This window comes from Enterococcus sp. AZ048, assembly GCF_051715125.1.
In the GTDB taxonomy this organism is placed as follows: Bacteria; Bacillota; Bacilli; order Lactobacillales; family Enterococcaceae; genus Enterococcus_A; species Enterococcus_A gilvus.
This window is the reverse complement of sequence record NZ_JBIOTD010000001.1, coordinates 173,015-634,387: the sequence shown is the minus strand read 5'-3', so window position 1 is coordinate 634,387 and position 461,373 is coordinate 173,015. Positions and strand designations below refer to the sequence as shown.

Annotated in this window: 457 protein-coding genes, 3 tRNA genes, 3 pseudogenes, 2 riboswitches and 1 other annotated feature (1 of these 466 running past the window's edge); of the genes and pseudogenes, 104 read left to right on the top strand and 359 right to left on the bottom strand. The window is 42.6% G+C overall.

The window, feature by feature from the left end:
• The 6 genes from IGI66_RS03165 to IGI66_RS03140 form a co-directional block, all read right to left on the bottom strand.
• On the bottom strand, positions 1 to 5 hold the 5' portion of the coding sequence (locus IGI66_RS03165; RefSeq protein ID WP_438847553.1) for a DHH family phosphoesterase. It extends 949 nt beyond the left edge of the window; the window shows 5 of its 954 coding nt (coding positions 1–5); its start codon is at positions 3 to 5; its stop codon lies beyond the left edge, outside the window.
• A 14-nt stretch (positions 6 to 19) separates the two neighbouring features.
• Positions 20 to 1,351, bottom strand: a complete 1,332-nt coding sequence (locus tag IGI66_RS03160) for a DRTGG domain-containing protein (RefSeq protein WP_010781739.1) — start codon at positions 1,349 to 1,351, stop codon at positions 20 to 22.
• Between the two features lie 124 nt (positions 1,352 to 1,475).
• Positions 1,476 to 2,915 carry an MFS transporter gene (locus tag IGI66_RS03155; protein ID WP_010781740.1) on the bottom strand — a complete coding sequence of 480 codons (1,440 nt, stop codon included), beginning with the start codon at positions 2,913 to 2,915 and terminating at the stop codon, positions 1,476 to 1,478.
• 170 nt (positions 2,916 to 3,085) lie between these two features.
• Entirely contained in the window at positions 3,086 to 3,292 is a 207-nt protein-coding gene (locus IGI66_RS03150) for an MJ0042-type zinc finger domain-containing protein (protein ID WP_010781741.1), read from the bottom strand.
• A 122-nt stretch (positions 3,293 to 3,414) separates the two neighbouring features.
• Entirely contained in the window at positions 3,415 to 5,094 is a 1,680-nt protein-coding gene (locus IGI66_RS03145; protein ID WP_438847550.1) for a ribonuclease J, read from the bottom strand.
• A gap of 197 nt (positions 5,095 to 5,291) precedes the next feature.
• Entirely contained in the window at positions 5,292 to 6,341 is a 1,050-nt protein-coding gene (locus IGI66_RS03140) for an aspartate-semialdehyde dehydrogenase (RefSeq protein ID WP_010781743.1), read from the bottom strand.
• A gap of 293 nt (positions 6,342 to 6,634) precedes the next feature.
• Here IGI66_RS03140 and IGI66_RS03135 point away from each other — a divergent pair, with 293 nt between their 5' ends.
• The gene (locus tag IGI66_RS03135) at positions 6,635 to 7,453 is read left to right on the top strand and encodes a hypothetical protein (RefSeq protein WP_010781744.1); all 819 of its coding nucleotides are present in this window, start codon (positions 6,635 to 6,637) and stop codon (positions 7,451 to 7,453) included.
• Between the two features lie 103 nt (positions 7,454 to 7,556).
• On the opposite strand, the gene IGI66_RS03130 is transcribed toward IGI66_RS03135, so the two are convergent.
• From IGI66_RS03130 to IGI66_RS03105, 6 genes are all read right to left on the bottom strand, one after another.
• The gene (locus IGI66_RS03130) at positions 7,557 to 8,945 is read right to left on the bottom strand and encodes a L,D-transpeptidase family protein (RefSeq protein WP_438847548.1); all 1,389 of its coding nucleotides are present in this window, start codon (positions 8,943 to 8,945) and stop codon (positions 7,557 to 7,559) included.
• 202 nt (positions 8,946 to 9,147) lie between these two features.
• Complete coding sequence (gene pflB, locus IGI66_RS03125) at positions 9,148 to 11,445, bottom strand: formate C-acetyltransferase (RefSeq protein WP_010781746.1); 2,298 nt, start codon at positions 11,443 to 11,445, stop codon at positions 9,148 to 9,150.
• A gap of 432 nt (positions 11,446 to 11,877) precedes the next feature.
• Positions 11,878 to 12,576: a helix-turn-helix domain-containing protein gene (locus IGI66_RS03120; protein WP_010781747.1), complete on the bottom strand. Its 699-nt coding sequence runs from the start codon at positions 12,574 to 12,576 to the stop codon at positions 11,878 to 11,880.
• Between the two features lie 161 nt (positions 12,577 to 12,737).
• Entirely contained in the window at positions 12,738 to 13,283 is a 546-nt protein-coding gene (locus IGI66_RS03115) for a hypothetical protein (RefSeq protein ID WP_438847546.1), read from the bottom strand.
• 1,325 nt (positions 13,284 to 14,608) lie between these two features.
• Positions 14,609 to 15,313: a helix-turn-helix domain-containing protein gene (locus IGI66_RS03110; protein WP_010781749.1), complete on the bottom strand. Its 705-nt coding sequence runs from the start codon at positions 15,311 to 15,313 to the stop codon at positions 14,609 to 14,611.
• 433 nt (positions 15,314 to 15,746) lie between these two features.
• Positions 15,747 to 17,060, bottom strand: a complete 1,314-nt coding sequence (locus IGI66_RS03105; RefSeq protein WP_438847545.1) for an NCS2 family permease — start codon at positions 17,058 to 17,060, stop codon at positions 15,747 to 15,749.
• Between the two features lie 306 nt (positions 17,061 to 17,366).
• On the opposite strand from IGI66_RS03105, the gene IGI66_RS03100 reads away from it, so the two are divergent.
• Positions 17,367 to 18,278 carry a UbiA family prenyltransferase gene (locus tag IGI66_RS03100; protein ID WP_438847543.1) on the top strand — a complete coding sequence of 304 codons (912 nt, stop codon included), beginning with the start codon at positions 17,367 to 17,369 and terminating at the stop codon, positions 18,276 to 18,278.
• Between the two features lie 47 nt (positions 18,279 to 18,325).
• Here the strand turns inward: IGI66_RS03100 and IGI66_RS03095 are convergent, their stop codons facing one another.
• The 9 genes from IGI66_RS03095 to IGI66_RS03055 form a co-directional block, all read right to left on the bottom strand.
• Positions 18,326 to 19,102, bottom strand: coding sequence for a DeoR/GlpR family DNA-binding transcription regulator (locus IGI66_RS03095; protein WP_438847542.1), 777 nt, complete (start codon positions 19,100 to 19,102; stop codon positions 18,326 to 18,328).
• Between the two features lie 68 nt (positions 19,103 to 19,170).
• Positions 19,171 to 20,217 carry an alcohol dehydrogenase catalytic domain-containing protein gene (locus tag IGI66_RS03090; RefSeq protein ID WP_438847541.1) on the bottom strand — a complete coding sequence of 349 codons (1,047 nt, stop codon included), beginning with the start codon at positions 20,215 to 20,217 and terminating at the stop codon, positions 19,171 to 19,173.
• Positions 20,214 to 21,239, bottom strand: coding sequence for a Gfo/Idh/MocA family oxidoreductase (locus IGI66_RS03085; RefSeq protein WP_438847540.1), 1,026 nt, complete (start codon positions 21,237 to 21,239; stop codon positions 20,214 to 20,216). Before IGI66_RS03085 ends, IGI66_RS03090 begins: the two co-directional genes overlap by 4 nt.
• 8 nt (positions 21,240 to 21,247) lie before the next feature.
• A complete protein-coding gene (locus IGI66_RS03080) occupies positions 21,248 to 22,624 on the bottom strand; it encodes a PTS fructose transporter subunit IIC (RefSeq protein ID WP_010781755.1) in 1,377 nt (458 codons plus the stop codon).
• A gap of 15 nt (positions 22,625 to 22,639) precedes the next feature.
• Positions 22,640 to 23,086: a PTS sugar transporter subunit IIA gene (locus IGI66_RS03075; RefSeq protein WP_438847538.1), complete on the bottom strand. Its 447-nt coding sequence runs from the start codon at positions 23,084 to 23,086 to the stop codon at positions 22,640 to 22,642.
• A gap of 4 nt (positions 23,087 to 23,090) precedes the next feature.
• The gene (deoC, locus tag IGI66_RS03070) at positions 23,091 to 23,771 is read right to left on the bottom strand and encodes a deoxyribose-phosphate aldolase (RefSeq protein ID WP_438847536.1); all 681 of its coding nucleotides are present in this window, start codon (positions 23,769 to 23,771) and stop codon (positions 23,091 to 23,093) included.
• Between the two features lie 167 nt (positions 23,772 to 23,938).
• Positions 23,939 to 24,238 (bottom strand): rhodanese-like domain-containing protein, encoded by a 300-nt coding sequence (locus IGI66_RS03065; protein WP_438847534.1) that lies wholly within the window; start codon positions 24,236 to 24,238, stop codon positions 23,939 to 23,941.
• Positions 24,231 to 25,880, bottom strand: coding sequence for an FAD-dependent oxidoreductase (locus tag IGI66_RS03060; RefSeq protein ID WP_438847532.1), 1,650 nt, complete (start codon positions 25,878 to 25,880; stop codon positions 24,231 to 24,233). The genes IGI66_RS03065 and IGI66_RS03060 overlap by 8 nt, the downstream gene beginning before the upstream one ends.
• A gap of 1 nt (position 25,881) precedes the next feature.
• Positions 25,882 to 26,193, bottom strand: coding sequence for a rhodanese-like domain-containing protein (locus IGI66_RS03055; RefSeq protein ID WP_438847531.1), 312 nt, complete (start codon positions 26,191 to 26,193; stop codon positions 25,882 to 25,884).
• 178 nt (positions 26,194 to 26,371) lie between these two features.
• On the opposite strand from IGI66_RS03055, the gene IGI66_RS03050 reads away from it, so the two are divergent.
• The 3 genes from IGI66_RS03050 to IGI66_RS03040 all read left to right on the top strand — a co-directional run bounded on the left by IGI66_RS03050 (position 26,372) and on the right by IGI66_RS03040 (position 27,225).
• Positions 26,372 to 26,632, top strand: a complete 261-nt coding sequence (locus tag IGI66_RS03050) for a metal-sensitive transcriptional regulator (protein WP_086305450.1) — start codon at positions 26,372 to 26,374, stop codon at positions 26,630 to 26,632.
• A 9-nt stretch (positions 26,633 to 26,641) separates the two neighbouring features.
• On the top strand, positions 26,642 to 26,956 hold the full coding sequence (locus tag IGI66_RS03045) for a DsrE family protein (protein WP_010781762.1): 315 nt from the start codon (positions 26,642 to 26,644) through the stop codon (positions 26,954 to 26,956).
• 62 nt (positions 26,957 to 27,018) lie between these two features.
• The gene (locus IGI66_RS03040; protein WP_010781763.1) at positions 27,019 to 27,225 is read left to right on the top strand and encodes a hypothetical protein; all 207 of its coding nucleotides are present in this window, start codon (positions 27,019 to 27,021) and stop codon (positions 27,223 to 27,225) included.
• Between the two features lie 115 nt (positions 27,226 to 27,340).
• Here IGI66_RS03040 and IGI66_RS03035 read toward each other — a convergent pair whose 3' ends face one another.
• From IGI66_RS03035 to IGI66_RS03015, 5 genes are all read right to left on the bottom strand, one after another.
• Positions 27,341 to 27,655 (bottom strand): PTS lactose/cellobiose transporter subunit IIA, encoded by a 315-nt coding sequence (locus IGI66_RS03035; RefSeq protein ID WP_316407625.1) that lies wholly within the window; start codon positions 27,653 to 27,655, stop codon positions 27,341 to 27,343.
• A gap of 32 nt (positions 27,656 to 27,687) precedes the next feature.
• A complete protein-coding gene (locus IGI66_RS03030) occupies positions 27,688 to 28,008 on the bottom strand; it encodes a PTS sugar transporter subunit IIB (RefSeq protein WP_438847529.1) in 321 nt (106 codons plus the stop codon).
• Positions 28,009 to 28,019: 11 nt separating this feature from the next.
• Complete coding sequence (locus tag IGI66_RS03025; RefSeq protein ID WP_010781766.1) at positions 28,020 to 29,450, bottom strand: 6-phospho-beta-glucosidase; 1,431 nt, start codon at positions 29,448 to 29,450, stop codon at positions 28,020 to 28,022.
• A 27-nt stretch (positions 29,451 to 29,477) separates the two neighbouring features.
• Positions 29,478 to 30,833, bottom strand: a complete 1,356-nt coding sequence (locus IGI66_RS03020) for a PTS sugar transporter subunit IIC (RefSeq protein ID WP_010781767.1) — start codon at positions 30,831 to 30,833, stop codon at positions 29,478 to 29,480.
• A 200-nt stretch (positions 30,834 to 31,033) separates the two neighbouring features.
• Entirely contained in the window at positions 31,034 to 31,783 is a 750-nt protein-coding gene (locus tag IGI66_RS03015) for a MurR/RpiR family transcriptional regulator (protein ID WP_086305446.1), read from the bottom strand.
• 148 nt (positions 31,784 to 31,931) lie between these two features.
• Between IGI66_RS03015 and IGI66_RS03010 the strand changes: the two genes are divergently transcribed.
• Both IGI66_RS03010 and IGI66_RS03005 read left to right on the top strand, forming a co-directional pair.
• Positions 31,932 to 32,750, top strand: coding sequence for a Cof-type HAD-IIB family hydrolase (locus IGI66_RS03010; protein ID WP_438847527.1), 819 nt, complete (start codon positions 31,932 to 31,934; stop codon positions 32,748 to 32,750).
• Positions 32,740 to 33,360, top strand: coding sequence for a GyrI-like domain-containing protein (locus IGI66_RS03005; protein WP_438847525.1), 621 nt, complete (start codon positions 32,740 to 32,742; stop codon positions 33,358 to 33,360). Before IGI66_RS03010 ends, IGI66_RS03005 begins: the two co-directional genes overlap by 11 nt.
• A gap of 39 nt (positions 33,361 to 33,399) precedes the next feature.
• Here IGI66_RS03005 and IGI66_RS03000 read toward each other — a convergent pair whose 3' ends face one another.
• From IGI66_RS03000 to IGI66_RS02875, 26 genes are all read right to left on the bottom strand, one after another.
• Positions 33,400 to 34,476: a hypothetical protein gene (locus IGI66_RS03000; protein WP_438847523.1), complete on the bottom strand. Its 1,077-nt coding sequence runs from the start codon at positions 34,474 to 34,476 to the stop codon at positions 33,400 to 33,402.
• Positions 34,477 to 34,490: 14 nt separating this feature from the next.
• Positions 34,491 to 34,757, bottom strand: coding sequence for a hypothetical protein (locus tag IGI66_RS02995; RefSeq protein WP_010781772.1), 267 nt, complete (start codon positions 34,755 to 34,757; stop codon positions 34,491 to 34,493).
• On the bottom strand, positions 34,741 to 36,468 hold the full coding sequence (locus tag IGI66_RS02990; RefSeq protein ID WP_438847521.1) for a hypothetical protein: 1,728 nt from the start codon (positions 36,466 to 36,468) through the stop codon (positions 34,741 to 34,743). The genes IGI66_RS02995 and IGI66_RS02990 overlap by 17 nt, the downstream gene beginning before the upstream one ends.
• 178 nt (positions 36,469 to 36,646) lie before the next feature.
• Positions 36,647 to 37,843, bottom strand: a complete 1,197-nt coding sequence (locus tag IGI66_RS02985; protein ID WP_438847519.1) for an MFS transporter — start codon at positions 37,841 to 37,843, stop codon at positions 36,647 to 36,649.
• Positions 37,844 to 37,960: 117 nt separating this feature from the next.
• Complete coding sequence (locus IGI66_RS02980; protein ID WP_010781775.1) at positions 37,961 to 38,617, bottom strand: methionine ABC transporter permease; 657 nt, start codon at positions 38,615 to 38,617, stop codon at positions 37,961 to 37,963.
• The gene (locus tag IGI66_RS02975; protein WP_438847516.1) at positions 38,610 to 39,584 is read right to left on the bottom strand and encodes a methionine ABC transporter ATP-binding protein; all 975 of its coding nucleotides are present in this window, start codon (positions 39,582 to 39,584) and stop codon (positions 38,610 to 38,612) included. The genes IGI66_RS02980 and IGI66_RS02975 overlap by 8 nt, the downstream gene beginning before the upstream one ends.
• An 11-nt stretch (positions 39,585 to 39,595) precedes the next feature.
• Entirely contained in the window at positions 39,596 to 40,396 is an 801-nt protein-coding gene (locus IGI66_RS02970) for a DUF169 domain-containing protein (RefSeq protein WP_438847514.1), read from the bottom strand.
• Positions 40,389 to 41,201 carry a MetQ/NlpA family ABC transporter substrate-binding protein gene (locus tag IGI66_RS02965; RefSeq protein ID WP_438847512.1) on the bottom strand — a complete coding sequence of 271 codons (813 nt, stop codon included), beginning with the start codon at positions 41,199 to 41,201 and terminating at the stop codon, positions 40,389 to 40,391. Before IGI66_RS02965 ends, IGI66_RS02970 begins: the two co-directional genes overlap by 8 nt.
• Positions 41,202 to 41,544: 343 nt before the next feature.
• The gene (locus IGI66_RS02960) at positions 41,545 to 45,096 is read right to left on the bottom strand and encodes a 5'-nucleotidase C-terminal domain-containing protein (protein ID WP_438847510.1); all 3,552 of its coding nucleotides are present in this window, start codon (positions 45,094 to 45,096) and stop codon (positions 41,545 to 41,547) included.
• Positions 45,097 to 45,312: 216 nt separating this feature from the next.
• Entirely contained in the window at positions 45,313 to 45,813 is a 501-nt protein-coding gene (locus IGI66_RS02955) for a hypothetical protein (protein ID WP_438847508.1), read from the bottom strand.
• 20 nt (positions 45,814 to 45,833) lie between these two features.
• A complete protein-coding gene (locus tag IGI66_RS02950; protein ID WP_438849273.1) occupies positions 45,834 to 46,364 on the bottom strand; it encodes a DUF805 domain-containing protein in 531 nt (176 codons plus the stop codon).
• Between the two features lie 34 nt (positions 46,365 to 46,398).
• Positions 46,399 to 48,027, bottom strand: a complete 1,629-nt coding sequence (locus IGI66_RS02945; protein ID WP_438847506.1) for an immunoglobulin-like domain-containing protein — start codon at positions 48,025 to 48,027, stop codon at positions 46,399 to 46,401.
• A gap of 178 nt (positions 48,028 to 48,205) precedes the next feature.
• Entirely contained in the window at positions 48,206 to 48,922 is a 717-nt protein-coding gene (locus IGI66_RS02940) for a helix-turn-helix domain-containing protein (RefSeq protein WP_438847504.1), read from the bottom strand.
• A gap of 110 nt (positions 48,923 to 49,032) precedes the next feature.
• Positions 49,033 to 49,833 (bottom strand): helix-turn-helix domain-containing protein, encoded by an 801-nt coding sequence (locus IGI66_RS02935; protein WP_438847502.1) that lies wholly within the window; start codon positions 49,831 to 49,833, stop codon positions 49,033 to 49,035.
• Between the two features lie 97 nt (positions 49,834 to 49,930).
• Positions 49,931 to 51,022 (bottom strand): hypothetical protein, encoded by a 1,092-nt coding sequence (locus tag IGI66_RS02930; RefSeq protein ID WP_086306214.1) that lies wholly within the window; start codon positions 51,020 to 51,022, stop codon positions 49,931 to 49,933.
• A 16-nt stretch (positions 51,023 to 51,038) separates the two neighbouring features.
• Positions 51,039 to 51,779 carry a hypothetical protein gene (locus IGI66_RS02925; protein WP_254908399.1) on the bottom strand — a complete coding sequence of 247 codons (741 nt, stop codon included), beginning with the start codon at positions 51,777 to 51,779 and terminating at the stop codon, positions 51,039 to 51,041.
• A gap of 51 nt (positions 51,780 to 51,830) precedes the next feature.
• Complete coding sequence (locus tag IGI66_RS02920) at positions 51,831 to 53,516, bottom strand: hypothetical protein (RefSeq protein ID WP_438847499.1); 1,686 nt, start codon at positions 53,514 to 53,516, stop codon at positions 51,831 to 51,833.
• Positions 53,516 to 54,082 (bottom strand): hypothetical protein, encoded by a 567-nt coding sequence (locus tag IGI66_RS02915; RefSeq protein ID WP_438847497.1) that lies wholly within the window; start codon positions 54,080 to 54,082, stop codon positions 53,516 to 53,518. The genes IGI66_RS02920 and IGI66_RS02915 overlap by 1 nt, the downstream gene beginning before the upstream one ends.
• A gap of 220 nt (positions 54,083 to 54,302) precedes the next feature.
• Entirely contained in the window at positions 54,303 to 54,896 is a 594-nt protein-coding gene (gene lepB / locus IGI66_RS02910) for a signal peptidase I (protein ID WP_438847495.1), read from the bottom strand.
• 68 nt (positions 54,897 to 54,964) lie between these two features.
• Positions 54,965 to 57,172, bottom strand: a complete 2,208-nt coding sequence (locus IGI66_RS02905) for a glucosaminidase domain-containing protein (RefSeq protein WP_438847494.1) — start codon at positions 57,170 to 57,172, stop codon at positions 54,965 to 54,967.
• A gap of 34 nt (positions 57,173 to 57,206) precedes the next feature.
• Complete coding sequence (locus IGI66_RS02900; RefSeq protein ID WP_438847492.1) at positions 57,207 to 58,967, bottom strand: class C sortase; 1,761 nt, start codon at positions 58,965 to 58,967, stop codon at positions 57,207 to 57,209.
• 75 nt (positions 58,968 to 59,042) lie between these two features.
• Positions 59,043 to 59,819, bottom strand: coding sequence for a pilin N-terminal domain-containing protein (locus tag IGI66_RS02895; protein ID WP_438847490.1), 777 nt, complete (start codon positions 59,817 to 59,819; stop codon positions 59,043 to 59,045).
• On the bottom strand, positions 59,820 to 64,535 hold the full coding sequence (locus tag IGI66_RS02890; RefSeq protein WP_438847488.1) for a SpaA isopeptide-forming pilin-related protein: 4,716 nt from the start codon (positions 64,533 to 64,535) through the stop codon (positions 59,820 to 59,822).
• 110 nt (positions 64,536 to 64,645) lie between these two features.
• Complete coding sequence (locus IGI66_RS02885; RefSeq protein ID WP_438847486.1) at positions 64,646 to 65,251, bottom strand: hypothetical protein; 606 nt, start codon at positions 65,249 to 65,251, stop codon at positions 64,646 to 64,648.
• Positions 65,252 to 65,397: 146 nt separating this feature from the next.
• Entirely contained in the window at positions 65,398 to 67,374 is a 1,977-nt protein-coding gene (locus IGI66_RS02880; protein WP_438847484.1) for a SpaH/EbpB family LPXTG-anchored major pilin, read from the bottom strand.
• A 508-nt stretch (positions 67,375 to 67,882) separates the two neighbouring features.
• A complete protein-coding gene (locus tag IGI66_RS02875; RefSeq protein WP_438847482.1) occupies positions 67,883 to 68,992 on the bottom strand; it encodes a tyrosine-type recombinase/integrase in 1,110 nt (369 codons plus the stop codon).
• 654 nt (positions 68,993 to 69,646) lie between these two features.
• Between IGI66_RS02875 and IGI66_RS02870 the strand changes: the two genes are divergently transcribed.
• The 6 genes from IGI66_RS02870 (at position 69,647) to IGI66_RS02845 (ending at position 72,521) form a co-directional block, all read left to right on the top strand.
• Entirely contained in the window at positions 69,647 to 70,456 is an 810-nt protein-coding gene (locus tag IGI66_RS02870) for a hypothetical protein (RefSeq protein ID WP_438847480.1), read from the top strand.
• A gap of 329 nt (positions 70,457 to 70,785) precedes the next feature.
• Positions 70,786 to 70,989 (top strand): hypothetical protein, encoded by a 204-nt coding sequence (locus tag IGI66_RS02865; RefSeq protein ID WP_086306204.1) that lies wholly within the window; start codon positions 70,786 to 70,788, stop codon positions 70,987 to 70,989.
• A gap of 14 nt (positions 70,990 to 71,003) precedes the next feature.
• Positions 71,004 to 71,216 carry a DUF2922 family protein gene (locus IGI66_RS02860; RefSeq protein ID WP_438847478.1) on the top strand — a complete coding sequence of 71 codons (213 nt, stop codon included), beginning with the start codon at positions 71,004 to 71,006 and terminating at the stop codon, positions 71,214 to 71,216.
• Positions 71,217 to 71,284: 68 nt separating this feature from the next.
• Complete coding sequence (locus tag IGI66_RS02855) at positions 71,285 to 71,692, top strand: hypothetical protein (RefSeq protein ID WP_438847476.1); 408 nt, start codon at positions 71,285 to 71,287, stop codon at positions 71,690 to 71,692.
• Positions 71,693 to 71,748: 56 nt separating this feature from the next.
• On the top strand, positions 71,749 to 72,336 hold the full coding sequence (locus IGI66_RS02850) for a DUF2922 family protein (RefSeq protein ID WP_438847474.1): 588 nt from the start codon (positions 71,749 to 71,751) through the stop codon (positions 72,334 to 72,336).
• 92 nt (positions 72,337 to 72,428) lie between these two features.
• Entirely contained in the window at positions 72,429 to 72,521 is a 93-nt protein-coding gene (locus IGI66_RS02845) for a type I toxin-antitoxin system Fst family toxin (RefSeq protein ID WP_114525190.1), read from the top strand.
• 52 nt (positions 72,522 to 72,573) lie between these two features.
• On the opposite strand, the gene IGI66_RS02840 is transcribed toward IGI66_RS02845, so the two are convergent.
• The gene (locus tag IGI66_RS02840) at positions 72,574 to 73,209 is read right to left on the bottom strand and encodes a DJ-1/PfpI family protein (RefSeq protein WP_438847472.1); all 636 of its coding nucleotides are present in this window, start codon (positions 73,207 to 73,209) and stop codon (positions 72,574 to 72,576) included.
• A 113-nt stretch (positions 73,210 to 73,322) separates the two neighbouring features.
• Between IGI66_RS02840 and IGI66_RS02835 the strand changes: the two genes are divergently transcribed.
• Positions 73,323 to 74,255 carry a helix-turn-helix transcriptional regulator gene (locus IGI66_RS02835; RefSeq protein WP_438847470.1) on the top strand — a complete coding sequence of 311 codons (933 nt, stop codon included), beginning with the start codon at positions 73,323 to 73,325 and terminating at the stop codon, positions 74,253 to 74,255.
• 325 nt (positions 74,256 to 74,580) lie between these two features.
• Here IGI66_RS02835 and IGI66_RS02830 read toward each other — a convergent pair whose 3' ends face one another.
• Together IGI66_RS02830 and IGI66_RS02825 are read right to left on the bottom strand one after the other, a co-directional pair.
• On the bottom strand, positions 74,581 to 77,013 hold the full coding sequence (locus tag IGI66_RS02830) for a flavocytochrome c (RefSeq protein ID WP_438847468.1): 2,433 nt from the start codon (positions 77,011 to 77,013) through the stop codon (positions 74,581 to 74,583).
• Entirely contained in the window at positions 77,010 to 77,636 is a 627-nt protein-coding gene (locus IGI66_RS02825) for an NADPH-dependent FMN reductase (protein ID WP_438847466.1), read from the bottom strand. Before IGI66_RS02825 ends, IGI66_RS02830 begins: the two co-directional genes overlap by 4 nt.
• Before the next feature lie 241 nt (positions 77,637 to 77,877).
• Here IGI66_RS02825 and IGI66_RS02820 point away from each other — a divergent pair, with 241 nt between their 5' ends.
• Positions 77,878 to 78,816, top strand: a complete 939-nt coding sequence (locus tag IGI66_RS02820; protein ID WP_086306197.1) for a LysR family transcriptional regulator — start codon at positions 77,878 to 77,880, stop codon at positions 78,814 to 78,816.
• A gap of 373 nt (positions 78,817 to 79,189) precedes the next feature.
• On the opposite strand, the gene IGI66_RS02815 is transcribed toward IGI66_RS02820, so the two are convergent.
• The 5 genes from IGI66_RS02815 to IGI66_RS02795 form a co-directional block, all read right to left on the bottom strand.
• Positions 79,190 to 79,450 (bottom strand): hypothetical protein, encoded by a 261-nt coding sequence (locus IGI66_RS02815; RefSeq protein ID WP_438847464.1) that lies wholly within the window; start codon positions 79,448 to 79,450, stop codon positions 79,190 to 79,192.
• Between the two features lie 43 nt (positions 79,451 to 79,493).
• Positions 79,494 to 80,408 (bottom strand): Rpn family recombination-promoting nuclease/putative transposase, encoded by a 915-nt coding sequence (locus IGI66_RS02810; protein WP_438847462.1) that lies wholly within the window; start codon positions 80,406 to 80,408, stop codon positions 79,494 to 79,496.
• 319 nt (positions 80,409 to 80,727) lie between these two features.
• Positions 80,728 to 81,318 (bottom strand): DUF3885 domain-containing protein, encoded by a 591-nt coding sequence (locus IGI66_RS02805; protein WP_086306194.1) that lies wholly within the window; start codon positions 81,316 to 81,318, stop codon positions 80,728 to 80,730.
• 167 nt (positions 81,319 to 81,485) lie between these two features.
• Complete coding sequence (locus IGI66_RS02800) at positions 81,486 to 82,253, bottom strand: helix-turn-helix domain-containing protein (RefSeq protein WP_438847460.1); 768 nt, start codon at positions 82,251 to 82,253, stop codon at positions 81,486 to 81,488.
• Between the two features lie 429 nt (positions 82,254 to 82,682).
• Positions 82,683 to 84,515: a hypothetical protein gene (locus IGI66_RS02795; protein ID WP_438847458.1), complete on the bottom strand. Its 1,833-nt coding sequence runs from the start codon at positions 84,513 to 84,515 to the stop codon at positions 82,683 to 82,685.
• A gap of 513 nt (positions 84,516 to 85,028) precedes the next feature.
• Between IGI66_RS02795 and IGI66_RS02790 the strand changes: the two genes are divergently transcribed.
• A complete protein-coding gene (locus IGI66_RS02790) occupies positions 85,029 to 85,163 on the top strand; it encodes a hypothetical protein (protein WP_438847456.1) in 135 nt (44 codons plus the stop codon).
• Positions 85,164 to 85,296: 133 nt separating this feature from the next.
• On the opposite strand, the gene IGI66_RS02785 is transcribed toward IGI66_RS02790, so the two are convergent.
• From IGI66_RS02785 to IGI66_RS02775, 3 genes are all read right to left on the bottom strand, one after another.
• Positions 85,297 to 85,785: a hypothetical protein gene (locus IGI66_RS02785; RefSeq protein ID WP_010781789.1), complete on the bottom strand. Its 489-nt coding sequence runs from the start codon at positions 85,783 to 85,785 to the stop codon at positions 85,297 to 85,299.
• 136 nt (positions 85,786 to 85,921) lie between these two features.
• Complete coding sequence (locus IGI66_RS02780; RefSeq protein ID WP_438847454.1) at positions 85,922 to 86,410, bottom strand: rhodanese-like domain-containing protein; 489 nt, start codon at positions 86,408 to 86,410, stop codon at positions 85,922 to 85,924.
• A gap of 382 nt (positions 86,411 to 86,792) precedes the next feature.
• Positions 86,793 to 87,719: an FAD:protein FMN transferase gene (locus IGI66_RS02775; RefSeq protein ID WP_438847452.1), complete on the bottom strand. Its 927-nt coding sequence runs from the start codon at positions 87,717 to 87,719 to the stop codon at positions 86,793 to 86,795.
• A 269-nt stretch (positions 87,720 to 87,988) separates the two neighbouring features.
• On the opposite strand from IGI66_RS02775, the gene IGI66_RS02770 reads away from it, so the two are divergent.
• From IGI66_RS02770 to IGI66_RS02760, 3 genes are read left to right on the top strand one after another with little or no spacing between them, the layout of a single operon-like run.
• A complete protein-coding gene (locus tag IGI66_RS02770; RefSeq protein WP_438847450.1) occupies positions 87,989 to 88,975 on the top strand; it encodes an ornithine cyclodeaminase family protein in 987 nt (328 codons plus the stop codon).
• Between the two features lie 47 nt (positions 88,976 to 89,022).
• Positions 89,023 to 89,235 (top strand): tautomerase family protein, encoded by a 213-nt coding sequence (locus tag IGI66_RS02765; RefSeq protein WP_010781793.1) that lies wholly within the window; start codon positions 89,023 to 89,025, stop codon positions 89,233 to 89,235.
• Between the two features lie 12 nt (positions 89,236 to 89,247).
• On the top strand, positions 89,248 to 90,816 hold the full coding sequence (locus IGI66_RS02760) for an L-serine ammonia-lyase, iron-sulfur-dependent, subunit alpha (RefSeq protein ID WP_438847448.1): 1,569 nt from the start codon (positions 89,248 to 89,250) through the stop codon (positions 90,814 to 90,816).
• Between the two features lie 65 nt (positions 90,817 to 90,881).
• Here the strand turns inward: IGI66_RS02760 and IGI66_RS02755 are convergent, their stop codons facing one another.
• Positions 90,882 to 92,201 (bottom strand): DUF1958 domain-containing protein, encoded by a 1,320-nt coding sequence (locus IGI66_RS02755; RefSeq protein ID WP_438847446.1) that lies wholly within the window; start codon positions 92,199 to 92,201, stop codon positions 90,882 to 90,884.
• Positions 92,202 to 92,700: 499 nt separating this feature from the next.
• Between IGI66_RS02755 and IGI66_RS02750 the strand changes: the two genes are divergently transcribed.
• Positions 92,701 to 93,576, top strand: a complete 876-nt coding sequence (locus IGI66_RS02750; RefSeq protein ID WP_010781796.1) for a sulfite exporter TauE/SafE family protein — start codon at positions 92,701 to 92,703, stop codon at positions 93,574 to 93,576.
• A 41-nt stretch (positions 93,577 to 93,617) separates the two neighbouring features.
• On the opposite strand, the gene IGI66_RS02745 is transcribed toward IGI66_RS02750, so the two are convergent.
• The 6 genes from IGI66_RS02745 to IGI66_RS02720 all read right to left on the bottom strand — a co-directional run bounded on the left by IGI66_RS02745 (position 93,618) and on the right by IGI66_RS02720 (position 99,716).
• Positions 93,618 to 94,043: a phosphate-starvation-inducible PsiE family protein gene (locus tag IGI66_RS02745; RefSeq protein ID WP_010781797.1), complete on the bottom strand. Its 426-nt coding sequence runs from the start codon at positions 94,041 to 94,043 to the stop codon at positions 93,618 to 93,620.
• 106 nt (positions 94,044 to 94,149) lie between these two features.
• Complete coding sequence (scrK, locus tag IGI66_RS02740; protein ID WP_314577047.1) at positions 94,150 to 95,028, bottom strand: fructokinase ScrK; 879 nt, start codon at positions 95,026 to 95,028, stop codon at positions 94,150 to 94,152.
• A gap of 26 nt (positions 95,029 to 95,054) precedes the next feature.
• Positions 95,055 to 97,730 (bottom strand): mannosylglycerate hydrolase, encoded by a 2,676-nt coding sequence (gene mngB / locus IGI66_RS02735; protein WP_438847443.1) that lies wholly within the window; start codon positions 97,728 to 97,730, stop codon positions 95,055 to 95,057.
• Positions 97,731 to 97,815: 85 nt separating this feature from the next.
• Positions 97,816 to 98,916, bottom strand: coding sequence for a PTS fructose transporter subunit IIC (locus IGI66_RS02730; protein ID WP_438849272.1), 1,101 nt, complete (start codon positions 98,914 to 98,916; stop codon positions 97,816 to 97,818).
• Between the two features lie 18 nt (positions 98,917 to 98,934).
• The gene (locus IGI66_RS02725; protein ID WP_010781801.1) at positions 98,935 to 99,258 is read right to left on the bottom strand and encodes a PTS fructose transporter subunit IIB; all 324 of its coding nucleotides are present in this window, start codon (positions 99,256 to 99,258) and stop codon (positions 98,935 to 98,937) included.
• Positions 99,255 to 99,716, bottom strand: coding sequence for a PTS sugar transporter subunit IIA (locus tag IGI66_RS02720; RefSeq protein ID WP_438847441.1), 462 nt, complete (start codon positions 99,714 to 99,716; stop codon positions 99,255 to 99,257). The genes IGI66_RS02725 and IGI66_RS02720 overlap by 4 nt, the downstream gene beginning before the upstream one ends.
• A 256-nt stretch (positions 99,717 to 99,972) precedes the next feature.
• On the opposite strand from IGI66_RS02720, the gene IGI66_RS02715 reads away from it, so the two are divergent.
• Positions 99,973 to 101,907 (top strand): BglG family transcription antiterminator, encoded by a 1,935-nt coding sequence (locus tag IGI66_RS02715; RefSeq protein WP_438847439.1) that lies wholly within the window; start codon positions 99,973 to 99,975, stop codon positions 101,905 to 101,907.
• A gap of 28 nt (positions 101,908 to 101,935) precedes the next feature.
• Here the strand turns inward: IGI66_RS02715 and hxlA are convergent, their stop codons facing one another.
• From hxlA to IGI66_RS02700, 3 genes are all read right to left on the bottom strand, one after another.
• The gene (hxlA, locus tag IGI66_RS02710; RefSeq protein WP_438847437.1) at positions 101,936 to 102,562 is read right to left on the bottom strand and encodes a 3-hexulose-6-phosphate synthase; all 627 of its coding nucleotides are present in this window, start codon (positions 102,560 to 102,562) and stop codon (positions 101,936 to 101,938) included.
• Between the two features lie 67 nt (positions 102,563 to 102,629).
• Positions 102,630 to 103,193, bottom strand: coding sequence for a 6-phospho-3-hexuloisomerase (gene hxlB, locus IGI66_RS02705; protein ID WP_438847435.1), 564 nt, complete (start codon positions 103,191 to 103,193; stop codon positions 102,630 to 102,632).
• 1 nt (position 103,194) lies between these two features.
• Entirely contained in the window at positions 103,195 to 104,142 is a 948-nt protein-coding gene (locus tag IGI66_RS02700) for a class I mannose-6-phosphate isomerase (RefSeq protein WP_438847433.1), read from the bottom strand.
• A 145-nt stretch (positions 104,143 to 104,287) separates the two neighbouring features.
• On the opposite strand from IGI66_RS02700, the gene IGI66_RS02695 reads away from it, so the two are divergent.
• Positions 104,288 to 105,046: a DeoR/GlpR family DNA-binding transcription regulator gene (locus IGI66_RS02695; protein ID WP_010781808.1), complete on the top strand. Its 759-nt coding sequence runs from the start codon at positions 104,288 to 104,290 to the stop codon at positions 105,044 to 105,046.
• Between the two features lie 34 nt (positions 105,047 to 105,080).
• Here IGI66_RS02695 and IGI66_RS02690 read toward each other — a convergent pair whose 3' ends face one another.
• The 5 genes from IGI66_RS02690 to IGI66_RS02670 all read right to left on the bottom strand — a co-directional run bounded on the left by IGI66_RS02690 (position 105,081) and on the right by IGI66_RS02670 (position 108,907).
• Complete coding sequence (locus IGI66_RS02690; RefSeq protein ID WP_438847430.1) at positions 105,081 to 105,653, bottom strand: isochorismatase family protein; 573 nt, start codon at positions 105,651 to 105,653, stop codon at positions 105,081 to 105,083.
• 139 nt (positions 105,654 to 105,792) lie between these two features.
• Positions 105,793 to 106,128, bottom strand: a complete 336-nt coding sequence (locus tag IGI66_RS02685) for a type II toxin-antitoxin system PemK/MazF family toxin (protein ID WP_438847428.1) — start codon at positions 106,126 to 106,128, stop codon at positions 105,793 to 105,795.
• Positions 106,121 to 106,408, bottom strand: coding sequence for a type II toxin-antitoxin system RelB/DinJ family antitoxin (locus tag IGI66_RS02680; RefSeq protein WP_431378408.1), 288 nt, complete (start codon positions 106,406 to 106,408; stop codon positions 106,121 to 106,123). Before IGI66_RS02680 ends, IGI66_RS02685 begins: the two co-directional genes overlap by 8 nt.
• Positions 106,409 to 106,482: 74 nt before the next feature.
• Complete coding sequence (locus IGI66_RS02675) at positions 106,483 to 107,358, bottom strand: ROK family protein (RefSeq protein ID WP_438847426.1); 876 nt, start codon at positions 107,356 to 107,358, stop codon at positions 106,483 to 106,485.
• 130 nt (positions 107,359 to 107,488) lie between these two features.
• Entirely contained in the window at positions 107,489 to 108,907 is a 1,419-nt protein-coding gene (locus IGI66_RS02670) for a glycoside hydrolase family 1 protein (protein WP_438847424.1), read from the bottom strand.
• Positions 108,908 to 109,089: 182 nt separating this feature from the next.
• Here IGI66_RS02670 and IGI66_RS02665 point away from each other — a divergent pair, with 182 nt between their 5' ends.
• Positions 109,090 to 109,803, top strand: a complete 714-nt coding sequence (locus IGI66_RS02665; protein WP_086306160.1) for a GntR family transcriptional regulator — start codon at positions 109,090 to 109,092, stop codon at positions 109,801 to 109,803.
• 192 nt (positions 109,804 to 109,995) lie between these two features.
• Positions 109,996 to 111,342 (top strand): PTS sugar transporter subunit IIC, encoded by a 1,347-nt coding sequence (locus IGI66_RS02660; protein WP_044926008.1) that lies wholly within the window; start codon positions 109,996 to 109,998, stop codon positions 111,340 to 111,342.
• A gap of 45 nt (positions 111,343 to 111,387) precedes the next feature.
• On the opposite strand, the gene IGI66_RS02655 is transcribed toward IGI66_RS02660, so the two are convergent.
• From IGI66_RS02655 to srlA, 10 genes are all read right to left on the bottom strand, one after another.
• Positions 111,388 to 112,548 carry a hypothetical protein gene (locus tag IGI66_RS02655; RefSeq protein WP_438847421.1) on the bottom strand — a complete coding sequence of 387 codons (1,161 nt, stop codon included), beginning with the start codon at positions 112,546 to 112,548 and terminating at the stop codon, positions 111,388 to 111,390.
• A gap of 247 nt (positions 112,549 to 112,795) precedes the next feature.
• A complete protein-coding gene (locus IGI66_RS02650; protein ID WP_438847419.1) occupies positions 112,796 to 114,025 on the bottom strand; it encodes a glycosyltransferase in 1,230 nt (409 codons plus the stop codon).
• A gap of 9 nt (positions 114,026 to 114,034) precedes the next feature.
• On the bottom strand, positions 114,035 to 114,727 hold the full coding sequence (locus tag IGI66_RS02645) for an aspartate/glutamate racemase family protein (protein WP_086306156.1): 693 nt from the start codon (positions 114,725 to 114,727) through the stop codon (positions 114,035 to 114,037).
• A 115-nt stretch (positions 114,728 to 114,842) separates the two neighbouring features.
• Positions 114,843 to 115,955 carry a hypothetical protein gene (locus IGI66_RS02640; protein ID WP_438847417.1) on the bottom strand — a complete coding sequence of 371 codons (1,113 nt, stop codon included), beginning with the start codon at positions 115,953 to 115,955 and terminating at the stop codon, positions 114,843 to 114,845.
• Positions 115,956 to 116,146: 191 nt separating this feature from the next.
• Entirely contained in the window at positions 116,147 to 116,980 is an 834-nt protein-coding gene (locus IGI66_RS02635; protein WP_114523897.1) for a class II aldolase, read from the bottom strand.
• A 25-nt stretch (positions 116,981 to 117,005) separates the two neighbouring features.
• Entirely contained in the window at positions 117,006 to 117,680 is a 675-nt protein-coding gene (locus tag IGI66_RS02630) for a triose-phosphate isomerase (protein ID WP_114523896.1), read from the bottom strand.
• On the bottom strand, positions 117,670 to 119,145 hold the full coding sequence (locus IGI66_RS02625) for a xylulokinase (protein WP_114523895.1): 1,476 nt from the start codon (positions 119,143 to 119,145) through the stop codon (positions 117,670 to 117,672). Before IGI66_RS02625 ends, IGI66_RS02630 begins: the two co-directional genes overlap by 11 nt.
• 5 nt (positions 119,146 to 119,150) lie before the next feature.
• Positions 119,151 to 119,519 carry a transcriptional regulator GutM gene (locus tag IGI66_RS02620; RefSeq protein ID WP_438847415.1) on the bottom strand — a complete coding sequence of 123 codons (369 nt, stop codon included), beginning with the start codon at positions 119,517 to 119,519 and terminating at the stop codon, positions 119,151 to 119,153.
• Positions 119,520 to 119,537: 18 nt separating this feature from the next.
• Positions 119,538 to 120,548, bottom strand: a complete 1,011-nt coding sequence (gene srlE / locus IGI66_RS02615; protein WP_114523894.1) for a PTS glucitol/sorbitol transporter subunit IIB — start codon at positions 120,546 to 120,548, stop codon at positions 119,538 to 119,540.
• A 46-nt stretch (positions 120,549 to 120,594) separates the two neighbouring features.
• Positions 120,595 to 121,125, bottom strand: a complete 531-nt coding sequence (srlA, locus tag IGI66_RS02610; protein WP_114523893.1) for a PTS glucitol/sorbitol transporter subunit IIC — start codon at positions 121,123 to 121,125, stop codon at positions 120,595 to 120,597.
• Positions 121,126 to 121,301: 176 nt separating this feature from the next.
• Here srlA and IGI66_RS02605 point away from each other — a divergent pair, with 176 nt between their 5' ends.
• Together IGI66_RS02605 and IGI66_RS02600 are read left to right on the top strand one after the other, a co-directional pair.
• Positions 121,302 to 121,661 carry a PTS glucitol/sorbitol transporter subunit IIA gene (locus tag IGI66_RS02605; protein WP_010781835.1) on the top strand — a complete coding sequence of 120 codons (360 nt, stop codon included), beginning with the start codon at positions 121,302 to 121,304 and terminating at the stop codon, positions 121,659 to 121,661.
• 147 nt (positions 121,662 to 121,808) lie between these two features.
• Complete coding sequence (locus IGI66_RS02600) at positions 121,809 to 122,543, top strand: GntR family transcriptional regulator (protein ID WP_301516276.1); 735 nt, start codon at positions 121,809 to 121,811, stop codon at positions 122,541 to 122,543.
• Between the two features lie 25 nt (positions 122,544 to 122,568).
• Here IGI66_RS02600 and IGI66_RS02595 read toward each other — a convergent pair whose 3' ends face one another.
• The 20 genes from IGI66_RS02595 to IGI66_RS02500 form a co-directional block, all read right to left on the bottom strand.
• Entirely contained in the window at positions 122,569 to 123,219 is a 651-nt protein-coding gene (locus tag IGI66_RS02595; protein ID WP_438847413.1) for a DUF998 domain-containing protein, read from the bottom strand.
• Between the two features lie 81 nt (positions 123,220 to 123,300).
• Entirely contained in the window at positions 123,301 to 124,023 is a 723-nt protein-coding gene (locus IGI66_RS02590; protein ID WP_438847412.1) for an AAA family ATPase, read from the bottom strand.
• 135 nt (positions 124,024 to 124,158) lie between these two features.
• Positions 124,159 to 124,344: a hypothetical protein gene (locus IGI66_RS02585; protein ID WP_438847410.1), complete on the bottom strand. Its 186-nt coding sequence runs from the start codon at positions 124,342 to 124,344 to the stop codon at positions 124,159 to 124,161.
• 86 nt (positions 124,345 to 124,430) lie between these two features.
• The gene (gene msrA / locus IGI66_RS02580) at positions 124,431 to 125,267 is read right to left on the bottom strand and encodes a peptide-methionine (S)-S-oxide reductase MsrA (protein ID WP_438847408.1); all 837 of its coding nucleotides are present in this window, start codon (positions 125,265 to 125,267) and stop codon (positions 124,431 to 124,433) included.
• A gap of 138 nt (positions 125,268 to 125,405) precedes the next feature.
• Complete coding sequence (locus IGI66_RS02575; protein ID WP_438847406.1) at positions 125,406 to 125,726, bottom strand: hypothetical protein; 321 nt, start codon at positions 125,724 to 125,726, stop codon at positions 125,406 to 125,408.
• A 135-nt stretch (positions 125,727 to 125,861) separates the two neighbouring features.
• The gene (gene bglX, locus IGI66_RS02570) at positions 125,862 to 128,081 is read right to left on the bottom strand and encodes a beta-glucosidase BglX (protein ID WP_438847404.1); all 2,220 of its coding nucleotides are present in this window, start codon (positions 128,079 to 128,081) and stop codon (positions 125,862 to 125,864) included.
• A complete protein-coding gene (locus tag IGI66_RS02565; RefSeq protein ID WP_010781843.1) occupies positions 128,081 to 129,358 on the bottom strand; it encodes a PTS sugar transporter subunit IIC in 1,278 nt (425 codons plus the stop codon). Before IGI66_RS02565 ends, bglX begins: the two co-directional genes overlap by 1 nt.
• A gap of 96 nt (positions 129,359 to 129,454) precedes the next feature.
• On the bottom strand, positions 129,455 to 130,288 hold the full coding sequence (locus tag IGI66_RS02560) for an AraC family transcriptional regulator (protein WP_010781844.1): 834 nt from the start codon (positions 130,286 to 130,288) through the stop codon (positions 129,455 to 129,457).
• Between the two features lie 142 nt (positions 130,289 to 130,430).
• Positions 130,431 to 131,402, bottom strand: coding sequence for a diaminopimelate dehydrogenase (locus IGI66_RS02555; RefSeq protein WP_086306143.1), 972 nt, complete (start codon positions 131,400 to 131,402; stop codon positions 130,431 to 130,433).
• Between the two features lie 116 nt (positions 131,403 to 131,518).
• Positions 131,519 to 133,291, bottom strand: coding sequence for an oleate hydratase (locus tag IGI66_RS02550; RefSeq protein WP_438847401.1), 1,773 nt, complete (start codon positions 133,289 to 133,291; stop codon positions 131,519 to 131,521).
• A gap of 164 nt (positions 133,292 to 133,455) precedes the next feature.
• Positions 133,456 to 134,445 (bottom strand): hypothetical protein, encoded by a 990-nt coding sequence (locus IGI66_RS02545; RefSeq protein WP_438847399.1) that lies wholly within the window; start codon positions 134,443 to 134,445, stop codon positions 133,456 to 133,458.
• A 222-nt stretch (positions 134,446 to 134,667) separates the two neighbouring features.
• Entirely contained in the window at positions 134,668 to 135,420 is a 753-nt protein-coding gene (gene map, locus IGI66_RS02540) for a type I methionyl aminopeptidase (protein ID WP_114523882.1), read from the bottom strand.
• Positions 135,421 to 135,525: 105 nt separating this feature from the next.
• Complete coding sequence (locus IGI66_RS02535) at positions 135,526 to 136,185, bottom strand: endonuclease III domain-containing protein (protein WP_114525325.1); 660 nt, start codon at positions 136,183 to 136,185, stop codon at positions 135,526 to 135,528.
• A gap of 287 nt (positions 136,186 to 136,472) precedes the next feature.
• Positions 136,473 to 137,345, bottom strand: a complete 873-nt coding sequence (locus tag IGI66_RS02530) for a class II fructose-bisphosphate aldolase (protein ID WP_438847397.1) — start codon at positions 137,343 to 137,345, stop codon at positions 136,473 to 136,475.
• The gene (locus tag IGI66_RS02525) at positions 137,339 to 138,397 is read right to left on the bottom strand and encodes a zinc-dependent alcohol dehydrogenase (protein ID WP_301516895.1); all 1,059 of its coding nucleotides are present in this window, start codon (positions 138,395 to 138,397) and stop codon (positions 137,339 to 137,341) included. Before IGI66_RS02525 ends, IGI66_RS02530 begins: the two co-directional genes overlap by 7 nt.
• Positions 138,398 to 138,480: 83 nt before the next feature.
• Positions 138,481 to 139,338 carry a PTS system mannose/fructose/sorbose family transporter subunit IID gene (locus tag IGI66_RS02520; protein ID WP_010781859.1) on the bottom strand — a complete coding sequence of 286 codons (858 nt, stop codon included), beginning with the start codon at positions 139,336 to 139,338 and terminating at the stop codon, positions 138,481 to 138,483.
• Entirely contained in the window at positions 139,338 to 140,105 is a 768-nt protein-coding gene (locus IGI66_RS02515) for a PTS mannose/fructose/sorbose/N-acetylgalactosamine transporter subunit IIC (protein WP_010781860.1), read from the bottom strand. The genes IGI66_RS02520 and IGI66_RS02515 overlap by 1 nt, the downstream gene beginning before the upstream one ends.
• 26 nt (positions 140,106 to 140,131) lie before the next feature.
• Positions 140,132 to 140,605, bottom strand: coding sequence for a PTS sugar transporter subunit IIB (locus IGI66_RS02510; protein WP_438847394.1), 474 nt, complete (start codon positions 140,603 to 140,605; stop codon positions 140,132 to 140,134).
• 38 nt (positions 140,606 to 140,643) lie between these two features.
• Complete coding sequence (locus IGI66_RS02505) at positions 140,644 to 141,075, bottom strand: PTS sugar transporter subunit IIA (protein WP_438847393.1); 432 nt, start codon at positions 141,073 to 141,075, stop codon at positions 140,644 to 140,646.
• Positions 141,076 to 141,103: 28 nt separating this feature from the next.
• Positions 141,104 to 142,177, bottom strand: a complete 1,074-nt coding sequence (locus tag IGI66_RS02500; RefSeq protein ID WP_086306136.1) for an alcohol dehydrogenase catalytic domain-containing protein — start codon at positions 142,175 to 142,177, stop codon at positions 141,104 to 141,106.
• A gap of 372 nt (positions 142,178 to 142,549) precedes the next feature.
• Here IGI66_RS02500 and IGI66_RS02495 point away from each other — a divergent pair, with 372 nt between their 5' ends.
• On the top strand, positions 142,550 to 143,323 hold the full coding sequence (locus IGI66_RS02495) for a DeoR/GlpR family DNA-binding transcription regulator (RefSeq protein WP_010781864.1): 774 nt from the start codon (positions 142,550 to 142,552) through the stop codon (positions 143,321 to 143,323).
• Between the two features lie 56 nt (positions 143,324 to 143,379).
• On the opposite strand, the gene IGI66_RS02490 is transcribed toward IGI66_RS02495, so the two are convergent.
• Together IGI66_RS02490 and IGI66_RS02485 are read right to left on the bottom strand one after the other, a co-directional pair.
• On the bottom strand, positions 143,380 to 143,886 hold the full coding sequence (locus tag IGI66_RS02490; protein ID WP_010781865.1) for a DNA-3-methyladenine glycosylase I: 507 nt from the start codon (positions 143,884 to 143,886) through the stop codon (positions 143,380 to 143,382).
• A 168-nt stretch (positions 143,887 to 144,054) separates the two neighbouring features.
• Positions 144,055 to 148,953, bottom strand: coding sequence for a SpaA isopeptide-forming pilin-related protein (locus tag IGI66_RS02485; protein WP_438847390.1), 4,899 nt, complete (start codon positions 148,951 to 148,953; stop codon positions 144,055 to 144,057).
• 824 nt (positions 148,954 to 149,777) lie between these two features.
• On the opposite strand from IGI66_RS02485, the gene IGI66_RS02480 reads away from it, so the two are divergent.
• Positions 149,778 to 151,247 (top strand): helix-turn-helix domain-containing protein, encoded by a 1,470-nt coding sequence (locus IGI66_RS02480; RefSeq protein WP_438847388.1) that lies wholly within the window; start codon positions 149,778 to 149,780, stop codon positions 151,245 to 151,247.
• 46 nt (positions 151,248 to 151,293) lie between these two features.
• Here IGI66_RS02480 and IGI66_RS02475 read toward each other — a convergent pair whose 3' ends face one another.
• The gene (locus tag IGI66_RS02475) at positions 151,294 to 152,001 is read right to left on the bottom strand and encodes a DUF975 family protein (RefSeq protein WP_086306133.1); all 708 of its coding nucleotides are present in this window, start codon (positions 151,999 to 152,001) and stop codon (positions 151,294 to 151,296) included.
• Positions 152,002 to 152,060: 59 nt separating this feature from the next.
• The gene (locus IGI66_RS02470; RefSeq protein ID WP_438847386.1) at positions 152,061 to 152,945 is read right to left on the bottom strand and encodes a LysR family transcriptional regulator; all 885 of its coding nucleotides are present in this window, start codon (positions 152,943 to 152,945) and stop codon (positions 152,061 to 152,063) included.
• 111 nt (positions 152,946 to 153,056) lie between these two features.
• Here IGI66_RS02470 and IGI66_RS02465 point away from each other — a divergent pair, with 111 nt between their 5' ends.
• The 9 genes from IGI66_RS02465 (at position 153,057) to IGI66_RS02425 (ending at position 163,038) form a co-directional block, all read left to right on the top strand.
• The gene (locus tag IGI66_RS02465; protein ID WP_301517021.1) at positions 153,057 to 153,620 is read left to right on the top strand and encodes a chromate transporter; all 564 of its coding nucleotides are present in this window, start codon (positions 153,057 to 153,059) and stop codon (positions 153,618 to 153,620) included.
• 2 nt (positions 153,621 to 153,622) lie between these two features.
• The gene (locus IGI66_RS02460) at positions 153,623 to 154,171 is read left to right on the top strand and encodes a chromate transporter (RefSeq protein ID WP_114523873.1); all 549 of its coding nucleotides are present in this window, start codon (positions 153,623 to 153,625) and stop codon (positions 154,169 to 154,171) included.
• A gap of 761 nt (positions 154,172 to 154,932) precedes the next feature.
• The gene (locus IGI66_RS02455; RefSeq protein ID WP_114523872.1) at positions 154,933 to 156,219 is read left to right on the top strand and encodes an MFS transporter; all 1,287 of its coding nucleotides are present in this window, start codon (positions 154,933 to 154,935) and stop codon (positions 156,217 to 156,219) included.
• A complete protein-coding gene (buk, locus tag IGI66_RS02450) occupies positions 156,212 to 157,321 on the top strand; it encodes a butyrate kinase (protein WP_438847383.1) in 1,110 nt (369 codons plus the stop codon). The genes IGI66_RS02455 and buk overlap by 8 nt, the downstream gene beginning before the upstream one ends.
• Before the next feature lie 18 nt (positions 157,322 to 157,339).
• Entirely contained in the window at positions 157,340 to 158,713 is a 1,374-nt protein-coding gene (locus IGI66_RS02445) for an aldehyde dehydrogenase family protein (protein WP_438847381.1), read from the top strand.
• Positions 158,714 to 158,972: 259 nt separating this feature from the next.
• Positions 158,973 to 160,160, top strand: a complete 1,188-nt coding sequence (locus tag IGI66_RS02440; RefSeq protein WP_367377570.1) for an iron-containing alcohol dehydrogenase — start codon at positions 158,973 to 158,975, stop codon at positions 160,158 to 160,160.
• A gap of 17 nt (positions 160,161 to 160,177) precedes the next feature.
• Entirely contained in the window at positions 160,178 to 161,086 is a 909-nt protein-coding gene (locus tag IGI66_RS02435) for a phosphate acyltransferase (protein WP_438847379.1), read from the top strand.
• A gap of 271 nt (positions 161,087 to 161,357) precedes the next feature.
• Complete coding sequence (locus IGI66_RS02430) at positions 161,358 to 162,275, top strand: ABC transporter ATP-binding protein (protein ID WP_086306129.1); 918 nt, start codon at positions 161,358 to 161,360, stop codon at positions 162,273 to 162,275.
• A complete protein-coding gene (locus IGI66_RS02425; protein ID WP_288227991.1) occupies positions 162,268 to 163,038 on the top strand; it encodes an ABC transporter permease in 771 nt (256 codons plus the stop codon). The genes IGI66_RS02430 and IGI66_RS02425 overlap by 8 nt, the downstream gene beginning before the upstream one ends.
• A gap of 43 nt (positions 163,039 to 163,081) precedes the next feature.
• Here the strand turns inward: IGI66_RS02425 and IGI66_RS02420 are convergent, their stop codons facing one another.
• The 5 genes from IGI66_RS02420 to fdrA form a co-directional block, all read right to left on the bottom strand.
• Positions 163,082 to 163,933, bottom strand: a complete 852-nt coding sequence (locus IGI66_RS02420) for a DUF2877 domain-containing protein (RefSeq protein WP_438847376.1) — start codon at positions 163,931 to 163,933, stop codon at positions 163,082 to 163,084.
• Positions 163,934 to 164,003: 70 nt separating this feature from the next.
• Positions 164,004 to 165,227: an amidohydrolase family protein gene (locus tag IGI66_RS02415; RefSeq protein WP_431378436.1), complete on the bottom strand. Its 1,224-nt coding sequence runs from the start codon at positions 165,225 to 165,227 to the stop codon at positions 164,004 to 164,006.
• A gap of 60 nt (positions 165,228 to 165,287) precedes the next feature.
• Positions 165,288 to 166,613 (bottom strand): citrate transporter, encoded by a 1,326-nt coding sequence (locus IGI66_RS02410; protein ID WP_394371529.1) that lies wholly within the window; start codon positions 166,611 to 166,613, stop codon positions 165,288 to 165,290.
• Between the two features lie 50 nt (positions 166,614 to 166,663).
• Positions 166,664 to 167,602 (bottom strand): carbamate kinase, encoded by a 939-nt coding sequence (gene arcC / locus IGI66_RS02405; RefSeq protein ID WP_438847374.1) that lies wholly within the window; start codon positions 167,600 to 167,602, stop codon positions 166,664 to 166,666.
• Between the two features lie 14 nt (positions 167,603 to 167,616).
• Positions 167,617 to 170,610, bottom strand: coding sequence for an acyl-CoA synthetase FdrA (gene fdrA, locus IGI66_RS02400; protein ID WP_438847371.1), 2,994 nt, complete (start codon positions 170,608 to 170,610; stop codon positions 167,617 to 167,619).
• A 120-nt stretch (positions 170,611 to 170,730) separates the two neighbouring features.
• On the opposite strand from fdrA, the gene IGI66_RS02395 reads away from it, so the two are divergent.
• Complete coding sequence (locus IGI66_RS02395) at positions 170,731 to 172,323, top strand: PucR family transcriptional regulator (protein ID WP_314577162.1); 1,593 nt, start codon at positions 170,731 to 170,733, stop codon at positions 172,321 to 172,323.
• Entirely contained in the window at positions 172,295 to 173,095 is an 801-nt protein-coding gene (locus IGI66_RS02390) for an alpha/beta hydrolase (RefSeq protein WP_438847369.1), read from the top strand. Before IGI66_RS02395 ends, IGI66_RS02390 begins: the two co-directional genes overlap by 29 nt.
• A 104-nt stretch (positions 173,096 to 173,199) precedes the next feature.
• On the opposite strand, the gene dagF is transcribed toward IGI66_RS02390, so the two are convergent.
• From dagF to IGI66_RS02310, 16 genes are all read right to left on the bottom strand, one after another.
• A complete protein-coding gene (gene dagF / locus IGI66_RS02385; RefSeq protein ID WP_438847367.1) occupies positions 173,200 to 173,949 on the bottom strand; it encodes a 2-dehydro-3-deoxy-phosphogluconate aldolase in 750 nt (249 codons plus the stop codon).
• A gap of 62 nt (positions 173,950 to 174,011) precedes the next feature.
• On the bottom strand, positions 174,012 to 175,103 hold the full coding sequence (locus IGI66_RS02380; RefSeq protein ID WP_438847365.1) for a DgaE family pyridoxal phosphate-dependent ammonia lyase: 1,092 nt from the start codon (positions 175,101 to 175,103) through the stop codon (positions 174,012 to 174,014).
• Positions 175,104 to 175,120: 17 nt separating this feature from the next.
• The gene (locus IGI66_RS02375) at positions 175,121 to 175,972 is read right to left on the bottom strand and encodes a PTS system mannose/fructose/sorbose family transporter subunit IID (protein ID WP_162787333.1); all 852 of its coding nucleotides are present in this window, start codon (positions 175,970 to 175,972) and stop codon (positions 175,121 to 175,123) included.
• Entirely contained in the window at positions 175,972 to 176,724 is a 753-nt protein-coding gene (locus IGI66_RS02370; protein ID WP_431380446.1) for a PTS mannose/fructose/sorbose/N-acetylgalactosamine transporter subunit IIC, read from the bottom strand. The genes IGI66_RS02375 and IGI66_RS02370 overlap by 1 nt, the downstream gene beginning before the upstream one ends.
• Positions 176,725 to 177,039: 315 nt before the next feature.
• Positions 177,040 to 177,537, bottom strand: a complete 498-nt coding sequence (locus IGI66_RS02365; protein WP_438847362.1) for a PTS system mannose/fructose/N-acetylgalactosamine-transporter subunit IIB — start codon at positions 177,535 to 177,537, stop codon at positions 177,040 to 177,042.
• 12 nt (positions 177,538 to 177,549) lie between these two features.
• Positions 177,550 to 177,957, bottom strand: coding sequence for a PTS sugar transporter subunit IIA (locus IGI66_RS02360; protein WP_438847360.1), 408 nt, complete (start codon positions 177,955 to 177,957; stop codon positions 177,550 to 177,552).
• Positions 177,958 to 178,048: 91 nt separating this feature from the next.
• Positions 178,049 to 180,868 (bottom strand): sigma 54-interacting transcriptional regulator, encoded by a 2,820-nt coding sequence (locus IGI66_RS02355; RefSeq protein ID WP_438847358.1) that lies wholly within the window; start codon positions 180,866 to 180,868, stop codon positions 178,049 to 178,051.
• Positions 180,869 to 181,017: 149 nt separating this feature from the next.
• The gene (truA, locus tag IGI66_RS02350; RefSeq protein WP_438847356.1) at positions 181,018 to 181,755 is read right to left on the bottom strand and encodes a tRNA pseudouridine(38-40) synthase TruA; all 738 of its coding nucleotides are present in this window, start codon (positions 181,753 to 181,755) and stop codon (positions 181,018 to 181,020) included.
• Between the two features lie 126 nt (positions 181,756 to 181,881).
• Positions 181,882 to 183,153, bottom strand: a complete 1,272-nt coding sequence (eno, locus tag IGI66_RS02345) for a phosphopyruvate hydratase (RefSeq protein WP_314577178.1) — start codon at positions 183,151 to 183,153, stop codon at positions 181,882 to 181,884.
• A gap of 165 nt (positions 183,154 to 183,318) precedes the next feature.
• Positions 183,319 to 183,385: riboswitch (Fluoride riboswitch) on the bottom strand.
• 101 nt (positions 183,386 to 183,486) lie between these two features.
• A complete protein-coding gene (locus IGI66_RS02340) occupies positions 183,487 to 183,996 on the bottom strand; it encodes a DinB family protein (protein WP_314577181.1) in 510 nt (169 codons plus the stop codon).
• 64 nt (positions 183,997 to 184,060) lie between these two features.
• Positions 184,061 to 184,411, bottom strand: a complete 351-nt coding sequence (locus tag IGI66_RS02335) for a hypothetical protein (protein ID WP_438847353.1) — start codon at positions 184,409 to 184,411, stop codon at positions 184,061 to 184,063.
• Positions 184,412 to 184,415: 4 nt separating this feature from the next.
• Positions 184,416 to 186,029: an FAD-dependent oxidoreductase gene (locus tag IGI66_RS02330; RefSeq protein WP_438847351.1), complete on the bottom strand. Its 1,614-nt coding sequence runs from the start codon at positions 186,027 to 186,029 to the stop codon at positions 184,416 to 184,418.
• A gap of 121 nt (positions 186,030 to 186,150) precedes the next feature.
• Positions 186,151 to 186,597, bottom strand: coding sequence for a hypothetical protein (locus IGI66_RS02325; protein ID WP_438847349.1), 447 nt, complete (start codon positions 186,595 to 186,597; stop codon positions 186,151 to 186,153).
• Positions 186,598 to 186,735: 138 nt separating this feature from the next.
• Entirely contained in the window at positions 186,736 to 187,122 is a 387-nt protein-coding gene (locus IGI66_RS02320) for a C-GCAxxG-C-C family protein (protein WP_438847347.1), read from the bottom strand.
• Between the two features lie 25 nt (positions 187,123 to 187,147).
• The gene (locus IGI66_RS02315) at positions 187,148 to 187,585 is read right to left on the bottom strand and encodes a GNAT family N-acetyltransferase (protein WP_438847345.1); all 438 of its coding nucleotides are present in this window, start codon (positions 187,583 to 187,585) and stop codon (positions 187,148 to 187,150) included.
• Positions 187,586 to 187,600: 15 nt separating this feature from the next.
• The gene (locus IGI66_RS02310) at positions 187,601 to 189,757 is read right to left on the bottom strand and encodes an ATP-dependent helicase (protein WP_438847343.1); all 2,157 of its coding nucleotides are present in this window, start codon (positions 189,755 to 189,757) and stop codon (positions 187,601 to 187,603) included.
• A 203-nt stretch (positions 189,758 to 189,960) separates the two neighbouring features.
• Between IGI66_RS02310 and IGI66_RS02305 the strand changes: the two genes are divergently transcribed.
• Positions 189,961 to 191,382 (top strand): MFS transporter, encoded by a 1,422-nt coding sequence (locus IGI66_RS02305; RefSeq protein WP_314577199.1) that lies wholly within the window; start codon positions 189,961 to 189,963, stop codon positions 191,380 to 191,382.
• Between the two features lie 76 nt (positions 191,383 to 191,458).
• Here the strand turns inward: IGI66_RS02305 and IGI66_RS02300 are convergent, their stop codons facing one another.
• Positions 191,459 to 192,844 carry a CHAP domain-containing protein gene (locus IGI66_RS02300; RefSeq protein WP_435935011.1) on the bottom strand — a complete coding sequence of 462 codons (1,386 nt, stop codon included), beginning with the start codon at positions 192,842 to 192,844 and terminating at the stop codon, positions 191,459 to 191,461.
• Positions 192,845 to 193,303: 459 nt separating this feature from the next.
• Between IGI66_RS02300 and ypfJ the strand changes: the two genes are divergently transcribed.
• Entirely contained in the window at positions 193,304 to 194,197 is an 894-nt protein-coding gene (gene ypfJ, locus IGI66_RS02295; protein ID WP_438847341.1) for a KPN_02809 family neutral zinc metallopeptidase, read from the top strand.
• Between the two features lie 30 nt (positions 194,198 to 194,227).
• Here the strand turns inward: ypfJ and IGI66_RS02290 are convergent, their stop codons facing one another.
• From IGI66_RS02290 to IGI66_RS02255, 8 genes are all read right to left on the bottom strand, one after another.
• A complete protein-coding gene (locus IGI66_RS02290) occupies positions 194,228 to 195,253 on the bottom strand; it encodes a DUF916 and DUF3324 domain-containing protein (protein ID WP_438847339.1) in 1,026 nt (341 codons plus the stop codon).
• A gap of 27 nt (positions 195,254 to 195,280) precedes the next feature.
• Positions 195,281 to 195,883, bottom strand: coding sequence for a hypothetical protein (locus IGI66_RS02285; RefSeq protein ID WP_438847337.1), 603 nt, complete (start codon positions 195,881 to 195,883; stop codon positions 195,281 to 195,283).
• Between the two features lie 26 nt (positions 195,884 to 195,909).
• Positions 195,910 to 196,473, bottom strand: a complete 564-nt coding sequence (locus IGI66_RS02280; protein ID WP_438847335.1) for a hypothetical protein — start codon at positions 196,471 to 196,473, stop codon at positions 195,910 to 195,912.
• A complete protein-coding gene (locus IGI66_RS02275; RefSeq protein WP_438847333.1) occupies positions 196,448 to 196,813 on the bottom strand; it encodes an LPXTG cell wall anchor domain-containing protein in 366 nt (121 codons plus the stop codon). The genes IGI66_RS02280 and IGI66_RS02275 overlap by 26 nt, the downstream gene beginning before the upstream one ends.
• 14 nt (positions 196,814 to 196,827) lie before the next feature.
• A complete protein-coding gene (locus tag IGI66_RS02270) occupies positions 196,828 to 199,086 on the bottom strand; it encodes a lectin-like domain-containing protein (RefSeq protein ID WP_438847332.1) in 2,259 nt (752 codons plus the stop codon).
• A 416-nt stretch (positions 199,087 to 199,502) separates the two neighbouring features.
• Complete coding sequence (locus IGI66_RS02265; RefSeq protein ID WP_438847330.1) at positions 199,503 to 200,513, bottom strand: CdaR family transcriptional regulator; 1,011 nt, start codon at positions 200,511 to 200,513, stop codon at positions 199,503 to 199,505.
• A 78-nt stretch (positions 200,514 to 200,591) separates the two neighbouring features.
• Entirely contained in the window at positions 200,592 to 201,728 is a 1,137-nt protein-coding gene (locus IGI66_RS02260) for a glycerate kinase family protein (RefSeq protein ID WP_367377540.1), read from the bottom strand.
• A gap of 72 nt (positions 201,729 to 201,800) precedes the next feature.
• On the bottom strand, positions 201,801 to 203,093 hold the full coding sequence (locus tag IGI66_RS02255; protein ID WP_438847327.1) for a GntP family permease: 1,293 nt from the start codon (positions 203,091 to 203,093) through the stop codon (positions 201,801 to 201,803).
• Positions 203,094 to 203,276: 183 nt separating this feature from the next.
• Here IGI66_RS02255 and IGI66_RS02250 point away from each other — a divergent pair, with 183 nt between their 5' ends.
• Complete coding sequence (locus IGI66_RS02250; RefSeq protein ID WP_010781910.1) at positions 203,277 to 203,444, top strand: hypothetical protein; 168 nt, start codon at positions 203,277 to 203,279, stop codon at positions 203,442 to 203,444.
• A gap of 99 nt (positions 203,445 to 203,543) precedes the next feature.
• Here IGI66_RS02250 and IGI66_RS02245 read toward each other — a convergent pair whose 3' ends face one another.
• Positions 203,544 to 204,875 carry an FAD-containing oxidoreductase gene (locus IGI66_RS02245; protein ID WP_438847325.1) on the bottom strand — a complete coding sequence of 444 codons (1,332 nt, stop codon included), beginning with the start codon at positions 204,873 to 204,875 and terminating at the stop codon, positions 203,544 to 203,546.
• Positions 204,876 to 205,040: 165 nt separating this feature from the next.
• Between IGI66_RS02245 and IGI66_RS02240 the strand changes: the two genes are divergently transcribed.
• The 4 genes from IGI66_RS02240 (at position 205,041) to IGI66_RS02225 (ending at position 207,439) form a co-directional block, all read left to right on the top strand.
• Positions 205,041 to 205,493 carry a DUF2188 domain-containing protein gene (locus IGI66_RS02240; protein ID WP_438847323.1) on the top strand — a complete coding sequence of 151 codons (453 nt, stop codon included), beginning with the start codon at positions 205,041 to 205,043 and terminating at the stop codon, positions 205,491 to 205,493.
• A 159-nt stretch (positions 205,494 to 205,652) separates the two neighbouring features.
• The gene (locus tag IGI66_RS02235) at positions 205,653 to 206,003 is read left to right on the top strand and encodes a hypothetical protein (RefSeq protein ID WP_301516679.1); all 351 of its coding nucleotides are present in this window, start codon (positions 205,653 to 205,655) and stop codon (positions 206,001 to 206,003) included.
• A 417-nt stretch (positions 206,004 to 206,420) separates the two neighbouring features.
• On the top strand, positions 206,421 to 206,843 hold the full coding sequence (locus IGI66_RS02230; RefSeq protein WP_438847321.1) for a hypothetical protein: 423 nt from the start codon (positions 206,421 to 206,423) through the stop codon (positions 206,841 to 206,843).
• A gap of 20 nt (positions 206,844 to 206,863) precedes the next feature.
• Positions 206,864 to 207,439, top strand: coding sequence for a hypothetical protein (locus IGI66_RS02225; RefSeq protein ID WP_438847319.1), 576 nt, complete (start codon positions 206,864 to 206,866; stop codon positions 207,437 to 207,439).
• Between the two features lie 262 nt (positions 207,440 to 207,701).
• Here IGI66_RS02225 and IGI66_RS02220 read toward each other — a convergent pair whose 3' ends face one another.
• From IGI66_RS02220 to IGI66_RS02170, 11 genes are all read right to left on the bottom strand, one after another.
• On the bottom strand, positions 207,702 to 208,763 hold the full coding sequence (locus IGI66_RS02220) for a Gfo/Idh/MocA family protein (protein ID WP_438847318.1): 1,062 nt from the start codon (positions 208,761 to 208,763) through the stop codon (positions 207,702 to 207,704).
• Between the two features lie 54 nt (positions 208,764 to 208,817).
• Entirely contained in the window at positions 208,818 to 209,786 is a 969-nt protein-coding gene (locus IGI66_RS02215; protein WP_367377534.1) for a sugar phosphate isomerase/epimerase family protein, read from the bottom strand.
• A complete protein-coding gene (locus IGI66_RS02210; RefSeq protein ID WP_431380430.1) occupies positions 209,783 to 210,505 on the bottom strand; it encodes a ThuA domain-containing protein in 723 nt (240 codons plus the stop codon). Before IGI66_RS02210 ends, IGI66_RS02215 begins: the two co-directional genes overlap by 4 nt.
• Positions 210,502 to 211,605: a Gfo/Idh/MocA family protein gene (locus tag IGI66_RS02205; RefSeq protein WP_438847315.1), complete on the bottom strand. Its 1,104-nt coding sequence runs from the start codon at positions 211,603 to 211,605 to the stop codon at positions 210,502 to 210,504. The genes IGI66_RS02210 and IGI66_RS02205 overlap by 4 nt, the downstream gene beginning before the upstream one ends.
• A gap of 168 nt (positions 211,606 to 211,773) precedes the next feature.
• Positions 211,774 to 212,634, bottom strand: coding sequence for a helix-turn-helix transcriptional regulator (locus tag IGI66_RS02200; protein ID WP_316406344.1), 861 nt, complete (start codon positions 212,632 to 212,634; stop codon positions 211,774 to 211,776).
• 38 nt (positions 212,635 to 212,672) lie between these two features.
• The gene (locus IGI66_RS02195) at positions 212,673 to 213,782 is read right to left on the bottom strand and encodes an ABC transporter ATP-binding protein (protein ID WP_316406343.1); all 1,110 of its coding nucleotides are present in this window, start codon (positions 213,780 to 213,782) and stop codon (positions 212,673 to 212,675) included.
• A gap of 54 nt (positions 213,783 to 213,836) precedes the next feature.
• The gene (locus IGI66_RS02190) at positions 213,837 to 215,507 is read right to left on the bottom strand and encodes a glycoside hydrolase family 13 protein (RefSeq protein WP_438847312.1); all 1,671 of its coding nucleotides are present in this window, start codon (positions 215,505 to 215,507) and stop codon (positions 213,837 to 213,839) included.
• 15 nt (positions 215,508 to 215,522) lie between these two features.
• A complete protein-coding gene (gtfA, locus tag IGI66_RS02185; RefSeq protein ID WP_438847310.1) occupies positions 215,523 to 216,965 on the bottom strand; it encodes a sucrose phosphorylase in 1,443 nt (480 codons plus the stop codon).
• 5 nt (positions 216,966 to 216,970) lie between these two features.
• On the bottom strand, positions 216,971 to 217,804 hold the full coding sequence (locus IGI66_RS02180; RefSeq protein WP_316406340.1) for a sugar ABC transporter permease: 834 nt from the start codon (positions 217,802 to 217,804) through the stop codon (positions 216,971 to 216,973).
• Positions 217,804 to 219,156, bottom strand: coding sequence for a carbohydrate ABC transporter permease (locus IGI66_RS02175; RefSeq protein WP_438847308.1), 1,353 nt, complete (start codon positions 219,154 to 219,156; stop codon positions 217,804 to 217,806). Before IGI66_RS02175 ends, IGI66_RS02180 begins: the two co-directional genes overlap by 1 nt.
• Before the next feature lie 58 nt (positions 219,157 to 219,214).
• Positions 219,215 to 220,429, bottom strand: a complete 1,215-nt coding sequence (locus IGI66_RS02170) for an extracellular solute-binding protein (RefSeq protein ID WP_438847306.1) — start codon at positions 220,427 to 220,429, stop codon at positions 219,215 to 219,217.
• Between the two features lie 232 nt (positions 220,430 to 220,661).
• On the opposite strand from IGI66_RS02170, the gene IGI66_RS02165 reads away from it, so the two are divergent.
• Positions 220,662 to 221,645, top strand: a complete 984-nt coding sequence (locus IGI66_RS02165) for a LacI family DNA-binding transcriptional regulator (RefSeq protein WP_316406337.1) — start codon at positions 220,662 to 220,664, stop codon at positions 221,643 to 221,645.
• Positions 221,646 to 221,791: 146 nt separating this feature from the next.
• On the opposite strand, the gene IGI66_RS02160 is transcribed toward IGI66_RS02165, so the two are convergent.
• From IGI66_RS02160 to IGI66_RS02150, 3 genes are all read right to left on the bottom strand, one after another.
• The gene (locus IGI66_RS02160) at positions 221,792 to 222,319 is read right to left on the bottom strand and encodes a permease (RefSeq protein ID WP_316406336.1); all 528 of its coding nucleotides are present in this window, start codon (positions 222,317 to 222,319) and stop codon (positions 221,792 to 221,794) included.
• On the bottom strand, positions 222,316 to 222,795 hold the full coding sequence (locus IGI66_RS02155) for a hypothetical protein (RefSeq protein WP_438847303.1): 480 nt from the start codon (positions 222,793 to 222,795) through the stop codon (positions 222,316 to 222,318). The genes IGI66_RS02160 and IGI66_RS02155 overlap by 4 nt, the downstream gene beginning before the upstream one ends.
• Before the next feature lie 210 nt (positions 222,796 to 223,005).
• Complete coding sequence (locus IGI66_RS02150; RefSeq protein WP_438847301.1) at positions 223,006 to 225,039, bottom strand: Ig-like domain-containing protein; 2,034 nt, start codon at positions 225,037 to 225,039, stop codon at positions 223,006 to 223,008.
• 409 nt (positions 225,040 to 225,448) lie between these two features.
• Between IGI66_RS02150 and IGI66_RS02145 the strand changes: the two genes are divergently transcribed.
• The 3 genes from IGI66_RS02145 to IGI66_RS02135 all read left to right on the top strand — a co-directional run bounded on the left by IGI66_RS02145 (position 225,449) and on the right by IGI66_RS02135 (position 226,345).
• On the top strand, positions 225,449 to 225,595 hold the full coding sequence (locus tag IGI66_RS02145; RefSeq protein WP_176281393.1) for a hypothetical protein: 147 nt from the start codon (positions 225,449 to 225,451) through the stop codon (positions 225,593 to 225,595).
• Positions 225,596 to 225,634: 39 nt separating this feature from the next.
• Positions 225,635 to 225,793, top strand: coding sequence for a hypothetical protein (locus IGI66_RS02140; RefSeq protein WP_438847299.1), 159 nt, complete (start codon positions 225,635 to 225,637; stop codon positions 225,791 to 225,793).
• Between the two features lie 144 nt (positions 225,794 to 225,937).
• On the top strand, positions 225,938 to 226,345 hold the full coding sequence (locus IGI66_RS02135) for a hypothetical protein (protein ID WP_114523818.1): 408 nt from the start codon (positions 225,938 to 225,940) through the stop codon (positions 226,343 to 226,345).
• Positions 226,346 to 226,431: 86 nt separating this feature from the next.
• On the opposite strand, the gene IGI66_RS02130 is transcribed toward IGI66_RS02135, so the two are convergent.
• From IGI66_RS02130 to rlmH, 9 genes are all read right to left on the bottom strand, one after another.
• Entirely contained in the window at positions 226,432 to 227,769 is a 1,338-nt protein-coding gene (locus tag IGI66_RS02130; RefSeq protein WP_438847297.1) for a dihydrolipoyl dehydrogenase family protein, read from the bottom strand.
• 12 nt (positions 227,770 to 227,781) lie between these two features.
• On the bottom strand, positions 227,782 to 228,483 hold the full coding sequence (locus tag IGI66_RS02125) for a YoaK family protein (protein ID WP_301516521.1): 702 nt from the start codon (positions 228,481 to 228,483) through the stop codon (positions 227,782 to 227,784).
• Positions 228,484 to 228,551: 68 nt separating this feature from the next.
• Entirely contained in the window at positions 228,552 to 229,721 is a 1,170-nt protein-coding gene (locus IGI66_RS02120) for a cupin domain-containing protein (RefSeq protein ID WP_205242126.1), read from the bottom strand.
• 226 nt (positions 229,722 to 229,947) lie between these two features.
• On the bottom strand, positions 229,948 to 231,315 hold the full coding sequence (locus tag IGI66_RS02115; protein ID WP_438847295.1) for an MDR family MFS transporter: 1,368 nt from the start codon (positions 231,313 to 231,315) through the stop codon (positions 229,948 to 229,950).
• 306 nt (positions 231,316 to 231,621) lie between these two features.
• Entirely contained in the window at positions 231,622 to 233,835 is a 2,214-nt protein-coding gene (locus IGI66_RS02110) for a BspA family leucine-rich repeat surface protein (RefSeq protein WP_438847293.1), read from the bottom strand.
• A 1,172-nt stretch (positions 233,836 to 235,007) separates the two neighbouring features.
• Positions 235,008 to 236,111, bottom strand: coding sequence for a tyrosine-type recombinase/integrase (locus tag IGI66_RS02105; protein WP_010781923.1), 1,104 nt, complete (start codon positions 236,109 to 236,111; stop codon positions 235,008 to 235,010).
• A gap of 690 nt (positions 236,112 to 236,801) precedes the next feature.
• Positions 236,802 to 237,416, bottom strand: coding sequence for a DUF6287 domain-containing protein (locus IGI66_RS02100; protein ID WP_438847291.1), 615 nt, complete (start codon positions 237,414 to 237,416; stop codon positions 236,802 to 236,804).
• Between the two features lie 98 nt (positions 237,417 to 237,514).
• Entirely contained in the window at positions 237,515 to 238,171 is a 657-nt protein-coding gene (locus tag IGI66_RS02095) for a hypothetical protein (RefSeq protein ID WP_367377515.1), read from the bottom strand.
• 178 nt (positions 238,172 to 238,349) lie between these two features.
• A complete protein-coding gene (rlmH, locus tag IGI66_RS02090; RefSeq protein WP_114523813.1) occupies positions 238,350 to 238,829 on the bottom strand; it encodes a 23S rRNA (pseudouridine(1915)-N(3))-methyltransferase RlmH in 480 nt (159 codons plus the stop codon).
• Between the two features lie 416 nt (positions 238,830 to 239,245).
• Between rlmH and IGI66_RS02085 the strand changes: the two genes are divergently transcribed.
• Complete coding sequence (locus tag IGI66_RS02085; RefSeq protein WP_316406295.1) at positions 239,246 to 240,547, top strand: S1C family serine protease; 1,302 nt, start codon at positions 239,246 to 239,248, stop codon at positions 240,545 to 240,547.
• A 113-nt stretch (positions 240,548 to 240,660) separates the two neighbouring features.
• Here IGI66_RS02085 and IGI66_RS02080 read toward each other — a convergent pair whose 3' ends face one another.
• A complete protein-coding gene (locus IGI66_RS02080; protein WP_438847288.1) occupies positions 240,661 to 242,007 on the bottom strand; it encodes a dihydrolipoyl dehydrogenase family protein in 1,347 nt (448 codons plus the stop codon).
• 199 nt (positions 242,008 to 242,206) lie between these two features.
• Between IGI66_RS02080 and IGI66_RS02075 the strand changes: the two genes are divergently transcribed.
• Positions 242,207 to 242,659, top strand: a complete 453-nt coding sequence (locus IGI66_RS02075) for a MarR family winged helix-turn-helix transcriptional regulator (protein WP_114523810.1) — start codon at positions 242,207 to 242,209, stop codon at positions 242,657 to 242,659.
• Between the two features lie 77 nt (positions 242,660 to 242,736).
• Here IGI66_RS02075 and ytpR read toward each other — a convergent pair whose 3' ends face one another.
• From ytpR to IGI66_RS02060, 3 genes are all read right to left on the bottom strand, one after another.
• Positions 242,737 to 243,348, bottom strand: coding sequence for a YtpR family tRNA-binding protein (gene ytpR / locus IGI66_RS02070; protein ID WP_438847286.1), 612 nt, complete (start codon positions 243,346 to 243,348; stop codon positions 242,737 to 242,739).
• A 210-nt stretch (positions 243,349 to 243,558) separates the two neighbouring features.
• Positions 243,559 to 244,014, bottom strand: coding sequence for a universal stress protein (locus tag IGI66_RS02065; protein WP_010781949.1), 456 nt, complete (start codon positions 244,012 to 244,014; stop codon positions 243,559 to 243,561).
• A gap of 9 nt (positions 244,015 to 244,023) precedes the next feature.
• Positions 244,024 to 244,341 carry a thioredoxin family protein gene (locus tag IGI66_RS02060; protein ID WP_010781950.1) on the bottom strand — a complete coding sequence of 106 codons (318 nt, stop codon included), beginning with the start codon at positions 244,339 to 244,341 and terminating at the stop codon, positions 244,024 to 244,026.
• Positions 244,342 to 244,631: 290 nt separating this feature from the next.
• On the opposite strand from IGI66_RS02060, the gene IGI66_RS02055 reads away from it, so the two are divergent.
• The gene (locus tag IGI66_RS02055) at positions 244,632 to 244,967 is read left to right on the top strand and encodes a hypothetical protein (protein ID WP_010781951.1); all 336 of its coding nucleotides are present in this window, start codon (positions 244,632 to 244,634) and stop codon (positions 244,965 to 244,967) included.
• Positions 244,968 to 245,009: 42 nt separating this feature from the next.
• On the opposite strand, the gene IGI66_RS02050 is transcribed toward IGI66_RS02055, so the two are convergent.
• The 3 genes from IGI66_RS02050 to pepV form a co-directional block, all read right to left on the bottom strand.
• A complete protein-coding gene (locus tag IGI66_RS02050; RefSeq protein ID WP_086306035.1) occupies positions 245,010 to 245,903 on the bottom strand; it encodes an SDR family oxidoreductase in 894 nt (297 codons plus the stop codon).
• 196 nt (positions 245,904 to 246,099) lie between these two features.
• A complete protein-coding gene (locus IGI66_RS02045) occupies positions 246,100 to 247,032 on the bottom strand; it encodes a nucleoside hydrolase (protein ID WP_438847283.1) in 933 nt (310 codons plus the stop codon).
• 133 nt (positions 247,033 to 247,165) lie between these two features.
• Positions 247,166 to 248,578, bottom strand: a complete 1,413-nt coding sequence (gene pepV / locus IGI66_RS02040; protein ID WP_438847281.1) for a dipeptidase PepV — start codon at positions 248,576 to 248,578, stop codon at positions 247,166 to 247,168.
• Between the two features lie 299 nt (positions 248,579 to 248,877).
• Between pepV and IGI66_RS02035 the strand changes: the two genes are divergently transcribed.
• Positions 248,878 to 249,717: an NAD(P)H-hydrate dehydratase gene (locus IGI66_RS02035; RefSeq protein WP_438847279.1), complete on the top strand. Its 840-nt coding sequence runs from the start codon at positions 248,878 to 248,880 to the stop codon at positions 249,715 to 249,717.
• 4 nt (positions 249,718 to 249,721) lie between these two features.
• Positions 249,722 to 250,156 carry an acyl-CoA thioesterase gene (locus IGI66_RS02030; RefSeq protein ID WP_086306032.1) on the top strand — a complete coding sequence of 145 codons (435 nt, stop codon included), beginning with the start codon at positions 249,722 to 249,724 and terminating at the stop codon, positions 250,154 to 250,156.
• Between the two features lie 41 nt (positions 250,157 to 250,197).
• Here the strand turns inward: IGI66_RS02030 and IGI66_RS02025 are convergent, their stop codons facing one another.
• The 5 genes from IGI66_RS02025 to IGI66_RS02005 all read right to left on the bottom strand — a co-directional run bounded on the left by IGI66_RS02025 (position 250,198) and on the right by IGI66_RS02005 (position 255,644).
• Positions 250,198 to 251,547, bottom strand: coding sequence for an APC family permease (locus IGI66_RS02025; RefSeq protein WP_086306031.1), 1,350 nt, complete (start codon positions 251,545 to 251,547; stop codon positions 250,198 to 250,200).
• 246 nt (positions 251,548 to 251,793) lie between these two features.
• Complete coding sequence (locus IGI66_RS02020) at positions 251,794 to 252,795, bottom strand: NAD-dependent epimerase/dehydratase family protein (RefSeq protein WP_010781958.1); 1,002 nt, start codon at positions 252,793 to 252,795, stop codon at positions 251,794 to 251,796.
• A gap of 38 nt (positions 252,796 to 252,833) precedes the next feature.
• The gene (locus IGI66_RS02015) at positions 252,834 to 254,039 is read right to left on the bottom strand and encodes a glycine C-acetyltransferase (protein ID WP_010781959.1); all 1,206 of its coding nucleotides are present in this window, start codon (positions 254,037 to 254,039) and stop codon (positions 252,834 to 252,836) included.
• A 1,114-nt stretch (positions 254,040 to 255,153) separates the two neighbouring features.
• On the bottom strand, positions 255,154 to 255,462 hold the full coding sequence (locus IGI66_RS02010) for a DUF2089 family protein (RefSeq protein WP_114523801.1): 309 nt from the start codon (positions 255,460 to 255,462) through the stop codon (positions 255,154 to 255,156).
• 23 nt (positions 255,463 to 255,485) lie between these two features.
• The gene (locus tag IGI66_RS02005; RefSeq protein ID WP_438849271.1) at positions 255,486 to 255,644 is read right to left on the bottom strand and encodes an LPXTG cell wall anchor domain-containing protein; all 159 of its coding nucleotides are present in this window, start codon (positions 255,642 to 255,644) and stop codon (positions 255,486 to 255,488) included.
• On the opposite strand from IGI66_RS02005, the gene IGI66_RS02000 reads away from it, so the two are divergent.
• Entirely contained in the window at positions 255,622 to 257,376 is a 1,755-nt protein-coding gene (locus IGI66_RS02000) for a hypothetical protein (protein ID WP_438849299.1), read from the top strand. The genes IGI66_RS02005 and IGI66_RS02000 overlap by 23 nt on opposite strands.
• Positions 257,377 to 259,177: 1,801 nt before the next feature.
• On the opposite strand, the gene IGI66_RS01995 is transcribed toward IGI66_RS02000, so the two are convergent.
• From IGI66_RS01995 to IGI66_RS01975, 5 genes are all read right to left on the bottom strand, one after another.
• Positions 259,178 to 260,047 carry a hypothetical protein gene (locus IGI66_RS01995; RefSeq protein WP_438847276.1) on the bottom strand — a complete coding sequence of 290 codons (870 nt, stop codon included), beginning with the start codon at positions 260,045 to 260,047 and terminating at the stop codon, positions 259,178 to 259,180.
• Positions 260,044 to 261,249 (bottom strand): class C sortase, encoded by a 1,206-nt coding sequence (locus IGI66_RS01990; RefSeq protein WP_438847274.1) that lies wholly within the window; start codon positions 261,247 to 261,249, stop codon positions 260,044 to 260,046. Before IGI66_RS01990 ends, IGI66_RS01995 begins: the two co-directional genes overlap by 4 nt.
• Before the next feature lie 108 nt (positions 261,250 to 261,357).
• Entirely contained in the window at positions 261,358 to 263,205 is a 1,848-nt protein-coding gene (locus IGI66_RS01985; RefSeq protein WP_438847272.1) for a SpaH/EbpB family LPXTG-anchored major pilin, read from the bottom strand.
• Positions 263,206 to 263,242: 37 nt separating this feature from the next.
• Positions 263,243 to 264,817, bottom strand: a complete 1,575-nt coding sequence (locus IGI66_RS01980; RefSeq protein WP_438847270.1) for a SpaH/EbpB family LPXTG-anchored major pilin — start codon at positions 264,815 to 264,817, stop codon at positions 263,243 to 263,245.
• A 1-nt stretch (position 264,818) separates the two neighbouring features.
• A complete protein-coding gene (locus IGI66_RS01975) occupies positions 264,819 to 267,848 on the bottom strand; it encodes a hypothetical protein (RefSeq protein WP_438847268.1) in 3,030 nt (1,009 codons plus the stop codon).
• 408 nt (positions 267,849 to 268,256) lie between these two features.
• Here IGI66_RS01975 and IGI66_RS01970 point away from each other — a divergent pair, with 408 nt between their 5' ends.
• Both IGI66_RS01970 and IGI66_RS01965 read left to right on the top strand, forming a co-directional pair.
• Positions 268,257 to 269,741 (top strand): sensor histidine kinase, encoded by a 1,485-nt coding sequence (locus IGI66_RS01970; RefSeq protein WP_438847266.1) that lies wholly within the window; start codon positions 268,257 to 268,259, stop codon positions 269,739 to 269,741.
• Positions 269,742 to 269,744: 3 nt separating this feature from the next.
• Positions 269,745 to 270,506 (top strand): LytR/AlgR family response regulator transcription factor, encoded by a 762-nt coding sequence (locus IGI66_RS01965; RefSeq protein ID WP_431380400.1) that lies wholly within the window; start codon positions 269,745 to 269,747, stop codon positions 270,504 to 270,506.
• Positions 270,507 to 270,543: 37 nt separating this feature from the next.
• Here the strand turns inward: IGI66_RS01965 and IGI66_RS01960 are convergent, their stop codons facing one another.
• Together IGI66_RS01960 and IGI66_RS01955 are read right to left on the bottom strand one after the other, a co-directional pair.
• A complete protein-coding gene (locus IGI66_RS01960; RefSeq protein ID WP_438847264.1) occupies positions 270,544 to 271,470 on the bottom strand; it encodes an aldo/keto reductase in 927 nt (308 codons plus the stop codon).
• Between the two features lie 125 nt (positions 271,471 to 271,595).
• A complete protein-coding gene (locus tag IGI66_RS01955; protein WP_114523792.1) occupies positions 271,596 to 271,898 on the bottom strand; it encodes a hypothetical protein in 303 nt (100 codons plus the stop codon).
• Positions 271,899 to 272,057: 159 nt separating this feature from the next.
• Here IGI66_RS01955 and IGI66_RS01950 point away from each other — a divergent pair, with 159 nt between their 5' ends.
• The gene (locus IGI66_RS01950) at positions 272,058 to 273,506 is read left to right on the top strand and encodes a helix-turn-helix domain-containing protein (protein WP_314577322.1); all 1,449 of its coding nucleotides are present in this window, start codon (positions 272,058 to 272,060) and stop codon (positions 273,504 to 273,506) included.
• A 9-nt stretch (positions 273,507 to 273,515) separates the two neighbouring features.
• Here the strand turns inward: IGI66_RS01950 and IGI66_RS01945 are convergent, their stop codons facing one another.
• The 5 genes from IGI66_RS01945 to infC all read right to left on the bottom strand — a co-directional run bounded on the left by IGI66_RS01945 (position 273,516) and on the right by infC (position 277,794).
• Positions 273,516 to 276,071: an HAD-IC family P-type ATPase gene (locus IGI66_RS01945; RefSeq protein ID WP_438847261.1), complete on the bottom strand. Its 2,556-nt coding sequence runs from the start codon at positions 276,069 to 276,071 to the stop codon at positions 273,516 to 273,518.
• Between the two features lie 165 nt (positions 276,072 to 276,236).
• Positions 276,237 to 276,365 carry a hypothetical protein gene (locus IGI66_RS01940; protein ID WP_010781964.1) on the bottom strand — a complete coding sequence of 43 codons (129 nt, stop codon included), beginning with the start codon at positions 276,363 to 276,365 and terminating at the stop codon, positions 276,237 to 276,239.
• Between the two features lie 209 nt (positions 276,366 to 276,574).
• Positions 276,575 to 276,934, bottom strand: a complete 360-nt coding sequence (gene rplT, locus IGI66_RS01935) for a 50S ribosomal protein L20 (protein WP_010781965.1) — start codon at positions 276,932 to 276,934, stop codon at positions 276,575 to 276,577.
• A 61-nt stretch (positions 276,935 to 276,995) separates the two neighbouring features.
• Positions 276,996 to 277,196: a 50S ribosomal protein L35 gene (gene rpmI, locus IGI66_RS01930; RefSeq protein WP_010742869.1), complete on the bottom strand. Its 201-nt coding sequence runs from the start codon at positions 277,194 to 277,196 to the stop codon at positions 276,996 to 276,998.
• 73 nt (positions 277,197 to 277,269) lie between these two features.
• Positions 277,270 to 277,794 (bottom strand): translation initiation factor IF-3, encoded by a 525-nt coding sequence (gene infC / locus IGI66_RS01925; protein WP_010747120.1) that lies wholly within the window; start codon positions 277,792 to 277,794, stop codon positions 277,270 to 277,272.
• Positions 277,795 to 277,821: 27 nt separating this feature from the next.
• Positions 277,822 to 277,949: a sequence feature (ribosomal protein L20 leader region), on the bottom strand.
• A gap of 133 nt (positions 277,950 to 278,082) precedes the next feature.
• Between infC and IGI66_RS01920 the strand changes: the two genes are divergently transcribed.
• The 3 genes from IGI66_RS01920 (at position 278,083) to IGI66_RS01910 (ending at position 281,369) form a co-directional block, all read left to right on the top strand.
• A complete protein-coding gene (locus tag IGI66_RS01920; RefSeq protein ID WP_010781966.1) occupies positions 278,083 to 279,117 on the top strand; it encodes an FUSC family protein in 1,035 nt (344 codons plus the stop codon).
• A 204-nt stretch (positions 279,118 to 279,321) separates the two neighbouring features.
• Positions 279,322 to 280,422: a glycerol dehydrogenase gene (locus tag IGI66_RS01915; RefSeq protein WP_314577352.1), complete on the top strand. Its 1,101-nt coding sequence runs from the start codon at positions 279,322 to 279,324 to the stop codon at positions 280,420 to 280,422.
• Between the two features lie 137 nt (positions 280,423 to 280,559).
• Positions 280,560 to 281,369, top strand: coding sequence for a Cof-type HAD-IIB family hydrolase (locus IGI66_RS01910; protein WP_438847257.1), 810 nt, complete (start codon positions 280,560 to 280,562; stop codon positions 281,367 to 281,369).
• 64 nt (positions 281,370 to 281,433) lie between these two features.
• Here the strand turns inward: IGI66_RS01910 and IGI66_RS01905 are convergent, their stop codons facing one another.
• Both IGI66_RS01905 and IGI66_RS01900 read right to left on the bottom strand, forming a co-directional pair.
• Entirely contained in the window at positions 281,434 to 282,339 is a 906-nt protein-coding gene (locus tag IGI66_RS01905; RefSeq protein ID WP_438847255.1) for a magnesium transporter CorA family protein, read from the bottom strand.
• 194 nt (positions 282,340 to 282,533) lie between these two features.
• Positions 282,534 to 283,190, bottom strand: a complete 657-nt coding sequence (locus tag IGI66_RS01900; RefSeq protein ID WP_279625398.1) for a deoxynucleoside kinase — start codon at positions 283,188 to 283,190, stop codon at positions 282,534 to 282,536.
• A 378-nt stretch (positions 283,191 to 283,568) separates the two neighbouring features.
• Between IGI66_RS01900 and mvk the strand changes: the two genes are divergently transcribed.
• The 4 genes from mvk to fni are packed head-to-tail and all read left to right on the top strand — an operon-like array spanning position 283,569 to position 287,614.
• Positions 283,569 to 284,510, top strand: a complete 942-nt coding sequence (mvk, locus tag IGI66_RS01895; protein ID WP_086305780.1) for a mevalonate kinase — start codon at positions 283,569 to 283,571, stop codon at positions 284,508 to 284,510.
• Positions 284,503 to 285,492, top strand: a complete 990-nt coding sequence (mvaD, locus tag IGI66_RS01890; protein WP_438847253.1) for a diphosphomevalonate decarboxylase — start codon at positions 284,503 to 284,505, stop codon at positions 285,490 to 285,492. Before mvk ends, mvaD begins: the two co-directional genes overlap by 8 nt.
• Entirely contained in the window at positions 285,493 to 286,581 is a 1,089-nt protein-coding gene (locus IGI66_RS01885; protein ID WP_438847251.1) for a phosphomevalonate kinase, read from the top strand. It abuts the gene before it with no gap.
• On the top strand, positions 286,571 to 287,614 hold the full coding sequence (gene fni, locus IGI66_RS01880) for a type 2 isopentenyl-diphosphate Delta-isomerase (protein ID WP_316406281.1): 1,044 nt from the start codon (positions 286,571 to 286,573) through the stop codon (positions 287,612 to 287,614). Before IGI66_RS01885 ends, fni begins: the two co-directional genes overlap by 11 nt.
• A gap of 86 nt (positions 287,615 to 287,700) precedes the next feature.
• On the opposite strand, the gene IGI66_RS01875 is transcribed toward fni, so the two are convergent.
• From IGI66_RS01875 to tgt, 4 genes are all read right to left on the bottom strand, one after another.
• Positions 287,701 to 288,174, bottom strand: a complete 474-nt coding sequence (locus IGI66_RS01875; RefSeq protein WP_010781975.1) for a hypothetical protein — start codon at positions 288,172 to 288,174, stop codon at positions 287,701 to 287,703.
• 209 nt (positions 288,175 to 288,383) lie between these two features.
• Positions 288,384 to 290,984 (bottom strand): bifunctional acetaldehyde-CoA/alcohol dehydrogenase, encoded by a 2,601-nt coding sequence (gene adhE, locus IGI66_RS01870; protein ID WP_010781976.1) that lies wholly within the window; start codon positions 290,982 to 290,984, stop codon positions 288,384 to 288,386.
• Between the two features lie 321 nt (positions 290,985 to 291,305).
• The gene (yajC, locus tag IGI66_RS01865; RefSeq protein WP_044925979.1) at positions 291,306 to 291,674 is read right to left on the bottom strand and encodes a preprotein translocase subunit YajC; all 369 of its coding nucleotides are present in this window, start codon (positions 291,672 to 291,674) and stop codon (positions 291,306 to 291,308) included.
• A gap of 84 nt (positions 291,675 to 291,758) precedes the next feature.
• Positions 291,759 to 292,904: a tRNA guanosine(34) transglycosylase Tgt gene (tgt, locus tag IGI66_RS01860; protein WP_438847247.1), complete on the bottom strand. Its 1,146-nt coding sequence runs from the start codon at positions 292,902 to 292,904 to the stop codon at positions 291,759 to 291,761.
• 409 nt (positions 292,905 to 293,313) lie between these two features.
• On the opposite strand from tgt, the gene adhE (IGI66_RS01855) reads away from it, so the two are divergent.
• Positions 293,314 to 295,914: a bifunctional acetaldehyde-CoA/alcohol dehydrogenase gene (gene adhE / locus IGI66_RS01855; RefSeq protein ID WP_438847245.1), complete on the top strand. Its 2,601-nt coding sequence runs from the start codon at positions 293,314 to 293,316 to the stop codon at positions 295,912 to 295,914.
• Positions 295,915 to 295,969: 55 nt separating this feature from the next.
• Here adhE (IGI66_RS01855) and IGI66_RS01850 read toward each other — a convergent pair whose 3' ends face one another.
• Together IGI66_RS01850 and queA are read right to left on the bottom strand one after the other, a co-directional pair.
• Positions 295,970 to 298,612 carry a cation-translocating P-type ATPase gene (locus IGI66_RS01850; protein ID WP_438847243.1) on the bottom strand — a complete coding sequence of 881 codons (2,643 nt, stop codon included), beginning with the start codon at positions 298,610 to 298,612 and terminating at the stop codon, positions 295,970 to 295,972.
• Between the two features lie 596 nt (positions 298,613 to 299,208).
• Positions 299,209 to 300,240, bottom strand: a complete 1,032-nt coding sequence (gene queA, locus IGI66_RS01845; protein WP_301517368.1) for a tRNA preQ1(34) S-adenosylmethionine ribosyltransferase-isomerase QueA — start codon at positions 300,238 to 300,240, stop codon at positions 299,209 to 299,211.
• A 416-nt stretch (positions 300,241 to 300,656) separates the two neighbouring features.
• Here queA and IGI66_RS01840 point away from each other — a divergent pair, with 416 nt between their 5' ends.
• From IGI66_RS01840 to IGI66_RS01825, 4 genes are read left to right on the top strand one after another with little or no spacing between them, the layout of a single operon-like run.
• Positions 300,657 to 301,829, top strand: a complete 1,173-nt coding sequence (locus IGI66_RS01840) for a betaine/proline/choline family ABC transporter ATP-binding protein (protein WP_010781982.1) — start codon at positions 300,657 to 300,659, stop codon at positions 301,827 to 301,829.
• A gap of 2 nt (positions 301,830 to 301,831) precedes the next feature.
• Complete coding sequence (locus IGI66_RS01835) at positions 301,832 to 302,467, top strand: ABC transporter permease (RefSeq protein WP_010781983.1); 636 nt, start codon at positions 301,832 to 301,834, stop codon at positions 302,465 to 302,467.
• A gap of 3 nt (positions 302,468 to 302,470) precedes the next feature.
• Complete coding sequence (locus IGI66_RS01830) at positions 302,471 to 303,388, top strand: osmoprotectant ABC transporter substrate-binding protein (protein WP_086305788.1); 918 nt, start codon at positions 302,471 to 302,473, stop codon at positions 303,386 to 303,388.
• Positions 303,389 to 303,393: 5 nt separating this feature from the next.
• Entirely contained in the window at positions 303,394 to 304,056 is a 663-nt protein-coding gene (locus IGI66_RS01825) for an ABC transporter permease (RefSeq protein ID WP_010781985.1), read from the top strand.
• A 58-nt stretch (positions 304,057 to 304,114) separates the two neighbouring features.
• On the opposite strand, the gene IGI66_RS01820 is transcribed toward IGI66_RS01825, so the two are convergent.
• From IGI66_RS01820 to IGI66_RS01795, 6 genes are all read right to left on the bottom strand, one after another.
• Positions 304,115 to 305,050 carry a sugar-binding transcriptional regulator gene (locus IGI66_RS01820; RefSeq protein ID WP_288225796.1) on the bottom strand — a complete coding sequence of 312 codons (936 nt, stop codon included), beginning with the start codon at positions 305,048 to 305,050 and terminating at the stop codon, positions 304,115 to 304,117.
• A 40-nt stretch (positions 305,051 to 305,090) separates the two neighbouring features.
• Positions 305,091 to 305,897 carry a Cof-type HAD-IIB family hydrolase gene (locus IGI66_RS01815; protein ID WP_438847239.1) on the bottom strand — a complete coding sequence of 269 codons (807 nt, stop codon included), beginning with the start codon at positions 305,895 to 305,897 and terminating at the stop codon, positions 305,091 to 305,093.
• Between the two features lie 52 nt (positions 305,898 to 305,949).
• Positions 305,950 to 306,258, bottom strand: coding sequence for a PTS sugar transporter subunit IIB (locus tag IGI66_RS01810; RefSeq protein ID WP_240318373.1), 309 nt, complete (start codon positions 306,256 to 306,258; stop codon positions 305,950 to 305,952).
• Positions 306,259 to 306,345: 87 nt separating this feature from the next.
• Positions 306,346 to 306,810 carry a PTS sugar transporter subunit IIA gene (locus IGI66_RS01805; protein WP_044926354.1) on the bottom strand — a complete coding sequence of 155 codons (465 nt, stop codon included), beginning with the start codon at positions 306,808 to 306,810 and terminating at the stop codon, positions 306,346 to 306,348.
• Positions 306,811 to 306,822: 12 nt separating this feature from the next.
• Positions 306,823 to 307,863 (bottom strand): zinc-dependent alcohol dehydrogenase, encoded by a 1,041-nt coding sequence (locus tag IGI66_RS01800; RefSeq protein ID WP_431378722.1) that lies wholly within the window; start codon positions 307,861 to 307,863, stop codon positions 306,823 to 306,825.
• Positions 307,860 to 309,266 carry a PTS galactitol transporter subunit IIC gene (locus IGI66_RS01795; RefSeq protein WP_010781991.1) on the bottom strand — a complete coding sequence of 469 codons (1,407 nt, stop codon included), beginning with the start codon at positions 309,264 to 309,266 and terminating at the stop codon, positions 307,860 to 307,862. Before IGI66_RS01795 ends, IGI66_RS01800 begins: the two co-directional genes overlap by 4 nt.
• Positions 309,267 to 309,480: 214 nt before the next feature.
• Between IGI66_RS01795 and IGI66_RS01790 the strand changes: the two genes are divergently transcribed.
• From IGI66_RS01790 to IGI66_RS01780, 3 genes are read left to right on the top strand one after another with little or no spacing between them, the layout of a single operon-like run.
• On the top strand, positions 309,481 to 310,134 hold the full coding sequence (locus tag IGI66_RS01790; RefSeq protein ID WP_438847236.1) for an L-ribulose-5-phosphate 4-epimerase: 654 nt from the start codon (positions 309,481 to 309,483) through the stop codon (positions 310,132 to 310,134).
• Between the two features lie 29 nt (positions 310,135 to 310,163).
• Positions 310,164 to 311,069: a transketolase gene (locus tag IGI66_RS01785; RefSeq protein ID WP_438847234.1), complete on the top strand. Its 906-nt coding sequence runs from the start codon at positions 310,164 to 310,166 to the stop codon at positions 311,067 to 311,069.
• A 24-nt stretch (positions 311,070 to 311,093) separates the two neighbouring features.
• Positions 311,094 to 312,083, top strand: coding sequence for a transketolase family protein (locus tag IGI66_RS01780; protein WP_316406274.1), 990 nt, complete (start codon positions 311,094 to 311,096; stop codon positions 312,081 to 312,083).
• Between the two features lie 44 nt (positions 312,084 to 312,127).
• Here the strand turns inward: IGI66_RS01780 and IGI66_RS01775 are convergent, their stop codons facing one another.
• Together IGI66_RS01775 and IGI66_RS01770 are read right to left on the bottom strand one after the other, a co-directional pair.
• On the bottom strand, positions 312,128 to 313,168 hold the full coding sequence (locus IGI66_RS01775) for a 2-hydroxyacid dehydrogenase (RefSeq protein ID WP_438847232.1): 1,041 nt from the start codon (positions 313,166 to 313,168) through the stop codon (positions 312,128 to 312,130).
• A gap of 32 nt (positions 313,169 to 313,200) precedes the next feature.
• On the bottom strand, positions 313,201 to 313,839 hold the full coding sequence (locus IGI66_RS01770) for an L-fuculose-phosphate aldolase (RefSeq protein ID WP_438849270.1): 639 nt from the start codon (positions 313,837 to 313,839) through the stop codon (positions 313,201 to 313,203).
• Positions 313,840 to 314,110: 271 nt separating this feature from the next.
• Here IGI66_RS01770 and IGI66_RS01765 point away from each other — a divergent pair, with 271 nt between their 5' ends.
• Both IGI66_RS01765 and IGI66_RS01760 read left to right on the top strand, forming a co-directional pair.
• The gene (locus IGI66_RS01765; RefSeq protein ID WP_438847230.1) at positions 314,111 to 315,118 is read left to right on the top strand and encodes a DUF4947 domain-containing protein; all 1,008 of its coding nucleotides are present in this window, start codon (positions 314,111 to 314,113) and stop codon (positions 315,116 to 315,118) included.
• Positions 315,108 to 315,692: a hypothetical protein gene (locus IGI66_RS01760; RefSeq protein ID WP_438847228.1), complete on the top strand. Its 585-nt coding sequence runs from the start codon at positions 315,108 to 315,110 to the stop codon at positions 315,690 to 315,692. Before IGI66_RS01765 ends, IGI66_RS01760 begins: the two co-directional genes overlap by 11 nt.
• Positions 315,693 to 315,758: 66 nt before the next feature.
• Here the strand turns inward: IGI66_RS01760 and IGI66_RS01755 are convergent, their stop codons facing one another.
• The 10 genes from IGI66_RS01755 to IGI66_RS01710 all read right to left on the bottom strand — a co-directional run bounded on the left by IGI66_RS01755 (position 315,759) and on the right by IGI66_RS01710 (position 332,324).
• The gene (locus IGI66_RS01755) at positions 315,759 to 317,591 is read right to left on the bottom strand and encodes an ABC transporter ATP-binding protein (protein ID WP_114525303.1); all 1,833 of its coding nucleotides are present in this window, start codon (positions 317,589 to 317,591) and stop codon (positions 315,759 to 315,761) included.
• 14 nt (positions 317,592 to 317,605) lie between these two features.
• Complete coding sequence (locus tag IGI66_RS01750) at positions 317,606 to 319,987, bottom strand: ABC transporter ATP-binding protein (protein ID WP_010782000.1); 2,382 nt, start codon at positions 319,985 to 319,987, stop codon at positions 317,606 to 317,608.
• On the bottom strand, positions 319,987 to 320,433 hold the full coding sequence (locus tag IGI66_RS01745; protein WP_010782001.1) for a MarR family winged helix-turn-helix transcriptional regulator: 447 nt from the start codon (positions 320,431 to 320,433) through the stop codon (positions 319,987 to 319,989). The genes IGI66_RS01750 and IGI66_RS01745 overlap by 1 nt, the downstream gene beginning before the upstream one ends.
• Positions 320,434 to 320,662: 229 nt before the next feature.
• Positions 320,663 to 322,486, bottom strand: a complete 1,824-nt coding sequence (locus tag IGI66_RS01740) for an APC family permease (RefSeq protein ID WP_288225788.1) — start codon at positions 322,484 to 322,486, stop codon at positions 320,663 to 320,665.
• A gap of 261 nt (positions 322,487 to 322,747) precedes the next feature.
• Positions 322,748 to 325,474, bottom strand: a complete 2,727-nt coding sequence (locus tag IGI66_RS01735) for a YhgE/Pip family protein (protein ID WP_438849269.1) — start codon at positions 325,472 to 325,474, stop codon at positions 322,748 to 322,750.
• Positions 325,475 to 325,637: 163 nt separating this feature from the next.
• Positions 325,638 to 325,961 (bottom strand): hypothetical protein, encoded by a 324-nt coding sequence (locus IGI66_RS01730; RefSeq protein WP_314577400.1) that lies wholly within the window; start codon positions 325,959 to 325,961, stop codon positions 325,638 to 325,640.
• Between the two features lies 1 nt (position 325,962).
• Entirely contained in the window at positions 325,963 to 326,895 is a 933-nt protein-coding gene (locus IGI66_RS01725; protein WP_438847224.1) for an NADP-dependent oxidoreductase, read from the bottom strand.
• A 145-nt stretch (positions 326,896 to 327,040) separates the two neighbouring features.
• A complete protein-coding gene (locus IGI66_RS01720) occupies positions 327,041 to 328,921 on the bottom strand; it encodes an ABC transporter ATP-binding protein (protein WP_438847222.1) in 1,881 nt (626 codons plus the stop codon).
• Positions 328,911 to 330,650 (bottom strand): ABC transporter ATP-binding protein, encoded by a 1,740-nt coding sequence (locus tag IGI66_RS01715; RefSeq protein WP_438847220.1) that lies wholly within the window; start codon positions 330,648 to 330,650, stop codon positions 328,911 to 328,913. The genes IGI66_RS01720 and IGI66_RS01715 overlap by 11 nt, the downstream gene beginning before the upstream one ends.
• Positions 330,651 to 330,869: 219 nt before the next feature.
• Complete coding sequence (locus IGI66_RS01710) at positions 330,870 to 332,324, bottom strand: helix-turn-helix domain-containing protein (RefSeq protein ID WP_314577407.1); 1,455 nt, start codon at positions 332,322 to 332,324, stop codon at positions 330,870 to 330,872.
• Between the two features lie 234 nt (positions 332,325 to 332,558).
• Between IGI66_RS01710 and IGI66_RS01705 the strand changes: the two genes are divergently transcribed.
• Complete coding sequence (locus IGI66_RS01705) at positions 332,559 to 333,581, top strand: sortase domain-containing protein (RefSeq protein ID WP_438847218.1); 1,023 nt, start codon at positions 332,559 to 332,561, stop codon at positions 333,579 to 333,581.
• 19 nt (positions 333,582 to 333,600) lie between these two features.
• On the opposite strand, the gene IGI66_RS01700 is transcribed toward IGI66_RS01705, so the two are convergent.
• The 11 genes from IGI66_RS01700 to IGI66_RS01650 form a co-directional block, all read right to left on the bottom strand.
• Positions 333,601 to 333,825 carry a hypothetical protein gene (locus IGI66_RS01700; protein WP_086305799.1) on the bottom strand — a complete coding sequence of 75 codons (225 nt, stop codon included), beginning with the start codon at positions 333,823 to 333,825 and terminating at the stop codon, positions 333,601 to 333,603.
• Complete coding sequence (locus IGI66_RS01695; RefSeq protein ID WP_288225782.1) at positions 333,800 to 334,117, bottom strand: helix-turn-helix domain-containing protein; 318 nt, start codon at positions 334,115 to 334,117, stop codon at positions 333,800 to 333,802. The genes IGI66_RS01700 and IGI66_RS01695 overlap by 26 nt, the downstream gene beginning before the upstream one ends.
• 256 nt (positions 334,118 to 334,373) lie before the next feature.
• Complete coding sequence (locus IGI66_RS01690; protein WP_010782013.1) at positions 334,374 to 334,745, bottom strand: type II toxin-antitoxin system PemK/MazF family toxin; 372 nt, start codon at positions 334,743 to 334,745, stop codon at positions 334,374 to 334,376.
• Between the two features lie 39 nt (positions 334,746 to 334,784).
• Complete coding sequence (gene alr, locus IGI66_RS01685) at positions 334,785 to 335,915, bottom strand: alanine racemase (RefSeq protein ID WP_438847215.1); 1,131 nt, start codon at positions 335,913 to 335,915, stop codon at positions 334,785 to 334,787.
• A gap of 19 nt (positions 335,916 to 335,934) precedes the next feature.
• The gene (acpS, locus tag IGI66_RS01680) at positions 335,935 to 336,285 is read right to left on the bottom strand and encodes a holo-ACP synthase (RefSeq protein ID WP_086305802.1); all 351 of its coding nucleotides are present in this window, start codon (positions 336,283 to 336,285) and stop codon (positions 335,935 to 335,937) included.
• 149 nt (positions 336,286 to 336,434) lie between these two features.
• On the bottom strand, positions 336,435 to 337,994 hold the full coding sequence (cshA, locus tag IGI66_RS01675; RefSeq protein ID WP_176281376.1) for a degradosome RNA helicase CshA: 1,560 nt from the start codon (positions 337,992 to 337,994) through the stop codon (positions 336,435 to 336,437).
• Between the two features lie 331 nt (positions 337,995 to 338,325).
• Complete coding sequence (locus tag IGI66_RS01670) at positions 338,326 to 339,681, bottom strand: UDP-N-acetylmuramoyl-tripeptide--D-alanyl-D-alanine ligase (RefSeq protein WP_086305804.1); 1,356 nt, start codon at positions 339,679 to 339,681, stop codon at positions 338,326 to 338,328.
• A gap of 167 nt (positions 339,682 to 339,848) precedes the next feature.
• Complete coding sequence (locus IGI66_RS01665; RefSeq protein ID WP_010782018.1) at positions 339,849 to 340,913, bottom strand: D-alanine--D-alanine ligase; 1,065 nt, start codon at positions 340,911 to 340,913, stop codon at positions 339,849 to 339,851.
• Between the two features lie 100 nt (positions 340,914 to 341,013).
• Complete coding sequence (locus IGI66_RS01660; RefSeq protein ID WP_114525294.1) at positions 341,014 to 341,463, bottom strand: YaiI/YqxD family protein; 450 nt, start codon at positions 341,461 to 341,463, stop codon at positions 341,014 to 341,016.
• Positions 341,447 to 342,793, bottom strand: coding sequence for a hypothetical protein (locus IGI66_RS01655; RefSeq protein ID WP_438847212.1), 1,347 nt, complete (start codon positions 342,791 to 342,793; stop codon positions 341,447 to 341,449). The genes IGI66_RS01660 and IGI66_RS01655 overlap by 17 nt, the downstream gene beginning before the upstream one ends.
• 21 nt (positions 342,794 to 342,814) lie before the next feature.
• Complete coding sequence (locus IGI66_RS01650; RefSeq protein ID WP_010782021.1) at positions 342,815 to 343,714, bottom strand: metallophosphoesterase; 900 nt, start codon at positions 343,712 to 343,714, stop codon at positions 342,815 to 342,817.
• Positions 343,715 to 343,844: 130 nt separating this feature from the next.
• On the opposite strand from IGI66_RS01650, the gene IGI66_RS01645 reads away from it, so the two are divergent.
• Together IGI66_RS01645 and IGI66_RS01640 are read left to right on the top strand one after the other, a co-directional pair.
• Positions 343,845 to 344,243, top strand: coding sequence for a hypothetical protein (locus IGI66_RS01645; protein ID WP_010782022.1), 399 nt, complete (start codon positions 343,845 to 343,847; stop codon positions 344,241 to 344,243).
• Between the two features lie 62 nt (positions 344,244 to 344,305).
• Positions 344,306 to 344,845 (top strand): TIGR00730 family Rossman fold protein, encoded by a 540-nt coding sequence (locus IGI66_RS01640; protein WP_288225776.1) that lies wholly within the window; start codon positions 344,306 to 344,308, stop codon positions 344,843 to 344,845.
• Positions 344,846 to 344,877: 32 nt separating this feature from the next.
• On the opposite strand, the gene gshAB is transcribed toward IGI66_RS01640, so the two are convergent.
• Positions 344,878 to 347,139 carry a bifunctional glutamate--cysteine ligase GshA/glutathione synthetase GshB gene (gene gshAB, locus IGI66_RS01635; protein ID WP_438847209.1) on the bottom strand — a complete coding sequence of 754 codons (2,262 nt, stop codon included), beginning with the start codon at positions 347,137 to 347,139 and terminating at the stop codon, positions 344,878 to 344,880.
• 178 nt (positions 347,140 to 347,317) lie between these two features.
• Here gshAB and IGI66_RS01630 point away from each other — a divergent pair, with 178 nt between their 5' ends.
• Complete coding sequence (locus IGI66_RS01630) at positions 347,318 to 347,527, top strand: hypothetical protein (RefSeq protein ID WP_010782025.1); 210 nt, start codon at positions 347,318 to 347,320, stop codon at positions 347,525 to 347,527.
• 24 nt (positions 347,528 to 347,551) lie between these two features.
• Here IGI66_RS01630 and ftsY read toward each other — a convergent pair whose 3' ends face one another.
• From ftsY to rnc, 4 genes are all read right to left on the bottom strand, one after another.
• Positions 347,552 to 348,940, bottom strand: a complete 1,389-nt coding sequence (gene ftsY, locus IGI66_RS01625; RefSeq protein WP_438847207.1) for a signal recognition particle-docking protein FtsY — start codon at positions 348,938 to 348,940, stop codon at positions 347,552 to 347,554.
• 12 nt (positions 348,941 to 348,952) lie between these two features.
• Positions 348,953 to 349,774: a Cof-type HAD-IIB family hydrolase gene (locus tag IGI66_RS01620; RefSeq protein ID WP_438847205.1), complete on the bottom strand. Its 822-nt coding sequence runs from the start codon at positions 349,772 to 349,774 to the stop codon at positions 348,953 to 348,955.
• Complete coding sequence (smc, locus tag IGI66_RS01615; protein WP_438847203.1) at positions 349,771 to 353,364, bottom strand: chromosome segregation protein SMC; 3,594 nt, start codon at positions 353,362 to 353,364, stop codon at positions 349,771 to 349,773. Before smc ends, IGI66_RS01620 begins: the two co-directional genes overlap by 4 nt.
• 146 nt (positions 353,365 to 353,510) lie before the next feature.
• Positions 353,511 to 354,206, bottom strand: a complete 696-nt coding sequence (rnc, locus tag IGI66_RS01610) for a ribonuclease III (RefSeq protein ID WP_086305813.1) — start codon at positions 354,204 to 354,206, stop codon at positions 353,511 to 353,513.
• Positions 354,207 to 354,372: 166 nt separating this feature from the next.
• Between rnc and IGI66_RS01605 the strand changes: the two genes are divergently transcribed.
• Positions 354,373 to 354,876, top strand: a complete 504-nt coding sequence (locus IGI66_RS01605; RefSeq protein ID WP_431378913.1) for a cysteine hydrolase family protein — start codon at positions 354,373 to 354,375, stop codon at positions 354,874 to 354,876.
• A 33-nt stretch (positions 354,877 to 354,909) separates the two neighbouring features.
• Here IGI66_RS01605 and IGI66_RS01600 read toward each other — a convergent pair whose 3' ends face one another.
• From IGI66_RS01600 to IGI66_RS01575, 6 genes are all read right to left on the bottom strand, one after another.
• The gene (locus IGI66_RS01600; RefSeq protein ID WP_438847200.1) at positions 354,910 to 356,346 is read right to left on the bottom strand and encodes a GH25 family lysozyme; all 1,437 of its coding nucleotides are present in this window, start codon (positions 356,344 to 356,346) and stop codon (positions 354,910 to 354,912) included.
• 208 nt (positions 356,347 to 356,554) lie between these two features.
• Positions 356,555 to 356,800, bottom strand: coding sequence for an acyl carrier protein (gene acpP, locus IGI66_RS01595; protein ID WP_044926352.1), 246 nt, complete (start codon positions 356,798 to 356,800; stop codon positions 356,555 to 356,557).
• A 118-nt stretch (positions 356,801 to 356,918) separates the two neighbouring features.
• Positions 356,919 to 357,920, bottom strand: a complete 1,002-nt coding sequence (gene plsX, locus IGI66_RS01590; RefSeq protein ID WP_431378911.1) for a phosphate acyltransferase PlsX — start codon at positions 357,918 to 357,920, stop codon at positions 356,919 to 356,921.
• A 117-nt stretch (positions 357,921 to 358,037) separates the two neighbouring features.
• Complete coding sequence (gene recG / locus IGI66_RS01585) at positions 358,038 to 360,071, bottom strand: ATP-dependent DNA helicase RecG (protein WP_010782034.1); 2,034 nt, start codon at positions 360,069 to 360,071, stop codon at positions 358,038 to 358,040.
• Between the two features lie 392 nt (positions 360,072 to 360,463).
• Positions 360,464 to 362,146 carry a DAK2 domain-containing protein gene (locus IGI66_RS01580; RefSeq protein ID WP_010782035.1) on the bottom strand — a complete coding sequence of 561 codons (1,683 nt, stop codon included), beginning with the start codon at positions 362,144 to 362,146 and terminating at the stop codon, positions 360,464 to 360,466.
• Between the two features lie 29 nt (positions 362,147 to 362,175).
• Positions 362,176 to 362,538, bottom strand: a complete 363-nt coding sequence (locus tag IGI66_RS01575; protein ID WP_010782036.1) for an Asp23/Gls24 family envelope stress response protein — start codon at positions 362,536 to 362,538, stop codon at positions 362,176 to 362,178.
• Between the two features lie 322 nt (positions 362,539 to 362,860).
• Between IGI66_RS01575 and rpmB the strand changes: the two genes are divergently transcribed.
• The gene (rpmB, locus tag IGI66_RS01570; RefSeq protein ID WP_010747188.1) at positions 362,861 to 363,049 is read left to right on the top strand and encodes a 50S ribosomal protein L28; all 189 of its coding nucleotides are present in this window, start codon (positions 362,861 to 362,863) and stop codon (positions 363,047 to 363,049) included.
• Between the two features lie 259 nt (positions 363,050 to 363,308).
• Entirely contained in the window at positions 363,309 to 365,903 is a 2,595-nt protein-coding gene (locus tag IGI66_RS01565) for a YfhO family protein (protein WP_438847196.1), read from the top strand.
• A 36-nt stretch (positions 365,904 to 365,939) separates the two neighbouring features.
• On the opposite strand, the gene rihB is transcribed toward IGI66_RS01565, so the two are convergent.
• Positions 365,940 to 366,869, bottom strand: a complete 930-nt coding sequence (gene rihB, locus IGI66_RS01560) for a ribosylpyrimidine nucleosidase (protein ID WP_438847194.1) — start codon at positions 366,867 to 366,869, stop codon at positions 365,940 to 365,942.
• A gap of 102 nt (positions 366,870 to 366,971) precedes the next feature.
• Here rihB and yeiL point away from each other — a divergent pair, with 102 nt between their 5' ends.
• Complete coding sequence (yeiL, locus tag IGI66_RS01555) at positions 366,972 to 367,643, top strand: transcriptional regulator YeiL (RefSeq protein ID WP_438847192.1); 672 nt, start codon at positions 366,972 to 366,974, stop codon at positions 367,641 to 367,643.
• 56 nt (positions 367,644 to 367,699) lie between these two features.
• On the opposite strand, the gene truA (IGI66_RS01550) is transcribed toward yeiL, so the two are convergent.
• From truA (IGI66_RS01550) to rpsL, 38 genes are all read right to left on the bottom strand, one after another.
• Entirely contained in the window at positions 367,700 to 368,446 is a 747-nt protein-coding gene (gene truA / locus IGI66_RS01550; RefSeq protein WP_438847190.1) for a tRNA pseudouridine(38-40) synthase TruA, read from the bottom strand.
• A gap of 205 nt (positions 368,447 to 368,651) precedes the next feature.
• Entirely contained in the window at positions 368,652 to 369,449 is a 798-nt protein-coding gene (locus tag IGI66_RS01545; RefSeq protein ID WP_086305824.1) for an energy-coupling factor transporter transmembrane component T family protein, read from the bottom strand.
• On the bottom strand, positions 369,439 to 370,308 hold the full coding sequence (locus IGI66_RS01540; protein ID WP_438847188.1) for an energy-coupling factor ABC transporter ATP-binding protein: 870 nt from the start codon (positions 370,306 to 370,308) through the stop codon (positions 369,439 to 369,441). Before IGI66_RS01540 ends, IGI66_RS01545 begins: the two co-directional genes overlap by 11 nt.
• Positions 370,284 to 371,120, bottom strand: a complete 837-nt coding sequence (locus IGI66_RS01535) for an energy-coupling factor ABC transporter ATP-binding protein (RefSeq protein ID WP_438847186.1) — start codon at positions 371,118 to 371,120, stop codon at positions 370,284 to 370,286. The genes IGI66_RS01540 and IGI66_RS01535 overlap by 25 nt, the downstream gene beginning before the upstream one ends.
• A 253-nt stretch (positions 371,121 to 371,373) precedes the next feature.
• Positions 371,374 to 371,754: a 50S ribosomal protein L17 gene (gene rplQ / locus IGI66_RS01530; protein WP_438847184.1), complete on the bottom strand. Its 381-nt coding sequence runs from the start codon at positions 371,752 to 371,754 to the stop codon at positions 371,374 to 371,376.
• Between the two features lie 27 nt (positions 371,755 to 371,781).
• Positions 371,782 to 372,720 carry a DNA-directed RNA polymerase subunit alpha gene (locus IGI66_RS01525; protein WP_010747196.1) on the bottom strand — a complete coding sequence of 313 codons (939 nt, stop codon included), beginning with the start codon at positions 372,718 to 372,720 and terminating at the stop codon, positions 371,782 to 371,784.
• A 79-nt stretch (positions 372,721 to 372,799) separates the two neighbouring features.
• A complete protein-coding gene (gene rpsK, locus IGI66_RS01520) occupies positions 372,800 to 373,189 on the bottom strand; it encodes a 30S ribosomal protein S11 (protein WP_010742774.1) in 390 nt (129 codons plus the stop codon).
• A 24-nt stretch (positions 373,190 to 373,213) separates the two neighbouring features.
• Positions 373,214 to 373,579 (bottom strand): 30S ribosomal protein S13, encoded by a 366-nt coding sequence (gene rpsM, locus IGI66_RS01515; protein ID WP_010747198.1) that lies wholly within the window; start codon positions 373,577 to 373,579, stop codon positions 373,214 to 373,216.
• A gap of 18 nt (positions 373,580 to 373,597) precedes the next feature.
• Positions 373,598 to 373,714: a 50S ribosomal protein L36 gene (gene rpmJ, locus IGI66_RS01510; protein ID WP_010742772.1), complete on the bottom strand. Its 117-nt coding sequence runs from the start codon at positions 373,712 to 373,714 to the stop codon at positions 373,598 to 373,600.
• A 33-nt stretch (positions 373,715 to 373,747) separates the two neighbouring features.
• Entirely contained in the window at positions 373,748 to 373,966 is a 219-nt protein-coding gene (gene infA / locus IGI66_RS01505) for a translation initiation factor IF-1 (RefSeq protein ID WP_010742771.1), read from the bottom strand.
• A 175-nt stretch (positions 373,967 to 374,141) separates the two neighbouring features.
• Complete coding sequence (locus tag IGI66_RS01500) at positions 374,142 to 374,789, bottom strand: adenylate kinase (RefSeq protein ID WP_086305827.1); 648 nt, start codon at positions 374,787 to 374,789, stop codon at positions 374,142 to 374,144.
• A 62-nt stretch (positions 374,790 to 374,851) separates the two neighbouring features.
• Positions 374,852 to 376,153: a preprotein translocase subunit SecY gene (secY, locus tag IGI66_RS01495; RefSeq protein ID WP_010782046.1), complete on the bottom strand. Its 1,302-nt coding sequence runs from the start codon at positions 376,151 to 376,153 to the stop codon at positions 374,852 to 374,854.
• Positions 376,153 to 376,593 (bottom strand): 50S ribosomal protein L15, encoded by a 441-nt coding sequence (gene rplO, locus IGI66_RS01490; protein ID WP_010782047.1) that lies wholly within the window; start codon positions 376,591 to 376,593, stop codon positions 376,153 to 376,155. The genes secY and rplO overlap by 1 nt, the downstream gene beginning before the upstream one ends.
• 41 nt (positions 376,594 to 376,634) lie before the next feature.
• The gene (gene rpmD / locus IGI66_RS01485) at positions 376,635 to 376,814 is read right to left on the bottom strand and encodes a 50S ribosomal protein L30 (RefSeq protein ID WP_010782048.1); all 180 of its coding nucleotides are present in this window, start codon (positions 376,812 to 376,814) and stop codon (positions 376,635 to 376,637) included.
• Positions 376,815 to 376,828: 14 nt separating this feature from the next.
• Positions 376,829 to 377,329: a 30S ribosomal protein S5 gene (gene rpsE / locus IGI66_RS01480; protein ID WP_010782049.1), complete on the bottom strand. Its 501-nt coding sequence runs from the start codon at positions 377,327 to 377,329 to the stop codon at positions 376,829 to 376,831.
• Between the two features lie 20 nt (positions 377,330 to 377,349).
• The gene (rplR, locus tag IGI66_RS01475; RefSeq protein ID WP_010782050.1) at positions 377,350 to 377,706 is read right to left on the bottom strand and encodes a 50S ribosomal protein L18; all 357 of its coding nucleotides are present in this window, start codon (positions 377,704 to 377,706) and stop codon (positions 377,350 to 377,352) included.
• 52 nt (positions 377,707 to 377,758) lie between these two features.
• Positions 377,759 to 378,295 carry a 50S ribosomal protein L6 gene (rplF, locus tag IGI66_RS01470; RefSeq protein WP_010782051.1) on the bottom strand — a complete coding sequence of 179 codons (537 nt, stop codon included), beginning with the start codon at positions 378,293 to 378,295 and terminating at the stop codon, positions 377,759 to 377,761.
• Positions 378,296 to 378,326: 31 nt separating this feature from the next.
• The gene (rpsH, locus tag IGI66_RS01465) at positions 378,327 to 378,725 is read right to left on the bottom strand and encodes a 30S ribosomal protein S8 (protein ID WP_010747206.1); all 399 of its coding nucleotides are present in this window, start codon (positions 378,723 to 378,725) and stop codon (positions 378,327 to 378,329) included.
• 32 nt (positions 378,726 to 378,757) lie between these two features.
• Positions 378,758 to 378,943, bottom strand: a complete 186-nt coding sequence (locus IGI66_RS01460) for a type Z 30S ribosomal protein S14 (RefSeq protein ID WP_028020384.1) — start codon at positions 378,941 to 378,943, stop codon at positions 378,758 to 378,760.
• A gap of 17 nt (positions 378,944 to 378,960) precedes the next feature.
• Positions 378,961 to 379,500 carry a 50S ribosomal protein L5 gene (gene rplE, locus IGI66_RS01455; RefSeq protein WP_010782052.1) on the bottom strand — a complete coding sequence of 180 codons (540 nt, stop codon included), beginning with the start codon at positions 379,498 to 379,500 and terminating at the stop codon, positions 378,961 to 378,963.
• Positions 379,501 to 379,526: 26 nt separating this feature from the next.
• The gene (gene rplX, locus IGI66_RS01450) at positions 379,527 to 379,838 is read right to left on the bottom strand and encodes a 50S ribosomal protein L24 (RefSeq protein ID WP_010782053.1); all 312 of its coding nucleotides are present in this window, start codon (positions 379,836 to 379,838) and stop codon (positions 379,527 to 379,529) included.
• A gap of 35 nt (positions 379,839 to 379,873) precedes the next feature.
• Positions 379,874 to 380,242: a 50S ribosomal protein L14 gene (gene rplN / locus IGI66_RS01445; RefSeq protein WP_010782054.1), complete on the bottom strand. Its 369-nt coding sequence runs from the start codon at positions 380,240 to 380,242 to the stop codon at positions 379,874 to 379,876.
• A 55-nt stretch (positions 380,243 to 380,297) separates the two neighbouring features.
• Positions 380,298 to 380,564, bottom strand: coding sequence for a 30S ribosomal protein S17 (gene rpsQ, locus IGI66_RS01440; protein ID WP_010782055.1), 267 nt, complete (start codon positions 380,562 to 380,564; stop codon positions 380,298 to 380,300).
• Between the two features lie 20 nt (positions 380,565 to 380,584).
• Positions 380,585 to 380,776, bottom strand: a complete 192-nt coding sequence (gene rpmC / locus IGI66_RS01435; protein ID WP_010782056.1) for a 50S ribosomal protein L29 — start codon at positions 380,774 to 380,776, stop codon at positions 380,585 to 380,587.
• Positions 380,766 to 381,200 (bottom strand): 50S ribosomal protein L16, encoded by a 435-nt coding sequence (rplP, locus tag IGI66_RS01430; RefSeq protein WP_010742757.1) that lies wholly within the window; start codon positions 381,198 to 381,200, stop codon positions 380,766 to 380,768. Before rplP ends, rpmC begins: the two co-directional genes overlap by 11 nt.
• A gap of 2 nt (positions 381,201 to 381,202) precedes the next feature.
• Positions 381,203 to 381,859 (bottom strand): 30S ribosomal protein S3, encoded by a 657-nt coding sequence (gene rpsC / locus IGI66_RS01425; protein ID WP_010782057.1) that lies wholly within the window; start codon positions 381,857 to 381,859, stop codon positions 381,203 to 381,205.
• 13 nt (positions 381,860 to 381,872) lie between these two features.
• Complete coding sequence (gene rplV, locus IGI66_RS01420) at positions 381,873 to 382,220, bottom strand: 50S ribosomal protein L22 (protein WP_010742755.1); 348 nt, start codon at positions 382,218 to 382,220, stop codon at positions 381,873 to 381,875.
• Positions 382,221 to 382,241: 21 nt separating this feature from the next.
• Positions 382,242 to 382,520: a 30S ribosomal protein S19 gene (gene rpsS / locus IGI66_RS01415; RefSeq protein ID WP_010782058.1), complete on the bottom strand. Its 279-nt coding sequence runs from the start codon at positions 382,518 to 382,520 to the stop codon at positions 382,242 to 382,244.
• A gap of 42 nt (positions 382,521 to 382,562) precedes the next feature.
• Positions 382,563 to 383,393, bottom strand: a complete 831-nt coding sequence (rplB, locus tag IGI66_RS01410) for a 50S ribosomal protein L2 (RefSeq protein WP_010782059.1) — start codon at positions 383,391 to 383,393, stop codon at positions 382,563 to 382,565.
• A gap of 39 nt (positions 383,394 to 383,432) precedes the next feature.
• Positions 383,433 to 383,723, bottom strand: coding sequence for a 50S ribosomal protein L23 (locus IGI66_RS01405; RefSeq protein ID WP_010782060.1), 291 nt, complete (start codon positions 383,721 to 383,723; stop codon positions 383,433 to 383,435).
• A complete protein-coding gene (rplD, locus tag IGI66_RS01400) occupies positions 383,723 to 384,346 on the bottom strand; it encodes a 50S ribosomal protein L4 (protein WP_010782061.1) in 624 nt (207 codons plus the stop codon). Before rplD ends, IGI66_RS01405 begins: the two co-directional genes overlap by 1 nt.
• A gap of 28 nt (positions 384,347 to 384,374) precedes the next feature.
• Complete coding sequence (gene rplC, locus IGI66_RS01395) at positions 384,375 to 385,004, bottom strand: 50S ribosomal protein L3 (RefSeq protein WP_010782062.1); 630 nt, start codon at positions 385,002 to 385,004, stop codon at positions 384,375 to 384,377.
• A gap of 21 nt (positions 385,005 to 385,025) precedes the next feature.
• Positions 385,026 to 385,334 carry a 30S ribosomal protein S10 gene (gene rpsJ, locus IGI66_RS01390; RefSeq protein WP_010756438.1) on the bottom strand — a complete coding sequence of 103 codons (309 nt, stop codon included), beginning with the start codon at positions 385,332 to 385,334 and terminating at the stop codon, positions 385,026 to 385,028.
• Positions 385,335 to 385,634: 300 nt separating this feature from the next.
• A complete protein-coding gene (locus IGI66_RS01385; protein WP_438847172.1) occupies positions 385,635 to 386,396 on the bottom strand; it encodes a type 1 glutamine amidotransferase domain-containing protein in 762 nt (253 codons plus the stop codon).
• Positions 386,397 to 386,593: 197 nt separating this feature from the next.
• The gene (tuf, locus tag IGI66_RS01380; RefSeq protein ID WP_114525277.1) at positions 386,594 to 387,781 is read right to left on the bottom strand and encodes an elongation factor Tu; all 1,188 of its coding nucleotides are present in this window, start codon (positions 387,779 to 387,781) and stop codon (positions 386,594 to 386,596) included.
• A 163-nt stretch (positions 387,782 to 387,944) separates the two neighbouring features.
• Complete coding sequence (gene fusA / locus IGI66_RS01375) at positions 387,945 to 390,029, bottom strand: elongation factor G (protein ID WP_114525276.1); 2,085 nt, start codon at positions 390,027 to 390,029, stop codon at positions 387,945 to 387,947.
• Between the two features lie 80 nt (positions 390,030 to 390,109).
• Positions 390,110 to 390,580 (bottom strand): 30S ribosomal protein S7, encoded by a 471-nt coding sequence (gene rpsG, locus IGI66_RS01370; RefSeq protein ID WP_010782066.1) that lies wholly within the window; start codon positions 390,578 to 390,580, stop codon positions 390,110 to 390,112.
• 44 nt (positions 390,581 to 390,624) lie between these two features.
• Positions 390,625 to 391,038 (bottom strand): 30S ribosomal protein S12, encoded by a 414-nt coding sequence (rpsL, locus tag IGI66_RS01365; RefSeq protein ID WP_010742744.1) that lies wholly within the window; start codon positions 391,036 to 391,038, stop codon positions 390,625 to 390,627.
• A 410-nt stretch (positions 391,039 to 391,448) separates the two neighbouring features.
• Between rpsL and rpiA the strand changes: the two genes are divergently transcribed.
• From rpiA to IGI66_RS01335, 6 genes are all read left to right on the top strand, one after another.
• Positions 391,449 to 392,129 carry a ribose-5-phosphate isomerase RpiA gene (rpiA, locus tag IGI66_RS01360; RefSeq protein WP_288227777.1) on the top strand — a complete coding sequence of 227 codons (681 nt, stop codon included), beginning with the start codon at positions 391,449 to 391,451 and terminating at the stop codon, positions 392,127 to 392,129.
• A gap of 130 nt (positions 392,130 to 392,259) precedes the next feature.
• Complete coding sequence (gpmA, locus tag IGI66_RS01355) at positions 392,260 to 392,946, top strand: 2,3-diphosphoglycerate-dependent phosphoglycerate mutase (RefSeq protein ID WP_010782068.1); 687 nt, start codon at positions 392,260 to 392,262, stop codon at positions 392,944 to 392,946.
• Positions 392,947 to 393,049: 103 nt separating this feature from the next.
• A tRNA-Leu gene (locus IGI66_RS01350) sits at positions 393,050 to 393,133 on the top strand.
• A gap of 267 nt (positions 393,134 to 393,400) precedes the next feature.
• The gene (locus tag IGI66_RS01345; RefSeq protein ID WP_438847168.1) at positions 393,401 to 394,585 is read left to right on the top strand and encodes a LysM peptidoglycan-binding domain-containing protein; all 1,185 of its coding nucleotides are present in this window, start codon (positions 393,401 to 393,403) and stop codon (positions 394,583 to 394,585) included.
• Positions 394,586 to 394,717: 132 nt separating this feature from the next.
• Entirely contained in the window at positions 394,718 to 395,113 is a 396-nt protein-coding gene (locus IGI66_RS01340; RefSeq protein WP_438847166.1) for a hypothetical protein, read from the top strand.
• A gap of 180 nt (positions 395,114 to 395,293) precedes the next feature.
• A complete protein-coding gene (locus IGI66_RS01335; protein ID WP_438847164.1) occupies positions 395,294 to 395,548 on the top strand; it encodes a hypothetical protein in 255 nt (84 codons plus the stop codon).
• Positions 395,549 to 396,248: 700 nt separating this feature from the next.
• Here IGI66_RS01335 and IGI66_RS01330 read toward each other — a convergent pair.
• The 45 genes and pseudogenes from IGI66_RS01330 to IGI66_RS01110 form a co-directional block, all read right to left on the bottom strand.
• Entirely contained in the window at positions 396,249 to 396,500 is a 252-nt protein-coding gene (locus tag IGI66_RS01330) for a hypothetical protein (protein ID WP_438847162.1), read from the bottom strand.
• 237 nt (positions 396,501 to 396,737) lie between these two features.
• Positions 396,738 to 396,938, bottom strand: coding sequence for a cold-shock protein (locus IGI66_RS01325; protein ID WP_010781666.1), 201 nt, complete (start codon positions 396,936 to 396,938; stop codon positions 396,738 to 396,740).
• 213 nt (positions 396,939 to 397,151) lie between these two features.
• Positions 397,152 to 397,223: transfer RNA gene (locus IGI66_RS01320), tRNA-Met, on the bottom strand.
• Between the two features lie 317 nt (positions 397,224 to 397,540).
• Positions 397,541 to 398,584 carry a peptidoglycan recognition protein family protein gene (locus tag IGI66_RS01315; RefSeq protein WP_438847160.1) on the bottom strand — a complete coding sequence of 348 codons (1,044 nt, stop codon included), beginning with the start codon at positions 398,582 to 398,584 and terminating at the stop codon, positions 397,541 to 397,543.
• Position 398,585: 1 nt separating this feature from the next.
• Positions 398,586 to 398,894 carry a hypothetical protein gene (locus tag IGI66_RS01310; protein ID WP_438847158.1) on the bottom strand — a complete coding sequence of 103 codons (309 nt, stop codon included), beginning with the start codon at positions 398,892 to 398,894 and terminating at the stop codon, positions 398,586 to 398,588.
• Entirely contained in the window at positions 398,894 to 399,163 is a 270-nt protein-coding gene (locus IGI66_RS01305) for a phage holin family protein (RefSeq protein WP_438847156.1), read from the bottom strand. Before IGI66_RS01305 ends, IGI66_RS01310 begins: the two co-directional genes overlap by 1 nt.
• A gap of 2 nt (positions 399,164 to 399,165) precedes the next feature.
• The gene (locus tag IGI66_RS01300; RefSeq protein WP_010780123.1) at positions 399,166 to 399,519 is read right to left on the bottom strand and encodes a hypothetical protein; all 354 of its coding nucleotides are present in this window, start codon (positions 399,517 to 399,519) and stop codon (positions 399,166 to 399,168) included.
• Between the two features lie 50 nt (positions 399,520 to 399,569).
• Complete coding sequence (locus IGI66_RS01295) at positions 399,570 to 399,695, bottom strand: CD1375 family protein (RefSeq protein WP_301521357.1); 126 nt, start codon at positions 399,693 to 399,695, stop codon at positions 399,570 to 399,572.
• A 37-nt stretch (positions 399,696 to 399,732) separates the two neighbouring features.
• Positions 399,733 to 399,846, bottom strand: a complete 114-nt coding sequence (locus IGI66_RS01290) for a CD1375 family protein (RefSeq protein WP_270693211.1) — start codon at positions 399,844 to 399,846, stop codon at positions 399,733 to 399,735.
• Positions 399,847 to 400,185: a hypothetical protein gene (locus IGI66_RS01285; RefSeq protein WP_438847153.1), complete on the bottom strand. Its 339-nt coding sequence runs from the start codon at positions 400,183 to 400,185 to the stop codon at positions 399,847 to 399,849.
• Between the two features lie 13 nt (positions 400,186 to 400,198).
• A pseudogene (locus IGI66_RS01280) lies at positions 400,199 to 400,495 on the bottom strand (BppU family phage baseplate upper protein); the annotation flags it as partial.
• A gap of 698 nt (positions 400,496 to 401,193) precedes the next feature.
• Positions 401,194 to 401,697, bottom strand: a pseudogene (locus IGI66_RS01275) (hypothetical protein); the annotation flags it as partial.
• Positions 401,694 to 402,605 (bottom strand): phage baseplate upper protein, encoded by a 912-nt coding sequence (locus IGI66_RS01270; RefSeq protein WP_438847152.1) that lies wholly within the window; start codon positions 402,603 to 402,605, stop codon positions 401,694 to 401,696. The gene IGI66_RS01270 and the pseudogene IGI66_RS01275, both read right to left, overlap by 4 nt.
• On the bottom strand, positions 402,598 to 403,089 hold the full coding sequence (locus IGI66_RS01265; RefSeq protein WP_311828029.1) for a CHAP domain-containing protein: 492 nt from the start codon (positions 403,087 to 403,089) through the stop codon (positions 402,598 to 402,600). Before IGI66_RS01265 ends, IGI66_RS01270 begins: the two co-directional genes overlap by 8 nt.
• Positions 403,090 to 403,099: 10 nt before the next feature.
• Positions 403,100 to 406,024 (bottom strand): phage tail spike protein, encoded by a 2,925-nt coding sequence (locus tag IGI66_RS01260; RefSeq protein ID WP_438849268.1) that lies wholly within the window; start codon positions 406,022 to 406,024, stop codon positions 403,100 to 403,102.
• A complete protein-coding gene (locus tag IGI66_RS01255; protein ID WP_438847150.1) occupies positions 406,024 to 406,809 on the bottom strand; it encodes a distal tail protein Dit in 786 nt (261 codons plus the stop codon). Before IGI66_RS01255 ends, IGI66_RS01260 begins: the two co-directional genes overlap by 1 nt.
• A gap of 668 nt (positions 406,810 to 407,477) precedes the next feature.
• Positions 407,478 to 409,115, bottom strand: a pseudogene (locus tag IGI66_RS01250) (phage tail tape measure protein); the annotation flags it as partial.
• Complete coding sequence (locus tag IGI66_RS01245; RefSeq protein ID WP_438847149.1) at positions 409,112 to 409,405, bottom strand: hypothetical protein; 294 nt, start codon at positions 409,403 to 409,405, stop codon at positions 409,112 to 409,114. The gene IGI66_RS01245 and the pseudogene IGI66_RS01250, both read right to left, overlap by 4 nt.
• Before the next feature lie 86 nt (positions 409,406 to 409,491).
• Positions 409,492 to 409,845, bottom strand: a complete 354-nt coding sequence (locus IGI66_RS01240) for a tail assembly chaperone (RefSeq protein WP_028020750.1) — start codon at positions 409,843 to 409,845, stop codon at positions 409,492 to 409,494.
• A 35-nt stretch (positions 409,846 to 409,880) separates the two neighbouring features.
• Positions 409,881 to 410,378 (bottom strand): phage major tail protein, TP901-1 family, encoded by a 498-nt coding sequence (locus IGI66_RS01235; RefSeq protein WP_438847146.1) that lies wholly within the window; start codon positions 410,376 to 410,378, stop codon positions 409,881 to 409,883.
• Between the two features lie 11 nt (positions 410,379 to 410,389).
• Positions 410,390 to 410,779: a phage capsid protein gene (locus IGI66_RS01230; protein WP_438847144.1), complete on the bottom strand. Its 390-nt coding sequence runs from the start codon at positions 410,777 to 410,779 to the stop codon at positions 410,390 to 410,392.
• Complete coding sequence (locus tag IGI66_RS01225; protein WP_438847143.1) at positions 410,779 to 411,117, bottom strand: HK97-gp10 family putative phage morphogenesis protein; 339 nt, start codon at positions 411,115 to 411,117, stop codon at positions 410,779 to 410,781. The genes IGI66_RS01230 and IGI66_RS01225 overlap by 1 nt, the downstream gene beginning before the upstream one ends.
• Positions 411,114 to 411,440: a hypothetical protein gene (locus IGI66_RS01220; RefSeq protein WP_438847141.1), complete on the bottom strand. Its 327-nt coding sequence runs from the start codon at positions 411,438 to 411,440 to the stop codon at positions 411,114 to 411,116. The genes IGI66_RS01225 and IGI66_RS01220 overlap by 4 nt, the downstream gene beginning before the upstream one ends.
• The gene (locus IGI66_RS01215; protein ID WP_431380863.1) at positions 411,437 to 411,775 is read right to left on the bottom strand and encodes a phage head-tail connector protein; all 339 of its coding nucleotides are present in this window, start codon (positions 411,773 to 411,775) and stop codon (positions 411,437 to 411,439) included. Before IGI66_RS01215 ends, IGI66_RS01220 begins: the two co-directional genes overlap by 4 nt.
• 39 nt (positions 411,776 to 411,814) lie before the next feature.
• The gene (locus tag IGI66_RS01210) at positions 411,815 to 412,123 is read right to left on the bottom strand and encodes an Ig-like domain-containing protein (RefSeq protein WP_438847139.1); all 309 of its coding nucleotides are present in this window, start codon (positions 412,121 to 412,123) and stop codon (positions 411,815 to 411,817) included.
• Positions 412,099 to 413,199 (bottom strand): major capsid protein, encoded by a 1,101-nt coding sequence (locus IGI66_RS01205; RefSeq protein ID WP_086305853.1) that lies wholly within the window; start codon positions 413,197 to 413,199, stop codon positions 412,099 to 412,101. The genes IGI66_RS01210 and IGI66_RS01205 overlap by 25 nt, the downstream gene beginning before the upstream one ends.
• Before the next feature lie 14 nt (positions 413,200 to 413,213).
• On the bottom strand, positions 413,214 to 413,606 hold the full coding sequence (locus IGI66_RS01200) for a hypothetical protein (protein WP_438847137.1): 393 nt from the start codon (positions 413,604 to 413,606) through the stop codon (positions 413,214 to 413,216).
• Between the two features lie 12 nt (positions 413,607 to 413,618).
• Positions 413,619 to 414,257, bottom strand: coding sequence for a DUF4355 domain-containing protein (locus IGI66_RS01195; protein WP_438847135.1), 639 nt, complete (start codon positions 414,255 to 414,257; stop codon positions 413,619 to 413,621).
• Positions 414,258 to 414,569: 312 nt separating this feature from the next.
• On the bottom strand, positions 414,570 to 414,887 hold the full coding sequence (locus IGI66_RS01190) for a hypothetical protein (RefSeq protein WP_438847133.1): 318 nt from the start codon (positions 414,885 to 414,887) through the stop codon (positions 414,570 to 414,572).
• Positions 414,887 to 415,201 carry a hypothetical protein gene (locus IGI66_RS01185; RefSeq protein WP_438847131.1) on the bottom strand — a complete coding sequence of 105 codons (315 nt, stop codon included), beginning with the start codon at positions 415,199 to 415,201 and terminating at the stop codon, positions 414,887 to 414,889. The genes IGI66_RS01190 and IGI66_RS01185 overlap by 1 nt, the downstream gene beginning before the upstream one ends.
• 1 nt (position 415,202) lies before the next feature.
• Entirely contained in the window at positions 415,203 to 416,129 is a 927-nt protein-coding gene (locus IGI66_RS01180; RefSeq protein ID WP_438847129.1) for a minor capsid protein, read from the bottom strand.
• Complete coding sequence (locus IGI66_RS01175) at positions 416,126 to 416,395, bottom strand: hypothetical protein (RefSeq protein ID WP_438847128.1); 270 nt, start codon at positions 416,393 to 416,395, stop codon at positions 416,126 to 416,128. The genes IGI66_RS01180 and IGI66_RS01175 overlap by 4 nt, the downstream gene beginning before the upstream one ends.
• 116 nt (positions 416,396 to 416,511) lie before the next feature.
• The gene (locus tag IGI66_RS01170; protein ID WP_438847126.1) at positions 416,512 to 418,182 is read right to left on the bottom strand and encodes a phage portal protein; all 1,671 of its coding nucleotides are present in this window, start codon (positions 418,180 to 418,182) and stop codon (positions 416,512 to 416,514) included.
• Between the two features lie 10 nt (positions 418,183 to 418,192).
• On the bottom strand, positions 418,193 to 419,635 hold the full coding sequence (gene terL / locus IGI66_RS01165) for a phage terminase large subunit (protein WP_438847124.1): 1,443 nt from the start codon (positions 419,633 to 419,635) through the stop codon (positions 418,193 to 418,195).
• The gene (locus IGI66_RS01160) at positions 419,613 to 420,212 is read right to left on the bottom strand and encodes a helix-turn-helix domain-containing protein (RefSeq protein WP_438847122.1); all 600 of its coding nucleotides are present in this window, start codon (positions 420,210 to 420,212) and stop codon (positions 419,613 to 419,615) included. Before IGI66_RS01160 ends, terL begins: the two co-directional genes overlap by 23 nt.
• Before the next feature lie 15 nt (positions 420,213 to 420,227).
• Complete coding sequence (locus IGI66_RS01155) at positions 420,228 to 420,452, bottom strand: hypothetical protein (RefSeq protein WP_438847120.1); 225 nt, start codon at positions 420,450 to 420,452, stop codon at positions 420,228 to 420,230.
• Positions 420,449 to 420,688 carry a hypothetical protein gene (locus tag IGI66_RS01150; RefSeq protein WP_438847118.1) on the bottom strand — a complete coding sequence of 80 codons (240 nt, stop codon included), beginning with the start codon at positions 420,686 to 420,688 and terminating at the stop codon, positions 420,449 to 420,451. Before IGI66_RS01150 ends, IGI66_RS01155 begins: the two co-directional genes overlap by 4 nt.
• Before the next feature lie 241 nt (positions 420,689 to 420,929).
• Positions 420,930 to 421,760 carry a hypothetical protein gene (locus tag IGI66_RS01145; protein WP_438847116.1) on the bottom strand — a complete coding sequence of 277 codons (831 nt, stop codon included), beginning with the start codon at positions 421,758 to 421,760 and terminating at the stop codon, positions 420,930 to 420,932.
• Between the two features lie 158 nt (positions 421,761 to 421,918).
• A tRNA-Asn gene (locus IGI66_RS01140) sits at positions 421,919 to 421,994 on the bottom strand.
• Positions 421,995 to 422,415: 421 nt separating this feature from the next.
• A complete protein-coding gene (locus IGI66_RS01135) occupies positions 422,416 to 422,913 on the bottom strand; it encodes a hypothetical protein (RefSeq protein ID WP_311817656.1) in 498 nt (165 codons plus the stop codon).
• Positions 422,914 to 423,037: 124 nt separating this feature from the next.
• On the bottom strand, positions 423,038 to 423,232 hold the full coding sequence (locus IGI66_RS01130) for a hypothetical protein (protein ID WP_311822116.1): 195 nt from the start codon (positions 423,230 to 423,232) through the stop codon (positions 423,038 to 423,040).
• Between the two features lie 43 nt (positions 423,233 to 423,275).
• Complete coding sequence (locus tag IGI66_RS01125; RefSeq protein WP_438847114.1) at positions 423,276 to 423,467, bottom strand: hypothetical protein; 192 nt, start codon at positions 423,465 to 423,467, stop codon at positions 423,276 to 423,278.
• 166 nt (positions 423,468 to 423,633) lie between these two features.
• On the bottom strand, positions 423,634 to 424,011 hold the full coding sequence (locus IGI66_RS01120) for a YopX family protein (RefSeq protein ID WP_438847112.1): 378 nt from the start codon (positions 424,009 to 424,011) through the stop codon (positions 423,634 to 423,636).
• Positions 423,995 to 424,294 carry a hypothetical protein gene (locus IGI66_RS01115; protein WP_438849267.1) on the bottom strand — a complete coding sequence of 100 codons (300 nt, stop codon included), beginning with the start codon at positions 424,292 to 424,294 and terminating at the stop codon, positions 423,995 to 423,997. The genes IGI66_RS01120 and IGI66_RS01115 overlap by 17 nt, the downstream gene beginning before the upstream one ends.
• Positions 424,295 to 424,773: 479 nt before the next feature.
• Positions 424,774 to 425,220, bottom strand: a complete 447-nt coding sequence (locus tag IGI66_RS01110; protein WP_438847111.1) for a hypothetical protein — start codon at positions 425,218 to 425,220, stop codon at positions 424,774 to 424,776.
• Between the two features lie 119 nt (positions 425,221 to 425,339).
• Here IGI66_RS01110 and IGI66_RS01105 point away from each other — a divergent pair, with 119 nt between their 5' ends.
• Entirely contained in the window at positions 425,340 to 426,200 is an 861-nt protein-coding gene (locus tag IGI66_RS01105) for a DUF4393 domain-containing protein (protein ID WP_438847109.1), read from the top strand.
• A gap of 117 nt (positions 426,201 to 426,317) precedes the next feature.
• On the opposite strand, the gene IGI66_RS01100 is transcribed toward IGI66_RS01105, so the two are convergent.
• From IGI66_RS01100 to IGI66_RS00990, 23 genes are all read right to left on the bottom strand, one after another.
• Positions 426,318 to 426,509, bottom strand: coding sequence for a hypothetical protein (locus tag IGI66_RS01100; protein ID WP_438847107.1), 192 nt, complete (start codon positions 426,507 to 426,509; stop codon positions 426,318 to 426,320).
• Entirely contained in the window at positions 426,497 to 426,775 is a 279-nt protein-coding gene (locus IGI66_RS01095; RefSeq protein WP_438847105.1) for a hypothetical protein, read from the bottom strand. The genes IGI66_RS01100 and IGI66_RS01095 overlap by 13 nt, the downstream gene beginning before the upstream one ends.
• 25 nt (positions 426,776 to 426,800) lie before the next feature.
• Positions 426,801 to 427,163, bottom strand: a complete 363-nt coding sequence (locus tag IGI66_RS01090) for a hypothetical protein (RefSeq protein ID WP_438847103.1) — start codon at positions 427,161 to 427,163, stop codon at positions 426,801 to 426,803.
• Complete coding sequence (locus tag IGI66_RS01085; protein WP_438847101.1) at positions 427,160 to 427,375, bottom strand: hypothetical protein; 216 nt, start codon at positions 427,373 to 427,375, stop codon at positions 427,160 to 427,162. Before IGI66_RS01085 ends, IGI66_RS01090 begins: the two co-directional genes overlap by 4 nt.
• A gap of 35 nt (positions 427,376 to 427,410) precedes the next feature.
• On the bottom strand, positions 427,411 to 427,848 hold the full coding sequence (locus tag IGI66_RS01080) for a YopX family protein (RefSeq protein ID WP_431379302.1): 438 nt from the start codon (positions 427,846 to 427,848) through the stop codon (positions 427,411 to 427,413).
• A gap of 30 nt (positions 427,849 to 427,878) precedes the next feature.
• Positions 427,879 to 428,037: a hypothetical protein gene (locus IGI66_RS01075; RefSeq protein WP_438847099.1), complete on the bottom strand. Its 159-nt coding sequence runs from the start codon at positions 428,035 to 428,037 to the stop codon at positions 427,879 to 427,881.
• Positions 428,038 to 428,125: 88 nt separating this feature from the next.
• Entirely contained in the window at positions 428,126 to 428,329 is a 204-nt protein-coding gene (locus IGI66_RS01070) for a hypothetical protein (protein ID WP_301521168.1), read from the bottom strand.
• A complete protein-coding gene (locus tag IGI66_RS01065; RefSeq protein WP_438847097.1) occupies positions 428,317 to 428,889 on the bottom strand; it encodes a hypothetical protein in 573 nt (190 codons plus the stop codon). The genes IGI66_RS01070 and IGI66_RS01065 overlap by 13 nt, the downstream gene beginning before the upstream one ends.
• 7 nt (positions 428,890 to 428,896) lie before the next feature.
• Positions 428,897 to 429,454, bottom strand: a complete 558-nt coding sequence (locus IGI66_RS01060) for an NUMOD4 domain-containing protein (protein WP_438847095.1) — start codon at positions 429,452 to 429,454, stop codon at positions 428,897 to 428,899.
• Positions 429,455 to 429,466: 12 nt separating this feature from the next.
• Positions 429,467 to 429,919, bottom strand: coding sequence for a single-stranded DNA-binding protein (gene ssb, locus IGI66_RS01055; protein WP_438847093.1), 453 nt, complete (start codon positions 429,917 to 429,919; stop codon positions 429,467 to 429,469).
• Positions 429,912 to 430,457 carry a hypothetical protein gene (locus IGI66_RS01050; protein WP_438847092.1) on the bottom strand — a complete coding sequence of 182 codons (546 nt, stop codon included), beginning with the start codon at positions 430,455 to 430,457 and terminating at the stop codon, positions 429,912 to 429,914. Before IGI66_RS01050 ends, ssb begins: the two co-directional genes overlap by 8 nt.
• A complete protein-coding gene (locus IGI66_RS01045) occupies positions 430,450 to 430,644 on the bottom strand; it encodes a hypothetical protein (protein ID WP_438847091.1) in 195 nt (64 codons plus the stop codon). Before IGI66_RS01045 ends, IGI66_RS01050 begins: the two co-directional genes overlap by 8 nt.
• A 12-nt stretch (positions 430,645 to 430,656) precedes the next feature.
• Positions 430,657 to 431,091: a RusA family crossover junction endodeoxyribonuclease gene (locus tag IGI66_RS01040; RefSeq protein WP_438847089.1), complete on the bottom strand. Its 435-nt coding sequence runs from the start codon at positions 431,089 to 431,091 to the stop codon at positions 430,657 to 430,659.
• Positions 431,081 to 431,407, bottom strand: coding sequence for a hypothetical protein (locus IGI66_RS01035; protein WP_438847088.1), 327 nt, complete (start codon positions 431,405 to 431,407; stop codon positions 431,081 to 431,083). Before IGI66_RS01035 ends, IGI66_RS01040 begins: the two co-directional genes overlap by 11 nt.
• A complete protein-coding gene (locus tag IGI66_RS01030; RefSeq protein ID WP_438847086.1) occupies positions 431,407 to 432,636 on the bottom strand; it encodes a DnaB-like helicase C-terminal domain-containing protein in 1,230 nt (409 codons plus the stop codon). The genes IGI66_RS01035 and IGI66_RS01030 overlap by 1 nt, the downstream gene beginning before the upstream one ends.
• Complete coding sequence (locus IGI66_RS01025) at positions 432,636 to 433,358, bottom strand: conserved phage C-terminal domain-containing protein (RefSeq protein ID WP_438847084.1); 723 nt, start codon at positions 433,356 to 433,358, stop codon at positions 432,636 to 432,638. Before IGI66_RS01025 ends, IGI66_RS01030 begins: the two co-directional genes overlap by 1 nt.
• Before the next feature lie 4 nt (positions 433,359 to 433,362).
• A complete protein-coding gene (locus IGI66_RS01020) occupies positions 433,363 to 434,052 on the bottom strand; it encodes a putative HNHc nuclease (RefSeq protein ID WP_438847083.1) in 690 nt (229 codons plus the stop codon).
• A gap of 15 nt (positions 434,053 to 434,067) precedes the next feature.
• Positions 434,068 to 435,036 (bottom strand): DUF1351 domain-containing protein, encoded by a 969-nt coding sequence (locus IGI66_RS01015; RefSeq protein ID WP_438847081.1) that lies wholly within the window; start codon positions 435,034 to 435,036, stop codon positions 434,068 to 434,070.
• Between the two features lie 12 nt (positions 435,037 to 435,048).
• Positions 435,049 to 435,705, bottom strand: coding sequence for an ERF family protein (locus IGI66_RS01010; protein WP_438847079.1), 657 nt, complete (start codon positions 435,703 to 435,705; stop codon positions 435,049 to 435,051).
• Positions 435,692 to 435,970 (bottom strand): hypothetical protein, encoded by a 279-nt coding sequence (locus IGI66_RS01005; RefSeq protein ID WP_438847077.1) that lies wholly within the window; start codon positions 435,968 to 435,970, stop codon positions 435,692 to 435,694. Before IGI66_RS01005 ends, IGI66_RS01010 begins: the two co-directional genes overlap by 14 nt.
• A gap of 5 nt (positions 435,971 to 435,975) precedes the next feature.
• Complete coding sequence (locus tag IGI66_RS01000; RefSeq protein WP_438847075.1) at positions 435,976 to 436,221, bottom strand: hypothetical protein; 246 nt, start codon at positions 436,219 to 436,221, stop codon at positions 435,976 to 435,978.
• Between the two features lie 27 nt (positions 436,222 to 436,248).
• Entirely contained in the window at positions 436,249 to 436,413 is a 165-nt protein-coding gene (locus IGI66_RS00995) for a hypothetical protein (RefSeq protein WP_438847073.1), read from the bottom strand.
• A 12-nt stretch (positions 436,414 to 436,425) separates the two neighbouring features.
• Complete coding sequence (locus IGI66_RS00990; protein WP_438847071.1) at positions 436,426 to 436,887, bottom strand: hypothetical protein; 462 nt, start codon at positions 436,885 to 436,887, stop codon at positions 436,426 to 436,428.
• Positions 436,888 to 436,937: 50 nt separating this feature from the next.
• Here IGI66_RS00990 and IGI66_RS00985 point away from each other — a divergent pair, with 50 nt between their 5' ends.
• Complete coding sequence (locus IGI66_RS00985) at positions 436,938 to 437,387, top strand: hypothetical protein (protein WP_438847069.1); 450 nt, start codon at positions 436,938 to 436,940, stop codon at positions 437,385 to 437,387.
• A 175-nt stretch (positions 437,388 to 437,562) separates the two neighbouring features.
• Entirely contained in the window at positions 437,563 to 437,742 is a 180-nt protein-coding gene (locus IGI66_RS00980) for a YegP family protein (RefSeq protein WP_367378295.1), read from the top strand.
• Between the two features lie 107 nt (positions 437,743 to 437,849).
• On the opposite strand, the gene IGI66_RS00975 is transcribed toward IGI66_RS00980, so the two are convergent.
• Genes IGI66_RS00975 through IGI66_RS00965 form a run of 3 tightly spaced genes read right to left on the bottom strand, consistent with a single transcriptional unit; the run spans position 437,850 to position 439,075 of the window.
• Complete coding sequence (locus tag IGI66_RS00975; RefSeq protein WP_438847067.1) at positions 437,850 to 438,596, bottom strand: Rha family transcriptional regulator; 747 nt, start codon at positions 438,594 to 438,596, stop codon at positions 437,850 to 437,852.
• A 13-nt stretch (positions 438,597 to 438,609) separates the two neighbouring features.
• A complete protein-coding gene (locus IGI66_RS00970; protein WP_438847065.1) occupies positions 438,610 to 438,888 on the bottom strand; it encodes a hypothetical protein in 279 nt (92 codons plus the stop codon).
• 10 nt (positions 438,889 to 438,898) lie between these two features.
• The gene (locus tag IGI66_RS00965; protein WP_086305891.1) at positions 438,899 to 439,075 is read right to left on the bottom strand and encodes a helix-turn-helix domain-containing protein; all 177 of its coding nucleotides are present in this window, start codon (positions 439,073 to 439,075) and stop codon (positions 438,899 to 438,901) included.
• Between the two features lie 303 nt (positions 439,076 to 439,378).
• On the opposite strand from IGI66_RS00965, the gene IGI66_RS00960 reads away from it, so the two are divergent.
• The 4 genes from IGI66_RS00960 to IGI66_RS00945 are packed head-to-tail and all read left to right on the top strand — an operon-like array spanning position 439,379 to position 441,674.
• Positions 439,379 to 439,723 carry a helix-turn-helix domain-containing protein gene (locus IGI66_RS00960; RefSeq protein ID WP_086306448.1) on the top strand — a complete coding sequence of 115 codons (345 nt, stop codon included), beginning with the start codon at positions 439,379 to 439,381 and terminating at the stop codon, positions 439,721 to 439,723.
• A 13-nt stretch (positions 439,724 to 439,736) separates the two neighbouring features.
• On the top strand, positions 439,737 to 440,150 hold the full coding sequence (locus IGI66_RS00955; RefSeq protein ID WP_178983107.1) for an ImmA/IrrE family metallo-endopeptidase: 414 nt from the start codon (positions 439,737 to 439,739) through the stop codon (positions 440,148 to 440,150).
• 53 nt (positions 440,151 to 440,203) lie between these two features.
• Positions 440,204 to 440,425 carry a hypothetical protein gene (locus IGI66_RS00950; protein ID WP_178983109.1) on the top strand — a complete coding sequence of 74 codons (222 nt, stop codon included), beginning with the start codon at positions 440,204 to 440,206 and terminating at the stop codon, positions 440,423 to 440,425.
• A gap of 4 nt (positions 440,426 to 440,429) precedes the next feature.
• Entirely contained in the window at positions 440,430 to 441,674 is a 1,245-nt protein-coding gene (locus tag IGI66_RS00945; protein WP_178983111.1) for a tyrosine-type recombinase/integrase, read from the top strand.
• On the opposite strand, the gene udk is transcribed toward IGI66_RS00945, so the two are convergent.
• The 3 genes from udk to IGI66_RS00930 all read right to left on the bottom strand — a co-directional run bounded on the left by udk (position 441,667) and on the right by IGI66_RS00930 (position 443,784).
• A complete protein-coding gene (gene udk / locus IGI66_RS00940; protein WP_086306452.1) occupies positions 441,667 to 442,299 on the bottom strand; it encodes a uridine kinase in 633 nt (210 codons plus the stop codon). The genes IGI66_RS00945 and udk overlap by 8 nt on opposite strands.
• A gap of 70 nt (positions 442,300 to 442,369) precedes the next feature.
• Positions 442,370 to 443,056 (bottom strand): YjjG family noncanonical pyrimidine nucleotidase, encoded by a 687-nt coding sequence (locus tag IGI66_RS00935; RefSeq protein WP_438847061.1) that lies wholly within the window; start codon positions 443,054 to 443,056, stop codon positions 442,370 to 442,372.
• A gap of 11 nt (positions 443,057 to 443,067) precedes the next feature.
• Positions 443,068 to 443,784, bottom strand: coding sequence for a pseudouridine synthase (locus IGI66_RS00930; RefSeq protein WP_438847059.1), 717 nt, complete (start codon positions 443,782 to 443,784; stop codon positions 443,068 to 443,070).
• A 410-nt stretch (positions 443,785 to 444,194) separates the two neighbouring features.
• On the opposite strand from IGI66_RS00930, the gene IGI66_RS00925 reads away from it, so the two are divergent.
• The 3 genes from IGI66_RS00925 (at position 444,195) to IGI66_RS00915 (ending at position 446,859) form a co-directional block, all read left to right on the top strand.
• Positions 444,195 to 444,812, top strand: a complete 618-nt coding sequence (locus IGI66_RS00925; RefSeq protein WP_010782072.1) for a 50S ribosomal protein L25/general stress protein Ctc — start codon at positions 444,195 to 444,197, stop codon at positions 444,810 to 444,812.
• Positions 444,813 to 445,034: 222 nt separating this feature from the next.
• Positions 445,035 to 445,358 carry a DUF960 domain-containing protein gene (locus IGI66_RS00920; protein ID WP_010782073.1) on the top strand — a complete coding sequence of 108 codons (324 nt, stop codon included), beginning with the start codon at positions 445,035 to 445,037 and terminating at the stop codon, positions 445,356 to 445,358.
• A 121-nt stretch (positions 445,359 to 445,479) separates the two neighbouring features.
• The gene (locus tag IGI66_RS00915) at positions 445,480 to 446,859 is read left to right on the top strand and encodes an MATE family efflux transporter (RefSeq protein WP_288226851.1); all 1,380 of its coding nucleotides are present in this window, start codon (positions 445,480 to 445,482) and stop codon (positions 446,857 to 446,859) included.
• 3 nt (positions 446,860 to 446,862) lie between these two features.
• Here the strand turns inward: IGI66_RS00915 and IGI66_RS00910 are convergent, their stop codons facing one another.
• The 4 genes from IGI66_RS00910 to rpsO form a co-directional block, all read right to left on the bottom strand.
• Positions 446,863 to 447,396, bottom strand: a complete 534-nt coding sequence (locus IGI66_RS00910) for a hypothetical protein (protein ID WP_438847056.1) — start codon at positions 447,394 to 447,396, stop codon at positions 446,863 to 446,865.
• A gap of 134 nt (positions 447,397 to 447,530) precedes the next feature.
• A complete protein-coding gene (locus IGI66_RS00905) occupies positions 447,531 to 449,528 on the bottom strand; it encodes a KUP/HAK/KT family potassium transporter (RefSeq protein WP_438847054.1) in 1,998 nt (665 codons plus the stop codon).
• A 607-nt stretch (positions 449,529 to 450,135) separates the two neighbouring features.
• Positions 450,136 to 452,265 carry a polyribonucleotide nucleotidyltransferase gene (gene pnp / locus IGI66_RS00900; RefSeq protein ID WP_010782077.1) on the bottom strand — a complete coding sequence of 710 codons (2,130 nt, stop codon included), beginning with the start codon at positions 452,263 to 452,265 and terminating at the stop codon, positions 450,136 to 450,138.
• 415 nt (positions 452,266 to 452,680) lie between these two features.
• Positions 452,681 to 452,950, bottom strand: a complete 270-nt coding sequence (rpsO, locus tag IGI66_RS00895; protein WP_010747233.1) for a 30S ribosomal protein S15 — start codon at positions 452,948 to 452,950, stop codon at positions 452,681 to 452,683.
• Between the two features lie 266 nt (positions 452,951 to 453,216).
• On the opposite strand from rpsO, the gene def reads away from it, so the two are divergent.
• The gene (def, locus tag IGI66_RS00890; RefSeq protein ID WP_010782078.1) at positions 453,217 to 453,780 is read left to right on the top strand and encodes a peptide deformylase; all 564 of its coding nucleotides are present in this window, start codon (positions 453,217 to 453,219) and stop codon (positions 453,778 to 453,780) included.
• 16 nt (positions 453,781 to 453,796) lie between these two features.
• Here the strand turns inward: def and IGI66_RS00885 are convergent, their stop codons facing one another.
• From IGI66_RS00885 to IGI66_RS00875, 3 genes are read right to left on the bottom strand one after another with little or no spacing between them, the layout of a single operon-like run.
• Positions 453,797 to 454,324: a transcription repressor NadR gene (locus IGI66_RS00885; protein WP_086305894.1), complete on the bottom strand. Its 528-nt coding sequence runs from the start codon at positions 454,322 to 454,324 to the stop codon at positions 453,797 to 453,799.
• Position 454,325: 1 nt separating this feature from the next.
• Positions 454,326 to 455,159 carry a chorismate mutase gene (locus tag IGI66_RS00880; protein WP_086305895.1) on the bottom strand — a complete coding sequence of 278 codons (834 nt, stop codon included), beginning with the start codon at positions 455,157 to 455,159 and terminating at the stop codon, positions 454,326 to 454,328.
• 47 nt (positions 455,160 to 455,206) lie between these two features.
• Positions 455,207 to 455,905, bottom strand: a complete 699-nt coding sequence (locus IGI66_RS00875; protein ID WP_438847051.1) for an NAD-dependent protein deacylase — start codon at positions 455,903 to 455,905, stop codon at positions 455,207 to 455,209.
• A gap of 306 nt (positions 455,906 to 456,211) precedes the next feature.
• Positions 456,212 to 456,385: riboswitch (Lysine riboswitch) on the top strand.
• 124 nt (positions 456,386 to 456,509) lie between these two features.
• On the opposite strand from IGI66_RS00875, the gene IGI66_RS00870 reads away from it, so the two are divergent.
• Positions 456,510 to 458,108: an ABC transporter permease subunit gene (locus tag IGI66_RS00870; protein WP_010782082.1), complete on the top strand. Its 1,599-nt coding sequence runs from the start codon at positions 456,510 to 456,512 to the stop codon at positions 458,106 to 458,108.
• A 128-nt stretch (positions 458,109 to 458,236) separates the two neighbouring features.
• A complete protein-coding gene (locus IGI66_RS00865; RefSeq protein ID WP_010782083.1) occupies positions 458,237 to 458,980 on the top strand; it encodes an amino acid ABC transporter ATP-binding protein in 744 nt (247 codons plus the stop codon).
• A 56-nt stretch (positions 458,981 to 459,036) separates the two neighbouring features.
• Here the strand turns inward: IGI66_RS00865 and IGI66_RS00860 are convergent, their stop codons facing one another.
• Positions 459,037 to 459,645 carry a TMEM175 family protein gene (locus IGI66_RS00860; RefSeq protein ID WP_010782084.1) on the bottom strand — a complete coding sequence of 203 codons (609 nt, stop codon included), beginning with the start codon at positions 459,643 to 459,645 and terminating at the stop codon, positions 459,037 to 459,039.
• A gap of 170 nt (positions 459,646 to 459,815) precedes the next feature.
• Here IGI66_RS00860 and IGI66_RS00855 point away from each other — a divergent pair, with 170 nt between their 5' ends.
• Positions 459,816 to 461,318, top strand: coding sequence for a helix-turn-helix domain-containing protein (locus IGI66_RS00855; protein ID WP_010782085.1), 1,503 nt, complete (start codon positions 459,816 to 459,818; stop codon positions 461,316 to 461,318).
• Positions 461,319 to 461,373 lie beyond the last annotated feature (55 nt).

The window sequence follows — 461,373 nt, the reverse complement described above, 5'->3', positions numbered from 1 at the left end:
GTCATACCTATTCCTCTTTCTAAGAGCGCTCCATCACTTGGCAAAGCACGATTGCTTTGGCTACGATCACATTATCGATGTAGACTTCCAAATCGACCTTTGCCGAACGCCGTCCTAGTTCTAATGTTTTTGAATGAATCTCGATCTCACTTTCCAACTGGATCAACCGCAAATAATACAGGTTCATCTGTTCGATCAATGTATTGCGTCGTTGATCGATCAAGATGCTGCGCTGCGCCACATTGGCGACGATCTCGCTCAATACGCCAAAGGAGATCGTTCCCACGCTGTTGACCATTTGAGGAGTGACCTCAAATTTGAAGTACGGATTGTCGAGGGGATTGTCGTCACGGTCTGTATCTACCGTTAGGATATCGCCGACGATTTGGTCAGAGATCGTATTCGACATTTGTGGCTGACGCTGTACAAGCTGCATCGCCTTCATGACATCCTGACGACTGACCATGCCCACTAATGAAAGGTCGTCCTTCACTACCGGCATCATTTCCAGTCCATCCCAAATCATCTGATGGCTGACAGACGCGACACTCATACTTTGCTTCACGACATTGGGTTCGCGGGTCATTACACGCTCGATCGCTTGATTTTCCGCTTTTCCAAGAACATCCTTCGCGGTAACGACACCCAAGACCCGCATGCTTTTATTTACAACAGGGAAACGAGAATGACCCGTTTTTTCCGATAAACGGTGATAATTCGCGATCGTGTCGCCTGCCTGCAGATACACCGTCTTTTCTAACGGCATATAGATATCGCTGACTTGCATGATATCCTTTTTGATCAGTTGATCGCTCAACGCGCGATTGATCATCGTTGCGACAGTAAAGGAGTCGTACGTCGTGCTTAGCACGGGCAACGACAGCTCATCCGCCAATTGCGCAATCTCCGGTGTGGTATCAAAACCACCTGTGATCAGGACTGCGGCCCCATCCTGCAAGGCCAGCTTTTGTGCACCCTCACGGTTCCCGATGATCAATAACGAGCCGGGGGTGATGTAGCGGCGCATCGCTTCTTCCGTCATGGCACCGATGACAAATTTATTTAAGTCTTTGTCTAATCCATTCGAACCACCCAAAACGTCGCCCTCAATGATGCGGACCACTTCACCAAAGGTCAGGCGCTCAATGTTTTTCTTTAATTTGCGCTCGATTCGGATCGTTCCTACTCGTTGGATCGTGGAGACCAATCCGATATTTTCAGCGTCCTTGATCGCACGATAGGCGGTCCCTTCACTGACACGCAAATTTTTTGCGATACTGCGGACGGAGATCCGTTCTCCCACCGGCAAATTTTCAATATGTTCTAAAATCAAATCGTGTTTTGTCGCCATATTTTCCTCCCGCTATAAAGTTTATCTATTATAGTAGTACAGCTTAGCAAAACTAGTATAACAGAGTCCCTAAAAAAAAAGAAGTCAACCGTTACCATTCGGGTAACAATCAACTTCTTTTGTACTAATGGATCGTCTGATCCGTTGTCTTTTTTCGGAATCGAATCAACGAAAGCACCCACGCGATGACGCAGATCGCAAAGGAGGCCATAAAGGTCACCCGCATCCCAAAAATGAAAATGTCTGGCCGTCCTTCAATGTAGGTCGTCACTCTCTGACCATAAGCGGTACTCATTCCGCTGTAAAGGATCGTCGTAGACAGCGCGATACCAACGACCATCCCCAAATTCCGAGCGAAGGAATTCAAGCTGCCGGCAACGCCCAGGTTTTCCTTCTCCACACTGCTCATGACGATCGTGTTGTTCGGCGATTGGAACAAGGCATTCCCCATCCCCATGATCGCTGTAGCCAAAATGTAGTACCAGATCGGGCTTGTTTGATTCATAAAGACATACATCAGTTGTGTAACAGACAGCAAGGCCAGTCCCATCAACACCAGCTTCTGAGGACCGATCTGATCCGTCAAATACCCGCTGAGGGGTGAGCCGATGACCATCAAGAAAGGAAAGACCATCATTAACAGCCCCGCATAGCTAGCAGTCAGGCCCCGCGCATTTTGCAGGTAAAAAGGCATGACCACGTTCACGAAGAAATTGGCTGAGAAAATCAGCAGCGCCGTGACCAAGCTCATTGTGAACAACTTGTTTCTCAAAATATGAAAAACGAGCAGCGGATTTTCCTTTTGCTTCTCCACACGAATAAAAATCACGAAAAAGACGATGGCTGCGACGAATAATAGCAGCGGCACTGTATGGATATAGCCGACTTCTTGTCCAATAAAGACTGCCCCGAAGAAGCTCATGATGGTGATCGCGAACGTCACGAAACCGAGCCAATCGATTTTCTTTTTGGACATCGTGATATCCTTTGGCAAGTATTTTTCACCGATCAAGATCGTCAATAGCCCTACAGGCACATTGATCCAGAAAATATAGGACCAAGAAAAATGAGCCAATATCAACCCGCCGATACCCGGACCTGCGATTGATCCTAAGGAGACAAAGGCACCGATCGCCCCTAAAGCTCGTCCCCGTTCCCTCATAGGAAAGACCTCTGTCGTGATCCCTGTGTTCGTCGCCATCGTCATGCTGGCACCGATTCCTTGGATCACCCGACCAAACAAAAGCATGGTCAAGGAATGATTGAAGCCGCACAGCAGCGACCCTAAGGTAAATACGACCGTCCCGATCCGATAGACCTTGATCTTGCCGAAGCTGTCTCCGACTTTCCCAAAAAGCAGCAGGCACGCACAGACCACCATCAAATAAATCGAGACGACCCATTCCGCCTTATTCATTGGAACAGATAAATCTCGCGAGATCGTCGGCAGCGCGATATTCACGATACTAGAATCCAATGTCGACATGAATGTGAACATCGCCACGGAAACTAAGATCCACCAGCGATTCTTTTGGACGACCGCATCCTCTTGATACGTATGCATCAAAAAAACTTCCTTTCATTACAGCCTGCGAGTCAGTCAAAAAAACGCTGAACGCTCTGGCAAAATTAACTGTGGCTCTCACAGGAGCCGCTAGACAAAACCCTTCAAATAGGCCATAGCTATTTTAATAGATAAACAGCTCAAAAATCAAATCAAAAAAAAACGAAAGATCACTCTTCCGTCTTTGTCTCATATTTGCCCTCTTCACGATCCTCAAAGGTCATAAAATAGCCATTCGTAATTCGTTTTTCGTACACATGATGGCAATTAGGACACTCCACCGGCATCGCTTCCTTCGGGTGATCCTGAACGTTCAATACTTCGTCAACAAAGAAATGTGTGCCGCAATTTGGACACTTTAATGGTTTTTCCAACATATAACCAGCCCTCTCTACATTTACTACTCCTTTAATCATACTCCTTTTTTACAAAAAATAAGAGTAGGAAGTATCAAAAAAACTTCGCCAATCAGAATCGATTGGCGAAGCGTCTCATTTCTTTATTTGCGACGTCCGCGACGTTGGTTCGCTTCCATGATCACAGGTAAGATCACAGGACGACGTTTTGTTTGTTCAAACAGGTGACGGCTTAAATGATCTCGAATGTCTTGCTTCAGCTTGCTCCATTCAAAATCGTCCGAGTGGAGATGTTTTTCAACGATCTCACTGGTAATGTCGGCACTTTCCTTGATCAAATCGCGGCTGGCTTTGATGTACACAAATCCTCTTGAAGTGATTTGCGGGGCAGAAACGATTTTTTTCAATTTACGATCAATGGTCACAACGACGACAAAGATGCCATCGTCAGACAAGACTTTTCGGTCACGTAAAACGATATTTCCAATATCCCCCACACCGATCCCATCGATCATAATGTTATCAGCAGGGACGCTGCCGGCAGCACTCATGTGTTTATTTTTATATTCCAACACATCTCCGCGGCCAGTGATGAAGATATTCTTGAAAGGCATACCCAGTTCATTCGCCAAACGTGCATGAGCAGACAACTGGCGATATTCACCTTGGACTGGAATGAAGTATTGCGGCGACATAATGTCCATCATCAATTGCAGATCACGTGGATTCGCATGCCCTGATACGCGTAAGTTTTCAGAGATACTCTTCACGATCCCGCCAGCGCGATAGATCATGTCTTCTGTTTTCGCGACTGTCGTCTCCATCGCGATCGTTGGCGTCGTAGTGATATACACGAGGTCGCCATCTTCGATCTTCAAGTTGCGGTGCGAGCGGTTCGCCATTTTTTGCAAGGATTTGATAGGCTCACCCATCCGGCCTGTTTCTAAAATGATCAGCTCTTCCGGTGAGTAGTTTTTCATTTCTTTGATCGTGATCAAACTATCTTCCGGTACTTCAAGTTTTTTCAGACGCATCCCTGTTTTGATGATACGGTCTAAGTCTTGACCTGTAAGCACGACTTTACGCCCTGCTTTTTTAGCGGCATTCAAGATTTGTTGAACCCGTTGCAGGTTGCTGGCGACACAGGCGACAATGATCCGGCCGTCCCATTCGTTGATGGTATCGTAGACTTCACTGGCGATTTCTCGTTCAGAAGCCACTTGGATCGGATTCTCCGCATTTGACGACGAGCTCAATAATGCCAAGACGCCTTCTCCGCCGATCTCTGCTAAACGACGATAGTTCGTCGCATACATCGGGATCGCCGTCGGGTCGAATTTGAAATCTCCTGTATACACGACACTGCCTTCGCTGGTCTTCAAACTGATCCCAACGGAATCAGGGATCGTATGCGTGGTTCGGAAGAAGCTGATGACTGCTGTCCCAAAATCGATCTCCGTGTGCTCATCGATCACGTGGAAATCCTTGAAGTTTTTGCTTTCTTCATTTTGGCTGACAGTCAATTTCGCTAATTCGACCGTCAACTCTGTTCCGAAGACAGGTACGGCGACCTCAGATACCAAATAAGGCAAAGCCCCGATCGCATCTGCGTGCCCATGTGTCAGGAAAACCCCCGCTACACGATCCGAATTTTCTATTAAATAGGTAAAATCAGGAATCACAACATCGATCCCCAACAATTCATTTTCTGGATATTTTAGTCCGCAATCGAGGACAAAAATATCGTTGTCCACTTCAACTGCATACATGTTTTTACCGTTCTCACGCACGCCGCTGAAGGGAATTATTTTGACTGTACTCAAAAAATCCACCTCTCCAAATTTTTATAATAAATTTATTTATCGTTTCAGCTTCCTCAGACCCCGTAATCAGTTCGGTCTGTGCCTATACTCATTAGCTATTATACATGATTTTTTCTGAAAAACCATCGATTGAAAATGAGCTTAAGAAAAAGGCTTGAGACGCAGCACGTCACAAGCCCTCTTTCGTTGATCCTTCGTTAGTTTAATAAGTCCATCTCGTACATCGTCTCAGCGATCTGCAAGGAATTCCAGGCTGCGCCCTTCAATAGATTGTCCGAAACGACCCACATATGAACGCCCTTCTCTTCATCAGGGTCCTTACGGATACGCCCGACGAACGTCTCATTCTTGCCAACACTGTTCAATGCTTGGGGATAGATCTGCTGGCTTGGATCATCCTCCAAGACCACTCCGGCTGCCTTTTCCATCAGTGCTTGGATCTCGGCAACAGTTGCTGCTCGTTCCGTCTCGATATAGACAGATTCAGAATGCCCGCTCATGACCGGAATACGCACACAGGTCGCAGAAACTTTGATGGTGTCGTCTTCCATGATCTTTTTCGTTTCATTGATCATTTTCCACTCTTCATAGGTATACCCGCCATCTGCGAATACATCGATCTGCGGCAAGGCATTGAAGGCCAGCGGATAATGCTTTTTATCGCCGCCGCAGGGCAAAATATCTGCCTGCCATTCAGCGACCGGCTTTTCATCCAAATAGTCCCGCGTCTGCTGCTTCAACTCTTCCATCGCTTGGTTTCCCGCGCCAGACACCGCTTGGTAGGTCGACACAAGGACACGATTCAGTCCAAAGGCTTGACGGATCGGCTCTAACGCCACCATCATCTGGATCGTGGAACAGTTCGGATTCGCGATGATCCCCTTATGTTCACGCAATGCTTCAGGATTTACCTCAGGAACCACTAACGGTACTTCTGGGTCCATCCGAAAATGACTGGTATTGTCCACGACGATCGCTCCGCGTTTCACCGCTTCAGGCGCAAAGGTCGCAGAGATGCCCCCACCCGCTGAGAATAAGGCCAGATCGATCCCTTCGAATGAATCAGGAACCAATTCTTCAATGGTTTGAGTGTCGCCCTTAAATGAAAGTTGCTTTCCAGCAGAACGCTTAGAAGCCAAAAATTTTACCGTACCCAGCGGCAACGAACTATTTTCTAATAGTTTGATCATTTGTGTTCCTACAGCGCCAGTAGCGCCGACGATTGCAACATTCACTTTTCTCATCATAATCACTCTTTCATTTCATAGTATTTTAACAGTTTATCACATCTGTTTTGAAACGCAAGCGCTCTTTCTATTATTCGAATCGATCGAATGATTGAGACAATAGTCCTTCTAATCCGACAAATTATCGGTCTCTCGTCTTTTCAATTAACTGTTATAACAAGGATAAAATAAACTTTATCATCAATATGTTGTAAAATAAATTAAAAAAACAAAGATTTTTGAATAATTTTATTGTGATTTTCTAATAAAAGCTTTAGAATTAATGTGTAAGCGTTATTCGTAGGGGGTCAATCATGGAAGTTAACGGGTATATCATTGAGCAATCGCGCAAAAGCGCGGGCATACCACGTGAAGCCTTAGGGGCCATTTGCGCACCGGCTGACTTAGAATGGATTGAAATGAAGAACGAAGGCATTCTGGAAGTGGTTTTAGATCTTTGTAGAACATTGGAAATTCCGTACCATCATGTTTTTCCTGACACGATTCTTTGCACAGAATTCTCTTTATTGAACATTGTACGTTGCCTGCATTTGCGTCAAGAGTTCTCGACCGTCTTGTATTTGTTAGACCATTATGGGAAAAAGATTTCTTATAACAACGCACGAATCGTCGGCCATTTACTGTATTTTCGCGCCTATGCCACGCTGTTCGGCGAACAAGACACACGAAGCGCCGTACACTATTTTCAACGAGCCCATACCTTTTTACACGATGAAAGACGTTATGAACTGCTGGTACTAAAAGGACTAGCTACTTGTTATCAAGCAAACGAAGAAAAAAAGCGCGCACGCATTTTTTTTGAACGCGCGGAACAATTGGAGGAAAAAATGAATACTCAATTAGAACTAGGGCCATCTTATTATCAAGCCGCTTGCTTTTACGCGGATCGAGGAAACCAAGCAAAGGCCAATGCCCTTTGCGATGAAGGCATCCAAACATTAATAGAAGTGAATGTGACCGAGGGATTAGAAGAGTTGTTTTTTGAAAAAGCGGTTATTCAAGAAAATCCTAAAGACAAAGTGGAATGCTTAAAACAGGCGGACTATTACGCCAAACTGAATGAAAACCTCAATCTAAAAGAAATGATCCAAGAAAAATTAACCCACATCTAAAACACCCCTTCGGAAACAGCACATCGTCTCTGCTTCCGAAGGGGCGTTTCTTTTTTATCAATGAGTCAGGCGTCCGAAAAAGAATAGATGCCCATTTGCTGGCTTAGCCAACAGCAGTGCCATATTCTACTGGCTTGTCCCATTCTCCCGGAGCCTCATCATAGATATGCCCATAAATGAAGACGGGCATCCCTATAAAACTGTAGTCGTAGATTTGAGCAACATTTGCTTTGGGCGTATTCACACAGCCGTAGCTTCCAAGATCCGTCATAAAGGCGCCCGGCTGACCAAAGTATTGCAGCTTATGATCCGTATCGTGAAGTCCGATCTCAGTGATCGTCTGCCCGTAGCTCAATAACGGCAGCCAATAATCGACTGGAACATTGTACGTTCCGTCTCCTGTCGTCAGCACACCGCTCAAGTCGACATTTCGCCGCTTGTCCATGATCGTATGGAATCCGGGAACCGTCGCTGTTCCCTTGTCGTATCGGCCAGTGATCACATCCGTCTCAACGACCAACTTGCCTTTGTCAAAGCAGTACATCTTTTGATTATCGAGATCCACCTCAACGTAGTTTTTCGTGATCCGCAGCGGCTGTGTCTTCGTGTTTCCCCGCAGCACCAATGCGATCGTTTGCGCTTCTGGGTCCTTCAATTCATGGACGATTTTTTTGGCAGATTGTTTGATGTCGATGAACCAGCCATAGTTGCCCACGTTTTTATAGCGCAGACGCTGACCGTGGATATTGGTGAATTCTACGGGTTTATAAATGGTTGAATACTTCCGTTCCAATTCTGCCACCCACTCTGTGACGGCGCCCAGATCAATCGCCCCCTGTTCATCTACAGATGCTGAGAGCATTTCCTCTGTCAGCGGAATCGTCTGTTTGTTCAGCTTTAGCTTGATCCCGCGTTTTCTGATCCCTCCCAAACGCTGCGTTACCTTCTGCTTCTCCAAATCCCGTTTCGTGACAGCCGGTTGCTTATAAAAATCCGTCAGATCATAGGACGTCTGCAATTCTCCTTTGTCAAAAGAGGCACACAATTCCTTCATAAGACGTGGCGAGTCAACGACTGTTCCGGCTTTTTCCGGTTGGATCTTAAATTGTTTATTTGTATAGATGACTGTCGCATTTTTCGCCTCTTTCCCACCAAGAAACGACGCGCGATTCAGAGCCATGACTAAATTTTTTCTTGCCCCTTTTTTAAAGGGCAAACGAACGTCCCCTCGGCGCACATTTTTCTTCAAGTAGTCTTTTTGAATGTCGTAGGGTGCCTCTAGCTGCAATTGAACCGTTTGATGATCCCCCTTCAGCTTGATTTCCACAACTTCCGTTTCTTTGCGAATTTTTTCTGCTGCTGCTGGAATGGAAAGTCCCCCGACTTCTACATTCGCAACCTTCGACCCGAAATAGAAATGTGAGCCAAAATACAGATAGATCATTATAAAAAAAGCCATCGCCCCCGCAACGGCACCAACAATACGTACCACCCACTGGTCCTCATACTCCTTCAAACCCTATCACCAACCTGCTTTATCATTCCCTTCATTATAAATTACAACCGTCATTTTTTAGTCAAAAATCATAATTATTAATATTTTTTAACATTTTTGGTAAAAAAAGACCCTGAAGCTCAGAATCGAGCGACAGAATCTTTCGTCAAGTTCTATTTTGTTAAAAATAAAATTATTTTTACATTTTTGTATGGTCTGTACGTGAGATCACGTCTCGACGTTGTTCTGGCGTTAAGTCGCGGAATTTCACTGCGTAGCCAGATACACGAATCGTAAAGTTCGCATATTTTGGATTGTCGATATCTTTGTCCATTTCTTCAAGCAGCTCACGACCAAAGACGTTCACGTTCAAGTGGTAGCCGCCTCTATCGAAGTAGCCGTCTAATACTTGACGCAGATTGTCTACTTGCATGTTTTCGTCGTCTGTACGACCTAGTGCGCCTGGATTGATCGTTTGCGTATCTGAAATACCATCTTGCGCGCAAGAGTAGTTTAATTTCGCTGTTGAGTTCAATGAAGCCAACAAGCCATTTTTCTCACCTAAGAATTTTCCATCTTGATAGCTTGGGTTCGCACCTGGTGCCAATGGTTTCCCAGCACGACGGCCATCTGGTGTATTCCCCGTATTTTTTCCGTAAACCACGTTTGATGTGATCGTCAACAAGGACAAGGTCGGTGTTGATTCACGGTAGGTATGCTGACGTTTGATTTGCGTCATGAAGTACTCAAGAATCCAGTTTGCCATTTCATCCGCTTCATCGTTGTCATTTCCGTAAGTTGGGAATTCGTTTTGCGGAATATAATCGATTGCTAAGCCGTCTTCATCACGAACGACTTTCACGTTTCCGTGTTTAATCGCCATCAATGAATCTGCCGCATGCGAGATCCCTGCGATTCCCGTCGCAAATGTGCGTTTCAAGTCTGTATCCATCAATGCCAATTGCGGTGCTTCATAGGCATATTTATCATGCATGTAATGAATCACATTCAACGTATTGACATACAATTCAGCTAACCAGTCTAAGACATCTTTGTAGCTGTCCATGAATTGATCAAAATCAATACTGTCGCCTTCCAACGGACGGAAGCGCGGCCCAACTTGCATCTTCGTCATTTCATCCACACCACCGTTGATCGCGTAAAGTACCGCTTTCGCTAAGTTGGCACGAGCGCCGAAGAATTGCATGTCTTTACCGATCACCGTTGCAGACACACAGCAAGCGATCGCTGCATCGTCTGAGCCCCAGTATTGACGCAATAGATCGTCATTTTCCAATTGGATCGACGAGCTTTGTTTCGCTACTTTTGCTGCATACGTACGGAAGCCTTCTGGTAAATGAGACGAATACAAGACCGTCAAGTTTGGCTCTGGTGAAGGACCCATGTTTGTCAATGTGTGCAGAATACGGAAGTCATTCTTCGTTACTAATGACGAACCATCCATGTTCATCCCAGCTAATGACAGCGTCGCCCAAATTGGGTAGCCTGAGAACAATTGGTTGTATTCCGGTGTACGAGCGAATTTCACCATACGTAGTTTCATGATCAAGTGGTCGATCATTTCTTGTGCTTCAAACTCAGTGATCACGCCGCGGTCTAAATCACGTTGGATATAAATATCTAAGAATGCAGAGATACGTCCGATCGACATCGCTGCCCCATTTTGAGATTTGATAGCCGCAAGGTAACCAAAGTATAACCATTGGATCGCTTCTTGTGCATTGCTTGCTGGTTTTGAGATGTCATAGCCATAGCTTGCAGCCATTTCTTTCATATCCGCCAACGCACGGAATTGTTCAGAAACTTCTTCACGCAATTGGATCACGTCATTCGTCATGACTTTGCTGCCGACATTTTTCCAATCTTTTTTCTTTTCTTTCATCAAGTAGTCAATACCATACAATGCCACACGACGGTAATCGCCGATGATTCGTCCGCGTCCGTAAGCATCTGGAAGACCTGTGATGATCTTGTTTTTACGTGCTAAACGCATTTCGTCTGTATAAGCATCGAAGACCCCTTGGTTGTGGGTTTTGCGCCATTTGTTGAAGATGAATGACATTTCGTCGTCTACTTCATAGCCATTTGATTCCAATGCTTTGTTGGCCATGTTGATCCCGCCGAAAGGCATGAATGCTTGCTTCAATGGAACATCCGTTTGCAAACCAACGATTTTTTCTTCGTCTTTGATCAAATATCCTGGTTCATGAGAAGTGATCGTCGCAGGAACATCTGTATCCATGTCGTAAACACCATTTTTTTGGTGTTGTACTTCGAATAGTTCTTGTAATTTATCCCAAAGTTTATCTGTGCTTGGCGCTGCGCCTTCTAAAAAGCTGTCGTCACCTTTATATTCTGTGTAGTTGCGTTTGATGAAGTCCAACGTGTTGACCTCATGCTGCCACCGACCTTCGTTAAAACCTTCCCAAGGACTCGTTGTTTGTTTAACAGTTTTTTTGATTGTAGTAGTTTCCATATCCGCACTCCTTTGTTCATTAGTTTCAATTTAATTTAAAATGATTATAACAAAGGAATCTGTTTTAAGAAAGGGCTTTTTTTACTCCTTATCGATGCAAATCCTTTTAAAATAATGATAATTATTTTATTATCGACCAATCCCTGTAACAGTTTTCACTATAACAGATCATGTAATTGATAATGACAGATACTTATTGAAAGTCCGAAACACTATTCAGTTGACGCTTTAATCGAAGGATTGTAATTGAAAAACAGACGACTGATACAGAAGCGCTTGTGAATCTTTTTTCCCTTCGTTTTCTCATAATCGGTAAAAAAATCTTAAAAAACTTTTTTTATAAAGAAAAAAAATCAGGAATTTCTCTCGCTTTCGAGACACTATTCCTGACTTTTTTCTAATTTAACTGTGTTTTTTTATATGTGATTCCACTTACATGCTGTATTCTTTGATGTGCTCACTCATCAATCCGTTGGGGACATCATGAAGACGGTAGCCATTCCCCCAGTACGTAATGATCCGCACATTTTCGATGTGGGCATGGGCGATCTTCTTACGGATATTCCCTACAGCCGTAGACATTTGCACTAAGCGTGATTTGCTGACTTCATTGTTCCATACTTTGTTGCACAGCTCATCTCTGGAGATGATCTTCCCGCTGCCCTCGGCTAAAGCGCAGATGATCTTCTTCTCAATGTTGTTGAGGGAGCTGTAGAATAGAACCAGGTCTTGCTTTTTCATTTCAGATTGTCTGACCAAGCCTTTTGAGATCGACTCCTTGTGCCCTTCGCGGGTATCGCTTAGCAGCAAGAACTCTCTCAATTCGGTCATCGTACAATCAATCGACAGGCAATGGTTCTCATCGATATTCGGCACCGGCTCGTCCGTTCTTCGCAGATAATGAAGATCCTTTTCTAAGATAATAGGTAAAATCTCGTTAAATTCTTGGTTCGTCAATGTTTCACTAAAGATGACGATATCAAAAAGAGAGAGAATCTCTTCAAAATAATTCGGTTTGTTCACATCGAAGAATTCTTTTAAAACAAATACCTCGTAATCCAATCGCTGCAATTCGTTTTGAAAGTCCTGCTCGATAATAATGTTTCTCGTCAAAATGATCACTTTTTTCATGTTGCTTCACTCCCGTCTTTACTCGATTCCATTTTTTACACCCTTTAACTCCGTTTACTTATCTCCTGATCATCCCTTACAGCAGAATCTCTGCGTAGTAACGCCTGGATGATCTCTTATGGCAGGTTTCTTGTGCACTCTGGCTCCCCAGCCAAAGATTTCTACACATTCGATTCAATTTGCCTTGCGTGCTCTTCTGCTCTTTGAATCATCTTACGACTGACCGTGGCAGCCTTCAGTAAGGTGTCTGCCGCCTCCGCCTTTGTAAAAAGTTCAAGAACAGTGCTTTCATTATTTTTTGAAACCCCTTTGGTTAACCGTTCATTTTTCTCACGTTCATACATATAGTGTTCTAACAGACGCGCATATTTTTCTTCCAGATAATCGATCTCCGCCTGCTCCTCAGAAGCAAGACATTCGGTCGAAGGCCTTCGTTGAAGGACGAAGCGGCGCCTCTCTAAATTATCCTTATTGTAATAAACAACTTCCTTCTCCGTTGAAGATACCTGGAATTCTTCCAATCGCACCGTTAATTCCTTCAAACGATCGCGGTAGGCCGAAACCTTTTCCTCTAACGCGCCGCGAATCCCTTCCAATCTCTCCACCTGATCCAAGAGCTGCTCGTTCTGATTTTCTAAAAATTCAACCGTCTCGACTAATTGGCTTTTCGTCGCCATCCTTGAATTAGAACTATAAAAATTTCTCAAAATTGTCTCATCCTTTTTCGTTGTGATTAAGATCAAATGATTTTTCATTTCTATATGTATGAATTTCGACTTATTATGTATAACTTTTTTCGATTTCCAACCAACTACTTACGGGTATACGTTGTGACAGAAGCTTATCTTCTATTTACTATGCGTTGATTTTCGTGCTATTTTGCTGCTCCTCTCTCTTATATAGTGAAAAAATTTAGCTGTTGAAAAAATAGACGCCCTCCCTCTCAAACATGCTGTATCTGCAAATAGAGAATTATTTATTCACGATTTGAATTTGGAATTACCTGAGAATGCCTGATCTGCTAGAAAAACCCCGATGGAATAACCTTAGTTATATAACTCGCGTAATCAAGAGGACACATTCTAATTCAAAAAGAATAAAAATTATTTTTATTTCAAATAAATAATTTTTATGTTTTATTATGCATCTATTTTTAAAAAATTATAAAATATTTTTTATAATAAATCAACAGTATATTAACTTTCAATCAAACCTTTTTTTTAAAATGATTTTTGCTCATCGAAATTTTTAATCAAATGCCCATTTATTACAAAAAGATTTTGATTGTTTCTAAAAAATCTATCAAGAATCCAATAGGAATAGCTACATGAGAATCATTCTCTTAAAACAATCACGACTCTTTCTCTATTGGTGATCATTCATTTTATGTCCACTTGTCATCTCAAATAAACGTTTTACTCCCTTTGATCCTAAAAACTCCACCTCAAAATTTAATATATTTATTCAGGAAAAATAATAGGTATTGAAATACCTAAATATAATATAAACGGATTTTTATTCATATACGATGGATTTTTATGATTGCTCTTTTTCAGATTGACAGGCTTCGCCTCAGTTATTTTTCATTCATTTGGCCTTTTGAAGCTTTTTAAACTAATTCTAATCTGGAAAATGCATTCTAATATAATAAATGTATGATTGCTCTTTTTAAAAGCAAAAAGAGCTATTTCACAGCCTTTATCAACTATACCTTTCCAACGTTCCTTTATGATAATCATTCTTTTATTATTATTTACACCCCTTTTCGTTTCCCATACCTTTGATTTATTCTCTTTGAAAAAGGCTTTTGCTTTCCCCTCACTAAATGTTTTTATGTATTTTTACGTTTTCAGATGGATTAATATGAGATTTTGATTCAAAGCTTGGTTTGGAGCTATTCTCGACAAATCACAACAAAAAAAGCGTTCCTGCTTCATGATCTGAAGACAAGAACGCTTTTTAAATGACTACAGGATACCTGCTTTTATTATTAACCTACAGACTCTTCCTCTAGCCCAACCGTATCGATCCGTTAACGAATGAGTACTTGATTTTCTTCCACCACGTCATTTTCTAAGTAGTCAAAGAATTTTTTATTCAAACGATAGCCATGTCCCCATACCGTTTGGATCGCTTCATCCCCAAATTCGTTCGCTAATTTTTCATTTACTTTTGAGACGACCTTCGAAAGACTGGCTAGAACAGATTTCGTTGGGTCCTTCTCCCAGATCTCTCGACTGATCTCTTCACGAGGAACCGTTCGTTCTCCCGCTTGGATCAAATAGTAGACGATTTCCTTTTGCTTTAATTTCAGGCTTAACTCAGAAAGCTTCTGCTTCACTGTGACCTGCTGCGCGTGGACAGACTTTTTATTCGTCAAACGAGAGATTTCCGCGATCAATAAAATTTCCCGAAGCTGTTCAATATCTGCATCAAGTGGAATCCACGCGTGAAAAGGATTTGAACCCACTTCCTCTGATTTGTTCTCTTTGGCTCTGCGAAACAGCTTCAAATTTCCTTGTGGCAAGTGTTTGATTATTTCATAGGTTTCGATGTCATACAATGTTTCGCTGAAAATAATGCCTTCAAACGGTTCCAGAAAACTTTTATCAAACGATTTTTCCTTCAATAAGCTCACCATATTTTCAGAGCAATAAACCTCGTTCCCTAATTGCTTCAAGTGGCGTTCAAAATTTTCCTCGTAAAGTGGGACTTTCGTCAAAAGTAATAACTGCATAATGTGCTTCCTCCTTAAAAACTACCTTTACCTATCAAAATGTCTTTGCGATTTGTAAGGTGTCTTTGCGCTCAAATTAAATATCTTATTAATAAATCCCGGAAAATTAATTCTAAATATCATCCGAAGTCTTAATATAGAAAAATAATTATACAAATTGTATTATATTATACTGTTAATTTCAGGTCAATTTCAAATTTGAAAATAAATAATTATGTTGGCGTTTACCATGAAAGGGCAGTTAATTCGAAATGCGATTATCTTACGAGTAAATAACTTCATTTATTTAATCATTTTATAAGCAAAAAGCCCCCCCCTCAACGGTTTTCATCCTTGGCAAACACCTATCTGACTAGCGGGGCGCTGTGTTTTCAAACAAAAAAACTGTTTGCCTTCTGCATTACAGAAAACAAACAGTTTCGTGATGACTCTTTTATTTTACATTCAAGATCCACATAAAACCGATAAAGACGAAAAACAAGACATACATGATTGGTGAGACTTCTTTGCCTCGTTTAGCAGCGATCATCGTGATTGGGTAGAAAATAAATCCTAAGGCGATCCCATCAGAAATGCTGTAAGTCAATGGCATACCGATCAGAATCAAGAAAGAAGGAATCGCAATTTCTAATTGGTCCCATTTGATTTCACGTAAAGACTGTGCCATCAATACACCGACGACGATCAGCGCAGGTGCTGTCACTTGTGACGTCACGACAGATAATAATGGGGAGAAAAACAAGCCAAAGATAAAGAATACCCCCGTCGTGATAGCGGTCAGACCAGAGCGGCCGCCAACTGCGATCCCTGCGGAAGATTCCACATAGGCACCCACTGGAGACGTTCCTAGTAGAGAGCCCGCCAACATCGCGGTCGAATCAGAAGCCAATGCTTTTCCGACACGGGGCATTTTATTGTCCTTCATGAAGCCTGCTTGATTGGCTAAACCTACCAACGTTCCAGCAGTATCAAAAAAAGTCACCAGCAGGAAGGTCAAGACAACGACCCAAAGCTGCAGCGTATTGATATCCTTCACGTGATTCAAAGCGACTAAGAAAGTCGGCTTCAAACTTGGCGCCGCCGAAACAATGTGCGTCGGTACTTGGATCAGACCGGTTACTAACCCTAGCAATGTCGTCGCGACCATCCCGATAAAAATCCCGCCAGGAACGCGTCGTACCATTAAGATCGACGTAACGATCAAACCGAATACCGTCAACCATGTCGTTCCTACACTCATTGAGCCCAGACCAACCAACGTCGATTTATTCGCGACGATGATGCCGCCCTCGCTTAATCCCAAGAAGGCGATAAAGAGGCCGATCCCGCCAGAGATCGCATATTTCAAATCAGAAGGGATCGCGTCAATGATCATTTCCCGTAATTTGAAAATCGTGATCAAAATAAAAATCAGCGATGCCACAAAAACCCCTGCTAAAGCGGTCTCCCAGCGAATCCCCATACCGATACAGACAGAATAGGCAAAGAAAGCATTGATCCCTAGTGCAGGTGCCGTCGCTATCGGATACCGTGCAAGAACCCCCATCAAGATACAGCCCAATGCACTAGCTAGTGCTGTCGCAGTGAAGACAGCCCCCTCGTCCATACCGGAGGCGCCTAGTACACTAGGATTGACAAAAAGAATATACGCCATCGAAATAAAGGTAGTAAAGCCTGCCAATATCTCTCTTTTTACAGTTGTATTTAGTTTTTCAAGTTCAAAATAGGAATTTATTTTCCCTTTCATGATACTCCCCCTACATTCTAAAAAAATGTTCGTAAAATAATAGCATGTTTTTTCAAACAACGTGGATAATCATATAATAAACACGATAATAAGTAAACAATAATCTGTGAAAAGAGTAAAACACGAACATTAACGCAATATAATACCCTTATAATTGAAACCCTTTCCCTGCTCTTAAACAAACTATTGGACAAATGATTCAAACCTCGCTATTTTTGAAAAGGACTTCCTATTCTGCTTATCTTCTATTCAACATTTCAACAAGTTGTACGTTAAAATAAGCGCAAAAAAAGAAGGAGGATGACTTTGAAGCATCTTACGTTTAAACAATTTTGGGAATTGACGGAAATCTATACGGCACCGCTGAATCTTTTTATTATTTTATTAGGGTATGCCATCGCAAACTTTCAATTAAATAGTGTACCCAGTCCTGAATTCTTTCTATTTGTCTTGATCATCGTGATGTTCCATATCACAGTGAACGTTTTTAACCATTATATGGACTATCGCAATGCTTCTGACGAGAAATACAAGCAGCAGACCAACATCATTGGCCGGGATCACTTAGACCTGCGCTTCGTGCGGAATTTTTATTTGGGTAATTTGTTGATTTCTTTCCTATTAGGATTGGTCTTGGTGTGGCGGACGAATTGGGTGATCGGTGTGTTGGGGATCATCGGCTTTTATATTGGACTCTTCTATTCCTATGGCCGGCGTCCTTTGAATAGTCTGCCCATCGCGGAGGCGTTGACAGGAACTGCCAGCGGTTTTTTCATTACTGTAGTCAGCTATTATCTAACCGTTTATCAGACGCATGCGATCACACCCGCCATGATCGGCAACGTATTTTTGATCAGCTTGCCCCTCGTCTTGATGATGTTCAATAATTTACTGGCAAATAATACCTGTGACCTGGAAGAGGACATCGAAAACCACCGCAAAACATTAGTGTATTACTTAGGAAAACCAGCTGCGGTAAAATTCCTCTTAAGTGTCTATGTCTTCAGCTTCTTATGGTTGATCGTTCTGGTCGTTGCGGGTCTGGCTCCTTGGACCATCTTGTTTTTAGTCTTCCTGTTTCCTAAAAACTGGCAGAACCTGAAACGGTATCGTGCCTTGCAGGACAAACGGACGACCTTCCCGATCGTTTTAAAGGCCATGTCTGCACTCATGGTCCTTTATCCGGTCCTTTATTTCATCGGCTCACTTTTCGCCTAAAAAAAGCCTGTTTACTTTCCTGGATTGGGAAGTAAACAGGCTTTCTTTTATACGATCAGCAAGTTGATCTTCAACTCATCAATGTCCTGCTGCTGTTCTCTTGTCATGTACTTGTCCGTAATCAAGTAATCACATTCGTCTGGCGTCGCAAATTGTTTGAAGCTCCGCTGATTAATTTTACTAGACTCGCAAAGGACGATTTTTACTCGCCCGATATTGATCAGACTTTTTTTCATTTCTGCTGTCTCATAGTTAGGTGTTGAATGACCGTATTTTTTATCAAAAGAAGTCGTCCCTAAAATGACTTTATCGACAGAGAAACCTGCCAACCCAAGTGCTACAGAGCTTCCAGAAACATAGGGATAGCCATTGCGAATCGCACCGCCGATGACTTGCACCTGATAATTGGTTTTTTCACTCAATAATAAGGCGATCTCTAGATCATAAGTCAAAATGGTCAAACGCTTTAAAGGACTGTTGATCAATTTTTCGGCAAAGGCGCGGCAAGAAGTTCCGGTATCAATCGCCAAAATGTCATTTTCCTCGATCAATCGAACGGCTCGCTCGGCGATTTGGTATTTTTCACTCGTAAATTCGCGGCTTTTTGGAATGATCTCGACGCTGCGTTGAAAGTCTCGCTTGATTACCCCGCCATGTGTACGCGTCACTAGTCCTTCGTTTTCGAGTTCACGCAGATCATTGCGAATCGTTGAACCTGTCACATTAAAAATTTCTGCCAGCTCGGCCACTTGCATTCGATTTTTCTCATTGACTAAATTAACGATAGACTGCTTTCTTTCTTCTGCATACAATTGATCATCCATATTTTCTCACCTTTTTGTGTTTTGTTTCATTATAAAAGAAACTGAAAATGGAAGCAATCAAACTAAAATTAATCTTTGAAAACAATCACATTCTTTAACCCAATGGCATTCTTGGCATTCTCTAAAGCCTCATCGAATTGATCGATTGCGTAGCGTTTAGTAATTAAGTCCTTTAATGGAATCCTTCCGCTAGCAACTAGCTGCGCCGACGTTCGATACCCCATCAAACTTGCCCGTGTACAGCCGAAAACGCCTAATTGTTTGTAGTGAAGAATATTGGTGTTTAACCGAACCTCTTCTTTTTCTTTTGGCAAACCGCCAAAGAAGAGACAACGACCATTCATTGCCATATAAGGAAAACTTGCTTCTTGCGCCTGTGGAGCGGGGGCCGCGATGATACACAGATCCACCCCATGGTTATTCGTTTCTGCCGCTATTTTTTCCTTCAAGTTGTCCGAGGTCAATGGAACCAAATCTGGGATCATCTTTTTAGCATCCGCTAAACGCGCTTCCGATAAATCATTCATCATCACTTTCCCCGCGCCTCTTGCTCGTGCCAGCATCGCATGCATGATACCGATCGGGCCAGATCCAATGATCAACACCGTATCTCCCGGCTTATTTCCAGCAATTTCCTGCCCATTGAACACACAACTAAAGGGCTCGATCAACGCTGCCTCTTCATAAGACAATTGATCCGGTATCAATGAGATATTTCCCTGACGTACAGCTTTTTCTGGTATCACCAAATATTCAGCGAACCCACCAGGTAAGTTGATACCAAAAGCTTCATAGGTTTCACATAAATGTGTATTCCCTTGAACACACTGATCACAGATCCCGCAGCCCATATTTGGTGCGATCGCCACCCGCATACCTGATTCGTAAAAATTCACCGCAGCGCCAACCTCGACGATATCCCCTGAAATCTCGTGTCCCAAAGTCAGAGGAGTTTCTTCACTTGCCGTAGGATACCCGTTTTTGTACATTCGTACATCGGTCCCGCAAATCGACGCTGCTTTGACCTTTATCAAAACTTCTTTTTCGGTTATCGTCGGTTTTTCTACTTCATTTAATCGAATGTTTTCTTTGCCTAATAATTGGATTGCTTTCATTCCTTCTCCACCTCGACAATTCTATTTTCCAACAAAGAGGTCAATCCTGCATTGACTAACCGAACCGCCATCAATCCGTCTCTTCCCATACACTGCGGTTCCGTGTCAGTTAAAATACAATCAATGAAGGCCTGATCCTCCGCCATGTATGCATCTCTGAATAAATACATCCAGCTATGCATCGTTGGTTGGGTCAACTGCTGGTCGCTAGTTGCTACGACGATATTGTGTTTTCCCTGATCACCAACTAAGATACTTCCCTTTGTTCCAAGAATCTCTGTCCGTGCGTCATAGCCATATTGAACATATTGCGCGCCGTCGATCAACCCTAATTTTCCGTCCGTAAAGCGTAGATTCATCGCTACTGTATCATAATAGTCTGGGTACTCGTCTTTCACTTCCGGCGAACGGTAATTGCCGCCATTGGCGTAAATACTTTCCACTTCACTGCCCGTTAACCAGCGTAAGGTATCCAGATCGTGGCTGTTTACTTCCCCGATCGGCCCATTACTCTTGCGGATATCAAACATCCATGGTTTTGGTTTACTCGGACCATGGGTCAATGATTTCACTAAAACGACCTCCCCGATCGCCCCAGAATCCACGACTTTTTTTGCTTCCTGAAAACTGGCATCGAAGCGACGCATAAACCCGACCTGCAGCTTCACTTGATTGTCCTCTGCCGCTTGAATCATTTCCAAACATTCTGTTTCATCCATCGCCAATGGCTTCTCACAGAGAATATGTTTTTTTGCTGCCGCTGCTGCCAGTGCGATCTCCTTGTGATAACTTGTCGGAGTCACGATCACGACAGCGTGTATCTCAGGATTTTTCATGACCTCTCGGTAATCTTCATAAACGTATTGGCAGTTCAATTCCTGTTGAGCACCGTCTAAACTTTCTTTTGACGGATCACATAAGGCAATCAATTTAGCATTCTCAATTCGCCGAGCGAAGTTTTTTCCGTGGATCATGCCTGCTCGTCCAGTACCTATCAAACAAATATTTATCCATTCTGTCATGCCGATCATTACTCCTTAGCTGCTTGTTTCTTTTGCGAAAATACTTTTACTGTTGTCACCAAAAAACCGCTGATTGCTGTTCCGATTGCTAACGCCACGATATAAAGCAAGACATTTTCCACTGCTCCTGGGATCAAGAAAACGAAAAATCCGCCATGAGGAACCGCGATCCCGCACTTAAAGATCATTGACAGAGCACCAGTAATTGCTGAACCGACTGTCACAGAAGCCAATACACGGATCGGATCTGCCGCTGCAAAAGGAATCGCGCCTTCAGAAATAAATGACAATCCCAAGACCCAAGCAGATTTTCCTGCTTCACGTTCTTCTTTACTATATAAATTTTTACCTAAAACGGTTGAAGATAACGCCATTGCTAACGGTGGAACCATTCCAGAGACCATCACTGCTGCCATCACCATACTCGTTTCTCCCACGCCTAAATTCGTCAGCGAGGCGACACCGAAAAAGTATGCGGCTTTCCCGATCGGTCCCGCTAGATCGATGGCCATCATCCCACCTAAAAGCAGTCCTAACAAGACAGAATTCATTCCTGATAAACTGTTCAACCAATTCGTGATTCCTTCATTTAAAGCCGTGATCGGAATACCTACAATAAATTTCATTACCAGACCAACAACTAATACCGATACGACTGGAAGGATCAATACAGGCAATAATCCTGAAAAAGCAGGTGGCAATTTTAAAACCTTCTTTAATCCAAATACGGTATAACCTGCTAGGAACCCGCCTAATAATGCGCCTAAAAAGCCCGCATTCATGGAAGAGGCGATCATCCCAGCGACCATCCCTGGTACAAGTCCTGGTCGATCCGCGATCGAAAAAGCAACGTATCCGCCCAGGATAGGCCACATCAATCCCATAGCGATACCGCCAAGCTCATTGATCGCTGCAGCCAGATCTCCTTCAGCATTGATCCCACCGAAAGCAAAGGCTAATGCGATACAGATCCCTCCTGCAACAACAAAAGGAATCATATAGGAAACGCCTGTCATCAGGTGACTATAAATCCCGCTTTTTTCTGATTTTGCTTCTGACTTCACTTCTGCTGAGGTCGAATAAATCGCCGCATTAGGCGCACGATCGAAAAGATCATCTGGATGATCAATGGCTTCTGTCACGTCGACTTCCAACAAACGTTTCCCATTGAAGCGATCCTTGTTAACTGATGTACTGGCCGCAATGATCACAGCATCTGCCTCTGCAATTTCTTGTGCGGTCAAAACATTTTCTGCTCCGATCGATCCCTGCGTCTCTACTTTAATCTCAATAGCTCTTTTCTTAGCCGCGATCTCTAAATTTTCTGCTGCCATATAGGTGTGCGCGATCCCGGTCGAGCACGATGTTATCCCAACAATTTTCATTTTTTCCACCCTTTCCTATTCAAAAATCTGATAGATTTCTTCTACATTTGTGGCAGTCATCAGCTTTTGACGGACATCCTCATGCATTAGTTTACGGGAGAGTTTGCTTAAAATTCTCAGGTGCTCGTCATTTGACGTTTCAGGTACGGCGATCAAAAACATCAGATGGACTGGCTTGCCATCCATCGAATCGTACTGAATCCCTACATGACTCCGTCCAAATGCCAGCGCTGGAACGGTTACAGCAGTACTCTTTCCGTGAGGGATCGCCACCCCAAAGCCGATCCCGGTGGTACTTTCTTCTTCTCTCTTCATTACAGCATCCAAGTAAACGTTCTCATTTTCAACAACACCTTCTGAAACGAAGGTGCTCACAAGTTCAATGATCGCTGCCTGTTTTTCAATCGCTTTTAAATCAAAATTTATGAATGCTGCTTTCAATACATCGCGAATTTCTGTCATTTATTTACTCCTTTATCGACTGTTTATACTCTTCCACAATTTTGATACCCGAACTTGTTCCTAATCGTTCTGCCCCAGCTTTTACCATTTTTAGCGCGGTGTCTAAATCACGAATCCCTCCAGCAGCCTTTACCTTTACCTCATCTCCAACAACCTTTTTCATGAGTGCGACATCTTCCACTGTAGCGCCGTTTGTACCGAATCCTGTGGATGTTTTTACAAAATCAGGTTTGATTTCCTTAGCGATTTCACAAACAGTGATTTTTTCTTCATTTGTTAAATAGCACGTTTCTAGAATGACTTTGCTAAGGATCTTGCCTTCACGGGAAGCATTTACGATTGCTTTCATTTCTTCACGAATATACGCATTATCACCTTCCTTTAATTTGCCGATATTGATCACGTAATCAATTTCGTCTGCCCCATTTTTAATGGCATCCTGCACCTCAAATACTTTCGTTTCAATCGTCGTTTGCCCTAATGGAAATCCGATCGCCGCCCCTACATGAACGTCACTATCCTTCAAAAAATCCCGACACATCGCAACTGGATAAGAGTTGATCGCTACCATTTTGAACCCATATTCATCCGCTTCTCTACACAATCTCTCAAACCCTTCTTTAGTTGCATCCGCTTTTAATAATGTGTGATCCACCATATTTGCTAATTTCTTTAGTTCAATCATTTGTTTACTCCTTTTTATTTTTATTTACACTCTTATATTATCATTTACTTTCATTTTGTCAATCTGTAGAACTAATTTTTTTAAATAAAAGCAAACGAATCAAAATAAAAACACCAATTACTCGAAAGTAACTGGTGTCTCTTAGTGCTAAATTTTAAAAAATGAACTCATCGTGTCAATTCACCTGGCCAGGCTGAAGTGCCGCCTAAAACAGTTGTCACGTTGTAGCCATGATTGCTTAACAGGCCGCACGCGTTTTCTGAGCGCGCTCCTGATTGGCAAATGAGGTAATACTTTTTTTCTGGATCAAGTGTTTTCATTGCATTCGCTAGCTGACTTAATGGAACGTTTTTTGCTTTGGGGACGTGCCCCATTTCATATTCATACGACTCACGAACATCAAGGATCGCGATTTCTTCTTGTTGTGCGAGTGGGTAAAAATCCTTCATTGCGATTGAACTAGTCATAAAGTAATTCCTCCGGTCTTACCGTTTTATACAGCGCAAACGCGCCATCCAAATTTTTTACTTTGAGTCCTTTTTGCTTGAGCAAGCGTTCAGCCACATAGCTTCGCAGCCCGCTGTGGCAGCTGACGATGTACGCCTTGGTTGGATCTAATTCAGAAACTCTTTCTCTTAATTGATTCAAAGGAATCGAAAGCGCATCGGGAAAGCGGCCATTGGCTAATTCTTCAGGATTTCGAACATCTAATAGCTGATAGCCCTTTTCCTGCGCTTCCTTCAATTGAGACCATTGGATCGAATCACTGATGCCTTCAGACAGGTTGATTGCCGCGTATCCTAACATGTTTACAGGATCTTTCGCAGAACCAAACGGCGGGGCATAGGTGAATTCTAATTCCGGCAAATCGAAAATCGTCAATCCACCTTTAATAGCTGTAGCCAAAATGTCGATACGCTTGTCGATGCCCTTCCCGCCGACACCTTGTGCGCCATATAGTTTCCCCGTTTTTGGTTCAAACACCAGTTTTAACGTTAACTCGCTGGCACCTGGGTAATAACTCGCATGATCTTTTCCAGAAACATGGACCACTTGATAGTCTAATCCCGACTGTTTAACGGTTCGTTCACTCAGACCGGTTGAGGCTGCCGCAAGGTCAAACACACGCACGATTGCTGTACCGATACTCCCGCGGTTGCTTCGCTTCAAGCCGGCAATAACATCCGCCACTTGCCGGCCTTGACGATTTGCTGGAGAAGCTAGCGCGATCAGTGCATCCTCTTCGCTGATCTGCTGCTTCACTACGATGGCGTCACCGACTGCGTAAATGTCCGATACACTGGTTTGATAAGTTTCATCTACCATGATGCCGCCGCCTAAACCGGTTTTTATGCCTGCGTCTTTGGCTAGACTGCTTTCAGGGCGTACACCTACTGAAAGAATCGTCATATCTGACTGTAACACTTCTCCGTTTGTTAAAACTATTTTTTGTCCCTGTTCAGTAAAAGATTGTGCCGATTCTCCAGTGATGACGCGAACGTCGTTACGAATCAGTTCGTTCTGGACAAAGGCGGCCATTTCTTCGTCTAATGGCGGTAAAACATGGGGGGCTTTTTCAACCACCGTCACCTTTATGCCCCGTGAACTCAAATTTTCTGCCATTTCCAGCCCAATAAATCCAGCTCCGATCACTGTAGCTGTCGCCGGCTTCATCGCTAAAGCGGCCATGATCTGATCTAAGTCAGGCACATTGCGCAAACTATACACATTGGTTGCTTCCGTTACTCCTGCCATTTCTGGGATCAACGGTTTTGCTCCTGGGGATAAGATCAGCTTGTCATAGGTCTCTTCAAAAGTACCTTGCTCATTTTTGATCGTTACGGTCTTCTTATCGGGAGAAATAGCTGTGACTTCATGAAACGGACGAACATCCAGATTGAAGCGGGCACTTAAGGATTCCGGTGTCTGGACCAATAACGCTTCTCGATCAGCGATTTCACCAGAAACATAATAAGGCAATCCACAATTGGCAAACGAGACAAACGGCCCCTTTTCCAGAACGAGGATCTCCGCATCCTCCATTAAGCGACGCAGACGCGTTGCCGCGGACATACCGCCTGCCACGCCACCTACAATGATAATTTTCATTCTATTTTCCTCCTCTAGTGGCACCTTGCCAACGATTCATTCCGCCTTGAACATTCGTTACGTGATACCCTTTTTTCAGTAACACCTTGGCTGCTTGCTTGCTGCGCATGCCAGATTGGCAAATGACATACACTTCCTTTTCTTCCCCCTGGTAGCGATCGATCCTATTCAATGGATAATTTTTCGCCTTTGCAATATGCCCTCTACGGTATTCCTCTGCTGTACGAACATCAAGCAAAGAGATGGATTGATCCATTCTTTCAGCCAACTCCTGTGTTGAAATGGTCGGGATTCGTTTAAATAGCTGAAACATTTTACAGCCTCCTTTTTCTTTATCAAAAATACCTAGCAGGGTATTTTTACCACAAAGAAAGCTTTTCTGTCAACTACTCTGTTTTCATACAAATGGGTTGAAAAACAATCTACTTGACGAAATATACCCTGAGTAGGTATATTCTTCTTAACTAGAGAGATAAGGGAAGTGAACGTGCGTGGAGATTGAAGACAAAAAGATTCTCAACCGCTTAAAACGAACGGAAGGGCAGATTCGCGGAGTGCAGAAAATGATCGATGAGGAGAAGGAATGTATGGATATCATCACTCAATTAAGCGCGGTACGCTCAAGTATTGATCGCGTGATGGGGATGATCGTAGCCGAAAATCTGAAGAACTGTTTTGAAAATCCTGACAATAACCCTGAAGAACAGGCACAAAAATTAGAACAAGCAATCAACATGATTATTAAGAAATAAGGTGTAAAAATGAACGTCGTATTCCATATTGATGACTTAGAAAAATGGGCTGAAACAGCCAGCAATGTTAAAAACTTATTGAAAGAACCCTATAAAATCGCTATCATTGTTTTAGTAAATGGAAAAGCAATCAACGGGTATCTCTCACCGGAAAATCAAGCATTTATCGCCACGGAAGGCGTGACCTTCCATGCCTGCAACAATGCAATGCGTGCCAATAAGATCACGAAGGAACAGCTACCAGACAATGTCGTCGTCGTTCCTGCAGGTGTATTGGATTTGATCGAACTGCAAGCAAAGGGCTATGCCTATATCAAACCGTAAAAGCATCTAGTCGGGGGACTGAAGATGAGAAAGTGAGACCGCTCGGGGAAGGAAGTTGGGTTTTGGACACAATTGAAAATATCAATAAGAAGATGCATGTGACGGGAAGTTTGATCAATTTAAAAACGATCCAAGAAAACTTTGAAAAGATCAATGTCAAAAACATCCACTCAAAAGAAGAAAAGCAAGAGATCATGGATTTTCTGACTGCTATCGACACTGAGATAGCATCAATCCAAGAGAAAATTGCCTTTATTCGTCAAATGTAAACCACGAATGTCTGCTTGTTTTCCTGCGCATACGATTCCACTAATCGCGCAAAACGCGAAGTGGAACTCGCAAAAATCCCACACCTTGATTTAGGGAAGCAGGGTGTGGGATTTTTTATGCACTTATTTTTCTGTAGACATCGATGATTTCTTTTGCCAAGTCGGTAAAGGCAATGGAGGTCATCAGATGGTCTTGACTGTGGACAGTCAGGAGGTTCAGGTCGAGGTGTTCGCCTTGCGCTTCTTTTGTTAACAATCCTGTTTGTGAGTGATGCGCTTCGACAAGTGATTCCTCTGCTTGTTTGATTTTTTCATCGGCTAATTGGAACTCCCCATCCTTTGCTTCTTGGATGGCTTCCATCGCATTGCTTTTGGCATTGCCGCCATGAATAATCAATCCCATGACTGCTTCTAAATTTTCTTGTTCCATAGGGTACCCCCTTCATTTTTTCATTGCAGGATCTAGCTGTTGATCATACTGATCGCTTGACCCAGTACCTTTTCACCATTCATCATTCCATAATCAGTCATATTGATGACCTCTACCGGAATCCCCAGAGGTGTCAGCTTTTCTTCAAATTGCTTTTGCATGAAGCGGACTTGCGGACCCAATAAGACGGTGTCGATTTTTCTTTGTTCCAGCTTATTTGTCGCCTCTGCGGCAGCGATCGCAAAAATATCTACGTCCAGTCCTTGCGTTTCTGCGGCTTTTTGCATCTTCGTCACTAACATGCTGGTACTCATTCCAGCGTTGCAGATCAACATAATCGTTTTTTCACTCATCCTTATTCCTCCTAAAGCTTTTCGCCATTGCTGGCGATCACATTTTGGAACCAATAAAACGAATCCTTTTTACTACGTTCTAATGTCCCTTGACCCTCATTGTTTTTATCGACATAAATGAAGCCGTACCGTTTTTTCATTTCACCCGTCCCGGCAGAAACCAAATCAATAAAGCCCCAAGGTGTATACCCCATCAAATCGATGCCGTCATAAATGACTGCTTCTTGCATGGCTTCAATGTGCTCCCGTAAATAATCGATTCGATACTCGTCGTGGATCTCACCGTCGTCACCGATCTCATCTACTGCCCCAAAGCCGTTCTCTACGATGAATAGCGGCAGCTCGTATCGATCATTGAACCAATTCATGGCATATCGCAATCCTGTAGGATCGATTTGCCAGCCCCATTCTGATGCTTTGACGTAAGGATTTTCTACTAAATCATGCGCTTCGTCATAATCGTACGCAGGTCCTTTGTCATGATCCTTCACAGCAAAAGACATATAGTAGCTGAACCCGATGTAATCAACGGTCCCTTTCGTCAATTGCACTTCATCTTCTGTCGTAATATCTAAGTCGAATTGTTTTCGATCAAAGTACGCCTTCATATAACTCGGATAACGCCCTTTGCAATGAACATCTGTGAACCAGTACCGACGCTGCATCGCCACTGTCGCCGCCATCATATCTGATGGACTGCACGAATAGGGATAGATCGGTACCATGGCGATCATACAGCCGATCTCAAAGTTTGGATTGATCTGGTGTCCGATCTCGATCGCTTTAGCACTTGCCACCAGCTCATAATGCGCCGCTTGGTACATGATTTTTTCCCGATCATCTTCCGCATCAAATTTTAGACCAGAATTCGTGAATGGGGCAAAATCTTCGTAATAGTTCGTTTGGTTATTGATCTCATTGAAGGTCATCCAGTACGTCACTTTGTCTTTATAGCGCGTGAAGCAGACTTCTGAAAAACGGGCGAAGAAGTCGATCATCTTCCGATTTTTCCAACCGCCATATTCGGTCACTAAATGATAAGGCATCTCAAAATGCGACAAGGTGATCACGGGTTCGATCCCATACTTTAGACATTCATCGAAGAGGTCATCGTAAAACTGCAGCCCTGCTTCGTTCGGCTCTGCTTCGTCACCCTTGGGGAAGATACGCGTCCAAGCGATGGATGTACGAAAACATTTCAAGCCCAACTCAGCAAATAATTTTACGTCTTCTTTATAACGGCCGTAAAAATCAATGGCCTCATGATTGGGGTAATTTTCTCCTTCTAGCACTCCGTTTGTAATGCGGCGCGGAACGCCATGGGCACCGACGGTCATCACATCAGCTACACTGACGCCCTTTCCGCCATCTTGCCATCCGCCTTCTAATTGATGGGCGGCAACTGCGCCGCCCCATAAAAAGTTCTCTTTAAAAATACTCATAAGCCTACCTCTTCAATCCTCTTTTGTTTAAACCGTTGCTTGTCCGTCTGCGGTTTTTTCTCCGTTTTCCAATTCCTTCTCGATTTGTTCCATGCTTTCACCTTTTTCTTGCAGGTAGTTCAATGAATCCACTTTACGAACAAATGGCAGGTAGATAAAGAAGCCTAACACTAATACGACTGCCTGCAACAATGCGGTTCTCCATCCACCAACTAAGAAACCAGAAATGATCGGCGGTGTTGTCCATGGTACTTGTACCGCGGTAAATAATGGCACGAGACCTGAATACAAGGAGAAGTACGTGATGACTCCTGAAATCATCGGTGTCAAAATAAATGGCAGAGCCATGATTGGATTCATTACGATAGGTGTCGCAAATAAAATCGGTTCGTTGATATTAAAGAATGCGGGCAGCAAGGCCAAACGCCCTAATTGTTTAAACTGCGCGGAGCGAGCGAACATGACCATGAACATCACGATCCCGATCGTCATCCCTGCGCCAGTAACAGTCATGAATTGGTCCAAAAATTGTTGTGTCACGATGTGTCCGCCATTGGCAACGGTCAATTCTTTTCCTGAATTTAAAATCGCTGTGTTTTCTAATGAGTTCGCTTGCAAGATCGGACCCATGATCCCGCCGACCAATGTTGATCCGTGAACGCCGAAGAACCACAAGAATGGTACTAGGAAACCGAGCATCATAGCACCGCCAAAGGTATCGGTCACCCCTTGCATCGGTGTTTGGATCACTTTATAAATAGCTTCTACAACTGTTGTATTGAAGACTTTGTCAAAAATCACATAGACGATCAATGAGAAGGTGGTGATCACCGCTGCTGGAATCAATGCGGTAAATGAGTTTGCTACGTTTGCAGGTACTTGTTCTGGTAATTTGATCCGAATGTCGCGTTTCAAGAACCAAGAATACGCCCAACCAACGAATAGACCAACCAGGATCGCACTGATCATTCCTTGACCACCTGTCCATGTCTTGTCGATGACGTTCGATACGACTGCGTTTGTTTCTGCATTTGTTGCAGTTGAATGCTGTGTCAACAAGAAGACCACTAGCGCGATCATCCCAGCGGGCAAGCCTTCAAAGCCTTCTTCTTTTACATAAGAGTTCGCGATACCCATGACAGCAAAAATCGACATAATTGCAAAGGATGCTCCGAATGCTTCGTTAAAATAAACATCTAAACCGCTGCTGGCAACCCACTCTGAAACTGCGGGAATCGGGAAATTCGCTAAAAGTAAGAAGACGGAACCAACGATCGTAAAGGGCATCGTGTACAGCATCCCGTTACGCAACGCCGTGATTGCTTTTGTATTTACAAATTTTAGAATCGGGGGTAATAATTTCTCATTGATAAAGTTATTCATAAATAATTCTCCTTAAATAAAATAATTTTTTTGCAGCGATGGCCATTCGCATTTTTTGTATCCGTTTACAGTATTATCATAAGCGATGCTTTCTGCGATTGGAATACTTCTGGAATCGTCAGAAACATGTTCCAATAAAAAAAACAGCCCGACTGTTTTGGACAGCCCGGCTGCTACTTTTAAAAAAATCGGTTGGCTTTTTAGTGATTGTCTCGTTGATACGATTGATGGGCCAATATCTCCAGCAAAGCGATGACGGGGACCTGTGTGGTCAAGTTGATGGCCTCATCGTTCGGATCAGGACCCGAAACCTCCGGCATATAATAAGAAATATTAAAATCGGCCATCTGAGCAATAATGGAATGCTGATCGTTGGTGATGCTCAAAATTTTGGCACCGTACCGTCTGAAATCCTCGATCTGCTTGATGATCTCCGTTGTTTTTCCAGAAACAGAAAGCACCACGACAAGCGTCGTATCCAAGCCCCGTGTCGGCACAGGGATAAAGGGATCGGTAATGGCATAGGCATTGAATTGCAGATTTGAAAAATAGCGTGCGCCGTAGGTTCCCAGCGTCCCGCTTGTCCCTATTCCTGTAAAAACAAGATGTTTACTGCCGACGATCAAGTCGATCGCAGGATCGATCACCGTGTGATACCCTTCATTGTTGACTTTTTTTAGAAACGCGTCGACATGGACCGTCGCATCATAAAAGGCTTCAAAAGATTGGCCCTTTCGTGAAAGATTTTCCTTTAGTGCATACTTGAACTCTGTATAGCCCGAATATCCGAGCTTATTTAGGCATCGTAAAATTGTTGACGTAGAGACATGGCAGCTGTCAGAAAGGTCACGGATCGTCAGACGCCCTATGCGTTCCATATTTTCCACGATAAAGGTATAAACGATCAACTCCAATTCATTTAGATCTTTCACTTTTTGCGAATCAAACATCCCATCTCAACTCCTACTAATGTGGTACGTGCACCCTATATTATCCCATAAAATCCAAAGATTACACAGTCTATTGATTGTTTTTTGCGTTATTTATTCAAATCACGTACACTGGTTTTATCAGCAACTACGAATAAGGAGGAATACAATGATCCAAGCAATTGCCGTTGATATGGACGGAACTTTTTTAAGGTCAGATAATACCTATGATAACGAACGCTTCGCCAACTTATTTAAGCGGTTCCAAGAGCACCAGATTCATTTCATCGTCGCCAGCGGGAATCAATATTATCAACTGAAGTCCTTCTTCCCAGAACATGAAGACCAGCTCACGTTCGTGTCGGAAAATGGGGCGTTGATTTTTGAGCAGGGACGTTTGCTTCGCAGCAAAAGCTTTTCACCCGAACGAGTCGAACGAATACTGGCCTTTATAGCTGCTCATGAGCTGGACCTTGACGTGATCGTCTGCGGGATTGATTCGGCGTATATTTTGAAAGAGACCCCGCAAGCGATTCGCGATTTTTCTCGCGTCTATTATCACCGTCTAAAGGAACTGGATTCCTTTGATGAGCTGCCTTCTGAGGACCGTTTTGTAAAATTCGCTTTAGACCTGCCTATAGACAGAGTCGCCGCCTTCGTCACTGAGATGAATGACGTCTTTAAGGACGAGATCAAAGCCGTCGCCAGCGGTCACGGCAGTGTGGATATCATTATCCCAGGAATGAACAAAGGGGCCGCGATCCAATGGCTGTTGGACCGTTGGCATGTCTCTTCGGAGCATCTGGCTGCTTTCGGCGATGCAAACAACGATCTGGAGATGCTCGGGTTAACACCGAACAGCTATGCGATGGCAGCGAGCAGTCCCGCAGTGATCGAGACCGCTAAGCACCGCGCACCGTCAAATAACGATTCTGGCGTGATGGTTGTTTTAGAACAGTTACTGGAGGAGCAAAACAATGAAGCATGAATGGCGAAAAGCTGAAAAGCAAATGTATCTACCGAAAAAAATCGAGATCCAGACGATTCCAGCGTATAACTTTATCTGCTTATCCGGTCATGGCGACCCCAACAGCGCGTTATTTGCAGAACAAATCGGCGCGCTCTATGCTCTCTCTTACGCCTTGCGGATGAAAGTAAAAAAAGGCGAGATCGGTGATCCTTTTGAATACACCGTTTATCCGTTAGAGGGAGTCTGGACTTCTGAAACAGATCCTGGCGACGGACCGATCATTAAAGATGAATTGATCTACCAGATCATGATCCGCCAACCCGATCGCATCTCCAAGGAAGATTTTCTGGCGATCGTTGAACCAACCTTCAAAAAGAAACAAAATCCTTTTATCAAAGAAGCCGTCTTCATCGAATACGAAGAAGGACGTGTGGTACAGACGATCCACCTCGGTTCCTACGATGACGAGCCAGCGACCTTTGCCAAAATGCACGCCTTCATGGAGGAAAACGAGCTGCAAAAAACCCGCACGATGGGAAACTACATCCATCGGGAAATCTACCTTTCCGATCCGCGAAAAGTCGCGCCTGAAAAACAAAAAACGGTGCTGCGCTATAAGCTCAACTAAAAAGAAGTTCCAAGCTCAAATTCGGCTTGGAACTTCTTTTTAATTCTTTTGCTTTCGTTGGATCGCCTTGCGAATCCCGGCACGATAAACCTTCGGGATCGCTAAGAAGAAATTTTGGGAAAAGTGATACTGCTGATATTTTTCAATCAGAAAAGCTGTCAGTTCAGCATTGCCATATTTTTTCTCATGGAAAAGCACAAAACTGCGAATGCTCCGTTCCGCTTTTTTAGGGTCCTTCAGCACAAGCAAGAAAGAAAGCAGATCATCGAAATACCGCTTCTTCGCTTCTGGATAGGTTTCCGTACCATAACGTTCCAGACGAATGAAGTCCGTTAGCTTCCGTCCCCAAAATTTCCGTTCCAGATAGACAGGGGCTTGGATGTCTTGCTGAAAATCCTCTAAATACGATTCAAACACTGTTTTATCTGCTAAGAAATTCTTCTCCTGCCGATCAAAGGCTTCGCGGTCCACTTGGTTGATCTCCGTCACGACACTGAGGTAATCCCCGATAAACAACGGCATCTTTGCATCACGGAAACGAACGACCCGCGCCGCCAGCTTTTGATTCAGAGAAAGGGGCCGTCGCAAGGTATTGTTGCGGTAATAGGCAAACACATAGCGTTGCCAGAGGTCCTCGGGAAAAGGGATGCCCTTCTCCGTCAGCCACAGCAATTCATCCAATGCCAAATCTACATGAGCCACGCCCTTTTTGATTTCCTCCGCGACCTGCTGGGAGATGCCCAGATGATCCTTGAAATGTTGAATCCCTAAGCGAATCTCCTGCTGCTTGATCTTCGATTCGATCACGAATTGGTATTTCAACGGCCGTCCGCAGGCACACGTCAATTGACTGTGAACACCGCGCTCGTATTCGTCATCAATATTCAGTGCAACAAATTCCCAGTCGGAGGTCTGCAAATAGTGCTTTTGCAAAAACAGCGAGCGTACTTCATATTTTCTTTGTTGATGGATGAACGCTTGCTGATCTTCTGTCAGCTTTTCAAATCGTTCCTTCCGTTCCGCGCCAGAGTAGGTCACGTGACATTCTGTCGGGTAGTCCTTCAAGCCGTAGCTTCGCGGATACCAGTGCGCATAAATCTCTAAATAGTTATCCATGGATCGTTCTTTCTCTATTTCTTAGGATCGATTTTTTCTTCGATCTCTTTCAAGATCTTTTTCGCTTCGTCTTTAAAAGACTCGTGGGGCTCTTCTTCTTCCACCGCGTTTGAACCAGAGCGGGCAATTTCCTTCGGTTCGCCCGAATTACTGCCGGCCAATGCTTCTGGTTTGTCTTGTGTTTCACTGGAATTTGTTCCTGCTAAGGCAACATCTTCCTCTGTTTTTGGTGCCATTGAACCGCGTAAACGACGGTCTTTTTCGTTATTGTAATTTGTCATGGTGATCCGCTCCTCTTGTTTCGTATGTGTATTTTACCTGATTGTCCTTCAGATTGCCAAAGTTAACCTGTCTAGTAAAAAAACGATACCCGCACCATACAATAGTAGCCAACCAGCTCAATGCGCAGAGTGCAAAAACGATCGCTACGTATTTTGGCGGTTCGTAACGCAGGCGAACGGTATTTTCCCCTGCTTGCTGTTCGATCGTCGGCACCCCGATATTCGATAGCTCGGTCGGTGTGATTTCTCGATCATCTGCGAAGATTTTCGTGTTTCGGTAGATGGTCACCGGTAATTGGACGGTCCCGGAAGACGCCGCTTGCCACGAGAGCACCAACTGATTATTGTCGACCGTTTTCGCGAAGGTTTTTGGCTGACCGAGAAGTTGTTTTTCATAGCTGACATACTTATTCTTCTTGTCATTGTGATAAATCGGCAAATAATCAGGACTGGATTTTTCAACCGCTCGCAGCGCTTTTCCCATATCCTCGTCATAAAAACTCTCTCTTGCTTCCTTTTCCGAAACACGGACGAAGGTATGCTTACTGGAAAATGTCTGCTGATCCCATTTGTCCAACTCCTGAGTCACGGTCTGCAAATTCTGACCGATGCTGATCACACTGAATAGGAGCATCAGACCCCAAAGCCATTTTTTCCCTGTCAGATCATTGATCATAGCCGCAAAGAAGAACAGAAACAACACCGTGAACGGTGCAAAAAAACGGAAGGGAAATTGGATCAAGGTCACGAAAGGCACATGATGGGAAACTAGCCAATTCCACGGAAGAATACTTGTCGAAAGCAAGAAAAAGATTCCGCTGTATATCAGCAACTGCTTCGTAAACCGTTGAACCTCATGCCAATAAATCAAGCAGCAAAGAAAACCGACGATCAATATCAGCCGTAGGATTCTCGGGTATTGCAGCCAATAGGCGCCGCCTAGATCAATGGCCTTTTGGCTCATTTGCGCATTCACAAAAGGCATCTTCAACTGATCCCCCGTGTTGATCAGGAATAAGCTGATCCAAACATTGATGGAGAGACACCCGTATAAAAGAATCGATTTTACGAGCTCGACCAGTGCGGTCCCCCAGCGATCGCGCGCATAGGCAATAAAAAAGGGCGCGTAGATCAAGCCCAGCATCACCGCCGTCAGCATATGGATCTGCGTCATCAACGCCATGCTCAATGCAACCTTTACAATCGGAAAATGCCGATTCTTCAGATCCACCAGCGGAATCAGACACAAGGGAAGTAAGCACGTCCCCCAACTAGTAAATCCTTGATTCAGTATCCAGTAATTCATACTGTAGGTGGTCATAAAAATAACTGCCGTAAACAATGCTGTGCTTTCCTTGATTTTGTCATAGGTCAACAATTTGAACAGCGAACACCCGGCCAATGCATACACCAAAAAATTCGACAGCACTTGGTAACGAAACCAGCTTCCAGCCAGCCAAACCAGCAAGCCTTGTAAATAAGAAAATAAGGGCCCATACACGGCATTCACGATCCGACCAGATTGTTGAAAGCCAAAGATCGAGATAAAATAGCTGAAGTTTCCTGTCCTGAGCTGCTCTGCCGTTTCATAAAAACGGTTGTAGTGAAAAATGGCATCTGCACCCAGAATCATTTTTTGCGTCCATAATTGCGGAACAATAAAGAGTCCAGCAATCAGAAGAATGATCAGATAATAGCGATAACGTTTCATAAACGACCTCCTTGTTCGTGCAAAATTGCACGCTACCTGTTTTTTTCTGCTCCTGAATTGAAGCAGAAGCGGTATCCTAATCGATCATTACAAACTTCACTCTATCCTATTTAAAAAAATAAACGAAACAAAACGCCTATTCCTCTAATAGAAATAGACGTTTCTTTTAATGTTTGTGTTATTTTTCCACCGAGACCCAAACGATCAACGTCCCAGCGATCGAGATCATCGTACCGATCAGAAGCATCGCGGACACGGAGAGAACGCTCAACATCTGACCGCCGACAAAGGCGCCAATGATCCCACCGATCGTATTGGCGGTCGCCATCAAGGTTTGCCCTTTGACTAGATCCTTCTTCGGGATGATTTGATTCGTATAATAGACAGACGCCATCGTATGCATCGCGAAACCGACCATTTGCAGACTCTGGGCGACATTGATCAAAAAGATCGTGCCGGCAAAGAGGATCAGCAGTGCTTTAATGGAGAAAAAGAACGCCGCGATCCGCATCAGCGAACGGATTTTAAAGCGTCGCAAAAACCACGAGAAGAAGAACATCGTCGGCAATTCACTCAAGGCAGCTACAGATAAGGACGTTCCTGCGTTTGCAGCGGTCCCGCCTAATGGCTGCATGATCTGGAACATGTAGCTGTTGATGATCGTATGGAACACAAACAGCAGCGAGACACCCACCAGCAAGAACATAAAGCGCTTGTATTCTTGCGCAAAGGCAAGCAGTCCGATCGGTTCTGTCGTCTGTCCCTCATGATGCGTCTCCTGTAAAAGTGACGCGGAATACTGGCCGCCATGCTTTCGCGTATCGATGGACAGCGCCATCAAAGCGAAGACGAGAAAAATGCCAATCAATAAATACAGAATGATCGTCGGCGAAAAGCGTTCGATCAGTACGCCTGTTACCGCAGCGGCTCCGGCAAAAGCCAAGGAACCCAGCCCACGTGCAATCCCAAAATTTAAGCTGTAGCCGCGGCTGATAAAGAACGTCCCGATCGCGATCGTCATGGGCTGCAGCAAGACCAGGCAGGCGTACATCAAGACATAGATGAAGGCGACGACCAAAAAGACCTTCGGCAGAACAAGTAAGATCCCCGAAAAAAGCACCAGCAAAACAGCCATTCCCGCTGCGAGCTGCGACAAACGGACCCGTGTCATCCGATCCGCAAAAGATGCTAAAAATGGTTGAACCAGTGCTGCCAGTAAATTTGCCAAGGACAAGACCATCCCGATCTCCCCGTTGGTAAAGTCACGAGACAGCAAAAAGACGGACGTAAATGTCCCCAACACCGAAAAACCCATCCAATAAGGAATCTGCATACTGATATATTGCAAATTCAGCTTCATATGTTTTGTCCCCATAGCGCCTCCTAAAAAACATCGTTCTTTCATTATACCTGATTGCGGTAGGGAAAACAGACGATTTTTGAAATCACAAAAAGCAGAGCCCCTGTTCCCACAAAGATGCTCTGCTTTGATTTAATTTTTCGCTTTTTTGTAACAAAGATTGCCGATCCATTGAACGAGCTGGACGAAGACGATCAACAGAACCACCGTACTGTACATGATCGTATTGTCGAAATTCTGATACCCGTAAGTGATCGCCACTGCGCCTAATCCGCCAGCGCCAACGGTTCCCGCCATCGCTGTGTAGCCCAATACCGAAATGATCGCCAAGGTCAGACTGGAGATCATACTAGGAAAAGCCTCCACCAGCATGACCTTGAAAATGATCTGCATGTGGGTCGCGCCGATGGACTTCGCTGCGTCCAAGGTATAGGGATTGATCTCCAGCAGATTGTTCTCGAAGAGTCGTGCCACATAAGGCGTCATAGCAAAAGTCAGCGGCACGATCGCCGCGGAGGTGCCGATCGTCGTCCCTACGATGGAGCGCGTCATGGGCATCAGTGCCACCATCAAGATAATGAATGGAAAAGACCGAATGATATTGACGACAAAATCCAACAACCGATAGATCGTCCCATTGGGAGACAAGCCCTTTTTATTCGTGATGACCAGGACGACTGCCAAAGCGAAGCCGATGATCGTCGCGATCAAGGAAGAGACCAGCACCATGATCAGCGTGCTGATCAAGTTCGGTACCAGCACTTGGGTGAACAACACCGAATTACTCATGAGCCGCCACCTCCTGACAACTAAAATGCCCCTTTTCCGCAAGCTGCCAGACGACCTCTGCATCTTCTTCAGAGATCGAAAGCACTAACGTCGTCAGGCTGTCTGTCTTAAAATGCTCCGTCGTTGCCTGCAATAAGTGCGGTGTCTTGATCCCGGCATCAACCAGCAGAGCCAAGAGATCTTCTTCTAGATGTGTCACGATCTTTACCAATCGATGCCCCGCTTTGAGTGTCCCAAAGTTGGATTGTTCCTCTCCCGTGATCGTCTGCAAAACCTCGGAATGATTGAGAAAGACCTGTTGGACAGTGTCCTCCTCTACGATCTTGCCCTGCTGCAAAATCGCGACTCGATCACAGATTTTTTTTACGACCTCCATTTGGTGGGTCACTACGACGATCGTCAGCCCCATCTTCTGATTCAAGCGCAGCAATAAGTCCAAGATCCCATTCGTGATATTCGGGTCAAGCGCAGAGGTGGCCTCATCGCACAATAAAATTTCCGGGTTCATGGTCAGCGCGCGAGCGATCGCCGCACGCTGCTTTTGTCCGCCAGATAGCTGCCGCGGCTTCATCTGTGCCTTGTCCGCGATCCCCACCTCTGCCAGTAATTCTTCTACCCGTTCGTTGATGGCTTCCTTGGCATACCCGCTGCACTCCAAGGGCAAGGCGACATTCTTAAAAATCGTTTTTTGTTCAATCAAAGAATTGCCTTGGAAGATCATCCCGATTTTTTTCTTCGTGTCCCGCAATTCCTTTTCAGACAGCTTCTCCAGCTGCTGCGTCCCGATTCGGATACTGCCGGATTGACTCTGCTCCAGTCCATTGATACAGCGCAGCAGGGTGGACTTCCCAGCGCCGCTGATCCCTAAGATCCCCATAATGGAGCCAGAGGGGATCGTTAGAGAAATATTTTCTAAAATCATTTGTTCATCGTAGCTTTTATTGACTTGATCGATGACTATCTCCATTTCCTTCACACCTACCGTTTGACGCCTTGATACGCGCCTCTAAAATAATTATCCCGTTTGCGAACCTCATAAAAATCAGGCGCACCGTCTTCTGCGGTCTTCTTGATGATCTTGCGTTTCTTTTCCAGTAATTCCATTGGATTCAAGGTTTCTTCCAGTCCCTCGATGATCGACTCGAAAAGCGCATAAGGAATCCCGACACAAAGCTCCTCGTCTTTCCAGCGAGCGACATACCGTGTCCCCGAGCACATCATAGACACATTGATCAGCCCTGTTTCATAGGGATACGACGTTCCTTCTTGGCAGATCGCTTGCATCCCGGTCATTTTCATCTGCTTCGCCTGTCCATTGAAATACGCATTTCCTTGCAAAAGACGCATCGCATTAAAGGGCGTCGTGATCACCAAAAGAACATCTGGCGCCTGCGCCCAGGATTGGATAGGCTCGACTGCGATCCCGTAAGACGGTTCGCGGCAATAGACCATGTCGTCTGCGATGGCTTTACTCACTTCTATATCCTTGTAGACACCCATGTTGGCATGCTTTTGTCCGCTGGCGCTGTATTCGTCATTTTCGATCAATCCCAAAGCCACCGCCGATGCCGGACAACCGAAATTATCGATCGTCAGCTTGACGCTGACACCTTCTGTTGCCTGTTGGACAGAACGGCAATAAGGCACCAATTTGTCCGTTGCCGGTGCCGCGTGGGCGTCAAAGTCCTCTTTGGTACGTAAAAAGCTGATCCCTACCACTTGGCGTTTCAACTCCAACAAATAATTCAAGCGTCGGTCCAGCTCTTGAAAATTAGTCATAGAACGTGAACACTCCCTTGAAGTGGTCGTTGATGCCTTTTTTACTTTCCTTCGTCAGGAAGGCGTTGTTGATGTCTTTCGCCCACGCCTTGTCCTTGTTCTCGTCTTTCACGATCAAGCTGATCGGGAAATCTGTCGCGTGCTGATCGCGGATCAAATAATCCTTGTAGTTCTCCCCTGAATTAAACATGAAGGTAAAGAAACAAGTCGCCGCATCTAGATCCTCCAAGCTGCGTACCGTTTGTGCCTGCTCGATCTCGACAAAGTTGAAGTTCTTCGGATTTTCTACGATATCTAACGCGGTAAAGCCTGATTTTTTCTCATCTGTCAATTTGATCAAGCCCGCATCCTGCATCATCAGTAACGAATTGTCCCGATTCATCGCATCGTTCATGATCGCGATCTGAGCGCCATCCGGCAGCTGGTCGATCTTGTCATGCTTACTAGAATACAGACCGATCCCCGTGTAATACACGTGGGGCGTCATCATTGCTAAGTCTCCGCCCTTTTGCTTATTGAAGGATTTAACAAAAGGCTCGTGCTGAGCAAAGGACGCGTCAACATTCCCATCCTGCACCGCTTGCAGGGCTTCGATATTATTGGAAAAAACCACGAATTCCGGCTTGTAGCCTTCTGCCTCCATGGATTTCTTCGCGGCCTTCAATGAATTTTCCGAGACCTGATTACAGGCGATCTTGATCTCCTTCTTCTCTTCTTTTTCTGTCGCCGCCTCTTTCTTCGTGCCGCAAGCACCTAATACCAATACTGCCGCCAACATCGCGACGATCATTGTTACTTTTTTCATGGTCATTCCCCTTTTCTTTTTTTAATGAAGCTGTTCTATGTGTTTGAACGCACAAAAAAGAACCCTGCGACGTTGCAGGCTCCTCCACTCCATATAAAAGAAACGTGACACTTAGGTTTCACGGAAAGGGAGGGATTCTTGCTTGTTCATTGATCCAGAAACTCTGAATCCACGGGTAACTCAAACTCAGCGCTGATAAACAAACAACATTTCCACCTCCCTAGAATTTTAAAACGCTATCATTTAAAGTATAGCGAAAAGGGAAACACTTCACAATAACTCTTCCAAAAAAAGAAGAAAGTATAAAAAAACCGAATTCATCGCTGAATTCGGTTATTCTTACTTATTTTCGTTTAAAGTAGATCAGTCCGGTCGTGCCGACTACCAGCATCCCTATCAACGCCACGATCGGCTGCTTCTCCTCGTTGGTCCGAGGATAGACTTTTCCGACCGTATCGTTGATCCAGCTCGTGCCACTAGGCGTCGTGCCACCGTTTCCATTGCCCGGTACAGGTCTTGCCAGTACCGTTTTTTCCACGACATGCTTCCCGCCATTCGGTCCAGTGATCGTGATCGTCACCTTCTGACCTACCGTCAATTCCAGTGCCTTGATATCTAAAATAATTGTGCCCTTCGCATCTGATTTGCCCAGTGCAAAGGCGTCGCTTTTCTCAAGGGAAACATCGATCGTCGCCTCAGGGATCGTCTTCCCAGTCAGCTGCGTATCGCCTTCATACAAATTGGCGATTTTGGTTTCCTTTTTGAGGCGTTCCGTTTCTTTTGCGGCATGATCGCCTAACACTTCTACAGTAAAATCACCGCGCCCGCCAGCTTCCCCAGTCACAGCAAGATGGACCGTGTCGCCTTCTTTTAAATTCAAGCCCTGTACATCCAGCTTAAATTCGCCATTGGCATCTGCTTTTTGAGGAACTTCTGCCGCCTGCACTGCCACAGGGAGAAGTGCAGATGCTACAGTTGCATCTTCGCTTACCGCAGCTTCAACAGTCCCATTCGGGATCGTCTTCCCAGTTAGGGCTTTGTCGCCTTCATAAAAAGGATTCACTTTTGTTTCATTATTGATTCGCTTAGTTTCTTCTTCTTGCGGATTCGTTGCCTTCGGAAGAACCTTGATTTTGAAGCTGGCTTCTCCACCTTGTTCACCAGCAATCGTCACCGTTACCTCTTGGCCTTCTTTTAAGCCTAGCTGATCGACAGCGAGCGTGAAGTTTCCTTCATTGTCCGCCGTACCCTGCGCCAATGCACGCGCGGTTGTTGGAGCGACTGTTACTTTCCCATTCGGGATCGTCTTTCCGGTTAGGGCTTTGTCGCCTTCATAAAAAGGATTCACTTCTGTTTTATTATTAATTTGCTTGGTTTCTTCTTCTTGCGGATTCGTTGCCTTCGGAAGGACCTTGACCTTGAAGCTGGCTTCTCCGCCTTGTTCACCAGCGATTGTCACCGTTACCTCTTGGCCTTTTTTTAAGCCTAGCTGATCGACAGCGAGCGTGAAGTTTCCTTCATTGTCCGCCGTACCTTGCGCCAATGCCCGCGCGGTTGTTGGAGCGACTGTTACTTTCCCATTCGGGATCGTTTTCCCAGTCAGGTATTGTTCGCCTTCATAAAGAGGGTCCACTTCTGTTTCATTATTGATTCGCTTAGTTTCTTCTTGCGGATTCGTTGCCTTCGGAAGAACCTTGACCTTGAAGCTGGCTTCTCCGCCTTGTTCGCCAGTGATCGTCACCGTTACTTCTTGTCCTTCTTTTAAGCCTAGCTGATCGACAGGGAGCGTGAAGTTTCCTTCATTGTCCGCTGTACCTTGTGCCAATGCCCGCGCGGTTGTTGGAGCGACTGTTACTTTCCCATTCGGGATCGTCTTCCCAGTTAGGGCTTTGTCGCCTTCACGGTACGCGTTGATCGTCGTTTCAGCGTTGATTTTCTCTGTTTCCTCCTTGGCAGGGTCATCAGGCTCTGTCGTCGCGAGACTCTTTCGCCCTTCGACGCTTGCCGAAACTTTCTTCCCGTTGGCCTCTAGATCCTGGATATAGCCAATGAAGGTTTCTGTGTCAGGATCAAGTGCTCCGACAAGGTTGGCTTTCGTAAATTCAGAGAAGCCATCGCCGCCGCCATATAAGAAATCATTGATGATCAATTTGTAGGTGCCATTCGGATCGATCGCTGTGCCATCTGCTTTCTTCATTTCCTTTACGACGTATGGATTCGCCGCTGCGGAATCTGGATTTTTCTCTACGGTGTATTTTAGTCCAGATAACTGAAGGTAATAGCCGCTTGCCTGTCCTTTTTCTTCATCGTAAGTAAATGTCTGCTGATTCAATACATTTTTGAGCTGCTGACCAGTCATCTCGACGATCTGCATGATGTTCCCAAAAGGCTGGACCGCCTGTGCCGCGCCCCAAGTGATGGCCGCGTCTGATTTCACTTTCAGATCATCGCGAATCCCGCCGTTATTGGTGATCGCAAAGTCGACCTTTTCGCCCTTCTTATTTGCCATGTAGACCTGCGCGTCAGTCACGAGATTTCCTACAGGCGACTCGCCCAATTCATTGACTGTCCGCGTGATGTCTTCTGCTTTATCTGCCGTACCGATCTTTTCTTCCGTTACTGCTTTGACCCGATTGTCGGCGTCCGCAACGATTCCCTGAACGTCCGTGTCTGGTGACACCCCGTTATTCGGAATGACTGGACTGACGGTTGCCGTCGGTGTCGTCACGAAATCCTTCGTCGTTTTATCGATTTCCCCTTGCAGGTCGATATAGCCTTTCCCTTGAGACGTGGACTGAACGATTCGCGTATCGCCTACGACGCCATTCGTATAGACATGGTTGTGTCCGGCAAAGAACGCGTCCACGCTATTGTCCGGATCGACTTGATTGACCTTGTTCATGATGTCCGCCGTCTCACCGCTGACACTTTCCCCCGCTCCTTGAACAGAAGGGGTATGGCCTAAGACAACGATGGCTTTGACACCTTTTCCTACAAGCTCTTTAGAATACTTAGCGATTTCCTCTGCGGGATCACTAAACGTGTAATCCTTGTGGTATTGCGCCAATACAAGGTTCGGGATTTCTGTGGTAACAACACCTATGAAGCCAATATTGATCGGCTCAGCCTCTGTCCCCACATTTTTCACCGTATAAGGTGTCCAGCCAAAAGGAATCTTTCCCGAATCCTTCTCTTTGACGTTCGCGATAACGAGGTCAAAGCCGCCCTTCAATTGGTCCTGACTGTAGTCATTGTTGTACTGTGTGACGATGTCATAAAAACCAGAGGCCGGATCAGGCTTCGTCCCGGTCAGGATACGATTGAACTCTCCTAAGCCTTCGTCAAACTCATGGTTCCCCAACGTTCCTACGGAGAAATTCATTTGGTTCAAAATCCGCATCGTAGGCTGATCCTGCAGCAAGCCGGAGTTCGCCGGACTGGCGCCGACCATATCCCCTGCTTGGACGCGCAGACTTTTTCCTTCATTGTTATGCGCCGTTTGGAAATTGTTCTCTGCTTGACTGAAATACCCTGCTAATAACGCCGCGGTTCCTGCGCCAGAGATCTTCGACCCGTCAGCCCCATAGTAGCTGCCTGTCGTGCTCAGTGCGCCATGAAAATCATTGATCCCCAAAAGCTGGACTGGGATCGTATCAGCAGCCTTTGCCGCCTTGGCAGTCGCTGGTGCGCTGCTCGTTGTCGTTTCTTCAGCAGAAGAAGAGGTTGTCGCAGATGTCTCCTCACTGCTCTTTTCCTCAGAAGAACTGCTGACGGCACTCTGACTCGTCGCAGTCTCACTGGTGAGCGTCTCAGCCACCACCGCCCCGGAAGGCAGAGTCACCCCTAATATAGTAAACAAAGTAATGGCACTTCTAAAAATTTTCGATTTTTTCAACCCATCATCTCCTTAATTTAAAGCGTTTACAAGAAAAATAGTAACAGTCCTTCACGGAAAATTCAAACTTTATCCCATTTTTCTTTTAATTTCTTCTTAATTAAGGCGAAAATGCAAAAAAATAAACCTAAGGGATATGTGGTTTCCCTTAGGTTTACTTTATGTCTATAAAAAATTGATGTTTTCTTTACAGTTAGAAATGACTTTTTATTGGGCCTAATACTCCTTCATAAGAAAATCCTGTGCGTCCTGGCGATGCGCCTCCAATTTCTCATAATAGATGTCGTATAACGCGTGATGGGCGTCATCATTCCCTAGTTCCCCCATCTTTGCGTATCCTTCATAGGCGATATCTATTAAAAGCGAGTCGCGATCTCGGATAAATGCAAATAACTCTTTTTGAAATTCGGTCTCTCCTAGTTTATCTGCATTCTTTTCTTTATATGCCAGCACCTCTCCATGATACTCTGGAAGCTTATCCATCATTTTCTTTTTATAGGTAAGATAAATCGCTTTGTATTGAGCTTCCAAATCTCCTGAATGAGTGAGTGATTCGGTCGTAGCATCATCCATGCCCTTATCACTCGAGAGCGCAGATTCTTCTATTAAGGTCGACGACACACTGCTCGTCTCCTCAAGACTCGATGTCGTTGTTCCGCAAGCAGTCATGACTAACAACGAACAGAAAAGCAAACAGCTTAAGTCCTTCTTCCTCATTTATACACTCCTTATCGAATTTAAGAATTTGGTACTTCGTGTTCCTCCGTCTCCTGTACTTCTTTCTTCTCTCGAAAGAAAAATGTCAACACACGATTTGTACTGCGGGTCTCTAAAAAATTCGACGGTAATAGAGTCAAGAAGAACATTCCGATGGACGCCAACGCAATCATTTTGAGACCAATCCTGTTAAACACTCGATAAAACATCAGCAAATCATTGGAGAAGAATCTAAAAATATCGATGAGAACCAAACTAGCCATCAATCCAAAGTAAATAAAAACTCCACGCCCCCTGAAGCCTACATCTCGAAGACGTCTCGTTTCAGAAGCAATTGTTGGGACACCCAATACAAGTAGGAAAAAGATATCCATTTGCCAAAAAGGTGTTGTAAAGGAGACCATCCTAAGAATCATCAGACAGATATTCACCGTGATCAGACGTACCCACCAATACCCTGCCCTTGTCGTCCGTCCTCTAAAATCCAAGAAGCCTGTAAAAAAATCTTTGTTTGCACGGGCGAATGTCACTTCCCCCGGTACTTGATTGATCCTTTTCAATTCATCCTCTCCTTTTTTCCGGTCGTTACTCGGTTTTTTTCTTTTTCAAGAAGAGGGCGAGAACGCCGATACTCATGACCATTCCCAGTACACTGATCATCGAACTATTTTTCGTTTCACCTGTACTAGGCAATGTTTTTTTCGTCGTTGGCTTCACAGCACCCAACTGTTCGTATTTCTTCACAACGACGTTTTTTGTGATCTGAATGTTTTTATTTCCACCGGAATTGATTCCTTTGGAAGGTTGGTCAGCCGGAGGTTCATAGGCAGGCGTGCTGAGATCCACGACAGTAAGAGTCATCGACTTTTTCGCAGTTTCTCCCTCTGGTGTCACCGCGGTGAATTGGATCGTGTAGACTCCTTCTTCCACCAACGTATCATCCGATGCATAGACGACGATCTCGTCGTTCAAGACCTCAAATTCGGTAATAAAATCATCTGGATTTTCTGTCTTTGCCCAACTGAAGATGATGTCTTCTGTCAGCTTCTCTCCGACATACATCACTTTGTCTTCTACTAAGATGTTCGGAAGGCGGACTTTTTTGTCTTCTACTACGACCGTGATCGTTTGCGTGGCTACTTTGCCTGACGCGCCGCGGACCTGATAGGTCACAGTGTACGTCCCCGCTTTTTTCGTATCTACGGTATTCGCTGTCACGAAAATACCTGTGTCAGAGGCAGTCGCTGCTTTCCCCAAGGCCTTTTCTACCCCAGCGACGTCTGTCTCGTACCCCTTCGCATAGCTGTATGGATCAAAGGAATCGCCAACCTTCAGCGTGAGGTTCTTCGCATCGATCCTCACAGCGCTCTTGTCTTCGATCGTGATCGTAACGATCTTCTTCGTGATGGTGTTGTACGGAGAAAGAACGGCTACCTCGACCGCGATCTTGCCGACCTTATCTGTTGAATGGAAACCCGAAACAACGATATCCGCGTCTACTGTAGGAATGATCGTGCCATCCACGTCTTTGATCACGACCCGTTCACGAATCGCTTGGACGTAATCTGCCCCTTTTGGCAAACTGAAGTCTGGCAGCTCGATGGTATACATTCCTACGTCAGGTGCCACTACCATGATGTGTGCGGACTGTGTTGTGGTCTGACCTTTGGCATTCGTCACAGAATAGGTCAGCAGATAATCCCCCTCGACATTGACGTTCACTGTACCGGATACGGTCACTTTTGAAGTGATGTCGCCATCCGTCTTGTCCGTGGCACTGACACCCGCCATCGGATCGAAGGCACTCCCTTTTGTGATCGTTTGGACAGGAATGATGTTGATCGCTGGTGCCGTATCTGTCGCCTCATTCGACGGGAACTCCTCTACGTCCTGCGGCGCCACCGCTGTCGGTGCTGCTGCGGCTGGTTGGCTTTGTGCTTCTTCTGGCGGTGCGGTTGGTGTTTGCGGTGCTTCCGTGACCACAGGCGCTGCCTCTTGGACGGGCGCCGCGGGTTCTTCTACCGGCTTGACCTCTGGTGCCTGTTCCGGCACTGTGATTGGTGGTGCCGGCGTTGGTTCTGGTGCCGCCTCTACGGTTTGAACGGTCTCTGGCACCGCGCCTTCACCCTCTGCCGCCAATCCTGTTTGCGTTGCCAAAAAGGTCGGCAACAGCAAGGAAGCGATCGTCAAACTTGCTGTATAACTCTTTTTCATTTTTTTCTCCTTTTCACCCTATTTTTCTATTCTTTAAACTAAAAAGAACGGCTTATTAACTATTTTACAATCATTATTTGAAAAAATATATGATTTTTAGATAAAAAGACCAAAATAGTTAGGATAAATGTTTTAAAAGAAGTAAAAATACAACATTTACCCGAATAATGAACATTCTTTACACCGATGACCGCTTCACAGAGGGATCGTCAATGAAAATTTGATCATACACCGTCTCGTGCAATCGATAGCCTTTGCCCCAGCACGTTTCGATGATCGGACCTGTGATCTTCTTGCCAGCCAGCTTGTTTCTTAGGTACTTCACCAATACCGAGAGCTGAGACTTGCTGGAATTCGTGTTCCCCCGATTCCACAGACGGGAACAAATTTCCTCCCGAGAGACTGGCTGGTGCTGCTTCTCGTACAATATCCGAAAAAGCAGGTCCTCAACACGACTCAGATTCAGACTGGACAACGTTTGGCGACCGTCGGATTTCGGCAAGACGATCACTTCTCCTGCGACCTGTCCTTTCTCGCCGCAGCTCAAAGCCTCCCGCAATACCTCCAGCGAAGGGCGGCTTTCGATCCAGCCGGTCAACCCTAGCCGTTTCCACTCCTCCAGCTGCGCTTCTTCTAGCTGTTCATCGGATTTCCGAAGCAATGGGTTGCCCGCTCCCTTAAGCGCTTGGAGCAATCGCTTCGTTTCCCCATTCGACAAGGTCTCGCTTAAAATAATATGCTCAAAAATGCGGAGCACGTCACTGGTCCCTCGCGCAGACAGACAACGGTCGATCAGCAGCTTCGTGGTATACACTTCATGCCCCAATTGGCGCAAGCGCCGTTCAAATAATTGCTCGTTTAATGGATTATTGGTAAACAGCAGAATCTGACTCATCAATATCCCCTCTTTCTTACTGTTTATAAACTACTTGCAAACACACGATAATTTCGACTATTTAAAAAAAGAATGTGGCACTATCTACCCATTCTTCATCAGCGATCGTCTCAGCCGCTGGAGACTAGAGCCTGCATGCTGTCGTTCTTCTGGATCATGTCCAGCAGCTCTGGATTGAGGCGGTAGCCTTTGCCCCACAGTGTTTGGATCGCTTTGTTTCTCAGACTGGTCTTCTCGAATTTCCCTTTGATCCTCGTGACGGTACTCGATAAAGACGCGAGATGGGATTTGTTGCCTTCCTCGTTCCAGACCTGATGGCAGAGGTATTCCCGCGTGACCACCTTGTTGCCGGCCTGTATCAAGATAAACAGGATCTTCGCCTCTGTCTGAGAGAGCTGATGCAAGACCTCTAGGAACTGATAATTATCGGTGGCACTGGCGACGTTCCACTCTTCTTGCAGTGCGGCGGGACGGATCAGCGAGACCTTATTTGACAATTGCACGTATTTTTTCGTCTCGCAGGGCACATCTGTCTCAACGGGCGGGTGCTTCAATATGTATAGACATTCCCGCAGCTCGTCCATTGAATCATCGTTGGAGATGACTGCATGGAGCCTATCGTTCTCTAAATATTCATGGTCTTTGGCTGTGACCTTCGTTTCTACCTTGCGGATGATCCGGATCGGATGATTTTCTAGCAGGGACACGAGGAACATGACCTCTGACTCACAGATCGTCTCACTCAAGATGACGTATTGAAAAAAATCAAAAAAATCCAACGGCTCCGCTTGCTGGCTACATCTTTCAAATACCTTTGCCGAACACAGAACCTCGTAATTCAATAACTGAAGCTTCCTCTGGATCTCTTGTTCAGCCAATATATTTTTCGTCAGAACTAACACTTTGTTCATTCTACTCTCTCCTTCATTAGTTAAACCCTCAGGATAAAACACGGATGCTCCGACCGGAGAAGGCGCTGCCTTCTGACAGTGCCCCCTTCGATCGGGATCAGTGGTCCTTGCGAGGAGACATCACAGAGACTTTAGGGTATTCGTAACGTCCTTTGATTTCCTCTAAGTCTGGGACGTTGCTCTGGGCGAGTTGATCCACCCGACTTTTTAATTCTTCGTAGATGCTCAAGATCGTCTGACGAGATTCGTCGACTTCACAGGAGATTTCTTTGGCACGGTCGTGGATCGTTTGCAGCTCGGCTTCGGAATCCTTCACGATCCGTTGGGCGTCCAGCTTGGCTTTTTCTACCATGCGATTCGCCTGTCTGCGGGCGGAGATCAAGACTTCGCCGATCTCATGCTGCGAATGGACCGCCTCCTGTTGTAATTGCTCGTTTTCATTTTTAAGTCTGGTGAGCTGGTGCTGAAGCTTCGTGATCGTTTCATTTTCCACGACGGTCTCTTGATGCTTCTGATCTTCGACTAAGCGTTGGATCAGCTCTTCCTTCTCGAGAATCTGCTGATCCTTCTCATTGATCAGGTGATCCAGCTGCACCACTAGCGCTTCTTTTCCTTGCAGGTCATGGGCCAAGCTGTCCATTTTTTGCTCGTACTCGTGATGCTGGATCTCGTCTTCCTTTTGCATCATGACGAATTCATGGATCTGCTGCTGCGCTTCCTTCAGTTCACTTTCCAGCGTGTGGTATTTTTCCAAAGAGGCTTTTAATGCCGTGATCTCTTCTTCTGAATGGCTCAGTTGATCCTTTAGATAGGTCGTTTCTTTATTGTCCTGCAAACGCTGGATCTCTTGGCGGCTGCGACGAATCTCTGCTTCTAGCTCCTGGAGCTGGCGGCGGTTCTCTGCCTTTTCCTCGCCTGTGCGAAGCAGTGCCTGCTTGTACTTGTCATTTTCCTTAGACAGACGTTGTTTTTCTAGCACGCTGTCGGTTTTCAACTGCTCTAGCTGTGCTTCTTTTTCTGCTAATGTTTGCTTTAATTCTGTAACTTCATTCGGCTGTGCAGGGGCTGCTTTTTCTGCCGGCTTTGTGACCGTTTCTTCCATCATGACCTCTTCTTCTGGGACGGAATTGATCTCATCGATGATGTTCTTGTTGAAAAACCACCCATTTTTCTTCTGTTGTGCATGCATAATACTCCCTCTTTCTTTACTCTTCTTCTTGGATCAACTGAAAGTCTTCCTCCGCCTTTTCCCGAGAAAAGGTGCAGCTATAGGTCTTCTTCTTGTCTTTGTCATTCATCAGATTCATCTGGAAAGTGATCTGCGTCAGCTTCGAGATATCCTTCGCTTCTTTGGCGAAGGCTTTGATATTGTCCTTGATCTGCTGGCGATTCTCTTCACTGCCGGAATCCCCCGCCAACGCGATGTTCAGTGTCTGGGTCGGGATATCCAAGACGATCAAGGTCGTCGACAGCCCGAAGTACGGACTGACTTTAGTCGAGAGGTCGCTCTCGATCTCATACTGCTTCTCCCGATTCTCCTCAGAGAACAAGGCGTCCCAAGGATAGTCCTTCAAGCCGATCCCCTTTTCAGGGTAGGCCTTGATCGGCAGCTTGTTGATGAGTTGCTTCTGTTCTTTTTTCAACGTATACAGTTCATCCTTCAACTGGTTGGTCCGTTCGGTCATGATGTGCAGCTGGTCCTCCACTTTAAACAAGCCGTATGTCGTCAATAATAAGCCCAAAGCGAGAAAGATCGCTAGAAACAATAAGGCCGAGACGTGCTTTTCCTGTTCTGCTTGCTTGACATACTCCAGCTTCCGTTGAAACGAAAGCGGTGTGCCGGGGGGGACATTGAGCCGCTGCAGCTGGACCTTGATGATCATCCGGCGAAACCAGACGATCAGGATCAAGATGACGAGTCCTACGCTGATCCAGTTAATGATCAAAATAGTCGGTTCCCCTTTTCTTCATTGATGGTCAGAGCGCGAGGCACGTGTTTAGCCCCGCATACTATCAAAATAGGTCGTCATCTTTTTATTTTGACGCTCCTTTTTTATTTCATTTAACAGCGAACCGTTGGACAAGGCTTCGACCTTGAACTCAAGATCGTCATAGATCGAAAGCACGCTCTTTCTTGATTCAGCCACTTCGATCAAGATTTTCTTCGCCCGATTGCTGATGTTTTCTAATTCCAATTCCGCCGAGCTGATCATGTGCTGTGCTTCGATCTGGGCTTCTTCGACGGTGCGATTCGCCTGCTTCTTCGCCGAGATCAGGACTTCGCCGATCTCCTGCTGAGACTGGATCACTTCTTGCTTTAATTGCTCATTTTGCTCTGTAAGCTCGTCGACATGGCGCTTCGCCTGGATCAGCTCCAGACTTTCCTCCGATGCCTTCTGTTCCTTCAATCGGCTGAGCTCTGTCTGAGCATCCGCGAGACGGTTGGCGAGGCGATCCTTTTCGACCTCCAGCTCTTCTAAAGCGGCCGTCTTCTCCTCCAGCTTCGCGATTTCTTCGTGTGCATCGAACAAGGCACTGTTGAGGGCTTCTTTTTCAGCCGCTAATTGCTCAACACTTTCCGTCATTTCTTCTGTTGCCTGTACGTTTTCCTGCACTTGTCCTTGTTCACCTGCATCCATCTGTGTTTCCTCCAATAATAGTTTCTGCGCTGTGTCGCTCGTAGTCGTGACTCTGTCTTCCATGATTCTTGTTTCCTTGATCTTCTGTTCTAAACGTGTGATCGCGGTCTGGTACTGCTGGATCTCTTTTTTCAGTTGGCCGAGCTCTTCTTGCTTCGGCGTTGCCGCCAGCTCCTTGTCCTTTTCCTCCAGCCATTCGATCAAGGTGTCATTTTCAGACTGAAGCTCCTTTAGTTTTGCTTCATTCTTTTGATTGATGGCATGGAGCTGCTGGCAATCCTTCTCTAACTCCTCGTATTCCTGCTTCAGTTGCTGGAATTGGTGCTGCTGCTCATGCAGTGCTTCATCCGAAGATTGCGTCACCGCGGCTAATGCTTCGGCGTGTCCCTGCTGCTGCGCCTCGGCCTCTGCCTGTAGCTGCTCCCGTGCAGTCACGGCTTCTTGGTACGTGACCTCCAGCTCCGTCAACTGCTGGATCGTCGCTGTCAGCTCCTCCTTTACAGCCGCCTGTGTTTCTTTTTCTTCTATTAAAGAAGTCAGTTCTGCTTGTTGCTTGGTGAACTGATCGTTTATCCGTTCTTTTTCTTCTGTGACTTCGTCTACCTTTGTTTGCCAGTGATCTTCGCGATCCTTCAGTGCATCCTCGATGATCGTGCGCTCGACAGTCAGCTTTTCCTTGAGTGCCGCATTCTCCACCGCCAGCTCCTGGACCTGTGCCTCCGCCTCCTTCTTGAAGGACGCAAGCTCTTCTTTGAGCCGTTCCAGCTCCGCGCTTGGTGCATCGGCAGCGGATACCTCCGCTTCGGACTCGTCAGAACAACGAACGGCTTCCGGCGCTTCCTGTTTGGCCGTGTCCTCTTGGTCCTCGACACTGTCCTTCGGCTGAGGGATCGGCGTCTCCATCAGCTCCGCCGTGTCGAAGACCTGCTGGGATTCGTTGTAAAGCTCTTCTGCCTGCAGCTCCTCCTCGGTGATGTCATTGATGAATTCCTTCAACGCCTGCGTCGAGAGCCATTTTCTCTTTTTGGGTTGTTTATCTGCCATTAGCCTTTTCCACCATCATTCTTTAGATTCTGCTCGGAGACATTTTGCTTGTTGAACGCTTCCGAGCCTGTTTTCCGCGAATAGTTCACACTGTAGACGACTTTCTTCTTGCTGCCGCCAGAGGTGATCATCCGAACCTGTATCTGCGTTAGCTCCGGTACGGCTTCCGCTTCCTTTGCAAACGCGTCGATGTTTTTCTTGATCGTCTCCTGACTCGTCTGATCCTCCGCCTGGCCCTCCAGATGCAGCGCCAAGGTCTTTGGGATCGCTAGAGAAAGCGCCGTGTCAGAAGTACCGACATACTGGAACAGCTTTTGCGAGACATCTGACTCCACCTGCTCCTGCAGACCGGAATCCTTGTTCTCCACCGTCAGCTTGTCCCATGCATACTCCTTTAAGCCGATCCCATCCTCCGGGTAGGTCTTCAAAGGGATGCTGGTCGCTAGCTGCTGCTGCTTTTCTTCGACCGTTTCGATCCGCTCGGTCAGGCGGGTATTCTCTGTTTTCGTGTGCTGATAATCATTTGCCAATACGAAGAAGGACCCGATGAAGCTGACCAGCGCCACGCCGATCAGCAGACTCGTCGCGAAGAGGTAGCGGATGTGCCGCGCCTGTTCGATCCTTCTGAGGTAATGAAGCTTCCTGCGAAACAGGACGGTCTGGTCCGGCTCTTGCTGGATCGCGCGGAATCGCCGATCAAATGCGAGACGAATGAGTGTCACGCTGATGGCCGCGATCACGAAGCCGGCACTGACTATTGCGAGTATGAACATCCTATTTCCCCTTCTAACGAGCGGCTCGTCCCTCCAACGCCGCCTGATCCTTGATCATAGACGGCAGATGGAGCTGGACTTTCCCCTCGATTTCTTCTTTTTGGACAAAGCCAAAGGTGCGGCTGTCCTTCGATACGTCGATGTGGTCGCCTGTCGTAAAATACAGACCCGCTGGGATCTTCGCCAGATCCTGAAATTCCTCTGCGACCGCCGGCGACAATTGAAACGTATAGGTCGTCTCAAAGGTGCCGTGCTCCCCGATATTCAAGACCATCCGATCGTTGCGGATGAACATCGTGTCCCCCGGCATCCCGATCACTCGCTTGACGAATTTTCCTGATTCACCCTTTACGGAGAAGGCGATCACGTCGTAGCGGCGGATCGAGGCCCGCTTCTTGACCAAGACCATGTCTTTTTCCGTCAAGCTGGGGCTCATGGACGTGCCGGAGATCGGATGGAAGCTGTATTCCCTGCGGACGAGCTGCCCTGAGAAGAACAGCACGCCTAAGACGAGCAGCGTTAAGATCGTCAGGATCAAGCTCTTTCCAATCGAGCGTTGGGGCGGACTCTCGCCTTTTTTCAATTGACGCGAACGAACAGTTGCCATAGGTTACAGTGCTCCTTGTTTATAAAGTAGTGGTGTCAGAGTCTCTCTGACGAATCGTTTCTTTGTTCTTATTTTGCTTTGACATAAGTCACTTGATCTGAGGTCGCCAGAGCGGTGTCGATCACCCGATAGGAGATCGTCGTGCCGCCGTAGACATTGCCCTCTGAGATCAAGATGCCCTCTGGTCGGACGGCCTCCACGAAGGCGACGTGTCCGTAGCGCGGATCGGAACCTGCCACACCTGGCTTGAAGGAGATCAGCCAGCCGACTTTTGGCTTCTGACTGACCTGGTAGCCCAATGCCTTGCCTTTGGCTGCCCATTGTCCGCCATTGCCCATGTAGTCATCGACCGATTTTCCTAATTGCTTCACTCGATTGAAGGCGTACCACGTGCATTGCCCAGTCGGATATGACCCCGAAGCATTATAATTCACCCCGTTGAAGGCTGGGTATTTCAGCTTGCTGCGGTATTCCGACGGGATGTCCTTTTTCTCTTTGATGAAAAGACCTGAATCCCCGTCGATCTTCGGTCCATCGTATTTCGTCAAATGGTACAAGGCGATGATGGAATTTAATTTTTTCCCATAGGTCGTGTCCGTCGCATAGGTGCCTGTCAGCGCCTGCGTCGTCCGCAGATAATTCTTGGCGGTGGAGCGCCACGCCTGCTGGTAATAATTGTCATTGCCGGAGATGCCGCCCCGTAACAATTGGACATAATCCCCGAGTGACGCCGCATAGTTCGGGTACTTGCGGAAGGCCGAGCGAATCGAATACAGCTCGCCATTCCCCCGATCCTCCTGTGTCGCCATCGAGACAGATTGTCCGCTGTAGGTCCCTTTGATCCCGAACAAATTATGATTCGGTGACAGAGACAGCGTGCTGGTGCCTGACCCGCTCTCGATCAAGGCTTGCGCGATCATCACTGAGGCAAAGACATCGTAGTCCTGTCCCAGCTTTTGCGCGTCTTCTCCGACTCTCTCGATGAAGGCCTTGGCACTCTCGTTCTCCGTGAAATTCATAGAGGCGGGATAGTCCGCTAAGACTTCTTTCCCGTGCGCCGTCAGAGTCGCTTTCGGCAATGCCTGAACAAGCACATCCTCCTCGACATCCAGTGATTCCACGATGACTTGGCGTTCTTTTTCTTTTGCATCCTTGTCCTCTGCGTCGTTGTCCTCCAGCTCGACATCGTCGACCGTCAGATAATAGTCGTCACCGAGGGCGATGCCCTTCAAGGTTTCTTTGTTCTTTTTCTTCTGATAGAGGAGACTTCCGACTGGAATTTCTTCGGGGAGCTTCTCTGTTTTTTTGGTGATCGATTGATCGAATAAGTCCTGATACAAGGCGTCGGCTAAGTCCTTCACCTCGTAGTGATCCTCTTGCTTCACGCCTACTTTTCGGATGCCCTCATAGATCATCGCCGCCTGGTTCTTGTCCTCGAAGCTGCTTAACAGCGGCAGCTCATAGCCCTTCAAGTCAGACTGTGCCACCTCCGCTGCCTTCAGATCCTCCGGCAGCTTTAAGGTACTCGTCGCATCAAAGGCTTCAGGGGCAGTCGGTGCCGCAAAGGGTGTCGACTGGACGCTGGCTCTACTCGGTGCGACAGGGGCATGTGCCGCTGGCGTTGAAGGCGCCTCATTGTTCGGCGGAGTAACAGGTGCTGTCGAAGAACCGCTGTCCGATTCACTCGGCACGGTGGGACTTGGCACGTCTGAACTCGGTGCAGCAGCACTCGGCTTCGTCGTGCTTGGTGTTGTTGAACTTGGTGGTGTCGAACTCGATGCAGCAGAACTTGTCGTACTGCTGGGTACCGTTGTGCTGCCTTGAGTCCCTCCGCTGCTAGAGATCGGCGGGACACTCGAAGTACTGCTGTCGCTAGAGACTGCTGAACTAGAGGCGGTCGTGGAACTTGGTGTCGTCGACGTGTCCTCACCTGCACTGCTGTCGGATGGTTGGGCGACCGTCGATGACTCTGAAGACGGCACCTCCGCTGCCTCTTGCGAAGAAACGACAGGCGGCTGGCCCGAAGACCCCGTCACTGGTGCTTCCGGCTGCTGGATAACAGGTGGTGCGTCGACCGCTGGTGCTGGCGCCACGCTCTCTGTCACAGGCGGCACACTGCTCTCCGGCACCGCGATGCCACCATCCACCGTCCCTGTTTCTACTATTAAAGAAGTGTCTTTTGCCAGCTCGTCTGCCTTCAGCGCACCGCTGCGCAGTCCTGCCAAGCCGCCCAGGAAGACGAGCACGCCGCATATACCCACAACAATCTTTTTCATGAATGACGTTTCCTTTCCTATTCTCTGTTTCGTATCAGCGAATCAAGCTAAAGAACAATATCGGCAATAAAAAGAACAAAAACATCGGCACCATCGTCTGGAGCGGTTCGGAGACGAACTTCGCCGCGATCAGCATCGTGAACTGCTGGAAGGGCGTGATCCGCCGTTTGGCAAGGATCTTCCCTGTCGGCTTCGGCTGCTTCGCGGTGACCCCCAGCTCCTTCAGGATCGTCTTACTCGCCCCATTGATCGGCTCGACCGCCGACAGCTTGCCTTGGACGACCCGCCGATAGATCGTTCCGATATCCCCTTCGCATCGAAGCAGCGTCAGGGTCTGCTTTCCATCCTTGGTCTTGGCATCCACATACTCAACCTCGGTCTCCTCGATGACTTTATTCAAGGAGACGTCATAGGTGTAGATGTCCTTGAAATCCGTGGTATAGACCTTGTCCCCGATCTTCAACTGCTTGATGCGGTGAAGCAGGACGTCGGTCTCGAAAATATTGTGGGCCAAGAGGACATAGTTTCCTTTTCCTAATTGTTGATCTGCCCGATAGGTCGCGGCTCCGGTCAGGAGGTTTTGGTTCGCGATCCCGGCAAGAATAGGCAGATCAATGTCGACCTTTGGGATAGTGATTTTCCCGATTCCCCAGTTATTCGTCGTATCGAAGCTGTTGCCCCGTGCCTCCGCGTAGCTCGCGACATTGACACTGGCGATCTGCTTCTCTTCATAGTTCGCGCGGTTGCTCTTATCCAGATTGAAGGTGCTGAGCTGTTCGCTCTGCCCCACATCCACCGCGCCCAGGGTGGTATCCTGCTGCATCTGGACATAGCCATAGGCCGCCAGTGCTAGTACCGCCAGCATCGCCATGAAGATCAAGACGAAGTAGATCCGCGTGATTCGGAACAGACGGCGCAGACGAATCCGTGCACGGTGAGCCACAAGAGGATCATCCGAACGGAAACGCTTCACCCAGAACCGATAGATCAGCATCAAGACGATAAAGAGCAACAGGTTTATAAGAATGGTCGCTAACACCACGTTCTGATAGCTCCATAGATTTCGTTTTTTAATTTTGGCTTTCTTCGCATCCTTGTAAGGAATACGATGCCCATTGACCAGCAGCCGATACGTGTTGATCCCCGGCGGTGTACACGTCAAGAGCGTCACCTTGTCCTTGCCCGGTGTGATCTTCACCTTCTCCGCCTCGCTGGGTAAGATTTCCTCAAAGGATTCGATCTTATACGCCAGACGCTTGCCTAGAATATTGATGTAAAACAGGTCGCCCTCCTCCAGATTCTTCACATCTGAGAACAGCACCTGATTCTTCACCCCGCTGTGTCCAGTGATGATGGCGCGGGTATCCTTTCCACCGATCGGGATCGAGGATTCCTCCAGATGTCCCAGCCCCTTGTCCAAAGTCTTGAAGGATGTCCCATGATAAAAGGGCATCTTCTTGATATCAATGGCGGGAATGTCGATGGTCCCCATCACCTTCGAGTCGTTCTTTACCACCGATTGGTAGACGATCGGCTCGACCGGTTTTCCTTTTCCTTGTTGCTTCTCGAAAATGTATTGGTTGTATCTCTTCGCTAAGTCGTATTGCTTGTCTTTTTCCTTGGCTGACATCTTCTCCATCGTGTCATCATAGGCGGTACTCGCCTGACTACGCTCCCGATTCGCCAAGTAATTCCCGACGATCGGATACATCAGGACGATGACCCCTGCGACGATCATAAAAATGGCAAAGCTCATGACGAACTTAGTGCGTTTACTAGTCGGTTGTTTACTCACGATCAGCCATCCTTTTTTAGTCAAAAATTTAGAAAAGAAAGAGTAACTCACAATGCCCGAGTTACTCTCTTTTCATCAGAAATCAAACTTCTTCGTTTTCATGACCCGAAAGCCAATCAACGTCATGATGAGAATGAAGCTTAAAACGAGCAGCAGGGAATGGTACGAACCGATATTCCCGCTGGTTTGCGGCAGACGTTCCTTGGCTGCTTCTGATGCCGCGTTCGTCTTTCCGCCCTTCGTATCCGGCAGCTTCCCTTTCGGATCATTCGAATTCTTCGGGTCGTCCTTCGGCGGCGGGTTCGTCGGGTCCTCCGGTGTGAGGACACCAGACTTCGGATAAAGATAGACTTCATTCAGCGCCTCGCCCGTACGTTGCGGCAACGGCAATTCCAGGATCACGGGTTCCATCGTTTCCTTTAATAATTCATGATCCTTTTCTACCACGCGGTACGTTCCTTGCACCAAGTTCGTCGCACGAGCCAAGCCCGTCTTATCCGTCGTCACCGTCGTCGTAAATGCCGACTCCCCGATGATCGGTTCGAAATCTGTGGTCCCTTGCACAGGCGAGACCCGGGTGATCTCATAGGAGATGCCCTCGAGGGGGTCGAGAGCCTTCCCATTGCCATCCTTGATCTCTCCTGCCTTGGTCCCATCCAGCGGCAATTGATCCTCTACCAGCTTCGGGTCCTCCAGTCGATACTTCATGATCGAGATGGAATACCCCTCCGCCTTTTCTGTCGCAGCCGCTTCCGTCTCAGCCGAAGCCTCCTCTGCCTGCGCCTGCTGCGTCATGCCCAGCCCGCCGAAGACGAGAAGGAAGATAGTGCCTAGTCGTATGAACTTATTCATTTATCTTCCTCCTTTCTTCTTCGGCATCCGGTAATACCAAAGCATGTAGCCAAACCCAAGGACCATCGCACCGCTCGCGGCAAGCAAGATAGCAAACAGCGGACCCTTCCCTCCTGTAAATGGTAGTTCCGTCGCAGGATTGTCATCCTGGAAGACCTTGATCGTTTGGTTCCCTTCTGTGATCGTGACCTTGATCGGGTCCTTCAATAATTCAAATCCCGCAGGTGCCTTGGTCTCGATCAATGTATGCTCGCCAGGGAAGAGCTTGAGGAAGTTCAGATAGCCGAATTCATCCGTCGTTTTCGTCGCAAACGGCGACGACGCATCGCCTTCATAGACCTCAAACTCCGCACCCTTCAGTGGTTTCCCTGTCGCCTTTTCCGCCTCACTCAACTCTCCATCCCCATCACCATCCGTCGCCGTCCCTGTCTCAAACTTGAACAAACGAATCGTCGACGGTCGGATCAAACCAAGATTGACATGTGGTACATGGTGCTTCGCGTCTGCCGCATTTTCCGCAGCAACATCCGCTAATACAGGCTGTGTATAGTCGGGGGTCTTATAGGTCGTCTGATCCGCCTTAGAGTTCTTCGCCAGGTCCGTTCCCTGAAGCTTCTTGGTCACTCGAACTTCTCGCTGAACGACCTTCTCTCCAATCACGAACTCCGCGATGTAGTCCCCTTCCGGCAAGTTCTCAAACTTATACGTGCCATCCGAGCCTGTTTTCACCTTAGATTCACCCGCGGCAGTCACGAATTCCTCACCCGTCAGACTCTCCTTCACCAGTTCCTTCTTATAGGAAGGAACCTCTAGGCTCGTCCGATACAGCTTCACTGGAATGTCCTTCGCCTTGTCTTCATCGCCACCAGCAGTCTTCGTATTCATCACACCATCTAAGTTGTCGTCATACCAGGCAACCCCTGTCAGGTCACGACCATAGACACGAACGGTGCTAGGAACACCTTGAACATGTTGACTCAAATGTGAGTTTAAAGCAGGAGTATTTACATATCGGTCGCCTGCTTGTTGCCCTGTAGGTCGTAACGTCAAAGAAAGTGACATATCTTTTCCCGGATCTAGAGCATCATAGACTGCCATAATAGCTTTGGCATTTTTCAACACCGACATATCTGAACCAAGCGTTTTCCAACCACTACCACTTAAGGAAACCTGATTAGGATTAAAAGTTGGATCGTAATCACCACTCTCCGTATAATAAATGGTTCCTTGGACACCTCCTGGCAATTGCTTCACCTGCATCACCGAATAACTTCCATGAAATTTTGTACCTCGTCCGTCATTGTTATAAGGTAAAACATCTAAAATACGAACCCTCTGCATAGGAATAGCTGAGTGATTCTTAAATGAGATCGTGTACGTAAAGTCTGTCGGATGAGTAATCGATGGCTTCGATGGATCGATCTTATTTCCGCTCTCGATGTATGGTTTGTCAACCACTTTATCTATTACGATGACACCAGAGTTAGTGACAGTAAAATCTGTTTCACTCGTTCTGAATTTTTGTTCATTAGAAGTGTCCCGCACACTTTCATCACTTTCTAAACATACTTCCGAGACAACTTTCCCTTTTAGATTCGCAACGTTATTATCAAAATTCAGTTCAGAAGAAATAATTGAAGTATCAAAAGTTATTTTAGGATTATAATTACTTCCTTTAGCCAAATAATCCAAATCCCACTTCAATGTCCATGTCCCATCCCCATTTTTTACTTTCGATGACGGATCAGGTAAAGAATTTCCTTTATGATCTTTAGCAGTTCCATCTGTATATTGCGTTTCTTTAGGAATAGTCACTTCGAACTGAACTTTATGGTTATTCTCAGAACCACTTTCTACTTTCCCATCCACCGTCCATTTGACTGTTTCATCCGGTGCGTAGGTTTTTTTGTTCGTTGTTATTGTTGGTCTAATTGTCATTCTCGCAATGTAAAGCGTGTCTCCCCAGTTTATCGCGGGATTATGGGTACTTTGTATAACTCCGGCTTCATTATATGTTGAAGCCTTATAGCTCATCGGTGCTACTGGATATTTTCTTTTTACTGTACCTTTTTCATCTACCCCAAATGCATTGGTTAATAATATATTGTCATTACCACTACTGTCTTTTACACCCACATTTCCAATAGTATTAAGCGGAACATAGGTCCTTGTTGCTATACTTCCATCTACTGTAGTAATTTTTGATATACTCTTAACTGATACTATTTCGCCATGTTTTAAGGCTTCTTGCGGTGTCTCATACCACGTATAGTTAGATTCGAAATAAGATTGATCTAACTTTGATACATCAGGAGTTTTACTACTACTTACACCATAATAAGCTTTTAAAAATGTTCCCGTTCTATAATCAACCATCCACCTTAATGACCTAGTAGTGTCATATTTAAAGGAATTTGAATTCCACCGAGTATAAGAAACTATTTTATCTACGGAGGCGTCCATTAAGTTAGCAGAAGATGCACCAATGATTTTATTTCCCTTTGTCGTACTTCCATCCCCAGCGCTCTGATAATAATTTTCATTTGTAGGTCTTGAATTCAATCCTTTTGAATTACTGTCTGTAAATGCAGACATTGTTTTCATATTTCCAGGGAATTCTCTACTAAAACTAATAACATCTTTTACATCAATCGCCTGTTCCTTTCCTTCATATTTAACTTTTGATATGGTCAAAATATAATCAATAGTCGCATTTGAAGCTGATTGTTTTTCTTCCAGATACTCATAGGGGAATGCCGTCTGCATCGCTATAACTGAAAATGGCTTCTCGTTGCTTCCTAATTGGCTATTGTTCATTAACCATTTATCTTTCCACATCTGTATAGGAGAATAATCAGTGTTCTTTATATTTATTGAATGGTCTGTTGTAATATTTTTTGCGACTGGGTTACCAGTGTTATAAATTCCGTTCAAATGTTTGTGAAGGTCTGACCAAGATGGTGTATATCCTCGAGGTGCTTTTATCGACATTCGTATAAGTTCTTTGTAAACACTACTATACGAACTATATTCACTAGTAAATTTTTTATTAGGCATATCAGAATCAGTTAATCCATCATACGCAATGACTTGTATTGGGTTATTGTCTACTCCAATAACTAAATCTTTAGTTTGGCCCGTTACTCCATTTTTATAGACCATTTTTTGATTAATAGAATATTCGATACCACCTACTGGATAAGTTGATCCTTTAATTGAAGTTGGGTCAGACCGCCCTGGCAAAGGTTTTAATAATGCATAGGGCGCAGTATTCAAAATCATTACGTGCGGTTTATCGCTAGTATTGGTTGCTTTTGAAAAAGTGGTCATACGGTCGGTAGCCCCGCCTGCTCCGTTGTCCTGCCTACCTATTCTTATATCTACTAGTGGCTTTGCACTAATGAAAACATTATCATTTAAATCAGAAACAACACTCCCATCAATGACTTGATTGATAATCTCTGTCCCGCCAGTGTTTAAAGACGCACTTTCAATAGTTAAGGTAAATTTGGGTTTTAATTCATCATTATTTACCCCACCAAAGGTTTCTATTGTCTCTGTAAAATAAGCTTGTCCAGTGGCTGAATTTGTCATTGTCGCCCAGCTACTTCGAGTAGACTTTTTTGTTCCTCCTCCCGTATCTGTTAATGTACCGTTAACAAATTCAGCTGTTTCTCGTACTTGTCCAGAGGAATCTTTGCGCCAAGCATCTGGCAACTCCATATCTAAACGAACACGTGCTCCAGTGTATTTAGCATCCATATTAGAAATCCCAGCAGTTATCCGATAACTCACTTGGTCAAAGGTTCGAACGATATCATCATCTACACTCTTATCGTAGCCTGGGCCAGTAGGGCTCCCTGGTGCATCATCAACATCTACTCCAGTCGTTTTCCCTAAAATTACGTTTACTTTAAACGGATCAGTCACACTGATTCCTTGCGGATTAATTCCCTTTTTTTCAGGTGCTGCTTGTTCTGCTGAAGGTGCTTCACTTGGGGTTTCTTCATTTGCTGGGGGCGCTTCTGCTTCCTCAGTCTTCTCTTCAGCGGCTTGTTCCGGTTCTATCGGAATTTCTGGAATCGGATTCACTGCTTCTAAATTTTCCGTCGCCTTAAATACAACAATCTCTTGTTTTTTTGTCGTATCCTTTAACAACTGGATGTTCACTGTTTTTTCTTTCTTCGTTAAGCGCTTAATGCGGACACGCTGAACTTGATCCTTCTCTAATTCAAAATAGAAACTCCCCTTACCTTCAGGCTTATGTACTTGATAATAAGGAAGACGTTCCTCTGTTTCCTTCATTATTTCATTTGCTTCTTCTTCTTTTGTTTTCTCGTCCTCACTTGACTGTTCTGCCTTCAAGCGGTCGTCAAAAAACTTTAATGCCTTGTCCTTTTTAAAATCGGAAGAATCGATCTGAGGATAGGCTACTTCTTGTCCTTCTTCATCCAAAGGAACGACAGAAACGGTGTCATCATACGGCAATTCTAAAAGAGCCGTTTCTTTTGCTTTCAGAGCCAGCTCCACTTCTTCTTCCTCTGTCGTCAAGGAATCATTCGGAACGGCTTTCTTGTCTACGGTGACACTGACCAAAGAGTCAGGCGCTGATGCTTTTAATGCTTTCCCATGATAATAGAAGAAAAAGACGCCTATTATCACCACTACTGGAAGAAGGAGGGGGACCATGCGTTTATATTGAATCGGTTTTCTCATCGTCTTCCTTTCCTTTCCATCATCTCCTTAAGAGACAATCTATCAATGAATGAACCGTGTTCGTCATTCATTAAATTTTTCAGATATTGCGCGCGTTACCTGCTTTGCTTCTAATACTTTTCAGTAGATTGGAACACAACGATTCCTTGTCTCTTCGTCGTGTCCTTTATCAACTGGATAATCACTGTTCTTTCTTCATTCGTTAAGCGCTTAATGCGGACACGCTGAACTTGATCTTTCTCTAACTCAAAATAGAAACTTCCCTTACCTTCAGGCTTATGTACTTGATAATAAGGAAGACGTTTCTCTGTTTCCTTCATCATTTCTTTTGTTTTCTCGTCCTCACTTGACTGTTCTGTCTTCAAACGGTCGTCAAAAAACTTTAATCCATTGTCTTTTTTTAAATCCAAAAAATTTATCTGAGGATAGGCTACTTCTTGACCTTCTTCATCCAAAGGAACGACAGAAACGGTGTCATCATACGGCAATTCTAAGAGAGCCGTTTCTTTTGCTTTCAGAGCCAGCTCCACTTCTTCTTCCTCTGTCGTCAAGGAATCATTCGGAACGGCTTTCTTGTCTACGGTGACACTGACCAAAGAGTCAGGCGCTGATGCTTTTAATGCTTTCCCATGATAATAGAAGAAAAAGACGCCTATTATCACCACTACTGGAAGAAGGAGGGGGACCATGCGTTTATATTGAATCGGTTTTCTCATCGTCTTCCTTTCCTTTCCATCATCTCCTCAAGAGACAATCTATCAATGAATGAACCGTGTTCGCCATTCATTAAAGTGATACGAAGAACTGCCGCAAGGGCAGTCTCTTCGTAAACGGTATTCAATAGATCATTGCTTCGCATCGTTTATGCTTGACGACGTTTCTTTTCTAATACGATCGTAGCCGTACCGATAGTGATTGCGCCTAATGCGATGACGATCATTAAAGTCATACCTGCGCCCCCTGTGAATGGAAGGTCAGTTTTCTTTTCATTGACTACAGTAAGTTCAGGACCTGCATTGCTGTGTGAATACAAATCAACCGTTACTTTTTGTGGTGTTCCTAATAATTCGAATCCAGCAGGAGATTTTGTTTCCACTACCCAGTAATCTTTGTGAATATAATCTCCACCACCAACTGGTTCAGTCTTAGGCCAAGTAGCTTCCGTTGGATCTTTCGGATCTTGTTTTCCATCACTTGGTTTTGTTCCCGCAGGATTATCAGTAAACCAATCAAGTTTCAACCCGTCGAATTTTGCATTTCCTGATACATCTGAAGTAGAAGTAAGTAAGTGAACAGCTACTGGTGTTGTCGGTAATGGAGGGGTCGTAGTGCCATCATCATTTAACTGGTAAACTTCTCCGTCAGAAGCCAAGAATTTTTTCGCTTCTGCATCTGCTTTAGTTAATGCGATATGGAATTCAGCACCAGATAAGTCTGTGCCTGCTTTATCAGTCTTTTTAATGTTAAATCCACCATCATAGTACTCAGGATCGTCATCAGGTGTATCTGTTTTTGGTTTCTGACCAGGAATCAAATAGCCAGTATCGTATTTATTTGTGATAACTCCATTAAAATCAACTTCTGTATGCGTCTTATAAATTACTCGGATATGTGAATAGCGAGCAGGTGTAAGTGTTTCAATTTTCTTCATACCTGCTTGTGTTAATTCAACGCGGATATCTGTCTTATCAGCTACTCCGTCAGTAATTGGACCAGTAGCTTCTTTTGTAGTACTTTTGTTCTTAAATACTTCATATTCATTGTTAAGCGTCATTTTTTCCCAAAGTTCTGTCGTCGGGTTATAGAATTCAACCTCTACATCATCTAAGTGCAATTCTTTCGCCAGTTCATCGTGTACGTAGTAGTAATTCGCATATACTTCATCTCCTGCCGAAACATGCAAGTCTGGAAGAAATTTATCATGATCGTCTGGATCAACTACGTTTGTAATGATCATATCTTTATCAGCCTTGAAGTATAAGCCATCTGGAAGTTTCGTTGTTGCTTCCCATTGGAAAGGTTGACCTGCCTTGATTGAGTGTCCTTTACCACCCTCAACTGTCTTATCTAATTCACTATCTGTAACAATATTTTTCGGATGAACGTGTAGATCATAAATCAGTTCACCACTTGAAATATATTTATCTGGATCAGAAGGATCTTTCACACGTTTTGTTTGTGGCAAATGTGCAAAGAATGGATTCATAGGAGTAGAAATTTCCTTCTTGATCTTGTTGCCATCAGCCGGGTCAAGGTACGTGCCAGGTCCTTCTTCAGTAACGGTGTAATCATATTTTCCAGTATTTGGATTCGGGATTTCTCTTACTAAATAAATGCCGTCAGCGTCTTTATGCCCAGTAGTACCAGAAATATTTAACAAAGAACTAACGTCAAAAGTTAATTTACCGCCAGCATCTGTTTTCGCCTTATTTTTTCCAACCTGTGAAGCATGTGGGAAAGTAGGATCAATCGTGTAGTCTTCGGCAGCGCCTTCTTTTTGCTTAACAGGGTCTGTCAAATCTTTTCCTGCATTTGCTTTAACACGTACAATTTCAAACCAAACATCTGGCATTAGCGTTTTTCCAGCTAATTCTGGTGCAGTTCCAGCTAATTCGAAACCGTCCCCACGTTCACCTAGCTCAGCCGCACTTTTAATTTCATATTTCCATAACGTAATCGTACGTGCTGTCTTATCATCTGATGTTGGATTCTTACTGATTGTTTGTGCAGCATAAACCGGACTCGCTGAACCTAAGGTAGATACTGCTACCCCACCAAACATTGTTAACAACCCTAAACTAACAGCCGCTTTACTTATCCATTTTCTCTTATTCTTCATAATAATCTCCTTTTCTCCTTTTTGTTTTTTACTCCTTAATTAGCTAAAATAAATAAATGAAAAGAGGTTGCCGCTTTTTTTCATTTATCTACTTTTCCAATACTTTGAATGGAGGATTCCAGTTCTAGATGGTGTATTGGAAACTAATAAAAAAACTAGTATGCCTGTCCCTCGATAAACATACCTCCTTTCAAAGTATTAAAATGTTGACTTGTTTCATTCACCCTCCCAATTTAAAGCACATTTTAAGCACATTTTTACTTAGTCTTCTAGAAACTAAGATTATTTATGTTAAGCCTTTATTATAGGCATCTAACAGAGGGTTTGACGGTAACTGACGGGGTAACGTTCTTTTTAAATAACAAAAATATAGTAAAATGATTTTTTTAATAAACAATAAAATTAATGGGTTGGACAAACAATTCGCTTACAAATAATAGTAAGCGCTTACTTGAAAAATGAAAAAAAGCCTCTCCGAGAGGCGTTCAAGAATTTTTTGAAAACGCTTCTAGGATAAGACTTTTTCCATTCGATGAACGACTTGGATACGTTGCTCCATCATCGTATCTGCATAGGTATCTAGCGTCATTTGTGAAGAGCTGTGTCCCATCAAGGCGCTGATACTAACGATATCGCCGTTACTTTCTATACAACGGGTCGCAAAGGTGTGGCGTAATTGGTGAAAATGGACCTTCATCAACCCTGCTTTTTCTCGCATACGATGAAAATGATAGGTCAATAATCTTGGTTCGGAAGGATGGTCCTTCGTGGAACACACGAAAGCACCTTTTGCTCGAACCTTGTGCTTAAGTAATGCGGTCCTCAATGTCTGACTGATCGGAATGGTCCGTATGGAAGATTCCGTCTTCGAGCCTGTATAGATCAAGGTCGTCCGTTCGCTCTTTTTCTGATCCGATAGCACCCGTTGATAAGTAGAATGAATATGGATCTGATTGGCTTCAAAGTCGATGTCCTGCCATCTAAGAGCGGCTATCTCTCCGATTCGCAAGCTGGCGTGTAGTGCGAGTAGGACAGGAAGTCCCCGACCTTTCTTTTCTGCTAGGGCGATCGTTTCTAAGTTTTTTTGTTCGGATCGGGTCAAGGATTGCTGCTTTTTCTTTGGCATCTTCGGAACGCGTATATATAGGAAAGGATTTTTTTTCATCCTTTTTTTCTGGATCGCATAATGGATCGTCTGCTTAACGATCCGAAAGATGCCGTGAATCGTTGAAGAACTCAGCTCTCGATGCTTTAAGCGCTGGAATAGTCTCTGGGCATCGACTTCTGATAATTCATTCAAGCTATAGTCTCCGATCTCTGGCAAGACATAATGATTCAGTTTGTACCGATAGTTCGCATACGTGGATTGTTTGATCTCTGGCTTCACTTCTGCCAACCAATAGACAGACCATTCCTGAAAGGACATGATCGATTCTCCTTGTGTTGAGCGAAGGGATTGATATTTGGCTTTTAATGGATAGAGCTTGGCTCGGACTTCTTGGAACGTCTTTCCGTAAACGGAACCGTATTTTGCTTTGCCATCCGTCTTTTTTCCTTTGATGTAACGTCCTTCCCAACGTCCATCCTTTCGATAATAGATATTTTCGCCTCTGCGCATTGTTGTGATTCCTCCTATATAATTGACGGTAATTTTGACGGCAAATGAGGATTTGCAAACAAAAACCCCTTTTTTTATAACTTTCATTTTTTTAAAATTAATAAACTGTAATATGACTTAGAAAAAAATTTATTTTAAGTTATTTTACAAAAGAACATTGCAATAAACTCTTATATAATTTATAATTTAGATAATAAAGATAACTAAAAAAACAAGTAATAAGCATTCCACATTAAAGTTCCTAGTTTCTAGAAGACTAAGAAATATTTAAATAATAATCATCACTTTTTAAGAACATTTATCAACTAGATTAAAAAAAGCATTTTCTTAATCATTTTAAGAAGGTGCTTTTTTATTATATTCATTTAAGGGATTTTATTTAATTCCCCACATTATTATATCTAAATAAACAAAAATTTCATTCGTTTTCTAAAAATACCGTTATTTATTTTATCCTTCGTTGAAAAAACTTAAATAATTACATTCGTTTTGTCTTATATTTATTATGTAAAAAGAATTTAACGAGGACTGAAGATAAGAAGAAATGATAGGAGGGCGCAGAATCAGTCGAGTAAATCTTTCTACACATCCAAGCGGACAAGGCTGGGGTAAGCATAGAGCCTTGAAACATATATTTTATGAGGAGGTAACATTATGAAAAATGTAATTGAAAGTAAAGGGAAAGATTGGGTTATTTCTAACCCTTTGGCATTTGTTAAAAAGGGTTGTATTGGTGATAAGAGGGATTATTTTGATGCTGAAGGCAAGTCTGCGCTGTGGTCACTGGCTTTTTCGATGGCGAAGCCCTTTGCCCCATTGGAGATCCAGGAGATCGACCTGATTATGCAGCTTCCTGTAGGAAAGGGCTCGCTGATTCTTTCGGGGAACACCTATTATCGCAGTGAAGTCAGTCCATTAGAGACGTTGCAGATGTATGCAGAGGCATATTCTTTTTCTAACTACCATCAGATGAGTACCTGTTTGCAGTCGTTTGGCTGTTTTGGCAAATATATGTCTCCGTGGATTTGTCCCTTCTTCACACTTTGTCCGCTGGAAGGCATCGAGCGGGCCATCTGGATCAATCCGTTGAAAATCCAGTACACGGAGACCGTCTATGGCGAACTTATCGCCACCTTGACTTCTGGCGAGCGGGTTCTTTTTCCGATTCAGCGCCGTAGTCTGATGGGACGACTGGAACGGGCGTGTCTGGCATTGGCGACGCTTCGTCGCGAGTGCTTCTATTTCACGGAGCGCAGTAAATCCCCTACCCACTATCTTCCTTTTCCGAACAACTCGTTTTCCCGTACGCTGAGTAAGCGCGCGCTGTTGCAGACGTTTCCGATCTCTCACGGCGAGCTGCTGAAGCATTTCAATCGGATCAGTCTGTGTGATGCCTATGAAGCATTTGATCCAGAGGCATTTGATCCAGAGGCATTCGATCCAGCGTCTTATACGCATGAATAGTTGAAGCAATGAGCTGGATCAGTCACTCGATCTAGCTCATTTTCTGTCTTTCGCCCTATTCTGACGCGCTTTTCGGTCCGTTTTACAAAGAAGGACGCTTTTTTTGCGAAACTCTTTATTAAACAAAAAAAGCCTTCGTCTTGTCAACTGGCAAATTTACCAAACACCCCCCAAATTTACCAGTTTAAACGCTGGAACCCGCATTCCACCGTTTCAAACCTGCAAATTTTGGGGGGGGAAAGGCAAATTTGCCGTTTGCCTTATTTTTTCGAATCCGCTATCTTTTAGTCACCGGCCGGAACCAAAAAAAAGAAAACGGAGGAACAAACATGATTCAACCATTAGGAAAAAAAGTACAAGTACAGATCGACCAAGGATTAGAAAAGATGAAACGAGTGAACTTTCAAAACGTGATCGACGACCCAACCGAAGAAGCCATCTTAGAATTAGGCGAGATCATGACTGCCTTTGCCCCAGAGAACAGTGAATTCGACTGCGTGATCTTGACTAGCCAAAGTCGATACGTGAAATAGAAGGAGGAGAAAATATGACCAAATTAGTCGCGATTTTTAAAACCAGTGAAGGCAAGAGCCATTCGTGGAGCTACGCCGATCCCGATACGACGAAGCAGCCAAGCGAAGTCAAAGGACTGTTGGAGCGCTTCGCTGGATTGAAGCTATTTAAGAAGGACAACGTCGTTTTATTCGATACGGTAGAAAGTGCCGAGTACGTTGAAACCATCGAAACACCGATTTTTTAACTAATAACCATTGAGGAGCCGCGGAATTTTTTCCGCCCTCCTCTCAACAATAAAGGAGGACGAGATCCATGAGAGAACAAAAAATCACTTTGAACCAGAGCCAATTATTCCATTTACAAGCACCAACGTTAGAAATGCGTATCACCCGTTTTTACCAATTGACACAAAACAGCAGCACCGCGATCCAATACATTTTAGCCACAAAGGTCCGCCAACAATTAGGCGCACAGGAATTCAAAGGGTTCCTCAAGGACCTCGTCCGTCATTTGTTTTTACACACGAAAGCCACCCGTACCATGAAGCGCTTCTTTCATTACTTTGCGGACTATTTCATGGCACCTGAATTTCGAGCGCTGCGATTGAAGCTGTTTCCCGTCCGCAACTTTATGGAGAAAGCTTCGTCCCTTGTCCGTTCCCTTTTGTCTCCTGTCCGTCCCAATGAAGAAACAGAAAAAATAGAAACCACCGAAACGTGAAACTAACTATTAATTAACCTACCTACGCAAAACTAGAAAAGAAAGGACAACCACCCATGACCAACGAACGAACAGACTTAGTCACGACCTTTGCCGATGGCAACGGCAAACCCTTCAACTGGCGCTACACAGACGTAGATACGAACTTATCTCCGCAAGAAATGAAAGCCGCCTGCGAACTATTAACGGCATTAGATATTTTTGAAATCGACGGTGTGAAGCAATTCGATACCGTCCTTACAGGAAAACTTGTCACGAAAAAACGCGTGAAGATCTTCGAAGGCGAAAACCTAAACGAAGACCTCAACCAAAAACCAGCATTGGAGGAAAAAACAGGCTGCTTCTCCTTGCCCCTTGTGGAACGCGCCATTGAAACAGCCTTAGTTCCGTTAAAGACAAACCCAAACAATTTCCCGAAGGTCTCGCTGGCAGCCACTACAGCAGTCGACCAACCGTCATTAATAAAAAAACCAGTACCAACCGAAAACCAAAGCACAAGCTGTAGTGAAGAAGCTGTCAGCCTTCATTCCGAATCCGTTTCCTCGTCCAACCAAGCGCAGGCGCCGAGGAGGAAGCCGCGGGAAAAACTATGGAAACGACTGATCCATCGGAAACAGGAAAAAATGCCGGATCAAGGTCAGTGATCCCTCGTTCGTTCTTTGAAAACTAAATAATTTGCGTAGGAAAACAACCAACTGTCGTCACCCCTTCTCACTAGCGGAAGGAGGTGAGGCCTTTGAAGGAGCTGATCCGCTACATCTTAGCACCGCTCTTCGTGGGATTGGTCATTGCCCTTGTCAATCACTGGTTGCAAGAGCACGATCCGTGACGACTGGAAGGATAAAAACGTGGGCAGAAAAATTTCTGCCCACGTTGCTTTCTTAATCCATCGCTGCTGGTAAAGTATTCATCAGCTCATAGAAATGGTTCGCGTCTCCTGTATCAAAATACTGATACCAGGCTTCTAATGTATCTGGCTGGAAGACGTCCAGACTTTCGATAATATCCTTTGTCCAGGACAGGCTATTCGTTGATCCTGCGGTAATCAGATTGTTGACTGAAACGGAGGATCGATCTACATAGAACTCTTGACCTTTATATTCTGGACTGACCATTTCAAGAAAGCCCGGGCCATTGCTTGTATGAGGAGTTGAATCCAGCATGCCTTTGTTCGCAAGTGCTGCTGTCGCACCGCAAATCGCGCCTACGGTTCCGCCTAGTGAAAGAAATTCTTTTGCTTTGTCGAGAATGCCGTCGTGGCGAGGGTCATCCCATGTATCTGCCCCAGGCAGGAGCAGCAGGTTTTCTTTTGCGGCAACGATGTCGCTGACGATCGCATCGGGAACGATCGTGATTCCTCCCATTGTATGGATGGGTGCTTTAGAGTGACTGACTGTTTTTATCGCTACCTTTTCTGCGTCTTTTTTGAAAAAGCGTTTGGACTGTACTTCCGAAGTGAGGTGCCCGATCTCCCAGTCTGCTAACGTATCAAGTACATAAAGATAAATTGTCTTCATTATTTTTCCTCCATTTGATTGTCATAAGTTGCTTGTTCTATTAGTATTATACGTACCTATTGTTGACACCTATGCGTCAACAATCAAAAAAGAAGTTCAGTGGAGGGATCGAAATGAAAATCAGCAGGTTAGTCAGTATCATCATGATTCTTCTCGAGAAGGAACGCGTGAGTGCTCAAGAGCTCGCGGCGATGTTCGAGGTGTCGAAGCGGACGATTTATCGTGATATAGACGCGATCAATCTGGCTGGGATTCCCGTTGTTTCAACACCCGGTGTAAATGGTGGGATCGAGATCATGAAAAACTACAAACTGGATAAACATGTTTTTTCATCCAACGAGATCACGACCATTTTGACCGGACTCTCCAGCTTAACGACGCTTGTCGAAAACGAGGAATTAGTAAATGCCGTCATAAAAATGAGAAGCCTGATCCCAAACGATAAAGTGCAGGAGATAGACTTTAAAGCAGATCAAATACGGATCGATTTGAGTCAATGGATCGGCTATAGGAACTTGCAACCCTACCTGGAATCTCTGAAATTGGCTATACTAGAAAGAAGGCAGCTTTCGTTTGACTATACAAACCGCAACGGAACAGTCACCGAGCGCCACGTCGAACCCTATCAAATCCTCTTAAAAGGAACCCACTGGTATTTTCACGGGTATTGCTGCGTCCGCGAAGATTTTCGGCTGTTCAAATTATCTAGGATGTCCAATTTGAAGCTGAAAGAATCTACGTTTCAACCACGGGAACATCAACCAGCAGTGTTGGACTTTTCGGATCATTTGAAAGAAATACAAACGACGATCACCTTGCGTGTCCATCAATCACTGATGGAACGAATCCTTGATTTTTGCGAATATGACGACTGCTCGTCCGATGGAGAAGAGCATTTCATCGTCCAGTTTCCCTTTATCGAAAACGATTATTACTACACGATGCTTTTAAGCTTCGGGGAAACGTGTGAATGCCTCGAGCCTCCCCATGTTCGGCAGGAATTAAAACAGAAAATAGCGCGCGTTGCGAAGTTGTATGAGGGGTGAAAAGAAAACGGGATTTTTGAGGAAGAAAGAAAAGAAGCTGAAAGAAACATTTATAAAAAGATGCCCTCATACTGCATATACTGAACTGTTTGAAAAATAAAGGGCAATGCTTAGCTTCATTGATTTCAGATCATGACTCAACAATGAACAAAGAGAATCGACACCATAATCGCATTTGATCCCATCTGAGACTGAAAACACGTGTATAAGAAGGAAGTGGTGGTCGATAAGTTCCCATCCGCTTTACAAATTTATAAGATAGAACTAAAAAAGTCAGCTACTTACGCGAACGCTAGCGGCTGGCTTTTTACTTTTATTTCACTTATCATTCATTTACTAGAGTATCTTGTAAAGCTGTTTTCCCTGCAATTCTTCCAAATGTAAAAATGTCTGTCAAAGAGTTCCCACCGAGACGATTTCCTGCATGAATCCCTCCTGCGACTTCACCTGCTGCGTATAATCCAGGGATGATTTGTCCTTGTTCATTTAATACATGTGTGCCCGTATCGATTTTCAGACCTCCCATGGTGTGGTGCACAGCTGGTTTTCTCGGTGTAGCATAGAATGGCGCTACTTCGACTTTGGAATCGAACACGTCTTTTCCAAATTCGGGATCGTGGCCAACCTCTACATAGTGATTGTATTTTTCGATCGTTTCTCTAAAAGCGACTGCATCTATCCCTAGCTGTTCTGCTAAACCTTCAAGCGTATCTGCCTTAAATAATGTTCCTTCAGCGACTTGCTTGTCAATTTTTTCTTGCGTTGTATTGTAGGCTGTTCCTTTGATCACTTCATCTGCGATCAAGTAGAACAGACCTCCGTTGTCGATCGCTGCCTGTGTCAAAGCATCTCGGCTCCCGTATTCATTAACGAAGCGTTTTCCTTCTTGATTCACCATGATAAAGTTTTGTGGCGGTACTTGCAGGCCACTGAATAATGCGCCGGTCTCAGGATCGGAGACTGGCATCATTTGAGAGAAGCCCATTCCAACGAGTTCTGCTCCAGCACTTTGTCCTAATAGAATGCCGTCGCCGGTGATCGCTGGTGAGTTCGATGTCTTAATGTCATCGTCGATCTGTGTCCAATAGGTATTATACTTCTTGAGCATTTTTGTATTTGCACCAAAACCTCCTGAAGCAAGGATGACGGCCTTGGCATGAATAGTCGTCTGTTGCCCGTTCAGTCCAGTTCCAATAATGCCTGTCACGTGACCCTTTTCAATAATAAGCTCTTTTACTGCCGTGTCAGTAAGGATCGTTCCTTGATTGGATTCAACGAACTTTTGTAATGCGGAAACGAATGCAAACCCTTCGCTTTTTAGTGGTTTATGTCCTCTTCGCCACAAGGCGCCAACAGGCATGGTCACCTCTTCTTTATCAAACTCAACACCAATGTCTTCTAGCCATTCTACGGATTCTAAGGCTTTATCTGTCAATATTTTTACCAAATCATATTGCCCATAAATACCGTTTCCAAGTTTATCTGTTCGTTTCCCACCTAAATAGGTTTGCATCCGATGAAGAAGTGTCGAGTCAAAGAGATAGCCCGTCTTCTTCGTCGTTTCTTCTAAATAGAGCGTGATTTGATGCTTCAATGCACGGAAATCCTCCAGATATTCAGGATCGATCGTTTCTTCCTTGATCGCTGCGATTTCCTTTAACGTGTGACTTTCGCCAGAAATAGCTTCAAAGGTACTTTGCCATTCAGGATCGGCCGCGTTCATTGGTCCGCCTGTCCGTACCGTATTTCCTCCCACAGATGGAAATTTCTCCACCACGATAACCTTTTTTCCTTCTTGCAAAATACTTGCTGCCGCGGCTAGCCCAGCACCCCCTGCGCCAACAACGACAACATCCGTTTCGTAGTCCCTGTCTTTTGTATCTGTCGCACTTGGTGCTTTTGCTCTTTTTCTCAAAATATCTGGATTGGCACCCGCTGCCTTCACTGCTTTGGCAACACCATCAATGACCCCGTTACTTGTTACAGACGCCCCTGAAAGAACATCTACATTCAACGTTTGACCTTCAATGATCTGTGAAGGAATCCTTGTAAATACGACATCCGCAATCCCTTCAGACTCACCTGAAGTATCGATATCAATCGCTTCAATTCGGTTATTCGATAGTGAAACTACCATCGGAAGATCCCCATTATGACCTACGGCAGCGACTGTATATGCCCCCGGCTCGAAGACAACTTCTTCGGGAACATTCAGTAGATTGGCAACTTTTGTAAATCTCATAAACCGTAAAAAACAGCTTTCTAAGAAATCAATGGTTCGCTCTTGTTTGAGGTTTCCTTCTTTATCAAACGCTTGATGAGCACATCCCAATAAGAATTCGTACCCAGGCATCACTGATGCATTCACCCCAGGCGCATCTAAGATCTGACGTAAATGCAATTGAGCTCTTGATGACCCTTGCACATCATAAGAGGCACCGACGATCATCACTGGTTTTCCATCAAATGGATGCAGGTTGAACGATAACCACTCCAGAATGCTTTTTAACGAAGACGGAATCGAGTGATTGTGTTCAGGTGTGGCAATGATTACGCCATCCGCCTCTAAAATTTTTGTATTAAACAACTGGATAATTGGGCTTTCTGATTGATCCTTCGACTCATTAAACAGCGGAACCTTATCTAGTTCTAGAATGTCAATTTCAGCCTTGTCACTAAAATGTTTTTTCATGAATTTTAATAGTTTACGGTTGTATGATTCTTTTGCATTTGTCCCTACGATTCCCACGAATTTCATTTTTTATCCACCCCTTCCACTGCTTGTTCCCAAATGACTTTTTGGTCTTTCTTCGTTTTATACGGATTTGACGCCATTAACTGATTGGTAATATCTACGAATAACAAAAAATCATCCATTGACTCTTCTAGCTCCTTCACTTTTTCTGGATAGATGAGCTGACCATCTTCATCGAAGGCTTGCAAAGATTGACCTAATAAAAATTCTGTTCCAGACATCACCCGTGCTTTTAGTTCAGGAGCATTCAGAATTTGTCTCAAATGTGCTTGCGCTCTCGAGGAACCTAATGATCCATGGGATGCACCCACAATCATCACAGGTTTGTCCATCAGCGAACGTGTGGTATAGGACAACCATTCGAGCATACTTTTAAGCGCTGCTGGAATCGAATGATCGTATTCAGGCGTACTGATAATTACCCCATCTGCTTGGTCGATTTTCTCTGAAAGAAGATTGATGATTGAAGGGGATGTTTTGTCCTCCGGCTCATCAAATGCTGGAAAATCTTTAATCTCGCAAACCTCGATCTCTACTTGGTCCGAAAAATGTTCTTTCATATATTGTATTAGCTTCCGATTCGTTGATCGGTCTGAGTTTGTCCCGACAATACCAATTAGTTTCATAAAAAAAGCTCCCTTATTGTGAAATTACGAACATTTATTTATAAAAAAATAGATCCAGCCGTCATAATCCATTTAAAAAAGTAAAAAATAAACAAATTAACTTTAACAAACGAGAAAATTATGGCTTTATTACTACATAGCTTAGTGTAAATCAGAAAATAGTAATTGTGAAATATATATTTTATTATCAGGTTATAAGTAATTTGTTATACTGAGGAAAAGAATTTTGGGAGGACGTAGGATGGTTCAGATAGATTCCCTAAACATGCTGCAATACATCGACATGTTATTGAAGCATGGAAATTATACGAAAGCCGCAAAAGATTTGTATATCTCTCAGCCCTATCTCACTCAGACAATCAAAAAGGTCGAACAAGAGCTTGAAATTGAAATCATCAATAGACACATTACGCCTCTACAGCTAACCGAGGCTGGAAAAGTGTATTATCAATACTTAAATTCTTTAGAAACTGAGCAGGATCTTTTTCGGAAAAAAATCGCGAAGTATTCCTCACCAGACTCTTCGATACTTCGAGTAGGCATTCTATCCAGTCTAGGTACCTATGTATTGCCGTTATTTCTGTCAAACTACATGGAAAAGCATCCCGAAGTAAAAATAGAATTGCATGAAGCAATCCCCGAAGAAAATGAAGAAAAATTATTGAAGGAAGAGCTCGATGTATTGATTGGGCAAAATCCTGAAACAATCTCTCCAAATTTAACCGTTCATGTCAGCGGTAAACATGGGTACTATGCTATCATTCCTGAATCATCTGACCTTTTTCAAAAAGGCCGATTGTTTGTCTCCCCAGAGACCATTCCCATTAAAGCGCTGCTGAAAGAAACACTGGTTTTGACTTCCCGAGGGTCGGCCATACGAAGACAAATCGATTACCTGATACAAAAACACGCAATTCATTCAAAAATAGCATTGGAAAGCAACAACATCTTTACTGTTGTAGAATTAGCAAAACAGAATATGGGTGTCACTTTTGCTCCCGAAAGTGTGACTGTTCCTTCTACAAACCAATCCGCGTTCAATATTTATCCTCTTTCTTTAGACATCTTGTCCTTGGACTACTTTATTGCACATCCAGCCAATAAAACGTTGATACCAGCGGAGAAAGACTTCATTGAGGCTTTTCTTAAAGAAATGGAGCGTCATGTTCACAAAACTTAACCACTCAAACCGCTCTTTTTGGAACGTATGAACGGTCTTCGAAGTGAAAAAAAGAAACCGATCCTACTAAGGTCGGTTTCTTTCTTTTCCGCTTGTCACAGTGCTAAACGTCCTGCCATCCCTTAGACCTAGAGAGTAGCTCGTCTATGATAGTTGGGTAGGGGAGTTTTTTATTCTCTATTGCAATCGAAGAAGAATAAAACTTTTTAGGTACTGAAATCTGTATTCTTATAGTACATAAAACTCACGGAAAAATACTGGATAGATATAAGCGATTTTTACGCTAAAAGACAACAGAAATAACCCATCCCGCAATCCGCATACTGCTGGCGAATTGTAGGATGGGCTTGCATTTTTTATGCTTGGACAGTTCTTAGCATTGATCTATATGCGTGTCCTTTAGTTTTTTAATAGCTTCTAAATCCAAAAGACTGTATTCCACTATTTTTTCGACTGGTATCTGGTCTTTCAACATTTTCAACGTATTCTCCCGAGCTACTCGCTCCCATTTCAAGCGCACTTCTTGCTGAACTTCTCTGTAACCTTTCCAGTAACCTTTTTCTTCTGCCTCTATCAGCCTCGTTGATAGTTTGGCTTTGAAGCTTTCCTCTGCTTTATTAATTTCCATGATCATCGCCTTTTCTTCCTCATCGAGGATGCTCGAACAGTTCTTACCATTAATCCATATGTGTCTCCTTTATTTTTTTAATAGCTTCCAAACTCAAGGAACTGTACTCGGATATTTTTTCGATCGGCATCTGGTCTTTCAACATTCTCACTACGTTCTCACGAGCCTCTTGTTCCCATTTCAAGCGCTCTTTTTTCTGACCTTTTTTCTCGCCCTTTTCTTCTGCTTCGATCAGCCTCGTTGATAGCTTGGCATTGAAGCTTTCTTCTGCTTTATTAACTCTCATGATCATCGTTTTTTCCTCCTCATCGAGTTGGTAATAATCAATTTTTTCTTTTGCTTCTTTGATATAGCTGGGGGCTTCTTGTCGGACCTCTCCTGTTTTTAAGAAATATTGCCAATGGTATGCTGGGTGATTTTTCTCAAGATGTTTATTTTTTAAACTTAGAAAGCTTAGGATCAAGGGTTCTTTGCCCTTGAATCCGAGAAACGGCTGATACGTTTTTTCGTTTAGCAATCGAAAAATTTGCAACGCCTCTTGTTCTTTATCAAATACGTGAAAATCCACAATATTGATGCCGTATGCTGGTCGTAGGGCGGAAAAATTATTGTCTTTAATAAACGCCTCGATTTCCTGATTGCCAAAGGAGGAGCGATACGCTTCCGTCAAATAAAAAATGGCGCGTTCCTGAAAGTAATGGTGCGGTTGTATTTGGCATTCGATCGTATAGTGACTGCCTTCTTCGTCAACGGCTAGGATATCTACTTCGGTCAATTTGATAGTCATTTTTTCAAAGGATTCTTTGTAGCTGTCGATGTGGTACGTTTTTTTGGGGGTCAGGGTCTTGAATTCTATCCCAAGCAAATCTTTGACAAAGTTTCTTAGGATGTAGGTGGAGTCTTCGGATGTCAGTAGCTTCTTAAACAACAGATCGTGGGTAGGTCTTAGTTGGAATGGCAACATAACTTTCACAGCCTTTCAAATTGTGTAGTGTCTATAATGAAAGGCTTTTATCGCCTTCATTATAGCATGGAGGAACGAATGTCATCTATCTTAAAATACGCAGAAGATTTCATTTTTACTTTTATAAGCCGACGTGCCCGCGTTTTCTTTCTCTATTTTTTGATAGAAAAAACAGCAAGCCCGTATCGACTTGCTGCCTTCCTTATTTCCGTATTATTTTCTCCGTCCTTTAGCTCATTCATTGATCCACTTATTTATACAGGGAATTTTTCTACGCATTAACCGCAGATCAATCCTTTAATCAAGAGTGTATTTTCGTTTAAAGGATTGAATCATAATAACTAGAAATCTTTTTTCGATCATATTCTAGTATCCAAGAATTATATTTTTGATAGATTTCTTTTTGCCTAACGAGATTATCTGACCATATATCACAGCCTCTATCATCATAGATATTAAGAAGTAAATTATCTTGAAAATTATAGAAAACTAACGGGGTTTTTATTCTAAGTTTTCCATGATCATAAAAATCTTGATAACAAAGACCATCAATTAATTTGGCTATTCTTAAATTCTCTTTTTTTGTTTCGATAACTAATACAGTTGTAGTACCAATACAATAATCTTTCCAAGAGTCAGTCGTAAAGCTATCAATTACTCTGAATTTATTTTTTTGTAAAAAACTGGCAATTCTAGTTTTTTTAGAATATTGGGAAACAAATAAAATAATTTGAACCGTTTCAGAGTCCTTAAAAACATCATTAAATAATGTCATTGCTCTATGTTTTGCATTTTCGATATTCTCAAACTGAGTTGAATGCGTACCATGAGCTAATTCTAAGCGAATGTTTTCTTTTAACGGATACGTATGGTGATAGTTTAAATAAATCTTTCTTATCTTTTTATTCAAGAAGGTACTCCTTTGATCATTTTAAATAATTGTATGATAGAAAACAAAAAAAATAAGAATAAGTTTTCCACTCTTATTTCTACCACAATGATGACGCAATTAATTACGTTGGTCAATCTCTTCCTTTAACTGACCATTTAGGACTTTTTGTTCCTACTATCCCGTTGCTATTTCTTGCCGTTCATATAATCATAGAGATTTTGCTCGTCTACGATAGCTGGGATCAAGTGGTTCTCATCATAGACAGTGACGTTTCGTTTTCCAACATAGGAAACGACTTGCGGCAAAAATTGGGTGAATCTTGCTGGGATGGCGAGCCTCTTTGTATCTCCTGCTGTATCGATCAGCTTGATGTAAAAGGCGTCGGGATGGGTATCCATGGGACTCATCCTGAATTTTTTTGCATAGATCAACGCCATGCTTTGGATTTCTTTGTAGGGAATAAGCGCCTCGTTCGTATCCTTTTTCGCGAGAATACGCAGCAGTTTTCCCATTTTCTTGAGATAGGTCTCGGGATAGCTGCACAGAAGGATTCCCTTGTTCGTGATGACCCAGTAGTCTTCGATCACGATCCCCATGATATTGAGTTCACCTAAAAGAAAGAACGACCAAAACAGCCATGGCACTTGGTACAAAAATCCTGACAGCACGGTACAGAGCAGCAGCCAAATCACGCTGACCTTGAGAAAAAGGGACAGTGAGAACATCCTCCCGAATATAAATGGTTTTCGAAAATATGAGCTTCCACGAATCAATTCATCTAACGAGATATTGCAGAGGTCACTCAACAACAACAGATTATCAATACTAGGTACATTGATCCCCGTTTCCCATTTGGAGATCGTTTGGTGCGACACATATATTTTTTCTGCGAGCTGTTCTTGGGTCAACTCGTTTTTGATTCGGTATTTTTTTAAGAGAGCTGAGATGTCCATGTGTTCTTCGCCTACCTTTTCCGTTCTTCATGCTTTAAGTATAGCAAGTTTACAAAAAAAGTCCTGCACCTAAAACGTGCAAAGGCGGTGTAGAGGGGTTTTGGGGTAAAAACTGTCATTCATTGATCCCCCATGCCGCAGCCTTCCTCCTGAAGAAAAAATTCTCTTAACTAATAAGACTAAGTAACGTTTATGTATAATCTAAAGAAGCATTTTCTTTTCATTATTTAAATAGTACATATGAAAGCACCTTTCCACATTTGTAAAGGTGCTTTCATATTATATATATACAACACTGTCTTGTCACTTCATTTTAAAAAAGAACATTAATTATATTAATCATTATTATTTAACATAATGTAGAATCACAATAAATGATTTTCGTTCGTTATTCCATTTAATTCATTTAGCATTTTTTTGACTCCACGATTAATCCAACAACCGAATCAACCGGTCTTCATTGTACTCGTTGATCAGCTCGCTGAAGTCGTGCAGCAGTTCGCTCTCGCGGATGCGTTTGCCATCGAAGGATTCTTGGTAGCGCAGGACGATGGTTTGGAGTTTCAGGAAGAGTTCAGCTAGGAAATAGCCTTCGCTGAAGGTTTGATTTTCTTGTTCTTCCTTCAATTGCGCGACGTTATCTAAGGCCTCGCCTTTATTTTCTAGGTACCAGGCCTTGGCATTGTCCCCGCCGATGGATAATTCTGGGCGGAGGAGCGTGTCGAATTGCTCCAGCAGTTTCTCGAAGGATTTGTAATTGATCGTATAGAATTCTTTTTCGATCATGTATTCAGACAGTGCCTGGAAAGTGTCTGCTAGTTCGGCGTTGCCGTCTGGGTAATGACTGAGTCGGTAACTAGAGAGAACGAGTTCGCGCTCGATTTCTTCTTTTGTCTGGTTTCTTTGGACTTTGACTTGTTTGGTTCGGAAGAGTCCCTTTTTCGGAACGGTCTCTTCGCTGACGAAAAAGCGCGGCAGCAGGTCATTCATGAAGAAGGAATAGGTGTCCGCGACGCTATAGGCGCTGTCTAACTGCTGGTCAGCGGAGCTGTCGAGGGATTCCCAAACGACCTCCACGACCATTTTTTCCGGGTCGTTTTTGTCCTGTTTGTAATACCCGTACACATTGAAGAGCTCTAAGCCGGCTTCGTCTTCGATCCCAATCTGGTTCTTGTCTTCAAAGGGAATATACATATACCCTTCCTCGTAGCTGCCTTTTGAGGTGGGATGGTCCTTCGCGTGTGTCCGAATTTTTTCCCACAGATCAGAAGTCAGCGTCATCAGCATGAATTTCCGATGGCTGCCTTGATAAGGCTCAAAGCCAAAGGATTTCAGATCATTGAGGTAGCTGGTGATCTTCGCGACGTATCGCTTGATGAAAAAGTCGATCACCACACTTAATTCTTCTACTTCTTCCTCGTACAGGTACGTGACGCTATTGCCAAAATCAACAAAATAGTGATCCAGCTCCTCTAAATAAAGGCGGACATACTTCCGCATGCCCAAATGCACATCGGTCCCTTTGCCAAAATAGAAGAGGTCCAATAACTCGCGATGCCCCAAGGTGATATCCGCTTCGCCTTTTTTCTTGAGGCGTGTCAGTTGGATCGTGCAGCTTCCTTGGAAAAAGGCATCTTGAGGATCAGGATAGATGGCCGTAAGAGAGATATTCTTGTATTTGATGCTCATTGTTTGATTGGTTTCTTCCACAAGGGGTTTTTCAGAAAAAGACGTCAGCTCGGAAAAAGTCTCGATGTCTTCAGAGATTCGCTTCAGCGTCCCATTGAAGAGATGCCCGTCAAAGGTGTCGATGCTTTCTAAAAAAGCATCCGGCAGCTTTTCCTCTTCTTTTGAGAATACATTGCTTTTAGGAACCTTGAGAACGACTGTTTCCTGCGCGCTAGATAATTCTCTGACTTTTTCAAAAATTTGCGGAAAGGGATCGACCCAATAGAGTTCTTGCTTTTCCACATCGGCGTGTATAAAATACGTCAGCCTTCTTTTTTGCAGCCAATGCCGTACCGCCGCGGTCGTCACTTGGAAAGACAAGGCGTCTTCCTCTTCTTCCAAATTCTCTCCTTCACTGAAATGAAGGTAAAAGCCATTGCCCGCCCTCGTCTCATTCGCTGGCAAGACACAGAAAAAATCACTTCCCGTTTCTTCATTCATTTTGTTCACTACACAGTATTCTGAAAAATAAGAACTTGCCAACGACTGTGCGGTGCACTTACTTCTCTGAGGTACTTCCATTTTTACTAACACAAACTTCCCACCTTTTCTCCAACATTCAAAAAGCCCGGTACGACCCTTCACGTTATTACTCGCTACCAACAAAAAATAATAACGTGTAACCCAAAATAAACCCTGTCACACGAAAAACCGTGTAGGAATTTACAGGGCTCGTTTAATAACATAAAATTAGGTCTTTTTTCGCCATCGGGGAACACTTTTTTTCGTGTTTTATTTTTCTATTTAACTAATTTTCAAGATCAAAATTTATCATTTAATAATCAATACAATGTTTTAATATCTAATCGTAATTTTATAATTTATATAGTTTTTTGTCAACACTACATATAACTTTAATAACTAAAAAATACGTAAATCACGCGGTTTAAATTTTATTAATTATTATATTGTGATAAAATTTTACTTAACAGAGACAAACGTTAATTATCTACTTTCCTCAAGAGCTTGTGGAAATCATTTTTTGTGATTGGATGTTGTCTTCTTATTTACGCGTTATCATAAAATAGAACCGAGGAGTGACCAACCATGCAGCAATTATTAACGTTATTCGATTCACTATCAAAATTGGGGATCATCATTTTTATACTCTTTAGTTTTTTGATCACACTAGGGATCGTTCTGGTGATTTTTTCCTTTTCAAAAGCTATGAAAAAAAAGTAGCTGCCCACTCCCTTCACTCGTTTTAGGCGCTTGATTCCTGTCCTGACCAGCAATCGGCCGTTTCTTATACATCAAAAAATACGCCCACCTTCTGACAAATCAGAGGTGGGCGTATTTTGCCAAAGACACGTTGTTAGAAACATCCAACGATCGGATTCAAATACTCATTAGCGCCGATCACTTTTTTTACTGTTTGTTTATTTACTTTCTTCACTGTTATTCGTTCTAGATCACCTAGCTCTGCTTTTCCTTCCCATATTCTCCATAATTCAAAAGGGACATCCAGTGTTTGTAAGTACTCGGTCAAGGGCGTATACACGCGATCCCAGTCGTAGATAGTAATATAATAGATAAACGGCTTGTCGGTATACCTATCGATCGTGCCTTTTTCTCGATCCCTTTGGATAGAGAACGTCTCTTCATCATCTTGCAGAAGCATAAACATCTTTTCGTTGGGATCTATCTCGTTTACTTTAATACCTAGATTGGTTTCCATGTCCTGTAGGATCGCTGCGTCGTCCTGTAATCTGCAAAGCTCATTAAAAGAGAGCGATGCGGAGGCATTCGTTTTCGGTGTGATCGCCAGCTTGTGGTAACTAGCCAAATATATTCCTACTGTCATAGCTTTCCTTCTTTCTTTTTCATTCATGTTCTCGTTTCGTAATTCTTTCATCATACTATTGAAAGACCTTCCGAACAACCACCTCTCACACAAAAAAGAACCCTCTTCACCGAGAGGGTTCTCTGATTTCTAATGGTTACTCTGTTACCCATAGTTTGCTGTCGTCTTTATAGGGCCATTTTTTGGCTCCGTTTTCTACGATATATAAGCGGGACGCGTCGATTCCTTCATCGATCAAGAGTGAGATCGTGCGTTTGGCACCCCCGCCGCCGCCAGGGCACACGACATAGATTGGGGCGTCCCCATCTTTGAACTCGTCGGCACTATCCACGACCAATTTTTCCAGGTCTTCCGTGTCCACTGGGTAGGCTGGGACGCTGATAGAATTTGGCAAATGTCCCTTCTCATAATCTGCTTCTGGTTGGATATCGATAATTTGATAATCCGTCGCGTCATCCGTCTCAAGGACTTCCTTCATCTTTTCCGGCTTGATCATTTGCCACTCGATATCTGCTTCTGCTCGATCGGCTTTCTTTTCTTTTCCTTCGTTGGTTGAGCACCCTGTCAATACCATCGCAAACACCGCTAAAGCAATCACTACGAACCCACTTACTCGCTTTTTCATTTCTTAGATCCTTCTTTCATTTTCATTTTTTTGTCTGGTACATTCTTGCTTCTTTCCATCAAAAAGTGAACCGTACAAAAGAACCTGTTTTACGGATCATTAGAGAATATCTGGTTGAGGGAAAGAATGCTTGGGAAACGCGCTTAGACACTCTAAGTAAAGCAGCGCCTCATAGTCATGATCGTTTTGGCATTTTTCCACCTCCTGCGCCACTTTGTAAGGGCTATCTTCAAACAAATTATATAGAAAGAGAATGCGCTTTTCAATAACAAATCAATAAATAGTTTGCTGATTCAAAAACTTTAATAACAACTAATGTTTTTGAATAAAATTACATTAATTATAAAAAAAGACATCTGGATTTCTCCAAATGTCTGTCTCTTTAATAGGAAATGCGCGGCTTCAATCCCTCGCTGAAGGCCATCTCCTTATTTTTCGTAATGACGATGCCTTCGATCCCTGCTGTTCGGTTTATTTCCTTCAGTGCTTCCTCTGCTGTTTTTCCAAAGAGACGCGTCGTCCAGATTTCACCATCAACGGATTTCTTAGATACGATCGTCAGACTGGCTAGGTCTGTCTGGATGGGATAGCCGGTTTGCCAGTCAAAAATATGATGATACGTTTGTCCTTCCCATTCAAAGGTTCGTTCATAAATTCCTGAAGTCACAATGGATTCGTCTCGAGACTTCACAACCATGGCATAGTTTCCTCGCTTCAGAAAGGGATTTTGGATGCCCACATGCCAAGCGCCTTCTGCTCGCTGAGGGGCGGGGCCAAAGGTCAAAACGTTTCCGCCGAGGTCGATAAATGCAGATTCGGCGCCCGCTTCTTTAAAATCGGCAATGATCTTATCGGCAAAATAGCCTTTCGCTAAAGCGCCGAGGTCCAATGCCATTCCTGGATGTGCCAAATATACCGTGTGATCCGCAGCATTCAATTCGATCGCTGCTGGATCGACTAAAGGAAGTATCTCTTGGATCGTTTGGGGAGAGGGGTATCTTGCATCAGAAAAGCCAACGCGCCACGCTTGGATCAGAGGGCCGATGGCAATATTCAAGGCGCTGCCGGGGATCAGGCTTTGTTCCTTTCCTATCGCGATCAACTCGAACAGGTCCTCATCCACTTTGACCGGTGCAATGCCCGCTTGCTGGCTGATGCGTGCCAGATCTGAATCCTTTGAATTCGCGCTGAAGCGGTGTTCAAAATCACGCAAGCGCCCTTGCGCAGCGTTCAACAGCTCATCGGCATTCGGATGCTGGATGGAGAGAATGATCACGGTCCCCATCAAGTGTAAAACTTTCTCCTTCATCGTTGTGTTCCTTTCTATAAGTACCTTTGAAGACGTAGGAAGCTTTTTCAAGTGTTGATAAAAAATTCTACCACATTCTGATTGTTCTTTACATAGATTCTTTCGCAAAATCGTGGATGACGCGACCCGTTTTTCAAAACAAGTATAAGAATAAAGGGTATCCTGCTTTTTTTCTTCCATAGAACGCTAAGGAAGTCTGATTCTCCCAGTGACACCGCCAATGGAATCGCTTATACTTTTACTTGTAAGTAAAGTGAAGGAGGTTTTTTATGTTACTTTTATCGCGTGAAAATATCAAACAAGTGTTTACCATGGCGGAGGCCATCGAAGCGGACAAAACGGCCTTTCGATTATTCAGTGAAGGCAAAACGGATGTGCCGTTGCGGACCCAGATCGTTTCGGAAAAGCAAAACGGGACCTTTCTGTTTATGCCTTCTTACGCGCCGGATCTAGATGCGGCGGCGGTCAAGATCATCAACATCTTCCCTGACAATATTGAAAAAGAGCTCTCCTCTGCGCCTGCCCAAGTATTGTTAGTCGATGGAAAAACAGGCTATATCAATGCCCTGCTGGATGGTGTGACAGTCACACAGTTCCGTACTGGAGCTGCGTCTGGTGTTGCCTTCGATGTCTTAGGCAGAAAAGACGCCAAAAAAGGTGCACTGATAGGTACTGGCGGACAGGCTGAAACGCAGCTGGAGGCGATGGTTTGCGCGCGGAACTTGGACACGGTCGCTGTATTCGATCAAAATCCTGAGCGGACAAAAGCGTTCGCTGAAAAAATGAATGCCGCACTAAAACAGTATGGAGCCGAGATCCACCCGGCAGCTTCTTCGGATGACGCGATCCAGGATGCGGATTTAATCATCACGGTCACACCTGCTGCCTCTCCTGTTTTCGACGGCAGCAAGGTCAAGGCTGGAGCGACGGTCAGTTGTGTCGGTTCTTATCAGCCGCATATGCAGGAAATGGACCCGGTGATTTTGACACGGGCCAGCAAGCTTTATTTTGATTCTGAGGAAGCCGTTCTTTCTGAAGCTGGGGACATTTTGATCCCGTTGGAGGATGGGACGATCACTAAAGAGGATTTCACAGGAGACATTGGCGACGTCTTGCTTGGGAACCTCGTCGGTCGTGAAAATGACGAAGAGATCATCGTCTTCAAAACAGTCGGCATCGGGGCACAGGATCTCGTTACCGCACAAAAAATTTATGAGAAAGCGCGTGAAGCAGCTGTTGGCACCGAATGGAACTAGTTTTTCATCTGCTTCTCGTAATAAATAGAAAATAGGAGGACTTACTTATGCCACACGTATCAGTCAAATTGTATCCAGGTCGTTCAAAAGAAGTAAAACAGGCATTCGCTGAAAAATTGCAGGATTTTGTCGTTCAAGAACTGGGCTGTGAACCCAATGTCGTCTCCGTTTCATTTAAAGAGATCGACGCTGAAAAGTGGAAAGACGTGATCGTTGACGAGATCGCCGGTGAAGAGACTTATATCGACGCAGATTTCTAAGGAGGGGCGCAGATGAAAGAACATGCAAGTATCTTTAATGATGTTTTGGGGCCTGTCATGATCGGTCCCTCCAGCTCCCACACGGCAGCTTCTGTCCGAATCGGTCGTGCGCTGCGTCAGATGGTCGCAGGAAAGATCACTTTTTTTCAAGCGGTTTTTGATCCAGAAGGCTCTTTGGCAGCAAGCTACATCACGCAATGCTCTGATATTGGACTCGTCGGCGGCTTATTGGGGATGGACCCCACAGACAGCCGCTTGACGAAGGCACTTGAGATTGCCGAGGACGAAGGCATGACAGTTCTTTTTCGGGTCATTCCCTTTGAGAACACCCACCCCAACACGTATAAAATGATGATCAAAACAGACCTCGGTGAAGAACTCGATGTCGTCGCGCTTTCTGTCGGCGGCGGCATGATCGAGATCACAGAGATCAATCATTTCAACGTGGCGATCACTGGCGGTTTTTATGAGACCCTGCTTTTCGGAAAGGATCTCGCTTTACTTGAAGCCGAGCTCCCAGAAAAAATCAGTAAATTTTGCTTTGCGACGGTCTCTGAAAACGAGGGAGAAATCCTTTTGCACCTTAAAACCCAGCAGGCACTCCCTGAAAATGAAAAGGCTTGGCTGAAGGAACGCATGACCGTCGAACGCATAATTGCCTTCGATCCTGTGTTACCGGTTCTTTCGCAAAAGGAACCAGAGATGCTTTTTTCTACGGTCGAAGAAATGGTTGCCTTGGCAAACAAGGAGCAGTTAGATTTAGCGGATATGGCGTTGCGTTACGAGAGCCATCGCGGCAGTATCTCCGAAGCCGAAGTCTATCAAAAAGCAGAAGATATCCTCGCCATCATGACCAACGGCATCAAGGTAGGATTGGCGGGAACGTCCTATGACGATCGGATGTTGGGGGCGCAGTCACCGAAGATTCGCGCCAATCGCGCCAAGCTGATCGGGGACGACCTTCCGGCAAAAATCCTCGAAAACATCTCTGCCCTGATGGAGGTCAAAAGCTCCATGAATGTGTTCGTGGCGGCGCCAACAGCAGGTTCCTGCGGTGCACTGCCGGGGACATTGATCGCGGTCAGCGACTACCAGAAGAAATCAAAAGATGACTTGGTTCGCGGGCTATTAGCGGCTGGGATGATCGGGGTCTTCATCGCTGAATACGCCACATTTGCGGCGGAAGTTGCCGGATGTCAGGCGGAATGCGGTTCCGGCTCTGGGATGACCGCAGGTGCTCTAGTCCAGTTAATGGGGGGAACGATCGAGGAGGCAGTGGATGCGGCGGCGATGGCCCTCCAAAATGTCTTTGGAATGACCTGTGACCCCATTGGTGTTCGAGTAGAAGTGCCTTGTCTTGGAAAAAATATGATGTGCGGCATGAACGCGCTGGGTGCGGCGAACATGGCCTTGGCAGGGTACGATGTCGTTGTTCCACTGGACGAAACGATCGAAAGCTTTAATAAAGTCGGACGTATGATCCCGCCCTCTTTACGCTGCACCGGACATGCCGGATTGGCGCAAACAAAAACGGGCCTTGAGATCGCTGAAAAACTAGGCTGTCCGCTAGATTGCTGTTAAAATCAATGAGAAAAGGGAGCGAGACGCATAAGCGTCCCACTCCCTTTATTTTTTATATCGATCACTTATAGGAATAGCCAAACCAAAAGAACCAGTGCGCCAAGAATACATACAGCACCCGCCGCTTTGACCATTGTCCGACCTCGTTTGCGTGTGCTTCTTCTCGTTTTTCCAGTTACGTTTCGTTTCGTCGGGAAAGCGAGCAGCAGCAGTCCAAGAAGGAACAACACCACTGGAGGCAGCACCTTCATCAGTTTAGATAAAGGAGAAGCCGATTGCTTCGTATCAGGCAGCGATTCACTTTCCTTCTTGGGCTCTCTGAAGCTTTGAGCCAGTTTAGGCATCGTTTCCGCAGCTTGCTCCTTTTGATTCGAGACGACCACTTGCTTGTCTTGGACCGTCAATTCGGGTTTTGCGTCCTTTTTCATCACCCCATAAAAGTCTTGGTCCAATTCGATCGTTTTCCCGCCGATCTCATGACTTCCCTTCGACAGCAGCAGGCGGCGCTCATACTCATCAAAGGTCTTCTTCAACAGTGCATTGCCAAAGGGATGACGGTAATATTCTCCGTCTTGGTCTGACCAGTCACCGACGCCTAAAATCACCTCGATCACTCGTATCTCTCCGCGCTTCGCTGTCGCGATGTAGTTAAAGGCACTGCTTGGCCCCGAACCTGTCTTCAACCCGTCTACCCCGTCAAAGCCGTATTTTGCCCCCGGCAAGGAATAATTGTAGGTCTCGAAGGTTTCTTCGTACGGGGTGCCTGCCATAGCCGTGACCTTCGCTTGATTTGTAAATGTCAGCACGTCAGGATGGTCATTGATCAAATGAAAGACCATCGTCGCCAAGTCACGCGCCGTTGAGGTGTTGCTCCCATTTGGGTCATACCCCTTTGGTTCGTAAAGCCCTTCAAAGCTCACGGCAGAAGCGCCGCTGCAATTGTAAAAGGCGGTATTCTTCATCCCGATTTTTTGCGCTTTGTCATTCATGCGTTTGATGAATCCGCCCGCGTCATTCTCCGACACGGTATTCGCCAGCATCACCGTCGCCACATTCGATGACGGGACGATCACCATTTTCAGCAGCTCTCTCACCGGATACTCGACCCCTGCTTTGATATCATTGTTACTGATCGCATACAATTGACTGATCGCTTGATCCTTTTCCGTTGCTTTGATCGGTGTGTCTAACGTCAATTTTCCTTCTTTGATCGCGTCGAAGACTAAAAAGACCGTCATCATTTTAGAGATACTCGCCGGCTCCCTCACGACCTCCGCATTTTCTTCCCATAATATCTGACCATTTACTCCGTCAATAACGATCGAAGCTTTTGGTTTGTTCACTTCTAACACATCGGTATAGCCCGCATCTCTGGTAATTTCCATGATGTCCGCTGCTGCAAAAACCGATGTCTCAAAAGAAATCATCGCCATCATAAATAATAGAACCACAACTTTTTTGATTACAACTCCCCCTCATTTCATGCATCGTACTTAAAATTTTAGCATAAATAAGAAGAATATTTTAGAACTTTTTTCACATTAGCCCATTATTCTGAAAGAAAAGGGTGCGTCAGGGATTTCCTTCTTCTATCCTTTCACGATCACCATAGGGACAAGCCTTTTTTCTTGTGTTGAAGCCTTCTTCGCTGTACCTTATCATAGGATCGATTGCAGGCATCTCTGCGTTTTCCGGTTTGACCTTGACTGTTAGGCTGACAGAAGTGGTTTCACTCGCGAATGTATGTACTCCTTTTGACAGCCAACTATAAAGAACTTACTTTTCCAGGCTATCGTTCAATGAATCACAAAAAAAATCAAAAAATCTCGTTTTTCTATTTCGTTTATTGTTATAATTATAAGAAAACGACCCACGGGAGGACTTATGGCACAGATTATTTTTTATATTTTAATTGGTCTGATGATCTTTCAAGCGATTATGCTCATTCACGATATCATCACTCATCGCGACGATCTAGGACCAGGCAATTGGCTGATTAGCGGAATTATCGGATTCATCACAGACTTTGCGGACACGATCGGGATCGGAAGCTTCGCCATCACGACGATGCTGCTGAACGCGACCAAACAAATCGACGACGACCGCAAATTACCAGGGATCTTGAATGTTGGACACGCGATCCCCGTACTGACGGAAGCCATTATTTTTGTAACAGTGATCAAAGTCGACGCGTTGACGCTTGTATCACTGATCGTAGCGGCGATGGTCGGCTCATGGTTTGGTTCGAAATACGTGACCAAGCTCTCTGAAAAAGCGGTCCAAAAATGGATTGGCTGGGCCTTGTTGATCACAGCCATCTTGATGCTGCTGCGCCAAACCGAAGTCATCGCCTTATTAGGAAAAGGCAATACCGCGACGGCGTTGACTGGGGTAAAATTGCTGGCTGGAATCTTCGGAAACTTCTTATTCGGTGCCTTGATGACTGTCGGAGTCGGCTTGTTTGCACCTTGTATGGCGATGGTTTATATGTTGGGAATGACGCCACTGGCGGCTTTTCCGATCATGATGTGCTCTTGTGCCGGTCTGCAGCCTGTTGCGAACATCAACTTCATTCGTGAGAAAGCCTACTCTAGAAAAATCGCTTTAGCCATTACGATCGGCGGGGTTCCCGGTGTTATTATCGCTTCACAATTTTTATTAGGTTTAGATATTACGATGGTCACTTATCTAGTTATTGTCATTATTTTTTATACAGGAATTCAATACATTCTAAAATCCCGCAAAACAGCGGCAGCCTAATAAAGAAGGCACTGTACCAGAACATTGGTACAGTGCCTTCTTTATTTTTCGAGCTTGCTTTCTCCTTTATGGAAGGCTTTGACCTTCTCCAGTAAGAAGAGAACCAAAACTAGAACTAAAATCGAGATCGAGAGAAGCAATGAATTTTCTCCATTGCCGTGTGCGAGCAGCAGCTCTCTCAAGATCGCCGTGATACTGATCAGGATCAAATAGCGCACAGGAATGTGATGCCCTTCTTTGATGTAGCGCAGCAGCATCAAGATCACCTCTAATAGAATAAAGAGTGTCGCGATCTCCTCGATCAAAAGTGTCATCTCAGAAACGTTGTTCAAGGGAATCACATGAAGAATAATATTGAAGATGCCTTCTCCCATCACGATCACTATGACAATGATCAATACTGCTAATAGAAAATCAACGATCGTACTGATCGCTTTTTCAAATTTCAGAAAGTGATTGTCTTTCATTTTTGCATTCCCCCTGCTTTGTTCTTCTAAATTATAGCAAGAGTTTTCCTAAATCAGAAAGGAAAAGTTTGAAAAAAAGCCGCCAAATTGATCGGCGGCTTTCTTTCTATGAATGCAATTTTGCTTCTCGTGCTAACGCAAGACAGCCGATCGTCCCAGCATTGTTGCCAAGCTTCGGTGTCACGATGTAGTCTTCTAAGGCAGGTGTCTTCACGTACTCGTTCACTAATTCTTTGAAACGGGCACGAACCTTTTTGACTAAGTGGTCTTGCTGCATCACGCCGCCGCCGAAGATGATGACATCTGGAGAGAACATCAACGTCGTGTTGTAGGCGCATTGTGCGATGTAGTCTGCTTCGATCTCCCAATACGGATCGTCTTCCGCCAAGTCTTGCCCTTTGCGGCCCAAGCGTTTTTCGATCGCGGGACCTGCTGCCATCCCTTCTAAGCAATGTCCGTGGAAAGGACAAACGCCTTCAAAATCATCTTTTGGATTGCGGCTGACTAACACATGCCCCATTTCTGGATGGCTGAAGCCTTCGACAAATGTCCCTTTTTGCAACGCACCGCCGCCGATCCCTGTACCGATCGTATAGTAAACGACACTGTTGACCCCATCGCCGCGTCCTTTTACATATTCGCCATAACACGCGGCGTTCACGTCCGTTGTCCAAGCGATCGGCACATCAAATTCCTTTTTCATCGTGCCGACAAAATCAAAATTCTGCCAAGCTAATTTTGGTGTTGACGTGATATAGCCATACGTCTTCGAATCACGGTGAATGTCGATCGGACCAAAGGAACCGACTCCGATACTGACTAATTGCTCTGTATAGTTTTTGAAGAAGCCGATCACTAACGCCATCGTTTCTTCAGGAGTCGTTGTCGGATAGCTGACCCGCTCAACGATCTCCAACTCTTGATTCCCAACGGCACAGACAAACTTTGTTCCGCCCGCTTCGATTCCGCCAAACAATTTTTCCACTACGCTTCACTCACAATCTGTTAGATTTATTCCACATATAAGGTCACGAATTTTGCGTGCCCAATGTTTTCAAGCTCTATTGTATCATGATTTATTGATAGCGGTTCCTTTGTTTTCTCTTTCAGATCAACTTTTTCTGCTGTCTGGATGTGGTGGTTGAAGGTGATGGTCCCATAGCCCTCGGTTTCCAACGCGCCATTATACAATCGTAGAATATAGCCTGGACGATCTTCCGCCTTTTTCAAAACACTCAGCGTCAGATTGCCTTCAATGTTCAACAGACTGAAGGTTGCCGGCAAGTGTTTTTCAACCTCTCCTAGTGTAAAGATCAGCCGTGAATTTAAGAATTCTGCGTATTGATAGACCTCGATCAGTGTTACGGCTTGTTTCGCTACTTGCGGCACATCGGCTTCATCAAAACGTTGCGCAAAGTAAGCGACTGAGAAATCAAAGCGCATCGTTTTATGGCATTGGGCATCTGGCGTGGCGATCACGGATTCGCCGGAAGCACGGCCCGGACGATACATCAGATTTTCTTTCCCCATAAAACCATAGGTACGGAAGATGGTCAAACGGATCGTGTCAAATTCTTCACCAATGATCTCGTATTCCCGTACTCCTTTTGGCATTACGGCAACACCGTGCGTGTCATCAAAGAGACCAGCGAAAGACTGGCAGGTCTCAATGGCGATCGGTTGTTCGTTCCATTGGTCTTTATTCGCTTCCCAAAGTGCCATTTCTTTTTCAAAGACAACTGGACGCTGCAACGTTCCAAATTGCTGATCAGCGATCGAGAATTTCGAGGCGATGCCTGTATCGAACAGGACACAGACGCGATGACTGTCGACCTGTTGATTGTCCACGGTCAATTGGAAGTCAATGAGCGGCGATCCCTTCTTCAAGCCAACCTCCAGTGTGATCGGCAGTTGCGCAGAGACTTTTTTCTCTTCCCGCTCAGTTAAATCCTTCGGTACAGTGAATAAAAAGTCCAATTGGATCGTTTGGTAAATGGCGGATTGCTTGATCGTGATCGTTGGTTCATAGGTCTGTGAGGAGATCACTAAATCCTTCGTCGGCGGCGAATAATTGAAGGAATCGCCATCGTCCCCATTTTCTTCAATGATTCCTTGATTTTTATAGAGCAGCCCATTTGCCTTATCTAAAATATCTAGGGAACCGTTTGGATTGACTGTTATCTGGTAACCGTCATTCTCGATCGTCCGATCCGTTGCCGGCTGCATTGGAGTACGGCTATTGCCTGTAAGATCGATCGTCAATTGCGTGTAGCCCATGCTTGGCACTTCCGTCGTCTCGATCATGATTTTCGCTTTGTAGACTGTTTCCGGTAGATACATTTCTTTGACAGAATTCAATACGTTCCCTTGATTCAAGACATATTCCGTTTGATCAATCAGCTCTAAAATCGTGTAAGGCAATGTATTTCCCGCCTGATCCAGAATCGCAAAGTCTTTCTGAGGCAAATACACTTCTGCTTCCACCACACCCTCACGTGATGTGTCGTAGGTATTGAACAAGGTAAACGTGATTTCTTGTGCCTGAGGATTATGGATCGCTGTAGCGAGTTGGCGCAAGGTCAGCTCAACGAGATTCATCGAAATATCCCGGGCTTGTTTGTAACGCATATAGACATCTTCGTTGGTCGTATCAGAGACACATGAACCGATCGAGTCATGGGCCGCATTCTCAAACATCAGCTTCCAGATTTCTTTGACTGTCTCCACAGGATAGTCAAAGCCCAACTGCATCGCCATCGTCAATACAGGTTCCATCACATTGACTAAATAATGCTGGATCTTCGTGTTCATTGCTTTGAGATCCGGGCGTGAAGAAAAGATCGTCTTGTGGATACGCATCAGTTTTCCGTTGATCAACTCTCCCGCAATTTCTTCTAATTCTGGCTGACGCTCTTTGACTGCGGCAATGTATTTTTCGATCGTCGAGAATTGCAGCTCGTACTCTTCTTGATAAAGAGCGTTCATTTGGTCCACCAGCTCAGGTAAATTCTCTCTCACTGGTGCTTGGTCAAACCCATTCGGGAAATAGACTTGATCGGTGGCGCTGCGGCCCCAAGTCGTTTTAAACGGTTCTTCATGCAGGAATTTTGCCAGGTCTGCTTCTCGTTCAGGGATCGCACCGCCAATGTAATAGCCACTAGGGATTTGATACACATTGACGACTGACCCGTCTTCTCCGCGCCACGTATATTCTGTGTGCGCGACATCGTCATCACTCACGCCGCGCCAAAACATCGTATCGCTGATGCCAAACTCGCGATAAATCTGCGGCATGCTGGCTGCTTGCCCGAAGGAATCCGGTACATAGCCGACATTCATGTAATCGCCAAAGGCTTCGCAGATCTTCATGCCGTACAGCATGTTGCGGACGATACTTTCTCCAGAAATGACTAATTGATCTGTTTGTGTGTACCAAGGTCCGATGATCAGCTTGCCTTGCTTCACTAAGGTTTCGATTCTGCCTTTGTCTTGCGGACGCCATTTTAAGTAGTCGTCCAACAATGACGCTTGCCCGTCTAAAATGAAACTGTTGTAGGGCGTGTCTTTTTCTAATTGCTCCAACACTTTTTTCAGATCGTGCATCAAATAAATTTTTGAGCGACTGGTGGTAAAATACCATTCGCGATCCCAATGACTGTGTGGTACGACGTGTACTGTTTTTTTCATGCAAAAATTCCTCTCGTTTGATTAAAATAGGCACTCAACGATTTTCACCGCCAGCGCCTATTAATTTTTTTATTTCTTGTTTCGATTAGTTTTCGAAGCTGACATCGATATCGTCTAATTCAATCTCTTCTGTACCCGTTTCTTGTTTGTTGAAGTTAACGAATAGCGGTGCGACAAAACCGATAAAGGCTGCTCCGATGAATAGGCCTAATAAATATGCCCAGCCGTTGCCGACTGTAAAGAAGCCATAGATTCCTCCTACTGGCGGCATTTTTGCGTACATGCCGAAAGTAATCCCTAAGCCAGAAGCGATCGCGCCTCCGATCATGTTGATAGGAACGAGCTTCAACGGGTTCACGAGTGTGAAAGGAATGGCCCCTTCAGTAATTCCGATGAATCCCATGATAAAGTTGTTCCGACCTGCATCCAATAATTCTTGGTTGAACCGTTTTTTATGGAACAATGTCGCCAACGCGTATCCGAAAGGCACTGCACAGATAGCGACGTTTACAATGATCGCTGGCAAATAGACACCTTCAGCCAATAAGACATTTCCAGCCATCCAAGCGGCTTTGTTCACTGGTCCGCCTAAGTCGGAACCAATCATCGCCCCCATGATCATCGCCAACAAGATCTTGTTGACATCATTTTCAATCATGGTACGAATCCAATCAACTAGGCTCGTGTTGATCCATGCCAGCGGCTCAGACAGGAGTGCCCCCATCACGATCGCGACAGACAAGGTGGCGATCAACGGTAAAATCACTAATGGCATCACGCCAGAGAATGATTCTGGCAAGTTGATTTTTTCTTTTGACCATTTCACTAAATATCCGGCTAAGAAACCGGCGATCACAGCACCTAAGAAGCCGGCGTTCGTACTAGTAGCCACTGCACCGCCAATAAATCCGGCACCTAATGCTGCTTTGTCTCCAATCGAATACGCAATAAATCCTGCTAATACTGTGTTGATCAACCCAATACCGGTCCAACCAACCTGTTCAATCATATAAAGTGCGTGTTTCAATCCTTCTGTTTTTGCATATGGGTCTAAACTTGTGATCCCCATCCCCAGCGCGATCATTTTTGGAATCGCGACAACTAGGGAGGCACCAATAATCAACGGCAGTACAAAACTGATCCCACTCATCAAGTGGCCCTTTACCTCTGCTAAAACTTTCTTCATCATGCTTGCCCCTTTTCTTTAATTTGCCTGTCTTTGCTCAACAGCAGCGATACATTTTTTCAACACAGCTTCTGGCGCTTTGATACAGGTATTGATATTTACCCGAAGCTGAGGTTTTCCTTCAAACCGTTCCAGCCCAACGACTTTTTGATCCGTCGCCAGTAATAAAAAATCGGCCTCTTGTGCTTCGGCTGCGGTGATTTTGTTGACCTGCCCTAATGACCCTTGCTGCTCGATCTTCACATCATAGCCCAATTTTGCTCCGGCCTTCTCTAACGCTTTAGCGGCCATAGGTGTGTGTGCCAATCCTGCTGGACAGGCGGAAATTCCTACGATTTTCATATGATCCTCTCTCCAATCATTTCTTTTTTGATCGTTTCTACTAATTTTGTTTTATCCTCTGATTGCTGAACCTGCTGAATGAAGTCTTCTTCCAATAAAGCCGTCGCCAATCGACTCAGCATTTCCAAATGGACAGTTCCCTCGTCTTTTTTAGGGACCATCAAAGCAAACACATTTTTCACTGCGGAATCATCGAAGGTCTCCCATTCGATTGCCTTCGTTAAACGAATGAACAAAACCGTCGGCGCTAACACCGTCTCTGCTTTTGCATGGGGGATGGCAAATCCTTCCTGCAATCCCGTCGAATATTCTGCCTCTCGTTCATTGAAGGCAGCGCTCGTATCCGCCGCATTCGCGACATACCCTGAGTCATACGCGTAATTTGCGATGACATCAAAGAGTTCTTCTTTTGAAGCGACCGCCACATCTAATAGAATATTTTTTTCTTTAAAATCCATATAGGAAGCCCCTTTCTCGTCGTTTGGGAAATTATTTTTCAAGATCACGAATGGTGGTTCGTTTTTCTTTACACGTTTAATTTACGAGTTTTGCGTACCGATGTAAACACTTCCATTTTCCAACTCATTTGGCAATCACTAGTAAAGCGTTTTCCTAATGAACTGCCAAATTATTTGGAAAACGGCTGGACGGCAGAACGATTTCAATCTTTTCTTCTATATTGTATGATTGGGTTAAGTACCGGAGGTGAACCAAGTGTCAAAGCTTGCTTATCAACGATTAGATGACCTATTAGAATTATTAGCCAAACAAACGACCCCGCTGCCGATGAAAGAGTTAGCCAAAAGCTTCTCTATCTCTGAGCGAACGGTGCGAACAGATATTGCCAATCTGAACGATCTCTTGCGCAATGTCGGTGCTGCCGTGACATTGGTTCGGGGACAAGGGTATTTGCTGACCGTTCTTTCCAAAGAACAGTTCACCGCATGGTGGCAGGAAAGCATGACCTCCGCCGATTCGTTCCTCACGACTAGCGAAGAGCGGCAGGCGTATTTACTTTTCCTTCTATTTAAGAATGAAAACCCTTTATCATTGGATGACTTTCTAGATCAGCTATTTATTAGTAAAAATACATTTTATTCCTATTTGAAAACTGCACGAGACAACTTGATGACGTATCAGCTAAAAGTCATCAATCGCCCAAATATCGGATTTGAAGTGTTGGGAAACGAATTCGCGAAGCGGCAAGCCATCAGTGACCTGTTGATCGAAAAGGACCTGCAGGAATATTTAATTGGCTTCACGGAGATGGAATTGGCATTATTTGACACGATTGATCTCGATTTGTTGCAGACGCTAGAGCTCAACGATCTCGCACCGTTAGAGCTGTTGGATTCAGATTATTACCATAAAAATATTCTTTCTCACTTTGCCTTAGCACTCAGCCGCTTTTTATCTGGGCATCCCATCACGGAGTTTCCTTTACGTGTGCCGACCCTTAAACGACATGCCAAAGAGGCGCTTTGGCATTTCTTGAACGAGATCGACCGCGCCTACGATGTCCAGCTGACGGAAGGAGAAAAAGATTACTTCACCTATTATTTAGCATTGAATGCGCCTCGTCTGGTCGAAACAGAATCCACAAGCAAGTCTTCCACTGAAACGGCCCAGGCCATCGTAAGTGAACTGCTTCATGCCATCAAACGAACCTCTAATTTTGATTGGCTCGAAGACAAAATGCTGGTGGAAGATCTGACTTCCCACATTGAAGGCTTTATCAATATGAACCTGATGGAGGCGCGACGCAGCAATCCGTTGCTGGAAACGATCAAAAAATCGTTCCCGCAAGCCTACGATCTTTGTTTGACACATCTAGAAACCCTTGGCAAAAAACATGGGCTGTATTTTTCTCAAGATGAGGTCGGCTATATCGCCCTCCACATTGCCGGCGCAATGGAGAGAAATTCCATTAGTCATCATCGAAAATACCGTGTGATCCTCGTCTGCGGAACAGGTCGTGCGATGAGTCGAATCATCGAAGCCAAGATCAAGAAACACTATCAGGAGACCATCGAGGTCGTGGATCGCGTCTCCTATGTCGAGCTCCAACAATGCGACCTGACAACGGTGGACTTTGTCATTACGACAGTGCCGTTGGAGCAATTGAGTGTGCCCCACATCTACATCAATATGGCGACCTTAGATAAGGAGATCGGCAAGATCGAACCCTTCATCCAACGCTTTGATGAAGCAAACGGCGAGATTTTTTCCTTGTTTCAAGAGGCCTTCTATTTCCACGGAGATGTCGAAAACAAAGAACGATTGCTGAAAAAAATGACCCTACAGCTCGTGGATAAAGGCTACGTGCCTGCTTCCTTCCACGACAGCATCATGAAGCGTGAGGCAATCAACCAAACCAATATCAACGAATGGTTGGCGATCCCTCACCCGATGTCGCTCCTAGCCAAACAATCCGCCGTTGCCGTCGCAGTCATTCCAAACGGGGTTGATTGGGGAAACGGAGATCTGGTAAAATTCGTCTTCCTTTTTGCCATAAGCAAAGAAGATTACGAAGATACCGAAGAAATCTATAGCCTGATACTAGAGTTTATGGAACGAGAAGAGATCCAGCAAGCCCTCTTGCAGCAAAGCGATTATCCCCATTTTTTAACACAAATCAAGACATTATAAAAGGAGCGGGGAAAATTCCCCGCTCCTTTTAGTTCAATGCTTTTTTGATGACCCGCGCAGCTTCTACTGGATCTTCTGCGTTCAAGATCCCGCTGCCGACGATCACGATATCCGGTTTCAGCGCAACATATGCGTCAATGGTCTCACTGTTGATGCCTCCCGCTACAGCCACCTGTGCTTTTTTCGCATAGTGTGTCAATTCTTTTAAGTCTTCCAAGGGGGTTCGTCCCGCGTGCTGCTGGTCTGCTCCCGTATGGACCGCGAGAACATCTACTCCAAGTTCTTCAAGCATCGGCACACGCTCGGCAACATTCTGGACACAAATCAGATCCACCATCACCTGCCGCTCTTGTTTTTGCGCCTGTTCCACGCAGCCTTTGACCGTCAGCATATCCGTGATTCCTAAAACCGTCACATAATCTGCTCCCGCATCATAGGCCAACTGCGCTTCATAGGCACCTGCGTCCATAATTTTCGCATCACATAAGACCTCCAATTCTGGATAACTTTCTTTGATCTGGCGAACCGCCTCACGCCCCGCGTCGATCAAAAAAGGGGTTCCAACTTCCACGATATCGACATAGGGATGAAGCACCTTCAATGCTCCTAAGGCTTCGGACAAACTTAATTCATCCATTGCTAGTTGCAATTTCATTTTCTTTTCCTCCTGTTTCGTTTGAACCACGACCGGTTTCTTATTTTCATATCACCAACGAGACTGCCTACTCTAGATTCGCGTGCTTTTCAAACGCCCGATCCGTTGGTATTTTTTGTTCTAACGCTAATTCAACGATCAAAGAATCGGCCAATAATAAGACCGCTTCTTCAAACATACTGCCTCCTGGGAGAATGCCTTTTTGATTTGTTTCGCTCTCTGGGCGCTTATCAGTATATGCGGGAATCTTGACCACACCCGTAGATAACCGTGCCAGCGTTGACTCTGGAAAAATCGTGAAGCTGACGATTTCTCCGCCGATTTCGCGCGCTTTCTTCGCTGTTTGGACCAACGAAGACGTCTCCCCCGAAGCACTGGCAAGAATCAAAAGATCCTCAGGCAAGAAAGCCGGCGTCGTCACTTCTCCCACGACATAGACTTCATAGCCCAAGTGCATCAATCGCATCGCGAATCCCTTTAGCATCAATAACGAGCGGCCCGCGCCTGAGACAAAAATCCGCTTCGCCTGACTGATGCCCTCAACCAATCGATCCATCTGACGTTGATCGACTTTTTTCAACGTGCCCGCCAGCTCCAGTGCCGCGGTATACGCGACCTCTTTGGTTTCCATGTTATTCGCCTCCATTTTTATAGCTCGCCGCAAACAAATCCAGTTTTCCAACAATGTTCAATTGATCGATCCCTGCAGGCACTAGGATCGTTTCCCCTTTTGAGACTGCCACGTCGTTCACCGTGCCCGCGCCATCCACTACAGTAATGAAGGCAAAACGATCCAGACCGTAGTTTCCTTGATCCTTTGTTTTGATTCGACTCAAACTGTAGAGTCCTGCCTCGTCCCAATAATCAGTGATCTCACAGCCCATTTTTTCATAAGGCGCTACCCAGACAAAGCCTTCTGACGTATCAGGCACCAGCACATTGTCTAGTACCTTCTCGATGTGCAGCTCCCTTTTTGCCCCTGTATTCGGGTCTACTCGGTCATAATCGAACAGTCGATAGGTCAAATCGGCATTGCGGGAAATATTGTACGTCAGTACATCGCGATTGATCGCATGAAGTGTACCTGCAGGGATGTCGATAAAATGATCCTTCTTGGCCGGCAGGTATTTCAACAGCTTTCCCCAGTTGCCTTCTTGTGCCCACTGCGCAAATTCTTCTTTGGTTTTCGCGTGGTGTCCAAACTCGATCTTGCCATCTGCCGGCGTATCTAGGATTACCCATGCCTCCGGTTTTCCACGCGAATGATCATGTGCCCATGCATACGCATCATCTGGATGAAGCTGAATCGACAAATCTGCCAGAGGGTCTAGCAAATTGACGCGAATCGGCAGCTCTTCCGTCTCACAATCAAACCAATCTGGACATTGTTTGTATAGCTGAGACAATGTCAGATCCGTCCCCGCTACAGAACAGTCCACTCCTCCGGGCAATGCAACCACATTGTATACTTCGCCGATTGGAAAAATATCCGTTTGATAATGAAACGTCTTCACCATTCGTTCGCCGCCCCACATTCGTGCTTCAAAGAAGGGTAAAATCTTTACTATTTGTTTTTCCATCAAAAACCAACCTTTCTATTTTGTTTTCTCTCACAAATCAAATTATACACACATTTTTTGTTTTATCAATAGAAACCAAAAAGAATAATTGGTTTTGACGGAAATTCAAAGATTTATATGCTATACTTTTTCCAGGAGGGATCATATGCGCGTAACCAGTGAAGAACGGAGAAACAAAATTCTCCACGAAGTCATGAATAAAAAAGAGGTCTCTATCAATGAGCTGGCCGAAACCTTTCACGTCACAACAGAAACGATCCGAAAAGACGTTAGCTTTCTCCAAGAAAAAAATCTACTAGCCAAAAAACACGGATCGGTCACGCTGACGAAGCCATTTTTAGAAAGTGAATTTTCCGTCAAAGAAAAACGACAATTAAACGAAAAAAACGCGATCGCAGAAAAAGCCTTAGACTTTATTCCGCAAAACGCGTCGCTCTATTTAGATACAAGCACCACTGTTTTACAATTGGCAAAATTATTAGTGATGCGGGATGATTTGACGATCGTCACGAACTCCCTGCAGATCAGCCAAATATTGGCAACTTCTGATAATCAGGTTCTGTTGACAGGCGGGCAGTTCCGAAAAAAGAGCAACTCCTACGTGGGTGCTTGGACATTACACGCGTTGCAAACAGTGAATCTGGACCTCGCTTTTCTTGGCTGTGACGGGTTCTCGAAAACCGGTCCCACCATTCGCTCCTACCAAGAGTTGGAGATCAAAAGCAGTGTGATCACCCATAGCAAGAAGAGTCTGATCCTCTGCGACAGTTCAAAGCTTGGGAATCAAGGGCTGTATACCTTCTCGGAATTCCAAACGATCGATATGGTACTGATGGAACGGCCGTTGACTGACGAAGAGCGTAGCGCTTTTCCAGAAGAGGTTTTATTTTATTCGCAAAATTAAAAAAACGTGGGCGATTATCGCTCACGTTTTTGCTTTACTTCATCGCCTTCAGCACATCTGCTGTCGAAGCGACTTGTCCTAGCTTCACAAATAATTTATCAAAAAAGATGCGATGCAGCTCCGCGTCGCGATCGGCGCAGGCATCTTCTACGATAATGACTTTGTAACCGTGTTGGTAGGCATCCAAAGCTGTCGCATACACGCCATTCGTCGTGGCTACGCCAGTCAGCAGGATCGTATCCACCTTTCGCCGCCGCAGTTGCACATCCAAATCGGTCCCAAAGAAAGCGCCTGGATTATGCTTCATGATCTTAAGAACATTTTTCGCATCCGCATCCTGCGCGATCGGCATTACAGACTCTGTAAATACAGACGGAATATCCGCATAGGTCTTCCCGCTGCCTTCAGGGTTCAATAGCTGCATCGTGGTGGGATCGACAGTCACGAGGGTCACCCAGCCTGCTGTATTTTTCATCGCTGCGGCTAATTGATTGTTTTTTTCTACTACTTCTGACGCAGAATACGGCTGCAGCTCGCCAGTCCCCATAATGCCTTTTTGCAGATCGATCACAACTAACGCCGTTTTTGCTAACTCTAATTCCTTCATCAAACAAACACTCGCTTTCTAAAGCTGACATACTTTTGCCATTATCTCTTTTTCTGCCAAATTTTTCAAAACATAAACAAAAAAGGAGTCACACAAAACAATAAACAAGCGCCCAGAAAAATTTTCCGCGCACTTGTTTTCAATCTGTATACTTTTCGATAAATTCTGCTAACGAGTTTATATCATTTGTGGATAATGTCCCGATTTTCTTTGGGCTAAAATTTTCCAGATCAAAACTTGCTGACTCGCCAATATCTATCCACGACGGCTTGTTTAGCCCTGCTTCTTTCCAGTCTTTGATCTTGTAATATCGTTTCTGAATTTTAGCTGATTTCGTCGCGTATTTCGAAGTGATCCGAAATACTTTCACTCCTGAGTGCGTCCGTTGCACAAAGAGTGCGGGACGCATCTTCCCTCTTCCAGCAGCATCGTTAAAGGGTATGTATAGGATGAGTACATCATTTTGTCTAATCATCATCATCCAACCAATTGGCTATTTCGTCCATACTACGTAACTGTTTTGTCGGCACTTTGTCTACAGCCTTGGCTAGTCGGTTTTTGGCTTTTTCCCGTTCAGTCAATGCAAGTGAAAAGGGCACTTCGCCTTGTGCAGCGACTCTTTTGTACAATGCTGTGATCAGTACTGTTGGATTCATTCCTAAATCCTCTAAAACAATTTCTACTTCTTGTGCTAGTTCTTTATCAATATTGACCTGCACTTTCTTCTTTTCATTATGTTTATTTTTCACTTCCATTATGAATCACCTCACACTCCTATTATACTACCGGAAGTATAATTTTTGAATGCTTTCAGGAGAAATAATCGACCTCACGCTTGCTCAGTCAAGAACTGATAGATCGCCCCAATCAAATTGGCTTGATCCAAAAACCTACAGGGCATAATGTCGGCTGATAATTCCTTCGCGCCATTTTTTGTCAATAAGTGCTGTACGCGTTCTTCGAGGTTCGGCAATAAATCGTCCCGTGTCGAAATGCCGCCGCCGATCAGCACGCGATCAGGGTCTAACGAAATCAACACGTTATAGATGCCCATGCTTATCGCCTGATAAAAGCGCTCGATTTGTTCTTGTGCCAACGCTTCTCCCGCTGCTGCGAACTCAAAAACATCTTTGCTGGTATACTTTTTGCCGTCTGCTTTGATTTTCGAGTAACGTTTCGCCATCATCACAGGGCTCCCTAACTCGCTCAAGGTCTCCAGCGTGTCGTAGTTCAGTATCTGATAGCCAAATTCGCCGCCAAACAAATGCGCACCTGTTCGCAGCTTTCCATTCAATGCGATACCGCCGCCGATCCCCGTGCCAATGATCATCAGCGCGACCGATTCCAGTCCTTTCCCATTACCTTGCCAGATTTCAGCTAATGCGGCACAATTGGCATCGTTTTGAAAGGAGACAGGCATTCCTAAAAAGGCTGCCAATTCTTTTTTTATCGGAAAGCGATGGAGGTACGCCACCGCACTCACCCCATAGATGACACCCTCGTCTGCATCCACTGCTCCCGGAGCACTGATCGCGACGCCCTCGGTGATCTCATAGCCTTCCACCAACGATTTTAAATACGCTTTCATTTCTTCCCATGTTTTCGGGGTAGCAAAGCTGGGCAGCTCCGTCAATTGTTCCTGTTCCCATATTCCGGCTTTCACGGACGAGCCGCCGATATCGATGGCTAATAGTTTTTGGGTCATTGGTTTTCCTCCTGTATCTTTCTAGCTCAAATTTTATCGGAGTCTTCCCCTCAGAGCAATCTTTTCCATCTGCGAAAAAACAAATTCCAACAAAAAAACCAACCGCTGCCGATTGGTTTTGTTTGTCTATTTATACTAAGCGATCCACGTCATAGGAAAAGCCGTTTTCGTCGCTGAGTTTTTTATAAAACTCGCCGCTTTTCTTGATAGTGCGTTTTTGTGTTTTCAGATCAAGCGACACTAGGCCATAGCGATTCTTATAGGCGTTGATCCATGACCAGCAGTCAATGAAGGTCCACAAATGGTAGCCTTTGATGTTGCAGCCGTCTTCGATTGCTTTCCATAGATAGGCTAAGTGGTCTTGAATGTATTCGATCCGATAGTCATCGATGACTTGCCCTTGCTCATCCATGAAGCGTTCTTCATTGGCAACACCCATGCCATTCTCGGAAATGAAGGCCTCAATATTGCCGTAATTGTCTTTGATATCCATACAGAGATCATGGATGCCTTTTTCATAGATTTCCCAACCGCGGTATTCATTCATGCGACGGCCCGGCATCACATGGTTTTCGAAGAACCAGTCTGGTAAAAACGGTCCTTCTGGGTTGATCGCGGTCAAGCGTGCCTTCACGCGTTTTGGCTCATAGTAATTCAAGCCTAAGATTTGAGCCGTATTTTCTTTGATGCAGTCTAAATCATCTTCTGTATAATCCGCAGGCAACTGGTCGTATTCCCGTAGAAGAGCGATCAGTTTTTCTGGGTAGATTCCTTTGACCATTGGATCTAAAAAGCTGCGTACATGGAACAGATCGGCAATCTCTGCGGCCTTCACGTCTGCTGGGTTTTGACTCCGAGGAAACGTAGGGCTTAAGTTCAAGATGACCCCGATCTTGCTATCTAGTTGATGCTTTTTATGGGCGGCGATCGCTTTGGCATGGGCTAAGATGGTGAAATGTGCAGCCTGCGCTCCGCGCTTGAAATCGATGATATTCGGATAATGAAAGTCTTCTAAATACGAACCCAAAATGGGGCCCAACGGTTCGTTAAAGGTGAACCAATGATAAACCAGATCCCCGAATTCTTTAAAGCACGTGTCCGCAAAATGCACATAGGCGTCCACGACTTCTCGTGATTCCCAGCCACCCTTATCCTGCAGCGCTGCCGGCATATCAAAATGATACAAGTTCGCAAAAACCTTGATGCCGTTTGTCGTCATCTCTGTGAATAGGTCACGGTAAAAGGCGATCGCTTTGGGATTGACTTCCCCAACGCCATCCGCTGGAAACATGCGCGCCCATGAGATCGAGACACGGAAGGAATTATGCCCCGTCTGTTTCATTAGCTGGACGTCTTCCTTGTATCGATGGATATGATCCGTCGTCGTTTCTGAACTGATTCTTTGATAAAAGCGGTAAGGCTGCTCTTTGTACCAGCGCTCCCACACGGTTTCTGCTTTTCCTGTTTCTCCACGACCTTCTGATTGTTCAGCCGACCAAGCGGAGCCCCACCAAAAATCCTTTGGAAATGTTAAGTGTTGTGTCTTCATAATATCCTCCTCTTGTTGAATGCCATTCCATCATAACATCGCTTACAATAAAATGAAATAGATTTTTTATTAAAAATATATACTTTTATACAAAATGGATTCTTTTCACCGTAAAAGCATTGCGTAAACCCGATAAAAGTATATAATTATTTATATCTTTTACTGGGAACAAGGAGGTTGAAATGAAAAAGAACGCAAAATATATGGAAATCTACTTAGATGTAAAACGCAAGGTCGAGGACGGGACCTATGCGATCGGGGAAAAATTGCCTTCTGGTGCTGAGTTGGCTGAACATTATGACACCAGCAAGCTGACGGTTAAAAAGGGCCTGGATATGCTCGTCTCTGAAGGCGTCCTCCATAGTCGCAGCGGATTTGGCACCGAAGTGCTTCGCAAACCGATCGACAATTCAAAGGTTTTTGGCCCTAGTGAAGGCCTGATGAGCGTCGTAGGAGAAGAACATGTTGATTCAGAGATCCATACCTTTTCTATCGAGCTGCCTTCTAAAAAAGTCGCGGAAAGCTTGCAGTTGAGCGAAAAGGATTATGTTTACAACATCGTCCGCAGTCGTTTTGTGGATCAGAAGCCGTATTCCTTGGAGCAAACCTTCATGCCTCTTTCGATCATTCCGGGACTGGAACCGAAGCATCTCAAAAAATCGGTCTATTCCTATATCCGAGACGAGCTCCATCTAGAGATCAATGCTTCTCATGTATGGATGAAGGGGGTTTTGGCAAACGCCTTCGATGCGAAAATCTTAGGGATCAATGCTGGGGACTTCATGATCGAGATTGAAAAAAGTGTTTCCTTAGCCAATGGCACTCCTTTTGAATATTCAATCACTCGCCATTTGTATCAAGACTTTATTTTTGAAGCCGTATTTATGGAAAACTAATCGGAAGAGCTGAGTCTTTCAGCTCTTTTTTTCTGCCTATTTCGATAAAAGTATATATTTTTAAAAAAAGTTGTTTACTTTTACGTGAATCCGTTTTATTATTTAATCAAGGTAAGTGCTTACACTAATTTTTCTAAGGGTACTGGGTCAGAACCTGCTCTAGTATTGAAAACACAAAAAGGAGAATCTATCGTGGAGAACAAAAACAAAAAGGAACAAATTTTTGAACGCTTTGGCATCATCGCGACAAAATTGGGCAATCAGATCCACATGAGGACATTACGTGACGCCTTTGCGACATTTATGCCGTTCATGATGCTCGCCGGCTTCGTGACGCTGATCAACTACGTCATTTTAGAGCCGACAGGATTTATGGGGAAAATCGTCAACCCCGCTACCCTGACGAAAGTTCAGGAAATCGGGATGTCTATCGCCAACGGGACATTGAGTATCACAACGATATTGGTCGTCGCTGCAGTTTCTTATCATATGTGTGTCAGCAGAAATTATACCAATCATATTGCAGCCGTCTTAGTATCCATCTCAACATTTATGGTGTTGACACCGATGAAAATGATGTTCACGCCTGAAAACGCGACAAAAGCAATCGAAGTGACCGGTGTGATCCCAGGTTCATACACCGGAGCATCTGGAATGTTCGTAGGGATCTTTGTTGGGTTATTGGCAACAGAACTCTTTATCAAGTTGTCCACCAATGAAAAATTGCAGATCAAATTGTCTGGAAATATTCCGCCAGCCGTCTTGAAGTCCTTCAACGTATTGATCCCGATCATGATCACGGTCACAGGCTTTGCGATTTTGTCTTTTGCAGTCAATCAATTGTTCAACATGGACGTAAACGGTCTGATCACCAAAGCGATTACAGGGCCATTGAGTCATGTAACGACTGGTTTGCCGGGATTCGTCTTGATCACGTCGATCGCGAATCTGTTCTTCGGCTTCGGAATCCACCAAGCCGTGATCTCAGGTTCATTGCTTGATCCGTTCTTGCTGCAAAACATGCAGGAAAATATGGCGGCTTACGCAAACAAAGAGGAGATTCCTCACATCATCAACATGGCCTTTAAAGATACTTTTGCTGTAATGGGCGGTTCTGGAAATACGATCGCTTTATTGATCGCGATCTTTATTTTCAGTCGCCGGAAGGATTACAAAGACTTTGCGAAGCTGTCTGTGACGCCAGCTATTTTCAATATCAGCGAGCCGATCATCTTCGGATTGCCGATCGTCTTTAATCTAAGTCTGATCATTCCATTTGTCTTGGCACCGATCTTCTCATTGGTCACTGCTTATTTTGCGACTGCCGCTGGGTTGATCAATCATGTCGTCGTTCAGATTCCTTGGACGACCCCGCCGATCATCTCTGGTTTCTTAGCAACTGGCGGCGATTGGCGTGCCTCTGTCCTGCAAGTACTGATCATCGCCGTCAGCGTCTTCATCTACTTGCCCTTCTTACGCATTGATGAACACGTCACCGCGAAAATGGCACAAACAGAAGCAGAAACAGCCAAACAATAAACAAAAAAAAGCGATCCCCTTTTGTTGGGGATCGTCTTTTTTTGTTTAATAAGCGCCAGATATCGAGCCGTTTGAGAAGTCAAAGGACGTGCCTTTGAAGGATGGGAAGCCGTTGTTGGTTACATCGGCCCCATTTCTCAAGACCTTCAAATTGCGAATCCTGACTGGTGTATTCGTCGTATCATGTAAAATGTACGCGCCGCCGCCAGGGCTCAAGGTGGTTTTATATTGACCGACCAGCTTGTTGTTCACAAATGTCTGCATATAGCCAGAAGCAAAATATTTCACGCGTAAATGGACCGATTGCCCATTGTTGATCCGCGGTGCGTTCGTATTGACTGAGTAATACTGTTGACCCGTCACGCCTGAATTTGCCGGGAAATTGATATTGGTCGTATTGATCCTGCCTTGGGCAAAGTTCGCATCTGAACCTGCTTGATAATGAAGGCTGATCCCGATCTGACCGCACGCTTTCCCATTTCCGGCGATCACGAATTGTGTTTCATAGTCGCTTTTGTTCCCTGTCATCGCCACATCTGCTGAAAAGTCCACTGTCGCATTGCCGCCTAGATTGGCTTGATCAAAGGGCTTATTGGAATACAAATAGCGATACGATCCTGGCTGTCCTTGTTCAACGCCGCCGACACCCGTGATGTTCACATCGACTTTTCTTGGAGGAACGCCTTGGTTCGAGTTGCCGCCGCCGGGATTTCCAGTAGATGCTTTTGTCGAATAGAAGCCGACGCCTTCATACCGCCAGCCCACCTTTACTAGATGGTCTTTTTCATACGCATGCAGCGTATAATGGTGTGTGCCGGTCTTCGCATTCGGATTGTAGAGTCGGTACACAGGAATGTTCCCGCCAGACTGCCACGAGATTCCTTCGTAGCGCCAGCCGACTTTGACTAAGTGATTTTTCTCGTTTGCGTTCACCGTGTAATGGTGATCACCGCCGTTGTTCGGGTTGTACAACCGATAAACAGCCGCCCCTTTTGCCGGTGTCTCCCACGCAGTGCCTTCATTGCGCCAACCCACTTTGACTAAATGATTCCGCTCATTCGTATTTTCTGTGTAATGATGTTCCCCTGAATTCGGGTTATAGACCCTTAACAAGGTTCCTGCCTCTGCATTTTCAGCATGGACGAGCATCGAACCGCCAATCAAGACCGCTGATGCAACAAAAAATTTCGCTACCCATTTCTTCATGATCCTTTTCTCCTTCACGTTTGATTTTTCATTTGGTCCTACCAATCAACTCACGAAACAATAAACACCTGCTTCCCATTTTTATTATGAAGAAAAACGTTCTCTGCTGCTTATATCCCCTTGTGCATACGATTATTCTGTTTAAATAATAATATTTTTCATTATTATTGATTATACGCTTTCTCAGCCAAGGTTGCCATATAAAAGATATTTCGTTATTTATATAAAAAATAAAAAATTTGCTGTCTTATAAATAGGTCTGTTTGATCTGCTCCGCGGCGTTCTTGGCTCCTTTTGCGTGCATCATCAACTGCTGCATCTCTCGTGCTTTTTCTTGCACCTCGCCGGTACTCAAACGACGGATGCAACGATCCAATGTTTGAGGGGCCAAGCGATTGGGCGGAAGCGCGATGGCGTTGCCAAAGGCTTCACAGTAGGCGACATTGACTTCTTGTTCATACTGCAAGCCGATGCCGACAAAAGGTTTTCCAGAAGCGCAAGCGGTCTGCACGGTCCCCTCTCCGCCATGGATCACCGAGAAATCGACGTGCTTCGATAATTCAAACGCCGGCAGCCAATCAAACACATGGATGTTGCGGGCGGTAGGCGTGTCTTCAAGATAGCTTTTGATCGGCGCGATCACTTCAAATTCAGTCGTTTCAAAGTAGCGCAGCATCTTTTCAATCAGCGAACACTCGCCCGAACTGCCCATCGCAAAATACACTACTTGCTTCTTCTTTCTGCGGGCTGTCTCGATCACTTGAAGGGCGCGCTCGGGGATTTCATAAGGCAAATGGGCGTATATCGGACCGACAGAACGATAATCAGCGGGAAAATCCAGCTCTGCCGTGAAAGCGGGCAAGGTCGTGATCAAATTCAGGTCGCCATCCAGCATCTCCAATGTATATTTAGGCAATTTTAGGTCGTAGTGTTGAGCCGCTTTTTTGAAGGCTCTAGGTTTCCACGTCAGCCGCTTCGACACTTCAAGAAAACCATGCCAAAGAAGCTTCCCTGGAAGGTACGTCTTCTTCAGTTGGCTGGGGATCACACAAGCCGACCTATGATTCATATGCGGACGGGACAGCGCCACGGGTTTTACATAAACGAGAGGAATCTCCTTGATCCGAGCCGACAAGAAAATGGTGACATTGCTGCCGGTCACAATGACCGAAGGGGTCGTCTGCTGGATCAGCCTCTCTTCACTAGCCACACGTTCAGCGACGATCGTTTCTGTGAAAGGATTTTTCAAGCTCTTTCCCTGATCGAAGGCCATGATCGCTGCTTCTTGCTGAGCCGTCCATTTAGGGCTCAGCAAAGAACATTCAAAGCCGACCTCTTGGATCAGCGGTGAATACCTTTCGGAAAACCCGCAAAATATACAGTTATATTCCTGACGCAGCACCTTCGCGATCTCGATCATGCGGGTCGTCTCTGCTAAATTGAATGTCGCTGGTGCAAAAAGAATCGTCTTTACCATCGATTTCCCTTACTCAGCCAGCGCTTGCTCGACGGCCTTTTGAGAATGGATCTCCGTCGTATCAAATACAGGGATCGCTGCATCCGCTTGCTGGATCAATAAGCCGATCTCGGTACAGCCCAAAATCACCCCTTCTGCTCCCGCCGCGATCGCTTCCTCTATCACTGAAACGAACATGGCCTTCGATTCAGACACGATTTTTCCATGACACAGCTCCTCGAAGATAATCTGATTCATCGTGTCGATCTCCGCCTCATTCGGAATCCATACCTCCATTCCGCTATCGATAAGCCGCTTTTTGTAAAAATCCTGCGTCATTGTATATTTCGTCCCTAACAAAGCCACCTTTTTGATTCCCTTCACCTGCAATTCAGCAATCGTCGCATCTGCAATATGCAAAATTGGAATCGTTAAATAGTCGGCGATCTGCGGCGCGACTTTATGCATCGTATTGGTGCAGATCACCAAAAAGTCAGCGCCTGCCTGCTCCAAACGTTGGGCCTCTTTCCCGAGGATCTCACCGCTTTTTTCCCATTCATTCGCCGCCTGACACCGTTCGATCTCTTCAAAATCCACACTTGCCAATTTGATCTTTGCTGAATGCAGCCCCCCAAGGGTTTCATTCATCAATTCATTGATCCGCGTATAATAGGTCACTGTGCTCTCCCAGCTCATGCCACCTAATAATCCAATCGTTTTCATCCTGCCACCTCTTCTTTTATAATTATTTCTTCATTATAGCAAGAAACAGGCCGCTGATCCTATTTTTTCAGTCGCAAAAAAAAGCCCGATCCTTCGAAGGATCGGACTTTCTGGATCAAGCAGACATCTGCATGGATTGATCCAAGGCTTCTTCTAACTGTTTGTATTGTTCTTCTGTTAAATACGGTTTGTAGGTCCGTTTGAGCTGGTCGATCTGAGTTTGTGTTAATTGTGTTTGCCCACTTCGGATGGCCTCAAGCAAATCATTGAAGTCTTCATCTGAAATGAGGGAACTCCCTTCTTTTGTCGTAGAAAAGATTTTTTCCACTTCTTCGGTCGAGACCGTGTCGGCTTTTTTCGGAAGCGCAACGCTCTTGTCCGAATTTTTTGCTTGATTCTCGATCTTCACATCCGCAGATACAGTAGTCCCATTGTTCTTAGCCGCTAGCTTCAACGTTGTTTTTTGCGTATTTTTCTTCGTGTCGATGGTGACCGTTTGCTCGTACTTGGTTAGGTCATCAAGCTTTTTCTCCAAGTCTTTAGCCGTTTTCTTCTCATCGGAATTGCCGTTTTCTTTGGCATATTTGATGAACCCTTGAATATCCTTCTTAGTAAAGGTCCGTGTGATCGTGTCGTCCTTTTTCTCAAAAGAATCAGAGTCCAAGGTTTCCGCGTACTCTCTAAAGAGCTTCGAATTGAACCCTCCGCTGACCACATCCGTATTCGCCTTGTTGGCCCCTTTGTCCTCCAAGTCCTTCTCTTCGATATGGATATATTTCCCCTTCAGCTTCTGAAGGTCACTTTCATTGATCGGCGCCTCAGAGCCAAATTCTTTCGCGATTTGACTGATCTCAGACAACATCTCGGTACTCATATACAATGATTTTTTCTTTTGATCCATGAAGAATTTCACTGGAACCTTTTGACCCAACAGCTCAACATTCATCGACATCTCAAGCAATTCTTTCTCGTCATCCTTGAGATACTCTCCAGAGATTTTCGTTCCATTGATCATTTTAGCTGCCATCTCCATCGATGCTCGCGCAGGGGCATCAGCTTCATCGCCACCCTTGATCTCGACATTGTCGATCACCAGAGAATAGTTGCCCGCATTCATTTTGCTTTGTTCCGCCAGTGCCTCAGAAAATTCATCCTGAGTCGGCTTTTTGCACCCGGCAAAAAGGACCAAAGCGAAGGCCAATCCTATTATCACTCTATACTTTTTCATCTTATTCTCTCCTTTACGAGGGGATATTCTTTCTCCAACAAAAAGCTTTTCTTAATCATATAGGTAGCGTTTCGTTAATACAAATATTTCTTGCTGAAATACTCAACTTTTTTTATAAATGAAGAATCCGCAGACTTTTTTAATAGCACATTAAAAGAGTCCACGGATTATTTTTGTTTTATTTAAGAGGTTTAATGATTTAATTCTTTTATTTTCTCAATTGTTTTTCGTTGTACAGAATTTTTTGCATTTGTTAGAACAGCAATCAAGTTGGCTTCTTCATGATTTTCATCATAAGCATGCCCGATACTTTGGATATAACTTTGCCTTAATTCACTTGCCACATTTACTTTGACGACATTATAATCTTTCATACGTTTCAATTCTTCCGGAGAGATACCTGAGCCTCCATGAATAACTAAAGGAACTGGTGATTCTGAAGCGATTTTCTCTAATAATTCAAAATCAATACAAGGCTCTTCATCCATTCCGTGAACATTCCCTACAGAAACTGCTAATAAATCACAACCGGTCCGCTCAACAAATTCTTTCACTTGTTTTGGATTAGTTTTACAATCTGCCTCACTAACATGGTCATCTTCTTTTCCTTTGATTGCTCCTAATTCCGCCTCAACAGTTACTCCGTAGGCTTTTGCAAACTCAACGGCAGCTTTGGTATATCGAATATTTTCTTCAAAATCAAATTCCGCGCCATCAATCATCACTGAATTGAATCCTGCTCTCACCGCTGCCTTAAAATCGTCCAGCTTTTTCCCGTGATCTAAATGTAAGGCAACTGGCGTGTCCATATTTCTTGCTTTTCGCTGAACCATTTCTACAATACCTTCATATCCAGCTAAACCAATATTGGACGGGGCAATTTGTATAAAACTAGGTACTTTTGTTTCTTCAATTGCTTCTAGTATCCCCACCGTTGTTTCCAGATTGGTCGTGTTAAAGGCTCCACCCATCACTTTTTTTTCTTGAATAAATCTAACTAACAGATTTCCATCTACTAATGGCATCTTTTCACTCCCTCTATATTCATCACTATTTTAACGCGTGCATCAAATCGGCTAATAATTCATTTTTATTTTCCGATAGAGCTAATGTACTGGATATTCCTGTTCCTTGTGCGCCTAATCGAAGCAATCGACGAACATCAGCCCCGCAAGTAATTCCAGCCCCCTCCATAATCAAAATATCAGGGTTTACTTCTCTAACTGCAGCGATGGTATCAGCAATATATGCCTCGTCGCTTAGTGTGCCGGTCCCTACTAAATGGTCTGGTTCACAAAGAATGATATCCGGGTCCATCAATGCTACTGCTCGTGATTCTTCGGGTGTATCTGCACACACGATCGTAATGATCCCTAGCTCTTTCGCGCGTGTGATAGCCATACTTAGTTCTTTGATTGTTAACTGGTTCTCCATGTGGTTCAAGAATGTCGCCTGTACCCCGTTTGCTTTTAGGGATTCAAGCGGCGTTCTCCCCATTCCTCTTCCTAATCCCTTTGCATCCGCCGTCTGTGCCGTTACAATCACATGCTCAGTATTTTGAACGACATTCACTAATTCTGCAGCTGGTGCAACGAAAAAAATCGATGAGTGATGTTCTTTGGCGTACTGATCAGTCAGCATTGCTAATTCCAACAACTCATTGCCGACTAAATAAGACTTAGGACTAACAGTAAAAAAGGGAGGAGTTATTTCTTCACGTTTCATTTTTTTGTCTCCTTTCCTTTTGGATGATCGCATTTGAAAATTCTATAAATGATTGGTATTTTTTTTGGTACTTTGCAGTCAATTCTTTTTCTGGTACTATTTTTTTTAGCGGCGTAACAAGTTCTGGAAATTGATGGTGTCGGTGATAATAAGCAAGCATTGCCGCACCGCAACTAGCTTCGCGAGATTCTTGATTGACCTGAATCGTCATATCCAAGACGTTTGCAAATATTTTCGGCCAAAGCTGGCTTTTTGCTCCTCCACCAATCAATAAAACCTGTTTAAACGATCGATCGGAATGCATCTCTTGGATCAGTCTTTTAATAGCAAAGGCGACCCCCTCGTAAACCGCTAACGAAAAATCATTTTGTGTACTGGTCAAATCAATCCCATAAAATGCCCCGCTAAGATTGCTTTCAATAAATAAGGTTTTATCCCCACTTAAATAAGGGAAAAAAATTACTTTATTGTTTCCTAATTTTTTTTCCAACTCACATTCGAACTGAGTGACATTTTGTAAAATGATTTGGTTTGACCACCATTCAATCACCTTTGCACCACTTTGCAAGGCACCTTGAGTGACTATTCGTTGGTCGTCTTTCGAAATTTCAGCAAGAATGTTTTTCCCTTTAGCGAGCCATTCGTCCTTACTATTGGTTAAAATCACAACGCCAGATGTCCCTAAAGAAATGATTGGATCTTCATGCTTACTCTGATTCGCGATAGCTGAAGCAACATTATCGCCAGTTCCTATAATTACCGGGATCTGACTTTCTCCCTTTATCCCAACTAATGCTAAATTTAAGTTTCCTGCACTGCTGGATGCATATTGGACTTTCGGCAATAAAGTTGACGGCAGATGAAACATCTCCAGTAGTTCTCGTGACCATTCTTTTTTATGAACATTGAATAAGCTACTTGTAGATGCGTCGCAAAAATCAGTCGCCCACTCGCCTGTAAGAACAAGTCGAACATAGTCTTTTGCAATTAAAAGTTTGTCTAGCCGTTCATAATAATCTGGTTCATGCTCTTTCACCCATATTAAATTTGCTAATGGACTTCCCGTGGATACTATTTTTAAAATATTTTTAGTCTGTTCATTTTCTGGTAATTGGGCTTTGATTCTTTCTACCACGTCACCCGTGCGCTTATCGTTCCACATGATGGCTGGTCGAACCGGCTGATTGTCGCTATCTAAAAAAACAGTCGTGTGCATCTGCCCCGTGATCCCAATCCCCTTGACTTTCTGATAGGAAATAATGGAGAAAATCTCTCGTAACTGTTCAAGAACGATCTTCGACCAAGTAGATGGATCAATTTCCGTCCATCCATTTTCATTGATGATATACGCATATTTCTTATTTTTTTGGTCAATGATTTGAAACGCGTCATCATAAACCACGCTTTTTATTGATGTCGTTCCAATATCAATTCCGATAAAGTATTCCACAGTCGCATCCTTCATCTTACTTACCCTCGTTGTTCTTGGATTTTACTTAGCGATACTTTTAAAGCATCATAAAATTTGTCTCCACTCATATCTTCTAATGCCGCATCGACGCCACACCCGACTAATTCCGTTTTTTGTTTGAATCTGGAAAAGTTGGTCCAGCCATATAAATATTGGCAGTCTGTAATTCTCCCGTGACTATCTGCCACGACGATGATCATTACTTTTCTAAAAAAATTCACTTTACTCACGCCAGTTCCAAGATACCCTGTAACGTTTTGTTTTAGCTCACTCAATTTTCCATTGACTTTTTTCCAATGAAAATAAGAGGACACGGTTCCTAATAGCCAAACTAGAAGTATCACGAACAAAATTTTTATTTCCCCCATCGTTCTCGCTCCTATCTTTTACAGACCAAATGAAGCAAAATAAGCAATCACGATCGCTAATGGTCCGGTTAACAATTTTCCGATCAAAAATGCAGGCACACCGTTTTCTATCGTTTCCGGTTTGGCTTCCATCAATGTCAATCCAACCGGCGCAAAATCAGACCCAACCTGACAATTTACCGCATAAAGGGCGGGTAGAGCATAATGGGCAGGAATCGTTCCAGAAGCGATCTGATTTCCAATCAAAAGACTGATCACAGAAGCAATGATCGCTCCCGGACAAATCAATGGGGATAGAAAAGGAATGCTACAAAATAGACCGATCGCGATCAATCCCCAAATACTTCCAGCTAACGGCGACAACAAATTTGCGATTACATCCGCGAAGCCTGTGTAATTGATGATCCCAATTAACACGGATACAAACAGCATGAAAGGGATGATATTTCGAATGATGGTATCTACCGTATCCCTTGCCGCCTGGTAAATCACGTTAATTACATTCCCGACAGTCACTCCAACTTTATTGATAGCATCCATCATCCCGTTGCTTGTTGTTTTATTTGATTCATACTTTTCTCGTGCTTCCTTCGTGATACTTTTCTTAGGCGCATTCTTATCTGCTTGTGGACTCGTTTGAACAGTTGCTGTTTCTTCTCCTTCTGCGGCTAAAGCGATGCTTGCTGGCGTTACACCAGATACGAAAATATCCTCAGTGATATATTTTGCTAAAGGTCCTGAAGGAGAACCTAGTTTCACATTTACTGTGGGAATACCTAGCTTAGGATAGGTACCGCATCGTGCGATTCCAGCACAATCAATCACTGCACAAAACGCTTCTTTTGTGTCGATTGGATTCGTAAATTGATCAATGACTGTCGCACCAGATAATTCAGCAATTCGTTCAGCCACTGGGTTGACTCCACCTGTCGTAACACTGATCACATATTTCTTTTCCTCTGTCGGTGTCACGACTAAGGGACCACCCCAACCGCCATTGCCATGAGAAATTTTTATTGTGTTAAACATCATGATTCCTCCTTGATTTATGATAATTTCACTCGCGAAAATTCATTTATTGAGAAACTTCTACGTTTCTTCTAGCAGCAAACCGTTTGGCTAATTGTTCTGTCACGATCCCTCTGATCAAACAGATCACAAATCCTGTTAATAAAAAACGAATCGCTAGATCACTCTGATTCCCAACTGTAGCAAAGCCTCCAGAAACGCCTAACCAAACAAATAGCTCTGAAGAGTTCGCATGTGGGAACAACCCCGTAATCGGATGCAGCATCGAAACTGTCGAATCATAAAATCCTGCTTTGTATTCTTCCTCTAAAAAGGTTCCGAATGTGTAACACATTGGATTTGTTAAGAAGAAGCACGCTAAGAAAGGAATGACAGTGTATCTTAAAAGTGTGAAACGCGTCATTTTTTTCATAAAACCAAAGACTCGTTCTTCCCCGATAAATTGAATAAGAGCGTTAACAAAAAGAATCAAACAAGCGATCAGCGGGATCATTCCTCCGACAAATGAAGTGAACTGATCTGCACCCGCTTGGAACAAACCAGTAAAGTGTTCTGCGATAGTAATTAAAAAATCCATAGTAAAACTCCCTTTCTTTAATTAATTCCTTCAACCGTTACCCTAACCTTTCCTCCTTTACTTGACGATACTAAAAGCGATTTGTTACTATACATATATAAACGTCTATAATGGTATAGTAATAGGAACGCTTTCATTTGTCAACAGGATTTAAAAAAATACTAGGAGGAAGTAGAATGAATATTTTTGAAACAACGGTTATTGCGATTGGCGAAGACGCGGAGGATTTTAAACAGGAAAACATGCTGCTGCTCTTTGGTGAGGACGCACCGCCTGAATTAAGTGATTTTTGCTACAAGATCACTCTTGCACCTATCAAAGAAAAAATTGTTCCCGAAATGGCTTTATGTTTTAATGACACTATTTATCGAATCACTGCCGTGGGAGAAGTTGCGGAGGAAAACTTACGTCAGCTTGGTCATATTACGATAAATTTTGATGGCGCTACCACAAGTGAGATGCCTGGAACTATTTATGTCGAACAAAAAGAACTACCTGATTTAAAAATCGGTGACACCATTTCTATCTCTAAGTGAGTCTTCTTTTAGATTTTCTGTCACTATCACTAAACAACAAATGTCATTTAGTTCCGTTTCCAATAAATTATTCCTATATATCACAGGTAAAATTGGCTATAATGAAAGCAAGAACTTTTCGACTGGGAGTTAGGAGAATTTAACTTTATGGAAATCGATAAACATTCATTAGTACCCATTTACGAACAGGTAATGGATTATATTAAGAAGAAAATTGAAAAAGGCGAATGGAAAAAGGGAGATAAAATTTCTACAGAAAAAGACCTCATGGAACTTTTTGACGTGAGTCGAGGAACGATCAAAAAAGCCATTTCGTTGTTAGTAGAAGAAAAAGTATTGACGCAAAAGCAAGGAAAAGGAACCTTCGTCATTGATGAGAATATCAGCTTCCCCTTTGCAGAAGGACTGATCTCTTTCTCTGAATCCATGAAAAGCCAAGGAATTGATTTTGAAACTGAATTGATCAATCTGGAAAAGAAAAAAGCGGATGAAAAGATTGCTGAACTTTTAAAGATAAATATTGGTGACGACTATCTTTTTATTGAACGAACTCGAACTGTTCATGATGAAGTCGTTATGTTTATACAAAATAATATCAATATCCAGTTGGCGCCGAATATTGATAATGCGGATTATGCCCACGAGAGTTTATTCAATATTGTGGAAAAATACAGCAAACACAAAGTTGCGTACAGCGAGACTTCTTTTGCGGCTGTTCCTTCCACAAAAGTAATATCCGATCTTCTCCATATAGAGGAAAATTCTCCGCTGCTCTATCAGGAACAACTGGTCCATCTAGATGATGACTCAATCATCGAACTCGGCAGAGTATGGCTCAAATCAAATAAATTTTATGTAGGAAGTATTTTACAGCGTTCTTAGTAAAAAAGCACCTAAACCAGTCCGACTAACGGCGAACAGGTTTGGGTGCTTTCTTTTTGATCTGACTTCCTGCAAACAAAACGATCGGTAAATAATTAAAGACAAAACTTAGTCGTTGCCAAAAGCCTAATTGCTGGAAGACAACGAATTGATTGAGCTGCGGGATGCGTGCCAAGCCATAGATGGCGGCTACCAGCAGACTCAGCAGGAAAAGAAGTAAATAGCGCCGACTTGCGGAGCGATTCGCTTGCTTTCTATAGATCAGATATAAGACGAAGGGGAAAATCAAAAAGCCCGCGTATCCGATCCCTGATCCGATATTGTGGACCCACGTGGAGAGGTTCCAATGAGCGTCTGCTGAATCAACACTGAACAAGCCCGTAAAGATACAGTCCCCGATCCCGTAAGAACCAATCGCTGCGGCGGCAAGGAGTGCGAGGGTCTTGGACGTTTTTTTCAGCGTCGTGTAAATAGCTGGCAAGGACAAGGTGTACAAGCAGCCGGCCACGACGGACCAGATCAGAAAGGCTTCACGAACTGGACTATCTACATCTCCAAAAAGACTCATGACAGCCGTCATCTGATTCAGTGACGGATAAAAAAGACCGAGTACGTACGGTGTCAAAAAATCGGCGAGGACTCCCGCCAGTAAAAAATGAAACCCGTATTTTTTCAAAAAGTGTCCTTCTTTCTATCTCTTTGCTGCCTTTAGTGTAGCATTGAATGGCTTTTGGTGGAAAAGAAAGCCTCCTGACTGTTACTGATCCAGCAGGTAGTGGAGCATCCGTTTTGGGTCGTCGTAAAAGAGCTTGGTCTCGTTAAAGGCAATGGTTTTCTCTAAAGAAACTTCCTCCAAGCCAGCGTCTGAAAATTGATAGATCACTGCGTCAGGATAAGCCATCAAGATCGGCGAATGCGTCGCGATGATCAACTGACTGCCTCCTTGAACCAGACGATCGATCTCCTGCAGCAGCGTGAATTGGCGACTCGTGGCAAGACCTGCCTCAGGCTCGTCCAGCAAATAAAACCCTTCATTGCCAAAGCGATGTTGAATGATCGACAGGAGTCCTTCGCCGTGAGAGCGGGTATGAAGGGACTGTCCACCATAGGAGTTATAGCCTTCTCTGCCCAATGCCTCTATCTCTGAAGCTACATTGTAATAGGTCTCCGAACGCAAGAAATATTTTGTCTTTGGCACGTTTCCCTTTCTCACCAATCGAACATGTTCGCCTAGATCCGAATGGGTCGCCACGGTGCTGAAGTTGAAGTTTTCACTCCCGCCCTCTGGATTGATCCCGTACGCCACAGCGATCGCCTCTAAAAGAGTCGATTTTCCTGTTCCGTTGTCTCCTGATAAAAACGTGACCGGGCGCTGAAAGGACAATCCTCCCTCACGAGAAATCTTCTGGATCGCAAAAACATCGAAGGGGTAGCCTGTAGACGCCTCCCTTTCGGACAGTTTCAATTCATGTACAAACATTCGCTGCTCCTTTCTATCTGGCTAATCACTTGCTTTGCTATGAAACAGTGTATCATTAATTTAGCACAAAAAAACTGTGATCTTTCCCAATAGAAAAGATCACAGCTTTCTTCAATAGGCATACGTGCCAACTGCTTATCTGGTCAATACAGCCCCCAAAAGTACTAGAACAAGCAACAGACCGAACATCCCGCCTAAGCACGCACCTTGAAGGACCGCTAACCAGCCATACAGTCTATTCGCCTTGTTCTTCACTAGCCCATTCATCCAAAACGATAGGACCAAACCTGCGACAGATAGTACCAACAATACCATTAACATCTTACTCACCCTTTCTGGTTTTTGTTTCATATAAAAGTTACGCCAAAAAGGGTGAAACGTTTTTTATTGCAGCCGTAAATGCGCGATTATGTATCCTTGTTCTTTCGCAATCCGGTCCGAAGCGTTCCTTTTAGTTGTTGATACTTCAGGAATTGCCGCCGTTCCCGCTCGATCGCTTTATACCGCTTTGGTTGTTTTTTGTAAAACTGCTGATGGTAATTTTCTGCTGGCCAAAAGGTCGCCGCGTCTCGGATCTCGGTCACGATCGGTTTGCTGTATCGGTCAGAGTCTTTCACTGCCTGCTTTGTCTCTTCCGCAATTCGTCGTTGAGACGCATTCGTTACAAAAATGATCGGACGATATTGTGCACCTCTGTCTTGAAATTGTCCCCCATCATCTGTCGGGTCCGTGATCTGCCAATAAAGAGCAATCAGCTCCTGGTAACTGACGATCCGTGTGTCAAAAATGATCTCCACCGCTTCCACGTGTCCGGTCGCGCCGCTGCTCACTTGATCATAGCTCGGATGTTCCAGCATTCCGCCAGTATAACCAGATAAAACCGAAACGATCCCCGGGTGCGTCTCGAAGGGCTCGACCATGCACCAGAAGCAGCCGCCAGCAAAAATCGCCCGTTCCTGATTGGAGGGATCAGTCACCAGATGCGCGGCGTCCTCCGCTAGACCGCTGGCTCTTTCTTGACCCGTGATCTCTTGATAAAAGTCCGTCACATCCGGCGTCAAATTATTTCGCGTTGCCAATGGACGCAGTTCCGCTTCCAGTTTGGCTATTTGCTCTTTGAAATTCCCACGATTCTCCAACGCATCCTTTGCCTTCGTCAATAAATAGCGTTCCCATTCGCGGGTGTGGGGATTTAGAATCAAGTTATAGATTTTTCCCAATACTTCTTCCTGTGATGCCGCCATCCGCTTGTCCCCCTCGCTTATTCGTCTGCTAAAATCAACTGCAATTTACCACAATCGCGCCGAATAATCGAATCGTTTGATCGGTCTGACGTCTACAAGCTGTTTTCTTCTGGGGATGCTTCATTAGAACCCGCCTTTTTATGCTTTGATTATTTTTTTCTTGATTCCTTCAAGGTCGTGCGTTGCCACTTCATTTCCCGTGATCCATACTACGTTGGCGTTTTTTGCCCGTTCCGTATAGAAGCCCTTGCTAGTTCGAGGAATCACGACCACCTCGGCTTTGGGCAGCGGCTCCGAAAAATCATCACTGATAAATTCGATCGTCCATTCAGGAGCTAGCAGGTCCCTCATCTCTTTTTGAAATTTGTTCGGCCACAGCAAGGCGCTCATCCCATTGGGTAAACTCACTGTTTGCTGATGATTGTTGAATGACCATACCCATACCACACGTTTACTCATAGTCTTCAGTCCTTTTTCTATGATTATCCTCGGAAACGTTGGAAGACTCAAGGAGAAAACCTGCGATTTGTATTTCCTTTCTACCTTTCGCAATCGAAAAAAGACGACCACATCTGCGTGATCGTCTTTCCACTTTTAAAGCAATTCAAAGGCGGCTTGCACTGTGTCGGCAGAATTTCTACCAACGAATACGAGAAACTCTCCAGCCTCGGTGCCAAACTGCATGTCCTTCATATAGTAGTAAAGGTCGCTGCGTTGAAGTGTAAACGTGACGACTTTTTCTTCTTTTGGACGCAACGCTACTTTTTGATAATCCTTTAATTCTTTGACTGGTCGAACGACAGAGCCTGTAACGTCTTGAACATAGAGCTGCACTGTTTCCAACTGCTCATACTCGGAAGTGTTCTTCAGCTTGATAGAAACGCTCAGCTTTTCTGTCATTTGAGTGGTGCTTAAGGTTAATTCCTCATAGCTCACCGTTCCATAGCTCAATCCAAAACCAAACGGGAACAGCGGTGAATTGGGGCTGTCTAAATATTTCGTAACGAACCGCCCGCGATGGGTGCTGCTGTTTAAAGGGCGGCCTGTTTTGAATTCATTGTAATACATTGGCAATTGACCGACGTTTTCTGGAAAGCCCATGCTTAATCTGCCGGAGGGATTGGCCTTTCCGAAGAGAATGTCCACTAATGCATTCCCGCCTTCTGTTCCTGGGAACCAAGCCTGAATGATCGCATCCATTTGTTCAACTTCCTTCGTGAGGGTCAATGGCCGTCCGCTGATCGCAACCAAAATATTCTTTTTGCCCAACGCTGTCATTTTTTCGATAAATTCTTTTTGGATTGCTGGTAGAGAAATGTCCGTGCGGCTCCCAGCCTCTCCGCTTTGCATCGTGTGCTCGCCCATCGCATAAATAATGATATCTGCTTGTCTGCCCGCTTCGAGTGCTTTGTTCAAAGCAGCTTCCTTCTCGCTTTCGTTCATGCCTAATGAGTGGATCTGCTCTTTCGTTGCTCCAAACTCACCTAAAAATTGGTAATCTGCTAAAAGGTCACAGCCTTTCTCGAAGGCGAATGTCTCCTGTGTAAGTTCCTTTTCCAGCGCTGCCTTGATCGACACCACGTCTGTACTTTTCCCGTGGACTGCCCACAAACCGATCAGGTCCTGCTCATCACCATAAGGACCCACTAATAAAATGGTTTCTTTATTCGGTGTCAACGGAAGCAGCTCTTCTTTGTTTTGCAATAAAACGATGGCTTCCTGCGCAACTTTCCGCGCTAATGCCCTATTTTCTTCAGTCAATAACATGTCTTGTTCTTTCTGGACCGTACTGCCGCGGTAAGGATCTTCAAACAAGCCTAAATCATTTTTCAATTTTAGAACGCGCCACACTGCATCATTTACCAATCCAGGATCAAGAGCACCCTCTTTGACGAGAGGCGCTAACTCATTGGCGTAACAGCCCGTCTTCATGTCAATATCATTTGTAGCCTGCATCGCTAGCAAGGTCGCTTCTCGTTCGTCTCTTGCTACACCGTGGGCGATCAATTCTTGAACTGCCGCGTAATCAGAGATGATCACACCGTCAAAGCCCCATTCTTCCCGCAAGAGTTCCTTCAATAAAAATTCATTTCCTGTTACAGGCACGCCATCATAGGTATTGAAAGAGGTCATGACCATTTTTGCGCCAGCATCGACGGCTGATTTGTACCCGCTCAGATACTCCTGCCGCAACCGGCGCTCACTCATATCGACCGTATTGTATTCACGCCCCGCTTCAGCTGCGCCATAAGCAGCAAAATGCTTCACACATGAGGCGATCCCTTCGAAGTCTCCACCGTATTCCTGCTGCAAGCCCCGCACCATCGCTGCTGAGAAATCAGCGTTCAACTGCGGATCTTCTCCCGTAGACTCTAGGCAGCGCCCCCAACGAGCGTCTCGAACTAAATCAACCATTGGCGCATAGGTTACGTGGGCACCTGCCGAACGGGATTCCCGTGCGATGACCCCGTACGCCTCTTCGATGAGGGCCGGATTCCACGTCGCGCCTAGCCCCAATGGAATTGGAAAAATCGTTCGATACCCGTAGATGATGTCTGCCATGAAGAGCAACGGAATCTGATGGCGGCTATTTTTTAAATACTTTTCTTGAATGTCTCGTGTTGTTTCCGCGCCTGTCACGTTCAAGACAGAACCGACAACGTCAATCGTTTCTTGCGTGATCCCCAGCTTCTTCTTCGGTCCCACAGCCAATTCCTCACTATCGAAAAAGTCCCCGGATAGCTGAACCAATTGACCAACTTTTTCAGTCCATGTCAATGAATCAAGCAATGTTCTCAATTTTGCTTCTTGCATTACTCCTTCACTCCTTCAGCCGCTTGCTCTTCTCTGTAGGTCCGCAGATCCAATCGTTTGAACCACGGATACCATAATACTGGTGACAGCACTAATTGAATAAACAGTTGCAATAAGATGATGGAGATACTTCCCTCCACCGCCGCATGGAATCCGAGCGGCAGTCCAAAGATTGCTTGGACCCCTATGAATTTCGCCACGATCCCTAATTTGGTCAATACATAGGCGAGGATCAAGGCAATCGTATTGTTTGTTATGAAGGGAAAGGCCAGGTCAAAGTTCAAGACTAACGGTGTCCCGAAAATCACAGGCTCCGTGATTCCAAACAAGGCCGGAACGACAGAGATTTTCCCGACTTGCCGGTATTGCTTACTTTTAGCCCGCAGCATCAGCAAGACCAACCCTAATCCTAGTCCGCTCCACGTAATGATATTGAAAAACGCAAGACCAACAATATTCGGCGGGGTCAAACCTGCCTGAACAGCGTTGAGGTTTTCCACGTCCATCGCCAGCCACAAAGGCGTCACTAGCGGCATAATGACATTGGTTCCGTGGATACCGAAAAACCACAAGACTTGTTGCAAGAGACTCAATAAAATCATCGCCGCGATAGAGCCGCCAACACCCTTCAAGGGTTCTTGGATGATGCTGTAAACAAATTGATGCATACTGCCAAACGAAGTCAAACTAAAGGATAAATCAACAAGTGCAAATAATAGGCCAATCAAAATCGTCGGGATCAATGCTTCAAATGTCTTAGTCACCATTGGCGGCACCCCTGCGGGCATTTTGATCGTCCAGCCGCGATGCTTGATCGCTAAGTACAGACGGGCACTGACCAGTCCGACGATCAACGCTGAGAACACGCCCTGCGCTCCTAGCCAGTTTGTTGGAATCCCCATTGAGTCATCCGCCATTTTTCCTAAAGGAGTAATGATCAAAAAGCTCAGCAATGAGATCACAGAGGCCGAGATCGGGTCTTCGTCCTCATCCAATTTCTTCACCAAATGATAGGCGATCAGCACCGCGATATACACCGCTAATGCCCCAAGGGTCATCGTGTTTACTTTGGTAAGCAGCTCAGTCAGCTTATTCAGCTTGGCTAATGCAGGAACCATCCCCATCAAGACGACGATCAAGACCGACATCGAACCGATAAAGAGCGGACCCAAGGTGGCCATCATGGCACCCGATACAGCTTGCAGATAGGGATTCGCTCCCAACTTATCAAACCATGGATTCATTTTATTAAATAGATTGGTTATTTTTTCTTTCATAGTTGTTCCTCCTCATCAAACGTTTGTTATAACGCTTTCATTATAGAATCCTTCCGTCCGTTCAGTCGTTCCGCATTTTTACGACAAAGTGGAAATTTAATTACTTTTTTTAAGAAATTGTTTGCGAAACTTTTGCGGCGACAGCCCAAACTTATTGCGGAAAACATTGTAAAAGGTTTTGTTGGTAGCGAAGCCATTGTTCAACCCGATTTCCAAAATCGTTTTATCTGTATCACGCATTTCTTTGTATGCCGCATCTAACCGGACAGAGTTGAGGTATTCGGTAAATGTGATCCCCATGAATTTTTTGTAGAAGCGCGAAAAATAGGAGGGATTGTAGTTAAAAATCGCCGCCACCTCCTCGATCATCAGATTCTGGGTATAGTGCTCTTGGATATACTGATTCACCATTTTCATTTTTTCCAAATACTTAAAGGACTTGATCTCATAAATGCCCGTACTGGAAAATGTATTACTTTCGCAAAGAATTGCGAAGAGCTCGTACACCTTGGCCTTAACAGAGAGATGGGCCACCAACTCTTCAGAAGAAAAATGCTGATAGATGAACAACAGGCACGCCAATGCCTCTGAATAATGCTGATCTGGAATAGCTTTAAATAGAAACTTCTTCCAATACTGCTCCTCTGTCACTTGCTGTACGTAATCCAGTGGCAGCTGAATCACCAGACACTCGCCCAAAACAGGGCTTCTCGTCGAATGGACGTGATTGGAATTAATAATGATAAATTCCTGCGCCTTCAAGTGATAGGTCTCGCCAGCAAAAATGACCTCTAATTCACCAGAAAAACAAAAAAGCAGCTCTAAGCTATCGTGCCAATGCGGCGGGATCAGGCGATCTGATGATTTTGAATGGAAGGAAAAAATTTTATAGGAATAATTATCTGTAGGAGAGATTTTTTCATACTTCATAGAGGAACCCTCGCTTTCTGTATTTTCTTACTTGTAACGTACCCAATCCGCTAAAATGATGCAAAAGAAAAACTCAAGGAAGAACCGCTTGGCTTTTCCTTGAGTCTCTTATTTTAATTGACTGCGTAAAGATTTCAACACCCTACAGCAATTCTTTTCGCAGTGTCGCATCCTCCACAGAAGAAAGATACTTCGGCGGGATATCAAAGACCGTGAACGCGCCGAATTGCTCTTCCTTCGCGAATCGGGCGCACGCTCTGGCGTAGGCAACGAGGACGCTGGCGGTAAATTCAGGGTTGCTTTCTAATTGCAGATTGTATTCGATCACCTGTTTGGTCTGCTCATGAGTGATGCCTGTCCGCAGCACCGTTCCGCCATGAGGCATCGCGTGATGGTCGCGGGCCAAGTCTTCTGCTGAAATAAAATGAACGATCGTGTCGTATTCATCGAAGTAATTCGGCATCGTCACGATCTCTTCTTTGATTGCCGCTTCCTCCGCACCGTCTGCTAAAACGACGAAGCACTCCCGTAAATGCTTGTCTCTTGTCGTCAGCTCCAGCGTTTCCCCCGCCTTCAAGCGTTCGATCACTTCATTTTTCGGAATGGTGTATTGGATCGCATCGGCGACACCGTTGATTCTTCTCAATGCATCCGAGTGGCCTTGGCTGACGCCCTTGCCCCAAAACGTATATGTCTCGCCTTTTGGTAAAATACTTTCAGCGTATAGTCGGTTCAAGCTGAATAAGCCGGGGTCCCAGCCGGTAGAAATGATCGAAACCGTTTGATTCTCCTTTGCCGCCTGATCGACGTTGGCAAAATGCTCTGGGATCTTAGCATGGGTATCAAAGCTGTCGATCGTATTGAAGTCTTTCGTCAACGACGGTGTTTGCACTGGCAGATCTGTCGCTGATCCTCCGCACAAGATACAGACATCGATCTTTCCCTTTTGCTGCTCCAGCTCCGCTAAGGCATAGGCAGGTGCGCCCTCTGTGTGTACGGTACTGGGGTCTCTTCTCGAATAGATCCCCACTAACTCCATGTCCGCGTTCTGCTGCAATGCCCGTTCCACACCACGGCCTAAATTTCCATATCCGACAATCGCCACTTTGATCATTTAGATTCCTCCTATTTTCCTTTGTATGAGAATTATACTATAAAAATCGTACTTAAAATGAGATTTTTTTCATCAAAAAAACGCGCTCAGCAAGTTCGCTGAACGCGTTGTTCCTTTTACAATAAATGATTGTCATTCAACACATCTCCGATATACGTGTTTTCGATCTTCTTGACGAAATGCCCCAATACTTTTTTCTCTACATATGGCAGGTCCATCTCAGAGAGCTTCTTGCGGTCGCTTAGGTAATAGACGGAGTTCGCCAGCGTCCGAATGTCGTAAGCAGAGGCGAAGACTTCAGGCACTCCCCGTTCAATATCTAAGAAGCTGTAGACGGCTTCCATCGCTGTCCGCACAGAATATTCCGTAGTAAAGACCGTGTCCCGTTCCGTTTCGGCAAAGTTCCCGATGAAGGCCAGATTTTCTGAACCGTTCGGAATGACCAACGGACGATCCCCCGGTTCACGCAGCATGAAGTACGAGGTGATGAACGGCATATAGACAGGAACCACCACACAGGATTTTTCAGAGAAGGCTTGGATATCGTCTTCTGGAACGCCTAAGTGGTACATCAATTCCTGCACGATCTCTTGACCCGTACATTGTTCGATCGGCTTCTTGATGTAGTTCCCCGGTGTGTTGGACAGGAGACCGTATACCCAAGTAACTGTCTGCTGATCCGTTTGTTCTTTAAAGTGCGGTTGACGATGGGTCGCGAAGCTCATCAGCCAGTTGGAGTCCTTGATGGTGATGATCCCGCCGGTCACGATGCTTCCCGTCCGTAGTTTCCGTTTCGTCAAACGAGAGATATAAGGTTCGATGTCAAAGTTTTCCCATGTCACAGTCGCAGAGACAAACCAGCTCTCATCCGGCAAGTTCTCGCAAAAGACCTCGGGGTGCCCGAATTCATCTGATTGCTTCGCTAAGTTCTTCCACAGGTTCCAACTGCCTCCCAGCTCATGGGTGATAGGTGCCGGAGTATGGTGGTCGCCTTCTGTGGAGCTTTCTGTGATGGACCCGTTCGTCACAAAGACGAGGTCATTTCCTGTTAATGTGATCTCTTCTGCTTTTCCTCCCCGTGTCAGCTGGATCTTCTTCGCCACTTTTTTATCCGGCGCAGCATCGACTTGGATGTTGGTGATCTTCGTTTCATATTGGAAGTCCACGCCATGCTCCTTCAAGAAAGACAACAACGGTTTTACTAACGATTCGTATTGGTTGTAGCGGGTAAATTTCAACGCCGTGAAATCTGGCAAGCCTTTGATATGGTGGATGAAGCGCATCACGTAGCGGCGCATCTCGATCGCAGAATGCCATTTCTCAAAGGCAAACATCGAACACCAATACAGCCAAAAGTTCGATTCAAAGAATTCCTCGCCAAAGACGTCTTCGATCTTTTTGCCGACCAATTGATCCTCAGAAGTCATAAACAAATCGACCAATTCCTTTTGCGCCTTTTTCGACAAGGTGAAGTCGCCATCATCCGCCGCACGTTCGCCGCGGTTATGGATGATCCGACAATTGGATGAATTTGGATCATCATGGTCCAACCAATAAAATTCATCTAAGACCGACGCATCTTCCACTTCCAACGATGGCACGGAACGGAACAAGTCCCATAGACATTCAAAATGATTTTCCATCTCGCGGCCGCCTCGCGTCACAAAGCCGTCGTGGGGAATGAAGGTGCCATCTAACGAGCCGCCAGATAAGGACAGTTCCTCAAAAATGTGGATACGTTCGCCCTTCATTTGACCATCTCTGATCAGAAAAACAGCCGCCGCTAGCCCAGCTAATCCTGCTCCGACGATATAGGCGCTCTTTTCGTCTACGCCAGCCGGTTTTCTAGGTCTTGCAAATGCTTCATAATTTCCATTCGTATATCTCATGATGATTCCTCCTTCTTATATTCTAAATTCAGAATACCAGTCGGAAAATTTTATTGAAAACAAGACGCCTTCTCGTCTTGGAAAAGTTTGACTAATCGATGAATCTGTCAAAAAACAGCTTGTTTATCACAGCTCTGCGGCCATGCTTCGGACTCTTCACGTGGTTATTTTCGTTTCCTATTTCGCTTGGTTCGGCTGTCCTTTTTCTTCCCTTGTTGCTTATCCAGTCTTCGTTTGAGGTTTTTCTTCCGCTGCTCTTCCTCTACTTGCTCAGGGGTCTTATCGAAACGCACGTGAGATGACTTCGGTTTTGGCGGGAGTTCGACGGTGTTATGGGACGGACTTTCTGTGCTCGAAGCTTCTTCCCCCGGCAGCGGATACTCCGCCTCGACGATCGCCGCGGCTTCTTCGTAAGACAGCTTGTTGGATTTTTTCGGCGATGGAGCTGTGGCGGCAGCGACGACTGGCTGTTTTTCAGTTTTCGTGTTTGTAGGCGCTTCTTCAACAACTGTGTCTTCTTCTGCTTGTTTGGCTTTGCCAACCTTGTAGGAAGTCGTCTCCACATGACCGCCGCCTTTGTAATCAATTAATGCCACGAATTTTCGGACGCCGTCTACCTCAAAGATACTCAACAGCGTCAACACTTCCAGAATTTCCGCCACCAATGTCTCCTCTTTGTTAGGATCGACATCGCGAATCGTCAGCAGATGGCGCTTGCCCGCCGCATCCTCAAAACGGGAACGAATGTCATACACAAGCCCCTCTCTGTAAAGGTCCAAACCGCCCTGTCTCTCAAAGGCATTCTTGAAGGAGCGGATCATTTCTGTCTGGGAAAAATATTCGGAAGGGCTTCCAAAATACTGCTTGATCAAGCCATCCCATTCTTTGGATTCAAAGTATTCCTTGAAAAAGGGCAGAAAGAGACGCAGGGTGTCTGTCGGCTCGACTGTTAAAAAGAGGTCTCGAAGCAGGTCTTTGCAGAGAAAAGAAAAAGCTCCCGTCAAATTTAGCGCATTCCGCACCATGACCGCGACCAAATACTCGATCACAGAATCCCCATTCCCGGATTGTTCGTAGTAAGTCACGATCTTCTTCTCCAACGATTCCCGTTTCATCAAGAATAACTGCCGCGTACCTAATTTTTTAACATCCATGTTCCCATCCTCCATCTCTTACGTGTTCATTTAACTAATTATAGGATAAGCTTAAGATAACACGTTTGTAAACGTTTTTTTAAATACTTTTATTTTTTAAAAAAGTGAAAAGCTTTGGGTAATTTGTTTGTAAGAAAAAAGGAGCAAAAAATAGAAAAAAGAGGCGTTTTAAAATAACAAAAAAAGAGGAATCGGACATGCTCCGAATCCTCCTTTTATTCGTTATGCGTCTTGTTCTGTCATGATCACTGGACCATCCTTTGTGATCGCGATGGAATGCTCGTATTGGGCACAAAAACTGCCGTCCAGCGTGCGGGCTGTCCAGCCATTTCCATCAATGCCAGCCTCCCATGTTCCAGTCGTGATCATTGGTTCGATCGTGATCGTCATGCCTTCTTTTAGGCGCGGGCCTTTACCGGCTGTTCCGAAATGCGGGAAGAAGGGCTCTTCGTGGATCGTTGGGCCAATGCCGTGGGCAAGAAAATCTTGCACGACGCCGTAGCCTTTTCCTTCTGCATACGTTTGGATCGCATGACCGATATCGCCTACACGATTGCCGACCTGTGCTTGCGCGATACCGAGCATCAAGGCTTCTTTCGTTGCATCCATCAAGGCCTGATGTTCGGGCGTGATCTCGCCGACTGCATAGGTCCAGCAGCTATCAGAGATCGCACCATGGTAGTCGACACAGAAATCGACCTTCAGCACATCGCCTGCTTTCAAACGATAATTTGACGGAAACCCGTGACAGATCTCGTCATTCACACTTGTACACGTCGCGAATTCATAGCCTTCAAAGCCGATTTGAGCGGCCACTGCGCCTGCTTCTTCGACTTTTTCTTGGACAAATTGATCGATCTCTTTGGTTGTAATCCCTGGAACGATCATGTCCCGCAGTTGTTTATGTATACCGGCTAAAATAGCCCCTGATTCTTTCATTTGCTCGATTTCTCGTGCGGATTTTAATGTCACCATCTGTTTGCCTCTTATTCTGATTTATTTCATTGCCTTGCGCTTTCTATCATAACACTTGAAAAGTTATACCACGAATTGTTTTTGAAGAAAAGGATCGACGCTTTTTTACTTCGGATCGGCGGTTTCGCTTAACGTTAGCTTAAACTCTTTTAAAGGTCCTGCCTGCCAGCGTTCGTCAGTTTTCAAATAGGCCTGTCCATACTCGATGATCCAGCCATGGAGATTCTGTGCTTTGAGCGTGTCCATCGTGGACGGCCACAGGACCGCCCGTTTTAATTGCTTATAGCCGGAAAAAGCAACGCCGAACTTCTCAAACAATCGCTGCGCGTACTTGTCCGCGATGAACGTCGAATGATCGAAGACGTACACCAACAGGGCATCTGCCGTCTCTTCCCCGATCCCCTTGATCGCCAACAGCTCTTTGCGCAGCTCCGAAAACGACTTCCCAGCTACCGCCTCCAAATCAAAGTGATTCTCCTTCAACCAAGTCAGTACGCCCATGATCGTCGCCGACTTGCCCTTGTAGAAGCCGCTTGGCCGGATCAGATCCTGCAGCTCATCCAGCTCCAACGCTAAAATTTTCTCTGGTAAAAATTGTGTCGCTTCCTCTAGATTGACCAAGGCGTAATCCACATTCCGCCAATTCGTGTTCTGGACCAAGATCGCGCCTAGCAGGATCTCCCACTTGTTGTCCGTGTCCCACCAGCGCTTATTTTCCATGACTTGGCGAAAGGCCGCGTACAATTCCTCGATATTGGTGATCATTTTTTCCCCTCGCATTCTCTCCAGATGGTGCTTCTTTCTTTATTCTTTCTATATTATAGTAACAATTTATGACGGAAAGTAGAACTATCGCAAATGACGGGGGCTATTTGCGGCGAAAGAATAACAAAAAGCGCTTGTTTGAATGACAAAAAGACCCGCAGATTTCTCCTTGAAAAAATAAAAAAAAAGAGGACAGCTTTTTTACTGTCCCGCAGAATTCTTAAGAAATTCTCTCTAGCAAGCAAAAAAACTCCGACTGTCCTCTCCAACAGTCGGAGTTACATCGCTTATAAACGGTTGAATATTCGTAAGGCCTTGGCTACATTTTCTTTGATCGCGGCAGTGGCAGCCAAAGAAAATTCATCAAAAAAGAGTTCTTCTTTCGGCTGCTCCTCGATCGCCCGTTCCAGCGCTTGACCAGCAGCAAGATTCATATAGGTATAATAATTGATCTTGCGAATGCCGGCAGCGATCGCCTGTTTGTAATCTTCCTCAGACACACCTGAACCGCCATGCATGACCAGAGGGCGATTCCCAGTTGTTGCACGGATCGCCGCGATGCGGTCAAAATCTAGATTCGGCTCTGCGAAGTATTTTCCGTGGACGGTGCCGAAGGAGATCGCCAAGCTATCCACGCCTGTCGCTTCAACAAAGTCTTGGGCCTGCTGCGGGTTGGTGAACAGGTCTTGGTTGCCGATCGCGCCTTCTTCTGACGCGCGCCCTTCTCCGCTGCCCACGGTCGAATTCGTCATCTCCCCCAGCTCCGCTTCGACAGACACATTGACGCTGTGGGCGATGCGGACGAGCTCAGACGATTCCTTTACATTTGTCTCGTAATTCTTCAACGAGGCATCGTACATGATCGAGGTGAAGCCCAAACGAATCGCCTTGATGCATTCGGCAAGACTCGATCCGTGATCCAGATGTACAGCCACGGGAACTGACGCTTCTTTTGCGAAATGGACCATCACCGGGCCGATCTCTTCGATCGAAATGAGGGATTCATGCACTTCTGCATGCTGAAGGATCACCGGGACCTTCAGCATCTCCGCGGCTTGGATCACGCCCCGCACCGCTTCCAGATTGGGAACGTTGAAAGCACCGACTGCTCGCTGCTGCTCCTCTGCTTCTGCCAACAATTCTTTGACTGTCACTAACATCCTTTGCCCTCTCTTTCTTCTTCAAAGTCGATCACGATCCGAAATGCTTCCGTATTTACTGCTTCCTCAAAAGCCGCTTCGATCTCACTCAGCGGATAGATTTTCGTAATAAACGGCTTCACATCCACAACGCCGTGACTGATCATACGAGCGGCACGAATAAAGTCCCGCTTGTTGGAATTCGCTGTTCCTTTGATCTGCTGACCGGTTTTATGGATATGGTCGAAGGTGATCCCCACAGGCTCATCTGGATAATAGGAAGAATAGAGCATCATCGTTCCCGTGTTCGACAGACTCTCCAGCAACCCGGGGATCAAGCCTGAGATCGGCGTGGTGTTAAAAATGATCTGCGCCCCCAGATTCTCTGTATAAGCCAAGACTTTCTCCGTCAAGTTTTCTTTGATGGGATTGACCACGTGAGCAGCGCCCAAGGTTTTCGCTAATTCCAGCCGCGCCTCATTTGGATCAGATACGATCACGATCGCCCCTCTTTTTTGTGCCAATTGCAGATGGAGCATCCCCATGATCCCGGCACCCACGACGAGTACGTAGTCCCCGAAATCAACCTCTGCCGTCTCGACACTGTGGAGCACACAGGACAGGGGCTCTGTTAATGACGCCTCTTCTGCCGGGACGTGCTGGTAACTGAAAATATTCGCCGGATCAACGACTAAATATTCAGACAAGCCGCCCATTCCTTTGTGAGGCAAGCCCGGCTGTTGTTTGCTGTGGTCGAAATTCAGGCAATTTTGCTCTTCTCCGACACGGCAATAGTAGCAATGACCGCACGCCAGATTTGTGCCAAAGACTACTTTGTCGCCAGCCTTCCAATCCCCCTCGACAGCTTCTCCTACTTGAAAGATCTCGCCTGCGATTTCGTGGCCGCCGATAAAAGGATAGTCCACTTTTTTGACACCCGTATAGACCCGCTGCTCCCAAGTACAGATAGCACAGGTATCGATCTTCATTAATAGTTTATCCTTTGGAAGCTCCGGTAGTGGTGTGTCCTCCACCACCAATTTCTTCACATCATAAAACACTGCTGTTTTCAAAATTATTCGCCCTTTCCTTCTTCCGCCATCAGAAAAAACGACGTCAGATACCTGTGTATCATGTTCCTAACGTCGTTTCCAGCTTATATTGAGTTTACGATCAAGCCGATCGCGGCTAAGATCGCGCCGCCAACGATTTGGATGACTAATACTTTGGTTGGTGTGTATTTTTTATGCTTCAATAAATAGTAGGTCAATAAGGTCACGCCCAGCGGCAAGATTCCCTTGACCAGCGCATCCAGTACATCCGTTTGGATCGAAAGGTTTTCCTTCCCACTCAAATGAATACTCAGTGGCGTCGCGATTTTTACGAAGTTCGCTGCTAATGAGCCGATCACGATCGCCCCTAAGGTTTGCGAGAAGGTCATGATGTAGGACAAGCGGCCGCCTGCCATCATCTTTTGAATCCCTTCCTTCCCTTGCTCATACCCTTGAATCCATAGGAAGTAGGCGATGACCGTCATAATGATCCAGTGAAGCGCGAAGAACATCACGGGTCCCATAAAAATGTTCCCGTCCGCCCCGAATGGCAACGTGAAGGACAGCAGGATCGGGATCAAGGTTCCTTGCCATAACGTATCACCGATCCCTGCTAACGGTCCCATCAGCCCCGTTTTCAAGCCGTTGATGGTTTGGTCATTGATGTCCGCACCAAGCGCCCGTTCTTCTTCCATCGCGATCGTCATTGCTAAGATCGGACCGCCAAAGGAAGGCTCTGTGTTGAAGAACTGCATGTGGCGTTCCAATGCAGATTTCATCTCATCTTCGTCTTTGCCGTACAATTTTTTTAAGATCGGACTGAAGGCATGGACGACACCTGTCGCTTGCAGACGTTCATAGTTATAATTGGCGTGAGAAAAGAAGGTCCAACGCCAGAAGGCTTTCACAACGTCTTTTTTCGTTAATAGCTTTTCTTTTTTTACTTCTGCAGTCTGATCCATTACACCAGCCCTCCATTTTTATCTTTCAAATACAATTCCGTGAAGACATACCCGATGATCCCTGCGAATACAGCGATCGGCACAGATGGCAAGCCAGAGTAGATGGCCAGCATAAAGCCAAAGGTAAAGAACAACAGCGTTCCCTTGCCATTCATGGCACGTAAGTTCATCGCGATCCCTAACGCTGGCAGAATCCCGCCGATCGCTGAAAGAACATCCAACGGACGACCGCTCAACGCGTCTACGATTCCTTCTACTGCATCCGCGCCTAGATAAGCCGCCAGTGCAACCGGTACAACAGTGATCAATAGTAAAAATAATTGCGGTGGAACGATGTGAAGCCAGTTGATCCGATCGATTTTTCCTTCTTCAGCTGCTTTATCCGCCATATGGACGAACGTAATATCTACCGTCATATGTGCTACCCAGATCAGTGTCCCTAATAATCCGATCGGTACAGCCAATGTCACAGCAACAGCCGGTTCAACTTTTGCCGCCATTGCCAACGCCGTGCCCAATGTCCCTGCAAGTGCCGGGTCCATCGCTACAGTCCCGCCGGCTGAGATAAAGGCTAGATACGGCAAGTTGATCGCTGCCCCGATGATACATCCTTGAACGGGGTCACCCAAGATCAACCCTACCACCGTCCCATTGACTAATGGACGCATCCATCCATGGGTCCCCACCAATGACAGCCAGGGGGTCCCATTGATTCCAAGATAATAAACGACACCGATTAAAATTGCTTGGATAAGACTAATTTTCATTTCTCCACTTCCTTTATGAAATTATTTTATAGCAATCCTTCAATTGCTTGTGACCCTTGGTCAGGAATAACATGGATCTTCATTTTTACGCCGTGCGAGATGATTCCTCGGAAGGTTTCCTTTTCTTCTTCAGAAGCCGAGATATTTTTGTGGAACGTCTTGCGGTCTTTCCGTGCGCCCATGCCGCCAATGATGATCTCATCGAAGGTCACGCCATTTTCGATCAGCTGCAAGTACGTTTGCGGCTCTTTCGCCAAAACAATGATGCGGTGGCCGTCTGGAATCGCGGCTAATAATTCCGCGCCGTCTGCTACACCTAAAATCGACAACTTGATGCCGTTTGGTACGGCCATTGACATGATCGACTTCGTGAACTCATCCCCTGCTGTTGCGTCATCCACGATAACGATGTGGTTTCCTCCTGTAAATTGCAGCCAGGCTGTCATTACCTGCCCATGAATCAAACGATCATCGATTCTTGCTAATACGATTTCTCCCATTTCTACACATCCATTCTTCTTTTTATAGGGTCTATTTTTTATAGATTCGCTTTATTCTCCAGCTTCGCCATTTCCTCTAAAAATTCTTTGATCCCATCCTTGCCTGCGGTCATCGCTGCTTGATACATCGTGTCCAGATCCGCACCGATCATCCGCTGATTGAAGGATTCGATGATCATTGGCAGATTCACGCCAGAGATCAAACGATAGCGGTGGTCCTTCAACTTATTGAAGCAAAGGGCCGCTTGGTTATAAGGACTTGCTGAAAACAAATCGACCAGCACCAATACCCCGTCTCCTTTATCCAGCCCACAGATCCCTGCTTGGATCTTTTCACTGAATTCTACAATGTCATCGCCGTGCTTCAGACCCAATGTCTGGTATTGCTCCTGTTCGCCCATGATCAGGCTCAAGCTATCCATGATCCCTGTCGCCATCTCGCCATGAGTAACGATCAATATTCCTTTCATCTACGACACCTCCCTTTTCTCGTCTCTGTTACCAATTAAAGTGCATCACTGTTTTGTTCCAGCCTGGGTTCTCAACAAACTTCGCCATCATTTTTCTAAAGTCTTCGCCTGCCGAGATCTCAACGATCTGCTCAGGCAAGATTTTACTCAACGCTGCTCGGTACTCAGGTTTTTTCATGCCTTCAACGACTGCTTCAAAATCACGCGTTGAGGACCGGCTGCTTCCGTGAGCCGTGATGCCCTTTTCCAAAATATCCCGTGTGTCGATCGGAACTAATTCTTCTGTAACACCCATGAAAATGATGTCTGCTAACGAATCCGCGATCTCGATCGCCTGGTTCAATGCACTTTCGCTGAATTTCCCGCCAGTACATTCGATCAAAACATCAAATTTCTCTGTTGAATGTTCAAAATCGTAAGTCAAAACATTTTCTGTTCGCGCGAAATCAAAATTGGCAAGCTTATCATCTGCGGCACCAAAGACAACAAAGCGCTCCGCGTCTACTCCATATAAGTATTTCAACATCACTGCCGTAAAGTAGCCGACAGGGCCATCTCCAAAAAGTGCCACTCGTGTATCGGCTTTTTTCAATTTGTCTTCAACATGACTGATCGCATGATGAGAAACAGACGAAAGTTCCGCTAACACGGCGATCTCATTAGGAATCTCCTCTGGAATCCGGACCAGACATTCTTCTGGGTGGACCAGACGACTTTGCGCCATACCATCGTAACCGCTTCCTAAAAAGGCGTTCCCTTTTGAATAATTCACTGGCACATCCGGCTTCTGATCGATCTCTGGATGCAGGATCTGACCAGGGATATTCGGTACAACAACGACCCGATCCCCCACGGAGAATTTTTCCGATTGGCTGTCTGTCACGACGCCGATTCCTTCGTGCAGCAGCGCCATCGGTAATTTCTTCGCTAAAGCCTCTGGACGACGCAGCCCTGCGAAATATCTTAGATCTGCATGGCAGATACTTGCATATGTTGGTTCTACCGCTACCCAACCCTCTGGAAGGGCTCGCGTTTTAGTTACTTCTTTAATTACTCCTGGCTCAACCAGACTAAAAACTGTTGATTCAACCGACTGTCCCATTCATCTTCCTCCTCGTTTTCGAGCGCTCATTAAAACTCTTTATTGCTCGTAAACGAGTATATCATCGAATACATCATTTTGTAAACGCTTTATTTTTAAAATATCATGGTGAAAGCCTTCGATTATTTGACTCGTCAATCTTTTTCTTGATATAAAAAAACACGCTTCTGGTTGATTGGACTACATTAACGCTTTTAGTCTCTCGCTCGTCTCCTTACATGATTGTCAGAATAGAGATACTCATAAAAGCTCGTTTTTGCACGTTTAGAGGCTTTATATATTGACACTTTCCATTATTTTCCATAGACTAGGGGATGAAAACGCCTTTCTCAAGTAACAATTGTTACTGCGAAAGCGAGAGGATGAAGAAAAATGCTAACAGGAGAGCGTCGAATAAAATTACTGGAAACCATTGAGAAGAAGCAATTTATCTCTGTATCCCAATTGTCTGAACTTTTTAAAGTGCATGAGACGACGATCCGCAGAGATCTTGATGAACTTGAAGCGCAAGGCTCAGTCGTCAGGATTCACGGCGGCGTCGTTCCCGCAAGCATCAAACAGGACGAACCCGCCTTTGAAGATCGTGCCACTGAAAATATGCTGGAGAAGACCCGTATCGGAAAGTACGCCACGAATTACATCAACAGCGGGGAAGCCATCATCTTAGATTCGGGGACGACGACTCTACAGATCGCACGAACTCTAAATGAGATGCCCCAGCTGCAAGACATTACGATCATCACCAACGATGTCAACATCGCCTCTGTCTTACGCTCCAATCGAAACATCACCACCATCGTTACTGGCGGGACCCTTTTCCATGACAGCTTTATGTTGAACGGACAAATTGCCAATGACTCCCTTAAACAGCTAAGTGTCGATAAGGTCTTCATTGCCACGCCAGCCCTCAATGTCGAAAAGGGCTTGACGCATTTTAATGAGCTGCTGATCACCACGAAGAAAAACATGATCGATGCCTCCGCAAAGAAGATCGTCGTGACCGATCATACAAAGATCGGACGCCGCGCCCTGTACACCTTCCTGCCGCTTGACCAGATCGACTTGCTGATCACCGACGATCAGACCGATAAGAAGCTGATGGATGAAATGTACAAAAATGGCATCAAACGCATCGAAAGTATTTAAAAAAAGCACCGTCTATGCTGTAGGGAGCCTACAACATAAACGGTACTTTCTATTTTTTACGCCATGACTTGGTCTTGGATGATCCCCGCCGCTTTTAAGAACATGCAGGTGACCACGGGGCCGACGAAGGTGAAGCCTCTTTTTTTCATGTCTTTCGCGATCACTGTCGCCTCCGGCAAGGTATTCGGAACCTCATCAGACATTTCATACGTATGAAGGATGGGCACACCGCCGACAAAATCCCACAGATACGCTGCGAAGCTGTCGTAATCGTCTAAGAGCCCTACGATCGCACGCGCGTTTTGCACCACTGCCTTGATCTTTCGATGATTGCGGATCATCTCAGGGTCCTTGGCGATCTGCTCGACATCTTCTGGGAAAAAAGCCGCAACTTTGCGAAAATCCATGCCGCAAAAATTCCGTTCAAACACCGTTCGTTTGCCTGCGGCAGCTTGCCAGCTTAACCCTGCTTGAAAAACCCCCACCGTCAGCAATAAAAACAGCAAGCGATCGTCATGTGTCGGCTTTCCCCACTGATCACTGTACCATTGCGATTTTTTCATTCCTCTGCACCTCCTGCTTCTTGACCCTGCGAAACGACACGTCCTTAATAGAACCACGTCAGATTCTTTCCTGACCGATCTCCGTTTTCATTTCCTTTAAAGATACCATGTGCTGCCCTGAGAGACAAAGATCCGACCAGTCTGTCGACTAGCCGGATCTTTGGTTACTTATTTTTTACGTTTGATGTAGACGATCCCTGCTAAAAGAAGCAACACGACAACACCGATGATCACTAGGATCATTGATTTTTGTTCGCCTGTTTTAGGCAGATACGTATGGTTACGACCACTGTAATTGCTTCCGTAAGTCGTTTGCGTTCCGCCCTTCTCTTTAGCACTCGTCCGTTTCTTGACGTTTTCCTTTCTGACTGTCACTACTCGTTTCTTCGCAGTCGTCAATTGGAAGGTCACTGGTTTCGTGTTCAAGATATAGCCCTTAGGAGCCTCTGTCTCTGCTAGTTGATACTTTCCTGGTTCCAAGTCCGATACAACAAGCGTCCCTGTTTTATCAGTCTTCAAATTTTCTTTTAAGACGTTGCCTCGTTGGTCTTGCAAAGCAAACGTCGCGTCGGCTAAGCCTTCACCCGTTTTGCTGTCTATTTTTCTCAATGCCACGGTACAAGTAAGACCATCGATCGTCTTGCCCTTATTCGTTTTCGTTACGTGTACTGGACTTGTTTGGCCTGCTTTGATGGTAAATGTCACAGGCTTGTCATCCAGTTGATACCCGGCTGGCGCTTTGGTTTCCACAAATTGGTACTTGCCTGGGGCCAATTTTTCCACTGCTAGACGGCCATTGTCGTCCGTTCTCATAACTTTGTCTCCACTAGCATCTGCCTTGCCTATTTTGATCGTTTTGCCTTCTTGCGTTTGTAACTTAAATTCTGCGCCAGGTAGAGGCTGTTTCGTCGCTTCATCGATTTTTTCTAAAATCACTGCGCCAGTGACGATGGCCTTATTGGTCTTTTTAAGTTCGATCGTTTCTGCTTGATCCTTCACTGTAAAGGTCACGGGCGTCGTATCCTTCACGTAGCCTGTTGGTGCTTCTGTCTCAACCAATTGATAGGTGCCGGGCGCCTGTGTTTTAAGGACGATTTCCCCTGATTTGTCGGTCACAAGATCAGACTCTAACACAGTCCCTTTCTCATTTTTCAGCTCAAAGGTCGCACCAGACAATGCTTCTCCCGTTTTTTCGTCCGTCTTCGTTAAGGTGATCGATCCGGGTTTCACAGGTGTCTTCGCATTGGTTTTCTCTACTTCTGCGGCTTTAGACTGAGCTTTCGTGATCGTGAATTCTAATGGTGACGCGTCTTTCTCGTAACCCGTTGGTGCTTGGGTCTCCACAAATTGGTAATCTCCAGGAGCCAAATCTGCAACTTCTAATTTCCCGTTGCCGTCCGTGATCAGATCCTCTTGCAGCGTCTTTCCAGCCTTGTCTTGTAATTGGAAGGTCGCGCCTTTTAGTGTTTCCTTCGACTGCTCGTCCACTTTAGTCAAAATAACTGACCCAGTTGACAAGGTGTTGGTTTTCGTCACATTGACAACTTGACCTTGACGTTCGGTGATCGAGAAGGTCACAGGTGTCTTATTCAGCGCGTAGCCTGTCGGTGCTTCAGTCTCCACAAATTGGTAGTCTCCGATCGTCAGATCCTTCACGGTGAAGCGTCCGTCAGTTCCTGTTTCGTGGTTCTCGCTGATGACAGTGCCATCCGCTTTTTCTAGACGGAATTTTGCACCTGCTAAGACGTCTTTCGTTTGTTCATCCGTTTTAGTCAGCTCGACACTGTTTGCGACCGTTTCTTTATTAACGACTTTGATCGCCGCCATATTCTCTGTCAACGTGATCGCTTTTCCATCTTTATACTCTGGATTGATCTCGTAGCCGTTTGGTGCTTTGCTTTCCTTCAGCAAGTACTCGCCCAGCGGCAAGCCTGTAAAGGACAGTTTGCCCTCGGCATCCGTATCTGCTTTCAAGCCTGTTTCTGTTCCGTCTTCTTTAAGGATCTCAAAGGTCGCACCTGCTAACCCTTGATCCTTCTCATTCACTTTCAACACGTCTAGGTCCGCAGTTTTCACCACACCCGTTCCGCTGCCGTTTGTAAAGCTTAGATTGACAGCCGTATTGGCTTGGCGGTAATAGGCATTCAGCGCGCCATAGCTTGAAGAATTCACTTGAGAATTGTTTTTTACTCCGCCTGGAAATTCACTGACGGTATTGTATTTTACTTGAATGTTGCTCTCTGCTTTGTAATCAGAAAACGCAATTTTGAACGTATTTCCTGTAAAGGACAAGCGGTAATGGTCGGTGCTGATCTTTTCACCAGTCGCCGTATCCGTCACAACAAAAGAAGTGGGATCATAGGCCGCATTCGTCGTTCCAGGAGTCAATGTGTCCGTGATCTCAGGATCTTGGACAGGCATGCCTGCTGTAATGTTTCTCGTGGTCACGGTCCAGTTCGCTACATTTTCTTTTACTGGGTCTTTGGCAACGGACTTCAATAGCGCGTACTCATAATTGTAGGCATACACGCTTGCTTTGTATTCCGCTGGTGTCTTGTCGTCATAGGTAACTTTTGCAACGTTGTCTAAGCGATTGTAGACATACCAGTCGCGTTTGACTCTGGTTCGGTATTTCACGTATACCCGTTTGGCGCCTAAATTGCCAAATTCCAGATTGACCTGATTGTTCTCCGTATCGATCTTCGTTGGGTAGGCGTCGGAATTTTCTGGGACCAGATTGTAGTCCGTCCCAAGGTAACGCTGGATGTTGTCGATCATTGATTGACTGGTCACTTCTTCAAAGCGGAGTGAGCCTGGCACAAGTTCTGTTCCTGCTGGCAGACTATCTTGCATCTTCGTTAAGTTGAAGTTGGCTCCGGTCGAATTTACAAAGACTAGCCAGTTTTGATAAAGATAATCGCCAGAAGTACTTGCTGTCTGGGCCAATTTTGCCCCGCCTGTGTAGTACGGATCAGTAAATGTCCCTTTCGCATCATACTCGATGACGCCTGGAGAATTACCGTAGTTCAACGTCGCCTTGTTTTTGATCTCGGTTTTCTCAGCAGAGGTTTCGATCTTCGTTTTGATCGTGATGACTAAGGTATCCTTCAGCTCGTTGTAATCCCCTAGGAAATCAATACGCACACCGCCATTGAAGCTATCTGGAGCGCCATTGACATTTGGCTTGGCACCAACCGGCGACCCATTTTCATCAAATTTAGTGACTTTATAGTCCACATTCTCAACTAACGGCACCGATTCCGTGTCAGAGATTTTCTTGCTGATCGTTAATCCTGTATAGTCCTTGACCGCACCAATGAAGTAGTCATGCACCACTGGATTTGTCATCTTGTATTTTTCAGCATTGACCGTGATCTTCCATTCCATCGTACGATTGAAGATGTCGATGGTCCCCGCTTCTTTTGACAATAGATTCGGAATAAGACTCACTTGCGCTTCTTTTGTTACCGTCCCATTCGTTACTTTGTTCTTGATGACGCGTTCAGTAGGATCGGTAATTTTAGTCGAATATCGAACGATGTACGCTTGTGTCGTCGCCGACTTAGGCGTAAAGCTCAAGGAATCCTTCCCATCAGGCGTGATCGTAAAGTCAGAGGTGCCCTCGCCTTCAGAAACGACCTCGTAATTGTTTTCACTCGTATAATTAAATTTAACTTTTTCAATACTGATCGAACCGTCAATCAGTTCGACACCTTGGTCTTTCAAATTGGCGAGCAACTGAGAAGAAGTCGTCAGCGGCTGCTCATTAAAGTTGTAGTTGATTTCCCAGTCAATGTTTCCTGTGTCTGGATTGATCTTTCCTTTTGCTTCTAACGGCTGCAGCGTCACAAACGCTTTGCTCGCATTGGTGTAATTCAACTGAGTGCCATTTTCATTGGTATAAGAATACGCATAAAAATAATTGTATTCATTTCCCGCGACAGATTCATCAACATAATTGTTGCCGTCAATACCGGATACGACCGATTCTGCGATGACCGCTTTTTTCCCGATGGACTTCAGCAGCTTGATTTCTGCGACAGGTCGATTGCTGTCTGCATTTTTATAGGTAATGGTATAATCAACGTCTTTTGTTAATAATGTTTTGCTGCCCACCAGCGTGCCATTGAAATCGACATCGCTGGAATAGACATTGACAGACTCAAAGCTCATTTTGCTGCCATAGTTATAGCCTTCCACTTGGTACATCCGATCGTTATTATCCGTCCGATCCAAATTGAACGCGGAAGTGATCGTCGCCTTCTTCGGATTCAATGTATCCATAGTGAGGGCAGTGGTATTTTTCCCTGGATCAACACTAGATGTCACATCGATCGAGAAGGTCGTTGGTGTGGGTGCCGTGTCAAAAACGACTTTCTGGTTCTCTTCGTCAATGCCGTTGACCTTTTCCAAAGACGTAGTCAACGTCAAATCATAAACTTCTGAGGAAACATTGTCCTCTAAAAAAGTGATCGTTAATTTCTTCGTCGCCGCATCGATCGTCCATTTTGCCGAAGTCATTGGACTAAAATCGCCAGATAAATCTTTTGCGATAGCTACTTGAGCAGGCAATTGTGTCGTGAAGGTATCTCCAGTCTGATAATTCTTATTAGAGAACGAGAATTTCAATGCTAGCTTGATCCCGGTCATATCGGGCAGCGTGTCATTCGGCTTTACTTCATCCCCATTGATTTTGTACATTTTTACCGAACTGAAAATATTGTCCGCGATAGCTGCACGCGCTTGTTTCTTTGCTGCTTCTTTTGTTGTTGACGCCGTTGTTGCTTGCGTGGCTTCTGCGGAAGACCCCGTGCTGTTGCCGTCAGCCGTTTGGTCTTTGCTGCTTGAAGTCGTTGTTGTTGCTGTCGTTGCTGACGTTGCTGACGTTGCTGACGTTGCTGCGGTCGACGCACTTGCCGCCGGTGGTTTCACCGCTGAAGAGAGGCTCTCCTTCTTCGCCGACTGCGTCGTTGATTCTGTGGTCCCTTGTGCATAAGCAAAGGTTGGACTAAGTATTTGAAGAACAAGTAACATTACCAACCCAACCACAACTAATTTCTTTTTCATTTTTATGAACACCTTCCCTAACTCGCTAATCAACGAAACCGATATCATTTTTCGAACCATTATCTTTCCGTTACATTAGACGTTTTTTGCTTTATTTTCATTATATAAATACCTAAAAATAAACTTTTAGTAATCAATAAATTATAAAACAATGTCAATTGTAAAACAACGTCATAAATTGGCACACACTGTGTTAAATTTTGAACATACCTACAACAAATCTAGATAAAAAAGAAGAGGAGTGGTGACAGGTACAAAAACAGGTCCTTTAGACAAGCAAAAAGGTGCTCTCTATCCTATAGAATAAAGAGCACCTCATCCTTCAATGTGCTTCCCTAATGATCATAGTTTAATTCAGTAGACGTTAAAAACAGGCGCGCCTTTTGCCTATTCTGTGACGCTTTGCACGTGGAATCTTGCTGAAAAGCGGCATAACGTTATAAATAACTTATAGCAGCTTTTCTATTTACTTAATAATAAAAAAAGTTGCTCCTCACGCTCCGTTTGACAGCCCAAATTTAAGGGGAAAAATAATGATTATGGTGTTTGCTAAAAAGGAGCGAACATTTTAACAAGATTGGATGTTTTCGTCCGCGATTTTGCCGCTACAGCCATACCGCTCACACTTCCGTAAAACGATTGCATGAATAACCGAACGTTCCAATAAACTCATCATTTCTAAGAAAAAAGAACGGCCTTCAGCTATGCTAGAATCAACCTATAAATAAGTTTTAATTAAGTAACTAATCGCTGATTTTCTAGACACTTTTTCTTAGATGTCTAAAAAGAACAGCGAATAAATTGCATAGAAAGGTGTGGCTCTTATGTTTAGAGAACTCTTCTTGACCCGCCAGCAGCAGAAGAAGATTCATTTCTTCCAGCTGATGGAAGGGTATCCCGCCGGCGAGTATTCCGTTCAAAGCCTCAGTCAACAGCTAGATTGCAGCTACCAGTCCTTTTTAAACATGTTGCAGGAGATCAACGACACACTCCTTGCCATTCACGAAGAGCCCCTGTTCATTAATTCTTCTACTATTTATTGGGAAAGCACGCCCACTCGTTCCAATAACTTTCTGATCACACAAGTCAAGCACTCGCTGCCGTATCGCTTTTTACTTTCCTCCTTGTTTCACCCAGATAAAAGCCTCCACAGCTTTTGCGAAGAACATGGAGTGAAGGAAATGACCGTTTTAAAACAAATGCGCCCCTTAACAAACTATTTGGAAGAATGCAATATTCGTACGAATTTGGCGAAGATGGCATTGATCGGTCACGAAGCGGTCATTCGAATGTTTTACATCAAGACGCTGTGGTCGGCATCGTTTGGGGATGATCTCAATACATGCGCCATGGATTTCACACCAGAGGACAATCTGGTCCGGGATTTGATGGACGTTTTCCACCTGCCTCTCCATCCTAAACTGGTTCGGCTCATGCTTTGCGTTTCCCGTTTGCGTAATACGCAACAGAAGCACTTGACCGCACTGCCTTTTGATGACCTCTTGTTTTCTCAGATCACGCCGCTGCTAGAGAATTATTTGAACAACCAACTGAAGACGGCTGAAGCGATCACGCATCAAGTGGAATTTTTTAATTATCTTTTCTATTACTACCCCTACGAAGCAAAGAATCAGCACCCTTCCTCCAATCCTTTGATGTTTTATTACACAAAGAACGTGGAGGAACGCGACCCCTTGTGTTTGGCGATCGACAGCTTCTATCGCTACTGCTCCTGCGAACTGCTGCAAGGAGTGCTAGGGGAGCAGGAGGAACGGATGCTGCTGAACAACGTCGCCCGAACGTTTTTAAGCTATTCGATCCAGAAAAAGGAGATCCCGCTGCTGTTTGAAACCGGCAGCAAAGAAAAATTCGTAGACTCGGAATTATACGGCGAACTCTATCCGGCGATCAAAGCAGCGGTAAAAAAACTTAGTCGCCGCAGACAGCTTGCTTGGCTGGAGAACGTCCTCGACTCCTTAGCCAAAACGCTTTGCTTGAGTCTGTTGCCGCTATTTTTCGTCACAGATGAAAAGATTCGCGTCGGCCTCGTGTCGATCCCCAATTATCTGTACCTGCAGCATGTCATCAAATACCTGCAAAGTCTCACGTTCATCGAGATCGTCTTTCAGCCACAGCCCAATGATCAGATCGACCTCTTCATCACGACCTTTAAAGAGCTTCTCCCCAAACAAAACGCGGCCCATTACCTATTGAATATTTTAAATACCAATTACGAAACGGATCTGCTGCCGCTGTTACTGTCTATTCAAAATAAAAAAAGATTTGCCTCATAAAAAAAATGCCTGTACTCAACATTTCCATTGAGCACAGGCGTTTTTGTTAGATATTTTGTTGTAAGTCTTCATAAAAGGCAGCTTTAGTAGCTGAGATATACGGTGCCAACCATAAATAAGCGATCCCTAATGTCAACGCTGTGACAAGGTACCAGCCGATAAATGTCACGTCCAGCCAGAAGAGGCGGCCCTTGTGACCGTCCATCAAGCGGCGGCTTGCAGTGATCGTATCCAATACTTTCGGTTTTTCTCCCGTTTGTTGGATCTGATCATAGTAGATAAAGTAGCTTTGAGAATACGCGTACGCTTTTACGATCCCCGGAATGATAAATAGCAGTGTCCATAAAGAAGTAAAAATGCTCGTAAGCAAGGCTAACAAGATCACTCCGCCAAGGAATACGCCTTGGAATCCACGAAATGCATCCTTCAATGGTTCGATATGCGTGCGGTCTCCCCGTAATAAATCTAAATAAGTCCAAGAAATCCCACTCATGAACAATGCACTGATGATCGAGGAAATGATCCCGGTTCCTCCGCCACTCGCACTGCTTTGATTGTAATCCGAAGCATAGGAGAACATACTGGTGCTATCTCCTCCGCCATGGATAATGTAGGCGATCACGCCGGATAGCAGGAAGAAAAATACTATCGCTACCGTCAACAATGTTGGGATAAGATTCAAAATAACCGCTTGCCCCCATTTCCCTCTCAACGCTTCTTTCGCTTCTGCTTTTAATTCAGCAGTCGTCTTCATAAATAATAACCCCTTTCTATCCAATAGTTTAATCTATTGTGGATTTTTTAGAAAGTGATTTAAACATTTGGCGGCAATTCATCCACTGCATCCAGTGCCTGCCAAAATTCAGACAACACCTGAGAATGGTAGCGGCTCTTTCGCATCACGACAGAAATATCATTGACCGAGCGCCAGTCTTTGACCTTTACTTCCTTCACTTTCCCCTGCTGGATCGCTTCTTGAACCAAGGGATACGGCAACACAGAGAGACCGAATCCCCCTTTGACCGCTGAAAGAAGCGCCTGCGAATCAATGCTCTCCCAAATTGGAAAAAGCTTGTAGCCTTTTAATACCGCCGCAGACTCAAACGTTTCCCGAACAGCACTCCCGCGTTCACGAAGAAGCAACGGCTGCTGCAAGAGCTCCGCAAAGCTGACTTCAGTCACTTCTGCTGCGGGCGCGGCGACGACACAGAGGCGATACTCCGCGATCTTTTTCGCTTGAAAAGAGCTCTGCAAGACATGCCCTTCAATAAAGGCCAGATCTGCCTCTCCGCTTTCCAGCCGAGTGATCGATTCAGAAGCTGGAAAGACCTGCACCTTAAAATGAACGTCTGGATGCGTCTTCGTGAAGCAGTGCAGCAATTGGGGCAAGGCGATCTGCGCATAGGTGATGCACGAAGCGATCGTTACCGGCGGCTGCTTTTCCAGACTGGGCAAGCGCGCCTCTACAGATTCAAAGGCTTCTATGATCGGCTGGATCTCCCGCAAAAACAACGTGCCAGCAGGCGTCAGCTTGACACTGCGGTGCAGTCGTTCAAAAAGCTGTGTCCCCGCCTCCTCCTCCAAATCTTTGACTGCATGAGAAATGGCCGATTGCGTCATATATAGCTGATTAGCCGCCTTGGTAAAATTTTGCGTTTTCGCAATCTCGCGAAAAATGACACATTGCTTGTAATTCATACATGCCTCCTTCCCATGAATTCCATTCATGTCTATAGCTTAATAGTATCATTTCACACATGGCAATCCAACCGATATACTAGAGAGAAAGCAGTAAGAAAGGGGCTTTCCATGACAAAACTCAAATTTTATTTATGGCTAGCAGGAATCAATTTATTCATCAGTACCTTCACCTTTGGCGGCGGCTATGTGGTAGTCCCCATGATTCGGAAGTATTATGTCGAAGGAAAAGACCTGTTCTCCAACGATGAATTGATCGAAATGGCGGCAGTGGCGCAGTCCTCTCCCGGTGCGATCGCCATCAATCTAAGCGTATTAGCCGGAAAAAAAGTCGCGGGAATGCCGGGTGTCTTCATCAGCGCCATCTGTGCCATCATTCCGCCGCTCGTCATTTTAGGATTGATCTCAAATTGGTATGCGGCTTTTGCGGCCAATGTAACGGTGATGGCTGTCCTAAAAGGCATGCAGGCCTGTGTCACGGCTCTGATCATTGATTTGGTGATCGATATGTATCAATTGATCCGACAAGAAAACTCTAAATTATTGAGTTTACTGGTGCCTGTCGCCTTCATCGCAAATGCCTTTTTCAACTTGAATGTGGTCTATATTTTAGTATTCAGTGTCGGGATCTGTCTCCTTCACACCTATCGCCAACAGCAAACAAGGGAGGTCTGATCATGGAATTATTCTGGACATTTTTAAAAATCGGCTTATTCAGTATCGGCGGCGGGTATGCCATCATTCCGCTGATCCAGGAGCAAGTCGTCACGCAGCAAGGTTGGCTCAGTGAAAAAGTCTTCAGTGACATCATCACGATTTCGCAAATGACGCCCGGGCCATTAGCCGTCAATACGTCTACCTTCGTGGGGATGCAGCTAAACGGGATCACTGGCGCTATCGTAGCTACTGTCGGATGTATTTTAGGCGGCTGCCTCATCTCTATCGGCCTGTATCAATTTTTCCAAAAGCACCAAGACTCCCTTTATGTTTCCACCGCCTTGAAAAGCTTGAAGGCCTCCTCCGTAGGCTTGATCATGTCCGCAGGGTTCACGATCCTGCTCCTGACCTTTTTTGAGACCTCTGACTTTTCCAGCAGTCTGCTCGCCCACTTTGATTGGAAGGCCGCGATCCTGTTTCTTGTTTCCCTGATCCTGCTGCGCAAGTTCAAGCCCAACCCGATCCTCTTGATGTGCTTCGCCGGAGTTGTCGGCTTCTTTATCTATTGATCCTTCACTAGATAAACTAGGGTCGAAGGGACTTTTTTCTTATGGAAAAATTGTCTCTTCGATTTTTTGTGTTTCTTGACTGCTCTCACAGTACAAAAATACCAATAAAACGAATTTTCAACCTGCTAACAGAAAAATAACTCGAAAAAAAGTGACGATAAATGAAACAACTTTCACAATTTTTCTAAACCCTCTCGGTTTATTACTATTTTTATTATTTATTGCAAGAAAGATTATTTAACTGAGTTCTCTCAGTAGAGCGATCCCCTTTCCTCCATCATCAAAAGAATTCATCCGGTTCCTTCCTTATCTTACGAATCGTTATTTAATTCCTGTCAAATCGACATTAACCTCATTTGTTTCACAATATAATCCACTTATCATCCCTATAATAAAAACAAATAGGAGCTTTTTGTGAAAAGCAACACTTTCAGATTGCTAAATAGCGATTGTAATTTTAAATGCGGCATAGTACAATTCAAGTAGAAACAAGACCACAACGATACGCGCAACATTCCATAGTTTTATGCTGTCTCCTTTTGACAGCCCTCACTTATTAAAAAGATTGTCATCCCAATCTTTTTTCAACGATTGTCATCCGATCACATAGATGTCGTTCTGCAATCGTCACTTATTTTCCCATTATCCTTTATTTAGCGATGTCTCATATGAAGAGTCTTCACTCCTCGACGTCACTTTACAATTGAATATCATCCATCTAGGTATGAACACTCTTCTTTTTTAAAGAAAGGAGTTCCTATATGCAGTCAAAACTATTTTATGGCTATCGTGTAGCCTTTGGTTCCTTCATCGTTATGCTGACGCATTTAGGTTTTTTAGGGTGTATTGGTGTCTTTATGCCTCATATCGCCAAAACACTGAATTCGCCTTTGAGCGACGTCTCTCTGGTGGTCACGACCGCTACTGGCGGTGCTTTCGTGTGCAGTCTGTTCGCGTCTAAGCTGATCACCGCCCTGACACCCAAGCGGACGTTGTATCTGTCCAGTGTTGTTTGTGCCCTTCACTATGTTGTTTTTGGCTTTGCCCCGCATGTTTCCTGGTTTTGGATCGGCGGCGTCATGGCCGGCTTTGTCATGGGGTTTGGTACGAATGTCGCGGTGGCCTCGATCATTTCTGCTTGGTTCATCGAAAAACGTTCGACGGTCATCGGTTTAGTATTTGGCGGCGCGGGCTTTGGCTCGGCTATCGCGATGTTTGTCGCGGGACAACTGATCGAAAATTTTGGTTGGCGGACGTCCTATTTTATTTTAGCAGCAGTCATTTTGGTTTTAGGGATCGTACCGAATCTCTTTTTGATCCGGCTGCCCGAACAAAAAAAGATGAAGCCCCTTGGCTGGGAGAAGCAAGAAGAATTAGAAAAAACAAGTTCAGAGTCAACTGGTTTAACGTTGGCTGAAGCAAAACAAACCCCTACCTTCAAACTATGGTGGGTCGCGATCTTATTGATCAGCATGCTCTTTACTGGTTTTTCTTCCTTTGCACCTTCCTTCTTCCAAGCGTCTGGCATGACACATCTTCAATCAACGAACATCACAAGTATCACGAATCTCGTAGGTGCTGTCTTTATCATGCTCTCAGGAATGATCGCTGAGCGTTTCGGTATCCGGATCTATATTTCGTATATCTTGATCTCATTTATGATCGGCACTTCCCTGATGGCGACTTTTCCGAATACTAGCTTCCTTTTAACAGCCTTGACCATCGCCTTTATCGCTCTTAGCGCGCCGGCATCCAATTCGTTTCCGCCTACGATCACGACTGTCGGCTTCGGAACGAAAGACTACACCAAGATTGTCGCGCAATTTGCATCCGCCAATTATTTGAGCAAAGCGGTCATGCCGATCATCATGGGACAAATCGACCGCATCACTGGGAGTCTTCGGACCGGGTTTATTTTCCAAGTCTTTCTGGCCTTCATCGGTCTTTCACTCCTGCTGATTGGGCTGAAAATGGCGCCGAAGATCATCACCATCGAAACCTCTGATCAAAAGAAAAAAGCAGACGAGGATGTGATCGAAAATGCCTAAAATCTTAGTTCTGAATCTCGGCGGGACCTCGACCAAAATAGCGATCTTTGAAGATACTAAACGAATCGAAGAAACCAATATCCACCATCCGAGGGAAGTGCTGCAGGATTACCCGACAGCTCTCGGACAAATCGGCTACCGCAAGCAGGTCGTCTTGTCTTGGCTTTCTGAACGCGGACTCTCGATCGACGACTTTGATTGCTTTGCTTTGCGGGGATGCAGCTTGGATTGTGCTACCAAAGGCGGAACTTACCATATCAATGACGTGGCGATCCAAGAATCCAAACAAAAAATCGCAGCGATCCCAAATTTTTATCACGGCACACAGATCGTCAACTTGCTGGCTGTCGAATTAGATGACAACCGAGGATTGCCGATCTATCTAACGGACCCGCCGAATGTGAATGAATTGATTCCAGAAGCAAAGATCGCGGGGCATCCGACCTTTGAACGAATCCCGATCATCCATGTGCTGAATGCAAAAACAGTCGGTCGCAAATTGATGGCGGATCTCGGGAAAAGCTATGAAACCTCTCGTTTGGTCATTTGCCACATGGGTGCCGGTGTTTCAGTCAGTGCCCACCTAAATGGACGGATCATCGACGGAAACAATTGCATCAACGGCGAAGGCCCTATGTCCCCAAACCGCGTGGGCCAATTGCCCTTGAAGCAGTTGATCCAACGCTGCTTCCACACAAATTTAACAGAAGAAGAAATACTAAAATTGGTTCGGCAAGAAGGCGGGATCAAAGCCCATCTAGGCACTTCAGATATGCGGAAGGTTGAAAAATTAGTTGAGGAAGGAGACGAGAAGGCAACACTGATCCTGAAGGCATTCGTTTGGCAGATCGCCAAAGAAATCGGCGGATACACCGCGTGTCTAGATGGACAGACAGATTACATTATTCTAACCGGAGGGATCGCCCATTCGAACATGATCACCAAAAAAATCATTGAAAAAATCGAGCGGTTTGCTCCTGTCCTGGTGTTTGGCGGTGAATTGGAAAGTGAAGGGTTGGCTCTAGGCGCACTCAATGCCCTATTAGGAAAAATCGATGTGATCGAATACGAAAATCCTGATATCGAAGCAGTCGTTTCTTAACGCAAAGGAGAGAAAACAATGGAAGCAAAAACCTTTATAAAAGAAATTGTCGCAAAGTCAAAAAAAGCGCAGCAAGTCGTTGAAGCATTCGATCAAGAACAGCTAGACGCCATGGTCAAAGGAATGGCAAAGACGATCTACGATAACCGAGAACGCTTGTCCAAAGAAGCCCACGAAGAGACCGGCTTAGGAACCGCAGAAAACAAAATCACAAAACACATCTCCTTGACCGTCAATCAATGGAATTTCCTAAAGGGAAAAAAATCAACTGGCCTCATTAAAGAAGACGAGGAATTGGCCCTACTGACCTACGCAAAACCGATGGGGGTGATCGGGTCCTTGACTCCCAGCACGAATCCTACAACGACAGCGACTCACAATGCCCTGATCTCTGTAAAAAGCGGAAATTCGATCATCGTCTCTCCACACCCGAAAGCCAAAAGATGTACTGCTCTGGCGGTCCAACTCATGAACGAAGCCATCATCGCAGCCGGCGGCCCTGAAAATCTCGTCATGTCAATTGAAGAGCCGACGATCGAGTTGACGGACTTATTGATGAAGGAAGTCGACGTCGTTGTCGCTACCGGCGGATTCGGCATGGTAAAAGCAGCCTATTCCAGCGGCCGACCGTCATTCGGTGTCGGTCAAGGAAACGTTCAAACGCTTTTTGACGATTCTTTAGAGGATATTGATACCGCAGTCGGTACCGTCATTTTCAACCGTGCGTATGATCTGGGACTCCCATGCACAGGGGACCAAACCATTTACATTCCGAAAACAATCGCAGATGCCGTTTTAGCTGCGTTCAAAGCGCAAGGCGCCGCCATTTTCGACGACGAAGCAACGATCGATAAATTCCGTAAGAAGGCCTTTGTAGACAGCCATCAGAACTTAGAGATCGTTGGACACCCAGCCGCCTCCGTAGCCAAAACAGTCGGTATCGAAGGCGTACCCGAAGAAACCAAATTACTGCTGTTCAAAGTAGAAAAAGCAGGCAAAGATGAGCCTCTAGCCAAAGAGATCCTTTGCCCCGTCGTACGCTACCGCATTTACGAAGACTTCGCAGATGCCGTCGAATGGGCACGGACAAACCTACTGATGGAAGGTGCCGGGCACACAGCCACACTCTTTTCAACTAGTCAAGAACGCATCCGCCACGCCGGTGCACGACTGCCTGTTGGTCGCGTGATGGTCAATCAAGGCGGCGCCTCCGCATCAGGCGGACCCATCAACAACGGGTTAGAACCAACGATCTCATTAGGCTGCGGCTCGTGGGGCAACAACAGTATCTCCGAAAACTTGACCTATCATCACTTGATGAACGTCACCAGAGTCTCTAGCGTCATTCCCGATGTCGCCCCTTTAGACCCAGAAAAAGTATTCGAAGACTAACGAGCCCCTAGTACAATCGCCGATTTAACAGCAGGTATGCATGAGCATAAAACTCATTTTTCCTCGGAAAAATGACTACCAAAATACGAATTAGGATGTCCGTTCCACTTTGACAACGAATCTAGCGAACAAACAATTCACGAGTTCCATACAAAATCGTTGCTGAACACGTTTAGTGGAAGGATATGCGTGATGAGCATAAAACTCATTTTTCCTTGGAAAAATGACTACTAAAATACGAATTAGGAGATGATCTACTATGTTACCTCATAGACCGTTTAAAACGATTCCCCCGATTTTCTTTGATATCGGTATCTCTAAAGAAGTGGGCCAGCGATTGGTGGAAGCGGACGCGAAAAAGACAATGCTGCTTTATGATAAAGGGATTGAAAGCACCGGTATCAGCAAACAGATTGCACAATATATCCGCGATGCCGGCATCGAATTGATCGAAAACAACAGTATTCAAGCAGATCCGCCTGACACTTCTGTCAATGCCATTGCAGAGATCGCTCGAGCAGAAGAAATCGATAGTATCGTCGCACTTGGCGGCGGAAGCAGCATCGATACGGCAAAATGCATCAGCCTGCTTTTACGAAATGAAGGAACGATCGACCAATATTATGGCGTCTTACCGCAAAACCCTGGTGTTTTCCTGATCGCGATCCCTACGACCGCTGGAACAGGCAGTGAATCCACGATCGGCGGTGTTATTACCGACACAGCGACTAAAACGAAAAAAGTGGTCGGCGGACCTGGGCTGCTGGTTTCTCAAGCCTTGCTTGATCCTGAACTAACTGTAGGCGTGCCGCCATATATTACTGCAACCACAGGTTTCGACTCCTTGATGCACGCTTTAGACGGCTTCATTTCTGAATATGCTGGGCTGTATACCAAATACCAATGCGAAAGCACGGTCCGGCTATTCCGTAAAAGTATTCGTTCAGTCGTTGAAGATGGGAAAGACATTGAGGCACGGGCACACATGATGGGCGCTGCCGTAACTGGCGGGATGATCATCACAGGCGCCAGTTGCAGTCTGATCCATTCCTTTGGCCACGCGATGGGCGGCGCCTACCCTATCGCTCACGGCAATGCCGTCACACTTTTTGCTCCAGCCGTCTTGGAATTTGTCAGCGAAGTGAAACCTGATGAAATCAAGTGGATCGCTGAGTTGTTTGAGATTGACGTTGCGCAAACGGATTCTCCAAAAGAAATCGCTGAAAAAATCGGCGTAGCGATCGCTACACTCGCAATGGAAATGGGCTTGAAGAGCATCGATGAATATGAACCAGAACCAGAAAAATTGTATCAAATCATTGAACGGGCAAAATCCGATGTGATGACGAAGACCACACCACGGCCTCTCGAAGACGAAGACGCAAAATGGATCATCGACCGGACCTATGAGATTCATCGCGCGATCCATCAGGAACCGGTAGCCTAAGTAAAGGAGGTGCTGTGATGTTCCAAACGCTCGAAGCATTTTACGAATCGGCTAAAAGCAAAGGACGTAAGCATGTCGCGGTCGCCGCCGCAGATGATTTTCATACCTTGGAGGCTGTCCACCAAGCAGAAAAGGACGGTGCCATTTTCCCGATCCTCATCGGCTTAGAAACAGGGATTAAAGAAAAGCTGACTACCATTGATCCTGCCTTTTCAAACTTTGCGGTAATCAATGAAGAGGACGAAACAGCGATGGCAAAACTCGCTGTGCAGCAGGTCAAAGAAAAAAAGGCCCACTTTATCATGAAGGGTATGTTGAACACAGGGACCTTGCTGAAGGAAATCGTCAACAAAGAGGAAGGATTAAATAAAGGTGGAACGATCTCCCATATTTCGATCGTTGAAATTCCTGGCTACCACAAATTGCTCCTGCTCACTGATTGCGGCATCATGATCACTCCAAACGCGCAGCAAAAAGCCGCGATCATTCAAAACGCTGTCGACCTGCTGCTCACGGCTGGGTATACATGTCCAAAGGTCGCTGCGTTATCGACCGTTGAATTTGTCAATCCAAAAATGCCTGATACCGTTGATGCAGCCGCCTTGCAAGCCATGAACGAAGCAGGTGCCATTACGAATTGTGTAGTGGAAGGGCCGATTTCTTTTGACATCGCCTTAAATGCAGAAACTGCAAAATTAAAGGGCTATCAAGGGGTCGTCCCCGGAGATCCGGATATTTTGCTCGTTCCATCTATCGCCACCGGAAATATACTGATCAAAGCCTTGGGACGTTTCGTTCCTAATATTCGTACCATCGCCTTAGCATCAGGCGCAGGCATCCCGATCGTCGTTACCTCCAGAGGAACACCCGTCGTTGGTAAATACCGCTCGCTCCTCGCCGCCTGTGCAGTAGCAAAAGAACAATAAAAGAAAGCCAGAAACACTTTTCCATATGTGTTTCTGGCTTTCTCTGTGTTTTTACTACCGATTTCAGTAAGTCTGATTCCTTCCAAATCAATGATCATAAAGAGATTTCTTTCCCTTCATCCTTGCGTAAGTTTTTAAATAAAGGCTCCTTTCACAAATGAAGTCCGCCTCTTAATGAATACCAGCACCCTCTTCTCGTTTTTAAAACTTGTGTTCCCCAAAATCAATGATAAAATAGGGGAATCACAGAAATTAAGGAGAAGCGGAATACATGACCAATGCATTAGAAATAAAAGACCTAAAAAAAAGATACGCGACAGGCGTTGAAGCGCTAAAAGGCATTGATCTCGTCGTTGAAGAAGGCGACTTTTATGCTTTATTGGGACCGAATGGGGCTGGAAAATCGACCACGATCGGCATCATCACTTCTTTAGTCAACAAAACCTCCGGCAACGTGAGCGTCTTCGGCTACGATCTAGACAAGCAGCTCGTTATGGCGAAGCAGCAGATTGGCTTAGTCCCGCAAGAATTCAACTTCAATCCCTTCGAGACCGTCCAACAGATCGTTGTCAACCAAGCGGGCTACTATGGGGTTCCTCGTAAAGAAGCCATGATCCGCAGTGAAAAATACTTGAAGCAATCCGACTTGTGGGAAAAACGCAACGTTCGAGCACGGATGCTTTCAGGCGGGATGAAGCGTCGTTTGATGATCGCACGTGCACTGATGCATGAACCGAAGCTGTTGATCTTGGATGAACCAACCGCTGGCGTGGATATCGAATTGCGTCGTGAAATGTGGACGTTCCTTAGAGAATTGAACGAAAATGGAACAACGATCATCTTGACGACCCACTATTTAGAAGAAGCAGAAATGCTTTGCCGCAACATCGGAATCATCCAATCAGGAGAATTGATCGAAAACACCAGTATGAAATCCTTATTGGCAAAATTACAATTCGAAACTTTTATCTTCGATTTAGAACCCTACGACACGCAACCAACGATCAATGGGTTCAAGCACACCTTTGCGGACGAGCAGACGCTTGAAGTCGAAGTCGTGCGGGATCAAGGGATCAACGAACTGTTTGAACAATTAACGAACCAAGGAATCAAGGTCCTTTCTATGCGGAATAAATCCAACCGCTTAGAAGAACTATTCCTGAAGATCACGGAGGAAAATCATGTCTAATCTTTATCTCACTGCCCTAAAAAGTTTGGCAGCTAAGGAAACCAATCGCTACTTGCGAATCTGGGTGCAGACACTGGTGCCGCCAGTGATCACCACGTCGCTATATTTCGTCATCTTTGGAAACTTGATCGGCGGACGGATCGGAGACATGGCGGGCTTTTCCTACATGGAATTTATCGTGCCCGGCCTGATCATGATGTCTGCGATCACCAGCTCTTATGCAAATGTCTCTTCTTCCTTCTTCTCTCAGAAATTCCAGAAGAACATCGAAGAGATCCTTGTCGCTCCGGTTCCGACCCACATCATCATCTGGGGGTTCGTCGCAGGCGGTGTCGGCCGCAGCGTCTTGGTGGGGACACTCGTGACCATCATCTCACTCTTCTTTGTGCCGCTGCATGTCTATTCTTGGGTGATCGTCGTCGTTACGCTACTAATGACAGCGATCCTATTCTCATTAGCAGGTTTGCTGAATGGGATCTTCGCTCAATCGTTTGATGATGTCTCGATCGTACCAACCTTTGTGTTACAGCCGTTAACGTACCTTGGCGGTGTTTTCTACGCGATTTCGATGCTGCCGCCTTTTTGGCAAGGCGTATCAAAGATCAATCCGATCGTTTACATGATCTCCGGCTTCCGCTACGGCTTCCTCGGTGTCATGGATGTATCGATCGTTGTCTCGCTGTCGATCTTAGTCCTGTTTATCGTTGTTCTATATAGCGTCTGCTGGTATCTGATCGATCGCGGACGCGGATTAAGAAGCTAAGTAAAATAGAAAAGCTAAATAAAAAAGAACTGGATGTGCCGAATCAATGATTCGCATCCAGTTCTTTTTTGTAGTTTTGTACCGCCTCGATACCTAGAAGCAGGCCATAACAGGTATCACTGCCGGAGGTATGTCCGATCGCCAGCAAGCCCTCCACGACAGAAGCCAACTCAGCCTCAGAGTGTTCCCGCTGCAAGGCCTGTTGCAACGCGATGAAGGGAGAGCTGGCATAGCCTGAGAGCATCGCTGCTAGATAATTCCCACTCACGTCTGTTGTCCGCTTTTGCGCCGCAGCAAGCGGTTCTGTCAACTTATCCAGGAAGGGATGCTCGTACGACCGAAGCATAAATAAGTACCCCATCAGAAGATCGTCTCCGCTAGGTGTCAGCCCTTTTCCCCTTCCGACAAAATAGGTGATCAGCTCGTGCCAATCGCAGGACTCCTGACCGGGATTCCTGAGAAATTCACTATAGACGCGCTCTTTTTCTCCAAGAACCAGTCCTAACCGTGTTTCTAATTGTTCCTCTAATAAAACCCGTTTTAACCGTTCAAGGACGCTTCCTTCATAGACCATCGCTCTCACCTTCAGCGAGACAGGAAGGACTTCAGAGAAAACTACCTTTTTGACCCCTGAAGCATCATAGACCGTGATTGAATCTTCAGCGAGTTTGACCACATTGCCTTGCTGACAAAAGGGGCGGAACTGGCGAAACGTTTCTTGAGAAAGCTGAATACCAAAACTAGATAAGAATTCTCCTGAGGCGGTCAGATTGATCAGCTGATCCTTGACACTCAGATTCAACGACTGATCGAATACACTGTGTACTTTTCCCACCGTACCGAAACGATCTATCGGCAGCAAATACGTGCTGATGCGTGCTGCGTTAGGTTTCATAGCCGATCCTCCTTCCCTTCTCAGATAATCCATAAAAAGGCAGAAGAAGCTCCTGCCTTTTCTTTCTATTCTACTCTATGATGGACACGTGGTGGTCTACTTTTACTGTCACACGACCATTTTTGATCACATACAATCTTTCTGGCACATCAATGATTGCATTGGCTTTTACTTTTGTATCCAATAAAATCAAATCGGCCTTTTTCCCGACACCGATCCCGTAATCCTTCAAGCCTAACGCTTTCGCTGGATTTTCAGTGATCATCGGCAGCACCGTCGGTAAATCATCCGCCCCGCCTAAATGTCCTACAGGGATCGCCAACATCGCGATTTGAATCAAGTCGCCATTGCCATACGGAGTAAACGCATTACGGATATTATTTGTTGCTAAACAAACATTGACACCCGCGTCGCGCAATTTACGAATCGGTGTCACCCCTCGACGAACATTGTATTCATCATTGCGTGCACCGAGATGAAGGTCTGTTGCCGGTAATGGCATCACATTGATCTTGGCTTTTGCCATCTTATCGATCACACGATCCAATTGTTCCTTCGGCATCGCGTGCAATGCGGTCAAATGTCCTACCGAAACGCGTCCTTCATAGCCTTCCTCAAGGATCTTATCACAGAGATACTCGATCGAGGTGTCGTCCGCTTCATCAGCAAAATCCTGATGCAGATCAATGTCCTTGTCATATTTCTTCGCGATCTCAAACACCAGATCAATATGCTCATTGGCAGGTGCATCGTTATAAGGAATTCCCCCTACCACGTCTGCCCCCATGTCCATTGCTTCATACATCATTTTTTCCGTTCCAGGAGCTTTGAAGATGCCTTCTTGAGGAAAGGCTACGACTTGCATATCGATCCGATCTTTGTATTCTTCTTTAAGCTTCATGATCATGTTGAAGCCAGTAAATCCTTGTGCCGGATCAAACTCTGAATGTGTTCTCACCGCTGTTGCACCACGGCGAATGATCATTTCCAGCGCTTCTTTGGCACGGGTGTACACATCTTCTTCCGTAAACGTCGGCTTCAGCTTCGCCGTTACCTCGATCGCTTCTTTTAATGTTCCAGATTTGTTCGGTTCACGATCCGCGATCAATGCTTTGTCTAAATGGATATGGCTTTCCACCAATCCGGGAATCAGCACACGCCCCGCAGCTTCAATGACTTCTTTCGCTGTTCCGTTGATTTGCGGCGCAATTTCTGTGATTTTCCCATTCTCGATGGCGATATCCTGCAATTCTTCGCCATCAGCGAGTCTTGCCTGTTTGATTAATAAATCCATTTTCCCACTCCTTGTCTAATTAAGAATCTATTTTTATCTTTTTAAGTATCACTCGTCCCATTAACCAAAGATCAAGCCAATGACCAACAGTAAGACAGACGCCATGCTCAACCACTTGATATTGCCCTTTACGACATCCAGAATAGGAATCTGGAAGCCGGATGATAAGGCCTGCATCGTTATATTTACGAAACTCATTTGACTGCCCAAGCCTACGCCGATCGTCACAAAGCCTAAAGCCAACGGCGGGAACCCTAAGGATACGGCTACTGGCAGTACTAAGGTCAAGACGGACCCTACATACGCTCCTGCCGGCACCCCGATCAACACACCTGTCAGGATCGCCACAGGGACCACGACAAATTCTGGCGCGTTCTGAGCCACTCCCGCAATTACCGCAAAGGTGCCTGTTTGAGCGATCACGTTGATGAAGGCTAAGAAGATTCCTACTTGGAACAAGCGCGTCAAGATATACGTCGAGCCATCTACCATTGCTTCGACCGATTGGTTCATGGTGAAATCTGTACAAATAAATACTAACGCCAACGTCAAGACCATATAGACCAACGGCGTGAAGAGTGTGAAACCGATCAGCTCATTCACGATGGGTCCAAAGATGACTGCAAACAGTAAAAAGATCGCAGGCAACGTCAATTTGAACAATTCGCCATTTGTTTTTTTATCAAAGACATCATCGGCAGATTCTTTAAAACCGATCTTCCGACGTTTCGTTCCCCAAAAAGCCAAAATAATTGCCAGAACTACAAACAGCAACCAATAAGGACGCATCGTTGATACATAATCACTCACACTGACATCGCCTAATTTAGAGACGATGCTTGATTCTAATGAAGCTGGAGACGTTGTAAATGACACGGCTGCTGAAAGCGACATTGCCGCGATCAACTCAGGTACGACACCGACTGCAGCAAATGCCAAGGGAGCAATAACCATGGCGCTTCCGCCGCCGATCCCCGACATATACGTTGCAGCCGCCAGCAAGATGACAATAAAAGCAGAGACATATTCCACTTTTCCTTTTGTTCCGCGTTTCGCCAACGTCAATGCGGCAGAATAGCTTCCTGCCTTAAACACAGCCATGGCGATCGCTGAGTTGATGATTGGGACAGTGATGCTCAACATAGAAGGGATCGTCTCTAATAATTGCGCATTGGCATCGGCCAAGCTGATCCCTCCGATCACCATGGCTAAGACACCTGCAACCAACCCGGCAATGATCATATCTACTTTCAAAAACAGCAATACCAATACTAAGATCAACGGGACAATGACCAATAAGGCTTGAAAACCTGTCGGTGCAGTTACTTTATCCAAAGCCTCAGCAGCGTATGCGTTGATTCCTGATGTCGCGCCAATCAGCAACATCAATAAAAAGAACGTTATTTTTCGCTTCATCGCTATACTCCTCACATTTTTTATGAACAACTTATCCTTGTTCCATAACCATCTACGATATTGCTTAAATTCTCGATCGAGGTGATCACAGCTTCACGTTTTTTACTTTCCTGAACAAAATCAATCGCCGATTCTACTTTAGGCAGCATACTTCCCGCTGGAAATTGATTTTCTTGGATGTAGCGCTTGGCTTCTGCGATCGTCAGCTTTTCTAATTTCTTTTGATTCGGTTGATTGTAGTTGATGTAAATATTATCAACTCCCGTCAAAATAATTAAACGATCTGCCTTGATTTCTTTTGCTAAATGGTTGGCAGACAAATCTTTATCAATGACCGCTTCGACCCCTTCGTATTCTCCCTGCTCGTTTTTGATCACGGGAATCCCGCCGCCACCAACACAGATCGTAATGATCCCCGAATCCACCAAGGACAAGATCGCTTCTTTTTCAACGATCCGCTTTGGTTTTGGTGACGCAACGACTTTGCGATACCCGCGCCCTGAATCCTCTTGATACGTGCCATCTCCAGCCGCCATTTTCTCGTCTGCTTCCGCCTTTGTATAAAACGGGCCGATGGGTTTCGTTGGTTCTTCGAAGGAAGGGTCTTTCGCGTCCACTTCTACTTGTGTGATGACACTAACGACAGATTTCTGAATGTTTCTCTTTTGCAATTCGTTTTGGACCGCTTGCTGAATCCAATAGCCGATACTGCCTTCTGTCATCGCCACATTGGAATCCAGCTTCATCATAGGGGTCTTTTCTGAGTCTCCCGCTTTTTGCTGGATCAGCAGATTCCCGACCTGTGGACCATTCCCATGACAGATAACGACTTGTTCTCCTAATGCAATGAATTCGATAATATCTGACGCGACTTTGCGTACGACCTCCTTTTGTCCCTCGTCAGTTGGAATGGTATCTAAAATGGCATTTCCGCCTAAAGCTATCACATTTAATCCCATGTATTTTTCCTTTCTTATTCCGTTTTTATGCCGAAAGAGTGCGCATATTCCTCTAGCGCATTTTCGAAACAGGCCAAAGGTGCTCGAACTGTTCCCGCACCGATCTGTCCGATTCCGGCTTCCTTGTGAGCGATTCCTGTATTGATCAATGGTGTGATCCCCGTTTCCACGACTTTGCGAATGTCGATCCCGAGACACGTTCCTCGGAAATCCCATGTCGGGATCGTCCATGCTGGGTTTTGTCCCACACAAATTTCTGCCATCTCATTTGAGATCAATAAGGCATCCTGGAACCCGCCTGCACCAACGAAACGAGTGACACCTGGAGCGGCCACCATAGCCATTCCGCCAACGCCTACTGTTTCAGTGATAGCACTGTCTCCCATATCCGGGTTTCCATCCTCTTCAGAAAAACCAGTAAAATACAAGCCTTTTGGCAGATTCACGGGTGCCGTGAACCATTGATCCTGTGTCTCGGCGATACGAACACCAAAATCAACCCCGTTTCTCGTAAGCGTGGTGACGATCGTCCCTTTCGCCTCTTTTCGTGCGCAGTCAACGATCGCTTTTCCCGCAGCCATCATGATGTTCAAGAAAAATTGATCCGTATCCGCCAAGAATTTCATGACCTCCTGCTTGTCCTTCTCGTCCATCTCCAAACAAACGATCAAAGGAGCGACCTCCCTCAAGAAGTTCAATGATGCCGCAAAATTTCGTTGATGGAATTCATCTCCCATCGTGATCGAACGCGCGATCAAGACACTTAAATTCAATCCATTCTCGCTTTGCTTCAGAGCGCCTGACAAAGTCGGCCCCAACACATCCTTCATCCAATTCAGGCGATTTACCACCTCTTGGGAGAAGGCGCCGAAGCGTAGGACTTTTCCGATTCCTTCATTCATCGTGCAGTAGCCCTTTGAGCCATCCAAACGGTTTTCAACAACGAATACCGGCATATTGGCAGACGTGATACCGCCCATCGGACCGACCGCATGAACATGGTGGCAAGGAATAAAGCGAATCTCTCTTGCTTCTACTAATGCGAGGACTTCTTTTTCACTCTCAGCCCAACCTTCAAAAATTGCCGCACCGACGACAGAGCCTTTCATTGGACCCGTCATCGCCTCCCACGTGATAGGCGGTCCAGCATGTAGTAAGGTTTTTTGCACTTCATTTAATTCCGGGATCACATTTTTTGCTGGAACAACATCCGTCAAGAAAGGCTGTGCATTCTTGATTTTATCCATGACCTGTTGATTTTCTTTCTCGATCTTATCCGCGTGCTCTTCTAATGCATTCAAAATATGGATCATCTTTTTATTTCCGCCAGCCCGTGGTTTCCAATTGAACTGGATCGACTTGCCATCAAAGGCTTGGATCGATTCATTGAAGCTTTGAAGACCGACATTGATCACCCGCGGCTTCGTATTCAGTAATTCTGCTACGCTTGGACTGGCATAGGGAATCGCGATCGTTTCTCCTTGATAAGGAACGACCGGCTTATCCGCCTCTGTTAATTCAATGCCTTTTAGACGCAGGGCAAGCTGCACGGCCTTGGCATTGCTTTCGGCAACCAATACGTGCTGCTCCTGTAATCGCTGAACCGCCTCCTGATAATTTTGCGGATCTTTGTCTGTCCCAACGACGGTCGCGACCACTTGAAGCTCAGGATTTAGTTCTTGTGCGTCCTTGATAGCGGGCAGTAACGCGCCGACCATATCTTCATGGGCGCCATACCCCAATACGATATCTACTAATAGAATTCCCGTAGAGGCATCTTGTGCATACTCTTTAATTTTCTTTACGCGTACTTCAGGGTCGATCATCGGATGAGGTTTTCCTTGAGTATAAATATCGTCGCCTAAATCAATGATGTCATAGCCCTGTGATTTCAGGATATAGCCTTCTTCTTTGACCAGTCCTTCTAATCCCAACGCCTCTGAGATAAGCATGCCTGCCTCTGCGGCCAATGTTCCGCCAGAATACAAGCCTTTAATCACTTTTCCCTCTGGAACTGTTCGTTCTGGTGGCGTCACCGCTTCAAAATAATTGGCTTTCACGGAGGCATTGTTCGCGAGATCAACGGCAATTTTCGCCGTTTCTTCAAGTGTATGAGCGAGATAGACTTTTCCTTCATGAGCTTCCGGTTTTTCACCAAGGAAGATCGCGACAACTGGCTTCGTGATACTTTGTAAAAGCTGTACGACTTCATCACGCACTTCTTTTGCGGGCGGCTTAGAAATCACACAAATCACGTCCGTCGGTTCATGGTTTTCCAGAGCAACGATCGCATCCTTGACGGTAATCGCTCCCACTTTGTCGCTCAGGTCGCGCCCGCCCGTTCCAATCGCATGGACGACCCCATTTCCTAAACGGTCAATGATCGTCGTCACCTCTTGAATCCCCGTTCCAGATGCCCCGACAACCCCAATATTTCCTGGTGCCACGACATTCGTGAATGCGATCGGGATACTCGAAAGAATACCTGTCCCACAATCTGGCCCCATCATCAACAGACCTCTTTCATGGGCCAATTGTTTTAATCGTACTTCCTCTTCAACCGGAATATTGTCTGTAAAAGAAAAGACGTGCAGGCCTTTTTTTAAGGCCGTCTCCATTTCCGCTGCCCCGTATTCACCAGGAATACTGAAAAGAGCCATATTGGCATCGGGCATGGCATCCAGCGCTTCCTGCCACGTCGTTGCGACTTGCGCTTGTTCCTCGCTCCCTTTTGAAGACAGATCTGATAAAAATTGTTCGACCTCAGGCAGGACTTGATCCATGATCGCCGCCTGGTCGCTTTCCACAACGATCATCAGGTCATTGGGTGAAGCCGCATTTGCCTCTTCCGTTAAAAGGTTTGTATTATTTAAAATGTCTTTATTTGCATTTGTTCCCATCATGATTTGACTCATCGTAACCGTCTCTAAGTCATTGATTCGATTCGTCAGCAACATCAAATTGATCGAATCTTGATAATTGTTCTTTAAAATAACCGTATGTAACATTTTATTCCCTGCCTTTCTTCCAACATCTTCATTTTAAATCCAAAAGATTGCGTTTTCATCAGACGATATTCTAAAATGAAGCTATGCTTTTTATCCAAAAGAGGCAAAAAGGAGAATTCGATGAAATTAAAAGAATTACTGACTATAGGAGAGCTAAGAAATTGTAAGATTCTTACGAAGGAGATCGGTCTGGACAATGAAGTAGCGTCCGCGATGGTCTTGGAGGCACTCGACATCGAGCAATGGAGTAAAAGCAATCAATTGATCCTTACTTCCTTTTACGCCTTCAATGGTATTTCAGAAGCAGATCTGGAAGATTTCTTTTATAAAATGCAGAAAATCGGTGTAAGCGGCTTGGTCGTCAAAATGGATCGCTTGATCAAGATCATTCCTGAATGGGTCATTCAATTGTCCTTCAGCTATCAGATCCCACTGATCAAGATCGCACAAGACGTTAGCTATGAAAAAATCTTGCTGACCATTTACGAGCCATTATTGAACCATCAAACGCATGTATTGAGGACCTACTATGAAGTCCGCCAGCGCTTCACACAATTGGAACGCCACCATCCTTCCCTACAGAAAATCATGGAAGAGTTTTACCTTCTTTTTCAGTCTCCCTGCAGCCTGAAAATGTTCGATCATCAATTGGAGATCACTTTTGGCGACGTTCCGAAAGCCCCCGTGGTCCTTGATCGGAAAAGCTTGTCGAGCGGTGAGTTCACTAAAAATGACTATACGCTGCTGACGCTTTTCTCTCAGGAACGCAGCCAAAATCAAACGGCGTTAGAGATTAGCTTATTCAATCCCTACTCCAGCCATTGTTTGTTGCTGGTCTACTTAGAGCAGCCTGAGGTCAAGGAGACAGACTTGGTGATCATTGAGAATACGATCGATGTTCTGCAAGAACGATTCAATACAGAATACTTACTAAAAAAGGAACGCTATGAACGGTTGAACAATCTCGCAGATGCCATCTTACAAAATACACCAAATAATCCAGATGAGTTGGAAAGTTTGCTGCAAGAAGCGTCCATGAACCACCATCGTTACTATCAAGCAGTCGCTTTTTCAACCAAAGAGTCCAGCATGAAATTATTGAAAGACAAGACACTCAATCTATTGAAGAGGCTAAAACCCGATTCGATCTTTTTTGACCACCACAATTATTCTCTGATTCTCTTTAACTTTGATCAAAAAAATGAAATTTCAAAAGCCAGCGTAAAACGATTGCTTGCAGAAATCCTTGAGCTTCAGCCGACGACGACGTTTGTTATCAGCAGTTTGAAAGAAAGAAATGACTTAAAAGAAATTTTGATGGAGTGTTTGGACATCTTACGATTCAGTGAGGAATTTTATCAAGACACGGTGGTCAGTCTAGCAGACATCGGCATTTTTCGACACTTTGTGCGTACGGAGCAGCTCCAAGCCATCGACGACATCGTCCCTGAAAATCTGCTGCATTTATCCCAATCAAATTTCGAACTTTTCGAAACGTTTTATCAGTTTTTACGCAACAATCGAAACTATAAGCAAACCGCAGAAGCGATGTTTCTTCATTCAAAAACGATCCGTTACCGTTTAAATAAAATCGAACACCTTTTGGCGATCGACCTAACCGATCCGCTCCAAGTAATGAACCATGAAGTAGGAACATATATTATAAAGATGAGGAAAAACGCCCATGAAAAAAAGCACACACTCGACACCTAATGGAACCATCGACCTGTATGAATCTCCAGAAAACAATCGCTTTGTTCTTTATCTCCACGGAGGCGGACTGGTCTATGGATCAAAAAGCGATCTCCCTACGGACCTAAAAACACGCTTTTTGACTAAAGGCTACTCCGTGATTGCCTTAGATTATCCATTGGCACCCAATCATTCATTGAAAGAAATCCTTGAGGCGCTAGAGAAAACAGTCAGCTACCTGCTGGATACGATCATAAAAGACCGACCCTTTGGTATCTGCGGCCGCTCTGCCGGTAGTTTTCTGATGCTTCATCTAACGAAATACTTACAAAAAGCCCATGTATCGCCACATTTCTTAGTCAATTTTTACGGCTACACGGACCTGCAATTTATCGATGACCCTCGCGAGTTGATTCCACAAAAAATCGAAGCCAAACAAATCGAAGGAATCGACTTAAAGAGTCCTATCCAAGATGACCCTTCGCTGTCTCGTTACCTGCTCTATCATTATGCGGTCCAGCAGCACTTGCTTCCAGAATACTATGGCATAGAGACATTGGCTGAGTTTGCATTAACAAAAGAAGCACTAGAACACTTCCCAAGGACATTCAGTACGGCCAGCACTTCGGACAAAGAAATTCCTTTTCGCTACAGCAAATCTCTCGCTCGCAGCATCCCGAACAGCCGCTTTGTTCCCCTGTATTACTTGGACCACGATTTCCTGAAAGACATAGAAAAACCCGAGGTACAACGCCTGTTGGATACGTTGGAGGAATGGTTGGATACCTTTTAACATCACTAATCAATGATTACAAACAAAAAAATCTCTCTGAAACAAACATTCAGAGAGATTTTTTAATCACAGATTTTTCTATTTGATCAAGATACTTTTACCAATCATTCTTTTGAATAGAGACTATTTTTCATCATTTTAAAGAGAGTCTGAACATCTTCTGATCTCGTATCGCCTGTTTTTGCATCAATGATCGAACTGTAGACATGGGGGATGATCTTTTTAACCCCTGCATCTACCGCAATTTGAACGATTTCTGAAAAATTCTCTAAATCGATTCCGCCGGTTGGCTCCAAGTTAAAATCATAGTTGGCACAAGCTTCTGCAATTGCTTGATACTCTTCTTTGTGAGCCAATCCATTCATAGAGAAATATTTCAACGAACTACCGCCCATATCTTTCAACAATTCGATCGCTGTTTCTATCGGGACAATTCCTTCAGGTGCTTGAGCGCTCAATGGTCCTGTCGCAACATTGACATATCCAACCTTTCCAGTTGGTGAAACTAGTCCATTTATAACCGTTTCATTTTGTCCTAAAAGTGCTCTGGACGTCCCTACCCCAGTAAACACTTGATTGACATGCTGTGGTTGTAAAATCGCGGATATTCGCGAAACCATTTGGCTTTGGTTTGGGTCCCCTGCTCCTAATCCCACTGACAAGGCATTATTTGTCACTGTTTGATAAAGCTTCATATCGGTCACTGCCGCCTCGTCCGTGTCGTATTTCTTCGACAAAACACCTAAGACGATATGACCTTCTGCTGCTTCGTAACATTCTTTTGCATTTTGAACCGAGTTCGCGAGTACATTCAAACAAATGCGATCCTCTAAATAATTTGGACTTAATGACATGATCTATCCCCTTTTTCCAATTCACTCTATTTTTTCAACTCTATCCACATTCAGTCAATCTCTTACTCCATAATTTCTTTTAACCGCTGGGATATCCTATCGCGTTCTTGCTCATTTACAGACCGAACATCGAATTCAATAATTCCGTTATTTGCTTGATATTCTCTGGTATAAATGGCAGGATTTTCTTTTTTCAGTTCAGCAATCACTTCTTTCGCTGATTTTTTCCCAGTCACTTTGACACTTCCTCGAAAAATATCGCGGCCCGCACTGTCTTGTACGATCTTTGCTTCTAAGCCGTCCATTTGATTCACCGCTGTAATAAACGGACGCAGCCGCTGCTTCATTGCTTCGCCAGATTCACTTCCATGCGCTAAATAATCTTCGACTGCTTGGGTAAAACCTAAAACATTGTCCTTCCCAATCTTCATTGATCGGCCGATCCCTTTGCTCTGGAGTCGCACCCACTCCACGTAATTTTTTTTTCCGGCAACAAGACCTGCACTAGGTCCTTCGATTGCTTTGGCTCCTGAATAAATCACTAAATCGGCCCCTGCTTGACTGTACTTGAAAAGATCCTCCTCAGCCGCTGCATCTACAATCAAAGGAACTTGATGCTTCTTAGCCACTTCTGCTGCCTCAGTAACACTCAGCATACTTTTTTGAACAGTATGATGGCTTTTGATATACAAAATGGCCGCCGTTTGTTCAGTCAACATACTTGCTAAATGTTCGGCAGAACACATATTGGCGTACCCCGCCTCAACTACTGTTCCGCCGCCTTGCTGGATCATGACCTCTACAGGGGTTCCGTAATCCACATTATGCCCTTTGGGAATAACGATTTGCCTTTTAGTTATTCTAGACGTATAAGGATGATAAACATGATAACTATCCCCTTTTCCAATAATGGCTGCCACAGATTGGGCAATGCCTGCGGATGCGGAAGAAACAACTTGTGCGTCTTCTGTTTTGAGTAGATTTGCGAGATATTCCCCAGTTCGAATCATCAACTCGCTCATCTCAAAAAAATGTTCTCCGCCAAATCGTTGAGCCTCCATAACACGCTCAGATACTTTCGAAACCCCTAAAATCGTCATTCGACCAGAAGCGTTGATCACTTCTTTCAAACCAAACTTTTCAATGCTAATCATTTTTACACCTTCATTTTTTATAATAGTCCGAAGAATGATGCCACGATACTGATTGCGACGATCGTCCCAATAATGATGCCATATCTCGGCCCTTTTTTAACCATAAAGAAATAAATAGCAAATACCGCAGTCAATGGGAGCAGTCCTCTAACGATTTGATCAAAAATATCTTGCAAAATAATCGTCGCACCTCCAGGGACCTTGAACTTCATTGGACTCGTAATATTGACATAACTTGCACTCAAGGCACCCATCATCATCATTCCTAAAACATTTGCCGCATAAATCACTTGCTTGATCTTACCGTCCTTCAACAAACTCAAAATCGAATTACGACCTAACGTATAAGATTTATTGATCAATACCCAACTGATATACATCGTCACCGCTGTATAGATAACGATCGGTCCGATTCCCCCGATTGCATTTCCGTTTGAAGCCATCGGAATGAAGATCGAAATGATCAACGGCATCACTGCAGCCCAAATGATCGAGTCTCCGATTCCTGCTAAAGGTCCCATTAGTCCAGTTTTGATTGACGTGATTGACGTGTCAGTGATAGCCGCACCATTTGATTTTTCTTCTTCCATCGCAATAACGATTCCTTGAATAGATGAACCAATCGTTCCTTCTGTGTTAAAGAAGTTCAAATGGCGCTTCAATGCTTCTCTTTGCGCATCCTCATCATCAGCATACAACTTTTTGACGGCTGGGATCATGGAAGCACAAAAGACTAAACTTTGCAGACGTTCATAGGAGTTAGAAAGCTCACAACCCAATTGATAAATCCAAAAAGAACGTGATAACTCTTTTTTTGTAATTTTCTTTTGTTCTAATTGTTGTTCGTTTTTTTCTGTCATTTGTTCCATTATGCCGCCGCCTCCTCATCTAATGCTTTGTTTCTAACCAAGAATGCTATACAGATACCAATAATTGCTACGGCCATCACTTCTGCACCAAAGTAAACAACTGCTACAAATCCAATCAAGAAATAAGGAATCAAGTGCTTCTTACCGATTACCATAATCGTTAAAGCAAATCCAAGCGCTGGCAAGATACCACCCATCACTTCAAAGCCGTGCATCAGCCATGTTGGAATCACATCTAAAATCTGAGTGACGATCGATTGACCAAAGAAATTCGCAGCAAATACGAGCGGAAAACGAATAACAAAACCAGCCATTGCAGGATAGAGAAATGCTGCACGATAAATCCCTGAATAATTTAAATCCTCCGCATATTTGTCTGCCATATGGACCCAAGTCGCATTGACCGTCCGCCGAAGCTGATCCATGAATACGCCCAATACGCCAAAGGGCACAGCTAAAGCAATCGCCGCTTCTGCGTTCATGCCTACGCCTAATGCAATTGGGATCGCAATTGCTGAAGCGAGTGCCGGATCACTCGGGACATTTCCTCCTGGTGTAGATGTCACTCCTAGATAAACGAGTTGAATCCCTGCACCAATCACCATCGCCTCTGCTAATTTACCTGTCGCTATTCCCGCGATCAACGCCGCCGAAAGTGGCTGGGAAAGCATTCCTGAGAAGGTGTAACCAAAACGCAGGCGCGCAAACCAATAGTACAACCCCATCACGATTGAAATACCTAAAACACCCATAATTCAAACACTCCTTTTTCTTATTAATGTATTTATTTTTCCTTCAGAAAAATAAGTTCGATTTTCAAGCCGTATACCATCTAACTAGGTTTTTTATCATTTATTTGTTCTGAACTTTTGTTTTCATTTCGTATCAAGCAAACTGTGAAAAGTTAGGTAATCTCAAAATAAATGAAATAAATTTCTAGTAAATTTATCCTTAAATTCGATGACATATCATTCTACTAGTCTTGCTAAAGCAAGAAGTAGAACTGACAACTGGCATCCTTTTTCTTATTAATGTATTTATTTTCCCTTCAGAAAAATAAGTTCGATTTATAATGATTTATATTTTTCGATTAATTTTTGGATCGGCACTGGTGTTTCTTCAGGGATCGCTTGGAAGTATACCTCCATGTCTTTTGCTAGAAGGCCTTCTAAGATCTCCACATCCTCTTCGGATAGATTGATATTTTTCACAACATTTTTCCGATTGGGACCACCGCCTAATCCACCAACCTGGATAGCTTCTGCTATGACTTCTGTCTCAACCATTTCTCTTAATGTAGTTAGATCAGGCACTAAGAACAGCACCTTCGTATTCTTCGCGGAGGCCTCATTTTCCCAGTATGCTTTCACAGATTCAGTTCCTTTGATAATTACTTCTACTCCTGGAGGTGCGGCCATTAAATAAATACTTTGCAGAAACTCATCCTGCTCCAATTCATCACTGACTACGACAATTTCATTGGCTGCTGATTGTTGCAGCCATTTAGTAACTACTTGACCATGGATCAAGCGACTATCTACTCTAGCTAATACGATTTTTGACATTTTACTCATCCTTTACTGTTTGATTGGTAATTCCAATATCTGACAACTATCAACGACTGCCGTGTGGATATCCTGTGCCACCTCACGAGTAAAACCACCCGCTTCTTGCTTCATTACTGCCTCCAATAACATCGATGCGCACAATCCTGAAATTGTTACGACTTCATAATCCTTTGACAACCGCAACGCAACATTGCTTGGTGTTCCACCTTTGATATCCGTTAAAATCAATAATTTGTCCGTCCATTTTAATTGGTCAATCTGCCCTTTGACGCGGTCCAAATAATCTGGTAAAGAATCTTCAGCATTTAAAGCTACCTCATGGACATTGCTGATTTGTCCAACGATCATTTGTACACTTTTCAAAAGTTCCAAGCCCCAACCGTTATGAGTTAAGATTAAAATCGGCTCTTTTTCCATACCCTCACTCCTTGTAAATTGTTTACACTCTTTATAAAGCAAGTGCTGTGCCAAAAAAATAGCCCTCGTAAAAAGGGCTATTTGTCGCTGTTTAAACATTGACTTCAAACAACAATTCATAAATATATTTTACTTCCAATGGAGGAATGACCACATTGTATGACACTTCGATCGGTCGGAAGGCCATTTTTATGACAGATGCCAGCTCCGGGAGCTCCCGATACGACAGTTCATAAGACGTATGGTCGTATTCTGGATGTTGGATTTGCCGTTCGATCATACAAGCACAGTGGATGATGAAACGCAGAAGGCGTTTTTCATCGCTTTTCTTTTTTGTTTGCATGCAAATATCTGAATAGATCTTAGATAATTCGATCGTAATACTTTTCGGATTCAGAATACTTAAAAGGTCAGTGATTGCCTCAATCGACAACCCTTGAATATATTTGGCAGACACTTTTTTTAACAGCGCTTGATTCTCCTCTTTGGATAAATCGAAGCCTAGCACTTGAAAAATCAATCGGATTCCTTGGTCCGATAGTAAATTATCTAGTGAGACAAATGGAATATCAGGAATTTCTGTCTTCACGGTCCCAATAATTCCAACGAGCTTCTCATCTTCGTGAACAAACGAAAGCAATCCGCTGAGGTCTTCTAGTTCTTTTTTCTCAAGCGTAATAATCCGCACATTGGTCAATAGTTCCTGCGGGAATGTATTCAATAATAATTTTTCGATCTTTAAGGCTGTCCCAAGTCCCGTCAAGCAAGAAATAACTAAAACTTTTGAATCTTCAAAATTTCCCTTACGACAAATCAGTGCTTTGTGGTTTTTTTCTTTTAACACGGGTAATAAGTAGTCGAAATTCGTCGACTCATAAATCGCTTCACGTGCTACTTCTAACAAGGTCAATAAATTAATATTACTGATCAAAAGCACCTCGATTTGAAATTCCTTACTGATCGCATTGCCGAAATAAATCAATGAACCGATGTCTACCATCAAAATCAATTTGCTGTATCCATTGTCCCTAACGATCCTTCGAACTTTATCCAATGTTTCTTCCACGGACTGATTGATCGGCATGTTGACTGAATTCATCAGACTCGTTGAAAACAAAACGTTGGTATATTCCACCATGCTGGATGCCGTCGCACTTCCGTGAGCAACCACTACGATCCCGCATTTTTCATCTAACTCATAGCGACGATCGGTTGATTTTATTTTTCGAATAAAAAGGTCATAAAAAATAATTTCTGTATTCGGCAATTTCAATTCAAAAAAAGTTTCAATATACTTGACGATTTTCTTCGATAACTGATAATTTTCTATCTTGCCAGAAAATATATTCTTCGTCAGATCAAAGAAATCCTCATTGATTTGAGCGGAGTAAAAAACGCTGGAGTAAATATGTGCAGAAAGGACATCTTTCCAATTATCCGATAAAGGCGTAGTCATCTCCTGCTCGATAAATTGGACGATTTGACTGATTTGATCATAAAATTGTTCATCGATCGTCTGCTCTTTCGAGAACGATTGACTGAAAAAATCCATATCATATAGCTGATCCAATTTATTCTGCATTATTGCGACTGCGTCCTTTGAGGAAATATTTACATTCTTCAAGTCCGTATACTCTTTTAACAAGAAATTATAGAAACGATCATTTTGCTTTTCCTTCACCTGAAGTAATTGTTCCACATGAGGATAAAAATAATCATGCTGGATCTTGACTCCTCGACTGGGCACATACTCATTAAGTACAACATTGTCTTTCGTATCTACGATATTCTCGTCTAACATTCCCAACGGCAAATCAATTCTCAATTCCTGCGTTTCATAGTCGATCGCGTCAAGATAGGACTGTGCACAGATAAATTGGATTTCTGACTTTAATTCTCCGACATTTGCCTTATATTTAGAGAAAACAAGGTATTTGAGCGTATTGTACGAAATAGAAATGTCTTTTTGAATTCCTTGACTTTCCTCCAAGAAGAAAGTCAAGATCAATTGGATTTTTTCATGGATCGAGCGTTCTGTTAAATTAGGAATATGTAGATTGACCGGAATACGTCGTAAAAAGGTTTTCAAAAAGGTCTTTTCCAATTCTTCTGTCGTTGCAAAGATGAACTTGATCGCTACATGACGTTGCTTCTCTGCCTCTCCCATTCGAGTAAAGTAGCCTTTGTCTAATAAGGTGAACAATTTTTCTTGCCCTTCATTCGTCAAGCGATGGACTTCATCTAAAAAGAAAAAACCGCCATCTGCCAGTTCTACTAGACCTTGATGATCACTATCGGCACCAGTGAAGCTCCCCTTCTTGTAACCGAAAAGATGCGACGTCAACAATTCAGGATTATTAAAGTACTCTGCACAATTAAAATAAATAAAAGGCACATTTTGTTCGGTTTTTGCTTCGAAAAATTCATGCAAATGTTCAGCTAGCATGGTCTTCCCAACACCAGATTCTCCCGTCAGCATGATATTCAATCCTTTAGGCGGATATAAAACAGCTGCTTTCAGTTTTTTTATACTATCGGCCAAACTACCATCATAGCCGATAACTTTTGAAAAGGGATTGTTTCGAAATTCTTGTTTTTGTTGCTCTTTTTTTTCCACTTCTGCTAGGATCTCAGTTTTCAGCTCATCAAGTGAAGCGTATTCATCCTTTTTAAGCGAAACAAGAAATACTTTCTCTAAAACAGAGCGAGCAAAAAACAAAACAGGTCGTGACTTGATTTTTACTACCTCGTGGCAATTGGTCAATTTTGATAAGTCTTCGCTGACCGCTGTACGAGCATATCCCGTACTCTCACAAATTTGCTTAACCGTACAGCCCTGCAAATTGTTGAGAACGATCTCATTTTGCTGATGAAAGTGATACAAGCACTCAAAAATAGCATCTATTCTCATAGTTTTCTCCTTTAAAGAATCGTTAGCTTGTTTTTATCATCTCCCGCCGCATAAAGCAACATAATTTTTCTGCCGCCTAGCTTCATTGCTGAGGATAAACAAATAAAAAACTGATTCCGAATCACTTGAGATCCAGAATCAGTTCACTTTTAATAAAATACCTCATCTAAAAACAGTCCTTGCGCCGGTGCAGTCTCCCCCGCAGCTTCTCGAACTTTGTTTTCTAATACGTCATCGATCACGGTGACTGGCAATTTTCCTAAACCAATCTCTAAGATAGTCCCCATCAAGATGCGCACCATCTTGTGCAGGAAGCCATCGCCGACAAAGGTAAAGTGCAGCATGCTGCCTTCACGCTCAATCGAGATGCTATCAATCGTTCGTGTTGTAGACTTCTTGGTCTTTTTCAATGCAGAAAAACCGATAAAGTCATGCTTGCCGATCAGCTTCTCGCAGGCTTCATTCATTTTCTCCATGTCTAATTTATCAGGCACGTAAAAGCTGTGATAGCGTTCAAAGGCGGTTGGAATCGGATCATTCCAAACATAATAGCTGTACTGCTTGCCCTTCACATTATAACGAGCATGGAAGCGTTCCGGCATCTCTTCCACCTTCTTCACGACGATGTCACTTGGCAGATAACGATTAAAGAACGTCAGCATTTCATTCCGCGCCATTTCCGAGTTCGTTTTAAAATTCGCGACTTGCCCATGGGCATGAGCCCCCGCGTCGGTTCTGCCAGAGCCAATGATCTCGATTTTTTCGCCCGTCATTTGCGCGATCACACTTTCGATCTTCCCTTGGATCGTCTTTTCTGAATCCCCTAAACGCTGCCATCCCAGGTAACGTTTGCCATCGTATTCGATGGTTAATTTCATATTTCGCATAGGATGATATCCTCCTCTATAGTTTCCACTGACTCACTGTACCACAGAAGTTTGAGATGCTCTAGTGGGGCGTAAAAAAATCCCGATCATCTGACTCGATGATCGGGCTTCTTCTCAGTTATTTTCTTAGTTTTTCGGGAAACGGGCTAGTTTTGCATAGCCTTCTAGTTCTTCTTCGATACGTAGGAATTGGTTGTATTTTTCAACCCGTTCGCTGCGGGCCATGGAGCCTGTTTTGATTTGTCCGGCATTCATCGCTACGGCGAAGTCTGCGATGAAGGTATCGCCTGTTTCGCCAGAACGGTGAGAGATCATGGTCGTGTAGCCGTTGGCGCGAGCCATCTTGATAGTTTCGATGGATTCTGAAACGGTACCGATTTGGTTTAGTTTGATCAAGATTGAGTTTGCAACATTCTTTTCGATTCCTTCTGCGAAGATTGCAGGGTTCGTAACGAAAATATCGTCACCGACTAATTGGATCGTATCCCCCATTGCTTCGGTCATCTGCTTGAAGCCGTCCCAGTCATGTTCTGAGAAGCCGTCTTCGATGGAGATGATTGCAGGGTATTTCTTCACGAGGTCTTGGTAATAGGTCAGCATCTCATCAGAAGACATCTCTTTGCCTTCGAAGGTGTATTTCTTTGTGTCGTCGCTGTAAAATTCGCTGGAGGCTGGGTCTAATGCGATGGCGATTTCTTCACCTGGAACATAGCCTGCTTCTTTGATGGCGCGGTATAACATGTCGATCGCCGCTTCCGTACTTGCCAATTTGGGTGCGAACCCGCCTTCGTCGCCGACGGCTGTTTCGTAGCCTTCTTTTGCAAGGACACCTTTCAAAGTGTGGTACGTATTAGCGATTTTTTCGACACCGTCACGGAAGCTTTCACGTTTTACTGGTGTGATCAAGAATTCTTGCACATCGATTCCAGAATCAGCATGGACACCGCCGTTGATGACGTTGAAGAAGGGTTGCGGCAATTCTAGATCGACACCGCCTAGGTAACGATACAATGGAATTTTTTGGCTTTGAGCTGCTGCACGAGCAACGGCCATGGAAACACCAAGGATCGCATTTGCGCCTAGGCGCCCTTTGTTAGGTGTACCGTCTAGATCGATCATTGCTTTGTCGATTTTTGCTTGGTCAAATGGAGACAAGCCCTTTAAGGCATCATTGATCTCAGTATTGACGTTTTTTACAGCTTTCATGACGCCTTTGCCCATTAGGTAGTCGCCGCCATCACGCAATTCAACGGCTTCGCGATCGCCTGTAGAAGCGCCGCTTGGTACTTCTGCGCGTCCTAAAGTACCGTCAGATAAAAGAACATCTGCCTCCACCGTTGGGTTTCCCCGTGAATCGAAAATTTCTCTTGCTTTTACTGTTTCAATTACGACTGTCATGTTTGTTTCCTCCTTGATTTTAACTACTCTATGTGCCACGATAAAACCGTCCATTTTTGCGTTTCTACACGTTCTATCCTGCTGGAGCCCGCAAAAAAAGCCTGTTACAAATGGAATACCTCTAAGAAATTCCAGCCATTTGGCTAAAGTCTTAGAACTATTTCACTTATAACAGGCGCCATCAGCTGATTGAGTCAGCGGTTAGGAGGGGAGCACCATCCCTCTTACAAAAAGAAGGATAGCACGCTTGATTTTATTTGGCAATCGAAAACCCTCGCTGTCATTTCCCAAATAAAAACAGCCCCTTCTTCACGAAAGAGCTGTTAGCCGTTCCTATTTACCAATTACTAATCGTCTTGTATACACAGCCTGACCCGAATGCATCACGGCATCATCGATCGCCGAGATGAGGCGTACTTGCCGCGTGACTGGCGGGTCCCAATTGGTATCGATGACGTCATCCAGGCTGCGCTCATCCAGTGTCGTCAAATATTCCTGTGTGAAGGCGATACTGTCGGCTAGATAATCCAACACCAATTGCCGATCAGATACGACGACCTTTGCGGCTTCGTCAGGTGTATGGCGATAGTCTTCTGTGTCGTCCGGCAAATCCAAATCAAATTTTTCAGACCAGCCTTTGCTTGTCCACAAGTATTCCGTCCCATTCATGTCGGAGATCTGCATATCTAGCTCTCGCGCCGTATGCCACATCAGCCAAACCACTGATTTGATCAATGGTGCCGGCATTGTATTGGCTTCTTCTGTCGTCATCTGATCGAAAGTGTCTTCAAACCGTTCTTGCGCGCGATCCAGCATTTCCCTCGCGAATTGTGTATTGTCCATCACGTCTGCCTCCTCATTTGTAATACGCTACCTTCACTTTACTACGACGCATTTTTTAGAGCAACTATTCGGGGTTCGTATACAAATAAGCAAAATCTTTTTCCACTTGTTGGGCTTCTTCGCCGTCCTCAAAGACAAAGCGGACTGCTTGTCCAGGCAGCTCAAGGATCAGCTCGCGGTCTTGTCGGCGAATCTCAAGCTGCTCTTTTGAAAAGAACGCATGAGTAAAGTCCCCTAGACCGAGGGCTGGTTGGATGACCATCACCCCGGCAGAATAAAAGACCACAGGAACCTCTTTGGTTGATTCCAAGAGGGAGAAATTCATCAATTCTTCCTCTGTCAGCTTCGAGTCGACATACGCCTGCAACATTAAAAACTGCTGCGCTGGAGTGAAGAGCTCTTTGAATGCGTCCATCTTCTTACTCCTCGATCAAAATCGCTGGAATACCAAAGCCCGCCAAAATGCGCGCGGAAGTATACGTATTCAAGCCTTTTCTAAACGTAATATACACCTTTTTGTCCCGAGGGATTTCATTGATCCGATCACGCAATTCGTTCATCGGAATATTTTTCGTGGCTTCGATACTGCCGGATTTAGCCTTGTCGGGTTCGCGAATGTCCAAGAAGAAGGCAGTTGCCAGATCTTCTGCTGGAATCTCTAAAGCCTTGACCGTTTCAACAACATTCGTCATTTGATTGATTGCTACGTATCCCGCAATGTTCAATGGGTCGCGGGTGGTTGAATAAGGCGGTGAGTAAGGCAGCTCTAAATCTGGTAAATCAAAGACCGTCAGATTTCCAGTAATCGCCACAGATAATTCACCCATGCGCTTGTCAACGCCCTTTTCCCCCACTGCTTGCCCGCCTAAAATTTTCCCGCTTGTCGCGTCGAAAATGATCTTCAGATTCAGACGCGTCGCACCTGGATAGAAATAGGCATGATCAAAGGGCGTTACAAAGACTGATTTGTAGTTGGTCACGCCCGCAGCCTTCAACGCATGCTCCGTCATTCCCGCATAGCTTGCAGTATAATCAAAAATTTTCGCGACACCCGCACCGACATAGCCTCGGTAACGCATCGGTGTGCCGTTGATCATGTCCGCCAGCATATGGCCTTGGCGGTTTGCGGCGCTGGACAGCATACTTGAGGTGGCTAATCCAGTCACTACACTGGTCGTTTTGATGATGTCGCCGATGGCATAAATATCGGAAAGATTGGTCTCCAGCTGATCATTGACGATGATCTGTCCATCGTCCGACAACTCGATCCCTGCTGTTTTTGCGACTTCATTGTTTGGTGCAACCCCGGTAGCGAAGAGGATCATGTCTGGATCGATCGTCGTGCCATCAGATAAGACGACCTCTTTTCCGGCTTGACGAATCTCTTCTACACGTGTTTCCAAGTGAACGTGCAACCCATTTTCGATCAATTTATCGTAGATCAAGTCTGCAATTTCTTCATCATAAGGAAAGGCGACCTGCGGCAATTGATCCACTAATGTCACGTCCATTCCGCGATGTTTGAAGTTTTCAGCTACTTCCAGCCCCATCACTCCAGCACCTAAAACCAGGACCTTTTTCGGATCATGAGCATCGATAAAGGTTTTGATCTCCGCTGCATTCGTTACGTTACGTAAAACAAACCCGTTTTCTGCTTTGTCTGCACCAATGATCGGCGGAAGCGTTGGACGCGCGCCTGCGGAAATAACCAATTTATCATAATTCGTAGTCGCTTCTTCTCCTGTTGCCAGGTCTTTGACGACCAATTGTTTCTTATCTGGATCAATAGCGGTCACTTCGTGTTTCGTGAAGACATCGATATTGTTTTTGACTTTTAATATTTCGGGTGTTCGCTCGATCAATGAATCCAAGTCTTCGATCACACCGCCTAGATAATAAGGCAGCGCACAACTGGCATAGGAGATATGTTCTCCACGTTCATAAATAACGATTTCATGTTCTTCATTCAAACGGCGCAACCGTGTGGCAAAGGAAGGTCCCCCTGCTACTCCGCCGATTACTACAACTTTCATGATAAAATCCCCTTTTTTATTCATCCTATTTTCCGATAGTACTATTTTTTTAGAAGTCCCGCAAAGAATTGTTCTTCTCACGAAAAAAGATCGCACATCTTGAATCGATGAGCGATCTTGGCTATTTTTTACTTAATTCAATGAGTTGGTCAGACTGGCCATCCCTTACTATTTTCAATTCCAATTGTTTTCTGCCGGTTCGTGTCGCATGGTACTCGATATTGTTGCCATCATCCGTCATGACCACGCATTTTTTCGTGGAATTAACAGCGACCTTGGCCTGCTTCAACGCGACTTTATTTCTACACTTGATCGTCCAGCTCGTAAATGCTTCGTTTCCAGGCTTAAAGGAATAATTCACTGACTGGCTGGACCATTTTCCCTGCAGCCAAGCAGAATTATGGGGCATCAGTGTATTGATAAGCGTCAGCAATAGCAGAACACTGATCACTATCAGACCGCTGGCGATTTGCTTTTTCCATCTAAACAGACCGACCACTGCGTACTCTTTTACTAGCTTGATTATTGAACGGCTCGTTGCAGCTATCTTCTTCCACTGTTTCTCCATTGCTTCTCCTTTTCCCTGTCTGGATAGTGAAAATCGTAACATAGCATGTGGCGTTTGACAAACTCTTTTTGTACAGCGCTTCTTTTCTGAATGAATAAAAAAGCCCCTTCCATAGTTTTACGGAGAGGGCCCCACTGCTTATTCGGCTAAATGTTCTTCCAGGATGTCCAGAGCCCTACGAACATACTCTAGACAAGGACGGTTATCGATCAGCTTCCCACAATACAGTGAGCCGCAGGTTTGTTCAAAGGCTTGCGTCATCGCAACGATACGATTGCCTGCCTTGTCTGCCTGACACTTCGCAGGATCGGATTCGTCAAGGGTCCCCTCGAGGGCGTTCGCGACGATATAGGTTCCCGCCAACGCACCGCAAAGACCTTGATAGTTTCCTCCGCCATAACTGGCCCCTAACAGATGAGTCTCCTCCTCAGAGATCCCAATCTCCTCGCAATAGGCCTCGACAACAGCCTGACAACAATTTTTTCCAGCTTGAAAAGACGTCAATGCTTGTTCTTGATGCACCATAACTCCTCCACCCTTTCGGTTTCACCTACAGTTTTTTTACCAGTGTTATACAAGGTACGCCATCTTCCTCGTAACGCTCGCCCATTCGAACATAACCCAATTGTTCATAAAAGGCGGCCGCCGTTAATTCTGCATGGATCAGGACTTGTTTCGTCTGTTTTTCTTTCGCAAATATCTCTAGCGCAGTGACTGCTTGTCGGCCTAACTGCTTGCCTCGGTAGTCCTTTTGTGTCGCCACACGGCCAATTCGAGCAGTGCCCTCCTCATCCAACAAAAAGCGCGCGGTCGCTACAGGGAGATCTTCCAAGAAAAGGACGCTGTACACAGTATCCGGCGTATCGTTTTGATCGAATTCATCCGTCATCGCTAACGCTCGTTCACGTACAAATACCTCCATACGAATAAAACAGCTCGCAGCTCGCAAATAACCAGCATTTCCCACTTCTATTCTTACCTTCGTCATACGCCCTCCTGTTTCCTATAGTATACTATTTTTTTGATATTCTTTGAGGGGCAATCCTGCTTCTTTTAAGAAAGGGGAAGCCGTGACCGTCTTGTTGTTGACTGTTTTAGGATAGGTGACATATAGGTTTTCTTTTGCGCGAGTGAGAGCCACATACATCAGACGGCGTTGCTCCTCCATCGTCGTAGGGGGAGCCGCTTCTTCTTTAGCTCGTTGCAGATCACACTCGGCCTTTTCCACCGTGTGGTGATTAGGCAGCGCATCTTGGTAGACACCTTTAATGAAAACCGTCCTCTTCCCCAAGCCTTTGCTGGCGTGGATGGAGAGTAAATAGACTGCGTTTAATTTTTCTTGGTCGTAATCCTGCAGCCGTTTCTTCATCGATTGGTTCTGCTCACTGGCTTGCTGATAGGCCTCCAGCAGACCGGGCCAATCCTTTGCCGCTATCAATTCTTTCCTTAGCCAATCGCTCTCTTCGTCACTCAATTCTTTTTTGAATTTGGGTGTCGCGAGCAGCGCCTCCGCCAGTTCAGCTAATTCCAATTGCTGCCGTTGATAAAATAGATAGATCTGCTTGAAAAATTGCTTTGCCTGCTCCTGTGAAGCCCGAGAAAGGTTTCGTTCACTGACTAAAAACGCGACGAGATCCTTGACCTTGAATTTGTTTTTACTAAACAATTTCTCACTAAAGGCGGCACTGGCACCAAATTTAATAAAATGAAGAAACGCATACTGCTGAATGATCTTTTTCAGCGCCTCGTTTTTCTGCTGGATCGACGATGCCGAAGCCAGCAGCTCTAATTGTTGGAAAAGCGTCTTGAATGGAGGCAAACCAAAAATTCCCAGCAAGTCGTCATTCGAGGGTGTAACAAAGGGGACTTTTTGTTTTTTTAATTGCTTTAACAAAGAACGCAGCTGCACCCTGGTTGGGTATAAGACCATCGTCTCACGATAATTTGGACGCCCATCTTTTCCCGCTGTCTGACGTGTCAGTTCCTGGATTTTCATTCCGATCCAAGCGGCTTCTTCGTCGTCATCTTTGAATCCAATGCCATAGCACTCATGCTCAGACGTTTTTTTATTGGCGATCATCGTCTTTTCTAGACGATCGTGACCATTGTATTGAATGAGGCGATTTCCCGCTTCAACGATCGGCGCCTCTGACCGGTAATTCGTCATCAGTTGCAGCGACGTTTGCTGATACTCCTGCTCAAACTCTTTGATATAACGAGGTTCTGCTCCTCGGAAATAATAGATGCTTTGATCGTCATCGCCGACGATGATCAGTTTTCCTGCAGCCGTTTGCTTCGAGTGCTTATCCGGCGGGCAGATCAACGCGATGATTTGTTTCTGCAAGGGATTGATGTCTTGAAACTCATCAATAAAAATATAGCGGTACTTTTCCTGTAGAATCTGACGTGCGCCGGCGTCATTTTCCAACATCTGCTTAAGATTGAACAGCATGTCATCAAACGTAATAAAACGTTGGGACTTCTTCAGCATTGCCAGCTCCGCCAAAAATTGTTGGAAAACGGTACTTAACGAGTGGTTCAGGATCAGATCCTCGTCATCGAAATATTTTGCCACAAACCCTACCATTTCGTCATCCGAATAGCCCATGTTGCGCCAATAGCTGATTCGAGAAGCAATCGTCCGTTCATCAAATTTATCAAAATTATACAACTTGTACTTTTTGATCAGCTGAGTCAGCGTTTGATAATATTGGTCCTCATCGATCGTTCCTTCGATCCCCCATTGATTCAAGCGAGGGTCGCGGCGGGTCAACGCGTTGTATTCCCCATTGAAACAGCCGTGGAATGTTTGAACGTTGATCCGGGCATTGCCGCCCAAATAGTGGTTGACCCGCGCTTCCATTTCTAGTTTTGCCTTTCGAGAGAAGGTGCACATCATGATCGCCTTTGGATCAATTCCTTGTTCCAGTACGAGGTAGGCAGCTTTGGCACAAATCGTTTGCGTTTTGCCGCTTCCTGCTCCTGCGATGATTCGTAAATGTGTCTGCATAGGAAATCGAATAGCCGTTAACTGTTCATCGCTAAAGGCATTGCCGCCATTTGCTTCGGTTAATTGTCTCAGTGTCTCTTTATCTTGAAGCTCATCTGACTTTGTTTTGAACAAATCTGAGCGTATGTCCTTTGAAAACTTTGTAAACATGCTTTAGTGGTTCCCTTCTATGTAAAAAATCATACTTGTTCATTATAACGGAATCAGTGAATTAAGATAGTCCCGAGAACACGGGGAAAAAGAAGAACCTTTAATGAGAAGCGCCGGCGCAGCGATACAAGATCGTCGTATTTTTCGTGGATTGTTCCTATAATAGGACCGAGTACCATTTCTAAATCGTAGGAGCGATCATCATGGAAAAACAACGAACACTAAGTAAATCGATTATTATATTAGGTCTTTTCTCTTTTATCACCTCTCTTTCTGGTGAGAGTACGAATTTGGCTCTGCCGACGATCAGTCGTGCACTGACCATTACAAACAATGAAGCCACTTGGATCGTCCAGATTGGCTTGATCACCACAACGATCTTGCTCGTCGCCTTTGGTCACCTCGGAGATTTATTGTCAAAAGAATTCATCTTTCTGATCGGCGGCGTGTTATTCACGATCGGCTCACTCATCAACGGCCTTTCGCCAAATTTTACGATTCTTTTACTAGGACGGGTCGTTCAAGCGGTCGGGTCGGCGATGATCATGGCGAACTCCATTGGACTTACGACAGAGTACTCCACTCCGGAAACACGAGGGACCGCCTTGGCGATCATCTCGATGTTCATCTCGGTGGGGGCGATCTCTGGTCCCGCTCTTGGCGGGGTGCTGCTTTCGGCACTATCCTGGCGTTGGATCTATTTGATCAATGTCCCTTTAGGTGTGATTTTTAGTCTTATCGGCTATCGCGTCTTTCACTTCCCGAAAATGACTAAACAAACGATCGAACAACCGTTAAAAAATGCGAATTGGTTGGGACAAGGAATTTTTTCTGTCGGGATCATTGTCTTATCCCTATCCAGTCTCTTTTTCCAAAGTGCCAGCGCGCGTTACTTGGTCGGCAGTTTGGCCTTCTTGATCGGTGCTGCTTTGACGGTCTACTCCTTCATCCAAGATGATCGCAGCGAAAGTCCCTGGATCTCCCCACATGTGTTAAGAAACAAACGCTTCATGCTTTCGATGTTCGCTTTGTTTTTGGCGATGCTGACAAATGTCGCTTCAAATATTCTGCTGCCTTTCTATTTGCAGAGCTTCCATCGAATCAATCCCATGATCAGCGGTCTCGTGATGGTCTTGCAATCAGTCGTGATGCTGATCATCGCACCCATTGCTGGACGTTTGTCGGATAAGATCGGCTCGAGTAAATTAATCCTCTCTGGAATTTTGGTTTTGATTCTTTCACAGATCGGGTATACCTTTTACCCGTTGCAGCTAAACTGGCTGCTGGTGCTGCTCCCTATTCTATTGAACGGCGTCGGCATGGGCATCTTTTTGTCACCTAATAATTCATTGGCGATGTCCTTTGTTGAGAAACAATTCACCGGCGTTGCTGGATCTCTCACTTCCTTTTTCAGAACGATCGGAATGAGTCTCGGAATCAGCATCGCTTCGGCAGTCCTTTTTGCTCAATTACCTGGTGTGCGGTACATCACACCTCAACTGGGCGCTCACTTTGTCCGTGCCTTCCACAATGTGTTTTGGGTGATGACCTTTTTAGCGGTCGTCTGCTTGCTGCTGTCGATCTATGCCATTTCCACCGATCAAAAGAAGCCGCGCGAACGTTGATTTCCGAGGCTTCTTCCATTTCAGCGCATAAAAAAAACGAGTGCCCGATTTCTCGGACACTCGTTTATTTCGTTTTTTATGGGTGAATATATGTTAGACCAGCTGCACTTAATGTTGCAGTGTTTGGTCCAGTTGGTGATGGGAAGCCCATACCGCCTTGAGTGATCGTGATCGTGTTGTTTGAAGCGTTGTATGATTGAACATACGCCACGTGTCCATAAGTAGGATCGGCATTCCATGTTCCCACAGATTGACCTTGACCAAAGCTTACGATCGCGCCTGCTGCTGGTGTACCATCAACTTGGAAACCGTCAGCTGCTGCTGAAGCACCCCATTGACACCCATTGCCCCAATACGTTCCAGCCCATGGTGCAACTTGTTTCACATACCATGTACATTGACCAACTGCATACATATTGCCTGAACCGGTGTGGTCTACTTTGTTTCCGCCGCCTGTTGAAGGTGTTGGAGTAGGAGTAGGTGCCGGTGTTGGGTCTGGTGTTTTTGAATTTTCAGTAGAACTTGTTTGCTCTGTTTTTGTTTCAGTAGTTGAAGCGGCTGTAGAGCTTTCTTCACTTGCACTTGATGATGACGCTTCTGTTGAAGAAGCTGACGAGCTTTCAGAAGATTCTTTTGCTTGTTCTGCTTTTGCAGCTTCTTCTTTCGCTGCTTTTGCTTGAGCTTCTTCGAAGGCTTTTTGTGCTTTCGCTGCTTCTTTTGCTTGACGTTCTTGCTCTGCTTTTTGTGCTTTTGCTGCTTCTTCTTGCTCTTTCAAGATGCGCGCTTGTTCTGCTTTCGCTTCTTCTTGTTGTTTCTTCAATTTCGATTTATCTTGTTCCGCAGTTGCTTGTTCTGCAGCGTAGTTCGCTTTCACAACATTCAATTCTGCTTGTTTATTCGCGATTTCGTTCTTTTGTGCTTCTAGTTCTTTTTGATTTTCTTGAACTTCAGCAACTTTCGCTTCGTTGTCTTTAACCTTCGCTTCAACGGCTTTTTCATCCGCTTTTTGTTGTTCCATCAATGATTTGTTGGCTTTGACAATGGTTGACATCGCTTGAACACGGCCAATGACATCTGATAATGAATCAGCATCTAATACGGCTGATACATAGCTGGTCGCTTGACCCTTCACTTGTGTATCACGTGCTTGATTTTTGATAACTTCGTTACGTTTTGCGATACGTACTTTCAATGTTGCAATTTTATCTTGCAACTTCATCGTGTCTTTATTTAATTGATCTTGTTTCGCTTCTAAGTCTTTTACTTGTCCGCTAACTGTTGCGATTTCACTTGTTAATCCGTCGATCTGTGATTGAACACCCGACTGTTTGCCTTGTAATTCACTGATCTTTTGATCTTTTTCTTGGATTTGTTGGTCATAATTATCCGCTAGTGCGATACTAGGAACTGCTGATACAGCGATTGTACACACTAACAATGCTGATAATATACTTTTTTTCACGAATTATTCCTCCGGCTATTATGTAGAATTAAAATTATCTTTCGCATAAGGTCAGAAGTAATTCTAACATAGTGATATATCACGCATATAAAAGAATTGTTACAAATATATTTCAATATTGTTTTTTATTAAATTCATTATTTAGTGAACCCCTATTAACCCTACTAAAAACATTGATATATCTGTATTTATCTCTCCTGTCGAAGAATTTCCCCTTTTCTCCATTAGTGAATAATTACTTATTTAAACACCATTTTCTTTCAGCCAAAAATCGGCACTCGTCATTTTTCTTCAATTAAGTGAACCATTTGTCTATGTTTTAACGATTTTAATTTTTTTGTTCTTGGGAATCGTTTTTCTACTATTTAATAAAGCAACAGTAATTCAACGCGAAGCGATATCGTTGGCGGCTGTTGCATTTTCCTCTAAAATAAAAGTGAAAATAAAGGGGGAACTGTTATGCGTTGGCGAGGAGATCGACAAAGTTCAAATGTAGAAGACCGTTCAGGGGGCGGACGACCGACTGGCAAGATCGCTGCTGGCGGCGGGGTCGGAGTATTTTTGATTGCTATCATTGTTTTCTTTCTCTCAGGCGGAGATCTAGGTACCGTCACTGATACGTTGGGAGGCGGCGTCACACCGGCGACTTACGAGACGGAGAATGTCTCTTCCAAGGAATATACCGATGAAAAGGAATTTGCGGCAGTTGTTTTTGCTCATTTAGAGGATTATTGGAATGGTGAGTTCGAAGAGTTGAATGAGCCTTACCAAAATCCGAAGCTTGTCTTATTTACAGATAGTGTCAATTCTGCCTGCGGACAAGCAACCTCGCAAGTCGGTCCGTTTTATTGTCCCGCGGACCAAAATGTTTATTTAGATCTAAGCTTTGCTGATGAGCTGTCAAACAACTATGGAGCAACTGGTGATTACGCGATGGCCTATGTGATCGCTCATGAAGTCGGACATCATGTCCAAAATGAGCTGGGTATTTCAAAGCAATTGGACAAAATTCGCCAACGTGTCTCTAAGACTGAATACAATCAATACAGCGTTCGCTTGGAGCTGCAAGCAGATTACTTAGCCGGCTGCTTCTCCAAATACCTCTCTTGTGAAACCTATCAGGGACAACCAATTCTGGAAGAAGGCGACATCAATGAAGCAATCACTGCCGCAAACGCGATCGGAGATGACACGCTCCAAAAAGAATACCAAGGCTATGTCGTTCCTGACAGCTTCACTCACGGTACCAGCCAACAACGAATCAACTGGTTCAAGCGAGGCTACAAATACGGAGATTTAGAACACGGCGATACCTTCAATGAAAAAGATTTGAACCTATCGACAGCCGCGTAAAAAGAGGATCGTGCACCCGCACGATCCTCTTTATTTTGTTTCTTTATCGTCTTTCTTTTTGCGTTTGGCCAAGAGCAACCAAATGATTCCTAATAGGATGATCGCCAACAAAATCCCAATAACGATGAAGACCCAACTAGGCAAACGGTCATTGTCTGTTGCCTCGATCGTCGCTTCATTGACATCCTTCGCTTGTTCTTTGGAAATAGTAAAGGGACGGTCAAATGTCCATACGTTCTTTTTCGCATCGGAGACTTTTAAGTGCAAATCGTATTTTCCAGCTTCCAACTTCTTATTCTGCCAATCGATGGCAAAGTGGTACGTTGAATTCGGCGCGATTTGCATATCGTTGTCGTAGGAAACGGTGCGAACGACCGATCCTGACGAGGCCTTTTTTACTTCAGCTTCGTACTTCAAATGACCATAAGCATCCATCGTAGGATTTTTTAACGCTGCCACTACGCTTGTCTCGCCAAAGCTTTCAGCCGCTTTGACACTGGTAAGTGTGAGCTGACGTTTGGTCACGGCATCGGATTCTGTCAATTTCAGCCCAAGAATATACCCATAGTTATTAGAGATGCCCGTCTCGGATTCTTTATCTGTTTTCACGACTTGGATCGCAGCTAAAATTTGTCCATCATATGATTTTTTGGGCATCGAAAGCGTGATAGGTATTTCTTTACTACTATTCTTAGGAACCCTGACCTGATCGTCGACCTTCGCAATCGAATGGATCGCATAGGGATACTCATTTTCTGTTGCTTTTTTGGGATCACTGTAATCAATGAATCCTTGGTCACTGGTATAAGCTTGATTAATGGTGACTTTATATTCCGAATCTTGGTCCGAAGTGTTATTGATCCTTACTGAGATTGTTTGTTTTTGATCCGGCTGCATCCGTAGATCAAAGAAGCTTTTTGTTTTGTCTACCTGATTTTCAGGAATCACCGCCTGGACATCGTAGCCTACGTCCGCTGCGTTGGTGACTGTTGGAGTCAGCAACGGAAAGGTACATAGAACCACTCCCGCCAGTCGCATCAATGAGTGTTTGAACATCGTATTTTCTCCTCGCTTCTTAGCGCCTTATTGGGCATCCGCGGTGTTGAACAATTGATAATCGATCTTCCCTGCTAACTTATCATTTACTCTCAGTGCTTTATCCGTATCCGTAAATCCAATCGAAACCGCGGTCACAGATGTTTTGATCACACCCGTATTATTCGTGTCTGTTTTTGCGGCTTGCGCTTTGGCCACGATACCGTCGACGCCTGTACCGTTTGTCAGTTCTTGATCGTTGACTTTGAAAGAAGTCACTTCGAAGGTCTTGGAATCCCCATTTCGTGTGATCGTATTGCCATCAACAGAGGCTTTGACAGACCAGTCTCTAGCGATCGTATCATTAAAGACATCGATAGACCCGTCCGAGATCGTTCCACTGGCAATCGCGTACTGATTATTTTGCAATTTGGATTCAAAATTGTAATTGCTTGGTACTTTTTCTAGTGTCAATAATTTTTCATTAGGGGCAGTAGGATCAGCCTTCGTATCTGTATCGTCTTGGATCGTTACGACAGTCGGTGTGTTTTTTTGCTGATCAGGTGCAGCGGCAGCATGGGCGCTAGTCACGCCAAATGCTACTGCTATTGTGCTAAATGCAACGAAGGACAATAAATAGTTTTTTTTCATGGTGATTCTCTCCTTAAAGTTTTTTTCTAATTTGCTTCTGGGATATTCACTAATGTCACAGTTTGTTTCGCAACAAAGTCTCCTTCAGGGAGGTTTCCCGGAATCGTCAGTTTGATTGCTTGTTTGTTGATCCGATAGCGGTATTCTGATGCCTTCGTCGAATAGGCAGTCACGAGGGTCTTGGTTTCATTTGATCGCAGTGATACCTTTTTTGGGTCCGATGAAACCTCTTGTCCGTTATCTAAGGTGCGTAAGTGTCCTTTTCCTAAATCAAGAAATGCGGCATATTCTTTCCCATTTGAAAAACTGCTTAGCTGGTAATACAGGCGCCATGGCGTTTTTTTATTTTCCCGCAGGTCTTTCACTTGGATCGTTAAGTCGCTTGTTGCTCGCAACTCCTGTGGTCTGACTGATCGTTCATAGATACCGAAAGTCGGTGCACTGACCTTCTCTAACCGAATCGGCGTTTCCACGATTCTGATCGAAACAGGTGTCTCCTTTTGTGCTTGGACACGCGTCTCAGCGGCAGTCAGACCAAAAAGACACAGTCCTATTAGAACAAACTTAGCGCTTCTTTGTTTCCTCTTCATCCTGCTTCCTCCTTCGTCTCCAAAAAATCAGCAGTACCAGTCCCACTAGCAATGTTCCGATAAAAGAAAGCAGCACTAGGTTTGTATCATTTGTTTTAGGCAGCATGTGCCATCTTTTACCAAATATGACTATTGTAGGAGCGCCTTTTTTGATAGTACTGAGTCCTTTTCTCGGAGACAAGTGATCGTCATGCGCAACATTGGGATTTTTATCGATCAAACGGAAGATGACGGACTGTTCATCCGAAGTCACGTTTGATTGTTCAGACGCAAGCACCGATGTTCCGCCGCAGATCATGCTGCCGAGTAATAGAATCCATATGCTGAATGCTTTAAACATGCGTGTTTTCTCCCCTATTCTGGTGTTTCTGTGTCATAAAGGTTCCAATGAACAAGAATCTTCCCGCTGTAATCGCCGACGTGCAAATACTCCTTGCTTTGCAGCAATACTCCTTCAGATTCCTTCCACTCTTCGGAATAGACATAATTGTTTGCTGAAACACTGCTGGCATTCATCACCGGGATCGGCGTATCAGTGATTGGCTGATCCGATGCATTTGCTTGCCGCCAAACCAAATGAAAAGGCGTTTGAGGCTGCGTTTCTGCAGTGACTCCAACCGACCACTCATGATCCTTTTCTCGGCTGTCCAACACGCTAAGTGCCATTGTGTTTCCGGCATCCCGCGTCAAAGTTCCTTTTGAATCTCCAGCCAAACGACCAGTCCATTTTAATGCAGAAGGCGCAGATTGAAGGATCAATTTCCCGCTTACATTTAATTTTAATGTGAGACTGTTTTTTTCCTTGATCTCTTTTGCATCCTTGTCTAAATGATAAGCCTCTACTTTCAAATCATTTTCCCCATACGTTATTTTGTCGTTCGGGATCGTGAAATTTGCCGTTTGCTGTGTCGGTGTTCCGTTTGTTGTTACTTGAGGCAGTTTCTGAATCGTTTCATTGCCTTTTTTTAAATAAAATTGTACTTTTTCACCGTTGTCTGAGTCGTTCCAAAGAAACGTTCCTTGGTATCCTTGAGTAAGCTCCGACTTATCTACATTGATTTCTTTGACAGGATTCGTCGTACTCTGATCCCAGTCGAGTTGCGTCGGTGCTTCCGCATGCGTCCAAAAAGACACAGGATTGCTTGGAAATGTTCTCGGTGTATTATTTCCTAACTCTGTCGTATGGATAGAGCTAGATAACATTGTTTTTTGTGTTTCTCCCGTCGCTTTCGTCTGTGCCGTGTATTGAAGATCAATCGCTTTTCCTGGCGGCAGCTTCAACCCAGGAAACGTTACTTTGACTTGGCCGCTGACTGCATCCTGTTCAATAACCGTTCCTTGCATCACCTTATTGTCAATGATTGCCTGAACATTAGTTACAGATTTTGTTAAATCAAAAACAGTTGGATTGATCACGGTATCCCAGTCATTGATAGCTAAAGAATCTTCTCCTTGCATCACAGAAAAGTGACTTCTCATCGTCACTGGGTCACCGTATTGCGCAGCAGGAAGCGATGCTTGATAGTTGTCGTTTCCACTAGGGTCAACAATGGAGGCTTGACCACTCGAGACATCATTTTTTAATCCAGCATCTAGATCGACGGGAACTTGCGTAAAGACAAATTTGACCTCGCCATTTGCCGCACCATTCGAGCCTGTAAATCCCCAGTACGCCTTATTATTGTTCTCAGATAATTTCAACGCAGAACTTAAATCTGACCAAGGGATCGACGTGACAGGGGTTTTAGCCCCTGTCATCGGATTCATCAAATAATAGGTAAAAGAAGCGCTTGTCTTGTCAAAATCGTAACGGAATTCATACCACGTATTGTCCTGAATAGTATCTCCTACAATTCCGTTCAGAAGCTGCGGACTGTAGTGATGGACTTTAGCTTTTACTCCCCCACCATATTCTGTCCAATTGTTACCGTTAGATCCATTTGAAACATATCCTTTATTCAAATCACCTGGAAAGCTATAAGCCATATGTGGAACTTTAGGAAAATCAGCATCGTACATATTATCGCCGCTGATATTAGCATATAAATCGAACTCAATGGATACTGAGTTTTGAATTGCTTTTTTTTCAGGAGTCGATACTAGAACTCCAAAAAATGCACTTGATCCTGAATCTCCATAAACCCCAAGATTTTGACCATCATTTCCGGATAACGCCTTGGTCAAAGCAGCTGTTTTTCGACTATCATTTTGCATCACAAACGCAAAACCATCCGCTTGTACTGTTCCAAAGTTGACATACGCTCGTCCATGAAAGCTTTTCGAGAAGTCCATTCGATACGGAGCATCCGACCAGATGGATACGGCGTTTTGTTGACCAGATAACGTTACTTCCGAGAAGGGAACCCCATTATTTTCAGTGCTTGGTCCTACAGTGACACCGGTATTCCCGCTTGTCCCCCCTGATTTCGTTTGTATATTGGGTGGAGCAAAAATTCCGTCTACGGAGATTGCCCCTTTAGGAACGGCAGGATTTCCTGTGACCGCTTGGATAGTCGGTGATCCTATCAGAAAGACTGAAAAACCAGTAAAAAAACAGAAGAGACAAAAAACAAGGATGGTCCGAACTTTTTTACTAAAAAAAGCCTCTCGCATTTATCACACCTCTTTTCAGTTTTGCAACCAATTGCTCGTTGCATCAGATCTCATCTTCATTCATTTTTATGTTCTTTGGGTAAAAATAAGAATAAAAATAAGAATCCTAAAGATGATAATAACAGAACGATTGTTATTTTAGTAACAATTAAAATCTCATAAATCAATCGTCAACAATTAGAAAAAATCTGTCTGAAAAAGAACATATAAAAGGCTTTAAACAAGTAATTAGGAGGTTTTATTAATAAAATAAATGTAGCGACAGGAAGGGACTTCGGCTTCAAAAAAAGGATAGGTACACACTAGTAAACACCATTCTTGTTAGCGTTTATTCTTATTTTTGATAAGTAAAATAATTGAATTTTTATGATTATTTTTAAACGCAAAAAAAAGACGATTGAATTAGATACGTCTTTCTAATTCAATCGTCTTTTAAAGCAATAGGCAAAGTGATACATCAATATCCAGAGATCCGACCATGTCCGCGGGTCTTTTCCAGTCAACTCTGAGATACGCTGGATTCGGTAATTTAAGGTATTTCGATGGATATGCAGATGCTCTGCTCCGGCCTTGATATTTGTACTAGTCTCAGCCAGACAAATCAGTGTTTCATAGTACTCTTCATAGATTGTTTCCACTTTTTTTAACAGTATAGAGTCTACAGACAGCGGAAAATCAAACAACTGCGCATAATAATAGGACTCTGTGAAAAAGAGCTGAGTCATCGGAATCTTTAAAAAGAGCAGATACAAATAGGTATTCTCCACCTCTTTCAAGCATTCTCCCAAATTCAGACGTGGTGGGCTTACGATCAGAGAGCCTTTCAACTGATCAATCGTTGTCTCTGTATCTACAAAAACCAAATAACGACCATTCCATTCAAATATTTCATGTAAAGGAAACAGTAGACGCAAATCCTCTTGTTCAGATGCCCAAACACACCGATTCGGCATCAGTAAATTGATGCCATACGCCTCCAACGCTCTGTGGACCGTTGCTTCCTCATACCGTTCTTTCGTCGCAAGCAGTTCATTTAAAAAATCACGCTTCTGCTGATTTTTCTTTTCCTTTTTACTGAATTCATTGAGCTCTTCAACTAAAAGAAGCACGATGGACTTTACAAGTTTAGTGAAGGGGCGCACTTCTTCCGGTTCTCCAGAGATTCCTACTACTCCCAATAATTCCCCATTCAAGATGATTGGTTCATTAGTACCTCTTTTTTCTAAGGATGTATCCTTGTAGACTTCAACCATTTGACCTTGAGAAATGGCTCGCTCAGCGCCGCGGTGACGTTCGCCGATTCGTCCTTTCTTCCCACTTGCAATGATGAACCCTTGCTCGTTCATGATATTAATATTATAAGGAATATCCGACATCAACTTCTGCACGATCAAATTGGCTTGTTCCTTCGTCAATAAATTGCTCACTGTTCTCCCGCCCTACACATGCTTTGCTTTATTCTTAGTTTAGCGATCTTTTCATAGATGACAAAATATCCGCTTCGCTTAGACAGATAAAACACGCACGATATTTTCGACGGTTCGTTCCAAATTGCGCTCTCCTGACTGCAACGCAGCCTCTATGGACTCTGCTTTAGCCAATATCCCAAAAATAGCTGTCATGCCTTCGTCATAGAGCACGTCCACTTGTTCACCAATAGATCCTGCGCATGCAAAGACAGGCTTATGATGCTTTTTGGCAACCTTTGCTACACCATAAGGTGCTTTTCCGAACTTGGTTTGAAAATCCATGCCGCCTTCACCAGTGAACACGTAATCCGCCTGCAAGATCGCCTCTTCCAAGTGCGTCAACTCGATCACTAGATCGACTCCTGAACGCATCTTCGCTCCCGCAAAGACTAAAAGTCCGGCACCCAACCCTCCCGCGGCACCTGCACCGGGTTTGGCTTCAATATCTATGGCGAACTCTTTTTTGATAACGGCCGCGTAATGAGCGAGGTTGTCGTCTAATACTTTGACCATTTCAGGTGTCGCACCTTTTTGCGGCCCAAAGACCACCGAAGCGCCATCTGGTCCAGTCAAAGGATTGGTGACATCGCTGGCAATAATGATCTCTGTCTGCTTTAATCGCGGATCTAATGGCTTCAGATCAATCGTTGCCAGTCTCCCCAAGGCGCCGCCGCCAACAGGCAATTCGTTGTTTTCTTCATCTAACAGACGGGCGCCTAAAGCTTGTGCCATCCCGGCTCCGCCGTCATTCGTCACACTGCCGCCGATGCCGATGATTATTTTCTTTACCCCTTTTTCTAACGCATCTTTGATCATTTCACCCGTTCCGTAGGTAGAGGTGATCAGGGGATTTCGCTTATTCTCAGCCAAAAGTTCGATACCGTTGGCTTTGGCCATTTCCATGACTGCAGTCTCTTCGTCCGCCAGCAATCCGTAATATGTCGAAACTTTTTCTGTAGGGATCGGCCCAGAGACCTCAACTGAAACACGTGTCCCTTTGCTACCATCGACTAAGGCATCTACCGTTCCCTCTCCTCCGTCAGCCATTGGAATATGAATGACCTCCGCGTTCGGCTGGACTTTGCGAATCCCTCGCTCCATTGCCTCACAGGCTTTTTTAGCGCTCATACTTTCTTTGAAAGAATCGGGTGCTAACACAAACGTTTTTTTCATGGTCATTCTCCTTATCTAAAAATAATCTTAACTCTTCGCATACTTACAAGCCAGTTGGTAAAATAAGTTCCTTTACTTCAAAATAAATCCGTATAAAACCGTTGCAACGATCGTCATGACCCCACCTACACAAATCTCATAAGGAATGACTTTCATCCGTTCCTTGATGGACATGTGCATACTATTGGCGGTGATGTGAAAATAGTTTCCTTGCGGCACACTGTCAATCACTGTAGCACCTGTATGGACCATAACTGCCGCTGCTAATGAAGAGGTTCCTGTCGCAAGGATCGCATTTCCGAATGACCCCGTCGCCAAAATAACGGCGGTAGAAGTCGAACCGACTGCCAGTCCCATCAAAATACCTGATATAGGTGCTAAGAATGTTCCTGATATGCCTGTGATGGAGATTAAATGAACGACTTGCTTCGATAGATCAGAGACCGAGATCAATCCCGCGATCGCCCCTGCACCGATTAAAATCAGAACGGTATCTGTCACACGATAGATACCAGCTTTTGAATAATCGCGGATTTGTCGTGCATGTCCCATTGCAATCGTACCAACAACGGATGCAAAAGGTAAGATGTACATGGCATCAATTTTCAAATTCGATAAAGCTTGAATATGGAGCATCGTTCCTATTGGGTTGATCAGCAGCAAGACGATGGACAAAACTGGCGCGATCAAGGCTTTACTTAAAGGCATCAATGGTTTTCCCTCTTCATCTGCGATGTCACTCTCTTGTACCATGATCCCTTTCTTTTTGATCAAACTGGCAATAATGACAGCCGCTGCCAGCCCACAAAGTGCAGGGACGAGCCCAGCGATCATGACACTGCTAAGATCTAATTTGAACCCATTCGCCGCTGCAATCGTATTCGGATTCGGAGAAATGATATTCCCCGCTTTTCCTCCACCAGATAGCGCTGCCAATAATGCTAGCTTACTGATTCCCGTCTGTTTTCCTACTGACAATGCAATCGGCGCAACAATCAATACAGCTACTGGAATGAATACGCCCACTGCCGTGATGATCATCGTAGACAATGCTAAAGATAAGAGCGCTTTGTTCGTACCAAGCTTATTAACGATCGCGTGTGCAATCGACTCTGCCGCACCAGACTCCATCATTACACCCGCCAGCATCCCTGCTGCTAAGACTCGGATTGCAGTCCCCATGATACTTTGCGTGCCGCTAATCAAGATATTCACTGTATCATTTAATGAGGCGCCTCCGATTAGACAACCTATAATCGCCCCTAAAAACAATGAATAAACCGGATTCATTTTCTTTAAAATCAAAAGTATTGCACAAACCAAACCAATAATCGCCGCATACCACGGAATCGTAATACTCGCCATGTGAATTCTCTCCCTTATTTTTGATTACGTTTCCATTTTAATATTTTGACACTCAAATAGAATTGGCAGATTCACAGTATCATTTGTGCATCTGCACAAATGTTTTTTGGTATGAAGCAGAAACATTGCTTTCCTTTTTTCCATCCGTATACTATAAGCTAAACTTCAAAAGCAGGTGATCGTATGTATGTTGTCAAAGTTTTACATGGTTACATCGGTAAAGAAGGCCAACGCACCCGTGACAAAGACCCTGAAAAATTGTTAGTTTTCCCTAGTAAACGAGAATCCGATCACTTTGCCTCAAAAATCGGCGGACGCAGCAAGCATGTATCTAAGATCCGCAAAGATTGACGCCTAATAATAAAAGCTTCGCGCTCCCTCTGCTGAACAATTTTCTATCTAAAAAAGTACAAAAAATGCGCAGCTCATCTTGAGCCGCGCATTTTTTGTTTATTTCAATACCTCATTCAAGGCTTCACTCATGGTTGGATGGGTGTAGATTTGATCCCTAAGCATGGTGTAAGGAAGGTGCCCCTTCATCGCTAAAGTAATCAAGTTGATGACCTCATGGGATTCTTCTGCATAGATCGTTGCACCAAGAATTTGTTCGGTCTTAGGATCAACCAGCACTTTAAACAACCCCTTAGGATCTTCTAAGACATTGGCCTTTGGTACGCCGGCCGCCATAAATTTGAACAGCTTGTACTCGATGCCTTTCGCTTTGGCCGTTTTTTCCGTCAGGCCCACATTTGATAGCGGCGGTGTGATGAAGACACTATAAGGAACGAGGGTCCGATCCTTCAATGACCGATCTTTTTTTCCGTCCAACTGATCTAAAATGATGCGGTAGTCATCTAATGAAACATAGGTGAACTGTGGTCCCCCTTTGACATCTCCGATCGCCCAAACATTTGGCGCGTCGGTGCGCAAGTAGTCATCCACGACGATCTCGCTGCGATCTGTAACCTTGACATCTGTATGCTCTAATCCTAATCCCGTGATGTTTGGTTTACGACCTGTTGCTGCTAAAATATTGTTTGCCTGTATCGTGCGAACCTCGCCGTTTTCGGTAAAGGTCACCTCCGCAAGTTCCGCCTGATCCTTCACCTCATCGACAGACACGCCTAAATGAAATTCGATCCCTTGGGCAGACAAGTCCTTGTAGATCATCTCTGCAATATCGTCATCTTCTCTTGCCAAAAATGTTTCTTTCGCGTCCAGCACAATAACCTTTGACCCATAATTCGCAAACATCGACGCAAATTCCAAGCCGATATACCCTGCACCGATGATCACTAATGTTTTCGGCAGTTTCGCTAAGTCCATCGCTTGAGTAGAATCGATCATAAAACTGCTGTCAGCCAAGCCTTTGATCGGTAAAATGATCGGCATCGCCCCTGTATTGATGAAGATTCGTTCGCCTTCTACTTGTTGGGTCTCGCCATTGTTTTCCACTTCCAGCACGTGGTTGGAGACAAAGCGCGCCGTCCCGTCCATGACGGTCCCAGTTGCTTCGTCTGCGATCATATGGTAATTCTTGTTTCTTAATTTGCCAGTCAAAGCTTCCTTGATGGCGACCCCTTTTGGAAAGTCCGTCCCTTTTTCTCCATTTAAAATCATGGATTTTGAGGGGATACAGCCGATATTGATACATGTTCCGCCATACATCCGTGTAGATTTTTCAATTACTAAGACACGTTCGCCGCGGCTCGCTAATTCTTTTGCCAGCGTCTTGCCGCCCTTGCCAAATCCTACGATAACATTCTTATAGTGTTCCATCATCATTCCTCCAACTAGAAATTTCCAGATTGCACTTGAAGAATACTACGGAATGATTTCAATGTTAAATAATCTGTTTCGTCCTCTGTGTCCCTCGAGCATATCCATTCATAATCAAACAGTCCCGTAGTATGGTAATGGTAGAACGATAGTGAAGGAGGAATTTTTATGCCCTGGAATATGGCAGACTACCCTGCATCAATGAAAAATCTAGACCCCTTAGTTCGAAAAAAAGCGATCGCTATCGCGAATGCGCTGTTAGCTGACGGCTACCCAGACGACCGCGCGATCCCGATCGCTACCAGTCAGGCAGAAAAATGGTACGACGATGCTTCCCCGGATGAAAAAAAGGCGTTTCAAAAAGCCAAAACACCGAAGAAAAATGATCCCCACGAACACGATAAGAACGCGAAAAAGCTCATGAATGCGGCGGTGAATGTGCGCTATGAAGAGGATCACTGGGTCGTCCGCTCTGACAACGCCAAACAGGCTAGCGATACGTTTGATAAGAAAGACACTGCCGTAAAACGTGGAAAAGAAATCGCGGAGAACAAGCGCTCTTCTGTAGCTGTCTACAAAAAAGACGGGACACTGCAAAAAACATACGATTTTTCTGAATGAAGCCTACGCGTAGAAATGTGGTACTTACCAGTTTCTGCGCTTTTTTTGGGGAATTCGCAGAACATCAGCCGCCTTCTTACAAGGATGTAAGTCTTCTTATGAAAGTGTTCGCGAATCCGCAATCTATTTGGAGTATTATCATTTAAAAAGGATACCTCTATGAAAAACAAACGAAAGCTTCTCGCACTTTTTCTATTCTGCGCCCTTGCACTGATCACGGTCCCTCATCTGGACTACGACTATCTTCCTAGTACCTACAAAATGCTAAATACTATCGAAGAAAAAACAGGGACAATCGACAAAAAGAATGTCATTATGTATCAAAATACTGCCCATACACGTTACTATTTCAGAGGAACGCTGCTGCGCACCCATCGCCCCATCTGGTTAAAAATAAACAAAAAGAGGAACCATTTGTCTATCGTGGAAATCTCAGCGGATTCAAGCGTCTATGATCTCTCCTTTGGCGGTTTTGAACCTTTAAGGAAAGTGCTTCGTTTCAACGCATGAGTTTCCTAAAACGCTGTTATAGACTGTTATCGCTGTCTTTTTTTATGCAAAATCGACGAAATAGCACTGACTGGACGGACCATTTTCGTTCAGTTTTTTTTGTGTTCGAGAAAACTTTTTATTTTTTCAAATTTTGTGCCTTCTTGTCAACTGGCAAATTTACCAAACACCCCCCAAATTTACCAGTTAAAACGCTGGAACCCGCATTGGACCGTTTCAAACCTGCAAATTTGAGGGGTAAAATGCAAATTTGCCGTTTGCCTTATTTTTTTGAATCCGCTATCTTTTAGTCACCGGCCGGAACAAAAATAGAACACAATAAAAGGAAATCACCCGTAGAAACAACGGGTTCATCAAATGATTCACGAAGAGCATTCATTCTTCCGCTCTTCTTAATTATGAAGGAGGCTACCATCCATGAGAGAACAAGAAATCACTTTGAACCAGAGCCAATTATTCCATTTACAAGCACCAACGTTAGAAACCCGTATCACTCGCTTTTACCAATTGACCCAAAACAGCAGTACCGCCATCCAATACATTTTAGCCACAAAGATCCGCCAACAATTAGGCGCACAGGAATTCAAAGGCTTCCTCAAGGAGCTCGTCCGTCATTTGTTTCTACACACGAAAGCCACTCGTACCATGAAGCGTTTCTTCCATTACTTTGCGGATTATTTCATGGCGCCTGAATTTCGAGCGCTGCGTTTGAAGCTGTTCCCAGTCCGCAACTTTATGGAAAAAGCCTCGTCCCTTGTCCGTTCCCTTTTGTCTCCTGTCCGTCTCGCTGAAGAAACCGAAGCAACCAAAAAAATAGAAACAACCGAAACGCAAAACTAGAAAAGAAAGGACAAACCACCATGACCAACGAACGAACAGACTTAGTCACGACCTTTGCTGATGGCAACGGCAAGCCCTTCAACTGGCGCTATACAGATGTGGATAAAAATTTATCCCCGCAAGAAATGAAAGCCGCCTGCGAACTATTAACGTCACTGGATATTTTTGAAATCGACGGTGTGAAGCAATTCGATACCTTCCTTACAGGCAAACTTGTGACAAAAAAACGCGTGAATATCTTCGAAGGCGAGAACCTAAACGAAGACCTCTACCAAAAAACAGCATTGGAGGAACAAACAGGCTGCTTCTCCTTGCCCCTTGTGGAACGCGCCATTGAAACGGCCTTAGTTCCGATAAAGGCAAACCCGAACAATTTTCCGAAGGTCTCGCTGGCAGCCACTACAGCCGTCGACCAACCGTCATTAATACCAATCGAAAACCAAAACACAAGCCGTAGTGAAGAAGCTGTCAGCCTTCATTCTAATTCCGCTTCCTCGTCCAACCAAGCGCAGGAGTCCAGGAGGAAGCCGCGGGAAAAATTATGGAAACGACTGATCCATCGGAAACAGGAAAACGTGCCGGATCAAGGTCAGTGATCCCTCGTTCGTTCTTTGAAAACCGAATAATTTGCGTAGGTAAAGCAAGTCTTGTCGCTCTTTTTGACTGGAAAAGAACCCTCAAAGAATGACTCTCCTGCTATTTCGAAGAATCCGTACAAAAGGGCATTTTCCACTAAATAATCGGACTCGTAAAAAGGCAACACAACCATTCGTGACCGAATCGGTGCATTGCCCCACAGCATGAAACTATTTTTTTATTTCTAATTGTTATACTAGGTATTTACAGCGTCGCCTATACTTAGACGCTTTCCAATAGATGTACTTCTGCTGCTTCTCTCTCGCTGCTCAGTACCTGATCAATCAAGACCATCACTTTGCGTACTTCTTCATTTTTTACGAAGGGTTCAGCGTGATGTCGAATGACTTCAAAGAAATTTTCATAAAACGATGGAAACGTCGGAACCTCAGGAAAGGGAATTCTTTTCGTTGCCTCTTCAGATGGAGGCGCCATCGTTTTCGTCAAGCCGACTCCAGCCTGAATCGGTGTTGGCGGAGAAAAAGTCTGATCCTTTGTTGCAGCGATTAGTTCGCCAGTCAAATCCCAGTCTTCGATTTTCATTGTGCCTTCTGTCCCTTTAACATACCAGCGTGGCAGCTTAGAATAGTTTGTCGTTCCTACCTCGACGATCGCTTTCAGACCACTTTCAAAGGTAATAAAGCAATGGAAGCCGTCATCGACCTCGTCTCCGAGAATATAGCTCAAATCCGTGGTGATTTTTTTGATTGGACTTTGGGTTAGATAGAGCAACTGATCGAAAAGATGGACGCCCCAGTCTAAAACCATCCCGCCACCATGCTGTTCTAAATGGCGCCAATCCCCAGGAATTCCGTTGGCGCCCTGCACCCGAGACTCGATTTGGAAAATTTCTCCAATCTGTCTTTTTTGATACACGTCTTGAACAATCAGAAAATCGGGATCCCAGCGGCGATTTTGATGGACCATGAAATGTCTGCTTGTTTTTTCAGCAACAGAGAGTATCTCATCCAGTTCCTCTGTATTCATTGCTGCCGGTTTCTCGCAAACCACATGCTTCCCTGCTTCTAAGGCTTGAATCGCCAGCTCTTTATGGGTGTCATTAGGCGTCGCGATCAGCACCGCTTCGATCGTTGCATCTGCTAGTACTTCTTCATAGCTTGTGTACGAATAATAGCCTTTTTCGGCGGCGAGGACTTGCCGATCTTCAGATAGATCATACGTCCCAACGACTTGGACTTTTTCAGGCTCCTTTGCCATGAGCTCCTGCCCGTGGTAGCTCCCCATGCCGCCATAGCCGATAATTGCAAAATAAATGGGTTTCATGTCTTCCTCCTATTTCCTAGTACGTGATTCTTTTTCAAAAAATGAAAACAATGCTTATGCCCACCACATATCGGTAGGCTGTTCTTTGATCATCAGTGCCTTCAGGTTAGTGACGGCTCGAGTCAAGCCTTCATCAATCGACATCAACGGATCTTCATGTTCAATACTTAGCACATGATCATACCCGTAAAGCCGCAGGGTCGAAATCATATCTGACCACGTTTTGAGATCATGGCCGCAGCCAACCGAGCGAAAAGTCCAAGCCCGCGTCTTCACTTCACTATAGGGCTGCATATCCGTTAGGCCATACATATTGATGTTGTCTTGATCCAAGTAGATGTCTTTTGCATGAAAATGATGGATCGCATCCTTTTCTCCAAGGATTTTGATCGCTGCAACAGGATCGATGCCTTGCCACCAAAGATGGCTGGGGTCCAAATTACAGCCAATCGCTTTCCCCGTCGCTTCTCTTAATCGAAGCATCGTGTAGGGCGTATGGCATAGAAAGCCGCCATGCAGCTCGATCCCGATTTTTACTCCAGCGCTCTCCGAGAGTTGATTGATCTCTTTCCAATAAGGAATCAATTTCCGCTCCCATTGATAGGCGTAATTGTCCTCGTATTCCGTCGGCCAGGGCAGCACAGGCCAGTTGACCTGTGTGTCCGTCTCATTTCCGCCGCTTACCCCTGAGAAGCCATTCACGACTGGAACATTCATTAGACTAGCAAGCTTGATCGTCTTCCTTAATAATATATCGGCTTCGTTAGAGACACTTGGCAGAGGCGAGATCGGATTGTTATGACAGCTTAATGCCGAGATGCTCAATCCTTTGTCTGCTAGTTTTGCCAAGTATTCCTTTCGCAGGTCGCCACTGCTTAACAACTCATCAATCGCTAAATGGGCATCGCCAGGAGAGCCGCCCGTTCCGATCTCTACTGCTTCCAATCCTTTTTCTGCCGCCGCCTCAATCATTTCTTCAAAACTCAAATGATTGAAGAGTGGCGTAAACACACCTAATTTCATTTTTCATCCTCCTTTTCTAATGCGTCAAAATGCCCATATGCTGGATACAGGTGATCCTTAGGCGCAGCCCAACGAACGGCATTACAGATGACTCGTTGAACGCTTTCGTTGGCATAACTATTGTAGGTCTCGTGCCCCGGCTGAAAATAGAATATTTTCCCATTGCCTCTGAAAAACGTGCAGCCGCTGCGGAAGACTTCCCCACCCGGATACCAGCTAACAAAAACCAGCTCGTCCGGTGTCGGAATATCAAAATGTTCTCCATACATCTCTTCTTGCGCCAAATCAATCGTTTCTCCGATCCCCTCTACGATCGGATGACTTGGGTTGACATTCCAAATACGGCAATGCTTGCCATCTTCCCGCCATTTCAAATCGCAGCTTGTTCCCATCAGCTTTTTAAAGATTTTCGAAAAATGCCCCGAATGCAAGACGATCAATCCCATGCCTTCTAGCACCCGTTGATGCACACGCGTGACGATCGCATCCGAAACTTCTTCATGAGCGACATGCCCCCACCAAATCAGCACATCTGTCTCTGCCAGTACGTCGGTCGTCAATCCATGCTCCGCATCATCGAGAGTCGCTGTTCTTACGACAAAGTCATCGCGTTTCAAAAAATCAGCGATCGCCCCATGGATTCCCTTCGGATAGAGTTTTTGGACCGCTTCACTTCTTTTTTCATGGCGAAATTCGTTCCATACTGTGACTTGGATCATTTTACTGGCTCCTTTTCTGTTTCTTTAGTTAAAAAGACGGGTTCTCCAGTTTTGGAGGATTGATAAATAGCTTCTAAAATTTGAGTGACCACCAACGCCTCTTCTGGGCGAACAACCGGTTCTGTCTCTTCAATGATCGCCCGGACCCAAGCTTTCGCCTCCAGTAATGCGGGAGATTCCCCTTCACCATCATAAAAATCGACTCCGCCTGCCTCAAGCTCGACCTTTTTTTCATATAACAAGCCGTGATCTTCCCCGTTGATCGTTAACCCTTCATTCATATCCGCTCCGCCCTTTGAACCACATAAGGTCGTTTTCGCTTCCTTCGTGTCTAAGCTGTTCAACGCCCAGCTAGATTCTAAAAAGATCGTCGCCCCATTTTCCATTGTGATAAATGCAAAAGCTGCGTCCTCTACTTTAAATAATTCTGGGTCCCAGGGTCCCCAGGCGTTCGCAGCATTCTTTGTGGCTGATAGTTGATGGTAGGCTTTTCCTGTTACATATTTCGGCTTGTAATTGTTCATCATCCAAAGAGTCAGATCCAAAGCGTGTGTCCCAATATCGATCAGCGGGCCTCCACCTTGCGCTTCTTCATCCAAAAAGACACCCCATGTAGGGACCGCCCGACGGCGAATAGCATGTGCCTTCGCAAAATAAATATCCCCTAACGCTTCTTCCTGACAAATACTGTGCAAATATTGGGCATCGGTTCTAAAACGGTTTTGATACCCGATCGTCAATTTTTTACCCGTTCGCTTAGCCGCTTCGACCATTTTTTGTCCTTCTCGATACGTTTTTGCCATCGGTTTTTCACACATCACATGGCAATCTGCTTCTAGCGCAGCGATACTGATTTCTGCATGAGAGACATTTGGTGTGCAAACATGGACGACATCTAATTCTTCCTGAAGCAGTTCTAGGTAATCAACGAATACCTTTGCAGCTTCTGCCCCGAAGTTGTTCCGAGCGTCTAATGCTCGTTCTTCTACAATGTCGCAAAAGGCGAGAACTTCGACCTCTTCAATTTGAACCAATGACGGCAAATGTTTCGCTGTTGCGATACCGCCGCACCCGATAATACCTACTTTTAATTTTCCCATTCAATTCCATCCCTTCAAAAGCCTTTACTTTTCTACTTTATTGTAGGAAACACAGGTGTGCTTTTCTTCCCGAATCTGTCTTAAAATGTCTAAGATATTGCCTTTTCGAAAAAAAGTGCTTTCTTTTTTATACAAAAAAACTGAGTCAGGGATTAAACCTGCTCAGTCCTAATAGGAATCAAATTGTTTTTGGTATTGCATGGGAGAGCATCCGACTGTCTTTTTGAATACATGATGAAACGTCTTGATATTCGAAAAGCCCGACCTGTCAGATACCTCTGATACTGGCACCCGTTCATTGATCAAGATAAATTTTGCTTGGCTGATCCGATATTCATTCAAAAATTGCATAAATGTTTTTCCCGTATTTTTCTTGAAGAAACGCGTAAAATAATAGGGACTGAATCCCGTATGCTTCGCCACTTCCTCTAAAGTAATCGTCTCATTGTAATGGCTCTTCACATACTCTAATGCAGTGTTTACGTATTCTAACGTATCTTTGTACCGAATCCTTGTCTGTTCAATCGGACACTTTCCAGTTTTCTCTGGCATCCACTGATAACACGCAGCGATCAAATGATAGAGGTTCCCTAAAATCAAATAATTTTTCCCTTGCTCCGTTTTCAAAGAGGAGGAATACACATCGTACAGTATGGAACGCGCCCTTTTCTGTAATTCTTCTGGCCACAGACGGCTATGTAATTCCCGTGTCTCGAAAAGTTCTCGCAGCGAAAGCGGTTCTTGAATAGTGGTTTCATCAAAAATCTGCAAATCAAATTGGTAGACAAACCGTTCACTATCTGGCGACGACAAAAAACTGTGGGGCTGTCCGCTAGAAAAGATGATGATCTCACCTTCCTCCAGCGTCATCACCGTATCATCAATACCGATATTGACGCTTCCCTTATACGAATAAATGATTTCGATTTCTTTATGAAAATGAGGATAGGCGATCGACATCCCATCATTCATAAATGTCCGAAACATCCATTCGTTTTCAAAATTTGGAATCTCCACATAGGAATTCATGAATGCTCCTCCTTCGCCTACAAAAAATCTTTACAGGATCACTCGCACTTGATCCGTACTTCCGTTTCTTTATCAAAAAAGTGTCCTTTGGTGATATCTAGCGCCAAACGTACAGTTTCGCCAGGACGATGAAAATCTCGTGCATTTACTTTTGAGATGAATTCTGTTTCTCCGATCTTACTGTACAGCAGACTTTCTGCTCCTAAGAGCTCAGAAACGAGGATGGTCGCATCAATCGTCGTCTCTACGACCGTATCGAGCACGATTTGTTCACTGCGAATATCTTCTGGACGAATCCCAAATAGGATCTCCTTGCCTTCATACCCCTTCGCTATTAACACTTTGTTTTCGCCCTCCGGTACCTTCAACCGAATGTGGCTGCCATTCGTGAGATAACCATTTTCTAAAGTAACCGAAAAGAAATTCATTGCAGGAGAGCCAATGAAGCTCGCCACAAAAACATTCGCTGGAAGATCGTAGACTTCTTTGGGCGTTCCGACCTGCTGGATCAGACCATCCTTCATGATAACGATTCGATCTGCCATCGTCATTGCTTCGGTCTGGTCATGAGTCACATAAATCGTCGTAGTTTCTAGACGTTGATGCAGCTTGGCGATTTCTGCGCGCATAGACACGCGAAGCTTCGCATCCAAGTTTGACAACGGTTCGTCCATCAAGAAAACTTGGGCATCTCTGACGATTGCTCTGCCTAACGCGACACGCTGTCTTTGTCCACCCGATAAGGCGGCTGGTTTTCTTTCTAGGTATTCAGTTAATCCCAAAATTTCACCAGCCTCAGTGACTTTCTTATGAATCTCATCTGCAGGATACTTTCTCAACTTCAGACCAAAAGCCATGTTGTCAAACACTGTCATATGTGGATACAGCGCATAGTTCTGGAAAACCATCGCAATATCCCGATCCTTAGGCGCGACATCATTCACTGTTTTATCGCCGATTTTTAGCGTTCCTTCTGTGATGTCCTCTAAACCAGCGACCATTCTTAACGTCGTCGATTTTCCGCACCCGGAGGGACCAACAAAAACAATAAATTCCTTTTCTTTGATCTCTAAATTAAAATCTGTCACCGTATAATTATCGGCATTGTCGTATTTTTTGTAAATATGCTGCATGGAAAGTGTCTTCATTAATTCCCATCCTCACTTTTTTACTTATTCTCAGTTATCCTATTGTTCCTCATATCAGTCAGTTGCTACCACGACACTTGCATACGGGGCTAGACTGATCGTACCATTTGTAATGACAGCATCGCAATTTGCTACGATTATTTTTCCACCTTCGTTTGACAGCTCAAAGACTGTTTCCTGATTAGAAAAGTTATTCAGAACCACCAATTCTTTTGCACCAAGCACACGTTTATAAGCAATCATCGTGTCCTCTGTCTCGATCGGCTGAAATTCTCCGTATACAATGACCTCTTTATAACTACTGTTTCTACGCAAATCAATCAGTTTACGGTAATAATTCAATACGGACGAAGGCTCGCTTTTTTCTGCCTCAGCATTCAGTACCGGATACTTTGGATTGACCTTCATCCACGTTTTCTCCGCCTCAGAAAAACCACCATTCTTCTCGTCAGACCATTGCATCGGTGTCCTAGAGTTATCTCTGCTTCGTTGGAACATATGCATGAAGGCTTCCTCTTCACTCATCCCTGACAATAGTGCCCGTTGGTACTGGTCATGTGTCGCAATGTCGTCATAATCAGCCATCGAATCCATCAATGTATTTTCCATCCCTAGCTCTTGCCCCTGATAAATGAAGGGGGTCCCGTGGAGCATCATGAAGAGTGTCGCCAACAGTTTCTTACTGCGATCTGAAATATCCTCCTTTGGGATATACTTATTGATGCTTCGCGGCTGGTCGTGGTTCTCGAGGTATTTTGCGCCCCACCCGATTTCTTGCGTCTCTAGCTCGTCGGTAAAGATGGCTTCTTTCAATTCTTTGACCGTCCAGCCTGATTGTTTGAACCATTCGCCTGTTTGCGGCACATCGATATCTGTATACGTAAAATCAAAGACCATTCGGAAAACACCGTTTCTTCCAATATATTCCTCTAGCCTTTCCATCGATACATCCGCTTCTGCGACCGTCAAACAATTGTGCTTTCTAAAAGCTTTATCATCCAGCTCCTTCAACCAAAGCTCAATTCCCGGCTGATCCAGGATCCAACGTCCGATCCAAGCCAAGCCATCTTCGCCATCTGGTTCAAATTGCCCATACTCAAAGCTTTTTTTCAAATTCAAAATCGCATCGATCCGAAAGCCGCCTAAGCCTTTATCCAGCCACCAATTCAACATGCCGATCATTTCATCTCGTACTGCTGGGTTTTCCCAATTCAAATCTGGCTGCTCTGGAGCGAATGCATGCAAGTAAAACATGTTTTCTTCATTCGGAACGGCTGTCCATGCAGAATCACCGAAGTAGCTGCGCCAATTGTTCGGGGCTTTTCCATCAAGACCTTCTTTAAAAATATAATAGTCGCGATACCGACTAGTAGAATCTTTCAATGCCTCTTGGAACCATTGGTGCTGATCAGAAGTATGATTGGCCACAAAATCCATCAAGATTTTGATCCCATAGTTGTCTGCTTCCTGGATCAACTCATCCATATCCGCCATCGTCCCAAACATTGGGTCGATCGCTTGATAGTCAGAGATGTCATATCCGCCATCGATCATCGGCGAACGATAGATCGGCGAAAGCCAGATAACGTCAACCCCCAATTCACTCAAATAGGGCAAACGTTCCTGAATCCCCTTTAAATCCCCTATACCATCGCCATTGCTATCCTGAAAGCTTTTGGGATAAATTTGATAGACGACGGATTCTTTCCACCATTCATTTTTCACTGACTTTTCTCCTAACTAAAATTGGATCTCTTGTTCTGATCCAGCCTTTTCTTCTATGATCGAAAACTCTTTTTTTGCCAGATCTGCTAAAAGCGTGGCTTTGCTGCTTTCAGTTTTCCAAACGATTGTTAACTCGTGCTCGGTTCTCTTTTCAACGCTGATTTCTCCATTGAAGGCGTCGCACGTATTTCGAAACTGCAATAATTTAAACAGCTTTTGGACAATTGGACGTTGAACCTCTTCCTTGAGTTCATCCAGTTCATAATAATGCCGGTTGATATTACGGCCTTCTTTCGTCCGCTCCAGCAGATCGATATCATTCTTTCCTGCAAATAACCCAACGTAATAAATTTGGGGAATACCTGGGGCGAAGCACTGCAACGCTCTTGCCAGTAAATAGGCCTCGTCATCATCCCCAAGTGCAGAATAATAGGTTGAATTGATTTGATAAATGTCCAAATTGTTATAGGCCTCAGAGGAATAGATTTTCTTTGTATTCGCTCCTTGCTCATACAATTTCTCACGAGTGAACTCGATCTCATTGTCTGTCATCAAGTCCTTCACATCCACCACGCCGATGCCATCATGCGTATCTAAGGTGGTGAATTGGTTTCTCGGACAACGGTCCAGCCAATGAGCCAATCGGTCAACTTTTCCAGAATACAAGCTATAAAGAACCAGCATCGGCAAAGCAAAATCGTATACATAATAGCCATGGTCGGCAATTTTTTCTTGAATCGAGTAATGTTCATGGATCTCCGGCAATACTTCTGCCCCTTTGTTTCGAACGATTTCTGCTGATTCTTCCAATGTTTCCCAAATCTCAGGTTCTACGAAGAAGCAGTTCGTTCCGATTTTTTTATTGGCATAGGCAAAGGCATCTAATCGAATCATGTCTGCCCCTTGATCCACTAAGAAATTCAAGTTCTCCTTGATAAATTGTTTCGTTGTAGCTGTCGTTACGTCGAGGTCAATCTGCTGTTCATCAAATGTGCACCAGACTTTTTCTTTTGAGCCATCTGAAAACTGGGCTTCAAAGTACGGCGCGCGGGGCTTGCGTTTGTAAATCAGGTCTACTTCTGCTTCTGTTGGTTCCCCATTGGGCCAAAACTCCTTATAGCGAATAAATAAATCTTTCCATTGTGACTCTTCGTGCTTCAATAAAAAATCCTGAAACTCCTCCGATGCTTGAGACAAATGATTGATCATGAAATCCGTCATAAAATAATAGTTTGCTGAAAGGGCACGGATATCTTCCCACGTGCCAAACGCTGGATCGACCTTTTTGTAATTGATTGGTGCGAAACCTCGGTCACCGCTAGATGGATAAAAAGGCAGGATATGAAGCCCTCCGATGACTCCCTGCAAGTGTGTGGTCAGTACTTCGTTTAATTCTTTTAGATTCTTTCCTAGAGAATCCGCATACGTAATGAGCATTGCTTGATTTTTGATTATCATAGCCACTATCCTTTAACTGAGCCGCCGGTTATTCCTTCGACATAATATTTTTGTAAATAGATAAATAAGATGGTGATCGGAACTGCTACGACGATGGCGCCTGCAGCGAATTTCGTGTAAAGCTGTTGGGCGGTCTCTTTATTGATCATCGAGAACAGGCCAATCGCTACCGTATACTTGTCTACTCGGTCACCCATGATGACACGTGCAAAGATAAAATCCATCCACGGCGTCATAAATGCCATCAAAGAAGTATAAACAATGATCGGCTTTGACATCGGTAATGTGATCTTCGTAAATATCTGAGCCTTTGTTGCGCCATCGATCATTGCAGATTCATCCAGCGAAAGCGGTATGGTATCAAAAAAGCCTTTCGCGATATAAAAAGTCAGCGCCGCGGTGGAAGAATAGATCAACACTAGCCCGGTCAAGGTTTGAGTCATATTGATGGCTTTCAAAATATAATAGACCGCGATCATACTCATGAATGCCGGAAACATATTCAAGACCAAAGCGATCTTTAAATAATTATTCTTAAATTTAAATCGTAAACGACTCATTACATAGGCCATAGAAACAGTGATAAACGTGCTTAATAGACAAGAAGCGATCGAAACGACCAATGTATTTTGCACCCATTTCAAAAAGGGAAAATCAGGATTGTTTTTAAAAAGGTATTTAAAATTATCCAATGTGTATTCTTTCGGGAAAATGTACGATACAAATTGTCCCGGCTCCCCACGAAATGCGGTCAGGATCAACCAAAAAATCGGGAAGATCCAGACAATGACGAGCAGCAGCAAAAGACCATTGATTGGAAGATTGATTTTCTTTTTCACTACGCATTCCGCCCTTCTTTATACGAACTGGTTCTTGTGTACACGATCAAGGACAGACCCGCACTCAGAACGAAGGTGATGATCCCGATAACAGATGCCAGGTTATAGTCTGCATTGTCAACGGTCAGCTTGTACAACCAAGTAACCAGCAGGTCCGTTTCACCCGCCCCATAATAGTTACTATTGGACGGCAAACCACCCGTCAATAGGTAAATGACATTGAAATTATTGATGTTGCCGACAAATTGCTGAATCAGCGTAGGTGCCATCACTGTCAAAATTTGCGGGAAGGTAATATTTCGAAAAATTTGAAACGAATTCGCACCATCAATACGCGCTGCTTCCAATTGTTCTTCTGGCAGATTGATGATCACACCGGTCGTTATCAGCATAGAGGCTGGAATACCGATCCACATATTGACAAAAATAATCGAGATTTTCGCCCATAGCCCATTGGTTAGAAAGGGAACGGGACTAGTGATCAGCCCGGCATTAAGCAGCAATGTATTTACTGGTCCTGATGCATGCAGCAGGTTTCTCATAACTAATAATGAAACAAACGGCGGAATCGCCATTGTGATCACAAATAAGGTGCGCAATGCTTTCTTTCCAACTACGCCTTTGGCATTCAATAAGACTGCTAAAACAACCCCAAAGAAGAAACAGGTAAATGTTGCTAAGGTCGCCCAAATCAATGTCCAGCCTAGCAATGGAAAAAAAGTTCCAGAGATATTTCCGCTTAAGACATTGCCAAAATTTGAAAAGCCTACCCAATCGAATAAATTTTTAGGCGGCAGATGATTGTGATCGTAACTTGTAAAGGCGATCGAGATCATGTATACCAAGGGCAGCACGGTGAAAAAGATGATACTCGCTGTCGGGATCGCCAACAAGGTCAAATGAAACCGTCCGTCGAGCAAATCGTGCACTTCTTCAACAAAATTAGGAATATGCTTTCCTTCCCGCTGCAGCCGATCGATCGTCCCAGCGCTTTTCACATTTACTCGCCAAATCAGAATCATTGCTACACAAAGTAATATCGTGCAAATGCCAAAAATCAATAGCAGCATCGAATTATCCCCTGCTACACGAACCTTGAAGCCCAAACTCTCGTCAAATTGCCAACCTTGGGTAGTCGTCCCCAACGTGATCAGCTCGCGAAGTGCTTGTATACCTGTTGTTGCCATAAAAAATATAAATGCAAGTTCTGAAAATAAAAATAATGCCCCCTTAACAAGCTGCTTGCTGGCTAAGTTTTGAAGCCCCATGATTAGAAAAGAAGCCTTGGTTAAGGAGCTTCCTTCTTTAAAGATCCTGCTGACTTTTTGTGCTTTTGGAAATTCTGATGCCATTCCATTCACCTCAATTTATATCAGAGGAAGGCATGTTTGGCCTTCCTCTTTTTGATAATTACTCTTTTACTGGTTTAGAAACATCCTTCACAAGGGTATCCAATTTTTTCTGCATCTCTGCTTCTGGAACTTTGCCTTCATAAGTATCCACTAATAACGCGTTCATATTCGGCCAAAAATTCTTCATTTCAGGTAATTTAGACATCAACACTGAGTGCTCTTCTGTCGTTGCTACAGAAACAGTTTTTGCGATTTGATCCTTCTGAATTTCATCGCTTTCTCGTGCTGCCTTGTTACTAGGGACCGTGCTTATTCCTTTAAACACGTCTAATTGTGCTTCTTCATTCGTGACATAACGTGCGAGGTCCATCGCCTTGCCTGGGTTTTTAGTTGCCGCATTGACGACAAAGATCGGCACACCGCTGAATGCTTTCAGATTTACTTGACCATCGCCAAAATCTGCCTTAGGGTACACAGCCGTGCCCATGTTTTCGCCTAAAATATCTTTAATGTTTTGAGCATTCCACACACCGCTGAACAAAGCGGAGATTTTTCCTTCTTGCAGCGCGCTGATCTCATCAGAATTCACTGCAACAAGATTCTCGTTCGCTTTCGCTTTTCCGATCCATTTAAGTACATCTAAACCTTGCTTATTGTTTAATGTGGACCCTTCAACATCATCACCTTTTTCTCCATAGAGAGAAGCCCCATTTGCAATAAACCATGGCGTCAAGCGATAATCTGCACCGGCTTCCGCAAGATTCAAGCCAACTTTTCCTTTTTTCGTCAAGGTGTCTAATGTTTCTAAATCGTCTTCGTTGTACACTCGTTTGTCATAATATAAGAACATTGCATCTGCACTCGCTGGATACCCGTACATCGTATCTTCATAGCTTGCAGCTTCGATCGCCATTGGAATGTCCGTCTCTTTGATTTCGTCTGCATACTTCTCATTCTCGTAAACAGCTCCGGCTTCGACTAACTGCCCCAGCTGATCATGTGGCAAGCGAATCACATCGGCTGCAGCTTCCCCGTCTTTAAGCAAGCCATCATCTGCCTCTTCAATTTCGATCACTTCGACTTTTACGTTGTTTTTCTTCTCAAATTCTTTCGCTAATTTACGATACGTCTCTGCTTGATTCAGACCAACCCACATTTTTAAGGGTTCCGTATTGTCTTTACTGGAAGCCTGCTTCTCATTTGAACTTCCGCAAGCCCCTAACATTCCCGAAACACAAAGTAATGAAACCAACCACAATGCTTTTTTCTTCATAATCACTTCTCCTTATTTTGACTATTGGGTCCCTCTTGCAGAATCTGGAAGTCAGATCCCACAAAAAGTATCCGCTTTCTTTATCTGAACCGATTATATGTCAATCGTTTTCATATGTCAATCGTTTTCATAAAATTCATGTGTAACGATTTCATATCCGTTTTTGTTGCTATATCAACTTTTTAGTCTATAATAGATATAGGATTTATTTTAGAGCAAGGAGAAAAATTGTATGCCTAGTATAGAAGATGTGGCAAAAAAAGCACGGGTTTCAGTAACGACTGTTTCGCGAGCGTTGAATGACCACCCTTACGTTTCTGCTAAAACAAAAAATAAAATATTTAAAGCCATGGAAGACTTGAACTATTACCCAAATAATGTCGCACAGCAATTACGGGGAAAAGGATCAAAAATGATCGGTGTCATCATCTCTTATATCACCAATCCTTTTTTTGCCTACCTTGTGGATGCCATTGAAACCACTGCCCTGGATGCTGGTTACCATTTAGTCGTGATGCAAACCCGAGGCAACCAACAGTTAGAAAAATTCTATATCGAGATGATCAAGAAGAAACAACTAGATGGAATCATCATCACGAATTTAGAAACCGCCACCAAAGAAGTGATAGACTTGATTACCAACGGGCAAATCATCCTTTGTAATCGCTATATCGGAGACGAAAAATTGCCGGTGATCCAAATAGATGAAGCAGCAGCTAGCTTCATGGGAACCGAGCACCTGATCCGCAAAGGGCACAAAAAAATCGCCTTTTGTACAGGAAACATCATGAATCCACATGACCATCGCTTCAAAGGTTTTTTGGAGGCAATGACTGCTCATGGATTAGAATTTAAAGAAGAGTGGTTTTTTGACGATGTTTTAGGAATTGACGGCGGACGCTCCTTTGTCAAACGTCTGACCCAATTGTCAGATCCGCCGACTGCCGTCTTTTCAAATGGAGATGAAGTTGCGGCAGGGATCATTAGTGAAGCTCGAAATTTTCAGATTAACGTCCCGGAAGATTTAGCGGTTTTAGGCTTTGATGACCAACCGATCGCATCTATCACCTATCCACAAATCACAACGATCAAGCAGCCGATCCATCAAATGGGGGAATACGCGACCAAAATGCTGATCTCAAAAATCGAAAATAAAGACCTTTCTGAACCAATAGAAGCACTCCAAACAGAGTTAGTTATTCGAGACTCCATTTAAAGGCCGCGTCCGTTTTCCCCTACCGAGTCTTCTATTTCGGCAGGCGCTTGCCTACAATAAAGTCCCAATAAATAGACGATCCATAGACCGTCTGCTTATTGGGACTCCCATTCAACAGTACTCTTTTTACCTCTCCATACTCCTTATCATTCCAACGCTTTCTCCCTTAACGCATCCACACTTTCCGTTTTCTCTGTTTTTTCGATCAAAAAAGCAAACAGCAAGCTCAACGGTAAATTAACACCGACATGAATTAGTGTAAAAGGCAATCCGAGGGAGGCAATCTCAAAAAGCAATACCGGCAGCTTGCTCGTTGACCAAACCCCTAGGAAAAATAAAACGATCGAAAGGCGTGCCCCTTTTTTCATCAACAACGAGGCGATGGGAAACGCGATGTACAATGCGCCCGCGGCTACACTGCCTAGAACGAGAGCAATCAGATAGCCGAGGACACCGGACCCTTTTCCCATATACTTGGTCAATGTTTCCTTGGGAATCCAGACATCCATCAGACCCATCAAAACAAAGATCGGCGGCACCAGCAGAAGCATCTCCTTCAGATTCGTCACAGAGATCGTAAAGGCATCCACACCGATCGGCCGCTTCCAGATGACTAGCGCTGCGATCACCATAAACAAGATGATCGACCAGCGGTAACGTTTCACTTGCTTCATCCTAATACCCTCCCGATCACAAACGAAAAAATGAGACACATGACGATGGTCAAAAGATTTCGTTTCCATGCGATTCGTTTATTAAAATACTGGATTTCCAAGGGGAGCGTAATGATTCCTACAGCCATTGCTGCAGAAACTAACGCAGCGACTTGGGGATACCCAGCCCCAGCGTTTAAAAGAACCCCGCCTAACGGAAAAGCCACAAAACTTGGCAGCAACGTGATCGTCCCTACTCCCAGCGAGAGCAAAACGCCGAGAATCCCTGACTGATCCCCCACAAGCGTGGCGAGCGTTTGCTGATCTAACAGTGCTAAGGTGATTCCGACGAACATCAGGATCGTCAGCGTGCTGGGCAGGATATTTTTGAAGCTGTTCCACGCGATCCCTAACGCCCGTCTTGTTTTCTCCTTGTCCTTAAAAAAGGAAATGCCTAACAATAATATTGAAAGTCCATACATAAATGCCTGTACCATTTTTTAACTCTCCTTTGCATAAACTAACCTCATGAGCAAAACGTAACAATTACGCTTTGTTAGTTAATTACTATACTAGCTAAGAGGAAATTGATTGTCAACAGGATTTATTCGTTGGTTCAAGCCAAGGGAGACGTCGTATTTTCCGCCTTTTAAAGAGTCTTCGGTTCTTTTACGCAAAAAAACAGCCGCTCAAACGGCTGTTTTTTATCACGGAAGAACAATCACGCGTGAATCGCTTCGGTTGCCTTTGTAGTCTCTGCTTACTACATGCACCAGCTTGGCGGTGTCTTTCGTAAAGCGCAGTGAAAAGTTCCCGTTGGCGTCTAGCGTATCTTTGGCGATCTCTGTTCCTTCCGCATCCTCCACTAAGACCGTGCTGTGTGCTTCTCCGTATCCTTTGACGACACAAACGTCACCTGAACTATCTACACTGGTGAACGTCAGCGCTTTGGGCGGAGTCCGATCCGCGTTAACGACTTTGACTGCATTCAGCTTGGTAAAGGTATAATTTTTCGACAGCAGCGTTTTAAACCCGATCGTCGCGCCTAATTTTACTTTGACCTGTTCATCTACTGATGCGGTGTAAGTCGTTGCTTTTTTCTGGATGTTTTTTGACCGTAAGCTGTCTGTCCGCACTTGCTCATCAAAGCCATAGAGCACATTGGGGTATGTCACTGCCGCAGAGGTCTCATTTTTTGCCTCGAAGGACAAGGAATACGTCTCTCCTGCTTTTACCGCAAGGTCTTGTCCGACCATTCCTGTATGGCCGTAGCCTTCTGTATAAAAACGGACCCCTTGATCCTTCGTAAAGGCTGTTACCAAATCCCTTGTGCGGGAACGTTTCAACACAAATTCTGCCTTTGCATTACGCGGCAGCGGCTCATTTGAAAAATTCTTTTTATCTGTACTTGTCTGCCAATCTGTGAAATGGCTGGCTGTAAATTCAAATACCGAATTTTTAAGCAAATTGACATCTGGTACCACGACTGCTGGTTTCGTTTCTAGCGAAGCAACAGTCTCTAAGAAGGAACGGACAGTTTCCGTGTACAATGCCTCATTTACAAGCAGCGAGTCGCCATGCTGCGCGCCAAGAACCAGTAATTTTTCTTTGTAGCCGATCGCCTTGTCATGCAAAAGAGTCATCGCTGTTGGTGGGATGAACCAGTCGTCGCTTCCGTGGATGAAGAGCTTTGGCAGGCCTGATTTATCGACGCTGTTGATAGGGGCCACTTGGTAAAGATCCATCCCTAAGATCGGTTTTGTTTTTGTTTCATTCAATAGATGGATCAGCTTCGCTTTTTTCGCAGGAGTGTCGTAGGCCTTGATCAACGGAATATACTTAAAATACTGCGTGATCAGACTTAGTGTATCTAAAAATTGCTGCTCGCTGGAGGAATACCCGCAGTCCTCGATATACGCCACGACATTGGCATGGGGTGTCTCTTGCGACAGCATCGTCGTCGCCCCGCCCATGGAGACGCCTGTCACCACCAACTGCTGATTCGGTCTTTGCTGCAGTTCCTGATCCAGCCAGCGATTCAAGTCGTCCTTCTCATAAAGTCCGAATGTGATGTACGCCCCTTCACTTTTATTGTGGGAGCGGGTATCTGGAAGCAGCACATTGTACCCGAGATCACTGTACAGTTTCGCATGGAGCAGCATCGCGTCAGATGGCGTACGATAGCCATTGTGGATCAAGACCATTTTAGCCGATCCATTGTCGATGTAGCGCGCATGCAGTAATAGATTCCGACCTGTCGGCTGATCAAAAACGGTTTGAGTCCGCTCCGAAACATTGGTCAGTCCTGAAAACCATGCCTTGCACCGCTCCTCCGCTTCCGTTTGCGTTGGATTTTCAGTCGATGCCGCACCAATCAATAACTCAAATAGTGCATTGTCCCGCTTAAAGCCAAAATCAAAGGCCAAACTCACCAGTGCCTGATCTACGACATGACCGACAAGACCTCGTGTTTGCGGCTGTTTCTTCATGTAGTCATCTACATACGCCTCAATAGATGAAACGACCGCTTCTTGCTCCTGCGACAATTCCTCTCGTTTTTCCGGCAGCGCCTCCTGTTCACGTTTTTCCTCCACTTTGAACGCCTCTGTCGGAACCTGAAACACCCCTGCCTCAATCTCCTGAAGAGCCTGCTCCTGCGCACCCGCCGAAAACGGAAAAACCGTACCAACCGAACCTACCAAGCCAATCATAACCAACCCTGAAACAATTATTTTTTTCATTCTTTCCCCTCCTTTTCAACCTTAGTGCCTTATAGATTTTTCCTTTAAAGTTTATGGGAAGAGGAAATATGAAGTCAATTCGCTAAAAATGGTAGTCCGGTTTAAAATGTTGTTCTATCAATGTTCATAGCGGGGTACTAACCAGAATTCTATTTATACAATTTTTTGTTTGCGATTGAATTTAATCGCCGCCCTTCTCGATTTATAAATATTTTTTTCAAAAAAGCAAGAGTCCTCAAAGAACGCCCGATCATTTTTATTCACGAAACAGAAGAAATGGTACCCTATCAAAAATGTGGTCATTTCTTCTACAATAATTGTCTGATCCTACGACAGTATTCAACTCGTGTGCTCTTTCCATAGGTGTAAACTACATTTATAAGTAAAAGAAAGAAGGTGCGAAAAGCGTATGAGCTTACTAAAATCAGCAGTAAAATATAGTGCGGCAAAATCAGTAACCGATAAAGCTTTTGGCAAAGGTGCGACGTCAACATTAGTAGCAGCTTCACTCGTCAAAAAAAGCAACGCTCGCGGAAGAAAAAAACGTCAGAAATAATTTGATATGGACATAGAAGGACGAAAGGAGGCTTGTATCATGCGTTCAGAAAGAGATGGCGCCAAAGAAAATCGCCGATCCTTTGATCAAGCGAAGAATAAAGTAGAATTTGAGGCTGCAATTGATAAAAATAGAGAACAGGTAGCCGCTAAAAAAAAAGAAAAGGAAGAGAAACGATACTTAAGAGAACATAAGTAACTTCCCTCCCCAGTAAAGAAAGAGCCTCTTTTTTAGGAGTGCTCTTTCTTTGTATTAAAAAACAGCGATTCAAAACAAAAATTTAAACTATTTCTGTTAGTCTATTCAATAGTTAAGCAATCCTATGAACGAAGAGGTGTATCAATGAAAAAAATAGTCGTTATTGCCGCCCTATCATTAAGTGTTTTATTCATTACTGGCTGTACAAAGGCTAAAAACGAGACCACAAAAAAATCGGAACCAGCACAGCAGTCTGCTGAGAAGACAGCACCTGTATTCAAAGGGACGTTGTCTGAAGCGCCCGTTTTAGACAAGGACACGATCGTCTTAACCTTCAAACAGGTGAAGGCTGTCAACGATCCTGATGGCATTGGTAAAGCATTTAACACAGATGGTGTCATTCTAAATGCTGATAAAAAAACAGTGTCCATGGATCACTTATCAAAGGGAAGCGAGATTGAATTTACATTAAAGCACCCCGCTATCCTGACAAATTCGCTCCCTCCCCAAGTCCCGGGAAATTCGATCCAGCAGATCACCGTCATCAAATAATTTCCCGAGGTACTTACAGGGAACACGATAAAAAAGAATTCTCGTTTGAGAATTCTTTTTTTGTATCCACTCATCCATGAACACAGCTATTTCCAAAATCTAGTCAACTCGCCGGCTGGAGAAGGATAAGCAAGGATTTGCTTTTTCAGCTCTGCTTTCGTCCATCCGGCGTGTAAAACCATGGTTATCTCATTGATCAAAACATCTGCTTCCTGACTGAGTGCAGCGGCCCCAACTATGCGATCGTCGCTTCGTCTAATAACTAGTTTTAAAAAAGCGATCGATTCGGCTTTTCGTTTACTATCCAGCCAGCCGCTCCTGTCGATCTCTTCGATACGAAATTCTTCTGGAGCCGCCAACGCTTCTTTCGTGGTCACTCCTACTTGTGCGATTCGCGGTTCACTAAAAATCGACATCGCTGCCAATGGATACTTGATCGGCGCCAAGTTCTTGTTTAGCAGATGTGACACGAGATATTCCGCTTGATAAGAGGCGAATGTCGCTAATTTTGGAACGGCTGCATTAGAACAATCTCCACAAGAAAAGATATGCGGCTGATTGGTTTGCAGATAATCATTGGTGAGGATGCCGTGATCGCCGTAATTCACGCCGGCTTTATCCAGCGAAAGCTGTTGGATTCTAGGTATCCTGCCTGCCACGTTGTATACCTTTTGTGTGTTGAACGTGTGCCCTGAGGTTGTTTGGACCATCAATTCTCCAGAATCTGTCGGCAAGATTTTTTCTACAGATTCGTTGAAATCAAATTGTACGCCGCGTTTTTTATTGATCTCAATCAATTCCTCTACAAATTCCTGATCAAAATCCTTCAGCGCCCGCTCATTATGCTGCAGGATTCTTACTTTGCAGCCAAAAGCGGTCGCAATAGTAGCAAAGGCAAAAGAAATAATACCTGCCCCGATTAACAGCACCTCTTCTGGTAAGTCCTTCTGAGTCAAAAAATCACCGCTATTCGATACATACTCCTGACCTTCAAATGTAAAGAGACGATCTTCCGCTCCCGTCGCAATCACAAATTGCTCGGCAGTATACGTGATGCCGTCTACCTTGATTTCATGGGGTGAACAGAAAACGGCCTCCCCATAAATCGTTTTAATGCCGGCTTCTTTTAAAGAAAGCTGATGCCGCATGTCCTCCGTATTTTCCATACTATCTATCCAGTTCATCGCATTGTTCCAGTCCAATTGAACCGGTGTCGTGATGCCCTGCTGTTCCAATCGCTGATTTTGCAGCGCATGCTGGGCAAGGGTGACCAGTTCCTTCTTTCGGGTACTTCCTGCGTTATAGACCACGCCCCCAAAGGCAGTCGATTCGACCACGGCTACTTGTTTTCCGGCTTTCGCCAAGCCAAAAGCCGCGGTCAAGCCAGCGATGCCGCTTCCGATGACAATAACGTCAACATTCATCCTTCATTCCTCCTAAACTGGATCTACCGAGATCACTTTGTCTTCAACCTTTATTATTTTTGAATAGCACGCGATGCCAATTAAAACGAGCGCTGTAAACCACAAGGATTTTTCCCCGTAGTTGCTGGTCAAAATCGTTCCTATCAATCCCCCGCCTGCGAATCCTAAGAGAACCGCTAAATACAGCCAACAATTTTTCCAGCCATCTTTCACACCAGTGATCCCTTGGACTAAATAGTTAAACGCCAATTGGACATTTAGTGTGACCGCGATATTTCCATACAGCATGCCGTCAATTTTATGGAACGCATTGCCTTGCATCCCCGCTAGAAATGAAATCGTCATACATAATGCTCGAATACTTAAGCTCTTGTTTACAGGGGCACAGCCCAGAATGACGATGATAAAAGCTTCGATCAGTAATATTTCCACTGCCCAAATCTTTTTCTTTTTGTTTCCTGCTTTTTCAATTATTGCTGTCACCATAGCTCCCAAGCCAAAGCACAGGATCGTAAAGATCACTGTCTTAAAATGGTCCTGGTCCCCTTTCGCGATCGTCTGTCCAAGCAGAATGATATTTCCCGATTGAACCGTACTAAATGATTTTCCAATAAAATACGTATAGCCATCCATTGATCCCGCAGCGATCGCTAATAAACAGGCGATCCACGGTAATTCCAACACAGGATACGTTGGAACTCTTCGATTTTCCATTTCTTCATTCCTCCATTTAAAAAACCAGAAAAAGTAAAAAGAACACTTCTTTTTCTGGTCTTACGAATTTATTCTTTTGGTTGTTTGTACCAGACAACAGGCTCTGGCTTGTCAGGATTCGGCAACGATTCTGCAAATTGTTTCGTGACATTTAGATGATCCGCCACCATTTGAGAAGGCGATGTTCCTAACCATTTATTCAACGACACATCGGAATACTCAGGATTTTTGAATACTTCAACAAAACGAAGCGGTTCATCCCCAGTATTTTGTACATAATGTCCAGCTACGATGGGAACAACGCCAACATCGCCAGCCTTAAAGTCAAATGTGCGGGCCAAACCAGCAGAATTGAAAACAGACATTTTCGCGCTTCCTTGAATATAGTATTGCCATTCCGCAGCTTTCGGATGCCAATGCAGTTCACGCATACCGCCAGGTTCTACTTCAACGAAGGCGGCAGAGATTGTTTTAGCCGCTGGAAAAACAGTTTGATCTACGATTTTAACTTGTCCAGCTTCTGAAACGATCGGTTCTAATGTATCAATATGGAAAGTGAAAGGTGATGGCACTTCCCCTTGATTACTTGGGCGATTCACACGATCGATTGCTTCTGGTACGTTGGCTTTGAAAATGTATTTTTCAGACTTAGGAAAACTTTCTAGGTCACTACGCTGTTTTTTGAAGTTTGCAGCAACGATATCCGCAGGTGTGTGCGCCAGCCAATCAGACACAAGGAACGTATTGTTTTCCGAAAAGTCCGGCTCACTGAATACCAGTAAAAACTCGCAGCCTTGATCCAACGCTTGGATGGAATGTGGAATTCCTGCTTCAAAATTCCAAATATCGCCTGCTTCTACATCGTCAATAAAGCTGCGTCCGTGCTCATCGATCGCTGTCACTCGCGCGTTTCCGTAGAGCATCAATCCCCACTCCGCTTCTTTGTGCCAGTGCATTTCCCGATACGCGCCAGGCTCTAGACTCATATTTACCCCGGCAACATCTTGTGAGATGGGTAATTCACGATTGGTGATCTCGCGTGTCCAGCCACCCTCTTCTAATCTTTGATGCGCATCCGAATAGCTGAAGCGCAAGTTGTTCATTGTTCCGTGGTCTGTTTCAGGCGGCACCAAAATATCTGGGTTTTCTTGATCCCTAGAATGATTCCGCGGACCGTGATCGATCCAGCCCTTTCCATCTGTTTCTCTAAATGGTTCATTGTTTTTTTGCATGTTCATATTCCCCTTTCTGTACTTACAAGACTTATTTTAGCGATCCACAGAGGGAATACTTTGCGAGTTTTGTCGGATTTTAAGACAAAATTGACTCAAAGGAATTTCAACGAGAGACAGCAGTTGAACATACGCAGGGGAAACGACGCCTAAAAACTAAAAAAAGCCAGGCACCTATGATTGGATGCCTGACCTTAAGTAGAACCATCGGAAAATATGACAAAGAACGTTTTTACGCCGCGTGTTTCGGGAGCTTAAACGAAAGAACTAATGCAATGATACAAAAGAAGGAAGCCACATAAAAGGAACCATGATACCCAGCGAGTAGCGTTTTCGAATGACTGGATGTATTCGTAATCAGGGTCATCACGCTGATCATGACCGCAGTTCCTAGCGAACTAGCCACTTGCTTCGTTGTTTTATTAATAACAGAGGCATCTCCCAACTCCGTATTCGGCAGAGCATTCATCCCAAAAGTGGTGACGGGCATCAATACCATCGAAATCCCGAATAACCTAAAGGCATAAAAAGTGATTATCAGCGCCATGGGTGTCGTCGCTTGAATAAAAACAAAGAGGAAGGTAAATACCGTTAAGAAGGACATGCCGACGATGCTTAACCCTTTTGCGCCATATTTATCAAATAACTTTCCGCTTATTGGACTCATAATGCCTAATACCAAAGCCCCCGGCAATAAAGAAAGTCCCGATTCCAAAGGAGATAACGCACGGATATTTTGAATGTACATTGGAATAACCATCTCAAAACTAATCATAGCCATATTCGCAATAGCTAATAAAATACAAGAGATCACGTACTCTTTTTGTTTGAAGGGCTCCAAACTCAAAAACGGATTTGCTAATTTCTTCTGTCTGCGTACAAATCGATAGATAAAGACGCTTCCTAACACGATACTCGCACCTAATAACACTTTATTCGCATGCTTGGCCGAGATCAATGACAAGCCATACAGCAGCAAACCCAAGCCCAAACTAGATTCAATCACCGATAAACAATCAAGTTTTGTCCTTCTGATCGGCAGCACCGGCTGCATAAAACAAATTGTCAAAATCAAAACAACAAGAATGATCGGGATCAACATTAAAAAAAGCACATGCCAATCATACTTTGTCAAAATGAAGCCAGACAAAGACGGACCGATCGCAGGGGCTAAGCCGATAACGATGCCCGCGATTCCCATGATAGTCCCACGCTTATTTTTTGGCGATAAATAAAGCAATACCGTTTGAAAAAGCGGCATCGCGATCCCCACGCCAATCGCTTGAATCACTCGCCCAAATAATAGCTGAGAGAACGAACCCGCAACAGAACAAAGAATCGTTCCCGCTAAAAAAATAACCTGCGAAAGACTATACAAGTACTTGGTATTTATCTGATGCAATAACCATCCAGACAATGGAATCACCACCGCCGTAACCAGTAAAAAACCCGTCGTCAACCATTGCACATAATCAGTTGAGACCGATAAGTCTTTCATTAACGATGGGTATGCCGTATTTAATAGCGTTTGATTCAGGAACATCGTAAACGACCCCAGCAGCAATGTTAAAAATAAACGCTTTGTTTGTTTAGTAGCCATCTCAGAACGTCTCCTTTGAACAATAAATCAGTAGCACTTATTGAAAATTAAGTCATCTTGTCGTTGTAAACGTAAGTATAAGCGATTCAAAAACCAATCAAATTTTGAAATTTGTCTAATTACACGACAATTTTTCTGGAATGTATTGTTTTAAGCAACAACTCAATTGATGTCCCATAAATAAAGCAAATCAAGTGAATACGTGATAATTAAAATAAAAAAGAATTCTCTATTGAAAGAGAATCCTCTTTTACTAATTGTGTTGATTACGATAGAACACACACTAAGTCATTGAAATAAAATATGTTAGAATCCAGCTTTTAAGGCTGTCCACAAAGAACTATCTTTTGATTCATCTCTCCAACCAGCTTTTACTACATTCTTGTGTTCTTGCAAATCAGTTGTAAAGTTATGACTTCCGGCAGTGTGCACGTCTGGATTAAATTCTCGATATATTTTTACATCGCCTTCCGAAACCCACGTGTAATTATTGTCTGTTTCATGACGCCACCCCTTTTTCACTGCAGCATCTGCCTCAGATTTATTTGTTGTATAAAAATGCTCACCACTATTTGGGTTATAGATACGGTACACTTGTTTTTTTCCTGCACTATCCGCTTGAACAGGTACATAAAAGGCTGCTCTACCATACTCGTTTTTTGGATTCGTTTCTACTTTCCACCCCTTCGCTGCAACTTTGTCTTTCTCATTTTTATTTTTAGTTAGTAGATGATCCCCGTTATTTTTATTATATAAGCGATAGACAGCTGCTCCAAATTTTGCTGTGAAGGTCGTATCGTTATTAATAACAATATTTTTCGGATTGACTATCTTTCCATTCTGGTACCAATCTAAGAAGTAGATATCCTCGATATTGCTTTTATCAGCTACAGCATTTGGTAAATCAGTTACCTTGCTCCCCTTAGGAATATCGATAGTCGTCTTCCCTTGTAAAGATCCACCTTTGCCAGCATTAAATGTCACTTTTACTGTGTCTACTTTCTTGTCTTCAATTGTCAATTTAACTACTTTAGACTGACCGTCAGATGTACTCAACGTAACATCATAAACACCAACATGATTGAAATCTACTTCAGAGAAATCGATAGCTACTTCTGTAGGATTCCCGTTCTTGTCTGTAGCAGAGGCTTTAAAGTCAGAGGCAGTAGGTTGAGGATCACCTATAGTCATTGTATAGTCTGCGCCTTCTAAAGTTACAGGTTGCCATACAAATGTTTCTACATTTTGAGAAGGAGAACCTTGACTTAAAGTTTTAGAATCAACGACAATGTCTCCTAGCGGTTTTTCTGCAGTCCCCATACCGATAGTTTGCCAATTCCCTGTGTAATTATCCCCTTTTTGTATTGCAGGAATATAAAAGCCATTACCAGTGTTATTTTTATCTACCATTTTAAAATTAGGAGAAAGGGATAGTTTTTTTAAATTCACAGTGCCCTTAAGTAGACTGTCAGTGTCCGCCGCTTTATCATTATTCCAATTAGATAAATCAAGTTCCTTTAACCCTGAGTCACCATCGAACATCCCACTCATGTCTCCCATATTGGAAACATTCCAATTGCTTACATCTAATTTCTCAATATTGGGAAGCCATTTGAGCATACTATTTGAAAGAATCACACTGGAAACATCCCAGTTGGAAACATCTAACTCTGTTAAACGTTCAGAAGCCATAAACGTGGCAAACATATTTGTGACCTTTGACGTATCCCAGTTGGAAACATCTAAGCTGGAAAGGCTTTGATTATAGAAAAAAGTTTTATCTAAACTTGTAACTTTAGAGGTATTCCATTTGGAAACATCCAAATTGTCAATAGAGGTACATCCATTAAACATATTACTCATATCATTGACATTGCTGGTATCCCAGTTAGAAACATCCACCGTTTTTAATTGATAACATTGATAAAATACACCTACAGCTCTTTCTAATTGAGAAACATCCCAATTTGATGTGTCTACTTGTTGTAAATTATAGTCATTTTTGAATAAAAAACCCAGATCTTTTACGCCAGAAACATCTATGTTACTTCCATTTTCGATTGTGGTTAAGTTATTTAAATCTGAAAAAACTCCGTAACGATCAGAATTAACCCATGCAGAAAAAATTTTCACTGGTCCGGATACAATTATTTTCTCTATAGAATCTTTATTTAATTCAGTCATAGATGCTATAGGCTTACTTAACTGCCCCTCAGATAAAGTAAGCGTTCCATTTTCAAAAGTCCATGAAGAAGTACCGTTTACGCCAGTAAGAATCCCCGCATCTACTGATGGAATTGTGTTTTCATTTTCGTTAATTTTTTCTTTATTCGTAGTAGGTTCATCATTTGAAGAATTCATAGTTGATTCTTCAGTTTTTTCAAGCGAAACACTTGTATTTCCAAGATCAGAATTAGTTGTCAATTTCTCACCATTTGTTGTAGCAACACCAGCAATGGGCGCCACTATTTGAGACGTTATTAGAAGTGCGAGTGTAAAAATTTTAGTACTTTGTTTCATATTAGTTCCTCCTACTTTTTATTAATTGAGCTGTTAGATAGAATATCGTCACAACAAAAAAGGTATGAAATGATAGAAAATTAGCAGTGCAATGTTAAAACAAAAGGTGCTGTTTCCGAAAAAACCGGTTCCATAAGCTAGAAGCTATTTACTCAAGTCATTTAATCATTGCTTTAAATTACCTTTTTTCGTGTGAAGTATTTTCTTTATTGAATATAGGCAAAATTATGTGTTGTAAAATACAATATATTTTGAAATCACTGTATAATAGGACTACACGCATAACTGTCTTTTACTAGAAAATATAATCCTATCTTTTGGGTATTAAAAAATAATTTTTTTTAACTTTATACTCCTCAAATTACTTTCTATAAATCTTTACCTATTTTATGAGTAGTTCATTATTTTTTTCGTATATCAAAAAAAGATTTACGATGAATCGATCCCTTCGATCATTGATAGTATTAAATAAGAGCTATAAAACAAATTTTTGGAGGGCTTTTTACACACTCTATTCAAATATGATGTTTTTGATCTAAGTAAATTATTTTTTACGGTCAACGGTTTATGTGCAATCCTTGTATCCAATTTCAAAACAATTTTATTTCTATCACTTTCTGTACTTAACCTATTGATAGTCGAAATTATTTGGTAATTTTTATTATGTCTAACACTTTTATGTCTTACCTTTGTTAGGTAGTCTGTATATAAGATCATTACTAGTGTTTCAAATTCTAATTGAACATCATAAAAAAACAGAGAATACTTCCTTTTATCTCTCAATTCTGTATGAAAAAAAATCGATACATCATTCATTAAAATCTTATTAATACCTGTATTTACATCAAACAAGATGTTTCTAAATGGGGCAAAAATAATAGTTCCTCTATTTATCCTTGCGTAACGATAATAGATACTTAATCTTTGTGACGAAAAATTTCGTTTCCCATTCTCTACATTTTCTTCTAATACAAATATCAAATTCACTTTTCACTCCTGATAGATAAATTTGTAATATGAAATGAAAACTTCATAAATAGTTTCATGTATCGATTCAGATCATTTGTGATTACTTGGTATTACGTATACTTGGTAATTATTTGAAGAGCACTGATAATATAAGCTTTATTGTCACAAATGACGGCTAATGACGGTGCACAAATTTACTTTTTTTACGCTTCTTCTTTTTTCAAAATTGTTTCTATCAAACTAGTGCTGTCAGCATCCGTATAAATATCTAGCGTCATCTGAGTAGACGCATGACCGAGAAGTGCACTAATGGCAGTAACATTCCCACTTGCTTCCATACACCTTGTTGCAAAGGTATGGCGCAATTGATGGAAATGGACATTTTCTAATTCACATTCTTTTAGTAATTGATGAAAATGATACGTAATCAGGCGAGGCTCTCTTGGATACGTATTTTCAGAACAAACGTAAGGTCCTTGAGACTGCGCTTGCTTTCTTTTCAACCACGTGTGTAAATCTTTTCCAATTGGGATTTTTCGAACAGAATTAATTGTTTTTGCTGGCGCTAATAATAACTCTGATTTCACACTATTCGAATTCTTAGGGAGTCGCTGATAAGTATTTTCAATTTTTAGCATTCGATTAGTAAAATCGACATCCTCCCAAGTTAGTGCTGCAATTTCACCAATTCGTAATCCTGCCTTCAAAGCTAACAGTACGGGAAGACCTTTATCTAAAGAACTCTTCTTCGCTTGGCACTCAAGCGTTTGTTCATCAGCCCGTGAAAGAGCACGTACTTTTCTTTTCTTTTTCTTTGGTAATAAAATATTTCTACATGGGTATTTGACGATTTTTTCTTCCAAATAAGCTTCATGAAGCGGCTTTTTCATTATTTGATATATTACATGAATCGTCGATGGCTGCAGATTTTCTTCGGCCCAAGTCTGAATAAGGGTTTGAATAATATCCGGTGTAAGTTGATTTAAGGGAATTCCTCCGATATAGGGGAAGACATATTTATTTAGTTTGTATTGATAGGTGGCGTAGGTGGACTTTTTTAAGATGATTTTTCTCTTAGCCAACCATGCCAAACTAAATTCTTGATAAGTTGTTGTATTTTCACCATTTACTTCGATGAATGTTTGGTATTTTGCTTTCTCAAGAGCAAGACGTTCTTTAACTTCAGAATAATTTTTTCCATAAATATACCCATACTTTATTTTTCCATTTTCATTTCTTCCTTTTTTGTATCTCCCTTCCCAGCGGTGATCTTTTCTTTTATAAATGTTTTCTCCCTTTTTTGACATGAATTTATTCCTCCAAATTTGACGATTATATTGACGGCGCATAATAAAAGCTTATAAAACAGCTATATGACAAGACTTTTAATCTATTTTCAACAAAAACAACTGTTATGTTGATAAAAAATAACCTTTATTGTATACTCATTTTGTAGAACAATAAGAACTTTCTTGGTATACGTAATACTAAGATTTTTTTTATTAGAATAAAAAAATAATTACATCGACTTTATCCATATATACTTATAAAAATAATCTTTCAAAAGATTTGAAATCAAAAAAACTATCCCCCTTTCTACAATTATAGAAAGGATGGATAGTTTATTTTTTTTAAAACTGTCTTGTAATTCGTCAAAATTTTAGATTAACAAAGACTTCATAATGTTAACAACATCTTTTGATGTATCTGTTCGTTCACTCCCTCGTGATATAGCGATTTTTTCGTGTATCGAACATTGCTTGGTCCTCCTTTAAACACAAAAATAGCCTAATCACGACTTAGATGATTAGACTTCGGAATAATATATTACTTCTATTCTCATACTTTACCTCTACAATTTTAAAGAGAGACACTGAAAAGCTAAGTCTGACTTTTGCGACGAAATATTCTCATTCACTATTAAAATATTTAGCATCGAATAATTCGTCCAAAGTAACACACTCAGATTGTGTTATTTTCATAAAAAGATTGAACTTCTAATTCTCCTTGTAATAAGCAGTATCAGGAGTCCCACCTTTTTCTTTAGGAGCGAACAACATTGTTCCGCCGTTGTTTCCCATTATAATCCGATCTTTACTCGAATCCGTACCATCTTCATCTAACCCTTCGGAAGGACTAGTACCTTTTAATCCAAGCATTAAATTCATTCCATTTGGAGCCGGAGCTGGATCAAATGATAAATAAATTACGTTACTTTGCTTCACTGGCTCGTTTAATGTAAAGTGAGTTAATCCTCCCGACCCATCTCCAGATAGCGTAACTTCACCATTGTTAAATATTAATTGATACCTATTTGAATTGGTCCAAGTCCCATTCATGGATCTATAATCACCACGCAATATAGCATTCTCTTCTAGACCAGTAGAATTAGTTTGTTTTTTCAAACTACTTGAAGTTACAGCAAATTCTTTTGAGGAAGTTGAACCCGTAATCACGTTGCTTTTCTCATTACTAGCAATTATTGGGCTAGAACTGACTTTATCACTGGTCTTCTTTGAAGAACTCGAAGAATTGGCTGAGTCATTTGTAGAACACCCCACCAATCCTATAGTAATAAATGCTGTCACTAGTAATAATTTTCTATTTTTCACAAGTATTCCTCCTGTCTAATTTGAAATAGTAATTCTAGTATTATATTCAAAAAAATTTTTAGTCAATTCATGTATCGTCAGATTATTCTAAGGAAATATTACTGTTGCTGATACTCCATGTATTGACCATCTTTTCCTACATGAATATCTGGAACTGCTAATGATAGTGTGCCATCTGTAGTATAAAATAAATAAAGCTTTGCTCCTTGCCAATCGGAAAATTCTTCTCCCGAATTTGATAACTGAGTATCTAAACTTATTTCAGTATTTATCCTTATATCCCTTTGAGGAGTTGATCCATACCCTCGAATAAAAATCTTTTTAGTCGTAGTATTCTTTATTTGGGCTTTGTAGTCAGAAACATCGTTAAAATCAGTATCCGCATCGTGATAACTATGGGCTAACCTGACAGAATAAGCATCATCCATTGGAGTAATCAAAATAGAAATTCCACTATGAAGCGACCCTACGTCATTTCCTCTAGGCCTAAAGGTCATGTTTTGATTGTTAGTTACATCTACTCCATAAGGATATTCATCTTTGAGTTGATCGCTTGCTGGCTCTTCAGTACTAGGCTGTTGGCTAAAAACAGTTGTATCACTACTTTTTTGAGATTCCATAGTTTCATTCCTCGGTTCAGGATCATTATTAAAAAATACAATGAATAGCAATATCGCTAATATAATCCCTAGAAGAAAGACAATTGCATAGTTAAACCAATGAGATTTATGCTGTTGGCTTCTTGATTTATTCATGTGGTTCCCCCTAGTTTAAAGTACTCCTTCAAATATATTTTATACTAATCCCCTATACTGAGGAACAATTTAAATGTAGTTAAACGTGACATCGTAAAAGATAGAACAGAATCATCAAAGATAAATCAATCGTTTTTTGTTACATTCGTGATTAAAATAGCGGCTCAGAAAAATATCCCTATTTATGATACGGCTCCCCCGCATTGATCCGAAACGCGCGATAGATCTGTTCGACTAAAATCAAGCGCATCAGTTGGTGTGGATAGGTCATTTTACCGAAGGAAATCTGGGCATTGCTGCGTTTTAGGACTTGATCGCTAAGACCAAGCGAGCCGCCGATAATGAAGACGAACTGACTTTTTCCACTGGTTTGAAGGCTGTCCAAGGTAGCCGCGAAGTCTTCGCTACTGGGATTTTTACCATTGATGGCAAGCGCAAAAACGTATTCTTGATCTTTGACCTTGGCTAAGATGCGCTCCCCTTCTTTTTCTTTGACTTGGGTCATTTCGGCATCGCTGAGTTTCTCAGGGGCTTTTTCATCTGGAACCTCGACTAAGGTGATCTTGCAATATTTAGACAACCGCTTCGTATATTCATTGATTCCTTGAACAAGGTATTTTTCTTTCAATTTTCCTACTGAGATAATTTTGATATTCATCGTTACTCTCCTTATTTATAGTAGTTTCTTATTTCTCACGAGATCTTTTCCACGGAATTCGTTGCAATGGCTAGTGGGACTAAGTACTTTTCCACGAAGTTATGCACACTAATCACAGGTTTATCCCCAGATTTTCCACTATTTCAGCCTATTTTTAGGGTATTTAGGATGCAAACACACGTTTTCCACCGAGTTATCCACTTTATCCACATTTCTGTGGATAAGATTCTTCAAAGAATTAACAAACTTTTTCCTTAGTTTTCCACTATTCGTGTGGAAAACAAGTTTTTTTATCATTTATCTACATTTTCCTACGAACCTTTTTCATAAAAAAGTCAAATCGGTGTAGTAGACTTAACTTACAGAAAAATACTATACTCAATATAACGTAAATCACAGAAGAGGTGGAGAAAAATATGGTAAGAAGAGATATTACCCCAACTCCCAAAAGGTCTCCTGGTTTTTTTAGACGTTTTGGGACGGGTTTAATAGGCGGGATTTTAGGAGCCGTTTTAACAATTGGAATTTTTTATGTGGCGAATGGTTCGCTGCTTTCTCCAACGAATCAAACGAACAGCGGTTCTCCAAGTGCTGGCAATACCAAAGTAAGCAACATGAAGGTGGATGTGAATTCCAATATCACAGAAGCCGCTGAAAAGGTCCAAGGTGCAGTCGTTTCCGTCATCAATCTGCAAAAACAGCAATCACAGGGCGGCTTAGGCGGCTTCTCTGATATTTTCGGCAATGGAAATGATCAGAAACAATCAGAAGGAAGTGACGGACAGCTTGAAGAGGCTTCTGAAGGTTCCGGTGTTATCTACAAAGTAGAAGGCAATACGGCCTATATCGTCACCAATAATCACGTTGTCGAAAAACAAGACGGCCTTGAAGTTCTGTTAAAAGATGGGGCAAAGGTTAAAGCAAGTTTGGTCGGAACCGATGCTTATACGGATTTAGCGGTCTTAAAAGTAGAGTCTGACAAAGTAGCAGATATCAAGCCTGCTGCCTTTGGGGATTCAAGTGCCTTAAAAGTTGGCGAACCCGCTATCGCGCTCGGCTCTCCTTTAGGGTCACAATATGCAAACTCTGTCACTTCAGGGATTATTTCTTCCTTGAATCGTCAAGTGGTCAATCAAAACGATGAGGGCCAAACCGTCAACATCAATGCGATCCAAACAGATGCAGCGATCAATCCAGGGAATTCCGGCGGTCCGTTAGTCAATATGGCTGGACAAGTAGTTGGGATCAACTCCAGCAAGATCGTTCAAACGCAATCAAATGTCAGCGTGGAAGGAATCGGTTTTGCGATTCCAAGTAACGATGTCGTGAATGTCATCAACCAATTGGAACAAGGCGGCAAAGTCGTTCGTCCAGCATTAGGAATCACGATGGTCAGCCTTTCGGATCTTTCTACTGAACAGATTAGCGAAATCGTCAAAGTTCCTAGCTCAGTCACTCAAGGGGTCGTAGTCAATGAGGTTCAATCATCTACTCCAGCGGACCAAGCGGGCTTGAAGAAATATGATGTAATCACTAAAATCGATGACAAAGAAGTCTCTTCCGGTGTCGAACTGCAATCTGAATTGTACAAACACAAAGTTGGCGACACGGTGAAGATCACTTTCTACCGTAAGGATAAGAAGGAGACTACCTCTGTCAAATTAAGTATTGATTCAAATTCATTAAAAACGGCGAAAAACCAGCAAGGCAACAACTAGAAAATCGATTTCAATTTGCAGCCAAACTTAGTATCCACTAGGTTTGGCTTTTTTGATGCTTCAGACGCAAAAAAACAAAGGGCGGCATTCCAACCCTTTGTCTACTGATAGATTTATTTAGGAAAAGACATACGCAATAAATCTAAAAATCCGCTAGTAGCACCAGGAAAAGCAAAAATTTGTTGTCCTAGGTCCATCGCAGTGAGTTTTTTATTGATAACTAATGGTAATAAATTGATCAATTCTTCGCTTTCATTGCCGTAAATACTTGCGCCTACTAGCTGTTTTTCATCATTAAAAATAAACGTTGCTTCAGCGGATACTTCGTTTTTAAATTCAAAAGATAAGCGAGCCCCATAAGGTACTTCGACTATCGTGTAGGTCTCCGGTTGGTCCTTCGCGTCACTGACAGTGATACCGACTTCTGCTATCCGAGGCATCGTGTACACCACAGATGGAACCACAGGGTAATGGATCGGCTGATCGTTCACCCCTAAAATCTGCGTAGCAATATAATTTGATTCAAATATCGCAGTAGGGGTTAGTTTAGGAATGGTTTTTGAAACAACATCGCCACTAGCAAAAATGCTGGGCACTGCGGTGCGTAAATGATCGTCAACGATGATCCCGCCACGATCTGTTTGGATACCCACCGCTTCTAATCCGATGTTTTCCACATTTGCGACCCGACCGGTTGCTCCAAGAACGTAATCTGTTTCCACCTTCAAACCACTTTTCGTGAATACTTCATAACTGCTCCCCTTTTTATTCACTTCGGAGACCGCTTCGCCGAAATGGAAGTGAACACCCGCAGCGATTAACTTATCCACTAATTTTTGTACATATTTTTGATGGAACATATTTAAGGCATTGTCCGCGAATTCAATAACATGGACCTCACGTCCCATGAAGGCTGCCATTGAAATAAATTCCATCGCAATGATTCCTGAACCGATGAAGGTTATTCGTTGAGGCATCGTTTCGATATCCAAGAATTCTCTACTGTCATGAATGTACTCATTGCCCGGTATCGGCAAAACTGCAGGCCGTTGACCTGTCCCTATGACGATAAAATCAGCAGAGTAAGTCGTTTCATTGACTTGTACCGTATGCTCATCAATAATTTTTCCGCTTCCTCGAATCAATTCAATAGAGGCCTGCGCAAATAAGGCTTCCATAGAAGGCGCCAATTGATCGATCACTTGATGCTTGTGAGCCATCAAATGGTCCCAACGAATTTCTGGTAATTCGTCAATTCCTTTTTCCTTATATTCAGAAAGCTGCTCGATCAGCTGAAAAGGCGCATCCAGTAAAATCTTGGCATCGCAGCCATAATTTGTACACGTCCCGCCAGTAACATCCTTTTCGATCAGTGCCACCTTTTTTCCTCCTTGAACAAGCGCCAGTGCCGCATGCCAAGCCGCATGACCTGAACCGAGAAATACTACATCATAATCCATTCTCTTTTCCTCCCTCATCTGTTCACGCTTTTACATCGCGCGCGATATAAATTAGTATACCATCCCTGAAGGAAAGGCGTTTGCGATTTGCTCAGCGATTTCTTCGTTTATTCTCCCAGTTGAAGTTTCTACAAATATCCGTATACTTAGAGTGTCGCGCGCGATTCAAAAATGCAGCACCCTTGATTGGAGGAGGATTATGGAAGACTATGGTAACGGAAATGCTCAGCTAGTGAATCAATTATGTTTTTCAGTGTACGATTCCCATCGCTTGTTTAATAAGGTGTATGCAAAAGCATTGGCTCCTTATGAACTGACCTATACACAATACATTGTCTTGTTGGTTCTATGGGAAAAAGATCAACAGACCCTGACAGAAATTGCTCAGGCGCTTTCCTTAAAAAGTAACACACTGACTCCAGTACTGAAGCGTTTGGAAAAAAATGGTTGGATTACCCGCCAAGAGACCGCAGACAAACGAAGCAATTGTCTCGTCTTAACAAAAAAAGGGCAGCAGGAAAAAGACGGCATCTTAACAGCTGTGCAATCCTGTATTCCTTTGACTACCCAAGCAGATATCGCCTTGTACGAAGAGGCCTTGCACGTGGTAAAAACAATCAATGAACGTTTAGCGACGATCGATCATTCCTAGCATTTCTCAAATAAAAAAACCACTCAAAAGAGTGGTTTTAACTGCAAGCAAATCAAGATCATTCCTTGATTTGTTTTTTATTTTCCTACTTCGAACAGTTCACCTGTTTTAGCATCGTCGGCTAAAACGAGAATGCCTTTTTTCTCAGGTGCGTTTGGCAGGTGTAATTCTTTGGCTGAACAAATCATCCCAAAGCTGTCTACGCCGCGTAGGTTCCCTGGCCAAATCATTTGCCCGTCTGGCATCATCGCGCCTGGTTTTGCGACAACAACTTTTTGTCCCGCTTCAATATTTGAAGCACCGCAAACGATCTGCAATGTTTCACCGCCATCGACCTCTGTTTCTGTGATATGCAGATGGTCTGAATCTGGATGGTCCACGCAAGTCTTCACATAGCCCACCACAAATTTCGGAGAAAGGTCTGCTGCTAAGCGCTCTTCAAAGCCGGCACGCTTCAATTGCTCATTCAACACGTCAATGTCTTTTTCTGTTAGCGCCACTTGACCATTTCCATGGATCGTTAAGTAGTCTGAAACATTGAAAAAATTCCAAGCAACGGTTGTTCCTTCTTTTGTTTGGATGCGTGCGACATTCTCTTTACGCTCCGCAAGGTTTTCTTTATTTTCGTCATTTTTGACGATCACCATTAATGTGTCGCCAACATTTTCTTTATTATACGCAAAAATCACGTTTATACCTCCAGTCATAGTCCTCTCGTATCTTAACAAATCTAGTGGGACTTTTGCATGAGAGTTTTTTCATTTCTAAAGTTGTGAACTAGCTTTAGAAACACAAAAGCAAAAATTAGAACATATTTGTTGAGAAATTTGAGACTGTCACGTTCCTCTCATAGGCGTTCGATTCTTTTTCTCCAAATAAAAAGCTGGTCAGACCAGCTTTTATTCGGCACTTGGATGAACGATCAAGACATCGCAAGAGGCTTCTTTGATCACGTAGCTGGCTACACTGCCGGTCATGAAGCGTTCTACAGCATTCAACCCCGATTGCCCAACCATCACTAAATCAATGTTGTATTTTTCCGGCAATGTTTTAGCCATCGCTTCTTTGGCTGAACCATATGCAATGATCCCTTCGATCTTCGTGTAACCAAAGTCCTTGCCGATTGCTTTACATTGATTGATCAATTCTTTTGCATCCGCAGCCAATTGATCCATAATATTCTCATTTAAAGGCGAATAGCTCATAAATGTATAGATTTGATGATCGATCACATTCGCTACATAGACCGTTCCTTGGTTTCGTTTAGCAACGGCCAACGCTTTTTTGAAAGCCTCTGTGGCTTGATCGCTGCCATCGATCCCAACTAAAATATTTTGATATGATTGTGTGAACATAACAATCTCCTACCCTTCCACTCGTTGCAAGAAGCCAGCGATTTCATCCTTTGTTTTACGATTTTTATTGACCAATCGACCCAATTCTTCTCCGTCATTGACTACGACAAAACTAGGAATCCCAAAGATACTCCACTCGGCTGCCACATCAATGTACTCGTCCCGATCCACTTGAATAAATTGAAATTGTGGAAACATGGATTCGATCTCCGGCATTTGTGGTTTGATAAAATTACAATCGCCGCACCAATCCGCAGTAAAGAAGAAAACATTCTTCCCTTTTTCTGCATAACCAGCTAGTTCTTCGATACTTTTAGGGATAATCATTTCGTCACGACCTTTTCTTTTACTACCTCCAATTATACACGTTTCATTCTTTTTGAGAAAGAAGCTTACTTCAAGATAGCCTTTCGATGGTCGGATAGTTTTACAGCCCTCTCACTCAGCCTTTCGATTATTTTGTCTGTAAGAATGGCATATATTTTTCAATTTGCTTTGCAACAATGGTAGAATAGAGCGTAGACAAAGAACAGACAGGGATTAAGGATGTCTGATCCTAACATAGACATAGAAATTTCATGATCTATCACGAGAAAGCAAGGAGGTTACACTGTACCATGGAAAAAGCAAAAAAATTCGCGCAAGGTCTCGCGGTAGGGTCATCCATTGGCCTAGCTGCTGGAATTGCCGCAAATCACTATTACAAAAAAAATCAAAAAATGTCTCCGGATAAAATCTTAGACCAAATCAAGGCAGACTTTTTAAAAGAAGGACCGATCGAAGGTTCTTGGATCTCTTTCGATACGGAGCATCTTCAAAAATTTGCGATTACGATGGATGTTCTTTCAGGTGGGATCACTCGATCCGAGGATGATCAGTTAGTCGCTTACGAATTCAAAGCAGATGCTAAAACAGGGGCTGTTTTAAGTATCGATCGTATCATCAATGACTAAAAAAGCGTATGCCGTAATCCTGGCATACGCTTTTGCTTTCTTCTAAAGATTGATTGGTTCCCCGCCGGTCACTCCATAAATTTGAGAGGTAACGTAGCTGGCATCATTTGATGCTAGGAAAACGTACACTGGCGCTAATTCTGCAGGCTGTCCCGCACGCTCTAATAATGAGTCTTGACCAAATTCAGGCAAGGCTTCTTTTGGTTGTCCGTGGTCCAACTGCAACGGCGTCCAGATCGGGCCAGGAGCCACACCGTTTACCCGAATGCCTTTTTTCGCTAGCTGACTGGCTAAACTGACCGTGAAATTCGCGATTGCTGCTTTGGTTGACGCATAATCCATCAAATGATCACTTGGATTGAATGCTTGAACAGAGGTTGTTGTAAGGATGCTGCTTCCTGCTGGTAAATGTGGCAAGGCTTCTTGCACGATCGCAAACATTGAGACAATGTTTACTTTGAACGTATCCTCCACTTGCTGAACAGGCAATTCTTCAATAGATTCTCGTGAAATTTGTTGCGCGGCATTTAATACAAGTGTATCTAGACCGCCGAATGCTGCCACCGTTTTTTCTACCATTTCTTTTGGTGCATGATCTTCACGCAGATCATACGGCAGCAACAGGGATTTTCTCCCAGCTTTTTCAATATATTCAGCCACTTCTTTCGCGTCTTTATCTTCTCCAGGGAAATAATGGATCGCAACATCAGCGCCTTCTCGCGCATAGGCGATCGCAGCCGCACGTCCAATCCCAGAGTCCCCTCCGGTGATCAATACGCGTCGATTTTCTAATTTCTTGCTTCCGACGTAGCTGTCTTCGCCACAGTCTGGTTTAGGTGCCATATCGTCTTGCAGTGCAGGAGTATCTTGGTCTTGTTTCTTAAATGGATTCTCATGAAACATTCTTCTTGGGTCGATCAAGTTCGGTTCGTTCATCGTCTCTCCTCTTTCACACGTTAGATTTAATTTTCCTACGAAAATTTCCTTCGATTTTTATGCCGTCAATCATTCCAATGATTTTCCACTTTCACAGCGTGAACTGGCAGTCAGAAAAAGTTAGAATATGGAACTGGCATCTTCACTTCCTAAATACAACCCTACGTGATATTTTCAGAAATTGACAATTATCTGCTTAACGCGACGAAGATTCCTTTATTTTTGCAAAAGTATCGACAAACCACTCCTCAAACTGCTTTGGCTCTACACTTACCGCAACTTCTGCATTGGCTGGCAACTGGAGATACCCTTCCAGATCGATAACTGACGCGCCATACGTCAATGATGGTACAGTCTCGATCTCAACCCTTGTAGAAGTAAGTTCAAACATGTCTGGTCTTACAATCAAAGCGATGGCAAGAGCATCATACATATTTAGCCCCTCTTGGTAACTGCCGCTACGGTATTTCGTAAATAACTGGTAAACCATTTCCCCAATCTCCCCGAAGCTTCTCACCTTATTTGTGATCTCCGGTAAAATTTTTGCTTGATCGCCTACTTCCAGCGGCGCAACTTGGATGGGCACACCGCTATTGAAGACGATTTTGGCCGCTTCAGGGTCTGCTGCAAAGTTAAATTCTGACAAAACGCCATAATTTCCACGACCCAAACTGCCACCCATGATGACGATGCGGTCGATCTTCGCTAAGTCTTCCGGATAAAGATGAAGGAACAACGCGATATCTGTCAATGGGCCAATACCCACTAACGTCGTTTTTTCCTCTTGCCGGACGACCTCATGCATCGCCGCCACTGCGGTAAGAGAATCGTCTGCAAAAACAGTAGCAGGCGGAAAGTTATAGCCGTCCATGCCAGATTCGCCATGGATCTCACTAGCATCGATCGCTTCTCTTAAAAGCGGCCGATCACTCCCTACTACAACTTTCGGTGCTTTCTTATATAAGGTCAGTAATTTCTCTGTATTGGCTTTTGTATGTGCCAGACTGACATTTCCGAAAATCGGACAAATCAATTTGATCTCCAACTCGTCGCTAAATAACGCCAGTGCAATCGCTACTGCATCATCGATCCCAGGATCAGTACTAATAATTAATGGTCTTCGTGTCATTTTTACACTCCTTCTCTTCATGAATGAATCCCTCTCAAAAATCATACAATACCTGCGGCTATTCTGCCAATCAAGAGGCGGCATACAAAAAAGCCACTTACAATTTTTCATTGCAAGCGGCTTTTCTAAAAATCTATTTTACCAAACGATAGATGGCATCTGCATAAATGACTGCAGAATTCAAAATGTCTTCAACTGACATGTACTCATTTGCTTGGTGCATTGTATCTTCGAAACCTGGGAATTGAGCGCCGTAAGCAACACCACGTTCTAGTAAACGACCGAATGTTCCGCCGCCGATAACTTTTTCTTCCCCTTTGATACCTGTATGTTCTTCAAACGTATCTAGCAAAGTAGCTACCAATGGATCATCCGCTGGGACATAATGAGGCAGCATGTGGTGCGCGCCTTCTGTCACTTTCACGTCTGAACCGAATAATTCTTCTAATTTTGCTTTGATTTCGTCATTCGTCGTACCTTTAGGGTAACGGAAGTTCAATGTAATATGGTTGTCGTTGTCTTGACCATCTTTGAAGCTGAAGATCCCAGCATTCATGGTTAATTCGCCCATTTTTTCATTGTTGAAATCAACGCCTAGTTTTTTACCATATACATCTTCATGGATATAGTTTGCGCTGTTTTCGATGAAGGCTTTTGCCCCTTTTTCGAAATCATAGTTGTTCAAGAAGACTGCTAAGAAAGTACCAGCATTTGTTCCTAATTGAGGAGAAGCACCATGCGCTGCTTTTCCGTCTAAATGAAGCGTGACTGTTGAACCAGTTACTTCAGCTTTTCCGCTAACTGGGTTGTTTTCTACATAATCTGCAAAGTCTTTCGCTAATTTTTCAGCAGCGTCTGCATCGGCAACTTTCACTTCTGCCATTGCATTGCCGGGAACCATGTTTTCACGAAGACCTGCTTCGAAGTTCACTAACACATAAGATGTGCCGTTTGTGCCATCAAAGTGAGGGATCATCGTTACATTCCCTTTTTCACCATTGATGATTGGGAAATACGCATCTGGTGAGAAGCCAAAGTCAGGTTTTTCTTCATGTTCGAAGTAGTAATCCATATCTCCCCAGCCGCTTTCTTCGTCCGTACCAAAGACAAAACGGATTTTTTTAGAGATTGGCAAGCCTAATTCTTTGATGATTTTTACTGCATAGTAAGCCGCAACTGATGGGCCTTTATCATCGCTTGAACCGCGGGCATACAATTTACCATCGCGAATTTCTGGTTCGTAAGGATCTGAATCCCAACCGTCGCCAGCAGGTACCACGTCTAAGTGACCGAAGATTCCTAAAGTTTCATCGCCATCACCATAATCAAAGTGGCCGGCATAGTTGTCGACATTTTTTGTTGTGAAGCCATCGCGTTCTGCGATCTCCAGCATTTTTTCCAATGCTTCCACCGGTCCAGGTCCGAATGGTGCTTCTTTTGTTACTTTGTCGTCTTCACGTTCACTTTTGATACGCAATAAAGTGAATAGATCTGCTAATAGATCGTCTTTGCGTGCTTCGACCTCTTTCTTAAAATCGATTGTCATTGAAAGATTCCTCCTTATTCGTTTTAAAGAATTAATTTTTCAGGAAAAATTAGTGCCATTCGAATGCCGGTCATCTTTTTTTAAATACGCCAAAGCGTAAAGAAAAACGGGCAAAGTTGAATGGACATTCTTTAATTTAAACCACTCTAATGATAGCATTCTATTCAATAGAATAAAAATGAAAACTCTTTAAGAAATGCTAGGAAAATTTCTCCTTTTTCCCTTATAATGATACCCATAGCGAGTTTTGTTTTACTCTTCCTACTGAAACTAATCATTCAACGAAGGCAGGTGGCTCGATGGTTCAATTGAGCGAAAACATTTTACATAAAGTCATCACGAAACGACCGGAAATTTCTCATAAAGGAACGTTTGGACGGGCCGTATTGATTGGCGGCGATCACCAATATGGCGGCGCGATCATTATGAGTGCCGAGGCTTGTATCAAGAGTGGTGCTGGTCTCACAACAGTCATCACTGCAGAAAAAAATCACGCACCGTTGCACACGCGTTTACCTGAAGCAATGGTCGTTGATCTCAGTGAATCACAGACGATCTATGATGTCCTAGGTACCGCAGATGTCATCTTGATCGGACCAGGTCTTGGATTAGCCAAGGAAGCACTAATGCTTTTAAAATATGTCTTAAAAAATCAAAAAGAAGACCAGTGGCTAGTAATTGACGGGTCCGCTATTACTCTATTCAGCGAGCAAGAACTCGAACTAAAGGTTGCTGACCACACCATCTTCACTCCTCATCAAGCCGAATGGGAACGGCTGAGCGGACTAACGTTTGTACAGCAGACAGACGAGAATAATCGTGCCCAGCAAGCCTTGTTAGGTGCGCGAATCGTTTTGAAAAGTCATCGAACGACCATCTATGACGAAGCGGTCGCTTATTATCAGAATCCGCTTGGGAACCCTGGCATGGCTACTGGCGGTATGGGAGACACTCTGGCTGGTATGATCACTGGATTTTTAGCACAATTTGAAAAAAATACCGATACGATCGGTGCAGCTGTTTATCTTCATAGTCTGATTGGCGATGCATTAGCTGAAAAAAACTATGTTGTTCTTCCCACTGCAATCAGTGAAGCCCTGCCTCACTACATGAAAAAATACGCCGTTGAAAGGAAATAACCTAATGGAAAAATATCCCGGCTACCTTCGTAAGCCCTTCTACTACGAGACAGATAAGATGGGCATCATTCATCACTCAAATTACATCCGCTGGTTTGAAGAAGCCCGCGTGGATGCTCTGACCTTTATGGAGTGTCCCTTTGAGAAAATCGAGGCTGATGGCATCATGATCCCTGTATTAGGTGTCAGCTGCGAGTATAAAGAAATGGTTCGCTTTGGGGATCAAATTTTGATCCAGCCAATCGTTACGAAATACACTGGCACGCGCCTAGATTTCGAATACCGCGTCTACAATGGTGAAAAATTGGTCACTACAGGCACAAGTCAGCATTGCTTTATGTCTTATGAAACCAATCGTCTAGTCCATCTGAAGAGAACGCACCCTGCGCTGCATGAATTATTTTTGACCTATTATGAAACAACCAAAGAAGACGTTTAAAAAACACGCTCCGATGATGGGAGCGTGCTTTTTATCGTTTACTATTTGTATTTTTTCTTCAAGTACATATAGAAAGGAATACCCAATGCTGTGATCAAAATACCGATCATCGCTAATTGGAATTGGTTGATCAACGTCATTACTAAGATGAAGAGTCCACCAATGATCGCAACAATTGGAATGATTGGGTAAAGCGGCACTTTGTAAGGACGAACCAAATCTGGTTCTGTTTTTCTCAATTTGATAACCGCGATAAATACGAGCGTGTAGAAGATCCAGATTACGAATACTAACATATCTGTCAGCATATCGAAGCCGCCGATCATCATCATACCGATAGCGATTACTAATTCCAAAATCCCTGCAATGTAAGGAACTTGGTTTTTATTCAGCTTCACTAATTTATCAGAGAATGGCAATTGTTTTTCAAGACCCATTGTATACGGTAAACGCATACCAGTCATGGTGTAGCCGTTGATCGTCCCGTAAACAGAGATCAAAATACCGATCGTTACTAACTTACCGCCCATGCCGCCAAAAATCGTGTTGGCTACTTGCATCGCTGCATTGTCATTTCCAGCTAAGTCAGAAATATTCATCGTACGTAGGAAAGCAAACTGAACCAATAGATAAACGACCATGATCCCTAAGATTCCGCCAGCAATGGCACGAGGAAGGTCACGTGCTGGTTTTTTTAATTCTCCAGCGATATTCCCAACATGAATCCAGCCATCATAAGCGAACATTGTAGCTAATAGACCTGCACCTAAAGCTGGAGCAAACCCACCAACAGCAGGACCCGCAGTGACTGGGAACAAGCTCACCGTTACATCACCCTGACGCATCAATCCGAAAATAACGATCAATGCCAAAGGAACAAGCTTACAAACTAACGTGATTGATTGGAACATCCCGCCGGCTTTTGATCCCAAGAAGTTGATCAGCATGATCGAAGTCGCAGCAACGATCGCGATCGGCACTAATAATGAAGGGCTCATACCGAACAAGTTGATAAACTGTGTTGAAAAAATGATTGCCAAAGCGGCTACATTTGCCGGGAAATAAATAATTACTTGCGCCCAGCCTAATAAGAAACTCCAGAATTCTCCATACGCGCGTTCGATATAACGCAACATCCCGCCTGTTTCTGGGATTGCTGCAGCTAATTCCGCACCCGTCAATCCGGCACAGACACTGATCAAACCACCTAAGAACCAAGACAACATGTGTAAGCTGGTGGAGCCTGTCACTGCAGCAACACTGGCTGCTTTAAAGAATACCCCTGCACCGATTACAGTACCCATTACTGTCGAGAGTGCCGGGAAGAACGTCATCGTTCGTTTCAATTCACCTTTTGGCGAACCAACGACTTCTGTTTGGTCGACTGCCATAAATTTTCCTCCTTAAAATTCAAAGCGACTGTTTGTTCACTTCTTAACTTGACATCCAAAACAAATAGTAAAAGTTATTAGACAATAGAAATAAGACAAAAAATTGCGATATACCAAGGGTTCAATAACTTTCTTTATTTGTTCGGACATTATTTTAACATGGAGAAAGAAAAAGGGAAACGTTATTTTAAACATTTCCTTTTTTCTTATTTCCCCCTCATGTTCTATTAAGAAATCCTTGCCATTTTATGAATTGACTTTATCAAAAGAAATCTTTGTTTCTACACCTTCAGCCTTAAATTTTGCTGATAAACGTTCTAACATTTCATCTGTCATTTTATCTAAGTCAAAATTAGGACTGAAATCCCATTCTTTACGAGCATCACTATCATCGATCGAATTTGGCCAAGAATTAGCGATTCCTTGACGAACTGGATCTACATCATACTTCATTTCAAAGTCAGGAATACGACGACGAATTGACGCTGCAATTTGTTCAGGTTCAAATGCCATTGCCGTAATGTTGAATGAATTGCGGTGTTCCAAGCGATCTGCATCCGCGTTCATCAATTTCACGATTCCTTCGATCGCGTCATCCATGTACATCATATCCATATAAGTCCCTTTGTCGATGAAGGACGTGTATGATTTGTTTTTCAATGCTTCATAATAAATATCTACCGCGTAATCTGTTGTACCACCGCCAGGTTCCACTTTGTATGAGATCAGGCCTGGGAAACGAACCGAACGGCTGTCCACATCATACTTATCATGGTAGTAATTTTCTAATAATTCACCTGCAACTTTTGTCACTCCATACATGGTTGTAGGGTGCATCACTGTATCTTGCGGTGTGTTGTCTGGTTCGCAGTCTGGACCATAGGCTGCAATGGAAGATGGTGCGAAGAATTTTGTTTTCGGTCCGATTTCACGTGCAACTTCTAATGCATTCATTAATCCTGTCATGTTCAAATTCCATGCAAATGCTGGACGTTTTTCAGCAGTTGCAGATAATAATGCTGCTAAATGGATGATCGTATCCACTTCATAACGTTTAGCGATATCTAAGAAGCTGTCATAGTTCGTTACATCTAATTCTTCAAATTGACCATTTTCAACAACTGGGCTGCCTTCAACAGTACGAATATCTGTTGAGATAACATTTTTGACACCTAGATCGTTGCGTAATCTTTCTGTTAATTCTGAACCGATTTGTCCTAATGCGCCTGTGATCAATACTTTTTTCATGAATGTCTCTTCCTCTCTGTCTCTCGTATAGTTGGTTTTTATTTGACTGTTTCTTTGATGATTCCTAATTCTTTACCGACTTTTTCATATACTTTGATAGCATCGTCTAGCATTTCTTTCGTATGTCCTGCATTCGGCATGTTCCGTACACGGCCTGTTCCTAATGGCACCGTTGGGAATACGATAGGTTTTACATAAACACCGTTTTCTAATAATTTCTTAGAGAACTCTTGTGCTAATTTTTCATCACCGACGATTACTGGAGTAATTGGTGTTTCTGATTGACCGATATCGTAACCGATTCGTTTCAATTCGTCTTTAAAGTAATTGGCATTTTCCCACAATGTATCCACATATTCTGGATGTTCTTCGATTAAATCAATTGCTTTGATACAAGCACCAGCAGCGCCAGGCGTTAAAGATGTAGAGAATAAGAATGGGCGTGCTTGCGATTTCAGCCAAGTGATCAATTGTTTTGTACCAGCCACATATCCGCCGACAACACCGATCCCTTTTGATAATGTTCCCATTTGGAAATCGATATGATCTTGCATATCAAAATGTTTTACTGTTCCGTGACCATGACCCATAACACCTGTACCATGTGCATCGTCCACATAAGTAATGACATTGTATTTTTCGCAAATTTCTACGATTTCAGGAATTTTTGCTACGTCGCCGTCCATTGAGAAGACACCGTCAGTAATATACATCACCTTGTTGTATTCGCCACTTTCTGTCGCAGCCTTTGCTTTCGCTTCTAAATCTTCCATGTCTTGGTGATTTACACGAATGATCTTCGCACCAGATAAACGACACCCATCAATAATAGAGGCATGATTCAATTCATCTGATAAAATCGCATCCCCTTTTTTCATTACTGCTGAAATGGCACCCATGTTACAGTTGAAACCAGATTGGAACGCGATCGCTGCTTCCGTTCCTTTAAATTCAGCGATTTTTTCTTCTAATTTTTGGTGAATGTCTAAAGTTCCATTGATTGTTCGAACAGCGCCTGCCCCTGCTCCGTAATGTTTTGTTGCTTCTACGTCTGCTTCGATCATTTCAGGTCGAGTAGCAAATCCTAGATAGTTGTTAGAAGCCAGGTTGATCATTTTTTGGTCATTGACAGTAATGATTGGACCATTGCTTCCCTCCAAAACATCAATAGTGTTGAACAATCCTTTTGCTTTTAGATCTTCCAAGTTCGTTTCTAGAAATTGGTCAAGAACTTTTGAACTCATAACGATTCTCCTCCATACTTGTTATTGCGCAAACCGATTTGTTATTTTTTCCACTCAAGCAAAACGAAAAGCTGAGTTGCTGTTTGCGCTTTCGTAACTTACACCCTTAGTTTATAAGCGATTGATAACGTTTACAACTTTAACACTTGACAATTCTTTGAATTATAATAAAAGTTAGAAAGTTTCTAATTGATTTTATTTATAAGGCAGGCTACGGCTTTCAAAGCTGCTTATAATCACTAAACTTTTCATCAGTAATCGGTCAAAATTAATAGTTCTTTATTTCACAATAACTACATTTCTTATATAGTATTTCTACTTTTAAAAAAATAAAAACGATTATACCAATACTCTTTAAGCGTTTTCACTATGGACTTATATCACAAAAACATTTAATGATAAAGGAAACATATAATATGCAGATAATCTTCGACCATTTTTTCTTTCTAATCAATTCCAAATAAAACAAACTTTCATTTTCATATAAAAGTGCACTTTCATTTTTGATCCTCGATTTTTTGAAAATTAGACTAAGATTTATGTTAGAAAAATCTTTTATTAGAAAAAATTGACGATTCCTCCTTAAAAGTACTTTTCTTTCTTCATTGGTTTAAACGCCCTTAAACAAACAAAAAAAATACGTTATTTGTCCCCATACCAAATTGCAGCTTTCTAGAATTCTAGCAAGAAAAAGCTGTGCAAGAAGCCCACGTTTCAATTTCGCGGTTCTTGCACAACTTATTCTGCTGTATTCAACTTTTTGGATGGATTAGATATTTTCTTTTTTTTTTGGCTTATTTCATGATCTTTTCTTTAAGCTTAACAATGAAATTTCTGGGTGTTCTATCCATCTCTGTTGGACTTGCAGAAAGCAACACCCACCTTTCCTTTGGTTCATATATCACTATTTTTCATCAGTAAGAATTTTGTGATAGCATTTGGAAGGTTCTCTTCTATAGAGATGTCTATTACCTCTAAACTATTCGTTGTAAAAATAAATGATTCATTTGTTTCTCATCTTAGTAACAAAGAACAACCTGCTATTAATATCAATCCAATATTTTCCTTTTTGCCCATTCTCAACGCAAAGTTTTAAGATAAAACTTGATTTGTATTAATCTATAAGTAAGCAATTAAGTGTTTTACTGTATTCTAAAACAACCGTTTTGGCAATATCCTGATCGATTTTTCCTTCCTCTTCAAGCTGATTAATCAATTTTACTACCATATCATTGTCTTTTCTTTCGTTTACTTGAATTTTTTGTATCAGCTTGTCTAATTTTTTACGAATTGTAGGGTAGCTTGTAGAATAGATTCCAGCTAATTCCTTAATTGAGCCCGAGGCAAGTAAAAATTTCTTTACAAATCTAATTTCTTCCTCGCTTAATTCTGAAAACCAACGAGGGATCTTTTGATTTTCCATTTTGCACCTCTTTTCTTTACTTTCTATTTGCGAATTGCATTTGTTTGTTTGATTAATATAAAACTTCCAATAATTAACAATACCCCAACAAATATGAGAAGTTGACTACTTGAACTTCCTGTTTTAGGTAATATTTTTTTCGATGATTCTGAGGATTGATTGACAGAATACTTGCGAACAATTACACTTTCAGATTTATTTCCGCCACTACCTTTTGGTGTATTTGAAGCTCCTGAACCAATATTTTTTTTCGTATTACTCGGAGAGGTGCTGTCTTCTTTAAGATCGGAAGATTTTTTTGATGAACTACTTTCTTTTGCACCACCACTTGAACTTGTCTCTATTGAGCTACTTGATTCTGTACTTGATGTTGTCGGTTTCGTCGAGCTGCTCGATTCTGTACTTGATGTTGTTGGCTTTGTCGAGCTGCTTGATTCTGTACTTGATGTAGTCGGCTTTGTCGAGCTGCTTGATTCTGTATTTGATGTTGTCGGTTTCGTCGAGCTGCTCGATTCTGTACTTGATGTTGTTGGTTTCGTCGAGCTGCTTGATTCTGTACTTGATGTTGTCGGTTTTGTCGAGCTGCTCGATTCTGTGCTTGATGTTGTCGGCTTTGTCGAGCTGCTCGATTCTGTACTTGATGTTGTCGGTTTTGTCGAACTGCTCGATTCTGTACTTGATGTTGTCGGCTTTGTCGAGCTGCTTGATTCTGTACTTGATGTTGTCGGTTTTGTCGAGCTGCTCGATTCTGTACTTGATGTTGTCGGTTTCGTCGAGCTGCTTGATTCTGTACTTGATGTTGTCGGTTTCGTCGAGCTGCTTGATTCTGTACTTGATGTTGTCGGTTTTGTCGAGCTGCTTGATTCTGTACTTGATGTAGTCGGCTTCGTCGAGCTGCTCGATTCTGTACTTGATGTTGTCGGTTTCGTCGAGCTGCTTGATTCTGTACTTGATGTAGTCGGCTTCGTCGAGCTGCTCGATTCTGTACTTGATGTAGTCGGCTTCGTCGAGCTGCTCGATTCTGTACTTGATGTTGTCGGTTTCGTCGAGCTGCTTGATTCTGTACTTGATGTAGTCGGCTTCGTCGAGCTGCTCGATTCTGTACTTGATGTTGTCGGTTTTGTCGAACTGCTTGATTCTGTACTTGATGTTGTCGGTTTTGTCGAGCTGCTTGATTCTGTACTTGATGTAGTCGGCTTCGTCGAGCTGCTCGATTCTGTACTTGATGTTGTCGGTTTCGTCGAGCTGCTTGATTCTGTACTTGATGTAGTCGGCTTCGTCGAGCTGCTCGATTCTGTACTTGATGTTGTCGGCTTCGTCGAGCTGCTCGATTCTGTACTTGATGTTGTCGGTTTCGTCGAGCTGCTTGATTCTGTACTTGATGTAGTCGGCTTCGTCGAGCTGCTCGATTCTGTACTTGATGTTGTCGGTTTTGTCGAACTGCTTGATTCTGTACTTGATGTTGTCGGTTTTGTCGAACTGCTCGATTCTGTACTTGATGTTGTCGGTTTCGTCGAGCTGCTTGATTCTGTACTTGATGTTGTCGGTTTTGTCGAGCTGCTCGATTCTGTACTTGATGTTGTCGGTTTTGTCGAGCTGCTCGATTCTGTACTTGATGTTGTCGGTTTCGTCGAGCTGCTTGATTCTGTACTTGATGTTGTCGGTTTCGTCGAGCTGCTCGATTCTGTGCTTGATGTTGTCGGTTTTGTCGAGCTGCTCGATTCTGTACTTGATGTTGTCGGTTTCGTCGAGCTGCTTGATTCTGTACTTGATGTTGTCGGTTTCGTCGAGCTGCTCGATTCTGTACTTGATGTTGTTGGCTCTGTTGTGCTGCTAATTGGTGGCGGGAGTTGGCCTGAATATTCATGGGCACCAATATCAACCTTACCGTCAATTAACGGGTTTCCAAAATAATCGCGTCCACCATTATCTTCAATTGTGGTACCAGCATTAATCGCAGGAGAGTGTTCACTCAATTGGTAGCCACCGACAGAATCTAATCCAATTCCGCCAGTTCCAGGAGCTTCCAAAATATTTCCTTCAATTATTTCTTCTACTTCTACTGCCCGTTCATGATCTTTTTCCGGTCCTGTTGCATTGAATGCCCCATCGTATTCAATATCTGGACTTTTCACAATTATTGGATTTTTTTCATTGCTTGGAAGATTAGTGTAGCCATAATAAACATTACTATCGAATTGCACTGTAGCCGGATGTTCCTGCCTATCTTCTTCCCCTTTTTCTAATTGGCCTACTTGCCAATGTGGAGTGGCATTTCCTCCTTCATTGTAGAAAATATTATTCTTCATTCTAAGCTGACCTGGACTTTGCCGACTGATGATATCTGTATTCGTTCCAGCACCAGTATAAAAAGTATTATTGTATACCTGTCCTACCTCTGCTTCTGAAATATCAGAAGTCCACTTGGGATCTAGCGTATTCGCTGCTAAAAACAAATGTTTACGGTCGTTTTCACTGATATTATAGCGAATGACACTATTAAAATTTTTCGAATCACACAGTAACATAAAGCCACCTTCATTATCATGACTATAATTATATTGATAAAGGGTACCTGTCCCAGAATCGCAATCAAAACCTTCTCCATCGTAATTATCGACAGTATCAAATGCTTCATTAAATTGGAAAGTTGGATAGTAGCACAACCATGGCCATATCCCGGCACTTACCTGCCAGTAGTAGGGTTTGAATGCTGGATCAGGATTTCTAAATATATCCCCGTCTTCTCTTGCATGTGTTTGGCTCGCCCCATCGGATACATTGTTTTGAATCATTGGCAAATAACAATTTTGAGGTACAATCGAATCTCCACCTGAATCTTTTACATAGTTGTTCTCTATCAATACATTTGTGTGTCCATAGGTCTGACTTTTAACTGGATCAATCTTATCAGAGACTCTTTCGTCCGTGATAGTTCCTTCAAAAACCGTACAGCCAACAGAAATTCCCGTTCTCCTTGTATTAGCAACATAGCTATTCGTAATTGAAATATTGTCAAATCGAGTGATATTATTCATATCAGGTTTCCCACCTACTGTGAAAAATATCCCTCCATTTCCATGATCTTTCGCATGAATATGCCCATCTACATCTGTCACTTGTAGATCATCTAGATGAATATTTTGAGTTATCCCATTATCTTTTGCCAGAACATAAACTCCCACACGTCCCCACTTAGATTTTGGACTCCCCTCTAATCCCCAAGCCTGCTCTGCTTGTTGACTCTCATCAGGATTTATATTTGTTACTGAGAAATTTCTCATTGTCCAACCACTTGCATTGTACAATGTCACCGCAGAATAAATTTGTTTATTCATTGAGGTCATTTGTTCCACAATTTCTCCGCCCTGACCATTGATCTGCGCTTTTCCTCCTGACTCTCCATAACTTTCCAATGTAATCGGTCGATCAACTGTCCCTTCTCCATTCACACTCCCTTCTAAAAAAAGAGTGTCATTGAAAACGCCGTCTTCATGAAGTCGGATCGTATCTCCCGCTTCAAACTTTGTTTCTTCTACTTTATCTAAGGATTCCCACGCTTTATTCGGAGAAGTTCCTGTATTGTCATCACTCCCAGTAGCTGGATCCACATAATATACGTTTCCAGCTGCTTCATTCGATTGCGGAAACCCTCCCAACAATAAAGGAATGATCAATGTCAACAAACCAACACTAGACACAATTCTCTTTTTTTTCATTGATGCCTCCTATTTTTCCGAACGACTTTTGCTTCTTTTACCCATTTTTTAACGTATTCTCGATAGTTCTCTTTTTCTAGTTGAATTCGGATAGATTCTGAGACCTTTTCTATCGGTTGAATCGGACCTTTTTTTGTACGAATACAGTAGTAACAACGCTTTTTCTTTCCATTACCGTAAATAGCGCTCCATGTCCCCGCAGGCTGAGGAATAACATCATAGATTTCTTCGTCATAATACTTCAGCCAATCACGCATATTCGATTCTGTTAATTGAACCTTTTCAAAAGTAATCGCCTCAGCAGCTTCAATTCTCTCCTCCCTACTGTTAGCAGAGATTAGATTCTGCAATGTATTTTTATCTCCTTCGACACGATACAAATCTTTATTCTCAACTTCTCGGAATCCTTCTAGATATGTTTCGTAAAATGTTTTGATGTTTTTATCCGTAATGTCTTTTTGATAGATTTTTTTTAACTCGTTAATACTGTTCCTGAGAGTATATGCATAATACGTTTGTTCATCATATTTTTTCAACCCATAAATAACTTGTTTTTCTCTACTTTTTTTCTGATTTTTCTGATTGATCTCTTTCGTCTTTTTGACTAGCGTTTTATAGTTGTCAACCACATCAAACTTTTGTTTTTTTGCTTGCTGCAGTTGGACCTTTTCTTCTACGATTTGTGTCTCTAATCCCTTTTTGTCCAATCTCGGATATAATTTTTGATAAAAAACATATTCGTCTTCTGATATTTTCTGTCCGTTAATCTTCATGACCCAATGGTTGTCCCACCAAACGAAACTTAAAAGCAACAAAAGAATTCCAACACTTACAATAATGATTTTTGTTCTCGACTGTCTGTTCATGCTCGACTCCTAAATACAATGACTTGTTCCTTTTCTGCGATAGTGACTTCCTTCCCTTTTGGTTTGAGAGAAAAATTAGATTCTTTGATTTTTTTGACTTTTGTGTACGCAAAAACTTCTGTTTCTTTTGAGAATTTCAATCCATAACGCTTACCGAAAAGTGGCGGAAATGTCACTTTTCCATCTTTGTCTGATAAAGCAGTAGCAGGTTTACCTTCAATTAATAGTTGATTTTTTCCACGTCTCCCTAACAGAAGAACAGGTTGACCAATGATTGGTAGGTTGGTTGTAGGATCAATTAAGTAAAAGGAAAGCACGTAGTTTCTTCGCCCGATTAATGCTGTACGGATGATTTGATAAAAGACCCAAATAATCAGAAAACCTCCAATAATCATTGCGCCCAACATCGCAAATTGCTTACCTTTTTTTCGATCATCAACTTTTTCTTTCTTCTTCGCCATCGCTTTTGTATACGATACACGGTGGCCACGAACCAGCAATCGATGAGAGTTTATCCCATAGGGTGTACAAGTCATCAAGGTTACATATTCCATTCCGTCAACGATTAAAAGATCCGTTGTATCGGTTGGTTCAATTACTTTAATTTGATCTACCTCATAGGCATGTGTTTCATTCAAAACCTCAATATAAAACTGATCCTTCTTTTTCAACTTAGGCAAGTCGGTAAAAAGCTTGGCTTTCTTTAGTCCCCGATGAGATGAAATCACGCTATGAGAACTTTCACCTCCATTAATTGAAGACGTTCCTTCCAAAACTGTTGCACCTTTAGATAAGAAAAAATCATTCGTTACATCAAAAACCGGAAGCTTCACATCAATTTTTGGGATAATAATGGTTCCTATTGTGTGCTCCTTAATGTAGGATTGAGACGGTTTTTTTTTCTTTTCTTTGTCTCTCCGTTGTTGCGAAAAGGGCTCCCCGTCGGACCCGGGATTTTTTTCTTTTTTAGCTTTCTCGTCCTGTAGTGCCATCTGTTTTTGTAGCTTTTCAATCTCAGTCTTATTTTTTTGTGATGCTTCTTTTTGATATCTTTGGACAGTTCGCTGATCAAGATAATCATTGATCCCTTGGCTAATTAACGGATACACCAGCAAAGAAAGCCCAAAAAGAAAGAAGAACAACATGACTAGCCGCTGTATCATTACAATGAATGAATTTGACTTTTCTTTTCTCTTCGCCATATAAACACTCCCTGTCCATTACCCATCAGTTTTTTTGAAAAAAAGAAGACAGCAACGATTCATGTTGCTTTTCGTTACTGTCTTTATAAAACATGCGTTAAGAGCTTACTATGCTTCCTTACGTTGTGAGCGCAGGTAAGCAACACCGACGATCGTCATCACAGCAACACCTGCTGCCATCATCAAGTAAATTCCTGAGCCACCCGTTGAAGGCAAGCTGCCTTTTTGTTTATTGACTACTACTTCAGCTTTCCCTGTTCCTAGCGGATCCGTACTGTCAAATGAATTTTGGTTGATTTCAAATTCAACACGATTTTCTAATAGCACATATTTATCATTTGGTGCTTTTGTTTCTTCTAAATAGTAGGTGCCATCTTCCAACCCTTTAATTGTTACGTAGCCTTGACCGTTTGATATAAATACTTTTGCATCTGCTAAATCTGTCACCCAAGAAATTTCACCATTTGTGCCAACTTTCAAATATTTTGCAGTATCACTATCCGCATCACGCACAACAAATTCTGCACCTTTTAATGCTTCATTGTCATTTGAACCATCCACTTTAACAAAGTTGTATCCACCAGTATAAACTTCGCTACCTGAACCTGTATCTGTATCATGATCCGTTTCAACTTTAGCTGTATTGTTTACTTCAACACCCGGTGCGATTGTTTGCAATAATTCCATTTTGTACGTCATCGTCATTGTTGCATTTGGTGTCATTGCAGCAATCCCTGCCGCAGTAAAAGCAACTGTAAATTCGCCAGCTGTTGTTTCATCTAACGTATAATGCAAAGGTGACGTAAATGTTGTCGTCCCATCTGATAGTACTAATGTTGTATTGTCTAATTTTAAATGTACGCCATGTGTATCTTTGATTTCATATTTGATATAGCGTGGAGAATCACTTACGCCGTCATTATCTGTATCAATTTGATCTTTGATCCCATTTGGAATCACTGATTCCACACTATACTCGATCTTATCACCAACATTTACAGAACCGCCATCGTTGGTTTTCTTTACCTCAATGTCATCATTTTGAATAGCATCTGTTCCAGTAAACGATTTTAATTTATTTGCATCGCTTAATGTAAATTGCTGATTGATGGCACCATTTTGGATCACATAACCAGGTTTTGTTGTTACCTCAGTTAAATAATACGTACCATACAATAGGCGATCTTCAGAAAATTTACCGTATTGATCTGTACTAAATTTGTGCGCAAGAGCTGGATCCGTTGTCCACGTAGGTGTGTCCGATGCATCAAACCCACTCAAATACTCAGTAGTAGAACCGTTGTAAACACCTTTACGATGAATCACGAATTCAACATCCTCCAAAGCAATCTTATTACCATCTTTATCTTTTAAGTTTGAGATTTTTTCTACTTCTACCCCTGCAGTTTCAACAACGTTCTTTGGATATAAGTGGATCGTCTCTAGTGTTTCCTCACTAGCATTTTTCACTGGTAAGGCAACAACCATATTATCTGCAGTTGTTACACCAGCTATCGGTGTTTCTACGATTACGTAAACAGCGTTTTTACCATTTACTTTGGCATTTACATTGGCAAAAGTCAGATCACCAACAGAGCCGGTTGTTGCAGTCGTTTGTGTATCGACAGGTGTTTCTGAACTGTAATCTTTTCCTTTTACTTCCGCTAAAGCCTCTTCCATCGTATATTTTTCAGTAGAAGCTGGTTTCGTTGAATTTAACAATGTATAAAAAGCATCGGTAACATCATAAATTTTGAATTGTACACCACCAAACCCAGCTGCTGAATCAAATTCCGACATTTCTTCACCAGTATTCTGAATTTCTGTTTGTGTACTGCTAAAACGCTTTTTGTGCAAAGTGATGTCTACTGTTGTCCCTGCTGCATTTGCAGTAAGTGAAGCCCCAAAGCCTAATACGATAGGCAGCACCATAGCAAGGCTCGCTATTAAAACCAATAATTTCTTCTTCAATTTTTCTTCCTCCAATTTCTATTTAGTCATTCTTTTGTTGCTGTCTTGCTCTAATGCTATAAATAACGAACACTAATAAAATTAGTAATCCGCCGAATAACCCCACGTCTAAGATTCTTTCACCAGTACTTGGCAATCTGCGCGTATTCTTTCCTACGGTGTAAACAGCTTTGGCATTCACATTGGTAGCTTTCCCGACATCGCCCGTTTCTCCACCACCAGTACTTGGTAATTTACTATTTAAAACTTCAAGCAAACCAGTCGTCTCTCCAGCAAGATAAGTATTCTTCTCAATCTTAAATTCGATCGGCTTTTCTAATAGACGGTAGCCTTTAGGTGCGACAATTTCTTCAATTTGATAGGTACCGTAGGCTAGTCCTTTCAGTTCGAAAGCTCCTTCTTGAGTTGAAACGATTTTCAGTAAGTCTTCGTCTTTTGAAGGTGTCTCTGAATTTTTCCACTTATAGTCAGTTGTCAGATACTGCTCTGTTTTGTTTTTCACCACGAATGTAGCATCTTTCAATTTTAATTGACGAGTATCGGCATCAACTTTTACAAAGCGATAGCCGCCGGTCAGCACTTCCTTAGATGTACTAGTTTGTTCTTGATCTTTTATAGAATCGTTGTATTGCAGCAACGCTTTATTAAAAAACGGAGTATCTGCCGCTGCACCTTCTTTGATCTTCATCTGATACGAAATCGTTAATTGCATCTCTTGGTATTCAACCAATTTATTCGGAACAAAGTTAATGATAAAACCATTTCCTTCAGCACTCACTTGATAACTCGCCGAATCAATCGGCTGATTTTTTTGATATGCGACAGTAATCGAATTGACATCAGCAAGCAACGCAGGATCTGGCAAATCAATTACTTTGAAATACTGATATCTACTGATAGGAATCGGAATGTTTACCTTGATCTCATAATTGATCGCTTCTCCATAGGTGAAATCTGCATGATCTTCTGCCAACTGCTTTTCGATTTTTGGCTCGGTCGGAATTTCTACCAAGCTGTCATTTTTCGAATAGATGTGTGTAAATTCAGCCGTTATCGTATTGTTTAACTCATCCTCGATTGGAAAATGCACAATGATCGGATCGCTTGGACCTGCCTGGCTCACTGAAGCTGTCTCAATGAACAGGTAACTCGCATCATGGGCTTTATTTTTCTTAGTTAATGAGAGCTTTAACACACCATCCATTGACTCATTCTGCCCCTGACTATTCGGAACATCCATCCGTGCCGTTTTTCCTTTGGCAACGACCTCCATTCCCAAACGATTCGGAACCGCTTCGCCAACCTCCAAGTCTACAACTTCGGATTTTGCCACAGCCTTAGCTTGTTCTACCGCTTCTTCGTGGGACGTTGAATGCGTTCGAACAAAATGTGTGATATCAATTACAGTGAATTCTGCCCCGTTGATTCCTTTTTTTTCCGTCAGCAATCCCTGTCCATCTTGATTTTCCTGCGTAGCTTGCTTATGCAAATAAACTGTGTGCTTTTCTGCAGCCTCCACAGACTGCATAGAAAACAAATTTCCTATTAAAAGAAAGCCGATCGCTAGAAGCGAGAATATAATAGAAGGTTTCTTCATGTTACACACCCACCTTTCTACGATACTCAACGATCCCGCCAATCAGAATAACGAAGGCAAGAAAGGCACTTGCAAAAATGAGCTGCTGCGTTAACCCTTCACCACCGGTTTCTGGAAGCGGTACTCTTCCACGTCGATTCTCCACATGGATGCTCATTGATTTCCCTGTATTGAATTGAACAGTAAATTGATTCGTCTCTGTCCCATCCTGATCCTTGTACGTCACGGCATATCCTGAGTCATCAACTTCTTTTAGTTGATAGCTTTCTCCTTCAGTCAAGATCTCAGTCCAATCAGTAATAATCGTCCCTTCATCCTCTATGTCTTTATAGAAGGTAATCGGTATATCCGTATCCTTCGCATTTACTTCCGCTTTCCCGTGAGCAACAACTTGATCGCTGCTATTAACTAATTGGAATTTGAATGTCTCTCCATCAAAGACGCCGTCACCTGTCACTTTTTTCTTTGCAGAAAAGTCAAAGGTATTTTGATTCTCTGTGTTAAGCGTAATTTTTTTCGATGGGTCATTGTAAACTACTTGGAACTCATTATTCTTTTCTCCCGTGCCGCCTGAATAGATCGGTCGATAATTTTGCGTATCTGTTTCAATTAATTGATATTTTTTATCTTCTCGTAAAATTTTTGCCCAATCTGTGATTTTATTTGATGCGCTATAATCACTTGTCGTGAAAAACTCGATCGCCTGATTCTGACCTTTTTCTGTGACCGTCACTTTTCCATAGGCGACTACCGGATTCCCAGCTGTTGTAATATCTTTAATTTCAAATTTGTACGTCTTATTCGGCGTCAACAGACCCGTACCTTCGACCTTTTTATTTGCTTCAAAATCTAACGTATCTTTGTTAGTAACTGCAAAACTGATCTTTCCGCCATTTTCATAATCGGCGGTATAGGTATTTCCTTCAATAGAATCACCAGTCGAAGGATCTTTTGTATAATAGGTAACGTTATATCCTTGACTATCCACCTCAACCAATTCATAGGTCACACCATCTTCTAAAATGACGGTTTCAACCCCATCGATGGTCATTTTCTTCCAATTAGTGATTTCTTCACTGTAAGTATTATCCGTATAGAACGTGATCGGTTTATTGGTGTTCTTCCCATCTGTCATTGTGATCGTAGTTTTCCCAAAAGCAACAGCTGAATCATCTCGAGTATCTCTCAATTCAAATTCGAATTCTTTATCATTCGCTAAACTACCAACCCCAATGATTTTCTTTTCTGCTTCTATCTTGATTGGTTCTTTATTGATCACAATAAATCGCCAGCGATGATCTTGCTTGCTGTCATATTTGAACTGATTTGTCTCTTTTCCATTCGTATCTTGGATGTGCACTTCATAGCCATCTGTATCTATCTCGTTAATGTAATACCAGCGTCCATCAATTAAAAAGTTGCTCCAGTAGTTCGGATTATTTTTATCAACATTTTCTATCGGGATGGTGTAGTTTTCATCTCGGTAGAATTTGATCTCTACTTCTCTTCCTTTATGTGTGACTTCCGTAACAGTCTTCCCGTAAGCAACAACTGTTCCATATCGATCGGAGATATTAAATTTAAAAATTTTTTCTTCAGATAGCTCTTTCTCGTCATCTCCTGAAACTTTCTTATAGGCCTTTAAGAAATCTGCTTCGACATCTCCCCAAATTGCATCAAAATCCGTCTCTGTTCTGGTATCCTCTGAATCATTGTCATTGTATAAAAAGGACAGATCATTTTGATATTTCCCAGAACCATATTCAGGAACATCTACATCTACTGAGAAAGAAACATCGTAAGCCATGATTGCTCCATTTGACGGACTCTCATCTCTTTTTCCATAAATATCATGTAACTGAGTTTTTTGATCACCGGTCAAGGACAAGTCCGCATCAATCGCATCATGGATATCTGCTTCACCAAAATCGGTATAATGCGCCTTAAGGTCTTCATAGTAATGTGTCGATCCCGGCATGGTTCCAAAAGCAACTAAGACTGTCTCTGTTTCATCCGCATGTTTATACACACCGTAAGCTCGTTGTCCGTTGTTTGCATCAGGATAGGCCTGTACGTAATCCTGAAATTCTTGATAACTTTGCCCTTCTGTTGGTTCAAGTTTTAAAAAGGCATTCCCATTTCCTTCTTTTTCAATTACGAAATCGGAAAAATTCACTTTTTGTGGAGCTCCTGAAATATTTGCCCCTAATTGTCGATCCCCCATACGCGATCCAGCATCCTCTGTCGTAATAATATAGGTAGGAACTGTCACCCAAAGAGAATCCTCTCTAAAGTGTGTGCCTGGGACTAAGTGATCGACCAACAAACCATTAGCCTTGTCCACAATTTTTGTTGCCCCTTGATCCTTGGTATAATAATCAAAGGCGGCACCATAATCTAAGTAATTAGTACGAACTGCCCAAGCGATTGCATTTTGACCATTAACCTGTTTTCCTTCTTTATGAAGATATTTACTCTCATCTGGAAAAGGTCGATCTTCTGGATCAGGTACTGTCGGATCAGGAGCATCAGTAACCTCTAATAGATCACCCATACCGTTCCCACCGCCATCAATATTTTCTCCAGCTTTTCTAGCCGTTGCAGTGAGATCCAAAACCCCTTTGTGGAGGCGCTGTGCTTCAACTGCAGCCTCACAAATTGTAAAAATTATTTTGTCGCCTTGAATCTCATATGTCAGATATGGATCAGAAGGAGTATTTCCAAGAACTCCCGAACTCCAGTGGTACGAAAAATTGTAATCATTCGGGATACTAATCTCAAACGTATCTCCTACTGCTGTTCCTTCAGGTAATGGATCAACATTAAACTCCATGTGGACTCGCAATTGTTGACCCGTTTCTAGTGAAGCACCACCACCTGGACGTTTCTCCGCATAATAATTTGTAATTACTAAGTTATCCTGAAGTGTTTCCGCTGAGGCCTTGTCTGAATTAAGACCAAATAGCCCAATAATATACGTACTAATAATTAGTACTGTCATAGAAAGAACTTTCATCTTTCTCTTTTTCACATCTACCTCCCCTTTTCATTAAATATTTATAATGCTTCCTTGTTCAAAATTATTATAAATTATCAAAAACAGAGAACTTCCAATTTTCCATGAATAGCAAAATAACTATTTGAACGTCACTTCAAAAGAAAAAGAACGACGTTCATGCAACATGAGCGTCGTTCTTCGTTAAAAATCATTTTGATTTTATTTTTAACTTTATGTATTTTTTGTTTTATCTTTAAACTGAATCATTCGATAAAAACCATCAATCTACAAATACCACTAATTTTTATATTTTTTTAACATTATTTTCAAACTGATAGATATTATTTTAACCTCTAATGTTATATAATTAAAGAAGCTTCTCATCAATTACTCTAGCGTTTTTTCTGTGTTTTTCAGTAAAATAATAAAAGGATATTTTATATGACTTATTTTTATACGAATGATCTATCAACTAGTCAACTAGCGCTGTCTTATTTTATGCAGATAACCCCCTCATTGATTGTCTATCTGACAATATTAAAATGCTGTTTTCCTGTCAAAATCACTAAGCTTTCTATCCTTTTGACGATTATTACAGCGTATAATCTAGGATGGGTATTTAATAATATAATAAATATGTATTATCCCAACATCTTAGTTGTACACAACATTTTTAGCATTACAGCGCAATCCGTTGTACTCTTAATTCTCTACTTGGTTTTTAATCGAGGGGAACGGCTTTTTCTTGAATGTCTACTTTTTGTAACAGGCATAATCATCTTATTGGCCGAGGGGTTTGAATATATCAGGATTCACTTAATGAATCTCTCTGATTCGCCAATGTTTTCAGTGACCATTATCAATTGGTACTTCGTTTTATCACTGGTTTTGATTCCTCTGATAAAAAAAAGTCTATCACGCCTTAAAAATTTATTTCTGAATTACTCTTCAATGGTGTTGGTTTTATTATGGACCGTATTAATAGTGCTGATACTTTTTTCTTTATTTGTTCAAGTGAGTTCTATTACAGTAGCACCCAATGGCACAAATTATACATCTACAATTTTTTTATCAAGTAATTATGTAGGTGCCGGTTGGATTCATCGATTGGCGCCAAATGCGTATTTCATTATTGAATCTGTTCATCAATTGTTCGTTGTAGGAACACTCTTAGTATTACAAAATATATTGGCTATCGGAGCCTTTGTCTTTTTACTATTCTTGAATAGGCGTTCCAAACAGCTTGTATCTGAACAAGAGAAGCAAAAATACGAACTGACTCAATACATCAATAGTTTAGAAAGCGTCACACAAAACATCCGTAAAAATCATCACGATTTCAGCAATCTACTTTTCTCATTGGGCGGGTACATTTATCAGTCTCCGATCAATGAAGCGGATTTAAAAAAATATTTTGAAAATGTAACTCAGACATTTGAAGAGGATTATCATTACTTTTTAGAAGTTTCTAAGTTAAAGAATTTAAAGATACCTGAGCTAAAGACATTGATATTCACAAAAATCATGACTGCTACAAAAAAAGAAATTTCATTTGATATTGAGATTGATCAAACGATTCAACAGGTTCCCATTGATCAATTAGCATTATCGCGAATCTTTGGTATTTTGATTGACAATGCCCTAGAAGCTGCAGAAGAAAGTAGCGATCCTTGCGTTCGATTAGCGATTATTGAAGATGAAAAACATTATGTATTCATCTTAATAAATTCGATCAAAGAAACTGCAAGAGAACCATTTTCTCCCTCGCTTTTACAAAAAGAAAATTTTTCAACAAAGGGAAGAGATCGAGGCTTAGGATTATCAATTGTCCAATCCATCATTCAACTATACCCTGAGTATTTGACTTTAAAAACAACACAAGGCAGACAAGAATTTTGCCAGACATTATTTTTAAAAAAGGAGTAAATCATGGCCATTAACGTATATATCGCTGAAGACAATGAATCGCAACGCATTTCTTTAGAACAAGCAATCAAAAATTATCAACTTTTCTCTGATTGGGAATTGACGCTGGCTTACAGCACAAGTTCGGGGGGGGAATTATTAGAAAATATCGATCGCAGGAATCAGTGGAATATTTACTTTTTAGATATTAACTTAGAAGAAGATACTGAATTCAACAACGGATTTTCAGTCGCACAAGAAATTCGCAAGTTTGACCCGTTAGGCTTTATTGTCTTTATCACCATACGATCTGAATTAAGCTTTTTAACATTTCAATATCGTGTCCAAGCTTTGGATTTCATCATCAAAGATCCTGCTGTAGATATTCGCGAACGTATTCACACTTGCTTAAAAACTATCGAACAGCGGCTCGGGACATTGACTATGAGTCAAACAGTCAAATTGAATACAGGCAGCGAATTTACGACTTTCATTCTTGATGATATCCTTTATTTCTCATCTAACAAGGGACATGCCCTTTCATTGCATACAAAAAACAATCAATACCTGATTCATCAAACGACCTTAAACAATCTTGAAGAACAACTATCAAGTAACTTCTTAAGATGCCATCGAGGATTCTTGATTCATAAAAAGGCTATCCATTCCATCACAAAAGACTTCTCATCTGTCACTATAGAGGATGGTACAGTCATTCCTGTTTCTGTCAGAAAAAAAGGCCAGTTAAAAACTTTGCAGTCAAAATTATTTGTTGTCCATAATTAAAAAGCGGCATCCTTTTCGGGATGCCGCTTTTCCTTTATTACGGCAAATCATTTCCTGCCGCAAAGTACACATCGTACCATTCTTGTTTCGTCAAGGTCACATCGCCGCCCGCTGCGCTTTCCTTGATTCGCGTCGGATTCATCGTACCGAGGATCACTTGCATATTCGCTGGATGACGTAAAATCCAAGCAGTCGCGATCGCGTTTTTGTTCGTGTCGTATTTTTTAGCCAGTGTCGCTAATAACTCATTCAATTCTGGGAATTTCTCGTTATCCACGAAGACGCCTTCGAAGAAACCATATTGGAATGGTGACCATGCTTGGATCGTCACACCTTTGCGACGAGAAAATTCTAGTACGCCACCATCATGATCGAAGGAACGTGTATCGGTCATGTTCGTATGCATCCCATAATCGATCATTCCTGTGTGCATAATTGAAAACTGCAGCTGATTGATCAATAATTTTTGATCAACATGAGATTGCAGCAACTGAAATTGTTCTGGATTAAAGTTAGACACGCCGAAATGACGTACTTTTCCGTTTGCTTGCAACATGTCAAAGGCCTCTGCGATTTCTTCCGGTTCCATCAATGGATCTGGCCGGTGCAATAAATAGCTGTCTAAGTAGTCAATACCCATCCGTTCTAAGATGCCATCTACAGAGTCTAGTAAATGTTGCTTTGAAAAATCATAGCGCTTGTCATCGCCTGTGACAATGCCTCCTTTTGATTGAATAAAGAAGTTGTCACGAGAAATTTTTGCTTCTTTTAAAGCTGCACCAAAAACTTTTTCTGATTTTCCATCGCCATACATATCTGCTGAATCGATGAAGTTGATTTTACTTTCTAATGCTGTCTCTAAAACCTCTGCCGCTTTTTGTGGCGTTAGCGCTGCCATTCGCATGATCCCTAAAGCAATCGCTGAAGTTTCCCAATAGCTGTTCCCGATTTTTCGTTGTAACATCGTGTCCATCCTCTCTGATAAAACATTTTTACTTACCTATAGAAGTATAGACTATTTTAATGATAAAAAAAATCCCAAACTCTTGTGAGTAAGGGAACCTTCTTCTAAACGAGTAAATCCTTCGGCTACAATACATCAAATACGTCGACGCTGACTTCCGTATGTTTGATGTCTGGTGCAAACCATAATGCGTTCCATTCGGGCAAACTTCTTTCAAAACGCGTTCTTTCCTCAAACTCTTTCCTCGAATTGTAATAGATATCTAACACGATATAGACATCTTCTCCATCCGTTCGTTGAAACATCTCAATTTTTTGATTGGTTACCTCTGAATGAAACTTGGGATTGCGGCCTGATTCAGCAAATTTTTCCATTAATTCAGGTAAATCTTTTTTAGTGGTTCGATACGTAAACACAACTTTGATCATAATGATTTCCCTTTCTTCTATAATACTTTAACTCAGAACTTCAGCCTACTTTACCATACAACCGAAAAAATCCCTACTTTATATACCCACTCGAATAAGGTGCAGCTTGACCTACCCCGCCCTTCTTTCGTATGCTTATTTTTGAAGGAGGGTTCCTCTATGTATTCCATGTTAAAAAAAATCATCACTGAAAAAGATATCTATCGTCAAATTTTACTTTTAGAGCAACTTCTCAACCATTCACAGTTAACAGCTAAAGAATTAGCAAAAAAAATCGGTACTACGGAACGAACGATTTTTTCTGATCTCCAGCTTATTCGAGGATACTTGCCTGAAAATTGGCAATTAGATTCTGATAACAACGGCATTCGATTAACGGCCCAAGAACATTCCCTGACTAATGAACTTTGGGAAGCCTTCTTGCCGCATTCCGTGAGCCTGCAGTTGGTCAAAGACCTTTTTTTCACCAAAGAATTGAATGTTCCGCGATTTCTTGATGAGACGGGTGTGTCCTATGAAACACTCAAACGTCAGCGAACCAAAATCAACCGCCAATTGCAGCCATTTAATATCAAGATTCGCTTAACGTCAACAAGTGCCTATCTCACAGGTGAGGAAAGCGCGATCCGAATTTTTTATCATCGTTTGCTGGTACCTTTCACTCACAACAATTACTTTTTTGAAGATTATTCCATTCACGAGGAGCACTACCTGTTCTTTTTGACCAAAGACCTCAAGGAAGAGCTTACGGTGGATACCGAACAGATTTTTGGAATTTGCTGGTTTTTTATCAATAGCATTCGCATCAAAGCTGGATGTCCCATTGATAATTTTGCTTTTGACGCCAACGATCCTTTGTTTAGTCTTTATGGTCCGCTTTTAAAGAGGCTTTACGAAAAAGAAGGTGTTTACTTGCGAGACGAAGAAATCTTTTTTGCTTTTTTCTGCTTTTTAGAAAGTTGGAACTACAATAATTTTCTAGGAAATCGGGTCTCAGAGGTTTTGAAGACTGAGTATTCCGAATTACGTGAGAAAGCGGAGCAAACCGTCCAAGAAATCGCCGACGAACTGACGTTGAAATCGCTGCTCCAAACAAATCTTTCCACAAACATCTTACTGCTGTTATTGAAATATGCAGAATCGCCTACTTTATCGAGACAATTTCAATTAGAATACCAGGAACTGTTGGTACAAAGAAATGAGGAATACACCATTTTAAGCGAGAAGAGCACGCTGCTGTTTAATAGCCTGCCGCAATTTTCTACTATCGGGGATCAAACGTACTTTATCAACCTTTTCTCTCTATTGAGCCAGCAGGCAATTTTTATGATCCAGCCCCATATGCGGACCGTCTTCTTTGTATTTCAAGGAGAACCTGCCTGGAAAGCCTTTCTACAACAGGAATTAGATGATCTTTTGGGAAAACGGATCAATTTGATTCCGCTCGAGCCTTCGCAACTGGATGGTCTGCGAGTCCATTCGGGAGATATGATTCTCTCAAATATTCCATTGGATTCTACGCCATTACCAGTACTCTATATTTCTACGATGCCAACAAAAAATGAGCTCAGTCAATTGACTGAACTCACCTCTCGTTCCTATTTATAAGCAACTCGGTTAGTCATTTTGGTAATGACTGACCGCTTTTTCTTTTCTTTGGAAAATCCCTTTGCTGATTCGCTTCTCGATTTCTACAACCAAGAATAATAGTAGCGCATTTCCAGCAATAATCCCCTGTTGGACCAAACTAAGTGCGGTCGTTCCAATTAATTGTTGTCCAATTGGTAAGAAGACGACGCCTAATTGAAGAACAAAGAGGATTCCTAATGAAAGGAACAAGAATTTATTTTCGAAGAAACGACGATTAATTGCCCGATCAAACATTTCACGACAATTGATCATGTAGACTGCCTGTCCCAAAACGATGCTTTGTAAAAGAATCGTCTGTTGCAGTGCGGCTCCCTCGAACTGCATCGATAAGAAGTAAGCTGGGATCATGATCAACAAGGACACATATAGGATTCTGAAGAAACTATATCCTGACAGGATCCCCATCTTCGTGTCTCTTGGCGGACGTTTCATCGTGTCATCACTTGCTTTTTCAAAGCCTAATGCGTAAGACAGCGTGATGGTCGTCACCATATTGACCCATAAAATCTGGATTGGCGTCAATGGCAATGGTTGATTCATCAATAAGGCTAAAATTACGATTAACCCTTGTGCCAATGCGGTTGGTAAAAAGAAGTTAATTGTCTTTTGCAGATTATCAAAAATCCTGCGGCCTTCTTTGACCGCTTTTACGATCGTGTAAAAATTGTCATCCGCTAAAACCATATCGGCCGCCTGCTTACTGACCTCACTGCCTTTGATTCCCATAGCGATTCCAATATCTGCCTGCTTCAAAGCGGGTGCGTCATTGACCCCATCGCCGGTCATCCCCACAATTTCCTCTTTCTTCTGCAAGGCTGTTACGATACGCAATTTGTGATCCGGTGTTGTCCGAGCGAATACATCGACTTTTCCAACAACCTCCGTTAACTCTTCATCCGTCAGGCCATCAATATCTGAACCTTCAAGTACTTTGGATGTGTGCTTCAAGCCAATTTGCTCACTGATTGCTTGTGCGGTCGCCTTATGGTCGCCAGTGATCATTTTCACTGAGATGCCCGCCTCCTGAGCCTGAACTACTGCACGAATCGCGCTTTCCTTCGGCGGATCAATGATCCCTGCCAACCCAGCAAACGACAATCCTTCTAGTGCATCATGCGTCAATTCATCATTAGAGGATACTTTCTTGTAAGCAAATCCCAAGACCCTTTGACCTTTACTAGCTAAATCTAGACCGCTTTTCTCCCATTTGGCTTTTTCTTCCGTGGACAATGCAGATTTTTCCAATAGAACTTCTGGGGCACCTTTAACAAAAATCACCCGTTCCTCATTCTCATCATGCATCGTTGCCATGTACTTGTAGCTTGAGCTGAAAGGAATTTTACCTAAAACAGGCTTTAATAGCTGCTCGTCTTCTGCTACATAATTCAGCAATGCTAATTCCGTTGGGTTTCCATGGATCTCTTCTATTTTCTGACTGTCTTTCGTCTTCAATTCTTGCGTGTTGTTCATAATTTCTTTGACTATAGGCAACTCGTCCGTTACAACTTCCTGTACAGTCATCTCATTTTTCGTAAGTGTTCCTGTTTTATCCGAACAAATGACAGTCATTGATCCTAACGTTTCTACTGCTGGCATTGCTTTGATGATGGCATTCTCATCCGCCATTTCTTTCACGCCCATTGACAAGATCATGGTCAAAACGGCTGGCAGTCCTTCCGGGATCATCGCAACGATCAAGGCAATACTTGCCGAAAACATCAAGCTCCAATCCATCCCGTACCTGAAACTCGTAAAGAATAGCAGGAAAACGATCAATGCTAAAATGCCGCGAAAGATTTGCTGGTTTAATTGATGCATCTTTTTTACTAACGGTGTTGTCTGTGCTTGGATCGATTGCAGCGCATGATTGATTTTTCCTATTTCAGTAGCATCTCCAGTCTCGACCACTAAACCACGTGCTGAACCGGTCTGTACGAGCGTTCCAGAAAAAGCCATGTTCAACTGATCTCCCGCCTGTGCCTCTTGAGAGATTGCTTCCACCGATTTTTCGACAGCTTCAGATTCCCCCGTCAAGATAGACTCTTCTACAGCAAGATCATGAACCTCGATCAAACGTAAATCAGCAGGAATGATATCCCCGGCCTTTAAAACGACGACATCTCCTTGAACTAAGGCTTCAGAATCAACCGTTATCGGCTGACCATCATTCAAAACGGTCGCCTCTTGTCCCATCATTTGCTTTAATCCATCTAAAGACTCTTCTGCTTTGCGTTCTTGCCAGTAACCGACAAATCCATTGACGATCACCACTAAGAAAATAATTCCGCCTTCAACCACTTCACCCGTCGCAAATTTCAGCAAAGCAGCGGCGATCAATACGATCATTAACAGATCGGTAAAATGCTTACCAATTTTTCGCCACAGTTTGACCTGCTCCTTTTCTGCCATCTTATTCGGTCCATGATTTTCTAAACGGGCTTTACGTTCTTGTTTATTTAATCCCGTGGGTTTCGCTTCTAGTTTATTCAAAACTTCTTCAGTTGATTGTTTATACCACTTCATATTCATTCCTCCATCTCATTTATCTGATACCTTAAGTATACGGATTTCTGGCATTTTTTAAGGTCGATAATTTCATGGAGCCCTGAAATAATTGTGTTTACGACAAAAAACAGTCACGCACCAAATGAAATGGCACGTGACTGTTCAATGATTAATAGAAAAAGATTAATGTAAAAAGTTTTGCAGATCGTCCCCGTATTCATCAATCTTCTTCGTTGTGAAAATAGTTCCTGCAACCAATACGCCGCCTACGACCAATGTGCTGGCTACCATAAATTTAAACAATGTTTTCATGCTATTTCCCTCCTAATACTTCGTTTATGACCAAAGAAAATGAAACAGTACAACGAAATAACCGTTCAAGTTATTCTATGTATTAACCATAGCACAAGTGTTTCAATGTATCTTCTAATATGCTTGCGCACACGTGCCTCTTGCTCTTCATTCAGACAATAAAAAAAAGCCCGCTCACAAGAGCAGGCTAAAAGATTGTTTCGCAACAATTATTTGTTTAATGAATCTTTTGCTTGGTCAGCTAGTGCAGTGAAAGCAGCTGCATCGTTAACTGCTAAATCAGCTAACATTTTGCGGTTGATTTCGATACCGGCAACTTTAAGACCGTGCATTAATTTTGAGTAGCTCAAGCCGTTCATACGAGCTGCAGCGTTGATACGTGCAATCCACAATTTGCGGAAGTCGCGTTTCTTTTGACGACGATCGCGATATGCGTAGTTGTATGAATTCATTACTTGTTCTTTAGCTGTTTTAAATAGAGTGTGTTTAGAACCGTAGTAACCTTTAGCTAGTTTTAATGTCTTTTTACGACGTTTACGAGTTACAGTTCCACCTTTAACACGTGCCATGTTTAATTCCTCCTAATAAATAAATCATTGAATTTTTAAAGTTGTAAAGCGGGTTGCGCAATTATTTCATGCGTGCCAATTGTTGGCGGATACGTTTGTAATCGCCTTTTGATACCATAGACGCTTTACGTAATTGACGACGTTGTTTTTTTGTTTTACCGTGGAAACGGTGACTTGTAAATGCGCGGAAACGTTTTAAACCGCCGTTACCGGTGCGTTTTACACGTTTTGCTAAACCGCGATGTGTTTTTTGTTTTGGCATGACTAAAATTCCTCCTACTTTTCATTTCGCATACTCTTTAACCAGAGTCAAAGATGCATTCTCAAAATTATTGCTAGTCTTTCTTCTCTTTCGGTGCAAGCACTAAGAACATGCTACGTCCGTCCATCTTCGCTTTTTGTTCCACTGTCGCGATATCGGCAGTTTCTTCAGCTAAGCGATCAAGAACTTTTTGACCAATATCTTTGTGGGTAATGGCACGGCCCTTGAAACGGATCGAAGCTTTCACTTTGTCGCCTTTTTCCAAGAATTTACGTGCATTACGAAGTTTTGTATTAAAATCGTTCACGTCGATTGTTGGGCTCAAACGAACTTCTTTAACGTTGATCACTTTTTGCTTCTTGCGCGCTTCACGTTCTTTTTTCTGTTGTTCGAAGCGATACTTCCCATAATCCATAATACGTGCTACAGGCGGTTTCGCACCAGGAGCTACTAGGACTACATCAAGGTTTGCTTGTTCAGCAATTTTTAAGGCTTCAACTTTTGATTTAACACCTAATTGTTCGCCGTCTTGTCCGATCAAACGTACTTCACGTGCACGAATGCCGTCGTTAACCATCATATCCTTTGCTATGGTCATTCACCTCCAAAATTTTTGAGAGAAAAAAAGCAAATAAAAAAACGAGTTCTTTACGAACCCGCACGTAGTCGACTCATCGAAAAGATCAGTCATTAACTATCTAGCCCAGCGAGATATTCGCGTAAGGCGAGAAGCGGGTGCTTCTGCTTTCATTTCTCAACTTTACAAGTATACAATCTCTTCTATGGGATGTCAACCTTTTTTTCTTAACAAACAATCGTTTTCAGAAAGTTTCTATTGAACTTTCTTTTATTTTTGTGCTAGCCTATAGAAGAAGGATGTGATGAAATGGAGCAATCTTTTTTTAAAGAATTGATTCATTATAATAAAACAAAGGATTCCCCGTTTCGCTTAATTGGCGCCGGCCTTTGTATGATCAGCGTTTTACTCACCGGGTATTTATCCCATCAACTTGCCATCTCCAGTTTTGGTTCTTTAGGTATTTTTACTTTTCTCTATTATCAACGACTTCCATTAAAACAATTAATGTCTCGCTTGATGATTGTTGGTCTTTTTTTGACCTCGAGCAACTTTTTAGGAATGCTCTCCACTCATGCAGCCTGGACAGCACCTATTGTGGTCGCTCTTGTCGGCTTTTTGGGTCGCTTTTTCTTTCGTCTTTATGGCATTTCTAAGCCAGGACCATTCTTTATCATTATGGTTACAGCTATGGGTACTAGCACAAAGATCCCTTTACATAAAATCCCCGTGATGAGTGGCTACTTTTTTCTCGGTGTATTGTTTGCATTGATCATTGCATTGCTTTTGCACTTTGTAGAAACATCCCCACTACCGGCCGAGACTGCCTCACGATCATTAAAAAGTCGGATAAATGATGATCCTGCAGTTATTATGGACAGTCTTTTGTATAGCGGGATACTCTTTTTTGCTGTGTATTTGAGTGTGGGCCTGCAACTAAGAAATCCTTATTGGTTAGTCGTTTCCTGTGCCTCTATTTTGCAGGCAGATAATCTGCGCGCGATGGCGCATCGAAATGTACAGAGAATTTTCGGAACTGCAGTCGGATTAGCAATTGCTGCTTTACTTTTAAATTTACACTTATCCATTTTTGCAACCTTACTCGTGATCACCACCTTGTTCGTCACAGTTGAATATTTTATTAGACGCAACTATGCGATCGCTCAATTCTTTTCGACGCCGATGGCATTGATGCTTTCATTACTGGTTCGCCAACAATATCTTTATAGTTTAATCCAATTTCGTTTTTTAGGAATCGTGATTGGTAGTTTGATCGGACTTTTAGCCGGTTGGCTCATGAGCACCAGTTTGACATTCTACAATCGGAAATTTCATTCTAAGTAACTCTCATGTCCCAAATTGGACAGTAGAATATTTACATAACTTTACTTTTTAAATTAAGCGCGTGGGGAATAATTCCTGCGCGCTTTCTTTTGTACTTTTCTTATTCAAAATAGGCTGAGTTCAATAAAATAACTAAGCGTATTTTTTGAAATCGATTTCTTTCTGTGCAACACTGAATATAATCAATTATTGGAGGTTATTACTATGGAAAGAATTTTTGCAAGTCCGTCTCGTTATGTTCAAGGCAAACGCATGTTGCAAGACGGCATAAAGTACATCAAAGCCTTAGGAGAGACCCCCTTACTTATTACCGACGAAGAAGTTTGGGAAATCGCCGGCAAAGAACTTTTTAAAACAATGGAAGAGAACGGGATGCATCCGGTCAAAGAAATTTTTGGCGGTGAAGCCTCAGAAAAAGAGATTGATCGGATCTCTGAAGATGCAAAAGGAAAAGATCTTGACGTGATCGTAGCCTTAGGAGGAGGAAAAGCGATCGACACAGGAAAAGCCGTCGCCGATGATGTTCAATTACCGTTAGCTGTTTTACCGACGGTTGCTTCCACTGATGCTCCTACCTCTGCGCTTTCCGTCATTTATTCGCCAGAGGGCGTTTTTGAAGGGTATCGTTTCTATGATAAAAACCCTGATCTAGTATTGGTTGATACCGAAGTCATCGTAAATGCGCCTTCTGAACTATTGGCAGATGGGATCGCTGATGCTTTGGCTACCTTTATTGAAGCACGCGCTGTCGCACAAAAGCGTGGGAAAACTATGGCCGGAGGTTCTCAAACTTCTGCCGGAATGGCGATTGCAGAAAAAGCAGAAGAAGTACTTTTTGAAAATGCGCTCAAAGCAATTGAGGCAAACAAGGCGCATGTGGTCACTGAGGCATTCGAACAAATCGTTGAAGCCAATACCTTGTTAAGCGGCCTTGGCTTCGAAAGTGCTGGATTGGCCGCTGCACACGCCATCCACAATGGCTTCACTGTCTTAAGCGGCGATATCCATGAGCTTTCCCATGGCCAAAAAGTAGCCTATGGTACCCTCACTCAACTCATGCTAGAAAATGCGGAAGAAGCAGAATTGAATGAATATATCGACTTATATCAATTACTCGGATTGCCTACCACGTTGGAAGACCTGCATTTAAAAGACGCTTCTTATGACGATCTTTTAAAAGTAGGCAAACAAGCAACCATTGACGAAGAGACAATTCACGAGATGCCCATGAACGTTACCGCGGAAGATGTAGCAGCGGCTTTAAAAGCAGTTGATACATACGTCACGACTTATTTTCCAAAATAAGCACTATACTAACACGCCATGAAACCGGACAACGCGTCCCTTTCATGGCGTGTTTTTCTATAGAAAGTTTGTAAAACCAAATACCTTCCCTTGGTTTTTGCTATAATGAGGACAAGAAAAATGAAGGAGGCTCTTCTATGTACCGATTAATTGCTTGTGACTTGGATGAAACATTATTAGATAAAGGCCGACATGTATCCGAAAAGACACGAGAAACGATAAAAAAAGCAGAGGCAAACGGTCTTGTATTCGCACCTGCGACTGGTCGCGGATTTTATTCGATCAAACAAACTTTGGAAGAATTGGACGCTGCAAATAAAGCGGCGCATTACATGATTGGATTCAACGGCGGTGTTGTCGTGGAAAATCAAGGCCCGACGATTATCAAAGACTTTCCCATGAATTTTGAAACACTTGCTCGTTTGTTTGAATTTGGATCAAAATACGAAGTGGCAATTCACCTTTACACGTTTGATCAAACCTATGTTTATCACAGTAACCCGGATGAGGACGCCTACTTATTAACGATTCCCCATGAAAAAAGACTAGATGATGATTTTGGTTTTCTAAAAGATCAGACTTGCTACAAAGCTTTATTTCAAAATTTAGATCGCAGCTATTTAGAAAAAATAGAAAAAGAAATGCCTCTTGACCTGCGGGAATCATTAGAGATCAGTTATTCTTCCAACCGCTACATTGAGTTCAACCCCAAAGGTGTGAATAAAGGGATTGCGCTACAGACACTGGCGGAACACTTAGCTATTCCGATGAATGAAACCATTGCTATCGGTGATAATACTAATGATCTGGCAATGATTCGTGCAGCAGAATTAGGGGTCGCTGTGGCAAATGCCGTACCAGCAGTCAAAGAAGCGGCACAGCATACTACTAATGCCAATCACGAACAAAGTGCGGTAGCTGAAGTCATCGAATCCTTTATACTTTAAGTTAAATCCTGCTTTCTTCGTTATTAACACAAAAAAAGCGAAGCGATCGATGATTGCTTCGCTTTTAACGTATTCTTCGCCATAAAATCAAAATTAACCAGATTGAGAGTGCCACACTAATCACTAAAGTAACGATCCAACTCGCTTCTGAATGCGTAAAAGGAAGCGGCATATTCATCCCAAAGAACCCTGTTACAATAGTCGGGATGGTTAACAACAATGACCAAATCGTCAAAATTTTCATCGTATCATTCAAATTATTGTTTAATAGATTATTGTACGTGCCAGATAACTGATCTAAAATCTCACTAGACAATCTTGTCATTTCTACCGCTTGTCTTGCCTCGATCAAAGCATCATCTAACTCTTCTTTTTCCTTATCAGTGAAGCTAGAAAAAATCGCCTGCGCCTTCACTTGTTCTAGCAGCACCGCATTCTGCTTAGTCGCGGTCACCAGATAAACCAATCCTATCTCCAAATCAGAAAGTGCCAACAGATTTTTGTTGGTGGTCTTTTCTCGAAGCTTTTTATTCAACTGAATTCTCTGACTATCCACTTCTTCCACTAATGGAAAATAATAATCGGAAATCAAAAATAGCGTGTGGAAGAGTAAGCTCGCAGTGCTTTGATTGGGTTCATTCGACAATAAGTTCTCGATGATATTTTCAACATACGCAGTTCGTTCATTCACAAAAGAAAAAAAGTATTGATCCTTTAAAATAAATGCCATGGGACTAGTCTCATAATGATTGTCCTTTTTCAAGAGGTTCGGCACATTAAAAATTAACAAAAAGGCCTTTTCCAACGGGTCATACTCTACCCGCGCGCGTTCATTATCATCCAATGCATACGTCAGCATTTCATCACTGATCGCATAATCAGCTCGTAATTTTTTTATTTCATGCGCTTGGGTACTATCTACACGGACCCATGAATACATCCCCTGATTGAACGTCTTTTTTATATCCATAAGAAACCTCCTTACTCCTAAACAACCTTACTTTAGTATAACAAAAAATATCTTATTGTATTCATTTCAAGTCGTTCATTTATCGCAGTGTTCAGTATGTCCTTATTATTTACGAAATCTCTCTTTTAGTTTTGATTAAATCAAAACTAAAAAAGCTTTACCAGAAAAAAATCTGGCAAAGCTTTTTTAACTTATTAATCTACGGAAACTCCTTGAACCTCTAAAATTTTTTCATCAATCAAACGAATCACTTCGTCCCGAGCAACTGCATCGTCAACAAAATTCAAGCGATCGCCATCAATTTGGATTTTCGGACTTTCGTTATATTCTTCATACCATTGGTCATAACGACTATTCAATTCTTTATAGTAATCATACAAAGTTGGATCAAATTCCAATTGTTCATATTCCCGTCCACGCTTTTGGATACGTTCCATCATCGTTTCAAAAGAAACACGAATGTGAACTAACAGATCGGGATGCTTCTTATGTGCAGCATATGGTAGTTCCTGCATCATGTTAGCCAATAATTCATCATAGACCTTTACTTCTGTCTCTGTTGCTCGACCAAGATCGGCATTCAGATGGAACAATAAGGAATCCTCATAAATGGAACGATCCAACACATTATTGTCATCTTGCATCGCCTTTTTGATGCTATCAAAACGCTTATTCAAAAAATAAATCTGCAATAAAAAAGCATATTGTTCTGGATCCGCGTAAAACAACGGCAATACCTCATTATCTTCAATTGATTCATAAAAAGCTTGACTTCCTAAATGTTCTGACAACATCGCCGTCAAACTTGATTTCCCTGCTCCAATAGTTCCTGCTAATACGATCACGCTCATAAACCCCCAGCTCATTTCATACAAAATATAGTGCGTATTTTTCAACTTATCTAATATACCCCCAATATCTTGTGTCGTCAAACAAAATAACCAAAAAAATCTGATCACTTTTTCTTCTAAAGAATGTTTAAAAAAGCGTTGATTTTCAAAAACTTTTCAACGCTTTCGTTTACTTGTCCGCTGACTCTGAGTAAAATGGAAAGAGACAAAAAACAGACACCTACTGATAAGTAAAGATTCTTACAGTATTTTCTTCCAAAAGATAAAAAGAAAACAAATTGTTTTTGCTATAAGAACGATTCAATTAAAATGAATATTGAAGAGAAATAAATTATTTTCTAATATCTACTTACTCTAAAACGAAACAGGGGTTTTTTTATGAAATCGATTGGCTCGGGTTATGCCAGCGGAAAAATCATATTAATGGGAGAACATTCGGTTGTCTATGGAGAGCCAGCCATCGCTTTTCCGTTTTCCGGGACAGGCATCCAAGCAACCATCCAAGCGAATGACTTGGAATCATGGATTGAATCTAGTTTCTTCCACGGGCCGCTTTCTAAAGCTCCCAATACAATGCGTAATGTAACGGTGTTACTCTGGTACTTAGTAAAACATTTCAAGATTCCAGAACCGTTCTATTTAAAAATCGACAGCTCTATTCCAGCAGAACGCGGAATGGGGTCTAGCGCAGCGGTTGCCGTTGCGATCACCCGCGCCGTTTTTGATTGGATGGAGGAAGCTGCAACTCAAGAACAAGTGTTGCATTTCGTAAATCAGGCAGAAGCGGTTGCTCATGGGAACCCTAGCGGTATTGATGCGACAACCATCAGTGGTACTGAACCCATTCTTTATCAAAAAGGCATTGGATTTCGGCCTTTTCAACTAAATATGGATGCTTTTTTAGTCGTTGCGGATACTGGTGTAAAGGGTCAAACACGCAAAGCAGTTAAGGACATCGCAAAATTGATGGAAATGCGTCCTTACGAAACGAATAAACAAATGCGGTCATTGGGGAAACTGACTGCTCAGGCGCAACAGGCGATCTTAAAAAATCGACCACAGATTCTAGGGGATTGTATGAATCAAGCACAAGGTCTATTACGTTTGTTGGGAACTAGCAATTCCCACTTAGATCATTTGATTCAAACGGCTTTAGAAAACCAAGCATTAGGTGCTAAATTAACTGGCGGCGGACGCGGCGGCTGTATGATTGCTTTAGCCGAAAATGAAACTAGCGGACGTCGGCTGCAACGTATTTTGTTGGATGCAGGCGCCCGAAATACATGGATCGAAGGGTTAGGTGTGTACGCACATGTATAGTGGTAAAGCTCGAGCTTATACGAATATCGCCTTGATCAAATATTGGGGCAAAGAAAATCAGGAATTGATTATTCCGATGAATAATAGCTTGTCGTTAACACTGGACGCTTTTTATACAGAAACGGAAGTTACGTTTTCTAAAGAACTAAAAGAAGACCAATTTTATTTAGACAACCAATGGCAAGATTCGAAAGCGACCTTAAAAGTGAGTCGCTTTCTTGATTTCGTGCGTTCAAAAGCAGATTCCTCCCTACGTGCAGTCGTCAAAAGTAAGAATTTTGTCCCAACTGCGGCAGGATTAGCTTCTTCTGCGAGCGGCTTGGCCGCTTTGGCTGGCGCTGCGAGTGATGCCCTGAATCTAAATTTGACTCCCGAAGAGCTGTCTCGTTTGGCTCGCCGCGGTTCTGGATCTGCTTGCCGTAGTATTTATGGCGGGTTTGCAGAATGGCAAAAAGGAGATTCCGACGAAACTTCTTATGCCATTCAAATTCCAAGTTCGGATTTTGAGAACGACTTAAGCATGATTTTCGTCGTGGTTAACGACGCTCAAAAGGACATTTCTAGTCGTGACGGGATGCAGCGTACTGTGGAGACCTCCGCTTTTTATGATGGCTGGTTGCAAACTGTACCACAAGATTTAACCAAAGCAAAAAAAGCTATAAAAGAAAAAGATTTTATCGCACTCGGTGAAGTTTCTGAGTCCAGTGCCTTAAAAATGCACGGAACAACTTTGGCAGCAACCCCGCCATTTACCTATTGGTCGGCGGAAAGTATGAAAGTCATGAACCTTGTTCGCCAGATCAGAAACGGGGGCTTACCCTGCTATTTCACAATGGATGCTGGTCCAAATGTTAAACTATTAGTAGAACGAAAAAATGAAGCGGCCTTACTATCCGCTTTGAGTGCTCATCTTGATGCCAAGCAATTAGTGGTCGCTCACGCAGGACCCGCAATCGAAATCTTATCGAAGGAGGATGCCTAAATGATCGAAGTATCCGCACCAGGAAAATTATATATTGCCGGTGAGTACGCTGTCGTAGAACCCGGACATCCCGCGATTATCGTAGCGATCGATCAATTTATTTCCGTTTCTATCGGTCCGGCAAAAAAAAGCGGAAGTATTCAATCTGCGCAATATAGCGACCTTCCTGTACGATGGACACGACGCAAAAACGAATTGGTTCTGGACATCCGAGACAATCCATTTCATTACATTTTAGCGGCGATCCATTTTACTGAAAAATTCGCTCAAGAAAAAGGGAAAAAACTCGCCTTCTTCGATTTAAAGGTGACTAGCGAATTGGATAATTCCAATGGTCGAAAATATGGGTTGGGTTCAAGCGGTGCAGTCACTGTAGCTACTGTTAAAGCGTTGAATGCTTTTTACGATTTGCAGCTTTCACAGCTTGAGCTATTCAAGCTGGCTACATTGGCTCACTTAAATGTCCAAGGAAACGGTTCTTGTGGCGATATTGCCGCAAGTTGTTACGGCGGCTGGTTGGCTTTTTCCACTTTTGATCATGAATGGGTGTTAAATAAACTGGAATCCGAAAAAATGACGACATTAATCGAAAGTGACTGGCCAAATTTAAAAATAGAACCTTTAAAAGTCCCAGAGGATTTACGCTTATTGATCGGCTGGACTGGAAGTCCGGCATCCACATCTGATTTAGTGGACCAGGTCCATCAATCTCGCGACGAAAAGAAAACCTCTTATGAGAATTTTTTACGCGACAGTACAGACTGTGTGGATCAAATGATCCAAGGGTTCAAGCAAAATGACATTGCTCTGATCCAAAAAATGATTCGGAAAAATCGCCAACTATTGAATCAATTGACCAGCTTGAGCAATGTATCTATTGAAACAGAAGAATTGAAACGATTGAATGATCTCGCTGAAAAGTACGGCGGTGCAGCGAAATCTTCGGGTGCTGGCGGCGGTGACTGCGGTATCGTTATTGTTGATAAGCGTGCTGGCATTCTTCCTCTGATGAGTTCTTGGGAAAAAGCCGGTATTACGCCCCTGCCTTTACACGTCTATCACTTCAAGGAGGATCGCCATGAATCGTAAAGATGAACATGTTTCCTTAGCTCGTGCATTTCACCAAAAGCCAAAAGAAAATGATTTTGATGCTGTTCGCTTGGTACATTCTTCTTTAGTCTCTGTACGACCGGAAGAAATCGATTTAAGTACAGAAATTCTTGGGCTTAAGCTTGCTGCACCGTTTTATATCAATGCCATGACGGGCGGTAGTGAGAAAACAAAGAAAATCAACCATGATTTAGCAATTATCGCACGTGAAACAAACTTGATGATGGCAACAGGCTCTGTTAGTGCCGCATTGAAAGATCCAACTGTCGCAGACTCTTACACTGTCGTTCGCGAAGTCAATCCGAACGGGCTTATTTTGGGCAACATGGGTGCCGGCCGAACAAGTGAGGATGCACAAAAAATCGTGGATCTGCTGCAAGCAGATGGTATGCAGATTCATTTGAATGTACCGCAAGAGCTCGTGATGCCTGAAGGAGACCGAGATTTCCATGAGTGGTCTCAGAACATACATGAGACCGTTCAGAAATTATCTGTCCCTGTAGTCGTTAAAGAAGTTGGATTTGGTATGAGCAAAGAGACGATCCGACAGTTACAAGCACTTGGTGTTCACGCCGTGGACGTTTCAGGACGCGGAGGGACAAGCTTTTCACAAATTGAAAATGCTCGTCGAAAAAAGAGAGAATTGTCTTATCTAGACGATTGGGGCCAATCAACAGTTATCTCTCTCTTGGAAGCACAAGCCATTAGCGATATGACGATCCTTGCTTCTGGCGGCATTCGCGATGCCTATGACATATTTAAAGCGTTGTGTTTAGGCGCAAAAGCCGTTGGTCTTTCTGCGACAATCTTGAATCATCTAATCAGCAATGGTATCGATGATACGATCGAAATGATCGAGGATTGGAAAGTTCAGCTTCATCGCTTGTATCTTATGACAGGCAAAGCCACGACAGCAGAATTGACGCGTAACCCTATTATCTTGAGCGGCGCGCCAAAAGAATGGTGCCAGGCAAGGGAAATTGATTATACAGCATTCGCTTTACGTAAGTAATATGCGGACGCACAAAAAGGAGGCGATCAAGCGATCTCCTCCTTTTTATTTCGACTGACCCGTCTTGCATATCGGACCGGCCGTATCTATCGTTTAAATAGGCGTTGAAGCCAACTCTTTTTCTCACCAATTCGAATGTTGCCGCTGATTTTTTTGTCATCTAGCATAGATTGGAAAAAGATATTGTCTTGCAATAGCAATTGATTAATAATTTGCAACCGTCTAAAATGTTTCTTCTTCCGTTCGTCGAAAGTCAGATCTTCTGGTAGATTCCCTGAAACTTCAAGTCGTGCATAGTCTCTTCGAATAAGCTTCATTAATTCATACTGTTTAGTAAGCAAATGATTGATTTGTTTGATTTCTGGCAATGTCACCGATACTTTCGAATCTGAGGGAGCGAGTCGCCCTAATGCCGCCACATAGTCTTGCATATCCAACATAAAAATGTGGTTTGCTTTACTTGCCATTAATTTCTTTTCATTTGCTAAATAATCAATCAATGCACCTAATCGCGCATTCGATTCAGCTAACTCATTTATCTCTCGTTTCAGTTTCTCCATGACCTCGAACCTTTCTTCTTATCCTGATTTCTAGTCTATCGTTTTTCACAGGCTATAACAATCAAAGAGATTCATTTTATCTAAAAAAAATGAATGTTTTAAATAAAAACAATCAAATTTATTTTTTTCTAAAAAATAGGAAAATTATTCTGCCTATCATGCACTAAAAAAAGGCCCTCATCTCATGAGGACCTTCCTGAATTTCTAATTTACGCTTTGTAATCGTACGCTGTTACGATGATTTCTTTTAGTTCGCTGATCAACGGTTCTTTCGGATTCGCTGTTGTACATTGGTCTTCGTAAGCCAATTCAGCCATACGATCAACCGTTGTATTCAACGTCTCTTGAGTCACGCCTTGTGCCTTCAAGTTCATGTCGATGCCTGTAGTTACACCTAAGTTGTAAACTGCTTCGATCAACGCTTCTACTAATTCTGCGGTTGTATTGCCCTTAAGTCCTAAGAACTTCGCAATATCTGCATAGTCAGTATCCGCACGGAAGTAGTCGTATTTAGGGAACATCGCATGTTTTTGAGGGTCCTTGGCATTGTAACGGATGATATGCGGCAATAGAATTGCGTTCGTACGTCCGTGAGGAATACCGTATTCTCCACCAATCTTATGTGCCACTGAGTGACAAATTCCTAGGAATGCATTGGCAAATGCCATACCCGCCATCGCTGATGCGTTATGCATTTTTTCACGCGCTTCTGGGTCAGCTGTCTTAACTGATTTTTCAAGGTTTTCGAAAACAAGCTTGATTGCTTGTAAGCTCAATCCACGAGTATAATCAGAAGCCATTACAGATACATAAGACTCGATCGCATGTGTTAACACATCCATACCAGTGTCTGCTGTTACTGAAGCAGGTACCGTCATAACAAATTGAGGGTCAACAATCGCAACATCTGGTGTCAACGCATAGTCAGCCAATGGATACTTCACGTGTGTTTCGCTGTCTGTGATAACTGCGAATGGTGTTACTTCCGCTCCTGTACCAGAAGTGGTTGGGATACATACCAATTTTGCTTTTTCAGGCTTCGCAATTCCGTAAGTACGTTTGCGAATATCCAAGAATTTTTGTTTCGCGCCGAAGAATGACGTGTCTGGGTGTTCAAAGAACATCCACATTCCTTTTGCCGCATCCATTGCAGAACCACCACCAAGAGCAATAACTGTATCAGGTTGGAAGTCGTTAAACATTTCCAGTCCTTTATAAACAGTATTCGTTGAAGGGTTTGGTTCAACATCTGAGAATACTTCAACCTTCACATCGTTTTCACGACGGCCTAATACTTCACGAACGATGTCTGCATAGCCGAATTGAACCATTCCTGGATCACAAACTAACATGACGCGTTCAACGTTCTCCATTTTTGTTAGATACAATAGAGAGTTCTTTTCGAAAAAGATTTTTGGTGGAAGTTTAAACCATTGCATATTATTTCTCCGTTTCGCTATAGTTTTAACATTGATTAAGTTAATAGCAGATACGTTCTTAGATACAGAGTTTTTACCGTATGAACCACAACCAAGAGTCAATGATGGGATCATTTCATTGTAGATATCACCGATACCGCCTTCAGCAGATGGTGAGTTCACTAAGATACGGCAAGCTTTCATACGTAAGCCGAATTTCACTTGTAAGTCTTCGTCTTCGGTATGGATCACTGCTGTATGTCCTAATCCGCCTAATTCCAACATGCCTTGGCAAAGGTCGAAGCCATGTACATGGTCGTTTGCTTTAATCATAGCTAAAACTGGAGAAAGTTTTTCACGAGACAATGGATAATCTGCACCCACACCGTCTAATTCTGCAATCAGAATCTTTGTGCCTGCAGGAACTTTGATGCCTGCGCGTTGCGCGATATCTTCAGCTGAATGACCAACGATCGCAGGGTTTACTGCGTATTTGCCTTCGTTCATTACAGCGTCTTCTAATCTCTTCAATTCAGCTTTCTTCACTACGTATACTTGATGCGCTTGGAATTCCGCTTTTACTTCTTCGTAGACTTCTTTGTCAACAATGACTGCTTGTTCAGAAGCACAAATCATCCCGTTATCAAAAGATTTTGAAACGATCAAATCATTTACTGCACGTTTGATTTTCGCCGTTTTTTCGATGTATGAAGGGACGTTACCCGCACCTACACCTAAAGCTGGTTTTCCAGTTGAGTAAGCTGATTTAACCATGCCTGGTCCGCCAGTCGCAAGAACGATGGCCACACCTGGGTGGTTCATTAACATTGATGTTGCGTCGATCGATGGCTTTTCGATCCATTGGATACAGTTTTCAGGAGCGCCGGCCGCGATAGCCGCATCACGAACGATACGCGCAGCTTCAGCTGAACATTTTTGAGCACTTGGGTGAAACGCAAAGACGATTGGATTTCCTGTTTTTAAAGCAATCATTGATTTGAAGATGGTTGTAGAAGTTGGATTTGTTGTAGGTGTTACACCACAAACAACACCAACAGGCCCAGCAACTTCGATCAACCCTTTTTGCTTATCTTCACCGATGACACCCACTGTTTTGTCATGTTTGATGCTGTTCCAGATATATTCTGATGCATACATGTTTTTGATGGCTTTATCTTCAACAACACCACGGCCGGTTTCCTCAACCGCCATTTTTGCTAACAGCATGTGTTTGTCTAGGGCAGCCATCGCCATTTCGTGAACGATATGGTCTATTTTTTCTTGATCAAAATCTTCCATTTCTTTCAGTGCAACATTTGCTTTTGTTGCTAATTCGTCAATCACTTGCTCAACGCTGACTGCGTCTTTTTCTTTTTCAATCGCTTTAGCCATGTGTATCCTCCTAAAAATTTTTGTGTTACTTTTCACATACACATCATACAACACACACAAGAGTTTGTAAATACTTTTTGTGATTTTTTTCACACCCATTTTTATTATTCACAAAATCCATAATATACAGGCATTTTTAACATTTGCTTTTAAAGTATTTTAAACCTATAGCAACACGCCACTCTTAGAACTTTTTTCACAAAATTAGGCTGATTTTTTTCTAATGAATTGATTTCTCCTTCTTTCTAATTCTTTAGACGCAAAAAAGGCACGTATTTACATACGCACCTTTTTTAAAATTCTTTACGTAAGAGCTTCGTCTTACTTTTCTTCTGTTTTGTCTTCAGGTTTTTCTTCTACTAATGGTTCAGTTGGTTCTGTTGTCTCTGGTTCAACGACGTTTGTTTCAACAGGAGCAGCCACTGGACGAACACCAGATTGTACGGTTCTGATTGAAGAACGGTCGAATACTAAATAGATACCTTCACAGTCTAATGTAACTGTTTTGTCGTCACTGTTGATCTCTGAGATCACGCCATGCAGACCGCCGATAGTTACAACACTATCTCCAACCTTCATTGCATCTAATAAACCTTGACGTTCTTGCTGTTGTTTCTTTTGAGAACGGTTCATCATAAAGAACATCCCCAGCATCAACACTAGCAAAATAATCATTGAAAAGTTTCCCATTTATATTTCCCCTCGCATTCATAGTAAATCCACTTTTAACTGTAACAAAATTTGTAAGCTTACACTAGCATTTTTAATCATACTTTAGAAACTTTTTGCGTTTTGCTTATCAAATCCGTACTCTTCAAAAAAGGCTTGGCGGAATTCTAATAGGTTGTCATCCATGATTGCTTGACGAACTTGTTTCATTAAATTAATCAAGAAGTATAGGTTGTGGTAAGAGGTCAATCGAATCCCAAAGGTTTCATCACAATGGATCAAGTGGCGAATATATGCCCGAGTATAATTCCGGCACGTATAGCAATCACATTTTTCATCCAACGGACGGAAATCATGGGCATACTTCGCATTCTTAACAACTAAACGTCCGCCAGAAGTCATGCATGTTCCGTTACGAGCGATACGTGTCGGCAATACGCAGTCAAACATATCCACCCCGCGGATTACACCGTCGATCAATGAATCTGCTGCACCAACGCCCATTAAGTAGCGAGGCTTGTTCTCTGGGATCAACGGTGTCGTAAATTCTAAGACACGGTTCATTTCTTCTTTTGGTTCACCCACTGAAAGTCCGCCAATCGAGTACCCTGGAAAATCCATACTTACAAGATCTTTCGCACTTTGACGGCGCAGGTCTTCAAAACCGGCACCTTGAATGATTCCAAATAATCCTTGTGTCGCTGGATTTGCGTGCGCTTTTAAGCCGCGCTCCGCCCAGCGTGAGGTCCGTTCCACAGATTTCTTCACATAATCATAACTTTCATCAAATGGCGGGCATTCATCAAAGCTCATCATGATGTCAGAGCCTAGTTTATTTTGGATATCGATTGCTTTTTCTGGTGACAAGAACATCTTTGAGCCATTCAGATGGTTCTTGAAATGGACCCCTTCTTCTACGATATTTCGCATATCTGCTAATGAGAAGACTTGGAAACCACCAGAATCCGTTAAGATCGGTTGATCCCAATTCATGAACTTGTGCAGTCCACCGGCTTCTGCAACTAAATCTTCTCCGGGACGCAGCCACAGATGATACGTGTTACTCAAAATAATGCCTGCCCCCATCTCCTTCAAATCTTCAGGAGACATTGTTTTTACGGTAGCCAAAGTTCCTACGGGCATAAACATTGGTGTCGGGAACGTTCCATGAGGGGTGATGATCTCCCCTAAACGCGCCCCTGTATGTTTTTCTTTCTTTATTAAACGATAAGAAATCGCAGGTTCAGTCATTCAATTTCCTACTTTCTTCTATATATGTATAAGTGTGCAACTTGTATCATAATACTGGTTTTAGAGCGCTTTTGCAACTTTCTACGAACAGCTTAAAACTATTTATAAGATAAGGAAGCAGGATTGTTCAAAAAAACACAAAAAACGTCTTTTTTATATTTTTCAAATAAAAATAAATTCATCCTTATACCTTTTACAAAAAAATGGTTGCACACTCATTGATAAAAAAGCTTATTTTAAAAGATAAAATCTATACCATTACATAGTGAATACTATATTTATGAGACAACGCACATGAAAACTCTCACATTAAATGAATTGTGAAATAAATATTTATTAAAAGATAGCGTTTACATTGCTAACTAGACCGATTAAGATGGAGGTGTTAAAAAATATTAGGAGGTAAGAAATGGTTAAAGCGGCAGAGAAGAAACAGGAACCAATCAATGTTGAGGCAATGATCAACGATCTAGCACAGAAAGGCAACGAGGCATTAAAGGTTTTATCTAGCTTTGATCAAGAAAAAGTGGACCGAATCGTTCACGAAATGGCAATGGCTGCATTAGACAAACACATGTTATTGGCAAAAATGGCAGTCGAGGAAACGGGTCGAGGTGTTGTTGAAGACAAGGCAATCAAAAACATGTACGCTTCTGAATACATTTGGAACAATATCAAAAACAACAAAACCGCTGGGGTAATCTATGAGGACAAACAAAAGCATCTTGTCCAAATAGCTGAACCTGTAGGGGTTGTTTGTGGTGTGACGCCGACGACGAATCCGACCTCTACAACGATCTTCAAGTCCTTGATTGCTATCAAAACACGGAATCCTATTGTCTTTGCGTTTCACCCAAGCGCCCAAAAATGCTCAGCCGAAGCGGCACGAATCGTTCGTGATGCAGCCGTTGCTGCGGGTGCACCTGAAAACTGTGTACAGTGGATCGAAACGCCATCTCTGGATGCGACACAAGGATTGATGAACCATCCTGGTATCGCGATTGTATTAGCCACAGGCGGCGGCGCCATGGTAAAATCTGCCTACTCGACTGGCAAACCGGCTTTAGGAGTAGGTCCAGGGAATGTACCTGCTTATATCGAACGGACTGCCAATATCAAACGCGCAGTGAATGACCTGCTTGTTTCCAAAACCTTTGACAGTGGAATGATTTGTGCTTCTGAACAAGCGGTGATCGTTGACAAAGAAATCTATGACGAAGTGAAGAAGGAATTTCAAGCGCATCAAGTGTATTTTGTTAAGAAAAATGAATTGCGCCAATTAGAAGCCGTCGTAATGAATGAAGGAAAATATGCCGTTAATCCAAAAATTGTGGGTCTCTCTGCAATGAAGATCGCTGAATTGGCTGGGATTGGTGTTCCAGAAGGCACAAAAATGCTGATTGCTGAAATTGACGGAGTTGGACCGGACTATCCACTATCTCGCGAAAAGCTTTCTCCTGTTTTAGCCATGATTAAATCAGAGAGTCGCTCTCATGGCCTTGACCTATCTGAAGCAATGTTGGATCTAGGTGGTTTAGGCCATACCGCAGTGATCCATACAGAAGATCCTGATATTGAATTGGATTTCAGTTTGCGAATGAAAGCTTGCCGTATCTTGGTGAATTCGCCATCCTCAGAAGGCGGGATCGGCGACATCTACAATGAATTGATTCCATCATTGACTTTAGGGTGTGGATCTTACGGGAAAAATTCAGTTTCTCATAACGTATCTGCCCTTGATTTGATCAATATCAAAACTGTAGCGAAACGGAGAAAGAACATGCAATGGTTTAAACTTCCACCTAAAATCTACTTTGAAAAGAACTCTTTACTGTATTTGACTCAAATAGAAAATGTGGAACGCGTCATGCTCGTTTGCGACCCTGGAATGGTCCAGTTTGGCTATGCGGACATTGTACGTGATGCGTTAGGCAGACGTTCAAATGATGTGAAGATCGAAGTCTTTTCAGATGTCGAACCTAACCCATCGACCAACACCGTTTATAGAGGCTTGGAGATGATCGTGAACTTCCAACCTGATACAATCATTGCATTAGGCGGCGGCTCTGCGATGGATGCGGCAAAAGGAATGTGGATGTTCTTTGAACACCCAGACACCTCCTTCTTCGGAGCGAAACAAAAATTCTTGGATATTCGTAAACGGACATACGGCATCGCACCACCTGAAAAAACACAATTAGTATGTATTCCAACGACCTCCGGGACTGGGGCAGAAGTAACACCCTTCGCGGTTATCACAGATAGCGAAACACACGTAAAATATCCATTAGCAGACTATGCACTGACACCAAATGTAGCGATCATTGATCCGCAATTTGTACTGACTCTTCCATCTTCAATCGCCGCGGACACTGGAATGGACGTACTGACACACGCGATCGAATCCTATGTATCCGTGATGGCCTCAGATTACACACGTGGTTTAAGTCTGCAGGCAATCCAAATCGTCTTTAATTATCTGGAAAAATCAGTAAAAAATGGCGACGAAGAATCTCGCGAGAAGATGCATAACGCGTCTGCGATGGCTGGAATGGCATTCGCCAATGCATTCTTGGGAATTTGCCATTCCATCGCTCATAAGATCGGTGGAGAATATGGTATCCCTCATGGCCGTACCAATGCGATTCTTTTGCCGCATATCATCCGATACAATGCCAAGGATCCGCAAAAGCATGCGATGTTCCCTAAATATGATTATTTCCGGGCAGATTCAGATTACGCAGACATTGCAAGATTCTTAGGCTTAAAAGGAAAGACGACTGCGGAATTAGTCGAAGCATTAGCCACTGCTGTATATGATCTAGGCGTATCGGTGGGCATCGACATGAGTCTGAAAGCGCAAGGTGTCACACAAGAAAAATTAGACACTACTGTAGACCATTTGGCCGAACTTGCCTACGAAGACCAGTGCACGACTGCCAATCCGAAAGAACCATTAATCAGTGAGCTAAAAGACATCATCGTGACTTGTTACGATTACAAAGTCTAGCAGACACACAAAAGCCCCCTTTGATGACGGTCATCAAAGGGGGCTTTGCTAGCTATTAAATATTCTCTGGATCAACTTCTGGTGCTTTATGGAACTTAATCAGTTCCGTCACAATAATCGGAACAATTGAAAGCAAGATCGCAATCATCCAGTGTGTCATACTGATTGGTACCAGATAGAACAATTCTTGTGTTTGTGGAATCAAGGCAATGGCTGTTGTGATCGCTAATGCTAACCAAGCCATTTGTGCCAGCGATTTATTAGTCGCCAAATCTATTTTGAAAATCGACTTACTGCTGCGTACGTTGAATACGTGTAAAATTGATGAATAAGCTAATACTAGAAAGGCAACCGTTTGACCTACTTCTAAACTAGGCGGTGTAAAGTAGCTTACGTGCTCAACAAAGGCGCCTACATAAAAACCAATAAGAGTCACTACGGTAAAAATAGCAGCATTTAAACCAATCTTTTGCCACAATCCCCGTGCAAAAATCCCTTCATCACGCGGAATCGGCTTCTCATCCATAATCCCAGCTTCTGCCGGTTCTCTTCCTAAAGCAAAACCAGGCAATCCATCAGCTACTACGTTAACAAACAATAATTGAACTGCTGTAAATGGCGCTCCCCATCCTAGCAACATTGCGATAACTACGATAAAGATCTCGGAGATATTACAGCTCAATAGGAAATTGATTGCTTTACGAATCCCTTGATAAACCGAGCGTCCTCGCGCTACAGCATCAACGATCGTTGCAAAATTATCATCTGTTAAGATCATATCAGCTGCACTTTTTGCTACGTCTGTCCCGGTAATTCCCATGGCACAGCCAACATCACTGGCCTTCAGCGCAGGCGCATCATTCACCCCATCACCGGTCATTGCGACAACGGCTCCAGTACGCTGCCATGATTTAACAATACGAATTTTATCCTCTGGCGTTACTCGTGCGTAAACAGATAAGTCCTTCACGCGTTCATCCAGTTCATCATCGGTTAATTTTTGTAATTCTGCGCCGGAAAGAGCTTCTTTCCGTGACTTCATGATCCCTAATTCTTTGGCAATCGCTCCAGCCGTCACCACGTGGTCTCCGGTGATCATAACTGTTTTGATTCCCGCCTTTTTAGCACGGGCAATGGCATCTTTTGATTCTGGGCGCGGTGGATCGATCATACCGATCAGTCCCATCAAACGCAAATCTTTTTCCAACGCCTCGGAAGTGATTTCTTTTGGTTCTTCATCGTGAATCGCAAAACCTACCGCAATCACGCGCAAAGCCTTTTTCCCGAAACGGTCATTGACAATTGCCGCTTGGTCAACATCTCCATAATGGAATTTCGGCAAAAGAACATCAAAAGCTCCTTTTGTAATAGAGATAAACTTTTTCCCGCGCTTATGTACAGTCGTCATCATTTTCCGATCAGAGTCAAAAGGAATTTCACCGATTCGCGGATATTTTTCTTCAAGTTCAGCTTTTGTATGGTAATTTTCTTCTACAGCGCGAACAATCGCCGCTTCCGTAGGATTCCCTTTGATTTCAAGTTCGTTGTCGTCATTTTCTACGAGGACATCGGTACATAAAGCTGCGATACTAAGAACTTCCATCGCCTCATCGGTCATGCCTTCTTCAGTATCTACCACCGAATCGCCATGCGTCCAGACTCGGCGGACACGCATTTTATTTTGCGTCAGCGTTCCTGTCTTATCTGAACAAATCACATTCGCAGAACCTAATGTTTCAACAGCAGGCAATTTGCGGATAATGGCATTTTTCTTCGCCATTTTTTGTACCCCATATGCCAAGGTTAATGTAACGATAACTGTCAGCGTCTCTGGAACCGCGGCGACGGCTAATGAGATAGCTGTAATGAACATGTCCAGCATAGGTTCGCCTTGCATTTCACCAATAAAAAACACAAAAGCCGCAGCTGCTAAAGCGATTAAACTAATACGCTTCCCTAAGTGATTTAATCGTTTTTGCAGAGGTGTTTTTTGCGTCTCATCACTATTCAAAAGACCTGCAATTTTCCCCATCTCGGTTTGCATGCCTGTCGCAGTAACAACCGCTTTTCCGCGTCCGTTCACTACGGTTGAGCCTTTGTACAACATATTTACTCGATCGCCAAGGGCTGCTCCATCCTCACCTATGTATTCAGGATCTTTCATCACAGGTTCACTTTCACCTGTTAAAGCGGATTCTTCCACGCGCAACTGAGAGGCTTCAACAATACGAGCGTCAGCGGTAATCAATGACCCAGATTCAAGTAATAAAGTATCTCCCGGAACTAATTCTTCCGCATCCACTTGCTCTTGCTTTCCATCTCGCATGACACTTGCGGTTTGCTTGTTCATGTCTTGCAAAGCAGATAATGCCTTTTCCGCATTTCCTTCTTGTACAATGGCTAATACAGAATTAATTACTACGATAGCAATAATCAAAAAACTCTCAAAATAATCGCCATGGTCAGTAGCAATCGCTGTATAGAGCGAAATCACTGCCGCCACTAATAAAATAATTGTCGTAAAATCAGTCAAACTAAGAAAGAATTTTTTTGCCAAAGATTCTTTCGGGGCTTCTTCAAACTTATTTTTACCGTTATTTTTTAATTTTTCTTCAACTTCTGAACTACTTAAGCCATTCTCTAAATCGGCATCATATTCATTAGTTACAGTTTCTATTTTTTCTTTGTATGGATCCATCCTATTCCTCCTTATGTTATAAAAATACCGCCTATATTATTACTATAACATAGAAAAGTCAGTGAATTCAAAGTATACACCTTGAAATTTACTCAAAAAGTAACAAAATAAATTATTCAAAATAACTAAGTGAAATCGCTTCCAAATTTAAATAGGGTGTGCTATATTATAGATACAAGGAAGGAGGAACTTAGATCATTCGAAGGATTTCTCGATAAGAAAGTAGAAAAAAGTAAACAATAAAATTGTTAGTAATACAAGATTCACCGAAAAAGTTGTCAATAGTATGCGTGTGAAGTATTTCTTTATAAATAGTGAATGCGTATCACAGGTTGAGTAGTACATCAAACACACAAGTAAAAAAGATACGTAAGAAAAAAAGTTTCTTTAAAACTGAATAAAAGTGAAAACGTAGTAAAAACAAATATTTATGTTTATAGTCAAGAAATTCATGTAATACTTTGCATGTATCATTAAAAGTAATATAAAATTCGAATGAACTAATCCTTCCGATATTCTAAGAGCCAGGCAGTCGAGAGCCTGGCTTTTTTGTACGAAAAAAACCAGCGAACAGATCGCTGGCCTTCTCTTTTCCTCTATTTTACGAACATCGCATCTCCAAAACTGAAGAAGCGATAGCGTTCTTCGATGGCATGGTGATAAGCCGCCAACGTCTTTTCACGACCGGCAAACGCACTGACTAGCATGACCAATGTCGATTTTGGCAAGTGAAAGTTCGTTGAAAAGGCTTGGACGATTTTAAACTCATACCCCGGCGTGATGAATATGTCTGTCCATCCACTGTCCGCCTTGATCTCTCCATTGAATTTCGTACCAATTGTTTCTAATGTACGAATCGATGTCGTCCCAACTGCGATGATTTTTCCGCCGCTGTCGCGCACATCATTTAATTGTGCAGCAGCTTCTTCCGTCAGACGATAGAATTCACTGTGCATCTGGTGTTCCGCAATATTGTCTACACTGACTGGTCGGAAGGTCCCTAACCCTACATGTAAGGTTAAATAAACCAGCTTCACTCCTTTTGCTGCAATTTTCTCTAACAATTCTGGTGTAAAATGCAATCCTGCTGTTGGTGCCGCTGCAGAACCGTTCTCTTTAGCGTAAACGGTTTGATAGCGTTCAGGATCTTCTAACCGTTCTTTGATATAAGGAGGTAACGGCATTTCCCCCAGTGATTCTAAGTTCTCTAAAAAGATGCCTTCATAAGAAAACTCCACGATCCGTCCTCCGTGTTCAAGCTCTTTCTTTACCTCCGCACGTAAACGGCCGTCTCCAAAAACGATCTCTGTTCCTACTTTTGCGCGACGGGCAGGCTTGATCAACGTCTCCCACTCATCCCCTTGCGTATTGTTTAAGAGCAAGACTTCTAAGTGTCCCCCCGTTTCAGGTTTCTCTCCATATAAACGAGCAGGCAGTACACGTGTGTCATTCATGACCAACGCATCTCCAGGGTTCAGCTCTTCAATAATTTCATCAAAATGTTTATCCTCAATATCGCCGGTTTCACGATCTAAGATCAATAATCGCGAACTATCCCGTTTTTCTAGAGGGGTTTGGGCAATTAATTCTTCAGGCAACTCAAAATCAAAATCTTCTGTAGTTAACATAGCTTCTCCTCTTTTCCTCCGCTATTCTATCATGGGAAATCGGCATTGAAAAGTACGAGGCTGTCTTCTGTGACTCAAAAAAACGGATAGCAATCAACAGAAAATGCAGAATTGTTTTCTCGACTTAAAAAAACGTTTTTTATCTCTACGATTTATCGTCTTTAACTAATAAATAATCCCGACATCTCTCTTTATGAAAAGGTTATTTTATAATCAAAAACAACGTGTGACAGCGCTTAGTTCTGACTAAAAATGAGCTAGTTATTTGTTTTTAATCAGGCTTTATTGCATACTAAAATTATAAACCTGTTCATTTTTGTACAGGTAAATTGTCAGTTTTATATACTCTTTGAGAAAAATATTTTATGAAAATAATTAAGGAATCCTTTTCCTTAACATGAAGAAGGAGCGAAAAAATGATTAAATTTGACCATGTTTCTAAGATATATAATGGAAACAAAGTAGCTGTCGAAGACGTTAACCTCTCTTTTGATAAAGGTGAATTCATTTGTTTGATTGGTACTAGTGGTAGCGGAAAAACAACGACGATGCGAATGATCAATCGAATGATCGATCCAACAAAAGGGACCATTACCATCAACGGTGAAGACATTCAAAAGAAAAACCCTGTTGAGTTGAGACGCCAAATTGGGTACGTGATCCAAAATATTGGGCTTATGCCCCACATGACGATCCGTGAGAATATCACGCTTGTCCAACGGTTATTAAAGGTAGACAAAGAAGAGCAAAATAAAACCGCAGAAAAAATGATCGATTTAGTTGAATTACCTCGGGATATGCTTGACCGTTATCCTCATGAGTTATCTGGCGGACAACAACAGCGGATCGGGGTTGTTCGTGCGCTCGCTGCCGATCAAGATGTCATTTTGATGGATGAACCCTTCGGTGCTTTGGACCCAATTACCCGTGACTCTCTGCAAGACCTTGTGAAAGACTTACAGGAGCGTCTAGGAAAAACTATCGTTTTCGTTACACATGACATGGATGAAGCATTAAAATTATCGAGTCGTATTGCCATCATGGATGACGGAAAAGTGATCCAATTTGATACACCCGAAAATATTTTGCAAAATCCTGCGAATGATTTCGTGGAAGAATTATTAGGAGAAGATCGCTTGCTTCAAGCAAAACCCGACACAACGACTGTTGGCGAGATCATGATGAACACTGCCGTTTCTATTACTCCTGAGAAGAGCCTGCAAAATGCGATTCGCTTGATGCGTGAGAAACGTGTAGATACGTTGCTGATCGTGGATGAAGACAACATTTTGAAAGGCTTTGTTGATATTGAAACCATCGACCAGGAACGACGTCGTGGAAAAGCCTCTAGTATCGGAGATATTATCAATCCGAACGTCTTTTATGTAAAAGAATCTGCGCTGGTTCGAGACAGCCTGCAGCGTATTTTGAAACGCGGCGTAAAATATGTGCCCGTAGTAGACGACGCGAAACACCTTGTAGGTATCCTTACAAGAGTCTCATTGGTAGATATCATTTATGATGTGCTATGGGGCGAAGAAGAAACTTTCGGAGATGCGGCTGAAAGCATAACAAGCGAGGAGGCGTAATCATGCAAGCATTCTTCAATCAATACGGAAGTCAAATGCTGACAAAAAGCGCGGAACACTTGTACATCTCCGCTCTTGCGCTAGGACTCGGTATTTTAGTAGCCGTTCCTTTGGGCATTTTGTTGACACGTTTACCAAAAATCTCTAGTTTTGTGATCGGTGTTGCCAGCGTCCTGCAAACAGTCCCATCACTTGCTCTACTAGCACTGATGATTCCCATCTTTGGCGTCGGAAAATTTCCCGCAATCATCGCGCTATTCATTTATTCGTTATTGCCAATTTTGCGTAACACCTTTATTGGGATGAAAAACGTCGACAGCAACTATCGCGATGTCGCTAAGGGCATGGGGATGACAAACTTGCAGTCGATCTTTACTGTGGAACTCCCCATTGCGGTTCCAACGATCATGGCAGGAATTCGTTTGGCCGCTGTCTATGTTATTGCATGGGCGACGCTTGCTTCATATATCGGAGCTGGCGGGCTGGGAGACCTGATTTTCAGTGGTCTAAACAACTTCCAGCCTCCGCTAATCATTGCAGGTACGGTTCCTGTCATTTTGATGGCACTAATCGTCGACTTATTGTTGGGGCTCTTAGAAGACCGTATGACACCCGCAGCGCTAAAGGAGGAGGAGTAAAGAATGAAAAAATTAAAAATCTTGGCTTTACTCGGACTCTCGCTGCTCTTTCTGAGTAGTTGCTCTTTTCCTGGATTGGCCTCGAATGATAACGAAGATACGATCGCGGTTACGGGCGGGATCACTTCTGAAATGCAAATATTAGGAAGTATCGTTGCAGGCATGGTGGAACATTACACAGACAAGGACACCACTGTGATTAATAATTTGGCAACAAACATGATCAATCATCAAGCCATGTTGAAAGACGACGCTTCGATTTCTGCCGCGCGTTATACAGGAACGGATTTGTCTTCGATTTTGCAATTACCGGCTGAAAAAGATCCGAAGAAAGCCTTCGATATCGTACACAACGAATTTGAAAAGCGTTTTGATCAAACCTGGTTCCCTTCTTATGGATTTGACAATACGTATGTCTTTTTAGTTCGAAAAGACACTGCGGAGAAATATAATCTAAAAAAAGTCAGTGATTTGAAACGTGTAGCGGGTGAGTTAAGTGCAGGTGTGGATACCTCGTGGATCACTCGTAAAGGCGATGGCTATGAAGGATTCAAGCAAGCATATGGATTTGAATTTTCTTCGATCTTGCCTATGCAAGTCAGCTTGGTCTATGATGCATTAGCAGCCAAAAGAATGGATATCGTACTAGGCTATTCTACGGATGGACGAATCGCAAGCTATGATCTTGTCATGTTGGAAGATGATTTACGTTTCTTCCCTCCTTATGATGCAGCACCGATCGTATCTAATAAATTATTGAAATCCGATCCAAAAATCAAAGATGCGATGGAACGCTTAGGTGGAAAAATATCTACTGAAGAAATGCAAAAATTAAATTATAAAGCAGATAATGATTTGGTTGAACCGCAAATTGTGGCAGAAGAATTTCTAAAAGAACATAACTATTTCGAAGGGGAGTGAGCGTAATGGAAAATCTGAATACGTTTCAACAATTTATCCAATATTATCAAACAAACGGCAGCATCATTTTCGCTCAATTTGTCCGCCACTTCTTGATTTCGATCTATGGTGTGATCTTCGCTGCGATCGTGGGAATTCCACTAGGGATTTTCATCGCCCGCCACACGAAGCTGGCTAGCTGGGTCATTCGTTTGGCCAATGTGATCCAAACGATTCCCTCATTAGCCATGATCTCAGTCTTAATGATTGGAATGGGACTTGGTGTCAATGTTGTAATCTTAACGGTTTTCTTATACTCCTTGTTACCGATCATCAAGAACACCTACACTGGAATGCGGCAGGTGGATAGAAATGCCTTGGATGTCGGAACAGGAATGGGCATGACGAATTGGCAACGATTATATATGATTGAGCTGCCGCTATCTGTCTCAGTTATCATGGCAGGTATCCGTAATGCGTTAGTTGTTGCGATAGGGATCACTGCAATCGGTGTATTCGTTGGTGCCGGTGGACTTGGTGACATCATTATTCGGGGAACAAATGCGACAGACGGAACAGCCATCATCCTAGCTGGTGCATTACCGACAGCTTTAATGGCCATCATGACTGACTGGCTCTTAGGTCTGGTAGAACGCAGATTGGACCCAGCCACAAAAACGAGTAGATAGTTACTAAATAAAAAAGCTGTGCCGCTTGAACTATTTTCAAGCGGCACAGCTTTTTTGTTTAATTATTTAATAACTCATACCCTACTTCTTCATCACAGATAAGCACATTAATCAACTTGCCATTGATTGCACCGAGCGTCGCTGTTGCCCGCTTCTTCGAGCAGACCGCTCCAATACTGATTGGGGCCAAGCGTAATGAATCTAGACCACTTGAAATCGGAAACTGATTGCGGTATTGAATCTCTTTTCCTTCAATGTCGAAAGCCCGGCCGATCATCGTCCCAACCGCGCCTTCAGCTACCAGATCATTCAGATCGCGATTGTCTAAAATTCCAGAAGAAACCAATGTATTACGTGTTGTCTCGATATTTCCAATTCCGCTGAATGCCACATCAATCTTTCGTCCAAGAGAAATATTTAAATCAATTTGGGGTTGTGCCAATAGCTCTTCCTGAAGTTTTCGTGAGTTAACGAACGCAGGTGCATTAAAAAATTCATGTCTCCCGTTCAATTTTTGTGCTAGACGAAAAACAAGTTCGTTGCCATCCATCACCGTTCGATTCGGACCCAAGCTCCCCGTTAACTGCACCACGTGAACATTTTCCAATTCGTGATCTGGAAAATTCTTCACCATTTTTTCGACAGTCACACCCCAAGAAATTCCAAAAAGTCGGTCATTGGCTAAAACGTTACTGATATAGTCTGCCGACGCTTTTCCAACATTGTCTAAATCAAATTCGTAATCGCCTAATCCTTTAACCACAATAACTTCTAATAAGTCATATTTTTCCTTCAACTGCATCATCAACGTATTGTTGCGTTCAAAAGGGGCTTCAATCGATATTTTAACAATTTGCTTTTCGCGTGCTTCTTCTAGCATTCGGGAAATAGATGGACGAGATACCCCAATTATTTTCGCAATGTCGTTTTGATTCATTTTATCTAAATAATATAGTTCTGCTACTTTTAATAATGTAGAAATATCGTTCGCCATTTTTTCCTCCTAGTTCGAATACTGAATTGTCATCTTCCAATTATGTAATAAAGTCATCAATCATTTCTAATGCCCTTACGACACCATCTTCATCATTTGTCGGACAATGCCATTTAGCTGCTTGTTTTAATTCATCTGTTGCGTTTCCCATCGCGATTGATTGAGAGAATCGCTTAAAAGATGAAAGATCATTTCCATTATCGCCAATCACAAAAACTTGATTGTCTGAAAGTCTGTAATATTGGGCTAATTTTGATAATGAGCTTCCCTTATCCACATTTTTTTTGGCGAATTCTATCATCGTTGGGTAGCCTTGGACACAGGAATAGCGTTTAGAAAAATGCTTCTCTATCATACTTTTATTCTGTTTTATTATATCGGGGTTATCACAAATAAGCAATTTTGAATATTTCTCATCTGCAGCCACTTCTTCTATCGGACGAACCTCTAAGCGCGTATTCGTTAAAAAACAAAATTCTAGTGTACCGAGATTGATCGATGAAAAGGAAGTCGTCGCTCCTTGATCATCGACGGCAATACATGTCAGCTTATTTTCACAGCAAAACGCTGTCAATTCTTGATACGCAGAAAAAGCAAGTAGCTCCTCTACGATTCTCGCTCCTCTTCCATTTTGAACCATCGCGCCATTTGCAACAACATGATACTCCGCAGATATCCCAGCAGCCATCGCATGAGAAAAAACTCCAGACATTGGCCGACCTGAGCAAAAAGCAAATTTGTATTTCTTATTCTGGGCTCTTTGTTGAATCGCCTGCGTAACTGTTTTGGTTAATTTACCACTGGAATCCAATGCCGTTCCATCAAGATCTATAGCAATTAAATTCATCTGAAATTCCTTTCAAAAAAAGACTGGATACACGATCCAGCCCTTTTACCCTTTATTTTCCCATCTCTTTTAAGGCTTTCAATGCAGCTTCTAAAAATGTATCTTCGTCCAAACCTGTAAGCAATCCCACAGAATTTATTTGCGGAATCCCTTCAGCATCAGCAGGATCAATAGGGCTGGTAAAGGCAACTAAATCAATGTCCCCATTAGCGACGGCACCCTTAACCATCCCAGGATTTACCTCTTGGATCTCTGCCTCGTAACCATGCTCTTCCAACAACTCAACAATTCGTTCACCAACCATTGCTGAACTTACCGTACCTGAACCACATACAGATAATACTTTGATTTCTGTCATCATTGACCCTCCTATTTATAAATAACCCTTTACTTCTTTTAGTAAATCTTTTGTTCATTATAATATAGCGCTTTCTTCATATGGTAATTCTTACCATTTTATTTTACTCGTTACAGCTAAAACGTCATCTGGTGTTTTTGCTGCTCGGATCGTATCAAGGTCTTCTTTCGTTTTGAAAATACTCATTAATTGACGCAGTAAGTCCAATTGCTTCTTCGGATGTTCCATTGCCAACGGAAAGAAAATATTGCTTTGCAATTTAATATCCGGACTTCCCATCATGGATACTTCAATCGGCTCTTTCGTTACAACGACACCCATCCCAGGACGCAAGACATGCTCTGGGTCCGTATGAGGAATCGCAATGGTATGTCCATCAGCCGCCAAACCCGTAGGAAAAACTTTTTCCCTTTCAATTACCGCTTCTACGTAAGACGGTTTAACAATTTGCGCGCTTTCAAATTCCTTACCAATCAGTTGAATCACTTCTTCAAAGGAATGAATTTCTTGATCCAGCAAAATGCAATTTCTTTCCACGAGGTTTTTTTCTACCATATACATCCCTGCCTATCCTTTATTCGGTTGCAGAACAACCTTGATTTCATTTCCAGCCATCACTTGTTCAATCGCTTCTGCCCATTGCTCCAATGGATAAATTTTCGTGATCAACCGTTCTGCATTGATTTTCTCTTGTTTCATCAAATCCAGCGTCAAATGCCAAGTCGACGGTTTTTGTGATCTTGAGCCGATGACGTTGATTTCCCTTTGTACGATGGAATTCATGTCTAATTCATTTAAATTTTTGGCAAAGACACCCATCTGTACTAAAGTACCTTTTTGCTTCAAATAATCGAATATCCCCTTAATTGCTGGTGCCGCTCCTGAACACTCAAAGCAATAATCGGCACCTTTACCATGTGTAAATTCTTCAATAATTGCAGCTGCATCTTCTGTCAATGAATCAATCACACGATCCGCACCTAATTCATTTGCAGTTTTTAATCGTTCAGCATCTTGAGTGATCCCTACAACAATCACTTTCACTTCGGCGCTTTTTAACACTTGGCTTAAACACAACCCTATTGGACCGGGTCCCACAATGACTGCTACATCATTTTTTTGCACTTGAACCTTCTCCATGCTTGCATGTACACCACAGGCAATCGGCTCAGTAATGGCTGCAGCTAGTAAACTGATCTTTTCATCTAATATGTGTATACTCTCTTCTCGGGTCAGCACATATTCCGCAAAACTTCCATTAACTTGACTGCCTAACCCTTTACGATTTAAACAAAGATTGTATTCCTTATTTTGACAAGATTCACACTCACCGCAAGTATCAAATGTTGTTTCACTGGTAACTTGATCCCCTATGCTTACACTGGTCACCTTTTCCCCGATTGCTTCAACAACACCGGAAAATTCATGACCTAAAACTAGCGGTGTTTTCAAACGATCATATTCCCCTTTAAAGCCATGAATATCCGTTCCGCAAATCCCTGTATAGGCTACTTTTATCAAGACCTCGTTGTCTTTCGGACAAGGAGTCTCGATTTCCAACAATGCCATTTTGTTGTAGCCAGGTTCTGTTTTGACTAACGCCTTCATGCTACCACCTTTTCTTTTGGAGTATTATCAGGTGTTTCTCCTTCCAAAAAGCTCCAAACGGCTTGTTTATTTTTCTTGAACAGGACATACATTGCTAAGTAAAGTACTACGACAATTCCCATCCATAAGAAGTTTCCAGACAAGAATGCCAAGAAAATCAATGCCATCACTGGATTATATAAAATCCCGAAGCTTGTAATCATCATAGCGCCTTCTGGAATATTTACCCCAACTTGAGAAGCAACTTCCGTGAAGTATGGAGCAGTTAACGTACATACATATAACCCAATCGTAAACCAAATGACACCAGAAATCACCCCTTTAAAGATGTTTCCTTTCGAAACACAGATGATCATCTCTACCATATAAGGCAATGCGATTAAGTCAACTAACGGCAATGTCTCATTTCCCGGTAAAACCATCGCCAACAAAACCATAATAGGAATCAAAATCAGACCTGTCATCAATGTTGCGGGCTCACCATAGCCCACAGCATCATTAACCGACAGCATCCATTCACGGTTCTTACCACTGCCCTTCGCTGTCTTTTTACTCGCATTTGTCAAGCTGGTAAACGCAGAAGCAAAGATACTGGCTACTCTAGGGAATACCGCCATTACAGCTGATACCGCTAATCCCATAGTAAGTACACTGCCCCAGCCATCTAACGTATTTAACGTATTCAAATTCCCCATAATCCCGATTAACAGCCCTAAGAACAATCCTAAAGTGATCGGTTCCCCTAAAAAACCTAATTTCTTTTTCAATGTGGCAGGGTCCCAATTGATCTTACCTGCGCCTAATTTGTCTAATATCCAGTTCATTATAATTGCATAAGGCACCGAAGTTACATGGTGCGGTGCCGTCAAAGTCGTACCTGGCAAATTGTAATAATTTGCCCAGCGCATAGCAATCACTTCACCCAATAACATGACATATAAGTTCTGAATAATCATGCAGGCCATCGCTAACGGCATATTGTCTGTAATCAGATAAATCATTGAGCCCCAAACCATGAAAGAATAGTTATTCCACATATCACTCGGCATAAATACATCGGTCCATTTAATTAAGAATAAAGCCACTTGTAAAACCAAGCCGACAACTAAGAAAATCACACCTACCTGAGTAGAATATGCGATAACGGAAGTCGCCTGCCAGCCAGTATCAAATACCGGCAACTTTACACCCGTTTGTTCAACCATGTTATTGATTACAGGTGTAACGATCGGAACGAACGAATTGACGATTAAATTGAATCCTGTCAGCCCAATACCGGCATTCAAAGCAGATTGAAACGCTTTTTTAGGTTTTACCTTCAAAAATAAGGCTACGATGAACAGCATTACGGGTACAACGACAGCAGCACCAAATGAACTTAAAATATTTTGTAACAACTCCATAATGATTCCTCCTTTATTTTTTGAACTTTTTTTCACTTGTTAGAACTTATGAAAAGTATCTCACGGCTTTTTATAGATGTCAACACTTTATTGTAAACGATTACACATGATTTATTTGACTGTCTTAGATAAAATTCTATCTCAAAACTATATCTCCATATTGACATTTGTTCTTTATAATGAAATAATGTAAAAAAACATTGGAGGTATTGCTATGCTTAAACAACTAAAAGAGACGGTATGCAAAGAAAATAAAGCGCTTCCTAAAAATGGATTGGTATTGTGGACGAGCGGAAACGTCAGTGCAAAAGATCCTGAGACAGAATACGTGGTCATCAAACCCAGCGGTATTCATTTTGATGATTTAACACCTGACGACATGATTGTTGTTGATTTAGCAGGAACTGTGATTGAGGGACGTTTGTCTCCTTCCGTTGATACAGAATCACACTTATATGTATACAATCATTGTCCTGAAGTTTACGGAATCACACACACGCACTCTCCATACGCAACTGCTTTTTCGATCGCTGGGGAATCTCTTCCTATTTATACAACTACTTCTGCAGCCGTTTTTGGAAAAACGATCCCTCTCTCTAAAATCGCTGCCGTTGGTGAAAAGGCCATCGGTGCCGAGATCGTCCGGTGCTACCAAGAAACAAACTGTCCAGCAATCCTATTAAAAAACCACGGTGTTTTCACCGTAGGAAAATCTGCTACCCACTCCCTGAAAAATGCGGTCATTTTAGAAGAAACCGCTCAGAGTGTTTTTTATGCCCGTTCATTAAATCCTGAATTGCAGCCATTAGATGACGAGTATATCTCTGAGGTTTTTGATTTCTATCAAAATAACTATGGTCAAAAATAAATACAATACTATAACAAAGGAGTTTTATCATGGAAAACAATTACACAATCGCTGATGTCGAAATGGCGGCAACAAACATTCGCAAACACGTATTAAAATTGACACTCGAACGAAACGGCTGTTACCTTTCGCAAGCTTGCTCTTCTGCAGAACTTTTCGCTACTTTGTATTTACGTGTTTTACATCTCAGTAAAAGCGAGGCACCACGCTTACCCGAAAAATTTCCAGGAACTCCGTCAAAAGAAAACATGGATTATATTCAGGGGGCAGCCTACCACGGATCATTAAAAGCACCGTATGATCGGTTCTTTATTTCACCTGCACATTATGCAGCTCCTGTTTATGCCGCTTTAATCGAAGCAGACCGTTTAGATGAAGCCGCATTGGAAATGTTCAATCGTGATGGTTATTCCATGGAAATGATTGGAGCAAATCATACACCTGGCTTTGAAAACGCGGCAGGAACACTTGATCAAGCAATCAGTGTCGCTGGCGGCACTGCACATGCTCGGAAATTACGTGGTGAAGAAGGACGCGTCTTTGTCATGATGTCCGATGGAGAAATGGAAGAAGGACAACTATGGGAAGCCATTCAAGCGGCAGCCTTTTATGAACTAGATAATCTTGTTTTATTGGTTGATATCAACGGGCAGCAAGTCGAAGGCGAGACAAAAAAAGTCATGGCCATCGAACCTTTAGAAGATCGGTTCACCGCATTTGGTGCAAAGGCGATCTCAGTGGATGGTCACGATATCCAAGCAATCGAAGAAGCCGCGAAACAGGGCGAAAAAAATAAACCGCTAGTCATCCTTTGTTATACGGACCCCACTCAAGGAATTCCATATTTAAACGAAAGAAGACCTATCCTACATTTCGTCCGTTTAAAACAAGGAGAAGAATTCGAAAAATATGCTAAGTTTTACAACGAAATGTAATCGAAAACGGAAAGGAGTTTTATTATGAAAATTGAATCGAATGTACATTCAAACAATATGATAAAGTTTGCAGAAGAAAATGAAGACGTCTTAGTTTTATCGGCTGATTTAGGTACCTCATGCGAAATAAAGGAATTCCCAAAAGTATTCCCAGAAAAATATTTGTCTATGGGGATTGCTGAACAAAATATGTTGAGTTGGGCGGCTGGTCTGGCGCGCGAAGGATTCCGACCCTTCTTACACACATTTGCCGTTTTCCTCTATCGCAGACCGTTAGACCAATTAGAAATGTCGATTGCCTACCCCAATCTGCCTGTTTCTCTTTTAGGATTCGTGCCAGGGATTACCACACCCGGCGGTGTCACGCATCAGTCGATTGAAGATGTTGGAATTCTGCGTACGATTCCAAACATGACGATTTTTGATTGCGGTGATGCTACGGACGTGGAATCTGCCTTAAATATCTGCAAGGAAGTCAATGGACCCATCTATGTTCGAATGTTACGAGGACAAATCCCCCGTCTGTTCTCTCCAGATAAACCGACGGAATTTAATAAAGGACGCGTGATTTCATCCGGCGATGACGTTGCTTTATTCTCCAGCAGCATTTGTACAGAAGAAGCTATGAGGGCAACACAATGGCTGGAACAAAAAGGGGTCTCCGTTCAGCACGTTCACATCACGACGCTCAAACCCTTTACCGATCCTCTGGTAGTAGAATCAATTAAAAAGGTAAAACACGGGGTAGTTACGATGGAGAATCACGTAACTATCGGAGGATTAGGAACAGCTGTAGGCGAAGTGATGCTGGAGCATCAGTTGCATAAACAATTAATCAAGGTAGGAATCAATGATGAATGGACACACGGTGCATCAAAACCTTATTTACTGAAAAAATATGGTTTAGATGCTGCCTCATTAATTCGAGCTGTTGAGAAAATTTTAGACAAAGATCTTAATTTCAACGAAGAAGAATTGGAGGATATTCGCCTAGAGGACTACGACCGCGTATAAAAAGAAAAACGTTCCTGAGAACTCAATTCTCAGGAACGCTTTTTTTAAATAAGAAACTCGCTTTCCCCAGCTTTCAAATACTCTCGGACTGTCTGCGCTAGCAGAAACGGAGAATTGGGTATTGCGTCAACAGTATCTCCTGCAATGTGTGAAGTGATAATCAGGTTGTCTAACTCTAATAAAGGATCATTCAGCGCCAACGGTTCCTCCCAAATCACATCAATTGCTGCCCCAACAATTTTCTGCTTTTTTAGCACGTCGATAAATGCTGCTTTTACAAGCAATCCCGGACGTGCTGTATTAATTAAATATGCACTGGGTTTCATCATTGCCAATAAATTCTCATCTATTAGATTTTCTGTTTCTGACGTTACACGCATATGCAAAGAAACAATATCCGCTTCTCTAAACAACTCTTCTATTGAAGTAAAATATACATCAAATTCTGATTTCTTCACCTTTTCTTGATCAATAAACGGATCATAAACGATGACCTTCACACCAAGAGCATTCAGACGCTTTGCTACCATTTTTCCGATATGACCCAATCCGACTAATCCAACGACTTGATTAGACAGTGTGGTACGATAGGAGTCATTGGGGAATTTTTTAGCCCAGCGCCCCTTCATAACTTCAGCATGAGAAAGGGCGATATTTCTCGTTACTGTATAAATCAGCCCTATCGTGTAATCCGCTACTGGTTCAGCATTTCGAATCACATGGATGATGGGGATCATTTTCTCTTTTGCAGCAGTTATATCAAGGTGCTCTACACCTCCGCGACAAGTTCCAATTAGCTTTAAATTTTTAGCCGCCTCTACCACCTTACGAGGGATAGGCGCAAGATGAACAAACAGAAAATCTGCATCAGTTATTTCTTCCATGATCTCAGGGGATGTCGCCAACGCTTCCGGCCCTGTTTGTTCAATCAATTTTAAATTTCGTTGAAATTCTTCAGGAGAGTCATCACTGTGCCACTCCAAACAAACAATTTCAACAGGCTCAGGAAGCGCCATCAAAGTAGCCGCCTCTTTTAGGGTATCACTTGAAACAAATGTATCTCCGACAACCACAACTTTAGTCATCTTTCCACTCCTTTGTTAGTACTAAAAACCCTTCACTGACCGTAGCTGGGAAAACGTTCGTGTACTTTTTTCATATCTGATTCGTCTAGTATTACTGGTGAGCCAAATAGCGAAGCACCTATATGCAAACCGGCCAACCGCTCGATTTCTACCGCTACTGAAAATGCTTCTTTTAATGTGAAACCGCCGGTCAGCAGTCCATGATTTGCCAAAAAACAGGCATAACGATCTTCCATCGCTTCAAATGCATACTCTGCCAATTCCTCTGTACCGAACGTGGCATACTTTGAGCAACGAACATCATCGCCACCTGCAACCGCTATCATATAGTTCGATGCTGGAAGACTTTTGCGGCAGGTCGCTAAAATCGAGCTAAATGTCGAATGTGCATGCACCACCGCGCGAATAGTATCACTACGTTTTTGGTAGTTAATCACGTGCATTTGCCATTCACTTGATGGCTTTCTCTTCCCTTCTACGACTTTCCCATCAAGATCCAGTAAAACAATATCCGTTACTGTCATTTCAAAATAATCGATTCCACTTGGCGTAATAGCCATTATTTGCTCGTCAGGGTTATAGATACTGATATTGCCTCCTGTGCCAGTTGTTAAACCAGTTGAAATCAGAAGCTTGCCATACTCCACTAACAATTCTTTCTCTTTCTCCATCATTAAAAACACCTCTTTTTGAAATTTAATTCAACAAAACGAACTTATTCTCTATAATTAAAACTAACACCTTTCTAAATCAGAGTCAAACTTGAACTTATTTTTAAATAAGTAAAAAAATGTTCAATTAGTGGTTTTGTTTTTTATAAAATTATCTTACCGTGCCTTTCCTCCGATAATTGCTCCGTGGTATCATCTAGTAACTACAGCTGTTCAGATTAAAAAATGAGAGAATTTGTTTTGTCGTTTTTCAAAACGAGTAGGGGGAACTATGAAAGGGTTAGTTTGTAAGTATTGCGGCGGCAATCACTTTAATAAAACAAAAAAAGGGTATGAATGCAATTACTGTCACACCGTATATGAACTAGATGAAGAGGAACACCCACAGGAAAAAAACAGGCGTCAAAAAAGACCGCCGATCATTCGGATCACGTTATTGGTCCTCGTTGCCCTGCTGGCACTCACTTCTAGCCTTATTTCTGAACCAAAAAAGGTTCCACGGACAACTAAGCCCCACTCACTCACCTCGTCCGAGTCGAAGCCTCTTGAGAAAAAAGAGTATTCAGCCAATGAATTGAGCAACCCGGAGCGGAATGTCCGAATCGCTGAGCTTTCACTGAATCAAGAAGCCATTGAATTAGCCGAAGCTTCGATTGCTGAATATGGTGGAGAAAAGACCGCTGAGTTTGAACAACGCGTAGCAGCTGCTCAAAAGGATCATGACACATTTAAAAAGGAACGCGTGAAGCAACCACCAAAAGAGGATATGATCATCGAGAACCCGGATTCTGAATTTTCCGTTACAATGTATTACCGCGAAGGAGGCTTTTTTACTGCTTACGGACCGGACTTCGATCAATACTCTAGCCAAGATATTTTAAGGCTTTGGGGGAAGCCCGATGAAATCATCACCGACGCTGAAAAAATCAAACAAAATTTAACGATTTCCTTTGACGAGAATAACAAATCCTCTTCTTATGAGGTTAAAATGATCAGAAAGAGCTGGCAGCAAGGACTTTTAACTTGGCGGGAAGTCCGAGCACTTCTCATTATTGCCTATGATCGTTCTCATGGAAATTATTCCAAACAATTCGTGTATGAAAAGCAGGGAAAGCCGAACGTTTACTTTGAAGGGGATAAAGTAAGCTACGTGACACCTCTCGTGAGATACGTGGCGTTTAATCGCCTCCCGGAAAAATACCCTCGTGCTGGATTAGGAAAATATCCAGATGATTTCCCTGAAAATTATGGATCGGATGGCCGTTATCATGAAAAATAAAGAATGTATGAACTGCGGGAGCAAAACGTTTCATCAGGTGGAAAATGGTTGGAAATGCGATTATTGCGGAACAGTTTATCTGAATCCAAAAAAAACTTCATCTAAACGGCCACCTGTCGACGTCTCCCCACATAAAAAAAATAAGTCGCGAATCATTATAGGCGTTGTTTTTCCCATCATGGCATTACTACTCGGGCTTATATTTTTCAAAGGAAATGAATCGCCGAAACAACCTTATTCGCCAACTTCCCCTGCTACTAGCCAATCCAAACCAGAGAACGGTTTTCCTGGTGGCTGGACCCAAGAGCTTTACGAGGGGGTGGTTGTTGCTACGAAAAATTATGATGCAGACAATGAAAAATATTCATTCGAAAATGGGTCAAACTTTGAAGAACTGGAAAAGCAAGTAGGAAAGCCCGATACTGTCACCAGTTGGGAAAAGGAAGACTATGGAATGCCGCCAAGAGCCAGTGCTACGTGGAACAAATCAAAAGCTGGGGAGTACTCAGGCCATTCCATCACGATCACTTATAACAAAAACACAGGAATGATTACCGATAAAAACCGCTACTAATTTCTTTTATCAAAAAAAAAAGATCAAGCGCGCCCTATCAGGCATGCTTGATCGTTTTTATTCTGTTTATTCCTCAAACTGCGAATTATACAATGCCGCGTAAAGACCATTTTTAGCCAAGAGTTCTTCGTGGCTTCCTTGCTCCTTGATGTCTCCATTTTGCATATAGAGAATCTTGTCTGCATCTTTGATCGTTGATAAACGGTGAGCGATAACGAAGGAGGTTCTGCCCTTCATTAAATTGTTCATCGCTTCTTGGATCAGTCCCTCTGTTCGTGTATCGACAGACGAAGTAGCCTCATCCAGAATCAAGATCGGTTTATCTGCCAAGATCGCACGCGCAATTGTTAATAATTGCTTTTGGCCTTGGGAAATATTGGAGGATTCTTCATTCAACTCCATATCATAGCCGCCAGGAAGCGTCTTGATGAAATGATCCACGTGAGCCGCTTTTGCTGCTGCGTAGACTTCTTCATCCGTTGCATCTAAACGACCGTAACGAAGATTGTCCATGATCGTTCCTTTGAACAACCATGTGTCTTGTAACACCATCCCAATATTTTTACGTAAATCTGCACGATTGAAATCTTTGATGTTATGCCCATCAATCTTGATCGCACCAGAATTGACATCATAGAAACGCATCAATAATTTGACCATGGTTGTTTTCCCGGCCCCTGTTGGACCAACGATCGCAACTGTCTGACCTGGATCGACATGAGACGTAAAGTCTTGGATGACGATTTTGTCAGGTGTATACCCGAATTGAACATGCTCAAAATCAACCATTCCTTTTGCCTTGTCAATTTGGACAGGATTTTCAGCCAGTTGATCTTCTTCCTCTTCAGATAAGAATTCAAAGACTCGTTCAGCCGCTGCAGCCATTGATTGCAGCATATTTGATACTTGGGCCAATTGTGCAATTGGTTGTGTCAAATTACGAACGTATTGAATAAACGCCTGGATATCCCCAACGGTGATCGAACCATTATACGCCATGATCCCGCCGACGATCGCCACGCCAACATACCCTAAGTTACCGACAAAGTTCATGATCGGCTGCATCAATCCAGAAAGAAATTGTGATTTCCATGCTGACTTGAATAATATATCGTTTTGTTCCTTAAATTCAGTCAACGAGTTTTCTTCGTCATTGAATAAACGAACGATGGTGTAGCCGCCAATGGTTTCTTCCACTTTTCCGTTAATCACACCAAGGTATTCTTGTTGTGTCTTGAAGTATTTTTGCGAATTTTTTACAACGATCATGATCAAAATCAGTGAGATTGGTACGATCAAGATCGCCACACCCGTCATCTTCACTGAAATCGAAAGCATCATGACGATAACCCCAATGATCGTGAAGGTTGAAGTGATCAGTTGTGTCAAACTTTGGTTCAAGGATTGTCCGAGCGTATCCACGTCGTTTGTGATGCGAGACAACACTTCACCCGTTGTACGGCTCTCGAAATAATTCATCGGCATCCGATTGATTTTTTCAGAGATTTCTTTTCGCATCCGGTACGTGATCTTTTGCGAGATCGTTGACATGATCCATCCTTGGATGATCCCAAATACAGAAGCTGCCACGTAGAGACCTAGCATGAATAATAGGATACCGCCGATTTTATCAAAATTGATATCGCCCGTTCCTTGATATTTTTTGATTAATCCATTGAATAATTCAGTAATCGCCTTTGATAAGATTTTCGGGCCCCAAATATTAAATATCGTTGAGGCAATCGCGAAAATCATTACAAAGAACACACCGATTTTGTAAGCACCCAGATAAGAGACTAATTTCTTAATGGTTCCTTTGAAATCTTTGGCTTTTTCTACTGGTGCGCCCACAGGTCCATGTCCGCCACCACGAGGGCGATTTTGTTTTTGTTCTGCCATTCTTTTCGCTCCTCCTAATCTGCTTCTTCTATGCCCAATTCAGCATTGCTTAATTGAGACTGTGCAATTTCTTGATACACTTTTGATGATTCCATCAATTCTTCGTGACGTCCCTGTGCAACGACACGTCCTTCATCTAAAACAATGATGTTGTCTGCATGAAGGATCGTTGATATTTTTTGCGCCACAATGATTTGAGTGACACCTTTAATGTTTTCAGCCAATGCTTTTCGCAAAGCAACGTCTGTTTTATTATCAAGTGCTGAGAATGAATCATCGAAAATCAAGATCTTAGGATTTTTAGCAATGGCACGTGCAATAGATAACCGTTGCTTCTGACCACCGGATACGTTTGTTCCGCCTTGAGAAATCTCACGGTCAAAGCCTTTGTCATTTGCATAGATAAATTCATCCGCCTGTGCAATCTCAGCTGCCTTTTTCATTTGTTCGTCTGAAATAGTAGCATCACCAAACTTGATATTTGATGCGATATCGCCTGAGAAAAGTACCCCTTTTTGCGGAACGAATCCCATGATCTCATGCAGCTTGTGCAAACTCATCTGGCGAACATCGACGCCATCAATAGTGATGCGCCCACCTGTTACATCAAATAGACGCGGGATCAAATTGACGATGGTCGATTTACCAGATCCCGTCGAACCAATCAAGGCCGTCGTTTGTCCAGGTTTAGCGATAAAGTTGATATGATGCAACACATCCGCATCCGCATCACCATAGCGGAATTCAACCCCTTCAAATTTCACTTCTCCTTTGAAGTCATGGTCGTCTTCAGGATGTTCAGGGTCTTTGATGGTAGGTTCCGTGTTCAATACTTCGTCGACACGTCCTGCTGCTACATTAGAACGAGGCAAGATGATCGATACCATCGACAGCATCATAAAGGCCATAACGATCTGCATCGTATACGTGATAAAGGCCATCATATCTCCGACTTGCAGTTGACCATTATCCATATTGTGTCCGCCGACCCAAACGATCAGTACAGAAATACCATTCATCAATAGCATCATGATTGGCATCATCAAGGACATCGCCCGGTTTACGAACATTTGTGTGTTCATTAAATTCGTATTCGCTACATCAAAACGGTCTTCTTCGAATTTTTCACGAGAGAAGGCGCGAATAACAGGGAGACCTGTGATGATTTCACGAGAAACCAAGTTAACACGGTCAACTAAGTTTTGCAGAGCTTTAAATTTCGGCATCGTTGTTAACAGCAGTGTTAATACTAGGACTAAAACAGCCCCTACTGCTACACCAACGATCCAGCCCATACCCGTTCCCGTCTTGTAAACTCGATAGATCCCGCCGATTCCGAGAATTGGCGCATACAGAACCATCCGCATGATCATGACGATCCCCATTTGAATCTGTTGAATGTCATTCGTATTACGAGTAATCAATGATGCAGGAGAAAATTTATCCATTTCGTTGTTTGAAAAAGACAACGTCCGTTCATATTGTCCGACACGTAAATTTTTACCGACAGTCGCGGCTACCAATGACGCAATCAGTCCAACGATGATCGCTGCTACCGCAGAGACCAAGGTTAAACCGACCATCTTAGCTCCTGTCTTAATCATATAATCATTTTGGATCGTCTTCGTATTGACATCCAGCGCTTTGTATTCTGCCAATGTCATCTGAATCCCGACAGTCTTCAACGAATCTGCGCCTAAATCGCCTAAACTTTCTTTTGTCGCTTTTCGAGCAGAGTCAACCTTTGCTGGTAATGCCTCATTTTTAGCTTTGATCGCATCTCCAAGTTTCTGTGCCTCCGCACCTTTGGCTTGTGCCTGTTCCGCTAAGCTTTGTGCTTCGGCGCCTTTTGCTGCAGCCGTTGCTCCGTCTGTGGCTGTGGCTGCTGCTTGACCAGCTGCTTGGGCTTGTTCACCTAATGTTTTGGCTTCTTTTCCAAGCGCTTGTGCTTGTGCGGCGTCTTTCGCAATTGCTTGGTAGTCTTCCATGACGCCCTTCGCTTCTTTCGCATTATCGACATCTTTCGATTGAGTCGAAGCGATCATCATCATTGGCAGATTGAAGATATCTGCTAGTTTTTCTTTCGTCATACCTTTTTGAAGATCTAATTTGTAAATGTCGACTTTTTTACCGTCAACGGTTTGAGTTGCTTCTTTATAATTGTCTTGGATCGTCTGCTTCTCTTTTTCGGTCATGAAAATTTCAATTCCTTGAAGCGTAGACTTTCTAATTTTGTCAGGCGTTGATTGTTCTAGTCCTCCTTGTTGGATACCGACGTCGACGATATCTGACGTTAAACTCGGTAAGCTCAAATCACTGGACGCTTGTACGATTAAAAGTAATAACACTGCGATGATTGCATACCAGTATTTGATAAGGTATTTAAAAATTTTCACTATTGATCACTTTCCCCTTCCGCAGATAATTTTTTAGAGTAGTCAACGAACTTAGCCGTCAATTCAAGATACTTCTTGGTATCTTCTTCACCCATCAGCTCAAATACTTGAATGATTTTATTCCGCATCTCTTGCTTTTCCGCTTTTGCTACTTCTTTTCCGCTTTCCGTCAAACTGACATTGATTCGGCGACGGTCATCAGGATCCATCGTCCGACTGATCAAGCCACGCTTTTCAAGGTTACCTAGTACGGCTGCAATGCGTGCGGTGGACAAATTCAATGTATCCGCCAAATGTTTGGGATTAGTGGGTTCGCCTAATCGATCAAGCACTTTAATAACGATATTCGCGCCTTTGCTGCTCTTTTCGATTTTGCTGAATGCACCATGACGATTCTTGACCATCAACTGCATCAGTTCACGCTCCGCTTCTTCCGCGAATGACATAAGACTCCTCCTTCTCTCAATTCATTTCTTATCCATTAATACCTAATAGTGTTAGTAATTAATGCTGTTTGATATTAACTCTATTTGGAATCAAAATCAACCATTTTTACTCAAAAAAATAAATGAATCCGTTTTATTTTTATATTCTTTGATTTTTTATTTATATGTGCCGCAACGTCTTTTTCTGAACACAAAAAAGTGCATCGATTTACCGATGCACTTTTTGTATTTATTTCTTCAAATGATAATTGTACGTACTGATGATAATGTCATCTCGATAAGATAAACGGAAGCGTAAACGCAACGCCGTTTGATTATGCAAGGAACGTTTCCATGTTCGATTCGGAACAAATTCTGGAATTAAGACAGTTGTTGTATAATTATGTTGTTTTGCATTTTTACATACGCGATCGACGTAACGGCTGACCGGATTAACGATCGAACGGTAAGGTGAACGAACAACTGAAAAACGAACATCTGGGAATTTTTCGCGGAATTCTCGGCGAATCTCTTTTTCCTTCTCCTCATTTTCCTCGAGAGAAACATGCATCGCAATGACATAATCCCCAATGGAACGTGCGTAGTTGATGGCGCCGATATTTACCTGCGTGACATTTCCGACTAACACAATAACGGTATTGCCGTCGTATTCATGCAGTTCGACATCGTCTGCCAGCCGCAACTGTTCAGCGACGTTTTTATAATGTCCATGGATTTTATAAAAACCAAATATCAGAATTGGCATAATGATAAAGAAGGGCCAAATATCAGGTAAACGGTACACAAACAAAATCACTACGATCGCAAAGGAGATACAAGCACCAATAATGTTGGCGATTGATTTTCTGATCCAATGGTGCCCTTCTTTATGCCATTTCAAGACCATCCCTGTTTGAGAAAGCGTGAATGGAATAAACACACCTACTGAATACAATGGAATCAAGCGCTCTGTTGACCCTTGGAAAATCAACAATAGCACAATAGACCCTAGAGCCAAGGTAATGATCCCGTTAGAGTACCCTAAACGGTCGCCTCGGTCCTGGTAACGGTGCGGCAGGAACTTGTCCTTCGCTAAGTTGTACGCCAAGACAGGAAAGGCTGAGAAGCCTGTATTGGCTGCCACAGCTAAAATCAGGGCTGTCACAAATTGCAGCACATAATACATGATCCCTTTACCAAAGACAGCTTCACCGACTTGTGATAAGACGGTTACTTCAGCCGTTGGTACGATCCCGAACCAATAGTTCAAAAACGTGATCCCAGTGAAGAAGAACCCCAAAATTAGTCCCATCATAGCTAATGTACCAGCCGCATTTTTCGCACGTGGTTTTTTAAAGAACGGCACCGCATTGCTGATCGCTTCAACACCAGTCAACGAAGAAGAACCAGAAGAAAAGGCTCTTAACAAGAGGGCCATTGAGATCCCCGGTACGACAGCTCCAACCTGAGCAGTCGAGTGAAGAGGTGCAGCCCCTGTAACAATTTTGAATAATCCTACAATAATCAGAATTGTAATAACCGCGATGAAGCTGTACACCGGCGTCATCAACAGGCCGGCACTTTCACGCAGGCCACGTAAGTTCATCAGCATCAATAATAAAACTATAATGACAGAAATCAAGACGCGATGATGATACAACGCTGGAATTGCCGAAGCAATCGCCTCAGCACCCGCTGATACGGATACAGCAACTGTCAGCATATAATCGACCAGAAGCGAGCCTCCAGCGATCAAGCCGGCATTCTTCCCTAAATTCTCACTACTGACGACATAGGCGCCGCCTCCATGAGGATAAGCATGAATAATTTGACGATAAGATAAAATCAATGATGCTAATAAAATCAGTACCACAAATGCGATTGGCAATGAATACCAAATCGCCGCTGCAGAAAGGGTAACCAAAACGACTACAATCTGTTCTGTCCCGTACGCAACAGAGGATAACGCATCTGATGAGAGCATCGCCAAAGCCGCAAAACGAGATAAATTTTGATCATCATTTTCAGAAGACTTCAGTGGCCGACCAACCAGCAAGCGCTTAAGATAATCCACTAGACTCACTCCTTGTTCCTATTAATGTATTTTTTCAAGATATTATTGTCTTTTGCATGCACCGATTTCCCAATCGAAAAAAATGGAAAAAGATCTTCTTTTATTCGCTATAAACGCCCTTAAAAAAAATGCAAACAAGCGAAATATTACTCGCACTCCAACCAAATGTCAATGACTTTTTTCAACGACTTTTCGTACCCTTAGTAAAACACGAAAACAGGCAAAACAACAGTAATACGCTGTTGTCTCACCTGTTCATTTTTAATGGAAGATTTTACTTTCATGAGCGACTTTCGTCAGCTTCGTCAAATGCGGTTGCAGCACTGGATATGCCCATGTTCCTAAAATACCGAACACTACGAATAATCCGATCATAATAAGAATATCTCCTGTCGCATTTGGCCAATAGATCCCGCCCGCACTCTCGCGTAACAAGTTGACCGCGTGAGTGAACGGCAACCACGGATTGACTGCCTGGAAGAACTTCCCTGATACTTGAATCGGGTAATTCCCCCCGCCTCCGGAAATGGAGAGGACCAGGATAATAATCGCGATCCCCTTACCGACTGTGCCGAACAATCCGACGAGTGTATAGACGATCATCATGAAGGCTAAAGCCACTAGCACCGCAAAAAGCACACTGTACACGGGGTTCTTGACATAAACACCTAATAAGAACATATTTCCTAGCGTTACAATCAACGCTTGCCCAATGCTTACGACTAAATAAGTCAGCATACGAGCACCAAATTGTTCACGTTTCGTGTATTTGCCGCGGTCCTTTTTGTCTAAGAAAAATTCTGTGGTCGTAACACTTGAGAATAATACTGCGCCCACCCATAAACACAAAGCGGTATAGAATGGGGTACTGGCAGAACCGTTATTCTCGATTGGATACATTGTATTGGTTTGCAGATCTACCGGTGTCGTAAAGAAATCACTCTCTTTTTGCGCGTCCAGCTTCAACAATTTCAAGACTTGACCAAAGTCGATCGTTTGATCCCCTTGTTGGATTGCATTGGCAGCTTTTTGAATTCCTGCACGCAAGGATGGGTAATCATTTTTGATCAAATCTGTCGCAAGGTTCAGAGCACTTTCTACCTCAGGCATTTTATCATTCGCTACTTTTAATCCGCCTGTTAGATCGCTTTTCACACCCGGCCAATCATTTTGCATAAAGTCCGCAGCCAACCCTAATTTCTGTTCGACAACGGGCAATTCATTGTTGTAAAGATCTACGCCGGTATTGATACCATTAACGATATCGTTCATATGACCATTTAATAGTACGTTTGCATCATGTACTTCTTGACCAATTGCTGGCAATTGTTTTTGATATTTCTCTAAGAAGGTAATGGCATTGCTGACAGTTCCTTCAGTAGAGTTCAGCAGAGAAGCAAAATCGATTTGCTGTGCTTGATTCAAAACGCCTTGCGCAGTAGTAATCGTCGCTATCAATTTATCAAGGATCGTGCTGACCGTCTGTCCGACTTGTTCTGGGTTGATACTGCCGACTGCGGAAGCGACATTATTCGCTGCATCCTGAACTTGCTGTAAGAAATTTTTTGCTTGTTCAATATTTCCACTTTGAATGGCATTGTTTAAGTCTCCCAAACGACCGTTCAAATTATCTAGAGCTTGTTTAGCGTTTGTTAGCAAGGTTAAAATGTTTGCAAGTTTTTGACTCGCATCTGTGTCACCATTTTTATCTGCTAAGTCTTTCATATTTTGAATTAAATTTGCAACTGAATCAATTGCTGTCTGCTGATCTTTATTTCCTTGAATGAGGCTATTAATCAGTTTGCCTAAATTATCTTTTTCTTCTTGATTCAACTGATTATCTTCCAATGCAGTTTGGATCGAAGCAGCTAGGGAATCTGTCGTTTTAGCAACTTCCCCAATCGACTCCAGCGTCACTTGAACACTGCTTGAGATACTTGGAACAGCTGTCTTCAATTTTTCAGCACCGTCTTTTGTCGTTGAGGCTAAATCGTTCGCTTGATTGCCTAGTTTTTGAATGTCTGGAAGAATCGTTTGAACTTGCTGGATGATCGTTAACCCTTGCTTGGCTTCGTTGATGCCGTCATTCAGCGTTTTTTCGATTTGGGCAAAGTCACTATCCACTTGCGCCAATTGATTTCCCGCCTGTTGAATCTCTGGTATTTTTTGCTGCAAGGTTAAAATCACACTTGCCTGTTGTTTGATCTCAGGCATTTTTTGATTCAATGCGATCAATTTTTGGCCCATTTCGTCAACTTGCGGCAAGTATGCCTGCAATTCATTGGCTTTTGCCAGCTTGTCCTTTAATTCCGGTAATTTCCCTTGAACTTCAACTACTTCTTGTGTGTATTTATCGATTTCGCCCAAATTATCATTGGTTGTCAAAATCAGATTTTTTACTTTATTAATGCTGACTAAATTTTCATCAATGTTGTAGCCAATCTCATTAAAGACCTTTAACAATGTTGAACTAGCCGTTTTGATAAATTCTTGACTGATTTCTTGCTGGATCGAGCCAGCTCCCTTGTCGGTAATTTTCGGTGCGATCGCATTGATTTTTTGGTTCAAATAATATTCGATCTTCGGCTTTTGTATATCTCCGGTAGTAAAACTCAGCAGATCTTTGGAAAATTCTTTTGGTAAATAGATCCCCGCGTAATACTTGCCAGACCGGACACCGTCCACCACTTCTTTTTTTGAATCGACAAAACGCCAACCAAGTTGCTTGTTCTCATGAAGATTTTTGATGACTTCATTCCCGATTTCTACATCCTTGTCTTGGAATTTTGCTCCAGCATCCGCACTGTATACGGCGATTGGAAGCTCCCCAGTATTGGAATACGGGTCCCAAAGTGCCTTGATATTAAACCAGGCATACAATGATGGAATGATGATTAATGCTGCCATTAACAAAACAGCGATCGGGTTTTTAAAAATTCGACGCCAGTCTAATAAAAAAAGACGCCACGTATGTTTAAGAGATTGAATAACTTTCATTGATTTCACCTACTATTTTTTCTCGCTGAACTAATGTAGCATGGAATTTCGGCTAATTTCAATTCTAGTGAGTGCCTGAAATCACCTTTTTTGACATTCCTAACGATTTGTCATAATTGTATCCCTTTTCAACAGCGAAATACTAAAGAAATGCTTAAAGACTAAGGTTTTTAATCTTTATGAAACGGTCTAAAAGCTGATCTGTCAGCTCTTCGATCTTCTCGCCGTCGCCCGTTTCTTTGGATAAATTTAAGATTGGGTTTGTTTCTAAATCTCGTAGACGGACTGGTTGGACTTGATTTCCTTCTTGGCGCAAGGTCACCTGCGGATGAGGCAGCTTGTCACCACAAGGTCCAGCCGTTAAATACGCCAGCTGATACTCCCCGCCCTCTACTGTGCGCAACCGATAATAACCATCGGCTAAGTCTTCCGTTCCCTCAAAATTTGCTGTTACTAACAGCCATTTTTGTTGATCCATATCATTCCATCCTTTTAATAATGATTTTTCCTGCTGCGGGATGCCCCTCAACGGTTTCATGCGCTGCGATCACATTGGCTAAATCGAATTGACGTACCTCCGCAATCGGCACATGAATTTCATCTGAAAGTTCTGTCAATGCAGTTAACGCTTCGGCATCTGAATAGTCTTTGGATGGACCGAAAGCAACATAGTTTCCAGCTTTCTTCTGCTCTTTTGGCAACTCGTTCAGCCCTACGAAGTTTCCTCCAGCCTTCATGATTTTCATTCCTGCCTCACTGGCACGTCCACCTTTAGTGGCATCAATTACTGTATCTGCCATGTCAGCAAATACCTCTCCTGCATCCACTTCATCGTAAGCAGCGAATTGATCCGCACCTAGCTGACGTACAAGTGCTTCATTTTGTTTAGAGGCAGAAGTTAAGACCCTCTTTCCTTGATGTTTTAAGAATTGAACCAGCAATGAGCCTACTGCACCAGAGGCACCTTGAACCATTACTGTCTCGCCAATCCGATCCTTCAATAAATGAGTAGTCAGATTATACGTTGTCAGCCAAGGTGTCACTGCACCAGCCGCAGCTTCCCAAGTCATTGATGCGGGCTTCTTCACTACTTTTTTACCAGGAACGACAATTTCTTCCCCGTAAGTACCACTGACTGCATGAACGATCACTTCGTCACCCACAGTTACATGCGTGACCGCGTCGCCCACTTCTGTCACGATGCCTGCCCCATCATTTCCTAAAACGTAAGGAAATTTCACGGTTTGAAACGCACGCATCGCACCTTGCCGAAGCGCGATATCATAAGGGTTGATCGCAAATGCTTGTATTTCTACACGAACATGGGTCGCATCGACGGTTCGGGGCTCTGCTTCGATCGTGATCATTACATCCTTCGCTACCCCGTAGTCTTTTATCGCAAAACGCTTCATTATATACACCCTCTCTAAAAAATCTCTCTTTCCATTTTAGCGGTATACACCGATTTGTACCAATCATATCCATTTAAAAGAGATATTTTTTTCGATAAAAAAAAGCGCGACTTGCAAATGCAAGTCACACTTCCGAAAAAAGTCACTAATCTAGTTCCACTTTTCCTGTGTACAATTGGTAATACATGCCGCCTTCTGCCAGTAGACTGTTATGGTCTCCTCGTTCAATGATTCGTCCATGATCCATCACCATGATGACATCCGAATTTTGGATCGTCGACAAGCGATGGGCAATCACGAATACTGTGCGGCCTTCCATTAAACGATCCATGCCTGATTGCACGATGCTTTCTGTTCGAGTATCGATACTTGACGTCGCTTCGTCCATGATCATTACTGGCGGGTCAGCGATGGCTGCACGGGCAATGGCTAGCAACTGCCGTTGTCCCTGTGACAATCCTTCGCCATCACCAGTGATGACCGTTTCATATTTCTCTGGTAAATGCTGAATAAATGTATCAGCATTGGACAGTCTTGCTGCTTGATAGACCTCTTCATCCGTTGCTCTCAGATTTCCATAACGAATATTCTCTTTCACGGTCCCTGTGAATAGGTGCGTGTCTTGGAGTACGATCCCTAACGAAGCGCGTAAAGAATTCTTTTTGATTTTCTTCACATTCACACCATCGTAGCGGATTTTTCCTTCTTGAATATCATAAAAACGATTGATCAGATTTGTAATCGTCGTTTTACCTGCACCTGTCGCGCCTACAAAGGCCACCTTCTGCCCTGGATCAGCGTAAAGATTAATGTCATGCAAAACTAAATGATTATCTGTATAGCCAAAGTTAACATCCTCAAAGCGGACATCTCCTGTCAAACGAACATAAGAAATCGTTCCATCCTCATGAGGATGTTTCCATGCCCAGATTCCTGTTCGTTCCGCAGTTTCGACGAATTCTCCATCCACTTCTTTGACATTTACCAATGTAACGTACCCGTCATCCACTTCTGGTTTTTCATCTAGCAATTGGAAGATTCGATCTGCACCCGCTAATGCCATAATAACGAAATTAATTTGTTGCGAAATTTGACTGATCGGGCCATTTAGCGAGCGGCTTAATTGTAAGAAAGAAGCAATCATTCCGACTGTCAATGCAGAAACACCATAAACCGCAAACAGCCCGCCGATGATCGCAACTAATACATATTGAATGTTCAAAAGGTTCATCATGATCGGCATCAAAGTATTCGCCGTCGCGTTGGCCTTAGCTGCACTTTCCTGCAACTGGTCATTGATCACATCAAATTCTTCCATCGCTTTTTCTTCATGATTGAAGACTTTTACTACTTTTTGTCCGTGCATCATCTCTTCAATGTAGCCGTTGACTCGCCCAAGCGAACGTTGCTGTTCCCCGAAATAACGTCCGCTGCGGTTGGTAATGAAGCGCAACATCACAAACATCAAAGAAACAGAAACAATTACAAAACACGTCAAAGGAATACTTAATGAGAACATAGCGATAAAGACCGAGATGAAGGTCACGAGCGCCATCATCAAATTCGGGATACTTTGTGAGATCATCTGTCGTAAGGTGTCCGTATCATTGGTAAAATGACTCATGATATCGCCATCAGCATTTGAATCAAAATATTTGAGGGGCAGCGTTTCTAAATGCTCAAACATCTGATCACGAATTTTTTTCTGAGTTCCTTCTGATACCTTTACCATAATCAGATTATACGAGAGTGTTCCTATGATCCCCACGACATAAATCAATGCCATCGTTGAAATTGCTTTTAACAACCCGCTGAAATCTGGATTGTTCTGACCAACTAGCGGCGTGATATAATCATCGATCACGACTTGCAGGAACAACGAGCCGCGAACATTGGCAAAGGCACTCAGCAAGATCATAAAAAAGACGATCACTAACTGTGTTTTATGTTCCTTTGCCATGATTTTCAGCAGACGTTTGATGGTTTTTACAGAACCGGATTTGGGTGCTGGTCGTTTATTCATCATGATCACCAAACCCTTTCTGTTGCGAATTGAAGACTTCCTGATAGATCACATTGCTTTCCATCAATTCTTCGTGTGTGCCGATACCGTTGATCTTCCCATCATCGAGAACAACGATGCGGTCGGTATCTTGGATCGAACTGATTCGCTGAGAAATGATGAAAGTTGTCGTCCCAGGAATTTCCTTGGCTAAGCCTTCACGAATCGCACGGTCTGTTTTTGTATCCACCGCACTCGTTGAATCATCCAAAATCAGAATTTTCGGTTTTTTCAGCAATGCTCGCGCGATCGTCAAGCGTTGCTTTTGCCCGCCGGAAACATTGTTCCCGCCTTCTGAGATCATCGTGTCATACTTATTTGGAAACTCTTGGATGAATGAATCTGCTTGAGCGATCGTCGCAGCACGAACGACTTCTTCTTCAGTGGCGCGCGCATCTCCCCAACGCAGATTATCGGTGATCGTCCCGCTGAACAGAACATTGTTTTGCAGAACCATTCCGACTTGATCTCGAAGTGTCTCCAAATCATAACTGCGTACATCATGCCCGCCGACCTTGATTTCCCCGTGGGTGACATCATACAGTCGAGGAATCAACTGAACCAAACTAGATTTCGAACTGCCGGTTCCCCCGACGATCCCAATCACTTCACCAGAAGCAATGGTCAAATCAATGTTCTCCAGCACTAATTTATTCATATCATCTTTGTAGCTAAAACAAACGTCGTTAAATTCCACCGAACCATCCGGTACTTCAGTTAACGGCTGGTCCCCATTTTTCAAATCACTTTCTTCACTCAAGACTTCTGTGATTCGCTCAGCAGAGGTACGAGCAATCATCAATTGCACAAATGTCATAGACATCATCATTAAACTCATTAAGATCTGCATTGTGTAGTTGAACATGCTGACCAATTCACCCGTCGTTAAATTCCCTTTGTCTACGATCAATTCAGCACCCAACCAAGACAACAGCAGCATACAGGTATACACTGCGATCTGTAAAAGCGGCATATTAAATGCCACGATCCGTTGCGCTTTCGTGAAATTATCATAGACCTTCTTTGATACTTGGCTGAACTTTTCTTCTTCATGCTCTTCCCTGACGTAGGACTTCACGACCCGAATCCCTTGAAGATTTTCTTGCACGACATTGTTCAAACGGTCGTATGTCCGAAAAACCTTTTCAAATAATGGATGGGCAAAACGAATGATCAAGCCCAGCCCCACGATCATGATCGGCACAATCACCAAATAAATCATGGACAGTTCTCGGTTGATATGGAACGTCATCACCAACGAAAAAATTAAAATCAGGGGCGAACGAACCAAGATTCGGATCACCATTTGATACGCATTTTGTACATTGGTCACATCCGTCGTCAAACGAGTGATCAAACTCGAACTTGAAAAACGATCAATGTTTGAAAAAGAAAAACTCTGAATGCGTTCGAATAAATTATGGCGCAGATTTTTCGCAAAACCAGCTGAAGCAATCGCCGCTGTTCGCCCGCCCAAAGTTCCCATTGCTAAGGCAACTAGCGCGCACAAAAAAAGCAAACCGCCATAGCGCAGGATCGTATTCGAATCACTTTTTTCGATTCCATTATCGATCAATCCCGCCATGATCAAGGGCATGATCACGTCCATCAATACTTCCCCCATTGTAAATAGAGGCGTTTGCAAACTTTGCTTTTTATATTCACCGACATTTGCCAGTAATTTTTTTAACACGTACTCACGTCCTTTCATTAACAATTGCTTACTATAGTATAGAGAGTTTTGCTCAAAAATTCTAATAAATCATCTCTTTTCTCATAAAAAAGAACCCTCCCGCTTTTAGGAAGATTCTTTCTGCCTGCTAAATGGTCATCTCTCGTTACGATCACTCACCTGCCACGTTCGTTGTTCGTCAAAATAACGCGCCTCTGCCCGTGCCAGATCTACTATTTTTTAACGAATTTCTTTTACAAATGTTCCGATAGAGGATAGGTCACTTTCTGTTAAAAAGTCGTCAACAATTTTTAGGTTTCTGTAAGAATAATTTTTGATTGGATAGTTTGCAATGACAAGATCGTACGCTTTGAAACTCTCGTCGTGCTGGAAATCCAATGCCGAACCTTTATGCGTCTCAATGACGACTCGATAATAAAAGCGGCTTCGGATCAGTTCTGCAATCATATTCGCATGACTCTCTCCAGAATCACTTACTACGAAAATCTTGACCTTCGATGAATGAACATCCAGAGAATGCGCCAGTCCCTTCCATTCTTTAAAGAGAACCGTTAAGACTGAAAAATAAAATTGGCTGAACCATGGATCGCCTGTCGTTCGTTCCATTTTCAAAAGCAACTGTTGAATACATTTAGTAAAATGCGGGTACTGTACCTTCGCATTCCGAGAAAAGTAAGCGGCTGAATCAAATAAGATTGAACGCGGATAGGGACACACTTGATACGCTGCTTGAATTTGCAGAAGCTTTTGCAGCATGCTTTTCCTTCGTTTGCCAGATAGCGTCAACCCATAAAACTTTGACAACTCATCTAAAAAAAGTTCTAAATATTTTAATGTCAGCGCGCAACTAGGATCAAAACGGCTAATGAAACACGCACAAAATAAACTGTTCGCGACCTCATAATGCCAATCCTTTATCACGATGTATTCTGAACCTTCCACCGTTTCATCTGCTATAGGCCGTAGGGACAAGAGCGCAGTGATCATAGGCGGTTCCAGCTCCAATTTTTCGTGTTCTGTCAAAGCGAATCCCTGCGAAGCTCTCACGATGATCACTGCCAATAGGTAACTGCTCTCCAATACTTCGCGATCGTTGTAATCCATATCGAATGAGTGCGTCGCAACTCTGATAAAATCAATGATCTTCTCGCGTTCCAAATTAAAGGGCCACTCATTGACACCATACTTCTCTAAAAACAATTGCACATAAAATACACGTACCCATCCTTCATTTTTCGCAGTGATTCGAAATGGTCTACGTTCAAGAACAAGTCCTTTTTCTTTCAACACTTTATCAAGTTGTTTGATCATTCGATAAAAGGTCGCTTCACTGACAAATAATTCATTGATCCAGTAATCCATATCCTCATTTGGCTGGAAGAAGATTCTTTCCAAAAAAGTAAATGCTTCCGATTCATCCATCAAATCTCGCGCTAACTGACGCGTCTTATTATGAAGAGCATCATTTAATCTTAAGCCATTCGTACGGGAATACTCAACGCCAACATGTTCTCCCCAATGATCATTGATTGCATCAACATCTGATAAGATTGTTTTTACGGAACAATCTAATAGATCTGCAATCATTTCTGGATTCTGCCACCCTATTAAATCTCTTAAAACACCGATGATGGCTAGACGCCGCTGTGTTGTGTTTTTAAGTAATCTTCGCACAAAAGTCCCCTCCTAAGCCGATCGTCATTATTCTTCAAAAACGATAATATTTTTTCATTTTTTGGATTATAACATTACTTGGTCATTATATCATAAAATAACTCTACGAAAACGGAAAAATATCGGTATTTATTTAACTAAAATTCACAAATAACAACCAATATTAATAAATATGTTATTTTTATTTTTTCTTTTTTTGCCCTGCTTTATTATCTAGGCAAATAAGAAAAAGGAGTGTTTTTCTTGAAAATCTTCAGAAGAAAACAATTCATTATTTCCGTTGTTATTGTATGTCTCTTATTACTGGCTGGTCCCTTCCATTTTTCTTCTGTCGCTGAAGCGAAAGCGACCCCTAAAGACAAAACGGCACAGGAAAATCAAGTAAAAATCCATGGTGATGATACCATTACGATCGTACCAACCGATTCCTTTCACCCTTACCAATACTACAAAGCGGTTAACGAAAACCTCCGTCCAATAAAAATGACCTTTAATACGATCGATGCAAGCAAGCCAGGACACTATGAGTTGACCCTGAGTGCTAAAAATAAGCAAGATTACGATGAGCGGAAAGTTTCGATCATTGTTGAAGAGGCAACTACCGAAAATAAAGCGGCGGCAAATCAAGTAAACGAATCGTCCATTGCAAAACCAAGTGCTCCAGAGCCTTCATATCAAGCGCCAGTAGAAACAACAACACCAACTGAAACGCAGCAAAAAGACAGTGAGAGAACACAAGAAGCACCTCCTCAACCAGAGCAATCCCATACACAGCCGTCGGTTCCACCTCAAGAAACGCCACATGAAGCAAAGACAACTGAATCCACGGTACCAGAGACACCCGCAATGCCCGCAAATCAAATTTCATTTTTAGGCTATTCTCTTCCTTACCAAAATGCCGGTCAGGGGAGTGGGCAAGGAATTATTGATGGCGGCGGTACCGCAGCAACTTGGGGCGGCAGTCCAATACAATCCGGCAGTGACAATCAAAACACTCATTTCATCGGACATAACCCAGGCGTCTTTTCAGCGATCCTATCCCTCAGCGCAGGACAATCCATCACCGTTACTGATCAAGCGGGCAACGCGGCATCCTATGTCGTAACTGGCGTAGTCCAAGTAGACGACAGCGGACGAGATATTCATTCGGGTCAGGATCATTGGGGCCATATTACTTCAGCCGGCGGCGGGGAACGCATTACCTTGCAGACCTGTTTAAGTGATACGGTTAATCAAATCGTCTTTGCACAAGGATAACTAAAAAACAGTCTGACACTTAATACATGTCAGACTGTTTTTGTACTTTTTTCTCTAAAATAAAACGGATGCTATGCGCCAAAATCATCGTAGAAAAGACGAGGATCGTTATGAGTTTCAACCATGCCGGGATATAGCCAGTAGGAGCACCAATTCCTCTCATGTGTCCAATAAGGATCAAACACAAACCGCCCAAATTATACGTGACTAGCAATAACTTATTGAGTATCCTGATCTTTTCCACGCTCTTCTCCTCCTTCTAAAAGAGATAGGCCATCCAATCCAAAACCTCTTACGACACTCCGCGGATCTGTTAAATAATCCAAAAAACGAGGTTTGGCTTGTCCCAACAATGCATCTGTACTTTTACGGAAAATTTTACTCAGAGCAATCAATTGATCATAATCTGGCGCGCTTTTGTCCAACTCCCATTTTGATACTGTTTGTGGTGTGACATGCAAACGGTTCGCAAGTTGTTTCTGACTCATTTTCTCCTTTTGCCGAAAATATCTAAGCTGTGATCCGATCTCAACCATGATTTCCCCCACCCATCTCAATGTTTCTTCTATAGATAGTATACAACGAAATATTTCTATGCAGCTACAAAGGAGCGGTAGACAATTCATTGAGTGGACAAAAAAAGGACGCAACGAATCGTTGCATCCTTGATATTTAGCGAATGTAAAAAATAATACCACTATACACACGTCCCTAATTATACAAACTGATTGAAAACACAAGTTCCGTCCAAGCAGAATAATTAGATCCGCAAATCACTAACATTTGGCTCTTTTATGTAAGGTTCGTAGTAACTGCTGACATCGTCTCGATGCCAACGCTGATACGCAAAGCCGCATCCACTTCTGCCATCAAACAGCGATCCAAGTGGCAAACCTTTTCCTTCAAGCGAGATTTATCGATGGTTCGAATCTGCTCTAATAAAATGACCGAGTCTCGTTCGATCCCCGTACCGTTTGATTTGATCCCAATATGTGTCGGTAATTTAGGCTTTGCCATTTTAGCCGTGATCGCCGCAATGATGATCGTTGGACTAAAATGATTGCCTAAATTATTCTGGATCACCAACACTGGTCGGATCCCCCCTTGTTCAGAACCAATCACTGGCGATAAATCTGCGAAATAGATATCACCACGCTTAACCATAATTTTCCTCCCAAAGTTTCGTAATAGTTTCATTCATACTTACTCTTGATAAATTCTCGGTACACGTTCTGAAAGAATACAACATACTTCGTAATGAATCGTTCCTAAATGATCCGCAACGTCTTGCATCGTGATTTCTTGCCCGTTGTTCCTACCAATCAATGTCACTTTTGTGCCAACCTTGAATTCATGAGGCAGACGAATCATTAATTGATCCATACAAACACGCCCAATAATTTCACAAAATTCGCCGTCAACTAATAATGAAAAACCTTGCATCTTCCGTACCCAACCATCCGCATAGCCGATTGGCACCGTTCCGATCCATTCCTTTTCAGGCGTATCGTATGTTTTCCCGTAACCAACACCTTCACCACTTGGCAGCTCTTTAACTTGGATCAGCTCAGAAACCAGTTCCATTGCTGGGATTAATGGATAGGTCTCAGGTAATTCATGTCCAGATGGATTCAATCCATACATCCCGATCCCATAACGAATCATGTTTCCAGGCATTTCTTTGTCATGCCATAAAGCCGTCGCACTATTGCTGGAATGAACATAACGAGGCAACTGAGCCAAAGCTTGAATAATTCCATTGAAACGATCTGCTTGTTTGTGCCAATAAGAAGTGTCCTGCTCATCAGCCGTAGCGAAATGCGTAAACAATCCCTCCCAAATCATATCGGGGGACGCTTCGATAAACGCAGCCGCTTCTTTGACTTCGTCTGCTGTCAAGAACCCAATTCGTCCCATCCCAGTATCCGCTTTGATATGAATTTTTATTGGAGCAGTCGTTGTTTCTTCTAGATCGTTCAACACTTTTTGTGCTTCGATCAACCAGTCCTTTGTTGCGACTGTGATAGATAGATCATAATCAATGACTAACGATAAATAACTTGGAAACACGACACTTAATACTAAAATCGGCTCAGTGATTCCTGCCTCCCGTAATTCAACCGCCTCATCTAATGTCGCTACGCAAAAACCAGTCGCACCCGCAGATAAAGCAACATGCGCTGTCGCTACCGCACCATGGCCATATCCGTCTGCCTTAACAACAGCGAACAATTCAACACCTTCTGGTAACCGTTCGACTTCATTTTTGATGTTCTCTTTCATTGCTTTCCTATGTATGATAGCTCTCGTAGGTCGATGATACGTTACAACCATAAAGTACGTGTCCTTCTTTCTATTCCTCTAGCACTACTTGTGCAATTGCTAGCTCCTCTGTGTGCGTCAAACTGACAAACACGTTTCCCTTGTGAGGTGATTTTGTAAAGGCCGGCGCACCATGATCATCGCGCAAAATTTCTAACTCTTGAAAACTAACTTTTCCAATACCCGTTCCCCAAGCTTTAGAAAATGCTTCTTTGCATGCATACCGTCCTGCTAAAAATTCTACCTGACGATGGGGAGAATGGCTAGCAAAAAGGGTCTGTTCTGCCGGAGTTAATATCCGATCCACAAAATGCGGCCGACGTTCTATAATTTTGGCGACCCGCTCAAGCTCTGTGGCATCAATTCCAATTCCTTTAATCATGCAATCCTCACCCCTTTCAAGTAACACTCTTATTTTACCAAAGACTTCTTTAAATGCTACGATTTTTTTCAAAGAATCTTTTCAAAGTCTGTCATAACAAGAAAAAACCATCAATCAAAAAGATTGATGGCTTTGATAGTCGCTGATAATTAGTCGTTCGAGTTCGTACGAATCACGAAACCACGTTTTTTATCATTGCTGCGGTTTGTATTTTTGTTGTTGTTGTTGCTGCGTTGCTTGTTGCCACCGTAGTTTTTATTTTTATTACGGTCGCGATCACCGCCACGGTCTTTACGGTAATTATCTTTGCCACGGCCGCCGCCACGGTTATTTCCACCGCTGCGTTTTCCTCCGCCACGATTGAAGCCGCCTTTTTTATTTGAAGGCAATGGGCGTTCTGGAGTGATTTTTACTGGTACAGCATCTGAAGGATCTTTTGCTGTCGTTTTCAACAATAAAGCAACAAGCTCTTCTGGTGAATACGCCGCTAATAATTCTTTAGCAGACTCATTGTATTTTTCAAGGCTGTCGGAATTTTCTTCCATTTGACTTTGAACTTGTTCCATCGCTGCACCTAATTGGCCTTTGAAGGCTTCTTTTTCGGTTGGCGGACGCATTGGGTTCATGCGTTTTTTCGTCAAGTTTTCAATCACATGCAAGTAGCCCATTTCGTTTGGTGTAACGAATGTGACAGACATTCCGCCTTTACCAGCACGGCCTGTACGACCAATACGGTGAACATAGCTTTCTGGATCTTGTGGAATATCGTAGTTGTATACGTGGGTAACGCCAGAAATATCCAAGCCGCGGGCTGCTACGTCTGTCGCTACTAAAATATCAAGATCGCCACGTTTGAATGAACGTAATACGCTCATCCGTTTTTGCTGTGACAAGTCGCCATGGATACCTTCAGCTTTATAGCCGCGGGCTTCTAAGCCACGAGCCAATTCGTCTACACGGCGTTTTGTACGACCGAAAACGATCGCTAGGTCTGGTGTTTGAACATCAAACAAGCGCGTCATGACATCGAATTTTTCATAATCTTTTGCCCGAACATAATATTGATCGATCAAATCAGCCGTCATTTCTTTGGCTTTGATTTTCACGTGTTCAGGGTCTTTCATGAATTTCACGCCGATTTTTTTGATTGCATCAGGCATTGTTGCTGAGAACAACAATGTTTGGCGTTCTGCAGGGACCTTACTGATGATTTTTTCGATATCTTCTAAGAAGCCCATGTTCAACATTTCGTCTGCTTCATCCAAGACCAATGTTTCAACAGTTTCTAATTTCAATGTGTGACGGTTGATGTGATCAAGCATCCGTCCTGGTGTTCCTACAACGATATGTGGACGATCTTTCAACCCACGAATTTGACGGCCAATATCTGCGCCACCGTAAACTGCTTGTACACGAATCTTTTTGTCGCGTCCTAGACGATACAGTTCTTCTTGCGTTTGAATGGCAAGCTCACGAGTTGGTGAGATAACCAGACCTTGTAACCCATTTTTCGTTGTATCGATTTTATCTAGCATTGGCAAGCCAAAAGCGGCTGTTTTACCTGTACCCGTTTGTGCTTGACCAATAACGTCTTTTCCGGCTAATGCTAAAGGAATAGTTTGTTCTTGGATCGGTGTTGCTTCTTCAAATCCTGCGCGTTCAACCGCTAGTAATAGTTCTGGTGCTAATTTTAATTCTTTGAATTTCAAATGATATCCTCCTATTGTCTGTTGACCTTATCATTTAGAGCGTGTGGTTTGGTATCTGCGTTTGGTCTGCAACGGTCCCTTTAGTTGCCGACCTTGGCGATACTACCGAAAAACCGCTCCGCGAAGTCAGGCGGAAGGATCATCTCTCACAAAAAGGGGCTGCGACATCGTTCAACTGAAAAATGCCCCAACCGCTTCTCAAAAATAATTGGTAAGCCAGCGAAACATTCGCTAGCGAATCTTTAATTTATTGGATGACTCATTCAATCATTACTTCATTTCTCGGCAATGGCTCATTTTAGCACATCATTTCGTTTTCTGCAAGTTTTCACTACGACTGCAAAGTTTCAACAACTTCGATCAAGCCCATCCCGTTACTGCCTTTTAGAACCACACTGTCTTGTGCTTGCAAACTCTTTTTGACAGCGTCCATCATTTGCTGTTTTTCTTCTTTGTTGAAGTAATGAACAGCCAAAGCTGGATAACGATCTGCTAAAGCCACCTTTAATCCCTTTATGTCATTACCATATAAAAATACTTCATGAAAATCACGATCATTCAAATGCTCCACCATACTGGTGTGAAGAGAAAAGGAATCGGAACCCAATTCCAGCATATCCGCTAACACAGCCAAGCGGCGGCCTCCTGTCGGAAGTTTGGCAAATGTATCTAGTACTAGACCCATCGCCGTTGGATTCGCATTGTATACGTCACTTAAAATATCGGCGCCATTACTAGCCTTCAGCCACTGCGTTCGGTTTTGCGTGACCTGTACATAGGCTAGTCCTTGAAATATCTCATCATTGGACAAGCCAAACCAGCGGCCGATTGCCATAGCGATCAGCGCATTTTGCACATTGTAATTTCCTGGCAGAGGAATTTGATAGCCCTTGTCATCTACCGAAAATACGGTTGCCCCTTTGTCTTCATTTAGGATCGTAGCAGAAAGATCGCCTGCTTGGATGCCAAATGTTTCAATTGTTTGAGGCAAAGAGCGTATACGCTCCTCTAATAGAGGTTCCGCAGCCGGAATGATCAATAATCCATCTGAGGCTAATCCTGTCGTGATTTCCATTTTCGCATCAGCGATTTTTTCACGGGACCCTAGGTTTTCAATGTGCGCTTCCCCAATAATGGTGATCGCAGCAACATCCGGTTCAGCGAGTTCAGACAACACACTGATTTCACCCGCATGATCCATTCCCATTTCAAGAATCAGTTTCTCTGTTCCTTCTGGCATATGTAAAATTGTGTAAGGCAACCCAATATCATTGTTGTAGTTCCCTTGTGTTTTATACGTCCGAAACGTTTGACTCAGGACCGATTCAGTCATATCTTTTGTCGTTGTTTTGCCATTCGAACCAGTAATCGCGATCACATCTGGATTTTCCTCCAGTAAATAGTAACTCGCTAACGCTTGGAAAGCAGACAGTGTGTCTTTGACCAAGATCACTGCAATCCCTTCAGGGGCAGTTGCGGGATCTTGACTCCATAGCGTAGCCGTTGCGCCATTTTCGATCGCCTTGTTTACAAACGTATGGCCATCATTCGTTCCCTGCAATGGGACGAACAAATCACCGGCTTCAATTTTTCGTGAATCGAATTCGACACCAGTAACGGTCACCTCATTTTCCGCCAATACTTCACCTTGAACGGCCTTGCTGATGATTGTCGTTGTAAAATTCATGGTGTTCCTCCCAAATGTTGTTTCTGACTATAGGCGTTGCCAACGTACTAAATTTTGAGCAATTCGTCAAAAGTTAGCCCGGCAAGCCAAACGATAAAATGAACTTGAGACCGCCTCTTTAAGAAGAAGATCTCAAGTTCTGCTAGTAGTGATAAACAGCGGCCGGACTATTCAAATGCGGCTTGCTGTTCGTAACGCTTCAGGCCTAATTGAATCAATTCTTCTATTAAATCACCGTATTTCAATCCCATATTTTCCCACAATAATGGGTACATACTAAATTCAGTAAAACCAGGCATCGTGTTCAATTCATTCAAGAACAATTCATTCTTGTTCGTCAAGAAGAAATCAATCCGAGAAAGTCCCGAACCGCCAAACATGGTATAGGCAGATTTAGCATAATCTCTTGCTTTTTGCATAACCTCTTCCGGCGCTTCCGCAGGTATAGCCATTTGTATTGTGTTGTCAATGTATTTGGCATTGTAGTCATAGAAAGCTTCTTCTTTGACAATTTCTCCTGGTAACGTCGTCCGCACATCGGTATTTCCTAAAACTGCTACTTCAATTTCACGCGCGTCGATTCCCTGTTCCACTAAGGCACGAGAATCATAACGATACGCTTCTTGTAATGCATTTTGCAGTTCTTCACGATTTTCAGCACGAGAGATTCCTACGCTTGAACCCATATTTGCAGGTTTTACAAACATTGGATATAGCAACATGCCTTCGCATTTATCAAAAATTTGTTTTGGATTCTCTTTCCACTGGTTTTTCAAAACAGGCACATAAGGAACCTGTGGGATTCCTGCCGCTTGCAAGATGTATTTGGTCATAATTTTGTCCATAGCACAGGCACTTGTCATAACACCCGCACCGACATATGGCATATCCAATGTTTCAAGAAATCCTTGGATCGTTCCGTCTTCTCCATTGGGTCCGTGTAAGACTGGAAAGACGATCGCATCCTCTTCTTTGATATCACCAGGCGCAATGACCTTGCCATTAAACCCTTCAACTTCATGCCCTGTTGGGTCCCAAGTTAAGCGCAACGTCTCATCTGTTTCTGGTGCTTCTGTCAACAACGGGCCTTTGACCCATTGACCGGTCTTATCAATATAAACAAGTTGTACTTGATAATAATCAAAATAAACCGCAGAAATTACTGAAAAGGCCGACAAAATTGATACATCATGTTCTGGACTTTTTCCACCATAAAGTAAAATAATTTTCAACTGAGTATCCTCCATTACTTTCTGATCCCTCATATTTTAGCACAAAAATCAAAATCCCCAAAAAGAAATTTTACAAGTGTTACAAACCTTATCATTTAGATTACATTAAAGTCTGTTGAATCAAGCTTTTTAGGACCTCTTTAAACTGTTCCCGATCCTCATTCGTAAAAGGCTTCGGTCCTTTCGTACGCTGCTTCGCTTGCCGCATTTTACTTCCGATAAAACGCTGTGTCAATAAGGCATCTATATTCATTTGCGTATATTCCATCCCAGATTGATGCAGGACATGCGCCGCTTTAGCCAACGTCAAAGAAGCTAAACCGTAATCCTGTGTGACCAAGATATCTTCTGGCTGGATGACCGAAACAATCTTAAAATCTGCTGAATCTGCTCCACGGTCAACATAAATGAATTCCACAAAAGCTGGGTATTCTTTTTTTGAATAGTGATCGATACTTGTTACGATAACCACTGGCAAAGCATATTCTTCAGCCACTTCGATCGTGGTATCTTTTACTGGCGAACCATCGCCGTCAATGATCAAACGCATGTTTCCCCATCCTTCCGACTAGCCAGACTCCAATAAATAGAATGATGATTGAGCTGAATTTAACGATATCCATAGTCATAAGAATATCCGAACCATGCAAATGACTCAGTAAAAAAATATCTTCTATAGGCAGTTGTTTGATTCGTAATGTTAAAAGCAGCAAGAGCATCAAGATAAACTGATGCGTGATACTTCCCTTATTGGATGTAGAGTATTTTGCTGTGAGCCGCTGCTGTTGCTCGATGCTTTCTGTGTCATAAAATAATCGATTCAGCCAACCGCTCGTTCCACTTTGGAAAAAAGTCAATACTAGAATTGCCAATGGAAACAGAACACGGACACTCAACAGCAACAATCCAGCTGCTAATCCAGCCAGTTGCACCTTTAACGGATTGTTGAACGAGCGGCGTATTTTGCCAGCAAAGAGGATCGAACTGATCATCCCTAAAAGATAAGGCAGAAACAAATACACGCCCTGTGAAGCCGTCCCTTTATAGACTGCGATATAAAAAGCACCAAATAAAAAGATGAAATTGCCCAACATCCCATTAAGGAACGTTAGCGCATTTTGCCAAAGCGGAAGCTTCCACCGGTTTTTCACCTGATTAATAAGAACTACTGCCGCAATAAAGACGCCTGCAAATAATAGAATCCCTTGATTCAATAAAGACTCATTAAATAATAACCGTCCGCTTCGCAATAGAAAGAGTGCGATAAAAAACAACAGAAACCATATTAATTCTGAAACAGAGAAAACATGCTTTGTTAATTCTTTAAAATCCATTTCGTAGTGTGGATAATGCTTCACCGTATGATAAGCACAAACAAAATAAAATGCAACCACACTTGGTACGATGACTGCTTGGATCGGAAAAGACAATGTTGTAGTAACTAATAACGGTGTCAAAACAAGCAGGGCGATCAAATAACCTTGATTGCTCATTGTTTGATACCCTTTAGATTTTTCATAGAAAGTCACGCTGGTATTCGCAGGAGGCAGCCAAGAGGCACTCAACCCCCACAAGATGCTTCCCAACAAATAAAACGCAAAATTAATTGTACCCATCAACGTCAAAAATGACCCAATCCCCCCCAGTAAAAGAGAAACCATCAATAACGTATACTGATCGATGGAGCGGTACAATCCGCGAATCAGAAAGACACCTGTCACTCGAAAAGTATAAAAAAGCACAAACGGCAACACTGTGACAGACTGCTTCGGGTCAAGCAAATGCATAAACAATAAATACGGAATGACGATCATCGTGTTTGCTAACACAAACGGGGTCGTCTGAGTAAACTTTAGAAAAAATTGTTTGATTGTTTCCATTAGATATGTATCCTCCTGCTACTAATAAGAAATCAACGTTAGTGATTTTTTAAATTCTTCGATCAGATGTTTTTCTTTATACGCATCGAATTCCGTCCGATGTTCGTTTAATAACCGACGCATCTTCATAGGAATAAACACCTCTGCCAAATGATTATCTAAAATAAAATCACGGGTGATTCCCCACTCGTAATAATACCCCAATGGCCGACAGCTATAAACCGTTCCTTGAATCGTTTGGTCAGAAAACCGTCTATGGGTATGTCCAAATACAACGTGTTGAACATTGGGATACTGATCCAATAATTCACCTAACGCTTTAGATCCTAAAAAAGCATTCAATTTATTCCAAATTTGATAGTCACCATCCAAATGAACGATGAACTCTTCTTTTGGGACGAAATGAGTTGCTAGAATAACTTGATAGTTCTTCTTTGCTAAATCATCTAATGTACGACGTAACTGTCCCAGAATCTCGTGATCTACTGACTGATCATCAGAAAAGCGTTCAATGATACGGTCAAACCAATAAATATTTTTTATAGAACGAATTTGCTTTGGATCATTTAGCTCAGAGAAGCCATAATCATACCAGCCGTTAAAGCCTAGCAAGACCGTTTTCTCATTCAAGGCTAGATAGCGAAGATTTAAGAAATGACTATCTGGATAATGCTCGATCATCTGCTCTCCTTTGATATTTCCCATCTCGTGATTGCCCAAGTTAAACGTCGTCGGGAGTCCACGTTTCCGAAAAAAATCATTGATTGTCAGTGTTTGAGCGATCTTATTAGCAGTATCGCCAGCAAAGTGAAGACGCGTGACGTCCTGTTCCTTCAATAAATTAAAAAGCTTTTCTAGTTCCTTTACGCCAAAATGATTGATATCCGCGTGCAAATCCGTGATAACAGCTAATTTCCCCATTTTGCCGCCTCCTTCCCGTTTACTTTACACAAATCAATCTAATAATGCGAGTCAAATGCTGATTTCTCCGTGAGTAATTTTACGTCTGTGCTATACTTATTTTGAAGAGATTATTAAAGGAGGGAACGCGATGGTCACCTATCAAAATTTACAAACCGATTTATTGCAAGCGCTTGATTTACACATTGATATCCTAAAAGAAGTCGATGATATTGAAAAAGAGGAATTGCCTGGTTTCTTATTCATGATGAGGAGTTTAGGCTTTATGCTCGATCGCGCAGCATTAGTTTTAGCTAGCAAAGATGACGAAGAAATGTATTACATGATGTTCCAATATTATAGTTTGCTAAAGGAATTGAAATTGAATTTGGCGATGCATTTTCCTCGGGCTACTATCCAAGGTGAGCCTCTGATTGATATGGTCCATCGTTTTCCAGATACTTACGGAAAAGAGATGCGGGCGTGGTGGGAAGCAAAGACTGGCTTGACTGTCGAAGAAACAAAGCAAACGATTGAATTGAACGACTAATGTGCTTCGAAAATCATTGTCAAAATCACGTTCTGCGAAAGCTATTTTAAGGAGGAATCGGCATGCGCATCGCTGTTTATTGCGGCGCACACATGGGAAGTGATCCCACCTATCAAGCAGCTGCAAAAGACCTGGGGCACTGGATCGTTCAACATAACTATGAACTCGTATATGGCGGTAGTAAGCTTGGTTTGATGGGCGTTATAGCAGATAGTGTACTGTCCGCTGGTGGTTCAGTAATCGGGATCATCCCCGAATTCTTGCGTGTACAAGAGCGCGTGCACACAGGGCTGACGCGCTTGATCACCGTGAATGATTTAGATGAACGAAAAAAATCAATGATGGCCTACGCAGATGTCTGCTTAGCTTTGCCTGGAGGGATCGGTACGTTAGAAGAAATCACGGAAGCCTTCTCTTGGGCTCGGGTTGGTCAGAATAATAACCCGTGCATCTTCTTTGATGTAAATGAATACTATCTTCCCTTGCAACATTTTTTTGATCAAATGGTCGAGCAAGCCTTCTTATCGAAAGAAGACCGTGAGCGCGTGCTATTCTCAAACTCTTTAGCCGAGATCGACAAATTTATCCATACAAAAAAATAAACCGGGCCGCTTACGCAGTCCGGTTTATTTTTTTAGATCGTCATTTCTGGATATAAGAAACGCAATACATCCGTAGTTAATCGACGGCTTTTGCCAATGTAGGGATAAATATGCATGTGCATCATCGGATTGAAATTTGCTTCGATAATCCCATAATCTTCTGCTGTTTCGTAAGGCTTGTCCATGTTCGGAATGATCAAATCAATCCCGCTGATACGGGCGCCCAAAACAGCCACTGCTTTGACAGCAAGTTCCTTATAGCTGTCATGCATCTCATCAGTCACATCGATGGAATCGCCGCCCGTCGAGACATTTGAGTTTTCTCTTAAAAATACTTGCTGATCTTTCTTAGGAACGCTGTTGATCTTCAAGCCTTGTTCCTTTAGCATCAATTGCTCCAATTCGCCCAATTGGATTTTTTCCAATGGTGAACGGTGGTTATTTCCTCGCAAAGGGTCGGCGTTTTTCTCAGCCACTAATTCTTCAATCGTCTGTTCTCCGTCTCCAATCACATTGGCAGGAATGCGCAGCAGTACCGCCTTCACTTGATTGTCAATTACGAAGAAACGATACTCCGTTCCCGGTAAGAACTCTTCAATAATGATCTCATCATCTTCCGCAAAAGCGATCGATAGACCGGTATTAAAATCCGCGATCGAGGTCTCGCCTTTGAAAATCGTGATCCCCAGTCCATAATTCGTCGATTTTGGTTTGATGACAAACGCTTTTTGAGCAAACCTAGGATAGGCCTTTTTTGCTTCCGCCATCGTCCCAAAGGTTTCACCATCTGGCACTCGGAAGCCCGCACGCGCCAGCATTATTTTAGTTACTGTCTTATTTTCCATCAGCAAGGGAGCAATGTACGTGTCCTTACTTGTCATATTTCCGTTTTTTACTAATTCTTGGTGTTCTCCATGCTGCAGCTTCACAAATTGATCCTGTCGGTCTAGCACTTCTGTCTCGATCCCTTTTTGAATGGCATCGAACAAAAGATTTTGCGTCGACAATTCCATTTCTTTGAAGCCCGCTAGCTGGTAAGGATGCGCCCAAGCCTGATCATAAAATTGGCGTCCCAGTTCTACTGCCACTGCCGCTTGACCGTCTTTTTCATCTAAGGCAAGAATTCGTGCAGCCAACGTTTCTTCAGGATGATCTAACCAAGTCTCATATCTTTTAAGCAGGTCAACACCCTCTAATTCCAGTTCACTCATCATTTCCAACATCTCAGAAAAAATCATCTTTCCTTCTGCCAGATATGCGGTCGGTTTAGCTGGATGTTCCATAGAAACGGCGTCGCTGATGTCGTTTCCTTCGGCTACCCATTCATCCGCTGCTAACTTCTCATCAGTCCATAACAAGTACAGCATGAATAAATGAATGAACGCAATCTCATCTACATCAATCCCCACACGGTCAAAAGGGTTCAAATCAATGTTACGCAATTCTACGTAGCGAATCCCTGTATGAAAAAGATCTGCAACCTTTTTTCCGCCCCGCATTCGAATAGGTGCGTAGAACTCTTTCTCTTCGGATAAACGTCCTTTTGCAACATTCTCAGCTAAATCTTCACTATATCGAGTCAATGTCGCGTAAGAAACTTGTACATCTGGTTTATTTACATATCCATAATGACTCGTCCGGATACTGCGAACTGGCTCTTTTGGACGATCCTCATCCTCAAAATACCGTGCCTCGCTCAAGGGGCTTGCTCCAAATAAGTAGGTCAGCAACCAACGATACCGTAAAAAATTACGTGCGATTTTCATATATAAACGAGTCTTAAAGTTTTCCATTGATGCTTCTTCGGTTTGTGCCAAAAATAATTGCTTGATCAGGTCCAAGCCATATTCAAAGTTAAAATGAATCCCGCTTACCATTTGCTTACGTTTGCCGTATTCCCGCGCTAAGTAGCGACGGTACAACACATCTGCATGGCGCTCCAATTTTGCAATATGGATGGCTTCTTCTTTTTCAGGAAGCGCTGGCGGCATAGAAAACGGCCACATCATTTCCTCTTTTGACATACTTCGTTGAGCCACATCATGGATCGCTTCTAAATAAGCCAAAACTTCATCTACTGATTCCGTGACTGGCGTAATCAATTCTAATTGTGATTCAGAAAAATCTGTTTGGATATAGGGATGGAAGCTGCGATTTCCCACAGAAGCTGGATGATCCGTCTGTACCAAATCTCCCGCTAGTGTGACTCGTTGACTTTCCTTTTCAATCCCATACCGTGCTTGCATTAAAAAAGGTTTGACCTTTTCGCATGCCATCATTTCTTTTGTATTCATTTGTCCACAACCCTCCCATGCTACATTATATAGAAGAACATTCAGAAACAGAACGGAAATGCTTAAAAAAAGCATAGCATTTTAAATGAGAATATGATTAACTATTAGTAACAAATTAATAAATGCACAAATGAAATCAGCTAGTGATTTCTCACTTAGCAGAATGGAGGACTTCCTCATGTACGGAAATTTACAGACCACCACAAATGATCCAGCTCCCCTAAATCAGGAGACCCCTGATACAAAAGAGATCGTCTTATTACGGCCGCATCAACAACATCAATTTCATTGCGACGAGGTTCATCGGATAATGGATATCAACATGCGCTATACGGATATCAGCCTCCACTTGCCGCCTTATTTTCAGAATAAAAAAAAGGACTGCTGAGAAAAAAATCTCAACAGTTCTTTTTTACTCTTCTTTCAATAAGCCCTTAAATAATCCAACGGCAAAGTCATTGGAATCAAATGCTTCTAAATCATTGATCCCTTCTCCTAAACCAACCAGTTTTACTGGCAGATGCAGTTCATTTCGAATCGCCAAGACAATCCCGCCTTTTGCTGTCCCGTCCAATTTTGTTAAGACTAGGCCAGTAACATCGGTTGTTTCTTTGAACTGACGTGCTTGTACGAGTGCATTTTGCCCGGTTGTCGCATCGACCACTAATAATACTTCATGAGGGGCTGTTGGAAATTCACGCTGGATTACTCGCTTGATTTTCTCCAGCTCATTCATCAAATTGACCTTATTTTGCAGTCGTCCTGCTGTATCGATCAATAAAATATCGTAATTTTCCTTTTTAGCTTTATCTACCGCATCAAAGACTACGGCTGCCGGATCGCCACCTGCATTGCCACGAACAACTTCTACACCAGAGCGCTCACCCCAGACGACTAGCTGATCGATCGCACCTGCACGAAATGTATCGGCTGCAGCTAATAGTACCTTCTTGCCTTCATTTTTGTACTGATTGGCTAGCTTTCCGATGCTCGTCGTTTTTCCTGTACCGTTCACACCGACAAACAAAATCACGCTCAAGCCGTCATTCTGCAAATTAATTTTATTATTTTCGTTGATGCCTTCCGCTTCATAAATCTCCACAAGCTTCTCAATAATAACATTTTGAATCTGTGCTGGCTTTTTGGCGTTTTTCAATTTAACTTCTTGCCGCAATGAATCTGTTAATTTGATCGCTGTATCAAAGCCTACGTCCGCTCCGATCAGAGTCTCTTCTAATTCTTCAAAGAAGTCTTCGTCTACGCGGCGGAATCGGGCAAACAGCTCATTCATGCGATCGCCAAAGGATTTTCGAGTCTTTTCTAATCCCTTATCGTATTTTTCTTGCACGGTTTCTTCTGAATGATCCACATCAGAGGACTGCTCGATCTCTGGTTCTGCTTCTGGAATCGTTTCTTCAACTTCTGGTGCTTTCTCATCTTCAACGGCTTCATTTTCTGTTACAGATGTATCGTCATCCTCATGAGTCGGTTGTGCCACTTCTTCCGTTTCTTCAGTTAAGTCGGGAATTTCCGGTTCAGCAGGCAACACTTCTTCTGCGGGTACATCTATTGTTTCCGCCGCTTGTTCTAGCGCTTCTTCCTCTTCTTCTGCACTTCTTTCAGCAACCTCATCAGTCTCTAGCGCGTCTTCACTGTCTGTATCTTTTGTTACTTCCGTCGTTTCGACGCCATCGCCATTCTCAGAGGAATCTTTCGTCTCCTCAACGACCTCTTCTTGCTTTTCAGGTTCGTCTGTTTGCTCACCGGTAAAGGCTTTTTTTATGCGGTCAAATAATCCCATTTAAAATCCCCCTTATATCAAATCTGATCCATCGAATACAAATTTTTGGATTGCATGTGCCACACCATCCGCTTGGTTCGTTTTCGTAACAAAGTTCGCAGCAGATTTTACACCATCCGTCGCATTTTCCATCGCCACGCCCATTCCTGCGTAAGTGATCATGGACAGATCGTTTGCTTCATCCCCCAAGGCCATCATTTCTTGAGGTGTGATTCCCAGACGTTCACCTAAAACAGAAAGGCCAAATGCTTTCGTTACACCCTTTGGCATAAATTCTAATAAATTTGGACGCGTTTTAAAAATCTCAAAACGCTCATATTCTTCTGAGGGAATCAAGGGAATCTGCTGATCTAGATACTCAACATTAACCGCTGCGACAACTTTATTGTACAGGGCTTCTTCCTTTAATCCTTCTATTGTTTTAGGAACATAGGTCAACGCTTTATTCAACGTTGGATAGATAGAAGGATGATCCTTCGCTGTCTCAAATTGTAAACATAGAGCGTCTGATAAAACATCCATTGGCAACTGAATCTTGGTCAACAACTGATGGAGATGGGTGACATCGGCTAACTCCATCGCCGTTTTGCCCAGAATCTCTCCTGTATTGGTTTGAATCAACCCGCCATTAAAGGTAATCGAGTAGTCATCTGCATCAAGTAAATTCAATTCTGCTAGATACTCCTTGATTGCAATCAACGGACGACCGGTACAAATGACGATCTTCACTCCTCGAGCTTTCGCTTCGGCAAGGATTTTCTTGTTTGTATAAGAAATAGTTTTCGCATCCGTCAATAAAGTCCCATCTAAATCAATCGCAACTAATTTTATCATTTCAGTGTTTCCCCTTCCTTCATTTGGAATTTCCCGTCATCCTTCACTTCTTCAAGGCGCACCGAAATAATTTTTGAAACGCCTGACTCTTGCATGGTCACACCATAAAGCACATCTGCTGCTTCCATTGTTCCTTTACGGTGAGTGACTACAATAAATTGTGTATCGTTTTGGAACGCGCTCAAGTAACGGCCAAAACGGGCTACGTTGGCTTCATCCAAAGCTGCTTCGACTTCATCTAGCACACAGAAAGGTACTGGGCGCACCTGAATAATCGAAAACAGCAGCGCGATAGCTGTCAACGCTCGTTCCCCACCTGAAAGTAAGGACAAGCTTTGTAGTTTCTTACCTGGCGGCTGTGCCTCGATTTCGATACCTGTATTCAACAAGTCGCTTGGATCTGTTAAGACCAATTCTGCTCGACCGCCGCCGAACATATTGGGAAAGACAACATTAAATTTCTCGCGAATCGCTTGGAACGTTGTATAAAAACGTGTTTTAACTTCATCGTCCATCTCATCCATCGTTTCAAACAGCTGCTCTTTCGCAGACAACAGGTCATCCCGTTGTGTCGTTAGAAAATCATAGCGTTCTTCGACTTGCTGGTATTGTTCAATCGCATTTAAGTTGACTGGACCAAGTTTTTCAATCGCCTGTTTCAAGCGACTCACTTCGTTTTGAGCGATTTGCTGATCAATTTCATCATCAGCCTGCGCCGCCGCTCCTTCAAAGGTCAAGCTATATTCCTCTTGGAGGTAAGCCAACGCATTGTCCAATTTTAGTTCGTAACGATTCTTCTGGACATCTGCTTGTGATTGTCTAGCCAGCAATTGTTTTTGATCGCGGTTCGCCTCTGTTAGCGCACTATCCGCCTGATCCACTTGCTGCTGCAGACTCTGACGATTTTCTTTCCAAATCATCAACTGCTCTTGCAAGTGTTCACGGGCAGTCGCCAGCTCTGTCAATCGTTGATTTAGACTTTCTTCTGTTTCTTCGTGATCTGAAGAATCATTTGATAACGCAGACAGATGATTCTCCAGGCTTTTAATTTGTCTATCCAGCTCATCGATCTGATTTTCAAAACTCAAGGACTGCCGTCCAAGATACAGCAGACGTTCATCCAGTACGGCGTAATCCGCTTGTAAACGGCTTAATTCAGCATTGATAGCTGCACGCTTTTCTTCTAGCTGATCACTTTCCTCATTTAATTGTTGGATTTCTTGATTGATTTGCTCTTGTTTCGTTTTTAATTCCACTTGTTTAAATGCTAATTCTTCTTTTTGTACCTGATAATCGGTTAAGAAACTTTCCAATTCCTTCGCTTCATAAGAAAATAACGTTTGCTCCTTATTTAAACGCGTCAAATCAGTGCGTACATGTTCTTCGATGCTTTGCGCTTCTTGATAAGATAAACGTGTCTGCTCCCCTTGCGTTCGCAGCATCTCTAAGTTTTCCGTTTGTTCCGCCACTTTTGACTGCAACTCTCGGACAAATACTTCCTTTTTCTGCAACGCTTGGTTGATTTCCTCATAACGCTTCGTCCACTCCGCAAGTTCATGCCCTTGATTAAACAAGTTCCCACGATTTCCTTGCTTCGTCGCACCACCGGTCATAGAACCACCGGCGTTCATCACGTCGCCGCCTAAAGAAACCACTCGAACTTGATAACGCAACTGACGAGCCAATTGGTTGGCACTGTCCAAATCACGAGCAATCACGATCGCACCTAGTAGATTCTGCATAACCGGCGCAACGTTTTCTGAGAATGAAACGAGTTCGCTAGCAACGCCTAAAAAGCCATCTTGCTCCTTAATCGCCTGATACTGATGCGTACCGAGACTGCGAGGCTTGATTGTAGTTAACGGTAGAAATGTTCCACGGCCACTGCGTTGTTTTTTTAGAAAAGTGATCCCTTGACGCGCATCTTTTTCAGTTTCTACAATGATATGCTGTGCCGAAGCACCAAGCGCCGTTTCGATTGCCAGCGTATATTCTTGAGGTACCTGGATCAATTCCGCCACGGCCCCAACGATTCCGCTTAATTGGTCTTTATGCTGCAAGACGCTGCGGACACCTTGATAAAAGCCGCTATAATTTTCTTGAATCTCTTGTAAACTTTTTTGACGCGCACGGGCTTGCTGAACCTGACTCATCAGGTCATACATCATTTGCTGTTCTTTTTGCAATTGCTGTTGTGTGGCGTTCTTCTCTTCAGTCAAACGTCGATACTGTTCTTGCTCTTCGGTTAACCGACCCACAAGCTCCTGTGTTTTCGCCTGCGCGTCGCTTTGCTTAGTTGTCAACTCTTCCAACTGCTCCCGCAAAGCTTCATAGCGTGTGACACTTTGCTGATTTTTAGCTGTTTCCTGAGTGTACTGACGATCTAAATATTTCAGCTCATTACTGACATTTGCCGACTCTTGCATCAGTTCTACATAAGTCCCGCGCAATTCCTCTAATAATTCTTTCGGTGATTTTTTGTATTTCTCTGCTTCTGCTGTCAGCTGTTGAATTTTTTCTTCTAATTCACGCTTTTCCGTTTGTTTTTCACCTTGCTGTACTTGTACTTCTTGCAAGTTCAATTGAGCCTCTGTTTGTTTTTTACGGTGCTCAGCTAACGTTGTTTGATACTCTGAGCTAGTCTTTAATGTGTTCTTTGAGCGTTCGCTTAGTAAGTCCTTTTGGCCTTCCGCTTGCTTCAAGGCTTCTGACAGGTGAAGCAATTGCTGCTGTCCGGTCTCTAATTGTTCATCTAAAGAACCACGTTTTTCTCGCAGCTTTCCTAATTGTACTTCTGTCTGCTGGATAAAACGGCTTTTTTCTTCGGTTGTTGCAGATAGTTCATCAAAATCCGTCTTTGCTGATTGCCAAGAATCTCGTGTTTTTTTGATTTTCGCGACGGTCAAACTGACATCCGTTGCCGTCAATTCTTTTTTTAACGCCAAAAACTCCTTCGCTGCTTCACTTTGAGCAGCTAAAGGAGTCAGCTGATCTTCTAATTCATAAACAATGTCTTGAACCCGACTCAAATTATCCTCTGTCTCAAAAAGTTTCTGCTCCGCTTTGCGTTTCCGCTGTTTATATTTCAAAACACCCGCAGCTTCTTCAAAAATCCCACGACGGTCTTCTGGCTTACTGGCAAAAATCGCCTCGACTTTCCCTTGGGAAATGATTGAAAACGATTCTTTTCCTAAACCAGAGTCCATAAATAAATCCTGAATATCCTTCAACCGGCAGGCTTTTTTATTGATAAAAAAGTCACTTTCACCCGTTCGACGATACCGTCTGGTCACACTGACCTCGCTAAAGACCAGCGGCAGATAATTGTCAGTATTATCCAATACCACTGTGACTTCCGCAATATTTAATTGTTTTCTTGATTCCGAACCCGCAAAAATAATATCCGGCATCTTGCCTCCGCGCAAACTCTTCGCAGATTGTTCCCCAAGGACCCAACGAATCGCTTCGGTAATATTGCTTTTCCCGCTGCCATTTGGTCCAATGACCGCAGTCACGCCTTCTTCAAATTCGATCTTGGTCCGGTCGGCAAAAGATTTAAAGCCGGCGATCTCAATTCGTTTTAAATACAAAATGTTCCTCCTAAATTTCATAAAAAGCCACACGAACTCGCGCAGCAGTGTTCAAAATTATTTGTTAAGCCGGACGTAAGCAGTGACTGGCAACAGGATCTGTCGTGCGCAGTCAGTTTATTTTTCTCTATACTCGATCAAATAAACTATTTTTTCGCAAGCTTTGCTAATGCTTTCTCTGCTGCATCTTGTTCAGCTAATTTTTTGGATTTCCCTTGACCTGATCCGATCATTTGATTGTCGGCATAGACATCGATCGTAAAGATTCGTTCATGTGCGGGGCCTTCTTCATTGACCAGTCGATAATCGATCGTCACATCGCCGCTTTTTTGTAGAACCTCTTGTAGGCGAGTTTTATGATCCATTTCACGTGTAAAAACGCCTGCTTCGATTTTCGGAAAAACAACCGTTTTAATGAAGCTTAAGGCCGTGTCATATCCCTGATCTAGATACAAAGCACCCAAGAATGCTTCAAATAAGTCACACAAAAGCGCCGCACGATCACGACCGCCAGAGTTTTCTTCGCCTTTGCCTAACATAATATAGTGATCAAAATGACACTCTTTTGCAAATTTCGATAAACTTTCTTCACGTACGATCGCCGAACGCAAACGTGTCAATCGTCCTTCCGGCAAGTTGGGATAGTGGTGATACAAATAGTCCGATACTTGAATTTCTAAGACAGCGTCCCCTAAAAATTCTAACCGTTCATTATCTGAAATATTCATGTTACGGTGTTCATTCACATATGATGAGTGGGTAAACGCCTGTTCCAATAAGTTCACATCGTGAAAGACGATGCCATAATTTTCTTTCAATTCATTGATCAACTGTGTATCCATGGGCTCATTCCTTTTTTTGAGATTTCCATCACGCTTTATTATACTGTTTTTTCCACAAATTTTAAATCAGAAGTGATGATAGTAAGAAATTTTCAAAGATTCATCGAACTTTTTCCTTCTTATCCAAAAAAATGATAGAGTGGACAAAACGAGTGGAGGATGTTCAATGGAAAAGCTGTCCGACGCATTACTGATCATCGATTTGCAAAAAGGTGTTTGCTTAGAGAATGGAACGATTGATCATTTTTCTGAGTTGATCGCTCTCGTGAATGAAAGAATCAACCGGTATCGTAAACAGGAAAAACCGATTATCTTCATTCAACACTGTGACGAGGACCTTCTCGAAAATTCAGAGGCGTGGGAGATCGTAGAAGAACTAGATCGGCGACCAGACGACCCGACGCTTCAAAAAACGCATGCCAATTCTTTCTACCACACAGAGCTGCAAGAGCTCTTGCAGCATCTTAAGATCCAAAGCCTAGAACTTTGTGGTGCTCAGACTCAATACTGTATGGACGCTACCATAAAATTTGCGCACGGATCAGGATACTCCTTGTCGATGGCAAGACAGGCTTCAACTACCTATAACAATGAGTTTCTCTCAGCAAAGGATACTATCTCTTTCTATGAATCCATTTGGGACAAACGGTTTTTAACTTTTATACAATAAAAAAACTTCGTCCGCTGCGACGAAGTTTTTTCTTTATTTTCCGTACCAAGCAATGCCCTCATAACGCCAGCCAACTTGTTTTAAATGATCGCGCTCGTTTGTGTTCAGCGTATAATGATGGGTTCCTGTCTTCGCATTTGGATTATACAATCGATACAACGGTTGCGTACCACCTGAGTACCAAGAGATCCCTTCATAACGCCACCCCGCTCTTTTCAAGTTGTCTCGTTCTGCGGCATCCAGTGTATAGTGATGGTCTCCTGCATTTGGATTATACATCCGATAAACCGGCGCACCACTTTGCGGAGCATCCCAAGCGACCCCTTCATAGCGCCAGCCGGCTTGAAGCAGCGTGTTTTTCTCATTGCTATCTCGAGTATAAAAATGTTCGCCGCTATTTGGATTGTATACTCGATACATGGCCTCTGTTCCAATCGGTGTCGGATCGGATTGAAAAATCCCTGTATAATCCGCAGAAACATCAAAAGTCCCATTAACATTTGGAAAACTTACCAGTGACGACCACTGCCACGCACCGTACTCTGTGTAAAAGTTTTTGGCAGATAAAGAATAGGGATAGGCTGCAACCCAGATGTTTTTATTTCCTAGTGCATGTGCATCTAATAACCCTTCATTGAACCAACCCAAACTAGCATAATGTCGGACATTTCCGTACCCCATTCGGTTCAACTGATTTGCGAACGAGGCAGAGTCATTCGTGTGGTTCCCTTGATTTCGAATAGTCGGCGCCTCAATGTCATTGACCATCACTGTTGATGAGGATAAACCCAATTGGCTCGCATAAGATGCAAAATAATTTGCCTCGGCTCTTGCACTTGCATCTGAAGTGAACCATGCATAGTGATAGGCTGAGACTTTTAGTCCCGCTGCTTTAGCGTTCGCGATTTGTGTTGCCGCGTAAGGATTCTGATAGGAGGTTCCCTCTGTCAGCTTCACTACAACACCGCGCACCCCATAAGCTTTCATTTTTTGAAAATCAGCTACACTAACGTTCCCATTATAAGAAGCGACATCAACAAAACTTTTTGAAGGCAAATTTGCATCCGCCGCGGATACTGAGGGCAATGAGTACAATTCTAAAGCAAAAAAATTAGCTACTTTCCCTTGATTCGCTTTTTGCAAATCTGAATGTTCTGTTCCAGCAGGTAAATAATAACTCCCTGCTTCGTCTTCACCGCTGATTAGATTCGGATCGGCTTCAGGATCTTTTTCTTCAGCGGTCTTTTTTGCTTGCTCGACGTTGCTTTGTACGCTCGCTTGCGCCTGTTCGTTTTGTTGCTTCACCGTTGCTTGATCTAGTCCGTCTTTCTGAGCTTGATCCGTAACTTGCTGCTGTTCCGAATACTTAGTATTTTCGTCTACAGGACTGTTTTCTTCAGCGGCGATATTTCCCACTGGAAAAAGCCCCAGCAGCAAAAGAATGCTTACCCATCGTTTCTTTTTTTTCATTGCTTGCTTACTCCAAACATTTCAAATTATGTTCACTATACGCTCAAGTAGTTAACCTGGCAAATCCGCATCTTTTTTACTCTTTTTTACTAAAAAAAGACCAGCAATTATGGAAAAAGCAAGTGCGCATTCGCACGTTTTTTTCTTTTACTTGATCATTCAAAATGTACAAAAAAATACACCGGCATTCGCCAGTGCATCCGTTTTGTTAAGCTTGGTTGTTTTCCATAATGTAATCAACTGCAGCTCCAACAGTTTCAATTTTTTCAGCATCTTCATCAGAAATTTCTGTTCCGAATTCATCTTCCAATTCTAGAACGAATTCCATGATACTGATTGAATCTGCATTTAAGTCGTCTTTGATACTCAATCCAAGAGTCACTTTATCTTTATCGATTTCAAAGTGATTTGAAATTATTTCAGCAACTTTGCTAAATACTTCTTCACGAGTCAACAACATTCACCTCCACTTGATCCACTATTATTCGTCTATGTTTTACCAGAAGGTCAATGTTCATTTTACTGGTGTTTGCCCTCTTTGTCTACCTTTTTTAGCAAAATTGCCGAGGGGGCTATTCGCCTTTTGGGGTTTCAAAAAATGCGACTAATTGTCCAACGACATCCGTATCAAGCATCGTATGAATTTGGTCGATCGTATTCGCTACCGCCTCTGGTCCAGTTGATCCATGCGTTTTGATTACAGGAGCTTTCAAACCAAATAAAACTGCCCCCCCATGGGAAGAGTAATCCAGTTTATCTTTTAGACCATACAGCGTATCTTTCAACATTGCCGCACCGAGTTTTCCTTTGACGCCCGCATCGTTGATACTGCCTTTTAAGAGGCTCATCAAGCCCATCGCTGTTCCTTCAATCGTTTTTAAGACGGCATTGCCCGTAAACCCGTCAGTTACGACAACATCCGCAGCACCATTTAATAGCTCACGCGCCTCCACATTGCCAATAAAATGAATACTTTCTTCCGCTTGTAAAAGTTTGAAGGCTTCTTTTGTCAATTCACTGCCTTTGTTTTCTTCCGTACCGTTGTTCAATAGTCCAACACTCGGATTCGCGATTCCCCGGACATGCTTGGCATAGAAGGAACCCAGAATAGCATACTGATGAATGTGCTCTGCTTTATTTTCTGCATTTGCGCCTAAATCCAGCATATCAAATCCACTGTCGTCATTTAAAACAGGGAGTGTCGACATCAATCCCGGACGTTCGATTCCTTTGATTCTTCCTACTATAAACAATCCCGCTGCTAATAAAGCTCCGGTATTTCCGGCTGAGAAAATCGCATCGGCTCTGCCTTCTTTGACCGCTTGTGCAGCTAGAACCATTGAAGCATTCTTTTTACGGCGAATGGCTTTGACGGGTTCGTCGTCACTGTTGATTTTTTCATCTGTATGAATGATCGTGATATTGTTTTCGTTCGTTACATATTCACGAATCGCTTCTTCTTTTCCATATAATTGAAATTCAATTTCTGGGTGTTTTTTTTGTGCTAACATGACACCTTCCACGATAGCTTTTGGTGCAAAATCGCCACCCATTGCATCTACAGCAATTTTCATGAGAAAAATCTCTCCTTTTAGTTGTTCGTTATGTTCTTAAATTTGATTTTAACACTCTATTTAAACAGAGTAGTAATGAACATAACACGCTAATTTTTTTATACAGTATAGCACACACTAGTCAAAGTATGTTTCCCCAGTTTCAGTTGGTTTTAACGTCTTGGCTAATGGGGCAAAGGCTGGCTGTTCTCGCCAATCTTCCACTTGCCAAATTTGATTTGCCTCATCCCGCGCCACCTCTAATACATTGGCGTCGTTCACAAGATCGGCGATCAGAAATTGCGGCAAGCCCGATTGACGAAAACCAAATACTTCCCCAGGGCCGCGCAGCTCTAAATCTTTTTCACTCAAGACAAACCCATTGGTCGTCTCTGTCATGATCTTCATGCGTTCTTTACCCATTTCATTTTTAGGACTAGCCACTAAGATACAGTAAGACGCATCTGAGCCGCGTCCGACCCGCCCGCGCAATTGATGCAGCTGGGCAAGACCAAAGCGGTCGGCATCCATGATAAACATGACTGTCGCGTTTGGAACATTGACGCCTACTTCAATAACAGTAGTTGAAACTAGGATCTGACTTTGATTGTTCTTAAATTCCTCCATGATCGTCTCTTTTTCAGCATTCTTCATCTTTCCGTGCAGGAGACTGACCTGGTAATTCGGTGCATAGTATTCGTTTAAATGCTCATAGATTTCTGTCGCATTCTTTACATCTAACGCTTCGGATTCTTCAATCAAAGGACAGATCACATACAACTGGTGTCCTGCCTGCAGCTCTAATTTTGCCCAATCCAGCGTATGCTCTAATTGTTTCGGCTTGATCCAACTTGTTTTAACAGGAATCCGTCCTGCTGGCATTTGATCGATGATCGAAACGTCCATCTCCCCATATGCAGTAATTGCTAACGTTCTGGGAATGGGTGTTGCAGTCATGAAAAGAACATCTGGATGAAGTCCTTTTTCTCGTAACACTCTTCGTTGGTTGACCCCGAAACGGTGCTGCTCATCCGTGATAACCAATCCAAGATTCGCAAATTGTACGTCGTCTTGAATCAACGCGTGTGTCCCGATCACAACATCAATCTCACCATTTTGCAGACCAGCCAAAATGGCGCGGCGTTCTTTGGTCTTGGTAGAACCAGTCAGTAAGGCTGTAGTCATTTCCAACGGATCAAACAAATGATTCAAACTTTCCAGATGTTGCTGTGCCAAAATTTCTGTCGGTACCATCAAAGCGCCTTGAAAACCCGCAGTCATCGTGGCATACAATGCAATGGCCGCAACCACTGTTTTCCCGCTCCCAACATCTCCTTGTAATAACCGTTGCATATGTTTCTTGCTGCGTAAGTCATAACAAATTTCATTGGTTACACGTTTCTGGGCATCTGTAAGCTCGAAAGGCAGTTGCTGTGTAAATCGCTTGAGACGCTCAACGTCATAACGAATCGCAAGCCCATTTTTTTCGCTTCGTTCGCTTTTCTTTAATCCTTGCATCCGCATTTGGAATAAGAAAAACTCTTCAAAAACTACGCGGCGTTTTGCTTGCTGATTCTCTTTTGGATCTTTGGGAAAATGCATCGCCCGCATCGCTTGCTTGCGTGGCATCAAACGATATTTTTCTAATAAATAATCCGGCAGATTTTCCGTCACTTGATCGCCGAATTTTTCGAATCCGACTTTGATCAAATCAACTAACGTACTTTGTCGAATCGACTTTGTCACATGATAGATCGGCGCATATTCTTCTGTTTGTTTGCCGCCTAAAATTTTCATTCCTGTGAGGGATTTACGCTTCGCATCCCATTTTCCATAAACAGCTAATTCTTCTCCGACTTCGACTTTGTCTTTCAAATAAGGCTGATTGAAGAAGGAGACCATGAAGACTGCATGATCTTGCATCATACGAAACTGCAGTCGACTCTTTTTGTAGCCGAAACGGCTAACCACCGGTGCCGAGACGATGACACCCTTTAAGGTAACTTTTTCTTGATCATTGATTTCCAAAAGATTTTTTTCTTGGATATCCTCATAGCGAAACGGATAATAGCTTAATAGATTTTCAATCGTAACAATCCCTAACTCAGCTAACGTTTGCGCTCTCTTAGGGCCGACTCCAGGCAAAACCGAAACAGTTTCTTCAATCGACATCGAAATCCTCCTTTCAATAAAAATAGGCTTCTCACCACGCATACGATTCCACTAATTGTGCTGAAGCGCAAAGTGGAACTCGCAGTAGTCTCATTAACCTGAATGAATTTTCTTGAGAAAATTCTCTTACGTTCGACCACATATCATTATGCTAAACTGCACATTTATCTATTTGCCATCAACGCAAACAGTCATCTTCGATTGTTAAATACTGCAAAAAGCATAACTGACAGCTAGCTCAGAGATACGGTACTCATTTTCCTCAAAAACCAGGAAAATGAACTACTTTCACCACGCATGCGATTCCACTAATTGCGCTGAAGCGCAAAGTGGAACTCGCAAAAACAGGAGCGAGCCAGATATTCTTGGCTCGCTCCTCCGACTTTTTCTCATTATTCTGCTGAAAGCAAGTATGGGTAGACAGGTTGTTTTCCTTCGTGGATCTCTACTTCCAAATCAGGATAACTTGCTTCGATTGCTTCGCTTATTTTTTCAGCTTCAGCTTGCGTACCTTCTTCACCGACGATGATCGTGATGATTTCAATATCTTCACTGATCATTTTAGTCAATGTGTCTAACGTTGCTTGGTACTTATCTTCTTCAGAAAGAACGATTTTACCATCGATCATTCCTAAGTAGTCCCCTTCGTGGATCTCAACTCCGTCGATAGAGGTATCACGGATGGCATTGGTGATTTGTCCACTGACTACAGAATCAAGCATTTCAGTCATCGCTGCTTTGTTCTCTTCTAAACTTTGATCCCCATTGAAAGCCAGCATCGCTGTCATTCCTTGAGAAACAGTTTTACTTGGTACAACTGCTACAGGAATATCCGCTACTTCTGCGGCTTGATCTGCTGCCATAAAGATATTTTTATTATTAGGTAAAACAATCACTTGGTCCGCATTGACTTCCTTGACTGCTTTCAAAATATCTTCCGTGCTTGGATTCATCGTTTGTCCGCCGCTGATGACATAGGCAGCACCTAAACTTTTGAACAATTCTTGAACACCTTCACCAGCAGCGATCGCAATCACTGCATACGGTTGATGTGCAACTGGCGCTGCTTCAAAAGCGGCTACTTCGTCATCGTGTTCTAAAATTGTTTCATGTTGTTGACGCATATTATCGACTTTGATTTTAATTAACGCACCAAATTTTTGACCATAATTCATCACTTCGCCGGGATGTTCTGTATGCACATGCACTTTAACGATTTCATCATCGTTAACGACTAATAATGAATCCCCGATACCATCTAAATAATTACGGAAGGTATCATAATCAAAATTACTGTCCACAGTAGGACCTTCACCAAGACGAACCATGATTTCTGTACAATAACCGAATTTGATATCTTCGGTTGCTAGTTGTCCTTGGACGCTGCGGTGATGCTCTGCATTGACCATTTCATCCATTTCAGCCGGACTTGGTTCATAGGCATCATCCACTTGGAATTCCCCATTCAATGCACTCAAGAAGCCTTCATAGATAAACAAAAGACCTTGACCGCCACTATCGACAACGCCGACTTCTTTTAAAACAGGCAGCATATCAGGGGTTTTGTCTAATGCTTTTTTCCCGTATTTAACGACCGCTGTCATCACTTCGATCACATCGTCCGTTTGTTTTGCTTTGCGTTCACCCGCTTTTGCGGATTCACGAGCCACAGTTAAAATAGTTCCTTCTACAGGCTTCATTACTGCTTTATAGGCCGTTTCAACACCATGAACGAGCGCTTTCGACAGATCTTCTGCATTTAATGTATCTACCTCTAAAATGGCTTTTGAAAAGCCGCGGAATAACTGAGACAAGATAACGCCAGAATTTCCTCGCGCCCCCATCAACAATCCTTTTGCTAATACATTGGCTAATTCGCCGACTTTCTCTGAGGTAGAATTAACAACCGCAGTCGCGCCGCTGGTCATAGATAGATTCATGTTGGTCCCAGTATCGCCATCAGGCACGGGGAATACATTTAATGAATTGACATATTCTGCATTGACTTGCAGACGTTTAGCGCCAGCCTCTACCATTTCTTGGAATTGACTCGCGCTGATCTCTGTTACCTTCACTTACTTAGTCCTCCTTAAGAACGCTGCCTTTAGTCAGGCAGAACACGTACACCTTGAACATAAACATTCACTGAGTTAGCTGTTACTCCAAGCATCGTCTCCAAATTGTATTTCACTTTTTCTTGGACATTGCGCGATACTTCTGAGATTTTCGTGCCGTAGCTGACGATCGTATAGACGTCGACTGCGATTCCGTTCTCTTCTTGACGTACAACGACGCCGCGTGAATAATTTTCTTTTCTTAAAATTTCTGTAATATTGTCTTTGATTTGTTTTTTACTAGCCATACCAACGATACCAAACACGTCAGTAACCGCACCGCCGACAACCGTCGCGATGACGTCGTTTGAAATTTCGATCATACCAGTCTGTGTATTGATTTTCACAGCCATAGTTGTTAGCCTCCTTAAATAGGCAAAAATGCCCATTTTTTCTACTATAATAGTTTATCATAGCCCCATGACAAATAAAAGAAAGTTCCATTGCGTTTCGCTGATAGGGCGATCCCTGCTTGCCACAAAATTATGCTGACTTTCTTACATCAAAACTTTTACTAAAAAATTTTATGCTAACAGACTATAATTTACCTTCAAATGCACTGAATGTCAATCTTTCTAAAAAAATTCACTTGCACATCTTATTAAGATGTGCTATTTTATTTTAGTATGAGCCAAAGAAGCGCTCCAATATCAAGGCTAAAGGAGGAAACAACACATGGCAAAAGTTTGCTATTTTACTGGTCGTAAAACAAGAAGTGCAAATAACCGTTCTCACGCTATGAACGCTACGAAACGTACTGTAAAACCTAATTTACAAAAAGTTCGCGTTTTGGTGGACGGAAAACCTAAAAAAGTTTGGGTCTCAACTCGTGCTTTGAAATCTGGAAAAGTTGAGCGCGTTTAATATTATCCAATCAATCAAACCGTTCGATGACGAGCGGTTTTTTATTTTTTTGCGAGAAGTATTAAGTACGCTACGATTCCATTAAAAATCTACATATAAAAAAGCCGACACTGTCGGCTTTTTTTGTTGCTTCCTTTTGTAACAGCGGCAATAAAATAAGGGCAATTCTTTGTCTGAGTTTCACACCTCTTTCACAATATTTTTTTGTATCTATGGTAAAATTTGGATAGTCTGTTGAAAGAAGTTTGGTGATTTTTATATGAAAAACTATCTCAAAGAAAATCGTTGGTACTTGTTGGCCAGTTTTTTTCTACCGCTCGCCTTGATGGTGATCGTCTACTTAACGATCGGCATTTATCCTGGATCGAGTCGTAGTGTCTTAGCCAGCGATGCCTTTTCGCAATTTTCAAATTTCCACGCAAGTTTTCGCAATATGCTCTTAGGCAAACAAGGGCTTTTTTATAATTGGAACGCATCCATGGGATTGAATTATCTTTCTCTTGTTTCCTATTATCTTGGCGGCTTTTTTACACCGCTGGTTATTTTCTTTCCGAATCAACTGATGCCTGACGCGTTATATTTTTTAACACTGTTAAAAATTGGTGCCGCAGGACTGGCTTTCTGGTTCTACGCCAAGGGAAGCTTTAAGCTGCCCGACTGGTCAAGAGTAGCTCTCAGTGTTGCTTATGCACTCATGTCCTTTACCATCGCGCATTCTGAGATCATCATGTGGTTGGATGCCTTTGTTTATCTGCCTCTGATCATTTGGGGAATCAATCGTGTGATGGCCCTGCGAAAGCCGACGGTACTTTTTGTTTCCTATTTAATGTTGTTTTTAACAAGCTTTTATATGGGCTTTATGATCGGACTTTTTTCCGTTCTTTATTACGTCGCACGACTGCTCACGAATTGGAAGCTTTATAAAAAAAGTATTATCCCTTACGGCTTTACTTCCCTCTTGGCTGGCTTCGCCTCAATGATCATGATTTTACCGTCCATTCTGGATTTGCGGACGAACGGGGAGGAGTTAACACAACTAACGACCTTTAAAACAGAAGCCACTGGCTGGTGGGATTTTGTTGCTAAGAATATGATCGGGTCTTATGACACGACAAAATATGGCTCCATCCCATTTATTTATATTGGACTGTTACCATTAGCACTATGCCTGTTTTTCTTTATCTGCAAAAAAATTCCATGGAAGAATAAAATCGCCTATGGAGCGATTGCTGCAATTCTGATCGCAAGCTTCTATATCCAACCGATGAACTTATTCTGGCATGGAATGCATGCACCAAATATGTTTTTATTCCGCTACGCCTACTTACTCTCCTTTTTAGTGATTACTTTGGCTGCCTGGGGATGGGAAAAAGTAGACCGTGATAACATTTTACAGTTAGTCGCCGCCTGTCTGTTATTGATCGCTGTTTTCGCAATCTTCTGGGGAATGAAAGGAAAAGACTACAACTACCTTAAAAATATCTCTCTTTATATCACGATCGGCTTTTTGGCCGTGTATGCGTTGGTACTCACAGGGTATTACTTCAACAAGATCCCTTTAAAAGTATTGAGTATCTTGCTGTTGCTGTTAATGTCTACGGAAGCCTTTGTCAACAGTGACTTTATGGTACGAGGCATCTTGAAGGATTGGAATTACGCTTCTCGAAGCTTGTATACCGAACCCTATCCTTCTATCAAGGCGTTAGTCGATAAAACAAAAGATGAGAACGACACCTTCTATCGGATGGAAAATCTCGATCCAGTGTCTTCAAATGATGCCTTTAATTATGGCTATAGCGGCATCAGCATGTTTTCTTCGATTCGTAACCGGCATTCCTCTGGCTACATGGACCAGCTCGGATTCCGTTCAAGAGGAACAAGCTTGAACATTCGCTATCAGAATAATACGTTGCTCGCAGATGCCTTTACAGGGATCAAATACAACATCGCAAAAACAAAGCAATTGAATAAATATGGTTTTGACAAAACGGACACTGTTGGCGAGTACAACTTGTTTGAAAATAATTACGCATTGCCGTTAGCCTTCACAGCCCCAACCACGATCGATAAATTAAAAGCTTTGCCAAACGATAACCTTGGGACACAAACACAATTATTCAATGCTTTATCGCAAGAACAGTTTCAATACTTCCACTTCTTGCCGATCACACAAATAGATACAAAAAATGCGAACGTTACAAATGCAGGCAATATTATGACCATTGCAGAAAAACAAGGGAATGTTGCAAAAGACGTTACGTGGAAAGTGCAAGTTCCAGCGAATACTCAAGCTTATTTGAGTCTCTACCCGTATGACTTTGCTGAATTAGAAAGCTCAACCGCAACCGTGACTGCAAACGGTCAGACACGACAAGCCCAAATCGGTATCAGCGGACAGTATTATGATCTAGGCTATTATCAAGAAGCGACTACGGTCACATTCACAGCGAGTTTTTACGGAACCAAATCAATCAGTTTCCAAAATCCGCAAGTCCTTGCTTTAGACACCGTCGCTTACCAGTTAGCGGTTGACAAGATCAAAGAAAATGCCGTAGATATGAAGGTTGGCTCCCGTAGCGCTGAAGGAACAGTAGATGCAAAAGAAGCTCGAACGCTAGTTACAACGATTCCTTACGACGAAGGCTGGACAGCCAAAATCGATGGAAAGAAAGTTGACACGAAAGCCTTCCAAAATGCGTTCGTCAGCATCCATGTACCAAAAGGCAAGCATAAAGTCACCTTCAGCTATCTGCCTAAAGGCTTTATCTCTGGAGCGATTTCCTTCGTCGTCGCGATCGCTATGTTTATTCTTTACCTGCGAGCCTTAAAACCTAAAAAAAATCACCGCCATTAACGTACAAAAGGAAGAATCATTTCTGATTCTTCCTTTTTAATATTTCCGAATACACGCCTCGACTAAATCCCAAAATGTTTCTGTATCGATTTTCTTACCAACTTTTGCATTCGCTTTTTGCTCTAAAACATTGAGTTCATCGCAAACCGTCCGACCATAACAAGGTCCGCGATTGCTATCGACTTCAACATACATTTCCTGTGTTTCAAACGCTTCAGGAGAAATCAGATACCCCACGCAGGTAGCATCATGTAACGGCCCCGCTTCCAAACCAAAGCATTCAAACTGACTCTTTAAAGTAAAGCGCATGATGTCACCGAATAGTTTCCCCGCAACATTTCCCACTGCTTCCATTCGTTCAATGATCTCCAATGTACAAAGTGTCTGATTCGTCAGATCAAGCCCCATCATAACGATCGGTGCCCCTGAGGTAAAAACCACATGTGCCGCTTCTGGATCAGCAAAAATATTAAACTCGGCAGAAGGTGTGAAGTTGCCGGTTCCATAAGCCCCACCCATCAAAACGATTTCTTTGATTTTCGGAATGATCAATGGCTCCATTCGCATCGCAACGGCAATATTTGTTAATGGACCAACAGGCACAAGTGTAATGTCCCCCTCATTTGCCATCAATGTATCGATGATATAGTTAACCGCATTTGTCTTTTCTGCCTGACGATGCAATGGACCAAAGACCGGACCATCTAAGCCGGACTCTCCGTGAACATTCCCCGCTACCACTTGCTCCCGTACTAGTGGCTTTGGCATCCCAGCATAGACGTTTGCATCAATTCCCAATAACTGACAAACATTCAAGCCATTGACCACTGTCTTGTCCAACGTTTGATTCCCAGCTACAATGGTGATTCCTAACAAATCAATTTTCGGGTGTGCCGCCGCCATCAGTATCGTTATGGCATCATCATGCCCCGGATCACAGTCTAAAATAATTTTCCGTTTCTCCATTTGAAAGCCTCCTAAGAAAATATAGTTCCTTTATCTAGTTGCATTATAGTAAGTTCCTGCTTATGATAAGTATGAGAATTCTCATATAAGGAGGCAGAAAAAATGAAGAAGTTGCAAAATGAAAAATTGAAACAGCAGTTCATTCAATCCTCTGACTACCTTGATCAATTTTCCTTCGATATCAGTTTGGACACACACTTGTTTTTCTTCCCGGCCAACAGCTACATCGTGAAAGAAGACAATCCGCCTTCCCATTTATTTTACTTAGTAAAGGGCAAGGCGAAATTATATGACACCTTAGCAAATGGAAAAGTCGCGCTGATCGATTTCTTTTCGCCCCCTTGCTTTATCGGTGAGATGGAACTCGTCGATGAAAATCAGACTGCCTTTAGTGTACAAGCGATCGAAGACTGCTGGTGCTTGGCTGTAGCAAGAAAAGATTGCCAGAAACGCTTACTACAGGACACACTTTTTCTTCAAAAGCTTTGCATCTATTTTGCCCATAAAAATTATCGCAATATCAAAGCTTCGACCAAAAATCAAGGATTTCCGCTTTCGCAACGTCTAGCCTCTTTTATTTTATTGACGCAAAATGAAGGAACCTATCGCGAACAACACACACAGGTCGCCGAATATCTGGGCGTTTCCTATCGCCATCTGCTCTTTGTGATCGCTCAATTTGTAGAGGAGGGGTATCTGGAAAAAATAGAAAAGGGCTATCTCATTCAAGATATTGAAGCATTGACCCAACTGTCGAACGAAGTGAAAGCCTAGCTCGCCAAAAAAGCATCCACCAACAATCAAAAGACTGTTGGTGGATGCTTTATTGTCTAGTCATATTTTACTTCTGCTAGGTAGAGCCCCTCTGGATGGGCAGTTGGTCCTGCTGCATTTCGGTCCTTTGCTTCAAGTATTTCAGGAATACTGTCCGCTGAGATACGGCCGTTCCCAATTTTTAACAATGTACCTACTAAGATTCGGATCATTTTATACAAAAAGCCGTTCCCGCGAAAAATGAAGGTCAATTCTGTCTTCGATTCATTCACCTCTAGATCCGCTTGATAAATCGTGCGGACTTTATCTTCAATGGCGCCGCCTGTCGCACAGAACGACGTGAAGTCATGCGTGCCTACTAAATCGGATAATGCCCGTCGAATCAATTCTAAATCCAATGGATACGGATAATACGCCGCATAGTAGCGTCGAAACGGACTGCGGGGCTTTGCGATCTGGACTTTAAAATGATACGTTTTCTCCACAACATGATAGCGTGCATGAAAATCATCCGCCACGATCGCTACAGAGGACACAGCAATATCCTCGGGAGTTTGGGTGTCCAATGCAAATCGCATCCGTTCCAACGGACGCTCTTGCGGATAATCAAAATGAATCACTTGCCCGATCGCATGAACACCCGCATCGGTCCGACCTGAACCAAAAATCGTTACCGGAGACCCATTATTCATTTTTTTCAACGTCTTCTCCACTTCCTCCTGCACGGTTCGTCCATTCGGTTGTCGTTGAAACCCGTTAAACTGTGTACCATCGTAAGCAATCACTGCTTTATATCTGACCATGTTAGTTCTCCTTTTTTCTATTGCAGGAGTCATTATAACAGCTTTTCTATTCGGATTCCAACGCAATCAGAACCATTTGAGACCTCGGAAAAGTTTCCTCGCGGTACTGAAGTAAACGCTCCTCTCTGCTGATGTAGCCCTCTCATTAATTTTACTTGCCGAAAACATAAAATAAAGCGCAAAAAAAGCTTGGATCACTCCAAGCTTAACTGCGTAAAAAGACTAAAACAACCGTTACCGCAGCAAAAACTACCAAGACAAGGGTATCACGAGACGCCCATTGCAGTTTTCGATACTTACTACGTCCCTCGCCGCCACGATAGCCCCGAGCTTCCATGGCAGTCGCAAGATCTTCCGCTCGGTTGAAACTGCTGACAAATAAAGGAATCAGCAATGGTACGATTGCCTTCACCTTTTGAATCAAGTTGCCATCATTGAAATCCACCCCGCGAGCGCGCTGCGCATTCATGATTTTTTCTGTTTCATCCATCAATGTTGGAACAAACCGTAAAGCGATGGATAACATCAAAGCAATTTCATGTACCGGTAAATGAATTTTTTTCAGCGGGTTTAATAAAGATTCGATTGCATCAGACATTGATAACGGCGGTGTCGTTAATGTCAGTAAGGTCGACATAAAAATAATCAAGACGAACCGGCAAAAGATAAACAGTCCATTCTGTATCCCATAGGAAGACAAACTGAAAACACCCCAGGACCAATACAATGTCCCACCGCGAGTAAACAGCATTTGCAAGGCAACCGTAAAAATAATCAACCAAATCAACGGTCTCACGCCTCGTAAAAAGAAGCTTAGACTTATTTTTGATAAAAATACCGCAAACATCGTGAAAATCCCCAAAAATAAATAGCTTTGCCAATTATTTGCTAAGAAAATAATCCCGATAAAATAGAAACTAGCAACCAATTTAGCACGAGGGTCCAGACGATGGATGACTGAATCTCCCGGTATATAGCGTCCAAAAATCAATTTATTCATCATGAGCAGGACCTCCTGCAGCTTTTACGATCCAGTCCGCCAATTCATTTTCAGTCAATGGTAGCGTTTCAAAAGAAGCACCCCTTGCTTGCATCTTCTCAGCAAAAGCACTCGCTTGTGGCACGCCTAATTGCTTTTCCTTCAGCCACGCAACATCTTGAAAGACCGACTGTGGATTTCCATGCTTCACCACACGACCTTTTTCCAAGACATAGACATAATCTGCGAAATTTGCAACGTCATCCATCAAATGAGTCACTAAAACGATCGTTATGTTCTTTTCATGATGCAAACGCCAAAACATCTCCATCATTTCTTTTCGTCCAAGCGGATCTAAGCCCGCTGTCGGCTCGTCTAAGACTAGCACTTCTGGCTCCATAGCCAAGACACCTGCAATAGCCACACGCCGCATCTGACCCCCTGAGAGCTCAAAAGGGGAGCGCTCAAGATATTCTTCCTCTAAGCCAACCATTCGAAGATTTTCCTTCGCCAAAGCATAAGCTTCTTCTTCACTGATTCCAAAGTTCTTTGGACCAAAAGCAATATCTTTAGCCACAGTTTCCTCAAACAGCTGCGCTTCAGGAAATTGAAAAACGATCCCAACTTTTTTACGGACTGGCTTCAAATTCTTATTATCTGTCGTTGGAGTGATTGTCCGATCACCGATGACCACTTTTCCATCCGTTGGTTTCAATAACGCGTTCAAATGCTGCAATAATGTAGATTTCCCACTACCAGTATGGCCAACCAACGCTGTATAAGATCCTTCCTGGATATCAAGATCGATATCATAAAGTGCCCGTTGTTCAAAGGGCGTGTTGGGTTGATAAACGTAGCTTACTTTTTCAAAACGGATGTCCATAACCAGTCCATCATCCCTTCTTCATCTAAATAGCCCTTAGGAACCTGTATGCCGCGCACGTTTAATGCAGCTTTCAGCTTCTCAGGAAATGGCAGATCCAATCCTAGTGAAACCAATTCTGGTCCCGCAGAGAAAATTTCATCCGGTGTTCCTTCTTGATAAAGTTTCCCATCTCTCATGACCAAGATTCGATTCGCACTAGCCGCTTCATCAATATCATGAGTAATTGAGATCACAGTCAAATCGCTCTCTTCTTTTATCTTATGAATCGTTGAAATGACATCATCTCGTCCTTCAGGGTCTAACATGCTTGTCGCTTCATCCAAAATAATGATGTCTGGACGCAAAGCCACAACGCCAGCAATCGCCACTCGCTGTTTCTGTCCACCAGATAAACGTGCAGGCTCTCGCGTCGCAAATTCTTGCATTTTTACTTTTTCCAAAGCATCCTGAACTCTATGCTGCATTTCACTTCGTTCGATCCCTTGATTTTCCAAACCAAAGGCAACATCATCTTCAACTGTTGCACCTACAAATTGGTTGTCAGGATTCTGGAAGACCATCCCTACCATTCGGCGAATATCCCAGACCGATTCCTCAGAGAGTTGCATCCCGCCGACAGCAACAGTTCCCTTTTGCGGCAAATGAAGACCATTGATCGTTTTTGCTAACGTTGATTTTCCTGATCCGTTATGACCCACGATCGCTATCCATTCACCTTTATTAATTGAAAAGCTGACATCCTTCAAAGCAGGTGTCGCTTCTTCTTGGTAGCTAAATTCAATTTGACTGATTTCAATAATTGGCTTCATGGTTGCACCTTTCCACTTCTTTGCAAATCTGTTCTAAGCCTAGCAAAAAAGCACGGTTTTATCAATCCTTGATACTCAATAAAATGCTTTTGTATACCGACCTGTCTTGACAGTGTTTTTGGGTATAAAAAAACACTTTATGATGAGTGCCGGCTTCCCAGACATTCTGGGAAGCGGCGCTGAGCTAGACTCGGAGAAAATCTCCAACATCATAACACTCTAAAAGAATCATCTATAAAGTGAAGAGTGATTATTATACAAGTTCTAAAACGACCATAGGGGCGTTGTCGCCGCGACGAGGTTCAGTTTTTAAGATACGAGTGTATCCACCTTGACGTTCAGCGTAACGAGGAGCGATGTCATTGAATAATTTTTGTAATGCAGGTTCAACAACAACAGCTTCGTTTTCTTCGCGAACATCAGCGACTTCATTACGTACAAAGCTAGCAGCTTGGCGACGTGCATGAAGATCCCCGCGTTTTCCTAAAGTAATCATCTTTTCAGCAGTTGAACGAACTTCTTTCGCACGAGCTTCAGTCGTAACGATACGTTCGTTGATAATTAAGTCAGTTGTTAAGTCACGCAACATTGCCTTACGTTGGCTAGATGTGCGTCCTAATTTACGATAACTCACGTAGGTTTCCCTCCTTTGTCAACAATATTAATCGTCTTTACGTAGTCCTAAGCCAAGATCATGCAATTTAGCTTTCACTTCTTCAAGTGATTTACGCCCTAAATTACGTACTTTGATCATTTCAGGTTCGGACTTATTCGTTAATTCTTGAACCGTGTTAATACCAGCGCGTTTCAAACAATTATACGAGCGTACAGACAAGTCTAGTTCTTCGATGGTCATTTCCAACATTTTTTCTTTTTGAGTTTCTTCTTTTTCAACCATGATTTCAGCATTTTTAGCTTCATCAGTAAGATTTACAAAAATATCTAAATGTTCTGTTAAGATTTTTGCTGCAAGACTTAATGCTTCTTGAGCAATAATAGATCCGTCAGTCCAAATTTCCATCGTTAATTTATCGAAGTCATCACGACGACCAACACGCGTATTTTCAACTTGGTAGTTTACTTTACGTACAGGTGTGTAAATAGAATCGACTGGAAGCACACCAATTGGCATATCTTCCTTTTTATTTTCGTCTGCTTGAACATAGCCTCGACCAGGTTTTACCGTTAGGCGAGCATGGAATGTTGCGCCTTCAGCAACAGTACAAATGTACATATCTTTATTTAAGATTTCAACGTCGCTGTCAACGATAATATCGCCGGCAGTTACCGTAGCTGGTCCAGTAATATCGATCTCAAGGGTTTTTTCTTCTTCCGCAAATAATTTCAACGCTAAACCTTTGATATTCAAGATGATTTGTACAACGTCTTCTCTTACACCTTTGATGGTTGAAAATTCGTGTAACACCCCATCGATTTGAATATTGGTAATGGCCGCGCCCGGTAAAGAAGAAAGTAGAATACGACGTAGAGAATTACCTAAAGTAGTTCCATAACCTCTTTCCAAAGGTTCAACAACGAACTTGCCATAATCTCTGTCTTCATCAATTTTTGTGATTCTTGGTTTTTCGAATTCAATCATTCTTGTCTTTTACCCCTTTCAAAACGAAAAGTGTCTTGTTCAATGACATTCCTGTAAAACTCATAGAGTTGGGCACTCATTAAACACGACGGCGTTTTGGAGGGCGGCATCCATTATGAGGTACTGGAGTCACGTCACGAATTGCTGTTACTTCTAAACCAGTTGCTTGCAATGAACGAATCGCTGCTTCACGACCAGAACCAGGTCCTTTAACAGTTACTTCAACACTTTTCAATCCATGTTCCATTGCAGCTTTTGTTGCAGTTTCAGCAGCCATTTGAGCAGCGAAAGGAGTTGATTTTTTACTACCTTTGAAGCCTAATGAACCTGCAGATGACCATGCGACAGCGTTACCGCTAGCATCAGTAATCATGATGATTGTATTATTGAAAGTCGAATGAATATGAGCAATACCTGTTTCAATATTCTTCTTCACACGACGTTTACGATTGACTTTCTTTGCTACCATGAAGATTTATACCTCCTTCACTAATTATTTTTTCTTGCCTGCAATAGCGCGAGCTGGGCCTTTACGAGTACGAGCGTTGTTCTTAGTGTTTTGTCCACGTGTAGGCAAGCCACGACGATGACGGATTCCACGGTATGAACCGATTTCCATCAAACGTTTGATGTTTAAGTTAGTTTCACGACGAAGATCGCCTTCAACTTTTAATTTATCAACTTCAGCACGGATAGCGTCTGTTTGTTCATTCGTTAAGTCACGAACACGAACATCTTCAGAAACGCCTGCGTCGGCTAAAATTTGTTTCGCTGTAGTATTTCCGATACCGTAAATATAAGTAAGTGAAATTACCACGCGTTTATCACGAGGAATATCTACTCCTGCAATACGAGCCATACTTAATTACACCTCCAATTATCCTTGACGTTGTTTATGTTTTGGGTTTGCTGGGCAAATCACCATAACGCGTCCATTACGACGAATTACTTTACAATGTTCACACATTGGTTTTACTGATGGTCTTACTTTCATGATTATACCTCCTGAAGTTTTACGGAGTACAACTTACTTAAAGCGATAGGTAATGCGACCACGACTTAAATCATACGGAGAAAGTTCTACTGTAACTTTATCTCCAGGTAAGATTCGAATATAATACATCCGGATTTTACCAGATACGTGTGCAAGAACTTCGTGTCCGTTTTCCAATTCGACTTTAAACATTGCATTCGGCAAAGTTTCGACGACTGTTCCTTCGATTTCAATCATATCTTCTTTTGCCACGCAGAGTACCTCCTTGTAGTTGTTTCGCATTTTCACACGATAAAATGGCGGAAACTGCAGTTCCCACCCTAATTCTAAAGTTAACTCCTAAAAAAGCTAGAAGTCGGACTGACAAATTCTATCATAAAACATCGAACTTGGCAAGATAAACTGCATCTCAAGTCGGCAGGCAAAATTATTTTTTGATAATCTTTTCTACATCCGCAAATACGGCATCAATTTCACGATCTCCATCAACTGGATACAACAGACCTTCTTCATCATAGTAAGCTAAAATTGGTTCGCTGTTTTTAATGTTTACAGACAAACGGTTTTTAACAGTTTCTGGCTTATCGTCTTCACGTTGATAGAACTCATGACCGCCGCAACGATCGCAAGTGTCTTCTACTTTCGTAGGGTTGAAGATTTTATGATAAGTTGCACCGCAGTTGCGGCACATGAAGCGTCCTGCCAAACGTTCAACTAACACTTCTTCTGCTACTTGAATTTCAATAACAGCATCAATTTTTTTATTCAAGTCCGTCAACATTTCAGCTAATGCTTTGGCTTGATCTAAAGTACGAGGGAAGCCATCCAATAAGAATCCTTTATCCGTATCCTTTTGGGCTAAGCGTTCCTTCACGATACCGTTAGTAACTTCATCTGGAACCAAATCCCCTGCATCCATATATGATTTTGCTTTCAATCCGAGTGTTGTCTCGTTTTTGATTGCTTCTCGGAACATATCCCCCGTGCTGATGTGCGGAATATTGTACGTTGCAACAATTCTTTCTGCTTGTGTCCCTTTTCCTGCTCCTGGCAGTCCCATTAAGATCAGGTTCATTGCTTTCCCTCCTAAATATTCGAAGCGAGAACGGCGTTGAGGAAAACCCTCAACACACGAATCTACTCTTCATCCATGAATCCGACATAACGTCGTTTCAACATGAGTCCTTCTAGTTGTTTTGCAGTTTCTAATGCCACCCCAACAACGATCAAAAGACTTGTACCACCTAATCCAATTGATTGAGGCAGGTTCCAAACCATTTGCGCGATAATTGGAATCAAGGCTATCAATCCTAAGAAAATAGCACCGACTACACTTAAACGCATTAAAATTGCAGAAACATATTCTTCTGTTCCTTTACCTGGTCTTACACGAGGAATGTAACTTCCTTGTTTTTGTAAGTTCTCTGCTAATTTTTCAGGATTAACCTGGACAAATGCATAGAAGAAGGTGAAGGAAACAATTAGAACAGTATAAATCGCAGCACCTGGAACCGTGTTGTAACTAAATAGTTTAGTTAACACATCGTACCAGCCTTCCGCGCTATATTTGCTAGCTAATGCTTGCAACACCGCGTTGGGTGTAGCAATGAATGAACTGGCAAAGATAACTGGAATAACTCCGGCAGCATTTACTTTTAATGGTAGATAACTGCTTGTCGGTGCACCAACGACTTGTTTTGTATATTGAATTGGAATCTTTCTTTCCGCTTGTTGAAAGTACGTTACAAAAACGACGATCAACACAATAGCGACAAGTAAAATTACAACAAAAATGATTGATTTCCAAAGATCACTAGATTCGATATTGACGAAATAATCATCATAGATATCTTTGATACTTTGTGGCAACCGTGAAATGATCCCCGCAAAAATTATCATTGATACCCCATTACCGATTCCTTTTTCAGTAATCTGTTCTCCCAACCAAGTAACAAACATGGTACCTGCGGTAAGAATAAGCCCAATCGTAACGAACGTTTGAACATTACGGTTTGGCACAAATCCAAATTGTGCAAAATAATCAAAACCAGCTGTAATACTTACAGACTGAATGAAGGCTAGTACCAAAGTTAAATAGCGAGTGGCTTGATTTAACTTTTTACGACCAACTTCTCCTTGTTTAGACCATTCGACAAATTTAGGAATAATATCCATCTGCAAGAGTTGGATAACGATTGAAGCCGTGATATACGGGGAGACCCCCATCGAGAAGATCGAAAAGTTTTGCATTGCTGAGCCACTAACCATATTCAGCATTCTGAAAAATGGCATTTCACTCAACCCCTGCAGTCCTTGTGCATCGACTCCCGGTACGGTGATTTGCGCACCTAATCGGAAAACGAATAGCATTAAGACGGTAAACAAGATCCGTGATCGGATGTTCTGAACTTTGAATGAATCCTTTAAAAGTTTGAACATTAAATCACCTCGATTGAACCACCGGCAGCTTCAATTGTTTCTTGAGCATGTTTAGAGAATTTAGCTGCTTTAACGGTTAGTTTTTTGTCTAATGATCCGTTTCCTAAAACTTTGATTCCAGCTTTTTCATTTTTCACGATTCCAGCTTCGACTAAAGCAACAGGTGTTACTTCAGTTCCATCTTCAAAACGATTTAGGACATCTAAATTGATCACAGCGTATTCTTTACGATTCACGTTAGTAAATCCACGTTTTGGCAAACGACGGAATAAAGGAGTTTGACCACCTTCAAATCCTAGACGTACACCACCGCCTGAACGAGCCTTTTGACCTTTTTGACCACGTCCGGCTGTTTTTCCGTTACCTGATGAAGTACCACGACCAACGCGGTTGCGAACTTTACGTGAACCTTCGGCAGGTTGTAATTCATGAAGTTTCATTATATTGGGCACCTCCTTAGATTTTAATCATCATTGTTTTATTAAACTTCTTCTACGTCCACTAAATGAGACACTGTGTTAACCATGCCTTTGATTGCATCATTGGCAGGTTTAACAACTGTGCTGTTCATTTTTTTAAGACCCAACGCTTTAACAGTATCACGTTGGTTTTGAGGACGTCCGATAACACTGCGTTTTAAAGTAATTTTTAATTCAGCCATTTCTTTCGTCCTCCTTAGTTAGCTAAGTTTTCAACAGAGATGCCACGTAATTGTGCCACTTCTTCTGCTTTTTTCAATTGAGTTAAACCTTCAACAGTTGCACGAACAACGTTGATTGGTGTGTTTGAACCTAAAGATTTAGAAGTTACATCGGCAACCCCAGCTAATTCCAAGACGGCACGAACTGGTCCACCAGCAGCAACCCCAGCACCTTCAACGGCAGGTTTCATTAAGATACGTCCGCCGCCGAATACACCAATAACTTCGTGAGGAAGCGTAGTTCCTACCATTGGTACTTCGACTAGGTTTTTCTTAGCGTCTTCGATTGCTTTACGAATTGCTTCAGGTACTTCTTGAGCTTTACCTGTACCAAAGCCTACGTGGCCGTTCTTGTCACCGACAACTACTAGTGCTGCGAAACGTAGACGACGTCCACCTTTAACAACTTTAGTAACACGGTTGATCGCTACAACGCGGTCTTCTAATTCCAAATGTTTTGGATCGATATAAACCATGAATGGTGTTCCTCCTTCTCCTAAAATTCTAGTCCATTTTCGCGAGCTGCTTCAGCTAAAGCTGCTACACGGCCATGGTAAAGGTATCCACCACGGTCAAAGACTACTTTCTTAATACCTTTTTCTGAAGCACGTTCTGCTACTAATTTCCCAACAGCTTGTGCTTGTTCAGTTTTGTTTCCACCTGAAATTTCTTTATCCAAGGCAGAGGCACTTGCTAGCGTCACACCCGCTACGTCATCAATAATTTGAGCGTAGATGTTTTTGTTAGAACGAAAAACGTTCAAGCGTGGGCACTCAGCAGTACCAGAAATTTTTCCGCGAACGCGCATGTGGCGTTTTTGGCGTGTTTTATTCTTGTCTGGTTTTGTAATCACAATTGTCACCTCTTTAATTAAGCTGGCCTAAGCCGCGTGTAGGTTCGACCTACTATTTACCAGTTTTACCTTCTTTACGACGTACATATTCGCCAACATAACGAATACCTTTGCCTTTATAAGGTTCTGGAGGACGAGTTCCGCGGATTTTCGCAGCTAATTCGCCTACTACTTCTTTGTTTGATCCTTTAACCACTACTTGAGTGTTCGCAGGAACTTCGATTGTAACGCCTTCTGGAGCTACGATCTCAACTGGATGTGAATAACCAACGTTCAATACAAGTTTTGAACCTTGTAATTGTGCACGGTACCCAACCCCGATTAATTCTAATGCTTTTTGGAACCCTTCTGAAACACCAACAACCATGTTATTGAAGTTTGCACGAGTTGTTCCGTGGATTGTTTTCATTTCTTTGCTGTCGTTTGGACGAGTAAATGTTACTTCGTTTCCTTCGATGCTCATTTTGATATCAGAAGAAAAAGTACGAGTTAATTCACCTTTAGGTCCTTTAACAGTCACATCGTTCCCGTTTTGAGTTACTTCAACTCCAGCAGGTAAAACGACTAATTTATTACCAATACGGCTCACTTAAAGACACCTCCTCATGGATTGTTTGATCTTACCAAACGTAAGCTAGCACTTCGCCGCCGACGTTTTTACCTCTAGCTTCTTTGTCGGTTACTAAACCTTCAGAAGTAGAAATGATTGCGATACCTAAACCGTTTAATACTTTTGGTACTTCGTCAGCTTTGACATAAGCACGCAAGCCTGGTTTAGAGATACGTTTTAAGTTTGTGATAACACGTTCGTCATTTTTACCGTATTTAAGGAAAACACGGATCATGCCTTGTTTGTCATCTTCGATGTATTCAACATCACGTACGAAACCTTCACGTTTAAGGATTTCTGCGATGTCACGTTTGATTTTTGAAGCAGGTACTTCCACTGAATCGTGCTTTACCATGTTGGCATTACGAATACGAGTTAGAAAATCTGCAATTGGATCTGTCATGACCATTGAACTGTTTACCTCCTTTATGCGAGTTTATTTTACCAGCTAGCTTTCTTCACGCCGGGAATTTGACCTTTGTAGGCAAGTTCGCGGAAGCAAATACGGCAAAGATGAAATTTACGATAAACTGAATGTGGACGTCCGCAACGTTCGCAGCGAGTGTACTCTTGCGTTGAATGTTTTGCTGGGCGTTTGTTTTTAGCAATCATTGATTTTTTAGCCAATTTTTTCGCCTCCTTGATTATTTTTGGAATGGCATTCCAAGTTGTGTTAATAATTCGCGAGATTCTTCGTCTGTTTTAGCAGTTGTAACAACAACGATATCCATACCACGGACTTTATCAACTAAATCATAATCTACTTCAGGGAAGATCAATTGTTCTTTCACACCTAAAGTAAAGTTACCACGGCCATCAAAGGATTTTTTGCTTACTCCGTGGAAGTCACGTACACGGGGAAGTGACACAGTCACTAATTTGTCTAAGAATTCGTACATTCTTTCTCCACGTAGTGTTACTTTCGCACCGATAGGCATTCCTTCACGTAAACGGAAACCAGCGATTGATTTTTTAGCTTTTGTGATAATTGGCTTTTGACCAGAAATCAAGGCTAATTCTTCAACAGCTTTGTCTAAGTTTTTTGCGTTTGATACCGCATCACCAACACCCATGTTGATGACGATTTTCTCAACTTTAGGAACTTCCATAATTGAATCATAGTTAAATTTTTCCATCAAAGATGGTGTAATTTCACTTACAAATTTTTCTTTTAGGCGGTTCATCTATAAGATCCTCCTTCCTTGTTTAATTATTTATCTAAAGCTTCGCCGGTTTTCTTAGAAACACGGACTTTCTTGCCGTCAACCATTTTATAGCCAACGCGTGTCGCTTCTCCATTTGAAGGGTCGATCACCATAACATTAGAAGCATGAATTGGTGCTTCTACCTCTACGATTCCGCCTTGAGGGGCTTCTTGAGAGGCTTTTTTATGTTTTTTCACGATATTGACGCCTTCAACAACGACTTTATCTTGTTTAGGAAGGGCTTCTAATACTACGCCTTCTTTATTTCTGTCTTTACCAGAGATAACTTTTACTTTATCGCCTTTTTTAACGAACATTACTGTTGCGCACCTCCTTTGGTTGAATCTTTCGATTATAATACTTCCGGTGCCAATGAAACGATCTTCATGAAATTGCCTTCGCGTAGTTCACGAGCGACAGGTCCGAAGATACGTGTTCCTCTTGGGCTCTTGTCATCACGAATGATAACAGCTGCATTTTCATCAAATTTGATATAAGAACCGTCAGTACGACGAGCGCCTGATTTAGTTCGAACGATAACGGCTTTAACAACCTCACCTTTTTTGACAACACCACCTGGCGTTGCTTGTTTAACCGTAGCAACAATCACATCACCGATATTTGCAGTTTTGCGACCAGATCCGCCGAGAACTTTAATAGTTAAAATTTCACGTGCGCCTGAGTTGTCCGCGATTTTTAAACGGCTTTCTGCTTGGATCACTTGTGTATCCTCCTTTCAGATTTAAAAAACATCTATATAGGAAAATCTCGTGTGATTAGATAATCACTGCTTTTTCAACGATTTCAACCAGACGGAAACGTTTGGTAGCTGATAATGGACGAGTTTCCATGATTTTCACGATATCGCCAATTTTTGCTTCATTGTTTTCATCGTGAGCTTTGTATTTTTTAGAATACTTCATACGTTTACCGTAGATTGGATGGTTCTTTTGGGTTTCAACGACAACAGTGATCGTTTTGTCCATTTTGTCAGATACCACGCGTCCTTGATAAACTTTACGTTGATTTCTTTCTTCAGTCATACTGGAATGGCCTCCTTCCACTATTTGTCAGCTTGTTCATGCAACACAGTTTTAATGCGTGCAATCGATTTACGTACTTCTTTAATACGTGCAGTGTTCTCTAATTGACCTGTTGCTAATTGGAATCTAAGATTAAACAATTCTTCTTTTAATTGTTTTTCTTGATCAATCATTTCGGCAGTGGTTAATTCTCTGATTTCTTTAACCTTCATTCGATTCACCACCCATTTCCTCACGTTTTACGATCTTAGTTTTCATAGGTAATTTGTGAGAAGCAAGACGTAATGCTTCACGAGCAACTTCTTCAGGTACGCCGGCGATTTCAAACATGATCTTGCCGCGTTTAACTGGTGAAACCCATCCTTCAGGAGCACCTTTACCTTTACCCATACGTACGCCGATGGCTTTAGATGTATATGATTTGTGAGGGAAAATTTTGATCCATACTTTCCCACCACGTTTCATGTAACGAGTCATGGCGATACGTGATGCTTCGATTTGGCGGTTAGTAATCCAATGTGATTCAACAGCTTGTAAGCCGAATTCACCAAATGCGATTTCTTTTCCACCTTTAGCTTCTCCACGCATTTTTCCGCGGAATTCACGACGGTGTTTTACACGTTTAGGTACTAACATGTCTATTTCCCTCCTTTCTTAGTGTTTTTCTTTGTAGGAAGAATTTCTCCACGATAAATCCACACTTTAACTCCTAGTTTTCCGTATGTTGTATTCGCTTCTTCCCAAGCGTAGTCGATGTCGGCACGCAATGTATGAAGAGGAACAGTTCCTTCAGAGTATCCTTCTGAACGAGCGATATCCGCACCATTCAAACGACCAGATACTTGAGTTTTGATTCCTTTAGCGCCAGAACGCATAGTGCGTTGGATCGCTTGTTTTTGTGCACGACGGAAAGCAACGCGGTTTTCTAATTGACGCGCGATTCCTTCGCCGACTAATTTAGCATCTAAATCTGGTTTTTTGATTTCAACGATGTTGATGTGAACTCGTTTACCAGTTAATTTATTCAATTCTTTTCTTAGGCTTTCGACTTCAGATCCGCCTTTACCGATAACCATACCAGGTTTGGCTGTGTGGATTGAAATATTCACACGATTTGCAGCGCGTTCGATTTCAACAGTTGACACAGCGGCATCAGCAAGTTTCGTTGCGATGAACTTACGGATTCTCAAATCTTCGTGTAGAAATTCAGCATACTCTTTTTCGGCATACCATTTAGCATCCCACTCACGGATGATGCCTACACGCATTCCAATAGGATTTACTTTTTGACCCACTGATTATCCCTCCTTATTTTTCTGATACCACAACGGTGATGTGACTTGTACGTTTGTTGATTGGTGAAGCTGAACCTTTTGCACGTGGACGGAAACGTTTCATTGTTGGTCCTTCGTTAACAAATGCTTCAGAAACTACCAAGTTCTCAACATCTAAGTCAAAGTTGTTCTCTGCGTTAGCAACTGCGGACATCATCACTTTTTCGATGATTCCAGCAGATTTGTTTGGTGTGAATTTCAAGATTGAAATTGCTTCTGCTACGCTTTTTCCTCTAATAAGATCGATAACTAAACGTGCTTTACGAGGAGAAGTGCGAACTGTTTTTGCAGTTGCCTTAGCTGATGTAATTTGTTCTGCCATGTTAATATCCTCCCCTCAAAATTAACGTCTTGTTTTCTTATCGTCGGCGGCATGCCCACGATAAGTTCTTGATGGTGCAAATTCACCTAATTTATGTCCTACCATGTCTTCTTGGATGTAAACTGGCACATGTTTGCGTCCGTCATAAACAGCAATAGTAAATCCTACAAAATTAGGAAAAATTGTTGAGCGACGAGACCAAGTTTTGATAACTTTCTTCTTTTCAACACCTTGTTGCGCTTCGACCTTCTTCATCAAATGATCATCAGCGAAAGGTCCTTTTTTCAAACTACGACCCATGGTGTACCTCCTCTCAAAATATGCGACACATAGTCAATGATATTATTTAGTCTTGCGACGTACGATAAGCTTGTCTGATGCAGCTTTCTTATTACGCGTTTTGTAACCCAATGCAGGTTGTCCCCATGGAGATACTGGCGCTTTACGTCCGACTGGAGCTTTACCTTCACCACCACCGTGTGGGTGATCGTTAGGGTTCATTACGCTACCACGTACAGTTGGGCGTTTGCGCATCCAACGAGAACGTCCAGCTTTACCAATGTTGATCAATTCGTGTTGTTCGTTACCAACAGAACCAATAGTTGCACGGCAAGTAGCTAAGATCATACGAACTTCGCCAGAATTCAAACGTACTAATACGTATTTTCCTTCTTTACCAAGTACTTGAGCACTTGTACCGGCTGAACGGATCAATTGTCCGCCTTTACCAGGTTTCATTTCGATGTTGTGAACAACAGTACCAACTGGAATGTTTTCCAATGGAAGAGTGTTCCCAATTTTGATATCTGCATCTGGTCCAGAAACAAGTTTCATGCCAACTTCTAAGCCTTTAGGTGCTAAGATGTAAGCTTTTACTCCGTCTGTATAGTGAACTAATGCAATGTTTGCTGAGCGGTTTGGATCGTATTCGATCGTTTGTACTGTAGCAACCACGTTATCTTTGTTACGTTTGAAATCGATAACACGGTATTGACGTTTATGTCCGCCACCTTGATGGCGTACAGTGATGCGACCGTTGTTGTTACGACCGGCGTTGTTTTTCAATGGTTGTAAAAGTGTCTTTTCAGGCACTGAAGTAGTGATTTCAGCGAAATCAGAACTTGTCATATTACGACGACCATTTGAGGTAGGTTTGTACTTTTTAATCGCCACGTCTAGTTTCCCTCCTATTTACTAGTGATTTTCTAACGCTTATTCAGCAGCGTCGAAAAGTTGGATTTCTTTTGAATCTTCAGTTAATGTCACAACAGCTTTGCGACGTTTTTTTGTGAAGCCTTGGTATTTACCCATACGTTTTGCTTTTGGTTTAGCATTCATAATGTTTACATTTTTTACTTTAACGTCGAAAGCAGCTTCAACCGCTTGTTTCACTAAAGTTTTATTCGCACGAGTGTCAACTTCGAAAGTATATTTCTTTTCATCCATGTCTAACATAGATTTCTCAGTGATCACCGGGCGTTTAATTACGTCTAGTAAGTTCATTATGCAAGCACCTCCTCAATTTGAGTAAGAGCAGTTTGCGTTGCTAAGATTTTGTCATTAGCGACTACATCTAATACAGTAACGTTGTCTGAAGTAGTAACAGTTACATTTGATAAGTTACGAGCAGCTAAGCCTGCAACTTCGTTTTCTGTTTCTAAAACAACCAATACTTTAGAATCAATAGACAAGCTAGTTAAAACTTGCTTGAATTCTTTTGTTTTAGGTGCGTCAAAGCTTAAAGCATCAACAGCAACTAAGTTATTTTCAGCAACTTTTTCTGATAAAACAGATTTGATTGCTAAGCGACGAACTTTTTTAGGAAGTTTGTAGCTGTATGAACGTGGTGTTGGTCCGAAGACAACGCCACCTCCACGCCATTGTGGTGAACGGATAGAACCTTGACGAGCACGTCCAGTTCCTTTTTGACGCCATGGTTTGCGACCACCGCCACGAACTGCGCTACGATTTTTCACAGCGTGTGTTCCTTGTCTTAATGAAGCGCGTTGCATAACGATTGCATCGTAAACAACACTTTCATTTGGTTCAATTCCGAAGATTTCTTCATTTAAAGTGATGTCACCGTTTTGAGTTCCATCTTGTTTGAATAATGCTACAGTTGGCATTCCTTAGTTCCTCCTTTCCTCTAACTAATTATTTAGCTTTCACAGCTGATTTGATAGTGATTAATGATTTTTTAGCGCCAGGAACATTTCCCTTAACTAAGATAACGTTGCGGTCAGCGTCTACACGAACAACTTCAAGGTTTTGAATTGTTACGCGATCGCCGCCCATGCGACCAGCAAGTTTTTTATTTTTAAATACGCGGTTCGGTGCAACAGGACCCATAGATCCAGGACGACGGTGGTAACGAGAACCGTGGGCCATTGGGCCGCGGCTTTGTCCGTGACGTTTGATAACGCCTTGGAATCCTTTACCTTTAGTCGTTCCGGTAACATCAATGATGTCTCCAGCTTGGAAAGTATCAACTTTCACTTCTTTACCTACTTCATAGTCTCCTAGCTCAACATCTTTGAATTCTCGAATGAAGCGCTTAGGAGCCGTGTTTGCTTTTGCAACATGACCTTTCGCAGGTTTGTTAGACAAAACTTCACGCATATCTTGGTAACCTAATTGAACAGCTTCGTAGCCATCGTTTTCCATTGTTTTCACTTGTAAAACAACGTTTGGAGTAGCTTCGATAACAGTTACTGGAATAAGTTCACCAGATTCTGTGAAGATTTGAGTCATTCCCACTTTTTTCCCTAAGATTCCTTTGGTCATGATTACACCTCCATCTTCTTATTATAGTTTGATTTCAATATTCACACCTGATGGTAAGTCAAGCTTCATTAAAGCATCAACTGTCTTCGGTGTTGGGTTCACAATGTCAATTAGACGTTTGTGAGTACGCATTTCGAATTGTTCGCGTGAATCTTTGTATTTATGAGTCGCACGGATAACAGTGTAAAGACTGCGTTCAGTTGGTAATGGAATTGGACCAGACACGCTAGCTCCAGTTCTTTTTGCAGTTTCTACGATTTTATCCGCTGATTGATCTAAAATACCATGTTCATACGCTTTTAAACGGATACGAATTTTTTGTTTTGCCATCTTGTTCCCTCCTTCGCCTATTTTAAAAGTAGACATAGCTCCACGAAAATCTCCGTCACGCTCGTTCGTGGCAAAGCGTCCGGGCGTGTCGCAACCTCTCGTTTCAAAGCCGGCGGATTCATACTTGAACCCCCCAGTGTTATTCACACTCCTGTAAACAGCACCTTTATGATTATATTACATGGGGTCAATGATTGCAAGGATTTTCTAAGGGAATTTCGATTTTCTGTCTAATTTTCAGAAAACGTTCAATTATCGGTTGTATAGAATAAATGTGTTTCTTCTATAATAGTAGAAAACTCAATAATTTTGTTTCAAACGTTGATAAAACTTCTTTGCAAAAGTATGGGCGTCACCTGGCCATCGTGCGGACACATAATTGCGGTCTTCAACCACAAAGGCTGGTCCCTCATTCTCCAAGGAATCACGATTCATTGACAAACTTCCCGATTGAAATTGACGTACGTTTTTCAGGACTGATTTTACTTCATCCTCTACAGTGATTGAATAGGTTCGATAGTAATCCTTCAACCACAATGCTGTTAGGTAATATGCACCCATTTCCTGAACTTTAAGCAACGACGTTGTTTCATAATCATAAAGGACGGATTTATTTGTTTTCGAATTGATCGATCTAGCAGCTAAAACAGTCCCATGACAGATAGCACCAACTGTTTTTTCGGTTAAAAAGAATTCAGAGACTTTCTCTTGCAACACTTGAGATTCCAAGTATGTCTTCATGCCCTTATCGTGCCCTCCCGGCAGTAGGAGTCCTTCAAAGTCGCTTGGATCAATATCAGCGTAACGAAGCGGCCGCTTGAAGGATTCGCTTGCGATCATCCTACGATAATTAGTCAAAGCATTCGAATCTGCCATGAGGAATTTTTTTAATGGTCCAAATCCTCTTCCAGTAAGCAATCGTTCATCGGCAGACGCCATTTGACCATCTGGCGTCGCAAAAACGATTTCTACTCCCTGCTTGTCTAGATAGTCCCATGGAACAGCAGCTTCTGTCGGATCGAAGCCATAGTGGGGTACAGGAATAACAATCACATTCATCATCCTTCCGATTTTCCTTCTGCCATCGTACTAAAATTTCTTTCAGAAATAAACTGATAACCATCGGAATTTCCAGCTCTCTTAACACTATCAGAGAAGCTTGCTGCAGGAGCATCTTTCAGGATCACAAAAAAAGAGTCACCGGAAATCCGGCGACTCTTTACGTCCGAGCATAAATTATTAATTGATTGTAGAGTTGATTAAGCTTTGATTGTAGTTACAACGCCTGAACCAACAGTACGTCCGCCTTCACGAATAGAGAAACGAGTTCCGTCTTCGATCGCGATTGGGTGGATTAATTCAACTTCCATAGTTACGTTATCACCAGGCATTACCATTTCAGTACCTTCTGGTAGATCAACTACACCAGTTACGTCAGTTGTACGGAAGTAGAACTGAGGACGGTAGTTAGTGAAGAATGGAGTGTGACGTCCGCCTTCTTCTTTAGTTAAAACGTAAACTTCTGCAGAGAATTTTGTATGTGGAGTGATTGAAGCTGGTTTAGCCAATACTTGTCCACGTTGAATGTCTTCACGTGCAACACCACGTAATAATGCACCAATGTTATCGCCAGCTTCAGCGTAATCTAACAATTTACGGAACATTTCAACACCTGTAACAGTTGTTTTAGCAGTTGCTTCAGCGATACCTACGATTTCAACTTCGTCACCAACGCGAACTTGTCCACGTTCAACACGACCAGTTGCAACAGTACCACGACCAGTGATTGAGAACACGTCTTCGACTGGCATCATGAATGGTTTGTCAGTATCACGAACTGGTGTTGGGATATATTCGTCAACAGCAGCCATTAATTCTAAGATTTTTTCTTCGTATGAAGCTTCGCCTTCTAAGGCTTTCAAAGCTGAACCTGCGATAACTGGAGTGTCGTCGCCTGGGAAGTCGTATTCTGATAACAAGTCACGAACTTCCATTTCAACTAATTCAAGTAATTCTTCATCGTCAACCATATCCATTTTGTTTAAGAATACAACGATGTAAGGAACACCAACGTTACGAGATAACAAGATGTGTTCGCGAGTTTGAGGCATAGGGCCATCAGCAGCAGATACTACTAAGATAGCTCCGTCCATTTGTGCAGCACCAGTGATCATGTTTTTAACGTAGTCCGCGTGTCCTGGGCAGTCAACGTGAGCATAGTGACGAGCTTCAGTTTCGTACTCAACGTGAGCAGTGTTGATAGTGATTCCGCGTTCGCGTTCTTCAGGAGCTCCGTCGATTTGAGCGTAGTCCATTGCTTCCGCTCCGCCTTGTTTAGCAAGTACAGTTGTAATTGCAGCTGTTAAAGTAGTTTTACCATGGTCAACGTGTCCGATAGTACCAATGTTAACATGGGGTTTTGAACGGTCAAATTTTTCTTTAGCCATTTAAAATGTTCCTCCTAAGTAAATGAGTTTAGTTTTTTTATCTGATAGGTCCGTACCACAACAGCAGTACGAGCCCATATCATCAGTTAATTATTTTACATGAAACGTTGTTAAAAATACAGTTCTTTTAGAAAAGCTGTAAAAAACAGCTAATTCTTAAAAATTAGTCGGCTTTACCGCCATTTTTCTTAATAATTTCTTCTTGAACTGATTTAGGTACATCTTCATAGTGGTCAAAGACCATCATGAATGTTCCGCGTCCTTGAGTAGAAGAACGAAGCGTTGTAGCGTAACCAAACATTTCAGCTAACGGCACAATTGCGTTAACGATTTGCGCGTTACCATGTGCTTCCATTCCTTCAACACGTCCACGACGAGCAGTTACATGACCCATAACATCACCTAAGTAATCTTCTGGAACTGTGATTGTAACTTTCATCATTGGTTCAAGGATCGATGGGCTAGCTTTCTTCGCAGCCGCACGTAGAGCCATAGAGGCAGCTACACGGAAGGCTGTTTCATTTGAATCGACATCATGGTATGAACCATCATAAAGCTTCGCTTTGATATCAACCAATGGATAGCCAGCTAATACACCGTTTGCCATTGCGTCTTCTAATCCTTTTTCAACTGCTGGGATGTATTCACGAGGAACCACACCACCGACAATTGCATTTTCGAATTCGAAGCCAGCACCTTCTTCGTTTGGTGTGAATTCGACCCATACGTGACCGTATTGACCTTTACCACCAGACTGACGTACAAACTTACCTTCTGCATTTGTCGCAGCACGGAAAGTTTCACGGTAAGATACTTGAGGTGCACCAACGTTAGCATCAACTTTAAATTCACGACGCATACGGTCAACTAGAACGTCCAAATGAAGCTCACCCATACCGGCGATAACTGTTTCACCAGTTTCAACGTTTGTTTCAACGCGGAATGAAGGATCTTCTTCAGCAAGTTTTTGTAATGCGACACCCATTTTATCTTGGTCAGCTTTTGATTTAGGTTCAACAGCAACTTCGATAACTGGATCAGGAAATTCGATTGATTCTAAGATAACCGGTGCATCTTCAGCACAAAGAGTATCTCCAGTTGTTGTATCTTTCAATCCAACAGCGGCAGCGATATCTCCTGAGTAAACAGTATCGATTTCTTTACGTGTATTCGCGTGCATTTGCAGAATACGTCCGATACGTTCACGTTTGCCTTTAGATGCATTCAATACGTATGAACCAGAGTTTAAAACGCCTGAATAAACACGGAAGAATGTTAAACGACCTACGAATGGGTCAGTCATAACTTTGAACGCTAGTGATGAGAATGGTGCAGAGTCATCAGCTGGACGTTCTGTTTCTTCGTCTGTTTTAGGGTTGAACCCTTGGATCGCTTTAACGTCAGTTGGCGCTGGAAGATAGTCGATGACTGCATCCAACATCAATTGAACACCTTTGTTTTTGAAGGCTGATCCACAAAGAACTGGGTAGAAGTCTACAGATAGAGTAGCGTTACGAATTCCTGCTTTTAATTCTTCGTCGGTGATTTCTTCACCTTCTAAGAATTTCATCATTAGGTCTTCGTCAGTATCAGCAACAGCTTCTACTAATTTTTCACGCCATTCTTCAGCTAATTCTTTATACTCTTCAGGAATTTCAGTCTCTTGGATTTCAGTTCCTAAGTCGTTTGTATAGATTTCAGCTTTCATTTTAACTAAGTCGATGATACCAGTGAAGTCATCTTCAGCACCAATTGGTAATTGGATTGGATGAGCATTCGCTTGTAAACGATCGTGTAAAGTGCTTACTGAGTAAAGGAAGTCCGCACCAATTTTGTCCATTTTATTACAGAATACAATACGAGGTACTTGGTATTCTGTCGCTTGACGCCAAACAGTTTCTGTTTGTGGTTCTACACCTGATTGTGAGTCCAATACAGTTACTGCGCCATCAAGAACACGTAATGAACGTTGTACTTCGATTGTGAAGTCCACGTGTCCTGGAGTATCGATAATGTTTACGCGGTGACCCTTCCATTGTGCTGTAGTAGCAGCAGAAGTGATCGTGATACCACGTTCTTGTTCTTGTTCCATCCAGTCCATTTGAGAAGCGCCTTCGTGCGTTTCGCCGATTTTATGGATTTTACCAGTGTAATACAAGATACGCTCTGTTGCTGTAGTTTTACCTGCATCAACGTGGGCCATGATACCGATATTACGAGTGTTTTCTAGAGAAAATTCTCTTGCCATTTCTTTGTTTGCTCCTCTCTTAAATTAAATTTAACATTGTCTGATCGTTTTTCCGCTGACGATCGCCAGCAGAAAAAATCTTACCAACGATAATGAGCAAATGCACGGTTGGCTTCCGCCATTTTGTGTGTATCTTCGCGTTTTTTCACAGAAGCGCCAGTGTTGTTAGCAGCATCCATGATTTCTTTCGCTAAGCGTTCTTCCATTGTGTGTTCCCCACGCAAACGAGCGTAGTTTACAACCCAACGAAGACCTAAAGTAGTACGACGTTCTGGACGTACTTCAACGGGTACTTGATAGTTAGAACCCCCAACACGGCGAGCTTTAACTTCTAATACAGGCATGATGTTTTCCATTGCTTGTTCGAAAACTTCCAATGGGTCATTTCCTGTTGATTCTTTAATAGTGCTAAAAGCGTTGTATACAATATTTGAAGCAGTTCCACGTTTCCCGTCAACCATTACACGGTTGATCAAACGAGTTACTAGCTTAGAGTTATACATAGGATCAGGCAAAACGTCACGTTTTGCGATAGTTCCTTTACGAGTCATACGTAACTCCTCCTTCCGAAAATATGTCTTATCTATTCGTTTGATTAAGCTTTAGGTTTTTTAGTACCGTATTTAGAACGGCTTTGTTTACGATCGTTAACACCGGCAGTATCTAGTGCGCCACGAACGATATGGTAACGTACCCCTGGTAAGTCTTTTACACGACCACCACGTAATAGAACAACACTGTGTTCTTGTAGGTTATGGCCGATACCTGGAATATAAGCTGTTACTTCGATCAAGTTTGACAAACGAACACGAGCATATTTACGCAATGCTGAGTTGGGTTTCTTAGGTGTCATAGTCCCCACACGTGTACAAACTCCACGTTTTTGTGGTGAGTTCACGTTTGTTTGAGCTTTTTTAAAGCTGTTATATCCTTTGTTCAATGCTGGTGAATTTGATTTTTCCACCTTTGATTTACGAGGTTTACGTACTAATTGATTAATTGTAGGCATTCCTTGTTTCCTCCTTCCTCGATTCGCTTTCTAGTACCACACATCCTGGTGGTTCTTTTTCAGCGATAAAAAATAATGCATCCCTGCATTCTCTATCAAGCGTACTTCGACACAGTCAGCACGTCTCAGTCGAGAGACCTGTTCACAAAGCACCTTTGATAGCATACCATGATTGATTTTTACTGTCAACAAACTATTTAGACTTTTTTCTTCTTTTAGAATAAAGACGTTCTTTCTGTGAAATTCGTCCAGATAAGAGAAATCTTATTTCCATCCAAAAAATTTTTATTCCTTGAAATGACAATAAATAAAACGCCTTCACTTTTTTGGTCTTTTTTACTTAAAAGGCTATCTTTTTTCTTTTTTTACTATTACAATGAACGTAACTTAACAAAAGGTGGGATTTCTCAATGAATCTAAAAGAGTTAGTTGGAGTCGAGGCAGCAAAATTTGTCAAAGACGGAATGGTCGTTGGATTAGGCACTGGATCGACTGCCTATTATTTAGTAAAAGAATTGGGTCGCAGAGTGAACGAAGAAGGCTTGAAGATCACGGGTGTTGTGACGTCTTCAAAAACAGAAGAGCAGGCGAAGGAATTAGGTATTCCCTTAAAAGCAATTGACGATGTAGAATCCGTTGATATTACTATTGATGGCGCGGATGAAATCAGTGATGACTTCCAAGGAATCAAAGGTGGCGGTGCCGCCCTGCTTTTCGAGAAAGTAGTCGCAACTTACTCAAAGGATTGTATCTGGATCGTTGATGAAAGTAAAATGGTTCCTAAGTTGGGGGCATTCCCTCTTCCTGTAGAAGTCGTCCCATTTGGAAGTCGCAACGTTTTCCGTTTGTTTGAATCCAAGGGATACAATCCTACATGGCGTATGAATGACGAAAACGAACGATTGATAACGGACGGCGGACACTACATCATCGACCTTCACTTAGAAGTGATCGAAGACCCGCACGCGCTCGCATCTGAGTTGGACACGTGTGTCGGTGTTGTTGAACACGGTTTGTTCATTGATATGATTTCACGAGTAATCGTCGGTACACCAGAAGGACCGAAAATTTTAGAGGTTCCTTCAAAGTAATTTGATTAAAAACCCTTTAAAGCTCACGATTTGGCAAAAAACACGCTCAATTTAATGGAAATCATGGCAGAAACATTGTACAATGATTCAGGAATTGAAAATTTCAGAAATTTCAAAAGGAGAGAATGTTATGCCAAAATTAGTTTTTTCTCGTCACGGCTTAAGTGAATGGAACAAATTGAACCAATTTACAGGCTGGGCAGACGTTGACTTGGCTCCAGAAGGTGTCGAAGAAGCAAAAGAAGGCGGACGTAAAATCAAAGAAGCGGGAATTGAATTCGATGTTGCCTATACATCTGTTTTAACTCGTGCGATCAAAACATGTGACTTGCTCTTAGAATACTCTGATCAACTTTGGGTACCAACTGTAAAATCTTGGCGCTTAAATGAACGTCACTATGGTAAATTGCAAGGTTTGAACAAAAAAGAAACCGCTGAAAAATACGGGGACGATCAAGTTCATATCTGGCGCCGTTCATACGACGTATTGCCTCCATTGATGGAAGCAACTGATGAAGGTTCAGCAGCTCAAGACCGTCGCTATGCAATGTTAGACCCTCGCGACATTCCTGGTGGGGAAAACTTAAAAGTTACTTTAGAACGTGCGTTACCTTTCTGGCAAGATGAAATTGCTCCTGCATTGAAAGATGGCAAAACTGTTTTAGTAGCAGCACACGGAAATTCATTGCGTGCATTAGCTAAACACATCGAAGGCATTTCTGATGAAGATATCATGGACTTAGAAATCCCAACAGGTCAACCACTTGTTTATGACTTGAACGATGACTTAACAGTTGCTAAAAAATACTATCTATAATATTTGTTCCCGGTTCGTTTCTGAACCGGGATTTTTTTATTATTTGCACCATCTTTTCTGTCATAACTATTTTTTTATGCTAAAATAGAAAAGTACTTCTTTTGCGGTCGTGGCGGAATTGGCAGACGCGCTAGCTTCAGGCGCTAGTGGTAGCAATACCGTGGAAGTTCGAGTCTTCTCGGCCGCATCAAAAAAAGCACGACAGAAATTTAACCATTTCTGTCGTGCTTTTTTTAGTCGTGATTCAAGAAACTAGCTACTTTGGTCGCAATCAAATCGATCTAAATACTAAAATTATAGCTAAGCATATCTATGCTAGTTAGCTATAAGACAGTTCTTTTTTGGTGATTTTGTTAATAACTGGATATAACTAATTTAAATAGGCGGGGCAAAAACGGGGCAAAGATGATACAATATTTCTATATTGATTATTGTTGGAGAGAGGGAGAAAAATTTGAAAAAAATTGTTGGTATTTTATCATTATTACTATTAACTGTATTAGTTACATCGTGCGGAAAGAATGTTACAACTAAAGATTTGAAAGCACATGATTGGCAAATGGATATGGAAGAAAATAAAGAAGATATAAATTTTAAGGTATCTTTTAGTGATCATATAATGACGTGGGCTCCAGACATGTCTACTATGAAAAGCGAAGCATCTAATGAGTGGGAAAAAATTGGAGAAGATTTAGGCAAGCAAATAGCCGGAGAAATAAAATATAAAGTCGAGTACGAGTTGAAAGGAAAAACAATCCATCTTAAGGAAGATGATTTGAAACTAGATGATGATTATACTATCCAGAGAGACGGTAAGGATATTATTCTTACGCCGGATAAAAAAGATGCAAAAAAAATAGTTTTAATTCCCTATTCAGATAAAGCTTCTAAGACAAACTCTTCCAGTAAAAAATCAACATCTAAAAATAAAAAGTCTGCAGACTTGAATAGCTTAATTGATAAATTCGAAAAAGATGGACTAGAAGTAAATGAACCAAGAAAAATGACCAAAGATGATTACGGGATGGCTCCTCTGAAAGCAAAAGAAGGATTGGTATTCGGTGTGCAGAAAGGTTCTGACGGGGAGTATCAAAATGCTAGGATTTTTTCATTTGAATCAGAAAGCGATCTTAAAGATACACAGAGTTATTACGATGACCTTGGAAAAGCATCCTCAGCCACCTTTTCTTATACAGCTGCTGATAAAGACAAGCTAGTTTTGATGCAGTTTAATGGAGATTTGCCTATAGAGGTTGTAGATAAATATGTAAATAATGCGGATCTTACTTTAACACCAGTAAGTTTCGATACAAATTCTTCTGATTCTCAAGATATGCAAGATGAGAGCATACCCAGTTCATCTGTTGAGACGGAACCCGAGCAGCAACCGACGCCTCAACAACAGCCGACTCAGCAACAAACAGAACAACCAAGTCAGCAAGATAATGCTCAGCAAACAACACCTAGCGAAGATCCGCAAAGCGAAGCAAATGCTCAGTACGGAACAGCTCAAGCTGGTGAAGGGCCTCGTCAGATTGCCGGCCGATATGGTTTGAGTGTTGATGAATTTTTAGAAATGAATGGCATGAACCAAGATAATTTTTACTTTAACCCTGGACAAGAAGTCAGAGTCAAATAATATAAACATGTCTTCCTCAACTTACTAAAGTTGTGGAAGATTTTTTTGTTCACTATCCATCAAAATTTAACAATCTGTTCGCTTTACATTCTAGAACATATGTTCGTATAATGTCACAAAGAGGTGAACGCTATGATCTACGATGACGAGTCAGCTATCAAACTGTTTTTAGAAGCTAAAAAAGTTTACGAGGACCGGAATATGCTTAAATGGATCGGATTTTACCTGTCCGACCAAACAGCAGCAATCAATAAGGATGTAATTGAGCGGTCTAAGGTCAATAATCAAAAACCGTTAATGCAAAGTGAAGAAATTGAAAAGGTCTTAAACGAAGCTAGACTAAAAAGCAAACCTGTCTCTGTTCAGTTAGAAGCCCTCAATGAAAATGCACAGTATTACGATGATGTTATAGGAATGATTCGAGGTTATGATGAGTTAGGAATTTACATAGGTGATCAAAAAGTACATTACGATGAAATTAGAAATGTTGAGGTTTACAACTGGAAAAAATGGAGTGAACTGAAATGAATCCTATCTTCTCTTATCATCTAGGATTGATAACATTCGATCGTCTCCAAGTCTTATTGTGGGATTTTGGTCCTAACGCTATAGATGAAATCGGAGAACGATGCTTTGCTTTCTACTGCAGCAAAGCTAACGGTCTTCATAATTTTGATTACTACATACTAAAATATGGGAGTGGTTTAAATGCTAAGCATGAATGGTATTGTGAGTAGCGTAAAGATTCTAAAGTATTCGGAACGTCCCCTCGTCTATTTTAAGTTAGATGATACTAGCTGCTTGATTGCTGGTCACTCGTTGAATTTTCTTGCAGATGTAGAGGATGGAATGCGGATAGCTGTTGCTGGGGAGTACAATAGTAGGAAACAGTTTGTGGTGAAGAAATACGCGGTTATTGGCAAGACGAAGATCATGATGGAGTTTGAAATGATGAGAATATAAAAATAACCCTCTACAGCCTTAGTTGGTTGTAGAGGGCGTTTGCTGCATACGAAAACCCACTCCCTAGCAAGGGTAAAGAGTGGGCAAAAGAAAATGTGAGAGCGGATTACTCTCTACTTAGCAGTATATCACTTTTAGGTTTAAGTGCAATAAAAAAACAGGCACCTATCGCCAAGGTGCCTGCCCTCCCTAAAGGGAGTAGAAATGGATAGTTTCTGAGTGTTAGTTTAGCATAAAACGGTTTCAGCAACAAGAATTATACCATTTTAACACAAAAAGAGCACCCGATTACTCGAATGCTCCTTGTGGAAAATAAAGATTTTCTTGGATTGGTTTTATTATACAGTGTAACGCTTACATGTGCAATAGAAAAAAGACCTTAGCTCTCGCTAGGGTCTTGGAGTCGGAATCACAAAAAGCGTGAAACACTGTGAAACATCTCGCTATTCTGTTGACTGTATTTTTTTTGTAGTATATAATCTCTCTTGAAGACATGAAAAAAAGCCACGCTGTCAACGTGGCCTGCAAGTGCTTGCTGCAGATACTTAATCTGTTCAATCCCTAGCTCAGTCTTGAATTCTAATTCCATAGAACCCTTTGTCTGGCCATTGATTTCCTAGATCAATGGTTTTTTATTGCATTTAGGCTCTCAATTCCCGTCATCATGAGCAGAGACTTTAAGGAAACTCACTAGGGATACTCATTTCTTTGTATGGCGTTTGTCATATGACTTCCAGTAATGCTTTGGAGCATTAATCCACGTGTACCACGCAAAGGCAGCAAACACAAGAATCCCTAAAAATACATATAACCACGGTGGCAATTTCAATAGATAACTAAAAACACCAGTAACAGTGATTGTAGTTCCTTTCTTGAAAATTGCGCTAATATCCATTGAGATATTTACCCTTTCTGAGGATAAATAGACATCACAACAAAAATCATCGTTCATGGCATCATCCCCTTTCTAAGACTAGCAAAGGGACTTACCAAACGCATATCTACTTGCAGTAATTAGTATAATATAGTTTATGAAGAACGACAACTAGCAACATTTTATTTCTACCATTTCGATTCTGCTTCGAACCTACGACCGGACGGTTATGAGCCGTCTGCTCTAACCAACTGAGCTAAGGGTACAAAAAAGCCGTCCCTAGGAGGAGACGACCGATATTTCAACTAATTTTTATTACGCTTTTTGAATGTTTGCAGCTTGAGGTCCACGTTGGCCTTCTTCTACGTCGAAAGTCACTGCTTGACCTTCTTCTAGAGTTTTAAAACCGTCGCCTTGGATAGCTGAAAAGTGTGCAAATACGTCGTTGCCATCTTCACCAGTGATAAATCCAAAACCTTTGTCTGCGTTAAACCATTTTACTGTACCGTTACTCATGTGTATTTCCTCCTGATACGTATCAAAGTACGTTCTTTTTTGCAATTAATTGTTGATAGTAAAAGGATTTCAATACGGTTAAATATATACAGTCCACATCACATTTCAAAATCGATTACTTATGAAGCTTAACATAGTTTAGCACCATTAGCTAACTATTTATTTTATTAGTCATTATTGAAAAGTATTTTAGCAATTATATACTCGCGATTATGTACCCCACAGGCCTCGAACCCGCATCTTCCGATATGAACCGGAGTATTCTACCTATTGAACTAAGGGTACTTTTAAATAAGTATTATTATTTTTTAAACGTGTTACAATAAAGAAATAGAACGCCGGATACAGTCCGCTTCCCCAAACGACTGTATCTGACGCTCCTTTTTTATGGGCGAGTGACTTCCCAACCCAATAAACTTACCCATAAATCGTTTTCTTTGCAAATGATACACTCATGGAAAAGTGATACACTACACAAACAAACAACCAGCCTGCACACGACTGGTTGCTGAAAGATGAAACTTAGTTATGAAAAAGAAGTAAGTTCTGGCAAAACTTACACATTCATAATAGCTCTTTTGTTAATATCTTGCAAGCGTATTCTAATACTTAAATCCTTTAATATGCGCAGGATTAATTCCAACATCCTTCGCTTTGCCCATCTCTTGAATCTCCTTCAATACAATAGGCGCGTCATGATCATTGAAGCCTTCCCCTTTGATGCGAACATCGTACGTTCCGTAAGAATTCGCTTCTGCGTATGTTTGACCATCTAGTAAGATGTCTTTCAAGAAGTTGCGCATGTGGCCTTCCATCTTCTTACTTTGAACATCATTCAAATTCCGTGCCTCAATATGAATAATCGGTTTATCCATATCAGGAACTGCAATGTTACGCTGATCATAACCTGGATAATATGATTTTAGTTCTTGCTTCAACCGGTTGACTGCATTCTCATACTTCCATTTTGAATCGCAAGTGATAACCAGCGTATAGACTTTGTTCGGCTGCAACACTCGTTTCACTTGGTCACGAAGCAACGTCCAGGCGTATTTCGTTTGAATACGTTGAACCATTTTTACCGCCTGATCTTTGGTGATATTATCGATCGCAATGCCGTTTTTATTTCCAGATGGTTGAGGTTTAGGCGCTGGATTTGGTGTAGAACCATTCATGTATTTTTGAATTTGAGCAATAAAATAATCTTGCATAATCGTCCAATCTCCATGCACCGATACCGATCTATGCGGACAGGCGGTGGCTGAGAATTGTTTGTGCAAGATTACCGTATTTCTATTCGGTTGTAGTCCATAGCGTTTTAAAATTTCAGCAGCTAGTTTTACTGAACGATCTTCATTATTTCTGAACGTGTCTAGATTCCCCATAGATTGACAAGCTTCAATCCCTATATAATTCGCATTCCCATTTGCATTCGCTGTATGCCATGCCATGTTTGCTTCATTCTCCACTTGTAAGATACCGTCACTACAAACATACCAATGGGCGAAACCCAGCTCTGCATTATGACTTGGCAACCAATTTCTATAAAAAGTAGTAGTAGCGCCTTGGGAAGCTGCATCATTGTGGATAACCACTCCATAGGGATTTCTTCCACGGCTGCCTGCAATACCTGACATTAATTGCATGTTAAGCCACCTCCATCAATTTATGATTGGGAAGAGATAACATGTATTCTCCTGCTTGAACCTTCGTAAAAACGTCATTCGAACGGAGAACTTTATACTTCCCGTTTAACTTGAAAAAATCTCCAACAGCAAATCCATCAAATTCTTTTTCGATCCCTTCCGAAGTAATTTCCGAAAATCCATTTTCTACATAGGTATCCGTGACTTCTACGCCACCTTTTCCGAAAGAATCTAATTCAACGAATTCGTCACCAATTTCTTTCACAATAAAACTGCCGATTGCTGTGACATACTTTCCTTCTTCGAACATTAGTCATTCCCTCCTAAATTCAATAGTTTTGTAAAGACTTGATGTAACCCTGTAGAGGCTAACCCGCTCACTGCACCATAGACGATGGATTCCACACTGGCGCCATTCATTACTGCGCCTAATGCAGCTCCTAGCACCGCCACGATCAATGGGATATATAAATTAGCCAATTTATTAAATAGTGGTGTCGCTTTAATTACGTAGCCTACGATCAAACACGCGACAACAATTACTGGTACAAAGTTTTCTGTAATAAAAGATAGATCCATGTTTATCTTCCTCCTAAAAATTTAAGTAGCTCCATAATAAACGCAAAAATAACCGCTGCAGACCCACCAATACCTAAAATCATTTTCCAAAGATTTTCCGTATTTAGTCTCTTTAATTCATCTGAACGCTTCTCAGCATCCGTGTTCCGTGTCAGTATTGCGTTTAAAATTTCATTATTTTGTTTCATCTGTTCCGTGTTTTGTTCACGCAAGTATTTATTTGATTCATCCACTCGAATCAAACTTTCATCCATTGTTTTTTGCATTGCTAAGGATCGCTCATTCAATCGTTTAATATCTTCGTCATGTTTATTCAGTTTGTCTTCATGCTGTTTGACTTGTGCTTCTAGTTCCATGCACTTGGCTCCCCCTTCCAATCAAAATAAAAAGCACACTCGAAAGTGTGCTACTCTGCCAATTCCGGTAAATCCATATCCACCAAGATCTCTCTCACTTGTTCGCGGATCAGACCAGGTACTTGTTCGATCGTTTTCTTACCTTTGATAATCAACGTCGCGTAGACTACTGCCATTGTATTCACCTCTTTTCTGAGCAAATAAAAAGCAATCTTAATCCGCAATTTCTGCGTCCAAGATTGCTTGCACTTCTTTTCTGATTGTTTTAGGTACTTCTTCAATAGTTCTCAGACCTTTCTGAATCAAATTGACGTAAATATTTGCCATTTATTTAGCCTCCTTGCTTGCAGGAACCAAAATCTCATAAACCTCGGCTATCGCTAGTTGCGTATCCGTCATTTGAATTGCTTGTTCTTCAGCCGCCTTTTTTAACTCTTCGTTTTCTCTTTTCAGTTTCTCTAGTTCGGTGACGTCATCAACAGCGCTACCTTTCTTCTCTTCATCTGTTGCCATTTCAATCCATCTATTATTTTTAAAATCAAATTTTGGTTTCCAGCTCGGAACTGGAGGTTCAATTTCAGTACAGCCTACTGGAATTTTTTCTGAATCTTCAACAATGATCTGTTCAAAGCCAAAAGGTTCCAACGGTTTATATGCGATTTTCATAAATACTCCTCCTTTAAGCCCTGACGAAAGTAACTTCAAATGTATAATCTGATGCGTAATTAGAATTACGTCGCCATCTCACAACACCGTCTGCACCAATTGATATTTGGGCTGAATTCAGTGCCGAACGGTCAATAGATCCAATTAGCTTTTCAAAACCAGTCGGTGGTCTATAACCTTCCGGAATAGTTAAAATCGTTGAATCATTTCCGCCACCACTTTTTCCATTTAGTGCCGTAAAATAGATGGTGACAGACTTTCCTTGCCAGTATAATCTAGCATTTCCAGAATTTCCATTAACGACTGACAAATTAACACTATCGGATGGTAAATCGTCTACTGTTAGTACTCTTTTGCTATTAATAGAAATGGAACTTAAAAAGTTTTTCTTTCCAGAAATGTTCTCATCCCCTGATGCTTTAACCAATTTTCCGTCAATGCCATCAATGGCGTCCGCGTGAGTCTTGATGTATTTATACCCGTCGCCGTCTTTTAATTGCACAATTTTTGTCATTATTCTGCCTCCCCTACTTCTTCAAAAGTATAACTTTGAAGAGCGTCTAGTTTTTGTTTGTCTTCTTTTGCCATCAGGCCACTCTTATCTGCCGTTGCCACTTCAGTAGTTGTTGCATTGGCACCATCTTTTCCTTTAAGAGAAACTAGCCATTGTGCCTCCGTCCCTTGGAAGCCCTCAGCAACGGCTATCTCGTAAGCGGACTTGCCGTCAACTCCGTCTTTACCAGGTCCTATATTAGCGATTTGAGAATTCGTATAGGCTTGCGCGCTTTGAAAGGCTTCTGCAGCTTTTTGGTCAACATAGGCCTGATTCGCTCCGCCTTCCGCAAATCCGGGTGTGCTGATGTAACCGGTATTTGATATGGAAATATTCGCTCCTGCACGATAATTCATTTGTACATCGGCAGATAAAACATCATCGGTCATGGTCAATCCGTCACCGACTCTGACACCGCCCTTTTGAAATTCGGAAGCCGTTGGCAAATCATAGTTGCCTGATCCACCAGTGGAGCTAATTTCTCCATCTTCAGTGATAGTGATATTTTCTCCTGCAGTATAATTTTTTAGTGAATCCAATTTATTTTTCAGTTCTGTTGAAAAATTGTTGTCTGTTTGTTTAATTGCAGATAACTTTCCTGTAGCTTCATCAATTGCTAAGAGATCTCCTAGTTTGATTCCGCCTAATTTATCTACTCCAGCAATTGGAAGTACATAGTCGCCTTCTCCAGAATTTAGGATCTTCTTATACATCTCAGCAGTAATGATACCGTCTTCGGATTCATTCGCGTAAGGTAATTTTGTGATGGCATTTTCCAGACCGAGATCGGATTTAGTAATCACGACAGCACCAATTTTTCCGTTTACAGAAACCACTTTAGACTGACCGGAGATCATTTTTTCAAGCCCTGAAACGGCTGATACGTCAGTCATCGGAAAAAATTGATACTTTACACCGGTCTCTTGATCCGTTTCCATCATGCGTTTAATTTCCGTCACTTAATTTCACCTACCTCTACTAACTTGAACACATTTTGCTTCGGATCATCTACTGTGGCGATCACAAGCGCTCCTTCTGAAATTGTTGATTGAACGTCTTTGATGAATTCAACTTCATGATTAGTAGAAAAGGCGTCGTCCTGCAGTATCTCAACTACTTCAATGTGTCCATAAGGAAGTGTGTATAGCGTTTCTCGAAGTTTGGTATAGAGATATTCCGCATCTGCTTTTAAACGCTTCGTAATCGAATCATGCCTTACACCGTTGATATCCACACGTGCATCCATCAATTCCGATAGCATGACGCCGCCTGGATCAACAGATCTTAATATATCCTTGATGGATTCAAACCACGTCAGATAGTCCGTTTCTTGCCCATTGCGCCACGCTTCAAAAGTCGTTTGTTGGTATTCACGCCATTTTTCAAATTCATTTTTGCGCGCATTCATCCAGTCGGTAAAGTCTCCTTGGTTTTCATTAATGAAAGCCGCCATATCGGCAATAAGGTCTTCCACAGACTGCCAGTAGGAACCCATCTCACCTTCTGTTTTAGAGACTGCTTTAACAACAAAGTAGGAGAAGTCTTGCGTGGTTCCAATCACGTCCGTCCCTTTCATGATCATAAAGTCAGCCGTTTGTCGGTGTAACGATTGCATCGAGTACTGATCAAAGGTGTACTGGATCTTTCCATTCTTCGCATCGACGATTTTAGCACCTAATTGCACTGGAAATTTTTCACCAACGATCGATTCAAAATAAACTTTACAGCCAGTCAAATCGTACGGTCGTCCATTTTCAACAATTGCAGCCTCCATAACCTCGGTATTTCGATTGCCTTGTCGAACATTGATCATTCCAACATAGTTGTAAGGCTCTGTCGTACTTAACGTGACATTCCATTTAGCCATCCAAAATCACTCCCTTCTCAAAATCAGGCGGAATACAAATGGATGCGATTTGCCCTGCCCCAAAAAAATGACGGTCATATTCTGCCACGATTTCTCCTGATTCTGCATTTTGTTCATAGGTTTGAATACGACCATTTTCAAGACCACGGATCACGCCTGTATGGCCGAAATAATCGTGAGCAATAAATGTTTCACTCACTTGTGCATTGCGTTCCCAGTTGATGATCGCGCCTACTTCCAACTGGTCGTATTCAGGATGATTGATTACGGTCCAGAGATACATTGGCCAGCGATACGCTCGTCCAATTTCAGCAGCGGAAAAGATATTTCCTTCACGCACTTTCACTTCATACCTTGTGCCAGCGCCCATGTCAGGACCGATCATTACTCCCGCATACTCAGCGCTTAATGCATAGCATTGGTGGTTTCCAATCGGTTGATTCATTAATCGTTTTAGATGATTTAGTCCTTTTTCTTCTATCAAAATATCCCCTCTATTTCTTTGCGCGAGCTAGACAAACATCGCCGCCGTTTAGTAAGTATCCGAAAGAACGATCGACCCTACCAACGCCCGCGTGTAATGCTTGAGAGCCGCCGTTTTCAATAATCGCGGTTGTATAGCCATGCCAGTCTTCTGCGAGTACAGCGGTATGCCCGTTTGCGCCTGCACCACCGCCTAAATTCACGATAATAATATCTCCTGCTTTCGCTTCATTTGGAGAAACTTCTGTCAAGTATTGTCTTGCACCCCTAGCATCTGCGGTCATTGAACCGGTATACCAAGTTGTTCCTCTCGGAGCGGTTCTATATCCAGCTTTTGTCAACACTAGCCAAACAAATGTGGAACAGTCTGTTGTTCCGTTTATATCTGGATTTTCAACACTCCCAAAATTCCAGCGCAAAGGCATTGAATACGTAAACCAATTAATGAAACTTCGAGCTACTTTCACAATGTCTCCTGCAGAGGGTATTTTTAAATCTTTGAATTTGTTGTACCACTCGATTGCCCACTGTTGTCTAATTGGATGTGAATTTGCGGGACGTTCATAGTTACGTTCAAACGTATATGCCGCAGCTCCAGGATCGGTCATTGACTTAAATCCTGATTGAGTACCCGGTTGAACAATTCCTAACCACTGGCCGTTATACATGGTCCAATCAAGCAAGTTTCCTTGAGCTGACATGGTTTTGTAGTCCTCCGTGATGCCAGCGGCTCTCATCAAGTTCTGAACATAGGTACGTCCGTCATAAGTAGCTGGTGGCACGAGAGGATAAGCTGAGCCATCCCACTGAACAATTCCGTAAGCGGGGCCGCCTATTTGAGCGATATCCGGGTTCATTGAAACACCCGCTTCACCTTGGACGTTCCCTAAAATACCAGCAGCAGCCGCTTTTGAATATCCTTTAGATAAGAGCATGGTCCAAAGTTCCCAAGCGAACTTATCAGCTTGAGAGGTCACCTCTGGAGGATACATGCCGTTCCAACTACCGCCACCGTTATTTCCGCCACCGCCACCTTGTCCTGGGAACACTTCTTGACCATTAACCGTTATCTTCTTAGCATCAATTGTGCCGCCCACTTTTAAATCTTTGGATATCTCTGTTTTACCTTGAATTAAAACATCACCAAAAGCTCGTAGTTTTCCTTGTAGGTTCAAATCGCCAAAGTGAATCGTGGTTCCGTTCGCCAGCATAACAAAACCCTTATCCTTGTTAGGGGATATCAGGATATACTTCCCATTCCCTTCCGTTCGAATAACGAGCGCATTATCTGGAATCGGTGTCGGTGTCGACGCATTCGGAAAAGGGTTTCCCGTTGAATCAGTCGTACCAATAGTTCCGATTTCTTTATTTCCACTCCAAAACTGCATCCCTTTTTTTGTCAGTTCCATGATTTTTTTATTACTATTTACAACTTGTAGAGCCCCTTTGGACAGTTTTAATTGATCACCGTACGCATTGAAGGATGTCTCAAAAATATCGGCTCGGATGCGTCCAGACTGGATGTAATTCGCATTGAAGTTACCGTCTATGGTCCATGCAGTCTTGAAATTAGCTTCGTTGAATTTCCCATCAATAAATCCGATACCTTCAGAATTTGCGACGAGAAAATGATTAGAAGTATCTATGGAATCACCGTTCATCCACACCATTTGATAGGGTTGACGACTTGTCCCTTTCCCAGTATCCCAAGGATTCATCATAATGATCGAACCGCCTTTTGCTCCACGAATAATATCGCTCTGCCATTTGGAAACTTCCGTAGATTCATAAAAGGTCATTTTCTTATCATCAAGTGACTGTATAGCATTTTGAGTGTTTGAAGATTGCCTAGTTGATGAGGTGTTTAAGTTATCTCCAAGACCTGTTTCGACCTTTCCTGTTAATCGATCAATTTTCACACTGAAAATCCGTGTCTCGTAATGATATCCGCGATCATCTCGATGAATTCGAATGATATTCCCTAAGCTATCCGCGCCGAAAATAGTTGCTTTGAATTGAACCAAAGGCCTGGAACAATTCACTAGCTCTTGATAGGTAAGTTTTATCAACTCAACAGGATCTTCACAATCTTCAAAAATGACGACCTTCTCTCGCTTACGACGTTTTCCATTTTTCGTAGGAATACCGTACTTGGTGGTCATTTCAGGAATCTCTAAATAGATTTGACCTGTTGGCTTATTTAATGGATCGCCTTTCGATTTCGACCAATAGACTTGATTAAACTCAATTCGACGTCCATAACCGTCTCCTACTTCTTCTCCTCTGCCACGGCCGATTAAAGAAGTGTAGATATTGCTACGATCTACTTCTTTTTGAATCGCCAACGCTTTGTCTCCATACTCATAACGTTCATTACTGTATTCACCGATTTGTTTATAAACTTCAATCCATTTATCTGTGATACCTTCACCACTTAAGTTGCATTTAAATACAATTTCACAACCTAAAGTCTGTAGGTTCTTTAACGCCTCCCGGATGCTGCAATAATAGAACGTCGTAGAAACGGCTGGCAAAGTTGAATCTAAATGACCGACTCTCCATTCTCCTAAAGTAAAGTCCATAACTCTCTGTATAGTTTTTTGAAAAAATTCATTTGCAGGTCGAATATCGTTGATAATATATGCGTCCAGTTCATCCGGTCCAAAGTTGACACCAGTAAAAATTAACAATGTGCCAGGATCAGCAGTTCCTACTATTTTGTACATAGAAAAAGACGACTCGCTTTCGCGAACCGCCATATATACTGATTCTTTAATTTCCTTATCAAATTCTGTACTTACTGATAACTTATCATTGATTAACTCATCCTTATTTGGTGTGATCTCTTTTTCTTGAACCACCGAGAAGAGTTTTTCATCACTGATTATCTTTATAAGCTTTTGATTGTCATCAAAGAAATAAATATCCTTATTCATCATAACCACGCACCTCTAAATCGTACAAGAGGATTTCCGTTGTCACTTTTGATCACATCGCCTGTTTTCACTTTGAAGCCTTTGAACGGACTAGTCAAATCAAGGATACGCGTCTTGTTCTCGCCATTCACTAAAACTTTTCCTTCAGTGATTAACAGTTCGACTTTATCACCTTTTTTGATAGCTGAATTTGAAATGCTGATTGTCTGTCGGCCATTAGTGATTCGAACTGAACTATCCTTTGTTGCCGCAAAACTAATTGAATCTGGCGTTACCTCATACGGCAAATACTCAAATATTTCTCCGTTTGTCTCAAAGACTTTAGTATATTTCCGAGGATCTGAACAAGTGATAGTAAAGCTTGAAGAGATGCTATTTTTATTTCCCGGAACTTTATCCGTCGCAGAATATCGACCAAAATAAAAAGTGTCGAGCTCATCATTAAAATGAATCTCGACATCTTTTTGCCGGTACAGTAAACCCATCAGTTTTTTGAAGCTTCGCTGAAATTCAACTGAATTAACTTCTGTCAATTTGTAGAACACTGTCAATATACGTTCAGGCAAGCGTTGCGAAGATATATGAACTCCCGCGTTCTTTTTCTCTGATTCAATATCTATCGACAACATTTCCCGACCTTCAACGTAAAGTGTTTGATACCCTGGAAGAATTTTTTCAAACATGACACTGTCGTAAATCATCGCAGAAGTCGGAATCCACGAATCGTAATCAGAAATTTTTATTGTGTCCCTAAATTGATACATCGGGTTATCCCATTCTTGCACGTGTCATCCTCCTTCTAAAATCCTAAGTTAATTTCTATTTCTTGGCCTTGCGCTTGTGAGATATCATCCACGAAGGCTTTAAATTGCTGATTACCTAAACGGACGTTGAACGTTGCCGGTTGTTTGTTAGTTCGATTCTCATTTCTTGTTGTAATAGAATGTTTCACTCCTAAACTAGCATTCAAGTTACTCAGCGCGGGGATATCCATTACAGAAGCCATAGCTCGATTTATTTCACTTTGTCCAGAATAAATTCCCGTTGAAATGGTTCCGCCAAAATTCAATTGATCTAGATCGCTTAGTGGTCCCTCTTTTGCTGGTGAAAATGGCAAGAATCGGCGAACCTTTGAAACCACAGATTTTATTGCTTTTACAGGTAGACTAATTGCTGACCAGATACCATCTGCTATCATCTTAACTAGATTCCATCCAGCATTTTTAAATACTGACCAGAAGCCTTTCACAACTCCTATGACCGCTTCAAGTGCACCTACAACTAATCCACCCAAACCATACAGGATGCCAGAAGCCGCTTCTACCATACCTTCCCAAGCCATTGACCAATCTCCAGAAAGCACTCCGAGAACAAATTTGATTAAGCCTTGAATCACACGCAAAGCCCCTTCAATCACGCCCGAAATAGCTGTCCATATACCTTCCGTAATACCTTTGATAGCAGTCCAAACACCTACAATAACACCTTGGATCACACCCATAGCATTTCGAATAAATTGTCCGATTTTTCCATTCCAAATAGCATCTACTGCGGCTGCGATTTCCTCGTTATTTGCTTTCCACCAAGCAACGACCCCTCCGAAAATTCGCTGAATCGTGTTTGATACAGTTTGAACAGCGAAAGAAATTGTATTTTTTATCGATTCCCAAATAGCAGTAACTGCATTTCTAAATCCTTCACTCGTATTCCATGCCAATATAAAAGCGCCTACTAACAGCGCTACGATTCCAATAATTATCCCAACAGGCCCCGTTAACGCAGTAAATACGCCTCCCAAAGCTGGAAATGAAGTTGATAGAAATCCAACGGCTACTTTCAGCTTTGCAAACCACACAAGCATAGAACCGCCGATAAAAAGGAGCGGCCCGATAGCGGCAACTAAGCCAGCTATTACTAAAACCATCTTTTGAATTGGCTCAGGAGCATCAACAAATTTTTGCACCAATCCTCCGATTGTATCGGCTACTCCGCGAATTGCTGGAGCGATAATACCTTGAATTACAATTGCCGCAGATTCAAATGCTCCTAACATTTGTTCTATTGATGAGTTCATATTATCTTGCATTGTTCGAGCCATTTCATCAGCAGCGCCATTAGAGTCCTTCAAAGAATTTGTAAGTTTCCCTAATGAATCCGGTCCTTTGTCAATCAACGCCATCATTCCTGAAAGAGATTCTTGACCATACAAGGTTACTAAAGCATTTTGTTGTTGTTCCGGCGTTAACCCTTTAAATGCTTGTTGAAGCATTCCTATTTGATCTTTTAATGATTTCATGTTTCCTTCTGCATCATAAAAACTCAAACCTAGTTCGTCCATTTTTGCAATCATTGGATCTGTAGGTTTCGCCAGTCGAGACAAAGCCCCACGCAAAGATGTACCTGCTTGTGATCCTTTAATCCCGGCATCAGACATGATACCAATCGCTGCGGCGGATTCCTCAAGTGAAATGCCCATTGCGTTTGCGACTGGCGCAATATATTTCATTGCTTCCCCCATGTCAGCGACCTCCGCATTAGTGTCAGCCGCTGCTCGAGCAAACACATCGGCTACATGTCCAGCTTGACTAGCGTCCAGTCCAAACCCTCTCAGTGCAGTTGCTGCATTTTCAGATGCCAGTGCGACATCTCCACCCGAAACTGCTGCTAAGTCAAGCAAACCTGGCATGGCAGACATGATTTCATTTGCATCAAAACCAGCAGATGCCAAGTTTTCCATACCAGCAGCAGACTCTTTCGCACTGAAAGCAGTCTTAGCACCTAAATCAATTGCTTGTTGCTTTAACTGATCGAATGAACTGCCTGTAGCACCAGATATCGCCTTTACTCGGCTCATTTGTTCTTCAAAGTCGCCACCGATCTTAGCAGCAGCTATTCCTGCACCCAGAATGGGAACAGTAAGAAGTTTTGTCATTGATTTCCCAGCAGTCTGCATGGTTGACCCGACAGCCATCATCGTGCTATTTGAATCTTTTTCGAAGGTTTCGACAGCAGACTGAGCATCTTTAAATGTTTTTACAAATCCACTGTCTGTGGCTTTCAGATAAGCTTCAACTGAAAATGATTCTGCTATATCGTCCCCCTCCCTTCTCTGAATTCACGAAGGCGTTTAGCTACTTGTGTTAGTTCTCGTTTGCGTTCTTCATTAAGTATTTCTTGTTCGAATATGGACCCTTCAAGAACATTTCTTATTCTTTCTTCGTAGTCGTAAAAATCAGAAAATTGTTTGTAAATCGGTTCGCCTTTTTTATTTTTTGCGCGTACCGCATCGTTTAAAAAGGCTTGCTGATGCCGCTTCATTTCCTCGTCTACTTGCGAAAGGTTGAAAGCGAGCATTCGAAGCTCATATTCTCTGATAGTCATTTTGTTAACTTCTTCAAATGTTTGACAATCAAGAAACCGAAAAGCATTCAAAGCTAATTCTTCATAGAATTCTCGACTATTTTTTTTTAGTTTTTGCTCGCTGCTTTTCGTGTCTGAGCTTTCAGTTTTTTTATCATTGCTTTTGTTAAATCCTGCTTCCCCAACTCTGCTATTAAGTCTCCCGACATTTTTTCAATATCTTGAGTTATTAACCATGCTTCGATTTCAGACTTGCCAACTTTTGCATTGTCTGTTTGCAAAGCCATAATGATATTTCTCAGAACGACCGGATTACATTGCTGTAAATAAACAAGCGCTGAACTGATTCCCATTCCAAAAGAAGCCCCTCCGGTGTGGACTTCATACATCTGATCCAGCGCTTCAATAGCACCAATGGTAAATTTCACATCAATGATTTTTCCATTAATATCAAAGTTCATAATTTCCTCCTAAAAAAGAAGGCTAGACTATTTGTCTAACCTTCAGTAGTTGTTTTGGTAGTGTCTTGGAATGCGTATTGAGCCTCTTTAATTGTTGATTCAGATACGGTGGCAAACCCGTCTTTTGGAGTTCCTTCGATGGTTGCTTCTGTTTCAATTTCAACCAAATCCTCAACATTTGCTGGTAATTTCCATTTACCAACTTTTCCACGACCATAGATTGCAGGATATTTTCCTTCTTGTTTCTCACCCTTCAAATCAACATCCCAAAATTCCATCGTAGCTCCGTCTTCTACTGATTTCTTCATGTACATATTTTCGTCATCGTAAGATGCAAGACCTTTTAGCGCCAGAGTCACTTCCAAACCACCAGAGGTAGGAACACTACCGTCTTTCGTTTGTTCTGACTTATTGTCACGCGAATACTCCCATTCGTGTTCAATTTGATATAAAGGCTTCGTCGCATCTTTTGAACCTGCTTCATCTAAACGACGAACAAGCAAAATTCGGTCTTTCCCTTGAATCACTGTCATGCTTTTCCCTCCTAGTAAAACCGCATCTCTAACGGTATTACACAATGCCAGAGTGCAGTATTTGTTGTTGTATCCTGCAGCATTTGTGGCTGCGTTTGGTTATTAGATATTTTCCAATTAAAGTTTTTCGATTGTCTTAGTTTCCGAAGTTCCCACAGAATCGCGCCTTTCATATCTGAGACCTGCTTGCGCTTGGTGTGCAATCCATAGATATGGATATTTAATTGAACAGTACCCACTAAAACAGATTTAGTCGCTTGCGGTAGTTCTTGAGACTCGCCAATATACACAAACGGATAAGGCGTTTTGTCTGGCGGTAAATATGTGAAAACGTCATAACCTAAGCTTTGACAAACCTTGAAAACTTCATCGTATAATTCTTGATCCGGTTGTTTTTGCATTATCTTACCAACCCTCTCATGTCCGCTAAAAATTTAATCTTTTGATAGTTAAAAGCGTTGCTGACAAAAGGTTGCGCAGCTTGGAATCTCGTACCAAAATTGACATAGGGTGCATACTCAGCAGTCGGTGTCACCATCCCAGAAAAACCACCGTCTAGTATAGACTGAGTAATGGATCGCCGCATAAATCCGGTATCAACAGGAGCGCGCCTCTGCATCTGATTGGCCATTTCGGAAGTATTTGTGGTAACCACTTTTTTCACATCTTCCAGAGTCATTTTTTTCTCAAGATGTCGTATTAGTTGGTCAATACCTTTAAATCCAAGACTAGCCTTCAATTTGCAGCCACCTCCTGAACAATAAACGTATTTTTCAATCGAAGGTTACGCTCGGTGATAATCTCGAATTTATCAGTTTGGTTTCGTAGCTTGTTGAAAATTAAAACGTAATCCCAATCTTTTTTGTAAGGACGTAATAGACGAATGACCTTAGCCCCTTGTTTAATATCTCCGAACAACGCTTTCGATCTGTCAGTTCCTAAATCCGTAACGTTAGCAAATTTTAATTTTTCATCTAAGCTTGGTTCTACATGTTCTCCTAACTCAGGATCGTAATAGCCATCTTTTTTGATAACGAAAGTTACTTCTGTTTCATATCTCATACGAATCGAGCCACCCCTTTACGAGGTACTGTATTCTCTTTCTGTTTATCTTTATAGGCTGTTATATCATCCTCGAACTCATCCAATAATTTTCCATAAGTAATAGACTCGCCTTCTTGGCTATAGGAACTCATTCCTTCATCACCTTTGCGGTTGAATCTCTTAATGGTGCATTCGACAACAATGTAGTTTAATACCTCAGGAACGCTCTCTAAGAAGCCCAAGCGTACACACAACTGGCTTGAGATTCGTTTGATAAAATCGATTAATTGCTTATCCAGCTCCTCATCATCAACTTCGAGCGATCGTTTCACTTCTTCCAAGGTTTCGTCCATGACTGCCTCCTTTCAAAAATAAAAAGGCTAGTCAAATGACTAACCCTCCGGTTCTGCTAATGTCAATGTATGGATATCTTTAAATGATCCATCCACCGTTGTTGCTGTGGTAGTATAGACACCTGCCGGAACAGCGTCTGTCCAAGTTACTAGTCCGTTATCAGAAACTGTTAACCCCTCAGTGTTTGGTTGGATTGAAAACTCAACATTTTTATTTGTCGCTTTTTCAGGCAATACCGCAACCGTCAATTGTCTGTTCCCAGCAGTCCCCGCAACTGCTGTTGATGTTTTAGGTGATAAAGTTAAACCTGTAGCGGGGATAATTACTCCCCCACATCTAAAATACATACAGCCTCTGATTGTTCAAATGAAGGTAAGGAAATCATGGATACCTTCGTTTCGACGTTTACTGGGTCTGCTTTCTTCATCGTTGTAATTGCAACGCCTGTATCCACAATAGAAACATTCGCAACGTTTGGACTAGACATCAAGTCCGCTTCCTCAGGTGTTGTACCAAACCATGTTTTACCCAAAGTTTCTGCTGGCAATAACACAAAAATATTGTCAGGAATGAACTTGTGTGTTCCAGATGTGTCCGTGTACACCTTGTCATAAACAACAATTTCCAAGTTAAATTCTTCTGAAATATAGTCTAGAAGAGACTGCTTCGAAAGTTTAGCAGCTTGAGCATTCGCGTTGTTGCCTAAGATTGTCGCCTTGATTGCTGCATTCTGGCGGAGGTAACGGAACGTTTTGCTGTTTAAAACAGCACGCGCAGGAGTCACACCGTCTTCTTTCATTGCCGTTACGGCAACATCAATATCTTCTACAGGATCAGCATTTTCAATATCAGACCATTTAGTAGCAGCTTTTTTCTTATGCCCAGCAGGTAAGTCATAATCAATATTGTACTGTTGCCCATTTTCGTTGATTTTAATTGTCCCTGTTGTCAGCATTTGCATGCGCATAATTTCGCGACGCACAGCAGCTCCACGAAGTAAATCCGCAACATCATCGAATACACGATTAAGTAAAACGTCCTGGTATTCTTTGTTGTTAGTTTGGTTAACCATTTGCAACTGTTGACGCAATTCTTCGTCAATGTAGTATGATTCCTTGAAGAAAATCATTTTCTCAATTAATTCTTCAAAGCCTGCACGTCCGCGCGGGATCACATCAGCATCAAGAGCTGAAGGACGCAACGCTACTGGTGATCCAGTTTTCCCTTTCAACCAAGACAATTTCATTCCTAGCTGCTTATCCATAGGGAATAATTCTTCTCCCAAATAGGGTTGAGTTTCATTGGTTTTTTCTGCCCAATAAGTTGCTACATTAGGCGCTTGAACCAAATCAAAAATATTTAACGTCGCAAATGTTTGCAAGTTCATTTTCATTAAAGTTTCTTTTCGTACTCGTACGTTCATTTAACAGTTCCTCCTTATTTATTACGTTTAACAAAGTAAACTTTGCCATCTAACGCAGTTTTTGCTTCAGCAACAATAGTTAGTCCATCATTCAAGCGTAATTCGTTCACTGTTCCGAAATACACCAATGTGCCGTTTCCAACAGTTGACCCGTTATCAAAAACAACATCGTGTAATAAGACCCCGACAGTTTTATTTCCATTCGCTGCATCATTTGTTACTTTTAGTAACGCCTGCTCATTTGCAAAAGGATCAGCATTACCTACGGGCGTTCCAGCAGGAATGTATTTTTTCCCTTCGCCATTTGTTGCCGTTACTCCTGTAGCATCAACAACAACCGACAAACTTTTATAATTGTTAACGTCGGCTAAGATTTGATTTTTAGATCCGAATACTCGTTTCTCCATGTTTTATTCCTCCTAATTTTTGAAGTAAGTGCTTTTCTTTGTTTCTGTTTTGGTGCGTTGCGCCAACCTTTTACCATAATCTCCGACGACACCATCCTTACTTGAACCGTCCAGAGGGATTCTTCCACCCAATCGTTTTTCTAAATCAGCTTTGATTGATTCCCGTTCTAATTCAATGGCCGCTAGATACGTTTTTACATTGCTTGAGGTCGTTTCTGCATCTTCTGACACAACTAGACTAAGAACTTCTTTGGTAGGCGTAGCGCCTTTGTCTGATAGCATTTCACTAGCCTGATCGGACATCTTAGCCAGATTGTCTTTTCTTTCATACTCAGCGATCTTATCCTCAAGTTGCTTTCGCTCGTAATCTGCCTTATCCTTGTCGTTCATTTCAGCCAATTTATCAGCCTGGGCTTTCTCATCACGCCATTTTTCTTCTGCTGCCGTAACTGCTTTGCTTGTTTCAGCAGCAATCATTTTTGCTACATCATCACGAGAAAATGTTTTGCCCGCATCTTCATCCTTTGGTTTATCTTCTGGTAGCATAGGTTTGTCTGCTTGCGTTGTATCTTTGCCGCCATCTGAATCTTCAGCAAAGAGTTGCAAGTTCATCGGTAAAAATAGTTTTTCTTTTGAAAATAGTGTTGGCATTGTCAATCCTCCGCGGTTACGCCGCTACCCGATAAATTTGATCAGTTACGCCGATCAATCGAAACAGCTCAATTTATACCGCCCCGAGCAGTAGAGGGCATAATAAAAAGCCGTTAGCGAATGGGCTAGCGACTTTAAATGACTTTGATATATTTGCTATTGTTTTCTTCGAAATCGCGCATAAACCACCAAAATGTATCTTCTGCTAATTCTTCATTGAACAAACTTTGAAACTTAATCTTGTAAGAATACCAATAGAAAGGAAATTTGAGTTTAATTTTAAGTGTGAATGTTTTTGGCATAATATTCTCCTTATTCAATAATCCTCTTATAAACAACCTTCGCACCCATCCGCTCATACCAACTAGTCGTTTCTAAAAGGTTAGGTAGGGTGTGGGAAATAATTGAAATGGTTAATCGATCTTTAGTAGTTCCTTCTGCAACATTTACAGATGCATAATTGCCATTCCACACCGGTTTTAACTCATTACTAATCAATTCTTTATTACTGTTGTAGATTGGATTCTGTTTCCATTGAGTACTATTTTCAGTTTCAATGGCTTTTTTATAAGCTTTGCCCAGCCCTTTTTGAACTTCGATGGTTAAAAAGACTTCGTTAAAATCTTTCATTACTTTCTCTCCTGTTCTGGAAATTCATTTTGACTGGTTAGAACTAGTCTGGAACTATCCAAGTTAAGCTCTCTAACTTCTGTTAGCAATCGCGGTGTCATAAAGCCCTCAATGTTATCTCTTTGAAAAACAAAGTCCAGCGCCTCTTGCTCATTTTCAGCAACAACTATTGCTGACGTGGGTGCCTCCCAAATATCTGTACCCTCATCCGCGAATTTGGAATCTCCCCAAACTAAAAAGACTTTCAATATTTGAACTGACTTATTTGTAGAATTGCTTCTTTTCTTATCTAAATATCTTGGTCGGTAAACCATCTTACACCTCTCTTCCCTTAAATGACTTCTCAACTTCCACGCGATCAACATATGGCGCGGTTGAACACCTACAATTTGCATGCATCGGACTGGCATTTTGACCTGGAGACAAATCTTCGACCTTAAATATCTTTCCGTTCAATGGTAAACAGACAGGACAGGCTGTCGGTTCTGCAATATACTCGTATTCTTCGATGCCGTACTTTTTATAACTTTGATTCTGTATCTCAGTCTGAACCCTTGCCGATTCTGTGCGCATCAACCGCTCAGCTTCGTACTTACTAGAATCAAATAGATTACGTAGTTTTCTAGCCATGTCACGTGGGTTCTTACCTTGTGTAACCGTTTGGACTAACAATTTATCTAACTCAGCTTTAAACGCCTCCATGTTGCCCCAGATGCGTTCAGAAAACGTCGCAGAATGAAAAGAACCATTAACAACAGCCTCTACAAAATCTTTGTAGCCATCGAAAATGGTTCCCCCTAATATGCCGGCTTGCCGTGTTGCTTCAGCAATACCTTCTTTTGTCAGCAAATCAGTAGTGTATTTGTCGAGATCATCGGACAGTGCGATCAATTCGAGCCCTACTTGCGATTTAAGGAGTTCTAAACGATTAACTCTCATTGTGACATTGTATAGACGTAGCTCATCGTTAGCTGTCTTAGAAAAATCCTTCTTCTTAACATATTGTTTGGCTTTCCTGGCAAAGGCTTTAACGTCCATCTCCATTGAAACCTTTTTAGCTTCGGATAGCGAAACACCTTCTTTACCAGCAAAACGTTGCCAATTCGCGTCAATTTCTTTGTTGATATTGTCAATTGCTACTTGAAATCGATCAGCGATAGCTTTCTTCATTTGCTTTTCGTCTTTGATGGTTTGGGCGATATGTTGTTCTTCGCGTTTGCGCCAGTAATCAGAGGACTTCATTCAACGTCCTCCTTTAATAGCTGCTTAACGGCTTTTTTATAATAAAAACGTTGAATCTGCATTGTTACAACTACTAATATGAATTGGACTACTGTAATGAAAATAGTCAGCTTGTTGAACCAAAGTAACATGGCCACGCATAAGATCAACAATAGTACTAGCGAAAATTTCTTCAGAATAACGACTATTCCCAATGCTAAAATATCTCCTTGTAAGTCTACGTCTAGATCATCAAACTTAAATTCAATACCTTTTAACTGGTCCATCTACTCACTCCTTAATTAAAGATACCTCTGCTACAAGATTTGATATCAGCCATATAAGTGTTATTTCATAGCCAAATATTTTGAAAAAGAGGACTGCACTCATAAACATAAATATTTTACGTGTTATTCTCTCGTGACTTTTCATTTGGATCAGACTCCTTTAGGTCTTTTGGCTCTTTCTGGCCACCTTGTTCAATTTCCGTTGTATTATTGTCACTCGGAAACTCATAATCCAATACTGGCACATTTGGTTTTTCTTTATTCACACGTTTGAGCTCTTCTTCAGCAGACACGCCGGTTAGTCGTTCAGCCATTTCACATAAAGTCTCTTCTGAAACAATTCCAAGCATTCCTTTGATTACATTCATAATCTCTTCATCCGATTGCGGAACATTCGGTGTAAATAGAATTTGAATATTATTTACTTTGTTGTAAAGATCCTCTTGTTTTTTATCATCCGAAACAAAAAAAGCTTTGACATTTTCTATCAAGCCTTGTGGTTTATTCAAATCATCTTTGATGCTCCATGAGTGTGTAAGTAACCGTAAACGACGCATGATAGCTTTCTTAACCATACGTTCTTTGTTCTTGCGGTCGTTGTCTGATCCCCAACCTTTGAAACGAAAACCGATTCCTGATTGGTTAGATCCGATGTTCTCATCTGTGAAGTCAATCAAAGACGTAAAACGCAAAATGTCAGCAACCGTTCGGCTATCGTTGGCTTCCATACCTGCAACATCGTACTCTTTTTTCAGATAGTAGGCGTCGGGCGTGTCACCTAATTTGCCTTCGCCGTAATCTTTTTTATCACCTAAAACAAGCATTCTTGCCTGCATCATCGCTTTGAATACTTCCATCTTGCTGTTGTCACCCTCGTCGTCCGTTGCTGTGTCAGGGTTCCCTTTAATCACCAGGTACGCTTCAGATGAATCTTGTTGAAAGTTTGCCATCTCAGACCTAGACAAATCATATGCGTCGATTGAATCAAGAACACGCTCAAAGTCACTTAAACGTTCCTCGTTATTTATCCATTCGTTTACTTGGACAGAATCAAAGTAACTTTCTTCTTTTCCATCTTCTTCAATTGCTGCATTTTCTAAATCGGTGCCATCTGCAACAAGATAGTAATTAAATCCACTGTTTGTATAAAGCTCTACGCGGGTCCATTTATCATTTAAAAATTCTTCTTCATAATAATGAACTGCACAAATAGAATTTTTGTTCTTCGTATTGTCGTAAATCACAAAGGTTTGTTCTGCGTCAAACTTGGCAATGGTTTCCTTGCCGTACTCATCTCTGCCAATCCATTCGTAAGCTCTACCTAGACCGAACATATCTCTGCCCATTAGTTGATTATGGTAGTCTTCGTTCGATTGACTGGCAAACTCATTGATTCGGTCTGATATGTTCTTTTCTCCAGTATATTTAAGCTGATTACCTAACAGAACCCCAAGTTTGAATGACACGATGAAATTTGGGAAATCGCTTGCGATCCGATTATCTGCTCGTCCTTCCGGTTTTTCTGATCGATAATTAATATTCCCGTCGCCTAACAAGTATCTTTTCAGTTGTTGAAGCCTTGGAACTTGCTTTTCTTTGTGGTGATTGATGAATTCGACAATTAACTTCCAAACTTCTTTATTCTCGAAGTCAATTATTTGTTCAACTTGGCCGGTTCGTTGGTTAAGTACTTGGGCATGAGGTAACCTGGAAACTGGTATTTTATAAATTAGATTCGCTTCTTTATCAAACCGTTGTCCGTCTAGCAATTTAACATTTTGTTCCACTGTATCACCTCTACAATCCTAATTTTTTGAATGCGTTTATTGTCTTTTTGACATTTACTTTTTCTTTAACATTCATGCTCATCGTTTCAGCAATCCCTGTCGTTGCATCTGGTGCGTCATCGTGTTTGTTTTTCCCTTCGCGCTGATAAGTGGTCATAGCGGAATAGTATTCAGGCCATTTGGTGCGCCAATCTTCTGGGAAATAAACATTTTGTTCGATCCACGCGGTATTCGAGTATATCCGGGCTTCTTTGTTCGCTGATTGGTAGAAATCATCAATAGCAACTGGACACTTACCTTTTATCTTTTCTCTAACAGAACGCGCAAAAGAACGCCCACCGTTATTTCTCTCGATGCGCACTTGGTTCACTTTATTATTGATGTACTGATTTGAAACAGCGGACTCTGTGTATTCCATCGGTTCTTGGGTGTAGATCACATCTAGCACTTCGCAACGTCCGTCATAGGTCTCGCCCCAAACAATCGAGCAAAGGTAATCTTTACCAGTGTCTGCCGTATCGCAATACGACCAGATCTTTTTGTATTCGGAACGATGACCATAAGTTTTTAGATTTTGATATAATTTGCCTTTCTGATCAATAGGCTCTTGTTGATAGTTGGCTTCTGCGATATCTAAATTCATTTCTTGGATAACATCGAGGTATTCATCATGTGTCATAATCTCTTCACAAAGCATCGTTCCATCTTCTTGGACAGCCTTATAACAAATCTGATGGACACTGTTTTTGCGTTTGCTCAACATTTTTCCGGCTAAATCATTATTTGACCATCTTGTCATGATTAGTATTTGTTTACGCGGACGTTCCATCCGTTGAGCTAATGTGTTGTTATACCATTCCCAATGAGAGTCCAAGACTCGCTCGTTATAAGCTTCTTCTGCGGTTTTGATAATGTCATCAACAATTACATAATTTGCACCAATCCCAGTAGATGTTCCGCCAGGCGAAGTCGCTAAATAATTCTTTTCCTCTGATCCATCTAAAGACCAGAACCCTTTTGCTGCGTCCCCGTATTTGATTTGTACCTTCGGGAAAATATCTTTAAAATATTCAGCTTTGATATTCTCATTATCAACCATGATGCCGTCACGTGTTTGTTGAGCAAATAAAGATGATAGTATTTGATTGTATGAACCTGTAATGATTTTTGTCCTCGGATTCTGACCAAACATCCATAATACAAAAAGCCTCGCTGTAAATGTTTTCCCATGACGAGGGGGCATGTTGATTACTAATATCTTTTTATCAATCTTATCTTCGTAGAAATCTTGTAACGTTTGACACAAATCTTTTAAATATAGACGATCATCTTTATAAAACTCAGGATAAAGCAATTGGCAAAACAACCAAAAATCTCCTCTGGCTTTCCGAATCGCTAGCTCTCTTTGAACGATTGCATATTCCACACGATCAAGAGTCGTTGATTTTTTCATACCGCTTCACCAACTCTTCTAATTCTTCGTCTGACATTTCTCCGTATTGCTTTCGTATATCTACACCACCGGAGTGCTCAAGCTCTTGCTTGTCTTTCCAGATTTCCCGCATACGGTTTTTCAACCAAAAGATAGCAGAAGTCGGGTTCGGGGCTACCTGCTTATCTACTTCAAGAATTACAATCCGTTCACGCGTAGGAACAGCTTTTATGGCAGCATCTTTTATTTCCTGCAATTCTGCTTCAGGGTGATCAATTTTATATCGATTCTCGTACTCTCTACGTTCCGCTTCTACTAACGCTTTATCGCGATCAACTACCTTTGCTGTTCTTTCTGTATATTCGTAGCCAACAGCGCTTTTATGCAAAGCATTTTCAACTTGAATGTCCACGACTTCTTTGCCCTTTTTTAAGGCCTCTAAAATCTCTAAATGCTTGTTTTTGTAGTTATACAAAGTTGCTGTTGATATACCCATGTTATTTGCTATCTGCTCATCAGTGAGACCGTTACGAGCCCATGCTTCAAGTTTAAGAAGTCCTTCTTTTGTCAACCATTCTTGATATTTGCCTTTCGCCACGACTTCACCACCTCTCTATATGTATTTGCTGATGTTTTCTTGTACATGATCCTCTTTCCAATAACCAAACCCACAATAGACCATCTTGCACTGATCAACCTCAACTGGTGTTGCTTCCCTGGTCATTTCTACGATCGAGTACTTCGCCTTCATCTGAACTGACATCACAACTCGTTTATGTTGACCTCTCATTGGTAAAGGATATTTATTGTTTAGTGACGCATACCAATAGTTTCTCATGGCCTCTTGATGTCTACACTAAGCTCAATACGAAAACAGTCCCCAATATCAGTGGTTGTTAAATCTAAGTCTTCGATGTCGTTCACATCAATCTGGTCCATTAAAGAGAGAGCTTTATCCATAATCGCCTTTTGAATAAACGCCTTATCAATTTTTACTTCGAATTCTTTGTTCAAACCTGTAAGTCTAGCATTTTCGATAAATCCGCCTTTAATTGTTCCAGTTTGAATCCCCATTTAAATCAGCTCCTTATATTGCCTTGTAAGCGTTACAATGATATAATCCCTTCAGGGTGAATCCTTTAAAAGTTTGTTTTTCACTTGGTCATCGTGTAAACGATGGCCTATTTTTTGTATTGAAATATCATTTCTGTAATGATAATATTTTTATACTTGTTACATTGAGGACTATTGCGGAAACAGTAGCCCTCTTTTTTTGTGCAAAATAAAAAGACCACTCGGGTGAGTGATCTACTTCCTAATAATATTCAGCATCAGTTAAATACTCGAATAACGATCTTCCCATATTTGTAAGTCGCAATTTGTAATGTTGTCCTTGGCGTGAATAACACTCAATGAATCCACCATTCTGCAAGTCATTAATAATATGAACAATTCTTTCTACTTTAATTGGTTCTCCAATCCCCTTTTTTCGTGCATACGTTTCAGCAAAAGGAAACTGAAATTGATCTGTAACTTTCCCGTCAATGCTCATACCAGAAAAATTAAACTGAAATTTCGGCCAATTGTTCGCATCTGTAATAATACTTAACGCTTGAGGAGACATTTTCTCGATTAAGCCTAGATTAAATTTGTGAATGTCAAATAGTTTTTCAAAGTTCTTTGCTTCGCAAATCTTTTCTAATGTCATCCGCAAGTGTGTAAACCAGTCACCATCTGGTGGATAGTCGCTTAGCATTCTAAATATTTTATTGATTAGAGCATTACCATAAACATCGGTCATTGCTTCTTTTAAATTCTCGATTGCTTTTTCATGGTTATCAGATTTATTAAAATAATCCTCAAGCAACATCTGTATTTTCACATCTTCTAAATTTGCATCTAATTTCTTATTCCAGTCCACGAAAACAAAAGCTGCTTTTGATACCAGCGATACTACTGGTATTGAATTTATCATTTCTCTCCCAACCTCCTTTCCAGCTTCTTTTGATGAAGTCTTTATTGTTTCGATTTCCTTTTCTGATCCAATTTCTACGTCTGACAAACGAGATTCTAAAGTCCTGCCTTGTACTTCGAAATAGTGATCGGGGTAATTTTTTATTGCTTCTAATTCAACTTCCCTTTTCATATTGGCCTCCTAGTAATTCGTATACTTAGAGTATAATAAGAAATGGCAAAAATAAAAAGACCGCCGAAGCGATCTTGATTATGTATTAAGCAACCTACACGTCTCATAGAGACCCGCCTACTGTCCTTTCTTTCGGACTCTACCACCCTCAGTTGCTACTGACGTGACCGGGATCGAACCGACCTCATTTCCAACTCTAACAGTCAGATGCATCACCAATGATGCTACACGTCAACTCGGAGGAGCTACCTCCTAACATATGCTTTCGGGTCAGATACTTAGCGTTGGCCAGTTTACTAAGTCCTCCCTAAGTCACTGGAGTGGCCCCGCCCCACTCATGGTTGCCTAAGCATTAACCTCGCACGCATGCAACACGTCTTCTACTTCCGCCACAGTGACATAAAGAACGGCATGCTCAATGTAGAAATCATTATTTCATGCCGCCAATTGTTTGCCTACTCTGTTTCCGCAAAGTGGCAGTGTAGTCAAAAAGAGAATAATCCACCAAGCTAGACGTTTGTATGTTAAGAGGTATAAGGAGAAACTTCATGCCAATAAAGTTAATTTGAGTCGTCTGCTTGATGGATTAATCACATTTATTTCACGCTATCATAGTAACACTTTTAATGTACACTCGTGGCGCCACAAATGCGCCCTATAACCAATCAATTACAACATCCACTCCAAAGATAAATACCGATAACTGCTCAACAGCTTTTTTTATCCACTTCCCTATCGTCCTTCGATCAACAGCATATTTCGATGCAATGTATTCATCAGCAAAACACTTAGGCAGCAGGTACTTCATGTTTAAAATATCATAGGCTCGTTCATCCTCTGCTTTTAGTTCAACTAAAGCCTTATCAACATGTTTCATTAATTTAGCCGTTTTCGCCTTATGTTCTAGTAGACTATCTACATCGAAGCGCCAGTCATTCCACATCGAAGCAAAATCTTCTTCTACTTGTTCCTCTACAATTTTGCAGTGAGTTTTTAGTCTGTAGTAATTCCTCAAGAGTGTCCTTGTATTATGGTATGAATTGGACCTTAATTCTTTTCGCCTTTGCTTAGTTGCTTCTACTAACCCAGCAACTACTTTCTCAGCAATCATATCTAACTGAGATTCTGGTAGTTCATGTACTTGAATTTCCAAATCGTTTCCTCCCAATCAAATTATTCCCCAAAGTATTTGTTATGCACATATTAACAGGTTTATCCACAATATATCGTAGGAACGTATTTTCGCATACAATATATAGTGCTTAAATAACTTAGTCTTACTTTTGACTAGCGCTAATAGTAGTCGCCATAAAAACAGAAGTTAAAGCAAATGATTCAGCATCACTAAACCCCTCAATGGCTAACTGATTACGGAATGCCCCTAAATTTTGAGCAAGTTCTCGCATACTATTTCTAGCGATATCTTTCTCATTTATCTTTTCTAAGAGATCATGAATATCCTCGTCATTCATTACAGTTCCTCCTAAACCTCCTTAATTGGCGACGATCACGGATCTATTCAACGTCTTGACTGCGAATCAATTCTCGTGCAAATGAGCAGTTGACAATCTCATTAATAGACTTCAAGTAATCGCCAAGCTCTTTTTCAGCCTTTTCTTTTGCTTCAAACATAGTGGTAGCATATACAACTAGCGTGCAGCCAAAATCATGTTTATTTGTGTACCTGACCATAAATTCATCTTTCACTTCGACACCTCCAACAATTCTGGTTTTACATTCTGAATAGTCGACTCATGAATAGGTGGATAAGCGAGATTATGATCTGTTATCAAATCATACTTACGTTCTCCACATTCGCAGTGGCCGCATAAAACAACTTTTAAAGTATGTTGCTCAATTAGATCTTTTAATTTCATCCTTCCACCTCCAACAACTCTGGATTTTCAAATCTATTTCCTATTACTTCAATATAGGGTTTTAACTGGTACAATAGTAAATCGCCCGCTAACCAAGTTAAGCTATGTTCTGACCAATTAATTAAGTAGTTACCATCTATTTCGATACCTGCACTGTCTTCTTTCTTTTGAAAAGGATGATTAGACACTTTTACAATATCCCCCTCAAATATCTCAACGCCGTTCTTGTCCTTTAGGCCTGTTGATTGCATGAGGATTAGCCCACACATTTCTGGTCGCATAAAAACATTTCTCAAATTATGTCCATTCAATAGCCTCCGCCATGAAATCATTTTTTTATTGATAACATCCCATGCTTTAAACTTCGGTATCATTGTCGCCCTCCGATCGATATTTTCTAACTTTATCTTCGTAAATGGCAATTTCTTCTTTGGTTGCCGGAACCAGCCTATACGTGTCGAATCCAACTCCAAAATGGCAGTAGATATTTTTATTGGCCCATTGATACCAATCTCCCCATGCAAGCTGCGTTAATTCGTCATCTTCTAAAATATCGTTCCAAACATCATGATTAGAAATTTTTGTGATTTTGGCAAAAGCTGACGGGTTTGCATCAGATAATTTATAAATTTTCCCGATTTCGATATCCGGTATCATATGTTTCACTTCCACTCCTTATTTGATGTACAATACATATGAGCTGGTACTCCTTTTGAATGCTACGTTTTAATGCCCAGCTCACTGACCGCCGACTTATCCCGGCTGTCTTTTTGTGTTAAGATGCTTGTGTCTAGCGGAAACTAGACGAAAGTATCTTTTTTCGAGGCAGCCAGTAGTCGTCTGTCTTTTTTTGTTGTACAATATAACCGATGAGCTGAAACCCTTTTACAACTACAATTTCAATTTGAAATCCCAGCTCATTGACCGCAGTCACCTCATATGACGCGGTCTTTTTTATGGTATAATTCAGACGAGCTAGATTCTTCCTTTTTAATTTCATTAAACTGAAAGCATATTTCAACTAGCTCGTGAGCCGCTGATAATTATCAGTGGCTTTTTTCTATGCAATAGGGTCGGTTGCAAAAAACACTCAATTCTTGTAATTTGGTTGCAACGACTAAAAAACATTGATTCTATTAAAATTCATTTAATGTTTGAATAACTTCAACAGAACTGACCGTATACCACCTCGGCAAATAGTCATTTCTAACAAACCAGTCAAATACCAGATTTTCTAATTCTTCTCTATCCTCTTTAGTTACATCATCCAAATAAGTATCTGCCCATTCGCCACCTTCGTCATAGGCACTTTCTTGAACGTTCTCTATTAATGTATCTACACAAAATGGAACAGCCGAAGCATTCATTTGACCTACCAAGAATTCTGTAACGACCTCATCAGGAGTGCTGCCCATTTCATCATCTAAATATTCCGTATCAGGGTTGCCATTAAATCGATGAGCTGATTCCAGACCAGCTTTTATTGCTTCTTCTTTGGTATCGAAATAATCACATGCTTGCCAAATATCTTCTTTTAGAGAACACATCCATTTTTTATCCATCTGGTCTTTTTTCAAATCCATTTTTCTACCTCTTTTCTATGCTATTGGGTCGGTTAAATGACTTTTACAATTGATTCCAATTTACTTATTATTTACCGTTTATAAAATGCTATAATTTATCTAAAAAGGAGCAATTTTATATGGCTTTTGATATTGTTCCTTTAGTGGTTTCTGCTGCAACTTCTTTCGGTACCTCTTATTTAGCTAATGGTGAGTATGGTCCGATATCAACATTCAGCGATCTATGGTACAAAAAATTTGGATATCTTACAGAAGAAGTTAAAGACCTTCAATTTCAAAGAGAGCAGGAAAGAGTCGCTAAGTACGTACAAGACACAGCAAGCCTAACAGCAGATGCTATCGCTGAGATACCACCCGAAAATCTTCATGAACCTAGAGAAAACATTGCAAGGCCGGCCATTTCTTCTATAGAAGATTATGGCTCAGAGGAACATACAAGAAAAATGTTCGCCAAGCTTATCGCTGCTTCTATGGATTCAAGTAAAGACAAAATTGCACAACAATCGTTTGTAGAAATCGTTAAAAATATGGCTCCAATTGATGCCCTAATTTTAAAAAATTCGTTTGAAGTTAATAGTTACATTGAAATTGGTGAAATCCGCAAGAAATATAGAAACGGCGCATACACTATTCTTTTCACCAACCTAGTGCTTGGAATTACAAATATTGAAGATTATCAACTTAAGGCTTCCTCCTTATCAAATCTTGAAAGACTAGGACTAATTAAACTGAACTATACTAATGGTCTCAATAATTCAAATGGATATGAACAAATGAAAAACACTGAATTATTCAAGGATTTTCTCCATCAAAATAATCTTTTAAAAATTCAATATAATCAAAGTCCACCCAATGAAAAAGAAGGAGATCAATATGAAAATTGGAAAGATGTTGTTGAAAGTGAAATAGTCATTAACGAAGGACACTTATCATTTACTCCATATGGACGAGATTTTTGTGCTATTTGTCTTTCCGATTAATTAGTCGAATTGATATAAGTGTAGTGAGAATACTTACTAGTATAACCTCGATCATTCATTGATCCATCCTTTCAATTTAGAGCCAATAAAGGCTCTTTTTCTATGCAATTGGCTGAGTTAATTTATCTCTTCATTTAACCTTACCGATTCCTTCTCCCCGGCCTCTAGCTTCATAGCTAATCCATGAATAATACCCAAAGCTTTCATAGCGTCCACACGGTCAGCTGCTTTTAAACCGCCTTTGCCATCCTTAATTTGGCGTAGTTCGTCTGATGTTTCTCTCAATAAATCAATATTTATAGTTTCCATATTCCTTCCTCCATCTTTTTATGACGTTCAACTTCCGCCTCGTATTCTTTATCCGCATATTGAAAACCCTTTTTTTCTAACGCGTTCCATGCACGAGTTACCATTTGATTTGTCGGCGGATAATGCCAGATATCCTCGTGACGAAAATAAACTTGAATTCGAACATTGTTTTCAGAGGTTTCAGAATGCTCTAATTTTAAGAAAGTCAAATCCTTCCCGTTAATTCGAAATGGTCTTTCAATTTCTGGCAATTCGCTTTTATTCATAAATAAACCTCCCTAATTGGCGTGGTTACCTGACTTTCCTAACTTGTTTTACATCGTCTACAAAAGGGAACTCCGTCACCTTTTGAGTCACATCATCTTCGCTTATTCCAAATGTCTTAAGAGTTCTAATCTTCCCGGAGTTTTCCAAGTAGACTATTTCGTACTGTTCTTCTTTAATATATTCGCCCTCATCCATTAGGTTAGAGACCCAGCTTTTATTACTCTCTTCAAACTCACCAAGAAAGCCATCCTCATAATCACCCGGGATATAGGCACAATACTTCACTGGAATGATTTCAATGCATTCTTCATGGAAATACTCGTCGCCAATTTCAACAATGTCTTCAAATGATGTGAAATGCTTTTCGCATATTGGACATGTTTTCATTCGCCGTCCTCCGGAACTTCGCTTTCTTTCCATTCTGATACTGTAAGATCACATTCATCTAGTTTATAAGTATGGTCATTGCCATCCTCATCAATAATCACGAACTCTTCTTCGCAATAATCAAGCGTATCAATTGGTACCCACTGCATTTTATTGTCACACTTAACCCATGCCGAAATTATTGGATATTTCAATTTTTCATTCGTCTTCATTGTTATTTCCTCCTTTTCTTACGTGATACCCGTCGCTAGCTTTCCTTTAGTAACTCTGGATTTTCACAAATGTGCCCGATTACTCGTACATCAGATGTTGCTACGCCTTTCATATCAATGTATTTTGATAGACCATCATACAATTCGTGTGCGCCGTATCGAATCTTTCTGCCTTTAACAATTGGTTGAGTCCACACATAAACATGACCTTCATGCATCTTTACTCTCGAAATACAGGTAATATTTCCCTCTTTGATGAAACGCTTTGTATTCTTAATTTCGACAATACTTCCATCGTGAATTTCTTTTTTATTTTTATCTGTTTGATAAGTGTATTCATACAAATCATAATTATCAGAATGATCCGTGTCGTAGTCTGGTGCGTTCCAAACTGCTACCTGACCATCTGGAGCAACCATAAAATCATTGATCCATTGTTTATTTACCTTGTCCCATGCCTTAAATTTTGACACGCTAAAACCTCCTTTGTATCCTCCGTTTACTTACTTTTCCATATTCACAAAAACTGATTGTTCAGGGTGCGCTTCTAACCATTCAATTAAATCTTCTGTTTCGGATAAATCCTCATCACTGCCGTAATACAAGCCACCAATAATTTCAGCTAATGTAGTGGCGCTAATTTTAAAAAATTTGTCTTCCATTTTAATTTCCTCTTTTCCTCCTTGATAGCCCCAAACTAAGTAACTTAATGCTACTCAATCTCAACGGCTTCTTGTTTTATACTCATGTTTAATCGTCCCAGTTTTCAAAAAGAATTGCATAGTCAGTAATATCTAACTTTTTCGCGATTTGTTGCACCGTCTCCAAGGTGATATTTCCAGTTTTATTCACCGCTCCTGTTGTTTGCCCTCCGACTAATTCCGTCCAACTCAAGGCTTTGTTCACACGATGCCAGTTGACGTTGGACCAAAATATTTCTTTTATACCCTGCATAATTCCAACGCTGCTTTCTTTTTGACAGATATACGATAGCCTAGCATTCGTAAAACCGCTTTGTCCGAGTCATGATATTCCACGACTTCAAAACTTGCTGATTTACCATACTCATTAATCAATTTTCCTACACATGGGAAATTGCATTGAGAGTAGTTCAACTCATATAGAACATCCAATTTGAATTTAGGTCGCTTTGGCGCCATCCAATTCTGTCTTTCTGAAAACTTGTCTTTCTTCGGCTTTTTAGGTTTCTCTGCACGTTTTTGCATTCGAAGTTTTGCCGCGCAGCTGTTGCAATGTGTAAGTTTCGACATGTTCTGATTCTTCACTAATCGCTCCTTACCGCAGGCACATCTAGCTACCCATTCTTTGTCGATTTCTCCTGGTCGAATAATAGTGAATTCCCCATACTTTTCGCCTGTCCGATCTCTTTTCTTATTTTGCATTTTCTTCCCCACCATGCTTTTATAGATTTTTTCAGCTTCGTTAAAGACTCTTTCGTTCGTCCAATAATCTGTCCGGCTTAATAGCTCAGCTAGTCTTTTCTTTTTATCCAACAAATATTTATCCCCGTTTCTTTTTCAAGATCGGTTTAATATATATTTCATATTCATCAACTTTTGTTCCACCCTTTTGAATGACTGCCGACAGATATCCTTTATTTCTACCTAAAAATTCGCTTGCTTTAGCTTTACTCATGAAGTAGAACGCTTCAGAAGTAATAGTATTAACTAAAACTGTAGGATCGGGCGCTTGATTTAGCCTATGTTTGTATGCATGTGATAAATTTTCTTTGTGATCACACCATTCCAAGTTTTTGAGATAGTTATTTGAAGGATTACCATCTAGATGATTCACGCAATTCTTATTTTTAACCATAGGAATAAATGCCTTGGCGACTAAACGATGCACCAAATATGTCTTTTCTTTCTTATCTTTCCAAAGCGATATTCTTTTATATCCTTGTTTATCTGTTTTTTGCTTTAAAATTCGTTGTTTCCACTTTCTTTCCCCACATCGTGAGGAGTTAGTGGTTTTATTTTTAGCTGTTCTGATTCTGCCTAAATCGCTTACCTCATAAATCTCCTCATACCCGCTAACTTGTTTCCATATTTCTACCATGTTTACACCTCTTTAAAATGGAAGATCGTCATTGATGTCAATTGATGAACTACTGAAAGGATCGTCAGATTGATTGTTATTTCTATTAGCCGGCTGACTACCAGTTGAGGTATTTGATTCGTTATTTTTATGTTGTTGATTCATGCCTCTTGATTCCAATAATTGAAAATTTTCAGCAACAACCTCAGTTACATAAATGCGTTGTCCCTGTTGATTCTCATAGCTGCGTGTTTGAATACGTCCAGTGACTCCAAGCAAAGTCCCTTTGTGTGCGTAGTTAGCAAGAGTTTCTGCAGATTTACGCCAAATCACACAATTGATGAAATCTGCCTCTCGGTTTCCATCTTGATTTGTAAAGTTTCTGTTCACTGCTAGAGTGAATGTAGCAACCCCTGTACCGCTCGCTGTATATCGCAGGTCAGGATCTTTTGTAAGACGCCCGACTAATACAGTATTATTAATCATCGGTATTCCCCTCGTTCCGTTTTTTATCCCATGCACTTGCATATGCGGCATAGTATCCACGCGCTTCATTTAATCCAGCTTCTAATTCGTCGCCGGTCATTTCATATTCAACTGCAATATCCGAGAAACTTTCTCCTTGCTCCAATCGTTCTAATACGTCCGATGGATCAATACTTTCTGGATAGTCTAATTGAGCAGTTTTAATAAATTCGTCTACTACATCCATTTCAACCATAAATTCACGGTCTTCAATGGTATTTTCATCTAGTAAATTAGTTTGTTCTTCCTTGAATTCTTGCCACTGACCATCTTCATCCTCGTCGTATCGAACCGCTGGAGCATTCGTTGAACGATCATAAGGGATCTTGAATGGAATCGTTTCTGGCCGGAATGAAGCAGTGATTTTACCTCCCTCGAGCATGCTCAGGGCCTCTAATCTTCCAATAAGTAGGTGCTTTTCAATTTCTAAAACCAGCCTTGTTTTTCCGTTCTGTGTCTTTACTTCTTTCAAGGTTGGCCTGAATTCTACGTTAGTCATTTTTTGTGCCTCCGTTAGATTTATTATTCTTTAATGTTACCGTTGCGGTCTGGTTGTCTTTGAGGGTTATCAGTGTTGCTGATTTTTCATCTCCATAAAGATACGAAACCTCAATTTCTGACGCAGAGTATTCGTTATGTGCTGCCTTTGCTGCACTAATCATATGATCAAGCTTTTCTATGTTCATGAAGAAGTCCTCCTAAAGTAATTTCTCTTGAATATTAGATATTTCTTTGACTGTGATTTCTGCTCTCGGAATTTCTGAATAAAATTTCCTTGTCACAAGATCAACCACTTGTCCATCATCTTCCCAAAGAACGCCTTTGACAGCATCTAAAATACCTTTGGCATAATTGTCAGCGTCAGGCTTAGTTATCGGTCTTAAAGTTTTCGCTTCTGCTGCTTTCTTTTTAACTTTGCTAAATGATTTAAGTGTTTCTTTGAAAATCAATACTTCCACAAAAAGCTCACCTTTTAATGGCTCATCAGGCGCTATTTTATCAGCAAATTTTTTTACCTTACGCTTGTACTTTGCGCTTTGTGGTGGATCATACGTACGCATAAATGGTTTAGTTGTAAACCTCGGTCTACCTTGAGGTACTGGTTGACCAGGTACAGTAAATTTAATTTCCATCAACAGCCTTCTTTCTTAAGTATGCTTTTTCTTTAATATCTTCAATTTGCTGGAGTAGTGTAGGCAAAACTTTCTCTCCGTCTTCAACGTATCGGAAACCCTGTTCTTTTTCGTCTACAGCGGTGAAAAAGGCAAACCAGATATATTCTTCCTTTTTCTTTAACTGCTTCTCTATGACGTTTTTAGGCGCTTTATGAGCGCTAAGCCCCTTTGCGTATTTCTGGCATTTACCTGCTTCAGTTAGGTAATACCTAACAAGCTCACTTTCTTCAAGATCATCAGCTTTTAAAAGTTCTTTAAATTCCTTATAATTCATCAGTAATCCTCCGTAGAAAACTCCATAAATTGACCAATAAATTTGAAAGGTATTTCTCCAATTACTCCATCACGACTCTTGGCAATTTTCACTTGAACATGTTTGCGATCGTCGGGATTTTCTCTGTAAAGAAACATCACGATATTTGCATCTTGCTCTAACGAACCAGATTCTTTTAAATCTGCCAATGTTGGTTGTTTTCCGGTTTTTTCAGTATCCCTGCTCAATTGCGATAGGAGAATGATTGTAATACCTAATTCGTTAGTCAAAAGCTTCAATCGGCGTGTAACTTCATTTAGAACCTCTCTGGCGTTTTTCCTTGAGTCTTTTACTGAAACCAAGCCGGCATAATCGATAATCGCCAAATACTTTCCTCTTTTCGCTCGTTTTCTGATTGCTAGAACGATGTCATTCAGTTGGGTATATTCTTGGTCATAAACTCGCATGTTAAGTTTAGAGAGCTCTTTATAGGCCAATGCAGCTTGGCGTTTTTTATCATTTGATAACTTAATCGGATTTCGAATTTGCATATTATTGATTTTTGCTTTTTTCGAAACAAAACGGTACATCATTTGTTCGGTAGTCATTTCAAGTGTAAATAAATCGACAGCGACTTCCTCTGTGCGCTCTAACGCCGTCATTGCTAAGTTAATAGCAAAAGCTGTTTTACCTACTGCTGGTCTAGCCCCGATGATTGCCAACTCTCCAGGTCCAAAACCTCCGCCGAGGGAAGTATCTAGCTTAGGAAAGGTTCGAATGAATGGATTTTCCTTCGCTTCTAGATGTTCAATGAAATTCTCATATCCCTTTGCAATAGAACCATCCGATTTAACTTTTTTCAGGCTTTCAAGTTCTTCTTGATACATGGTGATCTGTGATAAAAAGCGATCATCCTCCGTTACGGAATATTCAGAAGTAAGTCTTTTGAGTTCACGTTTCAAGTACTCCTTGTGAACTTGATTGGTATAAAATACTGCTTGACTCGCAGAAGGTTCACTATTTTTTAAAACGATTAAATCATCAGCCGTTAATTGAGATAATGGATATAGTTGTTTAATTGTTTTTTGAATATCACTAAGAAGTTCTTCATCACCATTTTTACTTTGAACGGAAGATATAATTTGTTTAAAGCTATCTCCTTGAATCCAATCTGGATTGATATCTAAAAATTGTATTTGCTTCGGGTCAATCAGAAGTGTTGCTGTTAATTGCATCTCGAAGTTCTGCATTATGCAGGATCTCCAAACAGATCTTCTAATCCTTCAAAATCATTCCTCATTGGGCTAGATTTAGTAGGCTCTTTGTATTCTTGTAAATAGTCGTCGAACTTATTCCCGAATAATGTTTGCGGTCTTAGATACTTATTCATATTTGAATCGTTCAGCCATTGAGAACTCTTTACATTGATAACTTTTTTAAAGTCATCTAATCTTTGGCCTTCATTCCATCTAGCCTTAATTAATTCTTTCCATTTTTGAGTGACTTTATATTTTTTGTTAGTCACTTGATTCAAGAAAGAGATTATCTCTGAATAGGGTATTTTTTCTGAACTCGACATATTATCTTTTGTATTACTAAAAGATGTATTACTACTTGCGCAATTTTCTAAATACCCCCCTTTAATATTTTTAATAGGGGTATTTAATTTATTAACCACCCTGATCGTTCGATTTTTTATGTCTTTCTTCTTATTGAAAACAAGTTCAACCTCGATATATCCCTTTTCTTTTAGCGAAGTGATCACTTGTGAACATCTACTAGGAGTTAATCCAAAAAAATCAGCAAAGTGTTTGTTAGTTGCAAAACATCCTTTTTCGTCTATATCTAAGCTATCTATCTCCGCTAAAAACAACATTTCTTGAATGGTCAGATTTTCATCTAGCCAGTAATGAGAAGGAATCCAAATCCCTTTAAACCCTCGATTAGCTTTTGCAATCTTTCTTTCCGTCATTTCATCACCTACTGTCTAATTCATCTATTTGTTTTCTAGTCATTAATCCAAGATCAATAACTGTCTCTGTATCAAGGTAAATTGGTGTCACCACGTACTTTTTCATAAATTCTTTAATCCCGATCTGATGTTGCTCCATGTGGTACCTATGAGACAGTGACATTAACAACAATTTTCTATGATCTATCGTTTTCCGTTTACGATTGCCGACTGCGTTGTAATGAGCAATTTCAGCGTGAGGTTGTCCGCTTATACAACAAATCCTATATTTCAAACAAAGGAAGAAATAATGCTGTTGATTTGCAGGAATTAGATTGATCTCAATTCCTTTAGGTAGAGGCACCTGATTTTTAAATACGAAATCGAGTATCATGTTAATGAAAAGAGTTGCATCCTCTTCGGAACAATTCGATAAGCTGAAATTATCGTATCCGTAATAGAATTCAAATTGATCTCGAAAGTATTGCCGCGCGTATCCTCTGTCATATCCAGACCAGTCATCACAGTCGCTGCATAAAGCAAATATGAACTTCCTTTGTTCTGAGGTTATTTTCCTAGCGTCTTTTACATCAACCTCTACGATAGGAACAGCTCCATTTGAAAGTGTGCCAATTCGTTGGATGTTGGCATCATCATCAAGTTCTAACGTAATTTTATTACCTGATACTTGAACTAATTTGCCAAATATCTTCATGGAACCACTCCAATGCTATCTGATCTTTTCAATTTTTATTCCTAAGCCTTGTAGATATTGTTTGGCTTGGATTAGTAAGTGATTCGGTGCTGAAAGTCGATATGTTTCTGTTACAATCGCGGGTTTGTTAACTGGAAATGGATCTTGGAAAGGATCTTCGTCTGCTTCAAAAGGCAAATCTACTGTATTTACGATTTCTCCAGTTTCCTGATCGATTACTTTGTCGCCAACTGAAATCGGTTTGTTATCTAATTCTGAAATCGCGTCTTCATATTCTTTCTGTTTTTGCTCTTGTTCCAATCGTTCATTTTTAGCCTTAATAGCTTGATCAATTTGTTTCATCAGTTCCTGGGGAGTAGCGCCATTTTCAACTTGAACAACCCAACTTTCAGGTTCTTGACCAACTGCTTTTGCATAGTTAGCGATCAAAGTTTTATTCGCTTCGAGTTGATCTTTTTCTGCCTTGACGGCCTTCATTTCATCAACAATTTCATTCAGAGCTTTCTTGTTCAACTTACCTTTAGTAGTAAAATAGGTTTTATTGGACCAAGAAGGATTGATAGTGATTTCCTCAACTTCAACGCCGTAATTTGGTGCGATTTCTGAAATCTCTACCATCATGTTCTTTCGCCGTTCTTCTTGTTCTATATCTTCAAGTTCTCTAATCCCTTTATCGATGGGATCAATAACCCTTTGAATTTCTTCTTTTTGAGCCTTGATCCAGTCTTCAAACTCTGTTAGCGGCTTATTAATCTGCTTCTTAATTTCTTTGCGTTTTTCATCCATCAACTTATTAGCTTTGTTCATTTCTGCACGGACGTCTTTAGCATCTTGAAGAGTTTCAGAACTTACAGCCCATTCTTCATATTTTTTTGCGTACGCCTTGACAGCTGACTCAAATTGCTCTTTATGTGCTACATTGATCTCTGACTTTTTAAAATCAACAGAGAAATCTAATGCCTTAACAGTTACTTCGTTAGTCATTTCTTGTCCTCCTTATTGATGCTGGTTCAGATAGTTCATCAGTACGCCGTAATCATCTGGCGTAAGATTCGCTAACTTAGATTCAATTTTCAAAAAGGGAAACAACCTTTTAACAGCAACATCTAAGCTAACGTTTTGAGCGTTAGCAAAATCGGTCATCTTATTGACAGCCATTTCTGCCTGTGTCTTAGATAGATTCTGTGTTTGATCTTTTGAACTATCATTCTTCGGTGTGCTATTCGTTTTACTTTGACCAGAGTTATTCGGCGCGTTCTTCCCACTACTTCCATTGCCATCATCATCAATATCACTGGTAACTCCAAAAACAGCACCTAAAGCATATCTTTTGGCATACGTTACCGCAGAACCGAATCCTTGTGCATCTGCTTTAGTTGCTGGCAAAGTTAACGGGTCGTAACTGATGAACTCACCAGATTCATGAAAAACGTGAGTTGATACCGAAATTTGATTCCCTTCGCTTGTTGCCTCTTGCGAATAACTAAGTCCAGTATCTTTGATAGCTTCGTCAATAGCCTTTACAACGCCATCCAAAGTTACATACGTTGACTTAAAGAATGGATTCTTTGCATCTTTAGTTGGCTGTTGAAGAACTACTCTAAATTCTGCTAGAGCCTTAAAAATATTTTTCGTTTCATTACTGGTTTTCATTTGTTTTCCACCCTTCAATTTGATTAATCAACATACGAAATTGTTCGATTGACTCATCTTTCTCAATCAAAACTGCCACGTCTAATCCCTCAAGAATTTTATCTATTGTTAAACCACTATGTTTGTTCGCTTGAATTAAGTCCTGCATATCTTGTGTATAATCTCTGCGATCATTTGAACTAATATAAATTACGATATTTTGATCACTGCTGTTGTAGATTGAAAGATATTCGGTTTGTTTGCCATCGATGTTTATTAATTCCATAGTGATCACCACTCCCAAAATAGTTGGAAGTAATCTTCCTCTTCTTTAGGAATGTAATAAACGCCCTCTGATTCAAGTTGTGCTAGAAATGATGGTGTCGTTCCTTTAATTTTTATTTTGCATTCAGTTCTCCCGTTTTGAGCTGCATTCATAATACTTTCGATCACTTTTCTTTGCGCATTCTGCATTAAGGCTGAATGGATGTTATCGCCTAGTCCGCTTACGCTGATTGCATTATTAAATTGATCCATGTTACACTCTCCTTAGATAAACGTTTTTTATTTGCCTGCTTCGGTGGCCGCCGTGGTAGGCTTTTTCTTTTCCCATCCGATCACTAAAAAGAAAAGTAGAATGTAGCCGTAGGCCAGCCAAATATTGACTAATGTGAAAACTGGTATTGCGATCATCGAAAGCAGGATCGTTTGAAAATTTAGTCGTTTCATGTTACGTACCCCCTACTGGCCCAACTCGTTTACTTTTTGTTGGCTCAAATTTGCTAACTCCGCCATGCGTGCGTCTTTTTGTGCTGAATCATTTTGAGCGCTAGATAGATCGTTACGCAGCTTATCCGCCTCTTGCTGTTTCTGCGTGACTTCCTGTTGCTTAGATTCGACTTCACGTTGTTTGGCTTCGATTTCAGACTGCTTCGCATTGACCTCGTTTTGTTTGTTTGCCAATTGCTGTTTCAGGCTGTCTAGTTGATCTTGAAGGTTCTTTTGTTGCCCAGTCGTTTGATCAAGTTTGCTTTGAACGTCTGCTGCCTTCTGTTTGTTCTGCGTAGCAATGTTAGCCAGTTTGTAGATGTTCTGTTCAACAGTTGTTGCGTTATCGAAGAAACCAGCGCCTGCGGCGAATCCTACAGTTGATCCTAGTAACAATGCAGCGGTAACTCCTAGTGTGATTTTTTTATTTTTCATGTGGTACTTCCTTTCTGTTGTATAATTGTTTAAAAACTGGTGGTGTCAGAGTGAGAGAAAAAATTATCATTACAATTTCAGACATTTTTAAAATCTTTATATCAATCTGCATATTTATTGGTATTTGCTTTTCTTTAAGGGGATTCTCAAAAATATATCTTTCTTTGTTTTCCGAATTGATTGTTGAGAACTCTATTTTTAATAACTTTTCAAAAATAGATTTGTTATCAGTATTTAATACTGCTTTTTTTGTAGGTATTATGTTGTTAATATTTTTTGCGTTCTCAGTAATAATTCTTCTTGTTTTACAAGCAATAAAATTTCTAACGAAAAATCAAATGGATAAAATAGCGATTTTTTTACAAAAACTTATTGCAGCATCATACCCTACATTGATATTGGCATCAGCGTTGGACGAGAGTACATTTTCTTTAGTAACTAACGTAATTTCATTCTTCGTCATTTTTTCTTTTGTTTTTAAATATGATAGATTTAGTTAAAAATTTATAAGTAACTCTAAGTAATTTTCCAAACATCTGGGTGAGTATAATTAAAGCAATTAGAACAATCAAGATCTCTTCCAAGATACGGTTTACTCCTTCCGTGTGGATTGTTTTTGGTATAATTTCCTTATCAGTGTGACAGACTGAAATAGCTGATAAGGTGGTGAATAAAATGTATTTTGTTATTCGAAAAGCGACAGATGGTCAATACTACTTTGTTCTCAAATCCGCAAACAATGAGATAGTTGCAACTAGTGAAACTTATCGCTACAAAGATTCTGCTAAAAAAACAATCGACTCTATTAAACAAGGAATCAATAGAGGTTGCTTAGTCATCGATATGACCGATTAATTTATAAATCTCATTTGCTAGAGAGTTCATTTCAGCTGCCTTCTCCAAAAGTCTGTCTGCAATGCTTTCTAGCTGTTTTTGTTTTTCTTCATTCATACTATTCCCTCCTAAAATTCGTTGTCCCATACGCCGTACTTAACCGCGAACTCTTTGACAATCGCTAGGTAAATCTCTAGTAAACGCTTGTCTTCAGCTATTACATCCAATTTACTCAACTTGTCGCGCTTGGATTTTGAAACACCTTCATCAGCCATTCGACGTCGCTTGTTCGTAACACGTGTCTTCAGTGACGATCCCGCTCTGCGGTCTAGTTCTTGGTAGATATCCGCTTGGACTTCCCGATAAGCTTCATAGCCGCCTTGCGCCTTAGCCATCTTACTGATAAGTGTGCGTGAATCTTTCCGCCAATCTGTCGAGTTAAGAGCAACAATCTCAGTAATGCTATCTACTTTGTTTTCGATACGCTTCGTTTCTCGTTCTTGTTTCGCCAACGACTGCACGACGCTATTCATAAATTGAAGCTCAGGGCTTAAGTTTGATGTGTCTAGTTGTTCTTTGATATGTTCTTCCATTTGGTTGAAGCGATTCACATATTTTGCAGTGAACTGAACGCCTTTAGGACCTGTCAGCTTGTTCGAGACCATTTCGCAACCTTGTTTAGTTAATAGGTAGTTTGGTAAATCTTTGTTTTGTTCACTTTTATAAGTTGATTCGATAAAAAAATCGGACGAGCCAATTTTGGCTTCTCCTAAATAACCAATGTAAGTACGGATATCTCTAATTAATTTGCTATGATCTTTCCCGATCATTTCCGCTACTTCATTACTTGTTAATGTTTGTGTTAACTGATTCATTTTTTCGTCTCCTTTACTTTTTATTCTGTTCGCAAAACTCTAACCAACAATCTCTAATTTCTGGATACTTCCATAAGTGTTTAGTTGTAGGCGAGCATTCTAAAGATTGTGCCTCTGGAGTGATTATGAAATTTTGTTTTAAATAGGAATCGCTATGGTTTGTGATTTGAACTAATATTTTCATATCAATCGTTGCAAAAAGAATTTCTTTAGGTAGTAATTTTTCTACCTCTTCTTCAATACAACGCTTCGCATATTCGACTGGATCAAATAGGTTTCGCTGATCTAACATGCTAACCCTCCTATTCCAAATCTAACGCTGCTTTGATCTCTTTAATCTTCTTTTGAGGACTTCGTTTTCCATTCATAATGTCGGACATATAAGCATCAGATATCTTTAATTGTCTTGCTAGCCATGTTTGATTTTCTCCTTTTGTTACTAAAGCAATCTTAATTTGAGTAATTAAATCTTGTGACATTTCAGCCATTCTCCTTTCTATTACTATTTGTAAGCTAAAAAAATTCGCTAATTTTCATTGCAATTTTTACGCAAATGTTTTAGAATGAATTCATAGTTAAAAAAGCCTAGAAATATCCTATTAAATCAACATTCTTAGTTTGGCGACGTCGAATTGTTAATTTTTATTAGGTGTCTTTCTTATTGCTTATTAGCTTATTGAATTAGCTTACACAACATATATTAAAACATATGCATAAAATAGTCAATGATTTTTACTGCTTTGTTTTAATTTATTTTGTTAAGCGGTTAGGAGAATGCCGTAATGACGCTATTTGAAAGGCTAAAATTTTTGGCAAAAAAACAAGGAAAATCAATAAATGATGTGGAAAATGACATGGGATATTCCAAAAATACTTTGTATAGATTTAAAAATACTAACCCTAGCGCAAAGAAACTCCAAGAAATAGCTGACTACTTCCAAGTCTCAGCTGATTATCTCCTTGGTCGGACAGATAATCCTGCTATGAGTAATGAAAAACCAACGTTAACAGTTGAAGAAGCGTTGTCATCGGTCATGAGTAGTGACGGTGAGCCTTTAACAGATCACGATAGAGAAGTTTTAACTGGAATTATTGAAGCATATATAGAAAAAAACAAAAAACGCTAAGAAGGTGGCTTGTTTGGATAGAGAAATCAGTAAATTGATTAAAGAACTCGGCGTCGATATAATTTATGTTCCAGAACTGGACTCTGACGGGAAATACATTGCCGCGATAAATACAATTGTAATTGACGACAGGCTTAACGATCGACATAGACAAATAAAGTTGTTACATGAATTAGGGCATGCTGCAAAACATCAAAATAATTACGACTTATACAACTGCGCATATTCGCTTCATTCTAAAATGGAGAACGAAGCAAACCAATTCGTAATCGACAATCTTGTTAAAAGCTACATTTATTCAGTAGATATTGATGGTAAGTATCTAAACTATATGAAATTCATCGAAGATAATGAGATTGATACTCGGTACGAGCCTGTTGTCAAAGATTTATTTATAAAATATATTTACAGAGCACAAATGGTCTGATTATATTTTTTTAACAAAAAACGAACATACGTTCGATACAAAGACAGGTATTCATGAAAAACAAAAAGCAACCTATCACCGCCAATGAACTCATAAAAATCTTACAAGAGGTTCCTCCCGATACAGATATTTACGTTGATGGATGTGTCATTTGGGAACATGGTTTTGTATTTGTAGATTTTCCTATAACATCAGTACACCCGCTAAAAAAATACACTGATACAAATCAAACTTATATTGAATTATATGGAAAGCGAAAAGAAAGAGAGGAGTAAATTCATGGCAACATTCAGAAAAAGAGGAAAAAAATGGGAGTATCGTATTCGTTACGTCGATCCAATCACAGGGAAAAAAACTGAACATAGTAAAGGAGGCTTTGGAACGAAACCGGAAGCAGAGTATGCGGCTGCAGAAGCCTATATCGACGTTAAAGACGGCATAGTGGCTAAAATGCCTAATATTCTATTCAGAGACTACGCTGATAGTTGGTTCGACACCTATAAAGCTTCTGTAAAAGAAACGTCTATACGGTCACGTCAGACCTATCTAAACGTACTGAAAGATACTTTTAAGCAATTACGGTTGAGTAAGCTTTCTCATAACCTGTACCAAAAAAAATTGAATGAGCTAGCTAAACGTTATAAACGCAACTCACTAATAGCGATTAATCAAGTCGCGCAGATGATTGCAAAGCAATCTGTTAAAGATGGCTATTTCAAAGCAAATCCCATTGCCGACGTAAAAATTCCTCATTACGAAGATTTAGAGGAAAAGATTGAATTCTGGGAATTAGTTGATATTCAAAAGTTTAGAGAGTTCAATTTATCGGAAATAACTAAGAAAAGAAAGAAAAGTAGTTATTACATTACATTAGAGAAACAACGCGATTTAGCGTTGTACTATTTATTAATTTATGGGGGATTTCGTATAGGTGAAGCTTGTTCACTGTACACCAATGACTATTATCCTATGACCAAAGAAGTCTATATTTCAAAAACATTAGGTTCTTCTGCATCAAACCAACTAAAAAATAGTTATAAAGTTTACCCTCCAAAAACAAAAAGCGCTTATAGAACAATTCCCTTGCCAGAGATTGCCTATAAGCAACTTGAAAATTGGATAAACTTACGTAACGAATATGCTGAACTCTTTCCGCTAGTCTTCCGAGAATCACATTTTTTATTTTGTAAAAAAGATGGTTCCCCTATGACACCCAGGGATATGCGAAATAAATTTAACGTAATAATCAATAAAGCAAAGCTACCAAAAATTACTTTACATGGATTGCGCCACACATACACTGCTCTACAAATTCAAGCTGGCACTGATCCTAAGTCATTACAATTGTTGCTCGGTCACTCTAATGTTAAGACTACCTTAGATATATATGCCCATATTACTGGAGACAAGCGTAGAGAAACTATTTCCCAATTCGATAAAATGCTTAAGCAAATCGATAGCGGGGCAAAAGCGGGGCAAAGCCAAAAATCTGTAAAGTCAGACATCAAAAACACCGCTATATAGAGCCTTTACCAAGGTAAGTTCCTACTTTGGTTGCAATCAAATCGATCGCTACATGATTCTCTCCGCCTTCAGGCACGATGATATCTGCATAACGCTTGGTTGGCTCGATAAACTGATGGTACATTGGTTTCACCACTGTCAGATATTGTTCTATGACAGATTCCAGTGTCCGACCACGCTCGTTCATATCGCGTTTGATTCGACGAATGATCCGAATATCGTCATCTGTATCTACATAGATTTTAATATCCATCATGTCCCGCAGACGCTCGTCCTCTAAAATCAGAATCCCTTCCAAAATAATTACTTCTTTCGGCTCTTGCACATAAACTTCGTCACTGCGTGTATGAGCGACATAATCATAAATCGGCACTTCCACTGATTGATAGTTCGTCAATTCTTTTAGATGCTCGATCAATAAATCCGTATCAAACGCAAAAGGATGATCGTAATTTGTTTCTAATCGTTCTTCAAAGCTGATCCCGCTTTGATCTTTATAGTAAGAATCGTGCTCCAACATCATAATCGAATGATCAGGAAATCGATTGAAAATCGCACGGCTGACGCTCGTTTTTCCACTTCCTGAACCGCCCGTTACGCCAATAATGATCGGCTTGTTTTTCATGCAAATAAAACCTCTTTCGTTTTTCATTAGTCCTATTATAGCGAAACATTGTCAAATTGCTATCAAAATCCTAAAATTCTTCTAAAATCTGGTAGAGATCGGTTAATTTTTTGATCTGATACGTCGGTTGGACAGCATCTGCCTCTTTTTCTTGAGGGTTCATCCAAATGGTATCAATGCCCTCTGTCTTTCCTCCCAAAATATCTGAGGTCAAGGAGTCGCCGACAATCACTGTTTTCTCTTTATCCAAGCGTGGGATCTCAGAAAAAACAATATCAAAAAATTCTCTCATAGGTTTATGAACACCCATTTCTTCTGAGATAAAGAACTTTTTGAAATAAGGCGCCAGTCCGGATTTCTCCAGCCGTTGATGCTGCGTCACGGAAACGCCATTCGTTACGACGTAAAGATCCTTTTTCTGACTCAACGTGTCGACAACTTCCAAGCTGTTCGTCATCAATTGATAGCCTTGATTCAAATAATGCCGGTACCGTGCCTCTGTTTTCGGACCATCCACATCGCGCTCATACATTTCGAAAAACAGACGAAAACGATTGTCCAGTAATTCTTGTCGAGAGAGTATGCCCGCTTCGTGATCCCGCCAAAATCCTTGGTTCATTTTTTTGTACTTTTCTTTCACAGCCAACGTCGGTTCAATATCCATATCTTGAAACAACCATAGTAATGCTTGTTCTTCTGCTGCTTTAAAGTCTAACAGCGTATCATCAATATCAAATAAAATCGTTTCATAGCTCATCTTCAAACCTTCTATCTAAAGTATATTTTTAATTGCTCCAATTCGTCCAATGTTAGCGAACGATAGCCTCCTACTGGCAGTTCTTCTGGCAATCGCAAGGGTCCCATAGAAAGACGCTCTAAACGCATTACTTTTTTCCCACGGGCCAAAAACATTTTTTTAACCTGATGGAATTTTCCTTCTTTTATTGTTAATTCTACTTCCGAATTTCCTGGTTCAGAATGTAGAATCGTCAGTTTTGCAGGCTGGCAGCGAATGGCGCCATGAAAGACGATCCCTGCTTCAAATGCTTCTACATCTTCTGAGGTCACCCGTTCGTTCACTCTAGCACGGTAGGTTTTTTCAACCTTTGCTCCTGGCTGCAAAAGGTCGTAACCCAATTGACCATTGTCGGTCAAAAGCAACAATCCTGTCGTATCCCGATCTAAGCGTCCTACTGGATAAAGATTCTCTGGTCGTTCTTTTTCTGCTATTAATTCTGTAGCTGTTTGAAATTGGTCGTCTTTCTTTGCTGTCACAACACCCGCAGGCTTATTCAGCAAATAATAGACGTGAGTTGTTTGTACGCTTTGTCCGTCTACTTGAATATCATGGAGCTGACTATCCACATTACGCTGAGGATTGCGCTCAACGCTGCCATCAATAAACACTTTTTTCATTAGAAACAAACGCTTCATCTCTTTGCGTGTTGTTTTCAATTGCTGTTCGATCACTTTGTCCAATCGCATGTCTTTGCTCCCTCAAATCTATCGGATTTATTATACCGAAATTCCATTAAAAGACAAACTCTCCAAAGCTGTCCAAGCTCTTTGTTTTCATTTTATAAAAATCATTTGATGCTTTTTGCTTAAATACAAAAGCGTTTTTCCTTGCAATTTGTCTGAAGGAGTCCTACACTTTTAATATACGAGTTAGAAAATTCGTATATTAAGTGAATCGACACTCTTGTGTCAAAGGTTTCTCATACACAGCGTTATGACCTGGTAGAGAAAGTTGAACTCAGACTTTTTTTGGACAGTTGTGTATTCGACTGTCTTTTTGCGTTTTCGCAAAGCCATTGTGCTGAGAATAACCTATCACTTAAATAAAATCTGTCTGAACAACCACAGACAGTCACATTTTAAGGAGGAATTTGGTTATGGCAGTATCATTGAAAGTAGAAGAAAGAGCAACTCGTCCCCGTTCCCTACGCAACAAATTGCGTCACGAAGGAAAAATCCCAGCAGTCGTCAACGGATACAAAGTAGAAAGCACAACGATCTCGATCGACGAACGTGAATTTTCTAAATTATTGCGTGAAAATGGCGCAAACACTGTATTTGCAATTGAACTTGGCGGAAAAAAGGTTAATACCTTATTACGTGAAACGCAAGTAGACACCTTTACACATGATTTAACACACGTTGAATTATTATCCGTAAACTTAACAGAAGAAACAGAAGCTGAAACAGAAGTAACACTTGTTGGTGAAGCTGCTGGTGTGAAAGCAGGCGGCGTTTTAACACAAACACTTTATACAGCTACTGTATCTGCAACACCAGAAAAATTACCAGAAGGCATCGAAGTAGATATCTCTGGATTAGAAATCGGTCAATCCATTTCAGTAGGTGACCTACCTAAAAATGCGGACTACACCATCGTAACAGATGCAGAAGAACAAATCGCAGCGATCCAAGAAGCCCAAGAACTTCCTGAAGAAGAAGAAGTTGCTGAAGGCGCTGAACCAGAAGTTATTGGTGAATCAACAGAAGAATAATCCATTAACTGGGTGTGCCGATGGTTTATCGGCACGCCTTTTTTTAACGACTTCTCCCCTTTTTAAATGAGGATGGTTTGTTTTTTAGATACGTGATACTTTTACTTTTTCTTATACATCAAGCACTATGAGTGGTTTTTTTCTCTAAAAAGAATTACAATAAGTCACTACAAAGCTTATTTGTACTTTAAGTAAGTGATTCCAACTAAAGGAGGAAAATCTATGTTTGAAACATTTGATTCTAAAAAAAGTCGTTACGCCTCTGTCGGTGTGGTGTCCAGCTTGCCAGGCGAGCTGATTGATAGTATCTGGTATATCATTGACTTAGATTTAAAGGGATTAATTCCATTAGACAATATCTTAAGTTTCGATCTTCTTAACAATGAGGGGCGCGTCACGATGTACTTCTCACAAGAAGGCAGTGAAGTTGAGATGGGGATCGACTTACCGTTTGGCTATTCATCGGACTTTCCACAAGAAGTCTATGCATATGATGACGGAAGCCGTCAAACGATTTTATTACCAAATGAAATTCGTCAACGTTAAATTAGTAGGCAGCCTTTCTTAAGGGTTGCCTTTTTTTCTTAACTTTTTACGCGAGACCCTTGCTTTCAGAAAATTTTGTGGTAATATCAATCAGAAAATTTTATTAGAAAGCGGGAAAAAGATGAAAGAGTTGACTCATGGAAATCCGGCAAAGCTGATTATTTTATTCGCCTTGCCTTTGTTTGTAGGAAATGTATTTCAGCAATTTTACAGTATGGTAGATATGGTCGTCGTTGGTCAAACGTTAGGAAAAGATGCTTTGGCTGCTGTGGGTGCCACTAGCAGCGTCAGTTTTTTAATCATCGGTTTTGCTCAAGGTCTAACTGCAGGATTGTCGATTATCACAGCGCAACGCTTTGGTGCCAAGGATGCACAAGGCGTGCGTAAAAGTTTTGCTATGTCGATCCTTATCAGCCTCGGTGTGAGTGTTGTATTAACCGTTTTGAGCTTAGTGTTTTTACGTCCTTTACTACTTTTAATGCAAACACCTCCTGAGCTTCTCGACCAAGCGCAAGAATTCATTTCCGTTATTTTAGGTGGGATCTTTGCTTCCATGGCCTTCAACCTTTTATCCAATATGGTGCGGGCGTTAGGGGATAGTCGAACACCGCTTTTCTTTTTAGCGTTTGCGGTAGTCATCAATGTGGTATTGGACCTGGTTTTCATCATCTACTTCCACATGGGCGTTGCAGGTGCCGGATTTGCTACAGTCATCGCGCAAATCTCAGCTAGTTTGATGTGTATTTGGTTTATTCGCAGAAAGATTCCCATGCTGCAAGTAAATCGAAAAAGTTTTACTTTTGATAAAGAAGAATTGCGTGTTCATTTGAATGCTGCGCTGCCTATGGGCTTCCAATCATCGATTATCGCGATCGGAGCGGTCATCTTACAATCCGCATTGAATACATTGGGAACAGATGTCGTGGCTGCCCAAACAACGGCTGCCCGGATTGATCAATTTGCTATCTTGCCTATGATGTCTTTTGGAATCACCATGGCGACATTTACTGCTCAAAATCTCGGAGCGAAAGAATATGGCCGAATTTTAAAAGGTGTCAAACAATGTTTGATCATGAGTGGTGCCTTTAGCCTCTTTGCAGGCCTCTTGGTCATCACTTGCGGAAAATATTTTGTCGCATTATTTGTTAATCCTAGTGAAACCCGTGTCTTTGAACTAGCGCAAACCTATTTTAATATCAACGGCGCACTGTATTGGGTATTAGCGATCTTATTTATTTTACGATATACCTTGCAAGGGTTAGGACAAGCAAAAATCCCGACATTCGCCGGGATCATGGAGCTCGTTATGCGTTCCTTTGCCGCGGTGATTTTGACCCATTCCTTTGGTTTCGCAGGTGCTGCATTTGCTTCACCTCTTGCCTGGATCGGTTCAACCGCCGTTCTATTGACTTCTTATTTTAAAGCAATGCGCAATCTAAAAAAATTGGATCAAGAATACCATCAAGAATCGTTGCAACCACAAATAAAGAGTGAGGCGTAAGCCTCACTCTTTTGCTAGTTGCTGGTACACAGCCGTCATATTTCGCACAAATTCTGGTGTGAATTCTTTGGTTGCTTGAATGATCTGACCGCACCTTGAAAAATACGTATGGAAATAAATATGTGACTCATCTTCCAAGATCCGAGCCACTGCCGAAGCATAATTTACTAGCAAGAGATTTTTGTTCTCCCCATCGCCTGCTCCAAACATGTCCATAAAATCCAATCCGCATTCCACATAATATAATTCCACGTCAATCAATGCACGCTGGTTTTGACACCTTTTACGAAACAACCGCAGCAGCTCTTTTGCATTCGCCAAAGAAAGATCAATTTTTTCATGGGGAAAAAACGCTTGATCCAGCTTCTGCTTCATCTCCTGTGCGATACGCACCCCGTAATCATCCCCTAAAAAACGGGAATCGATCATCTGTTGCGAAATCTCCGAATGCTTGTACAACTGGCAGATCAATTCTCTAAGCTGCTCCTCATCGGTGTTCACCAGTTTTTCACGCAAACCTGAAATCGTCATTTCCATCTCGCAACCCTCGCCTTCATTCTTTTTTAACCTTAATTTAACTTAATTAAAATAAAAAGAAAAGAGCTTTTGGCAATTCTTTCCGCCAAAAGCTCGTGTTAAAAATTAATTTTTTGAAAAAACGAGCGCACTTTTTAACGTTTTCGTTCTTTCAACCACGTTTTTCTCGTTTCGCCGACAATCAGCGGCACCGTTTCATACGTGACCTCACTGTATTCAATTCCAAACCACCGTTCCGGTGTTACCGTATGGCGCTTGATGGCTAAACGTGCTTGCATGACTTGACGATCCCACTTATCGATTCTCGTCATATTCGATAATTCTTCATTGATGATCACAAATCGGAAGTCCCCTACCTGACGGCCCGGAGTCAACGAATAATGCTGAGGCTGCTTAGGCAATCGTCCTTGCTTCATCAAATCATGAATGATCTGGCGCAAGTATACATTGACGTCTTGTGCGATACGGAAGCCAAGGTAAAGTTTGACCTTCACAATGAAGTCAGTCCCCATCATATCCACACTATACTCTTCTGTATAAGGTTCATCGGTTACTTCAACATTTACAAACCAATAAACTTTTGCCCGTTTTAAGCGTTTATCCAAAATAGAATAGATAAATTGCTGCGGTATCGTGTCCCCTTCCAAACGCGGAACCAAAAATACTACGTTGGTTTGGTAATAAGGAATCTTATCATCGTCATGAAGTTCTTGTAATTGCGGCAAATAATCTTTAAATTGAACATCCTGACTGGCCTTTTCCTGCACGCGATTGCTGCAATACCAGATGTACATGACACTCAGGATCAATAAGGCCATCGCAACGGCGACAAACCCGCCATGGAAGAATTTCGTCACACTTGAGATGAAAAAGAAGCCTTCTAACGTTCCGAAAAATACGAGCATCAAACCTGCTAGAATTTTAGAGGTTCCATTTTGCAGCAGGTAATGATACAGCAAGAAGGTCGTCATCAGCATCGTTACCGTAATCGATAGTCCATATGCTGCCTCCATATGCGTCGATGTACGGAAGGTCAACACGATCACCGAGCAGGCCCCCCATAGAATCATATTAACGGCCGGAATATACATCTGACCAATGCTTTTACCAGGATAGATGATCCGCATTCTTGGCAACAGCTTCAATTTGATAGCTTCTGAAACAAGAGTAAAGGACCCCGAGATCAAGGCCTGTGAAGCAATGACCGCGGCAATCGTCGCGAAAACGACCCCAAAGATCATCCAGCCATCTGGTAAAATTTGAAAGAATGGATTCAAGTTATCAATGGCTTCAATTGAAGCATTCCCTTTTGCGTGCAAGATCCACGCGGCTTGCCCTGCGTAATTCAGCATTAAGCAAAGCAGTACATACGGCCAACTGAAATGAATATTTTTCTTCCCTACATGCCCCATATCCGAATACAACGCTTCCGCACCCGTTGTCGCTAGAAAGATGCTCCCTAAAATAAAAATCCCCATCTTATTATCTGGATTAAACAATAAGTGAACGGCATAATACGGGTTCAATGCTTTGACGACACTAAAATCATAAGGAATATTCAACAGACCCATCAGCCCTAAAAATGTGAACCATAAAAACATGATCGGCCCAAAAGCTTTTCCGACAAAATCTGTACCAAAACGCTGGATCAAAAATAGAAAAAGTAAAATGATCAGTGTGATGATGACAATGACGTTTTGATTGTTGCCAAATTTTTGATAAAAATCAGGGATGCCTCGCAATCCTTCAATCGCCGTGGTGACAGTTACCGCAGGTGTCAGTACCCCATCGGCCAACAATGCTGCGCCACCGATCATGGCAGGAATGATCAAATATTTTCCACCCTTACGAACCAAGGTGTATAGAGAAAAAATTCCCCCTTCACCATGATTATCTGCTCGTAATGCTATCAGCACATATTTGACGGTCGTCAAGAGCATCACAGTCCAAAAAACCAATGAGACTGTTCCCAAAACGAAGTCCTGTGTCACTGTGCTCAATCCGCCATTTTCTTCTAAGATCGCCTTCATGACATACAACGGACTCGTTCCGATGTCGCCGTACACGACACCTAGCGCAATCAGCAATCCTCCTGCCGAAAGCTTTTTCATACGATCTTTCTTTTTCTCCATTTTACACGCTCCTGTTATCGCCGTTCGCTGAATCGGTAGTGAGTTCTATTTAAAAAGTTTTAGGAAGTTTCACGATGCTGATGATAGCGCCCGTACTTTTTTATTCATGACACCTTGGATCGATTTTACTAATTGCATCGATATTTCGATACACACTCGCAGCTAGTTCGTTTTAAATGAATGCACTTTTTCAAAAACCAAAAAGTGAATCAAATTCTCATTACGCATATCATTATGCTAAACAGCACAAACGATTATTTTCTATTTAAACCAAAATAAGCTTGATTGTTACATACTGCAAAAAGCATAACTGACCGCTAACTCCGTTCCAATGAATCCATTTTTCCAAAATCTGGAAAAATGCTTTTATTTTCGTACGCATACGATTCCACTACCCAGCTAACGCAGGGAGTGGAATTCGCAAAAAAGACCTAAACAACAGTTTCCACTATTGTTTAGGTCTTGCAAATTACCTTTTAGACCAGCGCGCTTTGCACTAGTTGTTGATCTAAAAGCATAGAGAGGACTCTATGTTGCTACTCCCCTAAAACTTATCCATATTATCCAAGTTTCAGAAAGAAAAGTCAAAGACTAACCGAAGGATCGGTTATTTTTCTTCTTTTTTGCTTTCTTCTTCTTTCAACAAGGCTTTACGAGACGCATTCACGCGTCCTTGGCGATCAATTTCTGTTACTTTCACTAATACTTCGTCGCCTAATTTCACGACATCTTCTACTTTATTTACACGTTCATTCGCAAGTTGAGAAATGTGGACCAACGCATCCTTGCCTTTGATCAAGTTCACGAAGGCACCAAATTTTTCGATACGAACGACTTTACCTAAGTAAACTTCGCCGACCTTGACTTCTTTGGTCAATTCTTCAATGATCTTGATTGCTTTTTGGATCATCTCTGCATCAGAAGAAGCGATGCTGACATTTCCATCTTGATCGATATCGATCTTCACGCCAGTTTCTTCAATGATACCGTTGATCGTGTCGCCGCCTTTACCGATAACTGTTTTGATTTTATCTGGGTCGATTTGGATCATTTCGATCTTCGGAGCATATGGGCTCAATTCTTTGCGCGGTTCAGCGATTGTATCTGTTAAGACTTCCAGAATTTCCATCCGTGCTTTTTTCGCTTGTGTCAACGCTTCAGAAAGGATTTGTTCTGTGATCCCTTGGATTTTGATGTCCATTTGCAAAGCAGTGATTCCGTCTTTTGTTCCAGCAACTTTAAAGTCCATGTCGCCAAGATGATCTTCTAATCCTTGGATATCAGTCAAGATCGTGTAGTTTTCACCATCAGAGACCAAGCCCATAGCGATCCCGGCAACCGGTGCTTTGATTGGCACACCTGCATCCATCAATGCCAATGTTCCAGCACAGATACTTGCTTGAGAAGACGAACCGTTTGATTCCAATACTTCCGCAACTAAACGGATAGTGTAAGGGAAATCTTCTTCACTAGGAATGATTTGCGCCAACGCACGTTCACCTAATGCACCATGTCCGATTTCACGACGACCTGGTGAGCCAGCACGCCCTGTTGAACCAACAGAGAATTGCGGGAAATTATAGTGATGGATGAATCGTTTGCTTTCAACGGTTCCTAATCCATCAATGATTTGATGTTCTCCTAAAGGAGCCAACGTACAAGCAGATAATGCTTGCGTTTGTCCCCGTGTAAATAGACCTGAACCATGTACGCGCGGCAAGATGCTTGTTTCTGCATCTAACGGACGGATTTCGTCTAATTTACGGCCATCCGGACGAATCTTATCGATTGTGATCAATTCACGGACAACATCTTTTTCAAGATCTTCCGCGATTTGTTTCACTTCTTTTGTGATTTGAACCAAATCTTCTGTTTCAACATTCGCAAATCTTTCCGCATAGACTTCTTTGACTGTTTCTTTTACTTTTTCAATTTCGTCTTCACGTGCCAATTTGTCCATTGTCATTACAGCCGTCTTCATTGTTTCGTAATAGCTGTCAAAAATTTCTTTTTTCAATTCAGGGTTCACTTGTAATAAAGAAATTTCCATTTTTTCTTTGCCGACAGCAGCAACGATTTCAGATTGGAAAGCGACCATTTCTTTGATTGCGTCAAAACCGAACAACAACGCACCTAGCATATCTTCTTCGGAAACTTCTTTTGCACCGGATTCTACCATGTTGATGGCTTGTTTTGTTCCAGCAACAGTCAAATCGATATCTGATGCGGCGTGTTGTTCCGTCGTAGGATTCAACACATACTCCCCGTTTACGCGACCAACATCAACACCTGCGATTGGGCCTTCAAAAGGAATATCTGAAATAGCTAAGGCTAATGAAGAACCAAACATTGCAGCCATCGCTGGTGAGCAATCTTGTTCCACACTCATTACAACGTTTGTTACTTGCACTTCATTACGGAAGCCATCAGCAAACATTGGGCGAATCGGACGGTCGATCAAACGAGCAGTCAACGTCGCATCTGTACTTGGACGTCCTTCACGCTTGATGAAGCCTCCAGGAATTTTACCAACGGCATACATTTTTTCTTCGTAATTGATCGTTAATGGGAAAAAGTCGAAATCTCTCGCTTCTTTTGATGCAACAGCTGCACTTAACACAACGGTATCGCCATAGCGAACTAACACTGCGCCATTGGCTTGTTTGGCAAGCTGACCGATTTCAACTTGCAGAGGGCGCCCGCCCCAAGTGGTTTTAAAAACTTGCTTTTCTGTCATAACTTCTCCTTTTTCCTTTGACCAGTGCGACGCTACTAAACAAATGGAAACAGCGAAAACCTTCGCTTCTTGCATTTGGTTAGTAGAGTGACAACACGCCAATCAAAGGGGTTTATTTTTACCGAGAGAACCTCGGTGTTCGATTAATTTAGTCCCCTTCGCAAATACATTAAATAAGAGACGAATGTTTCTACATGTATACTAGAATTTAACAGCTAGCTCATTTTAAGTGAAATCATATTTCTAAAAACCAGAAAAATGAACTGATTTTCGTACGCATAACATTAGGCTAAACTGCCTGTTCAATACAGCGCATAAAATCTATTACTAGAACGCATACTTACACTATTGCGAAAAGCCTAACTGTAAAAAAAGTGAGATTCCTAGGAACCTCACTCTTAAATAGTAGTACGAATTAACGACGTAGTCCTAGACGTTGGATTAATTCACGGTAACGTTGTACTTCATTCTTACGTAAGTAAGCTAACAAGTTACGACGATGACCAACTTTTTTCATTAGACCGCGGTATGAATGGTGGTCTTTTTTGTGGACACGTGCATGCTCATTTAGTTGATTGATTTCTTCCGTTAATACAGCGATTTGTACTTCTGGAGAACCAGTATCTCCTTCATGGCGAGCATATTCATTGATGATTTCGTTTTTACGTTCTTTTGATAATGCCATGGTTTTCACCTCTTCCTATTTTCTTCCTACGACTGAGTAGAGCGTTGGTGAATCGCCCAACCAAGTGATAGGTGGTGCGCTTTGCACACTCTAACACTTTACTTGATTTGCTCTAAAAAATCAAGCTGTATAGCAATTTAAGCCTGTCTTTTGTAATCATTACAATTTTTTTAAAGAACCGTCGTTCCAAAAACAGTTTTTTTACCTTACTTACTTTTTGTGTTAAACTAACGTGATGAAAGACAGCTTTGAGAGGAGATTTTTTAATGATCACAATGGATGATATTATTCGGGAAGGCCATCCGACTTTAAGAGATGTTGCGAAAGAGGTCCCGATTCCTCCAACTGCTGAAGACGTGGCCCTTGGAAAAGAGATGCTTCAATTTCTTAAAAACAGTCAAGATCCCGTGAAAGCAGAAGAATTACACTTACGTGGCGGTGTCGGTTTAGCGGCTCCCCAATTAGATAGTTCAAAACGGATCATCGCGGTCCATGTACCAAGTGTTGACCCAGAAAAACCGGAGAACGGTATTAGTACGGTGATGTACAATCCAAAAGTTTTAAGCCACTCTGTACAGGAAGCTTGCTTAGGCGAAGGCGAGGGCTGCTTATCCGTTGATCGTGAAGTTCCCGGCTATGTCGTTCGGGCGGCACGCATCACCGTTTCTTATTATGATGCTGAGGGTGAAAAACACAAGATTCGCTTGAAAAATTACAATGCGATCGTCGTCCAGCATGAGATTGATCATATCAACGGCATCATGTTCTACGACCATATAGACGAAAAGAACCCGCTGCAATTGAAAGACGGCGTTTTAGTCATCGAATAAGCAAAAACACCATTCACTACGAATGGTGTTTTTCTTCATATAAGATTCCTTTTTCTGAGAGCGCCTGTTTGATCTCTGCCAAATCATCCAGTGTTTCATAGGCGATCGTGTGGAGGTGAATGCCGCCTGTCAGCTCCGACAAAAGTGTCGCCCGCAGCCCACTGGTTTCCTTGATAAAGCTATCGACGTCTTGCTGCGTCATCAAATGCAGTCCGCCGACTAATTCGCCATACAACGGATGCTCCACTACAACATCAATGACTTCTCCGCCTTTTTCGATTATTGTGCGCAATTCTTCTTCTGTTTGCTCCGGTCCGTGTTGAACAGCAATTTTACTGATCAATTTTTCTGACTCGCGTTCCAATAGGTAGCCTCGTGCAGTGGCAATGATTGTTTCACCTGCTGCTCGTAGCAACGCCACATCCCCCACTACGATTTGACGGCTCACGCCGAATTCCTTTGCAAAACGAGTCGCACTGATCGGTTTATCTGCTTGCTGCAACGCTTCTAAAATCTCGGCTTTGCGTTTATCGCCATCGACCATGTTACTCCAACCGCCCTTCTTGATAGTTACGCGACTGCTTCATGATATCCTTGAATGTCTCAACGATCGTTTCGCGATAATTTTCGTCCTTCACTAAAGCAGCAACGTTCTCTAACACGTTTTCTTCACGGCTCGTATCTAAAACGGCCTTTTTTGTTTGCGCCTTGTACGCGATTACTTCGCTGACAGCGGACAGTCGTTTTTCTAAGAGACCAACGATTTCCTGATCGATCGTATCTATTTTTTCTCGGGCTTGCACCAATTCGTTCTTTTCATTTTCTTCTTCGATCGTCTTTAGGATACGTGCAGGATTTCCACCAACTACGACATTATCTGGAAAAGATTTTGTCACCACTGCCCCCGCGGCCACTACGACATTGTCCCCCAACGTTACCCCAGGAACCACCACACACGAACCGCCGATCCATACATTGTCGCCGATCGTGATCGGCTTGCCGAATTCTTGCCCGCTATTGCGCTTTCCTGGTTCTAACGGATGGCTAGCCGTATACAATTGAACATTGGGTCCGAACATACAATTGTCGCCAATCGTGATTGGACAAATGTCTAAAAAGACATTGTGGAAATTACAATAGAAGTTCTCCCCAACAAAAATATTGTAGCCATAATCGAAGGAAATGGTTGGTTCAATGTAGACGCGCTTTTTTGTCCCCCCAAAAGCAGATTTTACATACATTTCTCGTTTTTTCTTGTCTGTTTCTTGGTTGATCGCTCGTAATTTGACCCGCGCATCTTTTCGATCGGCTGCTAATTCAGGATCACCTGCAAAATATAATTTACCGGCGATCATCTTTTCTTTTTCTGTTAACTCCACACATCTTCCTCCTCGTAGATAAAAACTGGTTTCACCCAATGAATGTATTATAGCTTTTCAAATACCTCCACTCCATTCGCCTGTACAAACGTATAGGCACCGGCTAACTGGATCGGCGTTTGATTGATGACCATGACTTGCGCATCTCTGCGTTTTTCATAAATTAAATCACAAAACGGATGAACTTGAAAGCTCGTCCCGACGATTACCACAAGTTCCGCATTTTTGACTGCTGAAACGGCTTGTTGAATGACGCCTTCTTCAAATCCCTCACCATACAACACGATGTCAGGACGAATTTGACCGCCGCACTCCTCGTGACGATCGCTTTGCAGATAGTCTGATACGGATACTGATTTTCCGCACTTCCGACAATAGCACTCGTACAGCGACCCGTGGAAATGAACGAGTTTTTCGCTGCCAGCCGCCGCATGCAACCCATCGATATTTTGGGAGACGACCCAAATGTCTTTTGTCTTCTCCATCGCTGCCATGGCTTGATGAATGACATTAGGCCGCGCCTCTTCATGGTATAAGTGTTTGACAAATTGATAAAATTTTTCTGGTTCGCGTATCAGGCATTCGTTGCTTAATAAATACTCTGGTGCCTCCAGTCCGTGGTATACGCCTTGGAGCGAGCGGTAATCTGGGACTCCTGATGGCGTGGAAACACCTGCTCCAGTTAGAAACGTCATTTTTTTATGCTGCTGGAGCATCTCTGCAGCCAGATCAACTGTGATTTCCATTTCTATCACCTCAAGAATCAGTATAGTATAAATGACGCGTAAAATAAAAAGTCTCACTTCTTTTATAGAAGAAAGGAAGAATTCTCCGTATCATCGAAAAGGTTTTTGCTCCTTTGAAATAAAAAGACTGAAATTTCTTAATGGATGTATCTTCGTATTCTTTTTTTGTCTTTTTAAACAATCAAAACGTTTCAGATTAAAAATTTCAAACAATTTTTTTGTTCGTTTCAAAGGATTCCCATTGACTTTTTCATTTATAGGCTTTAGACTGTGAAACATAATAACTGAATACGAGATGCCTCAGAACAATGAGGTAGAGGTCGCGAACCTTATTAACCCTATGGAGTGCAGAGACACGTGGAAATAGGTCTAGGAAGTTTCGCCGAAATGTACAAAATTCTCTTTGTTTTGTATGTTGGGACGCAAGCAAATAACTTGCGGACTGTCTTAGCAGTGATGCTAAGTTGCGCTATGTTTTTGTGAGAGGGAACACCATCTTCTTATTATCTGCAAGCGGCCTTATACACAAATCGGCGGCTTTTTTTGTTGTAGATTTTCAAAGACAGCCCTACCCAATCTCGTGAGTTCAAGAAAGGGAGAAACTATGAATAGAAGAAAATTTTCAGTTATCGCACTTATCGCATTATTCATTTCTTTTTTAGGAGCACCGTTGATTACACACGCGGATGACAAAACACCTGAAGGAGAGTTACGGGTCGGCATGGAAGCCGGCTATGCACCGTTCAACTGGACGCAAAAGGATGATCGGAATGGCGCCGTTCAGATCCAAGGAGATCGAGCCTACGCTGGCGGTTACGATGTCCAAATGGCGAAAAAAATTGCGGACAAAATGAATCGTAAGCTGGTCGTCGTCAAAACCGAATGGGACGGCTTATTGCCCGCTCTTCAATCCGGCAAGATCGACGCGATCATCGCCGGGATGTCTCCAACAGCGGAACGCCGGAAGGAAGTAGACTTTTCCGATCCTTATTACGAATCACAATTGGTTATCGTTACACGGAAAGATACAAAATATGCCAAAGCGACAAACATCAAAGATTTTGCGGGGGCAAAGATCACCGCACAGTTAAGTACGTTCCATTATGACGTTATTCCTCAGATCCCTGACGTGAACAAACAGGAAGCCATGGACAATTTCCCAGCAATGCGTGTTGCTTTGGAATCGGGAACGATCGATGGCTACGTCAGTGAACGACCAGAAGGCGTGACGGCGGAAAGTGTCAATCCTGACCTTAAAATGGTGGAATTTGACAAAGCAAACGGGTTCCAAACCAACCCTGAAGATGTTCAGGTGTCGGTCGGCATGCGTAAAGGCGACGCTAATATGGCCCAGGTCAATCAGATCTTGTCCGGCATCTCTCAAGACGAACGGGTGAAGGTCATGGACCAAGCCATCAAAGATCAGCCAGCGACGGATGAAACGCAAAACGCTTCTGGTAAAAAAGAAAATGTCTTCGTTCGTATCTTGAAACAAAACGGTTCGATGTTCTTACGAGGAACAGGAATGACCTTACTGCTTGCTATTGTGGGAACAACGGTTGGGACTTTGATCGGTTTATTGATCGGTGTCTTTCGGACGATCCCTGAATCAGACAATTCTGCAAAACGCGGCCTGCAAAAAGTGTTTGGCTGGTTATTGAATGCCTACATTGAAATTTTCCGCGGCACACCGATGATCGTACAATCTGCCGTTATCTATTACGGGATCGCGATGGCTTTCGGGATCGACTTGAATCGAACGGCTGCTGCATTGTTTATTGTTTCTATTAATACGGGGGCCTATATGTCTGAGATCGTCCGCGGCGGGATCTTCGCAGTCGATAAAGGACAGTTCGAAGCGGCTCACGCGATCGGGATGACCCATGGTCAAACGATGCGTAAAGTGGTCTTGCCGCAAGTGTTACGAAACATTCTGCCAGCAACGGGGAATGAATTGGTTATCAATATTAAAGATACCTCTGTATTGAGTATCATCTCTGTTTCTGAATTGTTCTTCCAAGGGAAATCCGCGGCTGGAACGAACTATATGTTCTTCCAAACGTATTTCATCATCTGTGTGATCTACTTTGTCTTGACCTTCACTGCCACTCGTCTCTTACGTGTCGTTGAGAAGAAAATGGACGGCCCTTCAGCCTATGTTCGTATTGAAGAGGTTGATGTAGCTGTCGGAGAAGATAAATAATTCCAGATAGATTAAGGAGTCCCGATAGACTATTTTGCTTCTCGCTCTAGCAGAATGGTATACGGTATGAACATCGAACGTATTTTTTAAAAAAATGCGTTCAGCAATAAGAATAAGGAGGAGCAGACATGAGCAGTATTATTGAAATCGAACATTTGAAGAAAAGCTTCGGCGATAACCTCGTCTTAAAAGATATCAGTATGAACGTCAACAAAGGAGAAGTGGTAACGATCATCGGTGCCTCTGGTTCCGGTAAATCTACCTTTCTACGTTGTATCAACTTACTTGAAACACCAACAGACGGCAAAATCTTATACCAAGGGGACAATGTTCTAGCCCCTGGTTACAACCTGCCGAAATATCGGACGCATTTGGGAATGGTTTTCCAATCCTTTAACCTTTTCAACAATATGAACGTGCTGCAAAATTGCATGAGCGGTCAGGTGACCGTCTTAGGACGAAAAGAAGAGGAAGCCAAAAAAGTGGCGTTGGAAAACTTGGAAAAAGTGGGGATGGCTCGTTTCGTTGATGCGAAGCCGGCACAGCTTTCAGGGGGTCAGAAACAGCGGGTCGCAATTGCCCGTGCCCTTTCAATGAACCCGGAAGTGATGTTGTTTGACGAACCGACCTCCGCGCTAGATCCTGAAATGGTCGGCGATGTCCTGCATATTATGAAGAAATTGGCAGAGAGCGGCTTGACGATGGTCATCGTAACCCATGAAATGGCCTTCGCAAAAGAAGTGTCGGATCGTGTTATCTTCATGGACCAAGGCGTCATTGCTGAACAAGGAACCCCTGAAGACATCTTTGTCCATCCGAAAGAAGCACGGACCAAAGAATTCTTACACCGTGTGTTGCATCCAGAACCGTAAAAAGTCTTTTGGGTTGGTGAAAAACCAACAAATATACGTAAAAATCGCGGCAGAAGTTACGCACTTCTGCCGCGATTTTTTTTGCCGAAAACTTTGTGGTAATATTCGTCTGCTTTCCGATATGAAACGATCCAAATACCTGAAACTAAGAAACGCCCAAAGATCCCGATCGGCGGATAAACAAACACGCCTGCCAAAACTGCTAAATTGATCAGCATAGATAATCTGCTGCGGCGATCCCGTGTCAAAACTTTCGCAACATGACTCTCTGGGTCATTGGCGGTAATGACTTTTTTTGATAACACCCCGTAAGAAAAACTCCACATCGTGTAGACCATGACATAAGAAACCTCTGGCCAAAATTCTCCAGGATTGCGTCCTACCCAGCTCGTGACGGCCGGACATAACGTTAGCCAAAATAACCAAAAAATATTTGCCCAGATAACCTTATAATTGATCTTTTCCGCCATCTGCATCATGCGATGATGGTTCACCCAGATAACTGCCACGAAAATAAAACTCACCGTATAGGCGAACAGTGTGTTGGTTATGCTCAGCAATGAAGCGAGTGTTGGCGCGTCTGGTATCTGAATATCCAACACGAGGACTGTCAAAACGATCGCAACCACGCCATCGGTAAATGCTTCTAAACGCGACTTTGTCATTTTTTCACCTTCTTTCTTAGAATAGCATGAAAAATGATTTTCCCTATATAATTTTACTCACTTTTTACCGGTTAATAACTGACAGGTTTATGTAAATAAAGTACAATATAAAAGAAATATGCTTAAAAAAATTCAGATTAATCGCCTAATTTAATAAAGGAGGAAAACAGATGTTATATGAGGAACTTATGTTTGATGCGTCGCTCCTCTTACGTTTTAATATTTTTAAATATTTAAATCAGTCCACCAAGCAAGTGTTAGCAATCAGTCAATTGTCAGAAGATTTAGATTTAAACTACCAGCAAAGTGTGATTGAATTAAATGAAATAGATCAAGAATTGGCGGAGATTCGGCCCAACCATGAAACGATCATGATGCGCGCCGGCAAAGTGAATTTAGAAAACTTAAATGCTACGATCGATGAGTATCGTTACCACTTGTTGCAACAGGCCGTCCCATTCCAGTTTATCTTATACTTCTTGAATGAAGAAAATCCAACAATTGAACAATTTTGTGAAAAATATTTTGTGAGCCGCTCTACCGTTTCCCGGAAGATCGACAAACTAAAAAAACACTTGAAACGCTTCAATATTCGCTTTACATACACAGAAGCCGGCATGTCCGGTGATGAACGCTTGATTCGTTTAGCGTTATTCGACCTTTTATGGCTTGGAACCCGCGGAATTGAATGCCCGTTAGATGTCGACCAGCATCAATTGGCGAAGATCATGGATACGTACAAGGATTATTTCCCACTGTCACGCACGTATTTCGGCAATCAGGAGATCAAGCTATTCACCAGCATCAACATGATCCGTGTCAGCAATAAAAAGTTCGTCAAATACGACCCTCGCTATAATTTCTTGATGAAGGACAATCCTTACTATGATTTTACGTCCTTACGGGAATTAGTAGATGTTCCCATGACGACCCGTCAATTGAAAGGTGAATCCAGTTTTATTTATTTCTTGGCGCACTACTCACCCTTCTATACGATTAGAGACGATCAAAGCATGAAACAGACGATCCATGACTTCGATGCTCGTCCAAATCCGGTCAATGATTTTGTTATGGAGTTCTGTACCTTTGCCAAAAAGGCATTGTTCCCAGATCGTCCGGAAATTATGGATGACCCTTTGGTTGTGGCAAATATGCTGAACATCACGTTCGGCTACTTTATTTTCCGTCAGCCGTTTCCTAGCATTATTGAATTGGTGCTGGACCCAGAAGCGAAGCAAACACGAGGCGAATACATTTTATTCCAAAACATCCAAAATTTCATGCAATTAGCTAAAGAGAATCCTTCTTACAGCTTTATCAGTTCGATCCATCCAATGATCACACGTGCCTTCAAGCGCTTATTATTGCCTTACTTTAATCAGTTTCCTTATGCGCATAATTTAAAAGTAGGGATCGCGTTAGAGCACAATGCAATTTTCGTTCGCGACTTGTACCGTTTCTTGGAAGATCTGCGCTTCATTGATGCCGAACCTTACGACGTGTCCTTGAAAGACGATTATGATCTGATCATCAGTTCTTCTTCCTTGTTGAAAAAGGAAAAACCAAATATTCAATTGTACCAACTGGATTTCCCTTATACTAAGAATGAACTTGTGCCGCTTTATTTAGAGCTGCGAAATATTTACGATAAAAAGAACCGAGTATACGAATAAGCTCGTGCCATTCTCGAGCCGAAAAGGAGCGCTTTCTAGGAAGCCCACCTCCTTT

Excerpts from the sequence above, each read along its gene's own strand:
- IGI66_RS02765 (WP_010781793.1), top strand. The coding sequence starts at position 89,023 with ATGCCACACGTATCAGTCAAATTGTATCCAGGTCGTTCAAAAGAAGTA.
- IGI66_RS02485 (WP_438847390.1), bottom strand. The coding sequence starts at position 148,953 with ATGAAAAAGAAATTAGTTGTGGTTGGGTTGGTAATGTTACTTGTTCTT.
- IGI66_RS01015 (WP_438847081.1), bottom strand. The coding sequence starts at position 435,036 with ATGACTAACGAAGTAACTGTTAAGGCATTAGATTTCTCTGTTGATTTT.
- srlE (WP_114523894.1), bottom strand. The coding sequence starts at position 120,548 with ATGTTTAACACAATAAAAATTTCTCATGGCAATGGCGGTTGGGGTGGT.
- rplV (WP_010742755.1), bottom strand. The coding sequence starts at position 382,220 with ATGGCAGAACAAATTACATCAGCTAAGGCAACTGCAAAAACAGTTCGC.
- IGI66_RS02395 (WP_314577162.1), top strand. The coding sequence starts at position 170,731 with ATGAAATTAAAAGAATTACTGACTATAGGAGAGCTAAGAAATTGTAAG.
- IGI66_RS01180 (WP_438847129.1), bottom strand. The coding sequence starts at position 416,129 with ATGAAGTCCTCTGATTACTGGCGCAAACGCGAAGAACAACATATCGCC.
- IGI66_RS01000 (WP_438847075.1), bottom strand. The coding sequence starts at position 436,221 with ATGGATCAATTTAATAATGCAATCAGCGTAAGCGGACTAGGCGATAAC.
- IGI66_RS02025 (WP_086306031.1), bottom strand. The coding sequence starts at position 251,547 with ATGGCAGTCGACCAAACAGAAGTCGTTGGTTCGCCAAAAGGTGAATTG.
- IGI66_RS02490 (WP_010781865.1), bottom strand. The coding sequence starts at position 143,886 with ATGAAAAAATCGCAATGGTACAGTGATCAGTGGGGAAAGCCGACACAT.
- rplO (WP_010782047.1), bottom strand. The coding sequence starts at position 376,593 with ATGAAACTTCATGAATTACAACCTGCCGAAGGTTCACGTAAAGTTCGC.
- truA (WP_438847190.1), bottom strand. The coding sequence starts at position 368,446 with ATGGTCAGATATAAAGCAGTGATTGCTTACGATGGTACACAGTTTAAC.
- IGI66_RS01995 (WP_438847276.1), bottom strand. The coding sequence starts at position 260,047 with ATGAACAGACAGTCGAGAACAAAAATCATTATTGTAAGTGTTGGAATT.
- secY (WP_010782046.1), bottom strand. The coding sequence starts at position 376,153 with ATGTTCAAACTTTTAAAGGATTCATTCAAAGTTCAGAACATCCGATCA.
- IGI66_RS02855 (WP_438847476.1), top strand. The coding sequence starts at position 71,285 with ATGAGAGAACAAAAAATCACTTTGAACCAGAGCCAATTATTCCATTTA.
- IGI66_RS01185 (WP_438847131.1), bottom strand. The coding sequence starts at position 415,201 with ATGGTTTACCGACCAAGATATTTAGATAAGAAAAGAAGCAATTCTACA.
- IGI66_RS03020 (WP_010781767.1), bottom strand. The coding sequence starts at position 30,833 with ATGAATAACTTTATCAATGAGAAATTATTACCCCCGATTCTAAAATTT.
- fusA (WP_114525276.1), bottom strand. The coding sequence starts at position 390,029 with ATGGCAAGAGAATTTTCTCTAGAAAACACTCGTAATATCGGTATCATG.
- fni (WP_316406281.1), top strand. The coding sequence starts at position 286,571 with ATGAATCGTAAAGATGAACATGTTTCCTTAGCTCGTGCATTTCACCAA.
- mvaD (WP_438847253.1), top strand. The coding sequence starts at position 284,503 with ATGTATAGTGGTAAAGCTCGAGCTTATACGAATATCGCCTTGATCAAA.
- IGI66_RS02990 (WP_438847521.1), bottom strand. The coding sequence starts at position 36,468 with ATGAAACGTTATCGCTATTATCTGATCATTCTTCTGATTGCTGGACTC.
- IGI66_RS01900 (WP_279625398.1), bottom strand. The coding sequence starts at position 283,190 with ATGAGCGTGATCGTATTAGCAGGAACTATTGGAGCAGGGAAATCAAGT.
- IGI66_RS02390 (WP_438847369.1), top strand. The coding sequence starts at position 172,295 with ATGAAAAAAAGCACACACTCGACACCTAATGGAACCATCGACCTGTAT.
- IGI66_RS02165 (WP_316406337.1), top strand. The coding sequence starts at position 220,662 with ATGCCTAGTATAGAAGATGTGGCAAAAAAAGCACGGGTTTCAGTAACG.
- IGI66_RS02685 (WP_438847428.1), bottom strand. The coding sequence starts at position 106,128 with ATGATTAGACAAAATGATGTACTCATCCTATACATACCCTTTAACGAT.
- IGI66_RS01095 (WP_438847105.1), bottom strand. The coding sequence starts at position 426,775 with ATGAATAAAAGCGAATTGCCAGAAATTGAAAGACCATTTCGAATTAAC.
- IGI66_RS01720 (WP_438847222.1), bottom strand. The coding sequence starts at position 328,921 with ATGATGAATAAACGACCAGCACCCAAATCCGGTTCTGTAAAAACCATC.
- IGI66_RS02030 (WP_086306032.1), top strand. The coding sequence starts at position 249,722 with ATGGAAAAATATCCCGGCTACCTTCGTAAGCCCTTCTACTACGAGACA.
- IGI66_RS01150 (WP_438847118.1), bottom strand. The coding sequence starts at position 420,688 with ATGGGGATTCAAACTGGAACAATTAAAGGCGGATTTATCGAAAATGCT.
- IGI66_RS02720 (WP_438847441.1), bottom strand. The coding sequence starts at position 99,716 with ATGGATTTTAAAGAAAAAAATATTCTATTAGATGTGGCGGTCGCTTCA.
- IGI66_RS01785 (WP_438847234.1), top strand. The coding sequence starts at position 310,164 with ATGGAAAACAATTACACAATCGCTGATGTCGAAATGGCGGCAACAAAC.
- IGI66_RS01060 (WP_438847095.1), bottom strand. The coding sequence starts at position 429,454 with ATGGTAGAAATATGGAAACAAGTTAGCGGGTATGAGGAGATTTATGAG.
- bglX (WP_438847404.1), bottom strand. The coding sequence starts at position 128,081 with ATGCAAGAAGCAAAATTGAGAACATTGCTTGATTCATTGACATGGACT.
- IGI66_RS01940 (WP_010781964.1), bottom strand. The coding sequence starts at position 276,365 with ATGAAAACATTGTTTAAATTTATGGTAGCCAGCACATTGGTCGTAGGC.
- IGI66_RS02175 (WP_438847308.1), bottom strand. The coding sequence starts at position 219,156 with ATGGCATCAGAATTTCCAAAAGCACAAAAAGTCAGCAGGATCTTTAAA.
- IGI66_RS02245 (WP_438847325.1), bottom strand. The coding sequence starts at position 204,875 with ATGATGGAACACTATAAGAATGTTATCGTAGGATTTGGCAAGGGCGGC.
- IGI66_RS01335 (WP_438847164.1), top strand. The coding sequence starts at position 395,294 with ATGCTAAGCATGAATGGTATTGTGAGTAGCGTAAAGATTCTAAAGTAT.
- IGI66_RS01645 (WP_010782022.1), top strand. The coding sequence starts at position 343,845 with ATGGTCACCTATCAAAATTTACAAACCGATTTATTGCAAGCGCTTGAT.
- rpsS (WP_010782058.1), bottom strand. The coding sequence starts at position 382,520 with ATGGGTCGTAGTTTGAAAAAAGGACCTTTCGCTGATGATCATTTGATG.
- IGI66_RS01575 (WP_010782036.1), bottom strand. The coding sequence starts at position 362,538 with ATGGCTGTGAAAATCAATACACAGACTGGTATGATCGAAATTTCAAAC.
- IGI66_RS02635 (WP_114523897.1), bottom strand. The coding sequence starts at position 116,980 with ATGCCATTAGTAGATGGAAATCTGTTAGTTAGATTTATTCAAGAAAAA.
- IGI66_RS01670 (WP_086305804.1), bottom strand. The coding sequence starts at position 339,681 with ATGAATTTTACAACGACAATCATCAGCAAGGCCGTTCAAGGTGAAGTA.
- IGI66_RS02240 (WP_438847323.1), top strand. The coding sequence starts at position 205,041 with ATGCCCTGGAATATGGCAGACTACCCTGCATCAATGAAAAATCTAGAC.
- IGI66_RS02260 (WP_367377540.1), bottom strand. The coding sequence starts at position 201,728 with ATGAAAAAAACGTTTGTGTTAGCACCCGATTCTTTCAAAGAAAGTATG.
- IGI66_RS02690 (WP_438847430.1), bottom strand. The coding sequence starts at position 105,653 with ATGAAGGAATTAGAGTTAGCAAAAACGGCGTTAGTTGTGATCGATCTG.
- IGI66_RS01315 (WP_438847160.1), bottom strand. The coding sequence starts at position 398,584 with ATGCAATTAATGTCAGGTATTGCAGGCAGCCGTGGAAGAAATCCCTAT.
- IGI66_RS01910 (WP_438847257.1), top strand. The coding sequence starts at position 280,560 with ATGTACCGATTAATTGCTTGTGACTTGGATGAAACATTATTAGATAAA.
- IGI66_RS03080 (WP_010781755.1), bottom strand. The coding sequence starts at position 22,624 with ATGAAAATTGTTGGGATAACATCGTGCTCGACCGGGATCGCGCACACC.
- IGI66_RS02135 (WP_114523818.1), top strand. The coding sequence starts at position 225,938 with ATGAAAAAAATAGTCGTTATTGCCGCCCTATCATTAAGTGTTTTATTC.
- IGI66_RS01790 (WP_438847236.1), top strand. The coding sequence starts at position 309,481 with ATGCTTAAACAACTAAAAGAGACGGTATGCAAAGAAAATAAAGCGCTT.
- rpsL (WP_010742744.1), bottom strand. The coding sequence starts at position 391,038 with ATGCCTACAATTAATCAATTAGTACGTAAACCTCGTAAATCAAAGGTG.
- IGI66_RS00860 (WP_010782084.1), bottom strand. The coding sequence starts at position 459,645 with ATGACAAAGTCGCGTTTAGAAGCATTTACCGATGGCGTGGTTGCGATC.
- rpsO (WP_010747233.1), bottom strand. The coding sequence starts at position 452,950 with ATGGCATTATCAAAAGAACGTAAAAACGAAATCATCAATGAATATGCT.
- IGI66_RS02470 (WP_438847386.1), bottom strand. The coding sequence starts at position 152,945 with ATGAATTACAAGCAATGTGTCATTTTTCGCGAGATTGCGAAAACGCAA.
- IGI66_RS02875 (WP_438847482.1), bottom strand. The coding sequence starts at position 68,992 with ATGCGCAGAGGCGAAAATATCTATTATCGAAAGGATGGACGTTGGGAA.
- IGI66_RS01540 (WP_438847188.1), bottom strand. The coding sequence starts at position 370,308 with ATGGACATCCGTTTTGAAAAAGTAAGCTACGTTTATCAACCCAACACG.
- IGI66_RS02645 (WP_086306156.1), bottom strand. The coding sequence starts at position 114,727 with ATGAAAACGATTGGATTATTAGGTGGCATGAGCTGGGAGAGCACAGTG.
- IGI66_RS02055 (WP_010781951.1), top strand. The coding sequence starts at position 244,632 with ATGGAAAAAGCAAAAAAATTCGCGCAAGGTCTCGCGGTAGGGTCATCC.
- ssb (WP_438847093.1), bottom strand. The coding sequence starts at position 429,919 with ATGATTAATAATACTGTATTAGTCGGGCGTCTTACAAAAGATCCTGAC.
- IGI66_RS02745 (WP_010781797.1), bottom strand. The coding sequence starts at position 94,043 with ATGAAAGACAATCACTTTCTGAAATTTGAAAAAGCGATCAGTACGATC.
- IGI66_RS01945 (WP_438847261.1), bottom strand. The coding sequence starts at position 276,071 with ATGAAGTGGTATAAACAATCAACTGAAGAAGTTTTGAATAAACTAGAA.
- arcC (WP_438847374.1), bottom strand. The coding sequence starts at position 167,602 with ATGGGATTAAATGTGATAGCTTTAGGCGGAAATGCCATTTTAGATACC.
- IGI66_RS02325 (WP_438847349.1), bottom strand. The coding sequence starts at position 186,597 with ATGGAGAAACAGTGGAAGAAGATAGCTGCAACGAGCCGTTCAATAATC.
- IGI66_RS01535 (WP_438847186.1), bottom strand. The coding sequence starts at position 371,120 with ATGAAGCCAATTATTGAAATCAGTCAAATTGAATTTAGCTACCAAGAA.
- IGI66_RS01310 (WP_438847158.1), bottom strand. The coding sequence starts at position 398,894 with ATGTTCGAAGAAGGAAAGTATGTCACAGCAATCGGCAGTTTTATTGTG.
- IGI66_RS00965 (WP_086305891.1), bottom strand. The coding sequence starts at position 439,075 with ATGTCACAAGATTTAATTACTCAAATTAAGATTGCTTTAGTAACAAAA.
- rplE (WP_010782052.1), bottom strand. The coding sequence starts at position 379,500 with ATGAACCGCCTAAAAGAAAAATTTGTAAGTGAAATTACACCATCTTTG.
- def (WP_010782078.1), top strand. The coding sequence starts at position 453,217 with ATGATCACAATGGATGATATTATTCGGGAAGGCCATCCGACTTTAAGA.
- IGI66_RS01215 (WP_431380863.1), bottom strand. The coding sequence starts at position 411,775 with ATGGACGAAACCTTGGAAGAAGTGAAACGATCGCTCGAAGTTGATGAT.
- IGI66_RS02455 (WP_114523872.1), top strand. The coding sequence starts at position 154,933 with ATGCAGTCAAAACTATTTTATGGCTATCGTGTAGCCTTTGGTTCCTTC.
- IGI66_RS02980 (WP_010781775.1), bottom strand. The coding sequence starts at position 38,617 with ATGAGTAATTCGGTGTTGTTCACCCAAGTGCTGGTACCGAACTTGATC.
- IGI66_RS02275 (WP_438847333.1), bottom strand. The coding sequence starts at position 196,813 with ATGTTTAAAGCATTCAGCATATGGATTCTATTACTCGGCAGCATGATC.
- rihB (WP_438847194.1), bottom strand. The coding sequence starts at position 366,869 with ATGGAGAAACGGAAAATTATTTTAGACTGTGATCCGGGGCATGATGAT.
- IGI66_RS01030 (WP_438847086.1), bottom strand. The coding sequence starts at position 432,636 with ATGCAGAACTTCGAGATGCAATTAACAGCAACACTTCTGATTGACCCG.
- IGI66_RS01830 (WP_086305788.1), top strand. The coding sequence starts at position 302,471 with ATGAAAAAATTAAAAATCTTGGCTTTACTCGGACTCTCGCTGCTCTTT.
- IGI66_RS02630 (WP_114523896.1), bottom strand. The coding sequence starts at position 117,680 with ATGAAACGTGAAGAAATAACTCCTCCCTTTTTTACTGTTAGTCCTAAG.
- IGI66_RS02810 (WP_438847462.1), bottom strand. The coding sequence starts at position 80,408 with ATGTTGCCATTCCAACTAAGACCTACCCACGATCTGTTGTTTAAGAAG.
- IGI66_RS02555 (WP_086306143.1), bottom strand. The coding sequence starts at position 131,402 with ATGATCAAAGTGGCGATTGTCGGATATGGAAATTTAGGCCGTGGTGTG.
- IGI66_RS01010 (WP_438847079.1), bottom strand. The coding sequence starts at position 435,705 with ATGAAAACCAGTAATGAAACGAAAAATATTTTTAAGGCTCTAGCAGAA.
- IGI66_RS02110 (WP_438847293.1), bottom strand. The coding sequence starts at position 233,835 with ATGAAACAAAGTACTAAAATTTTTACACTCGCACTTCTAATAACGTCT.
- alr (WP_438847215.1), bottom strand. The coding sequence starts at position 335,915 with ATGGTTGTAACGTATCATCGACCTACGAGAGCTATCATACATAGGAAA.
- IGI66_RS00990 (WP_438847071.1), bottom strand. The coding sequence starts at position 436,887 with ATGAAAAATAAAAAAATCACACTAGGAGTTACCGCTGCATTGTTACTA.
- udk (WP_086306452.1), bottom strand. The coding sequence starts at position 442,299 with ATGAAAAACAAGCCGATCATTATTGGCGTAACGGGCGGTTCAGGAAGT.
- IGI66_RS02930 (WP_086306214.1), bottom strand. The coding sequence starts at position 51,022 with ATGCATGCACAACAGAAGAAAAATGGGTGGTTTTTCAACAAGAACATC.
- IGI66_RS02170 (WP_438847306.1), bottom strand. The coding sequence starts at position 220,429 with ATGAAGAAAAAAGCATTGTGGTTGGTTTCATTACTTTGTGTTTCGGGA.
- IGI66_RS03110 (WP_010781749.1), bottom strand. The coding sequence starts at position 15,313 with ATGCAGTTATTACTTTTGACGAAAGTCCCACTTTACGAGGAAAATTTT.
- IGI66_RS02105 (WP_010781923.1), bottom strand. The coding sequence starts at position 236,111 with ATGTCAAAAAAGGGAGAAAACATTTATAAAAGAAAAGATCACCGCTGG.
- IGI66_RS02495 (WP_010781864.1), top strand. The coding sequence starts at position 142,550 with ATGCTAACAGGAGAGCGTCGAATAAAATTACTGGAAACCATTGAGAAG.
- IGI66_RS01115 (WP_438849267.1), bottom strand. The coding sequence starts at position 424,294 with ATGATACCGGATATCGAAATCGGGAAAATTTATAAATTATCTGATGCA.
- IGI66_RS02115 (WP_438847295.1), bottom strand. The coding sequence starts at position 231,315 with ATGGCTACTAAACAAACAAAGCGTTTATTTTTAACATTGCTGCTGGGG.
- rpmB (WP_010747188.1), top strand. The coding sequence starts at position 362,861 with ATGGCAAAAGTTTGCTATTTTACTGGTCGTAAAACAAGAAGTGCAAAT.
- IGI66_RS01325 (WP_010781666.1), bottom strand. The coding sequence starts at position 396,938 with ATGAGTAACGGTACAGTAAAATGGTTTAACGCAGACAAAGGTTTTGGA.
- IGI66_RS02355 (WP_438847358.1), bottom strand. The coding sequence starts at position 180,868 with ATGAGAATAGATGCTATTTTTGAGTGCTTGTATCACTTTCATCAGCAA.
- IGI66_RS02515 (WP_010781860.1), bottom strand. The coding sequence starts at position 140,105 with ATGAAAATTAGTCTTATCCAAGCAATTTTAATCGGTGTCGTTTATTAT.
- IGI66_RS00980 (WP_367378295.1), top strand. The coding sequence starts at position 437,563 with ATGTATTTTGTTATTCGAAAAGCGACAGATGGTCAATACTACTTTGTT.
- gtfA (WP_438847310.1), bottom strand. The coding sequence starts at position 216,965 with ATGATAATCAAAAATCAAGCAATGCTCATTACGTATGCGGATTCTCTA.
- rpsM (WP_010747198.1), bottom strand. The coding sequence starts at position 373,579 with ATGGCTCGTATTGCAGGAGTAGATATTCCTCGTGATAAACGCGTGGTA.
- ftsY (WP_438847207.1), bottom strand. The coding sequence starts at position 348,940 with ATGGGATTATTTGACCGCATAAAAAAAGCCTTTACCGGTGAGCAAACA.
- IGI66_RS02215 (WP_367377534.1), bottom strand. The coding sequence starts at position 209,786 with ATGAAATTAGGTGTGTTTACGCCACTCTTCAATCATTTGAGTTTTGAA.
- IGI66_RS02790 (WP_438847456.1), top strand. The coding sequence starts at position 85,029 with ATGCAGCAATTATTAACGTTATTCGATTCACTATCAAAATTGGGGATC.
- IGI66_RS02410 (WP_394371529.1), bottom strand. The coding sequence starts at position 166,613 with ATGTTGCTGATTGGCGCGACATCAGGAATCAACGCATACGCTGCTGAG.
- IGI66_RS02220 (WP_438847318.1), bottom strand. The coding sequence starts at position 208,763 with ATGAAACCCATTTATTTTGCAATTATCGGCTATGGCGGCATGGGGAGC.
- IGI66_RS03135 (WP_010781744.1), top strand. The coding sequence starts at position 6,635 with ATGGAAGTTAACGGGTATATCATTGAGCAATCGCGCAAAAGCGCGGGC.
- IGI66_RS02725 (WP_010781801.1), bottom strand. The coding sequence starts at position 99,258 with ATGAAAATCGTAGGAATTTCCGCCTGTCCAGCAGGATTGGCACACACA.
- IGI66_RS01405 (WP_010782060.1), bottom strand. The coding sequence starts at position 383,723 with ATGAACTTACTAGACGTAATTAAACGCCCGGTGATCACTGAGAAATCT.
- IGI66_RS01725 (WP_438847224.1), bottom strand. The coding sequence starts at position 326,895 with ATGAAGCGTTTTGCGATAAAAGACTACGGGGTAGCGAAGGATGTAATG.
- IGI66_RS02800 (WP_438847460.1), bottom strand. The coding sequence starts at position 82,253 with ATGGACATCTCAGCTCTCTTAAAAAAATACCGAATCAAAAACGAGTTG.
- ypfJ (WP_438847341.1), top strand. The coding sequence starts at position 193,304 with ATGCGTTGGCGAGGAGATCGACAAAGTTCAAATGTAGAAGACCGTTCA.
- IGI66_RS02420 (WP_438847376.1), bottom strand. The coding sequence starts at position 163,933 with ATGAAACCTAACGCAGCACGCATCAGCACGTATTTGCTGCCGATAGAT.
- rpsG (WP_010782066.1), bottom strand. The coding sequence starts at position 390,580 with ATGACTCGTAAAGGAACTATCGCAAAACGTGACGTTTTGCCTGATCCT.
- IGI66_RS02935 (WP_438847502.1), bottom strand. The coding sequence starts at position 49,833 with ATGAACAAAGTGTTAGTTCTGACGAAAAATATATTGGCTGAACAAGAG.
- rpsH (WP_010747206.1), bottom strand. The coding sequence starts at position 378,725 with ATGGTCATGACAGATCCAATTGCAGATTTTCTAACTCGTATTCGTAAT.
- IGI66_RS01305 (WP_438847156.1), bottom strand. The coding sequence starts at position 399,163 with ATGGATCTATCTTTTATTACAGAAAACTTTGTACCAGTAATTGTTGTC.
- buk (WP_438847383.1), top strand. The coding sequence starts at position 156,212 with ATGCCTAAAATCTTAGTTCTGAATCTCGGCGGGACCTCGACCAAAATA.
- IGI66_RS02280 (WP_438847335.1), bottom strand. The coding sequence starts at position 196,473 with ATGAAGAGGAAACAAAGAAGCGCTAAGTTTGTTCTAATAGGACTGTGT.
- IGI66_RS02605 (WP_010781835.1), top strand. The coding sequence starts at position 121,302 with ATGAATATTTTTGAAACAACGGTTATTGCGATTGGCGAAGACGCGGAG.
- IGI66_RS03075 (WP_438847538.1), bottom strand. The coding sequence starts at position 23,086 with ATGACAGAAATTCGCGATGTATTGAAAGCAGCATTCATAAATTTTGAT.
- pnp (WP_010782077.1), bottom strand. The coding sequence starts at position 452,265 with ATGACAGAAAAGCAAGTTTTTAAAACCACTTGGGGCGGGCGCCCTCTG.
- IGI66_RS02290 (WP_438847339.1), bottom strand. The coding sequence starts at position 195,253 with ATGTTCAAACACTCATTGATGCGACTGGCGGGAGTGGTTCTATGTACC.
- IGI66_RS00995 (WP_438847073.1), bottom strand. The coding sequence starts at position 436,413 with ATGAAACGACTAAATTTTCAAACGATCCTGCTTTCGATGATCGCAATA.
- truA (WP_438847356.1), bottom strand. The coding sequence starts at position 181,755 with ATGCGAAATATGAAATTAACCATCGAATACGATGGCAAACGTTACCTG.
- IGI66_RS02130 (WP_438847297.1), bottom strand. The coding sequence starts at position 227,769 with ATGAATGTTGACGTTATTGTCATCGGAAGCGGCATCGCTGGCTTGACC.
- recG (WP_010782034.1), bottom strand. The coding sequence starts at position 360,071 with ATGTCGATTGAAGAAACTGTTTCGGTTTTGCCTGGAGTCGGCCCTAAG.
- IGI66_RS02340 (WP_314577181.1), bottom strand. The coding sequence starts at position 183,996 with ATGGACAATACACAATTCGCGAGGGAAATGCTGGATCGCGCGCAAGAA.
- IGI66_RS01245 (WP_438847149.1), bottom strand. The coding sequence starts at position 409,405 with ATGACTATCAGAGAATATGAGCTTCGAATGCTCGCTTTCAACCTTTCG.
- IGI66_RS02500 (WP_086306136.1), bottom strand. The coding sequence starts at position 142,177 with ATGGGACAGTCGGTTGAATCAACAGTTTTTAGTCTGGTTGAGCCAGGA.
- IGI66_RS01970 (WP_438847266.1), top strand. The coding sequence starts at position 268,257 with ATGACTTATTTTTATACGAATGATCTATCAACTAGTCAACTAGCGCTG.
- IGI66_RS03155 (WP_010781740.1), bottom strand. The coding sequence starts at position 2,915 with ATGCATACGTATCAAGAGGATGCGGTCGTCCAAAAGAATCGCTGGTGG.
- IGI66_RS01980 (WP_438847270.1), bottom strand. The coding sequence starts at position 264,817 with ATGAAGAAACCTTCTATTATATTCTCGCTTCTAGCGATCGGCTTTCTT.
- rpsJ (WP_010756438.1), bottom strand. The coding sequence starts at position 385,334 with ATGGCAAAACAAAAAATTCGTATCCGTTTAAAAGCGTATGAACATGGT.
- pepV (WP_438847281.1), bottom strand. The coding sequence starts at position 248,578 with ATGACAATCGATTTTAAGAAAGAGGTCGAAGCACGCAAAGACGATCTA.
- IGI66_RS01815 (WP_438847239.1), bottom strand. The coding sequence starts at position 305,897 with ATGAATTTAATTGCTATAGATCTTGATGGAACGGCATTGGATTCCAGT.
- rpmI (WP_010742869.1), bottom strand. The coding sequence starts at position 277,196 with ATGCCAAAACAAAAAACACATCGCGGTTTAGCAAAACGTGTAAAACGC.
- IGI66_RS03010 (WP_438847527.1), top strand. The coding sequence starts at position 31,932 with ATGATCCAAGCAATTGCCGTTGATATGGACGGAACTTTTTTAAGGTCA.
- IGI66_RS02560 (WP_010781844.1), bottom strand. The coding sequence starts at position 130,288 with ATGAAGTATGAAAAAATCTCTCCTACAGATAATTATTCCTATAAAATT.
- IGI66_RS02155 (WP_438847303.1), bottom strand. The coding sequence starts at position 222,795 with ATGGTACAGGCATTTATGTATGGACTTTCAATATTATTGTTAGGCATT.
- IGI66_RS02060 (WP_010781950.1), bottom strand. The coding sequence starts at position 244,341 with ATGATTATCCCTAAAAGTATCGAAGAACTAGCTGGTTATGCAGAAAAA.
- IGI66_RS03065 (WP_438847534.1), bottom strand. The coding sequence starts at position 24,238 with ATGACTAGTTCAATCGCAATGAAGGATTTTTACCCACTCGCACAACAA.
- IGI66_RS02995 (WP_010781772.1), bottom strand. The coding sequence starts at position 34,757 with ATGACAAATTACAATAACGAAAAAGACCGTCGTTTACGCGGTTCAATG.
- IGI66_RS03095 (WP_438847542.1), bottom strand. The coding sequence starts at position 19,102 with ATGGATGATCAATTGTATGCAGAAGAAAGAAAGCAGTCTATCGTTAAT.
- IGI66_RS02860 (WP_438847478.1), top strand. The coding sequence starts at position 71,004 with ATGACCAAATTAGTCGCGATTTTTAAAACCAGTGAAGGCAAGAGCCAT.
- IGI66_RS02195 (WP_316406343.1), bottom strand. The coding sequence starts at position 213,782 with ATGAAGACACTTTCCATGCAGCATATTTACAAAAAATACGACAATGCC.
- IGI66_RS01840 (WP_010781982.1), top strand. The coding sequence starts at position 300,657 with ATGATTAAATTTGACCATGTTTCTAAGATATATAATGGAAACAAAGTA.
- IGI66_RS02235 (WP_301516679.1), top strand. The coding sequence starts at position 205,653 with ATGAAAAACAAACGAAAGCTTCTCGCACTTTTTCTATTCTGCGCCCTT.
- IGI66_RS01605 (WP_431378913.1), top strand. The coding sequence starts at position 354,373 with ATGGAAAAGCTGTCCGACGCATTACTGATCATCGATTTGCAAAAAGGT.
- IGI66_RS00975 (WP_438847067.1), bottom strand. The coding sequence starts at position 438,596 with ATGAATCAGTTAACACAAACATTAACAAGTAATGAAGTAGCGGAAATG.
- IGI66_RS01765 (WP_438847230.1), top strand. The coding sequence starts at position 314,111 with ATGAAAGGGTTAGTTTGTAAGTATTGCGGCGGCAATCACTTTAATAAA.
- acpS (WP_086305802.1), bottom strand. The coding sequence starts at position 336,285 with ATGATTAAAGGAATTGGAATTGATGCCACAGAGCTTGAGCGGGTCGCC.
- IGI66_RS03140 (WP_010781743.1), bottom strand. The coding sequence starts at position 6,341 with ATGATGAGAAAAGTGAATGTTGCAATCGTCGGCGCTACTGGCGCTGTA.
- tgt (WP_438847247.1), bottom strand. The coding sequence starts at position 292,904 with ATGACTGAACCTGCGATTTCTTATCGTTTAATAAAGAAAGAAAAACAT.
- IGI66_RS02045 (WP_438847283.1), bottom strand. The coding sequence starts at position 247,032 with ATGACACGAAGACCATTAATTATTAGTACTGATCCTGGGATCGATGAT.
- IGI66_RS01960 (WP_438847264.1), bottom strand. The coding sequence starts at position 271,470 with ATGTTACAACGAAAAATCGGGAACAGCTATTGGGAAACTTCAGCGATT.
- IGI66_RS02730 (WP_438849272.1), bottom strand. The coding sequence starts at position 98,916 with ATGAAGAAAGTTTTAGCAGAGGTAAAGGGCCACTTGATGAGTGGGATC.
- IGI66_RS01205 (WP_086305853.1), bottom strand. The coding sequence starts at position 413,199 with ATGAACGTACGAGTACGAAAAGAAACTTTAATGAAAATGAACTTGCAA.
- dagF (WP_438847367.1), bottom strand. The coding sequence starts at position 173,949 with ATGTCATTAAGTCCAAATTATTTAGAGGATCGCATTTGTTTGAATGTA.
- IGI66_RS02640 (WP_438847417.1), bottom strand. The coding sequence starts at position 115,955 with ATGAAAAAGTATAGAGTGATAATAGGATTGGCCTTCGCTTTGGTCCTT.
- rplT (WP_010781965.1), bottom strand. The coding sequence starts at position 276,934 with ATGGCACGTGTTAAAGGTGGAACTGTAACTCGTAAACGTCGTAAAAAG.
- IGI66_RS02565 (WP_010781843.1), bottom strand. The coding sequence starts at position 129,358 with ATGAAAGAAAAAATAACCAATCTATTTAATAAAATGAATCCATGGTTT.
- IGI66_RS02075 (WP_114523810.1), top strand. The coding sequence starts at position 242,207 with ATGGAAGACTATGGTAACGGAAATGCTCAGCTAGTGAATCAATTATGT.
- msrA (WP_438847408.1), bottom strand. The coding sequence starts at position 125,267 with ATGGCGGCATCACAGGAAGAAGTATTGGGAAAAATCTATAACTTGATT.
- IGI66_RS00885 (WP_086305894.1), bottom strand. The coding sequence starts at position 454,324 with ATGGTCGATGGCGATAAACGCAAAGCCGAGATTTTAGAAGCGTTGCAG.
- IGI66_RS01600 (WP_438847200.1), bottom strand. The coding sequence starts at position 356,346 with ATGAAAAAAAAGAAACGATGGGTAAGCATTCTTTTGCTGCTGGGGCTT.
- rplD (WP_010782061.1), bottom strand. The coding sequence starts at position 384,346 with ATGCCAACTGTAGCATTATTCAAACAAGATGGAACTCAAAACGGTGAC.
- IGI66_RS02815 (WP_438847464.1), bottom strand. The coding sequence starts at position 79,450 with ATGATCATGGAAATTAATAAAGCAGAGGAAAGCTTCAAAGCCAAACTA.
- adhE (WP_438847245.1), top strand. The coding sequence starts at position 293,314 with ATGGTTAAAGCGGCAGAGAAGAAACAGGAACCAATCAATGTTGAGGCA.
- IGI66_RS02825 (WP_438847466.1), bottom strand. The coding sequence starts at position 77,636 with ATGAAACTAATTGGTATTGTCGGGACAAACTCAGACCGATCAACGAAT.
- IGI66_RS02585 (WP_438847410.1), bottom strand. The coding sequence starts at position 124,344 with ATGTTAATGGTATTGTTGGTACTATCTGTCGCAGGTTTGGTCCTATCG.
- IGI66_RS01240 (WP_028020750.1), bottom strand. The coding sequence starts at position 409,845 with ATGAACTTTGATATTAATGGAAAAATCATTGATGTGAAATTTACCATT.
- IGI66_RS02535 (WP_114525325.1), bottom strand. The coding sequence starts at position 136,185 with ATGATCACCAATATCGAGGAATTGTACGCGGCCTTTCGCCAAGTCATG.
- IGI66_RS00970 (WP_438847065.1), bottom strand. The coding sequence starts at position 438,888 with ATGTTAGATCAGCGAAACCTATTTGATCCAGTCGAATATGCGAAGCGT.
- IGI66_RS02360 (WP_438847360.1), bottom strand. The coding sequence starts at position 177,957 with ATGGAAAAAGAGCCGATTTTAATCTTAACTCATAACGGTTGGGGCTTG.
- IGI66_RS01105 (WP_438847109.1), top strand. The coding sequence starts at position 425,340 with ATGGCTTTTGATATTGTTCCTTTAGTGGTTTCTGCTGCAACTTCTTTC.
- IGI66_RS02425 (WP_288227991.1), top strand. The coding sequence starts at position 162,268 with ATGTCTAATCTTTATCTCACTGCCCTAAAAAGTTTGGCAGCTAAGGAA.
- IGI66_RS01905 (WP_438847255.1), bottom strand. The coding sequence starts at position 282,339 with ATGGATATAAAAAAGACGTTCAATCAGGGGATGTATTCATGGGTCCGT.
- IGI66_RS02050 (WP_086306035.1), bottom strand. The coding sequence starts at position 245,903 with ATGAACGAACCGAACTTGATCGACCCAAGAAGAATGTTTCATGAGAAT.
- IGI66_RS01525 (WP_010747196.1), bottom strand. The coding sequence starts at position 372,720 with ATGATTGAATTCGAAAAACCAAGAATCACAAAAATTGATGAAGACAGA.
- IGI66_RS02940 (WP_438847504.1), bottom strand. The coding sequence starts at position 48,922 with ATGAGTCAGATTCTGCTGTTTACCAATAATCCATTAAACGAGCAATTA.
- IGI66_RS02475 (WP_086306133.1), bottom strand. The coding sequence starts at position 152,001 with ATGAAGACGACTGCTGAATTAAAAGCAGAAGCGAAAGAAGCGTTGAGA.
- yeiL (WP_438847192.1), top strand. The coding sequence starts at position 366,972 with ATGAAGAAGTTGCAAAATGAAAAATTGAAACAGCAGTTCATTCAATCC.
- infC (WP_010747120.1), bottom strand. The coding sequence starts at position 277,794 with ATGACCATAGCAAAGGATATGATGGTTAACGACGGCATTCGTGCACGT.
- IGI66_RS02205 (WP_438847315.1), bottom strand. The coding sequence starts at position 211,605 with ATGGGAAAATTAAAAGTAGGTATTATCGGGTGCGGCGGTATCGCAACA.
- IGI66_RS02955 (WP_438847508.1), bottom strand. The coding sequence starts at position 45,813 with ATGAGGAAGAAGGACTTAAGCTGTTTGCTTTTCTGTTCGTTGTTAGTC.
- IGI66_RS02415 (WP_431378436.1), bottom strand. The coding sequence starts at position 165,227 with ATGGATTTATTAATCAAACAGGCAAGACTCGCTGATGGCGAAGAATTG.
- IGI66_RS02670 (WP_438847424.1), bottom strand. The coding sequence starts at position 108,907 with ATGAAGACACAACACTTAACATTTCCAAAGGATTTTTGGTGGGGCTCC.
- rplX (WP_010782053.1), bottom strand. The coding sequence starts at position 379,838 with ATGTTCGTTAAAAAAGGCGATAAAGTAAAAGTTATCTCTGGTAAAGAC.
- IGI66_RS02650 (WP_438847419.1), bottom strand. The coding sequence starts at position 114,025 with ATGGTAAAGACGATTCTTTTTGCACCAGCGACATTCAATTTAGCAGAG.
- terL (WP_438847124.1), bottom strand. The coding sequence starts at position 419,635 with ATGAAAAAATCAACGACTCTTGATCGTGTGGAATATGCAATCGTTCAA.
- IGI66_RS01660 (WP_114525294.1), bottom strand. The coding sequence starts at position 341,463 with ATGCGTTTGATCATTGACGGCGATGGTTCGCCAGTAAAAGATACCACG.
- IGI66_RS01885 (WP_438847251.1), top strand. The coding sequence starts at position 285,493 with ATGATCGAAGTATCCGCACCAGGAAAATTATATATTGCCGGTGAGTAC.
- IGI66_RS02315 (WP_438847345.1), bottom strand. The coding sequence starts at position 187,585 with ATGACGAAGGTAAGAATAGAAGTGGGAAATGCTGGTTATTTGCGAGCT.
- IGI66_RS02830 (WP_438847468.1), bottom strand. The coding sequence starts at position 77,013 with ATGAAATTCGTGGGAATCGTAGGGACAAATGCAAAAGAATCATACAAC.
- rpmD (WP_010782048.1), bottom strand. The coding sequence starts at position 376,814 with ATGGCTGAATTAAAAATTACTTTAAAACGCAGTGTTATCGGACGTCCT.
- hxlA (WP_438847437.1), bottom strand. The coding sequence starts at position 102,562 with ATGAAATTGCAACTAGCAATGGATGAATTAAGTTTGTCCGAAGCCTTA.
- IGI66_RS02905 (WP_438847494.1), bottom strand. The coding sequence starts at position 57,172 with ATGAAAAAGATTGTTGTGGGTATATGCGGCGTGCTCGTCTTCCTGGGC.
- IGI66_RS01775 (WP_438847232.1), bottom strand. The coding sequence starts at position 313,168 with ATGACTAAAGTTGTGGTTGTCGGAGATACATTTGTTTCAAGTGATACC.
- IGI66_RS02200 (WP_316406344.1), bottom strand. The coding sequence starts at position 212,634 with ATGAATTCCTATGTGGAGATTCCAAATTTTGAAAACGAATGGATGTTT.
- IGI66_RS02665 (WP_086306160.1), top strand. The coding sequence starts at position 109,090 with ATGAAAAAGAACGCAAAATATATGGAAATCTACTTAGATGTAAAACGC.
- rpsK (WP_010742774.1), bottom strand. The coding sequence starts at position 373,189 with ATGGTAGCAAAGAAAGTCAATCGTAAACGTCGTGTGAAGAAGAATATT.
- IGI66_RS00905 (WP_438847054.1), bottom strand. The coding sequence starts at position 449,528 with ATGGAGAAAAAGAAAGATCGTATGAAAAAGCTTTCGGCAGGAGGATTG.
- IGI66_RS02460 (WP_114523873.1), top strand. The coding sequence starts at position 153,623 with ATGGAATTATTCTGGACATTTTTAAAAATCGGCTTATTCAGTATCGGC.
- IGI66_RS01290 (WP_270693211.1), bottom strand. The coding sequence starts at position 399,846 with ATGGCAAATATTTACGTCAATTTGATTCAGAAAGGTCTGAGAACTATT.
- IGI66_RS03150 (WP_010781741.1), bottom strand. The coding sequence starts at position 3,292 with ATGTTGGAAAAACCATTAAAGTGTCCAAATTGCGGCACACATTTCTTT.
- IGI66_RS02080 (WP_438847288.1), bottom strand. The coding sequence starts at position 242,007 with ATGGATTATGATGTAGTATTTCTCGGTTCAGGTCATGCGGCTTGGCAT.
- IGI66_RS02430 (WP_086306129.1), top strand. The coding sequence starts at position 161,358 with ATGACCAATGCATTAGAAATAAAAGACCTAAAAAAAAGATACGCGACA.
- IGI66_RS01620 (WP_438847205.1), bottom strand. The coding sequence starts at position 349,774 with ATGATAAAATTAGTTGCGATTGATTTAGATGGGACTTTATTGACGGAT.
- gpmA (WP_010782068.1), top strand. The coding sequence starts at position 392,260 with ATGCCAAAATTAGTTTTTTCTCGTCACGGCTTAAGTGAATGGAACAAA.
- queA (WP_301517368.1), bottom strand. The coding sequence starts at position 300,240 with ATGTTAACTACAGAAGATTTTGATTTTGAGTTGCCTGAAGAATTAATT.
- IGI66_RS02065 (WP_010781949.1), bottom strand. The coding sequence starts at position 244,014 with ATGTTCACACAATCATATCAAAATATTTTAGTTGGGATCGATGGCAGC.
- IGI66_RS01655 (WP_438847212.1), bottom strand. The coding sequence starts at position 342,793 with ATGGAAACAATCAAACAATTTTTTCTAAAGTTTACTCAGACGACCCCG.
- IGI66_RS02550 (WP_438847401.1), bottom strand. The coding sequence starts at position 133,291 with ATGAGATATACGAATGGAAATTATGAAGCATTTGCAAGACCTAGAAAA.
- IGI66_RS02335 (WP_438847353.1), bottom strand. The coding sequence starts at position 184,411 with ATGGACGCATTCAAAGAGCTCTTCACTCCAGCGCAGCAGTTTTTAATG.
- IGI66_RS03035 (WP_316407625.1), bottom strand. The coding sequence starts at position 27,655 with ATGGAACAAGAAAATTTAGAAGCAGTCATGGGATTGATTATTCATGGC.
- IGI66_RS02820 (WP_086306197.1), top strand. The coding sequence starts at position 77,878 with ATGGTTCAGATAGATTCCCTAAACATGCTGCAATACATCGACATGTTA.
- rplP (WP_010742757.1), bottom strand. The coding sequence starts at position 381,200 with ATGTTAGTACCTAAACGTGTAAAACACCGTCGTGAATTCCGCGGAAAA.
- IGI66_RS00855 (WP_010782085.1), top strand. The coding sequence starts at position 459,816 with ATGTTATATGAGGAACTTATGTTTGATGCGTCGCTCCTCTTACGTTTT.
- IGI66_RS01545 (WP_086305824.1), bottom strand. The coding sequence starts at position 369,449 with ATGATGAATAAATTGATTTTTGGACGCTATATACCGGGAGATTCAGTC.
- rpmC (WP_010782056.1), bottom strand. The coding sequence starts at position 380,776 with ATGAAGGTTAAAGAAATCAGAGAATTAACCACTGCCGAAATGATTGAT.
- IGI66_RS01210 (WP_438847139.1), bottom strand. The coding sequence starts at position 412,123 with ATGTATTTTAGATGTGGGGGAGTAATTATCCCCGCTACAGGTTTAACT.
- IGI66_RS02365 (WP_438847362.1), bottom strand. The coding sequence starts at position 177,537 with ATGTCAAAAATCGTATTAGCTAGAGTAGATAGTCGCTTGATCCATGGT.
- IGI66_RS01920 (WP_010781966.1), top strand. The coding sequence starts at position 278,083 with ATGGAGCAATCTTTTTTTAAAGAATTGATTCATTATAATAAAACAAAG.
- IGI66_RS02780 (WP_438847454.1), bottom strand. The coding sequence starts at position 86,410 with ATGAAAAAGCGAGTAAGTGGGTTCGTAGTGATTGCTTTAGCGGTGTTT.
- IGI66_RS03030 (WP_438847529.1), bottom strand. The coding sequence starts at position 28,008 with ATGAGTGAAAAAACGATTATGTTGATCTGCAACGCTGGAATGAGTACC.
- IGI66_RS02750 (WP_010781796.1), top strand. The coding sequence starts at position 92,701 with ATGGCACAGATTATTTTTTATATTTTAATTGGTCTGATGATCTTTCAA.
- IGI66_RS02010 (WP_114523801.1), bottom strand. The coding sequence starts at position 255,462 with ATGGAAAATCAAAAGATCCCTCGTTGGTTTTCAGAATTAAGCGAGGAA.
- IGI66_RS01950 (WP_314577322.1), top strand. The coding sequence starts at position 272,058 with ATGTATTCCATGTTAAAAAAAATCATCACTGAAAAAGATATCTATCGT.
- IGI66_RS02680 (WP_431378408.1), bottom strand. The coding sequence starts at position 106,408 with ATGGAAGTGAAAAATAAACATAATGAAAAGAAGAAAGTGCAGGTCAAT.
- IGI66_RS02625 (WP_114523895.1), bottom strand. The coding sequence starts at position 119,145 with ATGAAGGATGCGACTGTGGAATACTTTATCGGAATTGATATTGGAACG.
- IGI66_RS01100 (WP_438847107.1), bottom strand. The coding sequence starts at position 426,509 with ATGGAAACTATAAATATTGATTTATTGAGAGAAACATCAGACGAACTA.
- IGI66_RS02850 (WP_438847474.1), top strand. The coding sequence starts at position 71,749 with ATGACCAACGAACGAACAGACTTAGTCACGACCTTTGCCGATGGCAAC.
- IGI66_RS02255 (WP_438847327.1), bottom strand. The coding sequence starts at position 203,093 with ATGGCGAGTATTACGATTCCGTGGTATGCGGCGATTATTGGTTTGGTT.
- IGI66_RS02755 (WP_438847446.1), bottom strand. The coding sequence starts at position 92,201 with ATGGAAATTACCAGAGATGCGGGCTATACCGATGTGTTAGAAGTGAAC.
- IGI66_RS01825 (WP_010781985.1), top strand. The coding sequence starts at position 303,394 with ATGGAAAATCTGAATACGTTTCAACAATTTATCCAATATTATCAAACA.
- IGI66_RS02520 (WP_010781859.1), bottom strand. The coding sequence starts at position 139,338 with ATGGATCAGACTGCAGAAGTAAAAAAAGAAAAGCTATTAACGAAAAAA.
- plsX (WP_431378911.1), bottom strand. The coding sequence starts at position 357,920 with ATGAAAATTGCTGTAGATGCAATGGGTGGCGATTTTGCACCAAAAGCT.
- IGI66_RS01120 (WP_438847112.1), bottom strand. The coding sequence starts at position 424,011 with ATGATACCGAAGTTTAAAGCATGGGATGTTATCAATAAAAAAATGATT.
- IGI66_RS01745 (WP_010782001.1), bottom strand. The coding sequence starts at position 320,433 with ATGTCATTCGCGGAAGAAGCGGAGCGTGAACTGATGCAGTTGATGGTC.
- mvk (WP_086305780.1), top strand. The coding sequence starts at position 283,569 with ATGAAATCGATTGGCTCGGGTTATGCCAGCGGAAAAATCATATTAATG.
- IGI66_RS02375 (WP_162787333.1), bottom strand. The coding sequence starts at position 175,972 with ATGGAACAAATGACAGAAAAAAACGAACAACAATTAGAACAAAAGAAA.
- IGI66_RS01760 (WP_438847228.1), top strand. The coding sequence starts at position 315,108 with ATGAAAAATAAAGAATGTATGAACTGCGGGAGCAAAACGTTTCATCAG.
- IGI66_RS01050 (WP_438847092.1), bottom strand. The coding sequence starts at position 430,457 with ATGACTAACGTAGAATTCAGGCCAACCTTGAAAGAAGTAAAGACACAG.
- IGI66_RS02160 (WP_316406336.1), bottom strand. The coding sequence starts at position 222,319 with ATGAAGCAAGTGAAACGTTACCGCTGGTCGATCATCTTGTTTATGGTG.
- IGI66_RS00945 (WP_178983111.1), top strand. The coding sequence starts at position 440,430 with ATGGCAACATTCAGAAAAAGAGGAAAAAAATGGGAGTATCGTATTCGT.
- IGI66_RS02655 (WP_438847421.1), bottom strand. The coding sequence starts at position 112,548 with ATGAAGAAATGGGTAGCGAAATTTTTTGTTGCATCAGCGGTCTTGATT.
- IGI66_RS00925 (WP_010782072.1), top strand. The coding sequence starts at position 444,195 with ATGGCAGTATCATTGAAAGTAGAAGAAAGAGCAACTCGTCCCCGTTCC.
- lepB (WP_438847495.1), bottom strand. The coding sequence starts at position 54,896 with ATGGCAACTGTTCGTTCGCGTCAATTGAAAAAAGGCGAGAGTCCGCCC.
- IGI66_RS03060 (WP_438847532.1), bottom strand. The coding sequence starts at position 25,880 with ATGAAAATTATCATTGTAGGTGGCGTGGCAGGCGGTATGTCCGCGGCA.
- IGI66_RS01875 (WP_010781975.1), bottom strand. The coding sequence starts at position 288,174 with ATGGAGAAACTGAAACGAGAGATAAATGAGTTAGCTGAATCGAATGCG.
- IGI66_RS03025 (WP_010781766.1), bottom strand. The coding sequence starts at position 29,450 with ATGAGTATTTTTAAAGAGAACTTTTTATGGGGCGGCGCAGTTGCCGCC.
- IGI66_RS03090 (WP_438847541.1), bottom strand. The coding sequence starts at position 20,217 with ATGAAAGCAATCCAATTATTAGGCAAAGAAAACATTCGATTAAATGAA.
- IGI66_RS02840 (WP_438847472.1), bottom strand. The coding sequence starts at position 73,209 with ATGAAGACAATTTATCTTTATGTACTTGATACGTTAGCAGACTGGGAG.
- IGI66_RS02230 (WP_438847321.1), top strand. The coding sequence starts at position 206,421 with ATGAGAGAACAAGAAATCACTTTGAACCAGAGCCAATTATTCCATTTA.
- fdrA (WP_438847371.1), bottom strand. The coding sequence starts at position 170,610 with ATGTTACATACGGTTATTTTAAAGAACAATTATCAAGATTCGATCAAT.
- IGI66_RS02770 (WP_438847450.1), top strand. The coding sequence starts at position 87,989 with ATGTTACTTTTATCGCGTGAAAATATCAAACAAGTGTTTACCATGGCG.
- IGI66_RS01270 (WP_438847152.1), bottom strand. The coding sequence starts at position 402,605 with ATGGCTAAATGGAATGTCACGTTAAGTACGACAGAGCCTTACAACTAT.
- IGI66_RS00910 (WP_438847056.1), bottom strand. The coding sequence starts at position 447,396 with ATGGAAATGACGATTTCAGGTTTGCGTGAAAAACTGGTGAACACCGAT.
- IGI66_RS01235 (WP_438847146.1), bottom strand. The coding sequence starts at position 410,378 with ATGACAGTGATTCAAGGGAAAGACCGAATTTTGCTTGTTCGTCGTTTA.
- IGI66_RS01040 (WP_438847089.1), bottom strand. The coding sequence starts at position 431,091 with ATGGAAATTAAATTTACTGTACCTGGTCAACCAGTACCTCAAGGTAGA.
- IGI66_RS01500 (WP_086305827.1), bottom strand. The coding sequence starts at position 374,789 with ATGAACCTGATCTTAATGGGACTGCCAGGAGCAGGAAAAGGGACACAA.
- IGI66_RS01260 (WP_438849268.1), bottom strand. The coding sequence starts at position 406,024 with ATGAATAAGGATATTTATTTCTTTGATGACAATCAAAAGCTTATAAAG.
- rnc (WP_086305813.1), bottom strand. The coding sequence starts at position 354,206 with ATGGATACACAGTTGATCAATGAATTGAAAGAAAATTATGGCATCGTC.
- IGI66_RS02370 (WP_431380446.1), bottom strand. The coding sequence starts at position 176,724 with ATGGGTGTTTTAGGTATTTCAATCGTGATGGGGTTGTACTATTGGTTT.
- IGI66_RS02150 (WP_438847301.1), bottom strand. The coding sequence starts at position 225,039 with ATGAAAAAAATAATTGTTTCAGGGTTGGTTATGATTGGCTTGGTAGGT.
- IGI66_RS02965 (WP_438847512.1), bottom strand. The coding sequence starts at position 41,201 with ATGAAAAAAGTAACAATGATCGTCGCGATGTTGGCGGCAGTATTGGTA.
- rpsQ (WP_010782055.1), bottom strand. The coding sequence starts at position 380,564 with ATGACTGAAGAAAGAAATCAACGTAAAGTTTATCAAGGACGCGTGGTA.
- IGI66_RS02895 (WP_438847490.1), bottom strand. The coding sequence starts at position 59,819 with ATGAATAAGTTCATACGACTAGGCACTATCTTCCTTCTCGTCTTCGGC.
- IGI66_RS02320 (WP_438847347.1), bottom strand. The coding sequence starts at position 187,122 with ATGGTGCATCAAGAACAAGCATTGACGTCTTTTCAAGCTGGAAAAAAT.
- IGI66_RS01230 (WP_438847144.1), bottom strand. The coding sequence starts at position 410,779 with ATGCAAAAACAACCGGATCAAGAATTATACGATGAAGTTTTCAAGGTT.
- IGI66_RS03005 (WP_438847525.1), top strand. The coding sequence starts at position 32,740 with ATGAAGCATGAATGGCGAAAAGCTGAAAAGCAAATGTATCTACCGAAA.
- IGI66_RS01385 (WP_438847172.1), bottom strand. The coding sequence starts at position 386,396 with ATGATGAATGTGATTGTTATTCCTGTACCCCACTATGGCTTCGATCCG.
- IGI66_RS01005 (WP_438847077.1), bottom strand. The coding sequence starts at position 435,970 with ATGGAATTAATAAACATCGATGGCAAACAAACCGAATATCTTTCAATC.
- IGI66_RS02890 (WP_438847488.1), bottom strand. The coding sequence starts at position 64,535 with ATGAGAAAACCGATTCAATATAAACGCATGGTCCCCCTCCTTCTTCCA.
- IGI66_RS01195 (WP_438847135.1), bottom strand. The coding sequence starts at position 414,257 with ATGCCAACACTATTTTCAAAAGAAAAACTATTTTTACCGATGAACTTG.
- IGI66_RS00875 (WP_438847051.1), bottom strand. The coding sequence starts at position 455,905 with ATGGAAATCACAGTTGATCTGGCTGCAGAGATGCTCCAGCAGCATAAA.
- IGI66_RS01915 (WP_314577352.1), top strand. The coding sequence starts at position 279,322 with ATGGAAAGAATTTTTGCAAGTCCGTCTCGTTATGTTCAAGGCAAACGC.
- IGI66_RS01020 (WP_438847083.1), bottom strand. The coding sequence starts at position 434,052 with ATGAAGATATTTGGCAAATTAGTTCAAGTATCAGGTAATAAAATTACG.
- IGI66_RS00950 (WP_178983109.1), top strand. The coding sequence starts at position 440,204 with ATGAAAAACAAAAAGCAACCTATCACCGCCAATGAACTCATAAAAATC.
- IGI66_RS01075 (WP_438847099.1), bottom strand. The coding sequence starts at position 428,037 with ATGGAAGACAAATTTTTTAAAATTAGCGCCACTACATTAGCTGAAATT.
- rplC (WP_010782062.1), bottom strand. The coding sequence starts at position 385,004 with ATGACCAAAGGAATCTTAGGGAAAAAAGTGGGAATGACTCAAATCTTC.
- IGI66_RS01780 (WP_316406274.1), top strand. The coding sequence starts at position 311,094 with ATGAAAATTGAATCGAATGTACATTCAAACAATATGATAAAGTTTGCA.
- IGI66_RS02480 (WP_438847388.1), top strand. The coding sequence starts at position 149,778 with ATGTTTAGAGAACTCTTCTTGACCCGCCAGCAGCAGAAGAAGATTCAT.
- IGI66_RS01090 (WP_438847103.1), bottom strand. The coding sequence starts at position 427,163 with ATGAAAACATGTCCAATATGCGAAAAGCATTTCACATCATTTGAAGAC.
- IGI66_RS02785 (WP_010781789.1), bottom strand. The coding sequence starts at position 85,785 with ATGACAGTAGGAATATATTTGGCTAGTTACCACAAGCTGGCGATCACA.
- IGI66_RS03055 (WP_438847531.1), bottom strand. The coding sequence starts at position 26,193 with ATGTTTCAGCTATTTAAACGAATCCCGACCATTTCAACACAGGAGTTG.
- IGI66_RS03105 (WP_438847545.1), bottom strand. The coding sequence starts at position 17,060 with ATGAAAGGGAAAATAAATTCCTATTTTGAACTTGAAAAACTAAATACA.
- IGI66_RS02465 (WP_301517021.1), top strand. The coding sequence starts at position 153,057 with ATGACAAAACTCAAATTTTATTTATGGCTAGCAGGAATCAATTTATTC.
- map (WP_114523882.1), bottom strand. The coding sequence starts at position 135,420 with ATGGTGACATTAAAATCCGCACGAGAAATCGAGCAAATGAAAGAATCA.
- IGI66_RS01175 (WP_438847128.1), bottom strand. The coding sequence starts at position 416,395 with ATGGACCAGTTAAAAGGTATTGAATTTAAGTTTGATGATCTAGACGTA.
- hxlB (WP_438847435.1), bottom strand. The coding sequence starts at position 103,193 with ATGGAAACCAAAGAGGTCGCGTATACCGCGGCACTGGAGCTGGCGGGC.
- IGI66_RS02305 (WP_314577199.1), top strand. The coding sequence starts at position 189,961 with ATGGAAAAACAACGAACACTAAGTAAATCGATTATTATATTAGGTCTT.
- rpsE (WP_010782049.1), bottom strand. The coding sequence starts at position 377,329 with ATGGTTTATATCGATCCAAAACATTTGGAATTAGAAGACCGCGTTGTA.
- IGI66_RS01755 (WP_114525303.1), bottom strand. The coding sequence starts at position 317,591 with ATGGCAGAACAAAAACAAAATCGCCCTCGTGGTGGCGGACATGGACCT.
- IGI66_RS02945 (WP_438847506.1), bottom strand. The coding sequence starts at position 48,027 with ATGAAAAAGAGTTATACAGCAAGTTTGACGATCGCTTCCTTGCTGTTG.
- IGI66_RS02210 (WP_431380430.1), bottom strand. The coding sequence starts at position 210,505 with ATGATCCAAGTCACAGTATGGAACGAATTTCGCCATGAAAAAAGAAGT.
- IGI66_RS01630 (WP_010782025.1), top strand. The coding sequence starts at position 347,318 with ATGTACGGAAATTTACAGACCACCACAAATGATCCAGCTCCCCTAAAT.
- IGI66_RS02145 (WP_176281393.1), top strand. The coding sequence starts at position 225,449 with ATGAGCTTACTAAAATCAGCAGTAAAATATAGTGCGGCAAAATCAGTA.
- IGI66_RS01330 (WP_438847162.1), bottom strand. The coding sequence starts at position 396,500 with ATGAACGATGATTTTTGTTGTGATGTCTATTTATCCTCAGAAAGGGTA.
- IGI66_RS00865 (WP_010782083.1), top strand. The coding sequence starts at position 458,237 with ATGAGCAGTATTATTGAAATCGAACATTTGAAGAAAAGCTTCGGCGAT.
- IGI66_RS02330 (WP_438847351.1), bottom strand. The coding sequence starts at position 186,029 with ATGAAAGTTGTAGTAATCGGCGGAGTAGCAGGGGGACCTTCCTTTGCC.
- IGI66_RS01690 (WP_010782013.1), bottom strand. The coding sequence starts at position 334,745 with ATGGTTAAGCGTGGTGATATCTATTTCGCAGATTTATCGCCAGTGATT.
- IGI66_RS01850 (WP_438847243.1), bottom strand. The coding sequence starts at position 298,612 with ATGGATCCATACAAAGAAAAAATAGAAACTGTAACTAATGAATATGAT.
- IGI66_RS02870 (WP_438847480.1), top strand. The coding sequence starts at position 69,647 with ATGAAAAATGTAATTGAAAGTAAAGGGAAAGATTGGGTTATTTCTAAC.
- IGI66_RS02440 (WP_367377570.1), top strand. The coding sequence starts at position 158,973 with ATGTTACCTCATAGACCGTTTAAAACGATTCCCCCGATTTTCTTTGAT.
- IGI66_RS01340 (WP_438847166.1), top strand. The coding sequence starts at position 394,718 with ATGATCTACGATGACGAGTCAGCTATCAAACTGTTTTTAGAAGCTAAA.
- IGI66_RS01965 (WP_431380400.1), top strand. The coding sequence starts at position 269,745 with ATGGCCATTAACGTATATATCGCTGAAGACAATGAATCGCAACGCATT.
- IGI66_RS01795 (WP_010781991.1), bottom strand. The coding sequence starts at position 309,266 with ATGGAGTTGTTACAAAATATTTTAAGTTCATTTGGTGCTGCTGTCGTT.
- IGI66_RS01565 (WP_438847196.1), top strand. The coding sequence starts at position 363,309 with ATGAAAAACTATCTCAAAGAAAATCGTTGGTACTTGTTGGCCAGTTTT.
- rpiA (WP_288227777.1), top strand. The coding sequence starts at position 391,449 with ATGAATCTAAAAGAGTTAGTTGGAGTCGAGGCAGCAAAATTTGTCAAA.
- IGI66_RS03085 (WP_438847540.1), bottom strand. The coding sequence starts at position 21,239 with ATGACAGAATGGATAAATATTTGTTTGATAGGTACTGGACGAGCAGGC.
- IGI66_RS01730 (WP_314577400.1), bottom strand. The coding sequence starts at position 325,961 with ATGGATCAACAAAAATGGCTGTTAGTAACAGCAAATTTTGAGGGAACG.
- IGI66_RS02310 (WP_438847343.1), bottom strand. The coding sequence starts at position 189,757 with ATGTTTACAAAGTTTTCAAAGGACATACGCTCAGATTTGTTCAAAACA.
- IGI66_RS00930 (WP_438847059.1), bottom strand. The coding sequence starts at position 443,784 with ATGCGATTGGACAAAGTGATCGAACAGCAATTGAAAACAACACGCAAA.
- IGI66_RS02095 (WP_367377515.1), bottom strand. The coding sequence starts at position 238,171 with ATGAATAAATCAAGAAGCCAACAGCATAAATCTCATTGGTTTAACTAT.
- IGI66_RS02445 (WP_438847381.1), top strand. The coding sequence starts at position 157,340 with ATGGAAGCAAAAACCTTTATAAAAGAAATTGTCGCAAAGTCAAAAAAA.
- IGI66_RS02700 (WP_438847433.1), bottom strand. The coding sequence starts at position 104,142 with ATGGAAAAACAAATAGTAAAGATTTTACCCTTCTTTGAAGCACGAATG.
- IGI66_RS02760 (WP_438847448.1), top strand. The coding sequence starts at position 89,248 with ATGAAAGAACATGCAAGTATCTTTAATGATGTTTTGGGGCCTGTCATG.
- IGI66_RS02590 (WP_438847412.1), bottom strand. The coding sequence starts at position 124,023 with ATGTTTGTACATGAATTGAAACTGTCCGAAAGGGAGGCGTCTACAGGC.
- IGI66_RS01300 (WP_010780123.1), bottom strand. The coding sequence starts at position 399,519 with ATGGAACTAGAAGCACAAGTCAAACAGCATGAAGACAAACTGAATAAA.
- IGI66_RS02140 (WP_438847299.1), top strand. The coding sequence starts at position 225,635 with ATGCGTTCAGAAAGAGATGGCGCCAAAGAAAATCGCCGATCCTTTGAT.
- eno (WP_314577178.1), bottom strand. The coding sequence starts at position 183,153 with ATGACAGTCGTAATTGAAACAGTAAAAGCAAGAGAAATTTTCGATTCA.
- IGI66_RS02125 (WP_301516521.1), bottom strand. The coding sequence starts at position 228,483 with ATGGAAAATCGAAGAGTTCCAACGTATCCTGTGTTGGAATTACCGTGG.
- IGI66_RS01085 (WP_438847101.1), bottom strand. The coding sequence starts at position 427,375 with ATGAAGACGAATGAAAAATTGAAATATCCAATAATTTCGGCATGGGTT.
- IGI66_RS02120 (WP_205242126.1), bottom strand. The coding sequence starts at position 229,721 with ATGAACATGCAAAAAAACAATGAACCATTTAGAGAAACAGATGGAAAG.
- rlmH (WP_114523813.1), bottom strand. The coding sequence starts at position 238,829 with ATGAATATCAAAATTATCTCAGTAGGAAAATTGAAAGAAAAATACCTT.
- IGI66_RS00920 (WP_010782073.1), top strand. The coding sequence starts at position 445,035 with ATGTTTGAAACATTTGATTCTAAAAAAAGTCGTTACGCCTCTGTCGGT.
- IGI66_RS02835 (WP_438847470.1), top strand. The coding sequence starts at position 73,323 with ATGAAAATCAGCAGGTTAGTCAGTATCATCATGATTCTTCTCGAGAAG.
- IGI66_RS02035 (WP_438847279.1), top strand. The coding sequence starts at position 248,878 with ATGGTTCAATTGAGCGAAAACATTTTACATAAAGTCATCACGAAACGA.
- IGI66_RS02530 (WP_438847397.1), bottom strand. The coding sequence starts at position 137,345 with ATGTTAGTGACAGTCAAAGAATTGTTGGCAGAAGCAGAGGAGCAGCAG.
- IGI66_RS02505 (WP_438847393.1), bottom strand. The coding sequence starts at position 141,075 with ATGAAAGGAATATTGATCGTTACTCATGGCGAGATGGCGACAGGGATC.
- IGI66_RS02575 (WP_438847406.1), bottom strand. The coding sequence starts at position 125,726 with ATGAGTAAACGTGTGGTATGGGTATGGTCATTCAACAATCATCAGCAA.
- IGI66_RS02970 (WP_438847514.1), bottom strand. The coding sequence starts at position 40,396 with ATGACTAATTTTCAAGAGCTGGACCGACGCTTGAATTATTTGTTGGAG.
- IGI66_RS02225 (WP_438847319.1), top strand. The coding sequence starts at position 206,864 with ATGACCAACGAACGAACAGACTTAGTCACGACCTTTGCTGATGGCAAC.
- IGI66_RS01070 (WP_301521168.1), bottom strand. The coding sequence starts at position 428,329 with ATGCAGGGTATAAAAGAAATATTTTGGTCCAACGTCAACTGGCATCGT.
- IGI66_RS01820 (WP_288225796.1), bottom strand. The coding sequence starts at position 305,050 with ATGGCGAACGATATTTCTACATTATTAAAAGTAGCAGAACTATATTAT.
- IGI66_RS02975 (WP_438847516.1), bottom strand. The coding sequence starts at position 39,584 with ATGGAGATAGTCATCGATCAAGTCAATAAAAGCTACGATGAACAAATG.
- mngB (WP_438847443.1), bottom strand. The coding sequence starts at position 97,730 with ATGAAAAAAACAGTACACGTCGTACCACACAGTCATTGGGATCGCGAA.
- IGI66_RS01835 (WP_010781983.1), top strand. The coding sequence starts at position 301,832 with ATGCAAGCATTCTTCAATCAATACGGAAGTCAAATGCTGACAAAAAGC.
- IGI66_RS03015 (WP_086305446.1), bottom strand. The coding sequence starts at position 31,783 with ATGTTTGATTCGCAAAAAGTGAAAGATCTAAATGAATTGGAGTTGATC.
- IGI66_RS03120 (WP_010781747.1), bottom strand. The coding sequence starts at position 12,576 with ATGAAAAAAGTGATCATTTTGACGAGAAACATTATTATCGAGCAGGAC.
- adhE (WP_010781976.1), bottom strand. The coding sequence starts at position 290,984 with ATGGCTAAAGCGATTGAAAAAGAAAAAGACGCAGTCAGCGTTGAGCAA.
- IGI66_RS02620 (WP_438847415.1), bottom strand. The coding sequence starts at position 119,519 with ATGGGGGAAATAAAAATTTTGTTCGTGATACTTCTAGTTTGGCTATTA.
- IGI66_RS00960 (WP_086306448.1), top strand. The coding sequence starts at position 439,379 with ATGACGCTATTTGAAAGGCTAAAATTTTTGGCAAAAAAACAAGGAAAA.
- IGI66_RS02250 (WP_010781910.1), top strand. The coding sequence starts at position 203,277 with ATGTATGTTGTCAAAGTTTTACATGGTTACATCGGTAAAGAAGGCCAA.
- IGI66_RS00870 (WP_010782082.1), top strand. The coding sequence starts at position 456,510 with ATGAATAGAAGAAAATTTTCAGTTATCGCACTTATCGCATTATTCATT.
- IGI66_RS02675 (WP_438847426.1), bottom strand. The coding sequence starts at position 107,358 with ATGACCCAAAAACTATTAGCCATCGATATCGGCGGCTCGTCCGTGAAA.
- IGI66_RS01190 (WP_438847133.1), bottom strand. The coding sequence starts at position 414,887 with ATGAAAGATTTTAACGAAGTCTTTTTAACCATCGAAGTTCAAAAAGGG.
- IGI66_RS02510 (WP_438847394.1), bottom strand. The coding sequence starts at position 140,605 with ATGGGAGAAATCGTATTAGCAAGAATCGATGATCGTTTGATTCATGGG.
- IGI66_RS03045 (WP_010781762.1), top strand. The coding sequence starts at position 26,642 with ATGAACGTCGTATTCCATATTGATGACTTAGAAAAATGGGCTGAAACA.
- IGI66_RS02545 (WP_438847399.1), bottom strand. The coding sequence starts at position 134,445 with ATGGATGTTAAAAAATTAGGTACGCGGCAGTTATTCTTGATGAAACGG.
- IGI66_RS02865 (WP_086306204.1), top strand. The coding sequence starts at position 70,786 with ATGATTCAACCATTAGGAAAAAAAGTACAAGTACAGATCGACCAAGGA.
- IGI66_RS02880 (WP_438847484.1), bottom strand. The coding sequence starts at position 67,374 with ATGAAGAATAAGAGAAAATGGATAAGTAAAGCGGCTGTTAGTTTAGGG.
- IGI66_RS01990 (WP_438847274.1), bottom strand. The coding sequence starts at position 261,249 with ATGGCGAAGAGAAAAGAAAAGTCAAATTCATTCATTGTAATGATACAG.
- IGI66_RS02775 (WP_438847452.1), bottom strand. The coding sequence starts at position 87,719 with ATGAAGGAGAAAGTTTTACACTTGATGGGGACCGTGATCATTCTCTCC.
- IGI66_RS01155 (WP_438847120.1), bottom strand. The coding sequence starts at position 420,452 with ATGAGAAACTATTGGTATGCGTCACTAAACAATAAATATCCTTTACCA.
- yajC (WP_044925979.1), bottom strand. The coding sequence starts at position 291,674 with ATGGGAAACTTTTCAATGATTATTTTGCTAGTGTTGATGCTGGGGATG.
- tuf (WP_114525277.1), bottom strand. The coding sequence starts at position 387,781 with ATGGCTAAAGAAAAATTTGACCGTTCAAAACCCCATGTTAACATTGGT.
- IGI66_RS01650 (WP_010782021.1), bottom strand. The coding sequence starts at position 343,714 with ATGGGGAAATTAGCTGTTATCACGGATTTGCACGCGGATATCAATCAT.
- IGI66_RS01110 (WP_438847111.1), bottom strand. The coding sequence starts at position 425,220 with ATGGATTTGAAAAAAGACCAGATGGATAAAAAATGGATGTGTTCTCTA.
- IGI66_RS02085 (WP_316406295.1), top strand. The coding sequence starts at position 239,246 with ATGGTAAGAAGAGATATTACCCCAACTCCCAAAAGGTCTCCTGGTTTT.
- IGI66_RS02270 (WP_438847332.1), bottom strand. The coding sequence starts at position 199,086 with ATGCGAGAGGCTTTTTTTAGTAAAAAAGTTCGGACCATCCTTGTTTTT.
- IGI66_RS00915 (WP_288226851.1), top strand. The coding sequence starts at position 445,480 with ATGAAAGAGTTGACTCATGGAAATCCGGCAAAGCTGATTATTTTATTC.
- IGI66_RS02695 (WP_010781808.1), top strand. The coding sequence starts at position 104,288 with ATGCGCGTAACCAGTGAAGAACGGAGAAACAAAATTCTCCACGAAGTC.
- IGI66_RS02020 (WP_010781958.1), bottom strand. The coding sequence starts at position 252,795 with ATGAAAAAAGTATTGATCACAGGCGCATTAGGACAAATCGGTTCAGAA.
- IGI66_RS01770 (WP_438849270.1), bottom strand. The coding sequence starts at position 313,839 with ATGGAGAAAGAGAAAGAATTGTTAGTGGAGTATGGCAAGCTTCTGATT.
- IGI66_RS01130 (WP_311822116.1), bottom strand. The coding sequence starts at position 423,232 with ATGAATGACGAGGATATTCATGATCTCTTAGAAAAGATAAATGAGAAA.
- IGI66_RS02985 (WP_438847519.1), bottom strand. The coding sequence starts at position 37,843 with ATGGGGACAAAACATATGAAGCTGAATTTGCAATATATCAGTATGCAG.
- IGI66_RS02435 (WP_438847379.1), top strand. The coding sequence starts at position 160,178 with ATGTTCCAAACGCTCGAAGCATTTTACGAATCGGCTAAAAGCAAAGGA.
- IGI66_RS02885 (WP_438847486.1), bottom strand. The coding sequence starts at position 65,251 with ATGAGAAAACCGATTCAATATAAACGCATGGTCCCCCTCCTTCTTCCA.
- IGI66_RS01695 (WP_288225782.1), bottom strand. The coding sequence starts at position 334,117 with ATGGTTGAGATCGGATCACAGCTTAGATATTTTCGGCAAAAGGAGAAA.
- IGI66_RS01800 (WP_431378722.1), bottom strand. The coding sequence starts at position 307,863 with ATGAAGGCGTTAGTCAAAACAGAACCTGGCTACAACAAAATGGCATTG.
- IGI66_RS02285 (WP_438847337.1), bottom strand. The coding sequence starts at position 195,883 with ATGAAAAAAAACTATTTATTGTCCTTCGTTGCATTTAGCACAATAGCA.
- IGI66_RS01295 (WP_301521357.1), bottom strand. The coding sequence starts at position 399,695 with ATGGCAGTAGTCTACGCGACGTTGATTATCAAAGGTAAGAAAACGATC.
- IGI66_RS02920 (WP_438847499.1), bottom strand. The coding sequence starts at position 53,516 with ATGGCAGATAAACAACCCAAAAAGAGAAAATGGCTCTCGACGCAGGCG.
- IGI66_RS03160 (WP_010781739.1), bottom strand. The coding sequence starts at position 1,351 with ATGGCGACAAAACACGATTTGATTTTAGAACATATTGAAAATTTGCCG.
- IGI66_RS00935 (WP_438847061.1), bottom strand. The coding sequence starts at position 443,056 with ATGAGCTATGAAACGATTTTATTTGATATTGATGATACGCTGTTAGAC.
- IGI66_RS01805 (WP_044926354.1), bottom strand. The coding sequence starts at position 306,810 with ATGGTAGAAAAAAACCTCGTGGAAAGAAATTGCATTTTGCTGGATCAA.
- IGI66_RS01200 (WP_438847137.1), bottom strand. The coding sequence starts at position 413,606 with ATGGAGAAACGAGTATTCGGATCTAAAAATCAAATCTTAGCCGACGTT.
- pflB (WP_010781746.1), bottom strand. The coding sequence starts at position 11,445 with ATGGAAACTACTACAATCAAAAAAACTGTTAAACAAACAACGAGTCCT.
- rpmJ (WP_010742772.1), bottom strand. The coding sequence starts at position 373,714 with ATGAAAGTAAGACCATCAGTAAAACCAATGTGTGAACATTGTAAAGTA.
- deoC (WP_438847536.1), bottom strand. The coding sequence starts at position 23,771 with ATGATTGAACTAAAGAAATTAGCAAATATGGTGGATCACACATTATTA.
- IGI66_RS01640 (WP_288225776.1), top strand. The coding sequence starts at position 344,306 with ATGCGCATCGCTGTTTATTGCGGCGCACACATGGGAAGTGATCCCACC.
- gshAB (WP_438847209.1), bottom strand. The coding sequence starts at position 347,139 with ATGAATACAAAAGAAATGATGGCATGCGAAAAGGTCAAACCTTTTTTA.
- srlA (WP_114523893.1), bottom strand. The coding sequence starts at position 121,125 with ATGGATTTTTTAATTACTATCGCAGAACACTTTACTGGTTTGTTCCAA.
- IGI66_RS01955 (WP_114523792.1), bottom strand. The coding sequence starts at position 271,898 with ATGATCAAAGTTGTGTTTACGTATCGAACCACTAAAAAAGATTTACCT.
- IGI66_RS01810 (WP_240318373.1), bottom strand. The coding sequence starts at position 306,258 with ATGATGACAGAAATCAAAGTATTATCTGTATGTGGTTCAGGTACGGTA.
- IGI66_RS02015 (WP_010781959.1), bottom strand. The coding sequence starts at position 254,039 with ATGAGTTCAAAAGTTCTTGACCAATTTCTAGAAACGAACTTGGAAGAT.
- IGI66_RS01035 (WP_438847088.1), bottom strand. The coding sequence starts at position 431,407 with ATGAATTATAAGGAATTTAAAGAACTTTTAAAAGCTGATGATCTTGAA.
- IGI66_RS01145 (WP_438847116.1), bottom strand. The coding sequence starts at position 421,760 with ATGAAAAGGGAAGTTGAATTAGAAGCAATAAAAAATTACCCCGATCAC.
- IGI66_RS03000 (WP_438847523.1), bottom strand. The coding sequence starts at position 34,476 with ATGGATAACTATTTAGAGATTTATGCGCACTGGTATCCGCGAAGCTAC.
- IGI66_RS01285 (WP_438847153.1), bottom strand. The coding sequence starts at position 400,185 with ATGAAAATCGCATATAAACCGTTGGAACCTTTTGGCTTTGAACAGATC.
- IGI66_RS01220 (WP_438847141.1), bottom strand. The coding sequence starts at position 411,440 with ATGAGATATGAAACAGAAGTAACTTTCGTTATCAAAAAAGATGGCTAT.
- IGI66_RS01025 (WP_438847084.1), bottom strand. The coding sequence starts at position 433,358 with ATGACGGAAAGAAAGATTGCAAAAGCTAATCGAGGGTTTAAAGGGATT.
- IGI66_RS01045 (WP_438847091.1), bottom strand. The coding sequence starts at position 430,644 with ATGAACATAGAAAAGCTTGATCATATGATTAGTGCAGCAAAGGCAGCA.
- IGI66_RS02600 (WP_301516276.1), top strand. The coding sequence starts at position 121,809 with ATGGAAATCGATAAACATTCATTAGTACCCATTTACGAACAGGTAATG.
- IGI66_RS02380 (WP_438847365.1), bottom strand. The coding sequence starts at position 175,103 with ATGATTAGCATTGAAAAGTTTGGTTTGAAAGAAGTGATCAACGCTTCT.